410 protein-coding genes, 9 tRNA genes, 3 rRNA genes, 1 other RNA gene, 5 pseudogenes and 1 riboswitch (2 of these 429 cut by a window edge) are annotated in these 461,373 nt (G+C 60.3%); of the genes and pseudogenes, 205 read left to right on the forward strand and 223 right to left on the reverse strand.

Annotated elements, in window-relative coordinates:
* On the reverse strand, positions 1 to 721 hold the 5' portion of the coding sequence (locus E4T63_RS21875; RefSeq protein ID WP_135296449.1) for a 5-guanidino-2-oxopentanoate decarboxylase. It extends 917 nt beyond the left edge of the window; only the first 721 of its 1,638 coding nucleotides appear in the window; it begins with the start codon at positions 719 to 721; the stop codon falls past the left edge of the window.
* A 229-nt stretch (positions 722 to 950) separates the two neighbouring features.
* On the opposite strand from E4T63_RS21875, the gene E4T63_RS21880 reads away from it, so the two are divergent.
* Positions 951 to 1,832 (forward strand): LysR substrate-binding domain-containing protein, encoded by an 882-nt coding sequence (locus E4T63_RS21880; RefSeq protein WP_027612487.1) that lies wholly within the window; start codon positions 951 to 953, stop codon positions 1,830 to 1,832.
* 124 nt (positions 1,833 to 1,956) lie between these two features.
* On the opposite strand, the gene E4T63_RS21885 is transcribed toward E4T63_RS21880, so the two are convergent.
* Complete coding sequence (locus E4T63_RS21885) at positions 1,957 to 2,571, reverse strand: NAD(P)-dependent oxidoreductase (protein ID WP_098965321.1); 615 nt, start codon at positions 2,569 to 2,571, stop codon at positions 1,957 to 1,959.
* Between the two features lie 220 nt (positions 2,572 to 2,791).
* The gene (locus E4T63_RS21890) at positions 2,792 to 3,670 is read right to left on the reverse strand and encodes an MBL fold metallo-hydrolase (protein WP_135296450.1); all 879 of its coding nucleotides are present in this window, start codon (positions 3,668 to 3,670) and stop codon (positions 2,792 to 2,794) included.
* Positions 3,671 to 3,784: 114 nt separating this feature from the next.
* Here E4T63_RS21890 and E4T63_RS21895 point away from each other — a divergent pair, with 114 nt between their 5' ends.
* Positions 3,785 to 4,690, forward strand: coding sequence for a LysR family transcriptional regulator (locus tag E4T63_RS21895; protein WP_209318218.1), 906 nt, complete (start codon positions 3,785 to 3,787; stop codon positions 4,688 to 4,690).
* A 200-nt stretch (positions 4,691 to 4,890) separates the two neighbouring features.
* The gene (locus E4T63_RS28575) at positions 4,891 to 5,067 is read left to right on the forward strand and encodes a hypothetical protein (RefSeq protein WP_007964044.1); all 177 of its coding nucleotides are present in this window, start codon (positions 4,891 to 4,893) and stop codon (positions 5,065 to 5,067) included.
* A gap of 136 nt (positions 5,068 to 5,203) precedes the next feature.
* On the opposite strand, the gene E4T63_RS21905 is transcribed toward E4T63_RS28575, so the two are convergent.
* Positions 5,204 to 6,088: a helix-turn-helix domain-containing protein gene (locus E4T63_RS21905; RefSeq protein WP_007964041.1), complete on the reverse strand. Its 885-nt coding sequence runs from the start codon at positions 6,086 to 6,088 to the stop codon at positions 5,204 to 5,206.
* Positions 6,089 to 6,265: 177 nt separating this feature from the next.
* Here E4T63_RS21905 and pobA point away from each other — a divergent pair, with 177 nt between their 5' ends.
* Positions 6,266 to 7,459 (forward strand): 4-hydroxybenzoate 3-monooxygenase, encoded by a 1,194-nt coding sequence (pobA, locus tag E4T63_RS21910; RefSeq protein ID WP_135296451.1) that lies wholly within the window; start codon positions 6,266 to 6,268, stop codon positions 7,457 to 7,459.
* Positions 7,460 to 7,538: 79 nt separating this feature from the next.
* Positions 7,539 to 9,056: an MDR family MFS transporter gene (locus E4T63_RS21915; RefSeq protein ID WP_134787213.1), complete on the forward strand. Its 1,518-nt coding sequence runs from the start codon at positions 7,539 to 7,541 to the stop codon at positions 9,054 to 9,056.
* Between the two features lie 121 nt (positions 9,057 to 9,177).
* Here the strand turns inward: E4T63_RS21915 and E4T63_RS21920 are convergent, their stop codons facing one another.
* The 4 genes from E4T63_RS21920 to E4T63_RS21935 form a co-directional block, all read right to left on the reverse strand.
* Entirely contained in the window at positions 9,178 to 10,026 is an 849-nt protein-coding gene (locus tag E4T63_RS21920) for a cache domain-containing protein (protein ID WP_096795121.1), read from the reverse strand.
* Between the two features lie 230 nt (positions 10,027 to 10,256).
* Entirely contained in the window at positions 10,257 to 11,111 is an 855-nt protein-coding gene (locus tag E4T63_RS21925) for an ATPase (RefSeq protein WP_135296452.1), read from the reverse strand.
* Between the two features lie 116 nt (positions 11,112 to 11,227).
* Positions 11,228 to 12,220: an NAD-dependent epimerase/dehydratase family protein gene (locus E4T63_RS21930; protein WP_027612479.1), complete on the reverse strand. Its 993-nt coding sequence runs from the start codon at positions 12,218 to 12,220 to the stop codon at positions 11,228 to 11,230.
* A 53-nt stretch (positions 12,221 to 12,273) separates the two neighbouring features.
* Complete coding sequence (locus E4T63_RS21935) at positions 12,274 to 13,167, reverse strand: LysR family transcriptional regulator ArgP (protein WP_095136979.1); 894 nt, start codon at positions 13,165 to 13,167, stop codon at positions 12,274 to 12,276.
* A 96-nt stretch (positions 13,168 to 13,263) separates the two neighbouring features.
* On the opposite strand from E4T63_RS21935, the gene E4T63_RS21940 reads away from it, so the two are divergent.
* The 10 genes from E4T63_RS21940 to E4T63_RS21985 all read left to right on the forward strand — a co-directional run bounded on the left by E4T63_RS21940 (position 13,264) and on the right by E4T63_RS21985 (position 27,282).
* The gene (locus E4T63_RS21940; protein ID WP_027612477.1) at positions 13,264 to 13,665 is read left to right on the forward strand and encodes an ACT domain-containing protein; all 402 of its coding nucleotides are present in this window, start codon (positions 13,264 to 13,266) and stop codon (positions 13,663 to 13,665) included.
* A 5-nt stretch (positions 13,666 to 13,670) separates the two neighbouring features.
* A complete protein-coding gene (locus E4T63_RS21945) occupies positions 13,671 to 14,273 on the forward strand; it encodes a LysE/ArgO family amino acid transporter (RefSeq protein WP_134787215.1) in 603 nt (200 codons plus the stop codon).
* Positions 14,274 to 14,449: 176 nt separating this feature from the next.
* Positions 14,450 to 15,046: a superoxide dismutase gene (locus tag E4T63_RS21950; RefSeq protein WP_003227660.1), complete on the forward strand. Its 597-nt coding sequence runs from the start codon at positions 14,450 to 14,452 to the stop codon at positions 15,044 to 15,046.
* Positions 15,047 to 15,366: 320 nt separating this feature from the next.
* Positions 15,367 to 17,418: a putative bifunctional diguanylate cyclase/phosphodiesterase gene (locus E4T63_RS21955; protein WP_096795124.1), complete on the forward strand. Its 2,052-nt coding sequence runs from the start codon at positions 15,367 to 15,369 to the stop codon at positions 17,416 to 17,418.
* A 139-nt stretch (positions 17,419 to 17,557) separates the two neighbouring features.
* Entirely contained in the window at positions 17,558 to 18,901 is a 1,344-nt protein-coding gene (locus E4T63_RS21960; protein WP_098965338.1) for an imelysin family protein, read from the forward strand.
* Positions 18,902 to 19,177: 276 nt separating this feature from the next.
* Positions 19,178 to 20,605 carry a di-heme oxidoredictase family protein gene (locus tag E4T63_RS21965; protein WP_135296453.1) on the forward strand — a complete coding sequence of 476 codons (1,428 nt, stop codon included), beginning with the start codon at positions 19,178 to 19,180 and terminating at the stop codon, positions 20,603 to 20,605.
* A 26-nt stretch (positions 20,606 to 20,631) separates the two neighbouring features.
* Entirely contained in the window at positions 20,632 to 21,696 is a 1,065-nt protein-coding gene (locus tag E4T63_RS21970; RefSeq protein ID WP_096795126.1) for an imelysin family protein, read from the forward strand.
* Positions 21,697 to 21,710: 14 nt separating this feature from the next.
* Positions 21,711 to 22,811 carry a DUF1513 domain-containing protein gene (locus E4T63_RS21975; RefSeq protein ID WP_135296454.1) on the forward strand — a complete coding sequence of 367 codons (1,101 nt, stop codon included), beginning with the start codon at positions 21,711 to 21,713 and terminating at the stop codon, positions 22,809 to 22,811.
* A 282-nt stretch (positions 22,812 to 23,093) separates the two neighbouring features.
* The gene (locus tag E4T63_RS21980; RefSeq protein ID WP_135296455.1) at positions 23,094 to 24,242 is read left to right on the forward strand and encodes an efflux RND transporter periplasmic adaptor subunit; all 1,149 of its coding nucleotides are present in this window, start codon (positions 23,094 to 23,096) and stop codon (positions 24,240 to 24,242) included.
* A gap of 13 nt (positions 24,243 to 24,255) precedes the next feature.
* Positions 24,256 to 27,282 (forward strand): multidrug efflux RND transporter permease subunit, encoded by a 3,027-nt coding sequence (locus E4T63_RS21985; protein WP_135296456.1) that lies wholly within the window; start codon positions 24,256 to 24,258, stop codon positions 27,280 to 27,282.
* Positions 27,283 to 27,921: 639 nt separating this feature from the next.
* Here the strand turns inward: E4T63_RS21985 and E4T63_RS21990 are convergent.
* The 5 genes from E4T63_RS21990 to colR form a co-directional block, all read right to left on the reverse strand.
* Positions 27,922 to 28,149, reverse strand: coding sequence for a hypothetical protein (locus E4T63_RS21990; RefSeq protein WP_025111684.1), 228 nt, complete (start codon positions 28,147 to 28,149; stop codon positions 27,922 to 27,924).
* A 2-nt stretch (positions 28,150 to 28,151) separates the two neighbouring features.
* The gene (locus E4T63_RS21995) at positions 28,152 to 28,865 is read right to left on the reverse strand and encodes a lipopolysaccharide kinase InaA family protein (RefSeq protein ID WP_096795130.1); all 714 of its coding nucleotides are present in this window, start codon (positions 28,863 to 28,865) and stop codon (positions 28,152 to 28,154) included.
* 4 nt (positions 28,866 to 28,869) lie between these two features.
* A complete protein-coding gene (locus E4T63_RS22000) occupies positions 28,870 to 29,538 on the reverse strand; it encodes a class I SAM-dependent methyltransferase (RefSeq protein ID WP_098965345.1) in 669 nt (222 codons plus the stop codon).
* Between the two features lie 141 nt (positions 29,539 to 29,679).
* Positions 29,680 to 30,963 (reverse strand): sensor histidine kinase, encoded by a 1,284-nt coding sequence (locus E4T63_RS22005; protein ID WP_135296457.1) that lies wholly within the window; start codon positions 30,961 to 30,963, stop codon positions 29,680 to 29,682.
* A complete protein-coding gene (colR, locus tag E4T63_RS22010; RefSeq protein ID WP_007964011.1) occupies positions 30,953 to 31,636 on the reverse strand; it encodes a two-component system response regulator ColR in 684 nt (227 codons plus the stop codon). The genes E4T63_RS22005 and colR overlap by 11 nt, the downstream gene beginning before the upstream one ends.
* A gap of 203 nt (positions 31,637 to 31,839) precedes the next feature.
* Here colR and E4T63_RS22015 point away from each other — a divergent pair, with 203 nt between their 5' ends.
* Positions 31,840 to 33,789: an LTA synthase family protein gene (locus tag E4T63_RS22015; protein WP_134787220.1), complete on the forward strand. Its 1,950-nt coding sequence runs from the start codon at positions 31,840 to 31,842 to the stop codon at positions 33,787 to 33,789.
* Positions 33,790 to 34,006: 217 nt separating this feature from the next.
* Here E4T63_RS22015 and groL read toward each other — a convergent pair whose 3' ends face one another.
* The 4 genes from groL to E4T63_RS22035 form a co-directional block, all read right to left on the reverse strand.
* Positions 34,007 to 35,653, reverse strand: coding sequence for a chaperonin GroEL (gene groL / locus E4T63_RS22020; RefSeq protein ID WP_007964008.1), 1,647 nt, complete (start codon positions 35,651 to 35,653; stop codon positions 34,007 to 34,009).
* Positions 35,654 to 35,703: 50 nt separating this feature from the next.
* Positions 35,704 to 35,997, reverse strand: a complete 294-nt coding sequence (locus E4T63_RS22025) for a co-chaperone GroES (RefSeq protein ID WP_003227685.1) — start codon at positions 35,995 to 35,997, stop codon at positions 35,704 to 35,706.
* A 258-nt stretch (positions 35,998 to 36,255) separates the two neighbouring features.
* On the reverse strand, positions 36,256 to 36,732 hold the full coding sequence (locus tag E4T63_RS22030; RefSeq protein WP_034153496.1) for an FxsA family protein: 477 nt from the start codon (positions 36,730 to 36,732) through the stop codon (positions 36,256 to 36,258).
* Between the two features lie 65 nt (positions 36,733 to 36,797).
* Complete coding sequence (locus E4T63_RS22035; protein WP_135296458.1) at positions 36,798 to 37,529, reverse strand: HugZ family protein; 732 nt, start codon at positions 37,527 to 37,529, stop codon at positions 36,798 to 36,800.
* A 164-nt stretch (positions 37,530 to 37,693) separates the two neighbouring features.
* Between E4T63_RS22035 and E4T63_RS22040 the strand changes: the two genes are divergently transcribed.
* A complete protein-coding gene (locus E4T63_RS22040; protein WP_098965353.1) occupies positions 37,694 to 38,452 on the forward strand; it encodes an SDR family oxidoreductase in 759 nt (252 codons plus the stop codon).
* Between the two features lie 143 nt (positions 38,453 to 38,595).
* On the opposite strand, the gene apbC is transcribed toward E4T63_RS22040, so the two are convergent.
* Complete coding sequence (apbC, locus tag E4T63_RS22045) at positions 38,596 to 39,690, reverse strand: iron-sulfur cluster carrier protein ApbC (RefSeq protein WP_098965355.1); 1,095 nt, start codon at positions 39,688 to 39,690, stop codon at positions 38,596 to 38,598.
* Positions 39,691 to 40,011: 321 nt separating this feature from the next.
* Here apbC and metG point away from each other — a divergent pair, with 321 nt between their 5' ends.
* The 8 genes from metG (at position 40,012) to E4T63_RS22085 (ending at position 47,048) form a co-directional block, all read left to right on the forward strand.
* Positions 40,012 to 42,063 (forward strand): methionine--tRNA ligase, encoded by a 2,052-nt coding sequence (gene metG, locus E4T63_RS22050; RefSeq protein WP_135296459.1) that lies wholly within the window; start codon positions 40,012 to 40,014, stop codon positions 42,061 to 42,063.
* 132 nt (positions 42,064 to 42,195) lie between these two features.
* Positions 42,196 to 42,765 (forward strand): Rnf-Nqr domain containing protein, encoded by a 570-nt coding sequence (locus tag E4T63_RS22055; protein ID WP_134787224.1) that lies wholly within the window; start codon positions 42,196 to 42,198, stop codon positions 42,763 to 42,765.
* Positions 42,762 to 43,976: an electron transport complex subunit RsxB gene (rsxB, locus tag E4T63_RS22060; RefSeq protein WP_135296460.1), complete on the forward strand. Its 1,215-nt coding sequence runs from the start codon at positions 42,762 to 42,764 to the stop codon at positions 43,974 to 43,976. Before E4T63_RS22055 ends, rsxB begins: the two co-directional genes overlap by 4 nt.
* The gene (locus E4T63_RS22065) at positions 43,963 to 44,946 is read left to right on the forward strand and encodes an RnfABCDGE type electron transport complex subunit D (protein ID WP_135296461.1); all 984 of its coding nucleotides are present in this window, start codon (positions 43,963 to 43,965) and stop codon (positions 44,944 to 44,946) included. The genes rsxB and E4T63_RS22065 overlap by 14 nt, the downstream gene beginning before the upstream one ends.
* A complete protein-coding gene (locus tag E4T63_RS22070) occupies positions 44,943 to 45,548 on the forward strand; it encodes an RnfABCDGE type electron transport complex subunit G (RefSeq protein WP_098965363.1) in 606 nt (201 codons plus the stop codon). Before E4T63_RS22065 ends, E4T63_RS22070 begins: the two co-directional genes overlap by 4 nt.
* Positions 45,545 to 46,126, forward strand: a complete 582-nt coding sequence (locus tag E4T63_RS22075) for an Rnf-Nqr domain containing protein (protein WP_135296462.1) — start codon at positions 45,545 to 45,547, stop codon at positions 46,124 to 46,126. Before E4T63_RS22070 ends, E4T63_RS22075 begins: the two co-directional genes overlap by 4 nt.
* On the forward strand, positions 46,123 to 46,761 hold the full coding sequence (gene nth, locus E4T63_RS22080; protein ID WP_003227707.1) for an endonuclease III: 639 nt from the start codon (positions 46,123 to 46,125) through the stop codon (positions 46,759 to 46,761). Before E4T63_RS22075 ends, nth begins: the two co-directional genes overlap by 4 nt.
* A gap of 107 nt (positions 46,762 to 46,868) precedes the next feature.
* Positions 46,869 to 47,048, forward strand: a complete 180-nt coding sequence (locus tag E4T63_RS22085; protein WP_027612063.1) for a PA3496 family putative envelope integrity protein — start codon at positions 46,869 to 46,871, stop codon at positions 47,046 to 47,048.
* 87 nt (positions 47,049 to 47,135) lie between these two features.
* On the opposite strand, the gene E4T63_RS22090 is transcribed toward E4T63_RS22085, so the two are convergent.
* Positions 47,136 to 47,762 (reverse strand): response regulator transcription factor, encoded by a 627-nt coding sequence (locus E4T63_RS22090; protein ID WP_003227711.1) that lies wholly within the window; start codon positions 47,760 to 47,762, stop codon positions 47,136 to 47,138.
* Positions 47,763 to 48,267: 505 nt separating this feature from the next.
* Here E4T63_RS22090 and E4T63_RS22095 point away from each other — a divergent pair.
* Positions 48,268 to 48,972: a hypothetical protein gene (locus E4T63_RS22095; RefSeq protein WP_098965366.1), complete on the forward strand. Its 705-nt coding sequence runs from the start codon at positions 48,268 to 48,270 to the stop codon at positions 48,970 to 48,972.
* A gap of 150 nt (positions 48,973 to 49,122) precedes the next feature.
* On the opposite strand, the gene E4T63_RS22100 is transcribed toward E4T63_RS22095, so the two are convergent.
* Positions 49,123 to 50,340 carry an argininosuccinate synthase gene (locus E4T63_RS22100; RefSeq protein ID WP_027612065.1) on the reverse strand — a complete coding sequence of 406 codons (1,218 nt, stop codon included), beginning with the start codon at positions 50,338 to 50,340 and terminating at the stop codon, positions 49,123 to 49,125.
* Between the two features lie 129 nt (positions 50,341 to 50,469).
* Complete coding sequence (locus tag E4T63_RS22105) at positions 50,470 to 51,378, reverse strand: flagellar protein MotY (protein ID WP_098965368.1); 909 nt, start codon at positions 51,376 to 51,378, stop codon at positions 50,470 to 50,472.
* A 160-nt stretch (positions 51,379 to 51,538) separates the two neighbouring features.
* On the opposite strand from E4T63_RS22105, the gene pyrC reads away from it, so the two are divergent.
* The gene (pyrC, locus tag E4T63_RS22110) at positions 51,539 to 52,585 is read left to right on the forward strand and encodes a dihydroorotase (protein ID WP_047296199.1); all 1,047 of its coding nucleotides are present in this window, start codon (positions 51,539 to 51,541) and stop codon (positions 52,583 to 52,585) included.
* Positions 52,582 to 53,259 carry a ribonuclease T gene (gene rnt, locus E4T63_RS22115; protein ID WP_135296463.1) on the forward strand — a complete coding sequence of 226 codons (678 nt, stop codon included), beginning with the start codon at positions 52,582 to 52,584 and terminating at the stop codon, positions 53,257 to 53,259. The genes pyrC and rnt overlap by 4 nt, the downstream gene beginning before the upstream one ends.
* Before the next feature lie 74 nt (positions 53,260 to 53,333).
* On the opposite strand, the gene E4T63_RS22120 is transcribed toward rnt, so the two are convergent.
* Positions 53,334 to 53,936, reverse strand: a complete 603-nt coding sequence (locus tag E4T63_RS22120) for a peroxiredoxin (protein ID WP_007963972.1) — start codon at positions 53,934 to 53,936, stop codon at positions 53,334 to 53,336.
* 313 nt (positions 53,937 to 54,249) lie between these two features.
* Between E4T63_RS22120 and E4T63_RS22125 the strand changes: the two genes are divergently transcribed.
* Positions 54,250 to 54,468, forward strand: a complete 219-nt coding sequence (locus E4T63_RS22125; protein ID WP_003227725.1) for a bacterioferritin-associated ferredoxin — start codon at positions 54,250 to 54,252, stop codon at positions 54,466 to 54,468.
* A 200-nt stretch (positions 54,469 to 54,668) separates the two neighbouring features.
* Positions 54,669 to 55,142, forward strand: a complete 474-nt coding sequence (bfr, locus tag E4T63_RS22130) for a bacterioferritin (protein ID WP_003227727.1) — start codon at positions 54,669 to 54,671, stop codon at positions 55,140 to 55,142.
* Positions 55,143 to 55,274: 132 nt separating this feature from the next.
* On the opposite strand, the gene grxD is transcribed toward bfr, so the two are convergent.
* The 3 genes from grxD to E4T63_RS22145 all read right to left on the reverse strand — a co-directional run bounded on the left by grxD (position 55,275) and on the right by E4T63_RS22145 (position 58,244).
* Positions 55,275 to 55,616, reverse strand: coding sequence for a Grx4 family monothiol glutaredoxin (gene grxD / locus E4T63_RS22135; RefSeq protein ID WP_003227729.1), 342 nt, complete (start codon positions 55,614 to 55,616; stop codon positions 55,275 to 55,277).
* A gap of 97 nt (positions 55,617 to 55,713) precedes the next feature.
* A complete protein-coding gene (locus E4T63_RS22140; protein ID WP_135296464.1) occupies positions 55,714 to 57,819 on the reverse strand; it encodes a molybdopterin oxidoreductase family protein in 2,106 nt (701 codons plus the stop codon).
* A 134-nt stretch (positions 57,820 to 57,953) separates the two neighbouring features.
* Entirely contained in the window at positions 57,954 to 58,244 is a 291-nt protein-coding gene (locus E4T63_RS22145; RefSeq protein WP_135296465.1) for a hypothetical protein, read from the reverse strand.
* A gap of 403 nt (positions 58,245 to 58,647) precedes the next feature.
* Between E4T63_RS22145 and argF the strand changes: the two genes are divergently transcribed.
* Positions 58,648 to 59,568, forward strand: a complete 921-nt coding sequence (gene argF / locus E4T63_RS22150; protein WP_047296204.1) for an ornithine carbamoyltransferase — start codon at positions 58,648 to 58,650, stop codon at positions 59,566 to 59,568.
* Positions 59,565 to 60,674: an ABC transporter ATP-binding protein gene (locus E4T63_RS22155; protein WP_096795147.1), complete on the forward strand. Its 1,110-nt coding sequence runs from the start codon at positions 59,565 to 59,567 to the stop codon at positions 60,672 to 60,674. The genes argF and E4T63_RS22155 overlap by 4 nt, the downstream gene beginning before the upstream one ends.
* A 121-nt stretch (positions 60,675 to 60,795) precedes the next feature.
* Here E4T63_RS22155 and E4T63_RS22160 read toward each other — a convergent pair whose 3' ends face one another.
* Positions 60,796 to 61,578: a PhzF family phenazine biosynthesis protein gene (locus tag E4T63_RS22160; RefSeq protein ID WP_135296466.1), complete on the reverse strand. Its 783-nt coding sequence runs from the start codon at positions 61,576 to 61,578 to the stop codon at positions 60,796 to 60,798.
* 95 nt (positions 61,579 to 61,673) lie between these two features.
* Positions 61,674 to 62,144 carry a Cys-tRNA(Pro) deacylase gene (gene ybaK / locus E4T63_RS22165; protein ID WP_003227741.1) on the reverse strand — a complete coding sequence of 157 codons (471 nt, stop codon included), beginning with the start codon at positions 62,142 to 62,144 and terminating at the stop codon, positions 61,674 to 61,676.
* Positions 62,145 to 62,506: 362 nt separating this feature from the next.
* On the opposite strand from ybaK, the gene E4T63_RS22170 reads away from it, so the two are divergent.
* From E4T63_RS22170 to E4T63_RS22235, 14 genes are all read left to right on the forward strand, one after another.
* Positions 62,507 to 63,358 (forward strand): MIP/aquaporin family protein, encoded by an 852-nt coding sequence (locus tag E4T63_RS22170; protein ID WP_027612073.1) that lies wholly within the window; start codon positions 62,507 to 62,509, stop codon positions 63,356 to 63,358.
* A gap of 78 nt (positions 63,359 to 63,436) precedes the next feature.
* Positions 63,437 to 64,939, forward strand: coding sequence for a glycerol kinase GlpK (gene glpK / locus E4T63_RS22175; protein WP_095136946.1), 1,503 nt, complete (start codon positions 63,437 to 63,439; stop codon positions 64,937 to 64,939).
* Positions 64,940 to 65,177: 238 nt separating this feature from the next.
* A complete protein-coding gene (locus E4T63_RS22180) occupies positions 65,178 to 65,933 on the forward strand; it encodes a DeoR/GlpR family transcriptional regulator (RefSeq protein WP_007916700.1) in 756 nt (251 codons plus the stop codon).
* Between the two features lie 322 nt (positions 65,934 to 66,255).
* Positions 66,256 to 67,791, forward strand: coding sequence for a glycerol-3-phosphate dehydrogenase (gene glpD, locus E4T63_RS22185; protein WP_135296467.1), 1,536 nt, complete (start codon positions 66,256 to 66,258; stop codon positions 67,789 to 67,791).
* A gap of 494 nt (positions 67,792 to 68,285) precedes the next feature.
* Complete coding sequence (locus tag E4T63_RS22190; RefSeq protein WP_027612076.1) at positions 68,286 to 69,212, forward strand: glutamate/aspartate ABC transporter substrate-binding protein; 927 nt, start codon at positions 68,286 to 68,288, stop codon at positions 69,210 to 69,212.
* Between the two features lie 190 nt (positions 69,213 to 69,402).
* Complete coding sequence (locus tag E4T63_RS22195; RefSeq protein ID WP_027612077.1) at positions 69,403 to 70,149, forward strand: amino acid ABC transporter permease; 747 nt, start codon at positions 69,403 to 69,405, stop codon at positions 70,147 to 70,149.
* The gene (locus tag E4T63_RS22200) at positions 70,149 to 70,820 is read left to right on the forward strand and encodes an amino acid ABC transporter permease (protein ID WP_007963949.1); all 672 of its coding nucleotides are present in this window, start codon (positions 70,149 to 70,151) and stop codon (positions 70,818 to 70,820) included. The genes E4T63_RS22195 and E4T63_RS22200 overlap by 1 nt, the downstream gene beginning before the upstream one ends.
* Positions 70,817 to 71,551 carry an amino acid ABC transporter ATP-binding protein gene (locus tag E4T63_RS22205; protein ID WP_007963947.1) on the forward strand — a complete coding sequence of 245 codons (735 nt, stop codon included), beginning with the start codon at positions 70,817 to 70,819 and terminating at the stop codon, positions 71,549 to 71,551. Before E4T63_RS22200 ends, E4T63_RS22205 begins: the two co-directional genes overlap by 4 nt.
* 216 nt (positions 71,552 to 71,767) lie before the next feature.
* Positions 71,768 to 73,669 (forward strand): sensor histidine kinase, encoded by a 1,902-nt coding sequence (locus tag E4T63_RS22210; protein ID WP_135296468.1) that lies wholly within the window; start codon positions 71,768 to 71,770, stop codon positions 73,667 to 73,669.
* Between the two features lie 44 nt (positions 73,670 to 73,713).
* Positions 73,714 to 74,994 carry a sigma-54-dependent transcriptional regulator gene (locus tag E4T63_RS22215; protein ID WP_245223471.1) on the forward strand — a complete coding sequence of 427 codons (1,281 nt, stop codon included), beginning with the start codon at positions 73,714 to 73,716 and terminating at the stop codon, positions 74,992 to 74,994.
* Between the two features lie 8 nt (positions 74,995 to 75,002).
* Positions 75,003 to 75,332, forward strand: coding sequence for a GlpM family protein (locus E4T63_RS22220; protein WP_209318240.1), 330 nt, complete (start codon positions 75,003 to 75,005; stop codon positions 75,330 to 75,332).
* 110 nt (positions 75,333 to 75,442) lie between these two features.
* Entirely contained in the window at positions 75,443 to 76,363 is a 921-nt protein-coding gene (locus E4T63_RS22225) for an arginase (protein WP_135296471.1), read from the forward strand.
* Positions 76,360 to 76,734: a transporter gene (locus E4T63_RS22230; RefSeq protein WP_098965385.1), complete on the forward strand. Its 375-nt coding sequence runs from the start codon at positions 76,360 to 76,362 to the stop codon at positions 76,732 to 76,734. The genes E4T63_RS22225 and E4T63_RS22230 overlap by 4 nt, the downstream gene beginning before the upstream one ends.
* Positions 76,735 to 76,765: 31 nt before the next feature.
* Positions 76,766 to 77,149 carry an EamA family transporter gene (locus E4T63_RS22235; RefSeq protein WP_135296472.1) on the forward strand — a complete coding sequence of 128 codons (384 nt, stop codon included), beginning with the start codon at positions 76,766 to 76,768 and terminating at the stop codon, positions 77,147 to 77,149.
* A gap of 103 nt (positions 77,150 to 77,252) precedes the next feature.
* Here the strand turns inward: E4T63_RS22235 and E4T63_RS22240 are convergent, their stop codons facing one another.
* Positions 77,253 to 78,125: a fatty acid desaturase family protein gene (locus tag E4T63_RS22240; protein ID WP_135296473.1), complete on the reverse strand. Its 873-nt coding sequence runs from the start codon at positions 78,123 to 78,125 to the stop codon at positions 77,253 to 77,255.
* Between the two features lie 72 nt (positions 78,126 to 78,197).
* Positions 78,198 to 78,959, reverse strand: a complete 762-nt coding sequence (locus E4T63_RS22245; RefSeq protein ID WP_134787239.1) for a MipA/OmpV family protein — start codon at positions 78,957 to 78,959, stop codon at positions 78,198 to 78,200.
* Between the two features lie 230 nt (positions 78,960 to 79,189).
* On the opposite strand from E4T63_RS22245, the gene E4T63_RS22250 reads away from it, so the two are divergent.
* The 6 genes from E4T63_RS22250 to E4T63_RS22275 are packed head-to-tail and all read left to right on the forward strand — an operon-like array spanning position 79,190 to position 86,477.
* A complete protein-coding gene (locus tag E4T63_RS22250; protein WP_098965392.1) occupies positions 79,190 to 79,900 on the forward strand; it encodes an HAD-IB family phosphatase in 711 nt (236 codons plus the stop codon).
* Positions 79,893 to 81,287 carry an aspartate aminotransferase family protein gene (locus E4T63_RS22255; RefSeq protein WP_098965393.1) on the forward strand — a complete coding sequence of 465 codons (1,395 nt, stop codon included), beginning with the start codon at positions 79,893 to 79,895 and terminating at the stop codon, positions 81,285 to 81,287. Before E4T63_RS22250 ends, E4T63_RS22255 begins: the two co-directional genes overlap by 8 nt.
* On the forward strand, positions 81,284 to 82,162 hold the full coding sequence (locus E4T63_RS22260) for an alpha/beta hydrolase (RefSeq protein ID WP_134787240.1): 879 nt from the start codon (positions 81,284 to 81,286) through the stop codon (positions 82,160 to 82,162). The genes E4T63_RS22255 and E4T63_RS22260 overlap by 4 nt, the downstream gene beginning before the upstream one ends.
* A 37-nt stretch (positions 82,163 to 82,199) precedes the next feature.
* Positions 82,200 to 83,327, forward strand: coding sequence for a GNAT family N-acetyltransferase (locus E4T63_RS22265; protein ID WP_134787241.1), 1,128 nt, complete (start codon positions 82,200 to 82,202; stop codon positions 83,325 to 83,327).
* Complete coding sequence (locus E4T63_RS22270; protein ID WP_135296474.1) at positions 83,324 to 85,096, forward strand: sensor histidine kinase; 1,773 nt, start codon at positions 83,324 to 83,326, stop codon at positions 85,094 to 85,096. The genes E4T63_RS22265 and E4T63_RS22270 overlap by 4 nt, the downstream gene beginning before the upstream one ends.
* On the forward strand, positions 85,086 to 86,477 hold the full coding sequence (locus E4T63_RS22275) for a sigma-54-dependent transcriptional regulator (protein WP_135296475.1): 1,392 nt from the start codon (positions 85,086 to 85,088) through the stop codon (positions 86,475 to 86,477). The genes E4T63_RS22270 and E4T63_RS22275 overlap by 11 nt, the downstream gene beginning before the upstream one ends.
* A gap of 10 nt (positions 86,478 to 86,487) precedes the next feature.
* Here E4T63_RS22275 and E4T63_RS22280 read toward each other — a convergent pair whose 3' ends face one another.
* Both E4T63_RS22280 and E4T63_RS22285 read right to left on the reverse strand, forming a co-directional pair.
* Positions 86,488 to 87,153: a DsbA family oxidoreductase gene (locus tag E4T63_RS22280; protein ID WP_135296476.1), complete on the reverse strand. Its 666-nt coding sequence runs from the start codon at positions 87,151 to 87,153 to the stop codon at positions 86,488 to 86,490.
* 178 nt (positions 87,154 to 87,331) lie between these two features.
* Positions 87,332 to 88,366: an alpha/beta fold hydrolase gene (locus tag E4T63_RS22285; RefSeq protein ID WP_135296477.1), complete on the reverse strand. Its 1,035-nt coding sequence runs from the start codon at positions 88,364 to 88,366 to the stop codon at positions 87,332 to 87,334.
* A gap of 258 nt (positions 88,367 to 88,624) precedes the next feature.
* On the opposite strand from E4T63_RS22285, the gene E4T63_RS22290 reads away from it, so the two are divergent.
* Positions 88,625 to 93,790, forward strand: coding sequence for a dermonecrotic toxin domain-containing protein (locus E4T63_RS22290; RefSeq protein WP_135296478.1), 5,166 nt, complete (start codon positions 88,625 to 88,627; stop codon positions 93,788 to 93,790).
* A 118-nt stretch (positions 93,791 to 93,908) separates the two neighbouring features.
* Positions 93,909 to 94,826, forward strand: coding sequence for a transcriptional regulator MetR (gene metR, locus E4T63_RS22295; RefSeq protein ID WP_007968856.1), 918 nt, complete (start codon positions 93,909 to 93,911; stop codon positions 94,824 to 94,826).
* Positions 94,827 to 95,043: 217 nt separating this feature from the next.
* Here metR and E4T63_RS22300 read toward each other — a convergent pair whose 3' ends face one another.
* From E4T63_RS22300 to E4T63_RS22315, 4 genes are all read right to left on the reverse strand, one after another.
* On the reverse strand, positions 95,044 to 95,541 hold the full coding sequence (locus E4T63_RS22300) for a GNAT family N-acetyltransferase (protein ID WP_096795595.1): 498 nt from the start codon (positions 95,539 to 95,541) through the stop codon (positions 95,044 to 95,046).
* A gap of 2 nt (positions 95,542 to 95,543) precedes the next feature.
* Positions 95,544 to 96,182, reverse strand: coding sequence for a LysE family translocator (locus E4T63_RS22305; protein ID WP_098965408.1), 639 nt, complete (start codon positions 96,180 to 96,182; stop codon positions 95,544 to 95,546).
* A 23-nt stretch (positions 96,183 to 96,205) separates the two neighbouring features.
* Positions 96,206 to 96,640, reverse strand: coding sequence for an NUDIX hydrolase (locus E4T63_RS22310; protein WP_135296479.1), 435 nt, complete (start codon positions 96,638 to 96,640; stop codon positions 96,206 to 96,208).
* A gap of 67 nt (positions 96,641 to 96,707) precedes the next feature.
* Positions 96,708 to 98,069, reverse strand: coding sequence for an HD domain-containing phosphohydrolase (locus tag E4T63_RS22315; protein ID WP_096795592.1), 1,362 nt, complete (start codon positions 98,067 to 98,069; stop codon positions 96,708 to 96,710).
* 241 nt (positions 98,070 to 98,310) lie between these two features.
* Here E4T63_RS22315 and E4T63_RS22320 point away from each other — a divergent pair, with 241 nt between their 5' ends.
* From E4T63_RS22320 to E4T63_RS22340, 5 genes are read left to right on the forward strand one after another with little or no spacing between them, the layout of a single operon-like run.
* The gene (locus E4T63_RS22320) at positions 98,311 to 100,575 is read left to right on the forward strand and encodes a GGDEF/EAL domain-containing response regulator (RefSeq protein WP_135296480.1); all 2,265 of its coding nucleotides are present in this window, start codon (positions 98,311 to 98,313) and stop codon (positions 100,573 to 100,575) included.
* A complete protein-coding gene (locus E4T63_RS22325) occupies positions 100,572 to 102,446 on the forward strand; it encodes a putative bifunctional diguanylate cyclase/phosphodiesterase (protein ID WP_135296481.1) in 1,875 nt (624 codons plus the stop codon). The genes E4T63_RS22320 and E4T63_RS22325 overlap by 4 nt, the downstream gene beginning before the upstream one ends.
* A gap of 39 nt (positions 102,447 to 102,485) precedes the next feature.
* Positions 102,486 to 103,436 (forward strand): cytochrome-c peroxidase, encoded by a 951-nt coding sequence (locus tag E4T63_RS22330; RefSeq protein WP_135296482.1) that lies wholly within the window; start codon positions 102,486 to 102,488, stop codon positions 103,434 to 103,436.
* Positions 103,433 to 105,247 (forward strand): DAHL domain-containing protein, encoded by a 1,815-nt coding sequence (locus tag E4T63_RS22335; RefSeq protein ID WP_135296483.1) that lies wholly within the window; start codon positions 103,433 to 103,435, stop codon positions 105,245 to 105,247. The genes E4T63_RS22330 and E4T63_RS22335 overlap by 4 nt, the downstream gene beginning before the upstream one ends.
* Positions 105,244 to 106,647, forward strand: coding sequence for an ATP-binding protein (locus E4T63_RS22340; protein WP_098965420.1), 1,404 nt, complete (start codon positions 105,244 to 105,246; stop codon positions 106,645 to 106,647). Before E4T63_RS22335 ends, E4T63_RS22340 begins: the two co-directional genes overlap by 4 nt.
* A gap of 6 nt (positions 106,648 to 106,653) precedes the next feature.
* Here the strand turns inward: E4T63_RS22340 and E4T63_RS22345 are convergent, their stop codons facing one another.
* Together E4T63_RS22345 and E4T63_RS22350 are read right to left on the reverse strand one after the other, a co-directional pair.
* Positions 106,654 to 107,979, reverse strand: coding sequence for an APC family permease (locus tag E4T63_RS22345; protein WP_098965422.1), 1,326 nt, complete (start codon positions 107,977 to 107,979; stop codon positions 106,654 to 106,656).
* A gap of 207 nt (positions 107,980 to 108,186) precedes the next feature.
* Positions 108,187 to 109,008: a carbon-nitrogen hydrolase family protein gene (locus tag E4T63_RS22350; protein ID WP_135296484.1), complete on the reverse strand. Its 822-nt coding sequence runs from the start codon at positions 109,006 to 109,008 to the stop codon at positions 108,187 to 108,189.
* Positions 109,009 to 109,133: 125 nt separating this feature from the next.
* Here E4T63_RS22350 and E4T63_RS22355 point away from each other — a divergent pair, with 125 nt between their 5' ends.
* Complete coding sequence (locus E4T63_RS22355) at positions 109,134 to 109,934, forward strand: helix-turn-helix transcriptional regulator (RefSeq protein ID WP_135296485.1); 801 nt, start codon at positions 109,134 to 109,136, stop codon at positions 109,932 to 109,934.
* A 241-nt stretch (positions 109,935 to 110,175) separates the two neighbouring features.
* Positions 110,176 to 111,795, forward strand: a complete 1,620-nt coding sequence (locus E4T63_RS22360) for an FMN-binding glutamate synthase family protein (protein ID WP_027612095.1) — start codon at positions 110,176 to 110,178, stop codon at positions 111,793 to 111,795.
* Between the two features lie 6 nt (positions 111,796 to 111,801).
* Here E4T63_RS22360 and E4T63_RS22365 read toward each other — a convergent pair whose 3' ends face one another.
* Positions 111,802 to 113,289 carry a glucosyltransferase domain-containing protein gene (locus E4T63_RS22365; RefSeq protein WP_134787254.1) on the reverse strand — a complete coding sequence of 496 codons (1,488 nt, stop codon included), beginning with the start codon at positions 113,287 to 113,289 and terminating at the stop codon, positions 111,802 to 111,804.
* Positions 113,290 to 113,455: 166 nt separating this feature from the next.
* Positions 113,456 to 114,874, reverse strand: coding sequence for an amino acid permease (locus E4T63_RS22370; protein ID WP_027612097.1), 1,419 nt, complete (start codon positions 114,872 to 114,874; stop codon positions 113,456 to 113,458).
* Positions 114,875 to 115,499: 625 nt separating this feature from the next.
* On the opposite strand from E4T63_RS22370, the gene E4T63_RS22375 reads away from it, so the two are divergent.
* From E4T63_RS22375 to E4T63_RS22385, 3 genes are all read left to right on the forward strand, one after another.
* Positions 115,500 to 115,958: an REP-associated tyrosine transposase gene (locus E4T63_RS22375; protein WP_098965430.1), complete on the forward strand. Its 459-nt coding sequence runs from the start codon at positions 115,500 to 115,502 to the stop codon at positions 115,956 to 115,958.
* Between the two features lie 322 nt (positions 115,959 to 116,280).
* Positions 116,281 to 119,394 carry a transglycosylase domain-containing protein gene (locus E4T63_RS22380; protein ID WP_096795547.1) on the forward strand — a complete coding sequence of 1,038 codons (3,114 nt, stop codon included), beginning with the start codon at positions 116,281 to 116,283 and terminating at the stop codon, positions 119,392 to 119,394.
* Between the two features lie 165 nt (positions 119,395 to 119,559).
* A complete protein-coding gene (locus E4T63_RS22385) occupies positions 119,560 to 124,242 on the forward strand; it encodes an NEL-type E3 ubiquitin ligase domain-containing protein (RefSeq protein ID WP_135296486.1) in 4,683 nt (1,560 codons plus the stop codon).
* A gap of 48 nt (positions 124,243 to 124,290) precedes the next feature.
* Here the strand turns inward: E4T63_RS22385 and E4T63_RS22390 are convergent, their stop codons facing one another.
* From E4T63_RS22390 to E4T63_RS22410, 5 genes are all read right to left on the reverse strand, one after another.
* Complete coding sequence (locus tag E4T63_RS22390) at positions 124,291 to 124,782, reverse strand: CS1 type fimbrial major subunit (RefSeq protein ID WP_135296487.1); 492 nt, start codon at positions 124,780 to 124,782, stop codon at positions 124,291 to 124,293.
* Between the two features lies 1 nt (position 124,783).
* The gene (locus E4T63_RS22395) at positions 124,784 to 125,542 is read right to left on the reverse strand and encodes a molecular chaperone (RefSeq protein WP_135296488.1); all 759 of its coding nucleotides are present in this window, start codon (positions 125,540 to 125,542) and stop codon (positions 124,784 to 124,786) included.
* Positions 125,543 to 125,601: 59 nt separating this feature from the next.
* Entirely contained in the window at positions 125,602 to 126,858 is a 1,257-nt protein-coding gene (locus E4T63_RS22400) for a hypothetical protein (protein WP_135296489.1), read from the reverse strand.
* Positions 126,859 to 126,886: 28 nt separating this feature from the next.
* Positions 126,887 to 129,409: a CS1-pili formation C-terminal domain-containing protein gene (locus E4T63_RS22405; RefSeq protein ID WP_135296490.1), complete on the reverse strand. Its 2,523-nt coding sequence runs from the start codon at positions 129,407 to 129,409 to the stop codon at positions 126,887 to 126,889.
* A 105-nt stretch (positions 129,410 to 129,514) separates the two neighbouring features.
* A complete protein-coding gene (locus E4T63_RS22410; RefSeq protein ID WP_177416203.1) occupies positions 129,515 to 129,991 on the reverse strand; it encodes a CS1 type fimbrial major subunit in 477 nt (158 codons plus the stop codon).
* Positions 129,992 to 130,506: 515 nt separating this feature from the next.
* On the opposite strand from E4T63_RS22410, the gene E4T63_RS22415 reads away from it, so the two are divergent.
* Positions 130,507 to 131,088, forward strand: coding sequence for a PadR family transcriptional regulator (locus E4T63_RS22415; protein ID WP_027612106.1), 582 nt, complete (start codon positions 130,507 to 130,509; stop codon positions 131,086 to 131,088).
* The gene (locus E4T63_RS22420) at positions 131,085 to 131,870 is read left to right on the forward strand and encodes a siderophore-interacting protein (RefSeq protein ID WP_098965444.1); all 786 of its coding nucleotides are present in this window, start codon (positions 131,085 to 131,087) and stop codon (positions 131,868 to 131,870) included. The genes E4T63_RS22415 and E4T63_RS22420 overlap by 4 nt, the downstream gene beginning before the upstream one ends.
* 106 nt (positions 131,871 to 131,976) lie before the next feature.
* Here E4T63_RS22420 and E4T63_RS22430 read toward each other — a convergent pair whose 3' ends face one another.
* Both E4T63_RS22430 and E4T63_RS22435 read right to left on the reverse strand, forming a co-directional pair.
* The gene (locus E4T63_RS22430) at positions 131,977 to 132,615 is read right to left on the reverse strand and encodes a Pr6Pr family membrane protein (protein ID WP_135296491.1); all 639 of its coding nucleotides are present in this window, start codon (positions 132,613 to 132,615) and stop codon (positions 131,977 to 131,979) included.
* 1 nt (position 132,616) lies between these two features.
* Entirely contained in the window at positions 132,617 to 132,847 is a 231-nt protein-coding gene (locus tag E4T63_RS22435; protein WP_003227831.1) for a VF530 family DNA-binding protein, read from the reverse strand.
* A gap of 299 nt (positions 132,848 to 133,146) precedes the next feature.
* Between E4T63_RS22435 and E4T63_RS22440 the strand changes: the two genes are divergently transcribed.
* The 10 genes and pseudogenes from E4T63_RS22440 (at position 133,147) to cmoB (ending at position 145,078) form a co-directional block, all read left to right on the forward strand.
* A complete protein-coding gene (locus E4T63_RS22440; protein WP_098965447.1) occupies positions 133,147 to 134,508 on the forward strand; it encodes a carbohydrate porin in 1,362 nt (453 codons plus the stop codon).
* A gap of 226 nt (positions 134,509 to 134,734) precedes the next feature.
* Positions 134,735 to 137,146, forward strand: a complete 2,412-nt coding sequence (locus E4T63_RS22445) for a glucose/quinate/shikimate family membrane-bound PQQ-dependent dehydrogenase (protein ID WP_135296492.1) — start codon at positions 134,735 to 134,737, stop codon at positions 137,144 to 137,146.
* 507 nt (positions 137,147 to 137,653) lie between these two features.
* Entirely contained in the window at positions 137,654 to 138,019 is a 366-nt protein-coding gene (locus E4T63_RS22455) for a DUF6124 family protein (RefSeq protein ID WP_135296493.1), read from the forward strand.
* A gap of 754 nt (positions 138,020 to 138,773) precedes the next feature.
* Positions 138,774 to 141,191 carry an endopeptidase La gene (gene lon / locus E4T63_RS22465; RefSeq protein ID WP_027612113.1) on the forward strand — a complete coding sequence of 806 codons (2,418 nt, stop codon included), beginning with the start codon at positions 138,774 to 138,776 and terminating at the stop codon, positions 141,189 to 141,191.
* Between the two features lie 179 nt (positions 141,192 to 141,370).
* Positions 141,371 to 141,799: a hypothetical protein gene (locus E4T63_RS22470; RefSeq protein WP_135296494.1), complete on the forward strand. Its 429-nt coding sequence runs from the start codon at positions 141,371 to 141,373 to the stop codon at positions 141,797 to 141,799.
* A gap of 43 nt (positions 141,800 to 141,842) precedes the next feature.
* Positions 141,843 to 141,923: pseudogene (locus E4T63_RS29075) on the forward strand (hypothetical protein); the annotation flags it as partial.
* Between the two features lie 218 nt (positions 141,924 to 142,141).
* Positions 142,142 to 142,534: a protease inhibitor I42 family protein gene (locus E4T63_RS22475; RefSeq protein WP_098965453.1), complete on the forward strand. Its 393-nt coding sequence runs from the start codon at positions 142,142 to 142,144 to the stop codon at positions 142,532 to 142,534.
* A gap of 2 nt (positions 142,535 to 142,536) precedes the next feature.
* Positions 142,537 to 143,172 (forward strand): lysoplasmalogenase, encoded by a 636-nt coding sequence (locus tag E4T63_RS22480; protein WP_209318219.1) that lies wholly within the window; start codon positions 142,537 to 142,539, stop codon positions 143,170 to 143,172.
* Positions 143,173 to 143,417: 245 nt separating this feature from the next.
* Positions 143,418 to 144,125, forward strand: coding sequence for a carboxy-S-adenosyl-L-methionine synthase CmoA (gene cmoA, locus E4T63_RS22485; RefSeq protein ID WP_245223473.1), 708 nt, complete (start codon positions 143,418 to 143,420; stop codon positions 144,123 to 144,125).
* Positions 144,122 to 145,078: a tRNA 5-methoxyuridine(34)/uridine 5-oxyacetic acid(34) synthase CmoB gene (gene cmoB / locus E4T63_RS22490; RefSeq protein WP_135296497.1), complete on the forward strand. Its 957-nt coding sequence runs from the start codon at positions 144,122 to 144,124 to the stop codon at positions 145,076 to 145,078. Before cmoA ends, cmoB begins: the two co-directional genes overlap by 4 nt.
* 126 nt (positions 145,079 to 145,204) lie before the next feature.
* Here cmoB and tadA read toward each other — a convergent pair whose 3' ends face one another.
* Both tadA and E4T63_RS22500 read right to left on the reverse strand, forming a co-directional pair.
* Positions 145,205 to 145,702 (reverse strand): tRNA adenosine(34) deaminase TadA, encoded by a 498-nt coding sequence (gene tadA, locus E4T63_RS22495; protein ID WP_135296498.1) that lies wholly within the window; start codon positions 145,700 to 145,702, stop codon positions 145,205 to 145,207.
* Positions 145,702 to 147,078, reverse strand: coding sequence for a multicopper oxidase family protein (locus E4T63_RS22500; RefSeq protein WP_095136913.1), 1,377 nt, complete (start codon positions 147,076 to 147,078; stop codon positions 145,702 to 145,704). Before E4T63_RS22500 ends, tadA begins: the two co-directional genes overlap by 1 nt.
* Positions 147,079 to 147,304: 226 nt before the next feature.
* On the opposite strand from E4T63_RS22500, the gene E4T63_RS22505 reads away from it, so the two are divergent.
* Complete coding sequence (locus tag E4T63_RS22505; RefSeq protein ID WP_135296499.1) at positions 147,305 to 150,247, forward strand: membrane-targeted effector domain-containing toxin; 2,943 nt, start codon at positions 147,305 to 147,307, stop codon at positions 150,245 to 150,247.
* Positions 150,248 to 150,329: 82 nt separating this feature from the next.
* On the opposite strand, the gene guaA is transcribed toward E4T63_RS22505, so the two are convergent.
* The 4 genes from guaA to E4T63_RS22530 all read right to left on the reverse strand — a co-directional run bounded on the left by guaA (position 150,330) and on the right by E4T63_RS22530 (position 155,059).
* Complete coding sequence (gene guaA / locus E4T63_RS22510; protein ID WP_027612122.1) at positions 150,330 to 151,907, reverse strand: glutamine-hydrolyzing GMP synthase; 1,578 nt, start codon at positions 151,905 to 151,907, stop codon at positions 150,330 to 150,332.
* 99 nt (positions 151,908 to 152,006) lie between these two features.
* A complete protein-coding gene (gene guaB / locus E4T63_RS22515) occupies positions 152,007 to 153,476 on the reverse strand; it encodes an IMP dehydrogenase (RefSeq protein ID WP_027612123.1) in 1,470 nt (489 codons plus the stop codon).
* Positions 153,477 to 153,592: 116 nt separating this feature from the next.
* Positions 153,593 to 154,141, reverse strand: coding sequence for a hypothetical protein (locus tag E4T63_RS22520; protein WP_027612124.1), 549 nt, complete (start codon positions 154,139 to 154,141; stop codon positions 153,593 to 153,595).
* Between the two features lie 144 nt (positions 154,142 to 154,285).
* Positions 154,286 to 155,059: a sulfite exporter TauE/SafE family protein gene (locus E4T63_RS22530; RefSeq protein ID WP_135296500.1), complete on the reverse strand. Its 774-nt coding sequence runs from the start codon at positions 155,057 to 155,059 to the stop codon at positions 154,286 to 154,288.
* Positions 155,060 to 155,159: 100 nt separating this feature from the next.
* On the opposite strand from E4T63_RS22530, the gene E4T63_RS22535 reads away from it, so the two are divergent.
* From E4T63_RS22535 to leuA, 4 genes are all read left to right on the forward strand, one after another.
* Positions 155,160 to 156,047 carry a LysR family transcriptional regulator gene (locus E4T63_RS22535; RefSeq protein ID WP_135296501.1) on the forward strand — a complete coding sequence of 296 codons (888 nt, stop codon included), beginning with the start codon at positions 155,160 to 155,162 and terminating at the stop codon, positions 156,045 to 156,047.
* Positions 156,048 to 156,177: 130 nt separating this feature from the next.
* Positions 156,178 to 157,557, forward strand: coding sequence for an exodeoxyribonuclease VII large subunit (xseA, locus tag E4T63_RS22540; RefSeq protein WP_135296502.1), 1,380 nt, complete (start codon positions 156,178 to 156,180; stop codon positions 157,555 to 157,557).
* A gap of 3 nt (positions 157,558 to 157,560) precedes the next feature.
* A complete protein-coding gene (locus tag E4T63_RS22545; protein WP_135296503.1) occupies positions 157,561 to 158,385 on the forward strand; it encodes a peptidoglycan DD-metalloendopeptidase family protein in 825 nt (274 codons plus the stop codon).
* 464 nt (positions 158,386 to 158,849) lie between these two features.
* The gene (leuA, locus tag E4T63_RS22560; protein WP_027612129.1) at positions 158,850 to 160,529 is read left to right on the forward strand and encodes a 2-isopropylmalate synthase; all 1,680 of its coding nucleotides are present in this window, start codon (positions 158,850 to 158,852) and stop codon (positions 160,527 to 160,529) included.
* Between the two features lie 168 nt (positions 160,530 to 160,697).
* Here the strand turns inward: leuA and E4T63_RS22565 are convergent, their stop codons facing one another.
* Positions 160,698 to 161,489, reverse strand: coding sequence for an amidohydrolase (locus E4T63_RS22565; protein WP_098965474.1), 792 nt, complete (start codon positions 161,487 to 161,489; stop codon positions 160,698 to 160,700).
* On the reverse strand, positions 161,477 to 162,625 hold the full coding sequence (locus E4T63_RS22570) for a pyridoxal phosphate-dependent aminotransferase (RefSeq protein WP_027612131.1): 1,149 nt from the start codon (positions 162,623 to 162,625) through the stop codon (positions 161,477 to 161,479). The genes E4T63_RS22565 and E4T63_RS22570 overlap by 13 nt, the downstream gene beginning before the upstream one ends.
* Positions 162,626 to 162,895: 270 nt before the next feature.
* Between E4T63_RS22570 and E4T63_RS22575 the strand changes: the two genes are divergently transcribed.
* Entirely contained in the window at positions 162,896 to 164,185 is a 1,290-nt protein-coding gene (locus tag E4T63_RS22575) for a hypothetical protein (RefSeq protein ID WP_098965476.1), read from the forward strand.
* A 41-nt stretch (positions 164,186 to 164,226) separates the two neighbouring features.
* Here E4T63_RS22575 and der read toward each other — a convergent pair whose 3' ends face one another.
* The 19 genes from der to trmJ form a co-directional block, all read right to left on the reverse strand.
* Positions 164,227 to 165,699, reverse strand: coding sequence for a ribosome biogenesis GTPase Der (gene der / locus E4T63_RS22580; RefSeq protein WP_027612132.1), 1,473 nt, complete (start codon positions 165,697 to 165,699; stop codon positions 164,227 to 164,229).
* A gap of 212 nt (positions 165,700 to 165,911) precedes the next feature.
* On the reverse strand, positions 165,912 to 167,063 hold the full coding sequence (bamB, locus tag E4T63_RS22585) for an outer membrane protein assembly factor BamB (protein ID WP_027612133.1): 1,152 nt from the start codon (positions 167,061 to 167,063) through the stop codon (positions 165,912 to 165,914).
* Positions 167,056 to 167,697 (reverse strand): tetratricopeptide repeat protein, encoded by a 642-nt coding sequence (locus E4T63_RS22590; protein ID WP_007964436.1) that lies wholly within the window; start codon positions 167,695 to 167,697, stop codon positions 167,056 to 167,058. The genes bamB and E4T63_RS22590 overlap by 8 nt, the downstream gene beginning before the upstream one ends.
* Before the next feature lie 41 nt (positions 167,698 to 167,738).
* Positions 167,739 to 169,028, reverse strand: a complete 1,290-nt coding sequence (hisS, locus tag E4T63_RS22595) for a histidine--tRNA ligase (protein WP_027612134.1) — start codon at positions 169,026 to 169,028, stop codon at positions 167,739 to 167,741.
* 36 nt (positions 169,029 to 169,064) lie between these two features.
* The gene (gene ispG / locus E4T63_RS22600; RefSeq protein ID WP_007964434.1) at positions 169,065 to 170,174 is read right to left on the reverse strand and encodes a flavodoxin-dependent (E)-4-hydroxy-3-methylbut-2-enyl-diphosphate synthase; all 1,110 of its coding nucleotides are present in this window, start codon (positions 170,172 to 170,174) and stop codon (positions 169,065 to 169,067) included.
* Between the two features lie 3 nt (positions 170,175 to 170,177).
* Positions 170,178 to 171,215: a RodZ domain-containing protein gene (locus E4T63_RS22605; RefSeq protein WP_098965479.1), complete on the reverse strand. Its 1,038-nt coding sequence runs from the start codon at positions 171,213 to 171,215 to the stop codon at positions 170,178 to 170,180.
* Positions 171,215 to 171,973 carry a type IV pilus biogenesis/stability protein PilW gene (pilW, locus tag E4T63_RS22610; protein ID WP_007964430.1) on the reverse strand — a complete coding sequence of 253 codons (759 nt, stop codon included), beginning with the start codon at positions 171,971 to 171,973 and terminating at the stop codon, positions 171,215 to 171,217. Before pilW ends, E4T63_RS22605 begins: the two co-directional genes overlap by 1 nt.
* A gap of 12 nt (positions 171,974 to 171,985) precedes the next feature.
* Complete coding sequence (rlmN, locus tag E4T63_RS22615) at positions 171,986 to 173,134, reverse strand: 23S rRNA (adenine(2503)-C(2))-methyltransferase RlmN (RefSeq protein WP_003227893.1); 1,149 nt, start codon at positions 173,132 to 173,134, stop codon at positions 171,986 to 171,988.
* A 28-nt stretch (positions 173,135 to 173,162) separates the two neighbouring features.
* The gene (gene ndk / locus E4T63_RS22620) at positions 173,163 to 173,588 is read right to left on the reverse strand and encodes a nucleoside-diphosphate kinase (protein ID WP_007964426.1); all 426 of its coding nucleotides are present in this window, start codon (positions 173,586 to 173,588) and stop codon (positions 173,163 to 173,165) included.
* Between the two features lie 88 nt (positions 173,589 to 173,676).
* Positions 173,677 to 173,877 (reverse strand): Fe-S cluster assembly protein IscX, encoded by a 201-nt coding sequence (iscX, locus tag E4T63_RS22625; RefSeq protein ID WP_027619659.1) that lies wholly within the window; start codon positions 173,875 to 173,877, stop codon positions 173,677 to 173,679.
* Between the two features lie 14 nt (positions 173,878 to 173,891).
* Positions 173,892 to 174,233 carry an ISC system 2Fe-2S type ferredoxin gene (fdx, locus tag E4T63_RS22630; protein WP_007964424.1) on the reverse strand — a complete coding sequence of 114 codons (342 nt, stop codon included), beginning with the start codon at positions 174,231 to 174,233 and terminating at the stop codon, positions 173,892 to 173,894.
* A complete protein-coding gene (gene hscA, locus E4T63_RS22635; protein ID WP_103367341.1) occupies positions 174,233 to 176,098 on the reverse strand; it encodes a Fe-S protein assembly chaperone HscA in 1,866 nt (621 codons plus the stop codon). Before hscA ends, fdx begins: the two co-directional genes overlap by 1 nt.
* Before the next feature lie 51 nt (positions 176,099 to 176,149).
* A complete protein-coding gene (hscB, locus tag E4T63_RS22640; RefSeq protein ID WP_003227901.1) occupies positions 176,150 to 176,671 on the reverse strand; it encodes a co-chaperone HscB in 522 nt (173 codons plus the stop codon).
* Between the two features lie 8 nt (positions 176,672 to 176,679).
* Positions 176,680 to 177,003, reverse strand: a complete 324-nt coding sequence (gene iscA, locus E4T63_RS22645) for an iron-sulfur cluster assembly protein IscA (RefSeq protein WP_003227904.1) — start codon at positions 177,001 to 177,003, stop codon at positions 176,680 to 176,682.
* Between the two features lie 28 nt (positions 177,004 to 177,031).
* Positions 177,032 to 177,418, reverse strand: coding sequence for a Fe-S cluster assembly scaffold IscU (gene iscU / locus E4T63_RS22650; RefSeq protein ID WP_003227907.1), 387 nt, complete (start codon positions 177,416 to 177,418; stop codon positions 177,032 to 177,034).
* Between the two features lie 83 nt (positions 177,419 to 177,501).
* Positions 177,502 to 178,716 carry an IscS subfamily cysteine desulfurase gene (locus tag E4T63_RS22655; protein WP_007964423.1) on the reverse strand — a complete coding sequence of 405 codons (1,215 nt, stop codon included), beginning with the start codon at positions 178,714 to 178,716 and terminating at the stop codon, positions 177,502 to 177,504.
* A 50-nt stretch (positions 178,717 to 178,766) separates the two neighbouring features.
* On the reverse strand, positions 178,767 to 179,258 hold the full coding sequence (iscR, locus tag E4T63_RS22660; RefSeq protein ID WP_007956690.1) for a Fe-S cluster assembly transcriptional regulator IscR: 492 nt from the start codon (positions 179,256 to 179,258) through the stop codon (positions 178,767 to 178,769).
* 240 nt (positions 179,259 to 179,498) lie between these two features.
* Entirely contained in the window at positions 179,499 to 180,275 is a 777-nt protein-coding gene (gene cysE, locus E4T63_RS22665) for a serine O-acetyltransferase (protein ID WP_025109222.1), read from the reverse strand.
* Positions 180,276 to 180,278: 3 nt separating this feature from the next.
* Positions 180,279 to 181,049 (reverse strand): tRNA (cytosine(32)/uridine(32)-2'-O)-methyltransferase TrmJ, encoded by a 771-nt coding sequence (gene trmJ, locus E4T63_RS22670; RefSeq protein WP_027612138.1) that lies wholly within the window; start codon positions 181,047 to 181,049, stop codon positions 180,279 to 180,281.
* 145 nt (positions 181,050 to 181,194) lie between these two features.
* On the opposite strand from trmJ, the gene suhB reads away from it, so the two are divergent.
* On the forward strand, positions 181,195 to 182,013 hold the full coding sequence (gene suhB / locus E4T63_RS22675) for a type III secretion system regulator SuhB (protein WP_003227916.1): 819 nt from the start codon (positions 181,195 to 181,197) through the stop codon (positions 182,011 to 182,013).
* Positions 182,014 to 182,257: 244 nt separating this feature from the next.
* Here suhB and E4T63_RS22680 read toward each other — a convergent pair whose 3' ends face one another.
* The 6 genes from E4T63_RS22680 to queA all read right to left on the reverse strand — a co-directional run bounded on the left by E4T63_RS22680 (position 182,258) and on the right by queA (position 188,361).
* On the reverse strand, positions 182,258 to 182,806 hold the full coding sequence (locus tag E4T63_RS22680; protein ID WP_027612139.1) for a glycine zipper 2TM domain-containing protein: 549 nt from the start codon (positions 182,804 to 182,806) through the stop codon (positions 182,258 to 182,260).
* A 121-nt stretch (positions 182,807 to 182,927) separates the two neighbouring features.
* Positions 182,928 to 183,842, reverse strand: coding sequence for a protein translocase subunit SecF (secF, locus tag E4T63_RS22685; RefSeq protein WP_003227920.1), 915 nt, complete (start codon positions 183,840 to 183,842; stop codon positions 182,928 to 182,930).
* A 9-nt stretch (positions 183,843 to 183,851) separates the two neighbouring features.
* Positions 183,852 to 185,720, reverse strand: a complete 1,869-nt coding sequence (gene secD / locus E4T63_RS22690) for a protein translocase subunit SecD (protein WP_003227922.1) — start codon at positions 185,718 to 185,720, stop codon at positions 183,852 to 183,854.
* Between the two features lie 64 nt (positions 185,721 to 185,784).
* The gene (gene yajC / locus E4T63_RS22695) at positions 185,785 to 186,123 is read right to left on the reverse strand and encodes a preprotein translocase subunit YajC (RefSeq protein ID WP_003227923.1); all 339 of its coding nucleotides are present in this window, start codon (positions 186,121 to 186,123) and stop codon (positions 185,785 to 185,787) included.
* Positions 186,124 to 186,166: 43 nt separating this feature from the next.
* Complete coding sequence (gene tgt / locus E4T63_RS22700; protein WP_167797106.1) at positions 186,167 to 187,282, reverse strand: tRNA guanosine(34) transglycosylase Tgt; 1,116 nt, start codon at positions 187,280 to 187,282, stop codon at positions 186,167 to 186,169.
* 14 nt (positions 187,283 to 187,296) lie between these two features.
* Positions 187,297 to 188,361, reverse strand: coding sequence for a tRNA preQ1(34) S-adenosylmethionine ribosyltransferase-isomerase QueA (gene queA, locus E4T63_RS22705; protein ID WP_135296505.1), 1,065 nt, complete (start codon positions 188,359 to 188,361; stop codon positions 187,297 to 187,299).
* Positions 188,362 to 188,469: 108 nt separating this feature from the next.
* Between queA and E4T63_RS22710 the strand changes: the two genes are divergently transcribed.
* A tRNA-Leu gene (locus E4T63_RS22710) sits at positions 188,470 to 188,554 on the forward strand.
* A 166-nt stretch (positions 188,555 to 188,720) separates the two neighbouring features.
* Here the strand turns inward: E4T63_RS22710 and E4T63_RS22715 are convergent.
* The gene (locus E4T63_RS22715) at positions 188,721 to 189,077 is read right to left on the reverse strand and encodes a DUF7079 family protein (protein WP_027612144.1); all 357 of its coding nucleotides are present in this window, start codon (positions 189,075 to 189,077) and stop codon (positions 188,721 to 188,723) included.
* A gap of 67 nt (positions 189,078 to 189,144) precedes the next feature.
* Positions 189,145 to 189,405: a DUF6429 family protein gene (locus E4T63_RS22720; protein WP_027612145.1), complete on the reverse strand. Its 261-nt coding sequence runs from the start codon at positions 189,403 to 189,405 to the stop codon at positions 189,145 to 189,147.
* A gap of 265 nt (positions 189,406 to 189,670) precedes the next feature.
* On the opposite strand from E4T63_RS22720, the gene E4T63_RS22725 reads away from it, so the two are divergent.
* Entirely contained in the window at positions 189,671 to 190,000 is a 330-nt protein-coding gene (locus E4T63_RS22725) for a hypothetical protein (protein ID WP_135296506.1), read from the forward strand.
* 24 nt (positions 190,001 to 190,024) lie between these two features.
* Here the strand turns inward: E4T63_RS22725 and E4T63_RS22730 are convergent, their stop codons facing one another.
* Positions 190,025 to 190,774: a hypothetical protein gene (locus E4T63_RS22730; RefSeq protein ID WP_135296507.1), complete on the reverse strand. Its 750-nt coding sequence runs from the start codon at positions 190,772 to 190,774 to the stop codon at positions 190,025 to 190,027.
* Positions 190,775 to 190,893: 119 nt separating this feature from the next.
* Here E4T63_RS22730 and E4T63_RS22735 point away from each other — a divergent pair, with 119 nt between their 5' ends.
* The 3 genes from E4T63_RS22735 (at position 190,894) to E4T63_RS22745 (ending at position 194,103) form a co-directional block, all read left to right on the forward strand.
* Positions 190,894 to 191,268 (forward strand): hypothetical protein, encoded by a 375-nt coding sequence (locus E4T63_RS22735; RefSeq protein WP_049827877.1) that lies wholly within the window; start codon positions 190,894 to 190,896, stop codon positions 191,266 to 191,268.
* 110 nt (positions 191,269 to 191,378) lie between these two features.
* Positions 191,379 to 192,110, forward strand: coding sequence for a hypothetical protein (locus E4T63_RS22740; RefSeq protein WP_135296508.1), 732 nt, complete (start codon positions 191,379 to 191,381; stop codon positions 192,108 to 192,110).
* Positions 192,111 to 192,183: 73 nt separating this feature from the next.
* A complete protein-coding gene (locus tag E4T63_RS22745; protein WP_135296509.1) occupies positions 192,184 to 194,103 on the forward strand; it encodes an alkaline phosphatase D family protein in 1,920 nt (639 codons plus the stop codon).
* 123 nt (positions 194,104 to 194,226) lie between these two features.
* On the opposite strand, the gene E4T63_RS22750 is transcribed toward E4T63_RS22745, so the two are convergent.
* Entirely contained in the window at positions 194,227 to 195,399 is a 1,173-nt protein-coding gene (locus E4T63_RS22750; RefSeq protein ID WP_135296510.1) for an aspartate aminotransferase family protein, read from the reverse strand.
* Between the two features lie 102 nt (positions 195,400 to 195,501).
* Here E4T63_RS22750 and E4T63_RS22755 point away from each other — a divergent pair, with 102 nt between their 5' ends.
* The 3 genes from E4T63_RS22755 (at position 195,502) to E4T63_RS22765 (ending at position 197,442) form a co-directional block, all read left to right on the forward strand.
* A complete protein-coding gene (locus E4T63_RS22755) occupies positions 195,502 to 196,407 on the forward strand; it encodes a LysR family transcriptional regulator (RefSeq protein WP_134787282.1) in 906 nt (301 codons plus the stop codon).
* A gap of 53 nt (positions 196,408 to 196,460) precedes the next feature.
* Positions 196,461 to 196,865, forward strand: coding sequence for a GNAT family N-acetyltransferase (locus E4T63_RS22760; protein ID WP_135296511.1), 405 nt, complete (start codon positions 196,461 to 196,463; stop codon positions 196,863 to 196,865).
* Between the two features lie 61 nt (positions 196,866 to 196,926).
* Positions 196,927 to 197,442, forward strand: coding sequence for a hypothetical protein (locus E4T63_RS22765; RefSeq protein WP_135296512.1), 516 nt, complete (start codon positions 196,927 to 196,929; stop codon positions 197,440 to 197,442).
* 1 nt (position 197,443) lies between these two features.
* Here E4T63_RS22765 and msrA read toward each other — a convergent pair whose 3' ends face one another.
* From msrA to msrB, 3 genes are read right to left on the reverse strand one after another with little or no spacing between them, the layout of a single operon-like run.
* Positions 197,444 to 198,148, reverse strand: a complete 705-nt coding sequence (gene msrA, locus E4T63_RS22770; protein ID WP_135296513.1) for a peptide-methionine (S)-S-oxide reductase MsrA — start codon at positions 198,146 to 198,148, stop codon at positions 197,444 to 197,446.
* A gap of 15 nt (positions 198,149 to 198,163) precedes the next feature.
* The gene (locus tag E4T63_RS22775) at positions 198,164 to 199,939 is read right to left on the reverse strand and encodes a cytochrome c biogenesis protein DipZ (protein WP_135296514.1); all 1,776 of its coding nucleotides are present in this window, start codon (positions 199,937 to 199,939) and stop codon (positions 198,164 to 198,166) included.
* Positions 199,940 to 199,982: 43 nt separating this feature from the next.
* Complete coding sequence (msrB, locus tag E4T63_RS22780) at positions 199,983 to 200,501, reverse strand: peptide-methionine (R)-S-oxide reductase MsrB (RefSeq protein ID WP_135296515.1); 519 nt, start codon at positions 200,499 to 200,501, stop codon at positions 199,983 to 199,985.
* Between the two features lie 151 nt (positions 200,502 to 200,652).
* Here msrB and E4T63_RS22785 point away from each other — a divergent pair, with 151 nt between their 5' ends.
* The 3 genes from E4T63_RS22785 to E4T63_RS22795 all read left to right on the forward strand — a co-directional run bounded on the left by E4T63_RS22785 (position 200,653) and on the right by E4T63_RS22795 (position 203,701).
* Positions 200,653 to 201,363, forward strand: a complete 711-nt coding sequence (locus E4T63_RS22785) for a response regulator transcription factor (protein WP_135296516.1) — start codon at positions 200,653 to 200,655, stop codon at positions 201,361 to 201,363.
* The gene (locus tag E4T63_RS22790) at positions 201,360 to 202,880 is read left to right on the forward strand and encodes a sensor histidine kinase (protein WP_135296517.1); all 1,521 of its coding nucleotides are present in this window, start codon (positions 201,360 to 201,362) and stop codon (positions 202,878 to 202,880) included. Before E4T63_RS22785 ends, E4T63_RS22790 begins: the two co-directional genes overlap by 4 nt.
* A 119-nt stretch (positions 202,881 to 202,999) precedes the next feature.
* Positions 203,000 to 203,701, forward strand: a complete 702-nt coding sequence (locus E4T63_RS22795) for a hypothetical protein (RefSeq protein ID WP_135296518.1) — start codon at positions 203,000 to 203,002, stop codon at positions 203,699 to 203,701.
* A gap of 67 nt (positions 203,702 to 203,768) precedes the next feature.
* Here E4T63_RS22795 and E4T63_RS22800 read toward each other — a convergent pair whose 3' ends face one another.
* The 9 genes from E4T63_RS22800 to hmpA all read right to left on the reverse strand — a co-directional run bounded on the left by E4T63_RS22800 (position 203,769) and on the right by hmpA (position 212,744).
* Positions 203,769 to 204,260, reverse strand: coding sequence for a RidA family protein (locus E4T63_RS22800; RefSeq protein WP_135296519.1), 492 nt, complete (start codon positions 204,258 to 204,260; stop codon positions 203,769 to 203,771).
* A gap of 311 nt (positions 204,261 to 204,571) precedes the next feature.
* Positions 204,572 to 205,459, reverse strand: coding sequence for a heme o synthase (gene cyoE, locus E4T63_RS22810; RefSeq protein ID WP_003227980.1), 888 nt, complete (start codon positions 205,457 to 205,459; stop codon positions 204,572 to 204,574).
* 10 nt (positions 205,460 to 205,469) lie between these two features.
* Entirely contained in the window at positions 205,470 to 205,805 is a 336-nt protein-coding gene (cyoD, locus tag E4T63_RS22815; RefSeq protein ID WP_003227981.1) for a cytochrome o ubiquinol oxidase subunit IV, read from the reverse strand.
* Positions 205,805 to 206,428, reverse strand: a complete 624-nt coding sequence (cyoC, locus tag E4T63_RS22820; RefSeq protein ID WP_003227982.1) for a cytochrome o ubiquinol oxidase subunit III — start codon at positions 206,426 to 206,428, stop codon at positions 205,805 to 205,807. Before cyoC ends, cyoD begins: the two co-directional genes overlap by 1 nt.
* Positions 206,429 to 206,431: 3 nt before the next feature.
* Positions 206,432 to 208,459, reverse strand: a complete 2,028-nt coding sequence (gene cyoB, locus E4T63_RS22825; protein ID WP_007968380.1) for a cytochrome o ubiquinol oxidase subunit I — start codon at positions 208,457 to 208,459, stop codon at positions 206,432 to 206,434.
* 3 nt (positions 208,460 to 208,462) lie between these two features.
* Complete coding sequence (gene cyoA, locus E4T63_RS22830) at positions 208,463 to 209,404, reverse strand: ubiquinol oxidase subunit II (protein WP_027612162.1); 942 nt, start codon at positions 209,402 to 209,404, stop codon at positions 208,463 to 208,465.
* 825 nt (positions 209,405 to 210,229) lie between these two features.
* Positions 210,230 to 210,739, reverse strand: coding sequence for a disulfide bond formation protein B (locus tag E4T63_RS22840; protein WP_025109264.1), 510 nt, complete (start codon positions 210,737 to 210,739; stop codon positions 210,230 to 210,232).
* A gap of 25 nt (positions 210,740 to 210,764) precedes the next feature.
* A complete protein-coding gene (locus E4T63_RS22845) occupies positions 210,765 to 211,325 on the reverse strand; it encodes an ester cyclase (protein WP_135296520.1) in 561 nt (186 codons plus the stop codon).
* A gap of 237 nt (positions 211,326 to 211,562) precedes the next feature.
* Positions 211,563 to 212,744, reverse strand: a complete 1,182-nt coding sequence (hmpA, locus tag E4T63_RS22850; RefSeq protein WP_098965518.1) for an NO-inducible flavohemoprotein — start codon at positions 212,742 to 212,744, stop codon at positions 211,563 to 211,565.
* Between the two features lie 162 nt (positions 212,745 to 212,906).
* Here hmpA and norR point away from each other — a divergent pair, with 162 nt between their 5' ends.
* From norR to E4T63_RS22880, 5 genes are all read left to right on the forward strand, one after another.
* The gene (gene norR / locus E4T63_RS22855) at positions 212,907 to 214,466 is read left to right on the forward strand and encodes a nitric oxide reductase transcriptional regulator NorR (protein ID WP_135296521.1); all 1,560 of its coding nucleotides are present in this window, start codon (positions 212,907 to 212,909) and stop codon (positions 214,464 to 214,466) included.
* Between the two features lie 307 nt (positions 214,467 to 214,773).
* Positions 214,774 to 215,676, forward strand: coding sequence for a chemotaxis protein CheV (locus E4T63_RS22860; RefSeq protein WP_027612166.1), 903 nt, complete (start codon positions 214,774 to 214,776; stop codon positions 215,674 to 215,676).
* A gap of 27 nt (positions 215,677 to 215,703) precedes the next feature.
* Positions 215,704 to 216,162, forward strand: coding sequence for a GNAT family N-acetyltransferase (locus tag E4T63_RS22865; RefSeq protein ID WP_135296522.1), 459 nt, complete (start codon positions 215,704 to 215,706; stop codon positions 216,160 to 216,162).
* A gap of 145 nt (positions 216,163 to 216,307) precedes the next feature.
* The gene (locus tag E4T63_RS22875; protein ID WP_007968394.1) at positions 216,308 to 216,631 is read left to right on the forward strand and encodes a hypothetical protein; all 324 of its coding nucleotides are present in this window, start codon (positions 216,308 to 216,310) and stop codon (positions 216,629 to 216,631) included.
* A gap of 86 nt (positions 216,632 to 216,717) precedes the next feature.
* Positions 216,718 to 217,467, forward strand: a complete 750-nt coding sequence (locus E4T63_RS22880; RefSeq protein ID WP_135296523.1) for a YkgJ family cysteine cluster protein — start codon at positions 216,718 to 216,720, stop codon at positions 217,465 to 217,467.
* Positions 217,468 to 217,607: 140 nt separating this feature from the next.
* Here the strand turns inward: E4T63_RS22880 and E4T63_RS22885 are convergent, their stop codons facing one another.
* From E4T63_RS22885 to E4T63_RS22895, 4 genes and pseudogenes are all read right to left on the reverse strand, one after another.
* A complete protein-coding gene (locus E4T63_RS22885) occupies positions 217,608 to 218,711 on the reverse strand; it encodes a methyl-accepting chemotaxis protein (RefSeq protein WP_432431710.1) in 1,104 nt (367 codons plus the stop codon).
* A gap of 204 nt (positions 218,712 to 218,915) precedes the next feature.
* A pseudogene (locus E4T63_RS29080) lies at positions 218,916 to 219,197 on the reverse strand (PAS domain-containing protein); the annotation flags it as partial.
* Between the two features lie 149 nt (positions 219,198 to 219,346).
* Positions 219,347 to 219,586, reverse strand: a complete 240-nt coding sequence (locus E4T63_RS22890; RefSeq protein ID WP_003228000.1) for a hypothetical protein — start codon at positions 219,584 to 219,586, stop codon at positions 219,347 to 219,349.
* A gap of 112 nt (positions 219,587 to 219,698) precedes the next feature.
* Positions 219,699 to 220,004: a type 1 fimbrial protein gene (locus E4T63_RS22895; RefSeq protein ID WP_135296525.1), complete on the reverse strand. Its 306-nt coding sequence runs from the start codon at positions 220,002 to 220,004 to the stop codon at positions 219,699 to 219,701.
* 827 nt (positions 220,005 to 220,831) lie between these two features.
* Between E4T63_RS22895 and E4T63_RS22900 the strand changes: the two genes are divergently transcribed.
* The 7 genes from E4T63_RS22900 to E4T63_RS22930 all read left to right on the forward strand — a co-directional run bounded on the left by E4T63_RS22900 (position 220,832) and on the right by E4T63_RS22930 (position 230,877).
* Positions 220,832 to 221,992, forward strand: coding sequence for an efflux RND transporter periplasmic adaptor subunit (locus tag E4T63_RS22900; RefSeq protein ID WP_135296526.1), 1,161 nt, complete (start codon positions 220,832 to 220,834; stop codon positions 221,990 to 221,992).
* A complete protein-coding gene (locus E4T63_RS22905; RefSeq protein WP_135296527.1) occupies positions 221,989 to 225,090 on the forward strand; it encodes a multidrug efflux RND transporter permease subunit in 3,102 nt (1,033 codons plus the stop codon). Before E4T63_RS22900 ends, E4T63_RS22905 begins: the two co-directional genes overlap by 4 nt.
* Before the next feature lie 9 nt (positions 225,091 to 225,099).
* Positions 225,100 to 225,777, forward strand: a complete 678-nt coding sequence (locus tag E4T63_RS22910) for a heavy metal response regulator transcription factor (protein ID WP_065261356.1) — start codon at positions 225,100 to 225,102, stop codon at positions 225,775 to 225,777.
* Positions 225,767 to 227,131 (forward strand): heavy metal sensor histidine kinase, encoded by a 1,365-nt coding sequence (locus E4T63_RS22915; RefSeq protein WP_135296528.1) that lies wholly within the window; start codon positions 225,767 to 225,769, stop codon positions 227,129 to 227,131. The genes E4T63_RS22910 and E4T63_RS22915 overlap by 11 nt, the downstream gene beginning before the upstream one ends.
* Before the next feature lie 304 nt (positions 227,132 to 227,435).
* Entirely contained in the window at positions 227,436 to 227,657 is a 222-nt protein-coding gene (locus E4T63_RS22920; RefSeq protein ID WP_096795481.1) for a hypothetical protein, read from the forward strand.
* A 197-nt stretch (positions 227,658 to 227,854) separates the two neighbouring features.
* A complete protein-coding gene (locus E4T63_RS22925) occupies positions 227,855 to 229,171 on the forward strand; it encodes an OprD family porin (protein ID WP_135296529.1) in 1,317 nt (438 codons plus the stop codon).
* A 197-nt stretch (positions 229,172 to 229,368) separates the two neighbouring features.
* Positions 229,369 to 230,877, forward strand: a complete 1,509-nt coding sequence (locus tag E4T63_RS22930; protein ID WP_135296530.1) for a sensor domain-containing diguanylate cyclase — start codon at positions 229,369 to 229,371, stop codon at positions 230,875 to 230,877.
* Positions 230,878 to 231,053: 176 nt separating this feature from the next.
* On the opposite strand, the gene lpxC is transcribed toward E4T63_RS22930, so the two are convergent.
* The 18 genes from lpxC to rsmI all read right to left on the reverse strand — a co-directional run bounded on the left by lpxC (position 231,054) and on the right by rsmI (position 250,606).
* A complete protein-coding gene (lpxC, locus tag E4T63_RS22935) occupies positions 231,054 to 231,965 on the reverse strand; it encodes a UDP-3-O-acyl-N-acetylglucosamine deacetylase (protein ID WP_007961638.1) in 912 nt (303 codons plus the stop codon).
* 112 nt (positions 231,966 to 232,077) lie between these two features.
* Entirely contained in the window at positions 232,078 to 233,274 is a 1,197-nt protein-coding gene (gene ftsZ / locus E4T63_RS22940) for a cell division protein FtsZ (protein ID WP_007961637.1), read from the reverse strand.
* 68 nt (positions 233,275 to 233,342) lie between these two features.
* The gene (gene ftsA, locus E4T63_RS22945; RefSeq protein ID WP_003228014.1) at positions 233,343 to 234,602 is read right to left on the reverse strand and encodes a cell division protein FtsA; all 1,260 of its coding nucleotides are present in this window, start codon (positions 234,600 to 234,602) and stop codon (positions 233,343 to 233,345) included.
* 15 nt (positions 234,603 to 234,617) lie between these two features.
* Complete coding sequence (locus tag E4T63_RS22950) at positions 234,618 to 235,484, reverse strand: cell division protein FtsQ/DivIB (protein WP_007961636.1); 867 nt, start codon at positions 235,482 to 235,484, stop codon at positions 234,618 to 234,620.
* Positions 235,485 to 235,488: 4 nt separating this feature from the next.
* Entirely contained in the window at positions 235,489 to 236,463 is a 975-nt protein-coding gene (locus tag E4T63_RS22955; protein WP_027612179.1) for a D-alanine--D-alanine ligase, read from the reverse strand.
* The gene (gene murC / locus E4T63_RS22960; RefSeq protein WP_025109285.1) at positions 236,460 to 237,920 is read right to left on the reverse strand and encodes a UDP-N-acetylmuramate--L-alanine ligase; all 1,461 of its coding nucleotides are present in this window, start codon (positions 237,918 to 237,920) and stop codon (positions 236,460 to 236,462) included. The genes E4T63_RS22955 and murC overlap by 4 nt, the downstream gene beginning before the upstream one ends.
* Positions 237,913 to 238,983: an undecaprenyldiphospho-muramoylpentapeptide beta-N-acetylglucosaminyltransferase gene (gene murG, locus E4T63_RS22965; protein WP_027612180.1), complete on the reverse strand. Its 1,071-nt coding sequence runs from the start codon at positions 238,981 to 238,983 to the stop codon at positions 237,913 to 237,915. The genes murC and murG overlap by 8 nt, the downstream gene beginning before the upstream one ends.
* A complete protein-coding gene (gene ftsW / locus E4T63_RS22970) occupies positions 238,973 to 240,190 on the reverse strand; it encodes a putative lipid II flippase FtsW (RefSeq protein ID WP_003228018.1) in 1,218 nt (405 codons plus the stop codon). The genes murG and ftsW overlap by 11 nt, the downstream gene beginning before the upstream one ends.
* On the reverse strand, positions 240,187 to 241,533 hold the full coding sequence (gene murD / locus E4T63_RS22975; RefSeq protein WP_135296531.1) for a UDP-N-acetylmuramoyl-L-alanine--D-glutamate ligase: 1,347 nt from the start codon (positions 241,531 to 241,533) through the stop codon (positions 240,187 to 240,189). The genes ftsW and murD overlap by 4 nt, the downstream gene beginning before the upstream one ends.
* A 5-nt stretch (positions 241,534 to 241,538) precedes the next feature.
* A complete protein-coding gene (gene mraY / locus E4T63_RS22980) occupies positions 241,539 to 242,621 on the reverse strand; it encodes a phospho-N-acetylmuramoyl-pentapeptide-transferase (protein ID WP_025109289.1) in 1,083 nt (360 codons plus the stop codon).
* Positions 242,621 to 243,988 (reverse strand): UDP-N-acetylmuramoyl-tripeptide--D-alanyl-D-alanine ligase, encoded by a 1,368-nt coding sequence (locus E4T63_RS22985; protein WP_135296532.1) that lies wholly within the window; start codon positions 243,986 to 243,988, stop codon positions 242,621 to 242,623. The genes mraY and E4T63_RS22985 overlap by 1 nt, the downstream gene beginning before the upstream one ends.
* The gene (locus E4T63_RS22990; protein ID WP_027612183.1) at positions 243,981 to 245,444 is read right to left on the reverse strand and encodes a UDP-N-acetylmuramoyl-L-alanyl-D-glutamate--2,6-diaminopimelate ligase; all 1,464 of its coding nucleotides are present in this window, start codon (positions 245,442 to 245,444) and stop codon (positions 243,981 to 243,983) included. The genes E4T63_RS22985 and E4T63_RS22990 overlap by 8 nt, the downstream gene beginning before the upstream one ends.
* The gene (locus tag E4T63_RS22995) at positions 245,444 to 247,183 is read right to left on the reverse strand and encodes a peptidoglycan D,D-transpeptidase FtsI family protein (protein WP_171061849.1); all 1,740 of its coding nucleotides are present in this window, start codon (positions 247,181 to 247,183) and stop codon (positions 245,444 to 245,446) included. Before E4T63_RS22995 ends, E4T63_RS22990 begins: the two co-directional genes overlap by 1 nt.
* Positions 247,183 to 247,476, reverse strand: a complete 294-nt coding sequence (ftsL, locus tag E4T63_RS23000) for a cell division protein FtsL (protein WP_007961627.1) — start codon at positions 247,474 to 247,476, stop codon at positions 247,183 to 247,185. The genes E4T63_RS22995 and ftsL overlap by 1 nt, the downstream gene beginning before the upstream one ends.
* Entirely contained in the window at positions 247,473 to 248,420 is a 948-nt protein-coding gene (rsmH, locus tag E4T63_RS23005; protein ID WP_027612185.1) for a 16S rRNA (cytosine(1402)-N(4))-methyltransferase RsmH, read from the reverse strand. The genes ftsL and rsmH overlap by 4 nt, the downstream gene beginning before the upstream one ends.
* Complete coding sequence (gene mraZ, locus E4T63_RS23010) at positions 248,417 to 248,872, reverse strand: division/cell wall cluster transcriptional repressor MraZ (protein ID WP_003228026.1); 456 nt, start codon at positions 248,870 to 248,872, stop codon at positions 248,417 to 248,419. The genes rsmH and mraZ overlap by 4 nt, the downstream gene beginning before the upstream one ends.
* A 401-nt stretch (positions 248,873 to 249,273) precedes the next feature.
* Positions 249,274 to 249,627: RNase P RNA component class A (gene rnpB / locus E4T63_RS23015), an RNA gene on the reverse strand.
* A 73-nt stretch (positions 249,628 to 249,700) separates the two neighbouring features.
* The gene (rsmI, locus tag E4T63_RS23020) at positions 249,701 to 250,606 is read right to left on the reverse strand and encodes a 16S rRNA (cytidine(1402)-2'-O)-methyltransferase (RefSeq protein ID WP_135296533.1); all 906 of its coding nucleotides are present in this window, start codon (positions 250,604 to 250,606) and stop codon (positions 249,701 to 249,703) included.
* A 177-nt stretch (positions 250,607 to 250,783) separates the two neighbouring features.
* Here rsmI and E4T63_RS23025 point away from each other — a divergent pair, with 177 nt between their 5' ends.
* From E4T63_RS23025 to E4T63_RS23040, 4 genes are all read left to right on the forward strand, one after another.
* Complete coding sequence (locus tag E4T63_RS23025) at positions 250,784 to 252,595, forward strand: penicillin-binding protein activator (protein ID WP_135296534.1); 1,812 nt, start codon at positions 250,784 to 250,786, stop codon at positions 252,593 to 252,595.
* The gene (locus tag E4T63_RS23030; protein WP_027612188.1) at positions 252,595 to 252,957 is read left to right on the forward strand and encodes a YraN family protein; all 363 of its coding nucleotides are present in this window, start codon (positions 252,595 to 252,597) and stop codon (positions 252,955 to 252,957) included. The genes E4T63_RS23025 and E4T63_RS23030 overlap by 1 nt, the downstream gene beginning before the upstream one ends.
* Before the next feature lie 104 nt (positions 252,958 to 253,061).
* Complete coding sequence (locus E4T63_RS23035) at positions 253,062 to 253,655, forward strand: phosphoheptose isomerase (RefSeq protein WP_007961622.1); 594 nt, start codon at positions 253,062 to 253,064, stop codon at positions 253,653 to 253,655.
* Positions 253,652 to 254,230 carry a BON domain-containing protein gene (locus E4T63_RS23040; RefSeq protein ID WP_007961621.1) on the forward strand — a complete coding sequence of 193 codons (579 nt, stop codon included), beginning with the start codon at positions 253,652 to 253,654 and terminating at the stop codon, positions 254,228 to 254,230. The genes E4T63_RS23035 and E4T63_RS23040 overlap by 4 nt, the downstream gene beginning before the upstream one ends.
* A 51-nt stretch (positions 254,231 to 254,281) precedes the next feature.
* Here E4T63_RS23040 and E4T63_RS23045 read toward each other — a convergent pair whose 3' ends face one another.
* The 7 genes from E4T63_RS23045 to rplM all read right to left on the reverse strand — a co-directional run bounded on the left by E4T63_RS23045 (position 254,282) and on the right by rplM (position 259,168).
* Positions 254,282 to 254,695: a ClpXP protease specificity-enhancing factor gene (locus E4T63_RS23045; protein WP_135296535.1), complete on the reverse strand. Its 414-nt coding sequence runs from the start codon at positions 254,693 to 254,695 to the stop codon at positions 254,282 to 254,284.
* A gap of 16 nt (positions 254,696 to 254,711) precedes the next feature.
* The gene (locus E4T63_RS23050; RefSeq protein WP_007961620.1) at positions 254,712 to 255,329 is read right to left on the reverse strand and encodes a glutathione S-transferase N-terminal domain-containing protein; all 618 of its coding nucleotides are present in this window, start codon (positions 255,327 to 255,329) and stop codon (positions 254,712 to 254,714) included.
* Positions 255,330 to 255,475: 146 nt separating this feature from the next.
* On the reverse strand, positions 255,476 to 256,258 hold the full coding sequence (locus tag E4T63_RS23055) for a cytochrome c1 (protein WP_007917027.1): 783 nt from the start codon (positions 256,256 to 256,258) through the stop codon (positions 255,476 to 255,478).
* The gene (locus tag E4T63_RS23060; RefSeq protein WP_135296536.1) at positions 256,258 to 257,469 is read right to left on the reverse strand and encodes a cytochrome b; all 1,212 of its coding nucleotides are present in this window, start codon (positions 257,467 to 257,469) and stop codon (positions 256,258 to 256,260) included. The genes E4T63_RS23055 and E4T63_RS23060 overlap by 1 nt, the downstream gene beginning before the upstream one ends.
* A complete protein-coding gene (petA, locus tag E4T63_RS23065) occupies positions 257,469 to 258,062 on the reverse strand; it encodes a ubiquinol-cytochrome c reductase iron-sulfur subunit (protein ID WP_003228055.1) in 594 nt (197 codons plus the stop codon). The genes E4T63_RS23060 and petA overlap by 1 nt, the downstream gene beginning before the upstream one ends.
* Before the next feature lie 270 nt (positions 258,063 to 258,332).
* Positions 258,333 to 258,725, reverse strand: coding sequence for a 30S ribosomal protein S9 (gene rpsI / locus E4T63_RS23070; protein WP_007961615.1), 393 nt, complete (start codon positions 258,723 to 258,725; stop codon positions 258,333 to 258,335).
* A gap of 14 nt (positions 258,726 to 258,739) precedes the next feature.
* Complete coding sequence (rplM, locus tag E4T63_RS23075; RefSeq protein WP_003228062.1) at positions 258,740 to 259,168, reverse strand: 50S ribosomal protein L13; 429 nt, start codon at positions 259,166 to 259,168, stop codon at positions 258,740 to 258,742.
* Positions 259,169 to 259,412: 244 nt separating this feature from the next.
* Here rplM and E4T63_RS23080 point away from each other — a divergent pair, with 244 nt between their 5' ends.
* Entirely contained in the window at positions 259,413 to 260,453 is a 1,041-nt protein-coding gene (locus E4T63_RS23080) for an NADP(H)-dependent aldo-keto reductase (protein ID WP_135296537.1), read from the forward strand.
* A 103-nt stretch (positions 260,454 to 260,556) separates the two neighbouring features.
* Here E4T63_RS23080 and E4T63_RS23085 read toward each other — a convergent pair whose 3' ends face one another.
* Positions 260,557 to 261,693, reverse strand: coding sequence for an acyl-CoA dehydrogenase family protein (locus tag E4T63_RS23085; protein WP_003228064.1), 1,137 nt, complete (start codon positions 261,691 to 261,693; stop codon positions 260,557 to 260,559).
* A 250-nt stretch (positions 261,694 to 261,943) separates the two neighbouring features.
* Here E4T63_RS23085 and E4T63_RS23090 point away from each other — a divergent pair, with 250 nt between their 5' ends.
* A complete protein-coding gene (locus E4T63_RS23090; RefSeq protein ID WP_171061848.1) occupies positions 261,944 to 262,840 on the forward strand; it encodes a GlxA family transcriptional regulator in 897 nt (298 codons plus the stop codon).
* A gap of 177 nt (positions 262,841 to 263,017) precedes the next feature.
* Here the strand turns inward: E4T63_RS23090 and zapE are convergent, their stop codons facing one another.
* The 3 genes from zapE to E4T63_RS23105 all read right to left on the reverse strand — a co-directional run bounded on the left by zapE (position 263,018) and on the right by E4T63_RS23105 (position 266,212).
* Positions 263,018 to 264,112 (reverse strand): cell division protein ZapE, encoded by a 1,095-nt coding sequence (gene zapE, locus E4T63_RS23095; RefSeq protein ID WP_041074841.1) that lies wholly within the window; start codon positions 264,110 to 264,112, stop codon positions 263,018 to 263,020.
* A 90-nt stretch (positions 264,113 to 264,202) separates the two neighbouring features.
* Positions 264,203 to 265,558, reverse strand: a complete 1,356-nt coding sequence (locus E4T63_RS23100) for a tryptophan--tRNA ligase (protein WP_135296538.1) — start codon at positions 265,556 to 265,558, stop codon at positions 264,203 to 264,205.
* Positions 265,559 to 265,582: 24 nt separating this feature from the next.
* A complete protein-coding gene (locus E4T63_RS23105) occupies positions 265,583 to 266,212 on the reverse strand; it encodes an alpha/beta hydrolase (RefSeq protein ID WP_097086289.1) in 630 nt (209 codons plus the stop codon).
* A gap of 144 nt (positions 266,213 to 266,356) precedes the next feature.
* Here E4T63_RS23105 and E4T63_RS23110 point away from each other — a divergent pair, with 144 nt between their 5' ends.
* Positions 266,357 to 266,791: a YhcB family protein gene (locus E4T63_RS23110; protein ID WP_027612195.1), complete on the forward strand. Its 435-nt coding sequence runs from the start codon at positions 266,357 to 266,359 to the stop codon at positions 266,789 to 266,791.
* 253 nt (positions 266,792 to 267,044) lie between these two features.
* On the opposite strand, the gene E4T63_RS23115 is transcribed toward E4T63_RS23110, so the two are convergent.
* The 7 genes from E4T63_RS23115 to E4T63_RS23145 form a co-directional block, all read right to left on the reverse strand.
* Complete coding sequence (locus E4T63_RS23115) at positions 267,045 to 267,779, reverse strand: OmpA family protein (RefSeq protein ID WP_007961595.1); 735 nt, start codon at positions 267,777 to 267,779, stop codon at positions 267,045 to 267,047.
* Positions 267,780 to 267,896: 117 nt separating this feature from the next.
* Positions 267,897 to 268,541 (reverse strand): MBL fold metallo-hydrolase, encoded by a 645-nt coding sequence (locus E4T63_RS23120; protein WP_027612196.1) that lies wholly within the window; start codon positions 268,539 to 268,541, stop codon positions 267,897 to 267,899.
* 63 nt (positions 268,542 to 268,604) lie between these two features.
* Positions 268,605 to 271,337, reverse strand: coding sequence for a LuxR C-terminal-related transcriptional regulator (locus tag E4T63_RS23125; protein ID WP_134787307.1), 2,733 nt, complete (start codon positions 271,335 to 271,337; stop codon positions 268,605 to 268,607).
* Positions 271,338 to 271,538: 201 nt separating this feature from the next.
* A complete protein-coding gene (locus E4T63_RS23130) occupies positions 271,539 to 272,903 on the reverse strand; it encodes a DUF1329 domain-containing protein (RefSeq protein ID WP_027612198.1) in 1,365 nt (454 codons plus the stop codon).
* 28 nt (positions 272,904 to 272,931) lie between these two features.
* A complete protein-coding gene (locus tag E4T63_RS23135) occupies positions 272,932 to 274,821 on the reverse strand; it encodes a DUF1302 domain-containing protein (protein WP_098965554.1) in 1,890 nt (629 codons plus the stop codon).
* 337 nt (positions 274,822 to 275,158) lie between these two features.
* Positions 275,159 to 276,841: a fatty acid--CoA ligase gene (locus E4T63_RS23140; RefSeq protein WP_135296539.1), complete on the reverse strand. Its 1,683-nt coding sequence runs from the start codon at positions 276,839 to 276,841 to the stop codon at positions 275,159 to 275,161.
* Between the two features lie 147 nt (positions 276,842 to 276,988).
* Positions 276,989 to 278,173, reverse strand: coding sequence for an MFS transporter (locus tag E4T63_RS23145; protein ID WP_135296540.1), 1,185 nt, complete (start codon positions 278,171 to 278,173; stop codon positions 276,989 to 276,991).
* Between the two features lie 100 nt (positions 278,174 to 278,273).
* On the opposite strand from E4T63_RS23145, the gene E4T63_RS23150 reads away from it, so the two are divergent.
* Positions 278,274 to 279,038 (forward strand): AraC family transcriptional regulator, encoded by a 765-nt coding sequence (locus E4T63_RS23150; protein WP_135296541.1) that lies wholly within the window; start codon positions 278,274 to 278,276, stop codon positions 279,036 to 279,038.
* 127 nt (positions 279,039 to 279,165) lie between these two features.
* On the opposite strand, the gene E4T63_RS23155 is transcribed toward E4T63_RS23150, so the two are convergent.
* Positions 279,166 to 279,795, reverse strand: coding sequence for a LysE family translocator (locus E4T63_RS23155; RefSeq protein ID WP_027612203.1), 630 nt, complete (start codon positions 279,793 to 279,795; stop codon positions 279,166 to 279,168).
* A 243-nt stretch (positions 279,796 to 280,038) separates the two neighbouring features.
* On the opposite strand from E4T63_RS23155, the gene E4T63_RS23160 reads away from it, so the two are divergent.
* The 3 genes from E4T63_RS23160 to E4T63_RS23170 all read left to right on the forward strand — a co-directional run bounded on the left by E4T63_RS23160 (position 280,039) and on the right by E4T63_RS23170 (position 282,873).
* Positions 280,039 to 281,004 (forward strand): 2-hydroxyacid dehydrogenase, encoded by a 966-nt coding sequence (locus tag E4T63_RS23160; protein ID WP_135296542.1) that lies wholly within the window; start codon positions 280,039 to 280,041, stop codon positions 281,002 to 281,004.
* A gap of 33 nt (positions 281,005 to 281,037) precedes the next feature.
* A complete protein-coding gene (locus tag E4T63_RS23165) occupies positions 281,038 to 282,036 on the forward strand; it encodes a class I SAM-dependent methyltransferase (RefSeq protein ID WP_027612205.1) in 999 nt (332 codons plus the stop codon).
* Positions 282,037 to 282,075: 39 nt separating this feature from the next.
* A riboswitch (yybP-ykoY riboswitch) is annotated at positions 282,076 to 282,200 on the forward strand.
* 88 nt (positions 282,201 to 282,288) lie between these two features.
* Entirely contained in the window at positions 282,289 to 282,873 is a 585-nt protein-coding gene (locus E4T63_RS23170) for a TMEM165/GDT1 family protein (protein ID WP_135296543.1), read from the forward strand.
* A 200-nt stretch (positions 282,874 to 283,073) separates the two neighbouring features.
* Here E4T63_RS23170 and E4T63_RS23175 read toward each other — a convergent pair whose 3' ends face one another.
* Positions 283,074 to 283,892 carry a M48 family metallopeptidase gene (locus tag E4T63_RS23175; RefSeq protein ID WP_027612207.1) on the reverse strand — a complete coding sequence of 273 codons (819 nt, stop codon included), beginning with the start codon at positions 283,890 to 283,892 and terminating at the stop codon, positions 283,074 to 283,076.
* Between the two features lie 1,442 nt (positions 283,893 to 285,334).
* Between E4T63_RS23175 and E4T63_RS29085 the strand changes: the two are divergent.
* Together E4T63_RS29085 and E4T63_RS29090 are read left to right on the forward strand one after the other, a co-directional pair.
* Positions 285,335 to 285,394: pseudogene (locus E4T63_RS29085) on the forward strand (hypothetical protein); the annotation flags it as partial.
* A gap of 198 nt (positions 285,395 to 285,592) precedes the next feature.
* Complete coding sequence (locus E4T63_RS29090) at positions 285,593 to 286,297, forward strand: methyl-accepting chemotaxis protein (protein WP_372241230.1); 705 nt, start codon at positions 285,593 to 285,595, stop codon at positions 286,295 to 286,297.
* Between the two features lie 328 nt (positions 286,298 to 286,625).
* Here the strand turns inward: E4T63_RS29090 and E4T63_RS23185 are convergent, their stop codons facing one another.
* The 3 genes from E4T63_RS23185 to E4T63_RS23195 are packed head-to-tail and all read right to left on the reverse strand — an operon-like array spanning position 286,626 to position 287,738.
* Positions 286,626 to 287,249 carry an SOS response-associated peptidase gene (locus E4T63_RS23185; RefSeq protein ID WP_135296545.1) on the reverse strand — a complete coding sequence of 208 codons (624 nt, stop codon included), beginning with the start codon at positions 287,247 to 287,249 and terminating at the stop codon, positions 286,626 to 286,628.
* Positions 287,250 to 287,285: 36 nt separating this feature from the next.
* Positions 287,286 to 287,546: a putative signal transducing protein gene (locus E4T63_RS23190; RefSeq protein WP_003228093.1), complete on the reverse strand. Its 261-nt coding sequence runs from the start codon at positions 287,544 to 287,546 to the stop codon at positions 287,286 to 287,288.
* A gap of 9 nt (positions 287,547 to 287,555) precedes the next feature.
* Positions 287,556 to 287,738: a CPXCG motif-containing cysteine-rich protein gene (locus E4T63_RS23195; protein WP_134787315.1), complete on the reverse strand. Its 183-nt coding sequence runs from the start codon at positions 287,736 to 287,738 to the stop codon at positions 287,556 to 287,558.
* A gap of 142 nt (positions 287,739 to 287,880) precedes the next feature.
* Between E4T63_RS23195 and E4T63_RS23200 the strand changes: the two genes are divergently transcribed.
* Positions 287,881 to 289,044 carry a 1-acyl-sn-glycerol-3-phosphate acyltransferase gene (locus E4T63_RS23200; RefSeq protein ID WP_171061843.1) on the forward strand — a complete coding sequence of 388 codons (1,164 nt, stop codon included), beginning with the start codon at positions 287,881 to 287,883 and terminating at the stop codon, positions 289,042 to 289,044.
* Positions 289,045 to 289,187: 143 nt separating this feature from the next.
* Here E4T63_RS23200 and E4T63_RS23205 read toward each other — a convergent pair whose 3' ends face one another.
* Positions 289,188 to 289,466: a hypothetical protein gene (locus E4T63_RS23205; RefSeq protein ID WP_007967709.1), complete on the reverse strand. Its 279-nt coding sequence runs from the start codon at positions 289,464 to 289,466 to the stop codon at positions 289,188 to 289,190.
* 194 nt (positions 289,467 to 289,660) lie between these two features.
* On the opposite strand from E4T63_RS23205, the gene E4T63_RS23210 reads away from it, so the two are divergent.
* A complete protein-coding gene (locus E4T63_RS23210) occupies positions 289,661 to 289,867 on the forward strand; it encodes a hypothetical protein (protein WP_027612213.1) in 207 nt (68 codons plus the stop codon).
* Positions 289,868 to 290,111: 244 nt separating this feature from the next.
* On the opposite strand, the gene E4T63_RS23215 is transcribed toward E4T63_RS23210, so the two are convergent.
* Positions 290,112 to 290,696: a YajG family lipoprotein gene (locus E4T63_RS23215; RefSeq protein WP_135296546.1), complete on the reverse strand. Its 585-nt coding sequence runs from the start codon at positions 290,694 to 290,696 to the stop codon at positions 290,112 to 290,114.
* 205 nt (positions 290,697 to 290,901) lie between these two features.
* Between E4T63_RS23215 and E4T63_RS23220 the strand changes: the two genes are divergently transcribed.
* Both E4T63_RS23220 and mqo read left to right on the forward strand, forming a co-directional pair.
* Positions 290,902 to 291,135 (forward strand): hypothetical protein, encoded by a 234-nt coding sequence (locus E4T63_RS23220; RefSeq protein ID WP_003228102.1) that lies wholly within the window; start codon positions 290,902 to 290,904, stop codon positions 291,133 to 291,135.
* 709 nt (positions 291,136 to 291,844) lie between these two features.
* Positions 291,845 to 293,353, forward strand: a complete 1,509-nt coding sequence (mqo, locus tag E4T63_RS23225; RefSeq protein ID WP_135296547.1) for a malate dehydrogenase (quinone) — start codon at positions 291,845 to 291,847, stop codon at positions 293,351 to 293,353.
* A 235-nt stretch (positions 293,354 to 293,588) separates the two neighbouring features.
* On the opposite strand, the gene E4T63_RS23230 is transcribed toward mqo, so the two are convergent.
* The 3 genes from E4T63_RS23230 to E4T63_RS23245 form a co-directional block, all read right to left on the reverse strand.
* Positions 293,589 to 293,876 carry a PA4642 family protein gene (locus E4T63_RS23230; protein WP_098965562.1) on the reverse strand — a complete coding sequence of 96 codons (288 nt, stop codon included), beginning with the start codon at positions 293,874 to 293,876 and terminating at the stop codon, positions 293,589 to 293,591.
* Positions 293,877 to 293,939: 63 nt separating this feature from the next.
* Positions 293,940 to 294,425, reverse strand: coding sequence for a hypothetical protein (locus E4T63_RS23235; RefSeq protein WP_027612216.1), 486 nt, complete (start codon positions 294,423 to 294,425; stop codon positions 293,940 to 293,942).
* Between the two features lie 178 nt (positions 294,426 to 294,603).
* The gene (locus E4T63_RS23245; protein ID WP_016987197.1) at positions 294,604 to 295,161 is read right to left on the reverse strand and encodes a hypoxanthine-guanine phosphoribosyltransferase; all 558 of its coding nucleotides are present in this window, start codon (positions 295,159 to 295,161) and stop codon (positions 294,604 to 294,606) included.
* A gap of 161 nt (positions 295,162 to 295,322) precedes the next feature.
* Between E4T63_RS23245 and upp the strand changes: the two genes are divergently transcribed.
* Complete coding sequence (gene upp / locus E4T63_RS23250) at positions 295,323 to 295,961, forward strand: uracil phosphoribosyltransferase (RefSeq protein ID WP_003228118.1); 639 nt, start codon at positions 295,323 to 295,325, stop codon at positions 295,959 to 295,961.
* 2 nt (positions 295,962 to 295,963) lie between these two features.
* Positions 295,964 to 297,238 carry a uracil-xanthine permease family protein gene (locus E4T63_RS23255; RefSeq protein WP_003228120.1) on the forward strand — a complete coding sequence of 425 codons (1,275 nt, stop codon included), beginning with the start codon at positions 295,964 to 295,966 and terminating at the stop codon, positions 297,236 to 297,238.
* 118 nt (positions 297,239 to 297,356) lie between these two features.
* On the opposite strand, the gene hemH is transcribed toward E4T63_RS23255, so the two are convergent.
* Both hemH and E4T63_RS23265 read right to left on the reverse strand, forming a co-directional pair.
* Positions 297,357 to 298,382, reverse strand: a complete 1,026-nt coding sequence (hemH, locus tag E4T63_RS23260) for a ferrochelatase (protein WP_098965564.1) — start codon at positions 298,380 to 298,382, stop codon at positions 297,357 to 297,359.
* A gap of 13 nt (positions 298,383 to 298,395) precedes the next feature.
* The gene (locus tag E4T63_RS23265) at positions 298,396 to 299,298 is read right to left on the reverse strand and encodes a TIGR01777 family oxidoreductase (protein WP_115988916.1); all 903 of its coding nucleotides are present in this window, start codon (positions 299,296 to 299,298) and stop codon (positions 298,396 to 298,398) included.
* Positions 299,299 to 299,495: 197 nt separating this feature from the next.
* On the opposite strand from E4T63_RS23265, the gene E4T63_RS23270 reads away from it, so the two are divergent.
* The 12 genes from E4T63_RS23270 (at position 299,496) to E4T63_RS23325 (ending at position 309,588) form a co-directional block, all read left to right on the forward strand.
* A complete protein-coding gene (locus E4T63_RS23270; RefSeq protein ID WP_135296548.1) occupies positions 299,496 to 300,482 on the forward strand; it encodes an NAD(P)/FAD-dependent oxidoreductase in 987 nt (328 codons plus the stop codon).
* A complete protein-coding gene (locus E4T63_RS23275) occupies positions 300,479 to 300,694 on the forward strand; it encodes a TIGR02450 family Trp-rich protein (protein ID WP_027612220.1) in 216 nt (71 codons plus the stop codon). Before E4T63_RS23270 ends, E4T63_RS23275 begins: the two co-directional genes overlap by 4 nt.
* 188 nt (positions 300,695 to 300,882) lie before the next feature.
* Positions 300,883 to 301,845, forward strand: a complete 963-nt coding sequence (locus E4T63_RS23280; protein ID WP_027612221.1) for a YbgA family protein — start codon at positions 300,883 to 300,885, stop codon at positions 301,843 to 301,845.
* Positions 301,845 to 302,786: a MerR family transcriptional regulator gene (locus E4T63_RS23285; RefSeq protein WP_096797277.1), complete on the forward strand. Its 942-nt coding sequence runs from the start codon at positions 301,845 to 301,847 to the stop codon at positions 302,784 to 302,786. The genes E4T63_RS23280 and E4T63_RS23285 overlap by 1 nt, the downstream gene beginning before the upstream one ends.
* 11 nt (positions 302,787 to 302,797) lie before the next feature.
* Positions 302,798 to 304,243 (forward strand): deoxyribodipyrimidine photo-lyase, encoded by a 1,446-nt coding sequence (phrB, locus tag E4T63_RS23290; protein WP_135296549.1) that lies wholly within the window; start codon positions 302,798 to 302,800, stop codon positions 304,241 to 304,243.
* The gene (locus tag E4T63_RS23295; protein ID WP_027612224.1) at positions 304,236 to 304,658 is read left to right on the forward strand and encodes a nuclear transport factor 2 family protein; all 423 of its coding nucleotides are present in this window, start codon (positions 304,236 to 304,238) and stop codon (positions 304,656 to 304,658) included. The genes phrB and E4T63_RS23295 overlap by 8 nt, the downstream gene beginning before the upstream one ends.
* On the forward strand, positions 304,655 to 305,437 hold the full coding sequence (locus E4T63_RS23300) for an SDR family NAD(P)-dependent oxidoreductase (protein WP_095136816.1): 783 nt from the start codon (positions 304,655 to 304,657) through the stop codon (positions 305,435 to 305,437). The genes E4T63_RS23295 and E4T63_RS23300 overlap by 4 nt, the downstream gene beginning before the upstream one ends.
* On the forward strand, positions 305,434 to 306,681 hold the full coding sequence (locus E4T63_RS23305) for an NAD(P)/FAD-dependent oxidoreductase (RefSeq protein WP_135296550.1): 1,248 nt from the start codon (positions 305,434 to 305,436) through the stop codon (positions 306,679 to 306,681). The genes E4T63_RS23300 and E4T63_RS23305 overlap by 4 nt, the downstream gene beginning before the upstream one ends.
* Complete coding sequence (locus E4T63_RS23310) at positions 306,678 to 307,493, forward strand: DUF1365 domain-containing protein (RefSeq protein ID WP_135296551.1); 816 nt, start codon at positions 306,678 to 306,680, stop codon at positions 307,491 to 307,493. The genes E4T63_RS23305 and E4T63_RS23310 overlap by 4 nt, the downstream gene beginning before the upstream one ends.
* On the forward strand, positions 307,480 to 308,745 hold the full coding sequence (locus E4T63_RS23315) for an SAM-dependent methyltransferase (RefSeq protein WP_134787320.1): 1,266 nt from the start codon (positions 307,480 to 307,482) through the stop codon (positions 308,743 to 308,745). The genes E4T63_RS23310 and E4T63_RS23315 overlap by 14 nt, the downstream gene beginning before the upstream one ends.
* Positions 308,738 to 309,229, forward strand: coding sequence for a DUF2878 domain-containing protein (locus tag E4T63_RS23320; protein ID WP_098965576.1), 492 nt, complete (start codon positions 308,738 to 308,740; stop codon positions 309,227 to 309,229). The genes E4T63_RS23315 and E4T63_RS23320 overlap by 8 nt, the downstream gene beginning before the upstream one ends.
* Positions 309,230 to 309,282: 53 nt before the next feature.
* Complete coding sequence (locus E4T63_RS23325; RefSeq protein WP_007967664.1) at positions 309,283 to 309,588, forward strand: YkgJ family cysteine cluster protein; 306 nt, start codon at positions 309,283 to 309,285, stop codon at positions 309,586 to 309,588.
* Between the two features lie 133 nt (positions 309,589 to 309,721).
* On the opposite strand, the gene E4T63_RS23335 is transcribed toward E4T63_RS23325, so the two are convergent.
* The 6 genes from E4T63_RS23335 to hemA all read right to left on the reverse strand — a co-directional run bounded on the left by E4T63_RS23335 (position 309,722) and on the right by hemA (position 315,082).
* Positions 309,722 to 310,240: an acyloxyacyl hydrolase gene (locus tag E4T63_RS23335; protein ID WP_027612230.1), complete on the reverse strand. Its 519-nt coding sequence runs from the start codon at positions 310,238 to 310,240 to the stop codon at positions 309,722 to 309,724.
* A gap of 112 nt (positions 310,241 to 310,352) precedes the next feature.
* Positions 310,353 to 311,144 carry a glutamate racemase gene (gene murI / locus E4T63_RS23340; protein WP_135296552.1) on the reverse strand — a complete coding sequence of 264 codons (792 nt, stop codon included), beginning with the start codon at positions 311,142 to 311,144 and terminating at the stop codon, positions 310,353 to 310,355.
* Positions 311,137 to 311,892 carry a molybdopterin-synthase adenylyltransferase MoeB gene (locus E4T63_RS23345; RefSeq protein WP_098965579.1) on the reverse strand — a complete coding sequence of 252 codons (756 nt, stop codon included), beginning with the start codon at positions 311,890 to 311,892 and terminating at the stop codon, positions 311,137 to 311,139. Before E4T63_RS23345 ends, murI begins: the two co-directional genes overlap by 8 nt.
* The gene (gene prmC, locus E4T63_RS23350; RefSeq protein ID WP_098965581.1) at positions 311,886 to 312,716 is read right to left on the reverse strand and encodes a peptide chain release factor N(5)-glutamine methyltransferase; all 831 of its coding nucleotides are present in this window, start codon (positions 312,714 to 312,716) and stop codon (positions 311,886 to 311,888) included. The genes E4T63_RS23345 and prmC overlap by 7 nt, the downstream gene beginning before the upstream one ends.
* The gene (gene prfA / locus E4T63_RS23355) at positions 312,717 to 313,799 is read right to left on the reverse strand and encodes a peptide chain release factor 1 (RefSeq protein WP_027612234.1); all 1,083 of its coding nucleotides are present in this window, start codon (positions 313,797 to 313,799) and stop codon (positions 312,717 to 312,719) included.
* The gene (gene hemA, locus E4T63_RS23360; protein ID WP_027612235.1) at positions 313,796 to 315,082 is read right to left on the reverse strand and encodes a glutamyl-tRNA reductase; all 1,287 of its coding nucleotides are present in this window, start codon (positions 315,080 to 315,082) and stop codon (positions 313,796 to 313,798) included. Before hemA ends, prfA begins: the two co-directional genes overlap by 4 nt.
* 182 nt (positions 315,083 to 315,264) lie before the next feature.
* On the opposite strand from hemA, the gene E4T63_RS23365 reads away from it, so the two are divergent.
* From E4T63_RS23365 to ychF, 8 genes are all read left to right on the forward strand, one after another.
* Positions 315,265 to 316,989: a tetratricopeptide repeat protein gene (locus E4T63_RS23365; RefSeq protein ID WP_098965585.1), complete on the forward strand. Its 1,725-nt coding sequence runs from the start codon at positions 315,265 to 315,267 to the stop codon at positions 316,987 to 316,989.
* Between the two features lie 3 nt (positions 316,990 to 316,992).
* Positions 316,993 to 317,610, forward strand: coding sequence for a lipoprotein insertase outer membrane protein LolB (lolB, locus tag E4T63_RS23370; RefSeq protein ID WP_095136807.1), 618 nt, complete (start codon positions 316,993 to 316,995; stop codon positions 317,608 to 317,610).
* Between the two features lie 3 nt (positions 317,611 to 317,613).
* Complete coding sequence (ispE, locus tag E4T63_RS23375) at positions 317,614 to 318,465, forward strand: 4-(cytidine 5'-diphospho)-2-C-methyl-D-erythritol kinase (protein WP_027612238.1); 852 nt, start codon at positions 317,614 to 317,616, stop codon at positions 318,463 to 318,465.
* Between the two features lie 37 nt (positions 318,466 to 318,502).
* Positions 318,503 to 318,577: transfer RNA gene (locus E4T63_RS23380), tRNA-Gln, on the forward strand.
* A 45-nt stretch (positions 318,578 to 318,622) separates the two neighbouring features.
* Positions 318,623 to 319,564, forward strand: coding sequence for a ribose-phosphate pyrophosphokinase (locus tag E4T63_RS23385; protein WP_003171603.1), 942 nt, complete (start codon positions 318,623 to 318,625; stop codon positions 319,562 to 319,564).
* Between the two features lie 141 nt (positions 319,565 to 319,705).
* Positions 319,706 to 320,308: a 50S ribosomal protein L25/general stress protein Ctc gene (locus E4T63_RS23390; protein ID WP_095136806.1), complete on the forward strand. Its 603-nt coding sequence runs from the start codon at positions 319,706 to 319,708 to the stop codon at positions 320,306 to 320,308.
* 169 nt (positions 320,309 to 320,477) lie between these two features.
* Positions 320,478 to 321,062: an aminoacyl-tRNA hydrolase gene (pth, locus tag E4T63_RS23395; protein WP_003228164.1), complete on the forward strand. Its 585-nt coding sequence runs from the start codon at positions 320,478 to 320,480 to the stop codon at positions 321,060 to 321,062.
* A gap of 22 nt (positions 321,063 to 321,084) precedes the next feature.
* On the forward strand, positions 321,085 to 322,185 hold the full coding sequence (gene ychF, locus E4T63_RS23400; protein WP_047599160.1) for a redox-regulated ATPase YchF: 1,101 nt from the start codon (positions 321,085 to 321,087) through the stop codon (positions 322,183 to 322,185).
* Between the two features lie 186 nt (positions 322,186 to 322,371).
* On the opposite strand, the gene E4T63_RS23405 is transcribed toward ychF, so the two are convergent.
* Complete coding sequence (locus tag E4T63_RS23405) at positions 322,372 to 323,589, reverse strand: MFS transporter (protein ID WP_135296553.1); 1,218 nt, start codon at positions 323,587 to 323,589, stop codon at positions 322,372 to 322,374.
* Between the two features lie 428 nt (positions 323,590 to 324,017).
* On the opposite strand from E4T63_RS23405, the gene E4T63_RS23415 reads away from it, so the two are divergent.
* The gene (locus tag E4T63_RS23415) at positions 324,018 to 326,075 is read left to right on the forward strand and encodes a methyl-accepting chemotaxis protein (protein WP_135296554.1); all 2,058 of its coding nucleotides are present in this window, start codon (positions 324,018 to 324,020) and stop codon (positions 326,073 to 326,075) included.
* Between the two features lie 115 nt (positions 326,076 to 326,190).
* Positions 326,191 to 326,267, forward strand: a tRNA-Met gene (locus E4T63_RS23420).
* Between the two features lie 110 nt (positions 326,268 to 326,377).
* Here the strand turns inward: E4T63_RS23420 and E4T63_RS23425 are convergent.
* Positions 326,378 to 327,487 carry a DUF2817 domain-containing protein gene (locus E4T63_RS23425; RefSeq protein WP_135296555.1) on the reverse strand — a complete coding sequence of 370 codons (1,110 nt, stop codon included), beginning with the start codon at positions 327,485 to 327,487 and terminating at the stop codon, positions 326,378 to 326,380.
* Positions 327,488 to 327,751: 264 nt separating this feature from the next.
* On the opposite strand from E4T63_RS23425, the gene ggt reads away from it, so the two are divergent.
* Complete coding sequence (gene ggt, locus E4T63_RS23430) at positions 327,752 to 329,584, forward strand: gamma-glutamyltransferase (RefSeq protein WP_135296556.1); 1,833 nt, start codon at positions 327,752 to 327,754, stop codon at positions 329,582 to 329,584.
* A 91-nt stretch (positions 329,585 to 329,675) separates the two neighbouring features.
* Here the strand turns inward: ggt and E4T63_RS23435 are convergent, their stop codons facing one another.
* The 3 genes and pseudogenes from E4T63_RS23435 to E4T63_RS29100 all read right to left on the reverse strand — a co-directional run.
* On the reverse strand, positions 329,676 to 330,275 hold the full coding sequence (locus E4T63_RS23435; protein ID WP_135296557.1) for a flavin reductase family protein: 600 nt from the start codon (positions 330,273 to 330,275) through the stop codon (positions 329,676 to 329,678).
* A gap of 151 nt (positions 330,276 to 330,426) precedes the next feature.
* Positions 330,427 to 331,035, reverse strand: a complete 609-nt coding sequence (locus E4T63_RS29095) for a methyl-accepting chemotaxis protein (RefSeq protein ID WP_372241231.1) — start codon at positions 331,033 to 331,035, stop codon at positions 330,427 to 330,429.
* Positions 331,015 to 331,791, reverse strand: a pseudogene (locus tag E4T63_RS29100) (PAS domain-containing protein); the annotation flags it as partial. The pseudogene E4T63_RS29100 and the gene E4T63_RS29095, both read right to left, overlap by 21 nt.
* Positions 331,792 to 331,982: 191 nt before the next feature.
* Here E4T63_RS29100 and E4T63_RS23450 point away from each other — a divergent pair.
* Positions 331,983 to 333,353 (forward strand): gluconate:H+ symporter, encoded by a 1,371-nt coding sequence (locus E4T63_RS23450; protein WP_135296559.1) that lies wholly within the window; start codon positions 331,983 to 331,985, stop codon positions 333,351 to 333,353.
* Between the two features lie 6 nt (positions 333,354 to 333,359).
* On the opposite strand, the gene E4T63_RS23455 is transcribed toward E4T63_RS23450, so the two are convergent.
* Positions 333,360 to 334,673 carry an MFS transporter gene (locus E4T63_RS23455; protein WP_135296560.1) on the reverse strand — a complete coding sequence of 438 codons (1,314 nt, stop codon included), beginning with the start codon at positions 334,671 to 334,673 and terminating at the stop codon, positions 333,360 to 333,362.
* A 311-nt stretch (positions 334,674 to 334,984) separates the two neighbouring features.
* On the opposite strand from E4T63_RS23455, the gene E4T63_RS23460 reads away from it, so the two are divergent.
* The 6 genes from E4T63_RS23460 to E4T63_RS23485 all read left to right on the forward strand — a co-directional run bounded on the left by E4T63_RS23460 (position 334,985) and on the right by E4T63_RS23485 (position 343,907).
* Positions 334,985 to 336,403: a short-chain fatty acid transporter gene (locus E4T63_RS23460; RefSeq protein ID WP_003228189.1), complete on the forward strand. Its 1,419-nt coding sequence runs from the start codon at positions 334,985 to 334,987 to the stop codon at positions 336,401 to 336,403.
* A gap of 199 nt (positions 336,404 to 336,602) precedes the next feature.
* Positions 336,603 to 338,300, forward strand: coding sequence for a molecular chaperone HscC (locus E4T63_RS23465; protein ID WP_135296561.1), 1,698 nt, complete (start codon positions 336,603 to 336,605; stop codon positions 338,298 to 338,300).
* A gap of 12 nt (positions 338,301 to 338,312) precedes the next feature.
* Entirely contained in the window at positions 338,313 to 340,046 is a 1,734-nt protein-coding gene (locus E4T63_RS23470; RefSeq protein WP_135296562.1) for a J domain-containing protein, read from the forward strand.
* Between the two features lie 173 nt (positions 340,047 to 340,219).
* The gene (gene acpA, locus E4T63_RS23475; RefSeq protein ID WP_135296563.1) at positions 340,220 to 341,914 is read left to right on the forward strand and encodes an acid phosphatase; all 1,695 of its coding nucleotides are present in this window, start codon (positions 340,220 to 340,222) and stop codon (positions 341,912 to 341,914) included.
* Between the two features lie 118 nt (positions 341,915 to 342,032).
* A complete protein-coding gene (locus E4T63_RS23480) occupies positions 342,033 to 343,214 on the forward strand; it encodes a hypothetical protein (protein ID WP_135296564.1) in 1,182 nt (393 codons plus the stop codon).
* A gap of 177 nt (positions 343,215 to 343,391) precedes the next feature.
* On the forward strand, positions 343,392 to 343,907 hold the full coding sequence (locus E4T63_RS23485) for an SET domain-containing protein-lysine N-methyltransferase (RefSeq protein ID WP_135296565.1): 516 nt from the start codon (positions 343,392 to 343,394) through the stop codon (positions 343,905 to 343,907).
* A 6-nt stretch (positions 343,908 to 343,913) separates the two neighbouring features.
* On the opposite strand, the gene can is transcribed toward E4T63_RS23485, so the two are convergent.
* On the reverse strand, positions 343,914 to 344,558 hold the full coding sequence (gene can / locus E4T63_RS23490) for a carbonate dehydratase (protein ID WP_003228196.1): 645 nt from the start codon (positions 344,556 to 344,558) through the stop codon (positions 343,914 to 343,916).
* Between the two features lie 140 nt (positions 344,559 to 344,698).
* Between can and E4T63_RS23495 the strand changes: the two genes are divergently transcribed.
* Entirely contained in the window at positions 344,699 to 345,103 is a 405-nt protein-coding gene (locus tag E4T63_RS23495; protein WP_027612254.1) for a hypothetical protein, read from the forward strand.
* A gap of 112 nt (positions 345,104 to 345,215) precedes the next feature.
* Here the strand turns inward: E4T63_RS23495 and rimI are convergent, their stop codons facing one another.
* Both rimI and E4T63_RS23505 read right to left on the reverse strand, forming a co-directional pair.
* On the reverse strand, positions 345,216 to 345,668 hold the full coding sequence (rimI, locus tag E4T63_RS23500; protein ID WP_135296566.1) for a ribosomal protein S18-alanine N-acetyltransferase: 453 nt from the start codon (positions 345,666 to 345,668) through the stop codon (positions 345,216 to 345,218).
* The gene (locus E4T63_RS23505) at positions 345,661 to 346,407 is read right to left on the reverse strand and encodes an energy transducer TonB (protein WP_135296950.1); all 747 of its coding nucleotides are present in this window, start codon (positions 346,405 to 346,407) and stop codon (positions 345,661 to 345,663) included. Before E4T63_RS23505 ends, rimI begins: the two co-directional genes overlap by 8 nt.
* A gap of 232 nt (positions 346,408 to 346,639) precedes the next feature.
* Between E4T63_RS23505 and mksB the strand changes: the two genes are divergently transcribed.
* The 3 genes from mksB to mksF are packed head-to-tail and all read left to right on the forward strand — an operon-like array spanning position 346,640 to position 351,448.
* The gene (gene mksB / locus E4T63_RS23510; protein ID WP_167734176.1) at positions 346,640 to 347,920 is read left to right on the forward strand and encodes an Mks condensin complex protein MksB; all 1,281 of its coding nucleotides are present in this window, start codon (positions 346,640 to 346,642) and stop codon (positions 347,918 to 347,920) included.
* Positions 347,910 to 348,611 carry an Mks condensin complex protein MksE gene (gene mksE / locus E4T63_RS23515; protein ID WP_016773189.1) on the forward strand — a complete coding sequence of 234 codons (702 nt, stop codon included), beginning with the start codon at positions 347,910 to 347,912 and terminating at the stop codon, positions 348,609 to 348,611. Before mksB ends, mksE begins: the two co-directional genes overlap by 11 nt.
* On the forward strand, positions 348,608 to 351,448 hold the full coding sequence (gene mksF, locus E4T63_RS23520) for an Mks condensin complex protein MksF (protein ID WP_003228206.1): 2,841 nt from the start codon (positions 348,608 to 348,610) through the stop codon (positions 351,446 to 351,448). The genes mksE and mksF overlap by 4 nt, the downstream gene beginning before the upstream one ends.
* A 214-nt stretch (positions 351,449 to 351,662) precedes the next feature.
* Here mksF and E4T63_RS23525 read toward each other — a convergent pair whose 3' ends face one another.
* From E4T63_RS23525 to E4T63_RS23595, 14 genes are all read right to left on the reverse strand, one after another.
* A complete protein-coding gene (locus E4T63_RS23525; protein WP_135296567.1) occupies positions 351,663 to 353,966 on the reverse strand; it encodes a PqiB family protein in 2,304 nt (767 codons plus the stop codon).
* The gene (locus E4T63_RS23530) at positions 353,959 to 354,582 is read right to left on the reverse strand and encodes a paraquat-inducible protein A (RefSeq protein WP_027612260.1); all 624 of its coding nucleotides are present in this window, start codon (positions 354,580 to 354,582) and stop codon (positions 353,959 to 353,961) included. The genes E4T63_RS23525 and E4T63_RS23530 overlap by 8 nt, the downstream gene beginning before the upstream one ends.
* A complete protein-coding gene (locus E4T63_RS23535) occupies positions 354,569 to 355,228 on the reverse strand; it encodes a paraquat-inducible protein A (protein ID WP_095136780.1) in 660 nt (219 codons plus the stop codon). The genes E4T63_RS23530 and E4T63_RS23535 overlap by 14 nt, the downstream gene beginning before the upstream one ends.
* 151 nt (positions 355,229 to 355,379) lie before the next feature.
* Positions 355,380 to 355,495: ribosomal RNA gene (rrf, locus tag E4T63_RS23540) — 5S ribosomal RNA — on the reverse strand.
* A 154-nt stretch (positions 355,496 to 355,649) separates the two neighbouring features.
* Positions 355,650 to 358,541 (reverse strand): 23S ribosomal RNA (locus E4T63_RS23545).
* Positions 358,542 to 358,788: 247 nt separating this feature from the next.
* Positions 358,789 to 358,864, reverse strand: a tRNA-Ala gene (locus E4T63_RS23550).
* A 29-nt stretch (positions 358,865 to 358,893) separates the two neighbouring features.
* Positions 358,894 to 358,970, reverse strand: a tRNA-Ile gene (locus E4T63_RS23555).
* Between the two features lie 81 nt (positions 358,971 to 359,051).
* Positions 359,052 to 360,588, reverse strand: a 16S ribosomal RNA gene (locus E4T63_RS23560).
* Together the 16S, 23S and 5S rRNA genes with 2 tRNA genes alongside form the textbook arrangement of a ribosomal RNA operon.
* A gap of 552 nt (positions 360,589 to 361,140) precedes the next feature.
* Positions 361,141 to 361,752 (reverse strand): protein-methionine-sulfoxide reductase heme-binding subunit MsrQ, encoded by a 612-nt coding sequence (gene msrQ / locus E4T63_RS23570; RefSeq protein ID WP_134787334.1) that lies wholly within the window; start codon positions 361,750 to 361,752, stop codon positions 361,141 to 361,143.
* The gene (gene msrP, locus E4T63_RS23575) at positions 361,752 to 362,765 is read right to left on the reverse strand and encodes a protein-methionine-sulfoxide reductase catalytic subunit MsrP (protein WP_135296568.1); all 1,014 of its coding nucleotides are present in this window, start codon (positions 362,763 to 362,765) and stop codon (positions 361,752 to 361,754) included. Before msrP ends, msrQ begins: the two co-directional genes overlap by 1 nt.
* A gap of 63 nt (positions 362,766 to 362,828) precedes the next feature.
* Positions 362,829 to 363,686 carry a CDP-diacylglycerol--serine O-phosphatidyltransferase gene (gene pssA, locus E4T63_RS23580; RefSeq protein WP_027614080.1) on the reverse strand — a complete coding sequence of 286 codons (858 nt, stop codon included), beginning with the start codon at positions 363,684 to 363,686 and terminating at the stop codon, positions 362,829 to 362,831.
* A 146-nt stretch (positions 363,687 to 363,832) separates the two neighbouring features.
* Entirely contained in the window at positions 363,833 to 364,849 is a 1,017-nt protein-coding gene (ilvC, locus tag E4T63_RS23585; RefSeq protein ID WP_007959661.1) for a ketol-acid reductoisomerase, read from the reverse strand.
* 48 nt (positions 364,850 to 364,897) lie between these two features.
* Positions 364,898 to 365,389 carry an acetolactate synthase small subunit gene (ilvN, locus tag E4T63_RS23590; protein WP_003205610.1) on the reverse strand — a complete coding sequence of 164 codons (492 nt, stop codon included), beginning with the start codon at positions 365,387 to 365,389 and terminating at the stop codon, positions 364,898 to 364,900.
* A 2-nt stretch (positions 365,390 to 365,391) separates the two neighbouring features.
* Positions 365,392 to 367,116, reverse strand: coding sequence for an acetolactate synthase 3 large subunit (locus E4T63_RS23595; RefSeq protein ID WP_027614081.1), 1,725 nt, complete (start codon positions 367,114 to 367,116; stop codon positions 365,392 to 365,394).
* 399 nt (positions 367,117 to 367,515) lie between these two features.
* On the opposite strand from E4T63_RS23595, the gene E4T63_RS23600 reads away from it, so the two are divergent.
* Positions 367,516 to 367,932 carry a DUF4124 domain-containing protein gene (locus tag E4T63_RS23600; protein WP_027614082.1) on the forward strand — a complete coding sequence of 139 codons (417 nt, stop codon included), beginning with the start codon at positions 367,516 to 367,518 and terminating at the stop codon, positions 367,930 to 367,932.
* A 109-nt stretch (positions 367,933 to 368,041) separates the two neighbouring features.
* Here E4T63_RS23600 and E4T63_RS23605 read toward each other — a convergent pair whose 3' ends face one another.
* The 3 genes from E4T63_RS23605 to mrcB are packed head-to-tail and all read right to left on the reverse strand — an operon-like array spanning position 368,042 to position 371,473.
* Positions 368,042 to 368,377 carry a YqcC family protein gene (locus E4T63_RS23605; protein ID WP_097089181.1) on the reverse strand — a complete coding sequence of 112 codons (336 nt, stop codon included), beginning with the start codon at positions 368,375 to 368,377 and terminating at the stop codon, positions 368,042 to 368,044.
* Positions 368,377 to 369,132: a hypothetical protein gene (locus E4T63_RS23610; RefSeq protein ID WP_098965620.1), complete on the reverse strand. Its 756-nt coding sequence runs from the start codon at positions 369,130 to 369,132 to the stop codon at positions 368,377 to 368,379. Before E4T63_RS23610 ends, E4T63_RS23605 begins: the two co-directional genes overlap by 1 nt.
* A gap of 16 nt (positions 369,133 to 369,148) precedes the next feature.
* Positions 369,149 to 371,473, reverse strand: a complete 2,325-nt coding sequence (gene mrcB, locus E4T63_RS23615) for a penicillin-binding protein 1B (protein WP_097089183.1) — start codon at positions 371,471 to 371,473, stop codon at positions 369,149 to 369,151.
* A 116-nt stretch (positions 371,474 to 371,589) separates the two neighbouring features.
* On the opposite strand from mrcB, the gene E4T63_RS23620 reads away from it, so the two are divergent.
* The 4 genes from E4T63_RS23620 to E4T63_RS23635 all read left to right on the forward strand — a co-directional run bounded on the left by E4T63_RS23620 (position 371,590) and on the right by E4T63_RS23635 (position 374,959).
* Entirely contained in the window at positions 371,590 to 373,146 is a 1,557-nt protein-coding gene (locus E4T63_RS23620) for an AAA family ATPase (RefSeq protein WP_135296569.1), read from the forward strand.
* A 91-nt stretch (positions 373,147 to 373,237) separates the two neighbouring features.
* Positions 373,238 to 373,582: a pentapeptide repeat-containing protein gene (locus E4T63_RS23625; protein WP_098965625.1), complete on the forward strand. Its 345-nt coding sequence runs from the start codon at positions 373,238 to 373,240 to the stop codon at positions 373,580 to 373,582.
* A gap of 287 nt (positions 373,583 to 373,869) precedes the next feature.
* The gene (locus E4T63_RS23630) at positions 373,870 to 374,142 is read left to right on the forward strand and encodes a TfoX/Sxy family protein (RefSeq protein ID WP_003228231.1); all 273 of its coding nucleotides are present in this window, start codon (positions 373,870 to 373,872) and stop codon (positions 374,140 to 374,142) included.
* A gap of 16 nt (positions 374,143 to 374,158) precedes the next feature.
* Positions 374,159 to 374,959: a Crp/Fnr family transcriptional regulator gene (locus E4T63_RS23635; protein ID WP_135296570.1), complete on the forward strand. Its 801-nt coding sequence runs from the start codon at positions 374,159 to 374,161 to the stop codon at positions 374,957 to 374,959.
* Positions 374,960 to 375,185: 226 nt separating this feature from the next.
* On the opposite strand, the gene E4T63_RS23640 is transcribed toward E4T63_RS23635, so the two are convergent.
* Genes E4T63_RS23640 through E4T63_RS23655 form a run of 4 tightly spaced genes read right to left on the reverse strand, consistent with a single transcriptional unit; the run spans position 375,186 to position 378,731 of the window.
* On the reverse strand, positions 375,186 to 376,037 hold the full coding sequence (locus tag E4T63_RS23640) for a ChaN family lipoprotein (protein WP_135296571.1): 852 nt from the start codon (positions 376,035 to 376,037) through the stop codon (positions 375,186 to 375,188).
* Positions 376,038 to 376,057: 20 nt separating this feature from the next.
* Positions 376,058 to 376,825 (reverse strand): heme ABC transporter ATP-binding protein, encoded by a 768-nt coding sequence (locus E4T63_RS23645; RefSeq protein ID WP_135296572.1) that lies wholly within the window; start codon positions 376,823 to 376,825, stop codon positions 376,058 to 376,060.
* Positions 376,825 to 377,808, reverse strand: a complete 984-nt coding sequence (locus tag E4T63_RS23650) for a FecCD family ABC transporter permease (RefSeq protein ID WP_209318241.1) — start codon at positions 377,806 to 377,808, stop codon at positions 376,825 to 376,827. Before E4T63_RS23650 ends, E4T63_RS23645 begins: the two co-directional genes overlap by 1 nt.
* A 50-nt stretch (positions 377,809 to 377,858) precedes the next feature.
* Positions 377,859 to 378,731, reverse strand: a complete 873-nt coding sequence (locus E4T63_RS23655) for a heme/hemin ABC transporter substrate-binding protein (protein ID WP_135296574.1) — start codon at positions 378,729 to 378,731, stop codon at positions 377,859 to 377,861.
* Between the two features lie 162 nt (positions 378,732 to 378,893).
* Between E4T63_RS23655 and E4T63_RS23660 the strand changes: the two genes are divergently transcribed.
* Positions 378,894 to 379,211 carry a Rieske (2Fe-2S) protein gene (locus E4T63_RS23660; RefSeq protein WP_027614091.1) on the forward strand — a complete coding sequence of 106 codons (318 nt, stop codon included), beginning with the start codon at positions 378,894 to 378,896 and terminating at the stop codon, positions 379,209 to 379,211.
* Here the strand turns inward: E4T63_RS23660 and sfsA are convergent.
* A complete protein-coding gene (gene sfsA / locus E4T63_RS23665; RefSeq protein WP_135296575.1) occupies positions 379,208 to 379,921 on the reverse strand; it encodes a DNA/RNA nuclease SfsA in 714 nt (237 codons plus the stop codon). The two genes, E4T63_RS23660 and sfsA, sit on opposite strands and share 4 nt — an antisense overlap.
* Complete coding sequence (locus tag E4T63_RS23670; RefSeq protein WP_135296576.1) at positions 379,921 to 381,093, reverse strand: pyridoxal phosphate-dependent aminotransferase; 1,173 nt, start codon at positions 381,091 to 381,093, stop codon at positions 379,921 to 379,923. The genes sfsA and E4T63_RS23670 overlap by 1 nt, the downstream gene beginning before the upstream one ends.
* 334 nt (positions 381,094 to 381,427) lie before the next feature.
* Between E4T63_RS23670 and dksA the strand changes: the two genes are divergently transcribed.
* The 16 genes from dksA to E4T63_RS23755 all read left to right on the forward strand — a co-directional run bounded on the left by dksA (position 381,428) and on the right by E4T63_RS23755 (position 402,653).
* On the forward strand, positions 381,428 to 381,871 hold the full coding sequence (gene dksA, locus E4T63_RS23675) for an RNA polymerase-binding protein DksA (RefSeq protein ID WP_007909922.1): 444 nt from the start codon (positions 381,428 to 381,430) through the stop codon (positions 381,869 to 381,871).
* A gap of 339 nt (positions 381,872 to 382,210) precedes the next feature.
* Entirely contained in the window at positions 382,211 to 383,107 is an 897-nt protein-coding gene (gluQRS, locus tag E4T63_RS23680; RefSeq protein WP_098965640.1) for a tRNA glutamyl-Q(34) synthetase GluQRS, read from the forward strand.
* A gap of 77 nt (positions 383,108 to 383,184) precedes the next feature.
* A complete protein-coding gene (locus E4T63_RS23685; RefSeq protein ID WP_003176118.1) occupies positions 383,185 to 383,361 on the forward strand; it encodes a hypothetical protein in 177 nt (58 codons plus the stop codon).
* Positions 383,345 to 386,299, forward strand: coding sequence for a sensor histidine kinase (locus E4T63_RS23690; RefSeq protein WP_027614096.1), 2,955 nt, complete (start codon positions 383,345 to 383,347; stop codon positions 386,297 to 386,299). The genes E4T63_RS23685 and E4T63_RS23690 overlap by 17 nt, the downstream gene beginning before the upstream one ends.
* Before the next feature lie 22 nt (positions 386,300 to 386,321).
* Positions 386,322 to 387,758: a sigma-54-dependent transcriptional regulator gene (locus E4T63_RS23695; protein ID WP_135296577.1), complete on the forward strand. Its 1,437-nt coding sequence runs from the start codon at positions 386,322 to 386,324 to the stop codon at positions 387,756 to 387,758.
* A 723-nt stretch (positions 387,759 to 388,481) separates the two neighbouring features.
* Positions 388,482 to 389,882, forward strand: coding sequence for a polynucleotide adenylyltransferase PcnB (locus tag E4T63_RS23700; RefSeq protein WP_007963895.1), 1,401 nt, complete (start codon positions 388,482 to 388,484; stop codon positions 389,880 to 389,882).
* Positions 389,883 to 389,885: 3 nt separating this feature from the next.
* Positions 389,886 to 390,371 carry a 2-amino-4-hydroxy-6-hydroxymethyldihydropteridine diphosphokinase gene (folK, locus tag E4T63_RS23705; protein ID WP_135296578.1) on the forward strand — a complete coding sequence of 162 codons (486 nt, stop codon included), beginning with the start codon at positions 389,886 to 389,888 and terminating at the stop codon, positions 390,369 to 390,371.
* Positions 390,372 to 390,768: 397 nt separating this feature from the next.
* Complete coding sequence (panB, locus tag E4T63_RS23710; protein ID WP_135296579.1) at positions 390,769 to 391,569, forward strand: 3-methyl-2-oxobutanoate hydroxymethyltransferase; 801 nt, start codon at positions 390,769 to 390,771, stop codon at positions 391,567 to 391,569.
* Positions 391,566 to 392,426: a pantoate--beta-alanine ligase gene (gene panC / locus E4T63_RS23715; RefSeq protein ID WP_135296580.1), complete on the forward strand. Its 861-nt coding sequence runs from the start codon at positions 391,566 to 391,568 to the stop codon at positions 392,424 to 392,426. The genes panB and panC overlap by 4 nt, the downstream gene beginning before the upstream one ends.
* A gap of 198 nt (positions 392,427 to 392,624) precedes the next feature.
* Positions 392,625 to 393,005 (forward strand): aspartate 1-decarboxylase, encoded by a 381-nt coding sequence (gene panD, locus E4T63_RS23720; protein WP_003228271.1) that lies wholly within the window; start codon positions 392,625 to 392,627, stop codon positions 393,003 to 393,005.
* 230 nt (positions 393,006 to 393,235) lie between these two features.
* The gene (pgi, locus tag E4T63_RS23725; protein WP_027614102.1) at positions 393,236 to 394,900 is read left to right on the forward strand and encodes a glucose-6-phosphate isomerase; all 1,665 of its coding nucleotides are present in this window, start codon (positions 393,236 to 393,238) and stop codon (positions 394,898 to 394,900) included.
* Between the two features lie 262 nt (positions 394,901 to 395,162).
* Positions 395,163 to 397,100: an acetate--CoA ligase gene (gene acs / locus E4T63_RS23730; protein WP_135296581.1), complete on the forward strand. Its 1,938-nt coding sequence runs from the start codon at positions 395,163 to 395,165 to the stop codon at positions 397,098 to 397,100.
* 50 nt (positions 397,101 to 397,150) lie between these two features.
* Positions 397,151 to 398,023 (forward strand): oxygenase MpaB family protein, encoded by an 873-nt coding sequence (locus E4T63_RS23735; RefSeq protein ID WP_135296582.1) that lies wholly within the window; start codon positions 397,151 to 397,153, stop codon positions 398,021 to 398,023.
* Positions 398,024 to 398,173: 150 nt separating this feature from the next.
* Positions 398,174 to 399,190, forward strand: coding sequence for a class I SAM-dependent rRNA methyltransferase (locus E4T63_RS23740; RefSeq protein ID WP_134787352.1), 1,017 nt, complete (start codon positions 398,174 to 398,176; stop codon positions 399,188 to 399,190).
* A 218-nt stretch (positions 399,191 to 399,408) separates the two neighbouring features.
* A complete protein-coding gene (locus tag E4T63_RS23750) occupies positions 399,409 to 402,357 on the forward strand; it encodes a DUF748 domain-containing protein (protein WP_135296583.1) in 2,949 nt (982 codons plus the stop codon).
* Positions 402,357 to 402,653, forward strand: coding sequence for a DUF2845 domain-containing protein (locus E4T63_RS23755; RefSeq protein WP_115988878.1), 297 nt, complete (start codon positions 402,357 to 402,359; stop codon positions 402,651 to 402,653). Before E4T63_RS23750 ends, E4T63_RS23755 begins: the two co-directional genes overlap by 1 nt.
* 266 nt (positions 402,654 to 402,919) lie before the next feature.
* On the opposite strand, the gene E4T63_RS23760 is transcribed toward E4T63_RS23755, so the two are convergent.
* Complete coding sequence (locus tag E4T63_RS23760; RefSeq protein WP_025108814.1) at positions 402,920 to 403,276, reverse strand: BON domain-containing protein; 357 nt, start codon at positions 403,274 to 403,276, stop codon at positions 402,920 to 402,922.
* A gap of 299 nt (positions 403,277 to 403,575) precedes the next feature.
* Positions 403,576 to 404,016: a pilin gene (locus tag E4T63_RS23765; RefSeq protein ID WP_098965660.1), complete on the reverse strand. Its 441-nt coding sequence runs from the start codon at positions 404,014 to 404,016 to the stop codon at positions 403,576 to 403,578.
* A 228-nt stretch (positions 404,017 to 404,244) separates the two neighbouring features.
* On the opposite strand from E4T63_RS23765, the gene pilB reads away from it, so the two are divergent.
* From pilB to yacG, 5 genes are read left to right on the forward strand one after another with little or no spacing between them, the layout of a single operon-like run.
* Entirely contained in the window at positions 404,245 to 405,945 is a 1,701-nt protein-coding gene (gene pilB, locus E4T63_RS23770; RefSeq protein WP_097089222.1) for a type IV-A pilus assembly ATPase PilB, read from the forward strand.
* 2 nt (positions 405,946 to 405,947) lie between these two features.
* The gene (locus tag E4T63_RS23775) at positions 405,948 to 407,165 is read left to right on the forward strand and encodes a type II secretion system F family protein (RefSeq protein ID WP_098965663.1); all 1,218 of its coding nucleotides are present in this window, start codon (positions 405,948 to 405,950) and stop codon (positions 407,163 to 407,165) included.
* A gap of 1 nt (position 407,166) precedes the next feature.
* Positions 407,167 to 408,039, forward strand: coding sequence for a prepilin peptidase (locus tag E4T63_RS23780; protein ID WP_096795219.1), 873 nt, complete (start codon positions 407,167 to 407,169; stop codon positions 408,037 to 408,039).
* Positions 408,036 to 408,659 carry a dephospho-CoA kinase gene (coaE, locus tag E4T63_RS23785; RefSeq protein ID WP_135296584.1) on the forward strand — a complete coding sequence of 208 codons (624 nt, stop codon included), beginning with the start codon at positions 408,036 to 408,038 and terminating at the stop codon, positions 408,657 to 408,659. Before E4T63_RS23780 ends, coaE begins: the two co-directional genes overlap by 4 nt.
* The gene (gene yacG / locus E4T63_RS23790) at positions 408,656 to 408,853 is read left to right on the forward strand and encodes a DNA gyrase inhibitor YacG (RefSeq protein ID WP_003228296.1); all 198 of its coding nucleotides are present in this window, start codon (positions 408,656 to 408,658) and stop codon (positions 408,851 to 408,853) included. Before coaE ends, yacG begins: the two co-directional genes overlap by 4 nt.
* A gap of 6 nt (positions 408,854 to 408,859) precedes the next feature.
* Here yacG and E4T63_RS23795 read toward each other — a convergent pair whose 3' ends face one another.
* The gene (locus E4T63_RS23795; protein ID WP_003228298.1) at positions 408,860 to 409,075 is read right to left on the reverse strand and encodes a hypothetical protein; all 216 of its coding nucleotides are present in this window, start codon (positions 409,073 to 409,075) and stop codon (positions 408,860 to 408,862) included.
* A gap of 65 nt (positions 409,076 to 409,140) precedes the next feature.
* Positions 409,141 to 409,830: an energy-coupling factor ABC transporter permease gene (locus tag E4T63_RS23800; protein WP_135296585.1), complete on the reverse strand. Its 690-nt coding sequence runs from the start codon at positions 409,828 to 409,830 to the stop codon at positions 409,141 to 409,143.
* A gap of 117 nt (positions 409,831 to 409,947) precedes the next feature.
* Between E4T63_RS23800 and E4T63_RS23805 the strand changes: the two genes are divergently transcribed.
* The 4 genes from E4T63_RS23805 (at position 409,948) to E4T63_RS23820 (ending at position 412,685) form a co-directional block, all read left to right on the forward strand.
* Positions 409,948 to 410,574: a DUF1780 domain-containing protein gene (locus E4T63_RS23805; RefSeq protein ID WP_003228301.1), complete on the forward strand. Its 627-nt coding sequence runs from the start codon at positions 409,948 to 409,950 to the stop codon at positions 410,572 to 410,574.
* A complete protein-coding gene (locus E4T63_RS23810; protein ID WP_098965671.1) occupies positions 410,571 to 411,098 on the forward strand; it encodes an MOSC domain-containing protein in 528 nt (175 codons plus the stop codon). The genes E4T63_RS23805 and E4T63_RS23810 overlap by 4 nt, the downstream gene beginning before the upstream one ends.
* Positions 411,099 to 411,149: 51 nt before the next feature.
* Positions 411,150 to 411,323, forward strand: a complete 174-nt coding sequence (locus tag E4T63_RS23815; RefSeq protein WP_003228304.1) for a DUF3094 family protein — start codon at positions 411,150 to 411,152, stop codon at positions 411,321 to 411,323.
* Positions 411,324 to 411,386: 63 nt separating this feature from the next.
* Positions 411,387 to 412,685, forward strand: coding sequence for an NAD(P)/FAD-dependent oxidoreductase (locus E4T63_RS23820; RefSeq protein WP_003228306.1), 1,299 nt, complete (start codon positions 411,387 to 411,389; stop codon positions 412,683 to 412,685).
* A gap of 141 nt (positions 412,686 to 412,826) precedes the next feature.
* On the opposite strand, the gene E4T63_RS29105 is transcribed toward E4T63_RS23820, so the two are convergent.
* From E4T63_RS29105 to rluD, 9 genes and pseudogenes are all read right to left on the reverse strand, one after another.
* On the reverse strand, positions 412,827 to 413,690 hold the full coding sequence (locus E4T63_RS29105; RefSeq protein ID WP_432431711.1) for a methyl-accepting chemotaxis protein: 864 nt from the start codon (positions 413,688 to 413,690) through the stop codon (positions 412,827 to 412,829).
* 39 nt (positions 413,691 to 413,729) lie between these two features.
* Positions 413,730 to 414,452, reverse strand: a pseudogene (locus E4T63_RS29110) (MCP four helix bundle domain-containing protein); the annotation flags it as partial.
* A gap of 162 nt (positions 414,453 to 414,614) precedes the next feature.
* A tRNA-Pro gene (locus tag E4T63_RS23835) sits at positions 414,615 to 414,691 on the reverse strand.
* A 97-nt stretch (positions 414,692 to 414,788) separates the two neighbouring features.
* Positions 414,789 to 414,864 (reverse strand) — tRNA-Lys (locus tag E4T63_RS23840).
* 5 nt (positions 414,865 to 414,869) lie between these two features.
* Positions 414,870 to 414,946, reverse strand: a tRNA-Pro gene (locus E4T63_RS23845).
* Positions 414,947 to 414,955: 9 nt separating this feature from the next.
* Positions 414,956 to 415,031 (reverse strand) — tRNA-Asn (locus tag E4T63_RS23850).
* 296 nt (positions 415,032 to 415,327) lie between these two features.
* Entirely contained in the window at positions 415,328 to 417,892 is a 2,565-nt protein-coding gene (gene clpB, locus E4T63_RS23855) for an ATP-dependent chaperone ClpB (protein ID WP_027612807.1), read from the reverse strand.
* A 131-nt stretch (positions 417,893 to 418,023) separates the two neighbouring features.
* Positions 418,024 to 418,746, reverse strand: a complete 723-nt coding sequence (pgeF, locus tag E4T63_RS23860; protein WP_134787357.1) for a peptidoglycan editing factor PgeF — start codon at positions 418,744 to 418,746, stop codon at positions 418,024 to 418,026.
* On the reverse strand, positions 418,743 to 419,705 hold the full coding sequence (gene rluD, locus E4T63_RS23865; protein ID WP_007963852.1) for a 23S rRNA pseudouridine(1911/1915/1917) synthase RluD: 963 nt from the start codon (positions 419,703 to 419,705) through the stop codon (positions 418,743 to 418,745). Before rluD ends, pgeF begins: the two co-directional genes overlap by 4 nt.
* Before the next feature lie 151 nt (positions 419,706 to 419,856).
* On the opposite strand from rluD, the gene E4T63_RS23870 reads away from it, so the two are divergent.
* From E4T63_RS23870 to E4T63_RS23885, 4 genes are all read left to right on the forward strand, one after another.
* Positions 419,857 to 420,879 (forward strand): outer membrane protein assembly factor BamD, encoded by a 1,023-nt coding sequence (locus tag E4T63_RS23870; RefSeq protein WP_027612809.1) that lies wholly within the window; start codon positions 419,857 to 419,859, stop codon positions 420,877 to 420,879.
* A 126-nt stretch (positions 420,880 to 421,005) separates the two neighbouring features.
* A complete protein-coding gene (locus E4T63_RS23875) occupies positions 421,006 to 421,239 on the forward strand; it encodes a PP0621 family protein (protein WP_045122641.1) in 234 nt (77 codons plus the stop codon).
* A complete protein-coding gene (locus E4T63_RS23880) occupies positions 421,229 to 422,818 on the forward strand; it encodes a sensor histidine kinase (protein ID WP_135296951.1) in 1,590 nt (529 codons plus the stop codon). The genes E4T63_RS23875 and E4T63_RS23880 overlap by 11 nt, the downstream gene beginning before the upstream one ends.
* Positions 422,815 to 424,161 carry a sigma-54-dependent transcriptional regulator gene (locus tag E4T63_RS23885; protein WP_134787358.1) on the forward strand — a complete coding sequence of 449 codons (1,347 nt, stop codon included), beginning with the start codon at positions 422,815 to 422,817 and terminating at the stop codon, positions 424,159 to 424,161. The genes E4T63_RS23880 and E4T63_RS23885 overlap by 4 nt, the downstream gene beginning before the upstream one ends.
* Before the next feature lie 131 nt (positions 424,162 to 424,292).
* Here the strand turns inward: E4T63_RS23885 and thiO are convergent, their stop codons facing one another.
* Genes thiO through E4T63_RS23920 form a run of 7 tightly spaced genes read right to left on the reverse strand, consistent with a single transcriptional unit; the run spans position 424,293 to position 431,060 of the window.
* Positions 424,293 to 425,393, reverse strand: coding sequence for a glycine oxidase ThiO (gene thiO / locus E4T63_RS23890; RefSeq protein WP_135296587.1), 1,101 nt, complete (start codon positions 425,391 to 425,393; stop codon positions 424,293 to 424,295).
* Between the two features lie 59 nt (positions 425,394 to 425,452).
* Complete coding sequence (locus tag E4T63_RS23895; RefSeq protein ID WP_135296588.1) at positions 425,453 to 425,854, reverse strand: type IV pilin protein; 402 nt, start codon at positions 425,852 to 425,854, stop codon at positions 425,453 to 425,455.
* A 15-nt stretch (positions 425,855 to 425,869) separates the two neighbouring features.
* Positions 425,870 to 428,953: a pilus assembly protein gene (locus tag E4T63_RS23900; RefSeq protein WP_135296589.1), complete on the reverse strand. Its 3,084-nt coding sequence runs from the start codon at positions 428,951 to 428,953 to the stop codon at positions 425,870 to 425,872.
* Positions 428,940 to 429,419: a pilus assembly PilX family protein gene (locus E4T63_RS23905; RefSeq protein ID WP_134787361.1), complete on the reverse strand. Its 480-nt coding sequence runs from the start codon at positions 429,417 to 429,419 to the stop codon at positions 428,940 to 428,942. The genes E4T63_RS23900 and E4T63_RS23905 overlap by 14 nt, the downstream gene beginning before the upstream one ends.
* Positions 429,420 to 429,430: 11 nt before the next feature.
* Positions 429,431 to 430,144 (reverse strand): PilW family protein, encoded by a 714-nt coding sequence (locus tag E4T63_RS23910; RefSeq protein ID WP_135296590.1) that lies wholly within the window; start codon positions 430,142 to 430,144, stop codon positions 429,431 to 429,433.
* Positions 430,141 to 430,590 (reverse strand): type IV pilus modification protein PilV, encoded by a 450-nt coding sequence (pilV, locus tag E4T63_RS23915; protein WP_134787363.1) that lies wholly within the window; start codon positions 430,588 to 430,590, stop codon positions 430,141 to 430,143. Before pilV ends, E4T63_RS23910 begins: the two co-directional genes overlap by 4 nt.
* The gene (locus E4T63_RS23920; RefSeq protein ID WP_135296591.1) at positions 430,587 to 431,060 is read right to left on the reverse strand and encodes a GspH/FimT family pseudopilin; all 474 of its coding nucleotides are present in this window, start codon (positions 431,058 to 431,060) and stop codon (positions 430,587 to 430,589) included. The genes pilV and E4T63_RS23920 overlap by 4 nt, the downstream gene beginning before the upstream one ends.
* 131 nt (positions 431,061 to 431,191) lie before the next feature.
* Here E4T63_RS23920 and E4T63_RS23925 point away from each other — a divergent pair, with 131 nt between their 5' ends.
* Complete coding sequence (locus E4T63_RS23925) at positions 431,192 to 431,761, forward strand: GspH/FimT family pseudopilin (RefSeq protein WP_135296592.1); 570 nt, start codon at positions 431,192 to 431,194, stop codon at positions 431,759 to 431,761.
* Here the strand turns inward: E4T63_RS23925 and ispH are convergent.
* From ispH to murJ, 6 genes are all read right to left on the reverse strand, one after another.
* A complete protein-coding gene (gene ispH / locus E4T63_RS23930; protein WP_003228337.1) occupies positions 431,718 to 432,662 on the reverse strand; it encodes a 4-hydroxy-3-methylbut-2-enyl diphosphate reductase in 945 nt (314 codons plus the stop codon). The genes E4T63_RS23925 and ispH overlap by 44 nt on opposite strands.
* Before the next feature lie 188 nt (positions 432,663 to 432,850).
* Entirely contained in the window at positions 432,851 to 433,288 is a 438-nt protein-coding gene (gene fkpB / locus E4T63_RS23940) for an FKBP-type peptidyl-prolyl cis-trans isomerase (RefSeq protein ID WP_177325639.1), read from the reverse strand.
* 7 nt (positions 433,289 to 433,295) lie between these two features.
* A complete protein-coding gene (gene lspA / locus E4T63_RS23945) occupies positions 433,296 to 433,808 on the reverse strand; it encodes a signal peptidase II (protein ID WP_007963824.1) in 513 nt (170 codons plus the stop codon).
* Positions 433,801 to 436,632 carry an isoleucine--tRNA ligase gene (gene ileS / locus E4T63_RS23950; protein ID WP_135296593.1) on the reverse strand — a complete coding sequence of 944 codons (2,832 nt, stop codon included), beginning with the start codon at positions 436,630 to 436,632 and terminating at the stop codon, positions 433,801 to 433,803. Before ileS ends, lspA begins: the two co-directional genes overlap by 8 nt.
* A gap of 13 nt (positions 436,633 to 436,645) precedes the next feature.
* Positions 436,646 to 437,584, reverse strand: coding sequence for a bifunctional riboflavin kinase/FAD synthetase (ribF, locus tag E4T63_RS23955; protein ID WP_003228347.1), 939 nt, complete (start codon positions 437,582 to 437,584; stop codon positions 436,646 to 436,648).
* A 129-nt stretch (positions 437,585 to 437,713) separates the two neighbouring features.
* Positions 437,714 to 439,252, reverse strand: a complete 1,539-nt coding sequence (murJ, locus tag E4T63_RS23960) for a murein biosynthesis integral membrane protein MurJ (protein WP_135296594.1) — start codon at positions 439,250 to 439,252, stop codon at positions 437,714 to 437,716.
* Between the two features lie 252 nt (positions 439,253 to 439,504).
* Here murJ and rpsT point away from each other — a divergent pair, with 252 nt between their 5' ends.
* Complete coding sequence (rpsT, locus tag E4T63_RS23965; RefSeq protein WP_003228351.1) at positions 439,505 to 439,777, forward strand: 30S ribosomal protein S20; 273 nt, start codon at positions 439,505 to 439,507, stop codon at positions 439,775 to 439,777.
* Positions 439,778 to 439,960: 183 nt separating this feature from the next.
* Here rpsT and E4T63_RS23970 read toward each other — a convergent pair whose 3' ends face one another.
* The 5 genes from E4T63_RS23970 to rplU form a co-directional block, all read right to left on the reverse strand.
* A complete protein-coding gene (locus E4T63_RS23970; RefSeq protein ID WP_003228353.1) occupies positions 439,961 to 440,428 on the reverse strand; it encodes a CreA family protein in 468 nt (155 codons plus the stop codon).
* An 11-nt stretch (positions 440,429 to 440,439) separates the two neighbouring features.
* The gene (gene proB / locus E4T63_RS23975) at positions 440,440 to 441,558 is read right to left on the reverse strand and encodes a glutamate 5-kinase (protein ID WP_027612826.1); all 1,119 of its coding nucleotides are present in this window, start codon (positions 441,556 to 441,558) and stop codon (positions 440,440 to 440,442) included.
* Between the two features lie 137 nt (positions 441,559 to 441,695).
* On the reverse strand, positions 441,696 to 442,919 hold the full coding sequence (gene cgtA, locus E4T63_RS23980) for an Obg family GTPase CgtA (protein WP_003228358.1): 1,224 nt from the start codon (positions 442,917 to 442,919) through the stop codon (positions 441,696 to 441,698).
* Positions 442,920 to 443,113: 194 nt separating this feature from the next.
* The gene (rpmA, locus tag E4T63_RS23985; RefSeq protein WP_003228360.1) at positions 443,114 to 443,371 is read right to left on the reverse strand and encodes a 50S ribosomal protein L27; all 258 of its coding nucleotides are present in this window, start codon (positions 443,369 to 443,371) and stop codon (positions 443,114 to 443,116) included.
* A gap of 35 nt (positions 443,372 to 443,406) precedes the next feature.
* Positions 443,407 to 443,718, reverse strand: coding sequence for a 50S ribosomal protein L21 (gene rplU / locus E4T63_RS23990; RefSeq protein ID WP_003228361.1), 312 nt, complete (start codon positions 443,716 to 443,718; stop codon positions 443,407 to 443,409).
* A 241-nt stretch (positions 443,719 to 443,959) separates the two neighbouring features.
* On the opposite strand from rplU, the gene E4T63_RS23995 reads away from it, so the two are divergent.
* The 3 genes from E4T63_RS23995 (at position 443,960) to E4T63_RS24010 (ending at position 445,915) form a co-directional block, all read left to right on the forward strand.
* Positions 443,960 to 444,928, forward strand: coding sequence for a polyprenyl synthetase family protein (locus E4T63_RS23995; protein ID WP_135296595.1), 969 nt, complete (start codon positions 443,960 to 443,962; stop codon positions 444,926 to 444,928).
* Between the two features lie 180 nt (positions 444,929 to 445,108).
* Positions 445,109 to 445,450 (forward strand): zinc ribbon domain-containing protein YjdM, encoded by a 342-nt coding sequence (locus E4T63_RS24005; protein WP_003228364.1) that lies wholly within the window; start codon positions 445,109 to 445,111, stop codon positions 445,448 to 445,450.
* Between the two features lie 207 nt (positions 445,451 to 445,657).
* The gene (locus tag E4T63_RS24010) at positions 445,658 to 445,915 is read left to right on the forward strand and encodes a PA4570 family protein (RefSeq protein ID WP_003228365.1); all 258 of its coding nucleotides are present in this window, start codon (positions 445,658 to 445,660) and stop codon (positions 445,913 to 445,915) included.
* A gap of 137 nt (positions 445,916 to 446,052) precedes the next feature.
* Here the strand turns inward: E4T63_RS24010 and E4T63_RS24015 are convergent, their stop codons facing one another.
* The 3 genes from E4T63_RS24015 to E4T63_RS24025 form a co-directional block, all read right to left on the reverse strand.
* Entirely contained in the window at positions 446,053 to 446,670 is a 618-nt protein-coding gene (locus E4T63_RS24015; RefSeq protein WP_003228367.1) for an FKBP-type peptidyl-prolyl cis-trans isomerase, read from the reverse strand.
* Between the two features lie 121 nt (positions 446,671 to 446,791).
* Positions 446,792 to 447,097: a DUF6482 family protein gene (locus E4T63_RS24020; RefSeq protein WP_096795239.1), complete on the reverse strand. Its 306-nt coding sequence runs from the start codon at positions 447,095 to 447,097 to the stop codon at positions 446,792 to 446,794.
* A gap of 135 nt (positions 447,098 to 447,232) precedes the next feature.
* Entirely contained in the window at positions 447,233 to 447,721 is a 489-nt protein-coding gene (locus E4T63_RS24025; RefSeq protein ID WP_007963798.1) for a TIGR00645 family protein, read from the reverse strand.
* Between the two features lie 174 nt (positions 447,722 to 447,895).
* Between E4T63_RS24025 and E4T63_RS24030 the strand changes: the two genes are divergently transcribed.
* On the forward strand, positions 447,896 to 449,728 hold the full coding sequence (locus E4T63_RS24030; RefSeq protein WP_135296596.1) for a hypothetical protein: 1,833 nt from the start codon (positions 447,896 to 447,898) through the stop codon (positions 449,726 to 449,728).
* Positions 449,729 to 449,734: 6 nt separating this feature from the next.
* On the opposite strand, the gene E4T63_RS24035 is transcribed toward E4T63_RS24030, so the two are convergent.
* On the reverse strand, positions 449,735 to 450,064 hold the full coding sequence (locus tag E4T63_RS24035; protein ID WP_007963794.1) for a hypothetical protein: 330 nt from the start codon (positions 450,062 to 450,064) through the stop codon (positions 449,735 to 449,737).
* A 326-nt stretch (positions 450,065 to 450,390) separates the two neighbouring features.
* Entirely contained in the window at positions 450,391 to 452,829 is a 2,439-nt protein-coding gene (locus E4T63_RS24040; protein WP_027612829.1) for a Lon protease family protein, read from the reverse strand.
* Between the two features lie 277 nt (positions 452,830 to 453,106).
* Between E4T63_RS24040 and E4T63_RS24045 the strand changes: the two genes are divergently transcribed.
* From E4T63_RS24045 to E4T63_RS24065, 4 genes are all read left to right on the forward strand, one after another.
* Entirely contained in the window at positions 453,107 to 453,595 is a 489-nt protein-coding gene (locus E4T63_RS24045) for a DUF3015 domain-containing protein (protein ID WP_007909797.1), read from the forward strand.
* Between the two features lie 264 nt (positions 453,596 to 453,859).
* Positions 453,860 to 455,713: an Lnb N-terminal periplasmic domain-containing protein gene (locus tag E4T63_RS24055; protein ID WP_135296597.1), complete on the forward strand. Its 1,854-nt coding sequence runs from the start codon at positions 453,860 to 453,862 to the stop codon at positions 455,711 to 455,713.
* Between the two features lie 218 nt (positions 455,714 to 455,931).
* The gene (locus tag E4T63_RS24060) at positions 455,932 to 456,288 is read left to right on the forward strand and encodes a hypothetical protein (protein ID WP_007963787.1); all 357 of its coding nucleotides are present in this window, start codon (positions 455,932 to 455,934) and stop codon (positions 456,286 to 456,288) included.
* A 71-nt stretch (positions 456,289 to 456,359) separates the two neighbouring features.
* Positions 456,360 to 456,854 carry a GreA/GreB family elongation factor gene (locus E4T63_RS24065; RefSeq protein WP_135296598.1) on the forward strand — a complete coding sequence of 165 codons (495 nt, stop codon included), beginning with the start codon at positions 456,360 to 456,362 and terminating at the stop codon, positions 456,852 to 456,854.
* Here E4T63_RS24065 and gdhA read toward each other — a convergent pair.
* A complete protein-coding gene (gene gdhA / locus E4T63_RS24070) occupies positions 456,851 to 458,188 on the reverse strand; it encodes an NADP-specific glutamate dehydrogenase (protein WP_135296599.1) in 1,338 nt (445 codons plus the stop codon). The two genes, E4T63_RS24065 and gdhA, sit on opposite strands and share 4 nt — an antisense overlap.
* 346 nt (positions 458,189 to 458,534) lie before the next feature.
* On the reverse strand, positions 458,535 to 460,199 hold the full coding sequence (gene ettA, locus E4T63_RS24075; RefSeq protein WP_003228391.1) for an energy-dependent translational throttle protein EttA: 1,665 nt from the start codon (positions 460,197 to 460,199) through the stop codon (positions 458,535 to 458,537).
* A 295-nt stretch (positions 460,200 to 460,494) separates the two neighbouring features.
* Here ettA and E4T63_RS24080 point away from each other — a divergent pair, with 295 nt between their 5' ends.
* Positions 460,495 to 461,373 carry the 5' portion of a sensor domain-containing protein gene (locus E4T63_RS24080; RefSeq protein WP_135296600.1) on the forward strand. 2,970 nt of this gene lie beyond the right edge of the window, so 879 of the gene's 3,849 nt are visible here — the first part of the coding sequence; its start codon is at positions 460,495 to 460,497; its stop codon lies beyond the right edge, outside the window.

Raw genomic sequence — 461,373 nt, forward strand, 5'->3', positions numbered from 1 at the left:
GCAACATGCCTTTGGCGTTGATGGTCAGCGCCACCGGGGCGTCGAGCAACTCGGCCAGTTCGGTGAGTTCGGCGGCGGCATCGATGGCGCCGCCACCGGCGAGGATCAACGGACGCCGAGCGCCGGCCAGCAACTCGCTCATGCGCCGTACGGCTGCTGGTGCAGCCCCGGCGCGGTCGATGTGCACCGGAACGCTGGCGAGCAGCTCATCAGCCTCTTCTACCAAAACATCCAGCGGAATCTCGATGTGCACCGGACGCGGACGCCCGGCCTGAAACAGTGCGAAAGCACGGGCCAGCACGCCGGGCAATTCCGCCGCCGACATCAGGGTGTGGGAGAACGCCGCGACGCCGCCGACCAGCGCGCTCTGGTTCGGCAACTCGTGGAGCTTGCCGCGACCGCCACCCAACTGGCTGCGGGTCTGCACGCTGGAGATCACCAGCATCGGGATCGAGTCGGCGTAGGCCTGGCCCATCGCGGTGGTGATGTTGGTCATGCCCGGGCCGGTGATGATAAAGCACACACCCGGTTTGCCGCTGGTGCGCGCATAGCCGTCAGCCATGAATCCGGCGCCCTGCTCGTGCCGTGGAGTGACGTGGTTGATGCTCGAACGGGCCAGCCCGCGATACAGTTCCACGGTGTGCACCCCGGGAATACCGAACACCTGCTCGACCCCGTAATCCTCGAGTAACTTGACCAGTACTTCGCCACACGTCGCCATGTCGATTGCCCTTCTTGTTCGTTTGAGACACAAGGCCTTTGTGTAGGAGTGAGCCTGCTCGCGATGGCGTCTTCACATTCAACATTACGGTGACTGACACACCGCTATCGCGAGCAGGCTCACTCCTACAAAGGGCCCTTCGATGAGCTCATTGAACGGGCGGCAGGTAGCGGCAACAATCGATTAAAAGTCATACTAGCCATGTCCTCACGTCATACCTTGGATCCACATGAAACGACTGCCTCCCCTGCCCGCCCTGCACACGTTTCTGATTACTGCGCAGTGCTGCAACTTCACCCGGGCGGCCGAGCAGTTGCACATCACTCAGGGCGCGGTGAGCCGGCAGATTGCCGGGCTGGAAGCTCATCTGGGGTATGAGTTGTTCATCCGTCTGGCCCGAGGCCTGGAGCTGACCGCCGAAGGACGCGAATGGCTGCCACGGGTGGAAAAGATCTTCGGCCTGATCAGCGAGGCCACCGAGCAGATCGGTCGCAAGCGGCAAACCCTGCAACTCAAGGCGCCCAGCTGCGTGATGCGCTGGCTGGTGCCGCGCCTGCTGCAATGGCAAAAGGAACGCCCGGACGTGCCGGTCAAACTGACCACCACGCTGGCCCATGGCGTCGACTTCCAGCGCGAGCAATTCGATGCGGCGGTGATCTACGGCACGCCGCCGGACAACTCCTCGACCGCGCTGCATCTGTTCGATGAGCAACTGACACCGGTCTGCTCGCCAGCATTATTGAAAGGCCCACCGGCGCTGAGCGAACCGGCCGATCTGCAACAGCATCTGCTGCTGCATCCGACCCGCGACACCCAGGACTGGACGGTGTGGCTGACCGCCGCCGAATTGCAGTTGAGCAACGTCAACATGGGGCAACATTTCGAGACGCTGGATCAGGCGATGTCGATGGCGTCGCATGGGACGGGTGTGGCGATTGGCGACTGGTCGCTGATCGGCGATGACCTGCGCGCCGGACGGCTGGTGATGCCGTTTGATCTGAAGGTGAAGACGGGGCTGGGCTACTACGTGGTGATGCCACAAGGCGGCGAGGCGTCGCCGCAATTGGAGGAATTGATGATCTGGCTGGTGGAACAGGCGCATACCCGCTGAAGTACACAGATCCCTCCTGTGGGAGCGGGCTTGCTCGCGAATGCAGTGTGTCAATCACTTCAAATGTCGCTGACACACCGCCTTCGCGAGCAAGCCCGCTCCCACATTTGGTCTGCGTCGTTGCTTAATACCCGACCGTAAACCGCTGACGCGAATGCTTCGGCGTTTCCACTTCGTCAATCAGCGCAATCGCGTAATCGGCGAAGGTGATCCAGCTGCGACCTTCAGCACTGAACAGCAAATGGTCCTTGCCAACGCGGAAGGTACCGGTGCGCTCACCTTCGACGAACTCTGCCGATGGCGAGAGGAAAGTCCAGTCCAGATCCTTCTCCTGACGCAAGGCATCAAGAAACGCCGCGCCAGCGCTGGCCTCGGTTTTGTACTCAGCGGGGAAACCGGCGCTGTCGATCACTCGGGTGTCGTCCGGCAGCAACAGCGAACCGGCACCGCCAACCACCAGCAGACGCTTCACACCCGCCTGCTTCACCGGGCCGACCAGAGCACTGGCCGGTACCGTGGCGAAGTGCGCGGCGCTGATCACCACGTCGTGACCGGCGACTGCGGCTTGCAGCGCCGCCGAATCCAGCACATCGACATTCTTGCTGACCACACCGGCACGCGAGCCGATCTTCGAGGTGTCGCGGGCGATGGCAGTGACGCTATGCCCGCGACGCAGGGCTTCTTCCAGCAGTTGGCTACCGGCACGGCCGGTGGCACCAATGATTGCGATCTTGCTCATGACATTCTCCAGTTGGCTTGAGAGTTTCAACGACGGCATAAATCTAATCTTGAAGCGGTATTCCCTGTGGCGAGGGAGCTTGCTCCCGCTGGAGGGCGAAACACTCCCCGCCTGTTTCAGATACAACGTATTGGCAGGTTTTGCGCCTGCTGCGCAGGCGGGCGGGAGCAAGCTCCCTCGCCACAAAAGTCCTCTCGACCTCTGTTTCAGATCAATCGGGTTACCACTTCATCTCGCCCTTGGCGACTTTGGCGCTCAGTTCCAGCGAACTTTCTTCGCCGAGTTTCGGGTAGCGCTTCTGCATGGCCTTGATCAGTGCGGCGGAATCCTTGGCCTTGGCGGTTTCTTCATCGAAAGCCTTAATGTAGTCGGCGGTGAATTTCACGCTGGCCAAAGAGCGGCTGCTCTCGCCCAGGTAGTGACCCGGCACCACGGTTTTCGGCTTCAGGGTTTCGATCGAGTGCAGGGTTTGCAGCCAGTCGGCGTGGGATTGCGCGGTCTGGGTATCGGCCATCCACACATGAATGTTCTCGGCGACCACGACGCCACCGACCACAGCCTTGAGCGACGGAATCCACACGAAGCTGCGATCCGGTTGTTTGCCTTCAAGACCGACCACCTGCAACTTCTGCCCTTCGAGCATCAGGCTGTCGCCCTTGAGCACGCCCGGCACGATGGTTTTGGCCGGTACGTCGGCGCCCATTTTCGGGCCCCAGAAGGCGAGTTTGCCGGCGACGGTTTTGTTGATGTGGTCCACGGTCGGCTGCGAGGCCAGCACTTCGGCGTCGGGGAAGGCCTGGGTCAGGGTGTCGAGGCCGAAGTAGTAATCCGGGTCACCGTGGCTGATGTAAATGGTGGTCAGGTGCTTGCCGCTGGCGCGGATCTTCTCCACCACCTGCTCGGCCTGGGCCTTGCCGAATTGTGCATCGACCAGAATCGCGTCTTTCTCGCCGCTGACCAGCACCGAAGTCACCGGGAAGATCGCATTGGTGCCCGGGTTGTAGACATCCAGGGTCAGATTGGCGGCAGCGGCGTGGGCCGCGAAACCGAGGGTGGCGGTGGCCAGTAAAACGCGCTTGAGGGTAGTGAAGCCGATCATCTGTTGCTCCGTGGTCCGAATGCCGTGTTTGGCGATGGGACAGAGCTTAGTTGCCTGACTCGGTACAAAAAATGCGATGCTTGGACATAGTTTGTTTCTGAAAGCGGGCAAATCATGGATCGTCTTCAAGCAATGCGGGTGTTTGTCACAGTGGTCGATCTGGGCAGCCAGTCGGCGGCAGCCGATCATCTGGACCTGTCACGGCCAGTGGTGTCGCGCTATCTGGCGGAGCTGGAAGACTGGGTCGGCGCGCGCCTGATGCACCGCACCACGCGCAAGTTGAGCCTGACTGCCGCCGGCAGCGAAATCCTGCCGCGCTGTCGGCAGATGCTCGAACTCTCGACCGACATGCAGGCCGCCGTCAGCGAACCCGACGAGGCACCGCGCGGACTGCTGCGCATCAGTGTCAGTACGTCGTTCGGTCAGGCGCAACTGGCCGATGCCATGGCGGCGTACGTCAAACGTTACCCCGGGGTCAGCATCGACCTGCAGATGCTCGACCGCACGGTGAATCTGGTGGATGAACGCATCGATCTGGCGATCCGCACCAGCAATGACCTCGATCCGAACCTGATCGCCCGGCGCCTGACCGTGTGCCGCTCGGTGGTCTGCGCCGCACCGGCTTATTTGCGCGACAACCCGCCACCGCAACGGGTCGAGGACCTGAGCCGACACAACTGCCTCACCCACTCCTACTTCGGCAAGAGCCTGTGGCATTTCGAGGAGGACGGCGAGCCCGTGTCGGTGCCGGTGCAGGGCAACATCAGCGCCAACGAGGCCAGCACTCTATTGCGCGCAACCCTGGCCGGTGCGGGCGTGGCGATGCTGCCGACCTATCAGGCCGGGGTGCATGTGCATGCCGGGGAACTGGTGCGCCTGCTGCCGGGTGCCGAGCCACGGCAGATGAACATCTACGCGGTGTATGCGTCACGCAAGCATATGCCGGCGGCGTTGCGCAGCATGCTGGATTTTCTCGTCGAACGATTCCCGGAAAATCCCGAATGGGATATGGGCCTGTAAATCCGATGCCCCTGTGGGAGCGGGCTTGCTCGCGAAGGCGGTGTATCAGTCTGGATTCTCATCGACTGACACCACGCCTTCGCGAGCAAGCCCGCTCCCACAGGGGGATGTCACATAGGCCGAATCCGTGGCTGGCAACTCTATGCCGCTGACCTATGCTGAAAGTAATACCGCAGGGTATGCGTTCAGAGGTCTACGCCATGAACATCAGAACAAGAAGGTACTTCGCGATTTTCATCACCTGCGCTGCCACGCTGGCGCTGTACGGCACCGCGGCCTGGCGGGTCGAGCAACTGCGACAACTGCCGCGCGAATACGCCAGCTGCAATTTCGAGCGCTGTATTCCGCACAATGCGACGCTTAATGCGCTGCGCTGAATGATCTGAGCTGGCATGCAATCCTGTGGGAGGGGGCTTGCTCCCGAATGCGGTGTGCCATTCAGCATTGATGCACACTGATACACCGCTTTCGGGAGCAAGCCCCCTCCCACAGGATATCGCCAGGTTTACAGGATCACTGCTCGGCCTTCAGCCGGTCACGAAACGCCTTTGGCGAAATGCCCACCCTGCGCCGGAACAAGCGCGTGAAGTTGGTCGGATCGGAAAATCCCAACAACTCCGACATCTCGTAAATGGTCATGCTGGTGTAGGTCAGCAAACGTTTGGCTTCCAGCAACTGGCGTTCGTGCATGATCTGCAGCGCCGGCTGCCCTGCCAGTTCGCGGCAGGTGCCATTGAGGTGTGACACCGAAATCCCCAGGCGATGGGCGAGGTCTTCGACCTTCACATGCTGGCGGTAAGTCTCCTCCACCAATTGAATGAACCCGTTGAGGTATTCGCGCTGGCGTTGCGGCCGCTGGCTGGCGTTATGGCGCACGAGCGCCTGACGGCTGACCCAGACCATGATCACGCTGACCAGCGAATGCATGAGCATTTCCCGCGCGGGTTGATGGCCGTTGTACTCGGCCTGCAACGCTGAAAACAGACTGTTCAGGTACTCCGCGTCCTTGCCCGCCGGGTAGTGCTCGGCCTGGGCCAGTGCGTGCACCGAACTGCCCAGTTGCGCCTGCAGGTGATTGATCAGCGGATTGGCGAGGGTGACGACGAATCCTTCGACGTCTTCGGAAAAGCGAAAGCCATGCACCGACAACGGTGGCAGGACTTGAATCGCGGGTTGGTTGAGCTGCGTGCGTTGACCTTCGATTTCAAGCTCTGCCTGACCTTTGAAGACGAAGAGCAACTGGCACAAATCGGCGTGGCGGTGGGGTTTGATTTCCCATTGATGTTCGCGGCTGCGTTTGGAAATGGTTTCACAGTGCAGCAAGTCAGGGGTCGGCCAGTCCAGGCTTTCACCGTAGAGCTTGAACACCGGAATCGAAGGCAGGTCAGGCTTGTTCATCACTTCAATCCAGGCCTCGAGGTTGCGGGCGATAATCGCACCGATTGGCAAAATGTACAGGTATCGGCTCAGTTTTCACCTTCAATTGACAGACCCGCAAGGGAAAAATGCAAGCACTCGATCCATAAAAATCATTCACCGGCGCCTGTCGCGTGAAGCTTGCGAGTCATAAAAACAATGAAAACGCTGAAAACCCAAGTCGCCATCATTGGCGCCGGTCCGTCCGGATTGCTCCTCGGTCAGTTGCTGCACAACGCCGGCATCGACACCCTGATTGTCGAACGCCAGACACCCGATTACGTACTCGGGCGGATTCGCGCCGGTGTGCTTGAACAAGGCATGGTAGAGCTGTTGCGCCAGGCCGGCGTAGGCGCGCGCATGGATGCCGAAGGGCTGGTGCACGCCGGCTTCGATCTGGCACTGGATGGGCGTCTGGCACACATCGATCTGCAGGCTTTGACCGGCGGCAAAACCGTCATGGTTTACGGTCAGACCGAAATCACGCGCGACCTGATGGCCGCTCGTCGGGAGGCTGGCGCACTGTCGTTTTATGAAGTGAGCCATGTCGTTCCTCACGGCATGAAAAGCGACGAGGCCTTTGTCACCTTCGAAAAGGATGGCGAAACCTGGCGCGTCGATTGCGATTACATCGCCGGTTGTGATGGTTTTCACGGCGTGGCCCGGCAGTCGATTCCCGAGGCCTGCCTGAAGATCTTCGAGCGGGTCTATCCGTTCGGCTGGCTGGGGATTCTCGCTGACACCCCGCCAGTGCACGAAGAGCTGGTCTACGCCCGGCACGAACGCGGCTTCGCCCTGTGCAGCATGCGTTCGGCCACCCGTACCCGTTATTACCTGCAAGTGCCGGCCGAGGAGAACGTTGCCGACTGGTCCGACGAGCGCTTTTGGGCTGAGCTGAAAACCCGTCTGCCCGCCGCGCTTGCCGAGAAACTGGTGACTGGCCCGTCGATTGAAAAAAGCATCGCGCCGCTGCGCAGTTTTGTCGTCGAGCCGATGCAGTACGGACGGATGTTTCTCCTCGGCGATGCCGCGCACATTGTACCGCCCACCGGCGCCAAGGGCCTGAACCTGGCCGCCAGCGATGTCAGTACGCTGTTCAACATTCTGCTGAAGGTTTATCGCGAAGGGCGCACCGATCTGCTGGAGAAATACTCGGAGATCTGCCTGCGCCGGGTATGGAAAGCCGAACGTTTCTCCTGGTGGATGACCTCGATGCTGCACCGCTTCGACGAGCACGACGATTTCAGCCAGCGCATCAGCGCCTCGGAACTGGACTACTTCGTCAGTTCAGAAGCCGGTCGAAAAACCATTGCAGAAAATTACGTCGGACTTCCGTACGAGGCTATCGAATAGCCTGCTACCGACTTACACTGGCGAGCATCCACCCGTGCGCAATGGCCGTGCGGGTCCATCACTGCCCGCAGGCTCGCCCGTGACCAATCTCAATCACCCTGAAACGCCCAAACCGGCCATTCGCAGCGTGCTGGTCGCGTTAATGATGGCGATTTTTCTCGGCGCGCTGGACCAGACCATCGTCGCCGTCTCGATGCCCGCCATCTCCGCACAGTTCAAGGACGTCAGCCTGCTGGCCTGGGTGATTTCCGGGTACATGGTGGCAATGACCGTGGCGGTGCCGATCTACGGCAAACTCGGCGATTTGTACGGGCGACGCAAACTGATGCTGTTCGGCATGGGCCTGTTCACCCTCGCCTCGCTGTTCTGCGGCATGGCGCAAAGCATGGAACAACTGGTGCTGGCGCGGATTCTCCAGGGCATCGGTGCCGGCGGAATGATTTCGGTCAGTCAGGCAATCATCGGCGACATCGTTCCGCCGCGCGAACGTGGGCGTTATCAGGGCTACTTCAGCAGCATGTACGCGGTGGCCAGCGTCGCCGGGCCAGTGCTCGGCGGCTACATGACCGAATACCTGTCGTGGCGCTGGGTGTTCCTGATCAATCTGCCACTGGGACTGGGCGCCTGGTGGGTTGCCAATCGCAATCTGCGCGGGCTGCCGATTCCGCAGCGCAAACCGATCATCGACTACCTCGGCACGCTGTTGATGATCATCGGTTTGACCGCCCTGCTGCTGGCCATCACTCAGGTCGGTCAGGGCCATTCGTGGCGCAGCAGCGAAGTGCTTGGCTTGTTCGCCTGTGCGGTAGCGGTGCTGGCTGTGTTCGTCTGGCATGAACGCCGGGCGCGTGAGCCGCTGCTGCCGATGCACTTGTTCACCAACCGCAACGCGTTGCTGTGCTGGTGCACGATTTTCTTCACCAGTTTTCAGGCGATCTCGCTGATCGTGCTGATGCCGCTGCGCTTTCAGAGCGTCACCGGCGCCGGGGCCGATGCGGCGGCGTTGCACTTGCTGCCGCTGGCGATGGGGCTGCCGATTGGCGCTTACTTCGCCGGACGCCGTACTTCGGTGACCGGTCGCTACAAACCACAGATTCTGACCGGCGCGCTGCTGATGCCGATCTCGATTCTCGGCATGGCGTTCAGCCCACCCGATGCGACGCTGGTCAGCAGCCTGTTCATGCTGCTCAGCGGGATTGCCGGCGGCATGCAGTTCCCGACTTCACTGGTGGGTACGCAGAACTCGGTGGAGCAACGCGACATCGGCGTCGCCACCAGCACCACCAACCTGTTCCGCTCGCTGGGCGGCGCGGTGGGTGTGGCGTTGATGTCGGCGCTGTTGCTGGCGTTGTTGCAGGATTCGAGTTTTGCCCACCTGGCGAGCAACTCGCTGATCAGCGAGGGGCATTCGGGCAACGTGTTGCTCGACGGTCTGAACGCCGCGCCGGGCGATGCCCAGAACGCCTTGCGCGCCGAGCTTTCGGTGACGTTCCGGCATTTGCTGTGGGTGAGTACGGCGGTGTCATTGCTGGGGCTGGCGGCCGCGATTGCGATGCCGAACAACCTGCTGCGCGGGCGCGAGCACGGCGCCAAATAACAGCAACACCTTGATCCCCTGTAGGAGTGAGCCTGCTCGCGATGAGGGTGTGTCAGTCGACATTATTGTTGAATGACACACCTTCATCGCGAGCAGGCTCACTCCTACAAAGGCAGTTCACTCAGGGGCTGTAGTAACCCACCGCCACCAGAAAATGTCCGACCTTCTTCAGGTAGGCATGCTTGTCCTCGACCTTGCCGGTCACCGGGTTTTTCCAGCGGTATTCGTATTCGCCGTCATCCTGCTTGGCGATCAGCGCCAGAATCGGCTCGCCCACCGGTTTGCCTTCCGGGTCCTTGATCTTGCTGAAATCGGTGTTGATCAACCGCAGGTTGGTGCCGTGGGCAACGTAGCGTTGGGTGTCCAGATCGACCACGAACACATACAGGTCATCCTGCAGATAACCGCCCTTGAGCGAGTTGATGGCCGTCAGGGTGCCCTTCTCGTTTTTCCCCAGATCGGTAGCAGCCTTGTCGAGAAGTGCCTTGGCCTGCTCGGCTGAAGCACGCGGCAGGTAATAACCGACGGCCAGAATCCGCTGACCGATGCGCTGGTAATACACATGTTTGCGCTCGACCTTGCCGTCGGCCCAGTTCTGCCAGCGGTATTCGGCCTGTTGAATGCCGTTGCCTTCCGGCACCAGCAAGGCGTCCTTGAAGGCTTTCTGCAAATCCGGCGCAAGCACTTCGCTGACGTCACGGCCGATCAAGGCTGAGGACGGCCCGCCGCTGGCGAGCATCACGCCTTTGGTGTCGACCACGAACACGTAGCGATCCTTGTCGACGAACTCGCCCTGACGGCTGAACGCGGCGAAGGCCTTGTCGCCATTGTCGTGGTAATAGGCCAGCGCCTTTTCCAGCAGCGCAATGGCGGCCTTGCTGTCGTCCTTCTGCGCGGTGGCGGCGTTGACCTGCCCTGCCCCCACAAAAAGCATCACCCCGAGCCACGCCACTTTATGCAAAAACCCCATAACGCATCCCTCGTTCTTGTTGGTGTTTCAAGAGCGTAGACGGCTTGGGGTCGGACGGAGCGCCGAATCCTGTAGCGAGGGGATTTATCCCCGATGGGCTGCGCAGCAGCCCTGATGGAGAGAACACATATTTTCTGACACACCGAGCTGATGGTTTGGGAGCTGCTGCGCAGCCCCATCGGGGATGAATCCCCTCACCACAAAGATCCCTGGCTACAGTTCATCAGGCCCTATGGCCGGGCATTGATCTGCTGCTGCAGGTTCTGGATCTGCGCCTGCAGGGTGTTGAGGTTGCGGGTCATCTGCCCGCGGAATGCGTCGAACTCGGCGGTATTGCCGCCACCCTGCGCAGCGGCCGGACGGTTGTCCTGCTCACTCTTGAGAACGACGATTTCCTGCTCCAGACGCTCGATCGCCGCGCTCGGATTGCCTTGCTTTTTCAGCGCGGTGATATCAGCGCCGAGGCTTTTCAGTTGAGCGTCATAACTCTTGAGCTGCGCATCGACCTTGCCAGTGTCGGCCGGTGTGCTTTTCAGCGCCGCCAGTTCGGCACTCAAGGCTTTGACCTGAGCCTGCAACTGGGTATTGGCGTTCTGTTGTTCGGTGGTCTGCGCGGTCATCTGCGCCAGACGCTTGTCCAGATCGCTGGCCTGACCGACCACGCCTTGCTGCTGTTTGCTCTGATCCAGCAACTGGGTTTCCAGCTGTTTGATCTGCAGCTTCAAGGCTTCGCTGTCGCTGTTGACGTTGCTCTGGCTGGCGACGACTTTGCCGGAAATGTCCTGCAGGCGCCCTGCCGCTTCCTCGCTGATGCGTGCAAAGCTTTCCTGGGTCGCGACCAATTGCTGCTCCATCAGCGAAATCTGCTGGAAGCTCCACCAGGCCAGACCGATGAAGGCGAAGAACAGCGCGCCGACCAGTGCCCACAGCGGCCCGGTACTCGCGGCCTTGACCTTGACCATCGGCGGCGTGCGCGAGTGCACCGAGGTGCGGGCGGAGGGCGGAATGTCATCGTCGTCAAAGGTGTCGGCCCGCAGGCTCGGTACATCGTCGAAATCGTCGTTGGCATCGTTACGCATGGACATTGAGGCAACCTTTGTGGAACGCGGTGATGGCTAAATGCTGCGAAGTATAACCGCCGCAGCCGCAGGGATTGACCCTCAAGCGGCAGTGCGGTTCATTGCCGGCCGGGCGACTTGTATCAACGGATGTCCTGAGCTTTCCACCAGCCACAGAACTCGTCGAGGGCCGACCACAGGCTGACTTTCGGATCGTAGTCCAGATAATGCCGGGCGCGGCTGATGTCGAGGGTGAAATTTTTCTTCATGACCTGCATGCCCAGCCGCGACAGGGTCGGCTCCGGGCGTCCCGGCCAGAGTTTGCACACGCCTTCGTTGAGCGCAGCAACGCTGTAGGCCAGACCGTACGAGCGGTATTTGCTGACCTGCGGCACTTCCATCTTGCGCATCACATAATTGACCACATCCCACAGCGGCACCGGCGCGCCATTGCTGATGTTGTAGGCCTTGCCCAACGCGGAACCGGCCGCCAGCAGGCTGCTGAGCAGCGCTTCGTTGAGGTTCTGCACGCTGGTGAAATCGACCTTGTTCAGACCGTCGCCAATGATCGCCAGACGCCCCTTACGCTGCATGTTCAGCAGGCGCGGGAAAATGCTCATGTCGCCGGCGCCAGTGACGAAACGCGGGCGCAGGGCGATGGTTTCCAGACCGAATTCCTGTGCGCCAAAGACCTTTTGCTCGGCCAGGTATTTGGTCGCCGCGTAGTGATGTTTGAAGCGCTTGGGCACTTGCTCTTCAGTCAGGCCGAGATGATCGCGGCCATCGAAGTAGATCGACGGCGACGACAGATGCACCAGCCGCCGCACGCGCTGCTTGAGGCAGGCTTCGACGACGTTTTCGGTGACCTGCACGTTGCCCTGATGAAAGTCCTGATAGCGCCCCCACAAGCCGACGGCACCGGCACAGTGCACCACGGCTTCGACGTCGGCGCAGAGTTCGCGCACCAGATCCGCATCGGTGAGATCGCCCGGGACGAACTCGGCGCCACGGCGCACCAGATGCTCGACGCTCTCGGCCCGGCGACCGTTGACCCGCACGTCCAGGCCCTGCTCCAAAGCGAAACGCGCAAAGCGTCCGCCAATGAAGCCGCTTGCGCCGGTGACCAGAATTTTCATGTAACGCTCCGATGTCTTTCGTTTACCTGATACGTCTTTCTTGACGCTGACCGTCAGCCCAAGGGCACCAGCCAGCGCGGTGAAGAACGTAGCAATTGCTCGGTCAGCAAGGCCAGCAGCTGACCGCCATTGCGCCAATGATGCCAGTACAACGGCACATCGATCGGTTTATCTGGCAACAGTTCGCGCAATACGCCGCGTTGCAGCTGATCACGCACTTGCAGTTCCGGCACCAGGCCCCAACCGAACCCGGCTTCGGTCAGACGCACAAAACCTTCGGAGGACGGGCACAAGTGGTGCTCGAAACCACCGTCGACACCAAGCGATGCGAGGTAGCGATGCTGGAGAAAATCGTCCGGGCCGAACACCAGCGCCGGGGTGCGCGGCAGCTGCTCGGCGCGCACCCCGTCGGGGAAATGCCGCTCGATAAACGCCGGACTGGCCAGCGCCCGATAGCGCATCGCCCCGAGCAACACGCTACGCGCACCGGCCACCGGGCGCTCGCTGGCGCAGACACACGCCGCCACTTCCCCGGCACGCATGCGCTTGAGGCCGACGGTCTGATCTTCCACCACCAGATCCAGCAATAAATGCTGCTCGGCGCAGAAATCGCCCACGGCCTCGGCCCACCAGGTGGCGAGGCTGTCGGCGTTGATAGCGATGCGCAGACGCTCCGGCAGGCCTTCTTCGTCGAGCGCTGGCACCAGGGTCTGCAAGTCACGTTCGAGCAGGCGCACCTGCTGCACATGGTTGAGCAGCCGCCGGCCAATCTCGGTCGGCGATGGCGGCGTGCCGCGTACCAGCACCGGTTGGCCGACCCGCGCTTCCAGCAGTTTGATCCGCTGGGAAATCGCCGATTGCGACAAGCCCAGCACCTGCGCGGCGCGCTCGAATCCAGCCTGCTCGACCACGGCGGCCAGCGCGGAAAGTAATTTGTAGTCGAACATCAGTTTTCCTAATGAGCGATCAGCACTATTGGTTTTTCTTATACCGCTTTCGACCGGAGAATAGCCAGCAAGCACTCTTTATCAAGGAACACAGCAATGGCTGGCGAAACCTCACTCACAACTCTGCTGCGCAGCATGAGCCCGCAGCTCAACGCCGGCGAATATGTGTTTTGCACCCTGCGTGACGGCCAGTTGCCGAGCGGTGTGGAGATTGTCGGCAGCTTCCGCGAGCAGGAAGGCCTGACCGTGATTCTGGAGCGCTCCCAGGCCGAACGTGCCGGGTTCGCTTTTGATTATGTGGCGGCGTGGATCACCCTCAATGTGCATTCGGCGCTCGAAGCCGTTGGCCTCACCGCCGCGTTCGCCAGCGCGCTGGGCAAGGCCGGAATCAGTTGCAACGTGATCGCCGGTTATTACCACGACCATTTGTTTGTCGGTCAGGCCGACGCCGAGCGCGCCATGCACGTGCTGCGCGATCTCGCAGCCAACGCGGAGTAACTCTTATGTGGCAAAGCTATGTGAACGGCCTGCTGGTGGCCTTGGGGCTGATCATGGCGATCGGTACGCAGAACGCTTTTGTCCTGGCGCAGAGCCTGCGCCGTGAACATCACCTGCCGGTGGCGGCGTTGTGTGTGGCGTGCGATGCGCTGCTGGTGGCGGCCGGGGTGTTTGGTCTGGCGACCGTGTTGGCGCAGAACCCGACATTGCTCGCGGTGGCACGCTGGGGCGGCGCAATTTTTCTGATCTGGTACGGCAGCCAGGCGCTGCGCCGGGCGTTCTCGAAACAGAGTCTGGATCAGGGTGAAAACCACACCGTACGCTCGTTGCGCGCGGTGATGCTCAGCGCGCTGGCAGTGACACTGCTCAACCCGCACGTTTATCTGGACACGGTGTTGCTGATCGGCTCGCTCGGTGCGCAACAGTCAGTGCCGGGCGCTTATGTAGTGGGCGCTGCCAGTGCCTCGCTGCTATGGTTTTTCACCCTCGCCCTCGGTGCCGCATGGCTCGCGCCGTGGCTGGCTCGGCCGAGTACCTGGCGGATTCTCGATCTTCTGGTGGCAGTGATGATGTTCACGGTGGCAGGGCAATTGATATTGGCGCAGTGATTTATTCCAAACGGCTCTGGAACCTCTATCCCACACAGTTGTTGCGTGGTTAAGCCTTGACCCCGGTGCTATGATCCGAACCCTGCGCCGCAAAGAGTAAAAACTCGTCGGTGCATTTCTGGCCGCCCGTGATCGGCCTTGCGCTCACCGCAACAGACCTGATTAGGAGAATCATCATGGCTTTCGAATTGCCGCCGCTGCCTTACGCACACGATGCCCTGCAGCCGCACATTTCCAAGGAAACCCTGGAATTTCACCACGACAAGCACCACAACACCTATGTCGTGAACCTGAACAACCTGGTGCCAGGCACCGAGTTCGAAGGCAAGACCCTGGAAGAGATCGTCAAGACTTCCTCGGGCGGCATCTTCAACAACGCCGCTCAGGTCTGGAACCACACTTTCTACTGGAACTGCCTGGCGCCAAACGCCGGCGGTCAACCAACCGGCGCACTGGCTGAAGCCATCAACGCGGCTTTCGGTTCGTTCGACAAGTTCAAGGAAGAGTTCAGCAAAACCTCGATCGGCACCTTCGGTTCCGGCTGGGGCTGGCTGGTGAAAAAGGCTGACGGTTCCCTGGCCCTGGCCAGCACCATCGGCGCCGGCAACCCGCTGACCAGCGGCGACACCCCGCTACTGACCTGCGACGTCTGGGAACACGCTTACTACATCGACTACCGCAACCTGCGTCCGAAGTACGTTGAGGCGTTCTGGAACCTGGTCAACTGGAAGTTCGTCGCTGAGCAGTTCGAAGGCAAAACCTTCACCGCTTAAGCTGCGCGCCAGACAAAAAACCCGGCTACGGCCGGGTTTTTTTATGCCTGCTTTTTTTCACGATGAACGATGGCTCCGGCCGCTTGCCGGTGCAGCACAGCGGGCTACCATCAAATCAGCGAAAATTTGTTCCAGACTGCTCAAGTTGAGGGCCGAAACTACCGACACAGTACAAATAGAGCTGAGACTCCAGACAGCAGCATTTCGGCCAAGGCCACGGGCAAATGTTCCGGGGCTTGATTGTCCCTTTGACTGCCAACACGGGATTGCCAATACTCATGGCAACTTGACGCTACCCGCACGGAACAAGGAATAACCCTTTGAAGCTGGAACTCAAGAACAGCTTGTCGGTGAAGTTGCTCCGGGTCGTGCTCCTTTCGGCATTGATCGTCGGCGTGGTCTTGAGCTGCGCCCAGATTGTTTTCGATGCCTATAAAACCCGCCAGGCGGTGGCCGGCGACGCTCAGCGCATCCTCGACATGTTCCGTGATCCCTCGACTCAGGCGGTCTACAGCCTGGACCGGGAAATGGGCATGCAGGTGATCGAAGGCCTGTTCCAGGACGACGCCGTGCGCCAGGCTTCCATCGGCCATCCCAACGAGGCGATGCTCGCGCAGAAGTCCCGTGAATTGCAGCACTCCAACAGCCGTTGGCTGACTGATCTGATACTCGGTCAGGAACGCACCTTCACCACTCAATTGGTCGGTCGCGGTCCCTACAGCGAGTATTACGGCGACCTGAGCATCACCCTCGACACCGCCACCTATGGCGAGAGTTTCATCGTCAGTTCGGTGATTATTTTCATTTCCGGCGTGTTGCGCGCCCTGGCCATGGGCCTGGTGTTGTATCTGGTTTATCACTGGCTGCTGACCAAGCCGCTGTCGCGGATCATCGAGCACCTGACCGAAATCAATCCCGATCGCCCCAGCGAGCACAAGATTCCACAGCTCAAGGGTCACGAAAAAAATGAACTCGGCATCTGGATCAACACCGCCAACCAGTTGCTCGAATCGATAGAACGCAACACCCATCTGCGCCACGAAGCGGAAAACAGCCTGCTGCGCATGGCCCAGTACGACTTCCTCACCGGCCTGCCGAACCGCCAGCAATTGCAGCAGCAACTGGACAAGATTCTGGTCGACGCCGGCAAGCTGCAACGCCGGGTCGCGGTGTTGTGTGTGGGGCTGGATGATTTCAAAGGAATCAACGAGCAGTTCAGCTACCAGACCGGCGACCAGTTGCTGCTGGCGCTGGCCGACCGCCTGCGCGCCCACAGCGGTCGCCTCGGCGCCCTCGCCCGTCTGGGTGGCGACCAGTTCGCGCTGGTGCAGGCCGATATCGAACAACCTTATGAAGCGGCAGAGCTGGCGCAGAGCATCCTCGATGATCTGGAAGCGGCGTTCGCCCTCGACCATCAGGAAATCCGCCTGCGCGCGACCATCGGCATCACCCTGTTCCCCGAGGACGGCGACAGCACCGAGAAGCTGTTGCAGAAGGCCGAGCAGACCATGACGCTGGCCAAGACCCGCTCGCGCAACCGCTATCAGTTCTACATCGCCAGTGTCGACAGCGAGATGCGCCGGCGTCGCGAACTGGAAAAAGACCTGCGCGACGCACTGATTCGCGACCAGTTCTACCTCGTCTATCAGCCGCAGATCAGCTACCGCGATCACCGCGTGGTCGGGGTAGAAGCGCTGATTCGCTGGCAGCATCCGGAACACGGTCTGGTGCCGCCGGACCTGTTCATTCCGCTGGCCGAACAGAACGGCACGATCATCGCCATCGGCGAGTGGGTGCTGGATCAGGCCTGCAAGCAATTGCGCGAATGGCACGATCAGGGCTTTGTCGATCTGCGCATGGCGGTCAACCTGTCCACCGTGCAACTGCACCACGCCGAGTTGCCGCGAGTGGTCAACAACCTGCTGCAGATCTACCGCCTGCCGCCGCGCAGCCTCGAACTGGAAGTCACCGAAACCGGCCTGATGGAAGACATCAGCACCGCCGCCCAGCATCTGCTGAGCCTGCGCCGCTCCGGCGCGCTGATCGCCATCGACGACTTCGGCACCGGCTACTCATCACTGAGTTACCTGAAAAGCCTGCCGCTGGACAAGATCAAGATCGACAAGAGCTTCGTTCAGGATCTGCTGGATGACGACGATGATGCGACCATCGTTCGCGCGATCATTCAACTGGGCAAGAGCCTGGGCATGCAGGTGATCGCCGAAGGCGTGGAAACTGCCGAGCAGGAGTCCTACATCATCTCCGAAGGCTGTCACGAAGGTCAGGGTTACCACTACAGCAAACCGCTGCCTGCCCGGGAACTGACGGCCTACCTCAAACAGGCGCAGCGTAGCAACGCGGCGATCCTTTGATGCCGCGCATAACAACCGGCTAAATAAGAAATATTTCCAGCCACAGCCCTTTACACATAATGCGAAAGATTTGCATTATGTCGCAGCTTTGCGCACCCCCGCGCCCTGTCCATTCCATTACCGAAGCAGGATGTTCGCCATGATTCGTATGCCTCTGGCTACCGCCAGTCTGCTGGCCATCGCTATTTCTCTCGCCGGTTGCGGCGAAGGCAAAGACAAGGCTGCCGCCCCGGCCGCGCCGACGCCGGCCGCCAGCACCGCCGCCGCTCCAGCACCTGCCGCTGCCGGTAAAGTCGATGAAGCCGCCGCCAAGGCTGTGGTCGCGCATTACGCCGACATGGTCTTCGCCGTCTACAGCGATGCCGAATCCACTGCGAAAACCCTGCAAACCGCGGTCGACGCGTTCCTCGCCAAGCCGAACGCCGATACCCTGAAAGCCGCCAAGGCTGCCTGGGTCGCTGCGCGCGTGCCTTACCTGCAGAGCGAAGTGTTCCGCTTCGGCAACACCATCATCGACGACTGGGAAGGTCAGGTGAACGCCTGGCCGCTGGACGAAGGCCTGATCGACTATGTCGACAAATCCTACGAGCATGCGCTGGGCAACCCGGGCGCCACCGCCAACATCATCGCCAACACTGAAGTGCAGGTCGGCGAAGACAAGGTCGATGTGAAAGACATCACCCCGGAAAAACTCGCCAGCCTCAACGAGCTGGGCGGTTCCGAAGCCAACGTCGCCACCGGCTACCACGCGATCGAATTCCTGCTCTGGGGCCAGGATCTGAACGGCACCGGCCCGGGCGCCGGCAACCGTCCGGCGTCGGACTACCTGGAAGGCGCTGGCGCCACCGGCGGTCACAATGATCGTCGCCGTGCCTACCTCAAAGCCGTGACCCAACTGCTGGTCAGCGACCTGGAAGAAATGGTCGGCAACTGGAAGCCGAACGTGGCTGACAACTACCGCGCCACTCTGGAAGCCGAGCCGGCTGAAAGCGGCCTGCGCAAAATGCTCTTCGGCATGGGCAGCCTGTCCCTGGGCGAACTGGCGGGCGAGCGCATGAAGGTGTCCCTGGAAGCCAACTCCCCGGAAGACGAACAGGATTGCTTCAGCGACAACACCCACAACTCGCACTTCTACGATGCCAAAGGCATTCGTAACGTGTACCTGGGCGAATACACCCGCACCGATGGCACCAAAATGACCGGTGCCAGCCTGTCGTCGCTGGTGGCCAAGGCCGACGCGGCTGCCGACACCGCGCTGAAAGCCGATCTGGCCGCTACCGAAGCGAAAATCCAGGTCATGGTCGATCACGCCAACAAGGGTGAGCACTACGACCAGTTGATCGCTGCGGGCAACACCGCCGGCAACCAGATCGTGCGTGACGCCATCGCTGCGCTGGTCAAGCAGACCGGTTCGATCGAAGCCGCTGCCGGCAAACTGGGCATCAGCGACCTGAACCCGGACAACGCTGATCACGAGTTCTGATCAACGCTGGCTGCACAAGAAGGCGACCTGCGGGTCGCCTTTTTCATGCCTGCCGTACACAAAACCCTGTGGGAGCGGGCTTGCTCGCGAAAGCGCTGGGGCAGACACAGATGAATTGACTGACACACCGCTTTCGCGAGCAAGCCCGCTCCCACAGGGGGACTGCGTTTCTCCAAATCACTGCGCCATATCAAGCAAACGATAATTCCTCTTATTCAAACTCACTCGCCCTGTTAGACTTTGCGCCTTTGTTTTCGCCCGTCCGCAGGATGTCTGATGCCCTCGCTGCCGCTTCGCTTGTCCGCACTGTTTCTGGCCCTGGGCCTGAGTGCCTGCGATGACGCCCCGCGTTTTACCAAGGCTGAGCCGGGTGAAGCGCGTTCGGGCGGAGCGGCGACTGTGCGCAAGACCGATCAGAATGCGTTCTCCCTGCCTTCGGCCAATCTGCCGCCGTCGCGCCGGGTCGACTTCAGTGTCGGCAACAGCTTCTTCCGCAGTCCGTGGGTGATCGCCCCGTCGACCACCACCGCGCGCGATGGCCTCGGCCCGCTGTTCAACACCAACGCCTGCCAGAACTGCCACATCAAGGATGGTCGTGGACACCCGCCAACGCCGGATGCGGCGAACGCGGTGTCGATGCTGGTGCGTCTGTCGATTCCCGATTCGCCGGCCTATGCCAAAGTCATCGAGCAAGTCGGCGTGGTGCCCGAGCCGGTCTACGGCGGCCAGTTCCAGGACATGGCCGTGCCCGGGGTCACCCCGGAAGGCAAGGTGCGCGTCGAGTACACCCCGGTGCCGATTCGTTTCAAGGACGGCACCGAAGTGGAGCTGCGCAAACCGGTTCTGCAATTCACTCAGTTGGGCTACGGCCCGATGCACCCGGACACGCGTTTCTCGGCCCGCGTCGCACCGCCGATGATCGGCCTCGGCCTGCTCGAAGCCATTCCCGAAGAAGCGATCCTCGCCAACGCCGCCGCACAGGCCAAAGAGAACAACGGCATTAAGGGTCGCGTAAATCGGGTCTGGGACGATGAGTTACAGAAAACCGTGGCCGGCCGTTTTGGCTGGAAAGCCGGGCAACCGAATCTCAATCAGCAGAATGTCCACGCGTTTTCCGGAGACATGGGCCTCACCACCAGCCTGAGACCCTTCGATGACTGCACCGACGCGCAAACCGCGTGCAAGCAGGCGCCGAACGGCAATGGCCCGGACGGCGAGCCGGAAGTCAGCGACAACATCCTGCGTCTGGTGCTGTTCTACACACGCAACCTCGCAGTGCCGGCACGTCGTGGCGTCAACGACCAACAAGTGCTGGCTGGCAAGAATCTGTTCTTCCAGGCCGGTTGCCAGTCCTGCCACACGCCGAAATACACCACCGCCGCCAACGCCGCCGAACCTGAACTGGCCAATCAAGTGATTCGCCCGTACAGCGATCTGCTGCTGCATGACATGGGCGACGGTCTGGCCGACAACCGCACTGAATTCCAGGCCTCCGGCCGCGACTGGCGCACCCCGCCGTTGTGGGGCATTGGCCTGACGCAGGCAGTCAGTGGTCACACCCAGTTTCTGCATGACGGCCGCGCCCGCAACCTGCTCGAAGCCGTGCTCTGGCATGGCGGCGAAGCGCAGCAGGCGCAGCAACAGGTTTTGTCTTTCAACGCCGAGCAGCGTGCTGCGCTGCTGGCGTTCTTGAACTCACTTTAAACACTTAAAAGAATCGGGAGCCCGACATGTTCCGTCCCAAGTTGTTGTTCACCAGCCTTGCCGCACTCGCCCTCGGCGCCTGCTCGCCGCAGGACCCGCAAGCAGTCACGTCGGCGGCCATCGCCAAATCGGTGATCCTGCCGACCTACACCCGTTGGGTCGAAGCCGACAAGCAACTGGCCGTCAGCGCCCTCGCCTACTGCCAGGGCAAGGAAACCCTGGAAACCGCTCGCGCCGACTTCCTGCACGCGCAGAAAGCCTGGGCCGAGCTGCAACCGCTGCTGATCGGCCCATTGGCCGAGGGCAACCGTTCGTGGCAGGTGCAGTTCTGGCCGGACAAGAAAAACCTCGTCGGCCGTCAGGTCGAGCAACTGGTCGTCGCCCAGCCGCAAATCGACGCCGCCGCCCTGGCCAAATCCAGCGTCGTGGTGCAGGGCCTGTCGGCTTACGAATACATCCTGTTCGATGAAAAACCGGACGTCGCCAACGCCGAGCAGAAAGCCAAGTACTGCCCACTGTTGATCGCCATCGGCGAGCGCCAGAAGCAACTGGCCGAAGAGATTCTGCAGAGCTGGAACAACACCGACGGCATGCTCGCGCAAATGAGCAAGTTCCCCAACCAGCGCTACGCCGACTCCCACGAAGCGATCGCCGATCTGCTGCGTGTGCAGGTCACCGCCCTCGACACCCTGAAGAAAAAACTCGGCACACCAATGGGCCGTCAGAGCAAAGGCGTGCCGCAACCGTTCCAGGCTGATGCGTGGCGCAGCCAGTCGTCGCTGACCGCGCTGGAAGCCAGCCTCGCTGCAGCCAAAACCGTCTGGGAAGGCGTCGACAACAAAGGCCTGCGCGGTCTGCTGCCGGCCGAGCAGAAACCGTTGGCGGACAAGATCGACGCCGCTTACGCCGCGTCGCTGAAACTGTTCGACAGCAGCCAGCGCTCGCTGACCGAAATGCTCCAGGACGACGCCGGTCGTCAACAACTCAACGATCTCTACGACAGCCTCAACGTCGTCCATCGCCTGCACGAAGGCGAACTGGCCAAGGCGCTGGGCATCCAACTGGGCTTCAACGCCAACGACGGTGACTGATGAGGGCAAGTGCCATGCTGCGACGCCAGGCTCTGACTTTAGGTAGTTTGCTGCTGGGAGCAGTGACACTGGGCGGCTGGACGCTGTTCAAGCGCAAGGATCAGAGCCCGTTGTTGCTCTCGGCGCGCGACGACACCGACGGCAAGCATTACGCCGTCGGTTATCGGCTGGACGGTACGCAGGTGTTCGCCACCGAGGTCGGCCAGCGCTGCCACGACATCATCAACCACCCGACGCTGCCGATCGCGCTGTTCGTCGCCCGCCGCCCGGGCACCGAGAGCTACCTGATCGATCTGCGCGACGGGACGTTGCTGCAAACCGTGACGTCGCAGCCGAACCGGCATTTCTACGGTCACGCCGTGGTGCACAAGGACGGCGAATACCTGTACGCCACCGAGAACGACACCACGGATCCGGGGCGTGGCCTGCTCGGGGTGTACAAGTTCGAAGGCGAGCGGCTGGTGCACAGCGGCGAGATTTCCACCCATGGCCTCGGCCCGCATCAGGTGTCGTGGATGCCCGATGGCGAAACCCTGGTGGTGGCCAACGGCGGGATCCGCACCGAGGCCGAAAGCCGCGTCGACATGAACCTCAACGCCATGGAACCGAGCCTGGTGCTGATGCAGCGCGATGGCACCCTGCTGAGCAAGGAAACCCTTGCGCAGCAGATGAACAGCGTGCGTCACCTGGGCATTGCCAGCGACGGCACCATCGTCGCCGGCCAGCAGTTCATGGGCGCCTCGCATGAGCGCTCCGAGCTGTTGGCGATCAAGCGTCCGGGCCAGCCCTTCGTGGCATTCCCGGTGCCAGAGCATCAGTTGCAGTCGATGGGTCATTACACCGCCAGCGTCGCAGTGCACAGCGATCTGCGGCTGGTGGCGCTGACCGCGCCGCGTGGCAATCGCTTCTTCATCTGGGACCTGGACAGCGGCGAAGTGCGTCTCGACGCGCCGCTGCCCGATTGCGCCGGTGTTGGTGCGGTGAAGGATGGCTTCGTCGTGACCTCGGGTCAGGGCCGTTGCCGCTACTACGATTGCCGCCAGGATGAGCTGCTGGCCAAACCGCTGGAATTGCCGGCGGGGCTCTGGGACAACCATCTGCACTTGATCGCATAACCCACCTGTTCTGAGTACGACTCATAACCTGTGGCGAGGGGATTTATCCCCGATCGGCTGCGCAGCAGTCGCAAAACCATCGCACACGGTTCAATTGACAGACCGCGGTTTCAGGTTTTGGGGCGGCTTCGCCACCCATCGGGGATGAATCCCCTCACCACAGGTTCAGTGTTTAGACTTCCTCACTCCGTCCTCACTGTAATAACTGCCAGTTGGAATCCCCACCTGACTCGGAGTAATGTGCCCGCCTGTCTCACCTGATTTATCCAAGGAACTGGAAATATGCTGCGTCGCCGCATGCTGATCATGTTGGGTGTTGTCTTGCTGGTCGTCCTGGTATTGGGCGGGTACAAAGCCTTTTCGATCTACACCATGATCCAGGGCTTCTCCAAACCAAAACCGCCGATCAGCGTCGCCGTGGCCCGCGCCAGCGAACAGCCGTGGCAGATGCGTTTGCCCACCGTCGGCTCGCTGAAGGCCTTGCAAGGCGTCGAGCTGAGTCTGGAAGTCGCCGGCACCGTCACCGAACTCAAGTTCGAATCCGGACAGAAGGTCAAGGCCGGGCAACCGCTGCTGCAGCTCGACAGCGCGGTCGAGACCGCCCTGCTGGAAACCGCCAAGGCTGACCTGGGACTGGCGCAACTGGATTTCGGTCGCGGCAGCCAACTGGTCGACAGCCGCGCGATCTCCAAAGGCGAGTACGACCGTCTCTCCGCCGTGTTGCAAAAGAACAAGGCCACGGTCAATCAGCTCAACGCTTCGCTGGCGAAAAAACGCATCCTCGCGCCATTCAGCGGCACCATCGGCATCCGTCAGGTGGATGTCGGCGACTACCTCGCCAGCGGCACCAAAATCGCCACCCTGCAGGATCTGAGCAGCCTCTACGCCGACTTCTATGTGCCCGAGCAATCGGTGCCAAAACTGGCCATCGGGCAACCGGTGCAGATTGGTGTCGCGGCCTATCCCGGGCAGAACTTCCCCGGCGCCATCAGCGCGATCAACCCGATTGTCGAGAGCACCACACGCAATATTCTGGTGCGCGCGACCCTGGCCAACCCCGACGGCAAATTGCTGCCGGGGATGTTCGCCAGCCTCAACGTGTTGCTGCCCGATCCGCAGAAACACATCGTGGTGCCGGAAAGCGCGATCACCTACACCCTCTACGGCAACTCGCTGTACGTGGTCGGGCAGAAAAAGGCCGAGGACGGCAGCGTCGAAAAAGACGACAAGGGCCAACCGGTACTGATCGCCGAACGTCGCTTCATCGAGACCGGTGAGCGCCGCGATGGCCTGGTGATGATCAACAAGGGCGTGCAGAGCGGCGAACAAGTGGTGACCGCCGGCCAGATCAAACTGGACAACGGCGCACACATTGCCATCAGCGACGACAAGCCCCTCGGCGAGCAGAACAGTCCGCCTCGCGCCGACTGATCAAGGAATCCCCATGGCTTTTACCGATCCGTTCATCCGCCGCCCGGTGCTCGCCACCGTGGTCAGCCTGCTGATTGTGCTGCTGGGTTTCCAGGCCTGGAGCAAACTGCCGCTGCGCCAGTACCCGCAAATGGAAAACGCCCTGATCACGGTGACCACCGCCTACCCCGGGGCCAACGCCGAGACCATTCAGGGCTACATCACCCAGCCGATGCAGCAAAGCCTGGCCAGCGCCGAGGGCATCGACTACATGACCTCGGTCAGCCGCCAGAACTTCTCGGTGATCTCGATCTACGCACGCATCGGGTCCAACACCGACCGTCTGTTCACCGAACTGCTGGCCAAGGCCAATGAGGTGAAGAACAAACTGCCGCAGGACGCCGAAGACCCGGTGCTGAGCAAGGAATCGGCCGACGCCTCGGCGCTGATGTACATCAGTTTCTTCAGCAAGGACTTGAGCAACCCGCAGATCACCGACTACCTGTCGCGGGTGATCCAGCCGAAACTGGCGACCCTGCCGGGCATGGCCGAGGCGGAGATTCTCGGTAATCAGGTATTCGCCATGCGCCTGTGGCTCGACCCGGTGAAGCTCGCCGGTTTCGGCCTCAGCGCCAGCGACGTGACCAACGCCGTGCGCCAGTACAACTTCCTCTCCGCCGCTGGCGAGGTGAAGGGCGAGTACGTGGTCACCAGCATCAACGCCAACACCGAACTGAAGTCCGCCGAAGCCTTCGCGGCGATCCCGCTCAAGGTCAGTGGCGACAGCCGCGTACTGCTCAGTGATGTCGCGCGGGTCGAGATGGGCGCGGAAAACTACGACTCGATCAGCTCGTTCGGCGGCACGCCGTCGGTGTACATCGGCATCAAGGCCACGCCGGGCGCCAACCCGCTGGACGTGATCCGGGAAGTGCGCAAGCTGATGCCGGAGCTGGAAGCGCAATTGCCGCCCAACCTCAAGAGCGAGATTGCCTACGACGCCACCCAGTTCATCCAGGCCTCGATCGACGAAGTGGTGAAAACCCTGTTCGAAGCGGTGCTGATCGTGATTGTGGTGGTGTTCCTGTTCCTCGGCGCGTTGCGCTCGGTGGTGATCCCGGTGGTGACCATCCCGCTGTCGATGATCGGCGTGATGTTCTTCATGCAGATGATGGGCTACTCGATCAACCTCCTGACCCTGCTGGCGATGGTGCTGGCCATCGGTCTGGTGGTGGATGACGCAATTGTGGTGGTGGAGAACATCCACCGGCATATCGAGGAAGGCAAGACGCCGCTGGAGGCCGCGCTGGAAGGTGCGCGGGAAATCGCCATGCCGGTGGTGTCGATGACCATCACCCTGGCGGCGGTGTATGCGCCGATCGGCTTCCTCACCGGGCTGACCGGGGCCTTGTTCAAGGAGTTCGCCCTGACCCTGGCCGGCGCCGTGGTGATCTCCGGGATCGTTGCCCTGACCCTGTCGCCGATGATGTGCGCCCTGCTGTTGCGCCACGAAGAAAACCCCAGTGGCCTGGCGCACCGCCTCGACCGCATTTTCGACGGTCTCAAGCGCCGCTACCAGAGCATGCTCCACGGCACATTGAACACACGGCCGGTGGTGCTGGTGTTCGCGGTGATCGTGTTGTGCCTGATCCCGGTGTTTCTCAAGTTCACCAAGTCGGAACTGGCGCCGGACGAGGATCAGGGCATCATCTTCATGATGGCCACGGCCCCCCAGCCGACCAACCTCGATTACCTGAGCACTTACACCGACGAATTCATCAAGATCTTCAAGGAGTTTCCGGAGTACTACTCCTCGTTTCAGATCAACGGCTACAACGGTGTGCAAGCGGGCATCGGCGGCTTCCTGCTCAAGCCATGGAACGAGCGCAGCCGCACGCAGATGCAGATCCTGCCCGAGGTCCAAGGCAAACTGGCGAGTATCCCCGGCCTGCAGATTTTCGGCTTCAACCTGCCCTCCCTGCCTGGCACCGGTGAAGGTTTGCCGTTCGAATTCGTGGTCAATACCGCCAACGACTACGAATTGCTGCTGCAAGTGGCCGACCGGATCAAGAAACGTGCGATGGAGTCGGGCAAGTTCGCCTTCGTCGACCTCGATCTGGCGTTCGACAAGCCGGAAGTGGTCGTCGATATCGACCGTGCCAAAGCCGCGCAGATGGGCGTGTCGATGCAGGATCTGGGCGGCACCCTGGCGACGCTGCTGGGTGAGGCGGAAATCAACCGTTTCACCATCGAAGGCCGCAGTTACAAAGTGATTGCCCAGGTCGAACGACCGTACCGCGAAAACCCTGGCTGGCTGAACAACTACTACGTGAAGAACACCCAGGGCGAGCTGCTGCCGCTGTCGACGCTGATCAAGGTCAGCGACCGGGCGCGACCGCGCCAGCTCAACCAGTTCCAGCAACTCAACGCGGCGAAGATTTCCGGATTCCCGTTGGTCAGCATGGGCGAGGCCATCGATACCGTGCTGCAGATCGCCCGGGAAGAAGCGCCTGCCGGGTTTGCCTTCGACTATGGCGGCGCCTCGCGCCAGTACGTGCAGGAAGGCAGCGCTCTGTGGGTAACCTTCGCCCTGGCGCTGGCGATCATTTTCCTGGTGCTGGCGGCGCAGTTCGAGAGCTTCCGTGATCCGCTGGTGATTCTGGTGACGGTGCCGCTGTCGATCTGTGGTGCGTTGATTCCGCTGTTCCTTGGCTGGTCGAGCATGAACATCTACACCCAGGTCGGACTGGTGACCCTGATCGGGCTGATCAGCAAGCACGGGATCCTGATCGTCGAGTTCGCCAACCAACTGCGCAAGGACAAGGGCCTGACCGCGCGCGAAGCGGTCGAGGAAGCGGCGGCAATCCGCTTGCGCCCGGTGTTGATGACCACGGCGGCGATGGTGTTCGGCATGGTGCCGTTGATTCTGGCGACCGGTGCGGGCGCCGTGAGCCGGTTCGATATCGGCACCGTGATTGCAACGGGGATGTCGATCGGCACCCTGTTTACGCTGTTTGTGCTGCCGTGCATCTACACCCTATTGGCGAAACCCGATCCGAAATAACAGCGATTTACCCTTGTGGGAGCGGGCTTGCTCGCGAAAGCGTCAGGTCAGTCAACAGCAATGCTGAATGTGCCGGCCCCTTCGTGAGCAAGCCCACTCCCACCCTTGATCGCGGCCAGCCCCCCCAATCCTTCATCCACCACAGTCCCCTGTGGCAGCGGGCTTGCTCGCGAAAGCGTCAGGTCAGTCAACAGCCATGCTGAATGTGCCGGCCTCTTCGTGAGCAAGCCCACTCCCACCCTTGATCGCGGCAAGCCCCCCAATCCTTCATCCACCACAGTCCCCTGTGGGAGCGGGCTTGCTCGCGAAAGCGTCGGGTCAGTCAACAGCAATGCTGAATGTGCCGGCCCCTTCGTGAGCAAGCCCACTCCCACCCTTGATCGCGGCAAGCCCCCCCAATCCTTCATCCACCACAGTCCCCTGTGGGAGCGGGCTTGCTCGCGAAAGCGCCAGGTCAGTCAACAGCAATGCTGAATGTGCCGGCCCCTTCGTGAGCAAGCCCACTCCCACCCTTGATCGCGGCCAGCCACAAACCTGCCATCCATCGCCGATCCCACAGGGGAATGGTGTGATCCCTGGAACACGCGCAATAAAAAAGGCCTCGCATCTGCGAGGCCTTTCATTTTGGCTTCAATCGGTTCAACTCTGTGGCCTCATCCCTTGAGAAAGTCCGAACATGAACAACAACAGATCATGGTCAGGTTTAGTGGCCACGGAGGCTTTCGCCACCCGTGGTACTGCGCAGTGAGCATCGCCTGTGGTAGCACCGATCACCTGCATGCGGGGCTGCTCCCAGGCCGCCACCGCCAATGAAGCAACTGCCAAGGCTCCAACCAAAAACAAACCTCGTGCAATTTCGAGTTTCATCGCTATAAACCTTTGATAGCGCTGCCAAACGCCGTCTCATAAAAGTAGACGAGTTTTTTCCAGTCCGTGTCGCTGAACGACGAATGGCGACGCAATTGCTTCATGTCATGGGAGGCCGCGCGATAAGCGGTCAGACGCTGACGGCATTTCTCCAGATCGATCAATGCCACTTCGACCTGAGCCGAATCACCTTCGCCGGTCACCCGTACAAAAACGTGTTTGATGTAGATACAGCTGTGCTGCCAACGGCCCTTGTGCATGCGCGCGAGGTTTTCGGCCAGGTCTTTGAGGACGCGCTCGTAAACCGCTTCGCCATATTGGGCACGGCCACCGGCGGCTTCCCACTTCTCGAGTTCGTCGAAACCGTCCAGCGACTTGGTCACCAGCAGCGCACGCCACTTGTGTTGCGGATCGGGCTGCGCACCGCAGAAGACGATTTGCGGGACGCGTACGCCGAGGCGGCTGACACCGGTCAGGGCATCCAGCTCTCGCAAGACTGTCGGCCGGCCGAAGGGATGCAGCCAACTGCGATAGATATGTCCGGTCTGGCGCTTGGCATACAGTAACTGGCCGTCACGGCCCACGACTCGTTGCACACCACTTTCCCCGCCACGGCGCACGTTGGGTTCTTCCACCCATTCACCGCGCTGGTTCCAGTAGTAGTCGAAGCGATCTTGGGGAGCGACTTCCGTTTCTGCTGCTATTTGCACCGCCATCCTGTTACCTCTTGCGTAATACGTAAACCCGCCACATGGCATAGAGCGGAATGAAGTCCAGTTGTTCCTGAATGCGAAAACCTGCCTCTTCGAACTCTTTTTCTACTGTCACAGCCGGTAACACAAACCGGTTTTGGTAACCTTCCTGCCCGCGCCGCTGTTCAGCGCGTTTGCGTTTCCAGGCCTTGAAATTACCGTCCACCCACAACGAAATGATTACGCTGTCACGGGTGACACGCTCGAATTCGCGCAAAATCGTCCGCCGATGTTCGGCTTCACCGATGTGATGCAGCAAACGCATGCAGAAAATGCTGTCGACGGCGTTATCCGGCAAGGCAATGTCGAACGCTGACGTGTGCAAAGGTTGTACCCGTTTCACCACATCAGCCGGCTGCGCCTGCATCGCGGTCTTGATCATAGACTCGGAATTGTCCGCGCCAATGATCACCCGATTGGGTTTTTCCGCCAGCAACGGCCAGAAACGCCCTGCACCACACGGCAGATCCAGAACCAGCCCCGGCTCGCCCGCCAGCGTCAACGCCTTGCGGGCCAGTTGCTCGTCCCGCCAATGTGACAACCGACGACCGAGACCGTCCTGATGCTTGCGCAAATATTTTTGTGCATGCTGGTCATCATACTTTTCGGAAAAATCGAGCTTGATCGGTCTGCTCATTTTCAGGACTCCTGAATAACTGATGCCCCTACCATAGGTAGTGGCATGTCAGCGTCAGGTCGTCCCTTTGTGAAAATTACGTCAGGTAAACCGGCAAACTATTACAGGGTTTTACAGGGAGAAAGCAATAGCGCGGGGCCATCAGCGACCGTCAGCACGGCCCAGCGTCACCTCAAAGCGGCAGCCATTGGGCTGCATGGTGCTCAACGTCACCTCCCAGCCCTGGTTTTCACAGATCCGCTGCACCAGCGACAAACCCAGACCCAGGCCTTCGCCGCGCTTCTCATTGCCGCGCACGAAGGGCTGGAACATGGCCTCACGTTTTTCCTCGGGAATGCCGACGCCCGAGTCTTCGACGACGAAGCCGTTGTCGTTGAGCGTCAGGCGGATGAAGCCCTGCTCGGTGTAGTGGCAGGCGTTGCGCAACAAATTGCCCATGACCGCGCTGAGCAGAGTCGCGTTGAAGCGAGTGTCCGGCGGATTGCCCGGCTCGAACATCAGCCGCAGCCCTTTCGATTCGATCGGTTCACGCCAGATACTCAACAAGCCATTGGCCACCTGACTGATGTTCTGCTGCGGCGCTGAACCGGCGTCTTCACGCTGGGCGCGGGCGAGCATCAGGAAGGTCTGCACCAGTTCACGCATTTCTTCGCTGGCGCGGGCGATGCGCTCGACCTGGGCACGACCGCGTTGATCCAGCCCCGGATTTTCCAGCAGCAGTTCGCAGGAACTGGCCAGCACCATTAACGGCGTGCGCAGTTCGTGGCTGACGTCACTGGTGAACAGCCGCTCGCGGGTCAGCGCCTGACGCAGACGACCAAGCGTTGCATCGAACGCCACCGCCAGTTCGCCGACTTCGTCAGCCGCATAGTCCGGCGCCAGTGGCGGCGCCAGACCGAGCAACTGATCGCGATGCCGTACTTGCCGTGCCAGGCGCACCACCGGCGCCATGACCTTGCGCGCCAGCACCCAGCCGAGGAATACGGCCAGCGCCAGACTGAGCACAAAGCCCACCAGCACCACGGCAAACAGCACGCGTTCACGCTCTTCGAAATCGCTTTGATCCTGCAGCAGCACGTAGCGGCGACCGTCGACGATCTCGACCATCGCGTGATACGACAGCTGCTCGCGGAACACTTCGTGGAACCCCGCATCGAGGTGACGCAGATCCTTGGGCAGCTCGAAATCACCCGGTCCGCCGCTGAAATAGAACAACTGGTCCGGTTCCGGGCGATGGCTCCAGTCCGAGACGTTGTCCATCAGCAGCAGACGTTGCAGGTCGCCGCCCAGCCCCGCCGAAATCAGTTTCTCCTCCACCAGGTGCACGGTCGCCACGATGCCCATGGCGAAGGCCCCGGCCACCAGCGCACTCATCAGCGCAAAGGCGATGATGATCCGCTGGGAAAGGCTTTGCTTAAACTCCATCACGCCCCTCGGCCAGGCGGTAACCCACGCCGTGCACGGTTTGCAGCAACGGCTTGGCGAATGGCTTGTCGATCACCTGACGCAATTGGTGGACGTGGCTGCGCAGGCTGTCGCTGTCCGGGCAGTCATCGCCCCACAGCGCTTCTTCGAGAATTTCCCGACGCAGGACGTGCGGACTCTTCTGCATCAAGACTGCCAGCAGCTTCAGCCCGACCGGGTTGAGCTTGAGCAGCTTGCCCTCGCGGGTCACTTCCAGCGTGTCGAGGTCGTAGGTCAGGTCACCGACCTGCAGCGCGCGACGGCCGCCGCCCTGGGTGCGACGCATCACGGCTTCGATGCGTGCCGCCAGTTCCGACAGGGCAAACGGTTTGACCAGGTAATCATCAGCCCCGGACTTGAAGCCCTGCAGGCGGTCGTCCAGTTGATCGCGGGCGGTGAGCATGATCACCGGCGTATCGCGTCGGGCGTCTTCACGCAGGCGCTTGCACAGGGTGTAGCCGTCGATCCCCGGCAGCATGATATCGAGCACGATCAGGTCGTAATGCTCGGTGGCAGCCAGATGCAGGCCCGACAAGCCGTCCTGGGCGCAATCGACGGTATAGCCTTTGAGCCCCAGGTAATCGGCCAGGTTGGCCAGGATATCGCGGTTGTCTTCGACCAATAGAATTCGCATTGGCATCTCCTCCGTACACAGTTACGGCCGTCATGGCCCGCGCAGCTTAAGGCCAACGCCGTTTCAGGGCTAGGGCCGGCAGGCACGCCGATCCATTTGCCTAACCAAATTAAATATTTAACAAAGTTTTCACTATGGATTCACAACCTGATTACAGTGGCGCCGTGACACTCGCGCGCCATTGATATAAGGAAAACGAGACAATGGACCCTTTCAAGACTGCGCCCATGCGCTTTCTGCTGCTCATCACCGGCGCCTGGCTGGTCATCTTTCTTCTGACTCGAGCGGTACTGCTGCTGACTCACCTGGATGAGGCCGGCGGCTTCGCCCTGTCGGTGTTCGGCATCGGCGCGCTCTACGACCTGGGTTTCCTGGCCTATGCGGCATTGCCGATGGGCTTGTACCTGCTGCTCTGCCCGCCGGGCCTGTGGCGTCGTCGTGGGCATCGCGGGTTCCTGCGCGCCCTGCTGACCATCAGCCTGTTCGCCATGCTGTTCGTGGCGGTGGCCGAATGGCTGTTCTGGGACGAGTTCGGCGTGCGTTTCAACTTCATCGCCGTCGATTACCTGGTGTATTCCGACGAAGTGCTGAACAACGTCCTCGAGTCGTACCCGATCGGCAAACTGCTGAGCCTCCTCGCGGTACTGGCCGTGGTTATCAGCTTTGCCTTGGGCAAGCCGTTCAATGCTGCCATGAATGCCCCGCTGCCAGCGCTGCGCGGGCGTCTGCTCAGTGCCTTGGGCCTGTTGATCGTCGCGGGTCTGAGCCTGCAACTGCTCAGCCAGGACGCCCCACGTGCCCAGGGCGGCAACGCCTACCAGAACGAACTGGCCAGCAACGGCCCGTATCAGTTCTTCGCCGCGTTCCGTAACAATGAACTCGACTACACCCAGTTCTACAAGAGCCTGCCGGCAGAAAAAGTCGCCAGCCAGATCCGCGCCGAGCTGAGCGAAAGCGACGCGCGCTTCATCGGCAAGGATCCCCAGGACATTCGCCGGGTGATCGACAACCCGGGCACCCCGCGCAAGCCGAACATTGTGCTGGTGACCATCGAAAGCCTGAGCGCCAAGTACCTGGGCAGCAATGGCGACGGTCGCAACCTGACGCCAAACCTCGACGCCTTGCGCAAGCAGAGCCTGTACTTCAACAACTTCTACGCCACCGGCACCCGCACCGACCGCGGTCTGGAAGCGATCACCCTGGCCATCCCGCCGACGCCAGGCCGCTCGATCGTCAAGCGCATCGGCCGTGAAAGCGGTTTCGCCAGCCTTGGCCAGCAGTTGAGCGCGGTGGGTTACGACAGCGTGTTCGTCTACGGCGGACGCGGCTACTTCGACAACATGAACGCGTTCTTCAGCGGCAACGGCTATCGTGTGGTCGATCAGAGCAGCGTCGATGAAGCCGAGATCCACTTCAAGAACGCCTGGGGCATGGCCGACGAAGATCTGTACCGCCAGACCCTGAAACTGGCGGATGCCGACTACGCCAAACAGCAGCCGTTTCTGCTGCAACTGATGACCACCTCCAACCATCGCCCTTACACCTACCCGGACAACCGGATCGACATCAAATCCGGCAACGGCCGTGATGGTGCGGTGAAGTACACCGACTATGCGATTGGTCAGTTCCTGGAGCAGGCGCGGCAAAAGCCGTGGTTCGACAATACGATCTTCATCTTCGTCGCCGACCACACCGCGGGCAGCGCCGGCAAGGAAGACTTGCCGATCAGCAACTATCAGATTCCGCTGTTCATCTACGCGCCGAAAATGATCGAAGCCCGCGAAAGCGCGCAACTGGCCAGTCAGATCGACCTGGCGCCGACACTGCTGGGCTTGCTCAACCTGGATTACACCTCGACGTTCTTCGGTCGCAACCTGTTGCAGGACAACCCGCTGCCACCGCGCGTGGTGGTCGGCAACTACCAGCATCTGGGCCTGTTCGACGGCAAGGATCTGGCGATCCTCAGCCCACGCCAGGGCTTGCGCCGGCATGATGATGCATTGACCGAGAGCCGTGAATCGCGAGTTACCAGCGACGATCCGCTGGTCAGCCGGGCGATTGCGTATTACCAGGCGGCCAGTTATGGCTTCAAACAGCAGTTGTTGAGCTGGAAGCCGGCGAAGGACAGCACTGTCCAGGTCAGCGAGCAGTAACCGACGGTGGTTCAGGTCAGGTCAGTCAAGCTTTGTGTCGACTGCTCTGACGCCATCGCTGGCAAGCCAGCTCCCACAAGGATTGCGCTAAACCTGTGGGAGCTGGCTTGCCAGCGATGGCCCCACCTCGGTATAGCGCCAACAACAAATCGAAGGCAATAAAAAACCCCGCCTGCTCATCGCAGGCGGGGTTTTTCGTTACAGGGGTAAGGCTGGCTTACATCATGCCGCCCATGCCACCCATGCCGCCCATGTCTGGCATACCGCCGCCAGCCGAGCCTTCTTTCTTCGGTGCATCAGCAACAGCCGCTTCGGTGGTCAGGATCAGACCGCCGATCGAGGCTGCAGCTTGCAGAGCGGAACGGGTTACCTTGGTTGGGTCCAGGATGCCCATTTCGATCATGTCGCCGTATTCGCCCGAAGCAGCGTTGTAACCGAAGTTACCTTTGCCGTTCTTCACTTCGTTGACGACTACGCTTGGCTCGTCACCGGAGTTGGCAGCGATCTGACGCAGCGGTGCTTCAACAGCACGACGCAGTACAGCGATACCGACGTTCTGGTCAGCGTTGTCGCCGGTCAGTTCGGTCAGGGCTTCCAGAGCACGGATCAGCGCAACGCCACCGCCAGGTACCACGCCTTCTTCAACGGCTGCACGGGTTGCGTGCAGGGCGTCTTCAACGCGGGCCTTCTTCTCTTTCATTTCAACTTCGGAACCAGCGCCAACCTTGATCACTGCAACGCCGCCGGACAGCTTGGCCAGACGCTCTTGCAGTTTTTCACGGTCGTAGTCCGAGGAAGTCTCGGCAACCTGGGCGCGGATCTGAGCGATACGGGCTTCGATGTCGCCTTGTACGCCAGCACCGTCAACGATGATGGTGTTTTCCTTGGACAGGGTCACGCGCTTGGCGTTACCCAGGTGCTCCAGGGTGGTGCTTTCCAGGCTCAGGCCGATCTCTTCGGAGATCACGGTACCGCCGGTCAGAACGGCGATGTCCTGCAGCATGGCCTTGCGACGGTCGCCGAAGCCTGGAGCCTTGACGGCTGCAACCTTGACGATGCCACGCATGTTGTTCACGACCAGAGTCGCCAGGGCTTCGCCTTCAACGTCTTCGGCAACGATCAGCAGTGGACGGCCGGCTTTGGCAACGGCTTCCAGCACTGGCAGCATTTCGCGGATGTTCGAGATCTTTTTGTCGACCAACAGGATCAGCGGGCCGTCGAGCTCGGCCACCATGGTGTCCGGCTTGTTGACGAAGTACGGGGACAGGTAGCCACGGTCGAACTGCATGCCTTCTACAACCGACAGTTCGTTTTCCAGGCCCGAGCCTTCTTCAACGGTGATCACGCCTTCTTTACCGACTTTTTCCATGGCTTCGGCAATGATGTCGCCGATGGAGTTGTCGGAGTTGGCGGAGATGGTGCCTACCTGAGCGATAGCCTTGGTGTCAGCGCATGGCTTGGACAGGGCTTTCAGCTCTTTGACGATCGCGATGGTCGCTTTGTCGATACCGCGCTTCAGGTCCATCGGGTTCATGCCGGCAGCGACGGCTTTCAGGCCTTCGTTGACGATCGATTGAGCCAGAACGGTCGCGGTGGTAGTACCGTCACCAGCGTCATCGTTGGCACGGGAGGCAACGTCTTTGACCAGCTGCGCGCCCATGTTTTCGAAGCGATCTTCGAGTTCGATTTCCTTGGCGACGGAAACGCCGTCCTTGGTGATGGTCGGAGCGCCGAAGCTCTTCTCGAGGATCACGTTACGGCCTTTCGGGCCCAGGGTCGCTTTTACCGCGTCAGCCAGAACGTTGACGCCTTTGAGCATCTTGGAGCGGGCGGCATCGCCGAACTTAACTTCTTTAGCAGCCATGATCGATATTCCTTAAATACTTTGTAGTAACGGGAAAATGAGCGGGGAAATCAGCCTTCCAGTACAGCGAGAATCTCGTTCTCAGCCATTACCAGCAGGTCTTCGCCGTCGACTTTCACAGTGTTGCTGCCGGAGTAAGGACCGAACACAACCTTGTCGCCGACTTTAACGGCCAGCGCACGCACTTCACCGTTTTCCAGAGTCTTGCCTGGGCCTGCAGCGACGATCACACCGTGGTTGGCTTTTTCAGCAGCCGAACCTGGCAGGACGATACCGCCAGCGGTTTTCTTTTCTTCTTCGCTGCGACGGATGACGACGCGGTCATGCAGAGGACGAAGCTTCATTGTCGATCTCTCCTAATTGTGGTTTTCATCGGCCGGTGTAGTCCCGGCGGGTTTAACAAATCCGGCCTGCGCCGGTTGCGGTTCGTCGAGCGAACCGCGGAAGTCTGTCCGGCTTGAATGCCGGAAACCTTTCGGTGACCGATACATAAGGGCGCATAAGCTTATTACAAGGGCGGGGGCAGAAAATTTTTCATCAATTGCCCCTTGAATGCCGCGCATAAACAAACGGCACCCGAAGGTGCCGTGCCGAAGCAGGGGTTACTTGCTGTCGCGATGTTCGAACTCGCCTTCGATCACATCACCCTCGCGGCCCAGAGGCTGGCGCGGTGCAGGACCGCCACGGGGTTGCAGGTCGTCGGCGAAGGCCCGCTGACGCATCGCCTGTTCTTCGGCGCGCTGACGCATTTTATTGGCCAGCAGACGACGGGTGAACGGCAGCAGCATCACCAGACCGACCACGTCGCTGATGAAGCCCGGCAGGATCAACAGGCCACCGGCCAAGGCGAGCATCAAGCCTTCAAGCATGGTCTGTGCGGGCAACTCACCGCGATTCAGGCTTTCACGGGCACGCAGTGCCGTGGCCAGACCGGCGACGCGCAGTACGAACACACCGAACATCGAGCCGAGAATGATCAGCAGCAGGGCCGGGAAAAACCCGATCGCCCCTGCCACTTTGACGAATACGAACAGCTCCAGCACCGGAAACAGCAGAAAGAGCAACAAAAAAGGGCGCATCAAAGATTCCTCAACGCAAGAAATGCCTTGCAGTAAGCCTTAGATGACGTCGCCCTTTCGTGAATTCAAGCGTCGGCCACCGCATTTTTTGGCCAGACCTCGGCGTGAGCCAGAGAAACCAAGGCTTCGCGCACTTGTATCGGCGTATGACAAAGCGCTGGAAACGGCAGCCAATACAGTGCCTGACCGATGCGCAAGTGCATGCCTTCGCTGTCGATTCCGGCCAGTTGCGCCGGTACGGTTTTCGGCAACCCGCTGAGCTCCACGTAGTGGGCGATGGCTTTGGCGTGATCGCAGTTCATGTGCTCGACCATGCTGATTTCCGCCTTGCCGGCAAACGGGTTGGCCAGGGTCAGCTGATCGATCCAGTGAATCGCGCCGAAACCGCCGATGTAGCGATGACGCACCGGGTTGAGCACCCAGAAATCAAAATCGTGGGCCTTGTGATAGTTCTGCGAGTCGGGGAAATACCGGTAGTAACGTTCGGCGGCGGCTTCGATGGCAGCCGGGTCTTCGAGCTTCTGCGCTTCGGCCAGACAGGTCAGGCGACCAACGGCCTGCACGTCGTCGGCCTCGCGCTCGCCCACCAGCAGCGAACATTTCGGGTCCTTCTGCAGGTTGTGGGTGTGCTGGGCGATGCGGCTGATCAGGATCAGCGGGCGACCCTGCTCATCCAGGCAATACGGCACCACCGAGCCAAACGGGAAACCGGGCATCGATTTGGAGTGGGTGGACAATACGCCACGGTATTCCTTGAGAAGCAATTCTCGGGCATTCTTGGCCGCTTCAACGCTCAATTTATGACTCCTTAAATAGAATCCGTCGAAAAAACGGACAGGCGCCTGGGGATAGGTCCCGGTCACGCCATCGGGCAATGCTCATGTGCAGTCTGGCCATAACCGGTACGGATCGAGCGTCGCCAATAACAAAAACCACTCAGACCGGCTATCGGGGCATGCGAATGCAACTCAACGACAAAATAATCATTATCACCGGCGGTTGCCAGGGTTTGGGCCGTTCCATGGCCGAGTATTTCGCCGGCAAAGGCGCGAAGCTGGCCTTGGTGGATCTCAATCAGGAAAAACTCGACGACGCGGTCGCAGCCTGCAAGGCCAAAGGCGTCGAGGCGCGCAGCTATCTGTGCAACGTGGCCAATGAAGAACAGGTTGAGCACATGGTCGCGCAGGTTGCCGAAGATTTCGGCGCGATCCATGGCCTGATCAACAACGCCGGGATCCTGCGGGATGGTCTGCTGCTCAAGGTCAAGGACGGCGAAATGACCAAGATGAGTCTGGCCCAGTGGCAGGCGGTAATCGACGTCAACCTGACCGGCGTGTTCCTGTGCACCCGTGAAGTGGCGGCGAAAATGGTCGAGCTGAAGAACAGCGGCGCGATCATCAATATTTCTTCGATCTCCCGAGCCGGTAACGTCGGCCAGACCAACTACTCTGCCGCCAAGGCTGGCGTGGCCGCAGCCACTGTGACCTGGGCCAAGGAACTGGCGCGTTATGGCATTCGCGTGGCAGGCATTGCGCCGGGCTTCATCGAAACCGAGATGACCCTGGGCATGAAGCCGGAAGCGTTGGAGAAGATGACCTCGGGAATCCCGCTCAAGCGCATGGGCAAACCGGAAGAGATCGCCCATTCGGCGGCGTACATCTTCGAGAACGACTACTACACCGGGCGGATTCTGGAGATGGATGGCGGCTTGCGGATCTGACTGGCAATACAAAAACCAGTGTGGGAGCGGGCTTGCTCGCGAAGGCGGTGGGTCAGACAACATTTTCGTCGACTGACACACCGCCTTCGTCGGAACGCCGCCCGGAGCAAGCCCGCTCCCACAGTTGATTGTGTTTCTGCTTATCAATCGTCGCTGATGCTGATGTTAGGCATCGCCGGCGTCGCCGCTTCCTGCAACACAATGCGCGCGCCGACGTGGCGGGCCAGTTCCTGATAGACCATGGCAATCTGGCTGTCCGGTTCGGCGATCACCGTTGGCTTGCCGCCATCGGCCTGCTCGCGGATCAGCATCGACAGCGGCAGCGAGGCCAGCAGTTCGACGCCATATTGGGTCGCCAGCTTTTCGCCACCGCCCTCACCGAACAGGTGCTCGGCATGTCCGCAGTTCGAGCAGATGTGCACCGCCATGTTTTCCACCACGCCCAGCACCGGAATGTTGACCTTGCGGAACATTTCCACGCCTTTGCGCGCGTCCAGCAACGCCAGATCCTGCGGAGTAGTGACGATCACCGCACCGGCCACCGGGACTTTCTGCGCCAGGGTCAACTGGATGTCGCCGGTACCTGGGGGCATGTCGATCACCAGATAATCCAGGTCACCCCACGCGGTTTGCGTGACCAGTTGCAGCAGTGCGCCGGAGACCATCGGCCCGCGCCAGACCATCGGCGTGTTGTCGTCGGTCAGGAACGCCATCGACATGACTTCGACACCGTGGGCCTTGAGCGGCACGAACCACTTCTGATCCTTGACCTCGGGGCGGGTGCGCTCGGGGATGCCGAACATGATGCCCTGGCTCGGGCCATAGATGTCGGCGTCGAGAATCCCCACCTTGGCGCCTTCACGGGCCAGCGCCAGCGCGAGGTTGGCCGCCGTGGTCGACTTGCCCACACCACCCTTGCCCGAAGCCACGGCGACCACGTTCTTGACGTTGGCCAGGCCCGGGATCTGCGCCTGGGCCTTGTGCGCGGCGATCACGCTGTTGACCTCGACCTTGGCGATCGTCACCCCATCAAGATTTTCGATGGCCAGCTGCAGCAACTGTGCCCAGCCGCTCTTGAACAGACCGGCGGCGTAGCCGATTTCCATCTGAACCTTCACGCGGTCGCCATCGATCTCGATGTGCTTCACGCAACCGGCGCTGACCGGGTCCTGGTTCAGGTAGGGGTCGGTGTATTGGCTGAGGACGGCTTCCACCGCTGCGCGAGTGACGGCACTCATGGGCAACTCCGATAACAAGACTGGGAAAAGATGGCGGGTATCGTACGCTGGACGCAGATTTGTGGCGAACTGATTACTTGAGCAAGTCAGCACCTGTGGCGAGGGGATTTATCCCCGATCGGCTGCGCAGCAGTCGCAGAACCATCACCCGCGGTGTACCTGATAGGCCCTGATATCGGGTTTGGGGGCGGCTTCGCCACCCATCGGGGATGAATCCCCTCGCTACAAATGCTCTCAAAGTACCCAGCGGCACAGGGTGAAAAATATGCGCCAGCGCTTTATAGTGGCCGACCTCCGTTTCATCAAGTAGCGAAGCCCCACATGTCCGAACCACGCAAGATCCTCGTCACCAGCGCCCTGCCCTACGCCAACGGTTCGATTCACCTTGGCCATATGCTGGAATACATCCAGACCGATATGTGGGTGCGCTTCCAGAAGCATCGCGGCAATCAATGCATCTATGTCTGTGCCGACGACGCCCACGGTTCGGCGATCATGCTGCGCGCGGAAAAGGAAGGCATCACCCCGGAACAACTGATCGCCAACGTGCAGGCTGAACACAGCGCCGACTTTGCCGAGTTCCTGGTCGACTTCGACAACTTCCACTCCACTCACGCCGAAGAAAACCGTGAGCTGTCGAGCCAGATCTATCTGAAGCTGCGTGACTCCGGGCACATTGCCCAGCGCTCGATCACCCAGTATTTCGATCCGGAAAAGAAAATGTTCCTGGCCGACCGCTTCATCAAGGGCACCTGCCCGAAATGCGGCACCGAAGACCAGTACGGCGACAACTGCGAAAAATGCGGTGCGACCTACGCGCCAACCGATCTGAAGGATCCGAAGTCGGCGATCTCCGGCGCCACTCCGGTGCTCAAGGATTCCCAGCATTTCTTCTTCAAACTGCCAGACTTCCAGCAGATGCTGCAGACCTGGACCCGCAGCGGCACCTTGCAGGACGCCGTGGCCAACAAGATCGCCGAGTGGCTGGACGCCGGCCTGCAGCAGTGGGACATCTCCCGCGATGCGCCGTACTTCGGTTTCGAGATCCCCGACGAGCCGGGCAAGTATTTCTACGTGTGGCTGGACGCGCCGATCGGCTACATGGCCAGCTTCAAGAACCTCTGCAACCGCACGCCGGAGCTGGACTTCGACGCGTTCTGGGGCAAGGACTCCACCGCCGAGCTGTACCACTTCATCGGCAAGGACATCGTCAACTTCCACGCCCTGTTCTGGCCCGCCATGCTCGAAGGCGCCGGTTTCCGCAAGCCGACCGGGATCAACGTGCACGGCTACCTGACCGTCAACGGCCAGAAGATGTCCAAGTCCCGTGGCACTTTCATCAAGGCCCGTACCTACCTGGATCACCTGTCGCCGGAATACCTGCGCTACTACTACGCGGCCAAACTGGGCCGTGGCGTCGATGACCTCGATCTGAACCTCGAAGACTTCGTGCAGAAGGTCAACTCCGACCTGGTCGGCAAAGTGGTCAACATCGCCAGCCGTTGCGCCGGTTTCATCCACAAGGGCAACGGCGGCCTGCTGGTCGACAACAACGCTGCGCCAGAGCTGACCGAAGCGTTCCTCGCTGCGGCGCCAAGCATTGCCGACGCCTATGAAGCGCGCGACTTTGCCCGCGCCATGCGTGAAACCATGGCCCTGGCCGACCGCGCCAACGCCTGGATCGCCGACAAGGCCCCATGGTCGTTGAACAAGCAGGAGGGCAAGCAGGATGAAGTCCAGGCGATCTGCGCCACCGGCATCAACCTGTTCCGCCAGCTGGTGATCTTCCTCAAACCGGTGCTGCCACTGCTGGCCGCCGACGCCGAGGCATTCCTCAACGTCGCCCCGCTGACCTGGAACGACCACACCACGCTGCTGGCCAACCATCAGCTCAATGAATTCAAGCCGTTGATGACTCGCATCGACCCGGTAAAAGTGCAAGCCATGACCGACGCCTCGAAAGAAGACCTGACCGCCAGCCAGACCGACACTGGCGCTGCCGCGCCTGCGGGCAACGGCGAACTGGCCAAGGATCCGCTGTCGCCGGAAATCGACTTCGACACCTTTGCTGCCGTCGACCTGCGCGTGGCTTTGATCGTCAAGGCTGAACACGTGGAAGGTGCGGACAAGCTGCTGCGCCTGACGCTGGACATCGGTGACGAGCAGCGCAACGTGTTCTCCGGGATCAAGAGCGCTTACCCGGACCCGTCGAAACTCGACGGTCGCCTGACCATGATGATCGCCAACCTCAAGCCACGGAAAATGAAGTTCGGCATCTCCGAAGGCATGGTGATGGCCGCCGGCCCTGGCGGTGAAGAAATCTACCTGCTGAGCCCGGACAGCGGCGCCAAGCCGGGTCAACGCATCAAGTAAGACCCAGCGCTGAAACGATCCCACAGGCATGTTCTGCAGGCCTGTGGGATTTTTCATATCTGGCCCACCCATCGCGGGTGCCGGATAATGCCTAACCTTAAGTGACACTCGCCCGTTGCTGCCGGCAGAACCATGACCGAACTTGCACTTACGCTGATCAGTGCCGCCCTGCTCAACAACTTCGTGTTGCACTGGCCGCTGGGTGTCGATCCGCTGCTGGCCGGCAGTCGGCGCCAGGTGCATGCGCTGGGGTTGGCGACGGCGTGCCTGATGCTGAGCGTCGGCTTCATCGGGTACGTGCTCTGGCACTGGCTACTGGTGCCGCTGCAATTGCAGGCACTGCAGCTGTTTGTATTCTTGCCGCTCAGCGTGCTGCTGATCGCGCCGCTGCTGAAGCTGTTGGCTCGTGCGCTGCCAGACTGGCCGTTCGACGGACTGTGGCCGCTATTGCTGGGTAATGCCGGCGTACTGGGGCTGTCCTTGATCAACGCGCAAAATGATCGCGGCCTGCTGCAAGCAACAGCGCTGAGCATCGGCGCCGGGCTGGGTTTCTGGCTGGTGCTGAGCCTGTTCAGCGACTTGCGTGAACGCACGGCGGACAACGACATTCCCCTGCCCTTTCGCGGCTTGCCGATCGACCTGATCGGCGCCGGACTGATCGCAGTGATTTTTCTCGGATTCAGTGGACTGATCAAAACATGAGTCTGATTCAACTCATCGATGCCCTCCTGCCGCAGACCCAATGCGGCAAATGCGGCCACCCCGGGTGCAAGCCGTATGCGCAAGGCATCGTCGATGGCGAACCGATCAACAAGTGCCCGCCCGGCGGTGACGAAACCGTCGCCGCCCTGGCTGAACTGTTGAACGTGCCGGTGCTGGAACTGGACGTCAGCCGTGGCTCGGCACCGCCACAAGTGGCGTACATCCGCGAGGCCGAGTGCATCGGCTGCACCAAGTGCATCCAGGCCTGCCCGATCGACGCCATCGTCGGCGCGGCGAAACTGATGCACACCGTACTGATCGACGAATGCACCGGTTGCGACCTGTGCGTGGCGCCGTGCCCGGTGGACTGCATCGAAATGCATCCACTGCCGCTCGGCACCTTGCCGGTGGTCGGTGGCCTGGCGTTGAGCCTTGAAGAGCAGCGCGCACGCGCGGCCAAACGCGATCATGCGCGCCAGCGTTTTGAACGCCGCAACGCCCGCCTGCAACGCGAGGAACAGCAGAAAGAGGCTGAGCGCGAAGCCCGGGCGCAGCGTGCAGCGCAACCGGCGGTGGTTACTCTCGATCCGGTACAGGCCGCTCTGGAACGGGTGCGCGCGCAGAAAGCCGCAACCGCCGACGCGGCATTGAAAAAAGCCAAGATCGATGTCGCCATGAGCCGCGCGCAATTGCACAAATCGCTGAAAGCCTTCGGCCATCCGCCGACCTTCGAACAGCAATCGCAACTGATCGTGTTGCAACAACAGTTTGAAGCCGCCGAACAGGCGTTGGCGAAACTCGAAAGCAGCGCCGCCACCGCTCCAGCCGCTGCGGCCCCGGTTCCGGCGAAAGACGCCGACCTGAAACGGGCGAAAATCCAGTTGGCGATGCGGCGCGCCGAATTGAAAAAGGCCCAGACCGCCGAAGCGCCAGCCGAGCAAATTGCCACGCTGGAACAGGCACTGCGTGATGCCGAGCAAGCCCTACACGCCGCCGAGACGGCGAGCGAGCAGCCTGCGCCTGACCTGGTGCGGGTGGAAAAGCGCCCGATCGACAATCAGCTCCGCCAGTTGAAAACCGAACTGGCCTACGCCCGCGCCGACCTGAACAAACTCGAACGCCGCGCCGACACGCCGGGCGAAGTCCTCGACAAGGCCCGCGCTCGCCTGCAGGCCGCCGAGCGTCAGGTGCAAGATCATGTCGCCCCGTGAGGCACCGGATGATCGCCTGCAACAGGCGATGAAGCGGGTGCTGCTGGCCACGCTGCCGGGGCTGTTGGCGTTGTTCTGGTTCTACGGCTGGGGCGTGTTGATCAACCTGATCCTGGCGGCGAGCACCGCGCTGCTGATCGAGGCTGGTGTCGCCCGCCTGCGCCGACAGCCACTGCAACCAACGCTCAGCGATGGCAGCGCACTGGTCAGCGCGACACTGCTGGCCGCCGCCCTGCCACCCTATTGCCCATGGTGGCTGACAGTTACGGCGGTGGCTTCGGGCCTGCTGTTCGGCAAACATTTATACGGTGGCATCGGCAAGAATCCGTTCAATCCGGCCATGCTCGGTTTCGCCCTGGCGATGCTGCTGTTCCCGGAGCCAATGACCCACTGGCCGGCGCATGGCATGAGTCTGCAGGCCGCTTTTGCACAGGTCCTGAATCTGGGTCAGGCCCCGGATGCCTGGGTTCAAGCCACCGCGCTGGACAGCCTGCGCATCAACAAAAGTCTGACCATGGATGAATTGTTCGCGGCCAATCCGGCATTCGGCCGTTTCGGTGGACGCGGCGTGGAGTGGATCAATCTGGCGTTTCTCGCCGGTGGACTGTTTTTATTGCAGCGCCGGGTGATTGCCTGGCAAGCGCCAGTTGGCATGCTGGCCAGCCTGTTTTTCGTCAGCCTGCTCTGCTGGAACGGTTCGGGTTCGGATTCCCACGGCTCGCCGCTGTTTCATCTGCTGAGCGGCGCGACCATGCTCGGTGCCTTTTTCATCATTACCGAACCGGTATCCGGCGCCAAAAGTTCGCTGGCCCGGCTGCTGTTCGGCGTAGGTGTCGGCTTGCTGACCTACCTGATCCGCACCTGGGGCGGCTACCCGGACGGTGTCGCGTTTGCCGTGTTGCTGATGAATCTGTGTGTACCGGCTCTGGAACGTTTTGCCGCTGCCCGCCAGACGCAGGTGCAATCATGAGCCGCGCAGCTGCTTTCGTGGCGCTTGTGCTGCTGGCCGGTGCCGGTCTCGGCCTGACCTATGTCGTGCAGCGCGCCAGTGCGCCGCAGATTGCCAGCGAGCAACGCCTGCTCGACAGCCGCAAATTGCTGGATCTACTCGCGACCGATGCCTACGACAATCAGCCGCTGGAGCAGCCGCTGGCGCTGACTGATACAACGTTGAGCCACAGCACGCTGCTGGCTGGTTACCGCGCAAGCAAATCCGGTCAGCCAGTGGCAGTGTTGTTGCGTACCCAGACCGAGGGCTATGCCGGCGCTATCGAACTGCTGATCGCCATCGATGCCAACGGCAGACTGCTGGGGGTAAAAACCCTGCGGCACAACGAAACCCCGGCGCTCGGCGGACTTATCGGCGACTGGCCGAACCACTGGCTGGCGACTTTTACCGGTAAATCACGCAACGCACCTGACGACGCAGGCTGGGCGCTGAAAAAAGATCAGGGACAGTTCGATCAACTGGCCGGGGCAACCGTCACTTCCCGGGCCACCGTCAATGCCATTCATGACGCCCTGCGTTACTTTGATGAGCACCGCGCAACCTTGCTGGGGAGCGGATCATGATCCGGCCAACGAATCTGACAAACACGTTGATGCTGATGCTGCTGCTTGGCACCAGCGCGACATTGGCTGGCGCGCTGGGCATGCTGTTGATGTCGAGCGTTGTGGTGGCGGTTTACGGCGCATGCATCGGCCCGCTGCGCTCACGGTTGTCTGGCAACAACCTGATGCTGGCCAGTCTGCTGCTGGCCGCCACCCTGACCAGTTGCGCCAATATCCTCGCGCAGCGCTGGGCGTTGCAGTGGCAACAGTCCATCGGAATCTATGCCGGGCTGATCGCCTTGCAATGCGTAGTGCTGGAATACAATGGATTCTTTCGTCAGGCATTTGGCCTGCGCCTGACGTTTTTTGGCCTGTCGAGCGGGCTGCTACTGGCGCTGGCGGTACTGCGTGAACTGTTCGGTCAGGGCCACATCGGCCGTGGCCTGTCGGAACACTGGCAAGGCCTGGTTCTGTTCAGCGACGGGCTGCACTTGCTCACCCTGGTTCCCGGCGCCTTCATCGTGCTCGGACTACTGCTCGCCGCCCGCCAGGCCTGGACCCGCTCGACCGCTCTCTCCAAGGAAACACATCACCCATGAATGCCGCCAAACGTCTGGAAATTTTCCGCAGACTTCATGAAGACAATCCCGAGCCGAAGACCGAGCTGGCCTATTCCTCACCGTTCGAGTTGTTGATCGCGGTCATTCTTTCGGCGCAGTCAACCGACGTCGGCGTCAACAAGGCTACGGCCAAACTGTTCCCGGTGGCCAATACCCCGGCGGCGATCCACGCGCTGGGCGTCGAAGGGCTGTCCGAATACATCAAGACCATCGGCCTCTATAACAGCAAAGCGAAAAACGTGATCGAGACCTGTCGCATGCTGGTCGAGTTGCACAATGGCGAAGTCCCGCAGACGCGTGAAGAACTGGAAGCGCTGCCCGGCGTCGGTCGCAAGACGGCCAACGTGGTCCTCAATACCGCTTTTCGCCAGTTGACCATGGCGGTCGACACGCACATTTTTCGCGTGAGCAACCGCACCGGCATTGCCCCGGGTAAAAATGTGGTTGAAGTGGAAAAGAAGCTGATGAAGTTTGTGCCAAAAGACTACCTGCTGGACTCCCACCACTGGCTGATTCTGCACGGTCGCTATGTGTGCCTGGCGCGCAAGCCACGCTGTGGCAGCTGCCGCATCGAAGATTTGTGTGAGTACAAACACAAAACCTCGGACGATTGATTGGCTATTGGAATAATTGATTCTTCGATTGAAAAAATCTTTTTTACCCGCAGCAGGAATATCGATATAAGGGGCGCCAAAGGCAGTCTTAGCCTGGAGTTCACCTTATGACTGACAGCAAAGAACAACTGGACGTAGATGAAGATTTTACCGTTGTGGATACCGACGACGCCGAACCGGTGGTCGAGGTCGCCAAGACCAATCTGAGTAAACGTCGCACCATCGATAACCTGCTTGAGGAGCGCCGACTGCAAAAGCAGTTGGCCGATTACGATTTTGATCTCTGACACTTGAAAGCCTCCCGAACCGGAGGCTTTTTACTTTCTGCTGAATCCGACACTGAGCGGCCCATGCCCCATCGGTATTTCTGATCATCAGACCAGTCCGTTGCGTTGTGCCAATTCAATCAGGTCCACCAGCGAGCGGGCATTGAGCTTCAATAACAGACGGGTCTTGTAAGTGCTGACCGTCTTGTTGCTGAGAAACATGCCGTCGGCGATTTCCTTGTTGGTCTTGCCACGCGCCAATTGCTGCAACACCATCATTTCCCGCCCGGAGAGGCGATCCACCATATCGGCCTCACTGGCATTACCAAGACTGGTACGCACGGTGTGCAGGGCCTGGTTTGGAAAATAGCTGTAGCCGGACAGTACCGCTTTGATCGCACTGAGCAACTCAGTCAAATCCTGTTGCTTACATACATAACCCGCAGCACCTGACTGCATGCAGCGCATTGAAAAATGACCCGGTGCCTGGGAGGTCAACACCAGTACTTTCAACGGCATGGGTGTCGAGTTCAGACGCGCAATAACTTCAAGACCGTCGAGTTTCGGTATTCCAATATCCAGAATAACGATATCCGGCATCTGTTCACGCGCAAGTTGCAAAGCATCCACACCATTATCCGTTTCTGCAATGACTTCGTAGCCATGACGCTCCATCAGCATACGCACAGCAAGACGAATGACGGGATGATCATCCACGATCAGCACTTTATTCATGGGCAAGTCCAGTTTCGCTGTTCGAATTTTTAGAGCACGCACAATAGCCCAGTCACTTCTGACATGGCACAAGAGAGTTTCATTGCAATCCCAGCAAAAGACATTCCCTACAGCAAATAAAGATTATTCCTACAAAAAAACCCATACAGGCGATTTTCAAATGGGATGACGTATCTTCTGGCCTTCACATCGACGCAAAAAACATGTCGTCCTTAGAGCCACGCGAACTCTACTTTCGAGGCAGACGGCTCAGCGAGCGGCTGAAAAAACGCGATAATCCATTGACTGCACATCGCTACACAGCGCCAGCCCCGGCAGCTTATAAGTTGAAAAAAACAACGTAAAACCAATCAAAAACACTTTGATAAATCAACATCTGAAACAAGATACTTCTATCCAAGCGTTATCATTTAATATAAAAATTATCTCGACCAGCAAGTTGCAACACCCCATACAAAACAACTCAACATACGTATTGGAAATACATAATTAATGAGCACATTCCATGATAAAAATCAGAAGAAAAATAACCAACCCCATGACTGTAATTGCGATATTTGCATTTATTTCCGAATCATCGGCTGCCATTTCCTTACCCTTTCTTGATAACGCCGAAAGAGAAGTCTACATCTGGTTCCTGATCAGCTTTCCGTTTTACTTGCTATTGCTATTCTTTTTAACGCTGAACTTCAACTACCGTTCGCTCTATGCGCCCTCGGACTTCGATAAGGACGACAGTTTTCTAAAAAGTTTCGAGGAGTTGAAACAGCCCGAGCTCCACTCCTGTTCGCCTCCAGCAAGAGCGTCTGTGGTAGGTGAAGTATCAGCTGCCAACGGATTGGAGTGGACGTTGTCTGTACATAGCGTTGACCTCAGGCAACTCCCTCCTTGCAGCGCTGACAAATCCTGCCCGGAGCGACCGTGGATTGAGCACAACATTCAGCTGCCTAAATCCATCGGCACATTGTGCGCCATAGACGTACGTCGGTTGAGTAGCGCACAGGCGTTCAATGCGCTGGCAGAACACTTTCCGCATCTTGGCAAACACTCAGCCAAAGCAGTGGTATTTTTGACCGACTCTGCCTGCGACGTTTTGCTCAAGCAAATTATCCCGAGCCTTATCAAACAGTCGAAAAAAAGCGGAGGCGCCAAACTTCTCGTTGCTTACAACGTGAGCACACAAAGCACCACGGTTTTGAGAGGAGCATGAGCGCAGAGTAGATGCCTGAAGTGGACATTCAAGAAAATGCTGGAGTTGGCGGCAATGACCAAAGCTCTGGATTAACGTCAGACAAACACAGAAAAGAAAATGGCGGCATTGTCATTGAGACAAGCCGCCATTTTTACAGCCCTGCAAGGCTTAGAACAGCTTGCGGCCTTTGTTGGCAGCAATGCGCATGCGCAGCGCGTTGAGCTTGATGAAGCCCGCCGCGTCGGCCTGGTTGTAGGCGCCGCCGTCTTCTTCGAAGGTCGCGATATTGGCGTCGAACAGCGAATCGTCGGACTTGCGGCCAGTAACGATCACGTTGCCCTTGTACAGTTTCAGGCGAACCACACCGTTCACGTTGACCTGCGAAGCATCGATCATCTGTTGCAGCATCAGACGCTCCGGGCTCCACCAGTAACCGGTGTAGATCAGGCTGGCGTATTTCGGCATCAGCTCGTCTTTGAGGTGAGCGACTTCGCGATCCAGAGTGATCGATTCAATGGCGCGGTGCGCGCGCAGCATGATCGTGCCGCCCGGGGTTTCGTAGCAGCCACGGGACTTCATGCCCACGTAACGGTTTTCAACGATGTCGAGACGACCGATACCGTGAGCGCCACCGATCTTGTTCAGCGTTGCCAGTACGGTGGCCGGAGTCATTTCGACGCCGTCCAGCGCGACGATGTCGCCGTTGCGGTAGGTCAGTTCCAGGTATTGCGGGGTGTCGGGAGCCTTCTCCGGGGAGACGGTCCAGCGCCACATGTCTTCTTCGTGCTCGGTCCAGGTGTCTTCCAGCACGCCGCCTTCATAGGAGATGTGCAGCAGGTTGGCGTCCATCGAGTAAGGGGACTTCTTCTTGCCATGACGCTCGATCGGGATCGCGTGCTTCTCGGCGTAGTCCATCAGCTTCTCGCGCGACAGCAGGTCCCACTCGCGCCAAGGGGCAATCACTTTCACGCCAGGCTTGAGTGCGTAGGCACCCAGTTCGAAACGCACCTGGTCGTTGCCCTTGCCGGTGGCACCATGGGAAATGGCGTCGGCGCCGGTTTCGTTGGCGATTTCGATCAGGCGTTTGGCGATCAGCGGACGTGCGATGGAAGTACCCAGCAGGTACTCGCCTTCGTAAACGGTGTTGGCGCGGAACATCGGGAACACGAAATCACGCACGAATTCTTCGCGCAGGTCGTCGATGTAGATTTCTTTGACGCCCATGGCCTGAGCCTTGGCGCGAGCCGGCTCGACCTCTTCGCCCTGACCCAGGTCAGCGGTGAAGGTCACCACTTCACAGTTATAAGTATCCTGCAGCCACTTGAGGATCACCGAAGTGTCCAGGCCGCCGGAATACGCCAGAACGACCTTGTTTACGTCCGCCATGCCATCACTCCACGGGGTTCTACGGAAAGCCGAGGAGTCTACCGCTCAAATCCGATAATTTACAGAGGCGCGACAGCTTAAGACGACAAAGCGACAGAATCTGTCGACAGCGCGACGATGACCGGCGGGTCAGGAAGTCGCCGCAGCGTTGGCAGGTGTGCTGGCTTGCGGTGCTGGCGCGGTAGTCGGCGCCACTCGTGCAAGCTTCACGCTGACCCGGCGATTCTTCGCCCGGTTGGCCGCATTGTTGTTCGGCACCAGCGGGTATTGCTCGCCGTGGAAACGCACGGTGATCTGCGATTCGGCGATGCCGTTGGCCTTGAAAAAGTCGACCACCGCCAGCGCGCGACGACGCGACAGCTCACGGTTGGTCAGACGGTTGCCGCTGTTGTCGGAATAGCCATCCAGTTCGATGTGATTGACCGTCGGATCGGCCTTCATGAACTCGAGCATCACCTGCAGCCTGGCTTTGGCGGCGGCATCCAGATCGGTGCCTTCGCCGGGGAAGCCGATCTGCGATTGCTTCACCTGATCGAAATTCTGCGGCAGCAACTTCGCCACACACGTCTGGTAATCATTGAACGCTTTGCTGAACTTCACCGGCAGCAGACGCACTTCCGAAACCCGGCCATCGCCGGACGCACGGCGCACCACCGGGCTGCGACCGTCGAGTAAACCACTGATCAGCCCGCCGGCCTGGGATTGCGAACTGTTGAACAGCACGTTGCCGGTGCCGATCCTGACGCTGCCCAGGTTGATGTCGTTGCGCCCCGGCTGCCATGGCGCCGCCGCCGCAAGCAACGTCGCCGAACCGCCGCCGAGCATGGCGTTGTAGGCATTGAGGCGGAATATCGCTTGTTCGCCGGCCTTACGCACGAACTGGCCCGAGCCGAAATCGGTGATCGGCTGGGTCAGGCGGCACTCGAACTTGTCGCCCTCGACCGTCCACTCAATGTTCTCCAGACGCGTCTGGTAGGTCAGCGCCATCGCGGGGAGGCTGGCAAACACACTGAGCAAGGCTAAATATCGCTGGCGCACGGGAGGCTCCATTGGCTTCTGTAACACAAAGACCGATTCACACTATGTTTACGGCATACCTACGGGATATCGGAAGGTTCCTGCAAAACTTGATAGCGGGTGCCTGCAAGAGTCTTTTCCGGTAGCATTCCCCTCAGTTTGACCCGCCTGGAATCCCCTCATGTCCGACCGCCTGACCCTGCTGCGTCCCGACGACTGGCACATTCATCTTCGCGATGGTGCCGTGTTGACCAATACCGTTGCCGATGTTGCGCGCACCTTTGGCCGCGCCATCATCATGCCCAACCTGGTACCACCGGTGCGCAACGCCGCTGAAGCCGACGGCTATCGCCAGCGGATTCTCGCTGCCCGACCGGCCGGCAGTCGCTTCGAACCGCTGATGGTGCTGTACCTCACCGACCGCACCCAGCCCGAAGAAATTCGTGAGGCCAAGGCCAGCGGTTTCGTGCACGCCGCCAAACTGTACCCGGCCGGCGCCACCACCAACTCCGATTCCGGGGTGACCAGCATCGACAAGATCTTCCCGGCGCTGGAAGCCATGGCTGAAGTCGGCATGCCGCTGCTGATCCACGGCGAGGTCACCCGTGGCGATGTCGACGTCTTCGACCGCGAAAAGATCTTCATCGATGAGCACATGCGCCGTGTGGTCGAGCGTTTCCCGACGCTCAAAGTGGTGTTCGAACACATCACCACCGGCGACGCGGTGCAGTTCGTCAACGAGGCTTCGGCCAACGTCGGCGCCACCATCACCGCGCATCACCTGCTGTACAACCGCAACCACATGCTGGTGGGCGGGATCCGGCCGCACTTCTATTGCCTGCCGATCCTCAAGCGCAATACCCATCAGGAAGCCCTGCTCGACGCCGCCACCAGCGGCAGCGCGAAGTTCTTCCTCGGCACCGACTCGGCGCCGCACGCCCAGCATGCCAAGGAAGCCGCCTGCGGCTGCGCCGGCTGCTACACCGCGTACGCCGCCATCGAGCTGTATGCCGAAGCCTTCGAACAGCGCAACGCGCTGGACAAGCTCGAGGCGTTTGCCAGCCTCAACGGCCCGCGCTTCTACGGTCTGCCGGCCAACACCGATCGCATCACCCTGGTTCGCGAAGAATGGACCGCCCCGACCAGCCTGCCATTCGGCGAGCTGAACGTTATCCCGCTGCGCGCCGGTGAAAAACTGCGCTGGCGCCTGCTGGAGGAACACGCGTGAGTGAAGACCATTTCGACGACGAACTGGACGGTCAAGGTGGCGGCGGCGGTTCCCGTCATCCAATGGCAGCGCGTTTTCGCGGTTACCTGCCGGTTGTCGTCGACGTAGAGACAGGTGGCTTCAATTCGGCCACCGACGCTCTGCTGGAGATTGCCGCGACCACCATCACCATGGATGAAAAGGGTTTCGTTTACCCGGACCACACCTACTTCTTCCGCGTTGAGCCGTTCGAAGGCGCCAACATCGAAGCGGCGGCGCTGGAGTTCACCGGGATCAAGCTCGATCACCCGCTGCGCATGGCCGTCAGCGAAGAAACCGCGCTGACCGACATCTTCCGCGGCGTGCGCAAGGCGCTGAAGGCCAACGGCTGCAAGCGCGCGATTTTGGTCGGCCACAACAGCAGCTTCGACCTCGGCTTCCTGAATGCTGCGGTTGCGCGTCTGGACATGAAGCGCAATCCGTTCCACCCGTTCTCCAGCTTCGACACCGCGACGCTGGCCGGTCTGGCTTACGGTCAAACCGTCCTGGCCAAAGCCTGTCAGGCAGCGGACATCGACTTCGACGGCCGTGAAGCGCATTCGGCGCGTTACGACACCGAGAAGACTGCCGAGCTGTTCTGCGGCATCGTCAACCGCTGGAAACAGATGGGCGGCTGGGAAGACTTCGACGACTGATCCTCGTCGGGTATTTCCCGCGCATAAAAAAACCGGCCACATGGGCCGGTTTTTTTGTACCGCGACGTTGCGCCTTACAGGGCAGCAGCGTTCTCGGTCAGGTAAGCCGCAACGCCTTCTGGCGAAGCGTTCATGCCTTTGTCGCCTTTTTTCCAGTTGGCAGGGCAGACTTCGCCGTGCTCTTCGTGGAATTGCAGCGCGTCGACCAGACGGATCAGCTCTTCCATGTTACGGCCCAGCGGCAGGTCGTTGATGATCTGCGAGCGAACAACACCCTTGTCGTCGATCAGGAACGCGCCACGGAAAGCCACGCCGCCTTCGGACTCAACGTCGTAGGCCTTGGCGATTTCGTGCTTCATGTCGGCAGCCATGGTGTATTTCACCTGGCCGATGCCGCCGTTGTTGACCGGAGTGTTGCGCCAGGCGTTGTGGGTGAAGTGCGAGTCGATCGACACGGCAACCACTTCCACGTTGCGCGCCTTGAAGTCGGCCATGCGGTTGTCCAGAGCGATCAGCTCGGACGGGCAGACGAAGGTGAAGTCCAGTGGGTAGAAGAACACCAGGCCGTATTTGCCTTTGATGGCCGAGGACAGGGTGAAGCTGTCAACGATCTCGCCATTGCCGAGTACGGCCGGGACGGTGAAGTCTGGGGCTTGTTTGCCTACGAGTACGCTCATGGATATCTCCTGGTGAATAACTTGAAGTTCAGGGCCCGGGCCAGCCTGCCACCTTGAGGCGACAGCCCTGTGACACGAACCCTCTTCGCAAGGGCCGACCATCATACACTGCGTTTTTCGCCTGTCCTTAACGGTTTTTTGCCCAAGGCGGATAACGGACCAGCATTTTCGGGGCCAGGCAATTCGCCATTAATCACCGTTCGTCAGTGACCGGCCTTTCGATCGAAAACCATTCAGAAAGCACTTTGACAATCATTCTCGTTAACATTAAGATCCATCGCAATTGAGTCACAACCAGCGACGGTTCTCACTTATGTATGTTTGTCTCTGCACTGGCGTCACCGACGGACAAATCCGCGAAGCGATCTATGAAGGTTGCTGCAGCTACAAAGAAGTCCGCCAAGCCACCGGCGTCGCCAGCCAATGCGGCAAATGTGCGTGCCTTGCCAAGGAAGTGGTTCGCGAAACCCTGACCAAGCTGCAAACCGCTCAGGCTGCGATCCCCTACCCTGTAGAATTTACGGCGGCATAATTACCCCCCATTTCAAAAAACCGGGCATATGTCCGGTTTTTTATGCCCGCAAATCAAGCGCTTAGGCGTTAGACGCGGAACACAAACATTCTTATTCAGATTTAATTTCATTTATTATTCAATAACTTAGGTTTGACACTTATAAGTACCAAGCTCAAACTCCGCCTTATATACAGCTAATACAGGGCAGGACTCCCATCATGAAAGGCGACATTACAGTCATCCAGCATCTCAACAAGATCCTTGCCAATGAACTGGTCGCGATCAATCAGTACTTCCTGCATGCACGCATGTATGAAGATTGGGGCCTGAACAAGCTGGGCAAGCACGAGTACCACGAATCCATCGACGAGATGAAACACGCGGACAAGCTGATCAAGCGCATTCTGTTCCTCGAAGGCCTGCCGAACGTGCAGGATCTGGGCAAGCTGCACATCGGCGAGCACACCCAGGAGATGCTGGAATGTGACCTGCGTATCGAGAAGACCGGCCACGCCGATCTGAAAGCCGCCATCGCCCATTGCGAATCGGTTGGCGACTTTGGCAGCCGTGAACTGCTCGAAGACATTCTCGAATCCGAAGAAGAGCATATCGACTGGCTGGAAACCCAACTGGGCCTGATCGATAAAGTCGGTCTTGAGAACTATCTGCAATCGCAGATGGGCGAAGAGTAAATAAGCGCCCGCTGAATTCGCGACACTAAAAAGCCCCGCCCTCTTTCGAGATGCGGGGCTTTTTATTGGCAAATCCCGGATCAGATGCAGATCCCTGTGGGAGCGAGCTTGCTCGCTCCCACAAAAACCGGATCAGGCTTCGGACTTGGCCGCAGCAGCCTTGGCCGATGCTTCCTTGACCAGAGTCTGCAGCTCACCGTTGGCGAACATTTCAGCCATGATGTCGCTACCGCCGACCAGCTCACCGCCGACCCACAGTTGCGGGAAAGTCGGCCAGTTGGCGTACTTTGGCAGGTTGGCGCGGATTTCCGGGTTCTGCAGGATGTCGACGTAGGCGAACTTCTCGCCACAGCCCATTACAGCCTGCGCAGCTTTCGCGGAGAAGCCACACTGCGGGGCATTCGGCGAGCCTTTCATGTAAAGCAGAATGGTGTTGTTGGCAATCTGCTCTTTAATCGTTTCGATGATATCCATGGAGCACCTCGGCTGAACTTTCCGACTCATGGGTCGGCACGGTGACGCATTGTAACGGAATCCCGAGCGCCATGCTCGGTCTCCCCGACGGTCTCGTTCAGGCCGCTGCCACCGTCACCGGCACGCCATTGAGCGCGGCGTTACCCGACAACTCGTCGAGCTGGCATTCATCGGTCAGGTCGTTGGCACTCGATCCCGGCTGCCCACTGGCGATTGCCATTTGCACGCCCGGCCGAGCATGTCCCCAACCGTGCGGCAGGCTGACCACGCCCTTCATCATGTCCAGACTGCCGAGCACCTCGACCTCGATCTGCCCTACCCGCGAGCTGACGCGAACTAACTGACCATCGTTGAGCCCACGGCTGGCGAGGTCATCCGGGTGCATCAGCAATTGATGCCGTGGCTTGCCCTTCACCAGACGATGATAGTTATGCATCCACGAATTGTTGCTGCGCACATGGCGCCGGCCGATCATCAGCAGCTCATCGGCCGCCGGCGCCTGCAAGGCCGCAAAGCGTGCGAGATCGGCGAGAATTTCCGGCGGCGCAGCCTGCACCCGTTGATTTGGCGTCTTGAGGCGAGCTGCAAGATTCGGTTTCAACGCCCCTAGATCAATCCCGTGCGGATGATCGAACAATGTCGCCAATGACAGCTTTTGCTCGGACGCATCGCCATACAGGCCCATGCGCAGCCCCATGTCGATCATCTTCGCCGGCGGCATCGTCGGTTTCAGCTCCTTGCCGGTCTTCTCGGCAAACGCCTTGGCCAGGCCGACAAAGATCTCCCAGTCGTGCAATGCGCCCTCAGGCTTGGCGAGAATCGCCCGGTTGAAGCGAGTGACGTTGCGCACCGCGAACAGATTGAAAGTAGTGTCGTAGTGATCGTTCTCCAGCGCCGAGGTCGACGGCAGAATCAGATCGGCGTAACGCGTGGTTTCGTTAATGTACAGGTCGATGCTGAGCATGAACTCCAGACCATCGAGCGCCTGCTCCAGTTGCCGGCCGTTCGGAGTCGACAGTACCGGATTGCCGGCCACGGTGATCAGTGCGCGAATCTGCCCTTCGCCTTCGGTGAGCATCTCTTCGGCCAGCGCCGACACCGGCAACTCGCCGCCGTACTCGGGTCGCCCGGAGACCCGGCTTTGCCATTTGTTGAAATGCCCGCCCGAGGTCGATGCCACCAGATCCACCGCTGGCTCTGTGCACAACGCTCCGCCCACCCGGTCGAGGTTGCCGGTGACCAGATTGATCAACTGCACCAGCCAATGACACAGGGTGCCGAACGCCTGCGTTGAAACGCCCATGCGCCCGTAGCACACCGCGCTCGGTGCCGCCGCGAAATCCCGTGCCAGTTGGCGGATCTGCTCGGCCGGCACCGCACACAGCGGGCTCATGGCTTCGGCAGTGAAGGTTGCGACGGCTGCGCGCACTTCATCAAGGCCATCAACCGGCAAGTGGCTGTCACGGGTCAGACCTTCGCTGAACAAGGTGTTGAGCACCCCGAACAAAAGCGCCGCGTCGCCACCAGGCCGCACGAACAGGTGCTGATCGGCGATAGCTGCCGTTTCGCTGCGCCGGGGATCGACCACCACCACTTTGCCGCCGCGCGCCTGAATCGCCTTCAGGCGTTTCTCGACATCCGGCACGGTCATGATGCTGCCGTTGGATGCCAGCGGGTTGCCGCCGAGGATCAGCATGAAATCGGTGTGATCGATGTCCGGGATCGGCAGCAGCAAGCCATGGCCGTACATCAGGTAACTGCTCAGGTGATGCGGCAACTGATCGACCGAAGTCGCCGAGAAGCGATTGCGCGTCTTCAGCAGGCCGAGAAAGTAGTTGCTGTGGGTCATCAGCCCATAGTTGTGCACGCTCGGGTTGCCCTGGTAGACCGCCACCGCATTCTGCCCGTGACGCTCTTGAATCGCCGCCAGACGCTCGGCCACCAGCGCAAAGGCCTCGTCCCACTCGATCGGCAGCCATTCGCTGTCGACCCGGCGCATCGGCTGGCGCAGGCGGTCGGGATCGTTCTGGATGTCTTGCAGGGCTACGGCCTTGGGGCAGATGTGCCCGCGACTGAACGTGTCGAGCGCGTCACCCTTGATCGAGGTGATCGCGACGTTGCCATCGGTTTCGGTGGTCTCAATGGTCAGGCCGCAGATGGCTTCGCACAGGTGGCAGGCACGGTGATGGAGAGTCTTGGTCATGGCCAGTCTCTGTCTTGTTCTGGGCAGGCAATCAGGCCCGCGGGAACAAAACTATGGCCCCGGCGCAGATCCTGCGCCAGCGACGTTCGTCTTGTGAATCGACGGTTATCAGGCGAGCCGATACACCGCCATGCTCAGTTCGACGGCAGCTGCGGCGGCGCGGCCAACTGAATTTCCTGAATGGTTTCGATCTGCTCGTGGGCAACGTGCACGCCGGTGAGTTCGCCGATCAACCGCCAGTGCTCGTCGAGCCCGGCACTAATGGTCGCCATGCGGTCGATCATCTGGCGACTGGCAGCCTTGACCACTTCGTCCTCGCTGCGCAGCAGCTCGAAAGACATCGAAGTGACCGACGCGGTGAGATGGGTCAGTGAGCGAGCTGTGTGGCCCAGCAGTTCCATTAACAGTTTTTCTTTCGATTCCATGCGGAAGCTTCCTGCGTCGCTCGAAACTTATTTATAACCCAGCACTTTGCTTTAGCAAATGTTTCAGTCTGAGCATCCGACCAAGTGATGGCATGGCGCCACGCTCGTAAACCGACCTGGTCGACGTGATCCCCGCCACGCCGCATTGCCAAGCCCCGCGAGGCCGGTGTACAAAGAGGCTAGCTGTTGTCCTGAACCCGGCTTCACATGCGTACTGCAACATCCCGTGCGCCCTCCGAATCCCGCAAAAACCGTAGCCTATTGGCGTAACGCGACATTTAGTGTCAATATCGCGCCTTCCCCAATTTCGTCGCCCCGTGCGGCTTACGCCGCAGGTCTCGCCCGTTGTTCCGTTAAACAAGGCTTTGAGCATCTGCGGTCTGTAGCAAAAAGGTAGTCAATGATGAGCGCAAGGCACTTTCTCTCCCTGATGGATTGCACGCCCGAAGAGCTGGTCAGCGTGATCCGTCGAGGCGTTGAGCTCAAGGACCTGCGTAACCGCGGCGTACTGTTCGAGCCGCTGAAAAACCGCGTCCTGGGGATGATCTTCGAGAAGTCCTCGACCCGTACCCGGATTTCCTTCGAGGCCGGCATGATCCAGCTCGGTGGCCAGGCGATCTTCCTCTCGCCACGCGACACCCAGCTGGGCCGTGGCGAGCCGATCGGCGACTGCGCCATCGTCATGTCGAGCATGCTCGACGCGGTGATGATCCGTACCTTTGCCCACAGCACCCTGACCGAATTCGCCGCCAACTCGCGCGTGCCGGTGATCAACGGCCTGTCCGATGACCTGCACCCGTGCCAGTTGCTGGCCGACATGCAGACCTTCCTTGAGCACCGTGGCTCGATCCAGGGCAAGACCGTGGCCTGGATCGGCGACGGCAACAACATGTGCAACAGCTATATAGAAGCGGCGATCCAGTTCGACTTCCAGTTGCGCGTTGCCTGCCCGCAGGGCTACGAGCCTAATCCGGAATTTGTCGCCCGCGCCGGCGATCGCGTGACCATCGTCCGTGATCCGCAGGATGCCGTGCGCGGTGCGCATCTGGTGAGCACCGATGTCTGGACTTCGATGGGTCAGGAAGAGGAAACTGCCAAGCGCCTGAAGTTGTTCGCTCCGTTTCAGGTGACCCGCGCCCTGCTCGATCTGGCGGCCGAAGATGTGCTGTTCATGCACTGCCTGCCGGCGCACCGCGGTGAAGAAATCAGCCTCGACCTGCTTGATGACCCGCGCTCCGTCGCTTGGGATCAGGCAGAAAACCGTCTCCACGCACAGAAGGCCCTGCTCGAGTTCCTCGTCGAACCGGCATATCACCACGCATGAGCCATGAATTACTGCTGAACCTGCGCAACCTCGCTTGCGGCTATCAAGATCAACGCGTGGTGCAGAACCTCAATCTGCACCTCAACGCCGGTGACATCGGCTGCCTGCTCGGCTCGTCCGGCTGCGGCAAGACCACCACCCTGCGCGCGATTGCCGGTTTCGAACCGGTGCACGAAGGTGAAATCACCCTGGGAGGTGAAACCATTTCCAGCGCCGGTTTCACCCTGGCGCCGGAGAAACGCCGAATCGGCATGGTGTTCCAGGATTACGCGCTGTTCCCGCACCTGAGCGTCGCGGACAATATTGCCTTCGGCATCCGCAAGCACCCGAACAAGGAGCGCGTCACCGAGGAGCTGCTGGAACTGGTCAACCTGAAGAACCTCGGCAAACGCTTCCCGCACGAGCTCTCCGGCGGCCAGCAGCAGCGCGTTGCCCTCGCCCGCGCCCTGGCGCCGGAGCCGCAACTGCTGCTGCTCGACGAGCCGTTCTCCAACCTCGATGGCGAGCTGCGCCGCAAGCTCAGCCACGAAGTGCGCGACATCCTCAAGGCCCGTGGCACCAGCGCGATTCTGGTGACTCACGATCAGGAAGAAGCCTTCGCCGTCAGCGATCACGTTGGTGTATTCAAGGAAGGTCGCCTGGAGCAATGGGATACGCCCTACAACCTTTACCATGAGCCGGCGACGCCGTTTGTCGCCAGCTTCATCGGTCAGGGTTATTTCATCCGCGGCCAGCTCGGCAGCCCGGAGTCGGTGCAGACCGAACTCGGCGAACTGCGCGGCAACCGCGCCTACACCTGGCCGGTGGGCGGTGCGGTGGATGTATTGCTGCGTCCGGATGACATCGTTTATGCGCCGGACAGCGGGTTGAAAGCGCGGATCGTCGGCAAGACTTTCCTGGGTGCCTCGACCCTGTATCGCCTGCAACTGCCGACCGGTGCGCAGCTGGAATCGATCTTCCCGAGCCATGCCGACCATCAGGTGGGGGCGGAGGTGGGGATTCGCGTCGCCGCCGAACACCTTGTCCTGTTCCAGGCCAGCGGCAGTACCGCGGCACAAATCCCGGCGGTGGAAAACGGCGTCCGCCGCTACAGCGCTGCACTCTGATCCGCCCCGGATCAAAACTGTGGGAGCGGGCTTGCTCGCGAATGCGCTGTGTCAGTCAACGAAGAGGTCGTCTGACACCCCGCATTCGCGAGCAAGCCCGCTCCCACAGTTGGTTTTGGGTTCAACCCAGGATCAGCGTGCCGCTTGCCACCAGCGTCGCATTCCCGCCGATCTTCACCCGCTCCCCCTCCAGCCGACAGAACAACTCCCCGCCCCGCGCCGAACGCTGGCACGCGGTCAAACTGGATTTGCCCAAACGTTTCGACCAATACGGAATCAGGCTGCAATGCGTCGAGCCGGTCACCGGATCTTCGTTGATGCCGATTGCCGGGGCGAAGTAGCGCGAGACGAAATCGTGATGATTGCCGCGCGCCGTCACGATGGCGCCGAGCCACGGCAGTTTCGCCAGCGCTACCATGTCCGGCGTGCAGTCGAGCACTGCCTGCTCCGACTCCAGCACCACAAACAATTCATTGGAACCGAGCACATCCACCGCCTCGACGCCCAGCGCACGCTCGACATCCAGCGTCACGCCAATTTCTGACGGCACAATCGACGGGAAGTCCAGCCACAGGCGATCGCCCTCGCGGCTGACGCTAAGCGGCCCGGACTTGCAGATGAAGTCCAGCCGCTCGGTAGTTTCCTTGTAGACCTCGAACAACACATAGGCGCTGGCCAGTGTGGCATGCCCGCACAGCGGCACCTCGGTGGTCGGGGTGAACCAGCGGATGTGCCACGCTGCACCTTCGCGCACCACGAACGCCGTTTCTGCCAGATTGTGTTCGGCGGCGATCTTCTGCATCAAATCGTCCGCGAGCCATGCATCGAGCCGATACACCATCGCCGGGTTGCCACTGAACGGCCGATCACTGAACGCATCAACCTGATGAAATTCGAGCTGCATAACCTTCTCCCTGAGTGAGTCGGCAGAGCATGCAGCCACGCTGCGCTCAGCGCCAGTGACAGAACCGGGCAATTTTCTTCATACAGAACGCAAGTTCATGCACGACCGATGTCGGCAAATTTGGCTTGGGTGTGTTCAGCCAGAACCGCCGGCGCCAATTCGACTTCCAGGCCACGTCGGCCAGCACTGACATAAATAGTCGCAAAGCCTTGGGCCGAGTTATCGATGAAGGTGCGCAGACGCTTCTTCTGCCCCAGCGGACTGATGCCGCCCAACAGGTAACCGGTGGAACGCTGTGCCGCAGCCGGGTCAGCCATTTCGACTTTCTTGACGCCCGCCGCGTGTGCCAGACCTTTGAGATCAAGACTTCCGACGACCGGCACCACCGCCACCAGCAATTCACCTTTTTCGCTGGCAGCGAGCAGCGTCTTGAACACCTGCGCCGGCTCCAGCGCCAGTTTCTCGGCGGCCTCCAGCCCATAGGACGCGGCCTTGGGGTCATGTTCGTAACTGTGCACGCGATGTTCGGCACGAACTTTTTTCAACAAGTCCAACGCAGGGGTCATGGCAGCTCCAGGCTCGGCATCAACAGAAAAATCCTGCGCCGGATTCTAGGCCATCATCTCGCAAAAGGCTCTAGCGCGAGCCCCGTTTTCCGGGCGTTGCAGGCGAATCGCCGGACTATCGCCGCCATCTTCCGCAGGATCATTCAGCAGGCTGATAGTTTAATTGTGACCGATGGTTCACTTTCGACCTTTGACAGGTTTGTTTCTTGTCTATATTTTTTCGAATCTGAATAATGTAAGAATTATCATCACCGCAGCACCCAGCAGTAAACCGGGAACAGGATGGGGATCCTGCCTCGGCGAAAATCGCGCCTTGCCCTGACGGCAAACGCGCCAGACAACAACAAAAATCGAGGTTTTCAATGACAACTGCTTTACAGCAACCATCGCTTTCCGGCCAATGCCTGGCCGAGTTTCTGGGGACTGCACTTCTGATCTTTTTCGGCACTGGCTGTGTCGCCGCGCTCAAAGTCGCGGGCGCCAGCTTCGGTCTGTGGGAAATCAGCATTATCTGGGGCGTCGGCGTGAGCATGGCGATCTACTTGACCGCCGGGGTTTCCGGCGCGCATCTGAACCCCGCCGTGAGCATTGCCCTGAGCATTTTCGCCGACTTCGAAAAGCGCAAACTGCCGTTCTATATCCTGTCGCAGATCGCCGGCGCGTTTTGCGGTGCGCTGTTGGTGTACACGCTGTACAGCAATCTATTCTTCGATTACGAACAAACTCACCACATGGTGCGTGGCACCGCCGCCAGCCTTGAGTTGGCCTCGGTGTTCTCGACCTTCCCCAATCCGGTACTGTCCACCGCTCAGGCATTCCTGGTCGAGATGATCATCACCGCGATCCTGATGGGCGTGATCATGGCCCTGACCGATGATAACAACGGTCTGCCGAAAGGCCCGATGGCTCCGCTGCTGATCGGCTTGCTGATCGCCGTGATCGGCAGCTCGATGGGCCCGCTGACCGGTTTTGCGATGAACCCGGCGCGTGACTTCGGTCCGAAACTGATGACTTTCTTCGCCGGCTGGGGTGAAATTTCCTTCACTGGCGGCCGCGATATTCCGTACTTCCTGATTCCGATTTTTGCACCGATTGTCGGTGCCTGCCTCGGCGCTGCCGGGTATCGCGGGCTCATCGCCCGTCACCTGACCGGTGCCACACCTGCTACAAAGGATGCAGAACCGGCCATTGACGGCAAACCAAGAACTTCTTGAAACAGTCGGCGCGGGCTCCTGCCCTTTTAGAGCCCGCGCCCCGGCCCACTCTCCCTTATTTCGTCCAAGGCAATCGACATGACCGACATTCAGAATAAGAACTACATCATTGCCCTCGATCAGGGTACGACCAGCTCCCGCGCGATCATTTTCGACCGCGATGCGAACGTGGTCTGCACCGCCCAGCGCGAATTCGCCCAGCACTACCCGCAAGCCGGTTGGGTCGAGCACGATCCAATGGAAATCTTTGCGACCCAGAGCGCGGTGATGGTTGAAGCACTGGCCCAGGCCGGCCTGCATCACGATCAGGTCGCCGCCATCGGTATCACCAACCAGCGTGAAACTACGGTGGTCTGGGACAAGACCACCGGTCGTCCGGTGTACAACGCCATCGTCTGGCAGTGCCGCCGCAGCACCGAGATCTGCCAGCAGCTCAAGCGCGATGGCCACGAAGAGTACATCCGCGACAACACCGGTCTGGTTACCGACCCGTACTTCTCCGGCACCAAGCTGAAGTGGATCCTCGACAACGTCGAAGGCAGCCGCGAGCGTGCGCGCAATGGCGAACTGCTGTTCGGCACCGTCGATAGCTGGCTGATCTGGAAATTCACCGGCGGCAAGGTACACGTCACCGACTACACCAACGCCTCGCGCACCATGCTCTTCAACATCCATTCGCTGGAGTGGGATTCGAAGATGCTGGAAATCCTCGACATCCCGCGCGAAATGCTCCCGGAAGTCAAAGCCTCTTCGGAAATCTACGGTCGCACCAAGAGCGGCATCGCCATCGGCGGTATCGCCGGTGACCAGCAAGCGGCACTGTTCGGCCAGATGTGCGTCGAGCCGGGCCAGGCGAAAAACACCTACGGCACCGGCTGCTTCCTGCTGATGAACACCGGCGACAAAGCGGTGAAATCGCAACACGGCATGCTCACCACCATCGCTTGCGGCCCGCGTGGCGAAGTGGCTTACGCCCTGGAAGGCGCGGTGTTCAACGGCGGTTCGACCGTGCAGTGGCTGCGCGATGAACTGAAGATCGTCAACGACGCTCACGACACCGAATACTTCGCCAATAAAGTGAAGGACAGCAACGGTGTGTACCTGGTACCGGCCTTCACCGGTCTGGGCGCTCCGTACTGGGACCCGTATGCCCGCGGTGCACTGTTCGGTCTGACGCGCGGCGTGCGCGTGGATCACATCATCCGCGCCGCGCTGGAATCGATCGCCTACCAGACCCGCGACGTACTCGACGCCATGCAACAGGACTCCGGCGAACGCCTCAAGGCCCTGCGCGTGGACGGCGGCGCGGTCGCGAACAACTTCCTCATGCAGTTCCAGGCCGACATCCTCGGCACCCAGGTCGAGCGTCCGCAAATGCGCGAAACCACCGCGCTGGGCGCAGCGTATCTGGCCGGTCTGGCGTGTGGTTTCTGGGGCAGCCTCGACGAACTGCGCGGCAAGGCCGTGATCGAGCGTGAGTTCGAACCGAGCCTGGAAGAAGTCGAGAAAGAAAAGCTGTACAAAGGCTGGAAAAAAGCCGTCAGCCGCACCCGTGACTGGGCGCGTGAAGACGCTGAATAAGCCAGTCTGAAGACTGACTTAAGCTGTCCAAACAGCGTGAAAGCGTAGCGAGCGAAGGCAAGACAAGGCAAAAACAGGCGAGGACGCGGAGTTTACGGGTTTGTAAATGAGCAGTCCGAGCCTGTTTTTAACGCAGGATTGCCGAGCGCAGTAGCTTTCACGTTGTTTGGAAACTGGTCGGGAGGAGATTCCTGCGTCATCATGGGCAAATTTTGCACGGCAGCCCAAAGGAAGCTCCATGAATCTGCCTCCCCGTCAGCAGCAAATCCTCGAGCTGGTCCGCGAACGCGGCTATGTGAGCATCGAGGAAATGGCCACGCTGTTCGTTGTTACCCCGCAAACCATCCGCCGCGATATCAATCAGCTCGCGGAAGCCAATCTGTTGCGTCGCTACCATGGCGGCGCGGCCTATGATTCCAGCGTCGAAAACACCGCCTATGCGATGCGCGCCGACCAGATGCGCGACGAAAAACAACGCATTGGCGAAGCCATCGCCGCGCAGATCCCCGATCACGCCTCGCTGTTCATCAACATCGGCACCACCACCGAATCGATTGCCCGCGCCCTGCTCAATCACAACCATCTGAAGATCATCACCAACAACCTGCACGTCGCCTCGATGCTCAGTGCCAAGGATGATTTCGATGTGCTGCTGACCGGCGGCAACGTGCGCCGTGACGGTGGCGTGGTCGGTCAGGCGAGCGTGGACTTCATCAACCAGTTCAAGGTCGATTTCGCACTGGTGGGTATCAGCGGCATCGACGAAGACGGTAGCCTGCTCGACTTCGATTATCAGGAAGTGCGCGTGTCGCAGGCGATCATCGCCAATGCGCGGCAGGTGATTCTGGCGGCGGACTCCAGCAAGTTCGGGCGTAACGCGATGATCCGCCTCGGTCCGATCAGCCTGATCGACTGCCTGGTGACCGATCAGCAGCCAGTGCCGGCACTCGCGCAACTGCTGAGCCAGCACAAGATTCGTCTGGAAGTCGTTTAAATCCGTTCAACATCCCCTGTGGCGAGGGGATTTATCCCCGATGGGCTGCGAAGCAGTCCTAAAACCACCCAATGCGGTGTGCCTGAGACTCCACGGTAGTTGATTGAGGGGCCGCTACGCGGCCCATCGGGGATAAATCCCCTCGCCACAAAGATCATCTCCACCTCAATAATGTTCGAAAATTTTCTTTTAGCCGCCCTTCGATGAGTTTTTTCAATCGAACGCGACTGGCTGCGCGCGTCTTTATGGGCTACCATTTTCGCAAATGAACATTTATGTTCGATTTCCAAGACAGAAAATCAAAAGAGCCCGAGGCCAGCCGATGTCCACATCTACCTTGCGTACGCCCCCTATCTCCGAGATCTACGACGTTGCCGTAATTGGCGGCGGGATCAATGGCGTAGGGATCGCAGCGGATGCCGCCGGTCGCGGTCTCTCGGTGTTCCTTTGCGAAAAGGACGACCTGGCCAGCCACACCTCATCGGCCAGCAGCAAGCTGATCCACGGTGGCCTGCGCTACCTCGAACATTATGAATTCCGTCTGGTGCGTGAAGCGCTGGCCGAGCGCGAAGTGCTGCTGGCCAAGGCGCCGCACATCGTCAAGCCGATGCGTTTTGTGCTGCCGCACCGCCCGCACCTGCGTCCGGCGTGGATGATCCGCGCCGGCCTGTTCCTTTATGACAACCTCGGCAAGCGCGAAAAACTGCCAGGTTCGAAAAGCCTGAAGTTCGGTGCCGACAGCGCGCTGAAAAGCGAAATCACCAAGGGCTTCGAATACTCCGATTGCTGGGTCGATGACGCCCGCCTCGTCGTTCTGAACGCCATGGCCGCCCGGGAAAAAGGTGCCCACGTACACACCCAGACCCGTTGCGTCAGCGCCCGCCGCGCCAAGGGCCTGTGGCACCTGAATCTGGAACGCGCCGACGGCAGCCTGTTTTCGATCACTGCCAAAGCCTTGGTGAACGCCGCCGGCCCGTGGGTCGCCAAGTTCATTCGTGACGACCTGAAAATGGAATCGCCGTACGGCATCCGCCTGATTCAGGGCAGCCACATCATCGTGCCGAAGCTGTACGAAGGCGATCACGCGCATATCCTGCAAAACGAAGATCAGCGCATCGTCTTCACCATTCCATACCTGAACCACTTCACCCTGATCGGCACCACCGACCGTGAATACACCGGCGATCCGGCGAAAGTGGCAATCACCGACGGCGAAACCGATTACCTGCTGAAAGTGGTCAACGCGCACTTCAAGAAGCAGATCAGCCGCGACGACATCCAGCACAGCTACTCGGGCGTGCGTCCACTGTGCAACGACGAATCCGACAACCCGTCCGCCGTGACCCGCGATTACACCCTGGCATTGTCTGGCGGTGGCGAAGAAGCACCGCTGCTGTCGGTGTTCGGCGGCAAACTGACCACCTACCGCAAACTCGCCGAGTCAGCGATGGCCCAGTTGATGCCGTACTTCACCCAGATGCGCCCGAGCTGGACCGCCACCGCGACCCTGCCCGGCGGCGAAGACATGACTACGCCGCAAGCCTTGAGCGCGCAGATCCGCGACAAGTTCGATTTCGTCCCGACCGAGATCGCCCGCCGCTGGGCCACCACCTATGGCAGCCGCACCTGGCGCATGCTCGAAGGCGTGGAAACCCTCGCCGACATGGGCGAACACATGGGTGGCGGGCTCTACACTCGCGAGGTCGATTACCTGTGCAGCGAAGAATGGGCCACCAGCGCCCACGACATCCTGTGGCGCCGCAGCAAGCTGGGCCTGTTCACCACCCCGGCCGAGCAAGAGAAGCTGGCGGCCTACCTGGGCAAGGTCGAGCAGAACCGCAAGATTGAAGCGGCGTGATATGAACATCACTTAAAACGGAAGCCCCTGAATTGAGAGATTCAGGGGCTTTTTGCTGCGTGACTTACTTTGCCTGCCACTAACCCTGTGGCGAGGGGATTTATCCCCGATGGACTGCGAAGCGGTCCTCGCCTTTGCGCTGAAAGAAGGCCGCTTCGCGACCTATCGGGGATAAATCCCCTCGCCACAAGGGAATGTGGGCTCGAACGATCATCAATATGAGGGCAGCGATTAAAAGATCGTTCGGATTTCCGAACGCGACCTCCCGGTCGATTCGGATAACCGGATCAGTTTCATCGAAAAACACCGACACAAAACTTTAATCACCTTATAAATCAAGCCATTAGCCACTATCGACTGCTCTGGCACGACTCATGCTCTACACTCTCTCGACGAATGCCTGCCGTGCCAACACTTCAGGAGCCGTCAGGCATTCGAAGCACAAAAGGGCCGACGAACTGGCCCCATAAAAAAAACAATTCGAGGAAAATTTGATGCGCATCGTTCCCCATATCCTGGGCGCAGCCATTGCGGCCGCTCTGATCAGCACGCCAGTTTTCGCCGCCGAACTCACCGGCACCCTGAAGAAAATCAACGATTCCGGCACCATCACCCTCGCTCACCGCGACAGTTCCATTCCGTTTTCCTACATCGCGGATGCTTCCGGCAAGCCAGTGGGCTACTCCCACGACATTCAAGTGGCCATCGTTGAAGCCCTGAAAAAAGACCTGAACAAGCCAGACCTGCAGGTCAAATACAACCTGGTGACCTCGCAAACCCGTATCCCGCTGATCCAGAACGGCACCGCGGATATCGAGTGCGGTTCCACCACCAACAACGCCGAACGCGCCCAGCAAGTCGACTTCACCGTCAACATCTTCGAAATCGGCACCCGCCTGCTGGTCAAGAAAGACAAGGATGGCAACCCGTCCTACAAAGACTTTGCCGACCTCAAAGGCAAAAACGTCGTAACCACCGCCGGTACCACGTCCGAGCGCATCATCAAAGCGATGAACGCCGACAAGCAGATGGGCATGAACATCATCTCCGCCAAGGACCACGGCGAATCCTTCAACATGCTGGAAAGCGGCCGCGCCGTTGCCTTCATGATGGACGACGCCCTGCTGGCCGGCGAAGAAGCCAAGGCGAAGAAGCCGGACGACTGGGTCATCACCGGTACTCCGCAATCGTTCGAAGCCTACGCGTGCATGGTTCGCAAAGACGACCCGGCCTTCAAGAAGGCTGTGGATGACGCCATCGTCGGCCTGTACAAATCCGGCAAGATCAACGAGATCTACAAGAAGTGGTTCGAAACCGCGATTCCGCCAAAGGGCCTGAACCTCAACTTCCCGATGAGCGACAAGGTCAAGGAACTGATCGCCAACCCGAGCGACAAGCCGGCGCCTGACGTAAAAATCTGATTCCTGACTAACCTTATCCCCTGAGGGAGCCACCCTCCCTCAGGCGTCTGTTACCTGCTGGTTTTACAGTGGAACACTCGACCTGGCGGTTTTCGAGCCGATCGCGTGTGCCCGGCGTTCAACGTCGGACGGGAAAGGATCTTCCCCAAGCGGGTGCTTGTACATCGATCGATTTCGAGGGGAGACCCTAATGAATTACAACTGGGACTGGGGCGTGTTCTTCAAGTCCACCGGCGTGGGCAGCGAGACTTATCTCGACTGGTACATCGCCGGCCTGGGCTGGACCATTGCCATCGCCATCGTGGCATGGATCATCGCCTTGCTGCTGGGCTCCATTCTGGGGGTCATGCGCACGGTGCCGAACCGCCTCGTATCGGGCATCGCGACCTGCTACGTCGAACTGTTTCGCAACGTGCCGCTGCTGGTGCAGCTGTTCATCTGGTACTTCCTGGTGCCCGATCTGCTGCCGCAAAACCTGCAGGACTGGTACAAGCAGGATCTGAACCCGACCACCTCGGCCTACCTGAGCGTGGTCGTGTGCCTGGGTCTGTTCACCGCCGCCCGGGTCTGCGAGCAAGTGCGCACCGGCATCCAGGCGTTGCCACGCGGCCAGGAATCCGCCGCCCGCGCCATGGGTTTCAAGCTGCCGCAAATCTATTGGAACGTGCTGCTGCCCCAGGCCTACCGCATCATCATTCCGCCGCTGACCTCGGAATTCCTCAACGTGTTCAAGAACTCCTCCGTGGCGTCCTTGATCGGCCTGATGGAACTGCTGGCGCAAACCAAACAGACCGCCGAGTTCTCGGCCAACCTGTTTGAAGCCTTCACCCTGGCCACGCTGATCTACTTCACCCTGAACATGAGCCTGATGTTGCTGATGCGCATGGTCGAGAAGAAAGTCGCAGTGCCCGGCCTGATCTCCGTGGGGGGTAAATAATGGACTTCGATTTCAGCGGCATCATCCCCGCGATCCCGGGCCTGTGGAACGGCATGGTCATGACCTTGCAACTGATGGTCATGGGCGTGATCGGCGGCATCGTGCTGGGGACGATCCTCGCGCTGATGCGCCTGTCGTCGAGCAAACTGCTGTCGCGCGTTGCCGGCGCCTACGTGAACTACTTCCGCTCGATCCCGCTGCTGCTGGTGATCACCTGGTTCTACCTGGCGGTGCCGTTCGTGCTGCGCTGGATCACCGGCGAAGACACCCCGATCGGCGCGTTCACCTCCTGCGTCGTGGCTTTCATGATGTTCGAAGCCGCGTACTTCTGTGAGATCGTCCGGGCTGGCGTGCAGTCGATCCCCAAAGGCCAGATGGCCGCCGCGCAAGCGATGGGCATGACCTATGGCCAGACCATGCGGCTGATCATCCTGCCCCAGGCGTTCCGCAAGATGACCCCGTTGCTGCTGCAACAGTCGATCATCCTGTTCCAGGACACCTCGCTGGTCTACACCGTGGGCCTGGTGGACTTCCTCAACTCCGCCCGCTCCAGCGGCGACATCATCGGTCGTTCCAACGAGTTCCTGATCTTTGCCGGTGTCGTCTACTTCATCATCAGCTTTTCCGCCTCGCTGCTGGTCAAGCGTCTGCAAAAAAGGTTTGCCGTATGATCTCCATCAAGAACATCAACAAGTGGTATGGCGACTTCCAGGTGCTGACTGATTGCAGCACCGAGGTCAAAAAAGGCGAAGTGATCGTGGTCTGCGGCCCGTCGGGTTCGGGCAAGTCGACCCTGATCAAGTGCGTCAACGCGCTGGAGCCGTTCCAGAAAGGCGACATCGTCGTCGACGGCACCTCGATTGCCGACTCCAAGACCAACCTGCCGAAACTGCGCTCGCGCGTCGGTATGGTGTTCCAGCATTTCGAGCTGTTCCCGCACCTGACCATCACCGAAAACCTGACCATCGCGCAGATCAAGGTGCTGGGCCGTAGCAAGGAAGAGGCGACCAAGAAAGGTCTGCAACTGCTGGAACGCGTCGGCTTGTCGGCGCATGCGCACAAGCACCCGGGGCAACTGTCCGGCGGTCAGCAGCAGCGTGTGGCGATTGCCCGTGCACTGGCCATGGACCCGATCGTCATGCTGTTCGACGAACCGACCTCAGCGCTCGACCCGGAAATGGTCAACGAAGTGCTCGACGTGATGGTGCAACTGGCCCACGAAGGCATGACCATGATGTGCGTGACCCACGAAATGGGCTTCGCGCGCAAAGTGGCTGACCGGGTGATCTTCATGGACGCCGGCAAGATCATCGAAGACTGCCCTAAAGAGGAGTTCTTCGGCGACATCAGCGCCCGCTCCGAACGCGCGCAGCACTTCCTCGAGAAAATCCTGCAGCACTAAAAGCAACACACCGAACTCTGTGGCGAGGGCGCTTTGTGGCGAGGGGATTTATCCCCGATGGGCCGCGAAGCGACCCCAGCATTTCAAAATCAAACCGCATCTGCCGGTTTGACGACTGCTTCGCAGCCGATCGGGGATAAATCCCCTCGCCACAGGTTCCGCGCTCGAACAAACCAGGATGCTGTTAGCCACGCTGGTTGACCCAAGGCAACTGTGATGAAATGCGACCCCAATCTCTATCGCGCAGCGCCGCCATCACTTGCCGTGAAGCCCCGTCTGATTCGCCATCTGTTCCTGCCGCCGCTGATCATCATCCTGATGATCGGACTGGGTTACATCGGCTTCTGGACCAGTGAACATTTCGGCATCCGCAGCCTCAGCGAAAACGGCCAGCGTCAGCTCGAACTGCACGCGCGTACCGTCGAAAGCGAGATCAGCAAATACACCTACCTGCCCAGCCTGCTGGAACTGGAAACCAGTGTCCCGCAACTGCTGGCCGACCCGACTCCGGAACACCGGCAAACGGTCAATGCTTACCTTGAAGGCCTGAACCGGCGCAGCCGCAGTCGGGCCATCTACGTCATGGACACCACCGGCCGCGTAATGGCCACCAGCAACTGGCGCGACGTCGACAGTTATCTGGGGGAAGACCTGTCCTTTCGCGCCTATTTCCAGAACGCCGTGCGCGGCGAGCCCGGACGTTTCTACGGCATCGGCAGCACCAGCGGCGAGCCCGGTTACTACCTCGCCCATGGTCTGGAAGAACACGGCAAGATCATCGGCGTCGCCGTGGTCAAGGTGCGCCTCGAAGCGCTGGAAGAGCGCTGGCAACGCGCCCGCTTGGAAGCCTTCGTCAGCGACGAGAACGGCATCATCATTCTTTCCAGCGATCCGGCGCGGCGCCTGAAATCGGTGGTACCGCTGAGCGATGAAACCAAAGAGAAGCTCGCGCGCAGCCTGCAGTACTACTGGTTCCCGCTCAACGAACTGCAACCGCTGGCCCGCGAAACCCTGGCCGACGGTGTGGAGAAACTGACCTTCCCGGCCAACAGCGAACTGAGCGCCGATGACGACAGCATCAGCTATCTGGCGCAGACCCGGCCGCTGAGCGACACACCATGGAATTTCACCCTGCTCACACCGTTGCAGGACTTGCGCCGTGAAGCGATCAACCAAGGCATTCTGGTGGCCGTGGCCTTCGCCCTGGTGGCGTTCCTGCTGATCGCCTGGAACGAGCGGCGCAAGGTCATCGCCACGCGCCTCGCCGCCCGCGAAGCCTTGCAGGAAGCCAACAATCAACTGGAGCGTCGGATTACCGAACGCACCGGCGACCTGCGCGCCAGCAACGAACGGCTGAAGAGCCAGATCCGCGAACGGCGCCAGGCCGAAGAGACACTGCGTCGCGCTCAGGACGAACTGGTGCAGGCCGGCAAACTCGCGGCCATCGGCCAGATGTCGACCAGCATCGCCCACGAACTGAACCAGCCGCTGGCGGCGATGCGCACCCTGTCCGGCAACACCATTCGCTTTCTGGAACGCGGCCAGCTCGATGTCGCCAGCACCAACCTCAAGACCATCAACGACCTGATCGACCGCATGGGCCGGATTACCGCCAGCCTGCGCTCGTTCGCCCGGCGCGGCGACAACGAAGGCCAGGCCAACCTCGGCAAAGCGGTGGACGCGGCCCTGCAACTGCTCGGCGCGCGGGTCGAGAGCATAACGCTGCAACTGCATCGTCAGTTCAGCGACGTACAGGTGCAGATCGACCAGACCCGCCTCGAACAGATTCTGGTCAACCTGATCGGCAACGCCCTCGACGCCATGCAGACGCAACCTTCACCGCAGCTGTGGCTGGAAGGCGAAGAGTTCAACGGCAAATATCGCCTGCGGGTGCGCGACAACGGCCACGGGGTCGACGCCGAAGCACGCAAGCATCTGTTCGAGCCGTTCTTCACCACCAAACCCGGCGAACAGGGTCTGGGCCTCGGCCTGACCCTCTCCGCCAGCCTCGCTGCCGCCACCGGCGGACACCTGGGTGTCGAACACCCGGTCAGCGGTGGCACCACCTTCGTCCTCAGTTTACCGTTGGTAAGCCCTACTCCTGCCGAGCCAATATGAACCACGACCTTAGTGTGCTGATCGTCGAAGACGACCCCCATGTGCTGCTCGGCTGCCAGCAGGCGCTGACCCTGGAAGACATTCCCTGCATCGGCGTCGGCAGTGCCGAAGAAGCGCTGGAGCGGGTCGGCGACAACTTTGCCGGGATCGTCATCAGCGACATTCGCCTGCCCGGCATCGATGGCCTGGAACTGCTGACCCGCCTCAAGGCGCGCGACCGCAGTCTGCCGGTGGTGCTGATCACCGGTCATGGCGATATCTCCATGGCGGTCGGCGCGATGCAGAAAGGCGCCTACGATTTCATGGAGAAACCGTTCTCGCCAGAGCGTCTGGTGGATGTCGCTCGTCGCGCACTGGAGCAACGCAGCCTGGCCCGGGAAGTGTCTTCGCTACGTCGGCAACTGGCTGAACGCGATTCCCTCGAAGGCCGGATCATCGGGCGCTCGCCAGCCATGCAGAACCTGCGCGAGCTGATCGCCAACGTCGCCGACACTTCGGCCAACGTATTGATCGAAGGCGAGACCGGCACCGGCAAAGAACTGGTCGCCCGTTGCCTGCACGACTTCAGTCGTCGGCATGCCAAGCAGTTCGTCGCGCTGAACTGCGGCGGCCTGCCGGAAAACCTCTTCGAAAGCGAGATCTTCGGCCACGAGGCCAACGCCTTCACCGGCGCCGGCAAACGGCGCATCGGCAAGATCGAACACGCCGACGGCGGCACGCTGTTCCTCGATGAAGTGGAAAGCATGCCCCTGCCGATGCAGATCAAACTGCTGCGGGTGTTGCAGGAACGCACCCTCGAACGCCTCGGCTCGAACCAGAGCGTGGCGGTGGATTGCCGGGTGATTGCGGCGACCAAATCCGACCTCGACGACGCGAGCAAGGCCGGCGAGTTTCGCAGCGACTTGTACTACCGCCTCAACGTGGTGACGCTGGAACTGCCACCGCTGCGCGAACGTCGCGAAGACATTCTGCAACTGTTCGAACACTTCACCCAGCAGTCGGCGCTGCGTTTCGACCGGGTATTGCCGGAGCTGGACAACCAGACCCTGTCGAACCTGATGAGCCACGACTGGCCGGGCAACGTGCGTGAGCTGCGTAACGTCGCCGAGCGCTTTGCCCTCGGCCTGCCGGCATTCAAGAAGTCCGGCGCCAGCAGCGGCGGTCAGGGGCTAGCGTTCGCCGAAGCGGTGGAAGCCTTCGAGCGCAACCTGCTCAATGACGCCTTGCAACGCAGTGGCGGCAACCTGACCCAGGCCAGTCAAGAACTGGGCATGGCCAAGACCACGCTGTTCGACAAAGTGAAAAAGTACGGGTTGAGCCACTGATGGATCTGATACTCAAAGCGGCACTCGGCGCGGCGGTGGTGCTGATCCTCGCCGCGCTGTCGAAGACCAAAAACTATTACATCGCCGGACTGGTGCCGCTGTTTCCGACCTTCGCCCTGATCGCCCACTACATCGTCGGCAAGGGCCGCTCGATCGACGATCTGAAGGCGACGATTGTGTTCGGCATGTGGTCGATCGTTCCGTACTTCATCTATCTGGCGACGCTGTACGTGATGGTCGACCGCATGCGGCTGGAGGCGTCACTCGCGGTGGCGGTTGTGGCGTGGTTGATCGCCGCGACCGTGCTGGTCACGGTGTGGGTGCGTCTGCACGCCTGAGACAACGGCTGGCCCGTCCCTTGCATTTACCCCCGAAAGCCCTGCCCGGCTGGCGCTCATGCTCGATGAGGCCGGTGTCTGGCAGGGTCTGCCAAGGGTAAATAGCGACCTTGAATATTTTAGATCTCGACCACAGCCTGACCGCCCAGGCGCCGATTGCGCGGCTGCTCGACAGTGGCCGCGCCAGACGCCTGGACCTGCTCGACCTCGGCCCGAAACTCCGGCTCTGGTCCAGCGAACGCACCTGGCGACGCTTCGCCGAACGCTTGCAGCAGCGGCCGCGGCACACCGGCCCGGCACCGGAAATCTTCTTCGTCGGCTCCGGTGACTATCACCACCTGACCCCGGCGTTTCTCACCGACCTGCCCGAGCCGGTCAGCCTGATCCATTTCGACAATCACCCTGACTGGGTGCGGTTTGCGCCGCGTCGGCATTGCGGTTCCTGGGTCAATCAGGCCCTGAAACTGCCGGACATCCGCCGCATCGTCACCCTCGGCCCGTGCAGCGATGATCTGCAAAATCCACAACTGAAGGGCGGCAACCTCGCAGCGCTCAAACGCGGGGTTCTGCAGCTGTTTCCGTGGCAGCACGCGCCCTCCCGAGTCTGGGGGCGAGTCGGTGATGGCGCCGGCCATGAACAGCAGGAAAACATGCTGCACTGGCGCAATTTGTCCGAGGTCGACTGGACCCTGTTCCTCGACAAAATGATCGCCAGCCTGCCGACCGATGCGGTGTGGATCACTATCGACAAGGACGTGCTCGCCAGCGAAGACGCCGCGACCAACTGGGATCAGGGCGGCATGCGCCTGAGCCATATGCTTCAGGCCCTGCGCGCGCTGGCGGCGAGCAAGCGAATCATCGGCATCGACATCTGCGGCGAATACGCCCGTCCGGCCTTCAGCAACGTATTCAAACGCTGGGAGGCGAAGACTGATCAGCCGCCGGCCGAGCGCTGGAGCGACACCGATATCCTGCGCAACTCCACCACCAATCAAGCCTTGATCGACCTGTTCGAGGAACTGTTTCCATGACTTTCACCGTGATTGTGCTGGTGGCCCTGTCCATCGTTCTGGATGTGATCGGCCAGCTGTGTTTCAAACTGGGCCTGGATCGATTACCGGAGCTGGAGGGTGGTTTTCGGCTTCAGGTGTTCTGGGGCCAAGTGTTCAACGCACCGCTATTGTGGTGCGGGATAGGCGCTTACGCGATCGAGTTTTTCGTCTGGCTCGGCGCCCTGTCGCGGGCACCGCTGAGTCTGTTGTTTCCGGCAGCCGCGCTGGCCTATTGCGGCGTGGTGCTGGCGGGCAAACTGGTGCTTGGCGAAACCGTCAGTCGGCGGCGCTGGCTGGGCACGCTGGTGATTACGGCGGGCGTGATGCTTGTGTGTGCCGGCCATGTCTGAAGCTCGCCTGGAACTGCAAAGGAACGACGCAATGCATTGGCTACACGGGCGCGTGGGCACCATCGTGCTCTGGGCGCTGTTGATTACTCTGGAAAGTGGCGGACAGATCGCGAGCAAAGTCGGTGGTGATCAACTGGGGCAGATGGACCTCAGCCTGCAATGGCTGCAAGGCATCGTCATGACGCCCGGGGTGTGGGTGGCGGTTGCCTGCTACATCGGCGCGTTTTTCGTCTGGATGCTGATTCTGCGACGCAGCAGTCTGTCGCTGGCGTTTCCCCTGAGTTCGCTGGTGTTTGTCGGGGTGCTGCTGGGGTCGTGGCTGGGACTGGGCGAGCAGATCAGTCTGCTGCACTGGGTCGGCGTGGCGGTGATCATGGGCGGGATAGCCTTGCTCGCCGAGGGCGAAGAGCACTGAAATGCTCCGTGTAGGAGCTGCCGCAGGCTCGGGCCGCGATCGGACGATCTTTGCTTTTCAAGATCAAAAGATCGCAGCCTGCGGCAGCTCCTACACAAATCGGTCAGGCGTCAGGCTTTTGGTGGTTCAGCAGGAAGCCCAAACCGTGCGCCAGCGGAATATCCTTCACCCCCGCTTCCTGCTGTTGCCGGGCGATCTGCCGGTGATAGGCCTTGACCTGAGTCCAGTGCATTTTCGGCCGGTAGTGGTGCTCGGCGTGATAGCCGTTGTTCATCCACAACAGGTTGTACAGCGGGCTGTAGGCACTCACGCCCCAGGCAATCGGCAAGTCCGGGTTGCCGCCAAAATGCTCGTAGTAACCGTTGAGCGATGACAGCGCCTGGCCCAGATACCAGAACGGCAACAACACCAGCACCGCCTGCCAGTCATACACCGCCAGCAGCAGATAAAACGCCACCGTCACATAGATCTCGACCTGAACCCAACGCGCATCCTTCGGGCGTTTGCGGCGCATTTCGTTGTAGATCGGCTTGGGGTCGTCGCGGAAAAAACTCAGGAAGGTGTAGGCCCAGGGATTCTCCGGCTGACCGTTCTTGCCGCGCAGATAGATCGACAGCGGATCAATGGTCTTGCCGTCCGGCCCCGGCAGATCCGAGTTGCCGCGGTGATGGCGGTTGTGGATATCGCGATAGAGGGTTTGCGAAAAACCGATGGTCACCGACAACAACAGATCGAATGCCCGGTTCAGCCACGCCGGGGTGAAGTAGGCGTTGTGAATCTGGTTGTGGGAAATGCTGTTGATGCTCCACGACAGGCTGATTGCGTAGCCCAGCGCCAGCGGCACGAAAGCCCACCACGACAGGTCGTGGAAGGCCGCAACCAGCCACAGGACGAAAGCGAAATGGGCCAGGCCCAGAGCGATGGGGATCAGGTCCCACAATGAATGAGCCAGCAGACGGTAAGCAGGGCGAGCCATGAAGAACATCCTGAAGGAATGGATTCGACATGGCTGTCTGCAAACCGCAGACCAATTTGCCCGCGCGCGTAATCAGTCGAATTTGTAGGCGATGGCCGCCTGCACTTCGCCCTGATTGGTATCACCCACCGCTTTGACGATGCTGCTGTCCGCCGCCGAGCGAGTCAGGTGAATCCAGCTCGCGCTGGTGACCAGCGACCAGTGTGGCGCCAGAGGGAACTCGAAGCTCTGGGTCAGCGCCACGTTCTGCAAACCGCCGCCGGCGTTGTACGCGCGGATGCCCGAGGCCTGCGCCTCGCGATCACTGACACCGAAGAAGGTCTGGGTGCCCTGCGCATCGGCAAAATGCGCGGTCAGGTTGCTGCTGCCGATCACCCCGCCGCCCAGTGGATAGCCAATTTCACCGCCCACTTTGCCAAACACGCCGCCCTGCCCGCTGCCACCGCCGACGGCCTGGCCAACGAAGGCGAATACGCGCCAGAAATCGGCCGGAGCGTATTGCACGAAGCCGCCAGCCTCGGCCATGTCGGGCACATCACGCAGGCCGCGCAACTCGCCGTTGGCGGTGCGCCCGGAGAGGTAATTGACGTACGGCCCGGCGCTGAAACCGTTGCTTTTCAAGGCGCTCCAGGTCAGGCCATCGTCGGTACCGAGGCTGACATCGCCCCAGTCCAGATCCAGATACGGGATCGGTCGGGTTTCGTAGCGGCTGCCGCTCGGATCATGCGGTTGGTACCCCACCCCGATTCCTGCTTCACCTGTAATGCCATCCGCCAGGGCGGGCCCGGAAAAGCAGGCCAGTGCGGCCAATAACGCCAGTGTCTTCCTCTGCATGAGGTCATTCCTTTTCTGAACTTGCGCGCATCAATCCCCGGATACCGCCCTTGGCGCAAGCACTCATGTTGTTTGTAGCAAGCTACAAAAATTGTAGCTCCACTTTTCGAAAACCGCGCATCGCCCCCGCCAGCACGGGGCTTTGGTCAATTGGCACAGTCCCTGCTCCCACCCTTGCCAGGCGCAGACCGCGCACCCTGACAACTGCCTCGACCCAACAGGTACTGCAGATGATTGACTGGCATATCGTGTGTGATTTCGACGGGACGATCACCCGTACCGACGTAATCGACAGCATCCTTGAACGCTTCGCCGACCCGAGCTGGGAAGCCATCGAAAATGAATGGCTGGAGGGCAAGATCGGTTCCCGTGAATGCCTCAGCCGTCAACTGGCGCTGATCAAGGCCACGCCGGCACAACTGCTGGAATTCTTCGACAGCATCGACATCGACCCGGACTTCCCCGATTTCGTCGACCACGTGATCGGCCTCGGCGCTTCGCTGGAAGTGGTCAGCGACGGCATCGAACAAGGCATCGCGCGGATTCTGGCGCGCAACTACGTGACGCTGCTGCCGATCCTCGCCAACCGCCTGCGCCAGATCGATCACGACAAATGGCGCATCGATTTTCCTTACGCCAGTGACGCCTGCCGCGCGGCCTCCGGCAACTGCAAATGCAAATCCACCCCCGGCAGCAAACGCGTGCTGGTGATCGGTGACGGGCAGTCCGACATGTGCGTGGCGTCCACCGCCGATTTCGTCTTCGCCAAGGATCGCCTGGCCGAGCACTGCGAGCGCAACGGCATCGCCTACGCGCGCTTCGACAGCTTCGCCGAACTGCCACAACTGCTGGCCCGCCTGCCGCTGGCCCCGGCCGCCAACGCCGTCACGTTCAGCACCGAATCCACTTCTGAAGCACAGGAAACCCTGCACCATGTCTGATATCCGCATCGCGACAGCCGAAGACCAGGTCCTTCTGGAAAAAGAAGCCAGATACTGCTCCTACGGCGACACCGTTCACTACATCGAACCGCCGCGCATCTTCAGCCGCTGCGAAGGCTCCTACGTCTGGGACACCGAAGATCAGGCCTACCTCGACCTGCAAATGTGGTACTCGGCGGTCAACTTCGGTTACGCCAACCCGCGTCTGAACAATGCGCTGAAACAACAGATCGACACCCTGCCGCAAATCGCCAGCCAGTACCTGCACAAGGGCAAGATCGAGCTGTCGGAGATGATCGCGGTCGACGCCAAGAAAAAATTCGGTCTCGACGGCCGAGTGCACTTCAACGTCGGCGGTTCGCAGTCGATCGAGGACTCGCTGAAAGTCGTGCGCAACGCCAGCAACGGCAAGAGCCTGATGTTCGCCTTCGAGGGCGGCTACCACGGGCGCACCCTTGGTGCTTCGTCGATCACCTCCAGCTACCGCTATCGCCGCCGCTACGGTCACTTCGGTGAGCGCGCGCAATTCATCCCGTTCCCGTATCACTTCCGCGGCCCCAAAGGCATGACCAAGGAAGAATACGGCAGCCACTGCGTGCAGCAATTCGCGCGACTGTTCGAGACCGAATACAACGGTGTCTGGGACCCGAAAGTCGGGCAGAGCGAATACGCCGCGTTCTACGTTGAGCCGATCCAGGGCACCGGCGGTTACGTGATCCCGCCGATGAACTTCTACAGTGAACTCAAGCACGTGCTGGATCAGCACGGCATCCTGATGGTGGTCGACGAAATCCAGATGGGTTTCTACCGCACCGGCAAGCTGTGGTCGATCGAGCACTTCGACGTCAAACCCGACGTGATCGTCTTCGGCAAGGCGCTGACCAACGGCCTCAACCCGCTGGGCGGCATCTGGGCCCGTGAAGAACTGATCAACCCGAAAGTCTTCCCGCCAGGCTCGACCCACTCGACCTTCGCCTCCAACCCGCTGGGCACGGCAGTGGGTCTGGAAATGTTCAAGATGACCAGCGAAGTCGATTACGGCGCAATGGTCATGGCCAAGGGCAAATACTTCCTTGAAGGCCTGCAGGATCTGCAAAAACGCTACCCGATCATCGGCGATGTCGACGGCCTCGGTCTGGCGCTGCGCTGCGAGATCTGCACCGCAGACGGTTTCACCCCGGACAAGGCCACCCTCGACTTCATGGTTGAAGAAGGCATGAAGGGCGACATCGAAATCGACGGTCGTCGTCTCGGCCTGATCCTCGACGTGGGCGGCTACTACAAGAACGTCATCACCCTGGCACCGTCGCTGGAAATCAGCTATCCGGAAATCGATCTGGGCCTGGCCCTGCTCGACCGACTCCTGCATCGGGCGATGAAACGATGATCGACGCTGAGATCGACATGGGCGAAGGCAACGCCGGTTTCGTTCTCGGTGACGGGGAGGTCGCGGTGCTGTTGATCCACGGCCTCACCGGCACCCCGACGGAGCTGCGTCGGGTGGCCGTGGGCCTGGCGAAAGCCGGACACACGGTCTATGTGCCGACCCTGGCCGGGCACTGCGGCGGCAATGCCGACCTGCAAGCCACCGGCTGGCGCGACTGGTACGAAAGCGCACGCAACACCTTCGTCGGCGTACGCCGCAAACACCGCAAAGTGTATGTCGGCGGCCTGTCCATGGGCGCCGTGCTGTCGATGTACCTGGCCGCCGAACACCCGGGACAGATCGAAGGTTTGCTGCTGTATTCGACCACCCTGCGCTACGACGGCTGGAGCATCAACAAACTCGCGTTCCTCACCCCGTTGCTGATGAAAATCCCGTTCGGCGTGCACCTGTGCAGTTTCGAAGAAAAGCCGCCCTACGGGATCAAGAACGAGCGCCTGCGCGCCATCGTCGAACGCCAGATGAAAGAAGGTCAGAGCAGCCAGGCCGGGTTGCTGACCATGGAAGGCGTCACCGTGCGCGAACTGCACCGGCTTAACGCCGTGGTGAAAAAACGCATGCCGTCGATCACCACGCCGGCGCTGGTGCTGCACTCCATCGAGGACGACATCACCAGCCGCTGGAATGCCGATTACGTCGAACGCACACTCGGCGGGCCGGTGACCAAGGTGCTGCTCGACGACTGCTATCACATGATCACCGTGGATTTGCAGTACCGCCGGGTCGTGGAGTTGAGCGCCGATTTCATCGAGCGCGGCGTCACGCAACCGGTCGCCATAGCCGATACGCCATCACTGGAAACCCGGCAACTGGCTTGAGCAGTTGCAGTCCGACTCGCCGACACAAGGAACCGACGTGATCACCGCTCAAGCCTTTTCAACGATCGAAGCGATCGACCGCTGCGCCTGGAATGACTGCTTCGTCGATGAGCTGGAGGACTGGGATTACTACCGCGCCGTGGAACGGGCCGGCATCGACGGCTTTCACTGGCGCTATCTGACGCTGCACGAGGATGGCCGCCTGATTGCGGCCACCGTGGCGTTCACCACCGCCTATTCGCTGGACACCACCCTGCAAGGTGCGGGCAAACGGGTCAGCCAATGGCTGCGCCGGCGTCTGCCCGGACTGTTCGATATCCGCCTGTACGCCCTCGGCTCGCCGGTGGCGGAGCAATGCCATGTCGGCAGCGCTTCGCACATTGCCTCGACACAGCGCCCGGCACTGCTCAGGCAATTGCTCGAGCTGGCCCGGCAAGATGCCGAGCAGGCCGGGATCGGCCTGCTCGCGGTCAAGGACGCCTCGCATCGCGATCGACAATGGCTCGACGTCTGCCGCCAGGCCGGCCTGCAAAGCATGCCCGGTCTGCCCGGCGCCGAATTGCCGATCAACTTCGCCTCGGTGGACGCGTATCTGGGCAGCCTCGGCAAATCCACGCGCAAGGACCTGCGTCGCACCCTGCGCAATCAGGGCCCGCGCACGGAATGGCGGCGCTCGGTGCACGACCTGCTGCCGCGCATGATGGAACTCTACGAAGCCACTCTGGCCCGCAGTGATCTGGCCTTCGAATGCCTGCCTGCGGCGTATTTTCGCGAAGTGCTCAATCACCTCGATGACCGCGCAGCCTGTGTGCTCTATTGGGTCGAGGATGAACTGGTGGCGTTCAACCTGCTGTTGCTCGACGGGCAACGGATGGTCGACAAGTTTTTCGCCCATGATCTGGCCCGCACCCGCCAGTACAACCTTTACACCCGTAGCTGGCTGGAAAATGTCGACTACTGTATTGAACACAAACTGGCGATCTATGTGTGCGGGCAGGCCGGCTATGCCAGTAAGCTGCGTCTGGGTTGCTCGTTTGTCGGTAACACCGTGTTCTTCCGCCATCGCAATCCACTGCTCGACCAACTGTTGCGTCTGGTGAAAATATTCGTCCGCCCGGATCGCAGCGATCCGGCCCTGGCCGCTGCAATAAGCGAAATCCAATGATCAATGACCGACGCGCCACGCCCCGACCTTTCGCCCTCTCCGGCTGGAGCCTGCAACGCAAACTGGTGCTGGCCTTCTGGCTGGTCAGCGTGATTCCGACCATGATCGCTGCGGAACTGGCGGCCACTACGCTGTCGCAGATCTTCGACAGCAACGTGCGCATCTGGCTGCAGGAATCCTCGAAGATCGTCGAGGATGAAATCAGTGAAATCCTCCGCGAAAACGCCCGGGCCGCGAAGCTGTTCATGCGCCACGCCCGCCCGCCCACCGACCGCCAGTCCGCCAGGCACGACAAGCTGACCGCCGATATCGCCGACTCCATGGGCATCGATGTGGTGACGCTGATCCGCAACAGCGATAACAGAGTGATGTTCAGTACCGCCGCCGACGATATCGTCAGCCAGATCAGCACTGCGCCAAAGGCTGTGCTGCAGACCCTGCAAGTCGGCGGCGTACCCACCGGCACGGTGATTTCGACCTTCGAGACCGATCAGGGGGGCGTGGACTACAAGATGATCGTCGGCACTTATCTGGACAACAGCTTCCTGACCAGCGTCGCCGATGTGCACTCGCTGGACCTGCGCCTGTACCTGGCCAAGGGCGAGGACTTTTCCGAGATTTTCTCGACCCAGCGCTTCCAGGATCACCCCTCGCAAGTGCCGAAGAAAATCGAGCAGATCCTGCGCGAGACCAAAGGCCCCTACGAACAATTCACCAATAACTACAGCGGTATCTACCGGCCGATCTTCAATGAAAACGGCCAACTGCAAGGCGTCATCTTCAGCGGTCTGCTGCGCCACACCAGCCTGGTCGGCCTGGTCAATCAGAGCAACCTGTTCATTCTGATTTTCCTGCTCAGCTCGGCAGCGTCGCTGGCGGTTGGCTGGCTGGTCTCGCAACGCCTGACCAAACCATTGCGCGGTCTGGCCCGTGGCGTACAGGCGGTGATCGCCGGCGATTATCATCAGCGCCTGAGCGTGAATGGCGGCGACGAACTGGCAGAACTGAGCAGCACGTTCAACCACATGAGCGAACGTCTGGAAGAGTTGCAGCATCTGGAGTCGCAACTGCGCCGCCGTGATCGCCTGCACGCGCTGGGCGAAGTCGCCATGGGTCTGGCCCATGAAATCCGCAATCCGCTGGGCATCATCAAAACCGCCACGCAACTGCTGCATCGCCGTGCCGATCTGCCGGAAACCGACAAGCGTCACCTGGAATACGTGGTCAAGGAAGTCAGCCGTATCAACGACCTGATCACCGAGTTTCTCGACTTCGCCAAACCCAGCGCGCCGATCCGCGCTACGCAATCAGCACGCACCCTGGTCGACGAACTGGCCGGATTCTGCGAGCCGGAACTGGCCAGCCACAACATCGATCTGCACATCGCCGATCACGCGCCGGGGGCGACGATCTACGCCGATGCCAAGCAACTCAAACAGGTGGGCCTGAACCTGATCGTCAACGCCATCGACGCAATGCCCGACGGCGGTCGCCTGACCCTGAGCATCGCCAACGCTGGAAAATTCACCATCATCGGCGTCGCGGACACTGGTCAGGGGATCGAAGCCGACATGCTCGAACGCATCTTCACCCCGTTCGTCACCACCAAGGCTTCGGGCACCGGTTTGGGTCTGGCCAAGGTGTTTTCGGTCATGGAAAGTCATAACGGGCGCGTAGAATGCGTCAGCGAAAAAGATGCCGGCGCCACCTTCAGCCTGTACATTCCGGCCAATGGCGAAGACTTCGACGAGAGCGACGATGACGCATAACATTCTGGTAGTGGACGACGAACCGAAACTCTGCGACCTGCTGGCCTCGGCCCTCGGGCAGAACGGCATCAGCGTGTTCACCGCCGGCAATGGCCTGCACGCACTCAAAGTGCTGGAAAGTGAAGACATCGATCTGCTGATCAGCGACTGGCGCATGCCCGGCATGGACGGCCCGCAGTTGCTGGCTGAGGTGAAGACCCGCTATCCGCAGTTGCCGGTGATCGTCATGACCGCCTACAGCACGGTGAAAAACGCCGTGGAATCGATGCGCAACGGCGCGTTCGACTACATCGCCAAGCCGTTCGACATCGACGAGCTGGACATCACCGTCAGCAAGGCCCTGCAGTTTCGCGACATCCTCAAAGACAACCAGCGCATGCGCGCCGAGCTCGACGAGCATCAGCAGATCGACAGCCTGATCGGCGACAGCCCGAGTTTTCGCAGCGTGCTGCAAGCGGTGGACTCGGTACGCGAAAGCGCCGCCACCGTGCTGCTCAGCGGCGAAAGCGGCACCGGCAAGGAAATGGTCGGCCGGGCCATCCACAAGCATGGCAACCGCGCCGACAAACCGTTCGTGGCGGTGAACTGCGCGGCCATCCCTGAAGGGCTGCTGGAAAGCGAAATGTTCGGTCACCGCAAAGGCGCGTTCACCGGCGCCGTGGCCGATCGCATCGGACGCTTTCAGCAGGCCGACAAGGGCACGTTGTTTCTCGATGAAATCGGCGAAATGCCGCTGGCATTGCAGGCCAAGATCCTCCGTGCCCTGCAGGAGCGGGTGATCGAGCCGGTGGGCGATACCAAGGAGCGCAAGGTCGATGTGCGGGTGATCGCCGCCACCAACAAAGACCTGCTGCAAGCGGTGGCGAATAAGGAGTTTCGCGAGGATCTCTACTACCGCCTCAATGTCTTTCCCATTCCTCTGCCGGCATTGCGCGAACGGGTCGAGGACATCGCGCCGCTGGCCCGCCACTTCGCCCACACGCTGGGGGCCGCTGCCGGCAAACGCATCAGCGGCTTCAGCGCGCAGGCCTTGCAGGCCATGACCCGCTATTCATGGCCGGGCAACATCCGCGAACTGCAGAACTGCGTGGAGCGCGCGACCATCGTCGCCTCCGCCAACATCATCGAGGAGCACGATCTGCCGGCTTACCTGTTCGCCGCACAGGCCTCGGACAGCAGCGGCCCGCTGAGCGAAATCAACGGTGTCCCGGCGGATCTGGACGCAGCACTCGCCGAAGTCGAGAAGGCCTACATTCTGGCGGCCCTGCAACAGAGCAATGGCGTGCAGGCCGCCGCCGCGCAGTTGATCGGGATCTCCGAGCGCAGCTTCTGGTATCGCCTGAAGAAGCTCGGGATTCACGTCGACAAGATCGTGCGCTGACCCCGCAAGGTCAGTTGACGGTGCCGCCGCGGGCTTCACTGATGATCTGCCGGATCGCCCCGACAAAGGTGTCCACCGGTTGCCCGCCCGTGACCGCGTACTGACCGTTGAACACCACGGTCGGTACCGAACTTACGCCGCGTTGCAGCCACAGCTGCTCTTCTGCACGCACGTCATCGGCAAACTCGTCGGAGGCCAGAATAGCTTGCGCACGCTGCCGATCCAGGCCCACGCTTTCAGCAATCTGCGCCAGTTGCGCGTGATCGGACGGATTACCGCCATCGGTGAAATAGGCTTTGAACAGCGCCTGCTTCAACGGCAACTGCCCCCCCTCAAGCCCGGCCCAATGCAACAGACGATGAGCATCAAAGGTGTTGTAGATGCGGCTGTTGCCATCGGTGCGAAAGGCAAATCCGACCTCGGCGCCACGGGCACGAATCGCCTCGCGGTTCTTCTGTGACTGCTCCGGAGTCGAGCCGTATTTTTCGCTGATGTGTTCGGTGATGTTCTGCCCGTCCGGGCCCATCTTCGGGTTCAGTTCGAACGGCTGGAAATGAATCTCGGCCTGCACTTCATCGCGCAGAATCTCCAGCGCCTGCAGCAGGCCATTCAGGCCGACGACACACCACGGGCAGGAAACGTCGCTGACAAAATCGATTTTCAAAGCGGAACTCATCACACACCTCGCGGGCGGAAATCGTGCGGGAAAGTTTGCACGATACACCTGCCTGCTCTTGCGATGACAGTGATGGCCCCTTCGCGAGCAAGCCCGCTCCCACATTCGGAATACGGTTCCCCTTGTGGGAGCGGGCTTGCTCGCGAAGAGGCCCGAGTCAACACCGCCAAAACCTCAGCTACAGCAGGTTGCCGCTCGCCACCGGCTCGATCTGCGCCCAGTGCGAGGTGTCTTCACGGTGCGCCTGCAAATACGGCAACACCGCCGCCAGCAAGGGCGCCTTGAACGCCTCCTGAAAACGATGAGCCAGCCCAGGAATCAGCTTCAACTGACTACCGCGAATGTGCGCCGCCAGATGCACCCCGTGCATCACCGGCAACAGCGGATCGGCCGTGCCGTGCACCACCAGCGTCGGCACCCGCAGTTGATTGAGCAAGGCCACCCGGCTCGGCTCGGCAAGGATCGCCATGATCTGGCGCTTCACACCTTCAGGGTTGAACGCCCGGTCGTAAGCAATCGCCGCCTGATGCAACAACGCTTGCCGGTCATCGGTCACCGCGGGGCTGCCAAGCGCCGCCAGCAGATCGGCCTGCTGTTCCAGCGCCACCTCGCGATTCGGCGCGCCGCGCCGCGCCAGCAGTTGCACCAGCGCCGCACTCGGTGCCGGCAAACCTTCAGCGCCGGAACTGGTCATGATCAGCGTCAGACTCTCTACCCGCTGCGGTGCCATCGCCGCCAGATGCTGGGCGATCATCCCGCCCATGCTCGCGCCCAATACGTGAAACTGGTCGATGTGCAGCGCGTCCATCAAGCCCAGCGCATCGTCGGCCATGTCCGTCAGCGAATAGGGCGCCGACACCGGCAAGCCGAGTTTGTAGCGCAGCACTTCAAAGGTCAGGTTGGCGTCGGCCGGGGCCTGACGCCAGGTCGACAGGCCGACATCGCGGTTGTCGTACCGGATCACCCGAAAGCCTTGCTGACACAGCGCAACCACCACTTCGTCCGGCCAGTGGATCAACTGACCACCCAGGCCCATGACCAGCAACAGCGCCGGATCCGAGGCACGGCCGATGCTCTGGTAGGCAATGCTCACTTGTTGCAGATCGACATGCGCGGTCGGCACATTCACATCGCAACGCGCCGCCGCGAACGCTGACGTACCGAATAAAAACGCGACCAAAACGGCCGCGAGCGAAAAAAATCCCTTGCTCATGAAAAACACCGAAACGCAGAACCCCAGTAGAGCGCGAGTCTGATGAAGTTTGTTCAAGCGCGCTGCCACAGTTGCGTGACAGTTTAATGAAGATTGCCGAGCGGTCATTTGTGCAGGCCGTTGAGCAGGCGGACACACTCTGCAAAACAGACCAGCGCAAAGCGATACCCCAGTACCACACCCACCTCCGACGTCTGACCTCTAATGGCTTGAAATCCGGCTCAGCCCGGTCTTTCAAGCCATTGGAATCCTTTCATCATGTTCGACCTCCCCACCCCCGCCACGGTCGATTTCGGCCTGCCCCATTCGTTGCCGAAAAATCTCGATCAGAACCTCCACCAGCAGTCCAGCGCGTGTTTGCGCGATTGTCATCGGCAGTGGCGGGCATTGATGGCGCAAGCCGCGCGCGACGATTGGGATCAGCGCGCAACCGGCACGCCGTTTTCGCGTCGGGATCAGGCGCTGCTTATCTATCGCCAGCACTTCGAGGCGAGCTGCCTGAATGCCCATGCACAAGAAACGCTGCAGGCCGCGCCCCTGCAGAGGCTGCTGACAAGCGTTGACCAGCAGACCACACACAGCGACGTTGCCATCCGCCAGCCACGACTCGCACGCCGCGATGACAGCCAGGTCACGTTGCCCGGTGCGCTGCTGATTCGTCTCGACCCGACGCGACATTTACTGTATCTGCCCTCGCACGACCCGGCACTGCAGCTGTTCCGGCAACACGCCGATCTGCAGGACTGGCTGATCAGTCATTGCCGACAGAGCGGGCAATACTCACGGCTGGAGGCGGTGACACTGGTCGAGCCGGTGCTCGGTCAGGATCCGCTGCGCCTCAACCTGCAAATGCTGTTCACGGGTTCAGCGTCGACGAGTGACTTCCACGAGCTGATCGGCGCACCGTCCGAACTTGCGATCGACGCGTTGCCTGCCTCCGATGACGTCGCGCTGTTCGGTCTGCTGAGTCCGGACATTCCCTTCAACCAGCGCAGTCGGGCGCTTGATGTTGAGCAGCGGGCCCTCGAGCGCTTGCTCGGCGAAGCCGCTGCAGCAGAGCTGAACAACCCGCAACGCCAACAACTGGCGCAGCATTTCGACGCACTGAGTGAAGCCCGGCAAGCCAGCCACGCTGCCGCTTCAGCACTGCTTGAGAGTCGCGATCCGCTGAAAATGCTCGAGCTGCGTCATGCCACGAATGTCCATCACCACGCCCTGCTTCAGGCCCGTATCGCAGGGCTGCGCGCCGAGGTCGAACTGCAAAGGGCGCTGGATCATCTGACCGTCGAGGAGCATCGGCGAATCATCGCGATGCTGGACGCACCGGGGCGCCATCTGCCGACAGCGGACGGGGTTATCGCCCGCCTATCGATGGCGGCGGCAGATCAGAACATGACCGCCGTCGAGGAGCTGCATGGCGTACTGATCATAGCGACGACCGCCGCACTGGAGCCTGACTCGAGCGACAGCCTGCTGCTTTACTGGCCGGGCGAGTTCGGCGGGCTGCAACGTTTTACTTCACGTACAGCGCTGGCACAGGATCTGTTCAAACATTCGCCGAACGACGGCGGACTGACCTTGCACCTGACGCCGCTCACGGGGGACCCTCTGGCCTGGTCCCTTGATCGACAGCTCTATCAATGCGAACAGCAGGCCGCGCAGATCCTGCGTGACAACCCGCTGCCCGGCCGGGCCGACGAGCGCCGGGCCGAGATGGAAAAGCTGCGCGAACAATATCTGCCACGCCTGACCGTAGCGGTCGCGCAAGCCCGTGAACGGGCATTTACCGAACGTCAGGCGCAAGACCGCAGCGCGGCGCTGGCCGGCAACCTGCCTGCATGGTTTGAAAAGCTGGACGACGCGCCACGTGCACGGATCAAAACGCTGATCAGCCAGTACCTCGACGCCATGCAACGCGCTCATGCGTTGCTCGAACGGGAATTACCGCCGCGTCAGGCCTTCGCCGAACAACGCATCGACGCCCGCTTGCGCGCAGACTTTGCGCTCAAACAAAGCGCGAGCGTGAGCCTCGACCTGCCCGATTCGACCTTCTGGCAAAAAACCGTGATGGAAGGCGCCGCGCCTGGCACACCGCAACGCATTGTCCTGACCGCGAGCGACAAGCGCGGCGACCTCACCCTTGAACAACTGGCACAGGAAAACATCGATCAGGAGGTGCAGTGGCGCCTGTCCTTCATGCGGGCCAGGATCCGCGCCGAGAACCCCACTGATCGACGGCGCCTCGAAGCCGGGATCACCCCGGCCTATTTGCGCAATCTGGTAACAGAGCTGGATCTGCCCGGACGTTACGAAGAACTGATTCGCCAGGCATTTTTCGGCGTGCCGGGAGAACCGGCGTTTCAGCAGGCCTGGCGCCGTGAATGCCTGAGCGAACCGTGGCGGCTGATGCTCAGGTTGCAAGGTGAGTTCGCGCTGCTGCAACGGCACATCGACAATGCCGGCCATGCCGTGCTGAAAGTCGCCATCGAGGCGAATACACCTCAGGCGTATGCCGTGAATGGACAACGCATCGCGCTGCTGCCGGTGCACCTGACCGTCGGTGGAGAGGACACCGCGCATCAAGGACCGAGCACGCTCGCGGGTGTCACGTTCATTGTCGAGCAAACCAGTGGCCTGACCCTGCTCTACTTGCCCGACAGCCCCGACGCGATCTTCCTCCGTCAATTCGAAACGCTGGAGCAGGCGCGGGTGGATCTGTTCAAGCGTTGTGTGGACAGCAAAATGGTCAGCTACTTGGCGGGACGCGCGGTAAGCGGCGAGTTTGCCAGCCATGTCAGCCGGATCAACCAGGCACAGCTGCGCAATTTCGATGCGCTGATCGGCGTCGGGATGGCCTGGCCGGCGACCACATCACTGGCCATTCATTTACTGAACGTGCACATGGGCCGGTTGCTGGAGGCCCATCGCAGCAGTTCACGTTCCAACGATGCGTTGTATCTCGAACGCTGTGCACTGAAGTCCGGGGCGTTGTTCAACTATCTGAAAATGGCTATCGGCATGTTGCCGTTCGTGGGCGCGGCCGTGGCCCTGTATGACGCCTGGAACAGTGCCAATCTGGCGGTCGCGGCGTTCTTGCGCGGCGAGCTCGGACATGGTCTGGCGGAGGTGGAAGCGGTGCTGCTGTCGCTGATCGACGCGGCAATGGATGTGCTTCCCGGAACCGTTTCGGCACCCGCAGCCGCTCGTCTGGCCAGCCGCCAGCGGCAACGCGCGGCATTGGGCAGATCCGCCGCGATACCAACATCCTGGCAATATGCCAGGCAGTCGATCGAGCGCTTCACGGGATACGAGTACGAATTCGACATCTCCCTCGCCGGCCTGCACCCGGCCACCCACGGTGTCTATCGCAACGTCTACCGCCACGCCGATGGTGACTTCATCATTCGTCAGGGCCGCATCTATCGGGTTCAGCTCAGCGACGCGCCACGTGGCTGGAGGCTTTACGGCTCACGGCTGCGCAGCTACAAACAACCGATCGCCCTCGACGAAAATGGCCAGTGGAACACCCATTACGCGGTGTACGGCACCGTTATGGACGGTGGCGGTGCAGGCGGTGGCGCCGTGCTCGGACATCTGGCCGACGGTATGGACCCGCTCTGGCCCGCGCCAATTCGCCAGTGGTTACCGCGCTGGTGGACCGATCGGCAACTGCGCAGGCAATTGACCCTGACCAACACCGCCGACGCCTATACCCGGCGCCTTGATACCCAGACACGCGCTTCCAACCAGTTGCTGGAGAACTACCAGAAACTCGACGTTGCCCAGCGCAAGCCACTACACACAGCAGTCGACGCAGCATGCCTGAATGACATCGACCTCGCGATCGCCCAATACGACAACCTTGCCGAACTGTTGCCCTTGAGCCATGGCCGCAAGCGTCTGCAGATCGAAGACATCCGCAGCCGCTGTGCCTGGATCGTGGTCGACCGCGCCGTGCAGCGCGTCACCGTCGCCCGCGACCGCTTGCTGGAACACCTGAACCGGATCGACGCACTGGTCGCCGAATCCGATGCCACCCCTTTCGGCAATACAGCGGCCCATATAAAACTCATGGCCCGGCGCAAGCAGGTACGCAAGGACTTCCTCAAGGAGTTCGATCAACTGCACGCAATCACCGAGCAGGCCAACCTGTGGAACAACCGCATCAGCAATCGCGCGCAGAAAACCCAGATGGCGAAAGACATGACCGCGCTCAACCGCAACCTGGGCGACAACACGCACCACTACCTGAGAACCGCACATCTGCTGGAAATCATTACTCGCTACGATGCGGTCAGCGACCTGTCCTGGGTGTATTTTCATACCCAGCTCAAAGACGCCCGGGTCAAGGTCGGGCGCGCACTGCTGACCCAGCATCACTTGCCAGAAGTCAGCGCCAGCCTGGTCGAGCGCAAACAGGTGATCGAGGATTGCCTGCAGATCTATGCCGGTTTCCGTCGTCAGCTCAACGCCTGGACGCTGGGTTATGCGCAGCATCTGGATCTGGAACAGGTCGGGCCATTCCTCGATGGGCTGACCAAGGTCGAAGCACACGCGCGGCACTCGATCAAACAGCGCCCGCCGATCAAACCGCGAGAGCCGGGCGGCAGGCAACTGTTCGAAACCGAGGACAACCAGTTGCTGATCGGTACCGAAAGCATTGACCCCGGCACCCGGGAAAAACGCTTCACCGTCGAAGGCATCGACGGTTTCCGCGAAACCTGGCTGCCGCGCTCCAGCGGCAAATATCATCTGCAAGCCCGCCCCGCACCTGCCACAACACCGCTGCCAACCGATGTTCAACCATTGCTCGCGGAAGCGCGAAAACGTCTGGAGGCGGTTGCGGCCTACAGCGCCAAGGTGCAGGGCTACACCCGTCAGGACATGTTGCCGGTGGATCTGGAACACATGTTCAGCAGCGAAGCGACCGAGCTGAGCATCCGCGCCCAGGCCATCGAACGGTTATCGCCGACCGAACCACTGGTGGTGCAATTGCGCGCCAAGGCCGGTGAGCTGCGACGTACCGGTCGTACCCTGCGCATTGATCAGTCACTGCGCAGCAAGACACCCACCGAAGGCTATCTGGACTATTTGCTGCAACAGCAAGTGGTGGATATCCGCCGCGAAGGTTCATTGCGGGCACTGGGCAAGCGCGCTGACGGACGCAAGGATTTCCTTCAGGAATACCAAGTGCGCGACCTCACCAGCACCCCACCGCGCACGCTGTGGTTCGCCCACTTTCACTACACCTCGGACAAGGCGCCGTTCGCCGACTTCGTCAAAGCCCACCTGAAATTGCCGGAACAACGCAATCTCGGCATGCAATGGCAGCAGGCCCAGGCCGCCGGCGGTGCGCAAGTCGAGGCAATCTGGCGTGGCGATATCGGCAAACCGCTGGGCATTCGGCATTTCGCAGATCTCTAAGGCAAAAAACAGCGGGGCACTGGCTGTGCCCCGCTGCTTGAGCGGTCGACAGCGTCGTCAACATGAGACAAACTCACTGTTTTCGTCCTGATCACAAATTTTCCTCATGGGGCCAGCAGTGCTTGAAATCCGTCATCTGAAAACCCTGCACGCCCTGCGCGAGGCCGACAGCCTGGTCGATGCCGCCGACCGTCTGCACCTGACCCAATCGGCGCTGTCGCACCAGTTCAAGGAACTGGAGGAACGCCTGGGCATGCCGTTGTTCGTGCGCAAGACCAAACCGGTGCGTTTCACCAGCGCCGGCCTGCGCCTGCTGCAACTGGCTGACGCGACCCTGCCGCTGCTGCGCGCTGCCGAACGCGACATCAGTCGTCTGGCCGGGGGTACCGCCGGGCGTTTGCACATGGCGATCGAATGCCACAGCTGTTTCCAGTGGCTGATGCCGACCATCGACCAGTTCCGCGACGCCTGGCCGGAAGTCGAACTCGACCTCGCCTCGGGCTTCGCCTTCGCCCCGTTGCCGGCACTGGCCCGCGGCGATCTGGATCTGGTGGTGACCTCCGATCCGCTGGACATCGCCGGCATCACTTACGTGCCGCTGTTCACTTACGAAGCGATGCTCGCGGTGGCCAACCAGCACCCGCTGGCGAGCAAACCGTACATCGTCCCCGAAGACCTGCTGACGGAAACGCTGATCACCTACCCGGTGGAACGCGATCGGCTGGACATCTTCACCCGCTTCCTCGAACCGGCCGACATCGAACCGGCGCAAGTGCGCACCTCGGAGCTGTCGGTGATGATGATGCAACTGGTCGCCAGCGGCCGTGGCGTCTGCGGCATGCCGCACTGGGCGCTGCACGAATACAGCTCGCGTGGTTACGTGAAGGCCAAGCGCCTGGGCGAGAAGGGTCTGTTTGCCACGCTTTACGCGGCGATCCGTGCGGACATGCTCGATGCGCCGTACATGCGCGATTTCCTGCTGACCGCCAAGGACACATCATTCTCGACGCTGGATGGGGTCAGCGCGGTTCGCTGACACCAAGGTGCCTCATGACTGACGGTAAACCGAGAACATTTGCGAGACAAAAAGATTCATTGTGGTGAGGGGATTTATCCCCGATGGGCTGCGCAGCAGCCCTGAGACCTGTGCACTCGGTGTTTCAGATAGCCCGCGTTTGTAGGATTTGGGGCTGCTTCGCCGCCCATCGGGGATAAATCCCCTCGCCACAAAAACCTCTCACTTAGGGGGACGATCAGAGTTGTCGCCACATGTGAATCTTGTCGAAGTAGTCTTCGCCGACCCGCACCGCCAGCGGCTCAAGGCCGAACTGGATGAAGCCGCAGCGTTGGTACAGGGAGAACGCGGCGTCGTTGCCGGCGGTGACGGTCAGTTGGATGAGCTTCAGTGCAGGATGGGTGTGTGCTTCGGCGATGGCGGCCTGCACCAATGCATGGCCCAGGCCGTGCTGGCGAAAATCGGCTGAGACGTACATGCCGAACAGGGTCGACTTATGGCGGGCCTTTTCTCGCGGCTCGAATGCCAGGCCGACGATGCCGGCCAGTGTGCCTTCCTCGAACGCACCGAGCACCACGTCGAGCTTGCTGGTCAGCCGCGCTTCCCACCAGCTCAGCGGCATCACCGCGCGCTCGCGCACGCTGGAGGTGAAGGCCTGCGGATGGCGGTCGTAGGCTTCGAGCATCAGCTCGCGATAAGCCAGGGCATGACTGGCGTCGAGGCGTTCGATCCACATGCTCAGGCGGTCCTGCGTTGTTCAAGCATCAGGCGCACCGCCAGAGCGGCGAGTACAAAACCCATGAAATAACGCTGCAGCGCCAGCCATGTCGGATTGCGCACGAACCACGACGCGATGCCCGCCGCGAACAGCGCGATCAGCAGATTGACGCTGAAACTGACACTGATCTGGGTCAGACCAAGAATGATGCTCTGGGTAAACACCGAACCGTGTTCAGGGCTGATGAATTGCGGAAACACCGAGAGGTAGAACACGGCGATTTTCGGGTTCAGGGCGCTGGTGAGAAAGCCCATGGTGATCAGTTTGCGCGACGAATCCGCCGGCAGTTGCTGGGCTTCGAACGGCGAGCGCGCACCGGGTCTGACCGCTTGCCAGGCCAGCCACAGCAGATACAGCGCACCGGCCCACTTCAGCACTTCATAAGCCAGCGGCACCGCCAGAAATACCGCGGTCAAACCGGCGGCCGCGGCAAACATATGTACGAAAAATCCCGCGACCACACCGAGCAACGAGGTGACTCCGGCCTTGCGTCCCTGACAGATCGAACGCGAGATCAGGTAGATCATGTTCGGCCCCGGCGTCAGTACCATCAACAGCGCGGCGGCGGCGAAGATCAGCAGGTCTTGAAGCGGGATCATGGCAATGTCCTTTGCGTGAATGATCAGGCGAGCGCCGTCAGTGAGCTGCGATAAAACGGCAGGATCAGGTCGCGTGTCAATGGCGCCAGAACCACAGCAGGATCAGTGGCGGGATCAATCCAGATCACTTCCTCGATTTCGGCCGCGGGCTTCACATCGGCGTCGATGGTCAACTGAAAAATCTCCGCTTGCACGACGAATCCCGGCTCGTTGGCGGCCGGCGCCGAGAACTGGCCAAGGAAGCAGGCCTGCGCCGGCTCGATCTGCAGGCCCAGCTCTTCTTCCAGCTCGCGGGCCAGTGCGTGCACCGGCAACTCATGGGCTTCGATCTTGCCGCCCGGTTGCATGAACGCCGTGGTGCCGCGCTTGCGCACCAGCAGAGTCTGGCCTTCGGCGTTGAGCAACAGCGCCGCGGCGATACGGATGAGGTTTGGAGCGACAACGGATGCAGAGGTCATGGGTCAGCCACCGGCCTGGAAAAACCGCAAGGATCCCATGCCCGGCCTGATTCAGTCACCTCACAGGTCACTCCCCCTGAGCCTTGAGCGCGGTTTCATCCTCCTCGGGCAGCTTGACGAATATCTTGTATTTGCCGCCCTCCATGGCTTCGAAGGCAATCAGCTTTTCCACCAGCAGCGCGCTGAGCACCTTGCCGGCGTTGAGCAGCAGCATGCCGTTATCGGCATTCAGATTACGCGCCAGAATCATCCCTGCCGCCAGGTCCCGGGTGGTCAGCACCTTGACCGACGGGTCGGCGAGGGTGACGTCGCCCAGAAATGCCGCGCACACCTGAATGAAATCTTCGACCAGCTCGGGATCATACAAACGCCCGGCGTACTGCCGCAGATAGAGCAACGCTTCGTCGCTGTTCAAATGCCGTTCGAGGATCAGGCCGCGTTGCAACTCGACGAAATCCACTGCCAGTTTCAGCAACCGCGACCCCAACGGAATCGCCTCGCCCTTGAGCCGGTCAGGAAAACCGCTGCCGTCCCAGCGCTCCTGGTGATGCAGGATCAGGCGCGCCGCGTCCTTCATCGGGTCCAGCGTCATCAACAGCGATTCGCTCTGCTTCGGATAGCTGCGATAACGCTCGCGATCGGTGTGACGCAGCAGATCCGAAGGCGTGGTCATCATACCGTCGGTCCAGCTCAGTTTGCCGATGTTATACAGCGCGGCGGCCATGGTCAGATCGCGGCTGGTGGCCTCGTCCAGACCGTGCTGTTTGCAGTAGCTGCGCACCAGTTCGATGATCTGCCGATTGGTCTGCTTGGCAGGTGGCAGACGCAGATTGGCCAGCAGCGAGAACACTTCGGTGCCGGTGACATAGCTGTGTTTGAGTTCTTCGTAGGCCAGGTCAAGCATGTCGGCGGTCTGCTGCAGTTCGGCGGTACGCGCCGCCACGTGCTTTTCCAGGGTGCTGTTGAGCAGCTTGAGCTGGTCGTTCTGCACCTGGGTCAAGCGCTCCAGACGTAGGCGCTCCTGCTCGGAATGCTGATGTTCGAGGGCTTGACGCAGGATCAGCAGCAACTCCTCGTCATTCCACGGTTTGCTGATGTAGCGGTGAATCTGCCCGTCGTTGATCGCTTTGATGATTGCCGACGGGTCGGCATAACCGGTGAGCATGATGCGCACGGTTGCCGGATAGCGCTGGCGGACATGCGCCAGTAACGAGGCGCCATCCATGTTCGGCATGCGCGCATCGCTCATCACCAGGTCCACGGGCTGCTGCTCCAGCATCTCCAGCGCTTGGGCACCGCTGGTCGCCAACAGGACGTCATAGGGTTGTCCCCGCAGCAGACGACGCAGGCTGTTGAGGATCGATTCCTCGTCATCGACCAGCAACACCTTGGGTCGATGTACCGGCAAAGGGGCGGATTGCTCTTCCATGGCTTGGCCTCAAGAAACAGGGTTATCGACACATCGACCGACCGCCTCACTGGCCCGCGCCTGAGTCCAAGGCTAGATGATTTTTGACTGCATTCACGCAAATCTTCGCTCACAGGCCACGGCGTCGCGCCGGGACGACTATGCTGAACACGGCGCAATACTCCATCGGTCGAACCGACAAGTTGCGAGGGAAAAGGATGCCCCGGATGACACCCGCCAGCGGCCTCATGGGCGGCGCGGCATGAACCAGCCAACAGCGCAGATCAATCGCCGAGTGCTCATCGTCGACGACAGCCCGTCGATTCATGGCGATTTCGCCAAGATTCTCTGCCCGCTCGTCCCCGCTGACGACGGCCTGGGCGAAACCGAGAATCTGTTGTTTGGCACCCCATCCGCCACACCGTCCCAGCATTTCGAGCTGGACTCGGCCTTTCAGGGCCGCGAAGCGCTGGAAAAACTCGAAGCCGCGCTGGCTGAAAACCGCCCCTACGCCATGGCGTTCATCGACATGCGCATGCCGCCAGGCTGGGATGGCCTGGAGACCATCGAACGGCTGTGGCAAGTCGACCCCAAGCTGCAAGTCGCGCTGTGCACGGCGTATTCCGACTATTCCTGGGAAGACATCGACCAGCGTCTGGCACTCAATGACCGCTTGCTGATTCTGAAAAAGCCGTTCGACGCGATCGAGATCCGGCAGATGGCCAGCGCGCTCACGGTCAAATGGCAGATGACCGAAGACGCCGAGCTGAAAATGAACCAGCTGGAACAGGCGGTTCAGGAGCGCACCCGCGAGCTGTCCGACGCCAACATGATTGTGCAAAACAGCCCGACCATCCTGTACCGGCTGCGCGGCGATCCGTCGTTTGCCCTGATGTACATCTCCCACAACATCACCCGCTACGGCCATGTCGCCGCCGACCTGCTGCGCTCGCCCAACTGGGCGCAGGAACTGATTCACCCGGACGATCAGGCCAGCGTCGATGCCGCCATGGCGCGGGTGCTGGATCGGCATGCGTCGGGCGCGTCGATCGAATTTCGCCTGAGAACCGGCCAGGGCACCTGGCGCTGGGTGGAAAACCGCTACATCCCGGTGCGCGATGATGACGGCCGTCTGCTGGAAGTCGAAGGCATCATCCTCGACATCACCGAGCGCCGCGTGGCCGAGGAAAAACTGGCGTTGCTGGCGCGCTCCGACGGCCTCACAGGCCTGGCCAATCGCGCCACGCTGATCGAACGCCTGCATCAGGCCTTCGCCGCCGCTCGTCGGGGGGCCGCGCCGTTTGCGGTGTTTTATCTGGATCTTGACCACTTCAAACGGATCAACGACACCTTGGGCCACCCGGTGGGCGATCTGCTGCTGCAGGAAGTCGCCCGCCGCATCAAATCAGGCGTGCGCGAAAGCGACGTGGTGGCGCGCCTGGGCGGCGATGAATTCGCGATCCTGCAACTGGACGTCGGCGATCCGACCCAATCAGCCGCCATGGCGGCCAATATCCGCGACACGCTGCTGGCGCCCTACAACCTGGCCGGCAATGCGCTGCACATTTCGGTGAGCATCGGCATCAGCAGTTACAGCGAGCTCAGTCTCGACGCCGACAGCCTGCTGGGCCAGGCCGACATGGCGCTGTACCGCGCCAAGGAAATGGGGCGCAACCAGTATCACTTCCACTCCGAGGACATCTCGCGGGAAGTGGCCGAACGCATGACCCTGGTCGACGAATTGACCAGCGCCCTTCAGGGCAATCAACTGTTGCTGCATTACGCACCGGAGATTGACCTGCACAGCGGCAGGATTCTGGGCATGGAGGCGCAAATCCTCTGGCAACATCCGCGCCTCGGCCTGCTGCCGGCCTCCGCTTTCGTACCGATAGCGGAGAAAACCGGCGCGATCATTCCGCTCGGACGCTGGGTACTGAATCACGCCTGCCACCAGATGCACCTGTGGCGAAATGACGGGGTCGCCCCGCCGGTGATGGCGATCAAGATTTCCCTGGCACAGCTCAAGAGCGGCCCCGAACTGATCTATGACGTGCTGCGCACCACCGCACGCTGGGAACTCGCCCCCTGGGACCTGCGATTCGATGTCACCGAAGCCACGCTGGCCCAGACCAAATGGACCCACAACGATGCATTGCCACGCCTGCGTGAGCTGGGCGTGGCGATTGCCATCGATGATTTCGGCACCGAATATTCCTCGTTCGATTACCTGAAAACCTACCGGGTCAATCACCTCAAACTGGCCCAGAGCTTTATCGCCAGTGCGTCCCAGGATGTGGCCGGAGCCAACGCCCTGCGAGCGATCGTCAATTTCGCCCGGGATCTGGACATCGGCATCATCGCCGAAGGCCAGACACCCCTGAATCGACCCGATGTACCCCGTGCCGAAGCACCGCTGCCCAGCGCACAGGGGTTGTATTTCAGCGAAGCGGTCAGCGCCGAACAGGCGGGCCGGCTGCTCCGGGACGTGCCCCGCGCGGCGCCCTCCCCCAAGGAGGATGAGGCATGAAAACGGCCTTCCCCCAGACCAACCGGCGCATCCTGATCATCGATGACACGCCAGCGATTCATGAAGACTTTCGCAAGATTCTAGCCCCGCAGGCGCAGGACGACGTCGACTTGCATCAGTTGGAACAGACGCTGTTCGGTACCCGCCAATCGCCGCACCTGACCTTCCAGCTCGACTCCGCCTATCAGGGCCAGGAAGCCCTGGCCCTGGTCAAACAGGCGCTGAGCCATGGCAACCCGTATGCCCTCGCCTTCATCGACATGCGCATGCCACCGGGCTGGGATGGCCTGGAAACCATCGAGCAGCTATGGCGTGTCGATCCAAATCTGCAGGTTGCCCTGTGCACCGCGTACAGCGACTACAGCTGGGAAGCGATGGCCGAACGGCTGGAATTCGGCGACCAGTTGCTGATCCTGAAAAAGCCGTTCGACAGTCTGGAAATCCGCCAGATGGCCAACGCCCTGACCTGGAAATGGCAACTGGCGCAGGACGCGGCGCTGAAGATGCTCAGCCTTGAGCAGACCATCGAGGCGCGGGTTCACGAATTGCTCAAGGTCTCGCATCTGTTGCAATACGACAGCCTCACGGAGCTGCCCAACAGCACCCTGCTGGGTGATCGCCTGAGCCAGGCCATGGCTGTCTGCCGGCGCCATGACAAGCAACTGGTGGTGATGTTTCTCGGTCTGGATCGCTTCAAGCGCATCAACAACGCGTTGGGCCATCCAGCGGGCGATGAAATGCTCAAACGCACCGCCCGCCAACTGCTGTCATGCGTGCGTGATTCCGACTCTGTGTTTCGCTATGGCTCGGACGAGTTCGTGGTGATCCTCGGCGACATCAACCATCCCCAGCAAACCCACGGCGTCGCGGAAAAACTGCTGGCCGCCATTCGCCTGCCGCAGACGATAGCCGGGCATGACGTCAGCGTCACCGCCAGCGTCGGCATCAGCGTCTACCCCGATGACGGCCTCGAAGCCACCGAGCTGATCAAGAAAGCCGAGACGGCGATGCGCAACGTCAAGGAACACGGCCCTGACAGCGTTGGCTTCTTCATCGAAGCCATGAACCAGCACGCCCGCGAGCAGCACAGCATCGAGTCGGGCATTCGCCGCGCTCTGCACGAGCACGAGTTTGTCCTGCACTATCAGCCGAAAATCGACCTGCGCAGCGGCACCGTGGTCGGCGCCGAAGCGCTGATACGCTGGCAGAAACCGGGACACGGCTGGATCTACCCGGCGGAGTTCATTCCGGTGGCCGAAGACACGGGGCTGATCGTTCCCCTGAGCAAATGGGTACTGGGCGAAGCCTGTCGCCAGACCCGTGCCTGGCAAACAGCCGGTCTGCCGCCGATCCGCATGTCGGTGAACATGTCACCCATCGATTTTCGCCAGCGTGACTTCGTTGCGGGCGTCGAACGCGTGCTTGAGCAGACAGGCCTGGCCCCTGACTGGCTGGAGATCGAGATCACCGAAGGTGTGCTGATGCAGAACGTCGAAACAACGATGGTAGCGCTCAATCGTTTGAAGGCGCTGGGCACCCGCCTGGCCATCGATGACTTCGGCACCGGCTATTCCAGCCTGAGTTACCTGCGCCGGTTTCCGATTGATGTGCTGAAGATCGACCAGTCGTTCATTCGCGGTCTGTGCAACGACAGCAACGATGCGGCACTGGTCAGCGCCATCATCAGCTTGGGCAGGAGTCTGGGGCTCAACGTCATCGCCGAAGGCATCGAAACCGCCGAGCAACTGGCGTTCCTCAAGGCCCACGACTGCGAAGAAGGTCAGGGCTACTTTTTCAGCAAGGCACTGCCGGCTGACGACTTTGCGCACTGGCTGGCCAGCGCAGCCCCGCCACCGTGGACGGCGCGATGAACGCCTCGATACCGCCTTGAGTCAAGGAGACGATTGCCGATGAACCTGTTCCGTCCCGCCATGACACTGCTGTGCGGACTCTGCGCCGGGGCCAGTGCCGACCCGCTGGACGAGCCGCTCAAACCGTTGCCCGCCGTGCCACAGCAGGACGCCCGGCGCGTGGAACTGGGACGTCGGTTATTCCACGAGCCACGCTTGTCGATCAACAACACGCTGTCCTGTGCCAGTTGCCACCAACTGGACAAGAACGGTGCCGACAGCCGGGCGCTCTCGCTGGGGTTCGACGGCAAACCGGTGGCGGTCAACACACCGACCGTGTTCAACGCCAGCCTCAATTTCCGCCAGTTCTGGGACGGCCGCGTCGAGACGCTGGAAGAACAGAGCAATGTCGTCATCACCAGCCCCCATGAAATGGGCAGCGACTGGAGCACGGTCGTCGAGCGGATCGCCAACGACGCCGATTACCGCCGCGATTTCGCCGCCACCTACCCGGACGGCGTGACCAAGACCAACATCCAGCAGGCGCTGGCCAGTTTCGAACGTACCTTGCTGACCCCCAACTCACGCTTCGATCAGTACCTGCTGGGCAATACCGACATCCTCACGCTGGACGAAAAATACGGTTATCAGCGCTTCAAGGAGTACGGCTGTATCTCCTGTCACCAAGGGGTGAACATCGGCGGCAACATGTTCCAGAAGTTTGGCGTGTTCGGTGATTACATTGCCGATCGCGGCAACCCGACCGTGGCCGATCAGGGCCGCTTCAACGTCACTCGAGACGAAGCGGATCGTGAATTTTTCAAAGTGCCGAGCCTGCGCAACGTCGCGCTGACCGCACCGTATTTTCACGACGGGTCAGCGCCTACCCTCGAACGAGCCGTGGATGTGATGTTCCAGTATCAGTTGGGACGCACGCCGACCGAAGACGACAAACGGCTGATTGTTCTGTTTCTCAAGACCCTGACCGGCCAAAGGGAAGGCAAGCCATGATCAACATTTCCCGTCGCCGTAGTCTGTTGTTGCTCACACTGGTCGTCCTCGCGTTGGCCTCGATCCTGCTGTTTCTGTACTTCAAGTCCAGCTCCGACCAGACCATGACATACACTGAGTCGCGGGATCTGATCCGGCAGATCAAACAGCAGAATTCGCTGTGGGAAAACGAGATCCTCAAGGCGCGGGTGGCGCTCACCCACAACTATGATCCGCTGGTGTCGCCGATGAACGAGATGAACCGGCTCTGGGAGCGCTTCGACGCCATAGAATCGGGGCATGGTCGAAACGATTCGACGCAGTGGAACGAGGCCTATGAGAGTTTCCTGCAAGCGATGCAGGAAAAAACCCGGCTGGTCGAACAGTTCAAATCGCACAACGCCTTGCTGCGCAACTCTCTGGCGTTTTTGCCCACCGCCGAAGACGACATTCAGCAACAACTGGCCAACCTGTCGGACTTCGATAAATCCCAGTTGGAGAACATCACCACCGATACCTACGACCTGCTGCTCAGTGCGCTGGAGTTTGCCCAGGTCACCTCCGATGACCGGGCCGCCGACATCGAGGTGGGTCTGAACAAACTGACCGTCAACGCACAGCGCCTGCCGCAGGCGTTTCAAACCCCGGTCAAAATCCTCAGCAACCACATCAGCCTGATCGCTCGCGAGCAGCCACTGGTCAATCAGTTGCTCGAAAGCATCGAAAACATTCCCGTCGCCGAACGCCTCGACAACATCACCACCATGCTCGATCGCGATCAACAGCGTGTCGATCAGGTCGACCGCCAATACCATTTCTACCTGCTGCTGTTCTCGGTGCTGCTGATGTTGTCGCTGGTGTGGCTGGCCATCCGCCTGATCGGCAGTTTCGCCGAGATCAATCGGGTCAATACGGCCCTGCAAACCGCCAACGATGCACTGGAGCAACGCGTCGAGGAGCGCACCCGGGAACTCAAGAACGCCCAGAGCGAGCTGCTCGACGCTGCACGTCAGGCCGGCATGGCGGAAATCGCCACCAACGTGCTGCACAACGTCGGCAACGTGCTCAACAGCGTGAACATTTCCAGCGATCTGATCGCGCGCAAGCTGCGCAGCAGCAAGACCCAGGGCCTGGGCAAGGCGATGCAACTGATCAACGAGCACCCGCACGACCTCGGCGCCTTTCTCAGCGAAGACGCCAAGGGCAAATTGCTCCCCGGTTATCTCAACCAGCTGGTCGGCGCGATTGCCCAGGAACAGCAGGAAATGGTCGACGAACTGAACCAGATGAACAAAAGCGTCGATCACATCAAGGACATCGTCGCCACCCAGCAATCCTATGCCGGCGCCAACAGCATGACCGAGCCGCTGTTTATCAACGAGCTGCTCGAAGATGCGCTGCGCATGAACGCCGGGGCCCTGACCCGGCATCACGTCACGGTGGTCAAGGAGTACGCCGAGGTGCCGCAGGTGATGGGCGACAAACACCGTTTGCTGTTGATCCTGATCAACCTCATCAGCAACGCCAAATACGCGATGTCTGACCTCAGCAACCGCCCCCGCACCATGACCCTGGCGGTAAGGATCGTCGATGAAAACTTCCTCGAAATCAGCGTCAGGGACGACGGCGAAGGCATCGCGCCGGAAAACATGACGCGGATCTTTGCCCACGGTTTCACCACCCGCAAGGAAGGTCATGGCTTCGGTCTGCACAGCTGCGCGCTGGCGGCCATCGAGATGAACGGGCACCTCACCGCGCACAGCGACGGACCGGGCAAAGGCGCGCTGTTCACCTTGCAGATCCCCCTGATCAGCGTCACGGAGAACGCATGAGCGAGTTGTCGAACCGCCGCATTCTGCTGATCGACGATATGCCGTCGATTCATGAAGACTTCCGCAAGATCCTCGCGCCACCGGCAGCTCAGTCAGTGGAACTGGACGAGATGGAAGCTGCACTGTTTGGCGCTCAGATTCGCGCCGAACGTCCGCCGTTCGAGCTGGACTCGGCCTACGGCGGCGAGGAAGGTCTGGGCAAACTGATGCAGGCCTTGCAGGAACAACGCCCTTACGCGCTGGCCTTCGTCGACATGCGCATGCCCGACGGCTGGGACGGCGCGAAGACCATCGAACACCTGTGGCAGCAGGATCCGCAGTTGCAGGTGGTGGTGTGTACCGCCTACTCGGATTATTCCTGGGATGAACTGCTCGAACGTCTGCAGGCGCATGACCGGTTACTGATCCTGAAAAAACCGTTCGACAACATCGAAGTGCAGCAGATGGCCAACACCCTGCTGACCAAATGGCAGATGACCGAACGCGCCTCGTTGCAGATGCATCACCTGGAACATCTGGTGGATCAGCGTACCGCGCAGTTCAAGCAGGCCAGCGAAGAACTGCAGCGCGAAATAGATGAACGCAAGCAACTGGAAAGTCAGTTGGTGCAGTCGGAAAAGCTTGCGTCACTGGGGCAAATGGCGGCCGGAGTGGCCCATGAAATCAATAACCCGATCGGCTTCATCTCCTCCAACCTCGGCACCCTCGACGGCTACTTCAACCAATTGTTGAGCGTACTCGATGCCTGGCAGACGCTGGGCCCCACGCCGGACAGCGAATCCGTGGCCCGGCTTGAGCAACTGCGCAAAGACGCCGATCTTGATTTTCTGCTCGAAGACATCCCGGTGCTGATCCGCGAATCCAAGGAAGGCATTGGCCGGGTCGGACAGATCGTCAAGGATCTGAAGGATTTCTCCCGGGTCGATACCCATCAGCAATGGCAGTGGGCCAATCTGCAACAAGGCATCGACTCGACGCTGAACATCGTCGCCAGCGAACTCAAGTACAAGGCCGATGTGATCAAGGAATATCAGCCGCTGCCGGACATCGAGTGCCTGCCCTCGCAAATCAATCAGGTGATCATGAATCTGGTGGTCAACGCGGCGCAGGCCATGGGCCCCGAGCGCGGCACCATCACTCTGCGTACCGGGCAGCAGCAGGACACGGCCTGGGTGGAAGTCGCGGATACCGGCGCGGGGATCGCGCCGGACATCCTGCAGAAAATCTTCGATCCGTTTTTCACCACCAAACCGGTCGGTCAGGGCACCGGGCTGGGCCTGTCCCTGTCCTACGGCATCGTGAAAAAACACGGTGGAGACATTTCAGTCCGCAGCGAACCGGGCGTGGGCACAACCTTTCGCATCGAGTTACCGATGCGCCAGAGCCGACCCGCAGCCTGAGGTGTCTCAGGTCGCTTCCTGAAAATCCATCTCCGGCGGCTGACGACGAAAGCCGCCGGTGAGCACCGCCAGATACACCACGCCAATCGCCAGCCAGCTCAGGCCCAGATACACCGCCAGGTGATCCAGGCTGACCATCAGCCACAAGTCCGCCACCAGCCCGATGAACGGGAAGACCAGAAACAGCACCAGCTCACGCGGGCCCTTTTTCTCGCCGCCGATCCAGTAGTGAAAGATCACCGACAGGTTGACCAGACTGAACGCCAGGAACGCGCCGAAGTTGATGAACGAAGTGGACGTGGTCACGTCGAGTTTCAGCGCCAGCAACGCCACCACTGCACACAGCAGGATGCTGTTGACCGGTGTGCCAAAGCGCGCATGCAAGGTGCCGAAAAATGACTTGGGCAACACGCCGTCGCGGCCCATCGCAAACAGCAGACGCGAACCGCTGGCCTGGGCCGACAACCCCGAGGCGAACTGGCCGACGATCAAGCCAATGAGGAAGATCGAGACGAACAGATCGCCGCCGATGTTGCGCGCAATTTCATAGGCCGCCGAGTCGACGCTGTCGAATTCAAACGACGGATGTGCGATCTGCACAAAGTACGACACCCCGACGAAGATCAGCCCGCCAATCAGCGTAATCAACATGATCGCCCGTGGAATGGTGCGGCGTGGGTCGCGGGTCTCTTCGGTCAGCGTACTGACCGCGTCGAAACCGAGGAACGAATAACAGGCGATGGCCGCGCCACTCATGATCAGCGGCATCTGCATGTCGCCATTGAAGAACGGTTTGATCGACCACAACGGCGTGCGCGCATCGCCGCCGACGTAGTGCACGCACAACGCGACGAAAGCGATCAGCACCAGAAATTGCACCAGCATCAGCAAGGCGTTGATGCCGTTGGCCAGTTTCAGACCGATGATGTTGATCGCGCTGGTGATGCCGATGAACGCCAGTACCCAGATCCACTGCGGGATCGACGGGAAGGCCGAAGCGAGGTACGCCGCGCCGATCAGCCAGATCGCCATCGGCAAAAACAGATAATCGAGCAGCACCGCCCAACCGGCGATGAAGCCGAGCTTGGGGCTGATCGCCTTGCGCACGTAGCTGTAGGCGGAACCGGCGACGGGGAACGCGGCGGCCATGCGCCCGTAGCTCATGGCGGTGAAGAACATCGCCACCAGTGCCGCCAGATACGCGGCCGGGACCATGCCGGCGGTGGATTGCGCGAGGATGCCGAAAGTGCCGAGGACAATGATCGGCGTCATGTAGGCGATGCCGAACAGCACCACCGACCCTAATGACAGGGTGCGTTGCAAACGAGCCATGGGCGACTTACTCCGAATGTTATTGGATTTATGGCAGAGCCGAGTTCGGCGAATATTTCGGGTGTGGCTTTGTTGTTTTTTGGATCAAGCAGGTGTGTTGTCTGGACTGGTCTCTTCGCGAGCAAGCTCGCTCCCACAGTGACCGCGCTCCCCTGTGGGAGCGAGCTTGCTCGCGAAGGCGTCAGCCCGACCGACACAGAACCCGGATCAGCGCGCAGGAATCAGCAACTCACGCAATCCAGAAGCGTGCTCCACCACCTCCCCCGGCAGTTTCAAACGCTGATCATCCAGGTAACGGTAATCCTTGCGCGCAACCTCCAACCGGTCGAAATCCAGCTCGACGCTGAACTGCCCCTCTTCCCGCCCCGCTTCGAACAGCAATTCCCCCAGCGGATCCACCAGCGCACTGCCACCGGCAAACATCAAACCGTCATCCCCGGCCTCGACGCGGTTGACCATCAGCGCAAACGCCTGGTTTTCCTGGGCGCGGGCCATGATTGCGGTGCGGTGAGTCGGGGCGTACGGGTCCATGTTGCCGTTGGTCACGATCAGCAATTCGGCACCCAGTTGCGCCAGTGCGCGGGCGGATTCGGGGAACTCGATGTCGTAGCAGATCAGCAGGCCGACGCGCACGCCGTTCCACTCGCAAGTGGCATAGCGGTCGCCGGGTTCGAACACGCCGCGATCCGAAGCCCAGAGGTGGGTCTTGCGATATTTGAGCGCGATGCCTTCGGGGGTGATCAGCAGGGTGGTGTTGTAGAAGCGACCGTTGTCGTTTTCGGCCATGCCGATCACCACAGCGATGTTGCGCTCGCGGGCGGCGGCCAGCACCGCGCGGACGGTCGGGCCATCCAGCGGCTCGGCGATCTGCGCCACAGTGTCGGCGCTCGGAAAGCCCATCAGGTGGGTTTCCGGGAACACGATCAATTGCGTGTCGGCCGCGCATGCGGCAATCGCCGCGAGGGCACGTTCGAGGTTGTACGCCGTGTCTTTGTCACGGCCCGCCAGTTGGGCGAGTTCGACTTTCATGAGAATTCCTTGTGATGGGCAGCGGGCGCCGAAAGATTGCCCGGTGGCTGTCTGTGGGCCAGTATGCGCAGCAAGCAACCGGCCAGGGAATCACGCGGCCGGGGTAACCCGATAGGGGTAGATCCATGACCGTTTCGTTTGATGACATCACCTGGCACCGCGCCGTCGGGCAACTGATCGACGCGCTGGACAAGCCGAATTTCTGGGCGCAACTGGTGCGCCTGCTCGACCAGTACGTGGCGTTCGATAGTTGGGTGGTGCTGCTGTTCAGTGCCGATCAGCACCCGCAGGTCTTCGCCGAATGCCCCGGCGAGGACGGCAGTCCCGACCCGCTGTTTCAGGATTATCTGCGCGGGTTGTACCTGCTCGACCCGTTCTACATCGCCTGCCGCGAACAGTCGCGCACCGGGTTGTACCGCCTGTCCGAGGTGGCGCCGGAGCATTTCGAGCTGACCGAGTATTACCAGCGATACTTTCGTCTGAATGTGGTCGCCGACGAAATCCAGTTCAATTGCCAACTCGAAGGCGAGCGCACGTTGTGCCTGTCGCTGGGCAGTGAAAAACGTTTCACTGGCGAACAGATCGCTTTGCTGTCTTTGATCCAGCCGTGGGTGCTGGGCCTGTTGCGTCAGCGCCTGCCGTACGAGATCAACCAGACCGTGGCCCTCGCTGCCGCGCCAGCTGCGGCCGACTGGCGAGTGCAACTGGAAGCCTCGGAGCAACAACTCAAGGGTGCGCAACTGACCGCCCGGGAGCTGGATGTCGGGCGTTTGATGCTCAGCGGTTGCTCGAGTAAAGAAATCGCCCGTAAGCTGGAAATCTCCGTAGAAACCGTGAAAGTCCATAAGAAACACATGTACAGCAAGCTGGGGATCAAATCCCAGTCGGAGCTGTTTTCGATTTTTCTCCAGGCGCAGAACGCCTGATAACGCGTGGAAATGCTTTCCTGTGTCGACAGATTCTCTGTGGTGAGGGGATTCATCCCCGATGGGCTGCGCAGCAGTCCCAAGTCTATGCATGCGGTCTTTCAGTTAAACCGCAGTGAATGGTTTTGGGGCGGCTTCGCCACCCATCGGGGATAAATCCCCTCACCACAATAAATCTCATCAACAGGCCCGCCTGCTGCCACAGGTTTGCAAACCATTGAGTCCGAACCAAGGAAACCGTATGAGCCTGTCACTCCTGAGCCGCTACGCCTTCTTTGCCGTCTGCGTGATTTTCACCCTCGCCAGCCTGCCCTTTCTCGAACACGACTGGCTGTGGCCGATCACCGCCGTCACCGGCGTGCTGAGCCTGCTCGGTCTGTTCGACCTGCTGCAGAGCCCGCACGCGGTGCGCCGCAACTACCCGATCCTGGGCAACATCCGCTATCTGGTCGAAGGCATCCGCCCGGAGATCCGCCAGTACCTGCTGGAATCCGACAGCGACGCCCTGCCCTTCTCCCGCGCCCAGCGTTCGCTGGTCTATTCACGGGCGAAAAATGAAAGCGCCGACAAACCCTTCGGCACGCTGATCGACGTGTATCAATCGGGCTTCGAATTCATCGGCCACTCGATGCGCCCGGCGCCGTTGAGCGACCCGAGCGGTTTCCGCGTCACCGTCGGCGGCCCGCAGTGCACCCAGCCGTATTCGGCCTCGGTGTTCAACATCTCGGCGATGAGCTTCGGCTCGCTCAGCGCCAACGCGATCCGCGCGCTGAATCAGGGCGCCAAGCTCGGCAACTTCGCCCACGACACCGGCGAAGGCAGCATCAGCCCGTATCACCGGGAACACGGCGGCGACCTGACCTGGGAACTGGGCAGCGGCTACTTCGGCTGCCGCACCAGCGACGGCCGTTTCGACCCGGAGCGCTTCGCCACTCAGGCACAGAATCCGCAGGTGCGGATGATCGAAATCAAGATGAGCCAGGGCGCCAAACCCGGCCACGGCGGGATCCTGCCCAAGCACAAGGTCACCCAGGAAATCGCCGACACCCGCGGCATCATGATGGGCGAAGACTGCATCTCGCCGTCACGCCACAGCGCGTTTTCCACGCCGATCGAAATGATGCATTTCATCCAGCAACTGCGCGAACTGTCCGGCGGCAAACCGGTGGGCTTCAAGTTCTGCCTCGGGCATCCGTGGGAGTTCATGGGCATCGCCAAGGCCATGCTGGAAACCGGGATTCTGCCGGATTTCATCGTGGTCGACGGCAAGGAAGGCGGCACCGGCGCCGCACCGGTCGAATTCACCGACCACATCGGCGTGCCGATGCGCGAAGGCCTGCTGTTCGTGCACAACACCCTGGTCGGCCTGAACCTGCGCGACAAGATCAAACTCGGCGCCAGCGGCAAGATCGTCAGTGCCTTCGACATCGCCAGCGTGCTGGCCATCGGCGCCGACTGGGCCAACTCGGCGCGCGGCTTCATGTTCGCCATCGGCTGCATCCAGTCGCAAAGCTGCCACACCAACAAATGCCCGACCGGCGTCGCCACCCAGGACGCTCTGCGCCAACGCGCCCTCGTCGTCCCGGACAAGGCTCAGCGCGTCTACAACTTCCACCGCAACACGCTCAAGGCGCTGGCAGAAATGCTCGCCGCCGCAGGCCTTGAGCATCCGTCGCAACTGTCGGCCAAGCACCTGGTGCGCCGCATGTCGGCGACCGAGATCAAACTGTTTTCGCAGTTGCATGTGTTTCTGAAACCGGGGGAATTGCTCACGGGTGAGGTGAATGGCGAGTTCTATTCGCGGATGTGGCAGATGGCGCGAGCAGACAGCTTTGAGCCGCAGGAAGTGGCGGCAGCCTGAGCGTCGTCACCAACTGAGCAGGCGGTGAGGCGGCGGCTCTTTCATGACGATGAAACCGTAATCGCCAATCAGGTAAATCCGGTAATACAGGCTGTCCACCAGCGCTGGAAACCCCTGATAGCCGACGCGGGTGGCATTGCGCCGTTCGCGTTCGGCGACCACGTTGGTAATGCCTGCTGACGGCAGATTTTCCGCGAGCATGAAGTAGTCGACGTTGAGCAAATACTTCAGAACCGGTAGCCGTTTGAATGAACCGGTCGCACTGGCCAGCCAGCGCTCGGAGTAGCTCACCGAGAGATAGATCCGCTTGGCTTCACGCAACTCGCGATGGGCGGCGATGTCGTGGCTCAGGCTGTACAGCGCGCTGTTGGCGAAGGTTTTCTGCAGGCTCAGCACCCGGCCATACGCGAAGGACAGCGAGAGAGTCGCCAGCAGCGCAATGATCAGCAGCAAGGGCAAGCGACGGTGCGCGGATGCCAACGCAACGTGAGACAGATAGAACAACCCCAGCAACAACACGCCGAACCCCATCAGGGTGCGCGCGCCCTCATTGAAGTCACGGAACAGCAGCGTGATCCCCGGCACCAGCAAGACCAGCACTGGCAGCGTCAGCAAGCACAGCAACAGGGTTGACCAACGGTTCTGGCGGTACTGAATCAGGCGCACACAGCCGGCGATCGCACACAACACCAGCGCAGCGAAAACCCACGGGTAGCCACCGTGAAACAACAGCGCAACTTTATCCAGGATCCGAGCGAAATTGATGCCGATCTGCAACAGCGGATCGGCGTCCAGGTTCAACAGATCCGTTTTTCGCAACGTTTCCATGAATGGGTACGCCGTGGCGCTGTAGATCAGGATGCCCAGGCCCGCTTGTGCGAGTTTCCAGCCCAGCATCCGCAGAATCTCCGGCCACTGAGTTCGCCGCTGAACAGCCCTGATCAACTCGACACAACACAGCCCGAGAAACACATTGAAGCTGATCTGATAAAGACCGATTGCCAGCGCCAGCAACGCCGCCGGCACCAGCCAGCGCTGCACCCGCGATGAACCTTCGAACGTGATGGCGTAGATCGCCGCGACCATGCTCAGGGCCATGATCGGGCCGTCGTATTGATAGGACAGATTCTGCAACAGGAACGGGTTGTACCAGAGCGGCAACGGCACCAGACAGCAGGCCAGCGTCGGTTCTGCAAAGTAGTGAAAGGTCAGGCGCGTCAGGGCCAGGCTCATCGCTACGACGGCGAGCAACAGCGGCAACGGAAAGATGTTCGGCGCGGCGCCGGTGAACGTCAGCGCTTGATAAAACCAGTCGGCAAACAATCGCCCCTGCCCGGCCCAGGCATTGCCGGCGGCCAGCGTGCGCCAGTTGTCGTCGATGTAGGGGAAGTCGGCGAGGATCAGGGGCAGGACGTACAACGCGGTAGCCAGCAGGAAGAACAGCGCGACCTGACGCTGACTGAGTTCTCGTTGGAGAAATGCGCTCGTTCTCATGTGCGCGCCTCGGTTCACTGCCGCGCGGGATTGCTGAGTGATACAGGTTTGAGCCTTGCTTCTGGGTTTGTATCGCGCTTTCAGACCGGCGGTTACAGCTTCTGAAGCGCCCATGAAAAAAGCCCCGACCAATGGGCCGGGGCTTGTGTATCACCGTACTGTCGACTTACGAAACCGAACGCACCGCACCCTGCGTTTCACCGGTCGGCTGCAGCTTGAACACGTAGAACAACACAGTCAGCAGCACCAGGAACACCGGCCCCACATACAGCGCCACGCGGGTGTCCGGGAAGTACGCCATCAGGCCGACCACCAGCACCAGAAACGCCAGCGCGAAGTACGAGCTGACCGGGTACAACCACATCTTGTATTTCAGGCCGGCACGTTCGCTGGCGCTCAGGCCTTTGCGGAATTTCAGTTGCGCCAGCAGGATCATCACCCAGGTCCAGATCGCGCCGAAGGTGGCGATCGAGGTGACCCAGACGAAGACTTTCTCCGGCACCAGGTAGTTGAGCAGCACGCCGATCAGCAGCGCGAAAATCGACAGCAGCAATGCCCGACGCGGCACGCCGTTGGAGGTCTTGGCGAAACCGGCCGGGGCCTGGCCGTTCTGCGCCAGGCTGTAGAGCATGCGCCCGGTGCTGAAGATGCCGCCGTTGCACGACGACAGCGCCGCAGTGATCACCACGAAGTTGATGATGCCGGCGGCGGTCTTGATGCCCAGACGCTCGAAGGTCATCACGAACGGGCTACCCTGAGTGCCGATTTCGTTCCACGGGTAGATCGACAGGATCACGAACAGCGCGCCGACGTAGAACAGCAGAATGCGCCAGAACACCGAGCCGATCGCATCGGGAATGGTCTTCTGCGGGTTCTTCGCTTCACCGGCGGTGAGGCCGATCATCTCGACACCGAGGTAGGCGAACATGACCATTTGCAGGGACATCAGCACACCGGTCACGCCGTTGGGCATGAAGCCGCCGTGGGCCCACAGGTTGGAAATCCCCAGCGCCACGCCGTCGTTGCCGAAACCGAAAGCAATGATGCCGACGCCGCCGATGACCATGGCGATGATGGTGACGATCTTGATCAGGGCGAACCAGAACTCGAATTCACCGAAGGCTTTTACCGCGATGAGGTTGATCGAGCCCATGCTGATCAGCGCCGCGAGGGCCCAGATCCAGCGCGGTACATCGGGGAACCAGATGCCCATGTACACGGCAACGGCGGTGATTTCCGCGACGCAGGTCACTAGCCACAGGAACCAGTAGTTCCAGCCGGTGAGAAAGCCCGCCAGCGGGCCGAGGTAGTCCTGGGCATAGCGGCTGAACGAGCCGGCCACCGGGTTGTGTACGGCCATTTCGCCGAGGGCGCGCATGATCACCAGGATCGCCAGACCGCCGAGAATGTAGGAAAGCATGATCGCCGGGCCGGCCATTTCAATGGCCTTGGCCGAGCCGAGAAACAGGCCGACGCCGATACAGGCACCGAGTGCCATCAGGCGAATATGCCGTTCGCCGAGTTCGCGTTTAAGCGGGCCGCCGTGAGCGGTCTCGCCATGGGGCAGGTGATTGCCGACTGGCATAGGGATACAACCTCGTCTTGTTATTGGATATGACCACCGTGTGTCGAAGCCTCGACCGATAGGCCTCAGCTTCCCGACACCGCGCCTGCTTCGTGGGCAGACACGTCATGCAGGACCCTGCCTGCAAGATCAGCGGGGCGTGCAGTATAGAAAGCTTGTCACAGGGCTTTTCACTCTATAAGTGACAACATTCAGCTAGAAGTCTCGGCAAAAAGCCGCTTTGCGGAGAGATATTACCTGATATGCGTAGGAATATTCACCACAAAAAATCCCGGCGAGTATTGCACGATGATGGTGCACCGTCATGGCCCTGCTTTGGTGGTATTGAAGATTAAAGAGCTCTAAACCGGTACTCCTCAGTTCATATGGCCTATTGCGTTGAAAGCTTTCTGTGGTGAGGGGATTTATCCCCGATGGACTGCGCAGCAGGCCCAAGCTCTTAAAATGTGATCACCCTTGGTCAGGGCCGCTTCGCGCCCCATCGGGGATAAATCCCCTCGCCACACGTGACGTCAATATTCCCCGCCCCGCCTGAAAAACGAAAATTCCTACGGCATTTACAGACCCGGCTCAAGTAATCCGCCACTAGCCTTCAGGCCTTGATGACTGAACGCAGGGAGCGAACATGCCAGTCAAACCAAATACTTACCGTCTTCGTTTAGGCCGACATTCCGAAACAGACCGAGCCTATTTCGTTACTTCAGTTGTATATGACCGCCAACCCGTATTTTCCGACTGGCGCACAGGCCGATTATTGGTTACAGAGTTCCGCCACGCCCATGAACAAGGCTTAGTGGAGTCCATCGCCTGGGTGGTCATGCCTGATCACTTTCATTGGTTGATGCAGTTGAAAAGCGACAACCTTGGCACAGTCATTGGCGCGGTAAAGGCGCGCTGCACCCAAGCCGTTAACAGGAAAACCGGTCGGCGCGGTCGATTGTGGCAAACCGGTTTCCACGACCGCGCTATCCGTGATGGTGAGGACTTGAAACCATTCGCCCGGTACATCATCGCCAATCCGCTACGGGCGGGATTGGTAGAGCGGATTGGCGACTACCCGCTTTGGGACGCCTGCTGGCTCTAGGTCCATTACCTAAACTCAATCATGTCAATTCATCTGTGGTCAGGAGATTTGAATGTGGTGAGGGGACTTATCTGTGGCGAGGGGATTTATCCCCGATGGACTGCGCAGCAGGCCCAGCTATTAAAATGCGTAGCCCCTTGTTCAGGGGCCGCTTCGCGCCCCATCGGGGATAAATCCCCTCACCACAGTTAACCTCCACTCAAAATAGCCAGCGACTCCAGTTTTGTTCAGATGGCTTCCCCGCACTTTTTTTTCCCCATCACCAACCACCGTCTAAGCTTCAGTCAAGTCCGATCAATCTGCGTGAATGGATCAATCGACTATGGGCGCTTTGTGGCAAACCGATTCGAGTAAAGCCGTGGTTCCGACTGAACGTGTGGATGAAGCGCCTGTCCCCCCAAAAAAACGCCGCAGCCGACATGGCTGGAAGGCGTTCTGGTTATTGCTGCTGATTATCGCCATCGTGGTGGGTCTGGCCGCGAGTAAGGAGATGCGTACCTCGCGTTTCCAGTCCCGGGAGCTGAGCCAGTACGCCGCCTCGCTCAAATATCAGTTGGAGCCCGGTCCCAGCGAAGCGATCCGCTATCCGGGCAACGGGCCGTTCGATCTGCGTCTGGGCTACAGCTCTCTCGATGAATTCCTGCCACGCCTGCTCAAGCGCAATTACGTGATCACCGAGCAGACACGATTTTCACCCGCGCTGCTGAGCTACACCGACAAGGGCCTGTTCGTGCCCTATTCGGAAAAGATCCAGGCCGGGCTGTCGATCACCGATTGCCGCGCTGCGCCGTTGTATCAGTACAAGTACCCGCAGCAGCTGTATTCGAGTTTTGCGGCGATTCCGCCGGTGGTGGTCAGCAGTTTGCTGTTCATCGAAAACCGCTTTCTGCTCGACCCCAAACAACCGCTGGCCAACCCGGCGGTGGACTGGCCGCGTTTCGGCATGGCCGCGTGGTCGCAGGTAGCGAAGTTGCTGCACCTGCCGGGGCAATCGGCGGGCGGCAGCACCCTGGCGACACAGCTGGAAAAGTACCGGCATTCGCCCGATGGCCTGACGGTGTCTGGCGCCGAGAAGATCCGCCAGATGATTTCCGCCAGCGTGCGCGCCTATCAGCCCGGCCCGGAAACCCTCGGCGCGCGGCAGAACATTATCCGCGACTACCTCAACAGCGTGCCGCTTTCCGCTGTGCCGGGGCACGGTGAAGTACACGGCATGGCCGAAGGTTTGCGGGTTTGGTACGGCAGCGATTTCAACCAGGCCAATGCACAGCTGAACAGCCCGGCCACCGATGCGAAAACCATGGCCGACAAAGGCCTGGCCCTGCGCGAAATGCTCTCGCTGATGATCGCCCAGCGCCGCCCTTCGCATTACCTGACCAAAGGCCGCGAAGAACTCGCCGACCTCACCGACAGCCACTTGCGCCTGCTCAAACAGGGCGGCGTGATCGACAGCGCGCTGGCCGATGCCGCACTGGCGAGCAAGGTCACTTACCGCGACTGGCAGACCCAGCCGACCCTTCAGCCGATCGAAACCAACAAGGGCATCAGCGTCGCCCGCAGTCGTCTGGCGAGTATGCTCAACCGTCCGCTGTACGACCTTGATCGCCTCGACCTCTCAGCCACCAGCACCTTGCAGGGCGAGTTGCAGACCCAGGCCACCGATTACCTGAAAAAACTCGCCGACCCCACGTTTGCCGGGCAGATCGGCCTGATTGGCGAACGCCTGCTCACCCCCACCAGCACCACCCAGGTGCGCTACAGCTTCACCCTGTTCGAACTGACCCCGGACGGCTCGCGGGTGCGCGTGCAGACCGACAGCACCGACCAGCCGTTCGACATCAACGAAGGCAGCAAGCTGGAGCTCGGCTCGACGGCGAAGATGCGCGTGCTCACCACTTACCTGCAGATCATCTCCGAACTGCACGACAAGTACGGCGCCATGAGCGTGCCGGAACTGAAGAAGGTCGAAGTACCGGATCAGGACCGCCTCAGCCAGTGGGTGATCGATTACCTGATCCAGAACAAGGACCACGACCTGTCGAAAATGCTCGGCGCTGCGCTCGACCGCAAATATTCGGCCAGCCCCGGCGAGGCGTTTTTCACCGGTGGCGGCCTGCATGTGTTCCACAACTTTCGCAAGGAAGACAACGGCCGCCTGCCGACTCTGCGCGATGCGCTGCGCGAGTCGATCAACCTGCCATTCATTCGCCTGATGCGCGACGTGGTGCGCTACGTCACCTACTCCGGCCCCAACAGCAGCGCCGAACTGCTCAAAGACGACCGCGATCCGCGACGTCAGGAATACCTGGCCAATTTCGCTGACCGCGAAGGCACCTCGTTCCTGCTCAAGTTCTGGAAGAAGTACAAGAACAAGGACACCCAGGCGCGCCTCGACACCTTCCTCGACAGCATGCGCCCGACCCCGATCCGCATGGCCGCGGTGCATCGTTATCTGCTGCCCAATGCCAGTCAGGAAGACTTCAACAGCTTCGTGCGCGCCCACCTCAAAGGCGCCAAGCTCACCGAGAAACTCACCGACGATCGCCTGATCCGGTTGTACGACGCCTACGGCCCGGGCACCTACGATCTGCCGGATCAGGGCTTCATCGCCAAGGTCCATCCGCTGGACCTGTGGTTGATGGGCTATCTGCTGCACAACCCGGACGCCACCTTCAGCCAGGTGGTCAAGGCCAGCCAGTTCGAGCGCCAGGAAGTCTATAGCTGGCTGTTCAAGAGCAAGCACAAGGGCGCCCGTGACAGCCGCATCCGCACCATGCTCGAGATCGAAGCGTTCCTGGAAATCCACCAGCGCTGGCAGAAAGTCGGCTATCCGTTCGACCATCTGGTGCCGTCGCTGGCCACCGCCATCGGCAGCTCCGGCGATCGTCCTGCCGCGCTGGCCGAACTGATCGGCACCATCCTCAACGACGGCGTGCGCATGCCGACCCTGCGCATCGACAGCCTGCACTTTGCTGCAGACACCCCGTATGAAACGCGTCTGACCAACGACCCGCATGTGGGCAAACGGGTGATGCCATCGGAGGTCGCCACAGCGATGCGCGAGGCTCTTTCACAAGTGGTGGACTCGGGTACGGCGAAACGGGTGTCCGGCAGTTTCAAAACCGCCGACGGCACCCCGCTGGTGATGGGCGGCAAGACCGGCACCGGCGACAACCGCATCGAAGCCATCGGCTCCGGCGGGCGCATCCTCAGTTCGAAGTCGATCAACCGTACCGCGACCTTCGTGTTCTACATCGGCAACAACCACTTCGGCACGCTCACCGCGTTCGTCCCCGGACGCTCGGCGGAGAACTTCAAGTTCACCTCGGCACTGCCGGTGCAAGTGCTCAAGGGCATGGCGCCGATCCTTTCGCCATACCTGCAACCGGGCACGCACACGATGTGCCAGGCGCCGGAGGTCACCGCCGCCCGGTAAGCCACGAAAGCAGCGTGGCGTGGTGGTAACTGTGTATTTTTCCCTCCGTGTTTTTCGAAGGCTCCGTACGCAACCCCGGCGCTTTCAACCGGGTATTTGCGCTTTTTTCACCCACTGTCCTTGCCTAGGCTGATCGTTCCATTTTTGATCAAGGACGATCCAGCAATGCCCACCCTTTCCCCGCAGGGGCAACCGCCACGCACGGCGCACCTCGTCTCACCGGATGTCAGTGTTCATTATCAGACGATCGAAAAAGCCATCCCGGCCTGGCTGCGCGCAAGCTCAGCAAAGCGGGTCAATGAATTGCAGCTGCACCGACTGAAACTGCCGGCCTGGTATCAAGAGGTATCGGACGCCGAACATCGGCGTCTGCAACAGCAGATGCAAAATGCCTGGAAAGCACAAAACGACGTGGACAAGGCCTTGAGCAGTCTGCAAGACGTCTACGCCTTCGCCAAACCGTTATTACAGCAGGCGTTGCGACAGAGCTTCGGCGTCGAGGACGACGTCGAGAACACCTGGTTGCGCCTGTACGCCCCCGTCAACAGCGCGTGGTGGGCCCATGACTTTGCCGGTGCAACCACCAGCCGGACCGTCTCGCTGCTCGACGCTGCATTGCATAATTTTTCCCGTGATGAAGCGTTCAGCCCGGCCTCGGAGTTCATTACCCGCCCCGATGCCAACGGCCACTTCACGGTCAGGCCGCTCAAGCACAAAGTGAGTATCGAGCAGTTCAAGTCACTGTGCCGCGAGCTGAATATCGGCGCCCGATACGAGCAGCATCTCAACGATTTTCTGCGCTCGGGCAACCGTGTGGCCCGCCAGGTTTTGCAGTACCGGGTCATCTTCAGTCAAAAAAGTACATTGAGCGTCTGTGCCCAGTTGGCTCTGGCAAAAAAGGACATTGACCGCGACGCCTACGAGGTCATTCAGGGCATGCTCGATGACCGGCGCAACCTGCGCTGGCGCGGGCGTGCCATCAACTACTACAACCTCGCCATGATGGATACGGCGCTGACCGGTATCACCCTCATCGCCCCTGACGTGGACACCGCCAACGCCCCGGTCCCGGTGATTGCCTATGTGCCCCACGACCCGGAACACTCGCTCAAACAATACCCCTCGGCGCTGGACTTCATGGCGGAACTGACGCGGCAACTGCGCGACCGCGACGCTGCCGGCAGCTATCAGCGGTTTTTCAGCCAGTTCGTCAACCATCAGCAGCGCGGGCATTTTTTTGCAGGGTTGAACGCCCGCCTGAGCACCGTGAAATGGCACGCCGTACCGCCGGGAACCCACCTGCCCAGTTGGCGCGAAACGCCTGTGGATCACCCCGACCTGCGCTTTCGTCTGACGAAAGTCCAGGACGACCGCGATACCCGCTACACCGGCAGTCTCTGGGCTTACTTCCACCAGCAGAAGCTCAACAAGATTTTCAATGACGCCCGGGAGATCGCCATTTCCACCGAGTATGCCGACCGCATGGCCCGCTGGGCCTGGTGGGACAATCTGGGGAAAATCCTCTCGGATATTTTCAACGTGGCGCTGCTGGTGGTGACCCCGCTGGTGCCGGGGCTCGGCGAATTGATGCTGGCCTACACCACGTATCAACTGCTCGACGGCGTCTTTGAAGGCATCGTCGACATGGCCGAAGGGCATTTGGCCGAAGCGGGTGAGCAAGCCATTGGCGTGCTGCAAAGCATCGTCCAGCTCGGCGCCTTCGCCGCTGGCGCCAGCCTGGGACGTGTCGCACGGGTCAAGCTGTCGTCGTTTGTCGAAGGCCTGAAACCGGTGCAGTTGGCCGATGGCCAGACCCGCCTGTGGAATCCGGATCTGGCGCCCTATCGCCTGCCGGAACAGACCCTGCCGAGCCCGGCCCGCCCCGATGCGCACGGCGTTCATACGCTGGGGGACAAACACCTGTTGCGCCTGGATCAACACCTGTTCGAGGTGACCAAGGATCCGGTTTCCGGGAAACACCGCCTGCGCCATCCGCGACGTCCCCGGGCCTACGCACCGACGCTTGCGCACAACGCCGACGGGGCCTGGGTCTGTGAAACGGAAAACCCGCGTCTGTGGGACGGACCAAAACTGATGCGACGCATCGGCCATCGCACCGATGGTTTCAGCGACGCGCAACTGGAGCACATGCGCCTGCTGACCGGCACCGACGACGACATGCTGCGCCGCATGCATGTGGACAACACCCCGCCGCCGCCATTGCTCAGCGATACGCTGGATCGACTTGGCCCGGCGCGGCCGGTGCAGCCCGACGCGCCACTGTCGCCGGCGGCCAGCCAGGTGCTGGTGGATTGTCCACAGTTGACGCCGGTTCTCGCCGAACGGGTGGTGTCTCATGCCCGGCCGCTGGAACAGCAGCAAGCCACGGCGCAACGTCGTTTGCCCTTGCGTTTGCGCACGACCGCCCGCGAGGTGCAGTTTGAATTGCAGTCCGTGCGCGCCGCCCAGGGTTTGCAGCAGGAAGCCCTGAGCAATATCGACAGCGAACGGCTGATCCTCGGCGCGCTGCGGCATTACAGCGATACTTTCGGGGCGCTGCGGATTGAAATCCGTGAAGGCACGTTCGATGGCGAGTTGCGCTGCGAAGCCGGTGCTGCGGTCGCCGAGCGCGTCCGGGTGCTGGTGCGGGTCGCTGCCGATCGCTATCAAGTGCGCGATGGCGCGGACCTGCCGATCCACCCTGCCAGTGGCCTGTACGAGGCAATCCTGCAGGCGATCAATCACGATGGCCGCAGTGCCCTGGGGTATCGAACCGACGACATCGAACCGTTCAAACAGTGGATCATCGCCAGAACCCAGGCCCCCAGCGAGCGGCGCACGCTACTCGCCAGTCCGCCGATCCGCCCGATCGCTGAATACAACACCCTGTTTCTGGTACGCGGGCCGGGCCTGAGCCGCAATGCCGCCACGCTGGAGCAACGCATCCAGGATCTGCATCCGCATTTCAGCCCGAGCGAGGTCGAAGCGTTTGCCAATGCCCTGACCGAACGCGGCGAGCCGCTCAAGGCCATCGAGGCACATGAAGATGAACTCGATGAACTGCGGGTCATCGTCCATCGCTGGCGCTATCAGCAACCGGAGAGCTGGGGGCCGGGTAGTCAGGGGTTCCGTGACGGTGGCGGGCTGCATATCTACGAAAGTCTGCTGAACTGCTTCGAACGCAAGAACGCGCACCTGGGCAACCGCACCGATCCGTCGGCCTATGCGCTGGACCTGTCGCTGGAACTGCTCTCCACGGATCTGGAAACCTGGTGGGCGAAACGTCCGCCGCTGAAGAAGTTTCTCGACAAGGTCACGCTGCTCAATCTCGACAACGCGCGGTTTTCCCCCGACGCCAACGGCCTGCTCAAAGACTTTCCGAACGTGGTCGAGCTGAGTGCCAAATACTGCGAGCTGACGCGCTTGCCGGACCGCATCGGGAGCACGATGCCCCGCCTCGAACGTCTGCGTCTGAACAATAACCACATTGTGCTGGACCGTGCCGCCGTCGAGCGGCTGGGCAGCCTGACCTACCTCGAAGTGCTGAGAATGGACGACAACCCGCTGGGGCTGTCGCCTGATCTGTCACGCATGCCGCGCCTCAAAGTGGTGGCGCTGAAGAACACCGGCCTGACCACCTGGCCGGACGGCATTCTGGCCAAGCCTCGGCCACGCGGTCTGCTGCTCGATCTGCGCGGCAACCCGCTGACGGTAATCCCCGACGTGCCGAGCGGTTCCGATGGGCAATGGCTGGTGGCGCGCACACGTCTGGACGTCGCGGCCCTGTCTGATCTCAACCAGTTGCGTTACCAGGACAGTCGCCGTTCGATGGCACTGCCACCGGAGCCGATCATGCCGGTCGCCATCCCGGGCACCTCGATCATCTCCAACTATGGCGCCGACTACTGGTCCGACGTGCCGGGCTGGGGCATTGATCGCGAAACACCGTGGACAGAGCTGGTGGAAGATCCCATGGCCGCACCGTTCATGGCGACGTTGCTCAGCGTGCGTGAGTTTGCCGATTTCCGCGCTGGCGGAACGGCGCGCGAGCAGTTGATGCAACGCGTCTGGCGCATGCTCGACGCCGTGCACGTCGACAGTCGCTTGCGCGAAAAACTGTTCACCATGGTGGTGGCGCCGGTGGACTGCGCCGATGCCGGTACGCAGCTGTTCAACCACATGGGGGTGAACGTGCTGGCCTACGAGGCGCATGCCTATTCGGTCGAGCCGAAGGAACTGGAACTGAAACTGGTGACGCTGGCCAAAGGCGCGGCGCGCCTGGAACAGGTCAACGAAATCGCCCGGGCCGATGTCGCCAGCCGTGGCGGCAATCCCGACGACGTGGAAGTTTATCTGGCCTACCAGACCGGCCTGGCCAAACGTCTCGGCTTGCCCTGGCAGTCCGAGGGCATGCTGTACCGGGCGGTGTCCGGCGTCACTGACGCGATGATCGATCAGGCCTGCGACACGGTACTGGCGCTGGGTGAAGGTGATGGCCTGGTCAACCAGATGCTTGAGCTCGACTTCTGGAAAGAGTATTTGAGCGAGCGCTATCCCGTGCGCCTGGAAAGCAACAAGCGTCTGTTCCAGCACCGCTACGAAGCCCTTGAATCGCTGCGCGAGATCCAGCGCCAGTGGGTGCAATCGACCGTGGCCGAGGAACGCGCAGCCTTGCGCGAACAGCTCAAGACGTTGATGAACGATCTGCCGGCGCCGGCAACCGTGGTGTTCAATGAAGAACCGATCAGCGACGCGCTGTTCGAGCGGCTGCTGGTCGATCTGGCGGATGACGAAAAAGAGCTCGCGCGTCGCCTGACCCGTGAAGCCCTGACCCGCGCCGGGCTTTGATAACGGCGTGCCGGCCTGCCCGTTGCACATCGGGCAGGCCGGGCAACCTCAGGGCGCCGCCGCATTGAAGATCAGGTGCACGTTGCCATAGTAATTCCCCGGCTTGTAGCCGCCGGCGGGCGTGATCGGCTGGATCTCCAGCGCATAACGCCCGCCGGCCCTGGCCTGCTCTGCAGAAACCACCTGACGCGGCGTCTCGTGAGTCAGCACGGTATCGGCGAAGCTGACGCGCAGATAAATGTTCTGCTCCTCGCGACCATTGGACAGAAACGCGGCGTTCTCCAGGCGGGCCTCGATGGCACTGGTGTCGTGCCTGAGGTCGAAGTGTTTGCGCATTCCGCCGAGGCTCTTGGTGCTGATATTCCACGGCAGAATCTGTTCACGATGAATCCAGTCCGTTTCGGCCGGTATCACATAAAAACCCAGCGTCGGAATATCCACCGACACCTCGAACCGGTGCTCTTCGCGTGCCGCAAACGATTCTGCACTGAACAGGGTCAGAACGCCCGCGCACAGGATCATCAACGATGGCTTGATCATTTCAGGCCCCCCCTGATGATTGGCCGGCTACGCGCAGGGACTTCTTGCTGTCGCCTTCCACCAGATTGAAGCGGTATTCACGTCCGGCCTGCTTGTCGAACTCGAAACTGTTGCCTGCGCGGATATGGTGTTTGGTGGTTGGCTCGCAGGCGGTTTCGTCTTTCAGCGCACAATTGCGGAACTCGTCGATCAGCACCACGGTGTTGCCGTTATTGCGCACTCGATAGCTTGTCGGGGTGTCTTCGATCACGCTGTCGAAACGGCTGTCTTTCGGGCGCACAAAGAACACCGTACCGAAACCGGTCATGACGTTGACCCCGGCCGACAAGGTGGTTTTGTATTGCTCACGCTCCTCGGCGGACACGGCGAATTCGTCTTCCTTTTCCGGGACAACGGGGATGAACCGCACGCGGAAATAGCGCTCCCGGTCACGCTCACCCATCATCAACAGACGCGTACCCTGCATGCCGTTGGCCGGCACGATCAGCCGCGCGGGGCTGGCCATCAGGCCGTCTCGACTGCTCATGTCGGCCTGGCTCCTGACCTCGATTTCCCGTGAGGTGCCGTCGGCGTCATAGAGGATTTCGAGAATGTTGACCTTGACGAATGCAGTGCTGTCGCCGCTGTTGAATACCCGTTTCAGGTACGTGCTCTTGTCACCGTCGAGATAGTCGTAGACCGTCCCGACATTGATCTGCGGGCCGGCCTGCAGGGCAAAGGGCAGCCCGCTCAAAACCATTGCTAACACCAGACGCTTCATCACCTTGATTCCTTGGTCGTTGAACACAATGCCGACTCGACTCATCGCTGAATGGCCCATCAGATATCCGAATCCCAGATCACAATGACAGTGCCGGAATAGCTGTCGCTCACACCGGGCTGCAGCATCTCTGCCATCGAATGCGGCCGAACTTCGAAATGCAGGGTTCCCGGTGCTCGATCCACATAAAAACCGGGCTTGAAATACAGGGCATTCCCGGCGCTGGGCTTCAATGGCATGCGCCGCACCGGCTGGCCGGCAAGATCGGTTATGCCATTGGGCATGCTGACGCTGACGTACAGCTCGACTCGACGGTAATTATTACTGTCCTGCAATCCGCACTCGGCACCTACTCCGGGACCGCAATTGATCAGCATCTTGAAACGCGATGACGCCGAGATGTTGAAAGTCTGGTCGCGAAACAGGCTGACCGGCCGCCGTCCGGCCTGCAGCCAGCTCTGCCAGCCACCGTTGGGAACCAGGCGGACTTTCTCGCCACCGGGAGGAATTTCGACCTTGAGGGTGTGCTGTACATTCAGATTGAAATTCAAGGTCAGAGACGAACTCGACGGCAACATCACATCGCCAAAATCGAAATCCGCATTCGGCCCGACGCTGTAGGTCAGCGAACCGCTGTAGTCCCCCGACGACATGCCCAGCGGGTCGGGGGTGACCAGTTCATAGGCAAAATCGAGGTGTTCCAGACGCAACCACGGCACATCGAACTTCGCCTGTTTGGTACAGGCAGCAGCCGCTGGCGTTTTCCAGAAAAACGAGTATGAATCGGGGGAGTACCAACCCACACCGCTGTACTGACAGGGCGCCGGAGCATAGACCCAACTCAAGCCCCACAACAGGTTGTGGGCGCTGCGATCGTCTTCGGCGCCCTCCACCAGTTTCATCACATTCTCGGTCACATAGCGCGAACCGATACCGACGATCCGCACCTTGACGATTTTTGGCTCGCGGGTGGTCTCGTGATAGACCGTCAGCTCACGCCACTGCACGGGTACCTGAAACGTTGCCCCTTGCCGCGGCGAAGGATGATTCGCCGCAATCGGCGCACGAGCGTTGAACTGAATCGGCACCTGCAAGCTGAATATTTCGTGCTGCTCGCACTGCGCCGGATCGTAGGTGCAGTAACCACTGGAAGGCGTGGTGTTGTGGAACTTGTTGCGGTGCGGATAAGACGAGTCCGGCTTGAACTCGGCGGTGATCGACACCTGTTCGGCGTGAGCCGCAGATACCGTGCCGGCGACCAGCACAACAGCGGCCAGCCCGCGACGCAGGTATGTAGCCAAGGGTGAGACGTTCATGTCTGCAAATCTCCTGAAGCAGGCCGGATCAACCCGCGGTGTGAGCCTTTTGGGTGACGTCGGCCAACGTGTCCGGCGAGCAGCGCAAATCGCCGATCATCAGCACGTTGTTTTCGCTACGGTGTTGGTCGGGGTCGAGCCGGAACTGGCACAGCAGTTGATCGGCGTAGCGCACTTCGAGGGTCGGTGAGCCGGCGTGCATCTCCATCGAGAAAAACCCGTCGACTTCGCTGACCCCGCGACTGGCGTGATTGATCACGTGATGGCCTTTGAGCGGCTGGCCCTGGGGGTCGAGCAGGCGTCCGAGTACGGTGACGGTTTTCATCACCCGCACCTTGCGGTACTCCACGCCGCCCTTGTTCAGGTGATAGCGGGCGCGAGACGGTTCGATGTTGGCGGCCGGAACATGATTGCCTTCGAAATCGAAGCCCACCGAACTGTTGCGGTACGCCGTGAGCGGGATGAAATTGCGCCCCGGCCGCAGCGCTGAACTGCCGCCGCTGAGGTCGTCGGCGCGCAGGGTGATGTCGGCGATATCCGACTCGACATCGACGATCATTCCGGCGCCACGGCCCTGATGCTGGCTGGTCATGACCAGTTGCTGACCGCCGACGATCACGCTGCTGTCGAGGTTCACGCCACCGGTGAAGTTGCCGTTATAGGACGAGCGCTGCACGAAGCCGTCGCCATTGACCCAGTCGGTACGGAAGTTGGCCAGGCTCGAAAGACCGACGCCGTAGGTGTCGGTCAGCGCCGTGACCGAAACGCTTTGCAGAAGGTGATTCTGCAGATCCTTGCGATAGCCGATCGAGCCATTGTTGTCGCGCCCGCCATCGCGGGCGGTGCGGCTGCCGATGCTGCCGGAAATCTGCTGCCCCGGCCCGCCCAGCGCCATGTTGATGCTCAGGTCGATCCCGCGATTACGCGCTTCGCCACTGCTGTAGCTGCCCGGCCGGTCGAACAGCGACAGCCGCCAGTTAGCATCGCTGCCAAACAGCTCGGTGCGCTGCGTCCAGCCCAGGTCCATGCCCACGCCTTCGACGTTGCCTGTGCTGTGCGAGACCCGCGCACTCAGCGAATCCTTGCGGCTGATACGGTGGTTGAGCGCCAGCGACGAGTTACTGGTTTCGCCGGTGAACACATTGCGCTGCCGCACCCGGGTGCCGTCGGGCAGCGTGTCGTAACTGTTACGGGTATCGAGCCAGCTGCGGTTGTGGCTGACCACTAGACTGCCGGCGCCATAGTTGTACAGGCCCTGCACATCGGCGCCGGTGCCGTGGTCTTCGGTCTGATAGAGATTGGCGAAGAGGCTGATGCTGTCGGCCAGGCTCCAGTCGATCGAGGTGCCGTACTGCAAGGTGTCGCGTACCTGACGCGCCGACAGGCCAAGGATCACGCGCGGGTGCAGCAGGTAGTTGAGCGCAGCGCCGGCGGCGAGATCGCCGCTTTGCTGTTCCTCCCAATTGCTCAGCAGTTTGCTTTCCTGCCCGGCGAACACGTTATAGCGCCAGCGCTGGTCGAGGTTTTGCCAGTTCACCGGTTTGTAGACCAGCTCCTGAGTAGTCGCGGTGGTCTGGCCATCCTCGATCAGGCGCACTTCGACTTCATAGATGCCACCGGGCAAGGGCCGGGTATCCAGCGTCTGCAACCCGGCCGGCACGGCTTGCGTATTGATCAGCAGGCCATCGCGATAGATCTCCACCGACGCCTGGCGATTGGCCGTGACGAAAATCGGGTAGACGCTGGGTCGCGGGCTGTCGACCGCCAGGCTGTCGGAGCTGCCATACATCACACCCACCGCCGTATCGGGGCTGGTGCCGAACGAACGGGGCTGGCGGGTCAGGCCTTCGGAATTAGGGGTGAAATAGCCCAGGCGGAAAAAACTGCCCTGCAGTTCGCGCTGGGTGTAAAGCTCGTGTACCGCATGATAGGTCTTGGTGTCCGGCCCGCCGAGGCGCGCCAGTTGCATATTGAAGGCCTGGCTCCAGTTGCCGAGACTGGCACTGGCTTCCAGACCGAAACGTCCGCCCAGATCCTGGTTCTGGCCGCCATTGAGGTTCAGCTGATTACGCAGCATCAGACCGCTGCTGCCCCCCTCGGGCTGCTCATGGAAGCGTTGCGTCTGCAGATCGCGCTCGGCGTTTTCGGTGGCGATCGAGAGCAGTGAATTTTCCAGGTTGTAATGCACCGCCATCAGTTGCTCGGGGCATTGCCCGCTGCAGTTGCCCAGGGCTACGCCGGATTTGAGGAGACTGGCCCAGGTTTCGCGCTCGGCGGCACTGATACGGCTGTCACTGGTGTCGGTGAAGTCGAGCAAGGTAATGCGATCATCACGCGACAATACAATCATTGCCTCGCCCAGCGGTTGTTGATCAAGTTCGACACGAACCGCCAAAGGCACATCAAAGAAATGCTCTTCAAAGTCCGCCGGAAGACCTTTCGCCTGAGCCAGCAAACTTCGCGGGGTATTATCGACTGGAGGCGGCGCCGCCAGTACGCTGCTGCTCAAAAGCAATGCAAGCGCAGCCGCGATGGGCGTCATCGGATACATGGATTAATACTCTGATTACCGGAAGTAAAAGCCCGGCCGGGCAACTTCAAAGTTGCCGGCCGGTTACGTTACTGGACAAGTAACGTCAGGTATTGCCGTTATGACTCAAACCGAAGGTTCGACGACCAGCATGACCACACCGGTGTAATCGCCAGCGGCCGGTTTGGCACCGGTAGCGCTGATCTTGAAGGGCGCGCGATAACGCGTATTGGACTCGGTATCACCGACCACTTCCTGCGAAGTGGTGGTCAGCGTCTTGCCGTTGAGTTCGACTTTCAGGTCGATGGTGTTGTTACCGCCAATCAGCTTCGGCACACCTTCCAGACGTGCATGAACCTTGCCGGCCGTGTGCAGCACGTCGAAGTGCCCGTTGACTTCGCGCATCGAATTGGTGGCCGGGTTGTAGCTCATGTCCTGATCCTTGTTGACCAGATCGGCATCCACCGGCACCGCATAGAAGTCGTCAGCCGGCACGTGCGCCACGAGACTGATGGAGTGCTTGGCTTCAGTGGCGGCAAACGCCATCGAGGCGCTCATGGCCAGGACAGTCAGAGGGGCGGCAAAGGCGAGTTTCTTGAGCATCATTGAATACCTGTCTTATATAAATTAGTTGAGTCGTCGAGCAGTCAAGGCGAACTGAACAGTCACGAGCAGTCAGTGCTCACCGTTAACTTTCAACGCCGAAGAATGTTCAACCAATTTATCTTCAAAGTAAGCAGGCAACGTCCTGCGACCTTGTAGCCTGGACGCTATTAGATGAGAAAGAAAAAACCGCGAAATTCAGGAAAGTTCCTGTTCAACTGTAAGAAGCAGGCTACAGCGCGCCAGCCGAATGACTGCATGCGCCACAACTTGGTAGCAACTTCCGTAAGACATGTACCACACTTTCCCGGAAACAAAGGGCGAAACGGAATATTAGAGAATCAGCACTAATCTGCGCCTTTGCCGGGGGATTTAATACTGCGTTTTCTTGATCATTTTCCGGTTTTTTCGACCGCAGATTCGATCGGTCAGGTGAGCGCCGTTGGTCAGGAACCCTTGTCAACGCCTAAAGATATATCTTAAGTTGTATCTAAACACGACGAGAGAGCAGGAAAATGAGAGACCATCATTCCCCCCATCATCACCGCGAACACGGCGACGGCCGTGACGGCTTCGAAAAACGCCCCGGCCGCGAACGCGGTGGACGCGGCCCACGGGTCTTCGCCCCCGGTGATCTGAAATTGTTGCTGCTGGCGCTGATCGCCGAGCAGCCGTGCCACGGCTATGACCTGATCCGCCAGATCGAAGGCATGTTCGACGGCGCCTACAGCCCAAGCCCCGGCGTGATCTACCCGACCCTGACCTTCCTTGAAGAAAGCGACTTGATCAGCGGCGACGCCGAGGCCGGCAAAAAACGCTACAGCGTGACCGACGCCGGTCGTTTGTCCCTAAGCGAACAAGCGGTAGCGCTGGACGGCGTGCGCATGCGCATCGACGTCAGCAAACGCTCGTTGCGCGGCCATGATCGGCCGCCGGAAATCCACGAGGCGGTGCACAACCTGCGCCACGCCTTGCAACTGCACCACGGACGCTGGAGCGCGGAAGAAATCCAGCGGGTTGCCGCGCTGCTCAACGACACCGCCAAAGCCATCGTCGACGGCCCTGCCGTTCAATCTGCCCCGGAGAAAGCCGAATGACTGCAGTCGATACGCAAACCATTCACCGCGTGATGCACGAAATCAAACGCCGCAAACTCGAAGTCCTGCGCGTGGTCGACCTGACCCCGCGCATGCGCCGCATCACCCTCGGCGGGCCGGAACTGGCCGGGTTCATCAGCCTGGGCACCGACGATCACGTCAAGCTGCTGTTTCCGCAGAATGCCGAACAGGCTGCGGCGCTGGAAACCATGGTGCTCGGCGCCGGCAAGGACAACGGCCCGCTGCCCGAGATGCGCGACTACACCCCGCGCCGCTACGACCTGGAAAAACTCGAGCTGGACATCGACTTCGTCCTGCACGGCGACGGCCCTGCCTCGACCTGGGCTGAACAGGCCAGACCCGGGCAATTCCTGCACATCGGCGGGCCACGCGGTTCGATGATCGTGCCGGACATCTTCGACAGCTATCTGCTGATCGGCGACGAAACCGCCCTCCCCGCCATCGCCCGCCGCCTTGAAGGCCTGGCGGCCAATCGCAAGGCGCTGGTGGTGATCGAAGTGGAGAACGGTGCCGAGCAACAAGTGCTGGAGAGTGCGGCGCAGGTCAATGTGATCTGGGTCCTGCGCGACGGGGGCAAGGACAACCTGCTGACCACGGTCAAAGAGCTGCAGGTGCCCAAGGGCAATCTGTATGCGTGGGTAGCGACCGAGACCAAGGTTTCGCGACAGATTCGCCGGGTGCTGCTGGATGAGCATGGACTCAATGAGCAGTTCGTCAAAGCCGTCGGCTACTGGCGGGCTGAGGGTTCGGCAGAAGAGTGATTTACCCTTGTGGGAGCGGGCTTGCTCGCGAAGGCGGTCGATCATTCAACCATGATGTTGACTGACCTGACGCCTTCGCGAGCAAGCCCGCTCCCACATTGACCTTTTAACTTCGTCCTGACTGCCAGCGGTCGATCCCGATCACCAGCAAGCCAATCAGCACAAACCCCACCAATATCCCTCCGGCATTGATGAACACCTGTGCATAACCCAGCAGCGCCACATCGATGAACGGATACGCATACGCGCCAAGCAGATGCCCGCGCAGCAACGCGTAAATGAAATACACCAACGGGTAAATCAGCCACAGCGGCAGGTGCCAAAGGCGCAACGTGCCTTTGGGTACGCAAAACCACCAGTAACCGAGAAACAGCAGCGGCATCAGGTCGTGCAGCAGTTCGTCAGCGATAAACTGCCAGCCCTGCGGGTGCCACAAATGCCGCAGCAGAATGCTGTAAGCCAGACCGACCACCGCAATGCTGACCGCAATCCCGCTGCTCACCCATGGCTGGAGAAACCAGCGCTGTGCGGCGGATTCACGCCCGGTGACAGCGCAGGTCAGCACGGTCGCCACCAGGGTGTTGGTGAGTACCGTGAAGTAACTGAAGAAACTCACCAGCCCGCCCAGCAGGCTGGCGTCGACACTCAGCCGCGCAAGGAAAATCAGGTACAGCTGGATACTCAGCCCGGCCCAACCGAGCGTGGCGATGAGCGTGATCAGGCGTCGCCGCGTAACGGCGTCCATCTCAGAGCGGACGCTTGGTGCGCATCAGTTTCACGTACAAGCGCTCGACCTTCTCCCGCGCCCACGGGGTTTTGCGCAGGAAGGTCAGGCTCGACTTGATGCTCGGGTCGCTCTTGAAGCAGCGGATATCGATGCGCTCGGCCAACCCTGACCACTCGTAATGCGCCACCAGCGCATTGAGGATCTGTTCAAGGGTTACGCCATGCAGCGGATCGGGAGTGTGGTCGTTCATGCCAGGCCTTTGGACGGAGGGAAAATGCACAAGCCGCGCACCTTAGCCGAGGGGCCGGTCAGGTGGAAGGCCTTGCATCAAATGTAGGCCAACCCGAGAAGATCGCAGCCTGCAGCCATCGCCACAATGCGCCCGTTTGCCGCACTGTTACCGAATCAGAAATGCTGCATGTCTGCAAAAGCCCTTTGTCTTTTTGTTACAGATCATTATCCTGCCGCCCTTCAGCTGAATCGCTTCACTGCCTGCGTCAAATTGAAGCGCTCGGTTTACCCCCGTAAAACACCAAAAAAGACTGACCCATGCCTGATTTTTCCTTCTCCCGAGACAGCGCTATCTCAGCCCTGCGCCTGCTCGGCGGCTGCACCGCGCTCGGCTTCGCCACCTACGCCCAGGCGGCCCCCGCTTTCGACAGCGACTCACCGTGGATGCTCGGTGACTGGAACGGCACGCGTACCGAACTCGCGGAAAAAGGCTACGACTTCAAACTCGACTACACCGGCGAAATGGGCAGCAACCTGCACGGCGGCTACGACCACGATCGCACCGCGCGTTACAGCGACCAGTTCGGTCTGGGCACGCACCTGGACCTGCAAAAAATCCTTGGCTGGGACGACGCCGAGTTTCAGCTGACCATCACCAAGCGCAGCGGCAACAACATCAGCAACGACCGGATCAACGATCCACGCGTTGGCGGCTTCACCTCGGCCCAGGAAGTCTGGGGCCGTGGCCAGACCACGCGCCTGACGCAGATGTGGTACCAGCAGAAATTCTTCGACCAGAAGCTCGACATCAAGGTCGGCCGCTTCGGCGAAGGCGAAGACTTCAACAGCTTCCCGTGCGACTTCCAGAACCTGGCGTTCTGCGGCTCGCAGGTCGGCAACTGGGTCGGCGGCATCTGGTACAACTGGCCGGTCAGCCAATGGGCGCTGCGGGTCAAATATCACCTGACCCCAGAGTTGTACGCGCAGGTCGGCGCCTACGAGCAGAACCCGTCAAACCTCGATCGCGGCAACGGCTTCAAACTCAGCGGCAGCGGTACCCAAGGCGCCGTGTTGCCGGTGGAACTGGTGTGGACGCCGAAGCTCAACGGCCTGCCGGGCGAATACCGGGCCGGTTACTACTACAGCAGCGCCAAGGCCTCTGACGTCTATAAAGACCAGAACGGCCAGCCCGCCGCACTGAGCGGCGAAGCCTACCGCAGCGCGTCGAGCAAACACGGCGTGTGGTTCGGTGCGCAGCAGCAAGTCACCAGCCTCGCCAGCGACCACTCGCGCGGCTTGAGCGTGTTTGCCAACGCGACGATGCACGACAAGAAAACCAACGCGATCGACAACTACGTGCAGGCCGGCGTGGTCTACAAAGGCCCGTTCGATGCCCGCGCCAAGGACGACATCGGTTTCGCCCTGGCCCGCGTCCACGTCAACCCGGCCTTCCGCAAGAACGCCGAAGCGAGCAATCAGGCGCACGCCGTCTACGACTATGACGACCCGTCCTTCCTGCCGCCGCAGGACACCGAATACAGCGCCGAACTGTATTACGGCGTGCACGTTGCCAACTGGCTGACCGTGCGCCCGAACCTGCAATACATCCGCCATCCGGGCGGCGTGAACGAGGTCGATGACGCACTGATCGCGGGGATCAAGATCCAGTCGTCGTTCTAAAGATTTACGCGAATCCCCAAGGTGGGAGCGGGCTTGCTCGCGAAGGCGGCGTGTCAGTCGATGCATCAGCCTTCTGACACACCGCTTTCGCGAGCAAGCCCGCTCCCACAGGGGATTTATGAAATTCGTTAGCTAGACAAGTTTTTATCTGAACCATACCTGCGCCCAATCGTCATCTAGAGTGACTAAAGCGCGGGACTAAATAAACGTCACGGAGAATCACACTATGAGCACCGAAAGTGCTTCGAGTCGGGGCCGTCTGTTACCGAGCCTGCTCGGCATTCTGCTTCTACTGATGGGCCTGGCCATGCTGGCCGGGGGAGTCAAGCTGAGCATGCTCGGCGGCTCGCTGTACTACCTGCTGGCCGGTATCGGCATTGCGCTGAGCGGCATTCTGTTGCTGCTGCGTCGTCGTGCAGCGCTAGGCCTGTATGCGATCGTGCTGTTCGCCAGCACGGTCTGGGCCTTGTGGGAAGTCGGTCTGGACTGGTGGCAACTGGTGCCGCGTCTGGCCCTGTGGTTCGTTCTCGGCATCGTGATGTTGCTGCCGTGGTTCCGTCGTCCGCTGCTGCTCAATGGCCCGGCGCCGATGGGCACAGGTGGCCTGACCGTGGCCGTGGTGCTGGCCGGCGTCACTGCCCTGGCCAGCCTGTTCACCCACCCGGGCGAAACCTTCGGCGAACTGGGCCGCGACACCGCGGACATGACCAGTACCGCACCGCAAATGCCTGAAGGCGACTGGCAGGCCTATGGCCGCACCGAATTCGGTGACCGCTACTCGCCGCTGAAGCAGATCACCCCGGCCAACGTCGGCAAGCTGCAAGAAGCCTGGCGCATCCAGACCGGCGACCTGCCAACCGCCGATGACCCGGTCGAGCTGACCAACGAAAACACCCCGCTCAAAGCCAACGGCATGCTCTATGCCTGCACCGCGCACAGCAAAGTGCTGGCGCTGGATCCGGACACCGGCAAGGAAATCTGGCGCTTCGACCCGCAGATCAAAAGCCCGGTGGGCTTCAAGGGCTTCGCCCACATGACCTGCCGTGGCGTGTCGTACTACGACGAAGCCGCTTACGCGAAAGCTGATAACGCCGCCTCGGCCGTTATCTCCGAAGCCGGCAAAGCCGTTGCCCAGGCCTGCCCGCGTCGCCTGTACCTGCCAACCGCCGATGCCCGTCTGATCGCTCTGAACGCCGACACCGGCAAGATCTGCGAAGGCTTCGGCAAAAACGGCGTGGTCGACCTGACCCAAGGCATCGGCCCATTCACCGCCGGTGGCTACTACTCCACCTCGCCAGCGGCGATTACCCGTGATCTGGTGATCATGGGCGGTCACGTCACCGACAACGAATCGACCAACGAGCCATCGGGCGTGATCCGCGCTTTCGACGTGCGCGACGGTCACCTCGTATGGAACTGGGATAGCGACAAGCCGGATGCCACCGAGCCATTGGCCCCGGGCGAAACCTACAGCCGCAACTCGGCCAACATGTGGTCGCTGGCCAGCGTCGACGAAAAACTCGGCATGGTCTTCCTGCCACTGGGCAACCAGACTCCAGACCAGTGGGGCGCTGACCGCACTCCAGGCGCCGAGAAATTCAGCGCCGGCATCGTCGCCCTCGACCTGGCCACCGGTAAAGTGCGCTGGAACTACCAGTTCACCCACCACGACCTGTGGGACATGGACGTTGGCAGCCAGCCAACCCTGCTCGACATGAAAACCGCCGAGGGCGTGAAACCGGCGCTGATCGCCCCGACCAAGCAGGGCAGCCTGTACGTCCTCGACCGTCGTGACGGCACGCCGATCATCCCGATCAAGGAAATCCCGGTTCCGCAAGGCGCCGTGAAAGGCGACCACACCGCACCGACCCAGGCCCGTTCGGACCTCAACCTGCTGGCCCCGGAACTGACCGAAAAAGCCATGTGGGGCGCCAGCCCGTTCGACCAGATGCTGTGCCGCATCCAGTTCAAGGAACTGCGCTACGAAGGCCAATACACGCCTCCGTCGGAACAGGGCAGCCTGATCTATCCGGGTAACGTCGGCGTGTTCAACTGGGGCGGCGTCTCGGTCGACCCGGTTCGCCAGATGCTGTTCACCAGCCCGAACTACATGGCCTTCGTTTCGAAAATGGTGCCACGCGAGAAAGTCGCCGCCGGCAGCAAACGCGAGAGCGAAACCGCTGGCGTGCAGCCAAACACCGGCGCGCCATACGCGGTGATCATGCACCCGTTCATGTCGCCACTGGGCGTACCGTGCCAGGCCCCGGCCTGGGGCTACGTCGCCGGTATCGACCTGACCACCGGCAAAGTCGTGTGGAAACGCAAGAACGGCACCAGCCGCGACAGCTCGCCAATCCCGATCGGCTTCACCCTGGGCGTACCAAGCATGGGCGGTTCGATGGTCACTGCAGGCGGCGTCGGCTTCCTCAGCGGCACCCTCGACCAGTACCTGCGCGCCTACGACGTGAACACCGGTAAAGAACTGTGGAAATCGCGTCTGCCGGCTGGCGGCCAAGCGACCCCGATGACCTACACCGGCAAGGACGGCAAGCAATACGTGCTGCTCGTTGTTGGCGGTCACGGCTCGCTGGGCACCAAGATGGGTGACTATGTGATTGCGTACAAACTGCCGGAATAAGTTTTAGCGGCGGTAAAGGAAAGGCGATGCTCCGTGAGGGGCATCGCCTTTTTTGTGCCCACACTTTCTGAGTCCACCGGACAAACCTGTGGGAGCGGGCTTGCTCGCGAAAGCGGTGTATCAACCAATGAGTTTGCCGGCTGACACATTGCCTTCGCGAGCAAGCCCGCTCCCACACTGGACGGTGCCCGTCCTACAGAAGCGCGTTATACGCGGGAGTTTTCCGACAAGTCGCGTCGGTTGTGCCTCGGAAGTTGGCTGGATAGGCTCTGGTGGTCGCTGGAAATTCAGCGAACGGGCGTCGCGGCCTGATAACTGATGCATAATCGCCAACCTGACAGCACCTCGGATGCCTGTTGGTTGTGTCATGGCGGCTGTGCGCGGGATACCTTCTTTGGGGGTATGCCGATTCCTCAGTTATCGGTCCGCGAACCCGCGTACAGCTGCCACCTCAGATTGCGTCGCGGCAATTGAAGGTAGCTCCACTTCACCAACTGAGAACTCATCATGATCAAACCCACACCCAATCCCCCAGAAACCTCGCCCTACGAATCCCTCGATTCCAGAAAACTCCACGACGCCGCCGAGCGTGCGCTGGATCACTACCTGAAGCCCTCCGCCGCCGCGGTGAGATTCCACAAACCCAGCAGCATTTTCCAGGTCGCCCCGGACATGGACAACGAAAGCCTGCTGGTTCACGCCTGCGAATCACTGGCCCAAGCCAGCCTCATGACCAGCGACATCGCCGCGTACATCGACATCCCGCAGCGCCGGACGATACTGGCCATTCAGCAAATCATCATGCTCGCCGAACTGGCGGTGAATCGGGTGCTGGATAATGTGGAAATCACCCAATCTGCGGCACACAGCTGAGCCATAGTGGGAGCGGGCTTGCTCGCGAAAGCGTCAGCACATCCAACACTTGCGGTGACCGACACACCGCTTTCGCGAGCAAGCTCGCTCCCACAGTGGAATTGGGTGAGTCAGGTGGAGATGGGTCGGCTCGTAGGCCGCCATCGCGAGCAGGCTCACTCCCACAGGTAAATTGAGTGCATTCAGCCAGAACATGGTCGGCTGTCAGGCCGCCATCGCTGGCAAGCCAGCTCCCACATTTTTGATTCGTGTATGCCCCATGCGGCGCAGCCGCCCCACTCAAAACAATGAGCGCAAGCTCGAGTACCGCTTTTGATCTTGATCCACGGGCGACGTCGGAAGGCTGAGTGGAGGGATTGATCCGGGGGTGGGAGCGCAGCGACCGTTTGGCGCAGCCAAACACAGCGAGAGGAGGTGCAGCGAAGCAAACCGGAGGCGCTGCCCCACGGATCAGTCCCGGAGCGAAGGAACCCCGAGCCCCAGCGAGCGGGCCGAACGCAGGAGCAAGCCTTTTCGGTTACCTTTTCGGCGTCTGGAAAAGGTGACTCGCCGTAAGGGCGAAACCGCCAGCCGCCACACCCAAAAAAACGGATATACCCCCAAAACCCCAAGAACCTGGTCGGCCCAAAGGCCGCCAAGTCCAAAGCGTGACGCCTGTCAAAACCCTGAACGCACAAGCAGAAACACCGCCCCCCATTGAAACCACCCAAAGCCTGCCCCATCTAAGACCCATACCCCATTGCGCAGGTGCCCCATGAGCGACCAGCAAGAATTCCCGGACAACCCCGACGACTACACCGAAGCAGAACACATCGAACACACCTCATCCGGCAAAGGCCTGGCCCTGCCCGGCCAGAACCTGCCGGACAAGGTCTACGTCATCCCGATCCACAACCGCCCGTTCTTCCCGGCCCAAGTGCTGCCGGTCATCGTCAACGAAGAACCCTGGGCCGAAACCCTCGATCTGGTGAGCAAATCCGACCACCACTCCCTGGCCCTGTTCTTCATGGACACGCCCCAGGAAGACCCGCGCCACTTCAACACCGGCGCCCTTCCCGAATACGGCACCCTGGTCAAAGTCCATCACGCCAGCCGCGAAAACGGCAAACTGCAGTTCGTCGCCCAGGGCCTGAGCCGCGTACGCATCAAGACCTGGCTCAAACACCACCGCCCGCCGTACCTGGTCGAAGTCGAATACCCGCACCAGCCGACCGAGCCGACCGACGAGGTCAAGGCCTACGGCATGGCGCTGATCAACGCGATCAAGGAACTGCTGCCGCTGAACCCGTTGTACAGCGAAGAGCTGAAGAACTACCTCAACCGCTTCAGCCCCAACGATCCGTCGCCGCTGACCGACTTCGCCGCCGCCCTCACGTCGGCGACAGGTAATGAGCTGCAAGAAGTGCTCGACTGCGTGCCGATGCTCAAGCGCATGGAAAAAGTCCTGCCGATGCTGCGCAAGGAAGTCGAAGTCGCGCGCCTGCAGAAAGAGATCTCCGCCGAGGTCAATCGCAAGATCGGCGAGCATCAGCGTGAGTTCTTCCTCAAGGAACAACTCAAGGTGATCCAGCAGGAACTCGGCCTGACCAAGGACGACCGCAGCGCCGATCTCGAACAGTTCGAACAACGCCTGGAAGGCAAAGTCCTGCCGGCACAGGTGCAGAAACGCCTCGAAGAGGAAATGAACAAACTGTCGATCCTCGAGACCGGCTCGCCGGAGTACGCGGTCACCCGCAACTACCTCGACTGGGCGACCTCGGTGCCGTGGGGCGTGTACGGCGAGGACAAACTCGACCTCAAGTACGCGCGCAAGGTACTCGACAAACACCACGCTGGCCTCGACGACATCAAGGATCGCATCCTCGAATTCCTCGCGGTCGGTGCCTACAAAGGCGAGATCAGCGGCTCGATCGTGCTGCTGGTCGGCCCGCCGGGCGTGGGTAAAACCAGCGTCGGCAAATCCATCGCCGAATCCCTTGGCCGACCGTTCTACCGCTTCAGCCTCGGCGGCATGCGTGACGAAGCCGAGATCAAGGGCCACCGCCGCACCTACATCGGCGCGCAGCCGGGCAAACTGGTGCAGGCGCTGAAAGACGTCGAAGTGATGAACCCGGTGATCATGCTCGACGAGATCGACAAAATGGGCCAGAGCTACCAGGGCGACCCGGCCTCGGCGCTGCTGGAAACCCTCGACCCGGAGCAGAACGTCGAATTCCTCGACCATTACCTCGACCTGCGCATGGACCTGTCGAAAGTGCTGTTCGTGTGCACCGCCAACACCCTGGATTCGATTCCCGGGCCGTTGCTGGACCGGATGGAAGTGATTCGCCTGTCGGGCTACATCACCGAAGAAAAAGTCGCCATCGCCAAGCGTCACCTGTGGCCGAAACTGCTGGAAAAGGCTGGCGTGTCCAAGGGCAGCCTGAGCATCAGCGACAGCGCACTCAAGGCCTTGATCGACGGTTACGCCCGCGAAGCCGGGGTGCGCCAACTGGAAAAACAGATGGGCAAACTGGTGCGCAAAGCGGTGATGAAGCTGATCGACGACCCGAAAGCAGTGATCAAGCTCGGGCCGAAAGACCTCGAAGCCTCGCTGGGCCATCCGGTGTTCCGCAATGAACAAGTGCTGTCCGGCACCGGCGTCATTACCGGTCTGGCCTGGACCAGCATGGGCGGCGCGACCCTGCCGATCGAAGCCACGCGAATTCACACGCTCAACCGTGGTTTCAAACTCACCGGGCAACTGGGTGACGTGATGAAAGAGTCGGCGGAGATCGCCTACAGCTACGTCAGCTCACACCTGAAACAGTTTGGCGGCGATGCGAAATTCTTCGACGAGGCCTTCGTCCACCTGCACGTGCCGGAAGGCGCCACACCGAAAGACGGCCCGAGCGCCGGCGTGACCATGGCCAGCGCCCTGCTCTCGCTCGCCCGCAATCAGCCGCCGAAAAAAGGCGTGGCGATGACCGGCGAACTGACCCTGACCGGGCATGTACTGCCGATTGGCGGGGTGCGTGAGAAGGTGATCGCGGCGCGGCGGCAGAAGATCTTCGAACTGATCCTGCCGGAGCCGAACCGGGGCAACTTTGAGGAGTTGCCGGATTATCTGAAGGAAGGCATTACCGTGCACTTCGCCAAGCGCTTTGCGGATGTAGCGAAAGTTTTGTTCTGATTTAGACATTGGTCGTTATCAATCAAACAACGATAACGACCAATACTTCTTCGCATAGCCGAGCACTTCATAATTGCCAAGCGATATAAAAAACTGACATTTCTGACAGTTCCGAAGTTTTCTATCTTGAATAAGCTCTACCTTGTTTCTCCCCCCAGGTTAGACACAGGAGCTTCAAGATGAATAACTCAAAAGATGCAAGGACGTTTGCTCGCGGTATTTTGACAGCCTACATTCCAGAGGACGTCAACTTCTCGACCGATAAACTAATCATAAGTACTCATAAAGAAACCCTAGCCCTGGAAGGAATCTACCGCCGTCCTGACCAACCGAACTTTTCAAGAAACGTCAGGGTTTTCCTGACAAAAAAAGACCAGAAGTATCCGGACAATGGCAGGCATGACTTTCCTGCAGAAAATATCAGAGTCGAATATGACGGAAATTTTAACGCCGATTTTTTTAGGACCATTCCGGGAGAAGGCGTTATTTTTCTCAACCTTGACCCTGTCACCCATCGCTACTCCTGTGCGATGGATATAAGTTTCACAAAAGAGGGCAGTGACGAAAGTTTTCCTGTTATTTGCTCATTTACCATGATCCATCAATAGTCTGCTGCTGATCAAAGTCAGCATTTTTGCATCGGCCGACGCTAAGTTGCCGGATTATCTGAAGGAGGGCATTACCGTGCACTTCGCCAAGCGCTTTGCGGATGTGGCGAAAGTGTTGTTCTGACAGTTATCCAGAGCCTGACACGCCGCCTTCGCGAGCAAGCCCGCTCCCACAGGGTTCTGTAGTGAACACAGCATTTGTGGTCACCACACAACTACTGTGGGAGCGGGCTTGCTCGCGAAGGCGTCTGTGGCAACACCACAGAACCGCCTCACCGTCACACTTTGTCTCATCTTCAGTTATGCTCGCCGTTCGTCGTCAACGCCGGAGCCACTGAGCCTATGTCCGCCACTCGCCTGTTTGTCCCTCTCGCCCTCTCTTTGCTGGCCGCCTGCGCCACGCAGCCAAAACAGAACGTGACCGTGGAAAACCAGAGCGAATGCCCCGTGCAGTTGACCAACGGACAAAACCTGATCGTGATGCTGCCGAGCAACCCGACCACGGGCTATCGCTGGGCAATTCAGGATTCCGCCGGCGGCGTGCTACATGCACTCAGCCCTGAGGTTTACAGCAGTCCGAAAGATTCCGGCATGGTCGGCGCGGGCGGTTTTTCCACCTGGCGCTTCCAGGCCTTTGCCACCGGCAACGGCCGCTTGCGCCTGACCTCGCAGCAGCCCTGGGAACCGGAAGTTGAACCGGCAGAAACCTTCGACTGCGCCATTTCGGTGAACTGATCGTGGGCTGGCTGATTCTGGCGCTGATGGGCGCGGTGACGTTTCTCTACGGTGTGAGCACGCATGCGGCGCTGCTCTGCCTGCTGGTCAAACCGTTACCGGTGCTGGCGCTGCTCGGCTGGCTGCACGATGCGCCACCCAGCGACTATCGACGCTGGATCAGTCTGGGGCTGATTTTCTCTGTGCTCGGTGACGTGTTGCTGGCGTGGCCGGGGGATTTGTTTGTGTTTGGTCTGGGTGCGTTTCTGGTTGCGCACCTGGCGTACCTCAAGGCTTACCTCAGCGATTGCAAGCGTTTGGCGCTCTTGCCGCTGGTGCTCGCGCTCGGCGTCGGCGCGGTGCTGCTGGGGATTTTGATTTCCAGTGGCCTCGGGCCGTTGCTAGTGCCAGTGGTCGTCTATGGCACCGCGATCAGCGCCATGCTCTGGCGCGCCCTCGCCCGCCTCGGCACCGATGTGCCCAAGCGTTCGGCGCTGCTGGCGGCGGCGGGTGCGCTGGCGTTCGTGTTCTCCGACAGTGTGATCGGCATTGATCGCTTTGTGGCGCCGTTTCATGCTGCGCCGTACGTGATCATCCTCAGTTACTGGCTGGGCCAGTGGGGGATTGCCGCTTCGGCGTTTTCCGTGAAACACCGCTAATTTTGTAGTGAGGGGATTCATCCCCGATGGGCTGCGCAGCGGCCCTGAAACCGGTCAATCAGGTATGTCAGACAGACCGCGGGCACAGATCTTGGGGCTGCTTCGCAGCCCATCGGGGATAAATCCCCTCGCCACGTCGGACAACCCAAGCATCCCGACGCCACTTTGGCTAAAATGCCGGCCTTTTCATCAACACCGCCGGAACCGCCGTGAGCAAAGAACCCGATCGCATTTTCGCCCAGCCGATGGCCCAGGTGCCTGACTTCGCCTTCAACGAGGACGTGGTGCGGGTGTTCCCGGACATGATCAAGCGCTCGGTGCCGGGTTACCCGACCATCGTCGAAAACCTCGGCGTACTCGCGGCGCAATTCGCTCAACCGAACAGCGTGCTTTACGACCTCGGCGCTTCGCTCGGCGCCGTGACTCAAGCCTTGCGCCGTCACGTGCGCACCGACGGTTGCCGGGTGATCGCGGTGGATAACTCGGCGGCGATGATCGAACGCTGCCGCGAGTACCTCAACGGTCAGGATTCGATGTTCCAGGAGCTGCTCCCGGTCGAGGTAATCGAAGGCGATATCCTCGCCCTCGAGTTCAAACCGGCCTCGGTGGTGGCACTGAACTTCACCCTGCAATTCATCGCCCCGGAGCAGCGCACCGCGTTGCTCTCGCGTATTCGCCAGTCGCTGCTGCCCGGCGGCGCGCTGATTCTCTCGGAGAAGCTGCGCTTCAACGATGCCGAAGAACACGCGCTGCTCACCGATCTGCACGTCGCGTTCAAACGCGCCAACGGCTACAGCGAACTGGAAATCGCCCAGAAGCGCAGCGCCATCGAAAACGTCATGAAGCCCGACAGCCTCGAAGAACACCGCGAACGCCTGCTGGCCGCCGGGTTCTCGAAAGTCGTGCCGTGGTTCCAGTGTCTTAACTTTGCCTCGTTGATTGCCTTGCCATGATTGATCTGTCCCCCCTCGCCCGCCGTCTGGCCGGCACCCCGCTGGCCGACTGGGCCAACACCCTGCAAGGGCAACTCGACAAGAAAATGGAGAAAGGTCACGGCGATCTGGAGCGCTGGCAGAGTGCGCTGGACGCGTTGCCGAAACTTGAGCCGACTGAAGTCGATCTGCTCAACGGCCTGAAACTGGACACCGACTGCGACGACGAAACCCGCGCGCAGATGCGCACCGCGCTGATGGGCCTGTCGCCGTGGCGCAAGGGGCCGTTCGACCTGTTCGGCGTGCACGTCGACACCGAATGGCGCTCGGACTGGAAGTGGTCGCGGGTCGCCCCGCATCTGGATCTGAAGGGCAAACGCATCCTCGATGTCGGTTGCGGCAACGGCTACTACATGTGGCGCATGCTCGGCGCCGGTGCCGACAGCGTGATCGGCGTCGATCCGAACTGGCTGTTCTTCTGCCAGTTCCAGGCCGTGCAGCGTTATCTGTCCGAGCCGAATGCCTGGCACCTGCCGTTCCCGTTCGAAGACCTGCCGCCGAACCTTGAAGGCTTCGACACAGTGTTTTCGATGGGTGTGTTCTACCACCGACGTTCGCCGATCGAGCATTTGCTGGCGCTGAAGGATTGCCTGGTCAAGGGCGGCGAGCTGGTGCTGGAAACGCTGGTGGTTGAAGGCGACAAGCATCAAGTGCTGGTGCCGGAAGATCGCTACGCGCAGATGCGCAACGTGTGGTTCCTGCCGTCGGTACCGGCGCTGGAATTGTGGCTGCGTCGGGCAGGTTTCACCGATATTCGTTGTGTCGACGTCAGCACCACCACCGTTGAAGAACAACGCGGTACCGAGTGGATGAAGTATCAATCGTTGAGCGACTTCCTTGATCCCGAGGATCACAGCAAGACCATCGAAGGGCTGCCGGCGCCGATGCGCGCGGTGATTGTGGCCCGTAAGTAACCCTCTCAAACACCGCATAACCTTGTAGGAGTGAGCCTGCTCGCGATAGCGGTCTGACAGTCAAAGCAATGTTGAATGTCAGACCGCTATCGCGAGCAGGCTCACTCCTACAGTTGGGGGTTGTGTTTATTCAGATGGTTTTGCGCGACGGGCTCTGAAGAATTCGGTCAGCACTGCTCCACATTCTTCGGCCAGCACCCCACCCTCATACAACACCCGGTGATTCAAAAAGCCCTGGGTAAAGAACTGTCCCTGACTCTGCACAACCCCGGCCTTCGGCTCCAGCGCGCCATACACCACCCGGGCAATGCGTGAATGCACGATCAGCCCGGCGCACATGCTGCACGGTTCCAGCGTCACGTACAGCGTGCTGCCGGGCAGGCGATAGTTGCTGACAGCTTGCGCAGCAGCGCGGATCGCGACCATTTCCGCGTGGGCACTCGGGTCGCTGGTGGTGATCGGGCAGTTGTAGCCACGCCCGATGATTTCACCGTCCTGCACCAGCACCGCGCCCACCGGCACTTCGCCGAGGGCTGCGCCTTGGGCAGCAAGCTCCAGCGCTTCACGCATGAAATCGCGGTCACGGCTGCGGTCGATGATCGCGGCGGGGCGAATCTGGCGCATCACTTCACCTCGATGGCGGCCATCAGGCCGGTTTCCATGTGGTCGATCACGTGGCAATGGAACATCCATACCCCCGGGTTATCCGCCACCAGCGCCACTTGCGCACGCTCGTTCTTGCCCAGCAGATAGGTGTCGGTGAAGTACGGCGTGATCTTGTGCCGGTTCGACGCAATCACCTTGAAGCTCATGCCGTGCAGGTGAATCGGGTGCTGATACTGAGTCATGTTCTTCAGTTCGAAGATGTAGCTCTGGCCCAGTTTCAGGCTGGCAATCGGCCGATCGGCGCAGGTCTTGTCCGTGATGTCCCAGGCCTTGCCGTTGATCTGCCACAGGCTCGGTGGCTTGCCGTTGTCGACATTCACCGACACCGAACCGACCCATTCGAAATTGAAGTTGAGTTTCTCGGCATTCGCCAGATCCGGCTCGGCCACCGGGTTGGCGGGCAAGGCTTTCGGCCACTCGGTTGGCGCATCGTTATTGGCCACCGAGCGCAAGGTTCCCAGTCGCACCGGGCCGTTGCGCAGCGACAACTCTTCACCGGCCGGCGGCGCCTTGATCGCCAGGCAAATGCGCATGCCGGGGCCGAGCCAGTATTCCTTGCCCAGCGGCCGCGGCTCGATCGGGTTGCCGTCCAGCGCATAGATCTGCGCTTCGACGCCGGGGATGTTGATGCGATAGGTCAGGGTGTTGTCGAGGTTGAGCAAACGCACCCGGGTGATCTGCCCCGCCGGCAACTCGATCACCGGCGTTGGCACACCGTTGATGGTCGACAAGCGCCCCGCCGTACCGCCACGCGCCGCTTCACGGGGAATGCTGAACTCGACGAAATTGCCTTGCTCGTCGATGTGCCAGTTCTTCAGACTCAGGGTCTTTTCGTACTTGAAACCGGTCGGCTCGCGCTCTTCGACAATCAACGGCCCGACCAGCCCGCGCCCCAGCTCTTCGCTGCTGCTGACGTGCGGGTGATACCAGTAGCTGCCCGCGTCCGGCACGCGGAATTTGTAATCGAAGTATTCACCGGGCAGCACCGGCAATTGCGAGACGTACGGCACACCGTCCATCTCCAGCGGCAAACGGATGCCGTGCCAGTGAATGGTGGTCGCCACCGGCAGGTGGTTGATGAAACGCACCCGCAGCCACTCGCCCTGACGCACACGCAGTTCGGTGCCCGGCGCCGACGGGCCGAACGCCCAGGCCTCGGTCTTGTGCCCCGGCACCAGCTCAACGTCCAGTGGCGCCGCGATCAGCTCGTAGTCGTGGCCCGCGTCAGCATCGGCCATCTTGCCCAGCCAGTAACGTGACGCGCCTCCCGCTCCGACACCAACGACAACAAGACCGGCCAGGCCACCGAGGATTTGGCGACGGGTAAAGGACATGAACTCAACTACCTCACGTATCTGCGTCGGGCACCGGGCCCGCAAAAGGCAAATACGATACACCTGCAATTGCGAAACAGTAAGGGCAGCGCGGCGGATGGACGCAGTTGCGCCTCGCGCGTACACGATTTCAACTGCTCAAGTGACATAACTATGTAGTGCACATGCATCGAACAGCCGGGCCATCCTGTGCCACCCGTTTCTCAAGGAAAGAGAGCCCAAACACATGCCCAACCCGATGCCCAACGCCGCCGACAAGGCCGCGCTCAAGGCGATTGCCGCCACCGTCATCCAGACCTGCCCGAGCCTGCAGGACGCTGCTCGACAGGTCGCCAGCGACTTGTTGATCAAATACCAGGTCCACGGCCTCGACCCGGATCAGGTGTATTTCCACCGCTTCGACGCCTCGCAAAGCAGTTCGAATGCCTTCACCGGCTGGGAGCACGTGCACGCCACGCCCACGTCAAGCATGACCCTGACCCAGTTGGTGATTCACCGCTTTCGCGTCGCCGATCAGGACAACGCCGACCTGCTCGATGTCTATGGCGGTTTCTATACTGCCGGTCCCGACGCCCGTACCTTCGATGAACGCAATGAAGTGCGCCTGCATAGCAACGATGTGCTCAAGGACTTCTGGAGCATCGACTTCAGCGCGCTGTACGACGCTCAACTGAACGCATTCTGGAACACCAGCGGCAGCGACTTTCGTACCCTGGCCAAGTGCAACTTCCTGATCAAAGCGCTACAGGCGCGGGACAAACGTCAGCTGAGTGGCGAGGATTTCCAGTTCGTCACGCAAGCGGCGATCGGCCCGCTGACGTGGCCAGTCAGCCTGCCAATGCTGCAGACCAGCCACCCTTGCCCGGACAGTGTGCGCACGCTGGACATTGCCGGTTACGCCGCTACCAACGTCCTGCGTTTCGTCATGCCCCAGGGTCGGCAGATCCTCTACCTGCCCGGCAACAGCGATGCATTCCATGTACTGGAAAGCGCCACCGACCTGCACTTCTGGATCCTGCAGCGGATGAACACACCTGCGGCGCGCGAGACATTCCTTGCGCATTTCTCGCTGGCCGACCGGCAGCAGATCAACGCTAATCTTGGTGACCTGATGAATCGCCTGGTGGCTACGTGGGGCCGCTACGATCACTCGATGATCAATCAGGACAACCGCGCGGTCAGTGGCGACGCCTTCACCTGGCTGAGTGACTCGACCCGCACGGCGATGTTTGCCGAAGCCAGCCTGTCCCTGACCTCCAACGGTGACCTGCGCAAGAAGCTGTGGATCGGCTACCTCAGCGCCGGGGTCAAGGTTTTCGGGCCAATGGCGGTGGTCGGCTGGCCAGTCGCATTGCCGGTGATCGGCGCCAGCATTGCCAACATGGGGCTGAACATCGATCAGGCGGTCAATGGCAAAACCGCCGCCGAGCGCAAGGCCGGGATTGTCGGTGCGGTGCTCAGCGGCATCGACATGCTGTTCAACCTGCTGGCACTCAAGGGCCCGGGATCATTGGCCGAGGTCGGACCCGAGGTGGATGCCGCCGAAGCGGCGGAGATGAGCGACCTGACCGATAAAGTCGGGACGCCGATGGGTGGGCCTCAGCCGTCGATTGCCACACCCCTGATTGAAGACACCCCGCGACCGGTCATTCCGCCGAGCTGGCAAGCCAATGAGTTGCTCGACGGCATTACGCCGGTGAGCGAGCCCGGAAAATTCCAGGGCATTTATCTGCTCGATTCGAACCCCTCAACCGCCATCCTGATGGACGACACCGCCTATTACGTACGCTACGAAGCCGACATCAACGGCAGCGGACACTGGGCGGTCATCGATCCTGAGCACCCCCACGGCTTTACTCGCTCGATCCCGGTACGCCTGAACCCTGAGGGTGAATGGGAAGCCATGCCTCGCGCAGGACTCGCCGGCGGTGGCAAACCTTCGGCACTGGCCGGATCAAGCAGCCGCAGCCCGCTGACCGCCCTGCCCGCCTCGCAATACGACGTACCCGCACCGCTCAAGGCGCATCTGGAGGAAGGCGCGGCCGGGCTGAATGACGAGGCCTTGCGCGATTTCTACGACAGCCTGAACGAGTTCGATGCCTACCGCGACTTCAAGGTCATCCGCAAACGCCTGTATCACGATGCACTGGATTTTTTCAGCACGCTGCGCCTGCCCGATCGTCCTCCGGTGCCCGCCCTGGCGGCAGACGCGACCGCCGAAGAAATTATCGAGAAAATCCTCGAACATGCCCGGGGCCTGGTGCTCGGCGAGAGCCACACGGCCATCGGCAGCAAGCAATGGCTGATCGAGAACATGCCATTGCTCGCCAGCAAACAGGTGAAGAGCCTGTACATGGAGCACCTGCTGACCGACTTCCATCAAGCCGCGCTGGATGAATTCTTCCGCACCGGCAACATGCCGCAAAAACTCGAGGCCTATCTCAAGGCACTCGACGTCGGCAACATGACCGATCCGCTGGAGCGCTACACGTTCCTGGAACTGGTCAAGGAAGCCAGAAAGCAGGGGATCCATGTACAAGCCATCGATTGCATGGCGAGTTACCGACTCAACGGCATGGACTTGCCATTGGGCAACAACACCGCGCGGCAGAAAATGATGAATTACTTCGCGCGTCTGATGATCCGTGCCGATCAGTCCGCACGCGGCGCGCACAAATGGGTGGCGCTGATGGGCAACTCTCACTCCAACACTTTTGATGGGGTTGCCGGCGTCAGCGAACTGGAAGAGGCAATCGGCATTCGCGTCGAGGATGTCGCCGAAGGGACTTCACGGGGCATTGAAGTCGATCCCGGGAGAATCCTGCCCTTGGGCGGTACGGCGCACGATCGTTCCGCGCTGGTCAGAGGCGACTTGCGCCTGCAAATCGAAACACCCTGGACCGCGCACACGATGACCGAATTCGAAACCCTGCTGCCTCGCTACGGCATGTACTCCCTGAAGCAGCAACCCAACCTGACGTTCATCGTTCATCGCAGCCGCACCCGAGAACTGGTACGGACCGTCATCGACACCGACGGCAAACATTTCTACATCGAACGCCCCGGCTGGCCTTCGGTGAGCGGTAAACGCTACCCGAGCATGAAAGCGCTGCTGCAAGCTCTGGATGACATGGGCATGCAACTGGGTGGCTGGTCAAAACCGCTGTAACGCAAAAACAGAAAAGCCGTGTGAAACGGATTTCACACGGCTTTTCGGTTGCGGCGATCAAGCCTTTACGGCTTGCGCGGGATCACTCCCACTCAATGGTCGCCGGCGGCTTGCTCGACACGTCGTAAGTGACGCGCGAAATACCTTCGATTTCATTGATGATGCGGCCGGAGACGGTTTCCAGCAGTTCGTAAGGCAGGTGTGCCCAACGTGCGGTCATGAAGTCGATGGTTTCCACGGCACGCAGGGCCACGACCCAGGCGTAACGACGGCCGTCGCCGACCACGCCAACCGATTTCACTGGCTGGAACACCACGAAGGCCTGGCTGACTTTGTGATACCAGTCGGCTTTGCGCAGTTCTTCGATGAAGATATGGTCGGCGCGACGCAGCAGGTCGGCGTATTCCTTCTTCACTTCACCGAGGATGCGCACGCCCAGACCCGGGCCCGGGAACGGGTGACGGTAGACCATGTCGTACGGCAGGCCCAGTTCCAGACCCAGACGACGGACTTCGTCCTTGAACAGTTCGCGCAGTGGCTCGACCAGTTTCAGGTTCATTTCTTCCGGCAGGCCGCCCACGTTGTGGTGCGACTTGATCACGTGGGCCTTGCCGCTTTTCGCGCCAGCCGACTCGATCACGTCCGGGTAGATGGTGCCTTGCGCCAGGTACTTGATGTTGTCCAGCTTGCAGGATTCGGCATCGAACACGTCGATGAAGGTACGGCCGATGATCTTGCGCTTCTTCTCTGGATCAGCTTCGCCGGCCAGGTTGTTCAGGAACTGGTCTTCCGCGTTGGCGCGGATCACCTTGACGCCCATGTTCTCGGCGAACATGGCCATCACTTGCTCGCCTTCGTGCAGACGCAGCAGGCCGTTGTCGACGAAGACGCAGGTCAGTTGGTCGCCGATGGCTTTGTGCAGCAGCGCCGCAACCACCGAGGAGTCAACGCCGCCGGACAGACCCAGCAGCACGTTGTCGGTGCCGACCTGTGCGCGGATGTTGGCGATGGCGTCTTCAGCGATCTTCGACGGAGTCCACAGGGCTTCACAGCCGCAGATGTCGAGCACGAAGCGCGAGAGGATGCGGCCGCCCTGCTTGGTGTGGGTCACTTCCGGGTGGAACTGCACGCCGTAGTAAGCGCGTTCGTCATTGAACATGCCGGCGATCGGGCAGCTCGGGGTGCTGGCCAGGATGTGGAAGTCTTCCGGCATCTTGGTGACCTTGTCACCGTGGCTCATCCACACGTCGAGACCGAACAGGCCGTCAGCGTCGATGTGGTCCTCGATGCCGTCGAGCAGGCGGCTCTTGCCGACTACGTCAACGCGGGCGTAACCGAACTCACGCAGCTCGGAACCTTCAACCTTGCCGCCCAGTTGCTCGGCCATGGTCTGCATGCCGTAGCAGATACCGAAGACCGGCACGCCCAGATCGAAGACTGCCTGTGGGCAGCGCGGGCTGTTGGCTTCGTGCACGGACTCGGGGCCGCCGGCGAGGATGACGCCTTTAGGTGCGAATTCGCGGATCGCCTCTTCGTCCATGTCGAACGGGTGCAGCTCGCAATACACACCGATCTCGCGCACGCGGCGGGCAATCAGTTGGGTGTATTGCGAACCGAAGTCGAGGATCAGGATGCGGTGAGCGTGAATGTCGAGGGCCATGATTCAGTCTCGTCTAAGTAATTCAGAAACAGTCGTGATTCAGAAACAACTCGGGGCTGAATAAAACAGCCCCGGTTGCTTAACGATTTGCTTGAAGCATCAACCTACGCGGTAGTTTGGCGCTTCTTTGGTGATCTGCACGTCGTGAACGTGGGATTCGGCCATACCGGCACCGGTGATCCGCACGAACTCAGGCTTGGTGCGCATTTCTTCGATGTTGGCGCTGCCGGTGTAACCCATCGAGGAACGCAGACCGCCCATCAACTGGTGGATGATCGCCGTCAGGGTGCCTTTGTACGGCACACGGCCTTCGATCCCTTCCGGAACAAGCTTCTCGGCGCCTGCCGAGGAGTCCTGGAAGTAACGGTCGGAAGAACCTTGCGCTTGGGACATGGCGCCCAGCGAACCCATGCCGCGATAAGCCTTGTAAGAACGGCCTTGGAACAGTTCGATCTCGCCCGGGGCTTCTTCAGTACCGGCGAACATCGAACCCATCATCACGCAGGACGCCCCAGCGACGATGGCCTTGGACAGGTCACCGGAGAAACGGATGCCGCCGTCGGCGATCAACGGCACGCCAGTGCCTTCAAGGGCAGCGGCGACGTTGGCGATGGCACTGATTTGCGGCACGCCGACACCGGCGACGATGCGGGTGGTGCAGATCGAGCCAGGGCCGATACCGACCTTGACCGCATCGGCACCCGCTTCGGCCAGGGCCTTGGCGGCTGCGCCGGTGGCGATGTTGCCGCCGATCACCTGCACTTCAGGGAAATTCTCTTTGACCCAGCGAACGCGGTCGATCACGCCCTTGGAGTGACCGTGTGCGGTGTCGACCACCACCACGTCCACACCGGCGTTGACCAGAGCGGCAACGCGGTCACCGGTGTCTTTACCGGTACCGACGGCAGCGCCAACGCGCAGACGACCTTGATCGTCCTTGCTGGCCAGCGGGTAGGCTTTGGCTTTTTCGATGTCTTTGACGGTCATCATGCCTTTGAGGGCAAACTTGTCGTCGACGATCAGGACTTTTTCCAGGCGGTGCTTGTGCAGCAACTCGCGGACTTCGTTCTTGTCGGCGCCTTCACGCACGGTGACCAGACGCTCTTTAGGCGTCATCACTTCACGTACGGTGGCTTCCAGACGGGTTTCGAAGCGGACGTCACGGGAGGTGACGATGCCGACCAGGTCGCCATCGTGCAGCACCGGAACGCCGGAAATGTTGTGCATGCGGGTCAGTTCGAACAGGTCACGCACCGTGGCATCAGCCTCGATGGTGATCGGATCTTTCACGACGCCGGCTTCGAACTTCTTGACCTTACGCACTTCGGCAGCTTGCTGCTCGATGGTCATGTTCTTGTGGATGATACCGATACCACCTTCCTGAGCCATGGCGATTGCCAGACGGGCTTCAGTAACGGTGTCCATGGCGGCAGAAACCAGAGGAATATTCAGCTCGATGCCACGGGTAAGGCGGGTCTTGAGACTGACTTCGTTAGGAAGCACCTCGGAATAACCGGGCACTAGGAGAATGTCGTCGAATGTCAGAGCTTCTTGGCTGATACGCAGCATCGCGGGGGCTCCCGAGCGGGAAAATGGAAGCGCGCCATTATAGTCAGACACCCCCTGCTGTTCAATGTAAAACTCAGCTTAATATCAATGTTGCTGATATACGGAGACCCCCGCTGCTACAGCTCCACCTTGACCCAAGAGACAGGTTGATCGAGCCAATCGGCGAACTCATCGATAAAGCTCTGCTTGAACCCGGCTTCCAGCCAGTTGTTGAAGATGAAGCCGAGGTTGGAAAACGCACATTCCTGCAAGAACAGAAAGCCGTTGATGTCGTCTTCATGCCCGCATTCCGGGCAGGTGAAGTTGTCGGTGCGGCCTGGAAACCAGTCTTCCAGGCTTTCGAACAGCGCTTCGCCAACTTCACGGCGGCACTCGGCGCACCCGGCTTCTTCGAGAAAACCCTTGGCCGGGGTGTAGATGCAGCGCTTGACGATGATCTCCAACCCATTGATCGGCTCACCGAAGGGCAGCGCCTCGGGGTGCAGCACCACCGCACGCGCGCCGTCGGCAATCGCATGGGCCATGCGATTGCCGGTGCGGCCGCAAGTGGTCAGCTGTTCTTCGATGATGTTCTTGCGCACCAGCCAGCGCACGATCGCCCGCGCCCGGGGTTCGTGGACCGGCAGGGTGGAGATTTTCGGGACGATGATGCTTTGCGAATTCATGGAAAGTCCTGCGGTATGGCTTCTGACGCCTTCGCGAGCAAGCCCGCTCCCACAGGGATATGCATTCCAATGTGGGAGCGGGCTTGCCCGCGAAGGGGCCCTAAAGGCCGGCAGCTTAATCCCTGACGAAATCCGGTCAAGTGCTCACGCCATACTAATAATGTAGCGCCCGATCAACGCAATCCCGCTCGCCAGCACCAGCCAGGTCACCAATCGGACAAACGCCTCGCGCGACAAGCGCATCGTCAACCGCCGCCCGATCCACAGGCCCAGCGCCATGGCCGGCAACAGACACAGCGCCAGCATCAACAAGGGTAGCTCGGCATACACCCCGGCGATGGCGAACAGGCTCAAACGTACCACCGTGCTGCAACTGATCAGCGCACTTTGCGTGGCCCGCGCCGCGTCCTTGGGCAGGCGGCTGTTGAGATAGATCGCATATAGAAAGCCGCCACTGCCAAACAGCGCGCCAAACAGCCCGCCTACCGTGCCCATCGGTAGCGCCCATGCGGCAGACAACTGCGTCGGCCGGGTTTTCACCCACAGGCTGTAAACCGCATAAGTGCTGATGAATAACCCCATCAACAGCAGCAACAGGTCGGATTTGAGGTTGAGCAGGAAAATCACCCCCAACGTGCACCCCACCGCCATGCATGGCAGCAGCCGCAACAACTCGGGCTTGGCCACATCCCGGCGCGAGGGCAGCAGATTGCCGAACGCCGCGACGAAATCCAGCAACACCAGCAGCGGCACGATTTTCGACAACGGCATGAACAGAATCAGAATCGGCCCCGCGACCAGTGCGGTACCGAACCCGGCAATCCCGAACACGATATAGGCCAGTGCGATGCCCAGCCCGATCACCGCCCAGCCGCCCGCGCCCCACGTCCACTCGCTCAACAACCCCGCCACGCTCATCGGTCCGCTTCCTTTATAAGCCTGTGATGACTTTAGCCAGCGCCAAGCCTTGCGACTAATATGATCAAAGTCACTCACTCATCTCGAAAAGGCATACTTGGTGCTTTCGACCCGTCAACTGCGCTACTTCGTGGAAATCGCCGAATGTGGCAGCTTCAGTGCAGCGGCTGAACGCCTGTTCATCGCGCAGTCGGCGCTGAGCCGGCAGATCAAGGACATGGAAGCGCGCCTGCAAACCCCGCTGTTCGAACGCACCGCACGCCAGCCCCGGCTCACGGCGGCGGGTGAGGCGTTTCTGCCCCGGGCCAGAAACCTGCTCAATGAGCTGAGCAAAGCCAGCGCGATGGCGACCGAAGTCGGTAACGGACAACTGGGCACGCTGCGTCTGAGTCATTCCAGCACCGTGTCGATCAGCGGGCATTTATTACGTCGGATCAGCACTTATCTGAATCAGCAGCAGGGCGTGTCGCTGGACATCGGCAAGCTGTCCTCCGAGGCGCAGCTTGAGGAACTCGCGGAAGGACGCCTGGACATTGGCCTGTTGCGCCTGCCGGTGCTGCGTCAGCGTGAAGGTATTCAGGTTGTGCCATTGTTCACCGAACGCTTGCTTCTGGCGGTGCCGAACGATCATCGCCTGGCCGATTCAGCCGCTGTCGAATTGGCGCAACTGAAGGACGAGCCGTTTATCTCGATCCCGCATCCGCAGCGTGGCGGGCTCAGCTATTTGTGTGCCGACCTGTGTATGCGTCAGGGCTTTTTTCCCAAAGCGGCGCGGGTGATGTCGCGCAAAACTACGCAGTTGCAGTTGATCCAGGCTGGATTCGGCATCGCCCTGCTGCCCGAATCAATGCAGAACATTGCCCCCGATGGCGTACGATTCTTACCGCTGAGTGATCCCGATTGCCAAAGCACCGTGGCCCTCGCCTATCGCCAGAACCCCACGCCACTGGTTCAACACTTCATCCAGACCTTCACAAATCCCCTGTAGGAGCTGACGAGTGAAACGAGGCTGCGATCTTTTGATCTTGCCCTCCAAAAAAAGATCAAAAGATCGCAGCCTTCGGCAGCTCCTACAGGGATCGTGCAATGACGGCGACAATGCCTTTAAACTGCGCCCCATGATTAAAGATCCCTTTGCAAGACTTGGCCTGGACCGTGAAGTCCTGACCGTCAGCCAGCTCAACGGCCGCGCGCGGGTGTTGCTCGAAGACGTGTTCAGCAACATCTGGGTCGAAGGCGAAATCTCCAACCTCGCCCGCCCCGCGTCCGGTCACGTGTATTTCACCCTCAAGGACAGCGGTGCGCAGGTGCGTTGCGCGCTGTTCCGCAATAATGCGGCGCGGGTGCGTCAGGCGCTGAAGGACGGTCTGGCCGTGAAGGTACGCGGCAAGGTCTCGCTGTTCGAAGGACGTGGCGACTATCAGCTGATTCTCGATACCGTGGAGCCGGCCGGTGACGGCGCGCTGCGCCTGGCCTTCGATGCACTGAAGGAAAAGCTCAGCGCCGAAGGCCTGTTCAGTGCCGAACGCAAAGTGCCGTTGCCGGCGCATCCGCAACGCATCGGCATCATCAGTTCGCCGAGCGGCGCGGTGATTCGCGACATCATCAGCGTGTTCCGCCGGCGGGCGCCGCAGGTGCAACTGACGCTGATCCCGACTGCCGTGCAGGGTCGCGAGGCCACGGCGCAAATCGTCCGCGCGCTAAAACTGGCCGACGCCCGTGGTTTTGACGCGCTGATCCTCGCCCGTGGCGGTGGTTCGCTGGAAGACCTCTGGTGCTTCAACGAAGAAGCCGTGGCCCGCGCTGTCGATGCCTGCGTGACGCCGATTGTCAGCGCCGTCGGGCATGAAACCGACGTGTCGATCAGTGACTTCGTGGCTGACGTGCGCGCCCCAACGCCCTCCGCCGCCGCCGAACTGCTGGCCCCGGATTCGAGCCACCTGATCCGTCAGGTCGAAAGTCTGCACCGGAGTCTGGTGATGCGCATGCGCGACCGGCTGATGCGCGATCGTCTGCGCCTGGAAGGCATGGCCCGCCGTCTGCGCCACCCCGGCGAACGCCTGCGTCAGCAAGCGCAACGCCTGGATGACCTGGACATGCGCATGCGCCGGGCGTTCGAACGCCAACTGAATACCCGCCGCGAGCGCCTGATCCGTCTGGAAACCCGCCTCGCCGGGCAACACCCGGGACGCCAACTGGCGATGCTGCGCCAGCGCCTCGACAGCCTCGCCGAACGCCTGCCGCGAGCCATGCGCGAAGGCCTGAAAAGCCGTCGCCTGCAATTGCACAGCCAGATGCAGACGCTGCATGTGGTCAGTCCGCTGGCAACCCTCGGCCGTGGCTACAGCATCCTGCTGGATGAACGCGGGCACGCCATTCGCAACGCCGCGCAGACCCACACCGGCCAACGCCTGAAGGCCAGACTGGGCGAAGGCGAACTGCAAGTGCGCGTCGAGGACAACCACCTGACGCCTGTCACCCTTTCTTTACTGGACTGATCCATGCCGCGTTTTTTTGCTCCGTTATTGTTGCTGTGCCTGACCTCCTTCAACGCCCACGCCGACAGTTACATCACCCGTTTGCTGAACAAACCGGTGCCGGGCGGGGTGGCGGTGGTTGATCTGGGCAGCGCCACTCAGGCGCCTAAAGCCACCTATCAGGGCAAACCGGTGCTGGTGGTGAAAGAACAGAACAACTGGCTGGCGATTGTCGGTGTGCCGCTGACGGTCAAACCCGGCAGCCAGCAGATCAGCAGCGGTGGGCGCAATCTGCCGTTCACGGTTGGCAACAAGAAATACCCGGAACAGCACATCACCCTGAAGAACACTCAACAGGTCAATCCGAACCCGGCCAACCTCAAGCGCATCGAGGGTGAACTGGCCGAGCAGATCAAGGCCTACCGCAGCTTCAGTCCGAATACCCCGAGCAACCTGCTGCTGGACAAACCGGTCAACGGGCCGCTGTCGAGCAAATTCGGTGTGCGCCGCTTTTTCAATGGCGAAGAGCGCAACCCCCATGCCGGTCTCGACTTTGCGGTGCCGGCCGGCACGCCGATCAAGACTCCGGCGGCGGGCAAGGTGATTCTGACCGGCAACTATTTCTTCAATGGCAACACGGTGTTTGTCGATCACGGCCAGGGCTTTATCAGCATGTTCTGCCACATGTCGAAAATCGACGTGAAGGTCGGCGATCAACTGGCCCGTGGCGCGGTGGTGGGCAAGGTCGGCTCGACCGGCCGGGCGACCGGGCCGCACATGCACTGGAACATCAGCCTGAACGATGCGCGGGTGGATCCGGCGATTTTCATTGGTGCGTTCCAACCGTAATTCCTGATTGAGGCTACCGGCCCCTTCGGGAGCAAGCCCCCTCCCACACTGGATTTGTGTTGTGAACACGATCAACTGTGGGAGCGGGCTTGCTCGCGAACGCGGCCCATCCCACACCGCAAATACTGCTCACACCCCACCAGTTTCAATTGCGCCCCAATCCAACCCCACGCAAACATCAATAAGATCATCCGCCTGAAGCACAATAAAATCGCGCCGATCGCAGCTTTTCGAGTATTCCTCTCAATTTTTTTCGACTGCTTGCCATCCTCTCCCCTCGCGGTTAGGGTTGAAGGCATGAAAACCTCTCACACCCTTATTCAGCTTCGCCAGCACCGTAGTTTGTGCCTCGTCAGCGCACGACTGCCGGGCTGAATCGCTGCGCCTCGTCCCAAGCGTTTTCCCGAACATTCGTTCCACCGGCAGGCCGCCTCTTTTCGGCCCAGACAATAAGGAATTTCCCGATGAGCATGCTCAAAGACCCGTCTTCGAAATACCGCGCGTTCCCCGTCATCAATCTGCCGGATCGCACCTGGCCGTCGAAAACCATCGACGCCGCGCCGATCTGGTGCAGCTCCGACCTGCGTGACGGCAACCAGTCGCTCATCGAGCCGATGGACGCGGTGAAGAAGCTGCGCTTCTGGAAAACCCTCGTTCAGGTGGGTGTGAAGGAAATCGAAGCCTCGTTCCCGGCCGCTTCGCAAACCGACTTCGACTTCGTGCGTACCCTGATCGAAGAAGGCCACATCCCGGACGACACCACCATTCAGGTGCTGACCCAGGGCCGTGAAGACTTGATCGAGCGCACCTTCGAATCCCTGCGCGGGGCGAAGAAAGCCATCGTCCACCTGTACAACGCCACCTCGCCTTCCTTCCGTCGCATCGTCTTCAACCAGGACAAGGACGGCATCAAGGCCATCGCGGTCAACGCCGCCAAGCTGTTCGTCAAGTACGCGGCGATGCAGCCGGACACCGAGTGGACCTTCGAATACTCGCCGGAAACCTTCAGCGCCACCGAGCTGGAGTTTGCCAAGGAAGTCTGTGACGCGGTGATCGAGGTCTGGAACCCGACGCCTGAGCACAAGATGATCCTCAACTTGCCGGCCACCGTCGAATGCGCAACGCCGAACGTCTACGCCGACCAGATCGAATGGTTCGGCCGCAACATCAACCGTCGTGACAGCGTGATCATCAGCCTGCACACCCACAACGACCGTGGCACCGGCGTCGCCGCTACCGAGCTGGGCCTGATGGCAGGTGCGGATCGCGTCGAAGGCTGCCTGTTCGGCAACGGCGAGCGTACCGGTAACGTCGACCTCGTTACTGTCGCACTGAACATGTACACCCAGGGCGTTGACCCTGAGCTGGACTTCTCCGACATCGACGGCGTGCGCAAAGTCGTCGAAGAGTGCAACCAGATCCAGGTGCACCCGCGCCACCCGTACGTCGGCGACCTGGTCCACACCGCATTCTCCGGCTCGCACCAGGACGCGATCCGCAAGGGCTTCGCCCAGCAGAAACCGGACACCCTGTGGGAAGTGCCGTATCTGCCGATCGACCCGGCCGACATCGGTCGCAGCTACGAGGCGGTGATTCGTGTGAACAGCCAGTCGGGCAAGGGCGGTATCGCCTACTTGCTGGAGCAGGAATACGGCATCAGCCTGCCGCGTCGCATGCAGATCGAGTTCAGCCAGGTGGTGCAGCGTGAAACCGATCGCCTCGGCCTGGAAATGACCGCCAAGCAGATTCACTCGCTGTTGATCAGCGAATACCTGCAAGCCAACACCCCGTACGCGCTGGTCAGCCATCGTCTGCAGGAAGAAAACGGCAACAGTGCCGTCGAAGTGGAAGTGGCGAGCAAGGGTCAGGGCGAAACCAACCTGCACTGGCGCGGCAAGGGCAACGGTGCGCTGGAAGCACTGGTGGCCGGTCTGCCGATTCCGGTGGAGATCATGGACTACAACGAACACGCGATCGGCGCGGGCACCAACGCCAAGGCCGCCGCGTACATCGAGCTGCGCGTGAATGGCGAGCGTGCAGTGCACGGCGTGGGTATCGATGAAAACATCACCACCGCCAGCTTCAAGGCGCTGTTCAGTGCGCTGAACCGCTCGTTGAGCCAGCCGGAAGCGAAAGCGGCTTAAGCCTTCGCTGAAATGCCAAAAGGCCCCGGAGTGTGAACTCCCGGGCCTTTTTTTATGCCTGCTGGTTTTGTGTTGTCTGATCGGGCCTCTTCGCGAGCAAGCCCGCTCCCACAGGGTATTGCGTTCTACCTGTGGGAGCGGGCTTGCTCGCGAAAGCGGTCGCGAATATCAAGTGAGTTCGAAGGTATCCGCATCCAGATTGGCCGGAAAGCGCTCGCGATACGCAGCCAATGGCGCGGCCTCCAGCACAACCTTGAACACGCCGTCCGCCTCCCCCGCCGCCAGCAACGTCTCGCCCTGGAAATCCAGCACCTGACTGTCGCCGGTATAGGCAAAGCCCTTGCCGTCGGTGCCGATCCGGTTCACTGCCGCCACGTAGCACAGGTTTTCAATCGCCCGCGCCGGCAACAAGCGGTTCCAGTGCAGACGCCGGGCACCCGGCCAGTTGGCGGTGTACAGCAGCAGATCGGTATCCTGCGCGTCGCGACTCCACACCGGGAAGCGCAGGTCGTAGCAAATCAGCGGCCGGATCCGCCAACCCTTGAGTTCGAACTGCACCTGACGCTCGCCGGGGGTGTAGTGGTTGTGCTCGCCGGCCATGCGGAACAGGTGGCGCTTGTCGTAATGCCAGACTTCGCCGTCCGGGCGTGCCCACAGCAGGCGATTGCGATGGCTGCCGTCCGCCGCCTGAATGATCACGCTGCCGGTGATCACCGCATTCAGTTTCGCGGCCTGCGCCTTCATCCACTTGCTGGTCGGGCCATGCTCGGCTTCGGCGAGGGTTTCCGACTCCATGGAGAAACCGGTGGTGAACATCTCCGGCAGGATGATCAGGTCGGCGCCTCGGGCCTGCTCCAGCAGCACCTCGAAGTGCTCAAGGTTGGCTTGACGGTCATGCCAGGCCAGGCTGGTCTGGATCAGCGCCAGATTGAGATCGGGCAATGCACTCAGATCACGCATAGTTTTGCCGCTGCTTCGCGCAGCGTCTCCTCGCGTTTGGCGAAGCACAGGCGCACCAGGCGCTGGCCTTCGGGTGGATTCTGGTAGAACACCGACACCGGAATGCTCGCCACGCCGTGTTCACGGGTCATCCAGATCGCCATGTCGACGTCGTTCAAGTCAGGACGAATCTGCGAGTAATCGACCAACTGGAAATACGTGCCGGTGACGCGGGTGAAGGTGAAGCGCGACGGCGCCAGCAAATCGCAGAACAGGTCGCGCTTGGCCTGATAGAAACCCGGAAGCTCTTCGACGTGTTCCGGGTGCTCGGCCATGTAATCGGCCAGGGCGTATTGCAGCGGGGTGACACCGCAGAAACTGACGTACTGGTGCACCTTGCGCAGCTCGGCGGTCAGCGCCGGCGGTGCAACCACGTAACCGGTTTTCCAGCCCGTCACGTGGTAGGTCTTGCCGAACGAGCTGACCACAAATGCGCGCTGGTACAGCTCTTCGTGAGCCAACACGCTGACATGCGGCACACCGTCGAACACCAGGTGTTCGTACACCTCGTCGCTGATCAGATAGATGTCGCGACCACGGATCAACTCCGCCAGTTGATCCAGTTCGGCACGGCTGATCAGTGCACCGCTCGGGTTGTGCGGCGTGTTGATGACGATCATTTTCGTGCGCGGGCTGAGGGCCGCGGCGAGCTTGTCGAAATCGATGGAGAAATCGTGCGGGTTCAGTTGCACATGCACGCAGCGGCCGCCCGCCAACTGCGTCGCCGGTTCATAGCTGTCGTAGCACGGGTCGAACACGATGACTTCGTCACCGCTGTGGATAACTGCCTGAATCGCACAGAAGATCGCCTGGGTCGCGCCCGGCGTTACGGTCACTTCGCTGTCGGCATCGACTTTCACGCCATAGCTGCGCGCGATTTTCGCCGCGATTTGCTCGCGCAGCGCCGGCAGGCCGGTCATCGGTGAATACTGGTTATGGCCGCTGGCGATATGCCGACCGACCGCGTCACGCAGGGACTGCGGGCCGTCGAAGTCAGGAAAACCCTGGGACAGGTTGATCGCTCCGGTCTGCGCCGCGAGCTGAGACATCTGCGTGAAAATAGTGATGCCGACATTCGGCAGCTTACTGGTGATCATCGAGGGGTTCCCTGCTCTACACCCGGCTCTGACGACGGCGCGGGAGAGCCCGAGAATAGCCCATTCGAATACGATAAAAAAAGTCGTTCCCTACGATGCGCGGCAATACGAAATCACAAAAAGGCACCTTGAACCTACTCGCGCCGGAGGAAAACGGATGAGTGGTCGCGCAATACGCCCTCCCCTGTAACTTCTGACAGTAGCGGTAAGTTGCAGCAAGCTTTTAACTGGGTCCACGGCACAACCTCGTTATCTCAAGGAATCGCAGTGATGACAAAACGAATGATCATTAAGGCAGGTAATCTGGATACCACGTTTGGCAAAGGCGGCAAGAAAAAACTCAAATTCAATTTCGGGAGTGCCTATCACGCCAATAGTCTTACACTCGCCAGCGAGGGCAGGATCTTTATTGCCGGCGACGTGGAACAGCCATCGGGCGATGACTTGCAGCAAAATTTCGCCATAACGTGCCTCAACCAGAAAGGTGAGCCTTACTTGCCTTTCAATAACGGTTATATGGCCGACCGCTTCAACCCCGATGACGCTCGACTGGCCTCTGCCTGTCAACGAATCTTCATAACCGGGTCGAAGGTAGTTCTAGCAGGTGTCTTTACTAATGACCGGCCAACGGATGTCCCCGCTTTTGCCAGACTGAACATGAACGGCCGTTACGACGAGCCATTCGGCAGGGGAGGAAGATATGTCTACAAGTTACCCTGTGACCCGAGCAGTTCAGTGGGCGCCTCACCCACCAGCATAGACAGGCAATCAACCGGTCATTTTGTCTTCGCCTTTGAGCATGTCTGGCATGACCTCGTCACACCGCATGCACTTAACTCGACCGCAGTACTGGCCAGAATCTCCCAAGACGCAAAGCTGGACAATAACTTTGCCCGGGGCAACGGACATCTCACGATCAAACCAGCACCTGGACACAACTTTCGCAAGAAGGGCCTGATCATCCAGAACGATGACCGTATTCTGGTATTTGGAGAACTTTCGGGAGAGAGCAGTGATGCGGTCATCTACCGATTCACGGCTGACGGCGAGATTGATCCGTCATTCGGAAGAGAGGGCGAACTGCGAAAGCCCGACTGGAACATCACCAGCATCGTCGCACTTCCCGGCGATCGTTTGTTGTGCGCTGGGTCACGGGGCGATCAAGCGCTGCTCGCTCGCCTGGAGGCTGACGGCAGTGACGACACCTTTAGAAGCGAGGTGAAGATTCACGATCGTTGCGCGTGGCTGAAGGCTTTGCAACAACCCGACAACACGACGCTGGTTGTGGGTTACGCCGAGAAAAACCTGAACGTTGTCCCGTTATTGGCGCGTTTTCTGGACAATGCTGAATTGGACCCGAACTTTGGCGAAGGCCAGGGCTGGGTAAGTGACGGCATGGGAAACATGCTTGAGCGTGCCATCGATCTCGCGGTGGACGACATTGGCCGAATTCTGGTGCTGGGAAAATCGCAAGGCCTGTCTCCGTATGCGGACTTCTTCCTGCTGCGCTACCAGGGTAGTAACGCCAAAGAGCGCTCAATGACAACCATCAGCCCATAAAAAAGGCGCCGCAAGCGGCGCCTTTCGGGTGAAGACCTGAATCACTTCTTGTCGCGGCGCTTCTTGCTGGCTTTCTTGTTGTGCGACATCAAGCGACGCTTCTTGTTGACCTGGCGGTCGGTCAGCGTGTTCTTGTTGCCTTCGTACGGGTTCTCGCCACCTTTGAACTCGATGCGGATCGGCGTACCGACCAGCTTCAGCACACGGCGGTAAGTGTTCTCCAGATAGCGCACATACGACTTCGGCACTTTCTCGATCTGGTTACCGTGGATCACGATGATCGGCGGGTTCGCACCACCCAGGTGAGCGTAACGCAGCTTGATCCGGCGGCTGTTGACCATCGGCGGCTGGTGCTCGCTGACCGCGTCTTCGAGAATCTGCGTCAGGCGGCTGGTCGGCCAGCGGGTCACTGCGGACTTGAACGAGTTCTGCACCGAGGCGTAGAGGTTGCCCACGCCAGTGCCGTGCAATGCCGAAATAAAGTGAATATCGGCGAAGTCGACGAAGAACAGCCGACGTTGCAGCTCGACCTTCACAAAGTCGCGCTCGCTCGGGGTCATGCCGTCCCATTTGTTGATTGCGATCACCAGCGCACGGCCGGCTTCGAGGGCAAAGCCCAGCAGGTTGAGGTCGTGATCGACCACACCTTCGCGGGCGTCCATCACGAAGATCACCACGTTGGCGTCTTTGATCGCCTGCAGGGTTTTGACCACGGAGAATTTTTCGACTTCTTCGTGGATCTTGCCGCGCTTGCGCACACCGGCGGTGTCGATCAGCGTGTACTTCTCGTCGTTACGCTCGAACGGAATGTAGATACTGTCGCGGGTGGTGCCGGGCTGGTCGTAGACGATGACGCGGTCTTCACCGAGCATGCGGTTGACCAAGGTCGACTTGCCGACGTTCGGACGGCCGATGATGGCGATCTTGATCCCGTCTTTTTCGCTCGGGCCAGGAATGCGCTTGGCTTCCTCACCCTCGGCGACGATCTCTTCTTCTTCGCCTTCCGCCGGTTCGTCATCATCACGCGGGAAATCGCTCAGTGCCGCTTCCAGCAGTTGAGTGATACCACGGCCGTGAGCACCGGCGATCGGGATCGCGTGGCCCATGCCCAGCGGGGCGAATTCAGCGCGGGCCATTTCCGGGTCGATGTTGTCGACCTTGTTGGCAACCACGTGGGAACGCTTGTTACGCTTGCGCAAGTGTTCGGCGATCATCTGGTCGGCGGCGGTGAAACCGGCCTTGGCATCTACCAGGAACAGCACAACATCCGCTTCTTCAATGGCCAGCAGCGACTGCTCGGCCATTTTTTCGTCCATACCGTGTTCGTCACCGGAGATACCACCGGTGTCGATCAGAATGTAGGAACGCCCTTGCCACTTGGCCTCACCGTACTGGCGATCACGGGTCAGACCGGACAAGTCGCCGACGATGGCGTCGCGAGTCCTGGTCAGGCGGTTGAACAAGGTGGATTTGCCGACGTTCGGTCGGCCCACCAGGGCGATTACGGGAACCATGCGGCTCTCCACTTCGTTATTTCAGAAAATACAAAAGCCGCTGCGAGGCAGCGGCTGGTGCTCGGGGCAACACTGTGGGAGCGGGCTTGCTCGCGAAAGACCGTAGCAGCACCGCGTTTAATCAGGCTGTACGCGTCTTCGTTGACGCCCTTCGCGAGCAAGCCCGCTCCCACAAATGAAGCTGCCTGGGGCGTTAACCCCAAGCATAGTTGTTACTTGATGGTCAGGGCTTCCAGTTTGCCGCTGTTGCCATACACATAGATCGTGTTGCCCACCACCAGCGGACGGGCACGCAGGCCGTCACTGTCGATACGCTCACGACCCACAAAACGACCGTCCACCTGGCTCAACAGGTGCAGGTAACCTTCCAGGTCACCGACGGCTACGTAGCTGGAGAACACTTCCGGAGCCGACAGTTGGCGGCGAGCCAGCGAGTCGTTGCTCCACAGTGCAGTGGTCGAACGCTCGTCAACGCCTTCAACGGTGCCCGAAGACAGGCTCACGTAGACGTTGCCGAAACCCTGGGCGACACCGGCATAGCTCGACGCATCGCGCTGCCAGAGTTGACGGCCGCTTTGCAGATCGAGTGCCGCGACGCGGCCCTGATAGCTGGCAACGTACAGCGTTTCGCCGGACAGCAGCAGACCGCCGTCGATGTCGACCACGCGCTCCAGTTCCGAACGACCGGTTGGAATCGCAACGCGCTGCTCCCAGACCGGCACACCGTTGGAAATGTCCAGGGCGACCACTTTACCGGTCGACAGGCCAGCCACCGCGAGGCGGTTGGTCACGACGGGGGCGCTGGTGCCGCGCAGGGTCAGTACCGCAGGGGTGCTGTCGTAGGTCCAGCGACGGTCGCCGGTAGCAGCGTCCAGACCGATCAGACGATCGTCCTGAGTCTGTACCACGACAACGTCACCGTTGTTGGCCGGTGGCGCGAGGACTTCGCTGGATACCCGGGCGCGCCACTTCTCTTCGCCGTTGATGGCGTCGAGGGCAACGATTTCACCCTTCAGGGTACCGATCGTGACCAGGCCGTAACCTACGCCAACGGCGCCGGAGACAGGCAGTTCAAGATCCTTTTTCCACTTCACGTCGCCATTGCTGCGATCCATGGCCATCAACACGCCGGTCACGTCGGCGGCGTAGATGGTGTCACCATCGATCGCCGGCACCAGCATGTTGTAGGTTTCGCCCTGACCGTCACCGATCGAACGGCTCCACTGCTTTTGCAGCACCACTTCTTCTTTGAAGTCGGTCAGCTCGGCCGGTGGCAGTTCTTTTTTGCTGTTGCTGCTGCAACCCGCGGCCAGAATGGCCAGAGCCAGCAATGCTGCATGCTTCCAACGGATCACGTCACGCATCCCCTTTGGCCAGGTCGTCAAGCTTGATTTGAAGGCCACCGACTGCCGCTTCATCCGACAGTGCCGCCTTGGCTTTTTGATACGCGGTGTTCGCCTCGTCGGTACGACCCAGCTGAACCAGCAGATCACCCTTGAGTTCTTCGCGAGTGGCCAGGAACGCCTTGTCGGCATCGCCGTCGAGCAGCTTCAGGGCTTCATCGGCCTTGTTCTGCGCACCCAGTACCTGCGCCAGACGCTGACGGGCGATTTCGCCCAGCGCCGGGTTGGCCGGTTTGGCAACGATGGCTTTGAGTTCAGTCGCAGCGTCGTCCAGCTTGCCGCTGTCGACCGCTACTTTGGCCACGAACAGGCTGCCGTACTGCGCGTACGCGGTGCCGCCGAATTCGCTGTTGAGCTTGCCGGCCAGATCCGCAACGCGGGCAGCGTCAGGCTTGCCGTCCGGGGTCAGCGTGGTTTCCAGCAGTTGCTGATAGAGCACCGAGGCGCCTTGCGACTGGTTGCTCTGATACTTGTGAAAAGCCTGCCAGCCGAACACGATGACCAGCGCCAACAGGCCGCCAGTGACCAGAGGTTTGCCGTTGCGTGTCCACCAGTCCTTCAAATCCGCCAACTGTTCGTCTTCGGTACTCGACACCCCAATACTCCTTAATCGCTAAATCGGCTGTTTAGACAGCTTCAACCCTGCACGACGCAGGTGGCCAGGTGAGCGGCAAGCGCATCCCAGGCAATGCTTTGTTGTTCGCCCTGGCCACGCAGGGGTTTGAAACCTACCACTTGCTGGGCCATTTCGTCGTCACCCAGGATCAGTGCGTACAGCGCACCGCTCTTGTCGGCTTTCTTGAACTGGCTTTTGAAGCTGCCGGCGCCGGCATTGACTTGCAGACGCAGGTTTGGAAGCTGGTCACGCACACGCTCGGCCAGGGCCAGACCGGCCAGTTCGGCCTCCTCGCCAAAGGCGCAGAGGTAAACGTCGACCTGACGGGAGATTTCTTCCGGGATCTGCTCCAGGGTTTCGAGCATCAACACCAGACGCTCGATGCCCATGGCGAAACCCACGCCTGTAGTCGGCTTGCCGCCCATCTGCTCGACCAGACCGTCGTAACGACCGCCCGCGCAGACCGTGCCCTGAGCGCCGAGCTTGTCGGTGACCCATTCGAATACGGTTTTGCTGTAGTAATCGAGGCCGCGCACCAGTTTCGGGTTGAGCACATACGGGATGCCAACCGCGTCCAGACGCGCCTTCAGACCTTCGAAGTGCGCACGGGATTCGTCGTCCAGGTAGTCGGCCATCTTCGGCGCATCGACCAGTACCGCCTGAGTGTCGGCATTTTTGGTGTCGAGCACGCGCAGCGGGTTGGTTTTCAGGCGACGCTGGCTGTCTTCGTCGAGCTTGTCGTGGTGCGCCGAGAGGTACTCGACCAGCGCTTCACGATAGCGACCACGGGATTCGCTGGTGCCCAGGCTGTTGAGTTCGAGCTTGACCGCATCACGGATGCCCAGCTCGCCCCACAGGCGCCAGGTCATGATGATCAGCTCGGCATCGATGTCCGGACCGTCGAGGTTGAACACCTCCAGACCGATCTGGTGGAACTGGCGATAACGGCCTTTCTGCGGACGCTCGTGGCGGAACATCGGGCCGATGTACCAGAGTTTCTGCACCTGACCACCGCCGGTGATGCCGTGTTCGAGCACCGCACGCACGCACGCCGCTGTGCCTTCCGGACGCAGGGTCAGGGAATCGCCGTTGCGATCTTCGAAGGTGTACATCTCTTTTTCGACGATGTCGGTCACTTCACCAATCGAGCGTTTGAACAGCTCGGTGAATTCGACGATCGGCATGCGGATCTGCTTGTAACCGTAGTTATCCAGCAGACGCGCGACAGTGCCCTCGAAATAACGCCACAGCGGGGTCTGTTCGGGCAGGATGTCATTCATGCCACGGATGGCTTGCAGAGACTTGCTCACTTTAAATCCTTAAATTCATTCGGCTTTCAGTCAGGCTCAGCCGCGCGCGATGACCGCTGCGTCAGCTTCGACCTTCTCGGCCGCTTTCTCGCGGATCAGCTTTTCCAGCTCGTCCACCAGATTGTCATTCGTCAGTTTCTGCGACGGCTTGCCGTCGATGTAAATCAGGTTTGGCGTGCCGCCGGTCAAGCCGATATGGGCTTCCTTGGCTTCGCCGGGGCCGTTGACCACGCAACCGATCACCGCGACATCCAGCGGCACCAGCAGGTCTTCAAGGCGCCCTTCCAGCTCGTTCATGGTCTTGACCACATCGAAGTTCTGCCGCGAGCAGCTCGGGCAGGCGATGAAGTTGATGCCACGGGAACGCAGATGCAAAGACTTGAGAATGTCGTAACCGACCTTCACTTCCTCGACCGGATCGGCCGCCAGCGAGATGCGGATAGTATCGCCAATCCCCTCGGCGAGCAGCATACCTAGGCCCACGGCGGATTTCACTGTGCCCGAACGCAAACCACCGGCTTCGGTGATGCCCAGGTGCAGCGGCTGGACGATTTCTTTCGCCAGCAGACGGTAGGCTTCAACGGCCATGAACACGTCGGAGGCTTTCACGCTGACCTTGAAGTCCTGGAAATTCAGGCGCTCGAGGTGCTCGACGTGACGCAGCGCGGACTCGACCAGTGCAGCCGGGGTCGGTTCGCCGTATTTCTTCTGCAGGTCTTTTTCCAGCGAGCCGGCGTTGACGCCGATACGAATCGGAATCCCGCGGTCACGGGCGGCATCGACCACGGCACGCACCCGGTCTTCACGACCGATGTTGCCCGGGTTGATGCGCAGGCAGTCCACACCCAGTTCGGCGACGCGCAGAGCGATCTTGTAGTCGAAGTGGATGTCGGCAACCAGCGGCACCTTGACCAGTTGCTTGATCCTGCCGAACGCCTCGGCGGCGTCCATGTCCGGTACCGAAACGCGGACGATGTCGACGCCGGCCGCTTCCAGACGATTGATCTGGGCGACGGTGGCAGCCACATCATTGGTGTCGCTGTTGGTCATGCTCTGCACAGCGATGGGCGCATCGCCGCCAACAGGTACGTTACCGACCCAGATCTTGCGCGAAACGCGACGTTTGATTGGAGATTCGCCGTGCATGACTTATTGACCCAACTTCAGGCGAGCAGTCTCGCCACTGGTGAACGGAGCGATATCGACCGGTTGGCCGTTGTAGCTGACCTGTGCGGCGCGAGCCACACCCAGACGCACCGCCAGTGGCGGCTTGCCGGAAACCGAAACGCTGTCGCCTTTATGTTTCAGACCGCTGAACAGCACTTTGCCGCGACCATCGGTTACCTGTGCCCAGCAATCGGCGGTGAACTGCAGTTGCACCTGGCCGTCGCCAGCCGCTGGGACAGCTGCTTCTGCGGTCGGCGCAGAGGTAGCCGCTACCACTGGTGCGGTGACCGTCGGCGCTGGTGTGGCCGGGGCATTCGGTGCTGAAGTCGCCGGAGCAGTCACAACCGGAGCCGGTGTATGAACCGGTGCGGCTGGCGTGGTTGCAGCCGGGGCGGCTGGTGCGGTTGCTGGAGCAACCGGCTCGGCACCGGTCGATTCAGCGGTGGTTTCCGATTGCGGCAGGGCCAGCGCGGTTGCGCCTTCGGCCTGACCTTCGGCAACGGCCTGGTCTTCCGGCTCGTCGATCGGGTGAATCTGTGTGGTGCCGTCGGCGCCTTCGACTTCAACGTGCTCCGGGGCCAGGCTGGTCACGTCCTTGCTGCGCTGCGAGGTCTGATCCTGCCACCAGACGAAACCGCCGCCGATGACCGCGACCAGCAACAGCAGGCTGACAATACGCAAAATAGTGTGTGAAACCCGCACCGGCTCTTCGATACGACCCAGCGCATGCACGTTGCTGCCCTGTGAGTCGGTGCCGGTGGACTGGTCGAATTGCTGAACCAGAACAGTCTGATCCATCCCGAGCAATTTGGCATAAGCGCGAATGTAACCGCGAGCGAAGGTATGCCCCGGCAGCTTGTCGAAAGCGCCAGCTTCAAGATTGCTCAGGGAAGTCACGGTGAGGTTGAGCTTGAGGGCCACTTCGGCCAGCGACCAGCCATTGCTTTCGCGGGCCTGGCGCAAAGTCTCACCGGGATTAACGCGAGTCGCTGCTACAACTTCGGGATGCGCCGCTTTCATCATTGCTCCGACAGGTATTGCTGATATTCCGGCGTACCGGGATAGAGTCGTTTTAATTGCAGGCCATAACTGGCGGCCTTGTCGCGATCTTCAAACACTTTTGCCAGCCGAACGCCGAGCAATAGACTACGTGCATTTTGCTCGGTTAGCAGGCTGAAACGGTCGTAATAGTCACGCGCGGGCACATAATGCCTGTCTTCGAAGGACAACTCAGCCATTTCCAGCAAAGCGCGCGGTTGTTGACGGTTCAGCCGCAGGGCTTTTTCCAGTTGCTGCTGTGCCAGATCCCGCTGACCGAGTTTCGAGGCGGTCATGCCGAGATTCTCGAAGACTCGCGAACGCTCAGGATACAGGGTATCGGCGGCTGCTTGCTCAAAACGCTCGTAGGCTTCCTTGTAACGCTGTTCTTCGTAGAGAAAACTGCCGTAGTTATTGAGGATTCGTGCATCGGTGGGACGCGAGGACAGGGCTTTGCGGAAATGTTCGTCGGCCAGCTTCGGCTCCATTTCGGCCTGGAACACCAGGCCGAGGGCAGCGTTGGCATCAGGATCGGAGCCGTCCAGCTCCAGCGCCTTCTTCAGCGGCACCTTGGCGCGCTCGGTCATCCCTTGCTGCAAGTATCCCAATCCCAGCTGCACGTAGGCGGCACGCGCTTCGTCGCGGCCCTTGCTGGTCTTCATCGGGTTGTAGTCACCCGACAGGACACAACCAGCACACAGGCTGGCCATCAGCAACAGCAGCGCAAAGCGCAGGGACATAGAGATCCTCTCTTAGTTAGTGTTCGCGGCGTTCTGTGCCAGATCGCTGTCGGCGCTCAACTCACGCACGGCGATGTAACGTTCACTGCGACGGGTGCGATCCAGCACCTGCCCTACCAATTGACCACACGCAGCGTCGATGTCTTCACCACGGGTGGTGCGGACAGTGACGTTAAAGCCGGCCTGATGCAACTGATCCTGGAACCGACGAATGGCGTTGTTGCTCGGCCGCTCGTAACCGGAATGCGGGAACGGGTTGAACGGAATCAGGTTGATCTTGCATGGAATGTCTTTGAGCAGCTCGATCATTTCCACGGCGTGCTCAAGCTTGTCGTTGACGTCCTTGAGCAAGGTGTACTCGATGGTCAGCACGCGTTTCTCGCCCAGGGCGGACATGTAGCGCTGGCACGACTCGAGCAGCATCTTAAGCGGATATTTCTTGTTGATCGGCACCAATTGGTTACGCAATGCGTCATTCGGTGCGTGCAGGGACAACGCCAGGGAGACGTCGATGTGCTTGGCCAGCTCATCGATCATCGGCACCACGCCCGAAGTGGACAGGGTCACGCGGCGCTTGGAGATCCCGTAGCCCAGGTCATCCATCATCAGATGCATGGCGGCCACGACGTTGTCGAAGTTCAGCAGCGGTTCGCCCATGCCCATCATCACCACGTTGGTGATGGCGCGGTCGATGGTGGCGGGAACACTGCCGAAGGATTTGTTGGCAATCCACACCTGACCGATGACTTCGGCGGCGGTGAGGTTGCTGTTGAAGCCTTGCTTGCCGGTGGAGCAGAAACTGCAGTCCAGGGCACAGCCTGCCTGGGACGAAACGCACAGCGTGCCGCGTTTGCCCTGAGGAATGTAGACGGTCTCGACACAGCTGCCGGACGCCACGCGCACCACCCACTTGCGGGTGCCGTCGCTGGAAATGTCCTCGCTGACCACTTCGGGACCACGGACCTCAGCAATAGCCTTGAGCTTGTCGCGCAAGGCCTTGCTGACGTTCGTCATGGCGTCGAAATCATCGACGCCAAAGTGGTGAATCCATTTCATTACCTGACCGGCACGGAAACGCTTCTCCCCGATTGAGTCGAAGAATTTTTCCATTTCCGGCTGGGTCAGACCCAGCAGGTTTGTTTTAACAGTCGATGTAGTCATGGATTCACCTTCACTCTTTAAGCAATGCTTAGCGAGTGGTTACTTCAGTAGCTGCGAAGAAGTACGAGATTTCGCGAGCAGCAGCGGCTTCGGAGTCCGAACCGTGAACGGCGTTGGCGTCGATCGACTCAGCGAAGTCAGCACGGATGGTGCCGGCAGCAGCTTCTTTAGGGTTGGTAGCGCCCATCAGCTCACGGTTCAGAGCGATAGCGTTTTCGCCTTCCAGAACCTGAACAACAACAGGACCGGAGATCATGAAAGCAACCAGGTCGCCGAAGAAACCGCGCTCTTTGTGCTCAGCGTAGAAGCCTTCAGCTTCGGCTTTGGACAGCTGCTTCAGTTTCGAAGCTACAACGCGCAGGCCTGCTTTTTCGAAACGAGTGGTGATCTCGCCGATGACGTTTTTTGCAACAGCGTCAGGCTTGATGATGGAGAAAGTACGTTGAACAGCCATGGTGTAACTCCAGAAACGGTAATTTGCGAAAAATTAAACCCGCGAATTATACGCGGGTTCTTGGGTATTGCCTAACCTGCGAGGACGATCAGTCGACTTCTTCGATCCAGAGTGCCTGAACCGCTTCCAACACCTTCTCGCCGACACGGCCAGAGGTGTTGTCGAAGTCAGGCAATTCCATGATCCATCGCTGCAGGTCGACGAAATTGACAGAAAGCGGATCTACATCCGGCTTGGCTTCGGCCAATTCTTCTGCAATGCGTTGAACATCATTCCAACCGTAGCTCATGACAGTCTTACCAGTCAGTGCGGCGCTTCGGCCGCATGGTTAAGCGAATATTTCGGAATCTCGACGGTGATGTCTTCTTCGCCGACGATAGCCTGACAGGCCAGGCGCGATTGCGCTTCCAGACCCCAGGCGCGATCGAGGAAGTCTTCTTCCAGCTCGTCCGCCTCTTCCAGCGAGTCGAAACCCTCGCGGATGATGCAGTGGCAAGTGGTGCAGGCGCAGACGCCGCCGCAGGCGCTTTCCATCTCGATGTGGTGTTCGTGAGCCAGCTCGAGAATCGAAGTGCCGGGCTCGGCCTCGACGACCATGCCTTCAGGGCAGAACTTCTCGTGGGGCAGAAAAATGACCTGCGGCATCAGATATCCTCGATTTCATTCAGATTGCGCCCCGACAGAGCGGCTTTCACCGTCAGATCCATGCGGCGGGCAGCAAAAGCATCGGTCACTTGCGACAGACGCTTGGTCTGCTGCTCGATGGCGTAACCATCGGTGCCTTTCATCAGTTCGGCCAGTTCTTGCATCTGCAGCTCGATTACCATGCGCTCCTCGGAGTCGAGCAAACGCTCGCCATCGGCTTCCAGAGCACCCTGCACCGCTTCGATCAGGCGTTGGGCATCGACTTGCTGCTCGCGCAGGACGCGGGCGACCTTGTCGTCATTGGCGTGCTGGAACGAGTCCTTGAGCATCTTGGCGATTTCACCGTCGGTCAGACCGTAGGACGGTTTGACCTGAATGCTCGCCTCGACGCCCGAACCCAGTTCGCGGGCAGACACGCTGAGCAGGCCGTCGGCATCGACCTGGAAGGTCACGCGAATCTTCGCCGCACCGGCCACCATCGCTGGAATGCCGCGCAGTTCGAAGCGCGCCAGGGAGCGGCAGTCGCTGATCAGCTCGCGCTCACCCTGCAGCACATGGATCGCCATGGCCGACTGGCCGTCTTTATAAGTAGTGAAGTCCTGCGCACGGGCGACCGGGATGGTGGTGTTGCGCGGAATCACCTTCTCCATCAGCCCGCCCATGGTTTCCAGCCCAAGGGACAGTGGAATCACGTCGAGCAGCAGCAGTTCGCCGCCATCACGCTTGTTGCCAGCCAGCGTATCCGCCTGGATCGCGGCCCCGATGGCCACCACTTGATCCGGGTCGATTTCGGTCAGTGGCTGACGACCAAAGGCTTCGGCAACCGCCTCGCGAACACGCGGCACACGAGTCGAACCACCGACCATGACCACGGCATGCACGTCTTCCAACTCAATACCGGAATCACGCACAGCGCGGCGGCAGGCTTTCAGGCTGCGAGCAACCATCGGCTCGATCAGCGCATCGAAGGCTTCGCGGGTCAGCTGCGCTTTCCAGTCACCGTAGGCGACTTCAACGCTGGCCGCATCGGTCAGGGCTTCTTTGGCCGCACAGGCGGTTTGCAGCAGATTGCGTTGTGCGCCCGGGTCGAGATCGGCAGACAGGCCGGCGCTCTCGATAATCCAGCCGGCAATCGCGTGATCGAAGTCATCGCCGCCCAGCGCGCTGTCGCCGCCAGTGGCGAGCACTTCGAAAACACCGCCGGTCAGACGCAGAATCGAAATATCGAAGGTTCCGCCGCCCAGGTCATAGATTGCGACCAGACCTTCGGCGTGTTGATCCAGGCCATACGCCACGGCGGCAGCGGTCGGCTCGTTGAGCAGACGCAGCACATTCAGACCGGCGAGTTTCGCCGCATCCTTGGTGGCTTGGCGCTGCGCATCGTCGAAATACGCCGGAACGGTGATCACCGCACCGACCAGTTCGCCACCCAGGGTCGCTTCAGCACGCTGACGCAGCACCTTGAGGATATCGGCGGAGACTTCGACCGGGCTTTTCGGGCCTTGTACGGTGTCGATGAACGGCATGTGCGATTCGCCGCCGACAAAGCGGTATGGCAGTTGCTCGCCTAATTGCTTGACGTCGGACAGACCACGCCCCATCAGGCGCTTGACCGACAGCACAGTGTTCAAGGGATCGGAGGACGCGGCCAGTTTGGCCGATTCGCCAACCTCGACGCGGTCGGCGTGATAACGCACGGCGGACGGCAGGATGACCTGCCCGTCAGCGTCGGCCAGTGGCTCGGAAAGACCACTGCGCAACGCAGCGACCAGCGAATTGGTAGTGCCCAAGTCGATTCCCACAGCCAGACGACGCTGGTGCGGTTGAGGACTTTGGCCGGGTTCGGCGATCTGCAGTAGGGCCATCGTGATCAGGACTTATCTGTATATCAGGCGTGCGACCGGAGCGGCACTGGGTTAATCGTCGAGGCGCTCTTCTAACTGGCGCACTTCGTAGGTGAGCTTGTCGAGGAACTGCATGCGCCGCATCAGGCGTTCGGCCTGTTCGCGTTGCGCCGCATCATCCCAACAGGCTGCGAAGCTTTCGTTCAACTGTTCCTGAGCCACCTTCAGGCGACGCTTGAATACCGCGACACCGTCGAGATCGGCGCTGTCCTGGAGGTCTTCGAGCTCTTCGCGCCATTGCATCTGCTGCAAGAGAAACTCGGGGTCATGGACCGTGACTTCCATCGGCACTTCATGCCCGCTGATGGTCAGCAGGTAGCGTGCACGCTGGGCAGGACTCTTGAGCGTCTGATACGCGTCGTTAAGCCGCGCAGACTGCTCGAGCGCTGAGCGCTGCTCGCGCTCGGAAGCGTCGGCAAAGCGGTCAGGATGAACACCGCGCGCCAACTCACGGTAGCGCGTGGCCAACTGCTCGAGATCCAGGCGAAAGCTCGGTTGCAGCTCGAATAAAGCGAAATGACAAGGAATACCCACGACAAGCCTCAGATGTTGAAGCTTTCGCCGCAGCCACATTCACCGCGTACGTTGGGGTTGTTGAACTTGAAGCCTTCGTTCAACCCTTCCTTGACGAAATCGAGCTCGGTGCCGTCCAGGTAAGCCAGGCTTTTCGGGTCGATGATCACTTTCTCGCCGTGACTTTCGAACACCTGATCCTCGGCAACCACCTCGTCGACAAACTCCAGCACGTAGGCAAGGCCGGAACAGCCCGTGGTGCGAACACCCAGACGAATCCCTTCACCTTTGCCGCGCCCGTCGAGGGAGCGTCGCACGTGTCGAGCAGCCGCTTCTGTCATGCTGATAGCCATCGTTGACTCCTTACTCGTCGCGCAATGCTTAGATCAAGCCTTTCTTCTGCTTGTAGTCGCGAACAGCCGCTTTGATAGCGTCTTCAGCGAGTACCGAGCAGTGGATTTTCACTGGCGGCAGAGCCAGTTCTTCGGCCAACTGAGTGTTCTTGATGGTCTCGGCTTCGTCCAGCGTCTTGCCCTTCATCCACTCGGTGGCCAGGGAGCTGGAAGCGATTGCCGAACCGCAGCCATAGGTCTTGAACTTGGCGTCTTCGATAACGCCCTGATCGTTGACCTTGATCTGCAGACGCATCACGTCGCCGCACGCCGGAGCGCCGACCATGCCGGTGCCGACATCCGGGTCTTCCGCGTTCATCTTGCCGACGTTGCGCGGGTTTTCGTAGTGGTCGATGACCTTTTCGCTGTAAGCCATGGTGCTTAATCCTCACTCATCAGAGAGTCGCTCTTTAAGCCCTGCAACCTGGGGTCGCAGGGCCGGTTCGCGGCGACTTGAAATCAGTGTGCCGCCCACTCGATTTTCGAAATGTCGACACCGTCTTTGTACATGTCCCACAGCGGCGACAGAGCGCGCAGCTTGGTAACGGCCTCGCAGACTTTCTGCGCGGCGTAGTCGATTTCTTCTTCGGTGGTGAAACGGCCGAAGGTGAAACGGATCGAGCTGTGTGCCAGTTCGTCGTTGCGGCCGAGGGCGCGCAGAACGTACGAAGGCTCCAGGGACGCCGAGGTGCAGGCCGAACCGGACGATACCGCCAGATCCTTGAGCGCCATGATCAGCGACTCGCCTTCAACGTAGTTGAAGCTCAGGTTCAGGTTGTGCGGAACGCGGGCGGTCAGGCTGCCGTTGACGTACAGCTCTTCCAGATGCTCGACCTGCTTGTAGAAGCGGTCGCTCAGGGCTTTGATGCGCACGTTTTCGGCAGCCATGTCTTCCTTGGCTACACGGAACGCTTCGCCCATGCCGACGATCTGGTGGGTCGCCAAGGTGCCGGAACGCATGCCACGTTCGTGACCGCCACCGTGCATGGTCGCTTCGATGCGCACACGCGGCTTGCGGCTGACGTACAGCGCGCCGATGCCTTTAGGGCCGTAGGTTTTGTGGGCGGAGAACGACATCATGTCGACTTTCAGCTTCTGCAGGTCAATGTCGACCTTGCCAGTGGACTGAGCCGCGTCAACATGCAGCAGAACGCCCTTGGAGCGGGTCAGTTCGCCGATGGCAGCGATGTCGTTGATGGTGCCGATTTCGTTGTTCACGTGCATCACCGACACCAGAATGGTGTCTTCGCGCAGTGCCGCTTCGATCATCGCAGGGGTGATCAGACCGTCTTCAGTCGGCTCGAGGTAGGTCACTTCGAAACCTTCACGCTCCAGTTGGCGCATGGTGTCGAGAACGGCCTTGTGTTCGATCTTGCTGGTGATCAGGTGCTTGCCTTTGGAGCCATAGAAATGCGCCGCACCCTTGATCGCCAGGTTGTCGGATTCGGTGGCACCGGATGTCCAGACGATTTCACGCGGGTCAGCGTTGACCAGATCGGCCACCTGACGACGGGCGTTTTCGACGGACTCTTCAGCTTTCCAGCCGAACACGTGGGAACGGGACGCCGGGTTACCGAAGTTTCCGTCGACCAGCAGGCATTCACTCATCTTTTGCGCAACGCGCGGATCGACCGGGGTGGTCGCAGAGTAATCAAGGTAAATCGGCAATTTCATGGACTATCTCCTAAATCAGGCTGGCTGGCGTGCCGCTAGCTCTTTGGCTGTCATTCGACGGCGGACGCTTCAATCTTGTCCAGGCGCGGCGCCTTGCCATTGCAACGACGCTGATCCTGACGCTGGGCCACTTCCTGCACCTCACGGCGAGTTACGAGGTCGGCCAAGCTGATACCGCTGAGAAATTCGTGAATCTGCAGGCTCAGGTCGCACCACAGGTGATGAGTCAGGCAGGTGTCGCCGGAATGGCAGTCGCCCTGGCCCTGGCACTTTGTAGCATCGACCGATTCGTTGACCGCATCGATCACCTGAGCCACCTGGATGCCCTGCATGTCGCGCGACAGCTGGTAACCACCGCCTGGACCGCGAACACTGGAAACCAGGTTACTGCGGCGCAGCTTGGCGAAAAGCTGTTCGAGATAGGACAGGGAGATGCCTTGGCGCTCGGAGATATCGGCCAGGGACACCGGCCCGTGCTGCGCGTGCAACGCCAGGTCAAGCATGGCGGTCACGGCGTATCGGCCTTTTGTAGTCAGTCGCATGGACAATTACCACGGAGTTCGGAATGGGCGGGAGTATGCAATTCCCGAGCATTTAAGTCAACTATAAGACCTAGTGCTTTAGTCGGGTTTACCCGCAAAAGAGCGCGCGCATCATAGCAAAGGCTGGCGGCGTACAGCCAGCGGTACCGCGTTATCGATCTTCGCGAGCAAGCCCGCTCCCACAGGGGGGATGCACTCCAATGTGGGAGCGGGCTTGCTCGCGAAACACAGCGCCCCGGTTTAGCTGGCCTGGCTCTGATCCTTGCCCTTCACGCAAGCGAAATCTTCTTCGCGCAGCTCAGGCAGATCTTTCGCACAGTAATTACTGCCCAGATCCTTCAGCGCGCCGCACATCCCCTCCAGCCGCCCGTCCACCGCTTGCAGGTGATCGAGCAACTGACCGATGGCACGGGCCACCGGATCGGGCATGTCTTCGCTGACACCATAAGCATCGAAGCCGATCTTCTCGGCCATCGCCTTGCGCTTGGCATCCTGCTCTTCATCGGACTTGACGATGATCCGCCCCGGAATCCCCACCACTGTAGCGCCCGGCGGCACTTCCTTGGTCACTACGGCATTGGAGCCGACTTTCGCGCCAGCCCCCACCGTGAATGGACCGAGCACTTTGGCACCAGCACCCACGACAACCCCATCACCCAGCGTCGGGTGGCGCTTACCCTTGTTCCAACTGGTGCCGCCGAGGGTCACGCCCTGATAAATGGTCACGTCATCGCCGATCTCGGCGGTTTCACCAATGACGATGCCCATGCCGTGATCGATGAAGAAACGCCGTCCGACCTTGGCACCCGGATGAATCTCGATCCCGGTCAGCCAGCGACCGAAGTTCGACACCAGCCGCGCCAGCCATTTCAGCTCGTTGCGCCACAGCATCCCGGCCAACCGATGAATCCAGATCGCGTGCATACCGGGGTAGCAGGTCAGGACTTCAAAAGCGTTACGCGCCGCCGGGTCTCGATGGAATACGCTCTGGATATCTTCACGCAAACGCTCAAACATCATTCAGTCCTTCCGCTTAAGAAGCTCACCACGGGCCGCTTTTTGGGTTTCCGTGAGGATGCCACGCAAAATATTCATTTCCGCCCGGCTGACCGAGCTGCGTCCGTACAATCGGCGCAGGCGCGCCATCAAGTGCCTTGGCTTTTCCGGGTCGAGGAATTCGATGGCAACCAGCGTCTGCTCCAGATGCTCGTAAAAGCGCTCCAGCTCATCCATGGTCGCGAGTTCGGCGCTTTTCACCGAAGCCACTTCTTCTTTCTCGATCTTGGTCGGCTGCCCTTGAGCGGCCAGCCAGGCCATGCGCACTTCGTAGCTCAACACCTGCACCGCCGCCCCGAGGTTCAACGAGCTGAACTCAGGATCGGAGGGGATGTGCACGTGAAAGTGACATCGCTGCAGCTCCTCGTTGGTCAGGCCGGAGTCTTCACGACCGAACACCAACGCGATTTGTGCGCCCTGCCCCGCTTCCTCGACCACTTTGCTCCCGCATTCGCGGGGATCGAGCAGCGGCCAGGGAATGCGCCGGTCACGGGCGCTGGTGCCGAGCACCAGATTGCAGCCGACCAAAGCGTCTTCCAGAGTGGCGACGACTTGGGCGTTTTCAAGAATGTCACCGGCACCGGAAGCACGCGCATCGGCTTCGTGGTGCGGAAACAACCGCGGTTCGACCAGCACCAGCCGCGACAGACCCATGTTTTTCATGGCGCGCGCGGCCCCGCCGATGTTGCCGGGGTGGCTGGTATTGACCAGGACGACACGAATGTTCTGCAGCAAGGGAGGCGCTCTCGGACACAGGAAAGGGGTGCAAATCTTACAGAACAGCCTACCGTTAAGCTATGAAAGCGAACAGCGACCTTCACCTGAAGAAAAGTTCTGATAGAATGCGCGGCTTTCTTTAACAACCTTAGGTGACACATCCATGCAGCCCATGCTGAATATCGCGCTGCGCGCCGCCCGCAGCGCCAGTGAACTGATCTTCCGCTCCATCGAGCGCCTGGATACCATCAAGGTCGACGAAAAAGACGCCAAGGATTATGTATCCGAGGTCGATCGCGCCGCCGAACAGAAAATCATCGATGCTCTGCGCAAGGCTTACCCGAATCACTCGATCCAGGGTGAAGAGACCGGCATGCATGTCGGTAACGGCATCGAAGGCGAAGAGTACCTGTGGATCATCGATCCACTGGACGGCACCACCAACTTCCTGCGTGGCATTCCTCACTTTGCTGTCAGCATTGCCTGCAAATACCGTGGTCGCCTGGAACACGCAGTGGTTCTGGACCCGGTTCGCCAGGAAGAATTCACCGCCAGCCGTGGTCGCGGCGCTCAACTGAACGGTCGTCGTCTGCGCGTCAGCGGTCGCACCAGCCTCGACGGCGCTCTGCTGGGCACTGGCTTCCCGTTCCGTGACGACCAGATGGACAACCTCGACAACTACCTGGGCATGTTCCGCGCCCTGGTTGGCCAGACTGCCGGCATCCGCCGCGCCGGCTCCGCCAGCCTGGACCTGGCCTACGTGGCTGCCGGTCGTTTCGACGCGTTCTGGGAATCGGGTCTGTCCGAGTGGGACATGGCTGCCGGCGCCCTGCTGATTCAAGAAGCTGGCGGCTTGGTGAGCGACTTCACCGGCGGTCACGATTTCCTTGAAAAAGGCCACATCGTTGCCGGTAACACCAAATGCTTCAAGGCAGTACTGACGGCGATCCAGCCGCACCTGCCGGCTTCGCTGAAGCGCTAAGCTTCCCGCGAAACGCAAAAAGCACCCTTCGGGGTGCTTTTTTTATGCCTGCGATTTCAGCCTCCACTCGAATCCACTGTGGGAGCGGGCTTGCTCGCGAAGGCGGCGCGTCAGCCAACATTAATTCTGGATGGTAGACCGCATTCGCGAGCAAGCCCGCTCCCACAGGGTCTTTGTGGTGAGGCTTGAATGGCAGGCACAAAAAAGCACCCCGCAGGGTGCTCTTTTTTAAACGATCAGACGGTTATTGAGCCGGCTGATTCTGCGACAGAATCAACTTACCTTCCTTGTCCACCGGAATCTGGTTGCCCGGATCACGGTCCATCCGCACTTTGCCTTCCTTGCCATCCAGCGAATAACGCACGTCGTAACCGACAACCTTGTCGCTGATGTCATTCACGGTGTTACAGCGAGTCTGGGTGGTGGTGTAGGTATCGCGGTTCTGCATGCCTTCCTGCACCTTGTTACCGGCATAACCGCCACCGACCGCGCCAGCGACCGTGGCAATCTTCTTGCCGGTACCGCCGCCGATCTGGTTACCCAGCAAACCACCCGCTACCGCACCAATCGCGGTACCGAGGATCTGGTGTTGATCCTTGACCGGCGCCTGGCGGGTTACAGCAACATCCTTGCACACTTCACGTGGAGTCTTGATCTGTGTTTTGACCGGCTCAACGGCCAGCACTTGCGCATACTCAGGGCCGCTTTTAACCAGGCTGTAGGTGGCAACAGCACCCCCGGCAGTCACACCGACAGCACCCAATACCGCACCAACCAGCAACGACTTGTTCACATGAACCTCCTGACCATCACATACGGGACGCGCCCGCGCTTCTCCCAGCCTTGGAGCATAAAAAAAGGCGCGAGTTCAACTCGCGCCTTTTTCGGGCTGACAACCGGTGAAGCGATGGCCGTTATGGACGGTCGTCGACTTCCTTCTCGGTGTTGGCCGGAGGAATCAGATCCTCGGTGCTCAGGTTCAGCCAGATCAGCACCACGTTCGCGATGTAGATCGACGAGTAGGTACCCGCCAGAACACCGATGAACAGCGCGATGGAGAAGCCGAACAGGTTGTCGCCACCGAAGAACAGCAGCGCAGCGATCGCCAGCAAGGTGGAGATCGACGTTGCCATAGTCCGCAGCAGGGTCTGAGTGGTCGAGATGTTGATGTTCTCGATCAGCGAAGCCTTGCGCAGCACACGGAAGTTCTCACGAACCCGGTCGAACACGACGATGGTGTCGTTCAGCGAGTAACCGATGATCGCCAGTACCGCAGCCAGCACCGTCAGGTCGAAGGTGATCTGGAAGAACGACAGGATACCGACAGTCACGATCACGTCGTGAATCAGCGAAACGATGGCGCCGACCGCGAATTTCCACTGAAAGCGGAAAGCCAGGTAGATCAGGATGCCGCCGAGCGCCAGCAGCATGCCGAGGCCGCCCTGGTCGCGCAGTTCTTCACCGACCTGCGGGCCGACGAACTCGACACGCTTGACCGTCGCCGGGTTGTCGCCGCCGACTTTCTGCAAAGCCTCGGCTACCTGATGACCCAACTGCGGGTCTTCGCCTGGCATACGTACGAGCAAGTCGGTGGTTGCACCAAAGCTCTGCACGATGGCTTCGTGATAACCGGAAGTCACCAGCTCTTCACGCACTTTGGTGACGTCGGCCGGACGCTCGTAGGTCAGCTCGATGAGCGTACCGCCGGTGAAGTCCAGGCCCCAGTTCATGCCCTTGTGGACGACGCTGAAAATAGCCAGCAACGTGAGAAACACTGTGACGCCGAACGCGAAGTTGCGAACGCCCATGAAGTTGATTGTACGTAACATGGCAGCCCCTTAAATCCACAACTTCTTGAAGTCACGTCCGCCGAAGATCAGGTTGACCATTGCGCGGGTCACCATGATGGCCGTGAACATCGAGGTAAAGATCCCGAGGGACATGGTCACTGCGAAGCCCTTCACCGGGCCGGTGCCCATGGCGAAGAGGATGCCGCCGACCAGCAGAGTGGTCAGGTTGGCGTCGAGAATCGCGGTGAATGCCCGGCCGAAGCCTTCGTTGATTGCACGCTGCACGGTCATGCCGGCGGCGATCTCTTCACGGATCCGCGAGAAGATCAGCACGTTGGCGTCGACCGCCATACCCATGGTCAGGACGATACCGGCGATACCCGGCAGGGTCAGCGTTGCACCCAGCAGCGACATCAGCGCCAGCAGCAGCACCATGTTCACCGCCAGCGCGACCGTGGCGATCAAACCGAAGAAGCGGTAGATGGCGATGATGAACAGCGAGACGAACAGCATGCCCCACAACGATGCATCGATACCTTTGGTGATGTTGTCAGCACCCAGGCTCGGACCGATTGTGCGCTCTTCAGCGAAGTACATCGGCGCGGCCAGACCACCGGCACGCAGCAGCAGCGCCAGCTCGGACGATTCACCCTGGCCGTTCAGGCCGGTGATGCGGAACTGCGCACCCAGCGGCGACTGAATGGTCGCCAGGCTGATGATCTTCTTCTCTTCCTTGAAGGTCTGAACCGGCACGTCTTTCTCGACGCCGTCGACAACCTGCTTGACGTAGGTGGTCACCGGACGCTGTTCGATGAAGATCACCGCCATGCTGCGGCCCACGTTCGAACGGGTCGCGCGGCTCATCAGCTCGCCACCGTGGCCATCCAGACGGATGTTCACTTCAGGTGTGCCGTGCTCGCCGAAACCAGCCTTGGCGTCAGTTACCTGGTCACCGGTGATGATCAGGCCACGCTCGATCTGCGCAGGAGGACGCTTACCTTCACGGAACTCGAAAGTTTCGGAAGTGGCTTTCGAAGCACCCGGCTCTGCAGCCAGACGGAACTCGAGGTTGGCCGTCTTGCCGAGAATACGTTTGGCTTCGGCAGTGTCCTGCACGCCCGGCAGCTCAACCACGATGCGGTTGGCGCCCTGACGCTGAACGATCGGTTCGGCAACACCCAGCTCGTTGACGCGGTTACGTACCGTGGTCAAGTTCTGCTTGATGGAGTATTCACGGATTTCCGCCAGCTTGGCCGGGGTCATCGCCAGACGCAGCACCGGTTGACCGTTGAGGTCGGCCGGAACAATGTCGAAATCGTTGAAGTTCTTGCGGATCAGCGCACGGGCCTGTTCGCGGGAGTCAGCATCGCTGAAGCCCAACTGAATGGCGCCGCCCAGTTGTGGCAGGCTGCGATAGCGCAGCTTCTCTTTGCGCAGCAAGCTCTTGACGTCGCCTTCGTAGACTTTCAGGCGGGCGTCGAGGGCTTTGTCCATGTCCACTTCCAGCAGGAAGTGCACACCACCGGACAAGTCCAGACCCAGCTTCATCGGGTGCGCGCCGAGGTTGCGCAGCCATTGCGGGGTGGTCTGTGCCAGGTTCAGTGCGACGACGTAGTCATCACCCAATGCCTTGCGCACAACGTCCTTGGCCGGCAGCTGGTCTTCAGCCTTGGTCAGACGGATCAGACCGCCCTTGCCGTTGGCGGCCAGCGAAGCTGCCTTGACGTTGATCCCGGACTCACGCAGCGCGGTGCTGACGCGATCCAGATCGGCCTGATTGACCTGCAGTGCCGTGCTGGCGCCGCTGATCTGAATGGCCGGGTCATCAGGGTATAGATTGGGAGCGGAATAAATCAGACCGACCGCCAGCACCGCCAGGATCAGAATGTATTTCCACAGAGGATATTTGTTCAGCATCACGCCGCCCGTTATGAACGCGGGGCGCCTTGCGCGCCCCGTCGATTGAGTAGAAGTTGGAACCTTAGATCGCTTTCAGCGTGCCTTTTGGCAGCGTGGCGGCGATGGCGCCCTTCTGGAACTTCATTTCCACGGTGTCGGAAACTTCCAGAACCACGAAGTCATCGGCCACTTTGGTGATCTTGCCGGCGATGCCGCCGGTGGTGACCACTTCGTCACCCTTCGCAAGGCTGCTCAGCAGGTTCTTCTGCTCTTTGGCGCGCTTGGCCTGTGGACGCCAGATCATCAGGTAGAAGATGACCAGGAAGCCGACCAGGAAAATCCACTCGAAGCCGCCGCCCATTGGGCCAGCAGCAGCCGGTGCAGCTGCGTCAGCCATGGCGTTAGAGATAAAAAAGCTCATTTAGCACTCCAGTTGCAAATGTTGAATCTTGGGGTCAGAAAACTCAGTCCAAAGGCGGAACGGGGAGCCCGCGTTTGGCGTAGAAGGCATCGACAAAGGCGGCCAATGTACCCTGTTGAATAGCCTCGCGCAAACCAGCCATCAGCACCTGATAATGGCGCAAGTTATGGATGGTATTGAGCATGCTGCCGAGCATTTCGCCGCACTTGTCCAGGTGATGCAGATAAGCGCGGGAGAAGTTCTGGCAGGTATAGCAATCGCAGGTCGGATCCAGCGGCGAATCATCATGGCGATGGAACGCGTTACGGATCTTCAGCACGCCTGTATCAATGAACAGATGCCCATTGCGGGCATTACGGGTTGGCATCACGCAATCGAACATGTCCACACCGCGGCGCACACCCTCAACCAGATCTTCCGGTTTGCCAACGCCCATAAGGTAACGAGGTTTGTCAGCCGGCATCATGCCCGGCAGATAATCCAGCACCTTGATCATCTCGTGCTTCGGCTCGCCCACCGACAGACCGCCAATGGCCAGGCCATCGAAGCCGATCTTGTCGAGGCCTTCCAGCGAGCGCATGCGCAGATCCTGGTGCATGCCGCCCTGAACGATACCGAACAGCGCCGCGGTGTTTTCGCCATGCGCGTTTTTCGAGCGCTGGGCCCAACGCAGCGACAGCTCCATCGATACGCGAGCGACATCTTCGTCAGCCGGGTACGGCGTGCACTCGTCGAAGATCATCACGATGTCGGAACCCAGATCGCGCTGCACCTGCATCGATTCTTCCGGGCCCATGAACACTTTCGAGCCGTCGACCGGGGAGGCGAAGGTCACGCCCTCCTCCTTGATCTTGCGCATCGCGCCCAAGCTGAACACCTGGAAACCGCCGGAGTCGGTGAGGATCGGGCCTTTCCACTGCATGAAATCGTGCAGGTCGCCGTGCTCCTTGATCACCTCGGTGCCCGGGCGCAGCCACAGGTGGAAGGTATTGCCCAGAATGATTTCCGCGCCAGTGGCGACGATGTCACGCGGCAACATGCCCTTGACCGTGCCATAGGTGCCCACCGGCATGAACGCCGGGGTCTCGACGGTGCCACGCGGGAAGGTCAGCCGACCACGACGAGCCTTGCCATCGGTGGCAAGCAGTTCAAAGGACATGCGACATTCGCGACTCATTCTGTTTCCTCTGGGCCTGTGTGTTCAGGGGCAGTCGGGGCGGGATTACGGGTGATGAACATCGCATCACCGTAGCTGAAAAAGCGGTAGCCGTTGTCGACGGCGGCTTTATAGGCGGCCATGGTTTCGGGATAACCGGCGAACGCCGAAACCAGCATCAACAGCGTGGATTCCGGCAAATGGAAGTTGGTGACCAGGGCGTCGACCACATGGAACGGCCGGCCCGGGTAGATAAAGATGTCGGTGTCGCCACTGAACGGCTTGAGCACGCCATCGCGCGCGGCACTTTCCAGCGAACGCACACTGGTTGTGCCCACGGCAATCACCCGTCCACCACGCGCGCGGCACGCGGCAACGGCGTCGACCACGTCCTGGCCGACTTCCAGCCACTCGCTGTGCATGTGGTGATCTTCGATCTTGTCGACGCGCACCGGCTGGAACGTCCCCGCACCGACGTGCAGCGTGACGAACGCGGTCTCGACGCCCTTGGCGGCAATCGCCTCCATCAGCGGCTGATCGAAATGCAGCCCCGCCGTCGGCGCCGCTACCGCACCCAGGCGCTGGGCGTACACGGTCTGATAGCGCTCGCGATCCGAACCTTCGTCCGGGCGGTCTATATAAGGAGGCAACGGCATGTGCCCGACGCGATCGAGCAGCGGCAGCACTTCTTCAGCAAAGCCCAGCTCGAACAGCGCATCGTGACGCGCGAGCATCTCGGCTTCGCCACCGCCGTCGATGAGGATCTTCGAACCCGGCTTCGGCGACTTGCTGGAGCGCACATGGGCCAGCACGCGGTGCGTATCGAGCACGCGTTCGATGAGGATTTCCAGCTTGCCGCCCGAGGCTTTCTGCCCAAACAGCCGCGCCGGAATCACCCGGGTATTGTTGAATACCATCAAATCGCCCGGGCGCAAATGCTCAAGCAAATCAGTGAATTGACGGTGTGCAAGGGCGCCGCTCGGCCCATCAAGGGTCAGCAGGCGACTACCGCGACGCTCGGCCAGAGGGTGGCGGGCGATCAGCGAATCAGGGAGCTCGAAGGTAAAGTCAGCAACGCGCATGATGGGGTTCGTCTAGCAGGGCCGGAAAGTCTAGCGGAATTATCAAAAATTGACCATGAAACGTGATTGACCAACGGTAATCACCTCTCTATACTTCGCCGCCATTGAGCCCTGATGGCGGAATTGGTAGACGCGGCGGATTCAAAATCCGTTTTCGAAAGGAGTGGGAGTTCGAGTCTCCCTCGGGGCACCAAAATTAAGAAAGGTCTTGCTTAGCAAGGCCTTTTTTTTCGTCTGTCGGAAAGTGCCCCCTCTCCACTCAATGGCCACCTGCTCACCCGCGATGAGACCGGTTGCGCGATAAACTTGGCGAAGTATTGATCGCTAAAAGCGAAGAACTTCAGACGCTTGCCACAAGCTCAAAGCCTGCTGGCGATTTCTTGCCACATATGGTCGTAGTTGTATTTCAACCAACGAATCAGCAACTTGTCGAACAACCTGCGAAACCAATTACGCTGCCGCGCCACAAGCCTTTCCTCTATCTCGCCCCTGAGCCAATCAGGGTCAAAACCTGTCCAGACAGTCGGCAAGACCGCTGCAATGTTCATAAAGCACACCGGCGCTACTTCTGAATAAAAAATCTCGTAGAGCACCGCTGGATCGACGCCTTTTAGCTGGCATGCGATGTAATCGTAATCAGTGGGAAAATGGTTGAACGGTTCGGACAGTGCAGCTCTAACGTTTGTCAGTTGTGGTTCATTCAGAAAATGCTCCAACGGGAAAACCCCTCCATTTGCGTTCCACTGGCGCGGCGCAGTTCAAACGACGAGCCGAGACAGGAACTCAGATATCTGGATCAGGCGCACGCGGGGCTTGAACAACTCCCCCAAACAAACGCTCAGCTATCTGACGACCTCGTTCCTGGCCCTCCTCCGTCAACCAGATCGATTTGTTCCTGTTTACCGGATTACTGATGAGACCCTGTTCATGCAATCGGTTCATGACTTCAAAATCGAAGCCTTTCCATGCATTGCCGTCGTCGGAACTGAAAGCGGCCAACAGGGCAAGCACAGCCTCTTCAATCAACTTTTCGTCGTATTCCATGATCGTCGCTCCGCTCATATGCCTGAACTATCGTTGAGTTTGTCTGGCAGCTCATACTCGCTGGCCATCCTGAGAAACTCGTTCTGTTGCTTAGGTCATTGAATGTCTCGGCGCTGTCCGTGCAACCTGTTTTGCCTAGGGACTGCACCTGATGCGTCCACTCAGTATAATCACGCACGCCCGCAGCCGGTCTTCCGCCCCGTTGCGACTATCGCTGGTCGTACCGAATTTCAAGACTCAAGCTCAAGAACCTCCAAGGCCAACCATGGAAACGTCACTGGAAACCGTCGCCCTGTTCTCCCTCAAACTCGCTTACGAGGAGGAAGGCCTGAGCCCGATTCTGCGGGATGACATGGTTATGGGTGACTATCAGAAAGACGTTTTCGAACTGCTGGTGCGCCGGGGTGATGTCGAAACCATTCAGTTCAAGATGAACGAGTGCCTGGGCTTGGCGATGGATGCGTTGGGCGGCGTCGAGAAACCGCTGGGGCGGGAGCTGCAAAAGCTGTCAGCCGATTTCAGTCAGGCGCAGTCGCTGGAGCAGCTTGATCAGCCGCTCCTCGCGCTCAAGGGTTATCTGAAAGACATTCTCTGATCAGTTGCTTCACTCGCTGACCTTTCAGCGTCGAGCCTTCAAAACCCGAATATCCGTGGGAAATCCATCCGCCCCCACAATCTTCTTCCAGCCCACATACTGAAACTCGCCCCGCTCATCGATGTAATCGCCCTTCTCCACCGACCGGCCGCCGACGATCGCCACGCGTTTTTCCTCGCCACAGCCGCCATCCGACGGGCGCACGGTATAGATCACATACGGCTTCACATACTGCGTGGCGCGGAAGTGTTGGCCGCAGATTTCGTCGACGGTGATCAGCATGGTTTTCAGGCGGGCTTCGCCGTCCATGTCTTCGTGGAGTTTGAGGAAGGAGATGTCGCCGACGTCGCTGTAGCCGAGAGAACGGGCGCGTTTGTATTCGGGGGAGTTCTGGTGGGCGATGCGGCCTTGTTCGGCGGCTTGGTTCATTCTGGCGGCGAACTCGGCCTTGCCTTGGGCAATCGTTGCCTCGGCCTGGGCGGCGACGTTTTCGCATTGAGCGAATTCGCGGGAGCCGAGGTATTGGGGCGTCAGGTTCAAGCGGCGCTCATTGATGATCCGCAGGCTGCCTTCCAGATCACCCGCCACCTCAAAGGCGCCAGGTACGCGACCGCTCTGGACGTCGGCCATTTTTTCCTGCATTCGCTGGCAGTTGGCGAGGTAATACTGCCAACTGCTCTCCGGAGGCTCTTTCCAGGCGGCGATTGCCGGAGTAATGGCGCTGGCGAGCGTGATTGCACAGAGCGTGCGCAGAACAGAAGCGACTTTTGACATGCGTAGTCCATTACAGGAATCAAGAAAGTGGCGCGACGCTACTATTTTGCTATCGTGCCGTCCACTGTCGGCAAGGTGCCGAGCGTTTGTACCGCGACTGGTTGCGAAGGATGGATACGATGGATGTTGTGTTTTTCTTTATCGCCTGGATAGGCATGTGGGTCTGGGTCGTCAGGCAGCGTGGTGCGTGGAATCTGCTACTCGCCAATGTGTTGGGTGCGGCCAGCGGCATGATTGTCGGCCTGGTGGTTTCGCAGCTTTGTGTCGGTCTGTTCGGCTCTAGCCGGCCACCGGTCCCGGGGGTCATGGGATCGCTTCTGGAAATGCTGGCGACTGCCGCGGCGCTGACCGGCGTATGGATGCTGGTGGCCCGTCGCTCGCAGGTCGAACACCCTGTCGCGCGTCAGCTACTGGCCGGCCTTTGCGGCGTTGTGGCCGGCATAACGGCGATCATGTTTTTTGTTCAGATCAATCCGCCCAATCTCGGCATGTGAATGTCTTCGTGGCGTCAGACCTCTATTTTGATATCTTGCCGTCCATCTTCAGCACTCACCGCCAGTGGGTGCTGTTTTGCAGGCTATTGAAGGGTTAAGGAAAGGATCGAATGGAGTTTCTGAGTTTTCTGGCATTTATCGCCGCCTGGGGTTTGATGTGGCGCTGGGTGGTGAAAAACCGCGGCAGCTGGAATCTGTTTTACGGCAACATCGTTGGCGCGGCGGGCGGTTTTATCGTCGGCATGGTGGTGCTGTCGATCTTCCTGTCGTTGTTCCCGTCGGCGCATAAAGCCGAAAAGGCGCCAGTCGAAGACGTGATCGCACAGAACGATGTCACCACCAGTCTGTTGCCCGAAGCCGAGTCGGATTCAACGTCCGCGGTGCTGGAAAACGCGCCGGGCCTTGCCGCGATCGAGCCGGATAATCAACCTTCTCCGCCGGATTCCGCACTGCTGCCGAATTACGCCAGCCGGGCACCGAAATCGATATCGGAAAAAACCGTCCTGGATCAGAGCGACGCGCAGGGCCGTAAAGCGCTCTCCGCGCTGCGCGACAAGCTTGGGCAAAATGCCGACAGCGATAAATCGATGCTCGCGTATGTCATGTGCGGCACGCTGGTCACCAGCACACTGCGCTTCCCAGCGTCGGAGCGCTTCGCCGACAGTTCTGCCATTGTCACCAAGCGCTTCAAGGATCAGGTCTACACCCTCAGCAACAAGGTCACCGCGCGCAACATGAACGGCGATGACGTCACTTATCGCTTCGACTGCTCGGTGCAGGAGCAACCCGCGTCCGCCGAATGGCGACTGCTGGCGCTGAAGCTGCAGAAGGCTGACTCTTAAGCCTCGTTTAAGGGTTCAAGGCGCCGGCTGCGCTATCATCGCCAGCCTGTGCGTCTTGAGCTTTGCCCCCTGAATGTCCCCGATACCTGCTGACCTGAATCCGCTGCCTCCCGTCTTGGCCGGCCCACTGCTGCGCCGGCTGGAAACCACGCGCGTGGTGCTGTGGCTGGTCGGTACGCGTCAACTGTCACTGACCTTGCGCCTGCAAGGCGTAGGAGACATTCCTCTCGATGCCGGGAAATGCACAGTCATCCCTGTAGGCCGTCATGCGTTCGTTCATTTGATTGACGTTGTGCTCGACAGCGCCCTGCCCTGTCAGACCGTTGTGGGTTACGACTTGCTGATCGACGGCCAGCAGCGAATTGCCGACTGGGCACCACATCTGGTGTATGGCGATGCTACTTGCCCGAACTTCGTCGTGCGCTCACGGATCGATCAATTGCTCCACGGCTCCTGCCGCAAGCCGCATCATCCGGCGGCAGACGGTCTGCTCTGTGTCGATCAGTTGCTGGCGATAGAAACCGATCCACAACAACGCCCCGCCCTGTTGATGATGAGCGGCGACCAGATCTACGCCGACGATGTTGCCGGCCCGATGCTGCGGGCGATTCATGCGTTGATCGAGCGCCTCGGTCTGTTCGACGAACACCTCGAAGGCGCGGTGGTCAGCGACAGCGCCAGACTCTACGAACACCCGGCCAGCTACTACCACCGTGCGGATTTGTTACCCGCGCTGGAGAGCAACGAGACCTTGCGCGAGCGATTTTTCGGCGGTGCGCGTAAGCCGATCTTCACCAGCAGCAGTGCTGACAATCATCTGGTGACGTTCGCCGAAGTGATGGCGATGTATTTGCTGGTGTGGTCGCCGGTTGCCTGGGCGTTGATCAATCCTGCTGCTCCATCGCTGACACCTGAACGCTTGAAGCGCTACACCCTGGAGCAGACCCGAATCGATGGTTTCAAGGCCGGGCTGGCCAACGTTGCCCGGGCGCTGGCGCACCTGCCGAGCCTGATGATTTTCGATGACCACGACATCACCGATGACTGGAACCTTTCCGCGCAATGGGAGGAAACCGCCTACGGTCATCCGTTCTCCAAACGCATCATCGGCAACGCCTTGATCGCGTACATGTTGTGTCAGGGCTGGGGCAATAATCCGGACGCGTTCAAGGATGTGCTGGAGAACACTCGCCGCCTGAGCGCCAGTGGTGACGATCAATATCTCGACAGCCCGGTGCAGGACGCGCTGATCGATGACTTGCTGCGCTTTCAGCATTGGCATTTCGTGCTGCCGAGCAGCCCGGCGCTGGTGGTGCTCGACACCCGCACCCGGCGCTGGCGCAGCGAGATGGCACTCAAGCAACCCTCCGGTTTACTGGACTGGGAAGCGCTGAGCGAACTGCAGCAGGAGCTGCTTGATCATCCGTCAGCGATCATCGTTTCACCGGCGCCGATCTTCGGCGTGAAGCTGATTGAAACCGTTCAGAAGGTTTTCAGCTGGTGCGGTTATCCACTGCTGGTCGACGCCGAAAACTGGATGGCTCATCGCGGTGCGGCGCAGGTGATCCTGAACATTTTCCGACACACCCGCACACCCGGAAACTACGTGGTGCTGTCCGGCGATGTGCATTATTCCTTCGTCTACGAAGTGCTTATCCGACACCGCAAGGCCGGGCCACGGATCTGGCAGATCACCAGCAGCGGGATCAAGAACGAGTTCCCGAAAACCCTGCTGGAATGGTTCGACCGCCTCAACCGCTGGCTCTATTCGCCGCGCTCGCCGTTGAACTGGTTCACCAAACGCCGACGCATGCGCATCGTGCCGTACACCCCGGAACATGCCGAAGCGGGTGAACGGCTGTGGAATTCAGCCGGGATCGGCCAGGTGTTTTTCAATGCGCTGGGGCAGCCGAGCGAGATCATTCAGCACAATTCGAACGGGGCGCTGAAGACGCGGATGCTGGCGCCGGAGTTGGGGGATTATCCGGACTGACGTGCACCTATTCCAATGTAGGAGTGAGCCTGCTCGCGATTGCGGTAGGCCATTCAAAATGTATATCGCCTGATACACCGCTATCGCGAGCAGGCTCACTCCTACAGGGGGTTCGTTTGCGCGTCAGTGCGCGATCACGGCACGCCCCACCCCTCTGACAATCATCCCCACCTCCCGCTCATCAATCGTCAGCGGCGGCAGCAGCCGTATCGTCTTGCCACGCGTCACGTTGATCAGCAATCCATGATCCCGCGCCGCAATCAGCGTCAGATCGCGAATCGGCTGTTTCAACTCGATGCCGATCATCAAGCCCTGCCCGCGAATCGACAACACATTGGGGTTGTCTGCCAGTTCGGCGCGCAGGCGGGTCAACAGGCGCTCACCCTGCACTCTGACGTTCTCCAGCAGCCCCTGTTCTTCGATGATGTCCAGCACCGTGCAGCCGACCCGGCAGGCCAGCGGGTTGCCGCCGAAGGTGCTGCCATGGCTGCCGGGCGTGAACAGGTCCGCCGCTCTGCCCCGCGCCAGACAGGCGCCGATCGGCACACCGTTGCCGAGGCCTTTGGCCAGGGTCATGACGTCCGGCACGATACCTTCATGCTGGAACGCAAACCACTGGCCAGTGCGGCCGATACCGGTCTGGATTTCGTCGAGCATCAACAGCCAAGCGCGCCGATTGCACACTTCCCGCAGAGCTTTGAGGTAACCGGGCGGCGCCAGTTGCACGCCGCTTTCGCCCTGGATCGGCTCGACCAGAATCGCCACGATGCGCGCGCCATGCTTGTGCTGCAGCTGATCCAGCGCCGCCAGATCACCGAAAGGCACTTTGACGAAATCCCCCGGCAGATCATTGAAGCCCAGGCGCACCGCCGGGCCATCACTCGCCGACAACGTACCGAGCGTGCGGCCATGAAATGCGTTGGCCATGACCACCACCAGCGGCTGTTCGATACCTTTGCTCCAGCCGTACAAGCGCGCAAGTTTCAGTGCAGTCTCGTTAGCCTCAGCACCCGAGTTATTGAAGAACGCGCGATCCATGCCCGACAGCTCAGTCAGCCGTTTGGCCAGTTGCTGCTGCCAGTCGATGCTGTACAGGTTGGAGGTGTGCAACAGCAGCCCCGCCTGTTCGCTAATAGCAGCGACGATCCGTGGGTGCGAGTGCCCTACGTTGGTCACCGCAACCCCGGCGACGGCATCCAGGTATTCACGACCGGCCTGATCCCACAGGCGAGTGCCCAGACCTCTGGTGAAACTCAGAGCCAGCGATTGGTAGGTGTTCATCAGGGCGGCGGTCATGACTTCAAACTCCAGTGAAGGTCGGTGTGTTTGCAGTATGGTTAGCCACCAGAACTGGATAAACTCGGTAAAACTTCAATCATTTAAAAGCAGAGCTTGATAATGGACCTGTTGCAGGCAATGAGCGTCTACGTGAAGGTTGTAGAAGCCGGGAGCATGACGGCGGCCGCGTTGCAGTGCGAAATGTCCACGACCATGGTCGGAAATCACCTGCGCGCACTGGAGCAACGGCTCGGCGTGCAATTGTTGCAGCGCACCACCCGCCGGCAGCGGCTTACCGAGTTCGGCAACGTGTACTACCAGCGCTGTCTGGACGTTCTGGGTCTGGTGGCCGACTCCGAACGCTTGGCCGAACAGGCCCTAGACGAGCCACGCGGCCTGTTGCGCATCACCGCGCCGCTGACCTTTGGTGTCGAACGCCTGGCCCCAGCGCTCAGTGAATTTTCCCTGCAATACCCGCAGGTGAAAATGGATGTGGTGCTGACCAACCGCCGCCCGGATCTGCTGGAAAGCGGCCTCGACGTAGCGTTTCGGCTGGGACATTTCGAGCAGTCGAACCTGATCGCCCGGCCGCTGATCGACTACACCCTGACCGTGTGCGCTTCGCCGGCTTACGTCGCCCGACGCGGCATGCCGATCACCCCGGAAGACCTGCAACAACACGACTGCCTGTCGTTCGCCTACCCTGCCGGCGACGACTGGCAATCAGTGGAAAAACGCTGGCGCCTCAGCGGCCCGGACGGCGAGATTCTGGTCGACGTCAGCGGCCCGATGCTGATGAACACCTCCGCCGGCCTTCATCAGGCAGCACGCACCGGCATGGGCATCGTCATGCTGCCGGATGCGCTGGTGGAACAGGATCTGCGCGACGGCAAACTGGTGACGGTGATACCCGATTACCAGCCACCGAGCCGCCCTTTGCATTTGCTCTATGCCCCGGATCGTTATCGTTTGCCCAAGCTGCGGCGCTTCGTCGAATTCGCAATGCAAACCTGGGGCAGATCCTGACTCAATTGCTATCGACTACGCTCCGGTGATTGCCGACAAGGATGCTGTTATCGATGAGAAACGACCTTACCGTACGCGATCTGTTGCCCGACGAAGTGGAGCCAGTTCGGCTGTTTCTCGGCCTACATGGCTGGGGACACCGAACAGGCTCCAGCGACTACTTCACTCAACTGATCGAAAACTCGCAACGCACTGCCGTCGCACTGAGCGGCGAAAAAATCATCGGTTTTGCCCGAGGCATCACCGATGGTTTGTCCAACGGTTATCTGTCGATGGTCGTAGTTGATGGCCAGCATCGGCGCGCCGGCGTCGGGCGCGCACTGGTCGAGCATGTCATGGGGGACAACCCCGAGATCACTTGGGTACTACGCGCCGGGCGCGAAGGTGCGGAGGCGTTTTTTGCCAGTTTGGGGTTTGAAACATCGGTAATTGCCATGGAGCGACCGCGCTTGAAATAACCGCCGCCGAACATGGCAACCGCTATGATTCATCTTCTCTTTCAAGCACGGACGCCAATTGATGCTGATCACTCTGCAAAACACCCCTCTGTGGGTTTATGCGGTTTTCCTGGTACTCGTTTATTTCGGGATCAAGGCTCGCACGCCCAGCCCCAAAAGCCGTTTAGCAATGCTGGTCACACCACCAGTGTTAATAGCCTGGTCTCTCTTCTCAATAAATCTGACGCTTAACCCAGTCCTGTCCCTCAGCTGCTGGATTGGCGCCCTCTTGCTGGGCGGCGTTACGGCATGGCTAATGTTTTCGGCGCAATACGTGACGCTTGATGATTCGCAAACGGGACTGATCTTGCCCGGCACTTGGAAAGTGTTGATGTTGTACCTGTTGTTTTTTGCCGTGAATTACTACTTCGGTTATCAGGATGACGTGCATCCGGAGCAAGCCTCTGCTCTGGATACGCTGCTGTTCAAAGCTGCAGCGTCAGGTTTCGTCTGTGGGTTGATCGGCACTCGTTCGCTGAAGTACTACCGTTTGCTGCGCACGCTTCAGTCCCAACGCCGGCAAATAACCTCGCAGTAATTCAGGAACCACTTTTCACTAACACTGGTTTCTCCTGATAACGCTGCGCAAACAACTGCTTCAACTGCGCGACCTTGGGCATGTCGTTGATCACGATGTACGGATAGCTTGGGTGTTCGGTGAGGAAATCCTGGTGATAGTCCTCCGCCGGGTAGAAGCCGTTGTAGGTTTCCAGTTTGGTGACGATCGGTTTGCTGTAGGCATGCGCGGCGTCAAGTTGGGCGATGTAGGCCTGGGCCACCCGTTGTTGATCGGCATTGACCGGGAACAGCGCCGAGCGATATTGCGTGCCGCTGTCCGGCCCCTGGCGGTTGAGTTCGGTCGGGTTGTGGGCCACCGAGAAGTAGATCTGCAGCAGGCTGCCGTAACTGACTTGCGTCGGATCGAAGGTAACTTGCACGGACTCGGCGTGACCGGTATCGCCTTCGCTGACCCGCTCGTATTGTGCCGTGTTCGCTGCGCCGCCGGCATAACCGGAGACGGCTTTCTGCACGCCTTTGACGTGCTGGAAAACCCCTTGCACGCCCCAGAAACAACCACCGGCGAACACCGCGGTTTCACTGTGCGCCTGAGTGGTTTCGTCGAGGGCTGGCGGCGGGATGGCCACCGCATCCTCGGCGCCGAAAGAGAACGCCGAGCACTGACCGATCACACCTGCCATGGCGACGCCGAGCAATGCACGACGCCAGTTGTTTTGAGCTTTCATGTTGCGCACTCCCGATCAGCCGAAGGTGAAGGCGTAAGCCGATACGCCCGGGTCAAGAAATTCGATGGTGAAGGTCCGATCCTTCACCTCGTCCGTTTGCCGCACCAATTGGTACAAGCGCTGTTCGGTCACGCGACCGCTGCCATCCGCGGCGACATCGACTCCGTGGGCATCACCCGGCGCCTGACCGTCAATTGACACTTTGAAACGCACCGGTTTGCCATCCGCACCCGGGCCCAGCACCAGATGCAGATCGCGGGCGTGGAAGCGGTAGACGATGCGACTGGCCGGCGCGCTGGCGGTGGCCTGCTCGGCACCGACGGCCCACTGGCCGCCAAGGCTCCAGTCATTCAAAGCCAGGTTGGCGGGTGGGTTATAGGTCGCGACCTTGTCAGGCACCAGCCCGGTTTCCGGTACGAAATGTTCCGCACGCTGGTAGCCGACGTAGGTTTCCGGTGACAGCACCTGATTCATGTCCGGCGCCTGTTGCACGCCTTGGGCATCGGCGTTGATCAAGCCGTCGGCGACGGTTTTCGCCCCGGCCTCACGCAGCAACTGCTGTATGACCCGTTCCGATTCGGCGTAATCCCCTTCGCCAAAATGGTGGTAACGAATCCGTCCTTGAGCATCGGCAAAATAATGCGCCGGCCAGTATTCGTTGTTGAAAGCACGCCAGATTTTGTAGTCGTTATCGATGGCGACCGGATAGTTGATACCCAGCTCCTTCATGGCTTTAGTGACATTGCCGACATCGCGCTCGAAAGCGAACTCCGGGGCGTGCACGCCAATCACTACCAGGCCTTGATCGCGGTACTTTTCCGCCCAGGCTTTGACGTATGGCAAGGTGCGCAGGCAGTTGATGCAGGAGTAGGTCCAGAAATCCACCAGCACCACTTTGCCCTTCAATGCCTGGGCATCGAGCGGTGGCGAATTGAGCCATTGCACGGCGCCATTGAGCGGCGGCAACTGGCCTTCGACCGGTAGTGTTCCCGGTGCCTTGTCGGCAACTTTCATCGCCCCGCCGGCAGCAGGAATCTGCGCCATCATGGTTCCGTTGCCCGTCGGCGATTTGCTGGTCAGCTTGCCCACCAGTGCCTGTTCAATCCCGCCCGTGGACGCCGTCGACAACCGCGCCAGCAACCCGGTGTCGAGGCCCAGCGCAATCGCTGCGACACCCGCGAGCATCGCCGCCCCCAACCCGCGCCGGATCCACTCCCCCGTACCGATCGAGCGCTTCATCAACGCAAAGACCTTACTGCCCAGCAGCAGCGCCGCCGCCAGTGAAGTCGCGGCGCCCGCCGCGTAGGCGAGCAACAACAGCGTGGTGGCGATGCTTGCCCCTTGCAGCGCGGCGCCGGTCAGAATCAAACCGAGGATGGGCCCGGCGCACGGTGCCCAGAGCAGACCCGTGGCGACGCCAATCAGAAACGAGGCGCCGGGACGCGGACGATTGTCCTGGCCCGCGGCTTCGGACAGCCGACTGCCGGCCGACACCAGCGGCCGCGTCAGGCGCTCGGCGAGACGCGGCAGCAGCAGCGTCAGCCCGAACAGTGCAACGAACAGCAACGCGAGCCAGCGACCGAACTGATTGACTTGCACCACCCAACCGCCGCCCACCGCCGCCAGCGTGGCGACTAAGGCGAAGGTCAGCGCCATCCCGGCCAATAGCGGCAAGCCACTCTTGATAAACGGCTGCCCGGTGCGAGCGAAGACAAAAGGCAGAACAGGCAGGATGCACGGACTGACGATCGTCAGCACACCGCCCAGATAAGCGAGAACCAAGAGCCACATGGTGTCGTCCTGTAGAAAGTGAACATCGAAAAATGGCCATGGCTCATGCCGCCACGGGTTTGAACGTCATCGCCAGGCCATTCATGCAATAGCGCAGGCCGGTGGGTTTCGGGCCGTCGTCGAACACATGTCCCAAGTGCCCGCCGCAGCGTCGGCAGTGCACTTCATTGCGTGACATACCGAACGATCGGTCCTGACGCGTGGCCACCGCATGTTCCAACGGTGTCCAGAAACTCGGCCAGCCCGTGCGGCTGTCGAACTTGGTCGCCGATGAAAACAGCGCCAGATCACAACCCGCGCAGGCGAATGTGCCGTTGCGATGCTCGTCGTTGAGCGGGCTGGTATAGGCCCGTTCGGTGCCTTCTTCGCGCAGGATGGCGTACTGCTCATCCGAGAGCAGCGAGTGCCATTCACTGTCGCTGTGGCTCACCTCGAAAACCTCATCGGCACGGGCTTGCTCGATCAGTCCGGTGCTCGAGGAAAATTTTGGCAATACACCCGCCACCAGGGCTGCAACCCCCAGCCCGCCGCTCGCTACGAGAATCTGTCGCCGTGAAAACATGGCCGTCTCCAAAAATTCCAGGTGCCTGTCATGGAACACAGCCTAGGCTTGGGTTGATCGCCAAATCCTCATGGGAAGTTAACGAATTCGTGATAACTCGCCCCGAGGAAAACCCGCACAATGCGCTCACTGCGCCGAAGGATTGAGCTTGATGGAATTAACCAGACGCATCCTCGTGGTCGAGGATGACCAACACATCGCTGACCTTATTTGCCTGCACCTGCGCGACGAGCACTACGACGTCGTGCACAGTGCCGACGGCGATGAAGGCATGCGCCTGTTGCAGCAAGGGCAATGGGATGCACTGATCCTCGACCTGATGCTGCCGGGGGTCGACGGCCTGGAAATCTGCCGCCGCGCCCGGGCGATGGCGCGCTACACGCCGATCATCATCACCAGCGCGCGTTCCAGCGAATTGCACCGCATTCTGGGTCTGGAACTGGGGGCTGACGATTACCTCGCCAAACCGTTTTCAATGCTGGAACTGGTGGCCCGGGTCAAAGCCTTGCTGCGCCGGGTCGACGCCATGGCGCGCAACCTGAAAATGGACGCTGGCAGCCTCAATCTCGATGGCCTGAGCATCGACCCGATCACCCGCGACGTCGCCCTCAATGGCGCGCGGCTGGACCTCACCCCGCGAGAGTTCGACTTGCTGTATTTCTTCGCCCGACAGCCGGGCAAGGTGTTCTCACGCATGGACCTGCTCAACGCGGTATGGGGTTACAGCCACGAAGGCTACGAGCACACGGTCAACACCCACATCAATCGCTTGCGGGCGAAAATCGAAAGCGATCCGGCGCAACCGACCCGCATCCTCACCGTGTGGGGCCGAGGCTATAAATTCGGTACGGAACAACCATGAAACTGACCCTGTCGCAGCGCCTGTCGCTGGTGTTCGCCGTTTTGCTGCTGGTGTGCTGCGGCACCTCGGCATGGCTGCAGGTGCGCTCCAGCAAGATGCATGAACTGGAAGTGGTGCAAGGCCTGTCGCGGGACCTGGCACAGCACATCGCCCATGACACGGTGCTGATGGACAGCAATGGCCTGATGCCCGGCGCCGTGCGCGAACTGTTCAGCAAGCTGATGCTGGTCAACCCGAGTGTCGAGGTGTACCTGCTCGACAGTGAGGGGCGGATTGTCGGCAACGCGGCGCCCGAAGGCCATCTACGCCGGGAGACCGTCGATCTGGCGCCGATCCGCCGCCTGCTCAATGACCAGCCGCTGCCGATCCTCGGCGATGACCCGCGCAGCGTCGACGGGCGCAAGGTCTTCAGTGCCGCGCCGTTACGGGTCAACGGCAAGCCCGCCGGTTATCTGTACGTGGTGTTGCTCAGTGAAGAACACGATCGTTTCGCCGAACGTGGCGCGACCAGTGCCGCGCTCAACACTGCATTGCTGTCGATCGGACTGGTCGCATTGCTATGCCTGATCGCCGGTCTCACGGCGTTCAACCTGATCACCCGGCCACTGCGCCGATTGACCGAAACCGTCAGCCGCTTCGACATTGATGGCGCGCCGCAACCTCTGCCTGCACCGTCAGCGACTGTGGATAAAAGCGCTGACCCGGATGAAATCGCCGTACTCGATGGCGCCTTCCGGCAGATGCAAAACCGACTGGGTGATCAGTGGCGCTCGTTGACCCGCCAGGATCAGGAGCGCCGCGAACTGGTGGCGAACATTTCTCACGACCTGCGCACACCGCTGGCCTCGTTGCACGGCTATCTGGAAACCCTGTCACTCAAGGACGCCACGCTCTCTGCCGAGGAGCGGCGCCGCTATCTGGGTATCGCTCTCGATCAAAGCCGCAAGGTCGGCGGGTTGGCGCAATCGCTGCTGGAGCTGGTGCGTCTGGAGCACGGTTTCGTGCAACCGGTACTGGAACGCTTCTCGCTGATCGATCTGCTGCAGGACATCTTCCAGAAATTCGAACTGGCCGCCGAAGCACGCCACGTCGAACTCAAGGCCAGCTTCGGTCCGAACCTGCCGACGGTGTGCGCCGACCTCGGGTTGATCGAACGGGTGCTGACCAACCTGGTGGATAACGCTTTGCGCCACACGCCTGCGGGCGGTGAAATCGAGCTCGACTTGAAACCCCAGGGCGCCTTGGTCGAAGTCACGGTCAGCGACTCCGGCCCCGGCATCGCTCCGGATCTGCGCGAAGGTCTGTTCCTGCGTCCGTTCAATATTGGCGGCGCGCGGCGTGACGGTGGACTGGGCCTGCGGATCGTCCACCGCATCCTGCAACTGCACGGGCGTGAGATTCAGTTGATCGATGTCGCCGGGCGCGGCGCGACTTTCCGCTTCACGCTGCCGACCGATCAGCAAACCGCTGAACAGTGGATGGTGCGCTCGATGAACCTGAACACGCCGGACAAATAATCCGCACCACCGGACTGTTGTTCCGTGACAACGCCGCCCCGCTCCCCTAAATTAACCGGCCTGAAAAAGACCTCGCGCTTTCTCGTTTCCACTCAAGTTAAAAAAGTAGTGAAATTTCAATGTCCGATTTCAACACCGCTGAATCCGTAGTCACCGAATCGTCCAAAGCGGAATACGAAAACTCCATCAATCTTTCACAACACCTTCCACAAGCCAAAATCATCAGCGAGATGGTGCTGGATGCTTTCCAGTCGACCCGCGAAAGTGACCAGATCCGCGAGCTGCGCGCCGCGATCCGTCAGGCGCACGACAGCTTCGATGACGACAAGGCCTACGAGCTGATGGGCGAACTCAAGCGCCTCAAGGACGCCGAGGCCGCCGACATCGCCGCCCTCGAAGACCTGAGCAGCAAGTTTTCAATCGGCCGCATCCTGTCCTGCTTCAAGGACGATCCGGCGTTCCAGGAAATCGTTTACGGCCTCGCGCTCAAAGTGCTGAATCAGACCCACCAGGCGATCAGCAACCCGAGCGGCGGCAAGAGCAAGGCTGCCAAGAAGAAAGAACTGGAAATCTTCACCATCAGCAAGGACGGCAGCAGCGTAACGCTGCCGCTGCGCACGCCGCGTTCGCGTCTGAACGTTGACCGTGAAGCGCTGGAGTTCCTCGGTTTCACCTTCATCGGTGAAGGCGAAGAAGCCGAGTTGGAGGGCGAGACCTTCATCGACAACGCCGGCACCGAACACGCGATCAACCGCAAGAACATCATCACCGCCCTGCAACAGCAAACCGCGTTCGATGGTTACAGCATCGCCGCGCAGTAATCCCGGCGCCGACAAAAAAGCCCCGCTCTGAGATTCAGGCGGGGCTTTTTGTTGGGCGGCGCGGCGATCAGACTTCCGACTGCACCGCCGCGATCATGTCGACTTCAATCGCGGCGTTCTTCGGCAACTGATAGACACCGACCGTAGTGCGAGTGTGCCGGCCGGCATCGCCGAGCACATGGCTGAACACGTCCGATGCGCCGTTTGCCACCTCGCTCAGGTCAACGAAGTCCGGGGTCGACTTCACATACACCGTGACCCGCAACAACGCTCGAATCTTGTCCAGCGAACCCACCGCATCGACAATCAGCGCCAGGCAGCGCATGGCACTGATGCTCGCGGCAGCCTGGGCATCCTTGAGCGTCAACTCCAACCCGACGCGACCGGGATACAGAATCCTGCCATTGACCCGCGGCACCATGCCGCTGATGTACAACTCATCGCGATGGCGGATCAGCGGCGCGTAATTGCCGCCGGCGGTGTTCTCGCCATAGATGTCGTAGTTCAGCTCGTGTGCCAGGGCAATGAAACGTTCGTCGCAGGTCATCCTCTCAGTCATTTCGCCCAGCCTTTTGATCAGTGCATGAAGAATCGCGGAGTGGAACAGTTGAGCGCCGAGGAAGTGGCATGGCGCTATCATTGAAGACTGGATCCAAATCTAGGTGTTTTGCCAGTACTGCGCAACCTTCGAAATCGGCGGCGCACGCCATCGCGAGCAGGCTCGCTCCCACATTTGATTGGCGTCGTTCACAAATCCCCTGTGGGAGCGAGCCTGCTCGCGATGGTGTCACCTCGATTCAGCATAATTTACCCAACAAAAAACCCCGCACATCTCTCAATGTGCGGGGTTTTTCGTGAAGCCATCCAGCCTTACGGCGCGTACGTCAGCAGCAGCTCGGCCGGCACCTTGAAGTCCAGGGACATCATGACGCTCAGGGCGGTGATAGTGAAGATCGAGAACACGAACAGCTTGCGTGCCCAGACCGTGTCATCCACTGCCTTGTAGCCGGTCCAGGCCATGTACAACCAGTACATGCCCATGGCCGCGGCGACCGCGAGGTAGCTCATGCCGGCGTAACCGCTGAAGGTCAGCATCAAGGTCGCCACGAGGAACGCCAGGATGTAGAGCAGGATGTGCTTCTTGGCCACTTCGATTCCGCGCTTGACGGGCAGCACCGGAATCGATGCGGCCAGGTAGTCGTTGAAGCGGAAGATCGCGATGGCGTAGGAATGCGGCATCTGCCACAGGCTGAACATCACCAGCAGGGTCAGTGCGGCCATGTCGAAGCTGTTGGTTACGGCAACGTAACCGATCACTGGCGGCATGGCGCCCGACAGACTGCCCACCAGCGTGCCGTGAACCGACTTGCGCTTGAGGTACAGGCTGTAGAAGCCGACGTAGATGATGAAGCCGATTACCGCGAACAGGGCGGCCAACGGGTTGGCCACCTTGTACAACAAGGCAACGCCGAGAACACCCAGGATGGTCGCGTAGACCAGGGCCAGTTTCAGGGAGATCAAGCCCTGCACCAGCACCCGGTTCTTGGTGCGTTCCATCTTCAGGTCGATGTCGCGGTCGATGCAGTTGTTGAACACGCAACCGGAGGCCACAACCAGGGATGTGCCGATCATGGCGGCCAGGAACACCGCCAGATCTACATGCCCTTTCGAGGCCAGGAAGAACCCGCCTGCCACAGAAAGCACGTTACCGAAAATGATCCCCGGTTTGGTGATTTGGATAAAGTGCTTGAGCGACATCGGGTCTACCTCACTTCGCCATCATGTACGTGTGGATGCTGAACATGATCCACAGCGACAGGCCAACCAGCAGCAGGATCACGATGGCCGTAAAGACAAACGCGATCACGTTGTTACGTTGTGCAATCGAACGGTCCAGGTGCAGGAAGTAGTACAGGTGAACAATCACCTGGATTACTGCGAACAACAGAACGATTGCCAGCGTGGTCGACTTCGGCAAGGTCGGAAACATCACCAGGCCGAACGGGATGGCAGTCAGGATCACCGACAGGATGAAGCCGATGGCGTACGACTTTACGCTGCCGTGGCCAGCATCATGGCTGTCATGGGAGTGTGCATTAGCCATTACAGAGTCCCCATCAGGTAAACAACGGTGAATACGCAGATCCACACCACGTCCAGGAAGTGCCAGAACAGGCTCAGGCAGCTCAGACGGGTCTTGTTGGTCGCCGTCAGGCCGTGCTTGTTGACCTGGTACATCATGATGCCCATCCAGATCAGACCCGCAGATACGTGCAGACCGTGGGTACCGACCAGGGTGAAGAACGCCGACAGGAAGCCCGAACGGCTAGGACCGAAGCCCTCGGAGATCAGCAGGTGGAACTCGTTGATCTCCATGGCGATGAAGCCTGCGCCGAGCAGGAAGGTCATGAACAACCAGCCCAGAACCTGCTGCTTCTTGCCTTTGTACAACGCCAGCATGGCGAAGCCGTAGGTGATCGAACTGAACAACAGCAGAGCGGTTTCGCCCAGCACGTATGGCAGTTCGAAAATGTCGTGGCCCGACGGGCCACCGGCGACGTTGTTTACCAGTACTGCGTACACCGCGAAGATCGACGCAAACAGAATGCAGTCGGTCATCAGGTAGAGCCAGAAACCGTATACGGTCATCTCGCCCGAGTCGTGGTGATGGTCATCGTGCCCATGGTCACCATGGGCGTGTCCAACATTGGTCACTAAGTTCGACATGGTTTAAGCCTGTTCCAACGAGGTTACACGGGTGGCATTGGCCGGGATTTTCCCTGCCGCGACCAGACGCTTGTGCTGCTCGGCTTCGATGCGCTCGATCGTTTCAACCGGAACCATGTAGCCCTGGTCGTCACGTGCGGCGTGGATCACGAAGTAGATGACAGTGCCGGCCAGGCTGGCGATCGCCAACCACCAGATGTGCCAGATCATCGCGAAACCGAAGACGGTCAGCAGTGCGCCCATCACCACGCCAGTGGCGGTGTTGTTTGGCATGTGGATCGGCTCGTACTTGGCCGGAGCCTGGTACGCAGTACCGTTTTCCTTGGCTTCGGTGAACGGGTCGATGCAGTCAGCCTTAGGCAGCACAGCGAAGTTGTAGAACGGAGGTGGCGACGAGGTCGACCATTCCAGAGTGTGGGCATTCCACGGGTCACCGTGTTCGCACATGTTCTCTGGCTTGTTGCGGTCACGCACACTGACGTACAGCTGGATCAGTTGGCAGGCGATACCGACAGCGATCATCACCGCACCGAACATGGCAACGTACAGGTACGGTACCCACTCAGGGTTGGTGGTGGCGTTCAGACGACGGGTCATGCCCATGAAGCCCAGTGCATAGAGCGGCATGAACGCGACGAAGAAGCCCGAGATCCAGAACCAGAACGCTGCTTTACCCCAGCCTTCGTGCAGCTTGAAGCCGAACGCTTTCGGGAAGTAGAAGCCGAAACCTGCGATGTAGCCGAATACCGCGCCGCCGATGATCACGTTGTGGAAGTGCGCGATCACGAACAGGCTGTTGTGCAGAACGAAGTCAGCACCCGGGATGGCCAGCAGTACGCCGGTCATGCCGCCGATGGCGAAGGTCACCATGAAGCCCAGAGTCCACAGAACCTGGCTGGTGAAGCGCAGACGGCCCTGGTAGATGGTGAACAGCCAGTTGAACAGTTTCACACCCGTCGGGATGGAAATCAGCATCGTCGCCAGACCGAAGAAGGCGTTGACGCTGGCACCCGAACCCATGGTGAAGAAGTGGTGCAGCCAAACCATGAAGCCCAGTACCGAGATCGCGCCCGAAGCGTAGATCATCGAGTGGTGGCCGAACAGTTTCTTGCCGGTGAACGCCGAGATCACTTCCGAGAAGATGCCGAATGCCGGCAGGATCAGGATGTAAACCTCAGGGTGGCCCCAGGCCCAGAACAGGTTGACGTACATCATTGGATTGCCACCAAGTTCATTGGTGAAAATGTGGAAATCCATGTAACGGTCGAGGGTCAGCAGTGCCAGGGTAGCGGTCAGGATCGGGAACGAAGCCACGATCAGGACGTTGGCCCAGGTGCAGGTCCAGGTGAAGATCGGCATGTCCATCAGTTTCATGCCAGGGGTACGCATTTTCAGCACGGTGGCGAGGAAGTTGACCCCCGTCAGCGTCGTGCCTAACCCGGATAGCTGTAGCGCCCAGATGTAGTAGTCCATACCCACGCCAGGGCTGTACTGCAGACCCGACAGCGGCGGATAGGCAACCCAACCAGTCTTGGCGAATTCGCCGACGCCCAGGGACAGGTTGATCAGCACCACGCCGGACACCAGCAGCCAGAAGCTCAGGGAGTTCAGGAACGGGAAGGCAACGTCACGCGCGCCGATCTGCAGCGGCACTGCAAGGTTCATCAGGCCGGTGAAGAATGGCATCGCCATGAAGATGATCATGATCACACCGTGAGCGGTGAAGATCTGGTCATAGTGTTCAGGCGGCAGGTAGCCAGGCGAACCCTCGGTGGCCATGGCCAGCTGGGTACGCATCATGATGGCGTCGGCAAAGCCACGCAGCAGCATGACCATGGCAACGATGATGTACATCACACCGATTTTCTTGTGGTCGACCGACGTCAGCCACTCGGTCCACAAGTAGGTCCACTTCTTGAAGTAGGTGATTGCAGCGAACAACGCCAGACCACCGAGCGCGATCATCGAGATGGTGACCATCACGATCGGCTCGTGGAAAGGGATCGCTTCCCAACTTAATTTACCAAACATCGTTTACTCCTCTGCCCCGGCAGCTGAATGCGAATTCGAGTCCATGTCCGTTGCCGCCACTTCTTTCTCTTTCTTCTCGTGCTTCAGCGGCTTGCCCGGTTTCATGCCTTCGTACTTGTCGACGATGGTCTGGAACAGGTTCGGCGTGACCGAGGAGTAGAGCTCGACTGGATTGTTCTGGCTTGGCTTGGCAAGGGCTGCGTATTCAGCTTGTTCAAGCTGTTTAGGTGCCTTTTTGACTTCACTTACCCAGGCGTCGAAATCTTCCTGAGAAGTTGCGATCGCTTTGAATTTCATACCGGTGAAACCAGCGCCGCTGTAGTTGGCGGAGATACCGTCCATTTCAGCGTTGCGGTCAGCGATCAGGTGCAGCTTGGTGGTCATGCCCGCCATCGCGTAGATCTGGCCGCCCAGGCCCGGGATGAAGAACGAGTTCATCACGGCGTCGGAGGTGATCCGGAAGTTGACCGGGGTATGCGCCGGGAACACGATCTTGTTGACCGTGGCAATGCCTTGTTCCGGGTAGATGAACAGCCACTTCCAGTCCAGCGCAACGACTTCGATGGTCACCGGCTTGACGTCGGATTCAATCGGACGGTACGGGTCCAGTTTGTGGGTCGAAATGTAGGTGATGTAACCCAGGGCGATGATGATCAGAACCGGGATGGTCCAGACCGCCACTTCGATTTTGGTCGAGTGCGACCATTTCGGGGTGTAGACGGCATCCTTGTTGGACGCGCGGTACTTCCAGGCGAACAGGAAGGTCATGACGATAACCGGCACAACGACCAACAGCATCAGCAGCGTGGCGGTGATGATCAGGTTGCGCTGTTCCAGGCCGACCTGGCCCGTTGGATTGAGCAGGGTCATGTTGCAGCCTCCCAGCAACAACGTGCCGAGCAGCGGCACTAGGCCTAGTAATCTGGGGTACCTGTTTTTACTCATCTCACGACCTCTAAAGCAGCTTGCGCAATGCAGTTGGGTTTTGATCGCCAACACTTCACCCTGCCAAGGGTTGGCATTTTCTTTGGATTGAATAAGGGCCGCCCGTCGCGCGTCAGACGCTCGACAAAACCATGGACAGCGGTCAGTTCTTATTCGAATTCGTGGTCAAAGGCCTTGTTACAGACCAATTCCATTTGGTGCGGAAAGTTGGAAGGCACCGACACCTGGGTGTCGCAAAAGCCTTTCGGCCCGCTCGACACCCGACTTCCTGTCCAGTTCCTTAATAAAGGCTGAACAGTGCCGGGAATTCAGTGCGGGCGATTGTAGATAGGTAGCGCCCTATACACCATGTCTTATCCCGAAATAATTTTTATCGCTCAGAGCAACAATCCATCACCGTTCTTGCAAAAGTTCCGCATGTTATCGAAATCGATTCTCAACAAAAACACCAAAAAATGTAGGCCTATACACCTCAGTTCAGACAGCTCCGAAGGGATTTTCCCAGCGGCGAATCGGCGCAAAGCCCGATATTCAAAGGCCTCTGGCCATCTGCCAGAGCCTGTTAAAACTGCCTGATCTGGCACCTGCGTGCAAAACCAGAAAAATGCCGAAACAGACCAATCCTTTTTTGTAACATTACGCCAATCCGGGTCGCCGAAAGGCCCTGCGACATGGCGCGTGTGACAACATGTCGCACACCTGCCGCACTCTCCATTGCCGTTCGTCACGGTGATTTCACAAACACTCTGAAATGCAAAACGCCCCGATCGGCTGATACGCAAATCGGGGCGTTTTCTGTATCGGCCAATCTGCCGAAGAGTTGATTCAGCGCAGTGCTTTTCGGTTACGCGAGGTCAGCAGCGGCACCAGAATCACCACCAGCACGAACGCCACCAGTGCCCATTGCGCCAGCGACAGACCGAGGATCGGCGGGTACGGCGTCGAGCAGAAACCATCGACCTGGAAGCCCAGCGGGAAGATCTTCGCCAGCGGCAGGTCGTCGACAATTGGCTGCAACACATCGATGCCGCAGCTCACCGCCGGATAGAACTGGGTGTACACGTGATGCCCGGCAACACCGGCGCCGGCGATCGCGCAGATCACCACCAGCACTTCGAACACCGTGATGCTGCGGCGGGTGCGCATGGCCGCGCCGATAAACGCGAACAGCGCAATCAGCAGCAATGCATAACGCTGCAGGATGCACAGCGGGCATGGTGCCTCACCCAGCACGATCTGCATGTACAGCGCGCCGCCGATCAGTGCCAGACAGATGATGCCCAGCAGCACCAGAAAGCGCCGCTCACGTCCCAGTCGAATCGTTTCCTCGCTCATCGCGTTTCCCTTGTATGTCCATGGTTCAGCTGGCTGGCGGCTGCGCTTGCAGTTGCGCCATCAGACTGATGTTGTCTTCGATATGCCAATTGGCCGCGATGCGACCGTTGTCGATCTGATAGATATCGGTTGCCCGGAAGTCTACACGCTGGCCCTGCCCTTTGAGAGTCTTGAACGTCCCACTGAAGTGTCCGCGAAAGTGCAGATGCACCACCACGCGGTCACCGGCAATGATCATTTGCTCGATCTCGCAGCTCAGGTCCGGCACCGCCGTACGAAAGAACTTCGATGCCAGCAACGGCCCGGTCGGCCCCTGCAACCGACCTTCGGGCGGGGTCTTGTCGACAAACTGCGGCGACAAGGCTGCCGTGGCCAGGGCCTCTTCCCCACTGTTCCAGAAACTGCCGTAACGCCGCGCCGCCAACTCCATTGCATCGCGCTGAGCCTTGGGCAGGCTCTGATCGACGACCAGGGTCTGTGGTGCGATCAACGCCGATTCGGCCGCAGCAAATGGACTGGCCAGCAAAGCGGCCGACAGGCCAAGCATTGCCAGGCTCAGACGAGAGGAGAAGATGATGTGCGACATGGGGGCGATCCTGATCAGTTAAACGAACGAGCGCCTATCATCAGCATCGGGGAATAAACGATAAACCGGTTAAGAAACGATTAACCTTTAAACACTTTTTAAGAATCAAAGTTGTGTAACGGCCATCGCGAGCAGGCTCACTCCTACAAGAGGTCTGCTTCGTACACCATTTTCATGTACGCCACCGCCCCTGTAGGAGTGAGCCTGCTCGCGATGAAGGCGACTCAGTCCTAAGGATTATTCCAAAGCCGCCGCCGGCCCGAAGAACTCATACCGGCTCTGCTGCTCCGGCACACCCAGCGCCTTCAAATGCCGCTTGATCGCGCCCATGAAGCCCTTCGGCCCGAGGAAATAAGCGTCTACATCGCGTTGCGCCGGCAGCCACTCACCCAGCTGTTCCTGACTGAGGATCCCGACCTTGTCCGCCGCCGGGCTCACGCCGTCGTCTTCGGCGTAGCAATAGAAGCGCTTGAGCTGCGGATGACGCGCCGCCAGCCCATCGATCCAGTCGCGGAACGCATGCACGCTGCCGTTGCGCGCGCAGTGGATAAAGTGCACCGGGCGCTCGGTTTGCAGCGCTGCTTCGAGCATCGCCAAAGTTGGCGTGATGCCGACCCCGCCACTGATCAGCACCAACGGCTTGTCGCTGGCAGTCAGGGTGAACTCGCCCGATGGCGGGAACAGCTGGATGCTCGCGCCGACGTGCAATTGGTCATGCAAGTGGTTGGACGCACGACCACCCGGTTCGCGTTTGACGCTGATGCGGTACTGACCTTTATCGGCCAGCGCCGACAGTGAGTAGTTGCGACGGACTTCTTCGCCGTCGAGGATCAGCTTCATGCCGATGTACTGACCCGGCTCTGCGGCCAGGATCGGGCCTTTGTCCGCCGGCTCGAAGTAGAACGAAATGATTTCCGCGCTCTCCTCGACCTTGTCCACCACGATGAACTCCCGCGCGCCGCGCCAGCCGCCGACCGCTTGTTCTTTCTGGTCGTAGATCGCGGCTTCAGCGCCGATCAGAATCTCGGCCAATTGCCCGTACGCCGCGCCCCACGCGCTCATCACTTGCGGAGTGGCGATCTCGTCGCCGAGCACTTCGGAGATGGCACGCAGCAGGCAGGTGCCGACAATCGGGTAGTGCTCCGGGAGGATTTGCAGGGCGACGTGCTTGTTGATGATCTTCGCCACCAGATCGCCCAACTGGTCGAGCTGATCAATGTGCCGGGCGTACATCAACACACCATTGGCCAACGCGCGCGGCTGATCGCCACTGGCCTGATGCGCCTGGTTGAACAGTGGGCGTACCTCAGGGTATTCGGAGAGCATCATGCGGTAGAAGTGGGTGATCAGCGCTTCTCCCCCGCTTTCCAACAGAGGCACAGTGGATTTGACGATGGCACGATCCTGGACGCTAAGCATAAGAATGACTCCTGAGCTTTTTGAGAATTACCTTAGGCTTATCAGTTTTCGTGCCAGATAAATTATCGTTATAAATCAATGGTTTATTTTTTACGTAGTCATTTAGACTCAAAGCGTTTTATAGTCATCGCGACTACATCGAGTCTCTTTGACTACAAGACCATGACCGCCAAATCCCTGCTCACCGCTCTACTGCCACTGGTCTCCGACCTGTCCCGCGAACTGCCCGAGGGCGAGCGCTATCGGCGCCTGCTCGAAGCCATGCGCGCCCTGCTGCCGTGCGATGCCGCCGCGTTGCTGCGCCTGGACGGCGAATGGCTGGTGCCGCTGGCGGTGGATGGTTTGAGTACCGACACCCTCGGCCGGCGCTTCAAGGTCAGCGAACATCCCCGTTTCGAGATCCTGCTGGACGGCGCCGGGCCAACGCGGTTCGCCGCCGACAGCGACTTGCCCGATCCTTACGACGGCTTGGTCGATGGTCTGGGCGATCACCTTGAGGTACATGACTGTCTCGGCTGTCCGCTGTTCGTCGATGAAAAACTCTGGGGCCTGATCACCCTTGATGCGCTCGATCCGGAGCGTTTCGAGCCGATCGAACTCGACGCCTTGCAAGCGTTCGCCAGTCTCGCCTCGGCCACGGTCAACGCCGCCGAACGCATTGAGCGCCTGGCGCTGCGTGCCGAAGACGAACACCAACGCGCCGAGGTCTACCGCCAGGCGAGCGGCCAGCAGCAACGCGAAATGATCGGCCAGAGCAAGGCGCACAAACGGCTGGTGGAGGAAATCAATCTGGTCGGCGGCAGCGACCTGACCGTGCTGATCACCGGCGAAACCGGGGTCGGCAAGGAGTTGGTGGCGCAAGCGATCCACGCCGCCTCGCCGCGCGCCGACAAACCGATCATCAGCCTCAACTGTGCCGCCCTGCCCGACACCCTGGTCGAGAGCGAACTGTTCGGCCACGTGCGCGGCGCCTTTACCGGCGCCACCAGCGACCGCCGCGGCAAGTTCGAACTGGCCAATGGCGGCACGCTGTTTCTCGATGAAGTCGGCGAACTGTCGCTGACCGTACAGGCCAAGTTGCTGCGCGTGCTGCAAAGCGGCCAGTTGCAGCGGCTCGGCTCGGACAAGGAACATCAGGTCGATGTGCGCCTGATCGCCGCGACCAACCGCGATCTGGCCGAAGAAGTGCGCAGCGGCCGCTACCGCGCCGACTTCTATCACCGCTTGAGCGTGTACCCGCTGCGCGTCCCGGCGCTGCGCGATCGCGGCCGCGATGTGTTGCTGCTCAGCGGCTTCTTTCTGGAACAGAACCGCTCGCGCATGGGCCTCAACAGCCTGCGTTTGAGTAGCGATGCCCAGGACGCGTTGCTCGCCTACACTTGGCCGGGCAACGTGCGCGAACTGGAACACTTGATCGGGCGTAGCGCGCTGAAGGCACTGGGCAATTGCAAGGTGCGGCCGAAGATCCTCAGTTTGAGCGCGGCGGATCTGGATCTGCCGCGTGAGCTTGTGGATAACTCGCCCGCGCCTACTGCCAATATTTTAGCCGTGGCACCGTTGATCAATGGCGACTTGCGCAGCGCCACTGAGGAGTATCAGCGCCGCTTGATCAGTGCGGCGCTGGAACGCAATCAGGATAACTGGGCGAGTGCGGCGCGGGAGCTGGGGCTGGATAGGGCGAATCTTGGGCGGATGGCCAAGCGGTTGGGGATGAAGAGCTAAAAGCACACCCTCACCCTAGCCCTCTCCCGGAGGGAGAGGGGACTGATTGGGGGATATTCAAGAATTCCGCCGACGTGAGAGATCTGTACTGAATCCATAATCGACTCGGTCATTCAGGTCGATGTACAGCGCCAGACACCTCGTTCGGCCCCCTCTCCCTTCGGGAGAGGGCTGGGGTGAGGGGCTTTGGATCTGCCGCCAGCCGATAACCGACCTAAAGCCCACCCCGTTAACGCCGATAACCCGGCATCAATAGTTTCTGGCGATTTGCACCCTCGCCCATCACCTTTTTCCACAGAAGGTTTTTATGTCTTCCAACAAAGCCCGCGCAGATTCACTTTCGCTTCTGCTGTTTACCTTGCGCAGCGGCAAGCTGATGGCGATCAACCTGCTGAAAGTCAGTGAAATCATCCCCTGCCCGCCGCTGACCAAAATGCCCGAGTCGCATCCGCACATCAAAGGCATCGCCACCCTGCGCGGCGCGTCGCTGTCGGTGATCGACCTCAGCCGCGCCATCGGCGAGCGACCGCTGGAAGACCCGAACGGCGGCTGCCTGATCGTCACCGACGTCAGCCGCTCCAAGCAGGGCCTGCACGTTCAGGCGGTGAGCAAAATCGTCCATTGCCTGACCACCGACATCAAGCCGCCGCCGTTCGGCTCCGGCGGCTCGCGCGCCTACATCACCGGCGTGACCTCGGTGGACGGCACACTGGTACAAGTGCTCGACATCGAGAAAGTCATCCACAGCATCGCCCCGGCGCAGATCGAAATGGCCCCGACCGACCTGAGCATGGAAGACGCCGAAGTGTTAGGCAACGCGCGGATTCTGGTGGTCGATGACAGCCAGGTAGCGTTGCAGCAATCGGTGCACACCCTGCGCAACCTAGGCCTGCAATGTCACACCGCGCGCAGTGCCAAGGAAGCCATCGACTGCCTGCTGGATCTGCAAGGCACCGCGCAACAGATCAACCTGATCGTCTCCGACATCGAAATGTCCGAGATGGACGGCTACGCCTTCACCCGCACCCTGCGCGAGACGCCGGACTTCGCCCACCTCTACGTGCTGCTGCACACCTCGCTCGACAGCGCGATGAACAGCGAGAAGGCGCGTCTGGCCGGGGCCAACGCGGTGCTGACCAAGTTCTCCTCGCCGGAACTGACCCAGCGCCTGATCGAAGCGGCCAAACACGTCGCCGCCAACGGTCACTGAGTCTTGGGCCAGACATACTGCTTTTTGATGCGGCGCGACCTTCGCCAAGGCGTGCCGCCGATCCACTGGCCGGAAGGCATTGAGCTGAGCACCTATCGTCCGGAACTGGCGGCGGCGGTGCATCAGCTGATGCAACTCGGCTACCGCGAAGGCGGTGGTCGCGTGCCGGCACTGGAGGAGTGGCAGCAGCGGTTTGAAAGCGATGCCGAATACGATCCTGAATTGTGCTTCATCGCCCGCGATAACGAAGGCGTGATCGGCGTGGCGCAATGCTGGACCAGTTCGTACATCAAGAATCTGGTGGTGCATCCGCGCGCTCAGGGCCGAGGTTTGGGTCGGGCGTTGCTGTTGAATGCATTCAAGGTGTTTCAGCAAAGGCGCGAAGGATTTGTCGATCTGAAGGTGCTGGAAGACAATCTGCGGGCGCAGCGTTTGTATGAGAGTGCCGGGATGATTGTGGTTCGCCGGGAACTTGTGCCGGACTGATCGACCGTCTTCGCGAGCAAGCCCGCTCCCACAGGGGGAACGCATTCCAAATTGTGGGAGCGGGCTTGCTCGCGAAGAGGCCGGCCCAGGCAACTTCTCCCCCTCAGGCATACTCAAACCTTGGCCAAACCAAGGATGCCCAACCATGAAAACCCTCTCCCTGAGCCTGCTCTGCCTCACCGCCCTAGCCTCACAGGCCCACGCCTCCAGCCCCGACGCCTGGGCCGCTTACGACAAAACCGTGCTCGCCAGCTGCACCAAGGCCAGCGGCCTGAAAGACGCCAAACCCGTCGGCACACCCGCGCAATTCGATGACCGCGTCGGCTACACCGCCGTGCTGTTGCAAGGCCAATACCCGCAAAAACACATGAAAGGCCAGCAAGGCACTGAGCTGTGCCTGTACAGCAAAAAGTCGAAAACCGCGTTCGTCACCGAATGGGATTCGATCCGCCCGACCGCCAAGCCCTGAGGGCTGGCGCACAACTTGCTTCGATCAGCCTCAGCCTGGCGACTTTACGTCGCCGTATCACACTCTGATTGAAGATTGATCGTGCAATGAATACGACATTTTCCTGCGTCGGTTGCGGCAAATGCTGCACCGACCACCATGTGCCCCTGACCCTCGCCGAAGCCCGCATGTGGGCGGCGGATGGCGGTCAGGTGATCGTGCTGGTGGAGGCCTTTCTCGGCAACGGCCTGGGCCTGCCGGCGCAGCAGCGTGAACACGCCGAACGGCGTTCGCTGGTGGTACGCAGCGGCACGACCGAGGCCCACGTGGCCATCACCTTCGCCGCCTACAACGTCGGTCGCTGCCGGAATCTTGACGAAGAAAACCTGTGCCGCATTTACGAACGCCGACCGTTGGTGTGCAGGATTTATCCGGCAGAAATCAATCCGCACATCCCGCTCAACCCGGCGGCCAAGGATTGCCCGCCAGAATCGTGGCAACAGGGGCCGCTGCTGATTGTCGGCGGGGAGCTGGTCGATCAGGAACTGCTGGCGTTGATCCAGCGTTCGCGCCAGGCTGATCGCGATGACATCCGGATCAAGGATGCAATCTGCGCGGCGCTGGGGATTCGCACTACGGCGCTCAAGGGCGACGGGTTTACCGCGTATTTGCCGCAGATGGACGCTTTTGCGGCTGTGATCGATCAGGTTTCAGCACAGCCGCTGAGTGGAACGTCCAGTGAATGGCTGTTTCATTTGTCCGGGGATGATGTGGCTGGGCAGTTGCTGGCGGCCGGTGCGCAGGTAGTGACGGAGCCGGCGCAGACGTATGCGTTTATTTCGCTGCGGGCGGCTTGATCCGGATTTTGTACTGCCTGCAATGGCCCCTTCGGGAGCAAGCCCCCTCCCACAGGGTTTTGAGTTGTACACAGAATAAATGATCAACTCACAAACCTGTGGGAGCTGGCTTGCCAGCGATGAGGCCAGTGGGAACAGCATCAATCCCGAACCTGCCGCCGTCCCCAGAACTCCCGCGCCAGCAACCGCAAATCCCCCGCCAGCCCCGCCACGTCCTCAGAGTTACGCTGACTCTGCCGCCCCTCATCCACCGTCAATTCCGACGACGTGCGAATGCTGACGATGTTGCGATTAATGTCCTCGCTCACCGCACTCTGCTGCTCCACCGCCGCGGCAATCTGCAGGCTCATCTCGGTGATCTGCTCGACCCGCTCACTGATCCCGTCCAGTGCCCGCGCCGCGCGCTGTGCCTGTTCGACGCTGTTATCCACATGCTCGCTGCTCTGCTGCATCACCAGCACTGCATCGCGCGCGCCATTTTGCAGGCTGCTGATCATCCGCTGGATCTCGTTGGTCGACTGCTGCGTGCGTTGCGCCAACCCGCGCACCTCATCGGCCACCACTGCAAAACCGCGCCCGGCATCACCAGCGCGCGCCGCTTCGATCGCCGCGTTGAGCGCCAGCAGATTGGTCTGCTCGGCAATGCTGCGGATCACCTCCATCACCCCGGAAATCTCGCTGCTGTGGCCTTCGAGCTGATGAATCACCTCGGTCGCCCGCCGCAACTCCTCGGCCAGACGCAACACCGCACTGCGACTCTCGCCGACCAGCAAATGCCCTTCGCGGGTTTCCGTGCCGGCCATGTCCGCCGCTACCGACGCCTGCTGCGCATGGCTGGCAACTTGCGCGACGCTGGCGGCCATCTGATGAATCGCCGCCGCCACCTGATCGGTTTCCGCTTGCTGCGCCAACGAACTGCTGTGGCTGCTTTGCAAATGATCAACCAGTTGCGCCGCATGCCCGGCCAACTGCTGCGATGCATCACCGATGCGCCCGACCACAGCGCCGACCTGCGCTTCGAGCATCTGCAGGGCGAATTCAATCTGGCCGATTTCATCGCGGCGCCCGGTGTAAATGCTCTGACTCAACGGATTGTCCGCGACCTGCCGCGCCCGTTCGCTCAGCCGCTCCAGCGGCCGCAAGATCCAGCGCACGCCCAACGCGCAGAGACTGCTGCCGACAACAAATGCCAGCCCATCGATCCATGCCGACTCCGGACGCAACCAGGCCTCGATCCCCAACACCAGCCCCAGCAACGCACTGGCCAACACCGTGATCCTGCCACGCAGACCTAAAGTGGGCAGCGGCGGCCGTCCCTTCAACTCTCCACGCAACTGCGCGTACACCCGCTCCGCCGCCGCCACCTGCCGTGCATCCGGCCGGGTGCGCACCGACTGATACTCCACCGCCACGCCGCTCTGCGTGACCGGCGTGACATACGCGCTGACCCAATAATGGTCGCCATTCTTGCAACGATTCTTCACCAACCCCATCCACGAGCGCCCGCCCTTTAGCGTCTGCCACATGTGCGCAAACGCCTGCGCCGGCATGTCCGGATGGCGCAACAGGTTGTGTGGCGTGCCGAGCAATTCGTCGCGACTGTAGCCGCTGATCCTGATGAAATCGTCGTTGGCGTAAGTGATCGCGCTGGTCAGATCAGTGGTCGAAAGAATGTTCGCGTCCGGCGCCACATCGACGTTACGGCCGGTTACCGGGAGATTGATCTTCATGGAAAGCGCGCTCGTTTTATGGGAAGAGTCGGCAGGGCTGCTGACTCTAAGCGCACCAATTGGTCAAATATTGATCTGGCTCAGGATCTGAGCACTTAGCCATCACTGCGACCGAAAATCGCAGTCGATGGCTGAAGGCGGGATGAAACTCAGCGCTTGCCCATTGAGCGACGGGTGCCCGGCGGCGCCATGCCCGGGGTCTTGGTGTGGCCGTTCTTGGCGCCGTTCTTGTACCACGGCTGATTCGAACCCTTGGCGGCCGCCAGTTCACCCGGTTTGAACGGGAATTTGAAAGCCGCAATCTCGGGTTTGCTCTCGCTGGCGTCAGCCAGTTCAGCCGGGACATCGCTCACAGCGTCGTCAACCGGCGGTTGGGTCGGGGAAGTCATAAAAGCTCCGCAAAGCAAAAAAGTCGGGCCCGAACAGTGAGCCGCGAAGGCGCGCAGTATACCTGCGCGCCCAGACTCGGCACCTGAAGATTTGCACCGCTCGCCGAACGGTTTACAGGTAAGTGATGGTGACGATGCCTTTATCGCTCGACGTCTTCAGCGCTTGATAGTTCATGGAAAACGGCAGCGACTGATGGCTGCAAGCGTTGCGATAGGTATCCACATCAACTTGCAGACCCGGTTTGATTTCAACCTGACGGGACACATCGGAGGCCAACGACCCGGCACGCTCCACCGCACAACCGGAATCGACAATCTGCCCGGTGAAACGGATCTCGCCGGAAGTCGATTGCGGCGCGGCACAGACTGCCAATGGAAGCAAAACAAGCACACTCGCCAAAGCGGTTTTCAGATTCATTGCACGACACTCCCGAAGAGGCCCGCTCAATTTGACGGCCGGGCTGTACAACGTTTATCCGCGGGTGGGGGCGGATCTTTAGGAGCGTAGATGTTGCGAGGCACAAACGTTCCGATTTAGAGATATTGGGTGGTGGAATTGGGGGGATGGTCACGGTTTTGAATGGCGCTGGCTGGACTGTCGTCATCGCCAGCAGGCTGGCTCCCACAATGGGATTGGGTGCATTCAGCTGGAAAATGGTCGGCTGTCAGGCCGCCTTCGCGAGCAAGCCCGCTCCCACAATTGGAATGGGTGTGGTCAGGTGGAGAGTGGTCGGCTCGCAGGTCGCCATCGCCAGCAGGCTGGCTCCCAACAAAGCGCTAAAGCCGAGCGCACGCTCTTCACCACTCAAATGGCCGAGTGTCAGCTCGCCGAAAGCTCTTGATCTTGCCGTGCCGGCCCCGTCGGAAGGCTGAGTGGAGGGATTGATCCGGGGGTGGGAGCGCAGCGACCGTTTGGCGAAGCCAAACACAGCGAGAGGAGGTGCAGCGAAGCAAACCGTAGGCGCTGCGCCCGGATCGATCCCGGAGCGAAGGGACCCCGAGCCCCAGCGAGCGGGCCGAACGCAGGAGCAAGCGTTTTTGGTTACTTTTTACTGGGCCGGCTTCCGGGCGTTTGTAAAAAGTGACCCGCCGTAAGGGCGGAACCGTAATCAGCCACACCCGCAGAAACGGATATACACCCCGGCGAAACTGACAGCGCTGACAGCTAGCCGTCACCCTACTGACCTGCAGACAGGTTTATAAAGACAACAACCCTGCCCAAACTCCGTCCGGCGCCCACCCCGCATGCGAATCCAAAAGAACAAAGCCCTGCTCGCCACCCTGTTGATCGTCCTCGCAGGCGCAGGTCTGTGGTACACCCTGAAACCCGCCCCGACCAAACTGGCCACCCCAACCGCCATCCCGGTCCGCGTCGTCACGGTCAGCGAAAAAGACGTCCCCCGCTACACCAGCGGCATCGGCTCCGTACTCTCATTACACAGCGTCGTAGTGCGCCCACAAGTCGACGGCATCCTCACCAAAATCCTCGTCAAGGAAGGCCAACTCGTCAAAGCAGGCGACCTGCTCGCCACCATCGACGACCGCTCGATCCGCGCCAGCCTCGACCAGGCCCGCGCGCAACTGGGCGAAAGCCAGGCGCAACTGCAAGTCGCCCTGGTCAACCTCAAGCGCTACAAACTGCTCACCGTCGACGACGGCGTCTCCAAACAGACCTACGACCAGCAACAAGCACTGGTCAACCAATTGAAAGCCACCGCCCAAGGCAACCAGGCCTCGATCGACGCGGCGCAAGTACAACTTTCCTACACGCAGATCCGCTCCCCGGTCACCGGCCGCGTCGGTATTCGTACAGTCGATGAAGGCAACTTCCTGCGCATGACCGACACCGCCGGCCTGTTCACCGTGACCCAGATCGACCCGATCGCCGTGGAATTCTCGCTGCCGCAGCAAATGCTGCCGACCCTGCAGGGCCTGATCAACGATCCGCAGCACGCACAGGTCAAGGCCTACATCGGCGCCGACACCGACGGTGAAACCGGCAACCTGCTCGGCGAAGGTCACCTGACCCTGATCGACAACCAGATCAACGCCAACACCGGCACCATCCGCGCCAAGGCCGAATTCGACAATGCCAGCCAGAAGCTCTGGCCGGGCCTGCTGGTGACGGTAAAAATTCAGACGGCACTGGATAAGAATGCGCTGGTGGTGCCGCCCACTGTCGTACAGCGCGGTCTCGATCAACACTTCGTTTACCGGGTGAGTGGCGACAAAGTCGAAGCCGTACAAGTGCAGATGGTCTATCAGGGCAGCGGCCAGGACATCATCAAAGGCGTGAAGGCCGGTGACGTACTGGTGACCGACGGCCAGTCGCGGCTCAAACCCGGCTCGACCGTGCAGGTCATGAGCGAGCCGCCACAGGTGGTGCAAGCGGAGCCGAAACCATGAAGGCGCACAAAGGCGTCTCCACCTGGTGCATCAATCACCCGGTCGCGACGATTCTGCTGACCATCGCATTGGTGCTGGTCGGCGTGATTGCCTTCCCGCGCCTGCCGATCGCCCCACTGCCGGAAGCGGAATTTCCGACAATTCAGGTCTCGGCGCAGTTGCCCGGCGCCAGCCCCGACACCATGGCCTCGTCCGTGGCCACGCCGCTGGAGGTGCAATTCAGCGCCATCCCCGGCATGACCCAGATGACCTCCAGCAGTGCGCTCGGCTCCAGCCTGCTGACCCTGCAATTCACTCTCGACAAGAGCATCGACACCGCCGCTCAGGAAGTCCAGGCCGCGATCAACACCGCCGCCGGCAAGCTGCCCAAGGACATGCCGACCCTGCCGACCTGGAAGAAGGTCAACCCGGCCGACAGCCCGGTGCTGATCTTAAGCGTCAGCTCGACGCAAATGCCCGGCACCGAACTCAGCGACCTGGTGGAAACCCTGCTCTCGCGCCAGATCAGTCAGATCGACGGTGTAGGCCAGATCAACATCACCGGTCAGCAACGTCCGGCGATTCGCGTGCAAGCCTCGGCCGACAAACTGGCGGCCATCGGCCTGACCCTGGCCGACATTCGTCTGGCGATCCAGCAGACCAGTCTCAACCTTGCCAAAGGCGCGTTGTACGGCGAATCGAGCATCTCGACGCTGTCGACCAACGACCAGTTGTTCAAACCCGAGGACTACAGCCAACTCATCGTTTCCTACAAGGACGGCGCCCCGGTTCACCTGCGGGATGTCGCCAAAGTCGTCAACGGTTCGGAAGATGCCTACGTGCAAGCCTGGGCCGGTGATCAACCCGGGGTGAACCTGGTGATCTCGCGCCAGCCCGGCGCGAACATCGTCGAAACCGTCGACCGCATTCAAGCCGCCCTGCCCGGCCTCGAAGCCATGCTCCCGGCCTCGGTGCAGGTGAAAACCCTGATCGACCGCACCCAGACCATCCGCGCCTCGCTGCATGAAGTCGAGATCACCCTGTTGATCGCGATCCTGCTGGTGGTGGCGGTGATGGCGCTGTTCCTGCGGCAGTTGTCGGCGACCATGATCGTCTCGGCGGTGCTCGGTGTATCGCTGACCGCCAGTTTCGCCCTGATGTACCTGTTGGGCTTCAGCCTGAACAACTTGACGCTGGTGGCGATCGTCGTCGCGGTCGGGTTTGTCGTGGACGATGCGATTGTGGTGGTGGAGAACATCCACCGGCATCTGGAGGCCGGCGACAGCATGCGCGAAGCGGCGGTCAAAGGTGCCGGCGAGATCGGCTTCACCGTGGTGTCGATCAGTTTCTCGCTGGTGGCAGCGTTTATTCCGCTGCTATTCATGGGCGGTGTGGTCGGGCGGTTGTTCAAGGAATTCGCCCTGACGGCGACCTCGACCATTCTGATTTCGGTGGTGGTGTCGCTGACCCTCGCGCCGACGCTGGCAGCGCTGTTCATGCGCAAACCGGTGCACCACGCCCACGACAAACCGGGCTTCAGCGAACGCTTGCTGGCCTGGTACGAAAAAGGTCTGCGTCGCGCCCTCGCCCACCAGAAGTTGATGATTGGCGTATTCGGCCTGTCGCTGGGACTGGCGATTGCCGGTTACATCTTTATCCCCAAGGGATTCTTCCCGGTTCAGGACACCGGATTCGTCCTCGGCACTACCGAAGCCGCTGCGGATATTTCCTACGGCGACATGGTGAAAAAACACTTGGCCATGGCCGAAATCGTCGCCGCCGATCCGGCCGTTCAGGCGTTCTCGCACTCGGTCGGTGTGTCCGGCAGCAACCAGACCATCGCCAACGGCCGCTTCTGGATTGCCCTGAAAAAACGCGGCGACCGCGACGTCTCGGCCAGCCAGTTCATCGACCGCATTCGTCCGCAACTGATGAAAGTCCCGGGCATCGTCCTGTACCTGCGCGCCGGTCAGGACATCAACCTCAGCTCCGGCCCGAGTCGCGCGCAGTACCAATACGTGCTCAAGAGCAACGACGGCGCGACCCTCGCCACCTGGACCCAGCGCCTGACCGAAAAGCTGCGCAGCAACCCGGCGTTCCGCGATATTTCCAACGACCTGCAATTGGGCGGCAGCATCACTCACATCAGCATCGACCGCAGCGCCGCCGCGCGTTTCGGCCTGACCGCCAGCGATGTCGACGAAGCGCTGTACGACGCCTTCGGTCAACGTCAGATCAACGAGTTCCAGACCCAGGTCAACCAGTACAACGTGATTCTGGAGCTGGACACCAAGCAACGCGGCAAGGCCGAAAGCCTCAACTATTTCTACCTGCGCTCGCCGCTGAGCGGGGAAATGGTGCCGCTGTCGGCGCTGGCGAAATTCGACGCACCGACCATCGGCCCGCTGTCGATTGCCCATGACGGCATGTTCCCCGCCGCCAACCTGTCGTTCAACCTGGCCCCCGGCGTGGCCTTGGGCGACGCGGTGATCCTGCTCAACCAGGCCAAGGCCGAGATCGGCATGCCGACCGCAATCAGCGGCAACTTCCAGGGCGCAGCGCAGGCATTCCAGAGTTCGCTCGCCAGTCAGCCGTGGTTGATTCTCGCGGCGCTGGTGGCGGTGTACATCATTCTCGGCGTGCTTTATGAGAGCTTCGTGCATCCGCTGACGATCATCTCGACCCTGCCGGCGGCGGGTCTCGGTGCAGTGATCATGCTGTGGATCTGCGGTCAGGACTTTTCGATCATGGCGTTGATCGGGCTGGTGTTGCTGATCGGTATCGTCAAAAAGAACGGCATTCTGATGATCGACTTCGCCCTGGAAGCCCAGCGCAATCGCGGACTGGCGCCGCAGGAGGCGATTTTCGAAGCGTGCCTGACGCGGTTCCGGCCGATCATCATGACCACCCTCGCCGCCCTGCTCGGCGCCCTGCCGCTGATGCTCGGTTACGGCACCGGCGCCGAACTGCGCCAGCCGCTGGGGATCGCGGTGGTGGGCGGCTTGCTGGTCAGCCAGATGCTGACGCTGTTTACCACGCCGGTCATATACTTGTGGCTTGAGCGGCTGTTCCACAGGCCCAAACCAATGCCCACGACGGCACTGGCGACCACAGACTGAGGCAGGGTCATGCGCGTTCTGATTATCGAAGACGAGGAAAAAACCGCGGACTATCTGCACCGCGGTCTGACGGAACAGGGTTACATCGTGGATCTGGCCCGCGACGGCGTCGAGGGCCTGCACCTGGCGCTGGAAAGCGACTACGCGGTGATCGTCCTCGACGTGATGTTGCCGGGCCTCGACGGCTTCGGCGTGCTGCGCGCCTTACGTGCGCGCAAGCAGACCCCGGTGATCATGCTCACCGCCCGCGAGCGCGTCGAAGACCGGATCAGGGGCCTGCGTGACGGCGCCGACGATTACCTCGGCAAACCGTTTTCCTTCCTCGAACTGGTGGCTCGCCTGCAGGCGCTGACCCGGCGCAGCGGCGGCCATGAACCGGTGCAAGTGAGCATCGCCGACCTGTGGATCGATCTGATCAGCCGCAAGGCTACCCGCGCCGGAACCCGGCTGGATCTGACGGCAAAAGAGTTCTCATTGCTCAGTGTCCTCGCCCGGCGTCAGGGTGAAATTCTGTCGAAAACCGCGATTGCGGAGATGGTCTGGGACATTAATTTCGACAGCGATGCCAACGTCGTCGAAGTCGCGATCAAGCGTCTGCGAGCCAAGCTCGACGGGCCATTCGACGAGAAACTGCTGCACACCATTCGTGGCATGGGTTATGTGCTGGAGAGCCGTGGTGTCCAGTAATTCCATCGCGCTGCGCCTGAGCGGGATGTTTACGCTGGTGGCGCTGCTGGTGTTCCTGTTGATCGGCGGCGCGCTTTATCAGCAGGTCGACAAGGGCCTTGGTCTGCTGCCGGAAGCCGAGCTGGACGCGCGGTATAGCGTGCTCGAATCGGCCCTCAATCGTTATGGCACCCCCGAGCATTGGGTGAAGATCAACGCCAAGCTCAAGCTGCTCGGCGAGGAAGACAAGCGCATTCGTTTCTGGGTGGTCAGCGGTGATCCCGGTTACGAGTACGGCGCGCCGGACGCGCGGATCCGCGCCTTCGCCAACGGCCCGACGGGCATGCATGACCTGCAGTTGCCCGACCATCCCTATCCGCTGAAAGTGCTGCTGACCGAACTGCCGGCCAAGGATCAACGCCCGCCCCTGCGCTTCATGATCGGCATCAACACCGAAACCTTCCACGAGACTCAGCACAACCTGCTGATCGCCTTGGTCAGCCTGGCGATTATCGGTGTGCTGCTGGCCTCGGCGTTGGGTTATTGGGTGGCGCGGATCGGTCTCAAGCCGTTGATCAAACTGTCCCACGAAGCCCAGCGTCTGGCACCGCCACTGCGGGCCGGACGCCTGCGCATGTCGCCCTTGCCGCCGGAGCTGGAGCAGTTTGTCGACTCGTTCAACTCAACCCTGGAGCGGGTCGAACAGGCCTATTCACGCCTGGAATCGTTCAACGCCGACGTCGCCCATGAACTGCGCTCGCCACTGACCAACCTGATAGGCCAGACCCAGGTCGCGCTGACCCGCGGGCGCTCCGCCGAGCATTACTTCGAAGTGCTGCAATCGAACCTCGAAGAGCTGGAACGCCTGCGTTCGATCATCAACGACATGCTGTTTCTGGCCAGCGCCGACCAGGGCAGCAAGGCCACCAAACTGACCGAGACTTCTTTGGCCGATGAAGTCGCGACCACGCTCGAGTACCTGGATTTCATCCTCGAAGACGCGCAAGTGCAGGTGCACGTCAGTGGCGATGCGCAGGTGCGGATCGAGATCGCGCATCTGCGCCGGGCACTGATCAATCTGCTGAGCAACGCCGTGCAGCACACCGAGCCGGGCCAGGTGATCGAGGTGCACATCGAAGTTGAAGAGCATCAGGTCAGCATCGGCGTGGCCAACCCCGGATCGCCGATTGCCAGCGAGCACTTGCCGCGCTTGTTCGAGCGCTTCTATCGGGTCGATGCCTCGCGCAGCAACAGCGGCAACAACCATGGGCTGGGGCTGGCGATCGTCAAGGCGATTGCACTGATGCACGGTGGCGATGTGTTTGTGCGCAGTGATCGGGGGATGAATACCTTCGGCATTTATTTGCCTGTTTAGAAGCCCCTCACCCTAACCCTCTCCCGGAGGGAGAGGGGACTGACCGAGCTGTTCTCTGGAGTTGCATCGACCTGAAATATCCAGTCGAACTCAAGTTTTGAAAAGCCCCCGATCTGCTCCCTTTCCCCCTCGCCCCCTTGGGGGAGAGGGCTGGGGTGAGGGGGTTGCTCTTGGCTGCACCGAGACCTTCGACTTTTACCTCCTGCGCAACAGTCATTTATGAAAATCACGCTGTTTCTCGGCGCCCGGCAACCTTATCTTTGCCCGCACCAAACAGCACTTGCCAAGCAAGAAGGTTTTCAAGATGTCCAACAGTATGGGTATTGCCAGCGCTTTCGTTTTGTCCTCATTGATCCTGTCGCCGATGGCGATGGCTGAAGAATCGCAAGCGTTCGTAGCGCAGAATGCCGCTCGCGCTCACGCCTTCGAACAGTATCAGGCAGAAGTGATGGCCAAGTCGCAGGACGCTTCGCAAGCCCCTCAAGCCGCCACTTCCCAAGCTCAAGCGGCCGAGAAAGACAGCTGAGTCGCGCACCGCGAAACATTTCCCTCGACGCGGTTGTTTGGCTCTTCCCGTTCAACCGTCGTCCTTCCAGGCCGCTGCCTTTCAGCGGCCTTTTTTCGTTGTGGTCTGAAAGCCGTTTGGTTCGTCTGTAAAAAACAAGAAACATCCCGCACCTCAAGACATTGAAGTGTCAGTTGACCCAAGGAGCTCCGTCGCAAGTGCGTTACCCAGTCAGTTTCACCTCGCTGTTCATTGCAATTGCCGCAACGATTGCCCCCGCCGCTCACGCCGACGAAGCCGCCAAACAAGGCTTCATCGAAGGCTCGAGCCTCAACCTCAACGCCCGCAACTACTACATGAATCGCAACCGTCTGCAGCAGACGGACGACAACATCGAGTGGGGCCAGGGTTTTCTCGGGATCTTCCAGTCGGGTTACACCGAAGGCACGGTCGGCTTCGGCATCGATGCCCACGCCATGCTCGGGCTGAAGCTCGACGGCGGTGGCGGTACCGATGGTTCGAGCATCCTGCCGATCAGCGATGGCAACGGCAAAGCGCCGGGCTCGTTCTCGACTGCGGGCGGCACGTTGAAGATGCGCGCGTTCGATACCGAGCTGAAGGCCGGTGACCTGTTCCTCACCAACCCGGTGATTGCCGGCGGTGATTCGCGCATGTTGCCGCAGACCTTTCGTGGCGTGAGCCTGACCAACCACAGCTTCGACGGCTGGATGTTCGAAGGTGGCCAGGCCAGTTTTACCAAGCCGTACAATCAGAGCGGTCGCCAGCGCATCGGCACGTCCTACGGCAAACTCGCCGAGGGCGACGAAAGCCGTCACCTGAACTGGGCCGGCGTGTCCTGGAGCGGCGTCGAAGGGCTTACCAGCAATCTGTACGCCGCCGAGCTGAAGGACATCTGGAACCAGTACTACTACGACCTGGATTACACCTGGCAGTTGACCGATCTGGTCAGCCTCAACCCGGGCCTGCACTTCTATCACACGCAGGACACCGGCGACGCGCTGCTGGGTAACATCGACAACAACACTTACAGCCTGCATTTCACCGTCGGCATCGGCAACCACAGCGTCACCGCTGCGTACCAGCGCGTGAACGGCAACACGCCGTTCGACTACATCAGCCAGGGCGACAGCGTTTACCTCGACAACTCGCAACAGTATTCGGACTTCAACGGCCCGAACGAGCGCTCGTGGAAGCTCAAGTACGCCTATGACTTCGCCGGTCTCGGTGTGCCGGGCCTGACTTCGGCAGTTTCCTATTCGCGCGGCACCGTGGACCTGACCAAGGTCGATCCGGGCAGCAAAGGCTATGCCTCGTGGTACAGCGCTGACGGTCGCAACGCCAAGCACTGGGAACGCGACCTTGATCTGAAATACGTGGTGCAGAGCGGTCAGGCGAAAGACCTCGCGGTACGCCTGCAATGGGCGACCAACCGGGGTGGCAACGGTTACGGCGCGATTGATACCGATACCGATGAATACCGGGTGATTGTCGACTACCCGATCAACGTCTTCTAAGATCCCCCCTGCACCACGGTCTTGAATTTAGAGATGTACCCTGTGGGAGCGGGCTTGCTCGCGAATGCGCTGCATCAGTCGACATCAATGTTGAATGACACGGCGCATTCGCGAGCAAGCCCGCTCCCACAATGGAATACCGTCACTGACTTGATGCAACTACGCTAATAAGATCCTCCCAACCGACAGCCCCCATCATGATCGCGAGCCGTACCCCACCTCTGGCGGGCAAGACCGGACGCCCCGAATTGCTGCTGATCTGCGGCAGTTCGCTGACCGTGATCGCGATTCTGTGCATCGTCACTTTTCTGCTGATTCGTGAGCACGCCAACGCTCAGGAAGCGGCCACCCGCAGTGCCACCACCATCGCCCAGTTGATCGACGCCGACGTCCTGCGCACGGTCGAGCTGTACGACCTGACCTTGCAAGGCCTGATCGCCGCCGCCCAGCGTGATGATCTGCGCGACGTCACCCCGCAGATCCGCCATCTGGCGCTGTTCGACCGCTCCACTACCGCGCGCTTCAAGGGCGACATCCTGCTGCTCGACAAGCATGGCGATGTGGTCGCCGACTCATCACGCATCGAACCCAAACCGGGCAACTTCGCCGACCGCGATTATTTCCTCGCCCATGCCTTCAACCGTGACATGGGCATGTTCATCAGCCGCCCGTTCAAGACCCGCTGCGATTGCGACGAAGCCAATCAGTGGCGCATCAGCTTCAGTCGGCGGATTTCTTCGGACACTGGAGAATTCGCCGGTGTGGCGGTGGCGTCGATGAAACTCGACTACTTCGATCAACTGTTCAACAGCCTCGATATCGGCAAAGACAGCACGCTGAACATCATCAACAGCGACGGCGTGCTGCTGGCGCAGAAGCCTTATCTGCAAAGCGACTCCATCGGCAAGAGTTTCGGTAACCGGCCCAACGTGGTGCGGATTCTCGGCGACAAGGATGGCAGCGGCAGTTTCACCAGCACCTCGAGCATGGATCATCAGCAACGGCTCTACACCTATTCGCGAGTCGGCAATCTGCCGTTGACGGTGATGGTCGCGCTGTCCAGTGATGAGGTGTTCGGCACTTGGCGCCGCACGGCGCTGTTGATCAGCGGCGCCACCGGCGTGCTGTGTGCCGGGCTGCTGTGGCTGACCTGGCTACTTGCCCGCGAACTGCGTTTGCGCCAGCGCGCCGAACGTGAACTGGCGCAACTGGCCGCCACCGATGCGCTGACCGGCGTGGCCAACCGGCGGATGCTCGATCAGTCGCTGCGCCACGAATGGTTCCGCGCCCAGCGTTCGGGCAAGCCGCTGTCGGTGATGATGATCGACGCCGATCACTTCAAGGCCTTCAACGACCGTCATGGGCATCAGACCGGTGATCAGGCGCTGCGCGAACTGGCCAGGGTAATCACGGCGAACGTGCGACGACCAGGGGATCTGGTCGCCCGTTACGGTGGCGAAGAGTTCTCGGTGATTCTCGCCGAAACCGACAGCAGCGGCGCAGGGCAGATTGCCGAACATATCCGCCAGGCGGTCGAGCAGATGCCGAGGGTCCAGGGCGCGGACGTGGCGATGACCGTCAGTATCGGTATCAGCACCTGGACGGCAACGGTCGAGATGTCGCTGGAACAACTGCTGTTTGCGGCAGACAAGGCGCTGTATCAGGCCAAAGAAGGTGGGCGCAATCGGGTGGTGGTGGCTGGCTGATTTTTGCGGCGATTGAACTGGCCTCTTCGCGAGCAAGCTCGCTCCCACAAGGGAATGCATTTCAAATGTGGGAGCGAGCCTGCTCGCGAATAGGCCGGCCCAGGCAACACAAAAACCGCAGGCATAAAAAAAGGCCATCCGGGGATGGCCTTCAAAAAACTAGAGAGGTTTTTTACTTACACTGCCGCAACCGGGCGCATGTAAGAGATCGGTGCAGTGCTGGCGTCTTCGAACGTCACGACTTCCCACGCATCTGTCTGCTCAATCAACTTGCGCAGCAGCTGGTTGTTCAGTGCATGACCGGACTTGAAGCCTTTGAACTCACCAATCAGGCTGTTACCCAGCAGGTACAGGTCGCCAATCGCATCGAGGATCTTGTGCTTCACGAATTCGTCTTCGTAGCGAAGGCCGTCTTCGTTCAGTACACCATCGGAATCCACCACGATCGCGTTTTCAACGCTGCCGCCGAGTGCGAGGTTGTGCTTGCGCAGGTACTCGATGTCACTCATGAAACCGAAAGTACGGGCGCGGCTGACTTCTTTTACGAACGAAGTGCTGGAAAAATCCACGCTTGCACTTTGGGTGCGGTCCCGGAAAACCGGGTGATCGAAATCGATCTCGAAGCTCACCTTGAACCCTTCGAAAGGGACGAAAGTGGCGCGCTTGTCGCCGTCTTCCACTGTCACTTCACGCAGGATGCGGATGAATTTCTTGGCGGCGTCCTGCTCTTCCAGGCCAGCCGATTGAATCAGGAATACGAACGGTCCAGCGCTGCCATCCATGATCGGGACTTCGGACGCGGAGAGCTCGACGTAGGCGTTATCGATGCCCAGGCCAGCCATGGCCGAGAGCAAGTGCTCTACCGTGTCCACTTTGACGTCGCCGTTGATCAGCGTCGTCGACATAGTGGTTTCACCGACGTTTTCCGCGCGGGCAGGAATCTGCACCACAGGGTCGAGGTCAGCGCGACAAAACACAATGCCAGTGTCGACAGGCGCAGGCTTGAGGGTCAGGTAGACCTTCTCCCCGGAATGCAGGCCTACACCTGTGGCACGGATAATATTTTTCAGTGTGCGTTGTTTAATCATGGCTTGGGCCGCTTCAGCGCAAATTGCGAACTGGTATCAACAAAGGCTGGCGATAATAGCAGACCGAGCCTTTGCTGAACACCAATCACCGTCATAGCCCTGATACATTCCATCAATCGGCCTGACGACGCAGGAATGCCGGGATGTCCAGGTAATCCAGATCGTCCTGCGGGTTCATCTTCGCGGCAGTCGCAGCACCGGCCTGAGCCTGGTTGCGCATGACGGTCGGACGGTCCAGGTCACGGTAGTTCACCGCCGGAGCTTCCTGACGCGCAGGAGCAGGTTGTTGAACCTGAGCGGCAGCCATGGAGGTGTGAACGGTGTTGTCGATGACCTTCACAGGCTTCTCGATTTTCGCGCCCAGACCGGTGGCAACCACGGTGACGTGCAGTTCGTCGCGCATGTCCGGATCGATAACGGTACCGACCTTGACCATTGCGTGCTCGGAAGCGAAGGCTTCGATGATGCTACCCACGTCGGAGTACTCACCCAGGGACAGGTCAGGACCGGCGGTGATGTTCACCAGGATGCCGCGTGCACCTTGCAGGTTCACGTCTTCCAGCAGCGGGTTGCGGATGGCCGCTTCGGTCGCTTCACGCGCACGGTTCGGACCGCTGGCGCAGCCAGTGCCCATCATCGCCATGCCCATTTCGCTCATCACGGTACGCACGTCGGCGAAGTCGACGTTGATCATGCCCGGACGCTTGATGATGTCGGAGATACCGCGAACGGCACCGGCCAGTACGTCGTCAGCCTTGGCGAAAGCCGACAAGAGGCTTGCGTCTTTACCGAGGATGGTCAGCAGCTTCTCGTTGGGGATAGTGATCAACGAGTCGACGCTTTCGGAGAGCATGCGGATGCCTTCGTCGGCGATCTGCATACGCTTGCGGCCTTCGAACGGGAACGGACGGGTCACGACCGCAACGGTCAGGATGCCCATTTCCTTGGCCACTTCGGCGATGATCGGTGCAGCACCGGTACCGGTACCGCCGCCCATGCCAGTGGTGATGAACACCATGTTGGTGCCCTGCAGGACTTCGGCAATGCGCTCACGGTCTTCGAGAGCGGCCTGACGACCTACTTCAGGGTTGGCGCCAGCGCCGAGACCTTTGGTCACGCCGGTGCCCAGTTGCAGGATGGTGCGCGCGCCGATGTTTTTCAGCGCTTGAGCATCAGTGTTGGCGCAGATGAATTCGACGCCTTCGATGTTGCTCTTGACCATGTGGTTGACAGCGTTGCCGCCGCCACCGCCAACACCGATAACTTTGATTACCGGGCTTGCGGGGATGTTGTCTACGAGTTCGAACATTTTCCCTCTCCTTACATTCTCTAGTTTTTTCGCCTACTGCATTTTTGTAGCGGTGTTGCGGTAAAGCGTTAGAAGTTGCCTTGAACCCACTTCTTCAATCGGTCCAGCAACGGTGCCTGTGGCTCATCGTTGCTGTAGCTGTCGCGGCTGCCGATGCCCGAGAACGAGATCCCGTCGGACTGCTTCTGCAGGCCGTACATCAACAAGCCCACGCCAGTGGAATAAATCGGGTTGCGCACCACGTCATCCAGGCCCTTCACGCCATGCGGCACGCCCAGGCGCACCGGCATGTGGAAGATTTCTTCAGCCAGTTCGGTGGCACCTTCCATCTTCGACGTACCGCCGGTCAGGACGATGCCCGCCGGGATCAGGTCTTCGTAGCCGCTGCGACGCAGTTCGGCCTGGATCAGGGTGAACAGTTCGTCGTAACGCGGCTCGACCACTTCGGCCAGGGCCTGACGCGACAGTTCGCGCGGTGGACGGTCGCCAACGCTCGGCACCTTGATGGTTTCGCCGGCACCGGCCAGTTTGGCCAGGGCGCAGGCGTAGCGGATCTTGATCTCTTCGGCGTACTGGGTCGGGGTGCGCAACGCCATGGCGATGTCGTTGGTCACCTGATCACCGGCAATCGGGATCACCGCGGTGTGGCGGATCGCGCCTTCGGTGAAGATCGCGATGTCGGTGGTGCCGCCGCCGATGTCGACCAGGCACACGCCCAGCTCTTTTTCGTCGTCGGTCAGTACCGAGTAGGCCGAGGCCAGTTGCTCGAGAATGATGTCGTCGATTTCCAGACCGCAGCGACGCACGCATTTTTCAATGTTCTGGGCAGCATTGACGGCGCAGGTGACCACGTGAACCTTGGCTTCCAGACGGACGCCGGACATGCCCAGAGGCTCGCGGACGCCTTCCTGGTTATCGATCACGTAATCCTGCGGCAGGGTGTGCAGCACGCGCTGGTCAGCCGGGATCGCCACGGCCTGGGCGGCGTCGAGTACGCGCTCCAGGTCAGCCGAGCTCACTTCGCGGTCACGAATCGCCACGATGCCGTGGGAGTTCAGGCTGCGGATGTGATTGCCGGCCACGCCGACGAACGCCGAGTGAATGCGGCAGCCCGCCATCAGTTGGGCTTCTTCGATCGCGCGCTGGATCGATTGCACGGTGGACTCGATGTTCACCACCACGCCCTTCTTCAGGCCGCGGGACGGGTGAGTACCGATACCGACGATTTCCAGCGTGCCGTCGTCCGCGACCTCGCCTACCAGCGCCACCACCTTGGAGGTGCCGATATCCAGACCGACGATCATTTTGCCGCTTTGCACGTTTGCCATGGGTCCTGCCTCTTCTTAATTCTTTGCGACAGCGGGTTGGGCTGTCGTCGGCGCTACTGGTTCCCGCCAGCCAACAGCGAGGCCGTTGGCGTAGCGCAGATCGATGCGCGCAATGTTCGTAATCTGGTCTTTAAGCGTCTTGTCATAGATGGCAATGAAGCGGCGCATCTTTTCCACCAGGTTGCCGCGTCCCAGCAGCAACTCGATGCCGGGGCCGGAGCTGCCGGCACCGGTGGTCAGGAACCAGCTGCCACGTTCACGCAGTTCCAGGCGCGCGATCGAGAAGCCCAGCGGCCGGAGCATCTGGCTCAGCACCTGATACTGCTGCATCACTTGCTGCTGGGCCCGTTGTGGGCCGAACAGCTGTGGCAGGTGTTCGTAGTTCGCCAACTCCTTTGGCGTGAAGGCCTGACCCTGGTTGTTGAGCAGCGACTCGTCGCCCCAACGGGCCACCGGCAGTTGCTCTTCGAGGCGGATCACCACCTGATCCGGCCACACCCGGCGTACTTCGGCGTGGGCGATCCATGGCATCTGCTCAAGCTCGGTCCGCATGCTGGCCAGATCAATGGTGAAGAAGCTCGACGCCACGTACGGGGCGATTCGCTGCTGCACCGCTTGCTGACTGATGTAGCTCAGGTCGCCCTGCACGGCGATCTTGGTGATCGGCCTGTCAGCGTAAGGCAGCAAACGCTGCGCGCCTTCGTAGGTACCGAACCCGAGCGCCACCAGCAGCACCGGCCAGAACAGGCTTTTCAGAAAGCCGAAATTGGCTTTCGGCAGGCGCGCGGACATCGGCTCTTTGGCCACCATTCGGCTGGCACCCCGCGGCACCGGCTTGCGGCCGGGTGCGGGTGGCTGATGTCTGAGATGAGCGCCTTGCATGGTCTTAACCTCGCGCCTCTGTGTTACCGGAGCCTTCAACACTGGCGGCCAGAATGGCCAGAACCAGTTGCTGGAAGTCCAGACCGGCAGCACGGGCCGCCATCGGCACCAGACTGTGATCGGTCATGCCCGGTGCGGTGTTCACTTCCAGGAACCAGAACTGTCCGTCGGCGTCCTGCATCACGTCCGCCCTGCCCCAACCGGCAATACCCAGCGCCTCACAGGCCTTGGCCGTGAGATCCATGAGTTCCTGCTCCTTGGCGGCATCCAGCCCGCACGGAATGCGGTACTGGGTATCGTTGGCGATGTACTTGGCGTCGTAGTCGTAGAACGTGTGCGGTGTACCCAGGGCGATAGGAGGCAACACCTGGTCACGCAGGGTGGCGATGGTGAACTCCGGACCTTGAATCCATTGTTCAACCAAGACTTGCGAATCGTAGGTACTGGCCGCTTTCCATGCGTCGATCAACTCGGACGCAGAACTCACTTTGGCCATCCCGATACTTGAACCTTCATGCGCCGGTTTGACGATCAAAGGGAAGCCCAGTTCCGTCGCCGCGGAAATACAATCGGCTTCGCTGCACAGCACAGCGTGACGCGGCGTCGGAATCCCGAGGCTGTGCCAGACCTGCTTGGTGCGCAGTTTGTCCATCGCCAGTGCCGAAGCGAGGATGCCGCTGCCGGTGTACGGAATACCGGCGCATTCGAGCAGGCCCTGCATCGAGCCGTCTTCACCGCCACGACCGTGGAGAATGATGAACGCGCGGTCGATCTTTTCATTCAGCAGACGCTGCAGAAAATCCTCGCCGACGTCGATCCCGAACGCGTCCACGCCCGCGCTTTGCAGCGCGTCGAGCACGGCGTTACCGGATTTCAGCGAAACCTCACGCTCAGCACTCATGCCACCGAACAGCACGGCGACACGGCCGAAATCTTTCGGCGCGATGGTGGAGAACAGGTTGGCGTAGGCAGCAGTCATTTCAACTTCCCCTCGACCGACGCCGCCACGGCGCCGGCGAACAATTCACTTTTCAACAGCTTCGGCGCGAGACCGCCGATATCCCCGGCACCCTGGCACAGCAGGATGTCGCCGGCACGCAGCAGCGGCTTGACCAGCGGCGCGAGGTCGACACCGCGCTCGATGTAGATCGGGTCGAGCTGACCACGCTGACGGATGCTGTTGCACAGCTTGCGGCTGTCCGCGCCCGGGATCGGCTCTTCGCCGGCCGGATAGACTTCCATCAGCAGCAGCACGTTGGCATCGGCCAGTACATTGACAAAATCGTCGTACAGGTCACGGGTGCGGCTGTAACGGTGCGGCTGGTAGACCATCACCAGACGGCGCTCCGGCCAGCCACCGCGCACGGCTTTGATCACGGCCGCGACTTCGGTCGGGTGGTGACCGTAGTCGTCGACCAGCATCACGTTGCCGCCGTCCACCGGCAGTTCGCCATAGACCTGGAAGCGTCGGCCAACGCCCTGGAACCCGGAAAGGCCCTGGACGATGGCTTCGTCGCTGACCCCTTCGTCGCTGGCGATGCAGATGGTCGCCAGCGAGTTGAGCACGTTGTGGTTGCCTGGCATGTTCACGGACACGTCCAGCGGCTCGCGATCCGGGCGCAGCACGGTGAAGAAGGTCTGCATGCCCTGCTGACGCACATTGATGGCACGCACGTCGGCGTCTTCGCTGAAGCCGTAGGTCACGGTCGGACGCTTGACCAGCGGCAGGATTTCACGCACCACCGGATCGTCCAGGCACATCACCGCCAAACCGTAGAACGGCAGGTTGTGCAGGAACTCGACGAAGGTTTTCTTCAGTTTGTTGAAGTCACCGTCGTAGGTCGCCATGTGGTCGGCGTCGATGTTGGTGACCACGGCCACCAGCGGTTGCAAGTGCAGGAAGCTCGCATCGCTTTCATCGGCTTCGGCGATCAGGTAGCGGCTGGTGCCGAGCTGGGCATTGGTGCCCGCGGCATTCAGACGGCCACCGATAACGAAAGTCGGGTCCAGGCCTCCGGCGGCGAACACCGAAGCGATCAGGCTGGTGGTGGTGGTTTTGCCGTGGGTGCCGGCGACGGCGATGCCGTGGCGATAGCGCATCAGCTCGGCGAGCATCTCGGCACGCGGTACCACCGGGATGCGGCGCTCAAGAGCGGTCGCCACTTCCGGGTTGGAGGTGTTGACGGCGCTGGAGACCACCAGTACGTCGGCGGTGGCAGCGTTCTCGGCACGGTGGCCGATATAGATGTGCGCGCCGAACGATTCCAGACGCTCGGTCACCGGCGAAGCCTTCAGGTCGGAACCGGACACTTCATAGCCCAGGTTCAGCAACACTTCAGCGATGCCGCACATGCCCACGCCGCCGATACCGACGAAGTGGATGCGACGGATGCGGCGCATTTCCGGTTGTGGCATGGCTTTCTGATTCTCAACCATGGGCCACCTCCAGGCAGGTATCGACCACGCTACGGGTGGCATCGGGTTTGGCCAGACGGCGGGCCGCTTGGGCCATTTCTTCGAGTCGTTGCGGTTGCATCAAGACCTCTGTCAGGCGCGCGGCAAGGTCCGCGGCACCAGTCGTTCTTTGCGGCATCACGAAGGCAGCGCCTTCACGGGCCAAATAATCGGCGTTGCGGGTCTGGTGATCGTCGATCGCGTGGGGCAAAGGCACCAGCATCGAGGGCAGACCAACGGCAGCCAGCTCACTGATGGTCAGCGCGCCAGCGCGGCACACCACCAGGTCAGCCCAGCCATAGGCCTGGGCCATGTCTTTGATAAAGGGCTGCACCTGCGCATCCACGCCGGCGGCGCGGTAGCGCTCTGCAGTCACTTCATCGTGGTTTTTGCCGGCCTGATGAAACACTTCCGGACGCAAATCGGCAGGGACTTGCGCCAGGGCTTCAGGCAGCAACTTGTTCAACGGTTCTGCGCCCAGGCTTCCGCCGAGGATCAGCAAACGCGCTTTGCGCCCGGCCAGAGCCGGTCGCGATGTTTCGAGGAACAGCTCGCTGCGCACCGGGTTTCCGGTGGTACGGCGGGTGTCCGACAGAGTAAAGGTGTCGGGGAAGGCTTCACACACCCGGGCGGCGAACGGCACCAGCAACCGATTGGCGGTGCCGGCCACGGCGTTCTGCTCGTGAACGATCACCGGCACACCGGCCAGTTTCGCGGCAATCCCGCCAGGCCCGGTCACATAACCACCGAAGCCGACCACGCAGACTGGACGCAACTTGCGAATCACCGCCCGCGCCTGCCACACCGACTTGAGCAACATGAACGGTGCCTTGAGCAGCGACAGCTTGCCCTTGCCACGCAACCCGGTGGCATTGATGCGGTGCAGTTCCAGACCTGCAGCCGGCACCAGTTCGTTTTCGATTCCGCGTGGCGTGCCGAGCCAGTGCACGGTGTAGCCGCGCGCCTGGAATTCACGGGCACAGGACAGCGCCGGGAACACGTGGCCGCCGGTGCCGCCGGCCATGATCAATACGTTAGCGCCCATGGTTCGGCTCCTCGGCGAAGTCGCTCTCATGGAACTCCATCTCTTCACTGCCCAGGTGGGTCCGACTCTCCCACTCGATCCTCAGCAACAAGCCGAGGCAGGCGCAGCAGATCACCAGGGAGCTGCCGCCGTAACTGAGGAACGGCAGGGTCAGACCCTTGGTCGGCAGCAGGCCGACGTTCACGCCGATGTTGATCAGGAACTGGCCAATCCACAGGAACGACAGACCGTAAGCCACATAAGCGGCGAAGAACTGCTTGGCCTTCTCCGCCCACAGACCGATGTACATACCGCGAATACACACGAAGACGAACAGCGCGACGGTGCACAGCGAACCGACGGCGCCCAGCTCTTCGGCCAGCACCGAGAACACGAAGTCGGTGTGCGCTTCAGGCAGGTAGAACTGTTTTTGTACGCTGTTGCCCAGGCCGACGCCCAGCCACTCACCGCGACCGAAGGCAATCAACGCCTGCGACAACTGATAACCCGCGCCGAACTGGTCGGCCCACGGGTCGGCGAAGTTGGTCAAACGCGCCATCCGGTAAGGCTGCATCTGAATCAGCAAGACCACGGCCCCGACTGCCAGCACCACCATCAGCGAGAAGCGGAACAGCCCGACCCCGCCAAGGAACAGCATCGCCGCAGCAGCCCCCATCATTACCACGGTGGCACCGAAGTCCGGCTCCATCAGCAACAGACCCGCCATCGGCAGCAGCACGATGAACGGCTTGAAGAAGCCCATCCAGCTCTCGCGCACTTCTTTCTGCCGACGCACCAGATAACCGGCGAGGTAGATCACCACAAACACCTTGGCGATCTCGGACGGCTGAACGTTGAAGAAGCTGAAACCGATCCAGCGCATCGACCCGTTCACTTCACGGCCGATCCCCGGGACGATAACCATTACCAGCAGACCGAATGCGCCGATCAGCATCATCCAGCCCAGACGCTGCCAGGTGGCAATCGGAATCATCATGGTGATGATGCACGCGCCGAGGCCTAGCGCCACGTAGATCAGGTGGCGAATCATGTAATACAGCGCGCTGCCCGACTGCGCCGCCGCCACTTCGGTGGAGGCCGAGGCAATCATGATCAGACCCAGGCCCAGCAGCGCCAGGCAACCGGCGAGCATCGGGAAGTCGAGGTCGATGCCACGCCCGGTGATGATCGGCGACGGGTATGGCTTGATGATATTGCGCAGGCTCATGCCAGATCCTCCACGGCGCGGACGAACTGGTGACCACGGTCTTCGTAATTCTTGAACATGTCGAAACTGGCGCAGGCCGGCGACAGCAGCACTACGTCACCCGGCTGGGCGACTGCGCGGCACTGCGCAACGGCGTCGACCAGCGAGGTCGCGCGAATCAGTGGCACGGCGTCACCGATGGCCTCGCCGATCTTGTCGGAGTCGCGGCCCATCAGGATCACGGCGCGGCAGTTGGCCGCCACTGGATCACGCAGATCCTTGAACTCGGCACCCTTGCCGTCGCCACCGGCGATCAGCACGACCTTGCCGTCGATATCCGCACCCAGGCCTTCGATGGCAGCCAGAGCGGCGCCGACGTTGGTGGCTTTGGAATCGTTGTAGTAACCGACGCCGTCGAGATCACGCAGCCACTGGCAGCGGTGTTCGAGGCCGGTGAAGTTACGCAGGGCATCAAGCATGGCGTCGAACGGCAAGCCGACCGCGTGGCCGAGCGCCAGCGCCGCGAGGGCGTTCGCCTGGTTATGCGCGCCGCGCACTTTCAGTTCGCGCACCGGCATCAGGTTCTGGAATTCGAAGGCCAGGTATTTCTCGCCGTCTTCTTCGCGCAGGCCGAAGGCCTTGAAATCCGGTTTGTTCAGGCCGAAGGTCCAGCAAGGCTGGCCTTCGCCGATCAGCGGACGACTGAGTGCATCCTGACGGTTGACCACGAACTGCTTCGCACCACGGAAGATCCGGTGCTTGGCCAGGTGATACGCCGGCAGGCCGCTGTAGCGGTCCATGTGGTCTTCACTGATGTTGAGCACGGTGGCCACTTCAGCGTTGAGCTGGTCGGTGGTTTCCAGCTGGAAGCTCGACAGCTCCATCACGTACAGCTCGACGTCATCGCTGAGCAATTCCAGTGCTGGCGTACCGAGGTTGCCGCCGACCGCGACGCGTTTGCCGGCCGCAGCCGCCATCTCGCCGACCAGGGTGGTGACGGTGCTTTTCGCGTTGGAACCGGTGATGGCCACGATCGGCGCCCGCGCGTTACGCGCGAACAGCTCGATGTCGCCGGCCATTTTCACGCCACGGGCGGCAGCGGCTTGCAGGGCCGGGGTCGCCAGCGCCAGGCCGGGGCTCACGTAGAGCTCGTCGGCACGGCACAGGAATTCGACGTCCAGCTCGCCACAACGCACTTCCACGTGCGGATAGTCACGCTTGAGCGTGGCCAGTTCCGGTGGATTGTCCCGCGTATCGGCGACGGCAAACGACACGCCCCGGTTCGCCAGGAAGCGAACCAGGGACATGCCGCTCTTGCCGAGGCCGACAACGATGCGGAAGTGGTCAGAAGCGATCAGAGACACTCGTTCTACCTCAGCTTCAGGGTGGCAAGGCCGATCAGCACGAGAATCACGGTGATGATCCAGAAACGGACGATCACGCGTGGCTCGGGCCAGCCCTTGAGTTCAAAGTGGTGGTGAATCGGTGCCATGCGGAACACACGGCGCCCGGTCAGCTTGAAAGAGGCAACCTGGATAACCACCGACAGGGTTTCCATCACGAACACGCCGCCCATGATGAACAGGACGATTTCCTGACGGACGATCACTGCGATGGTGCCCAGTGCCGCGCCCAGTGCCAGAGCACCGACGTCGCCCATGAACACTTGCGCCGGGTAAGTGTTGAACCAGAGGAAGCCCAGACCGGCACCGATCAGCGCGCCGCAGAACACGATCAGTTCGCCCGCGCCCGGCACGTAAGGAATCAGCAGGTATTCGGCGAATTTCACGTTACCCGACAGGTAGCAGAAGATCCCCAGACCGCCGCCGACCATCACGGTTGGCATGATCGCCAGACCGTCGAGGCCGTCGGTCAGGTTGACCGCGTTGCTCGAACCGACGATCACGAAGTAGGTCAGCACGATGAAACCGGCGCCCAGCGGAATGCTGTAGTCCTTGAGCATCGGCAGGATCAGCGTGGTTTCCACCGGCGTGGTGGCGGTCATATAAAGGAAGATCGCCGCGCCCAGACCGAACACCGACTGCCAGAAATATTTCCAGCGGCTTGGCAAGCCACGGGAGTTCTTCTCGATCACTTTGCGGTAGTCGTCGACCCAGCCGATGGCGCCGAACAGCAGAGTCACCAGCAGAACGACCCACACGTAGCGGTTGCTCAGGTCAGCCCACAACAGGGTGCTGACACCGATGGAAGACAGAATCAACGCGCCGCCCATGGTCGGCGTACCCGACTTGGACAGGTGCGATTGCGGGCCGTCATTGCGAACGGACTGGCCGATCTGACGGTTCTGCAGGGTGCGGATCATCCACGGGCCATAGCACAGCGACAAAACCAGCGCGGTCAGCACACCGAGTATCCCGCGCAGGGTCAGGTACTGGAAGACCGCGAAGCCTTTGTAGAACTGTTGCAGATACTCCGCTAGCAGCAGCAGCATTAATGTTTCTCCAGACTGGACCCGCACAGAGCCGCAACGATGTTTTCCATCGCTGCACTGCGCGAACCCTTGATCAAAATGGTGGTGTTTGTGTCCTGCTCGGCGTCGAGGGCCTGGATCAGTTCGGCTTGCGTGCCGAAGTGATGCGCCTCTTTACCGAATGCGTTCACGGCGTGGACCATGTTCGGCCCGACCGCGTAAAGCGCGGAAACCTTGCCCCGGGCATATTCGCCCACGTCGCGGTGCCCCTGCTCCGCCCAGTCGCCCAACTCGCCGATATCTCCGAGCACCAGGACGGTGCGGCCGGAAAAGCCGGCGAGTATATCAACGGCCGCGCACATGGAGGTGGGGTTTGCGTTGTAAGTGTCATCGATCACGCGCATGCCGTTCTTCGCCAGTTGCGCGACGGTGCGACCCTTGACCGGTTGTACCGCGCCAAGCCCGGTGGCAATGCCGAACAGCGACACGCCCAGGGCGTGAGCGGCAGCGGCGGCAGCCATGGCGTTGGCGACGTTATGGGTGCCGAGCAGGTTCAGCTGAACGTGCTCCACACCTTCAGGTGTATGCAGGTTGAAGGCCGGGCAGCCCCGGGCATCAGTGCTCAGGTCGCTGGCGTAGAAATCTGCCTGAGGATTGTTCAGGGAGAAGGTCAGCACCTTGCGTGCGCCGGCGCGGAGCTTCCAGATGCCAAAGGCCTTGTCATCGAGGTTGAGCACGGCGACGCCATCCGCTGCCAGCCCGTCGATGATCTCGCCTTTGGCTTCGACGATTTTTTCCGGCCCGCCGAACTCGCCAACGTGAGCGGTACCGGCGTTGTTGAGAATCGCCACGTGTGGCTTGGTCAGCCCGACGGTGTAAGCGATTTCGCCCAGACGCGAAGCGCCCAGTTCGATCACGGCGGCGGTGTGTTCCGGGGCCAGTTCGAGCAGGGTCAGCGGTGCGCCCAGATCGTTGTTCAGATTGCCGCGCGTCGCCAGCACCGGACCGCGGGTACGCAGGATGCTCGCGAGCATTTCCTTGACCGTGGTCTTGCCGCTGGAGCCAGTGATGGCCGCGACTGGCTGGGTGAATGCGGCACGGTTCAACGCACCCAACTGGCCGAGGGCCTGGCGGGTGTCCTTGACCAGCAGTTGCGGCAAGGTGCTGTCGACGACTTCGCGCTCGACCAGTGCCGCCACCGCGCCTTTGCCGGCGACGTCATTCAGATAGTCGTGACCATCGAAGCGCGGGCCAGTCAGGGCAATAAACAGTTGGCCAGCGGTGATCGCACGGCTGTCGATGCTGACGCCATCGAAACTGGCATCGCTGCTGATCAGACGGGCGTCGAGCACGTTGGTCAGTTCGCTCAATGTCAGGGCCTTAAGCATGGGCCACCTCCCACGCGGTGAGGGCGTGATCGGCCTCGACCAGATCGGAGAAAGCGTGCCGCTCGCCGTTGATTTCCTGATAGTCCTCGTGACCTTTACCGGCCAGCACGATCACGTCATCCGCCGAAGCGCCAGCGATCAGTTGCGCAATCGCCTGACCACGGCCGGCGACGAAGGTGACGTTATCCACAGCGCTGAAACCGGCGCGGATGTCGTCGAAAATCTGCGCCGGGTCTTCCGTGCGCGGGTTGTCATCGGTGACCAGTACGCGATCAGCCAGACGCTCGACCACTTCGGCCATCAGCGGACGCTTGCCGCGATCACGATCACCGCCACAGCCGAACAGGCACAGCAACTGGCCTTTGACGTGTGGGCGCAATGCAGTCAGAACTTTTTCCAGGGCATCCGGGGTGTGGGCGTAATCGACCACCACCAGCGGCTGAGTGCCGCCACCCAGACGCTGCATGCGTCCGGCCGGGCCTTCGAGTTTCGGCAGCACTTTGAGAATTTCGTCGAGGGCGTAATCCAGACCGAGCAAGGCGCCGACCGCCGCCAGTACGTTGCTCAGGTTGAAACGACCGAGCAGCGTGCTGCGCAGATGATGTTCGCCCTGCGGCGTGACCAGCGTGGCGCGCACGCCGTGGTCATCGAACTGCGCTTCACGGCAGAACAGGTAGGCGCTGCTGTCGAGCAGGCTGTAAGTGATCAGGCGCGAATCGCGTTTTTCGGCGGCCAGTTGCCGGCCGAAATCGTCGTCGAGATTGACCACGCGGCACTTCAGGTCATTCCAGGCGAACAGCTTGGCCTTGGCCTCGGCGTACGCCTCCATGGTGCCGTGATAATCCAGGTGATCGCGGGACAAGTTGGTCATCACCGCGACGTCGAACGCCAATGCGGTAACGCGGCCCTGGTCCAGACCGTGTGACGAGACTTCCATGGCCACGGCTTTGGCCCCGGCCTTTTTCAGGTCGCCCAAGGTTGCTTGCACGGCAATCGGATTCGGCGTGGTGTGCAGACCGCTTTCCAGCGCGCCATAGAAGCCGGAGCCCAGCGTGCCGACGATGCCGCAGTGCTGACCGAGCAGGTCGAGTGCCTGCGCGACCAGTTGGGTCACGCTGGTCTTGCCGTTAGTGCCGGTGACACCGATCAGGTTCAGGTGATGGCTTGGCTCACCATAAAAGCGCCCGGCGATGTCGGACAGCTGCGCCGCCAGGCCTTTGACCGGAATCAACGGAACTTCGGTGATCGGCAGCACGGTGGCGCCTTCCACTTCATAGGCAACCGCCGCCGCGCCGCGCTGCAAGGCATCGGCGATGTGCGCACGGCCATCGAACTTGCCGCCCGGCACGGCGAGGAACAGGTCACCCGCGCGTACGTTGCGGCTGTCCAGCGCCAACTCACGGATCAGCAGATCGTGGCCGGCGTGGGGGAATATCTTGTTCAGACTCAGAGACATCAGCCGCGCCCTCCATTGGCTTTCAGCGGAACGACCGGGGTAGCGTTGGCCTGTTGGGTGGTCGGCAGGTTGTCCGGGGTCACGTTCATCAGACGCAGGGTGCCGGACATCACGCGGCTGAACACCGGTGCCGACACCAGACCACCGAAGTAACCGGCCTTGGACGGTTCATCGATCACCACCACGATGGCGTAACGCGGATCGCTCATCGGGCCGAAACCGGCGAACAACGAACGGTACGAGTTTTCGGCGTAGCCCTTGGTGCCCACCGACGTTTTACGTGCAGTACCCGACTTGCCGGCCACGTGATACGCCGGCACCTGCGCACGGAACACGCCGCGCGGTGCTTCAATCACTTGCTGCAGCATGCCTTGCATGGTTTTCGCGACCGCTTCCGGCAGTACCTGGGTGGTCTGCGGCGGCTTGTCGGTTTTGATCAGGGTCAGCGGTGCGAGACGACCGTTGTTGGCCAGCGCCGAGAACGCGTGCACCAACTGGATCGCGGTCACGGAAATACCGTAGCCGTAGGACAGCGTCGCGGTTTCAGCCTTGCGCCATTCGCGGTAGTTCGGCAGGTTGCCGACGCGCTCGCCCGGGAAGCCGAGGCCGGTGTCCTGGCCGAGGCCGACTTTCTGCGCGAGGCGGAAAATGGTTTCGCCACCAATATCGAACGCGACCTTACTCATGCCGACGTTACTGGAGTTGATCAGAATGCCGGTCAGGTCGAGTACCGGACCTTCGGTCTTCGACACGTCCTTGATGGTGTACTTGCCGATCTGCAGGGAGCCTGGGTACACCTCGACGGTGTCGCTCGGTTTCCAGCGGCCGGTTTCGATCGCGGCACTCATCGAGATCGCTTTCATGGTCGAACCCGGTTCGAACACGTCGATCATCGCGCGGTTACGCATCATCGCCGGCTGCAGGTTGCGACGGTTGTTCGGGTTGTAGGTGGGCTGGTTGACCATGGCGAGAATCTCGCCGGTCTTCACGTCCATGATCACCAGGCTACCGGCCTTGGCGCCGTTCTCGATGATCGCGTTGCGCAGCTCGCGGTTGGCCAGGTATTGCAGACGCAGGTCAATCGACAACGCCAAGGGCTTGCCGGCCTTGGCGTTCTTGGTGACCTGGACATCCTTGATCAGCCGACCGCGCCGATCCTTGATGACCTGCCGCTTGCCCGGGACACCGGCCAGCCACTCGTCGTAGGCCAGCTCGACGCCTTCACGCCCGTGATCGTCAATGTCGGTAAAGCCGACCATGTGCGCGGTAACTTCACCGGCCGGATAGAAGCGGCGGAATTCTTCGATGCCGTAAACGCCCGGCACTTTCAGATCGAGCACAGCCTGGCCCTGCTCGGGGGTCAGCCCGCGCACCAGATAAATGAATTCTTTGTTGGCCTGGGCTTCGAGACGCTCGGCCAGGGCTTTCGGATCCTGCCCCAGCGCAGCGGCCAGCGCCGGCCACTTCTCTTTGGCGGTCTGCATTTCCTTGGCGTTGGCCCACAGGGTCGTCACCGGGGTGCTCACGGCCAACGGCTCGCCGTTACGGTCGGTGATCAGACCACGGTGAGCAGGAATCGGAATGTGACGCAGGCTGCGCGCATCGCCCTGACCTTTGAGGAAGTCACGGTCAACCACTTGCAGGTCGATGATGCGCCAGCAGATCGCCGCGACCATCACGCCGAGCAGTGCCACCATCAGGCGGAAGCGCCACGGGAAGAGTGCCCCTTCGAGTTTCATCATGGCGCCACCATCTTCACGTCAGCCGCGCCAGGGATGTGCATTTTCAGTTGTTCGGTGGCCAGCACTTCGATGCGGCTGTGCGCAGTCCAGGTGCTTTGCTCGAGAATCAGGCGCCCCCACTCGGCCTGCGCCTTGTCGCGCACGCTGAGTTCGTTATAAAGATTGTTGAGCAACTGCCGGTTCCAGTGCGCGCTGTAAGACACGCCGATGGCCGACACGAGCACGCCGATAAACAGCAGCAGCATGATAAAGCTGCCGCCCGGCAGGGGCTTGGCGAAAAGCTTGCTCACCGCAACTTCTCCGCGACACGCATGACAGCGCTACGGGAACGTGGGTTGGCTTTGAGTTCGGCGTCGGAGGCCGTCTGCGCTTTGCCGTGGATTTTGATTTTCGGTTCGAACGCCACGTGGCGCACGGGCAGGTTGCGCGGCAGGTTGTCGGCTTCGCCTTTCACCAGCTTGCGCATGAACAGTTTGACGATGCGGTCTTCCAGCGAGTGGAAGCTGATGACCACCAGACGGCCACCGATCTCCAGAGCATCCAGTGCGGCTTCGAGGCCGGCTTCCAGATCGCCCAGTTCGTTGTTGACGTGAATGCGCAAACCCTGGAATGCACGGGTCGCCGGGTTCTTGCCCTTCTCCCACGCTGGGTTGGCGACTTTCAAGACTTCGGCCAGATCAGCGGTGCGCTCGAACGGCTTGATGTCGCGGCGCTCGGCCACGGCACGGGCCATGCGCCCGGAGAAACGTTCTTCGCCGTATTCCTTGAACACCCGGGCGATTTCTTCCACCGGCGCGGTGTTGACGAACTCGGCGGCGCTGATGCCACGGGACGGATCCATGCGCATGTCCAGCGGGCCGTCGTTAAGGAAACTGAAGCCGCGTTCGGCGTCGTCGAGCTGCGGCGAAGACACGCCGAGATCGAGCAGGATACCGCTGACCTTGCCGCTCAGACCTCGCTCGGCAACCACCGAACCCAGCTCGGCAAAGCTGCGCTGCACAACGACAAAGCGGCCGTCTTCGGCCGCTAGCGTTTGCCCGGTGGCAATCGCTTGTGGATCTTTGTCGAACCCGATGAGCCGACCGTCCGTCCCGAGCTGGCTGAGGATCAGCCGACTGTGCCCGCCGCGCCCGAACGTACCGTCCAGATAGCAGCCATCAGGACGTACGGCGAGAGCCTCGACGGCTTCGTCAAGCAGTACGGTGATGTGGTTAAAGCCGCTATCAATAGTCACAGGATCAAATCACGCAGTTCGTCAGGCATGGCGCCCGGTTGTTGAATAGCAGCAAGGTCAGCGGCAGACACCGCGTTCCATGCATCCTCGTCCCACAATTGGAACTTGTTCAGTTGGCCCACCAGCATCGCTTTCTTATCAAGCTTGGCGTATTCGCGCAGACGCGGTGGAACCAGAAAACGACCACTGCCGTCGAGTTCGAGGTCGACGGCATTACCAATCAATAAACGCTGCAGGCGACGGTTCTCTTCGCGAAGCGAAGGGAGTGCGCGCAACTTGGTTTCAATGATTTCCCACTCGTCGAGCGGGTAGACACACAGGCACGGATCAACGGCATCAATGGTCACGATCAATTGGCCGGAACTACGCGAAACGAGCTCGTCACGGTACCGGCTCGGCATGGCGAGACGGCCCTTTGCATCGAGACTGATAGCGTTAGCTCCGCGAAACACGTCAGCGTTTCTCCAATTTTTATCGTTTTGAGCTCAAAAAACCCACTTCATGCCACTTTCCGCCACTTGCGCACACTATAGGAATGCGCCCACCACACCGTCAAGGCGCGGATCAAAGGAAAACCCTTACAGAACGGAGATTTAGGAGCTTAAAAGGAGGGGTAACGACAAATTGGCGGACACTTTTGACCAATAACTTGATGCAGCACTGAAAGCTGCGCTCGGAAGTTAAAGTAATTTGTTAAGAGTAAGATTTTTTCGGTATTACAAAAGCGCTTCTGCTGTTGATTGAAGCAAGGTGGGAAATGGCTATTACTGCATTTGCCGCTGCCGGACTTTAGCGCAGGCCTGCCGATAATAACCAGCCCTGATGCCATTGATTCAAGCAGGGAAAGAAAAAGGTGGAGAGTCGATCTGTAAGCCGGGTTCTGTCTTGAACAGTCATTCGTCTACGATGGCCATCACTGGACATCTTTAGCAACCTACCCGGTCCCAGCGCGGGCCACGCCTTGGGACCCTATTTGGTCTTGCTCCAAGTGGGGTTTACCTAGCCACGAACTGTTGCCAGACGTGCGGTGCGCTCTTACCGCACCTTTTCACCCTTACCGGCGCCGAAGCGCTTAGGCGGTTATTTTCTGTGGCACTTTCCGTAGGCTCACGCCTCCCAGGCATTACCTGGCACTTCGCCCTATGGAGCCCGGACTTTCCTCCCCCCCCTAATTTTCATAGAGGGCAGCGACTGTCCGATCGACTCTCCGCCGCGCAGGTTAACGGCAGAGCGCCCGAAGAACAAGCGCTAATAGCCGTGAAACCCGTCTGCGCGACGGGTTACTCGCCCTTCTGCTGCTCCAGTGCGACCTGATACAGCACGTTTTTGCGCTCGCCGGTGATTTGCGCGGCCAGGGCGGCAGCGCGCTTGAGCGGCATCTCTTCGAGCAACAGATTGAGCACGCGCATCGCTTCGCTGCTGACGGCGTCTTCGGACTCCGGTGCAGACCAGCCTGCGACCAGCACCACACACTCGCCGCGCTGCTGGTTGCTGTCGGACTCGACAAACGCACGCAGCTCACCCAGCGGCAACCCCTTAAGCGTCTCGAAAGTCTTGGTGATTTCCCGGGCCAGCAATGCCTGACGCTCTCCACCGAACACGGCTTCCATGTCCTGCAGGCATTCGAGAATACGGTGCGGGGCCTCGTAGAAAATCAGCGTGCGCGGCTCTTCTTTGACTGCTTCCAGGCGCGCCTTGCGCCCTACCGACTTGGCCGGCAGGAAGCCTTCGAAGATGAATCGGTCGGAGGGCAGGCCCGCCGCCGACAGCGCCGCGATCAAAGCACAGGCGCCCGGCACCGGCACCACATTGATCCCCGCCGCCCGTGCCTGGCGCACCAGGTGATAACCCGGATCTGAGATCAGCGGCGTCCCCGCATCGGAAATCAGCGCGACGTTATCGCCCGCCAGCAAACGGGTAATAAAGCGGCTACCTTCATCACGTTCGTTGTGTTCGTGGCAGGCGGCCAACGGCGTGGCAATGCCGAAGTGCTGCATCAACCGCGCCGAGTGCCGTGTGTCTTCGGCGGCGATCAACGCCACTTCGCGAAGGATTTTCAGAGCCCGGGCGCTGATGTCGTCCAGGTTGCCGATGGGCGTCGCCACCACATAAAGCGAGCCAGCAGCGGAATTCAAAGGACCTGGAGCAGTCAAAGCGCACACCTCGTGTTCGGTAAAAGCCGGCATTGTAGCGCGTCACGAGGCTTGCGAACCGTATGAGCCAAGCGCGGTTTTGCACGCAGTTGTGCGCCGCTGCAACATTTACTCCAGCTAAATTGATTGATTCACGCCAGTAACATCGCGCCCCGGCCAGTGCTTGGGTACAATTCCACGCTAATTTGATCGAGTATCAGGAACACTTACATGATCGCTTGCCTGCGGCTGTTCACTGCCCTCTGCCTCGCTGCCTTGCTGGCGGCCTGCGCCAGCTCCCCTTCCTCCAGCCTTGGCGAACTTCCACGGACTCCGGATGCCAGCATCGAGCAACTGCTCGAACAGGCTACCCAGGCCAAGACGCCGGAAAAAGCCGCCCTGTTGCGCTTGAGTGCGGCAGACCTGGCTTATCGCCAGGGCAACGCCGGCCAGTCCGCGCAGATCCTGCAACAAGTGCCGATGGAGCAGTTGAAGCCAGGCCAGCAGATCTTCGCCAGCACCCTGTCCGCTGAGCTGGCGATGACTCGCAATCAGCCGAAAGCCGCGCTGACGGCCCTGAGCCATCCGAGCCTGCAGCATCTGAGCGAAATGCCGGAAGACCAGCAAGTGCGCACCGGCACCGTGCGCGCCCGCGCACTGGAAGCCGATGGCCAGACCCTGGCGGCCGCTCGCGAGCGCATCTTCATCGCACCGATGCTAAAAGGCGAAGTCGCAAGCAAGAACCACGAAGCGATCTGGATCCTGATCGCCTCGCTGCCAACCGATCAACTGCAACCCAATACCTCCGACGATCTCGGTGGCTGGATGGGCCTGGCCCTGGCAGTGAAAACTGCCGGCACCCTGGAACAGCAGCAAGCCGCAATCGATACCTGGCGCGCACAAAACCCGAAACACCCGGCGGCAATCAACCTGCCGCTGCCCCTGACCAAACTCAAGGAACTGGCCAGCCAGCCCCTGAGCAAGATCGCCCTGCTGCTGCCGCAAGACGGCCCACTGGCCTCGGTCGGCAAGGCCCTGCGTGAAGGTTTCATGGCGGCGCACTATCAAGCGCAACAGGCCGGCCAGAAGCCGCCCGCCATCGAGTTCTACGACAGCTCCAAGCTGACCTCGATGGACGAGTTCTACCGCAAGGCTCAGGCTGACGGCGTGCAACTGGTGGTCGGCCCGCTGGAAAAACCGCTGGTCAAACAACTGAGCACCCGTCCGCAACTGCCGATCACCACCCTCGCATTGAACTACAGCGAAGGTGATCAAGGTCCGGCGCAACTGTTCCAGTTCGGCCTGGCGGCTGAAGACGAAGCCCGCGAAGTTTCGCGTCGTGCCCGCGCCGACGGCCTGCACCGCGCGGCGATCATGGTGCCGAAAGGCGAATGGGGCGACCGCGTACTGCGTGCGTTCAGCCAGGACTGGCAGGCCAATGGCGGCAGCATCGTCGCCACCGAACGTGTCGATCAGCCGGTGCAACTGGCCCAGCAGATCGCCGACATGTTCCAGCTGCGCCAGAGCGAAGCCCGCGCCAAGAGCCTGCAGAACGCCGCTGGCACCAACGTAGCCGCGCAGCCGTCGCGTCGTCAGGACATCGAGTTCATCTTCCTCGCAGCCACCCCGCAACAGGCGCAGCAGATCAAGCCGACCCTGAACTTCCAGTACGCCGGTGACGTTCCGGTGTACGCAACGTCCCACGTCTACAGCGCCAGCGGCGATGTGAACCAGTACAACGACATGAACGGTGTGCGCTTCTGCGAAACCCCGTGGTTGCTGGAAGCCAATGACCCGCTGCGCCAGCAAGTCACCGCGCAATGGCCACAAGCGGCCGGCAGCCTCGGCCGCCTGTACGCCATGGGCGTCGATGCCTACCGTCTGGCACCGCGCCTGGGTCAGTTGAAGGCGCTGCCGGACAGCCGCATCGAAGGTCAGTCGGGCAGCCTGGGCATGACCCAGACCCAACGCGTCGTACGTCAGTTGCCATGGGCGCAGTTCGTCAACGGTCAGGTTCAGCGCCTGCCGGACACCCCGCGCTGATGCCCGACGGCTCGCACCTGCAGAGCGGCAAGGATGCCGAGCGCCAGGCGCTCGAGCATCTGCAACACCACGGTCTGCGCCTGCTGGCGCAGAACTGGTCATGCAAACGGGGCGAGCTTGATCTGGTCATGCTTGATGGCGATACAGTAGTATTCGTCGAAGTCCGCTACAGAAAAAACACTCAATGGGGTGGCGCGCTCGCTAGCATCGATGAGCGCAAACGGCAGAAACTGATTTTCGCCGCACAGTATTTTCTTCAGCGTGAGTCACGCTGGGCCGACTCCCCTTGCCGCTTCGACGTGGTGGCCATCGACAGGCACCCGGATCAATTGAACTGGTTGCAGAATGCGTTCGATGGTTGATTCTCTGCACACCACCCCGGACACTTTCACCGACAATTTTTGCTCTTTGCTTTGCGGGCTGCACATTCACGTGCCGAACAGCCGCGCTACTTAAGGTCACACAGATGGACATGCAATCCCGAATTCGCCAGCTTTTCCAGGCCAGTATCGACACCAAGCAACAGGCGATGGACGTACTTGCACCGCACATCGAGCAAGCCAGCCAGATCATGGTCAACGCCCTGCTCAACGAAGGCAAAATGCTTTCGTGCGGCAACGGCGGCTCTGCCGGCGACGCCCAGCACTTCTCCTCGGAGCTGCTCAACCGCTTCGAGCGCGAACGTCCAAGTCTGCCGGCCATCGCCCTGACCACCGACAGCTCGACGATCACCTCGATCGCCAACGACTACAGCTACAACGAAGTGTTCTCCAAGCAGATCCGCGCACTGGGTCAACCAGGCGACGTATTGCTGGCGATTTCGACCAGCGGTAACTCGGCCAACATTATTCAGGCGATCCAGGCCGCACATGATCGCGAAATGATTGTCGTAGCATTGACTGGCCGCGATGGCGGCGGCATGGCTTCGCTGCTGCTGCCTGAAGATGTCGAGATTCGCGTACCGGCCCATGTCACTGCACGTATTCAGGAAGTCCATCTGCTGGCGATCCATTGCCTCTGCGATCTGATCGACAGCCAACTGTTCGGGAGTGAAGAATGACCCCTAATCGCCTTGGCCTTCTGGCCTTGACCCTGTGCCTCGGCATCAGCGGCTGCACCTCGGTGGTGAATGCCAGCCGTGAAGCGCCGATTGAAGACGACCGCGGCACCCGAACCTTCGGCAGCAAAATCGACGACTCGCTGATCGAGACCAAAGTCGGCGTCAACGTGGCCAAGGCCGACCCCGGCCTGGACAAGGACTCGCATATCGTCGTCACCAGCTTCAACGGCGTGGTGCTGCTCGCCGGCCAGACGCCGCGCGAAGACCTCAAGGCCAAGGCTGAACAGGCCGCCGCCAACGTCCAGCGCGTGAAGAAGGTGCACAACGAGCTGCAAGTGATTGCGCCGTCGAGCTTCCTCGCCCGCCAGAACGACGCCTGGCTGACCACCAAGATCAAGACCCAGATGCTGACCGATGCCAGCATTCCCGGCTCGCGCATCAAGGTCGTGACCGAGAACGGCATCGTCTACCTGCTGGGCCTGCTGACCAAGCAGGAAGCCCAACAAGCGACCAACCTGGTGCAGAGCGTTTCCGGTGTGCAGAAAATCGTGAAGCTGTTCGAATACATCGACTGATACGCGACGAGCAGACACAAAAAAGGCGATCCATCCGGATCGCCTTTTTTATTACTTCACCACTTTCAGGCTTGGCCGGCCGCTTGGTCGCGGCGGCTCGCTGCCCGGTGGCGGCAAGTCGTCATCGGGTTCGACATCGTCTTCGTCATCCATCGGCGACTCGAGATCGAACACCATGCCCTGCCCGTTCTCCCGGGCGTAGATGCCCAGAATCGCGCTGATCGGCACATACAGACTGTGCGGAACGCCACCAAAGCGACCCTCAAAGGTCACCACGTCGTTGTCCATGTGCAAGTGACGCACGGCGCTGGGCGAAATGTTCAGGACAATTTGCCCGTCACTGGCGAAGCCCTGCGGCACCTGCACTGCCGGGTATTCGGAATTGACCAGCATGTGCGGGGTGCAATCGTTATCCACAATCCACTCGTAGAGCGCGCGGACCAGATAAGGTCGACTGGAGTTCATAGCGGCTCCTTAAGCCTTAGCGCATATCGCGTTCGACGCCAGACAGACTCGCCTGGAAAGCCTCACGCGCAAACTGGCGCTCCATATAATCAAGCAGCGGCTTGGCCGGCCGCGGCAGTTCAATACCCAGAATCGGCAAACGCCAGAGTATTGGCAATAGGCAGCAATCCACCAGACTTTGTTCCTCACTGAGGAAAAACGGCTTGTCGGCAAACAGCGGCGACACGCCCGTCAGGCTTTCACGCAATTCCTTACGCGCCACGACACGCGCGGCCTCCTTGGACTTGGGATCAAGAATCAGATCCACCAGACCACACCAGTCGCGCTGAATACGGTGAATCAGCAGACGACTGTTGGCACGCGCCACCGGATAAACCGGCATCAGTGGCGGATGCGGGTAACGCTCATCCAGATATTCCATCACCACGGTCGACTCCCACAACGCCAGGTCGCGATCGACCAGTGTCGGGAGACTGCCGTAAGGGTTCACCTCAATCAGTTTAGGCGGCTGGCGACCAGCTTCCACGTAAATGATTTCGGCGCTGACACCCTTCTCTGCAAGCACGATGCGCACTCGGTGGGAATAGTGGTCGGCGGGGTCGGAGTAACAGGCCAACCGATTGGTCACGCCCATGGCGATCCTCCTCGCTTGTTGAAATTATCGGAACCGGAAAAACGCGCGCGCCCAGAGGGCGCCTCCCGCAATGTCTGGCGAACCAGACCTTGCGTTATCGGAGGAACCCTTGGGCGCGCGCGATTAACAGCAATGCTTGAAGCGTATCAGTGCACGTCTTTCCAGTATTCACGCTTGAGCAGGTAGGCGAACACAAAGAAGAACGCCAGGTACAGCAAGACGTAAGTACCGATGCGCTGATGTTGCAGCTTAACCGGGTTAGCCGAGTAAGCCAGGAAGGTTACCAGATTCTTGACCTTCTCATCGAACTGCTCTTCGTTCAGAGCACCGGATTTCGGCACGATGGTCAACTGATCGCACGCTTCATGGGTCAGCGGCGTACCGGTCAGCGGATCGTATTGCTTCTTGCCGTCCTCGACGATCTGCACTTGCTTGCAGCCAACCACCTGGCGACCTTGCAGGCCGACCAGCACGTTAGGCATGCCGACGTTCGGGAAGACCTTGTTGTTCACGCCCCATGGGCGTGCCGGATCTTCGTAGAACGAGCGCAGGTAACCGTAGAGCCAGTCAGTACCACGCACGCGAGCCACCAAAGTCAGATCCGGCGGAGCAGCACCGAACCAGGTCTTGGCGTCCGCCGGCTGCATGCCGATGTTCATGTGATCGCCGATCTTGGCGCCAGTGAACACCAGCTTCTCGAGCATCATTTCGTGGGGAATGCCGAGGTCATCGGCCACCCGCTCGTAACGCTGAAACTTGGCACTGTGGCAGCCCATGCAATAGTTGGCGAAGGTCCGCGCACCATCTTGCAGGGCAGCCTTGTCGGACACGTCGATATCGACTTTTTCCAGCTCCGGACCACCGTGTTCAGCGGCGAAAGACAGCACAGGCAGAGCAGCAAAAATCAGAGCAAAAAATAACTTTTTCATCAGCCAGTCACCCTTTCCGGAACCGGTTTGGTCTTCTCGAGCCTGGTGTAGAACGGCATCAGAATGAAGTAGGCGAAGTACAGGAAGGTGCAGATCTGCGACACCAGCGTGCGCTCCGGCGTCGGGGCCAGTACGCCCAGAATGCCGAGGATCACGAAGGAAATGCAGAACACCACCAGCCAGATTTTGCTCATCCAGCCCTTGTAACGCATCGATTTGACCGGGCTGCGATCCAGCCACGGCAGCACGAACAGCATGGCAATCGAGGCGCCCATGGCGATAACACCCATGAGTTTTTCCGGGATCGCACGCAAGATCGCGTAGAACGGTGTGAAGTACCAGACCGGTGCAATGTGCTCAGGCGTCTTGAACGGGTTGGCTTGCTCGAAGTTTGGTTTTTCGAGGAAGTAGCCGCCCATTTCCGGGAAGAAGAACACGATAAAGCAGAAGATGAACAGGAACACCACTACGCCGACGATGTCTTTCACGGTGTAGTACGGGTGGAAAGCAATGCCATCCAGCGGGACACCGTTTTCGTCTTTGTACTTCTTGATGTCGACGCCATCAGGGTTGTTCGAGCCGACTTCGTGCAGCGCCAGAATGTGCAGCACCACCAGACCAAGAATCACGATCGGCAGCGCCACCACGTGCAGGGCGAAGAAGCGGTTCAGGGTGATTCCGGAGATCAGGTAGTCACCCCGAATCCACTGGGTCAGGTCGTTACCGATCACCGGAATCGCACCGAATAGCGAGATGATCACCTGGGCACCCCAGTAGGACATCTGACCCCAAGGCAGCAGATAACCCATGAAGGCCTCGGCCATCAGCGCCAGGTAGATCAGCATGCCGAATACCCAGACCAGTTCACGTGGTTTCTGGTACGAACCGTAGAGCAGGCCACGGAACATGTGCAGATAGACCACGATGAAGAACGCCGACGCGCCGGTGGAGTGCAGCAGACGCAGGATCGAGCCGTACTCGACATCGCGCATGATGTATTCGACGGAAGCGAACGCCTCTTCTGCCGACGGCGTGTAGCTCATCGTCAGCCAGACACCGGTGACGATCTGATTGACCAGCACCAGCAGCGCCAGCGAGCCGAAGAAATAGAAGAAGTTGAAGTTTTTTGGCGCGTAATACTTGCTGAGATGGTCTTCCCACATTTTGGTCGCAGGGAAGCGCGCATCCACCCAATCCATGAACTTGCTCATCACGCTTTCTCCGTATCGACGCCAATGACAATCAGGTCATCGGTCTCATAGGAATGCGGGGGAACTGGCAGGTTCAAAGGCGCGGGTTGCGACTTGTAGACGCGGCCAGCCAGATCGTAGTGGGAGCCGTGGCAAGGGCAGAAATAGCCACCGACCCAGTCTTTACCCAGATCTGCAGGCGCCACTTCGGGACGGAAGGTTGGTGAGCAACCCAGGTGAGTGCAGATCCCGATCAGCAGGAGAATTTCCGGCTTGATCGAACGCACTTCAGGGTCGACATAGGTGGGTTGCGTGGAGTTTTTGGAAGTCGGATCGGAGAGCTGGCCCTCGATCTTCTTGAGATTCCCCAGGATTTCCGCAGTACGGCGGACAATGAACACCGGCTGGCCGCGCCACTCGGCAATCATCTGCTGTCCTGGCTCGATCTTGCTGACATTCACTTTCACCGGTGCACCGGCGGCTTTCGCCTTGGCACTGGGAAACCATGACCCCACGAACGGGACCGCAGCCCCCACCGCTCCTGCAGCACCCACCACGGATGTGGCTGCTACCAAGAAGCGACGCCGGCCTGCATTCACGCCGTCATTGCTCATTCAGTCCTCTCCCATCAGCTTTGTGGCCTGTTAAATCAGGCATCTACTAAATAAATCAATGTTACTTATAAAAATTTTGCCGAGATGGTAATGAAAAGCCCCAATTCTGACAAGGGAATTACCCGGAGCTCATACCCTCAAGCCTTGCAGTATAGGGGGTCTACGAATGTGGCAAGTTGTCACAGCGCAATTCTTTTGATAAATCGCAGGCATAAAAAAACGCCCGGTTCCGTGAGGAATCGGGCGTTCTTTTTTGAACGTGGAAACGAATTAACGCTTCGAGTACTGCGGACGCTTACGCGCTTTACGCAGACCAACTTTCTTACGTTCAACTTCACGGGCGTCGCGAGTAACGAAGCCAGCTTTGCGCAGAGCGCTACGCAGGGTTTCGTCGTAGTCCATCAGAGCGCGAGTGATGCCGTGGCGGATTGCGCCAGCCTGACCACTTACACCACCACCGATGACAGTGACGTAGATGTCGAACTTCTCGACAGTCTCGGTCAGTTCCAGCGGCTGACGAACTACCATGCGGGCAGTTTCGCGGCCGAAGAACGAGTCCAGGGAGCGGTTGTTGATGGAGATGTTACCAGTACCCGGACGCAGGAAAACGCGTGCGGTTGCGGTCTTGCGACGGCCAGTGCCGTAATTTTGAGTCGCCGACATAATGAACTATTCCGTTAAATCTTCAGTTCTTGGGGCTGCTGAGCAGTATGAGGGTGTGCAGCGCCCGCATAGACTTTCAGCTTACGGTACATGTCACGACCCAGCGGGTTCTTAGGCAGCATGCCTTTAACCGCGGTCTCGATCACGCGCTCAGGGGCTTTGGCGATCAGCTTTTCAAAGTTGATCGACTTGATGCCGCCCGGGAAACCGGAGTGGGAGTAGTACATTTTGTCAGTGGTTTTAGCGCCGGTTACACGGATCTGCTCGGCGTTGATTACGACGATGTAGTCGCCGGTGTCAACGTGAGGAGTGTACTCAGGCTTGTGCTTGCCACGCAGACGGCTCGCGATTTCGGTGGCCAGACGACCCAGGGTCTGACCAGCAGCGTCGACGACAAACCAGTCGCGCTTTACTGTTTCCGGTTTAGCAGTAAAAGTTTTCATTCTTTATAGCCTCAGGGGCCGCCTGTAAATAAGACGGCGGATCTTACTGAATAGTGCGTACTTTGACAAGTCAAAGGCAGCCGGATACAGACGCTTTCGGGGGCTCGGGTCGGCGCGTCCGTTCAACGGCAAGATTCTTCGGCGGCGGCGCATCACTTCCACTGCAGAAAGAGGTCGGCAATTATGCAGATTGCGAAAAAATTTTCAACCTGCTTTTATGATTGTTTTGCCCAAGGAGCACCCGATGGACTATCGCCAGCTAGGCCGTACCGACCTGAACGTGAGTGCAATCTGCCTCGGCACCATGACCTGGGGCGAGCAAAACACTGAAGCTGAAGCCTTCGCCCAGATCGAACGGGCCAAGGAAGCCGGGATCAATTTCATCGACACCGCCGAGATGTACCCGGTGCCGCCGAAAGCCGACACCTACGCCACCACCGAGCGCTACATCGGCAATTATTTCAAAAGCCGTGGTGATCGGGCCGACTGGATCCTCGCCAGCAAGATCGCCGGCCCCGGCAACACCATCGACTACATCCGCGACAAAAACCTGCGCCATAACCGCCAGCACATCGCCGCCGCGGTGGATGCCAGCCTCGAGCGCCTGCAGACCGATTACATCGACCTTTATCAATTGCACTGGCCGGAGCGCAGCACCAACTTTTTCGGACAGCTGGGCTACAAGCACAAGATCGAAGCCAACCTGACGCCGCTCGAAGACACCCTCGAAGCGCTCGACGAACAAGTGAAGGCCGGCAAGATCCGCCACATCGGGCTGTCCAACGAGACGCCGTGGGGCACCATGCGCTTCCTTGCCCTGGCCGAAGCCCGTGGCTGGCCGCGTGCGGTGTCGATCCAGAACCCGTACAACCTGCTCAACCGCAGCTTCGAAATCGGCCTGGCGGAAATCGCCATCCGCGAACAGTGCGGCCTGCTCGCCTATTCGCCGCTGGCGTTCGGCTTCCTGTCCGGCAAGTACGAAGGTGGCGCTCGCCCGCCGAAAGGTCGCCTGAGCCTCTACAGCCGCTTCAGCCGCTATTTCAACGCGCAATCGGAAGCTGCCTGCAGCCGCTATGTGGCATTGGCCCGTGAACACGGTCTGGATCCGGCGCAAATGGCGCTGGCGTTCGTCACCCAGCAACCGTTCGTCACCAGCAACATCATTGGTGCGACGACGCTTGCGCAACTGGACAGCAACATTGCCAGTTTTGATCTGAAACTTTCCGATGAAGTGCTGGCAGGGATCGAGGCGATTCACAAGGATCATCCGAACCCGGCGCCTTGATCGACCGCTAAAAGCTTCGCGAGCAAGCCCGCTCCCACAGAGGCTCACCGCACCTGTGGGAGCGAGCTTGCTCGCGAAGAGGCCAGTCAACTCACTGCAAAGATCAAAGCGAGCGCGCAATGATCTCCTTCATGATTTCATTGGTGCCGGCATAGATGCGCTGCACGCGCGCATCCGCCCACGCCCGGGCCACCGGGTATTCCCACATGAAGCCGTAGCCGCCATGCAACTGCACGCACTCGTCGAGCACCTTGCATTGCAGGTCGGTGCCCCAGTATTTGGCCATCGCCGCTGTCGGAACGTCGAGCTTGCCCTGCAGATGCAGCTCCAGGCACTTGTCGACAAATACTCGGCCGATCTGAATCTCGGTAGCCATTTCCGCCAGTTTGAAGCGGGTGTTCTGGAAGTCGGCAATCGCCTTGCCGAACGCCTTGCGATCACGGGTGTAATCCAGCGTCCATTTCAGCGCAGCTTCGGCTGAGGCCAGACCACCGATCGCTACCGTCAGTCGCTCCTGTGGCAATTCCTGCATCAAATAAGCGAACCCTGCCCCGGCCTGACCCAACAGGTTTTCCTTGGGAACACGCACGTCCTGGAAGAACAATTCCGACGTGTCCTGAGCCTTCATTCCGACCTTCTCCAGGCGTTTGCCCTTCTCGAAGCCCGGCGTATTCGCCTCTACCACAAACAGGCTAGTGCCCTTGGCACCGGCCTTCGGATCAGTCTTGGCGACGACGATCACCAAATCAGCGAGGAAGCCGTTGGTGATGAAAGTCTTGGAGCCGTTGATCACGTACTCGTCGCCATCCAGCACCGCCGTGGTCTTGACCCCTTGCAGGTCGGAGCCGGCGCCCGGTTCGGTCATGGCAATCGCACTGACCATCTCGCCAGAGACCAGTTTCGGCAGGTATTTGTGCTTAAGCGCTTCGCTGCCGTAATGCAGGATGTACGGTGCGACGATGTCCGAATGCAGCGAAAAGCCGATACCGGTCAGACCCAAGCGACCGACCTCTTCGATCACCACCGCGCTGTACAGAAAGTCCGCGCCCAGGCCGCCGTATTCTTCCGGCAGGTGTGAGCAGAGCATCCCCGCCTCCCCGGCCTTGTTCCACAGCTTGCGGTCGATGTGGCCTTGTTTCTCCCATTGCGCATGGAACGGGACAGCCTCTTTTTCGAGGAAGGTTCGTACGCTGTCGCGGAACAATTCGTGCTCGGAGCTGAACAAGGTTCTGGGGATCATGCGGCACCTTTCATTCTTGTTGGAGGGATATGACCTTCAGAGACTAAGCCTCACCTCCGACACAGGACACTGGACACATCCGACAAAAAATAAGACGATCCAGCCGTCTGGTGACCACTTTCCCTTATAAAAACAAAACAAAAGTTGAATTATGTCCAAGCAAGTCTCCACGCCCTTGCGGCGCGTCAGCATCCTGGCAATCGACCGGGTTTTCGCATCCACACTCATGCAGGCCAAGGATTTCTTCCATCTGGCCAGCCTGCGTTACGGCAAACAACTGGGCCACGGCCTGACACCGGCGTTTGAAACCCGCCTGGTCAGCCCCGACGGCAAACCGGTGAACAGTTTCAGTGACGTGATGATGCCGGTGGACGGCGGCCTGGAAAACGCCGACGTCATCATCCTCCCGGCGTTCTGGGACGACTTTGAAACCCTGTGCGGCCGTTATCCACAAATCCTGCCGTGGCTGCGCGAGCAGCATGCCCGCGGCGCCGTGCTCTGCGGCGAAGCCACCGGGGTATTCTGGCTGGCCGAGGCCGGACTGCTCAATGGCAAGGAAGCGACCACCTACTGGCGTTTCTTCAATGCCTTCGCCGAGCGCTTCCCCAAGGTGTACCTCAATCAGGACAAGCACCTGACCGACGCTGACAACCTGTATTGCGCCGGCGGCACCACTTCGGCCTGCGATCTCTATATCTACCTGATCGAACGCTTCTGCGGCGCCAACGTGGCGCAAGCCGTGGCCCGCGACATTCTGTATGAAGTGCAGCGCAGTTATTCGCCGGGTCGCATCGGTTTCGGCGGGCAGAAGCTGCACCAGGACGTGATCATCCTGCAGATCCAGCACTGGCTTGAAGAGCATTTCGCCGACAAGTTCCGCTTCGAAGACGTGGCCCGCGAGCACGGCATGAGCATCCGCAACTTCATGCGCCGCTTCCAGACCGCGACTGGTGACAAGCCGCTGCACTACCTGCAACGGCTGCGTATCGAGACCGCCAAAGGTCTGCTGTCCGGCAGCCGCAAGAGCATCAAGACCATCAGTTATGAGGTCGGTTACGACGATGCGAGCTTCTTTGCGCGGCTGTTCCGCCAGCACACCGAGCTGTCGCCGAACCAGTATCGGCAGCAGTTTCAGCAGGCAGCATAACTCCCTGCCCACGCACAAAACCACTGTGGGAGCGGGCTTGCTCGCGAAAGCGTACTTTCAGTTGGCATCTATTTAGCTGACACACCGCATTCGCGAGCAAGCCCGCTCCCACAGGGGTACTGCGTCGCATAAAAAAAGGCCTGCAATTGCAGGCCCTTTTTTGTATGCCGAATCTGTTTAAGGCTTGTGCGCCCGGGACAGGAATTCGTGCGATTGCATCTCCAGCAGACGGCTGAGCGTACGCTGGAATTCGAACGTCAGGCGTCCGCCGGTGTACAGGTCTTTCAACTCGACTTCGGCAGAAATGATCAGCTTGACGTTACGGTCGTAGAACTCGTCGACCATGTTGATGAAACGCCGGGCGATGTCGTCGGTGGTGACGCTCATCTGCTCGACGCCGCTGAGCAGCACCGCGTGGAAGATCTTGCCCAGCTCGATGTAGTCGTTCTGGCTGCGCGGACCGTCGCACAGTTCGCGGAAGTCGAACCAGGCCACGTCGTCGCAAGTGCGCAGGGCACGGATTTCGCGGTTCTCGATGATCAGCACATCGTTTTCCACCGCTGCCGTGCATTCCGGTGTCAGGGCCTTGAAGCTCTTGCGCAGGCTTTCATGGGCGGCTTCGTCCAGCGGATAGTGGAACAGCTCCGCTTGTTCGAGGTGGCGCAGACGGTAGTCGACACCGCTGTCGACGTTGACGATTTCGGTGTTCTGCTTGATCAGCGCAATAGCCGGCAGGAAGCGCGCGCGCTGCAGACCGTCCTTGTACAGGCCGTCCGGAACGATGTTCGAGGTCGCGACCAGGGTCACGCCGTTCTTGAACAGCTCTTCCATCAGCGTGCCGAGGATCATCGCGTCGGTGATGTCCGAAACGAAGAATTCATCGAAGCAGATCACTCGCGACTCGGTGGCGAAGCGCTTGGCGATGATGGTCAGCGGGTTTTTCTCGCCGCCGAGGGTTTTCATCTCTTCGTGCACACGCTTCATGAAGCGGTGGAAGTGGGTGCGGGTCTTTTCCTTGAACGGCAGCGCTTCAAAGAAGGTGTCGACCAGGTAAGTCTTGCCGCGACCCACGCCGCCCCAGAAGTACAGACCCTTGACCGGCGTCTGATCCTTTTTGCCAAACAGCTTGCCCAGCAAACCCGGCTTGTTCTGCTCGGCCGCGATCAGATCGTCGTACAGGCGCTGCAGATGACGCACGGCAGTTTCCTGCGCGGCGTCATGGAAGAAGTCCGGGCGTTTCAGATCAGCTTGATATCGTTCTAGGGGCGTCATAATTCGTTAGCAAGGCAACAAAAACGGGCCGTCACTGTAGCGACGGCCCGTAGGAATGGCAATCAGCCCTTGGTCGGGCCGCGCCGCGGATTAGTCCTGAACCGGGGTCAGTGCAACGCGCAGAGCCTCGATGGCCGCGTCTCGCGCAGCAGCATCGGCGAACGCCGGGCTGTCACCAACGCACTCGCCTTCCAGCCACACGCTGAAGCTCAGGTCTTGATTGCGGATGTCCAGCGCCTGACCGGATTGCAGTTGCTTGGTCACTTGGCCGGCGGTTTTGCCGTCGGCAAAGTTGCGCGACAGCAATAGTTGCTCGCCATCAGCCGCCAGCAGACGGAAGCGGAAGCTGCCGTCGTCTTCACGGAAGCTCACGAAACGTGCAGCTTTCACGGCTTTCTTTTTGGTGGTCGCCGCGACTTGCACCTGATTGACGAACGAACGCAGGCCGACCGCTTCACGCAGTTCGTTGAGGAACGGCGTCGCCACCGCACGAGCCTTTTTCGCGCCGTGTTGCAGGATGTCTTCCAGATCCGCCGGGCGCTCGATCAACTGGTGATAGCGCTCGCGGGACTCGCCCAGTTCATTGTCGAGCAACTGGAACAGACGATTCTTCGCCTCGCCCCAACCCAGACCGCCGAGCAGTTCGCTGCGGAATTCGTCCGCCTGCGCCGGTGTGGCGAACGCCTGAAACAGAGTGAACAGGTGCGAGTTATCCGGATCTTTGGCTTCGCCCGGCGCTTTGGAGTCGGTGACGATCCGCGAGATCGCGTCCTTCATCTCTTTGGCGCTGGAGAACAGCGGGATGGTGTTGTCGTAGCTCTTCGACATCTTGCGCCCATCGAGGCCGGGCAAGGTCGCCACGCTCTCCTCGATCAGCGCTTCAGGCATGGTGAAGAACTCTTTGCCTTGGCCGAACAGGTGGTTGAAGCGCTGGCCGATGTCGCGGGCCATTTCCACGTGCTGGATCTGGTCACGACCGACCGGGACCTTGTGCGCGTTGAACATCAGGATGTCCGCCGCCATCAGCACCGGGTAGCTGTAGAGACCCATGGTGATCCCGGCATCCGGGTCTTCACCGCTCTCGACGTTCTTGTCCACCGAGGCCTTGTAGGCGTGCGCCCGGTTGAGCAAGCCTTTGGCGGCGACGCAGGTCAGCAGCCAGGTCAGCTCGGGGATTTCCGGGATGTCGGACTGGCGATAGAAGGTCACACGGTCGACATCCAGGCCACCGGCCAGCCAGGTCGCGGCGATTTCCAGACGCGAGCGCTGGATGCGCAGCGGGTCATCGCATTTGATCAAGGCGTGGTAGTCGGCCAGGAAGTAGAACGAATCGGCATTGCTGTCGCGGCTGGCGAGAATCGCCGGGCGGATGGCGCCGGCGTAGTTGCCCAGGTGCGGCGTGCCGGTGGTGGTGATGCCGGTGAGGATACGGGTACGGTTCGTCATGGGTAATCGCTTGTCAGACTGCAATCAATTCGAGAGACGCGGCAGGATCAGATCCTTGAGATCGGTCAGCTTGCCATGAAAAAAGTGTCCGCATTCTGCCACTTTCAGCAGCTCATGGGGGCGCTGGAGTTTTTCCGACCAGTCGTAGACCAACTGCGGATCGATCACTTCGTCGGTTTCCGGCTGGATCACGGTCAGCTCGCCGTGCTGTGGCAGTTGATCCTGATCGCCCAGGCGCATCACCGCCGGCGCGACCATAAACAACTGCTTGAGCTGCACGCCTTGGGCTTCGAGACGACCGCCGAGACTTGCTGCAACAAATCCGCCGAAGGAGAAACCGAACAGGGTCAGCGGCAGCTCCGGATGCTTTTCCAGTAGCCATGCTGCGGCAGCCTGAGCGTCGTCGACTTCACCGCTGCCCATGTCGTGGGAGCCTTCGCTGGCACCGACGCCGCGATAGTTGAAGCGCAAGGTGATCAAACCTGCGTCGCGCGCAGTGCGCTGCAGGGTCGAGACGACCTTGTTGAGCATGGTGCCGCCCTGCACCGGGTTTGGATGGCAGATCAGCGCAATGCCGACTGGCTGCTCGTTATCGAGGTACAGCGCTTCGATTTGGCCGACTGGGCCGGCAATCACTACAGGGGTTTCACGCATCAGCAAGGAAGGAACTCCGTGACCTCGAATCGGGTCGACTCGTCTAGCAAATTGTCTGTGCCAATCTATTGCGAGTGAATCGCGGTATACAGCGCAGGTTCGAGCCGTTAACGTAAAGCAAAGCCGTTTATAGAGGAAGGACTCGTGGAACACTCGCTCTTAGTTTGGTTGTTACCGACTCTTGCCCTGGTTGTGGGTGTCGCCATTGGATTCCTGATCGCTCGCGTCGCACCGAATGCCGCGCCGAGCCGCACGCAGCGTCAACTGGATGATATCCAGGAGCGTTTCGACAGCTATCAAAACGAGGTGGTCACTCACTTCAACAGCACCGCGACGCTGGTCAAGAAGCTGACCCAGAGCTATCAGGAAGTGCAGGATCATCTCGCCGAGGGTGCCAACCGCCTGGCCCTGGACGAGCAGACCCGTCAACGCCTGATCGCCGCTTTGCACGCCGATGCCGCGCAGGCACCGCGCGAACGCCTGACGCCGCCGCGCGATCAGGAGCCGCCACGCGACTACGCGCCGAAAGCCCCGAACTCGCCGGGCATGCTCGATGAGCATTACGGCTTGAAGAAGTAATCAGCCTTCGCTGCAAGCAAAAAGCCCCCGGACAATTCGGTTGTCCGGGGGCTTTTTTGTATCTGATGATTTGAGGGTGTTGGTCCGGCCCCTTCGCGAGCAAGCCCGCTCCCACAGGGTCATGTGGTGAACGCAGATTCTGTGAACAACCCCCATCCCTGTGGGAGCGGGCTTGCTCGCGAAAGGGCCAGCACGGGCAACCCAAAAAAATGCCCGGTCACAAGACCGGGCATTTCTTCACTCAAGCATTCACTTACGGATACTGCTGAACCGTCCCCGGCTGTTGCTGCTGACCACCATACTGCTGACCCGGAATCGCTTTCAGGTTGACCTCGACGCGGCGGTTCTGCGCGCGGCCATTGACGTCACCGTTGCTGGCAATCGGGTTATCCGGGCCGGCGCCACGGGCCGAGAGGTTGGCACCGCTGACACCTTGAGAAGTCAGGTAGGTGGCCACGCTCTGCGCACGACGCTGAGACAGGTCCATGTTGTGCTGGCGGCTGCCGGTGCTGTCGGTGTAGCCGACGATTTCGATCTGGTTCTGGTTGAACTCTTTCAACGAGTTCGCCAGGTTGTTCAGCGGCTGATAGAAGCTTGGCGCGATGTTCGCCGAATCGGTGGCGAAGGTGATGTTGCCTGGCATGATCAGCTTGATCTGATCGCCCTGGCGCTGCACTTCAACCCCGGTGTTGGCCATGCTGGCGCGCAGCTTTTTCTCTTGCTGGTCGGCGTAGTAACCGTAACCGGCCGCCGAGGCACCAACGACCGCCGCGCCGATCAAGGCACCCTTGCCACGGTTGTTGTGGTCGATGGCGGCACCTGCCAAGGCGCCGGCCAGCGCACCGAGACCGCCGTACTTGGCGGTTTTGCTCATGCCTTGCGAGCCACCGTCGGCCTGCCCCTGATTGTCATACGGGTTGGGCGAGGCGCAGCCGGCCAACATGGCCACAGCGGTAGCAACAATAATCAAACGAGGCGTGGTGAACATGAAAAGCTCCTGGTTTTTTTCGCATTCTGTGTGGCAGCGGCCCTAGGCAATAGACCTGTGCGGGCGTTGGATCATGACAATGCCGAAAAATTCCGCCGCACACTCATGACAAAATGTTTAGGCGCGCACGAACGGGTTTTCGCGCATTTCATCCCCGAGACGCGTGTCCGGGCCATGTCCGGCAACCACGATTGCGTCTTCGTCGAGGGTGTACAGCCGCTGCTTGATCGATCGCACGATGGTCGCCTGATCGCCGCCCCACAAATCCGTGCGCCCTACCCCGCGACGAAACAGCGTGTCGCCGGCAATCAACAGCTTAGCCTCGGAAAACCAAAAGCTCATGGAACCGGGCGTATGTCCCGGCGTATGCAGCGCCACGCCGCAGCCGCAGGCCAGTTCTTCATCGTCGCTCAACCAGCGATCCGGCGACGGCACCGGCGTGTAGGGCACACCGAACATCTGGCATTGCATTTCAAGGTTGTCCCACAGGAACTGGTCTTCCTTGTGCAGATGCAGGGTTGCGCCAGTCTTTTCCTTCATCTGCCCGGAGGCGAGGAAATGATCGAGATGCGCGTGGGTGTGGATGATGCTGACCACTTTCAGGCCATGGGCATCCAGGCGCGCCATGATCAGGTCAGGGTTGCCGCCCGGATCGACGACGATGGCTTTTTTAGTGATCGGGTCGCCGATGATCGTGCAGTTGCATTGCAGCGGGCCGACAGGGAAGGTTTCGCGGATGAGCGCAGGCGCTGGAACAGTCATGGGGCAATCCTGATCAATATTCGACGGCGGCGAAAACCGCTGATGTCGAAGATTTTAGCGGGACTAGATCATTAACCCCAGCGCCTTGGCGCGGGCCACCGCCTGAGTACGCCGCTCAACCCCCAACTTGCTGTTGATATGGCTGGCATGGGTTTTCACCGTATGCAGCGAAATGAACAGTTGCTCGCTGATTTCCTGATTGGAACAGCCCTGGGCAATCAAACGCAGCACCGCCAGCTCGCGACTGCTGAGTTGTTCGGCAGATCCACATTCAATGACAGGACGGGCAACCACCAGCGGAAAATGCGTCAGCAACTGCTGTCCTGCCAGTGCTGGCGAGTTTTGCAGCTGGCTGCGCAGCCAGTCCGGATGCGCGTTGATCAAGGCGTCAAATGGCTGTATCACGCCGCCCGTCGCCGCTTCCAGCGCCTGGTTCAATGCTTTGCGTGCCTCGGATTCGCGACCACTGCTCAGCAGCAAATTCACTTTCTGCGCCAGCGCCATCACACACAGCAACTGGCGCCCGGTTTGCTGACCGTTTTCCAGCAACACATTCAACCGCCCTTCGGCGAGCATCGGCTGGCCCTTGATCACGTCGAGCAACGCTTGTTGCAATTCCACATGCAGCGGCAGCTGTGGATGAAATTCCGGTGGTGCGGCTGCACGTTCGCCGGTGTAGGTCTGGCCCAGTCGTGCCAGCCAGGCTTCGGCCAGATCAGTGCGGCCTTGCGCCAGCCACAGTTCGCATTTGACCAGGGTGATCATCGCCAGATAGTAGATCGGCGGCACATCCCATATATGCATCAGACGCTCGGCTTCAGCGAGTTCGGCGAAGGCCTTGGCGAATTCGCCGAGGCTGCCGTCGAGACGGGCGATCACGCAGTGACCGATCAATACGCTGATATCGCGACAGGCCCGCGCTTCGGCCAGACCGCTCAGCAATCGGGCCCGGGCCTGCTGCGGTTGCAAGCGCATCGACAGCAGAAAACCTTCATACAGCGTCAATCGCGCACGCACCGCGTACAGACGTTGCGCCGACAACCCGCGCAGACGATCAAGACCCTGATGCACCTCATCCAGTGCCCGCAGAATTTCCCCGCGCGATTGCAGGACCCGCGCCCGGTCGTAATGCGCCAAGGCTTCGAACAACGGATTGCCGACCCGCTGCGCCAGCTCGAGGGATTCTCGATTCAAGCCCCGCGCACGCCACAGGTCACCGTCGGCGATCGCCAGATTGGACAAGGTCGACAGGCACATCAGGCGTTGCCCGTAACGTTTCACCGGCAGGCTTTCCAGCGCTTCGCTGCAATAGCGCTGGGTCAGCTCACGATGCCCGCGCCCGCGGGCGATGATGCCGCTGAGCGCCAGCCATTGCGCGAGCATCGACTTCTGCGCCGAAGCCGAAGGCGCCGGCAGGAAACGACTTAAATGACTGGCCAGCTCTTCAGCGGCATCCAGCTGACAGGCCAGCCCGAGCGCCCAGCTATAGAGCACGATCAAGCGTGGGGTGCTGATCAGCAGACTGTCGGGCAAGTCCATTTTCCAGCGCAGCAGCATGCCCACGTTCTGCTCGGCGAGCAGTTGTTCCTCGGACAGGTTCTGCACCAGATTCGCTGCGACATCCAGATGGCCGGCGCGCAAGGCCTGCTCCACCGCTTCGTCGAGCAGCCCTTGAGCATTGAACCAGCGACAGGCGCGCAGGTGCAGGGTCGCCGCCGGCACCAGCGTCTGGGTCACGGGACGGCTGCGCAGCAGATCGGAAAATAAATGGTGATAGCGATACCAGTGACCGTGTTCGTCCAGCGGCACCAGAAATACCTGATGCGCCAACAGAAACCGCAGGATTTCGGCGCTGTCGTGGGCTTCGCGCACCGCGTCGCACAGCTCGCTGCAAAAGCGCTCTTGAGGGGCGGTGTCGTAGAGAAACGCCTGCACCTCGGCCGGCAGGCAATCGATCACTTCTTCCAGCAGGTAATCGCGGATCAGCCCTTCCCCGCCGTTCAGCGCGGGTGGCAACGGAGCCCCGCTGCCAGCCTCGGAGACCGCAAGCAACCAGAAACGCAGTCCGGCCACCCAGCCTTCGCTGCGCTGGATCAGGTTTTCCAGCGCTTCGCCGCGCAATGAACTGCTGTGTCGATCAAGCAGCGTCAGGGCCTCATCGTGGGTCAGGCGCAAGTCCTGCTCATGCAGTTCGAGCAACTGGCGCGACAGGCGCAGACGCGCCAGATGCCAGTCCGGGCGCTGCCGACTGGTGACCATGACCAGCAAGCCATCGGGAAGATGATTGAGGAAAAACTGCAGGCAACGGTCGAGTACCGGGCCTTGGGCGAGATGGTAGTCGTCGAGCACCAGCAACAGCGGCGCCGTCGGTTGCAGTTGCAGGGCCAGTTCATCGAGCAAACCATCGAGCCATTCTTCGAAGGCGAACGGCTGATGGCGCTGGCGCATCTTCAACAGGCCGAGTGCACGACTGCCCAGATCCGGAAAGTAGTCCTGCAGTCCCTCCAGCAATCGCTCGAGAAACCGCCCCGGATCGTTATCCCGTGGGCTCAATCCCAGCCAGAGACTTTGCCAGTGCCCCGGCAGGCTCTGACAGAACTCCACCGCCAGCGAACTCTTGCCGAACCCGGCCGGAGCGCACACCAGTAACAGACGTCCACCGAGCCCGGTTTGCAGGCGCTCGCAGAGACGTGGCCGCAAGACGTATCCGTCCGGCAGCGGAGGACGGAAAAAACGTCCGTCCAGTGCCGCGACGGCAACGCTTGCGGGACCCGGAAGTGGGGACAGATCAGTCATGGCCGGCTCTTGTTCGAATGGCTGTTGGCGGCGTAGCAGATGTCCGCAGCCTAGCCTTAAACGTAGCGGTTATGAAGGTTGCTGCTACAAATGGCTACAAAAAGACTGTCGAGAGCCGGCAGCTCCTACAAAATCAACGCCAAAAAAAACGCCCCGAACCAGTCGGGGCGTTTTTTCGAGGATGCGGCCTCGGGTCAAAGCTTAGCGGATACCGTCCTGGCCCAGGTTGCCCGGCTGGAATTCACTCTTGGTGGCAGAGAAACCGAAGTCATACGCTGATTTTTCTTCGTTCTTCATGCCCAGCGCCAGGTAGCGACCCGATTGCAGGTCGTACAGGGCTTCCAGCGCGTACCACGGCACTTGCTTGTCGTAGTAGTCCTCGGCATGCGCTTCGGCGACACGCCACAGCTGACCGCGACCGTCGTAGTGGTCGATGACCGCTGCCTGCCAGGTGTCTTCGTCGATGTAGAAGTCACGTTTGGCATAGATATGGCGCTGACCCGGTTTCAGGGTGGCGACCACGTGCCAGACACGACGCAACTCGTAACGGGTCAGGTCCTGGTTGATATGGCCGGCCTTGATGATGTCTGCGTACTTGAGAGTCGGCGAGTCGATCTTGTAGCTGTTGGAGGCAATGTACATCTCTTTCTTGCCTTCGAGCTTCCAGTCGTAGCGATCCGGCGCACCGTTGTACATGTCGAGGTTGTCGGAGGTACGCAGACCGTCCGCCGCAGTGCCCGGGCCGTCATAGGACACTTGCGGTGCCTGACGCACACGACGCTGACCAGTGGCGTAGACCCACGCCTTGCGCGGCTCCTTCACCTGGTCGAGGGTTTCGTGCACCAGCAGTACGGTACCGGCCAGACGTGCCGGCGCGGTCACTTTCTGCTTGAAGTAGAACAGGATGTTGCCCGGGTTGGCCGGATCGTAGTCCTTCATCTTGTCGCGGAACACGAACTGGTCCTGGAAGTACACCAGGCTGAACGAGCCGTTGGTTTGCGGAGTCGCCTGGGTCACCAGACGGGTCACGCTGCCACCGCGATAGCGGGTGATGTGGTTCCAGATCACTTCCAGACCGCTTTTGGGAATCGGGAACGGCACGGCGGTATCGAAGTTTTCCAGACCGTTACCGCCTGCGACCAGATTGGTGGTGGTGGCGTTTTTCTTGATCGCGGCGAACACATCATCCGGCACGGTCGAGCCGCGATGGGACGGATAAACCGGAATCTTGAAGGTGTCCGGGTAGCGCTTGAACATCGCGTACTGGCCCGGAGCAAGCTTGTCCTTGTACTGCTCGACGTTCTGCGCGGTGATGGTGAACAGCGGTTTTTCACTGCCGAACGGATCGGACAGGAAGCCCTTGCTGTCGACCGTGCCGGCATTTTTCGCCAACGGTTTCCAGGCAGGGATCGAACCGTCGGCGTTGCCGGCCATTTCGGCGCCCATCGGGGTCAGGCTCTTGCCCAGCTTGTCGGCTTCGGCGGCGGGAACGGCCGCCATGACGCTGGTCGCCAGCAGCGACAAACCCAGAACACTCGCGTGGAACAGACTCTTTGTTATTTTCATATGTGTGTTCGTCCTGAAAAAACTGTGCTTAGAAGTTCACGCCGACGCTCAAGGCCACGAAGTCACGATCGTCCACGGTCGTGTAGTCGCCGCCAAAGAAGTTGGTGTAGGCCAGGCTCGCCGTGTAGGTGTTCTGGTATTCGGCATCGAGACCGAGGCTGATGGCCTTGCGACCTTCCTCGAAGTTGCCGCCAGGGCCTGGCGAGTAACCTTTCACGTCGTGCGACCAGGCCACGTTCGGCTTGAGGTTCACACCGGCAAACACGTCGCTGTAATCCCAGATGGCACGAGCGCGATAGCCCCACGAAGTGGCCGTGGTGAAACCATCGTTGTTGCAGTTGCTGGAAACGTTGTCGCGCGAAGCCCCCGGCCCGGCACCGTTGATGGTGGAGGTGTTGAGGATCTGCGAGCAGGTGTTGAGACCTCCCGTGGCAGGCAGTTCGCCCGGGCCGAACACCGGATCGCGACCGTAACGGGCTTCGGATTTGCTTTCCAGACCACCGACGTGGGTCACGCCGACTTCACCCACCAGGGTCAGCCGGTTGGCGCCCATCACCTGATCGAAGAAGTGCGTCAGGGTGGTTTGCAGTTGGGTGATTTCTTTACGGTTGTAACCGTGCAGATCCTGGCCCGGCACGCCGTTGAGGACCGACGCGTTGGTCAACGCGCCTCCCAGCGGACGTACGCCGGCGAACAGGATGTCGGTGGAGTTCAACTGCACCGGAGCATTCGGCCGGTAGCTGACTTCACCGCTCCACGCCGTACCGGTAGGCAGGGTAGTGGAGAAGCTCAGACCGTACAGGCGAATGTCTTCAGGGTATTCGATGAAGTATTCCGAGTTGCCTGCCACGACCAGCGGGCCCAGTGCCTGGAACGGCCCTGGCAATGCCTTGACGCCGTTATAGATCGACTGGGGCGCGCCGGTGGCGCTGAAGATCGGCGCACGGCTGTGGTAGTTCATGAAGTAGGCGCCGAACTCGGTGGCCAGCGGGTCGAACATGTACTTGGCGGAAACGCCCCACTGCCCGCTGTCACGCGCGTTGCGGTTGGGCGAACGGCGCACCAGCACGCCCTCTTCGTTGACGTCGACACCAGCGTTGGCCAACGGCCCGAGCGCAATACCCGGAATGGTCGAACGCTTGTTCAGTACCCGCAGGTTATCGTCGCAACCGGTGGTCACGATGTCCGGCTGCGAGAAGAACGTGCCGCAGTTGTCGGTCACGGTCTTCTGCCAGTCGATCTGGTAGAAACCTTCGGCCGAGAGGTTTTCGGTGAGGCTCTGGGATACGTAGAACATGTTGACCGGGATCAGACCTTCCTTGATCTCGGCACCCGGACGGCGGAACGCGGACACGTCGATCGGGTTGATCGAGTTGATGCCGCCACCGATGAAGGTACTTTCGCCCCAGTTCACCACCTGCTTGCCCAGACGCACCGAACCCGGCTCATCGGCAATCGAGTAGTTGTGGTAAACGAAGGCGTCTAGGATCTGCCCGCCGGAAGAGCGCGCCGCGACGTCGCGGTTGTGGTTGCTGACGTCCTTGTATTCCAGGTCCTGATTCTGCAGCGCGAAGTCGTACCAGTATTTGCCCCGGACGAAGACCCCGGTGTCGCCGTATTTCAGTTCCAGATCATGGATGCCCTTGAAGATCTTCGAGAAGGCTTGCCCGCTCTTGAAGTTCAGGTGGCCGTTGTCGGAGGTCTGGGACAGGCCCTTGCCGCCGTTGTTGACACCAATAAGGTCCTTGTTCGGCTGCTGGGTCGAGATACTCATGCCCAGGGAGAGCGAGGAGTCGAACTGACCTTCGATTTCACCGACGTTGAAACTGACGCCGAATGCGGGCCCGGCGAGCGTAGAGGCAAGACTGACGGCCAGAGGCAGTTTAGCCCGGCGCCAGAACTGGTTTACTGATGTCATCGACGCTACTCCATGTGCATTATTGTTATGGCAGTGAGTACTTTTAAAAACGCCTGGAAGACCGGGAGCCAGTAGCCACCCGACGTCACTCCAAAGTTGCATCGCCCCTGTTCGTGCGTGTGCCCCGTTCTTAAAAATCCTTGAGCGGACTATAGCCAGCAGGGGGTACTGCTTGATCCCTCTAAAGTGTGATTTGCAGCTGCCGGCCACTCTGGAACAGTCCTTTCGCCAGTCCGACACATGTCGGCACGGCAAGGATGGCTGAATTTTTCGATTTAACAAGCCAAGCGCTTGCTTGGTGGGTCTGGCGCGCCGGTTTCGGCGCGCCAGCAGACACTCAAAGTGTCGAAAGGAAGGTGCTGTTGTTGGCCTGCCATTCGGTGATGTCGAGGCGGATGCGCTTCTTGTCGAGCTTGCCGACACTGGTCTTGGGAATTTCCGTAACAAGGGCAATCTGACTTGGAATCGCCCACTTGCTCAGGTGCCCCAATTCCACGAACGGCTTGAGGTGTTCCTTGAGCTCGCGCGCACCGATCTCGTGCCCTTCGCGGATCACCAGCAGTGCAAACGGCCGCTCGCCCCACTGCGGATCGGCGATGCCCACCACTGCTACTTCGCGTACCGCCACATGACGGCTGATCAGGTCTTCGAGGTCCAGCGAGGAAATCCATTCGCCGCCAGTCTTGATCACATCCTTGATGCGGTCGCGGATGTCGATCACGCCCATGCTGTCAAGCGTTGCCACATCGCCAGTGTGCAGCCAGCCGCCGGCCCAGAGCTCGGCGCCCTTCTGCGGTTCGTTGAAATAGCCTTCGGTGAGCCACGGCGCGCGCAGCACCAGTTCGCCCTGGGTTTCGCCGTCGGCGGGGAGGAAGTTGCCCTCGGCGTCGACGATCGCCGCTTCCACCAACGGCCCCGGCACACCGGCCTTGATCCGGTAAGTGGTGCGTTCGTCTTCGGTGCCGGCCATCAACTCGTCGTTCAAATGCGCACAGGAAACCAGTGGCCCGGTCTCCGACATGCCGTACGCCGCCGTCAGCTGAATGCCCCGGGCCTTGGCGGTTTCATACAGCGTACGGTTCAGCGCACTGCCACCGATGACGATCTTCCAGCCGCCGAAATCGGTGCCCTGCGCGCCTTTGGCGTTGAGCAGCATTTGCAGGATGGTCGGCACGCAGTGGGAGAACGTGACCTTCTCCTTGCGCCACAACTCGACGAGGAATTCCGGGTCGTAACGCCCCGGATAAACCTGCTTGAGCCCGAGCATCGTCGCCACGTACGGCAAACCCCAGGCATGCACATGGAACATTGGGGTGATCGGCATGTACACGTCGTTGGTGCCGAGCAGGCGCACGCTGTCGATCGCGCCCATGATCGTCGACACGCCCATGGTGTGCAGCACCAGTTGCCGATGGGTGAAGTACACGCCTTTCGGGTTGCCGGTGGTGCCGGTGGTGTAGAAGGTGGTGGCCACCGAATTTTCGTCGAAATCCTGGAAGTCGTACTGCGCACTCGCGGCGGCCAGCAGTTGTTCGTACTCGCCGACCAGGTTCGGCAGCTCGGCGGTCTTTTCCGGCAGATCGGTCAGCAGCAGGGTTTTCTCGACGGTGGTCAGGTGCGGCGCGATGGCCTGGTACAACCCGACGAACTCGCTGTTGACCAGCACGAAGCGGTCCTCGGCGTGGTTCATGGTGTAGAGGATCTGTTCCGGCGACAGACGCACGTTGATGGTGTGGATCACCGCGCCGATCATTGGAATGGCAAACATGCATTCGAGGTAGCGATGGCTGTCCCAGTCCATCACCGCCACGGTGTCACCCGCCTTCACCCCCGCCGCCGTGAGCACGTTGGCCAGCCGCGCTACGCGCTCGATCAGGGTCGGATAGCTGTAGCGCAACTGGTCTCGGTAGATGATCTCGCGGGTTTTCTCGTAACGGGCGCCGGACATCAGCAGCCGTTTGATCAGCAATGGATACTGGTAGGCCCCATCGGCCGGGGGAATGACGCGAGTCTGCAACATATGAATCCCTTTTCTGGCTGCACGGTGTTGGCGTAGAGAGCGTTACTCTAGAGCCGTTATACCCCAGTCAAATCAGCCGAAGGAATGATTTGCACAGCCGTACAAATGCTAGCTTTGCGCCAGCATTTGTCGGTATTTCAGCGCCGATCAGGCCGTTTGCCCTACAGCCGCTTCTGAAGGCGTCCGTGGGAAAACCAGCGCAGCAAGGAAGGTCAATGCGCCGAAACCCGCCAGAATCAAGTAAAGCCCGACAAAACCATGGCGCGGCTCGATGTAGGCAATCAGCGGAATCGCTGTCGCACTGGCGCCGAACGACAGGCAGTAACGCAGGGCGAAGACCCGCGATTGCCACTGCGGCGCGACGAAATTGGCGACCATCGAGTCGTTCACCGTCACCTGACCGAACACCACGAACATGAACGCCGCACCGAGCACGATCACTGCCCAGCCATCGACATACGCCATGGCGTACAACAGCGGCGCCTGAAACAGCGTCAACACAATAAACGGCCATTTCAGGCTGACTCGGTGCAGCACCTGGCCAATGCTCAACTGCGCGACTGCACCAAAGGCATACGCGAGGCTGACCACCACGCCGAGGGTTTGCGGCGAGGCGAACAGGTCATGCAGACGTTCCTGAAACAGCTTCGGATAGGTCATGGTGGTGGCGTTGAACACCACGCCACCGGTGGCCGTCGCCAGCGCCAGCACGCCGAATACCATGAGCATCGAAATCCGCTGCCCGGCAGCGCCCTTCAGTGCGGTGTGTGGACGCTGCGGGATCGGCTCTTCACGCACCTGCAAGGCAAAGCCGATTCCCAGCATGATCGCCACCACCCCCGGTAACACAAAGGCCGACCGCCAGCCGAACTGCGCCACCAGCAACCCGGTGATCAGCGCCGAGAACGCTACGCCGAGGTTGCCCCACATGCCATTGATGCCGATCTCCCGCCCGCGATTCTGCGCGTAGGCCACCAGCATCGCGGTGCCCACCGGGTGGTAGATCGCGGCGAAAATGCCGATCAGGGTCAACCCGATCACCAGCATCGTCGGGCTGGTGCTCAGCCCGGTGAAGATCGCCGAGGCGCCGATGCCGAAGAAAAACACCAGCATCATCTGCCGCCGACTCCAGTGATCGCCCAGCCAGCCGGCCGGTAACGAACAGGCGCCAAAGGCAATGAACCCACCCAGCGAAAGGCCGATCAGCGAGGCGTAGTCGAGGCCGAAGGCCTGGGTCATGCCGAGCACGGCGGCGGGGAAAATCAGCATGAACATGTGATCGATCACATGGGCGGCGTTGACGTAGCGAATGACGTTTCGAGATTGATTCATGGCGGCACGCTTGTGTTTGTTATGGGCGGATTGTTGTCAGCGGCTTTATGCTAAGTTGGCGAAAAAGCGCATACCTGCCAACCAGGTCATCGAATCCGACATGTTGATCAGCCACTTCGAACACGGTCCGGTGAGCGCCTATCCCCGGGATTATCTGGACGGCGCGCACCAGCCGCTGCATCTGCACCGCGAGGCGCAGTTGCTGTACGCCGTCCGAGGGATCATGCGGGTGGTCACCGACCTCGGTGCCTGGGTGATTCCGCCAAGCCGCGCAGTGTGGATTCCGCCGCAAGTCGCGCACGAGATTTTCATGTCCGGCGATGTGCAGATGCGCTCGCTGTTCATTGCCCCCGAGCTGTCACCGGCCAGCCTGCAACAGTGCTGCGTGCTGGCGGTGACGCCGCTGCTGCGCGAGTTGATCCTGCGCGCCGTACAGGGCCCGCCGCACGCGGACAATCCGCTGATCCAGCAGTTGATGCTGGAAGAGCTCGCCAGCCTGGAAAACCTGCCGCTGCACATTCCGATGCCCACCGACCGACGCCTGCAGAACATCTGTCTGGCGTTGCTGCACACACCGGATCACCCCAACACCCTGGAAGACTGGGCGCAGCAGGTCGGCGCCAGCTCACGCACTCTGGCGCGGCTGTTCCAGCGACAACTGAAGATGAGTTTCAACGCCTGGCGCCAGCAACTGCGCCTGATGGAAGCGCTGCCGCGCCTGCTCGCCGGGGACAGCGTGCAGAGCGTGGCGCGGGATCTGGGGTACGGCAGCGCGCGGGCGTTCAGCGCGATGTTTCGCCGGTTGCTCGGGGACAATCCCCGGGAGTACCTGAATAATCTGAGCAAACTCAGCCAACTCGTGTAGGAATTCCCCATCACCCTGTGGGAGCGAGCTTGCTCGCGAAAGCAATCTTCCAGTCACCTGTGATATCGACTGATCCGACGCCTTCGCGAGCAAGCTCGCTCCCACAGTTTTGATCGGGTTTCAGCTCTTAGTGCATCTCGGTAAACGCGATTTTCACGCCGAGAGCGATCAGCACCGCGCCCATGGTGCGGTCGAACCAATGGCCCATGCGGGCAAAACCGGCACGTACACGTTGCTGACTGAACAGCATCGCCACCAGGCAGAACCAGAAAGCGGTCGCAACGGCCAGGTAAACCCCGTAACCCGCCTGCACCGCCAGTGGCGTGTGCGGGTTGATCACCACGGTAAACAGCGACAGGAAGAACAGCGTGGCTTTCGGATTCAGACCATTGGTCACGAAGCCCGAGGTGAACGCGCCGCGCGCGGTGCGCACGCCGGCTTCCTTGTGCAGATCATCGGTAACGGTTTTCGCCGGCTGCGCGCGCAAGGCCTTGAAGCCGATGTACAGCAGGTACGCGGCGGCGGCCCATTTCAAGGCGTTGAACAGCACGATCGACTGCGAAACGATCAGGCCGATGCCGAGCAGCGAATAACCCACATGCAGGAAAATCGCCGTGCCCACACCCAGCGCGGTCCAGGTGCCGGCGCGACGACCATGGGTCACGCTCTCGCGCACCACCACGGCAAAGTCCGGGCCGGGGCTGGCCACGGCCAACAGATGGATCAGTGCAACGGTCAAGAACTCGGTCCAGTACATGGGGGCTCCTCTGGGGGTGATCATCAGCTTGAACACATCGCCTGAATGCTTTTCCCCTGTGGGAGCGGGCTTGCTCGCGAATGGCGTTGTGTCAGGCAACCTTTATGGGTCTGACACGCCCTCTTCGCGAGCAAGCCCGCTCCCACAGGTTTTGTGAGCACCTCGGGCACTGCGTAACGTTTTGTTTCATCTGGTAGGCTCGGCAGATTACGCCTTCCGTTCCAAGCACAAAAGGTACAGTTGATGACGAACCCGCGCCGCGCCGTATTCCTCGATCACCCGTCACTGGATCTCGGCGATCTCGACCTCAGCCCGTTGCGCGCCTGCTTCAGCGACCTGCAACTGTTCGCCCAGACTGCGCCTGATCAAGTCGCCGAACGCCTGCACGGGGCCAGCGTGGCGATCACCAACAAGATCCGCATCGACGCCGCCGCGATGGCCGCCAACCCGGATCTGCAACTGATCCTGATCACCGCCACCGGCACCAACAACGTCGATCTGGACGCGGCTCGCGCCCACGGCATCACCGTGTGCAACTGTCAGGGTTACGGCACGCCGTCGGTGGCGCAACACACGATCATGCTGCTGCTCAACCTCGCCACCCGTCTCGCGGATTATCAAAAAGCGGTCGGCGAAGGTCGCTGGCAGCAGGCCAGACAGTTCTGCCTGCTCGACTATCCGATCGTCGAACTGGAGGGCAAAACCCTCGGCCTGCTTGGTCATGGCGAACTCGGCGGTGCGGTCGCGCGACTGGCCGAAGCATTTGGCATGCGTGTATTGCTCGGACAGATTCCGGGCCGCCCGGCGCGGCCGGACCGTCTGCCGCTGAACGAATTGCTGCCGCAGATCGACGCCCTGACCCTGCACTGTCCGCTCAACGAACACACCCGGCACTTCATCGGCGCCCGCGAGCTGGCGGCGATGAAACCCGGCGCCTTTGTGGTCAACACCGCTCGCGGTGGTTTGATCGACGAGCAAGCCTTCGCCGACGCGTTGCGCAACGGTCACCTTGGCGGCGCCGCCACCGACGTGCTCAGCGTCGAACCGCCGGTCAACGGCAATCCGCTGCTGGCCGCCGACATTCCACGGCTGATCGTCACTCCGCACAACGCCTGGGGCAGTCGCGAAGCGCGGCAACGCATCGTCGGCCAATTGACCGAAAACGCCCAGGCATTCTTCAGCGGTAAAGCGCTGCGGGTCGTCAGTTGATAAACTGCGGCACTTTTTTTCCAAGGAGCAGTTATGGATCCGCGCAGTGAAGTACTGCTTCGTCAGGCCGAGTTATTCCAGGGTTCGCTGTTGTTGGCCGGTTTGCCTGCCGACGATTTGCTCGGGCGCCTGCCCAATGCGTTCGGCTGGTGCTGGCATGCCGGCGATCAAGCGGCACTCGATGCGCGCTTCGAAGGTCGCAGCCATTTCGGTGTGAATGTGCCGGAACGCGAATTCGACAGCGCCGTGGTGTTTTTGCCCAAGTCCAAGGATCTGACCGATTACATCCTCAATGCCGTGGCCGCACGTCTGCCCGGGCGCGAGGTGTTTCTGGTCGGGGAAAAACGCAGCGGTATCGAGGGTGCGTCCAAGCAACTCAACCCGTTCGGCAAGCCGCGCAAACTCGACAGCGCCCGTCACTGCCAACTGTGGCAGGTCACCGTGGCCAACGCGCCTGAAGCAAAATCGCTGGAAAGCCTGGCGCAGACTTATGAGCTGCCGCTGGCCGAAGGCCCGCTTAAAGTCATCAGCCTGCCGGGCGTGTTCAGCCATGGTCGACTGGACCGCGGCAGCGCCCTGCTGCTTGAGCATCTGGACAAACTGCCGAGCGGTCATCTGCTGGATTTCGGTTGTGGCGCCGGGGTTTTGGGCGCGGCGGTCAAACGGCGTTATCCGCACAATCAGGTGACTTTGCTCGACGTCGATGCCTTCGCCGCCGCCAGCAGTCGCCTGACGTTGGCGGCCAACGGTCTGGACGCCGAAGTGCTGACCGGCGACGGTATCGACGCTGCACCGATGGGTTTGAACGCGATTCTGAGCAACCCGCCGTTCCATGTCGGCGTGCACACCGATTATTTCGCTACCGAAAACTTGCTGCGAAAAGCGGCCAAACATCTGAAAAACGGCGGCGAACTGCGCTTGGTTGCGAACAGCTTCCTGAAGTATCAGCCGCTGATCGAAGAGCATCTGGGCGTGTGTGCAATCAAGGCCGAAGGCAATGGTTTCCGGATTTACCGGGCCAAGCGCGGCTGAAAATTTGTTCTTGCTCTATCGGTTTTGCGAAGGCAGAATCCGCTCCGTCCTAGGGGAGTAGTCTCCCACGAGCGCCAAGCTCGTCCGGCATACGTCAACATACTTGATCCTCAGATCATGGCGTATGCGACCCAAGCGTCCGCACCAGACGGATCGCAGGGTTTGACAAGACCTATGACACGCACACCTTACCCGGGGCGGGAAGGCTGTACGTGTCATAGCCGTGTCGACCCGCCCCTTAGGAAAATCCTGATGCTGGACTCGTTACTCGTTCCCACCGCAATCGTTGCCTTGGCCGAAATCGGCGACAAGACGCAACTGCTCGCGCTGATTCTCGCCGCTCGCTTTCGCAAACCCTGGCCGATCATTGCCGGTATTGTCGCTGCGACCCTGGCCAACCACGCAGCAGCCGGTGCGGTAGGCGCCTGGTTCGGCAGCTTCTTCTCAGACTCGGTCCTGCACTGGATTCTCGCCGCAAGCTTTACCGCCACTGCGCTGTGGACGTTGGTCCCGGACAAGATGGACGACGATGAAGCCAGCACCGCACGCAAGTTCGGCCCCTTCCTGACCACGCTGATCGCGTTCTTCCTTGCGGAAATCGGTGACAAGACGCAGATCGCCACCGTGATGCTGGCGGCGCAATATCCGGAGCTGTGGCTGGTGATCATCGGCACCACGGCGGGCATGCTGATTGCCAACGTGCCGGTGGTATTGGCGGGTAATTTTGCTGCGGAGAAACTGCCACTGACCTTGATCCGTCGCCTGGCGGCTTCGGCGTTCCTGATTCTGGCGATCGTGGCGGTGTACAAGGCGATGCAGAGCAGTGGCTGGATTTAACCCCTGAGCCGTGATCTGACAATTAACTGTGGCGAGGGGATTTATCCCCGATGGGGCGCGAAGCGCCCCCAAACCTGCCTCCTCAGAGTGTCAGACATAACGCATTTGCAGGTTTTGGGGCTGCTTCGCAGCCCATCGGGGATAAATCCCCTCGCCACAACAGCCCTCCCAACCTGAAGAATCGTTGTGTCCTTCGACTCTTAGGACTTCGGCGCTTTCTCGTACAGCGGCATGACTTTTGGAATCGCCGCCTGCAGCGAGGCGATCCGGCTGGACGAGGCCGGGTGGGTGCTCATGAACTCCGGCGGTGCGCCTTCCGAAGCCTTGCTCATCTTGTTCCACAAGGTGATCGCCGCATTCGGGTTGTACCCGGCGCGGGCGGCCAGTTCCAGGCCGATCAGGTCGGCTTCGTTTTCGTTGGCGCGGCTGTTGGGCAAGGTCATGCCGTAATTGGCCACGGTGTCGGCCAGCGCCAGGCTGTCCTGACCCAGACCGAGCAACGCACCTGCACCCTGTTTGGCCATTTCAATGCCATAGGCTTTGGACATCGCCTCACGACCGTGCTCGCGCAGGGCGTGGGCGATTTCATGGCCCATGACCGCCGCGATTTCATCGTCAGTCAGTTTCAGGCTATCGATCAGCCCGGTGTAGAAAATGATCTTGCCGCCAGGCCCGCAGTTGGCGTTGAGCTCGTCGCTCTTGATCAGATTGACTTCCCACTGCCACTGCGCCGCATCCGGGCGGAAGTTCGGTGCCTGGGCGATCAGCCGGTTGGCAATCGCCTGAACCCGCTTGGCCTCCGGGCTGGTCTTGTCCAGCACGCCTTTGCTCGACGCCTCGCCGACGGTCTTCTGATAGGACTGGGCATACATCTGGTCGACCTCTTGCGAGGACAGCATGCTGAACATGTACTGCTTGCGCTCCACACCGACGGCTCCGCCGCTGGTGGTGTTGACCGACTGACAACCGGCCAGCAACAGCGCTGCGCTCAGTGCACTTACAACCAATGTCTTGTTCATTCAAAAGCTCCCTGAAAACCTGCCGCGTATCGTAGGGGGTGAATTGTATCGGCGCCAGATACAACAGACGTGTTGCAGCGTCTTTCGGAAGTTTCCCACCGCTGTTGTCGTAAAAAATTCACAGCACCCGGCAAGTCTGCTGCCGCTGCGTCGCGCACCGATCCATTTGCGACATCCTCCGCCCTTTGTTCCGCTCAACGCTCATGGCGCCATGCCTGCTGCCGATACAACAGCGCAGACGTCCTCTTGCGTGCGGAGCTCCCATGAAGTTCAAGTCGATCCAGTTTTCCGTGGCCGCCCTGGCCGGCGCCATCGTCCTCAGCGTGGTTGCCGCGCTGGTGCTGTACGCGCTGTTCTCCGGTGCCCGCACTCAAGACATGGTGCAGCAGCGCACTCAGGCGCAGTTCGAACAAGTCATCGAACAACGCCTGACCTCACTGGCGCAGACCCAGGTCAGCCAGATCCAGCGCGAACTCGAAGCACCGCTGCTGATTGCCGGCGGACTGGTGCGGGTCAACGCGCTGCTCGGCACACCGGGCGCCGACGGTCAGCCGCGACTGACCATCAGCCGCGAGCAACTGATCAGCCTGATCAAGGAGAACGTCGAGCAGAACCCGAAGATTCTCGGCACCTACATCGGCTGGGAAAAAAACGCCCTGGATCACAATGACGCGGCCTACGTCGGCAGCGCCGTGACCGGTATCGATCCCGCCAACGGACGCTTCCTGCCGTGGTGGTTCCGCAATACCGACGGCAGTCTGGGCGTGGACAAACTGGCCGATGTCGACGATCAGAAAACCCTGTCCACCGGGGTGCGCGCCAGTGAGTACTACCTCTGCTCCAAGGAAACGAAAAAGCCCTGCGTGATCGATCCGGCGCCGTACAAGGTCGGTGACAAGGTCGTGATGCTCGCCTCCTTTATTGAACCGATCATGCTCAACGGCGCATTCCAGGGCATCGTCGGCGCCGACCTGTCGGTGAACTTCATCCAGGAAATGCTCCTCGGCGCCAACCAGAAGTTGTACAGCGGCGCCGGGCAAATGGCCCTGATCGGCGGCAACGGCCGGATCGTGGCCTACACCAAAGATCCGAGCAAATTCGGTGAAAAGGTCAGCGACATTCTCGACGCCGAGCAGATCGCCAACATGGCCAATCTCAAACGCGGCGAAGTCACCTACTCGGTCAACAAGGACAAGGGCCGCATCGAGCTGTACCTGCCGTTCGGCATCGGCCAGACCGACGCGCGCTGGACCCTGATGCTGCAACTGCCGCTGAACGCAGTGATGGCGGATCTGCAAAAACTCCAGGCCGACCTTGATGCACAACGCAAGTCCGACACCTTCGGCATGGCCATGGTCGGCCTGATCATCGCCGCCATCGGTTTGTTGGTGATCTGGCTGGTGGGGCACGGCATCGCCCGGCCACTGAAGCAGATGGTCGCCATGCTCGATGACATCGCCAAAGGTGAAGGCGACCTGACCCGTCGCTTGAGCAGTGATCGCAGCGATGAACTCGGCTCGATTGCCAAAGGTTTCAACACCTTCCTCGCCAAGTTGCAGGCCATGATCACGCAGGTGGTGACGTCAGTGCAGAGCGTCAGCGATTCCTCGGAACACACTGCCGACATCGCGATTCGCACCAACATCGGCATTCAGAAACAGATGGCCGAGATCGATCAGGTCGCCACGGCGGTGCAGGAGATGACCGCCACCGCGCAAGACGTGGCACGCAACGCCACTCAGGCCGCGCAAGCCGCCAGCCATGCGGATCAGGCCGCTGGCCAGGGCATGCAGATTGTCCGTGATACCTCGAACTCGATTGGTGTACTGGCGGTGGAGATCGGCAAGGCCGTTGAGGTGGTGCAGACGCTGGCCAAGGACAGCGAAAACATCAACGCGATCCTCATCGCGATTCGCGGGATCGCCGAGCAGACCAACCTGCTGGCGCTGAACGCAGCAATCGAAGCGGCGCGGGCCGGCGAACAAGGGCGCGGCTTTGCGGTGGTGGCGGACGAGGTGCGCAATCTGGCGCAGAAGACCCAGAAGGCCACCGAAGAAATCCAGAGCATGATTCAGCAACTGCAACAGGGCACCCGCGATGTGGTGCGGGTCATGGAAGACAGCCAGAACCGCACCGACGAAAGCGTGCAGCACGCGGCGAAAGCGGCCGAGGCGCTGGAGACGATTACTCAGGCGGTGTCGGTGATCAATGACATGAACACGCAGATTGCCAGTGCGGCGGAAGAACAGAGCGCAGTGGCCGATGACATCAACCGTAACGTGATCAATATCGGTCAGGTGGCGAATGAAGTGGCGGGCGGTGCGGATGAGTCGAGTTCGGCCAGTGCCGGCCTGACTAAATTGGCGGAGCAGCAGCGGCGGTTGATCAATCAGTTCAAGGTCTGAAAAGCGAAAAGCCCCTCACCCTAACCCTCTCCCAGAGGGAGAGGGGACTGACCGAGTTGTCTCCCGTCATACATCGACCTGAAATAACCAGTCGATTATGGATTCAAAACTGAGCGTTCAAGTCGGTATATTTCGTCAATATCCCCCAATCAGACCCCTCTCCCTCAGGGAGAGGGGTCTGACCGAGTTGTCTCCCGTCATACATCGACCTGAAATAACCAGTCGATTATGGATTCAAAGCTGAGCGTTCAAGTCGGTATATTTCGTCAATATCCCCCAATCAGTCCCCTCTCCCTCAGGGAGAGGGTTAGGGTGAGGGGCTTTTGACTTAACCCGGGGTCAGGCATTCCGGCCCATTGAGCTTCGGATCATTCACCAGATTCGCCAGCACCCGCTCGCGCAATGCTGCGGGCTCACTGGCGAGCAAGCCCTGCAGCACATGCAACGGCGTCGCGGGATCGAGCCAGGCCGCCTGCCCCGCCTCATCGAGAATCAACGGTCGGCGCTGACTGGCCGCCGGCTGCGTGATGGCGGCGGTGCTCAGCCACACCTGCTCCTGCACCGGATACGCCTCCCAGATCGCCGCGAAAAACAGCGACGAGCCCTCCCCCGGCGTCAGCCAGTACGGGCGCTTGCGCAGGTTGCCGCGCCATTCGTAGAAACCGTTGGCCGGCAGCAGGCAGCGGCGCAGGCGCAGCGCCTCGCGGAACATCGGTTGCTCGGCCACCGTTTCCGCCCGGGCATGCGCCGGTGTTTTCGACAGATCGGTCAGCCACGGCGGTGTCAGGCCCCAACGGGCGCGGGCCAGCGTGCGCTGGCCGTCAGCCTCGGCGCGCAGCATCAACACCGAATCATTGGGGGAAATGTTCCACTGCGCCTGCTGATCGGCGGGAAATCCGGGCAGGGCCGCGAAATCGCGGTTCCAGCGAAACAGGGCATAACGTCCACACATGGGGCAACACGACTCAGAAAAAAAACGAACGCCAGCCTAACAGACCAGCGTCCCGGGGAAGCTCTCCGGTTCATCGCCGGGCAGCGGCAGCGCGGCATTGTACGCGGTGATCAGTTCGCGGGCGTATTCGGCCTGATCGTTTTCGACCGACAGTCCCAGCAGGCCGAAAATCGGCAATTCCCCCGTGCCGCCGAGCAGATCGCGGCCCACCAGGTGCGCTTCGATGCCTTCACTGGCGAGCATGCCCTTGAGCATCTCGCCCTCCATCAGGTTTTCCGGCTCGTAGATTCGCTGCATGGGCGCCCCTCACTCGTTTTCGCTGAAGACTTCCAGAAACCAATCCTCGCCATGCACCTGCAAGACAAACTTGATCGGTTGACAACACACCTGGCAGTCCTCGATGTAGGTCTGATCACCGCCGGACAGGTCCACCGTCGTCTCGACCTCTTCACCACAATACGGACATTCATACAGTGCGCTTTCCAGCATCGCGGTCTCCCAGGTGACTTGTGCGTATAATCGCCGGTCTATTTGCAGGGCTATTTTTGTCTGGCTACCTTTTCAGACCGTGCCCCGTTGGTTTTCGATCAAAACCTTTACTTACCCTAGCCGTTTCCAACAAGAGAGCATGATGGGCGAATTCGATGCCATCCGACCTTACGACGACAGCGAAGTACCTGCGGTACTGGCAAGACTGCTCGGCGACAAGGCGTTTCTAGATATCCTCACCCACTTCCGCTTCCCGCGTTTTGCCGGTGCCTTCGGCTGGATGCTCAAACCACTTATAGCCCATCGGCTGCGTCGTGAGTTTGCCGACGTGACCTCCGTGGCCACTTTGCAGGACAAAGTCGAGTTCTACGTCGACCACACCATCGAGCGCGCCACTGATGGCGTGACCTACACCGGTGTCGAGCAATTCAAGTCCGGCAGCGCCTACCTGTTTATCGCCAACCACCGCGACATCGTGATGGACCCGGCCTTCGTCAACTACGCGGTGTACCACGCCGGCCTACCGACGCCGCGCATCGCGATCGGCGACAACCTGCTGCAGAAACCCTTCGTCAGCGACCTGATGCGCCTGAACAAGAGTTTTATCGTGCATCGCTCGATCACCGGGCGCCGCGAGAAGATGGCGGCGTATCAATTGCTGTCGGCGTATATCAACCACTCGATCCGCAACGATTGCGCCTCGATCTGGATCGCGCAGGCTGAAGGCCGGGCGAAGGATGGCGACGACCGTACCGAGTCGGCGATCCTCAAGATGTTCCACATGAGCCGCAAGGACGAGCCGTTCGGCGAAGTGATTCAGTCGCTGAACCTGACCCCGGTGTCGATCAGCTACGAATACGACCCGTGCGACCAGGCCAAGGCCCGCGAGTTGTACATCCGCGCCACCACCGGCACCTACGCCAAGGCGCCGGGCGAGGATGACGTGAGCATTGCCAAGGGCATCACCGGCTACAAGGGCCGGGTGCACGTGAACTTCGCTGCGCCGATCACCGAGCTGTTCGAAGACACCAAGCAATTGGCGGTCGAGATGGACAAGCAGATTCTCGGCGGATACCGCCTGTTCCCGGTGCATTACCTGGCGTACGCGCAGTGGGCCGATGCCGATCCGCAACTGAACGTGCCGAAGGCTGCCGAAGTGTTTCCGGCCGATGAGCTGGCCAAGGCGCAGGAAGAATGGCAGCGCCGCCTGGACGCCTGCCCTGAGGAGCACCGTCCTTATCTGGTGCTGCAATATGCGACGCCGGTGCGCAATCAGTACCGAGTGAAGGCTGGGTTACCGTTGTAAACAGGCATAGCGGAGCCCCTGTGGCGAGGGGATTTATCCCCGATGGGTCGCGAAGCGGCCCCAGGATTCTGCCTGAATAATCATGGGCCTGCTGCGCAGGCCGTCGGGGATAAATCCCCTCGCCACAAGGTTTTGCATTCGCTTCAGAAGCGCGTGCTGATCCAGGAAACGATCAGGGCCAGGCCGAGGCAGGCAAAACCGAAGCGGTAGAAAAAGCGGTTCATGCGCAACGTCGCCCAATCCAGAATCGGTTCGGCGTTGGGTTGGGCCTGGCGTTGCGCGGCGATGCTGGCCATGGCGCGTTGTTCACGACGGCGGGTCGCGTGCAGCAGCCAACTGCCGGGGAAGGCCAGTGCCAACGCCAGCAGGTTGATCAATTTGGCGGGATGGGCGGTAAACAGCGTCATCAAGTGCAGCGACATCACAGACCTCGGAACTGAATCGGTGTGGCAGGCGCCCGATCGACGACCGCGGCGCGGATTCTACCGAAACACGCCTCCACTACCCTACCCTTTGCGACAAATAACCTGACAATCGACCGATGGCTGTCCTGTGTCACGGCATCGTCATTTACATCGGCCACCATGCGCGCCTCGAAACACACATGGAACGCGACATGCTGCACGCCGAAAACCAGGATCGCCTGTACCTCATCACCCCGACCGACGAACAACAAAGCCTCGTCGGCAGCCTCGCCTTCAATGTTCAGGATCGCCACTGGCTGGTGTATTGCGCCCTCGGCGGGCATCAGCATGCGGATTTGCCGGAGACGGATTTGCTGACGGGTGTCAGCGTGCTTGATTTTTATTCCCAAGCAGCCTGAAAAGTAAAAGCTCCCTCACCCTAACCCTCTCCCCGGAGGGAGAGGGGACTGACCGAGTTGTTTATTCGAGGTGCATCGACCTGAAAACTCGAGGTGAACGCCGGTTCTGAAAAGCCCCCGATCGGCTCCCTTCCCCCTCGCCCCCCTGGGGGAGAGGGCTGGGGTGAGGGGGTACGATTCCATGCCCCACAAAAAAGCCCGGAGCCATCACTGGCGCCGGGCTTTTTCACATCAACCGCACAGCTTACTCGGCGAGGATCTGACCCACGGTCGGGTCCTTGAACAGACGGGTCAAGGCATCGCTCAACACGTCGCTGACCAGCTTGGTGTTGGTTTCCTGGTTCGGCGCCATGCCGAAACGCTGGTCCAGCGAAGCGCCGTAGCGGCCGCTGTAACGACGGTTGCCGCTCTGCACGTCGGAGCGGAAGGTCGCGCCGATGGTGGCTTCGGTCACGTACATGCCTTCTTTCGGCGACTGGTACTTCAGCTCGGTCAGGGTCACGGTCAGTTGCGGCGCGTTCATCCCGTTGCTGGTCGGGGTGAAGCCGAGTAGACGTACGGCGGCTTCAGCCTGCGCCTGCAACTTGGGCAGGATCTGCTCGCGCTGCACGGTGATCGCGCTGGTTTCCGGGTACAGGCCGCCGCGGGTGCCGAGGGTTGGCGACGAACGACCGTCAACCACACGCACCACCACTTGCTGGCCATGGCCGACCGGGGCCAACTGCGTGGTCAGCTTCGGTTCCGGGCTCAGTTGTTGCGGGCTGTGGGCGCAGCCAACCAGGGTCAAACTGGTCACAGTGATCAAACCGAACAACAGGCGTTGCAACATGCTCTTTTCTCCAGAATCAGGCACAAACAGGCCGGCAGTATAGCGGTGGGCCACTGCGGGTCACCAGCACCCGACAGTGAATACTCAAATGTCTGACCCAGCCGTGGGAATGCGGTTCCTGTCACAGATTATTCACCGCCCATACACGTTGGCGTCACGGCCGCCCGGCAAGCTTCAAACCAGTCCTCCAACAAGGTACTAGGCCATGCGTTATCTGATCTCGTTGTTCGCCCCACGCCCACTGCACCGCAGCTTTGCCCTGCTCGACCGCAACGGTCATTGTCAGGCATTCAAGCAGTGCAGCCTGCAACCGATGGGCGACGGCTGGGTGGAAATCGAAGAAATCCGTCTCAACTGGTTGCACCAGCCACTGCCCGCCAGCGCCCGCGTCATACCGTCGCAGCCCCGCGCACGCGTGCAAGCGATGTTGAGCATCTGACCGGATGCCTAATAAAAGTCATTAAACACGAGCAACTGCCCGCATTTCTTCGATACAATCTCCCCCCGATTATAAGGACGTCTCCTGATCGGGCCCCGCAACACCGTCTATGCGCATGCATCGACACCCAAATCGCCCACAGAGAGCCGCCCACACAGATCGAGTGAAGTTGGCGCGCTTGCCTGTTCTTCCGGCAAAAACCCCGCTTTTCGCGAATCTGCAGAGCTGTCATGACGCTCGGCCACCGCGTTGTTTTGCCCTTGCGGGCAGGGTGCCAGGCCTGGACAGCCCTTTTTTGAGGTTCACGTCTTCAAAAGAGCGTGAAAAAAACGGGTTTTCACAACTTCACAAGAGTGTGGCGAGCAAATGAAAAGTTTTGCGTCTGAACATGCACCATTAGCGTCTGAAACAGCCCAACGACACAGGACCGGGTATACCTCGAACATCGGAGCCTGAAGCCTGTCCGCTACGGATTTGGTTGCACAAAAACGGATGTCTCGACCATAAGTCGAATTGCCAGCCGCGTGCTGAAATGAGTTCATGGAGCTCTTGAAGCCAGGCCGCATGCATCCGTCGAAGTTGCGAAAAATTGCGAAGATTCGGACATGACGAACCTGACCATGGGTATCCGGGGCGCAACTGACCTGCCCCGTCACTCCCTGGCAGCCATGCCGACAATTTGGTGCTGCAGATTTTGGAGACGCGTTAAATGGCGCATAACGAAGCAGTCGACGTAGTTCTGGTTGGGGCCGGCATCATGAGTGCCACCCTGGCAGTACTGCTCAAAGAGCTCGACCCGGCGATCAAGCTGGAAGTCGTCGAGTTGATGGATTCCGGTGCTGCGGAGAGTTCCAACCCGTGGAACAACGCCGGTACCGGCCACGCCGGCCTGTGCGAGCTGAACTACACGCCGCAGGCAGCCGACGGCAGCGTCGACATCAAGAAAGCCGTGCACATCAACACCCAGTTCGAAGTGTCCAAGCAGTTCTGGTCGTACCTGACCAGGAAAGGCACCTTCGGCTCGTGCAAATCCTTCATCAGCCCGGTGCCGCACCTGAGCTTCGTTCAGGGTGACAAAGGCGTGTCGTTCCTCAAGGAACGCTTCAACGTGCTGCACAAGCACCACGCCTTCTCCGACATGGAATACACCGAAGACAAGGCCAAGATGGCCGAGTGGATGCCGCTGATGATGCCGGGCCGCTCGCCGGATGAAGTCCTGGCCGCCACCCGCGTGATGAATGGCACCGACGTCAACTTCGGCGCCCTGACCAATCAGTTGCTCAAGCACCTGACCAGCGCACCGGACACCCAGGTCAAATACTGCAAGCGCGTCACCGGCCTCAAGCGTAACGGCGCCGGCTGGACCGTCAGCATCAAGGACGTCAACAGCGGCGCCAGCCGTGAAGTCGACGCCAAGTTCGTCTTCCTCGGCGCTGGCGGCGCGGCTCTGCCATTGCTGCAGGCTTCGGGCATCGAAGAAAGCAAAGGCTTCGGCGGCTTCCCGATCAGCGGGCAATGGCTGCGTTGCGACAACCCGGAAGTGGTCAAGCACCACCAGGCCAAGGTCTACAGCCAGGCGGCAGTCGGTTCACCACCGATGTCGGTGCCGCACCTGGACACCCGTGTGGTCGATGGCAAGAAATCCCTGCTGTTCGGGCCATACGCCGGTTTCACCACCAAGTTCCTCAAGCACGGTTCCTTCATGGACCTGCCGCTGTCGGTTCGCGCCGGCAACATCGGCCCGATGCTGGCAGTGGCGAAGAACAACATGGATCTGACCAAATATCTGGTCAGCGAAGTGATGCAATCGATGGAGCAGCGTCTGGAATCCCTGCGCCGCTTCTACCCGGAGGCGAAAGCCGAGGACTGGCGCCTGGAAGTGGCCGGCCAACGGGTACAGATCATCAAGAAAGACCCGAAAAAGGGCGGCATCCTGCAATTCGGTACCGAACTGGTTGCGGCGAAAGACGGCTCCCTCGCCGCCCTGCTCGGCGCTTCGCCAGGTGCTTCGGTAACCGTTTCGATCATGCTCGAGCTGATCGAGAAATGCTTCCCGGCCAAGGCCAAGGGTGAGTGGGCGGCCAAACTGGCGGAGATCTTCCCGGCCCGCGAGAAGGTTCTGGAAACCGATGCTGCGCTGTATCGCAAGATCAACACGCAGAACAACATCGCGTTGGAACTGGTTGAAGAAAGCAGCGAGACCCCAAGCTTCGCTTGATCTTGCGACATAAAAAACGCCCCGTACTCAGTGAGTGCGGGGCGTTTTTTTTGCTGGGATAAAAACCAATACTGCTGGCTCACCAACACTTGTGGTGAGGGGATTTATCCCCGATCGGCTGCGCAGCAGTCGCAAAACCATTGATGCGATTTACCTGACACCCTTGCACTCAGGCTTCGGGGCCGCTACGCAGCCCATCGGGGATAAATCCCCTCGCCACAGATATCGGGTGATCTCAACCGCGAGCCTTGTCGATCAGCTCGATGTACTCGGCCGCGTTACGCTGATCCTTGATCAGGTCAACGAAGGTCTGGCCCTGCGCGTCCTTGCCATCCACGTCGTAACCGGCCGCGACGAAGAACGTCAGGAAGCGCTCGAAATCGTCGATGCGCAGGCCACGGTAGGCCTTGATCAGTTTGTGCAGCGACGGCGAAGTGGCGTCGACCGGTTCAAAATCGAGGAACAGCTTGATCTGCTCATCGCCGATCTCGTCACCAATCACCTGTTTCTTATCTTTACGCATTGCCGACTCCAGCTCGCAGACATTACACGGGGCGGGCAGTTTACCCCTGCCCAGCCACCAGGCTCAACGCGCACGAACGGCCCCGGTGTGCAGATCGGCCCAGATGTGGCCGTTGGCGTAACTGAGGAACTGTACATACACCGTGTCGTTGCGCAGCAGATCGATCACCACCCGGTACTGGGCCAGCGGGTAAAACAGGGTCAGGGTTTTGCTCTTGTCGTCATAAGCCGGTTTTTTCAGGCTTTTGCTTTCGCCATCGAAATTGACCAGCACCTGGGCGATGGTTGCGCCCTTGTTCAGCGACTTGCCCTTGAGGCGGATCATCAGCGGCGACGTGACCGGAATCGGCTGCTGATTGGACTGGCGTTGTGCGCCGACCACCACCGAATAATCGGTGACCTGCAGCAATTGTTGCTGCTCGGGTTCGGCATCGCGCAGGGTCAGGTCGTCCGGCGGCAGGAATTGACTGTGCATCGGTGCCGGGGCGGCGGCCAGAGGCAGGCTGAGGGTCAGCAACAGGGCGGCAAGACTGCGGATCAGAAGGCTCATGACAGGCTCCGGGGGCGGGGCGGAGCACTCTAGCATGGGTGTAGCAGATGGATCAGCACACACAAAACAACTGTAGGAGTGAGCCTGCTCGCGATAGCGTCGTATCAGTCAACATCAACATTGCTGACAGATCGCTATCGCGAGCAGGCTCACTCCTACAGGGGATAGTGCAGGGTTCTTACATGCCTTTAACGGCAAAGATCCCGTTGGCGTTGCGCCAGTAACCTTTGTAGTCCATGCCGTAACCGAAGATGTAGCGGTCAATGCACGGCAGGCCGACGAAGTCTGCCTTCAGATCAGGACGCGCCTTGCGGTCGTGATCCTTGTCGATCAGCACGGCGGTGTGCACTTTGCGCGCGCCGGCGTGTTTGCAGAAGTCGATGATCGCGCCCAGGGTGTGACCTTCGTCGAGGATGTCGTCGATGATCAGCACGTCGCGGTCGATGAACGAGACTTCCGGCTTGGCTTTCCAGAACAGGTCGCCGCCGCTGGTTTCGTTGCGATAACGGGTCGCGTGCAGGTAGGACGCTTCCAGCGGGAATTGCAGGTGAGTCAGCAGTTTTCCGGAGAAGATCAGGCCGCCGTTCATCACGCAGAACACCACCGGGTTGCTGTCGGCCAGTTGTTCGTTGATTTGTGCACCGACGCGGGCGATGGCGGCCTCGACTTCAGATTCGGTGTACAGGCAGTCAGCCTCTCGCATGATTTGACGGATATGCTCGAGATCAGCGGACATGGCGCTCTCCAGGGGGATGTTTTCGGAAAAGCGGGCAAAGGTACGCATCCCGTGAGGTCGAATCAAGCCTTAATGGACTAACGTACTCAATGTCCTATAGGACATCACCCTCGGATAGATTAATCTAGGCCGGTTTTTTTGCCCGCCGCCGGAGTTTTTCCATGCCCATCCTCGAGATCCGCCACCCGCTGATCCGCCATAAACTCGGCCTGATGCGCCGCGCCGATATCAGCACCAAGAATTTCCGTGAGCTTGCTCAGGAAGTCGGCGCCCTGTTGACCTATGAAGCTACAAAAGATCTGCCGCTCGAATCCTACGATATCGCAGGTTGGTGCGGCACTGTGTCGGTAGAGAAAATCGCCGGCAAGAAGATCACCGTCGTGCCGATCCTGCGCGCCGGCATCGGCATGCTCGAAGGCGTGCTGAGCCTGATCCCGGGTGCCAAGGTTTCCGCTGTGGGCGTTGCCCGCAATGAAGAAACCCTGCAAGCGCACACTTATCTGGAAAAACTGGTTCCGGAAATCGACGAACGGCTGGCGATGATCATCGACCCGATGCTCGCCACCGGCAGCTCCATGGTCGCGACCATCGATCTGCTGAAAAAAGCCGGTTGCAAGGACATCCGCGCAATGGTGCTGGTGGCCGCGCCGGAAGGCATTGCCGCTGTGGAACAGGCTCACCCAGACGTGACCATCTACACCGCTTCCATCGATGAGCGTCTGAACGAACACGGTTACATCATCCCAGGGCTTGGCGATGCCGGTGACAAGATCTTCGGTACCAAGCAGAAGGACGCGTGAGCATGCAGCAAGAGTTCAACGATCCGCTCTGGCGCACGGTGCTGTCCGGCGCCCAGATGCTGTTCGTGGCTTTCGGCGCCCTGGTGCTGATGCCGCTGATCACCGGGCTTGACCCGAACGTGGCACTGTTCACCGCGGGTCTGGGGACGATTCTGTTCCAGATCGTCACCGGGCGTCAGGTGCCGGTATTCCTTGCATCGAGCTTTGCCTTCATCACCCCGATCATTCTCGCCAAGGGCCAGTTCGGCCTCGCCGCGACCATGGGCGGCGTGATGGCAGCCGGTTTCGTCTACACCTTCCTCGGCCTCGCCGTGAAAATCAAAGGCACCGGTTTCATTGACCGTCTGCTGCCGCCAGTGGTGATTGGCCCGGTGATCATCTCGATTGGCCTGGCCATGGCGCCGATTGCCGCGAACATGGCGATGGGCAAGGCGGGTGACGGTTCCGAGCTGATCCACTACCAGACCGCGATGATGATCTCGATGCCGGCCCTGCTGACCACGTTGATCGTGGCGGTGTTCGGTAAAGGCATCTTCCGTCTAGTGCCGATCATTTCCGGCGTGCTGGTCGGTTTTGCCATGTCGTTCTATTTCGGCGTGGTCGATACCGCGAAGATTGCGGCGGCGCCATGGTTCGCCCTGCCGCACTTCACCGCTCCGGAGTTCAACTGGCAGGCGATCCTGTTCATCGTTCCGGTGGCGCTGGCTCCGGCCATCGAGCACATCGGCGGAGTGATCGCGGTGGGTAGCGTGACTGGTCGTGACTATCTGAAGAAACCGGGCCTGCATCGCACCCTGCTCGGCGACGGCATCGCCACCACGGCGGCCGGTCTGTTTGGCGGCCCGCCGAACACCACCTACGCCGAAGTGACCGGCGCGGTGATGTTGACCAAGAACTACAACCCGAAAATCATGACCTGGGCGGCGATCTTCGCCATCACCCTGGCGTTCATCGGCAAGTTCGGCGCGCTGCTGCAAAGCATTCCGGTGCCGGTGATGGGCGGGATTCTGTGCCTGCTGTTCGGCTCGATCGCGGCGGTGGGGATGAACACCCTGATCCGTCACAAGATCGACCTCGGTGAGGCGCGCAATCTGGTGATCGTGTCGGTGACCCTGGTGTTCGGTATCGGCGGTGTGCTGGTCGGCACCGGCACTGGCCCGGACGACTTCGGCCTCAAAGGCATCGCGCTGTGCGCGGTGGTGGCGATTGCGCTGAACCTGATTCTGCCGGGCAATGATGGCTGGAAGAACAAGAAGGCCGATGAGCCGCTGATTTAAGGGTCTAGATCCTTGTTGTCTGACAGATAGCTTTCGCGAGCAAGCCCGCTCCCACATTTGATCTTCAGCGCACCGTAGATCAAATGTGGGAGCGGGCTTGCTCGCGAAGCTTTTGGCTTTAAAGCGCCAGCGGCGCTCGTTCACACAGGGTTGCCAACGCCTTCGCCCATTGCGGGTCGTCATTCAGGCACGGCACCAGCACCAACTCCTCGCCCCCCGCTTCGCGGAACTGTTCCTTGCCGCGATCACCGATCTCTTCCAGCGTCTCGATGCAATCGGCGACAAACGCCGGGCACATCACCAGAATCTTCTTCACCCCGCTTTGCGCCAGCTCGTCCAGCCGCGCTTCAGTGTAGGGTTCGATCCACTTCGCCCGCCCCAGACGCGACTGAAACGACACCGACCATTTGCCATCGGCAATGCCCGCGCGCTTGGCGAACTCTGCGGCGGTGCGCATGCACTGGGCGCGGTAACAGGTGGCCAGCACGGCCGGCGAAGCGTTCTTGCAGCAATCCGCGTTTTTCAAGCAGTGATTGCCAGTCGGATCGAGCTTGGTCAGGTGCCGCTCCGGCAAGCCATGGAAGCTCAACAGCAAGTGATCGTAGTCCTGCTGCAAATGCGGGGTAGCGCTGGCGACCAGCGCGTCGATGTACTCAGGCTGATCGTAAAACGGTTGCAGCACCGAGAGTTTTACATCGAGCTTCTTCTCGCGAATCACCCGCTTGGCTTCTTCGATCACCGTGGTCGTGGTGCTGTCAGCGAACTGTGGATAAAGCGGTGCCAGCGTGATGCGCTTGTGCCCCGCCGCCACCAGTTGCAGCAACCTGGTTTCAATCGACGGCTCGCCGTAACGCATGGCCAGTTCCACCGGGCCGTGGGTCCACTGGGTGGTCATCTGCTGCTGCAGACGACGGCTGAGCACCACCAGCGGCGAGCCCTCCTCCCACCAGATCGAAGCGTAGGCATGGGCCGATTGCTCGGGGCGCTTGATCAGGATCAGCGACACCAACAGCCGCCGCACCGGCCACGGCAGGTCGATCACATACGGGTCCATCAGAAATTGATTGAGGTAGCTGCGTACATCGGCCACCGAGGTGGAGGCCGGGGAACCCAGGTTGACCAGAAGCAAGGCGTGATCGGTCATGCATCGTCCTATTTCAAAGGCGGCCGGAGAGATCATCCAAAGCCGCGCGCAAATCCGTGAACTGGAAAGTGAAACCCGCTTCCAGCAAGCGTGCCGGCACGGCCCGTTGGCCACCCAGCAACAGCAATGACATTTCGCCAAGCCCGACCTTCAGCGCCAGGGCCGGCATCGGCATGAACGCCGGGCGGTGCAGTACGCTGCCCAGCGTCTTGGCAAACTCGCGATTGCGCACCGGTTTCGGTGCGCACGCATTATAAGGACCGCTCGCCTGATCGCGGTGCAGAAGAAAATCAATCAGGGCGATTTGATCATCGATGTGAATCCACGGCATCCACTGCCGACCATTGCCCAGCGGCCCACCCAACCCGAGTTTGAACGGCAGCAACAGCCGCGACAAAAAGCCGCCCTCGGCCGACAGCACCAGCCCGGTTCGCACCAGCACCACGCGGATGCCCTGACCTTCGGCACGCTGGGCGGTTTCCTCCCAGGCAATGCACAACTGACTGGCAAAATCGTCGATCACTGGCGGCGAATCTTCGGTCAGCTCGCGTTCGCCGCCGTCGCCGTACCAGCCAACAGCCGAACCGGAGATCAACAACGCCGGTTTCTGCTGCCGTGTTTCCAGCCAGGCCAGCAGGGTTTCGGTGAGCGTGATGCGGCTGCTCCACAACAACGCCTTGCGCCGATGGGTCCATGGCCGATCCGCGATCGGTGCACCGGCCAGGTTGACCACCGCGTCCAGCGGCTCGTTGCCGAAGTCTTCGAGACGCGCAATTGCACGCACCTGCGCGCCACAGATTTTCGCGACCTTTTCCGGGCGTCGACTCCACACCGTCAATTGATGGCCCTGCCCCGACCAGTGTCGGCAGAGCTGACGGCCTATCAAACCAGTACCGCCGGTCAGCAATATGCGCATGACTTCTTCCTCGCGTGGCGTTTTACCCGGATCACTAGTCTATTTTTATAAGCAGGGATCTTTTCTATCGGGCAGGCTCTATTGTTTAACCATAGGCCAAGCTGTCAGAACGAGAACGCTAGAAGTTATACCAAAAAACAAAATTGTACAGGTTTCATTGACGGCGTAGTCTGTACAGAAAGGTAAACGAGGCCCCTATGACTGTACCTATCGCAATCATCGGCACCGGCATCGCCGGACTCTCCGCCGCGCAGGCGCTGACAGAGGCCGGACACACCGTCCAGCTCTTCGACAAAAGCCGCGGCAGTGGCGGACGCATGTCGAGCAAACGCAGCGACGCCGGTTCGCTGGACATGGGCGCGCAATACTTCACCGCCCGCGACCGGCGTTTCGTCACCGAAGTGCAACGCTGGCAAAGCCTGGGCTGGGTCGCCGAGTGGACACCGCAGCTCTACACCTTTCAGGGCGGGCAACTGAATCTGTCGCCGGACGAACAGACGCGCTGGGTCGGCACGCCACGCATGAGCGCGATCACCCGGGGTTTGCTCGACGGTCTGGAAGTGCACTTCGCCTGCCGCATCACCGAAGTCTTTCGCGGTGAAGAACACTGGCACCTGCAGGACGCCGAAGGCTTCACCCACGGTCCCTTCAGTCACGTGGTGATTGCGACGCCAGCGCCGCAAGCCACGGCGTTGCTGGCTGCGGCACCGAAACTGGCCGGTGCGGCCACCGGGGTAAAAATGGACCCGACCTGGGCCGTCGCCCTCGCCTTCGATACGTCACTGGATACGCCGATCGAAGGTTGCTTCGTGCAGGACAGCCCCATCGACTGGCTGGCACGCAACCGCAGTAAACCGGGGCGCGATACCATGTGCGACACCTGGGTGCTGCACGCCAGCAGCGCCTGGAGTCGGCAACACATCGACCTGTCCAAGGAAGCGGTCATCGAGCAACTGCACGGTGCATTCGCCGAACTGCTGCACAGCGCGATGCCCGCTCCGACTTTCAGCCTCGCCCACCGCTGGCTCTACGCACGCCCTGCGACCGGCCACGAATGGGGCACGCTGGCCGACGCCGATCTGGGCTTGTACGCCTGCGGCGACTGGTGCCTGTCGGGGCGTGTCGAAGGGGCCTGGCTCAGTGGCCAGGAAGCTGCACGCCGCTTGCACGAACACCTGCAATGAATCGCATCAATCCGCAAAAATTGCTGCTGTCGAAGTGGACAGCAGCCCACCCGCAAAACCGCGAAAAACATTTTCTGGTCACCGAACTGTTCCGGGATGAGGAAGGCACGGTGCTGGAGATTGAGTTGCAGGCGGTGCTGACCAAGCGCGCCGAACGCCTCGATTGGCAGACGTTGAAGAACAACGATCACTGGTTACTGGGCTGGCAATAAAGATCCTGTAGGAGTGAGCCTGCTCGCGATGGCGTCGCATCATTCAACATCAATGCTGCCTCCCACAGTCGATCGTGGTAAACCTGGAAAAACTTATACAAATGAGTTGACTTGTACACGCATGAATCTATGCTGAGGAAAAGTTGTACAGAGATAAATATCTGTACAGGAATAGATTCGAGGTGTGCATGTCCGATCTTTCTGCTTCCCGGCCCAAAATCGCCATCAGCGCCTGCCTGATGGGCGCCGAAGTGCGCTACAACGGCGGGCACAAGGAATCGCGGTTGTGCAGCCGCACCCTTGCCGAGTATTTCGAATTCGTGCCGGTATGTCCGGAAGTCGCGATTGGCCTGGGCATCCCGCGCGAACCGATCCGCCTGGTTGGCGATCCCGATGCTCCTGAAGCTATCGGTACGGTCAATCCGCAAATCAATGTCACCGAACCACTGGCAGCCTACGGGCAGAAAATGGCCGGCGAGCTCAATGACATCTGCGGCTATATCTTCATGCAGCAGTCGCCTTCGTGCGGTCTGGAGCGGGTCAAGGTCTATCACGCCAACGGCGCGCCGGTGAACGGCGGCGGCCGTGGCATCTACGCTCAGGCGTTCTGTGCGCAGCACCCTGACCTGCCGGTGGAAGAAGCCGGACGCCTGAACGATCCGGTGTTGCGGGAAAACTTCATCACCCGCGTGCTCGCCTACAGCGCCTGGCAGCAGGTGCTCGAACAAGGCTTGAGCCGCCGCGCACTGACCGAATTCCACTCACGCTACAAATACCTGCTGATGGCACACAACCCTGAGCAATACAAAGCCTTGGGCAAACTGCTGGGCAACATGGCCAAGACCGATCCGGTCGAACTCGGCCCGCGCTATTTCAGCGAGTTGATGAGCGCGTTGAAGAAATGCGCTACCCGCCGCACCCACAGCAACGTGCTGCAACACATCAGCGGCTACCTGAAACAGGCGATCAGCCCGGAAGACAAACAGGAAATGCAGCATGTCATCGGCCAGTACCGCCACGGCATCGTGCCGCTGGTGGTGCCATTGACTCTGCTCAAACACCACTTTCGCCAACACCCGGATCCGTACATTGCGCGGCAGGTTTACTTGCAGCCGCATCCGGAAAACCTCAGCCTGCGAAACGCCATTTGATGAACGATAAACTCGACACCAGCGCCCAGGAAGACCTCGGCGCCGACTTCAAGAAAGCCCTCGACGAGGGCTGGCTGCCGATCCGCGAAGTGGCGCGGCAGACCGGGGTCAACGCCATCACCCTGCGCGCCTGGGAGCGCCGTTACGGGTTGATCGTGCCGCAGCGCACGCCCAAGGGCCATCGCCTGTATTCCAGCGAACATGTGCAACGAATCCTGACCATCCTGACCTGGCTTAATCGAGGCGTGGCTGTCAGTCAGGTCAAACCGTTGCTCGATGCTCCGCAAGCCTTTACCGAGACGGTGGAAAACGACTGGCAACGGCAGCGCCAGTCCTTGCTCGGCGCCGTCATCCAGCTCAATGAGCGCAACCTCGACGACAGCATCAACCAGGCCATGGCCCTGTACCCGCCACGCACCCTGTGCGAGCAATTGCTCCTGCCGCTGCTGGCCGAACTCGAGCAGCGCTGGCAAGGCCAGTTCGGCGCACAGATGGAACGGGTGTTCTTTTATTCCTGGTTACGCAGCAAATTCGGCGCGCGCATCTACCATAACAATCGGCAATTACACGCTGCGCCGTTGCTGCTGATCAATCACTCGGACCTGGCACTGGAACCTCACCTGTGGCTATGCGCGTGGCTGATCAGCAGTGCCGACTGCCCGGTGCAAGTGTTCGACTGGCCGCTACCGGCCGGAGAACTGGCGCTCGCGGTCGATCATCTGCAAGCGCGGGGAGTGCTGCTGTATTCCAGCAAGGCGATGAATCTGGCGCAGCTGCCAAAACTGCTGAATGGCATCGGCACTGCAAAAATGCTCGTCGGACCAACGGTATGCATCCACCAGACCGAGTTGTCCGTAAGAACCCCTGAGATCGCTGATCTGATCCTGGCCGAAGACCCGCTTTCGGCACATCAGGAACTGGTTCAGCGTGGGCTGATTTAATGGAAACCGCCATGCAATTGATCTGGCTGCGCAGCGACTTGCGCCAACATGACAACACCGCCCTCGCGGCCGCCGCAGCGCGCGGTCCGACGGTTGCCGTGTATCTGTTGAGCCCGCAGCAATGGCTGGAACATGACGACGCCGCGTGCAAGGTCGACTTCTGGCTGCGCAACCTGCGTGAGCTGAGCAGTCGCCTCGGCGAGCTGAACATCCCGTTGCTGCTGCGCACCGCCAATCATTGGGATCAGGCCCCGGCGGTGCTGCTCGAACTTTGTGTGCAATTGAATATTCAAGCTGTGCACGTCAACGAAGAATATGGCATCCACGAAAGCCAGCGCGACGCCGCGGTGGCGGTGGCCCTGAAGACCAAAGGCATCGCTTTCCACAGCTACCTTGACCAACTGCTGTTCAAGCCCGGCACGGTACTGACCAAAACCGAAACCTACTTTCAGGTGTTCAGCCAGTTCCGCAAGGTCTGCTATGAACGCCTGCACCGCTCGATGCCGGCGCTGGTCAAGACGCCCGGCAAACAGGCAAAGCTGAACATCGACAGCGATCCGGTGCCGGCATCCGTCGCCGGTTTTGCAACGCCGAGCGAGTCTTTGCGCACACTGTGGCCGGCCGGCGAACAGGAAGCCCGGCGCCGTCTCGACACCTTCGCCGACGCGCAGATCGACTACTACCAGAGCGAACGCGACTTCCCGGCCAAACCCGGCACCAGTCAACTTTCCGCGTACCTCGCCGCCGGGGTGATTTCGCCGCGCCAATGCCTGCATGCGGCCTTGCAAAGCAATCAGGGCGAATTCGACAGCGGCAAGGTCGGCGCGGTGACCTGGATCAACGAGCTGCTGTGGCGCGAGTTCTACAAACACATTCTGGTGGGCTACCCACGGGTTTCGCGCCACCGCGCATTTCGCCCGGAAACCGAAGCCCTGGCCTGGCGTGATGCGCCGGACGATCTGGCGGCCTGGCAAGAGGCGCGCACCGGTTTGCCGATCATCGATGCGGCCATGCGCCAACTGCTGGAAACCGGCTGGATGCACAACCGCTTGCGGATGATTGTGGCGATGTTCCTGACCAAGAATCTGCTGATCGACTGGCGTGAAGGCGAGCGCTTTTTCATGCGCCACCTGATCGACGGCGATCTGGCGGCGAACAACGGCGGCTGGCAATGGAGTTCTTCGACCGGCACCGATTCGGCGCCGTACTTCCGCATCTTCAATCCGCTGAACCAATCGGAAAAATTCGACAGCGAAGGCCTGTTCATCAAGCACTGGCTGCCTGAGCTGGCCGGCCTGAACAAGAAGGAAGTACACAACCCGGCCAGCGCCGGCGAACTGTTCGGCGTGGCGGATTATCCGGCGCCGATCGTCAATCTCGGGGCTTCGCGCGAACGCGCGCTGGCGGCGTTCAAGAACCTGCCGTCGCGCTCGTCTATGGAAGAAGTTCATGAGTGAATTCCTGCGCCGCTTCGCCCGCCAGTTTGCCGAGTTGAACAAAGACAACTTGCAACGTCTGGGCGAGCTGTACAGCGATGACATTCACTTCACCGACCCGCTGCATGAAGTGCAGGGGCTGGTGCAACTGCGACATTACTTCAGCGAGTTGTACGCCAACGTCAGCGAGCTGCGCTTCGATTTCCACGGCTTCGACCAGATCGCTGACGGCGAAGGCTACTTGCGCTGGGTCATGAGTTACCGCCACCCGCGTCTGGCCGGTGGTCAATTGATTCGCGTCGCCGGGTGTTCGCACCTGCTGTGGCGGGACAAGGTTTATCGCCACCGGGATTATTTCGATGCCGGGGCCATGCTGTATGAACATTTACCCGTATTGGGCCGGGTGATCGCCTGGTTGAAAAGGAGAATGGGATGAGTCGTACACCTCCACGGCGTTATTGGCTGACCGGTGCCAGCAGTGGCATCGGCGCAGCACTGGCTGAAGACATTCTGAAAAGCGGCGCGCATCTGGCTGTCAGTTCGCGTCAGGTGGCACCGCTCAAAGTGCTGTCGCAACGCTACCCGGGGCAAGTGCTGGTGGTGGCCGGCGACCTGACCAACAGTCAGACCGTGCGCGAAATCGGCCAGCAGATCGAACAGGCCTGGGGCTCGCTGGACAGCGTGATTCTCAATGCCGGCACCTGCGAGTACGTCGATGCGCGACAGTTCGATGCCTCGATCATCGAACACGTGGTGCGCACCAACCTGCTCGCCAGCAGCTACTGCATCGAAGCAGCCCTGCCGTTGCTGCGCAAAGGCACCGCGCCGCATCTGATCGGCATGGCCAGTTCCGTGACCTACCTGCCGCTGCCCCGAGCCGAAGCCTACGGCGCGTCGAAAGCAGGGCTGCGCTATCTGTTCGAATCGCTGCGGATCGACCTGGCCGTCGAGGGCATCGATGTCACCATCATCAGCCCGGGTTTTGTCGAAACCCCGCTGACCGCCAAGAACGACTTCCCGATGCCGTTGAGCTGGCCTGTGGATAAAGCGGCGCGGCACATCTTCGCCAAGCTCAAGGATCGTCCGCTGGAGATCGCCTTTCCGGCACTGTTCATGGCGGCGCTGTGGCCACTGTCGAAGCTGCCGGCGCGCCTGCAACTGGCGATCGGCAAGCGCATGGTGCGCAGCAACCCACCGCTGCGGGACCCGATATGAAGATTGCCATTGTCGGCAGCGGAATCGCCGGCCTGACCTGCGCCCACCTGCTCAATCGCCGACACGACATCATGGTGTTCGAGGCCAGCGACTGGGTCGGCGGTCACACGCATACCGTGCAGGTGACCGTCGATGGCCGCGAATACGCCGTGGACACTGGGTTCATCGTGTTCAACGACTGGACCTATCCGAACTTCATTCGATTGCTTGGCCAGATCGGCGTGTCGTTCAAACCGACGGAAATGAGCTTCTCGGTTACCGACCCGGACTCCGGCCTGGAATACAACGGCAACAACCTCAACAGCCTCTTCGCCCAGCGCAGCAACCTGCTGTCCCCGGGGTTTTGGGGCATGTTGCGCGACATTCTGCGCTTCAATAAAGAAGCTCAGCGCGACCTCGCCGAACAGCGCATTGCCGCCGATACCACGCTCGACGATTACCTCAAGGCTGGCGGTTATGGCGAACGTTTCATCCTGCATTACATCGTGCCGATGGGCTCGGCGATCTGGTCGATGCCGATGGCCGAGATGCTCAATTTCCCGCTGCAATTCTTTGTGCGCTTCTTCAAGAATCATGGCCTGCTGTCAGTCAGTGATCGCCCGCAATGGCAGGTGATCGAGGGCGGCTCCAGTGCCTATGTCGCGCCACTGACCGCAGCGTTCCAGGACAAGATCCGCCTCAGTTGCCCGGTGACGCGCATCGATCGCGATGAACATGGCGTGGTTATCCACAGCCCGGCCGGCATCGAGCGTTTCGACAAAGTCGTGCTCGCCTGCCACAGCGACCAGGCCCTGCAATTGCTCGGCACGCCAAGCCAGGCGGAACGGTCGATCCTCGGCGCCCTGCCCTATGCCGATAACGAAGTTGTGCTGCATACCGATACCCGTCTGCTGCCGACCCGAAAACTAGCGTGGGCCAGCTGGAACTATCGCTTGAGCGGCGCCGGCCATACCCACGCGGCCGTCACTTACGACATGAACATCCTGCAGGGCATTCAGAGTGACACCACGTTCTGCGTCAGCCTCAATCAGAGCGCCGGGATCAGCCCGTTCAAGGTGCTCGCCAAATACACCTACGCCCACCCGCAATTCAGCCTCGCGGCGGTAGCGGCGCAAAACCGCTGGGCCGAACTCGACGGTCAGCAGCACACCCATTATTGCGGCGCCTACTGGGCCAACGGCTTTCATGAGGACGGCGTGGTCAGCGCGTTGCGCGTGGCCGCCGCGTTCGGGGAAAGCTTATGAACAGCGCCCTGTACAGCGGCTGGATTGGCCATCGGCGCTTTTCGCCCAGACGCCACGAATTCCGTTACCGGATCGGTCTGTTGTACCTCGATCTGGCGGAACAGGACGCCGTGTTCGAACTGTCGCCGTTTGCCAGTCGCAGCCGCTTTGCAGCGTTTTCGTTTCGCGAAACCGACTACCTGAAAACCTTCACCGGCAGCGGCATGCGCCTGATCGATGCGGTGCGCCAGCAAGTCGGCGTCGCCATCGGCCATCAACCGCAGGGTTCGATCTGCCTGCTGACCCAACCGCGCAGTTGGGGTCTGGCGTTCAATCCGGTGAGTTTCTTTTATTGCCACGAGGCCGACGGGCAACTGGCGGCGATTCTCTGCGAAGTCACCAACACGCCGTGGTGCGAGCGTTATCACTACGTGCTGCCGGCCCGCACACCGACCGACCTGCAAGACTTTCACCAGCACTTCGCCGTGGCCAAGGCCTTTCATGTCTCGCCGTTTTTGCCGCGTGACCTCGAGTACCGCATGAGCTTCAGCCCGGCTGCGCAAAATCTCGGCGTGCACATGGCCGACTGGCAGGGTGAGCACAAGCTGTTCGACGCCACGCTCAATCTGCAGCGCGAACCCCTCGACCGCCACAGCCTGCACCGCTACTTGCGACGTTTTCCGTGGATGACCGCGAAAACCTGTCTGGCGATTTACTGGCAAGCCGTGCGCCTGTTGCTCAAGCGTGCTCCGATTTTTGCTCATCAGGCTGCCGACGGCAGCTTTCAGATCGCCACTGTGCCTCCCAAGGAGCACCACCATGAAATCCTCTAGCCTGTCGGTCAGTCGCTTCAGCACCAACGGTTTGACCGGTTCGCTGCTGCGTCGCGGCGTTTTGCGGCAACTCAGTCAGCTCAAACACGGGCAATTGCTGGTGGTCGAGGATGGCGAACGCCTGATGTTCGGCACACCGGGCAGCCACCTGCTCGGCGAAATCCATGTGCAGGATGCAGCGGTGTGGGGCATGGTCGCCGGCAACGGATCGATTGGTGCCGGCGAAGCGTTTATCCACGGTTACTGGAGTTCACCGGACCTGACGGCGGTCGTGCGCGTGTTCGTCAGCAACCTCGACGTGCTCGACGCCATGGAGCGCGGTCTGGCCCGCCTCAGCCGGCCGCTGGTGCAAGGCCTGCACTGGCTCAACCGCAACACGCGCAAGGGGTCGCAGAAAAACATCGCGGCGCACTATGACCTCGGCAACGACCTGTTCGAACAGTTTCTCGACCCGACCATGATGTATTCGGCGGCGCAGTTCCTCAGCCCCGACGACAGCCTGGAACAGGCTCAGTTGAACAAGCTGGAACGGATCTGCCAGAAGCTCGCGCTCAAACCCGAAGATCACCTGCTGGAGATCGGCACCGGTTGGGGCAGCATGGCGCTGTACGCCGCGCAGCAATACGGCTGCCGTGTCACCACCACGACGCTGTCGAAAGAGCAGTACGCGTTTACCGCCAGGCGCATTGAAGCACTGGGGTTGCAGGATCGGGTAACGCTGCTGCTCACCGACTACCGCGACCTCACCGGCGAATACGACAAACTGGTGTCGATCGAGATGATCGAAGCGGTCGGTCACCGCTTCCTGCCCACCTATTTCAAGCAATGCGCGCACCTGCTCAAGAGCAACGGCCTGATGCTGTTGCAGGCGATCACCATCCGCGAGCAGCGCTACGAGCAGGCCAAGCGCGGCGTCGACTTCATCCAGCGCTACATCTTCCCCGGCGGCGCCCTGCCCTGCGTGCAGAAGATGCTCGAAGTGGTCAGCCGCGAGACCGATATGAACCTGCTGCACATGGAAGATTTCGGCCTGCACTACGCCCGCACCCTGCGCCTGTGGCACGAAAACTTTCGCCGCGCCCATGGCCGTTTGAGCGAGTTGGGTTACGACGATTACTTCCTGCGACTGTGGGAGTTTTACCTGTGCTACTGCGAGGGCGGGTTTCTGGAGCGCACCATCGGCACCGCGCAACTGCTGCTGGCCAAACCGGCCGCGATGCCGGCGCCGTTGCTCGGACGCTTCGATGCTTGAGCGGCTGACCAATGCCGTGCTGTTCCAGGTCGGCTGGCTGGCCTGTGTCATCGGCGGCGACAGTCTGTGGCTGCTGCTGGCGCTGGCGGTGCTGGTGGTCCATTTTGGTTGGATCAGCAGTTGGGCGGAGGAAGGTCGCCTGATCCTCAGCGTGGTGCTTGTCGGTACAGCCGTAGACAGTCTGTTGCGCGCTGCCGGCGTGTTCGAATTTCAGGATCTGTCGCCACTGATTCCGCTGTGGCTGATGCTGCTCTGGGCCTTGCTCGCGACCACGTTGCGTCACTGTCTGCAATGGAGCGCCCGCCCGTGGTGGCTGGCCAGTGTGCTCGGTGCGGTGGGTGGTGCGGTGTCCTATTACGGCGGTGGACGTTTGGCCGGGGTGCAGTTTCCCTACGGTGAACTGCCGACCCTGATCGGCATCGGCCTGCTGTGGGCGCTGCTGTTTCCGTTATTGCATGCGATGGCTCGGCGGTTGGCCCACTGAGCGTCTGTCAGGCCTTTCACACAGCAACCGGCGGCTGCCTTACACTGCGCAGCATGAAAACCATTCCCCACCAGCAAATCACCGAGCCAGCGGTCACCTGTTCGACCTGCGCAGCGTGCTGTTGCCAGCTCGAAGTGATGCTGATCACCGACACCGGCGTGCCTGAGCGCTTTATCGATACTGATGAGTGGGGTGGTGAAGTGATGCTGCGTCTGGACGACGGCTGGTGCGCGGCGCTGGATCGCGACAGCATGATGTGCACGATCTATGAGAAACGCCCGCTGATCTGTCGCGAATTCGAGATGGGTGCACCGGAGTGCATTGAAGAACGCAAAGGCATTGCCACTGCTTACCGTTGATTTCAACAGCAGCTCAAAACCAATGTGGGAGCGGGCTTGCTCGCGAATGCGGTGTGTCAGTCAATTGTGTTGTCGACTGACACACCGCATTCGCGAGCAAGCCCGCTCCCACAAAGATTTGTGCAAGCTGCAGTTACAGCGGCATCGTGTAATGCAGCGCGTAGCTTTCTACACCGTCGTTGCTGCTGGCCAGGCCGGCGTTGGAATAGTGCGTCGCCCGAATCCCCACTTCATGCCCGCCATTGAAGCGCAGACCAAAACCGATACGGTCTTCGAACTGGAAAGAGCCGCCGATGTTGTTGCTTTCATACTTGGTGTTGGAGAACGCTGCGACACCAATACCCGCCTCAACGTACGGCTTGACCGACTGACCGGCAAACTCGTAAACGAATACCGGGGAGAACGACAGGCTGTTGTTGCTGGAAGTCTTGTCACCCTCCCAGTAAGTGTAAGCGCCGCTCCAGTAACCGGTCAGGCGACCGACGTCACTTTGCAGCCAGCTCTTGTCCCAATCGAAATTCATGCCCAGGCGATAAGTCATGGTCGAATCGCTGGTCGCACCCACTGCAAACTCAACGCCTGCGGCTTGTGCGGTAATACTTTGCCCCATCAGTGCGGCCGCAATCGCGGCCAAGCAGAATAGTCGCTTCACTTTGAAACTTCCTTTTCCGGAACGATCGTTTGGTTTTCTAGATAACTCATCGCTATAGAAGCTAGCGCCTGATTAGAAGTTCAGCTGTTTTTCTAGTTATTTCACATTTTTTTTACAAGCTGAATTTTTCGACGTCGCCGGCAACCTGACCCAACAGGGGCAGGGTCTTGCGGAAGAACGCGGGGTCGGCACTGGTCCAGAATCTGACCGATCGGTTCGGCCCTTCGGCGAGCAGATCACGTTCGGCCAGCAACCGTTGCAGTTGCCGCGCTACGGCTGCGCCAGTGTCAATCAGGCTGATGCTGTCGGGAATCATCGTCTTGAGCAGCGGCTTGAGAAACGGATAGTGAGTGCAGCCAAGAATGATCGTGTCGCAACCGTTGGCCAGCAGCGGCTCGACGTAATGCTGAAGCAGGCTGCGCAACTCGACGCTGTGCAGATCACCGCTTTCAATCAGTTCCACCAGACCGGGGCACGGCTGGGTGATGACGCGAACGTCAGCGGCGAAGCGGTCGAGCAACGCGGCGAACTTGGCACTCTGCAACGTGCCGGTGGTGGCGAGTACGCCCACCACACCGCTGCGGGTGGCGGCAGCTGCGGGTTTGACCGCCGGCTCCATGCCAACGATCGGCCATTCGGGGAAATCACGGCGCAGATCGGCAACAGCGGCCACCGTCGCCGTGTTGCAGGCGATCACCAGGGCCTTGGCGCCCTGCTCACGGAAAAAACCGGCCATCACATTGCAGCGCTGGCGGATGAACTCCGGGGTTTTCTCGCCGTAGGGAATATGCCCGCAATCGGCGAAATACAGCAGTGATTCATGGGGCAGCAAACGCTGGATTTCAGCCAGTACCGACAAGCCGCCGACACCGGAATCGAACACCGCGATCGGCGCCTCACGCATGCTGCGAACCACAGACGCTGCACCCCGGATCACGCTTGACCCGCAATTCACGGAAGCGCGAACCCAAGGCATCGATCAACAGCAAACGACCCACCAACGGTTCGCCAAAACCGACCAGCACTTTCAACGCTTCAAGCGCCTGCAGGCTGCCGACCAGCCCCACCAGCGGCCCGACCACACCGGCCTCGCTGCAGGTCAGTTCGGCTTCGCTGCCATGCCCGTACAGACAGTGGTAGCACGGACTTTCCGGGCGACGCGGGTCGAACACCGACAACTGCCCTTCCAGACGAATCGCCGCGCCGCTGACCAGCGGTTTGCGCGCTGCCACACACGCGGCGTTGACCGCCTCGCGGGTGGAGAAGTTATCGGAGCAGTCGAGCACCAGATCCACCGCCGACACGGCGGCGGCCAGGGAATCCTCGTCCAGCGCCTGACGATGAGGCACCAGTTTAATCTCGGGATTGATCGCGCTCAGGCGCTTGAGCGCCGAGTCGACCTTGCTCATGCCGACGCTGTCGGTGTCATGAATGATCTGGCGCTGCAGGTTGGTCAGGTCGACCGTGTCGAAATCCGCCAGATGCAATTCACCGACACCGGCCGCCGCGAGATACAGCGCGACCGGGGCGCCGAGACCGCCGAGGCCGACGATCAGCACGCGGCTGTTTTTCAGCTTCAGTTGCCCGTCGATGTCGATGTGTTGCAGCAGAATCTGCCGGCTGTAGCGCAGCAATTCCTGATCATTCAGCACGGCAGACGCCCCAGGCTGATCCGTTGATGGCCGCCCAGATCGGTGCGGCTGTGGACTTGTTCAAAACCGCGAGTGAGCAACAGATCACGCACGGCTTCGGCTTGATCATAGCCGTGTTCGAGCATCAGCCAGCCGCCGGCTTCCAGATGATCCGGAGCCTGCGCGACAATCAGGCGCAGATCGTCGAGCCCGTCGACACCGGCCACCAGCGCACTGGCCGGTTCGAAGCGCACGTCGCCCTCGACCAGATGCGGATCGGCAGCCGCAATGTACGGCGGATTGCTGATGATCAGGTTGAAACGTTGGCCTTCGAGGGCGCTGAACCAGTGGCTGCTCAGCACCGTAGCGTTGTTCAGGTTCAGGCGCTGACGATTGCGTTCGGCGAGGGCCACGGCTTCCAGCACGCGATCCACCGCCGTGACGTTCCACGCCGGACGCTCGCTGGCCAGGGCCAACGCAATCGCGCCGCTGCCGGTGCCCAGATCGAGGACTTTCGCCGGCGTTGCCGCCAGCAGTTCCAGTGCGGCTTCGACCAGCAACTCGGTGTCCGGACGCGGGATCAACGTGTGCGGCGCGACTTCCAGATCGAGTTTCCAGAAACCCTGCTGACCAAGGATGTAGGCCACCGGCTCGCCACTTCGACGCCGTTGCAGGTACTCGGTAAAAATCAGCACTGCTTCGCTGGGTACGATGCGCTCGGGCCAGGTGTGCAGGAAGCTTCGCGATTTGCCCAGTGCCGCTGCCAGGAGCAATTCGGCATCCAGGCGCGCGGTGGGCGAGTCCGGCAATTCGGCAGCGCGCAACAGACTGGCGATGATGGTCATTTATTCACCTATCGCTGCAAGTTGGTCGGCCTGGTATTCGGCCAGCAAAGGCTCGATCACCGCTTCAACGCCACCGGCGAGGATTTCATCAAGGGAGTACAGGGTCAGGTTGACGCGATGGTCAGTGACCCGGCCCTGGGCAAAGTTGTACGTGCGAATGCGCTCGGAACGATCACCGGAACCCACCAGCAACTTACGCTCGCTGGCAATCGCATTCGCCGCCGCTGCGGTTTGCTGATCGTTGAGTTTGGCCGACAGCCAGGCCATCGCCCGGGCACGGTTCTTGTGCTGGGAACGTTCTTCCTGACACTCGACGACGGTGCCGGTCGGTATGTGCGTGATGCGGATCGCCGAGTCGGTGGTGTTGACGTGCTGACCACCGGCCCCGGAGGAGCGGTAAGTGTCGACACGCAGATCCGCCGGGTTGATCTCGATGGCTTCCCGTTCGTCCGGCTCGGGCAACACCGCCACGGTGCAGGCCGAGGTGTGGATACGGCCCTGGGATTCGGTAGCGGGTACACGCTGTACGCGGTGCGCGCCGGATTCGAACTTCAGCTTGCCGTAAACGTTGTCGCCTTCAATGCGGGCGATGACTTCTTTATAGCCACCGTGCTCGCCTTCGTTTTCCGAAAGGATCTCCACGCGCCAGCCACGTCGTTCGGCGTAACGCGAGTACATGCGAAACAGATCGCCGGAGAAGATCGCCGCCTCGTCGCCACCGGTACCGGCGCGAATTTCGAGAAAGACGTTACGCCCGTCATTGGGATCCTTGGGCAGCAACATGCGCTGCAGATCATCTTCCAGCCTGATCAGCAATTCCTTGGCTTCGCGGACTTCTTCCACAGCCATTTCACGCATGTCCGGGTCGCTGTCCTTGAGCAGCGCCTGGGCGCCTTCAAGATCACTTTGTACGCCGAGCAGCTTTTTATAGCCTTGTACCACCGGCTCGAGTTCGGCGTATTCCTTGGAATAAGCGCGGAATTTGGCCTGATCGGCAATGACTTCGCCGTCGCCGAGCAGCGCGGTCAGTTCCTCGAAACGGTCCTGGAGGGTGTCCAGCTTGTTGAGCAGTGACGCTTTCATTGCGGTTTTTTATCCGAAAAACTATCCGGTGAGCCCTCGAGGGCAAAGAGTTCCTGGGCCATGGCCAGCGCATCAAGGCGGCCTTCGGCAGAAAGCTTTTTCAATTGCACGCTGGGCGCATGCAACAGTTTATTGGTCAGGCCGCGGGCCAGTTGCCCGAGCACATCTTCGGCGTTGCCGCCGTTGGCCAGCAGACGCAGGGCTTTTTGCAGCTCCTCGTCGCGCAGGCGTTCGCTTTGTTGCCGATAAGCCTTGAGCACATCGACCGCCGCCAGCTCACGCAGACGCACCATGAAATCGTCGGCGCCGACCGAGACCATCTCTTCCGCCGCCTGGGCTGCACCCTGACGACTCTTGAGGTTCTCGGCGACCACTTCGTGCAGATCATCGACGCTGTACAGGTAAACGTCGTCGAGTTCGCCGACTTCCGGCTCGATGTCGCGGGGTACGGCGATGTCGACCATGAAGATCGGTTTGTGCTTGCGCTGCTTCAGCGCGCTTTCCACCGCGCCCTTGCCGAGGATGGGCAACTGGCTGGCGGTCGAACTGATCACGATATCGCTGCGCACCAGTTCCGCCGGAATGTCCGAGAGCAGCACCGCGTGCGCGCCGAACTGCTCGGCCAGCAGGCTGGCACGTTCCAGCGTGCGGTTGGCGACCACGATGCGCTTGACCCCCAGCTCATGCAAATGGCGGGCGACCAGAGTGATGGTCTCGCCAGCGCCGATCAGCAAGGCCTGGCTGCGTTGCAGATCGCTGAAAATCTGTTTGGCCAGGCTGACGGCGGCAAACGCCACGGACACCGGGTTTTCGCCGATGGCGGTGTCGGTACGCACTTGCTTGGCGGCATTGAATGTCGCTTGAAACAGCCGCCCCAGCAGCGGGCCGATGGTCCCGGCCTCACGCGCCACAGCGTAGGCCGATTTCATCTGGCCGAGAATCTGCGGTTCGCCCAGCACCAGCGAGTCGAGCCCGGAGGCGACGCGCATCATGTGACGAACTGCCGCATCATCTTCATGCACATAAGCACTCGCGCGCAGCTCATCGAGGCTTAAATGGTGATAATCGGCCAGCCAGCGCAGAACCAGATCAGCCGAAACCTGATCCTGTTCTATATAAAGCTCACTGCGATTGCAGGTGGAGAGGATCGCAGCTTCGCGGCTGTCGGTGAGTCGGCAGAGCTGCTGCAAGGCCTCCACCAGCTGCTCAGGGGTAAAGGCCACGCGCTCGCGGACGTCTACTGAAGCAGTCTTGTGGTTAATACCGAGTGCAAGGAAGGCCATTCAAGGTCGCTGATGGTGACGTGAAGCCGGCAATTGTCCTACTTCGTCAGATTCAGAACAACTACCGCTGACTATTGTCCCAATTGTCGGCCACTATAAAGGCCACATTCGAGACTCGGTTATGTTTGGCCGAAGGCTTGTGTCATGATGATCCGACCGCAGGTTAGTCGTCCTCTTCCTATATGAATAGATCTTCCGCGTTGCTCCTTGCTTTTGTCTTCCTCAGCGGCTGCCAGGCCATGGCACCCGTTTCGCCGGACGGTACCCCGCCGGTCGAAGACACCGCGTCCCCGCCTGAAAAACCCAAGGTTTACAGCTCGTTCAGCGAGGAAACCGTTTTCAGCCTGCTGAGCGCCGAACTCGCCGGCCAGCGCAATCGGTTCGACATTGCCCTGGACAACTACGTGACCCAGGCGATCAATACTCAGGACCCGGGGGTTTCCGAGCGCGCGTTCCGCATCGCCGAATATCTCGGTGCCGACCAGCCTGCGCTGGACACCGCACTGATCTGGGCAAAAAACGCCCCGGACGACCTTGAAGCGCAACGCGCCGCCGCCGTGCAACTGGCTCGCGCCGGGCGTTACGACGACTCCATGGTCTATATGGAGAAAGTCCTGCAGGGCAAGGGCGACACACATTTCGACTTCCTCGCGCTATCGGCCGCCGATACCGATCAGGAAACCCGCAACGGCCTGATGAAAAGTTTCGACCGTCTGCTGCAGCGCCACCCGAAGAACAGCCAGCTGATTTTCGGCAAGGCCCTGCTGCTGCAACAGGACGGCGACAATAAAGCCGCTCTGACCCTGCTCGAAGACAACCCGCCGGAAGAAGGCGAGATTGCGCCGATCCTGCTGCGCGCGCGTCTGCTGCAAACCATGAATCGTGGCGACGAAGCCCTGCCGCTGTTGCGGAAAAGCATCAAGAAATACCCGGACGACAAACGCCTGCGCCTGACTTATGCGCGCACGCTGGTTGAACAGGACCGGATGGATGACGCCAAGGTCGAGTTCTCCACCCTCGTTCAGCAATACCCGGAAGACGACGAACTGCGTTATTCGCTGGCACTGGTGTGCCTGGAAGCCAAGGCCTGGGACGAGGCCAAGGGTTACCTGGAAGACCTGATCGCCCGGGAAAGCCACGTTGACTCGGCGCACCTGAACCTCGGTCGCATCGCCGAAGAACGCAACGACCCGCAGGGCGCGCTGATCGAATACGCGCAGGTCGGCCCGGGCAATGACTATCTGCCGGCGCAACTGCGTCAGGCCGATATTCTGATGAACAACGGCAAGACCGCCGAAGCCCAGAGCAAACTCGCCGCCGAACGCGATGCCCAGCCGGATTACGCGATCCAGCTGTATCTGATCGAATCCGAAACCCTGTCGGCCAACAAACAGGACGACAAGGCCTGGAAAACGCTGGATAAAGCCTTGCAGCAATACCCGGACGATCTGAATCTGCTCTACACCCGGGCCATGCTCGCGGAAAAACGCAATGATCTGGCACAGATGGAAAAAGACCTGCGCCTGATCATCAAGCGCGACCCGGACAACGCCATGGCGCTCAATGCGCTGGGCTATACCCTGTCCGATCGCACCACCCGCTACGCTGAAGCCAAGGCCCTGATCGAACAGGCGCACCAGATCAATCCGGAAGACCCGGCGGTACTCGACAGCCTCGGCTGGGTGAATTTCCGCATGGGCAATCTGGACGACGCCGAAAAATATCTGCGTCAGGCGCTCGAGCGTTTCCCGGACCACGAAGTCGCCGCGCACCTGGGCGAAGTTCTGTGGGTCAAGGGCAATCAGCGCGAGGCCAAGCAAGTCTGGGGCAAGTACCTCAAAGATCAGCCCGACAGCACCATCCTGCGCAGCACCATCAAGCGCCTGACCGGATCCGAGACTCTTTAACTCATGTTTTTGCGCCACGTTATTGTTTTCAGCTTCATCGCCCTGCTCGCCGGTTGCGCGGGCTTCGGCGCTCGCGAATCGGTCGAGGGCCACGGCAGTCCGGCTCAGTGGGCCGCGAACAAACAACAGCTGACCGGCCTCGACGGCTGGCAGATCGACGGCAAGATCGGCATTCGCGCACCGAAAGATTCCGGTAGCGGCACGCTGTTCTGGCTGCAACGCCAGGACTACTACGACATTCGCCTGTCCGGCCCGCTGGGTCGTGGCGCGGCACGTCTGACCGGGCGCCCGGGCAAGGTTTCGCTGGAAGTCGCCAATCAGGGCCGCTATGACTCCGAGTCACCGGAAGCGCTGCTCGAAGAGCAACTCGGCTGGAAGCTACCGGTGTCGAATCTGGCCTGGTGGGTCCGTGGCCTGCCGGCCCCCAGCAGCAAAAGCCGTCTGACCCTCGATAACGACAGTCGCCTGGCCAATCTGGAACAGGACGGCTGGAAGGTCGAGTACCTCAGCTACGCCGAGCAAAACGGTTACTGGCTGCCCGAGCGGATCAAGCTGCACGGCACCGATCTGGACGTGACGCTGGTAATCAAGACCTGGCAACCGCGCAAATTGGGGCAATAACGCATGACCGCTCCACGTCTGACGCTGCCATCGCCGGCCAAGCTCAACCTGATGCTGCACATTCTCGGTCGCCGGGCAGACGGCTATCACGAACTGCAGACGCTGTTTCAGTTCGTCGATTACGGCGACGAAATCACCTTCGCCGTGCGCGATGACGGCGTGATTCATCTGCACACCGAATTCGCTGGCGTGCCCCACGACAGCAACCTGATCGTGCGCGCGGCGAAAATGCTTCAGCAACAGTCAGGCTGCACACTCGGCATCGACATCTGGATCGACAAGGTGCTGCCCATGGGCGGCGGGATCGGTGGCGGCAGCTCGAATGCGGCGACCACCCTGCTCGGCCTCAATCACTTGTGGCAACTGGGCTGGGATGAAGATCGCCTCGCGGCACTGGGCCTTTCGCTCGGTGCAGACGTGCCGGTTTTCGTCCGTGGCCATGCAGCTTTTGCCGAAGGCGTGGGCGAGAAACTGACCCCGGTCGACCCCGAAGAACCGTGGTATCTGGTGCTTGTGCCGCAAGTCTCTGTAAGTACGGCAGAAATTTTTTCCGATCCTTTGTTGACACGTAACACGCCGCCCATTAAAGTGCGCCCCGTTCCCGAGGGAAACAGTCGAAATGACTGCTTGCCGGTGGTTGCAAGGCGTTATCCAGAAGTACGTAACGCATTGGATTTGTTAGGTAAATTTACCGAAGCAAAACTCACCGGAACTGGAAGTTGTGTGTTTGGGGGCTTCCCAAGCAAAGCTGAAGCTGATAAAGTCTCGGCCCTTCTGACAGAGACCCTTACAGGGTTTGTAGCGAAAGGAAGCAACGTTTCGATGTTGCATCGCAAGCTGCAAAGTCTGCTCTAAAAGGAATCAAGTGCAAGGCACTTGAAGCAACAGATACAGGGGCGTCGCCAAGCGGTAAGGCAGCAGGTTTTGATCCTGCCATGCGTTGGTTCGAATCCAGCCGCCCCTGCCATTTTCTATACTCATCCAGGTTACCCTCAGCCTCTAGGTACTGCGCGTGTCCAAGATGATGGTCTTTACGGGGAACGCTAACCCCGATCTGGCTCGGCGTGTTGTACGTCAGCTGCATATCCCTCTCGGTGACATCTCTGTCGGTAAATTCTCCGACGGCGAAATTACTGCCGAGATCAATGAAAACGTTCGCGGTAAAGACGTTTTCATTATTCAGCCGACTTGCGCTCCGACCAACGATAACCTGATGGAACTGGTAGTGATGGCTGATGCCTTCCGCCGCTCCTCGGCTACTCGTATTACTGCTGTTATTCCTTATTTTGGTTATGCCCGTCAGGATCGCCGTCCGCGTTCCGCACGTGTGGCTATCAGCGCGAAAGTCGTTGCTGACATGCTTACCGTAGTCGGCATCGACCGTGTTCTCACGGTTGATCTGCATGCTGACCAGATTCAGGGCTTCTTCGATATTCCGGTAGATAACATCTACGGCTCCCCGGTTCTGGTGGATGACATTGAAGATCAGCGCTTCGAAAACCTGATGATCGTGTCCCCGGACATTGGTGGCGTCGTGCGTGCACGGGCTGTTGCCAAATCCCTGGGCGTGGATCTCGGGATCATCGACAAACGCCGTGAGAAAGCCAATCACTCTGAAGTGATGCATATCATCGGTGATGTCGAAGGGCGTACCTGCATTCTGGTCGATGACATGGTCGATACCGCCGGCACTCTGTGCCACGCGGCCAAGGCCCTGAAAGAACATGGCGCAGCCAAGGTCTTTGCCTACTGCACACACCCTGTGCTGTCGGGTCGGGCCATCGAGAATATCGAAAATTCCGTGCTGGACGAGCTGGTGGTGACTAACACCATCCCGCTGTCCGCTGCAGCACAAGCCTGTGCACGTATCCGTCAACTGGATATCGCACCGGTTGTTGCCGAAGCGGTTCGCCGCATCAGCAATGAAGAATCGATCAGCGCGATGTTCCGTTAAGGGCCCTGCCCTTCTCGAAATGTCTCGTTGACGAAAAGCGCCCCGCCCCGGCATTCCTGTCGGGGCGGGGCTTTTTTGCCCATACCGTGTTTGGCGCTGGTCGCAAACGCCACTCGGTCATGGCTATTTTGGAGATACAAAATGAACGATTTTACTCTGAATGCTGAAGTGCGTTCCGACCTGGGGAAAGGTGCGAGCCGCCGCCTGCGTCGTCTCGCCGCTCTGGTTCCAGCTGTTGTTTACGGTGGCGACAAAGCCCCTGAATCCATCAGCATGCTGGCCAAAGAAGTTGCCAAACTGCTCGAAAACGAAGCGGCTTACAGCCACATCATTGAGCTGAACGTTGGTGGCAAGAAACAAAACGTCGTCATCAAAGCCCTGCAACGTCACCCGGCCAAAGGCCACGTGATGCACGCTGACTTCGTACGCGTTGTAGCTGGCCAGAAACTGACCGCTATCGTTCCTGTGCACTTCATCAACGAAGCTGCTCCAGTGAAGAAAGGCGGCGAAATCTCGCACGTTGTTGCCGAGATCGAAGTTTCCTGCCTGCCAAAAGACCTGCCTGAGTTCATCGAAGTCGACCTGGCTGACGCTGAAATCGGCACCATCGTTCACCTGTCGGACCTCAAAGCTCCTAAAGGTGTCGAGTTCGTTGCTCTGGCACACGGCGATGACAAGGCAGTAGCCAACGTCCACGCTCCACGTGTTGCTCCAGAAGCTACCGAAGAAGGCGCAGCAGAGTAATTTCACTCTGTTCGTCGGAGTGAGTGAAACATCGCGGACTGGAACGTAGCGAGAAAGCGGGCGAGAACGCGGAGTTTACATTCATGGTAAATGAGCAATTTTCGTCCACTTTCGCCGCCTTCACTGCTTGCGGCGATGTTATCCACCACTCCAAGGAAGGGCCCCTATCGTGACTGCCATCAAACTGATCGTTGGCCTGGGAAATCCAGGCGCTGAATACGAACAGACCCGGCATAACGCAGGGGCCCTTTTTGTTGAGCGCATCGCTGCCGCGCAAGGTGTGAACCTTGTGGCCGATCGCAAATATTTCGGCCTGACCGGGCGCTACTCGCATCAGGGTCAGGATGTTCGTCTGCTGATTCCCACCACCTACATGAACCGCAGCGGCCAGGCCGTGGCGGCACTCGCCGGTTTCTTCCGCATCAAGCCTGAAGAAATCCTGGTGGCGCACGACGAACTCGACCTGCCTCCGGGCGTCGCCAAGCTCAAACAGGGCGGCGGCCATGGCGGTCACAACGGGTTGCGCGACATCATTGCGCAACTGGGCAATCAGAATACTTTCTACCGCCTGCGGCTTGGCATCGGCCACCCGGGCGTCGCCAGTATGGTTTCAAATTTCGTCCTGGGTCGTGCGCCACGCGCCGAACAGGAAAAACTCGATGCCAGCATCGACTTTGCCCTCGGCGTGCTGCCGGATATCCTCGCCGGTGAATGGAACCGCGCGATGAAAAACCTGCACAGCCAGAAGGCCTGACTCTAATCCGAGGGGAAACACCATGGGATTCAATTGCGGCATCGTCGGCCTGCCTAACGTCGGCAAGTCCACCCTGTTCAACGCCCTGACCAAATCCGGTATCGCGGCCGAGAACTTCCCCTTCTGCACCATCGAGCCGAACAGCGGCATCGTGCCGATGCCGGATCCACGTCTGGAAGCCCTGGCGGCCATTGTCAATCCGAAGCGCATCCTGCCGACCACCATGGAATTCGTCGACATCGCAGGCCTGGTGGCCGGTGCCTCGAAAGGTGAAGGTCTGGGCAACAAGTTCCTGGCCAACATCCGCGAAACCGACGCCATCGCTCACGTGGTGCGCTGCTTCGAAGACGACAACGTGATCCACGTTTCCAACAGCGTCGACCCGAAGCGCGACATCGAAATCATCGACCTGGAACTGATCTTCGCCGACCTCGACAGCTGCGAGAAGCAACTGCAGAAAGTCGCGCGCAACGCCAAGGGCGGTGACAAGGACGCAGTCGTTCAGAAAGCTCTGCTTGAGCAACTGATCGCGCACTTCACCGAGGCCAAGCCTGCGCGCAGCCTGATGAAGAACATGAGCGCTGACGAAAAGTCGGTGATCAAGGGCTTCCACCTGCTGACCACCAAACCGGTCATGTACATCGCCAACGTCGCTGAAGACGGTTTCGAGAACAACCCGCACCTGGACGTGGTCAAGGCCATCGCCGAAGAAGAAGGCGCCATGGTCGTTCCGGTGTGCAACAAGATCGAAGCGGAAATCGCCGAGCTCGATGACGGCGAAGAGAAAGACATGTTCCTCGAGGCCCTGGGCCTGGAAGAGCCTGGCCTGAACCGCGTGATCCGCGCCGGCTACGAAATGCTGCACCTGCAGACCTACTTCACCGCCGGTGTCGAAGAAGTCCGCGCCTGGACCGTCCGCGTCGGTGCCACTGCACCACAAGCTGCTGGCGTGATCCACACCGACTTCGAGAAAGGCTTCATCCGCGCCGAAGTGATCGCCTACAACGACTTCATCCAGTACAAGGGCGAAGCCGGTACCAAGGAAGCCGGTAAATGGCGCCTGGAAGGCAAGGACTACATCGTCAAAGACGGCGACGTAATGCACTTCCGTTTCAACGTGTAAGCGACACGCCCAAGAAAAAGCCGCGTTTGATACGCGGCTTTTTTGTGCCTGACAGATTTGTATGCAACACCAGCAATACCCTGTGGGAGCGGGCTTGCTCGCGAAAGCGGTGTGTCAGCCACATTAATATCGACTGATACACCGCCTTCGCGAGCAAGCCCGCTCCCACAGTTTGAACTGTGCAGGTCAGGTTTTTTTGGTGCGCGGCAGGAAGATCGCCAGCACGCCAAACAACGGCAAAAAAGAGCACAGGAAATACACGTACTCGATCCCGTGCACATCCGCCAGATGCCCCAGCAGCGCCGCACCAATCCCGCCGAAACCAAACATCAAGCCGAAGAACACCCCGGCGATCATCCCGACATTGCCCGGCACCAGTTCCTGCGCGTAAACCACAATCGCCGAGAACGCCGAGGCGAGAATGAAGCCGATCACCACGCTGAGGACAGTGGTCCAGAACAGATCGACGTGCGGCATCAGCAAGGTGAACGGCGCCACGCCGAGAATCGAAAACCAGATCACCGCCTTACGCCCGATCTTGTCGCCGATCGGCCCGCCAAAGAACGTCCCCGCCGCCACCGCGCCGAGAAACAGGAACAGGTGCAGCTGTGAACTGGCCACCGACAGGTCGAACTTCTCGATCAGGTAAAAGGTGAAATAGCTGGTGAGGCTGGCCATGTAGAAATACTTGGAAAACACCAACAGCCCCAACACCACCAGCGCACTGATCACCCTGCCCTTCGACAACCCGTGAGTCACCGCCTGCCCGGCCTTGAGCTTGAACAGGTTCAGGTGATGGGCGTACCAGCGGCTGATGCGATACAGCACGAACAGCGCAAACACCGCGAACAGACCGAACCACGCCACGTTGCCCTGACCGAACGGAATAATGATCGCCGCTGCCAGTAATGGGCCGAACGCGGAACCGGCGTTACCGCCGACCTGAAAGGTCGATTGCGCCAGACCAAAGCGTCCGCCCGAGGCCAGCCGGGCAATCCGTGACGCCTCGGGGTGAAAGGTCGAGGAACCGATACCGATCAGCGCCGCTGCCAGCAGAATCAATGGAAAACTGCCGACCACCGACATCATCACGATGCCAATCAGCGTGCAAATCGAACCCGCCGGCAACAGCCACGGTTTCGGATGGCGATCAGTGTGATAACCGACCCACGGCTGCAACAGCGACGCGGTCAACTGGAAGGTCAGCGTGATCAGGCCGACCTGGGTGAAGCTCAAGCCATAGTTGGCTTTGAGCATCGGATAAATCGACGGCAGCACCGACTGAATCAGGTCGTTGATCAAATGCGCTAGCGCCACCGCGCCGATGATACGCATCACCAACGGGCTGCTTTGCGGAGGAGCGGACGCCGAGGCAGCGGCGGTCTGAACGTTGCTGATAGCCATGAAAGTTTCCGTACAGCAGATGGGTGCACGCAGGCAGGTGCGTCAATGTGCCATTTTTCGGTGCGCCAGCGCCATCCCCTTAGCCAGCTAACTAATCAACCGAATAACAGACCAATCTCTGTAGGAGCTGCCGAAGGCTGCGATCTTTTGATCTTGATCTTAAAAACAAAGATCAAAAGATCGCAGCCTTCGGCAGCTCCTACATGGGATAGGTGATAGCGCAACGCCATGGTCTGAATCTTGCCTTGCTTCTCCCCTCGAACGCGGCGGCCTTACAAAGGCCTCCGAGAATGGGAAGTTTCGCTACAGAGCCGGCCTACAGAGCGGGCGAGAGTGAACTTTCGGGGCCTTTTAGCAGGGCACGACATCGAGGTCGCACGACCGTGATGCACGCCAATGGTGCGTGGTGTCCAGAGGAGTCATGAGGCATGCAGGCTTTCTTGTCACCGGGGATCAAATTGCTGGGGCGGTTTGGATTCGCGCGTAAATTCCAGCTGTTGTTTCTGCTGTTCATTCTGCCGTTGGCCGGCAGCCTGTTGATGATCGGCCAGGACTATCGCGACAAGCTCAATCTGATTTCCGGCGAACGCGCCGGCGTACGCCAGTTGCTCAGCCTTGATGCGCTGGACAACCTGCTCGCCGCCCAGCGTGACCGCGCCGCCCGTTGGCGCGCCACCGAAACCAATCGCCAGCCAACCCCGGCCACCCTCGCTGCCATGGCAGCGTTTGACGCGGTGCAACCAGCCGTCCAGCAAGCCACCAGCGATTTGGGCAACGCGCTGAAAAATGAAGGTGCCGAAGGCGAAACCCTCGCCCGCTATCAAGCCCTGCAAACCGCGCTCGGTGGTCTGGATTCGAAAAGCCTGAGCAGCGTCGGTTGGTGGCCGGACGGTTACGATCGTTTCACCAACGCCCTCAGCGCCCTGCAAGCCTTGCGCGAGCAGATCGTCATGGACAACCGCCTGACGTTGGCGCCATGGCTGGAAACCTATCTGCTGACGCAGATCTCCACGCAACACGCACCGGATCTGATCGAGCGTGTGGGTCGCCTCGCCGCCGTCGGCCAGGCTTCGGTGGTCTCAGGACAATTCACCCTTCAAAGTCGCTTGCAGCTACGCGACCTGCGCGGCCGCATCGGCGACGCCCGCGAGCAGCTTGTCAAAACGGCAGGCCTGCTCGAAGCGCGCCTGCCGAGCGATCTGCAAACCTGGGCCGGTCAATACCACGACAGCCTCAAGCGTCTGGACGCTGGGCTGAAGGTGCTGGATGACGGCGTGTTCGGCGGCAGCATTACCCTCAAGCCTGAAGACTTCGAACGCAGCCTCGATGCTCTGCTGGGTGATCTCGCGTCGTTGCGCCAGCAATCACTGCTGTCACTGGATCAGCGCCTGGACGCTTACCACGCCTCGGCGATTCGCCAGTTCATCGTGGTCGCCGCCGTGTTCGGTTGCCTGTTGCTGGCGGCGCTGTACCTGTTCGTCTGCCTGCAGGCTTCGATACGCCGCAGCGCCAGCGGCATTACCCTGCTGGCCGAGGCCCTGCGTGACGGCAATCTCAGCCTGCAAGTGCCGGTGGTGGGCCGCGATGAGCTGGCGGCGATCAGCACCGCGCTCAACGTCGCGGTGGTGCAACTGCGCGCCAGCATGCTCGGGGTCGATCACGAAACCTCACAACTGAGCCACGCGGTGCGCAGCCTCAACGATCATTCCAGCGGCGCGCTGAGCGAAGTCGAAGCACAACAGTTGCAGATCAGCCAGATCGCCGCCGCTGCCACGCAACTGGCCGCCACTTCGCAAGGTGTGGCGCAGAGTTGCGAACAGGCGTCCGGCAGCGCCCAGCACACCCGGCGCATCGCCGCCGACAGCAGCCGCGACAGCCAGCGCACCACGGCGAGCATTCAGCAGCTCAATCAACGCCTCAACGAAACCGCAGCGGCACTCGGTCGAGTCAGCGAACAGGGCCAGCAGATTCAACTGGTGGTCGACACCATTCGTGGCGTCGCCGAGCAGACCAATCTGTTGGCGCTCAATGCTGCGATCGAGGCGGCACGCGCCGGCGAACAAGGGCGCGGGTTTGCCGTGGTCGCCGATGAAGTGCGCAGCCTGTCGCAGCGCACGCAATCGTCGACCGCGCAGATCGCCGGCACCGTCGACAGCTTGCGCGCCACGGTCAACGAAGCGGTGAGTCTGATGGAAGCCGCATGCGGCCAGGCACAATCAGATGCCGCAGCCGTGACCGGCCTCGGTGAACGTCTTGGTGAAATCGCCAGCGCGGTGCAAAGTGTCACTGACACTTTGGCGCAGATCGCCACCGCCGTTGAGGAACAGGCGAGCACCGCCGATGAAGTCAGCGGCAATATCCAGCAGGTCGATCAGGCGGCGATGCGTTTGCTTGAAGGTGCGCGGGCGGTGAACCTCGCAGCGGACACGCTGAGCCAAGGCAGCCATGCGTTGAGCGCCAATACCGCGAGATTCCAGCTGCGTTGACGCCCTGCCCGACCCCGATTTCCGGGGTCGGAGGATAAGCGGTTGAAAATAAGAAGAAATATTTTAAATTTACGCTTGACGCTTTTCCATTTCAGGGGAATAATGCGCGCCACTTGGCTACATAGCTCAGTTGGTTAGAGCATAGCATTCATAATGCTGGGGTCCGGGGTTCAAGTCCCTGTGTAGCCACCAAGTACTAAAAACGGCTTACCGAAAGGTAGGCCGTTTTTTTATGCCTCGAGAAAACCGTCATCTGTGGTGAGGAGATTGATCTCCTCGCCACAATGCCAGGCCCGACCTATTCAGGTCTGCTCTGCCGACAAGGCTATCAGCCCCTTCGCCCAGATCTGCCGAGTGCGCAACCCGACCATCGCCCGCCAATCCGGATCGGCCGGATAGAACTGCTCCAGCAGTTTCAACTTGATCGCCCGCCCCGTCGCATCCAGCGGATCGCCATGCAGATGCAACCAGTGATCATCGCGCAAATAACGATGCACCTCCGGCCCCGGATACGTTCCGCATTCGATCACGAACGGCATCAGTTGCACGCCCGGCAACGCATTGAGCAATGCCTGTGAGGTGTAGCCGGTAGCCGTCGCTGCGACTCCGGTTTCGCTCAACGTTTCGGCGCCGGTGTGCAAGGTGTACAACCATGGGCCGTAGATCGACTGTGCTTGCGCCAACGCCGGGTAAGGCGCCTGGGTGATGGTCAGCAACATCGGATGACCGTATTCGCCGGCGCCGGTGTGCAGGTCGAAACACATCACGGTTTGCGCGCCTGCCAGATGCGCGTCGATGATCTGATGCAACGTGCGATTCGACCAGCTCGGCGCGCGGCCGCCATAGAACAGTCCATCGGGATGGCTATGCTGACCGCCCTCGACAATCGACATCACCGCCGGCCAGCCGTGTTCGGCAATCTGCGCTTCGAGCAAGGCATCGGTGCGCTTACGCTCGGGGCCGTGCAAATCGGTACAGGCGTAGATCTCGTGCAGCGCGGCGTAGGCGCGGTTGTCCGGTAGCGGGGCGGTGAAATCCAGGTGATTGCGGTTGAGGTCGATATTGTCTTCGTTGACCCGCCGCCGCCACGCCGTACCCCAGGGGTTGATCAGGTGAATCATCACTACCGCGACATCCTTGGGCAGCGAGCCCGGCACGAAAGTCTTCAGCCAGTCGATCTGGCAATCCGAACCGTAATAGCCCTCAACTCCGTGAGTGCCGCTGAGCGCCACCAGCCGGCGCTTTGCCTGCGGATTACCGAGCACCGCGACATCGGTGCTCAGCGGTTCGCCGAAAGGGCCACAGCGCGGATGGGCATAGGAGGTGAGCGTGGCTCCGGCAGCTTGGGCGGCGGCAAGAAACCGTTCACGTTGATCGCGGTAGCTGGATTCGGTGGGGAACTCGCTGTGCATGCGTCGCCTCTTGTTGGTTTTGTATTTGTGGGAGCGAGCTTGCTCGCGAAAGCATTGTGCATTCAACATTTTGGTTGCCTGACACGCCGCATTCGCGAGCAAGCTCGCTCCCACAGGGGCTTTGTTTCAGTTCGATGAGTTTGACGTTGACCCTAGCGAATATCCGCCCGGAAAAGAAAGACAAAAATGCCCACCGGTTTGCGTCGCGACCGATCGGTCGATAAAGTCCGTCAGACCTTTCACCCCACGGACGGAGAGCCCCACGTGTTTCCAGCCCTGCCCCTGAGCCGCTTTCGCCTGCCTGCCCTGACGCTGATCATCAGCGCCCTGACCCTCACCGCGTGCAACGCCCCGCCCTCCTCGACCTTGCCGCTGGCGCCGGAAGCCGCTTCCGGTTACCGCACCGATCTTCAGACTCGCCACGCCAGTAAACACATGGCCGCTGCCGCCAATCCGCTGGCCGCCGAGGCCGGGCGCGAGATGCTGCGCAAAGGTGGTTCGGCGATTGATGCGGCGATTGCCATGCAAGCAGTGCTGACCCTGGTAGAACCGCAATCCTCCGGGATCGGTGGCGGTGCGATGATCGTGTTGTGGGACGGCAAACAGGTGCGCACCTACGACGGACGCGAAACCGCCCCGGCGGGTGCCACCGAGAAGCTGTTCCTGCAGGCCGACGGCAAACCGATGCCGTTCCCGCAGGCGCAGATCGGCGGGCGCTCGGTGGGTACTCCGGGCGTGCTGCGTGCGCTGGAAATGGCGCACAAACAACACGGTCGCCTGCCGTGGGCCACGCTGTTCGAGCCGGCGATCAAACTCGCCGAGCAGGGCTTTGCGATTTCACCGCGTCTGCATTCGCTGCTGGAATCCGACCCGGTGATCCGTAAATCGCCGGACATGGCCGCCTACTTCCTCAACCGCGACGGCAGCGTCAAAGCCATCGGCACCCGTCTGCAGAATCCGGCATTGGCCGCCGTGCTCAAGCGCATCGCCAACGAAGGCCCGGACGCGCTGTACAAAGGTCCGATTGCCGAGGAGATCGTCGCCAAGGTGCAGGGCCACGCCAATCCCGGCAGCCTGTCGCTGAATGATCTTCAGCGCTATCAGGCCAAGGAACGCGCACCGCTGTGCACCGACTACAAGCGCTGGCAGGTCTGCGGCATGCCGCCGCCGTCGTCGGGCGGGATCGCCGTGGCGCAGATTCTCGGCACCTTGCAGGCGCTGGAAAGCCGCGACCCGCGTCTGTCGCTGACACCGCTCAAACCGCTGAAAACCGACAAACCCGCCGGCATCGAACCGGCACCACAAGCCGTGCACCTGATCGCCGAAGCCGAACGCCTGGCCTACGCCGACCGTGCGCAATACGTCGCCGACACCGATTTCGTTCCGGTGCCGATCAAAGGCCTGGTCGACCCTGGTTATCTGGCCAGCCGCGCCAGCCTGATCGGCGAACGCAGCATGGGCAGCGCCCAACCGGGCACCCCGCCGGGCGTGCAAGTGGCCTACGCCCCGGATCGCTCGCCGCTGCGCATCTCCACCTCGCAAGTCGTTGCCGTGGATGATCTGGGCGGCGCGGTGTCGATGACCACCACCATCGAAGCGGCATTCGGCTCGCACCTGATGGTGCAGGGCTTTTTGCTGAACAACCAGATGACCGACTTCTCGTTCATCCCCGAAGAGCACGGGCAGAAAGTCGCCAACCGCGTCGAACCCGGCAAACGCCCACGCTCGTCGATGGCGCCGACGCTGATCTTCGACCGCAACAGCGGCGAATTCCTCGCCAGCGTCGGCTCGCCGGGCGGTTCGCAGATCATCGAATACGTGGCCAAGACCACCCTCGGCCTGCTCGACTGGAACCTCGACCCGCAAAGCGCCATCAGCCTGCCCAACTTCGGCAGCCGCAACGGCCCGACCGAACTGGAACAAGGCCAGTTCAGCCCGGCGCTGATTCAAGCGCTGAAGGACAAGGGACATGTTGTGAATGAAATCGACATGACCAGCGGCACCCAGGCGATCGTGCGGGTCAAGGATGCGCAGGGTAAAGCGTCGTTGGAGGGTGGCGCGGATCCGCGGCGTGAAGGGGAAGCGTTGGGGGATTGAGATTACGCAGGAAAAAACAAAAGGCTTACCGCGAGGTAAGCCTTTTTTGTGCCTTGTAAATTGTGCTCCTCTGCCGCAAGAGGCTAGCTAATCAAACCGGCAGGATTTTACCGTCCACCGCATCGCCAATCGTCAGGAAATGCCCGCCGGCCACGTGGTGCAGCGTGCGCAAGCCATCATGCCCGTCGAAATGCCAGCGCCCGTCGCTGAACACCCGTTCATCCGCCTGGGCGGCGATGACTTCGGCGAGGAACAGGTCGTACTGCTCGTGATTGTGCGGCTCCGGCAGCAAGCGGCATTCGAGCCAGGCCACGCAGCCTTCGAGCAGAGGCGCCTCGACGGTTTCACCAGCGAAGGTTTGCAGGCCATAAGCCTGAAACTTGTCCTGCCCCTGATTCTGCTGGATTTCCAGACCCGAGGTATTGCCGACGGTTTGCACGATGTCAGCCTGATTGACGCACGGCACGTTGAGCACAAAAGTGCCGGAGGCTTCGAGCAACTGGCGGGTCCAGGTGGACTTGTCGAGGACGACGGCGACTTTCGGCGGTTCGAAATCCAGCGGCATCGCCCACGCGGCGGCCATGATGTTGCGCTGGCCGTCATGGGCAGCGCTGACCAGCACGGTCGGCCCGTGATTGAGCAGACGATAGGCTTTGTTCAAGGGCACCGGGCGGCGGTGGGAGGCACTCATGGGGATCTGCTCCGGGGAAAAGAGCCGATTGTAGCGCCACCTGCACCTGTAGGAGTGAGCCTGCTCGCGATAACTGTCTGACATTCAACATCCATGTTGATTGATCTATTGCGATCGCGAGCAGGCTCACTCCTACAGGGTTTAGTACAGGTCAGTTAGACAGTTGATTGGCAAACTGGCCGACCGCATCCACCACTTTCTGCGCGCCGTCCTGGATCTCGACGATCACCGTGCCCGCTTCCGCCGCCAGTGCCAGGCCCTGTTCAGCCTGAAGCTTGCCATCGGTCATCAGCGCCACGGCGTTGCGCGCCATCTCCTGATTCTGTCGCACCACAGTGACGATCTCTTCGGTCGCCTGACTGGTGCGCGAGGCCAGTTGCCGCACTTCGTCGGCAACCACCGCAAAGCCCCGGCCCTGTTCGCCGGCACGAGCCGCTTCGATGGCGGCGTTGAGCGCCAGCAGGTTGGTCTGTTCGGCAATGCCGCTGATGGTTTTGACGATGGTACCGATCACCTGCGACTGCTCGTTCAGTGCCTCGATGCCCTCACCAGCCGCCTGCATGTGGCGCGACAGATCACGCATCACATTCACTGCCTCGGTGACCACCGTAGTGCCACGTTGAGCGGTGCTGTCGGTTTGCTGCGAAGTGCTGTAGGCAATGCTGGCCGCGTCGGCTACCGCTTGTTCGCGATTGACCTGATCGGTGATCACCGTGGCGAATTTCACCACTTTGTACAGTTTGTTGTTGGCATCGACCACCGGGTTGTAGGACGCCTCCAGCCACACCGTACGACCATGGCTGTCGACCCGCTTGAAGCGGTTGGCGACAAACTCGCCGTTGTTCAGGCGACGCCAGAAATTCTGGTACTCGGCGCTGTTGTACTCCTCGGGCGTACAGAACATCCGGTGATGTTTGCCTTTGATCTGCGCCAGGCTGTAACCCATGCCATGCAGAAAGCGCTCGTTGGCATTGAGCACGTTGCCATTGAGGTCGAACTCGATCACAGCCGTCGAACGCACCAGCGCGCCGATCAGGTTTTCGTGTTCGCGGGAGGCTTCAATGGTGCGGGTCAGGTCGCTGGAGAAGATCGAGAAATGCTTGATCCGCCCGTCCGAAGAGCGCACCGGCTGCACGATGGAGCGCAGCCACGCCTCTTCGCCATTACCACGCAACAGGCGCACGGCTCCGGCGAAATGCTCGCCACGGGTGAGTGCGGCCTTGAAACGGTGATGAAAGTCGTCGGCCTTCACGTGCGCCGGAACGATATCTTCAATGGCGCGCCCCACCAGATCCTGGCTCTTGTAGAGCATCTCGCCAAGGAAGTTCTGATTGACCGACTGAATCCGGCCATCAGGTTCCAGAGTCAGCACCAGCATCTCGCTTTCCAGGCTTTCCTTCACCTGCAGCAGGCTGGAGAGTTCTTCACGAAGCGTAGCCAGCTCTTGCTTGAGGCGTTTGTTGAACATGGGGAAATACCGATAGGCAGGGTAGAAAGCGGGATGCAGCTTAACCATCGGCCTTGGAAAACTTTTCTGAAGAGCGTTTGAGACCGGCCAGTCAAAAATAATCCCGCCGGGCTTTTACTCCTATCGATCACTCCACTGAGCCGTTACAAAAGCCGCCGCTCTGGCCCGGCCACTTCAGGTATTCTCAGGTCAAATTGCAACAACATGTTGCAGGTAACCGCCCGATAAGGAGTGCCGTTTTGGATTTATCGACCGCTGCCTGGATGATGCATGACACCCGCCTGATTCTTTGCTGCCTGCTGGCGATTGCGACGATTATCGTGTTGATCAGCGCCACCAAACTTCCACCTTTTCTCTCGATCCTGATCGGCACTTTTATTGCCGGTGTCGGCGCCGGTCTGCCGCCAGAGGATGTAGCGAAGGCGTTCAGCAAAGGCGCCGGGGCGATTCTCGGAGAAGCGGGGATCATCATTGCCCTGGGTTCGATGCTTGGCGCACTGATGGCCGAGTCCGGCGCTGCCGACCGTATCGCCTCGACGCTGCTCGGGCTGGGCAAAGGCAAGTCCCTGCCGTGGGTCATGGCGTTGGTGGCGATGGTGATCGGCCTGCCGCTGTTCTTCGAAGTGGGGCTGGTGATGATGGTGCCGATCATCTTCGTCATGGCCCGCCGCTCGGGTCAGCCATTGTTGAAAATCGCCATTCCGGCGCTGGCCGGGATGACCACCCTGCATGCCCTGATGCCGCCGCATCCCGGGCCGCTGATCGCGGTCAGTGCGTTGCATGCCGACCTTGGGCTGACCATGTTGCTGGGTTTCAGCATCGCGATTCCGGCCGTGATCCTGGCGGGGCCGATCTACGGCAACTGGCTGTCGAAACGCATGCACGTCGATGAGCCGGCAGAGCTCGGCGCACTGTTCAGCGCCCCGCCGAAAGCGCCGCGCCAGCCGAGTTTCGGCATGTCGCTGCTGATCATTCTGTTGCCAGTGCTGCTGATGCTCGGCAGCACCCTGGCGAAAGTCGCGATGAGTCCGGAAAGCAGCGTCGCCCTGACCCTGAAGTTCCTCGGCGAACCGTTGGTGGCGCTGGGCATTGCGGTGATGGCGGCAGTGATCTGCCTCGGTTGGGCCAACGGCATGCCACGCGATCAAGTCGGCGGCACGCTGCGCAAAAGCCTGGCGCCGATTGCCGTGTTGCTGCTGACCATCGGTGCCGGCGGCGGCTTGAAGCAGACCTTGCTGGACGCCGGCGTCAGCCAGACCATCAGCAAAGTCGCCGAGGGTGCGCACATGCCCTACCTGCTGCTGGCCTGGCTGATTGCCGTGGCGTTGCGTCAGGCTACGGGTTCGGCGACGGTCGCCACGACCACGACGGCGGGGATTCTGGCGCCGATGATGGCGGGGCTCGCAGCGACGCAAAGCTCACTGGTGGCGCTGGCGATTGGCGCCGGCTCCGTGTTCTTCTGCCACGTGAATGACGCCGGCTTCTGGATGGTTCGCGAGTACTTTGGCTTGCAACTCAAACAGACGATCTGGGTCTGGTCGATTCTGCAAACCATTGTCTCGGTGGTGGGACTGGTGGGGACGTTATTGTGGTGGCACTGGTTGACCTGACACTCGTCAGGAACAGGGCGCCACGGCTTGGCGCCCGACACTGCTCATGCGCGAACCGAAATACGCCGCGCTGACAATGCCGACTGCGCCCATCACCGCACAGAACATTACGCAGATCCACGGACTCCAAGGCATCAGACCGATCAGCAACAGCGGTGTGATGCTCGCCCACGCGGCGTAGGCAATGTTGTAGGTGAAGGAGATGCCCGACACGCGAATCCGCGCCGGAAACAGTCCGACCATCACCGATGGCACCGCGCCGACCACACCGCAGCCCAAGCCGGCGACGGCATACGCCAGCCCGACCCAATTGCCGCCCATGATCAGACAGCTATAAAGCACACCAATGCCCAACGGCAGCAGCAGGCTATAAAGCATGACCGTGCGCCAGGCACCGATGCGATCGACCAGCAATCCGGCAATCACACAACCGATGTTGAGAAAGACGATGCCCAACGCGCTCAGGGCGAAGGTGTGGCTGGCGGTCATGCCGAAGGTTTTCTGCATCATGGTCGGGGTGATGACCACGAACACCACCACCGCCGACGTCAGCACACAGGTCAGCAGCATCGCCGGCAACATCGCCAGACGATGTTCGCGCAGCACCGTGCGCAACGGCAGTTCGACCCGCGCTTCACGCTGGGCTTCCATGGCCATGAACACCGGGGTTTCGCTCAACCAGCGGCGCAGGTAGACACCGATCACGCCGAACACACCACCGAGCAGGAACGGATAACGCCAGGCGTAATCAAGGATTTCCGCCGGGGAGAACACTTGTGCAAGGAAAGTCGCGGTCAGCGCGCCAATCAAGTAACCGAAGGTCAGCCCGGCCTGCAAAAAGCCCAGCGCGTAACCGCGATGCCCGGCAGGCGCGTGCTCGGCGACGAACACCCAGGCGCTCGGGACTTCGCCGCCGACCGCCGCGCCTTGCAGGATGCGCAGCGCCAGCAACAGCAGCGGCGCGAAATAGCCGATCTGGGCATAAGTCGGCATGATCCCGATCAGCAGGCACGGCAGCGCCATCATCAGGATGCTCAGGCTGAAAACCTTTTTCCGGCCCAGGCGATCGGCGAAATGCGCCATCAGAATTCCGCCCAGCGGGCGCGCCAGATAACCGGTGACGAAGATCCCGAAGCTTTGCAGCAGACGCAGCCACTCGGGCATTTCCGGCGGGAAGAACAATTGGCTGAGGGTCAGGGCAAAGAACACGAAAATGATGAAATCGTAGATCTCCAGCGCCCCGCCGAGGGCCGCAAGACCGAGGGTCTTGTAGTCGGAGCGGCTGAACGGCGCCGGTCGGGCTGTGGATTGGGCAGTCATGGCAAAGAACTCTGGCAGGCAAAAAACCAAGGCGCCCATGGTCTACGCAAATCTGCCTGGGGACAACCCGTTAGACCATAGTCCCGGTTTCGCAAAACCAGCTCACAAAACAGCCAGGCTTGATTTACTGTTTAGACCAGTCTCCAGCCGCACCTGGTGAAAACCTGTGGGAGCGGGCTTGTTCGCGAATGCGCTGTGTCAGCCAAATCAGCGTCGACTGACACACCGCATTCGCGAGCAAGCCCGCTCCCACCCAAAGCACTCAGCGTGCTGCAGACCCACAATAACCATAAAAATCCGAGGTACTCCCTGTGGCCGTTGATATCGAAGATAGCCGCTCTGCGCGCTTTGCCTTGCGCTGTTCAAGCTTTGCCGAACGCTGGTTCCCCGACTCCTGGGTATTCGCCGCACTGGCGGTGATCATTGTCGCGCTGGCCACTTTGGCCATGGGCGCCAAACCCACCGATGCCGCGATGGCGTTCGGTGACGGGTTCTGGAGCCTGATCCCGTTCACCATGCAAATGGCCTTCGTGGTGATTGGCGGGTATGTGGTCGCCAGCTCGCCACCCGCTGTCAAACTGATCGACAAACTGGCGCGCATCCCGAAAAACGGCCGCTCTGCCGTGGCCTGGGTCGCGCTGATCTCGATGGTCGCCTCGCTGCTGAACTGGGGCCTGTCGCTGGTGTTCGGCGGTTTGCTGGTGCGCGCCCTCGCCCGTCGCACCGATCTGAAAATGGATTACCGCGCGGCCGGTGCGGCGGCGTATCTGGGCTTGGGCGCGGTCTGGGCGCTGGGCCTGTCCTCATCGGCGGCGCAGTTGCAGGCCAACCCGGCCAGCCTGCCGCCGGCGATCCTGTCGATCACCGGGGTGATTCCGTTCACCCAAACCATCTTCCTCTGGCAGTCCGGCGCCATGCTGCTGGCGCTGATCGTGATTTCGATCATCGTCGCCTACGCCACCGCGCCCGGCCCGAACTCTGCGCGCGATGCCAAGGATTGTGGCATCGACCCGGCGTTCAACCTGCCACCGCTGCAACCGCGTACCCGGCCCGGCGAATGGCTGGAGCACAGTCCGCTGCTGATCATTCTGCTGGTGTTGCTGGCGGCCGGTTGGCTGTTCCACGAGTTCTCGAGCAAACCGGCGATCACCGCGATTTCCGGGCTCAACACCTATAACTTCCTGTTCATCATGCTCGGCGCCCTGCTGCACTGGCGCCCACGCAGCTTCCTCGATGCAGTGGCCCGGGCGGTGCCGACCACCACTGGCGTGCTGATCCAGTTCCCGTTGTACGGCTCGATCGCCGCGCTGCTGACCACGGTCAAAGGCGCCGATGCGCAGACGCTGGCGCATCACATCTCGACCTTCTTCGTCAGCATCGCCTCCCACGACACTTACGCGTTGCTGATGGGCGTGTACTCGGCGATTCTCGGCTTCTTCATCCCGTCCGGCGGCGGCAAGTGGATCATCGAAGCGCCGTACGTGATGCAAGTCGCCAACGATCTGCAATACCACCTCGGCTGGGCGGTACAGATCTACAACGCCGCCGAAGCGCTGCCGAACCTGATCAACCCGTTCTATATGTTGCCGCTGCTGGGCGTGCTTGGCCTGAAGGCGCGAGACCTGATCGGCTTCTCGTTCGTGCAATTGCTGGTGCACACGCCGCTGGTGCTGTTCTTGCTGTGGGTGCTGGGCACGACATTGGCGTATACGCCGCCGGTCATTCCTTGAGTCAGTGCGGGGCGCGGTCAATCGGCCGACGCCCCGCCTTTCCCTTCCTGACAGCGCCGTGTTGAGGCCGACATGGCTTTCTGTCGCAAATAATGGCTCAGCGCCATCATCGTCCTTTACCGCATTACCGCCTCGGTAATATCCTTGCGCGCCGAAAATATGTTTCATTTTTTTGCCAAGCGCCAAGGGAGTTGTTGCAATGATCGTAGGGATTGACCTGGGAACCACCAACAGCCTCGTCGCCGTCTGGCGTGGCGAATCCTCCGAATTGGTGCCCAATGCCCTCGGTCAGTTCCTGACACCGAGCGTGGTGGGGCTGGATGATCAGGGCCGGATTCTGGTCGGCCAGGCTGCGCGCGAACGTCTGCACACCCATCCGCGCCTGACGGCGTCGCTGTTCAAGCGTCACATGGGCAGCGCCACGGAAGTCTATCTGGCGGACAAGGCGTTTCGTCCGGAAGAGCTGTCCGCGCTGGTGCTGAAAAGTCTGAAAGAAGACGTCGAACGGGCTTATGGCGAAACCGTCACTGAAGCGGTGATCAGCGTCCCGGCCTACTTCAGCGACGCCCAGCGCAAAGCCACGCGGATCGCCGGCGAGCTGGCCGGGCTGAAAGTCGAGAAGCTGATCAACGAACCGACTGCCGCCGCCCTCGCTTATGGGCTGCACCAACGCGACAAGGAAACCTCGTTCCTGGTGTTCGACCTCGGGGGCGGCACGTTCGACGTGTCGATTCTGGAGTTGTTCGAAGGGGTGATGGAGGTCCGCGCTAGCGCCGGCGACAACTTCCTCGGTGGTGAAGACTTCGACAGCGTGCTGCTGGAACACTTTATCGACCAGCACCGCTCGGTCGCCGACTTCCCTGACCGCAACAGCGTCATCCAGCCCCTGCGCCGCGAGGCTGAGCGTGTGCGCAAGGCCCTGGGTCAGGACAGCAGCGCCGAGTTCCGGCTGCAACTGGGTGACCGCCACTGGACCCACACCATCACCCAGCAAGAATTGGCGACGCTTTACATGCCACTGCTCGAGCGCCTGCGCGCGCCGATCGAACGGGCTCTGCGTGACGCACGCATCCGGGTCAGCGACCTCGATGAGATTCTGCTGGTCGGCGGTACTACCCGGATGCCGCTGGTGCGCAAACTTGCCGCCGGGTTGTTCGGCCGCTTTCCGTCGATCACCCTCGATCCGGATCAGGTGGTGGCGCAAGGCGCAGCCATTCAGGCAGCACTCAAGGCCCGCTCGGCCGCACTTGAAGAAGTGGTGCTGACCGACGTCTGCTCCTACACCCTAGGCATCGAAACTTCGACCCAGATTGGCCGCAATTATGAGGCCGGTCACTACCTGCCCATCATCGAGCGCAACAGCATCGTCCCGGTCAGCCGGGTCAAGACCGTGTACACCTTGCAGGACAATCAGGAGCACGTGGTCGTGCGGATCTTCCAGGGCGAAAGCCGTCTGGTCAAAGACAACGTCGCGCTTGGCGAACTGGCGATCAAGGTGCCGAAACGCAAGGCCGGCGAAGTGTCCCTCGATGTGCGTTTCACCTATGACAACAACGGCCTGCTGGAGGCCCAGGTGAATATTCCGCTGACCGGGCAACAACATTCGCTGGTCATCGAAAACAACCCCGGCGTGCTCACGCCTGAAGAGATTCAGCAACGCTTGCAGAACCTCGCTCAGCTCAAGATTCACCCGCGCGAGCAACAGGTCAACACGCTGCTCAGTGCCCGTCTCGAACGGCTCTACCAGGAAAGCCTGGGCGACCTGCGCGATCAGATTGGCCATTGGGCCAAGCAATTCCAGATCGCGCTCGACTCGCAGGACGAGCGCCAGATTCGTGAAGTGCGCACCGAGCTGAGCAGGCACCTGAGCGAACTTGATCGCACGCCGTGGCAATAAGGGAGCGCTGACATGGATTGCTGGTCCTTCCTGCATTTGCCCGATGACGCTGACGTCCGCGATATCAAGCGCAGCTATGCACGCCTGCTGAAAACCTCCAGGCCCGATGAAGATCCCGAAGGCTTCCAGCGCTTGCGCGAAGCCTACGAACGCGCGCTGGCGATTGCCCAATGGCGCCTGGAAAACGCCGAACAGGAAGACGAGCAGGACGCCGACGTCGCTGTCGCCACGGCGTCCAGCGCCTTTGCTGCACTGGCGCTCGATAATGCCCTGGCCAACAGCTCCAGCCAGGCGCAAAACCAGGCGTGGGATTTCGCCTCTCTGGAGGTTTCGCCCGTCAGTCCGGCAGCCCCGGAGCCGTTTGTGCCGCCATCGAAGGACGACGCCCTGCGTGTCGAGCCGCTGGCGGCGGACGCGGGCGCCGACGCGCAGAGTCTTGAAGCGCAGGCCGCATGGCGATTGCTTGAAGATCTGTCGCCAGACAACCTCGGCGAGCGCTGGGAGCAGGCGCAACAACAAGGCTGCGCCAAGGCATTCGAAAGGCTGTTGCTGCAATTATGTTTTGAGCATCCACAACTGCGCGGCCCGGTACTGCACTGGGCCGTCGAGCAGTTGGGATGGTTGGGCCCCTGGCAAGAAGTGCTGATGAATGATCGCCAGCGCGACATGCTCGCCGAGAGCCTGATGTCCGACTATCGAAACGCCTTGCAGGCGCTGCTCGAAAGCCAGAGCGAGCGCGAATTCCTCAACTTGCTCAAACACTACAGCGGCCAGCCGTGGCTGCAGGTATTCGATCGCCGCGAGCAATGGCAACAAAATCTGCTGCATCTGCTCAACGAACATGAGTGGAGCGTGCCGCTGTTCGACCGTATCGGCCAATTGTTCGGCTGGGATCACACCAAAGGTCTGCACCCGCAACCGGACTGGCTCTGGGAGAGGTTGATCGAACGCTGCGATCAGGAAAGTTTCTACGACAACCTGCGGGCCAAGGCTGAAAGCGATCGTACGTGGGCGGCGGATGTGCAGGCAGCGCATCTGTTGATCAACCCGCTCAAACCGATGCAGCAGAAGAAGATCATCGACGGCTTTGGTCAGAATGAATGGCAGGCCTGCCACGATCTGTCGGAAAAGCTCAAATGGCGCTTCCCGGAGCTGCTCGCGCGATTGCCCTACGCCGACGTTTTTTACTGGCGGCGGTTTTTGCCACGGCCCATCGCCGACGAGACCTGGGTGCGGGTCTGGACGGCCATTGCCTTGGCGCTGTTCCTGTTCTATCTGGCTTCGCCACAAAAAGATGCGGCAACCCTGGCCTTCATTCCGCTGGGGTTAGCGTGTGTGCCGGTGTGGTTTTTTCGTTTTGCGCTGAGTTGGTGGGTGGTGCTGACGTCTCACGTGATCGTTGCGGATCTTTGGCTCACCGAAGGGCTGATTCCGCGCCGATGGAACCCTGACACCCGCTGGCTGGTAATACGCCACGGGCTACCGCAGGTGGTCATGGTGCTGCTGTTTTCGCTGCTGCTCGGGCCACTGGGCGCGCTCACTTACGTGGGCGTGATCCTGATCGGACTGGTGCACAAACGACGAATCGGCTCGCTCGACCCGCAGCTGAGCAATAACCACCCCTGGCTGACCGCGCTGCACTGGGCGCACTTCAGTCCGCTGCAACTGCTGTTTCTGGTGGTGATGACCGCGATAACGGCGGCCAGCAGGCTCGGCTATTCCTTGCACTCGCTGATGCCCGGCTAGAACAGCAGCGAGCTTGCGTTGCGCCTGTTGTAATCGAGTGAATCGTTGTGGGAGCCGACCTGGTCGCTCCCACATTTGTTTTGCTGCACCTGAAAGTGTCACCCAACTGTCACATTGCCTTGCTAGCGTCCGCCCGAAACAAACTGAAACAATTAAGCAGAACGGGCTGACAGATGAAAGACGAGACAGACGGCACTGACGCACCTGAATCCGACAACCCCACCGACACCAGTCGCCGCCGCTTTCTCGGCGGTGTCGCCGTCCTCGGCGTGGGCGCGACCCTGGCCGGCTGCGGCAACGCCAGCGATCAACCGGGTAAACCAGTCGAGCGCCCGCTGACCCCGACCGAGCTGGACAAGGCCCTGCGCGATCAGGTGAAAACCGTGGTGGTGATCTATGCCGAGAACCGTAGCTTCAACAACCTGTTCGGTGATTTCCCCGGTGTCGAAAAGCCGCTGTCGGCGCTCAAGCCTGCCGATTACCAGCAACGTGACCGCGACGGCAGCCTGCTGCAGACGCTGCCGCCCGTCTGGGGTGGCGTGCTGCAGATCGGCCCGCAAACGCTTGATGGCGTGACCTACCCCAGCGCCACGCAGTTTCAGGAAAACCTGCCCAACGCGCCTTTCGCCCTCAAGGGCCCGAATGCCGAAGACTTGCCGTTCGGTCTGGTGACCCGCGATTTGTGGCACGTGTTCTATCAGAACCAGATGCAGATCAATGGCGGCAAGAACGATGGCTTCGTCGCCTGGGCCGACTCCGGTGGTTTGACCATGGGGCACTACGCCCAGAGCCGCTACTCGTTGCGTTTGTGGGACGTGGCCCGGGAATTCGTGCTGTGCGACAACTTCTTCCAGGGTGCATTCGGCGGCTCGTTCCTCAATCACCAGTACCTGATCAGCGCCACCGCGCCGTTCTATCCGGACGCGGCCAATTCGGTGGCCAAATCCCAGATCGCCGCCCTGCAAAGCGATGATCCGACTGACCCGCGCCTCAAGCCGCTGGAGGCATCGCCGGCCAGCGCCATGACCGGCCCGCCGCAGTTCGGCCCGAGTGCGCTGACCCCGGACGGCTACGGTGTGAACACCCTCGCCCCGCCGTACTGGCCGACGTGGATTCGCGATCCGGAGCGTCCAGCGTACTCCAAGCCGGATCTGCCCAATGTGATGGTGCCGCAGACCCACGAGCACATCGGCGACAAACTGTCGAAGAAGAATGTCGACTGGGCCTGGTACGCCGGCGCCTGGCAGGCGACGCTGGAGCAGTACAAGGACTCGGGCGGGATTCCGAAGATCCCCAACTTCCAGTACCACCACCAGCCGTTCAACTACTTCAAGCGGCAAGGCCCGGAGAACCCGCAAGAGCGCAACAAACGTCTGCGCGACGCGGGTCTGGGCGATGAGTCGAGCACCAACAAGTTCTTCGCCGATGCCGAGGCCGGCAAGCTGCCGGCGGTAACTTTCTACAAACCGCAGGGCAACCTGAACATGCACGCCGGTTATGCCGACGTGGCTTCAGGCGACCGGCACATCGTGCGCGCCCTGAAGGTGCTGCGCGAAAGTCCGCAGTGGAAAAACATGGTGGTGGTCGTGACGGTCGATGAAAACGGCGGCTGGTGGGATCATGTGGCGCCACCCAAGGGCGATCGCTGGGGCCCGGGGTCGCGGGTGCCGGCGCTGGTGGTGTCGCCATTCGCCCGCAAAGGCACGGTGGATCACACGGTTTACGACACGGCGTCGATCCTGCGCCTGATCACCCGAGTGTTCCAACTGGAAACCCTCGACGGCCTCAAGCAGCGCGATGAGGCAATGATCGCCCGTGGCCAGAAACCGATGGGCGATCTGACCAACGCCCTGCATTTTCAGGCCTGAAAACCCCGTCCTGCCGGCTGACGCAAAAATCCGTGAATGACCGCTTCTCTGTGCAACACGGCTGATCCAATATGAAGCGCCTCGAACCCGGGGAACCCACGCTGAAAAGGATCTGAGCATGTTCAAACTCGCAGGATTTACCCCCGCAGTTCTTACCCTCGCCGCGCTCACCCTGAGCGCGGCTGCCCACGCCGATGTCGACCTGAAGCTGGGCAGCACCGAGCGCGTCACCCGCCTCTTCGCCTACCCCAACAATTGCAGCGTGATCTGTTATCGCAACTGGTCCCTGGAGCAGACCGTCGCCCATTACCTGAGCCAGAGCGTGCAGCGCGATGGTTACAGCGATGCCAAGGTGTTGGTGAAGAACGATAACGGGCAGATTTACGCCGAGATCAGCGGCGTGCCCAAAGGTTACGACAAGCCGCTGTCGGCGCTGCTCGATGCCGGTGATCTGGCCTATAACGGCGCCAGCAAGCTCAATGCCGATGGCAAATGGGCGTACAGCTGGTATCTGTTCCTGCCGCTGGGCATGGCCCTGGAAAACCGCAAGAGCGTCGAACTGCTGCACTTCCCGCCGGACTATTCGCTGACTCAGGCGCAGGACTACCTGCGTTCGAACACCACCGACCGCTGGGCCACGCTGCTGACCGTCAACGGCATCCCGGCCGAGCAGACGCCGGCCTATCAAACCATCATCGACATCGCGCCAATCGCCGCGCCGTCCAACGCCGGTAGTGATCTGGAGGGCGTCTACGACTACTTCAAGGATTACCAGACCACGCTGGTCAAGCAGTTCAGCCAGACCAGCGCCGGCACCACCCTGCCGATGGTCGCGTTCGGTGCGCCGGTGCGTAACTGGATCAAGCAGCAATACGGCCCGACCGTGGCCGTATTGGGTCTGGCGACCATCAGCCCGAGCGCGGGGGTGAACGTGCCGGTGCTGGGATCGAACCATCCGAGCTACATCTGGTACGCCGCCGACCCGGCCAGCTATGACGGCGATGAGGCCAAGGCCGATGCCGCCGGTTTGAAGGTCATGGGTCAGGACTTGAGCGCCGCTTGCTGGCAAGCCGGGATGGGCAGTAAACCGGGCACCGATGCGAAAGCCCTGCTCAACAGCTGCACGCAGACCTGGCAAGTGACGCAAAAGGGCAAGACCTGCGAACTGTTCTACACCTCGATCCGCAACCTGACCCCGGCACAGGCCGCCGCCAAGTGCTCGACCACGCCAATCAAGGCCCAGTTGCAACAGCTTCAGGGCGAATTGCCGGCCACCGCCGTTCCTGCACCACACCTCTGATCCGCTGAAAAAGCTTCCCGTGTCAGTCAATGCTGACGCGGGGAGCAGCCAATCACGCCTGTCAGATCTGACAGTAGACAGTTTGAGGGATACACCGGAATATTGGATCCAAACATGTTGCAGCGCTGACAGGACGTCAGACCAGGGAAGTCGCAGCATTTGCCGACAGGGACCGTTATGAATAATCAGGCCCATCAACACAACATCCCACGCGACGCACCCGGCATCTACCCGTTTGCCGGATTGCCGGTGCGTCTGGGTTTCCCATCCACCGAGGATTTCGAAATCGTGCAGGACCACCACGGTCACGCGGCAGTGGTGGCGCGCCGGGCGTTCTTGCGCATCACCCGGATGTGTCGGGTATCCGGACAACTGTTGCCCTATCGCTGCCGACAGACGCGTCAGTTACTGGCCGGCATCCATCTCTACGATCCGCGCTTTTGCGGGTTGCTCGAACACGCCTGCGATCCGAATGTGTTTCTGGACATGAGTGAGCTGTGGCTGTGGGCACTTCGCGACATTCAGCCGGGTGAACGCCTGACCATCGACTTCGCCGCCACCGAAGACCGTTTGCTGCAACAGTTCGCCTGCACTTGCGGCTCGCCGCGCTGTCGGGGGTGGATCACCGGCTACGATGAACCACCCACGATCGAGGGCCAGCACTTTCTGCAGCACTGGCGGCATCCACACTGATCGGGATTACAACGCCCCGACCGGACGCAGACGGTATTGCGGCGGCAGTTGCTCGAAACCGCTGATGGTGGTGTTCAGGCTTTTCCAGCGACCGTCCTTGATGCCGTAGATGCAGCCGTGAATCGACAGGCTCTGGCCGCGATGCCAGGCGTTCTGGATGATGCTGGTGTGCGCAACGTTGGCCACTTGCTGGACGACGTTGAGTTCGCACAGCCGATCGACCTGCTCTTCCTCGGTCGGCAGCTTGGCCAGTTCTTCACGTTTTTCGTAGTACAGGTCGCGGATCGAGCGCAGCCAGCCATCGATCAGACCGAACTGGCGATCCTGCATCGAGGCGCGCACACCGCCGCAGCCATAGTGGCCGGTAACCAGGATGTGTTTGACCTTGAGCACATCAACCGCGTACTGGATCACCGACAGGCAATTGAGGTCGGTGTGCAGCACCACGTTGGCGACGTTGCGGTGTACGAACAGATCGCCCGGCAGCATGCCGACGATCTCGTTGGCCGGCACCCGCGCGTCGGAGCAGCCGATCCACAGATATTCCGGGGTCTGCTGTCGCGCCAGCTTGGCGAAGAAATCCGGGTCTTCCTTGGTGATCGCGTCAGCCCAACGCTCGTTGTTATCAATCAGGTCTTGTAAGTCGTGCATGGTTAAGGCCTCAAGAAAGATGCGCTGGTATGACAGACGACCGCCCGTCGGGGTCACGCAAGAACCGCAGGTGTTTTTCTTTGGAATTCTCGGGTGCCCGGTGAGTCCACTCAGTAAGGCCCACAGTATGAGGATTTGCCATGACTGATTCACGACGTCCGTTCGATGCGGTGCAACCGGAACCCATCGATGACAACGAAGACCGCATGGGCTCGGTGCATGAGCTGGATTTCGATGAAGACGAACCCAGCGCGAAAATCGGTGACGAGATTCCGGAACGTGAACGCGAGCAACTGATGCCCGCTGAACGGGTGCGCGAGGCCGGGCTTACCGGTGCATCGACGGCTGATCATGAACCGACCGACGATGACTTGAGCCCGGAAACACTGATTCACGAGGATGGCGCACGCGATGCCGAAGAGGCTGGCGAGGGCAATCAGGCCGATTGGGATCTGAGCATTGTCGACGAGGACGACATCGGCGGCGGCAATGGTCTGGATGAGGCGGAGCTGGCGCGGCGTGATCCGCTGGATGGCAATCGCTGATCTGTATTGCCTGTAAGGACGCCTTCGCGAGCAAGCCCGCTCCCACAGAGAATTGAGACTCGGCTCAAAACCAATGTGGGAGCGGGCTTGCTCGCGAAGCTTTTAAACAAGATCAGTCGACCAGGGTGCAGGCCATCACTACGGCGTCTTCGCGCCCGCCCACCGCCGGATAATAATCGCGACGCCGGCCAATCTCATTGAAACCATACCGCTCGTACAACCTGAACGCTGCAGTATTGCTGTCGCGCACTTCCAGGAAACACTCCCGCGCAGAAGCCGCATAAGCCCGCGACATCAGATGCTCAAGCAGCGCCAGCCCCAGCCCACGCCCCTGACTCTCCGGTTTGACCGTGATGTTCAGCAGGTGCGCCTCGTCGAGAATGATCTGCACAACTCCGTGGCCGACCTGCTGCTGGCCTTCGAACATCAGCCAGATCTGGTATTTGCCCAGCCCGTCGAGAAAAATCCCGCGCGTCCAGGGATGGCTGTACGCCGCGTATTCGATCTTCAATACCGCGTCCAGGTCCGCCTCGGTCATTGGGCGGAACGATACAGCTTCACTCATTCGATGGTTTCCAGCGCGCCATCAGCCGACGCATGGCTTGCCACACAGCGGCTTTGCGCTGTGGCTCTTCCATTAACAATTCCAGACCGGGGATGGCCCATGCCAGGCCCAGGCCTTCGATCTGCAATTCACTATTGAACGCTTCGGCGTCCGCTTCACCGGCAAAGCGTATTGACGGAAGGCCGATCAGCCACAGGCAGGCGCAGGGTGCCGCTTCCATCTGTACCGAGAGGAAACCCTGAACAAAGTCGCGCGCCGCTTCCGGGCCCTGATCCATGGTGCCGCGGTTCAGCCACGGCCAGCGCACCGGCTCGCCGACGATTTGTGGCGCATCCGGCAGACCGGCGGCGCGCAACATGTCTTTAAGCAGTAGATAGGCCGGATCGCGGCTCTGGAACGCTTCGCCTGTGGGTAACTCGACCAGCAGCAGGCAAGCCCCGGCGCGCAGCAACTGCAGGGCAAAACGCGGTGGCGGCACGGGCGCGGGTCTGGCGACAACTGGCGCCTCCTCGACCTCTTCCACCGGTTTGGCGCCATTGCGGGTACTGGCGAGCGACGGGCGTGGCACTTCGATCTTCGGCCGTTCGACCGGACGGGCGGCAGGCTGCACCGGAGCTTCGGCCTGCACAACCGGCATCACCACGACCTCTGGCTCAGGCTCGGGCATGTCCAGCAGCTCGGGCCGCGACGGGGCGGCGAAAGGCAATTCGGTGCGCGGCAGCCAGTTGACCACCTGCATGGCGTTCAAATAGGCGCGGCGGCGGGACTCGATAAGCAAAGGGTCGGCCACTTGTGGATAACTGAAGTGGGCTGATTCTACAGCCCTTCGTTCAAGATCGCTTGCTGTTGATCGATAGCCTTTACCGGGCTCGCTCCCTGAGAAAATGCGACAGCCCGTCCCGAGAGTGAATCGCATCCCTCGTGATGCAGTACAATCGCGGCTTTTAATCGCCAACCAGCCGGCCATTCCGATGATCGAACCCAAGCGCGTCTTGCGCGCCCTCGCTGAACACTGGGCACTTCTGGAGCCACTGTGCGAGCACTTCGACCAAGGCACCCTGAGCCTCAACGAACTGCGCACGCAATTGGCTGCCCAACAACTGGACAGCACGCCGCAGGACATCACCAGCCTGCTCGACGTGTGGATTCGCCTCGACATTCTGGTGCCCGTGGCGAAAAGCCCGAACCGTTTCGAGCTCAACGCGCAGATCCACGACTTCCTCGCCTACCTGCGCCGTGAGCACCGTCTGGGCCTGTGCCTGGAGATCGAAGCCTATCTGCGCCACCTCGAACGTCTGGCCGGCTACATTCAGGACGCGTTCGATGTGCGCGACGGCAACGACCTCGCCCGTCAGTTGCGTTTGCTCGACATGCGCGTGCGCGACGTGCTGAAGAAACTCGACAACGACGAGCAGGCACTGGTCGCCGTGGCCGAACGGGCCAAGACCAGCGACCGGCAGATTCCGCTGCGTCAGCGATACGCCGAAGTGTTGGCGACGTGGGACGAATACGTCGAGCCGATGATCGACCTGGTGAACGCCGACGGCGCCTTCGAACAAGGCGTGCGCAAGGTCGAAACCGTGCTGCTGAAGATGCTCAGCGAACAGCAGCGCCTCGGCCATCTGGTCGATGACGACATGCTGCTGCGCACCCACGCGCGCATCCTCGAAATGCAGACCAGCGCCCAGTTGACCCTGCGCCACGCCCGCGAACTGCTGCTGCCGCTGCGTGAAGAGGCGCGCCGGCACAACGCCGTGACCCGTGGTGCAGCGCTGGCGCTGGCGGCGATTCGCCGCAAAGGCATCGACGCCGTGCCGCAAGCGGCGATGCCGCTGTTCACCCGGCCGCAAAGCACCTTCCTCGGCAGCGCCAGTCAGGTCGAGGCCTACGTCTACGCCCTGGCGCGTTTCGAGCCGAAACCGGCGCGTTTCCCCAAGGCGCACAAGACCCAGAAGTCCGGCGATGCGCCGCGTGCACCGCGCACCGTGCGCGAGATGGTCGAGCGTTGCGAAGAGTCCCTGCCGATGCCGGATCTGATGACCTGGTTGCTGGAGCAGGAACCGGACGGCGCCACCGACGAATTGCTCTACTGGTTCTCGCGTCTGTCGCGGGAAAAACGCTTCACCCGCGAGCGTCTGGAACGCCGCGAATACCACACTCACGAGCACCAGGTCAGCCTGCGCTCCTTCGCCCTGCTCTCGGCCCGCGACTCCGCCGCCGAGGATTCTGCGAGCATCCCCAATGCATCTTGATCTATCCGAACTGTCCCAACTGGCGCCGATCTTCCGCGAGCTGTTCAAGGGCTATCACGTCAGCCGCCGCGACCCGGAGTTGTACGCGCAACTGTCGAACTTCCAGGATCAATACCGCACGCTGTTCAAGGCGCTGGGGTTCGAGCTGGTCTGCGACACCCGTGGTTTCTACTACTTCGTGCCGGACATGGCCGCTGCGGCGGTGAACAAGACTGCTCAGCGTCTGGCGCTGTTCACCTTCATTCTCGTCGAGCACCTGGCCGATCAGGGCCGCGATCCGATCGCCGTGCTCGACGGCGGCAGCCTCGGCCGCGAAGAATTGCCGTCGTTGCTGGACAAATACCGCGACCTGTTCATCCAGGCCGAAGTGCAGACCGTCGAAGAACTGGAAGAAAAAATCATGCGTCGCATGACCCAGCTCGGTTTCGCCGGCGAAGAAAACGGCGTGTACCGTTTCCTGCCGCCGATGCACCGTTTCCTCGATGTGTGCCTGTCGGTGCAGCAGGACCGCGATCTGGCGGCCAGCGTACACAGCGTGCTGCCGCTGCCGGCACCGGTGCTGATCGACGAAGAGGCCGAAGCCAAATTCCTCGAGACCGACGATCCGCTTGATCTCAGCGAATTTGAGGAAGAGAGCGAAGAAGACGCACTGGCCCGGGCCATTGCCGAAGAACAGGAGTCCGACGCATGAGCCAGGAACGCTACGGCATCCGCCGCTTTGCCCTTTTGAACACCGCCGGTTACAGCCTCGGCCTGTTCCCGCTGGAAGAACCGTTGTCGGTCTACGGCGCGAACAACCTCGGGAAATCGGCGTCGATCAACGCCTTGCAGTTCCCGATTCTGGCGCGCATGTCGGACATGAGTTTCGGCAAGTACAGCCTGGAACAATCGCGGCGCTTCTACTTTGCTTCCGACACCAGTTACATCCTCGTCGAAGTCAATCTACCGCACGGCCCACACGTGATCGGCGTGGTCGGTCGTGGCCCGGGCGGTGGTTTCGGTCACCAGTTCTTCGCCTACGCCGGCAAGCTCGATCTGGCGCATTACCAGAAGAACGACACTTGCCTGCGTCAAAAAGAACTGTTCAGCAACCTTGAGAAAGAAGGCCTGAAAGCCTACGAACTCAAGCCGGACGAACTGCGTCGTTTGCTGGTGGGCGGTCACACGTCGATCCCGCTGGACCTGACCCTGATTCCGCTGCGCTCCACCAGCGAGCAGAGCCTGAAGACCTTCCGCGCGCTGTTCATCAACCTGCTGCACATGCGCGAAATCACTGCGGCCAAGCTCAAGCAGTTGTTCCTCGATGCCTTCGAGCACAGCCTGCGTTCCGGCAGCGTCGACTACATCGCCGCGTGCGAAGAAGCCTTCCGCGATGTGCGCCGGATGGAGCAGGACTACAACTCGCTGGTCGCTGCCGGCCCATTGGTCGAAGCTCTGGCCAACGGCGTGAAACAGCGCGATGTGCTGCGTGGCAAACTGCATCGCCTGTCGCCGTTGCTCGACTCGTTGCTCGGCACCTGGTCGGATTACGCCACGGCACGCAAGGAAGAGCTGACCATTCAGGCCGAGCACTACCGTCGCGAGCAGGATGATCTGCAAAACGATCAGCGCGGTGGCACGCAGGAGCTGATGCGTCTGGAGCGGGAGATCTCCGGCATTCAGCGCTGGCTCGGTGAGTTGTCGGTGCTGAAGAACCGCTTCGCGCTGGTCGATGACGTCAAAGTGCTGGAGCAACAACTGCTCGCGGCCAAGGACGCGCACGACGAACTGGCTGGTGCGCTGGCACAGTCCCGGCAGTTCAGCGCCGAGGATCTGGAAGAACGTCTGCGCGATCTGGAAAAACGCCTGAAGTCGGTGAAGCAGCAACTCGATCACGCCGACAACAACAGCTACGCCCGCCTGCGCGAAGAGTTCTCGCAGCAGGACGTCGAGCGCCTGATGCGTCTGTTCAACAGCGCGCTGTTCAGCCTGCCGCTGGGCGAACATGGCATCACCCTCGACGAGGATGGCGAGTGGGTCAAATCGGTCGAGCTGATCCTCGATGGCTTCAAGGGCGAGCGTTTCGAAGTGCCGGGGCTGTCGATCGACATCTCGCACATCGAGCCGCCGGCTCTGCAAGCGCTGGCCGACCGCGCCGCGCTGCGTGACCAAAAAGAGCGTCTGGAAAAAGAACTCAAGCAGCTCAAGACTCAGCAAGCCGTGGCCGCCGACCGCGCCGCGAGCAAGACCCAGACCGAAGCGCTGTACCAGCAAGTGCTGGATGCGCAGAAAGCCCTGGAAGATTTCCGTCGCACCCAGACCCTGAGCGCCGAAGAAGGCGACAAGCTTGAGCAGTTGGCGCAGATGGAAGCGGCGCAGGACGAACTCAAGCGCTCCAGCGATGCGTTCACCGAGCGCGTCCAGCAACTGTCGGCCAAGTTGCAACTGGTCGGTCGGCAGATCGCGGATATGGAAGCCAAGCAGCGCACCCTCGATGACGCCCTGCGCCGCCGTCAGCTGCTGCCGGCGGACCTGCCGTTCGGTACGCCGTTCATGGATCCGGTCGACGATTCGATGGACAACCTGCTGCCGCTGCTGAACGACTATCAGGACAGCTGGCAAGGCTTGCTGCGCGCTGACGGGCAGATCGAAGCGCTGTACGCGCAGGTGCGCCTCAAAGGCGTGGCCAAGTTCGACAGCGAAGACGACATGGAGCGCCGTCTGTCGCTGCTGATCAACGCTTACGCGCACCGTACCGACGAAGCCCTGACGCTGGGCAAGGCCCGGCGTGCGGCGGTCACCGACATCGCCCGGACCCTGCGCAACATCCGCAGCGACTACGACAGCCTCGAGCATCAACTGGCGCTGTTCAACCGCGAGATCAACAAGCGTCAGGTGTCCAACCTGCAGAGCTTCCGCATCGTGCTCGCGCCGAACAAGGAAGCGCTCAAGCACATCGATCAGATCATCCACAGCGCCGGTCAGTACGAAGAAGGCGAAACCCTGTCGGTGTTCGATCTGAGCCAAAGCGCGGAACAGGACAACAAGAACGAAGAGGCCAAGGAGTACCTGGCGCGGCTGGTGGCGGCGAACCACAACCAGCTCGGTCTCAAGGACTTGTTCGAACTGGCGTTCGAGATCACCAAGGTCAACGGTCAGCCGGTGATTCACACCGACATCGACGGCGCGGCGTCCAACGGCACCACCATGACCATCAAGGCGCTGACCAACATGTACTTGTTGCTGCACTTGATGGACCGTGATCTGGCCGGTCGCGTGCGCCTGCCGTACTACCTCGACGAGGCGGCGGACATCGACGAGAAGAACCAGGCAGCGCTGCTGGAAACCAGCCTGCAATTGGGCTTCGTGCCGATTCTAGCGAGTGTGAAGCCGCAAGTCTGCGCCAGTGTCGCCATCGACCTGGAGGGCGGCAGCGGCCCGGCGGGGATCTACATCGACGAGGCGGACTGGAAGTACATCCGCCGGCATGATGTGGTGAAGGCCACCGTCAATGTGCAAGCCGATGAGCCGGAGCTGGATGAGGTTTGATCGACTTTAGCTGAAAACCAAAAAGGGCCGCGATCTGTTGGGATCGCGGCCCTTTTTTATGGCTTTGGGTTTGTGCTGATTAGGAGGACCTCATCGCTGGCAAGCCAGCTCCCACAGGTTTTTGCGTTGAATACACATTCTGTATACGACACGAACCCTGTGGGAGCGGGCTTGCCCGCGAAGGCGTCCTTCCAGACGCCACATCAATGGCGGGTTATTTACCGAGCGAAATCTTCGGCGCCCAGGTCAGCCACTCATCTTCGAACTTGTCGAACAACGGGAACGTCTGCTCAGCCCGTGCCGGGGTGCCCATGCGCTCACCGTCCGGCGTAGCGAAGGCGATACCACCCTGAATCGCCGTCTCCAGCGACTCCGTGCGCACCGTCAGACCATTGAACAAGCCGATGTCGAAACCAACGCCGCTGGTGTTCCAGAATCGGCTGCCACTGCGCACCAACGGCGCGTATTTCGGCTCGATCAAAATGTGCACCAACACCCGGTCAGCCGTCTGGCCCAGTTCGTAACCGGTGACCTTGCCCACGGTGATTTCGCGGTAGGTCACGGGTACGCCCGGTTTCAGCGAGCCACGGCGCGCGGCGCTCAACACCAGACTCAAGCCAGCCTCCTGCTTGCTCACTTCCGGCGGACTGGCCAGCGCAACGAAGTTCTTCTGCGGGCCGAGATTTTTCGCCGCCGGCTGCACTTCCACATACTGCCCGGTGACCAGGGTTTCCAGGTTCTGGTTCTTGATCAACCCCAACTCCGGCTTGACCACCCAGAACTGACTGCCGACCCGCGCAATGCGCTCCGGCACTTCGGTGATCCGCGCGGTAATCATCACGGCTTGCAGATCGTCGGTCAGATCGACGTCTTCAATCTTGCCGACATCCAGGCCTTTGAAACGAATCGGTGTGCCCGGACGCAAACCATCGGCGCGGTCGACCTTGATCGTCACCAGCGTGCCTTTCTGGTTGGCCTCGTCATGGTTGGCGAACAGACGGAAGCGCGGAATACGCTTTTGCAGCGGCGCTTTGGCTTGCGGTGTTTCGAAAGCGATACCGCCGGCCATCAACGTCTGCAAGGACTCGCTCTTCACTTGAATACCACCCGTAAGACCACCGGTGAGGGTGATGCCGCTGACATTCCAGAAGCGTGTCGACGCGTTGACCAGGCTTTCGTATTCCTTCTCGATATGCACGCCAATGACGATTTGCTTTTTGGTCTTGGAGAACTGATAGCTCTGTACCGAACCGACCTTGACCTGTTTGTACAGAATCGGACTGCCGACTTCGATCGAACCGAGAACATCGGTGAACAGCACCAGATGCAGACCCGGCGAACGCAGATCCAGCGGCGGCGCTTTTGGCCGCGCCTCGAATTCGCGTTTCGGCGCGGCACCTTTGTCGCCCGGACGCACGGCAATGTAGTTACCTTTCACCAACGCTTCGAGTCCGGTGATACCGGCCAGGGAAATCGACGGTTTGACCACCCAGAACTGCGTGCCTTCGACCAGATAGTCTTCGGCCAGAGGATCCAGCGTCAGCTCGGCCGTGGCGCTGTTCAGATCCGGATCGATTTTCAACGCTTTCATGTTGCCGACCTGAATGCCCTTGTACATCACCGGCGTACGGCCGGCCTGCAAGCCTTCGAAGTCACTGAGTTTGACCTTGACCCGAATACCGGCAGCGGCGGCGTCGAAGTCCTCATAGAGACGGAACGGCAGGCTTGGATCGGTGGGCGGACTGTCCTTGCGATTCTCTGGTGTGGCGAAGGCGATGCCGCCGGCGACGATGCTCGCCAGAGACTCGCTGCGTACTTTCACCCCGGACAGGTTGGCGTCGATGCTGATGCCGCTGGCATTCCAGAAACGCGTGTGTTTGCGCACCAGTTTGGCGTAGGTCGGCTCGATGAACACTTTGAGCTCAACGGTGCTCTGGTCTTCAGACAGCACGTAGCTTTTGATCTGACCGACTTTGATCTGCTTGTAGAACACCGGACTGCCGCGGTTCAGCGAACCGAGGCGATCGGCCTTGATCGTCAGGTGCAGGCCGGGCTTGGAGTCCGATAGCGGCGGCTCCTCGGCCAGCGCCTTGAACTTGCGGGTCGGCTCGCCTTCACCGGGACTGATGGCCACGTAGTTACCTGAAACCAGGGTTTCCAGACCGGTGATGCCGGCCAGGGTCACGCTCGGTTTCACCAGCCAGAAACGCGTGCTGGTCTTGAGGTACTGCTCGACGTCCTTGTTCATCTCGACGGTGGCAATCACCCCTTTGGAGTTGCCCTCGTCATCAAGCTTGAGCGTCTTCACCTTACCCACCGGCATGCCCTTGTAGACCACTTCGGTCTTGTTGGCCTGGATGCCTTCACCGCTTTCGAAACGCACCTGAATCTCGATGCCGGTTTCGTTATAGGCACGCCAGCCGAGCCAGCCACCGATGATCAGGGCAATCAGAGGCAGTACCCAAATGGCAGACCAGTTCGAGGCCGGTCGGGTTTTCGCTACAGGCAAATCAGTCATGGTCGTCGTCCGACTCCGTGTTATCCCAAATCAGTCGGGGATCGAAAGTTACTGCGGCAAGCATCGTCAGAATCACCACACTGGCGAAGGCGATGGCGCCAAGGTTGGCTTCGACACTGGCAAGCCGGCCGAAGTTGACGACCGCCACCAGAATGGCGATCACAAAGATGTCGAGCATCGACCAACGACCGATGAACTCGATGAAGCGGTACATCCAAATCCGCTGCCGCGCGGACAACGGCTGACGTCGCTGCACCGAAAACAGCAGCAGTGCGATGCCCACCAGTTTGAAGGTCGGCACCAGAATACTGGCGATGAACACCACGGCGGCAATCGGGATCATGCCGTGCTGCACCAACTGGATCACGCCGGACATGATGGTGCTCGGGTCGCCCTGCCCCAGCGAACTGACCGTCATGATCGGCAACACATTGGCCGGGATATAGATGATCGCAGCCGTGATCAGCAGGGCCCAGGTTCGGGCCAGACTGTTCGGACGACGAGCGTGAACCAGCGCACCGCAGCGGGTGCAGGTCTGCTCGTCGGTGTCCGCATCCCGTTTGTTCAATTCATGGCATTCGGTACAGATCAGAATGCCCGCATCAATCGCCCGCATGGGCATCCTCTCCTGATAACGCCTGCCAGATCTGATGCGGTGACATCACCACTTCCAGCCAGACCTGAACCAACAACAAACCGATGAAACACGCCAGACCGAGGCCGACGGTGATGGCCGCCATGTCCGCCAGTTTGACGATCGCCACGAGGACGCCCATGAGGTAAACCTCGAGCATTCCCCAGTCTTTGAGGTGGTGATAAATGCGGTAGAGCAATAAGCCGTAACTGCGTCCGACGTTGAATCGAATCGTCAGCAAAACGAATAACTGGCACAGCAACTTCAGCAACGGAATAGCCATACTGCACAGGAATACAACGATCGAAACGCCCTGCATGTCCGTATTGAACAAGCCGAGCACGCCGCTCCAGACCGTATCCTGCGAAGATTGTCCGAGGATATTGAGTTGCATGATGGGTAAAAAGTTTGCCGGGATGTACAGCAATAATGCTGCGATCACCAAGGCAAGGCTGCGCTGCACCACATTATGGCGATGGGCGTACAACTCGTAACCGCAGCGCGGGCAGAGTGCTTTCTCGCCATGGGCAAGCTTGGGCTTGCGCATCAGCAGGTCGCACTCATGACAGGCCACCAAGTCTTCCAGCGGTAAATCTGACAGCCCTTGGGCGTCAACCGGATTTGACATAAAGGCTCTGGCTCCGAAGAAGATGGGGGGTTATTCTAGTGTTCTGATTCGAAAATAACTGTGCAAAATTGTTCGCTGCCTAAGTAAAAATACTTTCCTGCGGGCAAAACAAAACCCCAACTGCTTTCGCAATTGGGGTTTCGGAATTTAATCTTGACGATGACCTACTCTCACATGGGGAAACCCCACACTACCATCGGCGATGCATCGTTTCACTTCTGAGTTCGGGATGGGATCAGGTGGTTCCAACGCTCTATGGTCGTCAAGAAATTCGGGTACTGACTCGTGACCGGTTGGCCTCGCTTCAGCAAATCGGGTATGTGATACAGGTGTTTTGTGAGCATCGCGAACTTTCGGTTCATTGCGTCTTCACACACCGCAATCTGGTCTCTTTCGAGCATGCAGATTGCTTGGGTGTTATATGGTCAAGCCTCACGGGCAATTAGTATTGGTTAGCTCAACGCCTCACAGCGCTTACACACCCAACCTATCAACGTCGTAGTCTTCGACGGCCCTTCAGGGAACTCAAGGTTCCAGTGAGATCTCATCTTGAGGCAAGTTTCCCGCTTAGATGCTTTCAGCGGTTATCTTTCCCGAACATAGCTACCCGGCAATGCCACTGGCGTGACAACCGGAACACCAGAGGTTCGTCCACTCCGGTCCTCTCGTACTAGGAGCAGCCCCTCTCAAATCTCAAACGTCCACGGCAGATAGGGACCGAACTGTCTCACGACGTTCTAAACCCAGCTCGCGTACCACTTTAAATGGCGAACAGCCATACCCTTGGGACCGGCTTCAGCCCCAGGATGTGATGAGCCGACATCGAGGTGCCAAACACCGCCGTCGATATGAACTCTTGGGCGGTATCAGCCTGTTATCCCCGGAGTACCTTTTATCCGTTGAGCGATGGCCCTTCCATACAGAACCACCGGATCACTAAGACCTACTTTCGTACCTGCTCGACGTGTCTGTCTCGCAGTCAAGCGCGCTTTTGCCTTTATACTCTACGACCGATTTCCGACCGGTCTGAGCGCACCTTCGTACTCCTCCGTTACTCTTTAGGAGGAGACCGCCCCAGTCAAACTACCCACCATACACTGTCCTCGATCCGGATAACGGACCTGAGTTAGAACCTCAAAGTTGCCAGGGTGGTATTTCAAGGATGGCTCCACGCGAACTGGCGTCCACGCTTCAAAGCCTCCCACCTATCCTACACAAGCAAATTCAAAGTCCAGTGCAAAGCTATAGTAAAGGTTCACGGGGTCTTTCCGTCTAGCCGCGGATACACTGCATCTTCACAGCGATTTCAATTTCACTGAGTCTCGGGTGGAGACAGCGCCGCCATCGTTACGCCATTCGTGCAGGTCGGAACTTACCCGACAAGGAATTTCGCTACCTTAGGACCGTTATAGTTACGGCCGCCGTTTACCGGGGCTTCGATCAAGAGCTTCGCGTTAGCTAACCCCATCAATTAACCTTCCGGCACCGGGCAGGCGTCACACCCTATACGTCCACTTTCGTGTTTGCAGAGTGCTGTGTTTTTAATAAACAGTCGCAGCGGCCTGGTATCTTCGACCGGCATGAGCTTACGGAGCAAGTCCTTCACCCTCACCGGCGCACCTTCTCCCGAAGTTACGGTGCCATTTTGCCTAGTTCCTTCACCCGAGTTCTCTCAAGCGCCTTGGTATTCTCTACCCAACCACCTGTGTCGGTTTGGGGTACGGTTCCTGGTTATCTGAAGCTTAGAAGCTTTTCTTGGAAGCATGGCATCAACCACTTCGTCACCTAAAAGGTAACTCGTCATCAGCTCTCGGCCTTAAGATCCCGGATTTACCTAAGATCTCAGCCTACCACCTTAAACTTGGACAACCAACGCCAAGCTGGCCTAGCCTTCTCCGTCCCTCCATCGCAATAACCAGAAGTACAGGAATATTAACCTGTTTTCCATCGACTACGCTTTTCAGCCTCGCCTTAGGGACCGACTAACCCTGCGTCGATTAACGTTGCGCAGGAAACCTTGGTCTTTCGGCGTGGGTGTTTTTCACACCCATTGTCGTTACTCATGTCAGCATTCGCACTTCTGATACCTCCAGCAAGCTTCTCAACTCACCTTCACAGGCTTACAGAACGCTCCTCTACCGCATCACTTGCGTGATACCCGTAGCTTCGGTGTATGGTTTGAGCCCCGTTACATCTTCCGCGCAGGCCGACTCGACTAGTGAGCTATTACGCTTTCTTTAAAGGGTGGCTGCTTCTAAGCCAACCTCCTAGCTGTCTAAGCCTTCCCACATCGTTTCCCACTTAACCATAACTTTGGGACCTTAGCTGACGGTCTGGGTTGTTTCCCTTTTCACGACGGACGTTAGCACCCGCCGTGTGTCTCCCATGCTCGGCACTTGTAGGTATTCGGAGTTTGCATCGGTTTGGTAAGTCGGGATGACCCCCTAGCCGAAACAGTGCTCTACCCCCTACAGTGATACATGAGGCGCTACCTAAATAGCTTTCGAGGAGAACCAGCTATCTCCGAGCTTGATTAGCCTTTCACTCCGATCCACAGGTCATCCGCTAACTTTTCAACGGTAGTCGGTTCGGTCCTCCAGTCAGTGTTACCTAACCTTCAACCTGCCCATGGATAGATCGCCCGGTTTCGGGTCTATTCCCAGCGACTAGACGCCCTATTAAGACTCGCTTTCGCTACGCCTCCCCTATTCGGTTAAGCTCGCCACTGAAAATAAGTCGCTGACCCATTATACAAAAGGTACGCAGTCACCCAACAAAGTGGGCTCCCACTGCTTGTACGCATACGGTTTCAGGATCTATTTCACTCCCCTCTCCGGGGTTCTTTTCGCCTTTCCCTCACGGTACTAGTTCACTATCGGTCAGTCAGTAGTATTTAGCCTTGGAGGATGGTCCCCCCATATTCAGACAAAGTTTCTCGTGCTCCGTCCTACTCGATTTCATGACTAAGAGACTTTCGCGTACAGGGCTATCACCCACTATGGCCGCACTTTCCAGAGCGTTCCGCTAATCTCAAAGCCACTTAAGGGCTAGTCCCCGTTCGCTCGCCACTACTAAGGGAATCTCGGTTGATTTCTTTTCCTCAGGGTACTTAGATGTTTCAGTTCCCCTGGTTCGCCTCTTGCACCTATGTATTCAGTACAAGATAACCATCTTATGATGGCTGGGTTCCCCCATTCAGACATCTCCGGATCAAAGTCTGTTTGCCGACTCCCCGAAGCTTTTCGCAGGCTACCACGTCTTTCATCGCCTCTGACTGCCAAGGCATCCACCGTATGCGCTTCTTCACTTGACCATATAACCCCAAGCAATCTGGTTATACTGTGAAGACGACATTCGCCGAAAATTCGCAAAACTCTTAAGAGTCACTCACAAATTTTACCTTAGCCTGATCCGTTACCAGTGAAAGTAACGTTCAGTCTATCTTTCTATCACATACCCAAATTTTTAAAGAACGATCTAATCAAAAGACTAGAAATCAGCATTCACCATCACAGCGATGGAATGCTCATTTCTAAGCTTTCAAACTTCAGAAGCAGTGGTGGTGGAGCCAAGCGGGATCGAACCGCTGACCTCCTGCGTGCAAGGCAGGCGCTCTCCCAGCTGAGCTATGGCCCCGTATTTCTACAGGTTTCCCACACAAAAATTGGTGGGTCTGGGCAGATTCGAACTGCCGACCTCACCCTTATCAGGGGTGCGCTCTAACCAACTGAGCTACAGACCCAATTTCGGGCTGCTTCTATCGTCTTCTTCAATGAATCAAGCAATTCGTGTGGGAACTTATGGAGCAGCTGATGTCGTCGATTAAGGAGGTGATCCAGCCGCAGGTTCCCCTACGGCTACCTTGTTACGACTTCACCCCAGTCATGAATCACACCGTGGTAACCGTCCTCCCGAAGGTTAGACTAGCTACTTCTGGTGCAACCCACTCCCATGGTGTGACGGGCGGTGTGTACAAGGCCCGGGAACGTATTCACCGCGACATTCTGATTCGCGATTACTAGCGATTCCGACTTCACGCAGTCGAGTTGCAGACTGCGATCCGGACTACGATCGGTTTTGTGGGATTAGCTCCACCTCGCGGCTTGGCAACCCTCTGTACCGACCATTGTAGCACGTGTGTAGCCCAGGCCGTAAGGGCCATGATGACTTGACGTCATCCCCACCTTCCTCCGGTTTGTCACCGGCAGTCTCCTTAGAGTGCCCACCATAACGTGCTGGTAACTAAGGACAAGGGTTGCGCTCGTTACGGGACTTAACCCAACATCTCACGACACGAGCTGACGACAGCCATGCAGCACCTGTCTCAATGTTCCCGAAGGCACCAATCCATCTCTGGAAAGTTCATTGGATGTCAAGGCCTGGTAAGGTTCTTCGCGTTGCTTCGAATTAAACCACATGCTCCACCGCTTGTGCGGGCCCCCGTCAATTCATTTGAGTTTTAACCTTGCGGCCGTACTCCCCAGGCGGTCAACTTAATGCGTTAGCTGCGCCACTAAGAGCTCAAGGCTCCCAACGGCTAGTTGACATCGTTTACGGCGTGGACTACCAGGGTATCTAATCCTGTTTGCTCCCCACGCTTTCGCACCTCAGTGTCAGTATCAGTCCAGGTGGTCGCCTTCGCCACTGGTGTTCCTTCCTATATCTACGCATTTCACCGCTACACAGGAAATTCCACCACCCTCTACCATACTCTAGCTTGCCAGTTTTGGATGCAGTTCCCAGGTTGAGCCCGGGGATTTCACATCCAACTTAACAAACCACCTACGCGCGCTTTACGCCCAGTAATTCCGATTAACGCTTGCACCCTCTGTATTACCGCGGCTGCTGGCACAGAGTTAGCCGGTGCTTATTCTGTCGGTAACGTCAAAATTGCAGAGTATTAATCTACAACCCTTCCTCCCAACTTAAAGTGCTTTACAATCCGAAGACCTTCTTCACACACGCGGCATGGCTGGATCAGGCTTTCGCCCATTGTCCAATATTCCCCACTGCTGCCTCCCGTAGGAGTCTGGACCGTGTCTCAGTTCCAGTGTGACTGATCATCCTCTCAGACCAGTTACGGATCGTCGCCTTGGTGAGCCATTACCTCACCAACTAGCTAATCCGACCTAGGCTCATCTGATAGCGCAAGGCCCGAAGGTCCCCTGCTTTCTCCCGTAGGACGTATGCGGTATTAGCGTTCCTTTCGAAACGTTGTCCCCCACTACCAGGCAGATTCCTAGGCATTACTCACCCGTCCGCCGCTGAATCCAGGAGCAAGCTCCTTTCATCCGCTCGACTTGCATGTGTTAGGCCTGCCGCCAGCGTTCAATCTGAGCCATGATCAAACTCTTCAGTTCAAACATCTTTGGGTTTTTAAGAAACCCTAAACTTGGCTCAGCAATCGTTGGTTACATCTTTGATTTCTCGCGGAGTAACTTGTGATGCTGATAATCTTGTTGACTATCAGTCTGACTCCACAAGCACCCACACGAATTGCTTGATTCAGTTGTTAAAGAGCGGTTGGTTAAGATCTTTCGTCTCAACCGAGGCGCGCATTCTACAGCAGCCTCATTTGCTGTCAAGTGATTATTTTCAGAAGTTTTCGAAGATTTCTTCAACAACTTCAACCACTTGCGCTTCCGATCTCTCGTTAGCGGGAGGCGAATTCTACAGCGTTACACGCTGCTGTCAACACCTCTTTTCCTCCGCTTTCGACCGAGAAGATCGAACCGTCAAAAGAGCCAAACATCACCGCTCTTTCAACTCCTTCCAGGCTTCGATGAACTGAAGCAAGCGCTGCCGAAAACTGCGTAACTCATTGAATCTCAAGGAGTTTTCCGTTTCGACTGCGCCGGAAGTGGGGCGAATTATAGACCTCCTGAATCTGCCGTCAACCGTTAATTTCAGTTTTATTGCAAAACCTGCTTTTTAGCCAATAAACGCGGGATTCGACGGGCAACGGCAGGCACACGCAGCAGTAAAAGCACTGCACCTATAAAGGCATAGATCGCCCACTCCTTGAGATCAGCACGCACGATCCACAACATATGAAGCAATCCCAGCCCCAGAATCACGTATACCAACCGATGCAGTTTCTTCCAGCGCACACCTAAACGACGCTGGCTGTAGCGATTAGAGGTTACTGCCAACGCCAACAACCCGAGAAAACCCAGTGTGCCGACAATAATGTATGGCCGCTTACGCAACTCCACGCCCAACTGCGACCAGTCGAAGCCGAGGATAAACGCCATATAGCTGAACAAATGCAGACCCACATAGGCAAAACACCAAAGTCCCAACTGACGGCGCACAGCAATCCAGCCCGCCCACCCCGTCAATTTCTGCAACGGCGTCATGCTCAAAGTGATCAGCAGCAATACCAGCGTCCCCAGCCCCAATCGATCAACCAGGACTTTGCCAGGATCCGGCCCGAGCAAATCGGCGAACGCCTGATAAAACCAAAGCAATGGCCAAATCGCCGCAGCGATAAAAACGCCTACACGCCAGAACGGATATCGCATCAGTAGTTCTTCCGCAGATCGAGCCCTGTATATAAAGAAGCGACTTCATCCGCGTAGCCGTTGAACATCTGTGTATCACGCACATTCGGCTTGAACAGACTGTTCGGCAGACGCCGTTCCCGCGCCTGAGTCCAGCGCGGATGATCGACCGTCGGATTCACGTTGGCATAAAACCCGTATTCATCAGCCGCGATGCTCTGCCAGGTAGTTTTCGGTTGCTCGCTGACCAGACTGATACGCACGATGGACTTCACACTCTTGAAGCCGTACTTCCACGGCACCACCAGACGCAGCGGCGCACCGTTCTGATTCGGCAACTCGCGGCCATACATGCCTACCGCCAGAATCGCCAAGGGATTCATCGCCTCATCCAGGCGCAAGCCTTCTACATAAGGCCAGTCGATCAGGGCAAAACCCGAGCGCTGCCCTGGCATGCTCTTGGGATCCTGCAGGGTTTCGAAGCGAATGTATTTGGCTTTAGAGGTCGGTTCGACCTGCTTGAGTAGTGCAGAAATCGGAAAGCCAATCCACGGGATGACCATCGACCACGCTTCAACACAGCGAAGGCGATAGATACGCTCCTCCAACTGGTACGGCTTCATGAGGTCTTCCAGCGCGTAACGCCCTGGCTTACCCACCTCCCCGTCGACGACAACGCTCCACGGCTCGGTTTTCAGCGAACCGGCATTGGCGGCCGGATCACCCTTGTCGGTGCCGAACTCATAGAAGTTGTTGTAATGGGTCGCGTCTTTATAAGGCGTGATCGCCTCGTCCTTGGCGTTGACGGCGCCCCACTTGGTAGAAGGAAGCTTCTCGGCAAACCAGGCAGGCGTCTTGCCCGGCTCGACATCGGCATAACGCGCCGCATCCCCGGCACTGGCCCAACGCGGCAGGCTGCTCACGGCGATACCGGCCGCGGTAGCTCCGAGCAATTGGCGACGAGAAAGATAAATGGATTCAGGCGTGACATCCGACTCATGGCAGTCGGACGCTTTGGGGATTTTGATCAGCATGGCAACTCCGCAGCTTTGGAGGACAGATGCACCCATAGACTGCGGAGTATGCGGGAAATTACATCACTCGGCGTTTTTGTGACGACGAAGACGCAACAGATATTGCACAGGGCCGGAAGCGGCGTAACCGAGGAACACCAGCAGTAGAATTCGCGGTGGATCGCTGAACACCACGGCGAACACCAGCACCACGGCGAGGATCGCCACGAACGGCACGCGCCCCTTCAAGTCCAGCTCCTTGAAGCTGTTGTACTTGATGTTGCTGACCATCAACATGCCGGCAGCCGCCACCATCAAGGCGACCAGGAACGACATCTTCGAACCCTGAATGCCGTAATCGCTGAACGCCCAGACGATGCCTGCGACCACGCCGGCAGCTGCCGGGCTGGCCAGGCCGATGAAGTATCGCTTGTCAGCCGTACCGACCTGGGTATTGAAACGCGCCAGACGCAATGCCGCGCCGGCTACATAGATGAAGGCGACCATCCAGCCGACCTTGCCCATGTCGCCCAATGCCCAGCCAAAGGCCAGCAGCGCCGGCGCTACACCGAACGCGACCATGTCCGACAACGAGTCATACTCGGCGCCGAAGGCACTTTGCGTATTGGTCATGCGCGCTACACGGCCATCAAGACCATCGAGCACCATGGCCACAAAAATCGCGATCGCGGCGAAGGCGAAATACTTGCTCGCATTCGCAGAGTCACCGGCGCTCAAGGCAGCCTGGGCACTCATCGAGTTGATGATGGAATAAAACCCTGCGAACAGGTTCGCAGTGGTGAACAGATTCGGCAGCAGATAGATACCACGATGCCGGACTTTACGACCTTCTGCGTCGTGCCCTTCCTCGACATGTTCATCGATGGGCAGCAGGCTTTCGGCGTCAGAAGCCTGGTTCGGCTCTTCGGGACGTTCGCTCATGGACATTACCTTGCAACGGTTTGGAAAGTTTCGACAGGTGCCTGTGACGACGGTTCGGCCACAAACGATGCAGCTTTATACCAGAACCATCGGTTTCAAACGAAAAAACGCGGCCGAGGCCGCGTTTTTCGTACAAGGATGACGACTTAGTTTTTGGCTTTGTCGACGATCTTGTTGGCACCGATCCACGGCATCATGGAGCGCAGTTGCTCGCCGATGATTTCGATACCGTGAGCGGCGTTGTTACGACGCTTGGCGGTCATCGAAGGGTAGCCGGTCGCGCCTTCGCTGATGAACATTTTGGCGTATTCGCCGTCCTGAATACGTTTCAGGGCGTTGCGCATGGCCTGACGGGATTCGGCGTTGATCACTTCCGGGCCGGTCACGTACTCGCCGTATTCAGCGTTGTTGGAGATCGAGTAGTTCATGTTGGCGATACCGCCTTCGTACATGAGGTCAACGATCAGCTTCAGTTCGTGCAGGCACTCGAAGTAGGCCATTTCCGGCGCGTAGCCAGCTTCAACCAGAGTTTCGAAACCGGCTTTCACCAGCTCAACGGTACCGCCGCACAGTACGGCTTGTTCGCCGAACAGGTCGGTTTCGGTCTCGTCCTTGAAGGTGGTTTCGATGATGCCGGTACGACCGCCACCCACGCCAGCTGCGTAGGACAGTGCAACGTTTTTGGCGTTGCCCGAAGCGTCCTGGTAGATCGCGATCAGGTCAGGGATACCGCCGCCCTTCACGAACTCGGAACGCACGGTGTGACCCGGCGCTTTCGGCGCGATCATGATCACGTCGAGGTCGGCACGCGGAACAACCTGGTTGTAGTGGATCGCGAAACCGTGGGAGAAGGCCAGGGTGGCGCCTTTCTTGATGTTCGGCTCGATTTCGTTCTTGTACAGCTGGGACTGGAATTCGTCCGGGGTCAGGATCATGACCAGGTCGGCGCCGGCAACAGCGGCGGCCACGTCGGTCACTTTCAGGCCGTGAGCTTCGGCTTTGGCAACGGTAGCCGAACCTTTACGCAGACCGACGGTTACGTCGACACCGGAATCTTTCAGGTTGCACGCTTGGGCGTGGCCCTGGGAACCGTAACCGATGATGGCAACTTTCTTGCCCTGGATGATCGACAGGTCGCAGTCTTTATCGTAGAAAACTTTCATGAATTTCCCCTATATATCCAGGCCGTTCAGGCCATTCGCTAATTTGGTTTAGATGCTGAGTACTTTGTCGCCGCGGGCAATGCCGGTCACGCCGCTACGGACGGTTTCCAGAATCGATGCGGTGCCGATGGACTGAATGAAGCTGTCGAGCTTGTCGCTGGTACCGGTCAGTTGAACGGTATACACGCTGGCGCTGACGTCGACGATCTGTCCACGGTAAATATCGGTGGTGCGTTTGATCTCGGCGCGCTGGGCGCCAGTGGCCTTGACCTTGACCAGCATCAGCTCGCGCTCGATGTGAGCGCTTTCCGACAGGTCCACCAGCTTGACCACTTCGATCAGCTTGTTCAGGTTTTTGGTGATCTGCTCGATGATTTCATCGTGGCCAACAGTGGTCAGCGTCAGACGCGACAGAGTCGGGTCTTCGGTTGGCGCCACCGTCAGGCTTTCAATGTTGTAGTTGCGCTGCGAGAACAGGCCGACTACGCGAGACAAAGCGCCGGGTTCGTTTTCCAGAAGCAGGGAAATAATGTGCCGCATGATTAAGTACGCTCCGTCTTGCTCAGCCACATATCGCGCATGGAGCCGTCTTTGATCTGCATCGGATAGACGTGCTCGCTGGTATCGACCGAAATATCGATCACCACCAGACGATCTTTCATGGCGAACGCCTCTTCCATCTTCGACTTCAAGTCTTTCGAATCGGTGATGCGCACGCCGACGTGACCGTAGGCCTCAGCCAGTTTGACGAAGTCAGGCAGCGACTCCATATAAGAGTGCGAGTGGCGGCTGCCATAGCTCATGTCCTGCCACTGACGAACCATCCCCAGAACACCGTTGTTCAGGATGACGATTTTCACCGGCAAGCCATATTGCAGGCAGGTCGACAGCTCCTGGATGTTCATCTGGATGCTGCCTTCACCGGTGACGCAGGCAACGTCGTCATCCGGGAAGCTCAACTTGATGCCCATGGCCGCCGGGAAACCGAAGCCCATGGTGCCCAGACCACCGGAGTTGATCCAGCGGTTCGGCTTGTTGAACGTGTAGTACTGCGCCGCGAACATCTGGTGCTGGCCCACGTCGGAAGTGATGAAGGCATCGCCTTTGGTCACTTCGCACAGGGTCTCGATCACGGTCTGTGGCTTGATCAGGCTGCCGTCGCCCTTTTCATATGGGAACAGGCCGCGATCACCGCGCCACTCATCGACTTGCTTCCACCAACTGGCAACGGACTCCTTGTTCGGGGTCTCGCCGATTTCCTTGAGGATCGCGACCATTTCGGTCAGGACGCTCTCCACCGGGCCAACGATTGGCACGTCGGCCTTGATGGTCTTGGAGATCGAAGCCGGGTCGATGTCGATGTGGATGATCTTGGCGTTCGGGCAGAACTTCGCCGCGCCGTTGATCACACGGTCATCGAAACGCGCGCCGACAGCCAGGATCACGTCGGCATGGTGCATCGCCAGGTTGGCGGTGTAGCTGCCGTGCATGCCGAGCATGCCGATGAACTGCCGGTCGGTGCCAGGGAAACCGCCCAGGCCCATCAAGGTGTTGGTCACTGGCAGGTTGAGCATTTTCGCCAGTTCGGTCAGCGGTGCGGAACCGTTGCCGAGGATCACGCCGCCACCGGAATAGAGCACTGGGCGTTTGGCTGCCAGGAGCATTTCTGCCGCCTTGCGGATTTGCCCGGAGTGACCGCGGACGGCCGGGCTGTAGGAACGCAGCTTGGCTTTTTTCGGGAAGATGTATTCGAACTTCTCGGCCGGGTTGGTCATGTCTTTCGGGATATCGACCACGACCGGGCCCGGACGACCGGACTGCGCCAGGTAGAAGGCCTTCTTCATGACTTCCGGGATTTCCGAGGCGTGCTTGATCATGAAGCTGTGCTTCACGATCGGCCGGGAGATACCGATCATGTCGGTTTCCTGGAACGCGTCGGTGCCGACCATGGTGCTTGGCACCTGACCGGAAATGATCACCATTGGAATCGAATCCATATAGGCGGTGGCGATACCGGTGATGGCGTTTGTGGCGCCAGGACCTGATGTCACCAATACCACGCCGGCTTTACCGGTGGCACGGGCGTAACCGTCAGCCATATGGGTGGCCGCTTGTTCGTGACGAACCAGGATGTGGGTCACTTCCGGTTCTTTGAACAGGGCATCGTAAACATGAAGAAGAGCACCACCCGGGTACCCGTAGATATATTTGACGCCTTCGTCACGCAAGAAGCGGACGAGCATCTCACCGCCAGATAAAAGCTCCACGTTGTTCACCTCTAAAACGCCAGAATACCGTCCACACAAAAGGGGCGGGTCTTAATAGGTTTACTTCTCGGCAGAGCATGAGCGACGGTGGTCGCCGACTACGTCAGCACTGACTGAGCAAGTATTGGGATCGTCCCAAGTGTTGCGGGCCTTTCCCACCCAGCGCGAGGTAACGCGTTGCGGGTGTAACAGGTCGACGCGGATATGCGCCTCATGATCTACCGAGTGGGTCTGCTTCTGGCAGTCCCTCTACAGCGGACTTTGGATTCTTCTGTTTCGCCCTCTCCAAGTCAAGCCGTCAATGTGCTTAATTGTGGGTAAGCACATGAGAACGCAAGAAAAAACCTGAAAACAGCTACTCTGTTAGCGTCAATTGCGCAATTTTGCCAAGGAATCAGCATGCGAACGCTTCTGTTAACTCTGCTGATCGGCCTCAGCCCCTGGTGCTCGGCCGCTCAAATCTACAAATGGGTAGATGCCCAGGGCGTCACGCACTTCGATGCGCAGCCACCGCAAGGGCTGCCGGCGACGACTGTGCAGACGCCCTCCTCGCCCCCAACGAAACCTGCCGCCATGCCTGGCAGTGGTGCGCTGGGCGATCAGAAAGCCATCGACGACAAGGTGAAGAAACAGGTGGCGGAGCAGCAGGCGCAGCTCAAGGCATTTTGCGAACAGGCACGGACGAACCTGGCGCAATTGCAGAACAATCCGCGGTTGAGGGAGGAAGTGGAAGGACAATTACGGCGGCTGGATGATGCGCAGCGGCAGGAGCGCATTGTCGAAGCGCAGAAGCAGATTGCGCAGAACTGCGAATAGTCACCTGTAGGAGCTGCCGCAGGCTCGGGCCGCGATCGGACGATCTTTTGATCTTTGAAAGCAAGATCAAAAGATCGCAGCCTTCGGCAGCTCCTACAGGGGATCGGCTCTAGCGGGAAGCGGTGATCAGCAGGTCAAACTCTTTGAGCAGCACCTGCAGCTGTCGATCCTTGCCCTGCAGATTGCGCTGGGCGAAGACCATTTCAGCCATTTCCTGAATGCCCGAGGCGTTGGGCAACGGCAGATCCTGCTCAAGGATCATCTTCATCCGCGGCAGGAAGATCCATTGCAGCCATTGCTCGAAATCCAGCGTGTCGACCGAAAACGGTTCGACACTGCTCAGGGCTTCGGCCGATGGCTGAACGTCATCCCACCAACCCTGCGCGCGCAGTTCACGCTCGATCAGCAGCAACTGATCGGCGATTTTCGGGAAACGGGAATCCATCACAGCGAAACCTTGGCCTTCTGACGAGCCAGCGCTGCGCCGGCGGAATCGCCTTGTTTCTCACGGGACTGCGCGATGATTTCCCACAGGTTGGCCTGCAAGTCCGGACGACCGTTGGCCATGGTCAGTGCACGACGGGCGAACTGCTCGGCCTGTGGCGCATCACCTTGAGCCATGCGTACTTGCGCCAGACGATAGAGCACTTGCGGTTCACGCGGGGCAACGCGTTGAGCGCGCTCCAGACTGGAAGACGCACCGTTGAGGTCGCCACCGGCCTGCTGCTGTTGCGCAGTGGTCAGCAAGGCGAGCACCGGGCCATCGAGCTGTTCGTCCGCCGACAGACCACCGCCACTGCTGGCCGAAGGAATCCCGCTTGGCGTCGAAGGCATGCTGTAGCTGCCGGAGTTGATCGGTGCCGATTCGACCGGCGACGGGTTGTACGGCCCTGCGGTGATTCCGCCGGAAGCCGGGCCCGGAACGATCGGCGAGGAGCTGATCGGTGCCGATGTTGTGGCGCCGCCACCCGGCACCATCACCACCACGCCGGTATCGCCTTGCGGGATGGCCTGGGATTGCGCCTGGCCCTGGACTGGGCGTTTGACCGTCGTCTTGCGGAAACCGCCGTTGGCCGACAGCCGTTCGCTGTTGGATACGGCTGTGCCGGAGTCCACCACCGGGATCGAACCACGCTGCACGGTAGAGCAGCCGCTGAGCAAAGCCACGGCAGTCACCGCTGGAATCAACCACTTGTTCACTTGAAACCCTCTTTGCTTAATTCATCCAGCCCTTGACCCAATCCATCACCGACTCCGGCGAGGCAGGCGTTTCGCTTGCACACGCGGCGCCGGGTGGCGGTTCGCTGCCGCGAATATACGGCATCTGCACCGCCCCCGGACAGTTGGCATCGGAGCCTTGCCCGGTACGCGAATCGACCCACGCCTGCACAATGTTGTCCGGCTGCGGCATGTCTAGCGGCAGCGGATCGGCTTTGCGCATGAAACTGGTCCAGACCTGCAATGCACCGGTCGCCCCGGTGAACGGGGTCTTGCCGTTGTCGTCGCGACCCAGCCAGACCACCGCCAGCAGATCCTGACTGAAACCGGCGAACCAGCTGTCACGCGAATCGTTACTGGTACCGGTCTTGCCGGCCAGCGTCAGGGTCTTTGGCAGCACGTTATAAACCGAGCTGCCGGTACCTTCACGCATCACACGCTGCATGGCGTTCTGGATCAGGTAGATGGACGCCGGATCGAAACGCTGCTCGATCTGGAACGGATAACGCTTGAGTGGTTCGCCATCGGCGGTCAGCACACTGCGAATCCCGCGCATCGGCGTATTGAAACCACCGTTGGCGAGGGTCTGATACATGGTCGCCACTTCGATCGGGGTCATGCCGCCAGCCCCGAGCAGCATCGACGGGAACGCCGGGAATTCCCGGGTCACGCCCAGACGCGCAAGGGTCTTGAGCACATTCGGCACACCGACTTCCAGACCCAGGCGCGAGGTCGACAGGTTGTACGAATGCGCCAGCCCTTGATAGAGGAAGACTGTGCCGTGGGAGCGACGGTCGTAGTTCTGTGGCTTCCACACCTGGCCGTCCGCGCCTTTGATCGACAGCGGATCATCCGACAGCCAACTGGTCAGCGTGTAACGGCTCGGTTTTTCCAGTGCGGTCAGATACACCGCTGGCTTGACCAGGGAACCGATCGGCCGCACGGCGTCCAGCGCCCGGTTGAAACCGGCGTAACTGGCCTGACGACTGCCGATCATCGCCTGCACTTCGCCGGTTTCCGGGTTGGTCACGACCATCGCCGCTTCCACGTCATCGGAGCCCTTGCGTCCAGCCAGGCGTTTAAAGGTGTCATTCACCGACGCTTCGGCCTTCATCTGCAGAATCGGGTCGAAACTGGTGAAGATCCGCAAGCCTTCTTCGGTCAAGTCCTCGTCGCGATAGTCTTCGCGCAACTGGCGTTTGACCAGATCGATAAAGCCCGGGAACGAGCTGTCGGCAAGCTTGCCGCGCGTGGTCACACCCAGTGGCATTTTCTTCGCCGCTTCGACCTGTTCGGCAGTCGCCACGCCTTGCTGCTCAAGCACGTCGAGCACCAGGTTACGCCGCTCCAGCGCACGCTCGGGGTTGCGGCGCGGGTTGTAGTAGGATGGACCTTTGACCATGCCGACCAGCAACGCTACCTGATGCAGTTTCAACTCGGACAGTGGCTGACCGAAGAAGAACTGACTGGCCAGACCAAAGCCATGCACCGCACGCTGACCGTCCTGCCCGACGAAGACTTCGTTGAGGTAGGCCTCAAGAATTTCCTTCTTGTCGTAGTGCAGCTCCAGCAGCATCGCCATCATCGCTTCGGTGAGCTTGCGGCTCAGGCTGCGCTCGTTGGTGAGGTAGAAGTTCTTCACCAGTTGCTGGGTCAGCGTACTGCCACCCTGGGTCATCTTGCCGCCAGAGGTGTTGACCCAGATCGCCCGGGCAATCGACTTCGGCGACACGCCCCAGTGACTGTAATAGTCGCGATCTTCCACTGCTACCAGGGTTTCCAGCAGGTACGGTGGCACCTGATCGAGCTTGATCAGGATGCGGTCTTCGAGGTTTTTCGGGTAGATGCCGCCGATCATCAGCGGCTCGAGCCGCACCACGGACAATTTTCCGCCATTGAGCCCCGAGAGCTCGGCCACATAGTCGCCAGAGAAACGCACGCGTACTGGCTGGGCTTTTTCCAGGCCTTCATAGAACTGGAAGCCGCGGGTATTCAGATCAACGGTATTGCCGTTGACGGCGGCAGCGCCGGGGCCATTGCTCACGGCTTCGCGGCGATAGCCCAGGGCATCGAGTTCGGTGAGGAAATCGTCCTTGCTCAGCTTTTGTCCGACGAACAGCTCAAGCGGACGCGCGTATACCTTGGCCGGGATGGTCCAGCGCTTGCCGGAGAACTTCTCCTGCACCACGGCATCGAGGTAAACGGCGAAGCCGGCCAGCACCACAAGGCCGACCAGACTGAGTTTAATGGCCCAGCTCAACCATGGGCTGAGGCCCTTGGAGACTGGTTTTTTCTTGGTACGGGGGGATCGAGTTCGAGTCATGGCGGCGGATTATACGCACTTTATTCATCCTCAACAGGAGCGCTCCGAGGTTTGCGTCAGGCTGGCGAGCGGCCATAATGGCGACCTCGAATTTCCCAGTCTCTGAAGGATCGCCCGTGAGCCAGTCCCTGATCGCTGCCCTGCAAAACCCGGCCCTCTACCCGCACCCCGTCGAAGGGTTCCAGGTCATCGAAACCCATATCTCGTGGGTGATCCTCACCGGCCCGTTTGCTTATAAAGTGAAGAAGCCGGTGAATTTCGGCTTCCTCGACTTCACTGGCCTGGAGTCGCGCGCACATTTCTGCGCTGAAGAACTGCGTCTGAACCAACGTCTGACCGATGATTTGTATCTGGACGTGTTGCCGGTGACCGGCAGCGTCGAGGCGCCACAACTGGGTGGCGACGGCCCGGTGATCGAATATGTGCTGAAGATGCGTCAATTCCCGCAGACCGGCCTGCTCAGCACCCTGCAAGCCAACGGTGAGTTGACCACCCAGCACATTGATGAAATGGCCGAGCAGATCGCCAAATTCCACCTCAGTGCGCCAAAAGTCCCGGCCGAACACGAGGCCGGTACCCCGGACAGCGTGATGGCCCCGGTGCGCCAGAACTTCGAACAGATCCTGCCGTTTCTCAGCGACAAAAACGACCTGCTGCAACTTGAAGCCCTGCAAGCCTGGGCTGAGAGCAGCTTCGAACGCCTCAAACCACTGTTCGCCCAGCGCAAGGCCGAGGGTTTCACTCGCGAATGCCACGGTGACATCCACCTGGGCAACGCCACTGTCATCAATGGCAAAGTGGTGATCTTCGACTGCATCGAGTTCAACGAACCGTTCCGCTTCACTGACGTCTGGGCCGACACCGGTTTCTTGGCGATGGACCTGGAAGACCGTGGCCTGAAATCCCTCGCCCGCCGCTTCATCAGCCAGTACCTGGAGCTGACCGGCGACTATCAAGGCCTGGAAGTGCTGAACTTCTATAAAGCCTACCGCGCACTGGTTCGCGCCAAAGTCGCGCTGTTCAGCATGCCGGCGGATGCCACCCCGGTGCAGCGCGCAACCACCCTGCGCCAGTACCGCAACTACGCCAACCTGGCGGAAAGCTACAGCACCATTCCATCGCGCTTCATGGCCATCACCCACGGCGTATCGGCTGTCGGCAAGAGCCACGTGGCGATGCGTCTGGTCGAAGCGCTGGGCGCGATTCGCCTGCGTTCCGACGTCGAGCGCAAGCGCCTGTTCGGTGAGCAGACCGTAGCCAACGACGTGCAGGCCGGGATTTACAGTGCCGACGCCAGCGCCGCCACTTATGCCCGCCTGCATGAGATTGCCGGAGTGATCCTGCACGCCGGTTTCCCGGTAGTGATCGATGCGACCTACCTCAAGCGCGAGCAACGCGACAACGCCGCTCAAGTCGCCGAAGCCACCGGCACGCCGTTCCTGATTCTCGACTGCAACGCACCGCAAGCCGTGATCGAGAGCTGGCTGGCGATTCGTCAGGCTGACAAGAAGGATCCTTCCGACGCCACGCTGGCCGTGATCGAGGCCCAGCAGGCCAGCCGCGAAGCGCTGACGCCAGAAGAGATTCTGCGCAGCAAACGCGTACAGACCAATGAAAGCGGGACCCTCGACACCGTAGTTGCACAGATCCGCCAGCGCCTGCCAGGCCTGTAAGAAACTATTTCGGCCGTGAAGCCCTCGCTTGCTTCACGGCCGTCAAATAGTGGCACTATACTGGCGTCATAAAACCAACAGGTGATGTGACATGAGCCAGCCGAAACTTCTCGACACCCCGCTTTATGCCTTGCTGCACAAAGACGACATCACAGGCTTCAACAAGGAACGCCCGAACGACGGCCCGATCGACATGGTTGGTGGCGACTTTCGTGGTCTCGACTTGCGTGAACTGAACGCCGATGGCGTGGATTTCCGGGACGCCTACTTCCGTTCTGCCGATTTGCGTGGCATCGATTTCCGTAATGCATCACTCGAAGGCGCGAGCCTGGCCCATGCGCAGATTTCCGGCGCGTACTTCCCGCCGGAACTGAGTGCGGACGAGATCCTGATGTCGATGAATTTCGGCACCCGCCTGCGCTATCGCACACGCTGAGCACCATCGGCAGCCCCTGACACAACACCCTCCCCTTGTAGGAGTGAGCCTGCTCGCGATAGCCGACTGACATTCAAAATGGATGTCGGCTGTTACGCCGCTATCGCGAGCAGGCTCACTCCTACAGTTGTATGCGTCACACTCCTTACTATTGCATTCGCCAGATCTCATCGCCTTTCTTAGAAGCGTTTGCGTCGAATCCGACCAAACAACCACGCTTTTCCTACTGATGGCTACACTCCTGAGAAGATCGCCCACGCACCATTCGGCCGTCGCAAGGAGGCTTGATGAATGATGAACTGCAACACCTGAAGAATCTTGGCAAGACGTCGGCGCAGTGGCTGCATGCCGTGGGTATCCACAGCGCCTCGGACTTGCGTCGCCTGGGGGCGGTGGACGCCTATCGGGCCGTGCGTACCCGCGGGTTTCGCGCATCAAAGGTGTTGTTGTACGCGATCGAAGGGGCACTGATGGATGTGCACTGGAACGACATCCCGGCCGAACGCAAAGACGCCTTGAACAAGCAGCTCGAAGCCATCTCCTCGCGCCACAAGAACTGAACAGGCACTGACTGCCATGTATCTGCTCGGAGAACAATCGGCACCGGTCGATGCACTGATCAATCGTTTGCAGAGCTTGCCCGCGCGCTGGCTGGAAGGCCTTGCGCCGTGCGGGCCAGCCTTTGAGCCAGAAATCTCTGACGACCTGATGGAGCAGCTCCCACACGATCAGCTGTTTCTGCTGACAGAAGGCGTGATCCACGGCTATATCGGCGGTCGTGCGCTGTTTTACTCGCAGGAAGGCGATCTGATCGGTCTACAGCAAGGTGACGCCTGGGCCGATTGCCGACTGCGCAGCGACGGGCCATTGCGCTTGCTGCCCTATCGGCGAACCGATTTGTTCCAGCATTTGTACGCCGAGCCGGGCCGGGCCGAGCAATGGCTTGAGTATCTGCTGGGGCAGATGGCGCTGCTGGCACACGCGGTGGCCGAACTGAAGCCACGGGAGTTTCGCAGCACCAATGGCTTCAAACGGGTCGAGAGTGGTGAGGTGTTGATCCGGCAGGGCGATGCCGCTGATCACGTCTTCGTGATCATCGAGGGGCATGCCGAAGCGTTTGTTGATGGACACAAGGTCGGCGACGTACCCAAGGACGAGATTTTCGGCGCCATGGCGGTGTTCACCGGTGAACCGCGCAATGCCACTGTCATCGCTCGCGAGCCAAGCACGGTGATGCTGATTCCAGGCGAACAGTTTCTGAGCATGACCCGTAACAATCCGAAGATTGCCCACAGCCTGATTGAGAGCATGGCCAGGCGCATCGGCCAGCTTAATCAGCAGATCACGCAACTGAGTGCGATCAAGGCTGCGCGTTAAGCCCCCTGTTTCCGGGACATTCCGGCCATTTGCACGACTAAATCACGCGAATGGAAAAACAGTGGTTGACTCGCTAATGAGAATCGCTATGATTATCACAACTGGTCGCGAGATCAGTCGATATTCTGAAAAGCCCTTGGTTCGGACTCTCAGATTATCTCCTCATCAGGCTAATCACGGTTATTTGACCCGGTTTTTACCGGGTCTTTTTTTGCCTGTGAAAAAGTCATTGCCCGAACTGTTTGCGCATCTGTGCGCAGTAATCCTGCGCGGGCGTGGCCGGGGTGTACCAGACGTAATCGGTCATCGCCGCAGTCACCTCGGCGCCCTGCTCGGCCAGCATCAGCACCGTTGGCGCTTGGGCTGCGCCCAGATCCAGAACATGCAGCGGCACGCCAGCATCCTTGCGCGCATGCCAGGCACCCGCCAGCAGCAAGGCTGGCATCGGCGCTGCCAGCAAACGTTCGGCCATGCGTCGATCGCGCTGTTGCTGAACCGCGAGCATCGCCGGCATCTGTGATTTGGGCAGCAAGCCGCAATGTGAATCGCTGATCTGCTCAAACAGCCTGGCTTTCACCGAGGCCGCATTGCTGCGGACACCGCTCAGGGCGGGCGACTGGCGATAGACAGCGCGGATTTCACTGTCGTCCAGATTGGCCGCCAACAGCGGATAGGGTTGCGTGAGGGCAAACCGAACGATCGGTCCATAGAGAGTCCAGTCCCAGCCATCCTGCCAGGCCAACGCGGCGGGAAGATCAGTAGGGAGCGCTGCTGCATGGCGAACCTGGTCAACGTTCGGCTGTTGCTTCGGCGTGAGCATTTCCAGCAGCAGACTGCCCTGAGGACGCTGCTCCCCAAGTGCCTGCAACAGCCACAACTGCGCGGCGTGGTGATCGGCGTTGTCATGCTGCTCGCCGATGATGAGCAGTTGCGGCCCCGACAGACGCGTCAGCAGTTCCTGTGCCGTCAGCATCTGGCCGCTGTGCAGATCACGAATTTCGCCACTGATTGGCGGGGGCGGGGCAACATGCTGACACCCTGCAAGCAGCAACACCGCTAACAACCACATCCCGCGCATACCATCACCTCGATGAGAAATCAGCGGGCGATGATCAGCGGATGCCCGCGCTCCGGGTGCGGTTGCACCAAAACCTCAAGGCCGAACACGGCCTTGAGCGTATCCGGTCGCAAGACTTGCTGCGGCGTATCCAGCGCCACCGGGCGCCCGCCTTCGAGCAGCAACACCCGATCACAATAGCGCGCCGCGAGATTCAGATCATGCAGGATGACCAGCACCGCCGCGCCACGATCGGCAAACTCGCGCACCGCCTGCAACGTGGTGTGTTGATGCAAGGGATCGAGCATCGAGGTCGGCTCATCCAGCAACAGGGTTTGTCCGGCCTGCCCTGGCCATAGCTGCGCCAGCACCCGCGCCAGATGGACACGCTGGCGCTCGCCACCCGACAACGCCAGATAACTGCGCCCGCTCAGATGCCCGGCATCCGCAGCGGCCAGCGCTGCCGCAACGATCTCGTCGTCGCGCGCCCGACCGCTCTGATAAGGCAGACGGCCCATGCCGACCACTTCTTCCACGCGAAAGGCAAAATCCAGCGTCGACACCTGCGGCAACACCGCCAGGCGCTGAGCGCGTTGCGTACCTGTCCAGTGACTCAGCACCTTGTCGTCGAGCAACACCTCACCGTCACTGGCCGTCAGCTCACCGCACAAGGTACCGAGCAAGGTGCTTTTGCCGGCACCGTTCGGTCCGAGCACACCCAACACCTCACCGGGTTCAAGCTGCAGGGTGACGTCGCTGAGGACGGTCTTGCGTCCGCGACGGATGTGCAGATTGTGCGCACGCAGCATCAGGCACGACCTCGCAGCAACAGGTAGAGGAAGAACGGCGCGCCGATAAACGCCGTGACGATACCGATCGGCAACTCCGCCGGCGCCAGCGCCAGCCGCGCCACCAGATCCGCCAGCAACAACAGGCTCGCACCCGCCAGTACCGACGCTGGCAGCAACACCCGGTGATCGGGCCCGGCCAATAAACGCACCAGATGGGGCACCACCAGCCCGACGAAACCGATCATCCCGGCTGCCGCTACCGCCGCGCCAACACCCAACGCCGTGCAGAACACCAATTCACGTTTGAGCCGTTCGACATCAATCCCCAGGTGCCCGGCTTCGGACTCCCCGAGCAGCAACGCATTCAGCGCCTTGGCACGCCGCGGCAACCACAGCGCGACGCCAGTGCTGATAATCAGCAACGGCCACAAACGCGCGTAACTGGCGCCATTGAGGCTGCCCAGATTCCAGAAAGTCAGCGTACGCAAAGTCGCGTCATCCGCCAGATAGGTGAACAGCCCCACCGCCGAGCTTGCCAATGCCGTCAGGGCGATCCCGGCCAGCAGCATGGTCGCGACGTTAGTCTGGCCGTTGCGCCGACCGAGCCGATAGACCAGCGCCGTCACCCCCAGTCCACCGAGAAACGCGCACGCCGACAACAGGTACGGCCCGAACCACTCCGGCAAACCGCCAAAAAATGACCCGCCGACAATCGCCACCGCCGCACCCAGCGCTGCCCCACTGGAAACCCCGACCAACCCGGGATCGGCCAGCGGATTGCGAAACAAGCCCTGCATCGCCACACCCGACAGTGCCAGCACACCGCCGACGGCCAGACCGAGCAAGGTGCGCGGCAGACGGATCTGCCCGAGGATCAGCTCAGCCTGCTCCAGCCCATCCGGCGCCAGCGGCACGCCGAGCATGCGCAGAGCCGCGCGTAACGTATCGAACAGCGGCAGACTCACCGGCCCCAACGCCAACGACAGCCAGATGGCCAGCAAACACAGAAGCGCCAGGCCGATAAACAGGCTTCGTGGTTTGACCAATACGGTCATTGGCCGCTCGCGGTCGGGTAGAAGCCGTCAGACAAATCCTTCAGTGCCGCCGGTAAACGCGGCCCGAGCCCGCCGACCAGCAGCGTCGGATCCAGCTCCAGCACCCGCCCGGCCTTGGCCGCACGACTTGAATTGAGAATGGGGTTTTCCTTGAACAGCGCGGCTTTCGCCGCCTCGCCGCTCAACGCGCGATCAGCAAACACCAGCACCTCAGGATCGAGCCCGGCCAGCGACTCCACGGAGAACGGTTTGTAACCGGTATGCGTCGCCAGGTTATGTCCGCCGGCCCGTTGCAGCAGCCAGTCGGCGGCAGTGTCCTTGCCGGCAATCAATGGCTTGCCGCCGGCATGCCCGATCAGCACCAGCACACCGGGCGCTTTATGTTTGGTCTGCAACTCGGCGACTCGGGCTTTCTGCGCGGTTAGCTGCTGTTGATAACTTTCCAGCAACTGCGCCGCCTGGGCTTGCGCGCCGAGCAACTGCCCGAGATGCGTGATGTTTTTTTCCAGGTTCGGCAGATCCGGCTGCGCCGAGAACAGTTCGACATGTACCTTGGCATTTTTCACTTGAGCGATAACCGGTGGCGGGCCCATTTCTTCGGTGCCAATGAGGATGTCCGGGCGCAGACTGAGAATGCCTTCTGCCGAGAGACTGCGTTGATAGCCGATGCTGGGCAGCTTCTTCAGCGATTGCGGATGCTGGCTGGTGGTGTCGACGCCGACCAGTTTAGATTCGCCGCCCAACACGCTCACCCACTCCGATAGCGCGCCACCGGCACTGACCCAACGTTGTGGCAAATCGGCAGCTGTCGCCTGAAGGCTGGCGAGCAGTCCGACACACAGCACGGCAACGCGGGTAATCAGGCGCATACGCAGCTTTCCTTGAAAAGTTTTCCCGGGCAGCGAACCTGCGGGCCAAGTATCCTTGACGGCGGTTGCGCGCAGTGGGCGAAGGCGGCCATTTGATAATTGTTTGCATTTAAACGTCAAGCTCGGACATTTCCTGAAACGAGCAGACATTTGAGGATAGCCATGAAGTTTTTGTGCGCCGGCGCCGATCTCGCTGAGGCCGGCAGCCGCGGTTTCGACATCGACGGCAACAAACTGTTTGCCGTGCGCCGCAATGGTCAGGCCTATGTTTATCTCAACCGTTGCCCGCATCGCGGCGTCGGTCTGGAATGGCACCCCGACCAGTTTCTCGACCCGAGCAACAGCCTGATCCAGTGCGCCACCCACGGCGCACTGTTTCTGATCGAGGACGGCGAATGCGTCGCCGGGCCCTGCGCCGGGCAATCCCTGACCGCCATCCCCTGCCGCGAAGACGCACAGGGGCTGTGGATAGATGTTTAACCGCTGAGCAAAACGTCCAGCCGCCGGTCGATCACCATCTCTTCGTGGTTCAAGCGCACACCGTAGGCCAACACCTCGACCCCGCACGCCACCGCTTCACGCAGGGCATCCGCGTACGCCGAATCGATTTCTTCGGCCGGTCGCACCGCTTCAATCCCGCTGAGATTGACGCAATACAACTGCACCGCACGAATACCGTCACGGGCCAGATGCGCCAGCTCACGCAGATGCTTGGCGCCGCGCTGGGTAACTGCGTCGGGAAAGGCCGCGACATTCGTCCCGTCGAACCCCAAAGTGACACTCTTCACTTCCACATAAGCCGGCCCGCTCGGGTATTCAAGGCGGAAATCGATACGGCTTTTTTCCTGACCGTATGCCACTTCGCGTTTAAGCGCCGTGAAGCCGTTCAACTCGCTGATGACACCGGCCTGCAGCGCCTCTTCAACGAGGGCGTTGGCGCGGCCGGTGTTCACGCAGAACAGTCGACCCTGCGGTGTTTCCCCGATTTCCCAAGTGCCGGGCAGTTTGCGCTTCGGGTCGTTTGAGCGACTGAACCACACTTGCCCGCCTTCGACCTGGCAGTTGAGCATCGAGCCGGTGTTCGGGCAGTGCAGGGTCAACAACTCGCCATTGACCGTTTCAACGTCCGCCAGAAAACGTTTGTAGCGACGAATCAGCCGCGCCTCTTCCAGAGCCGGATAAAAGCGCATCAGCCTTGCCAGCTCTTCAAACCGCGAGCGATACGTTCCACCGCTTCCTGTAAGCGAGGGAGGTTTTGCGTGTAAGCAAAACGCACATGGTGACTGGCCTGATAACGCCCGAAGTCCAGCCCTGGAGTAAAGGCAACATGCTCGGTTTCTAGGAAATGTCGACAGAACGCGAAGGCATCACCGCCGAACTGACTGATATCTGCATACAAGTAGAACGCACCTTCAGGCTCGACGGCGATATTGAAACCCAATTCGCGCAACGCCGGCAGCAGGAAGTCGCGGCGGCGGCCAAATTCGGCGCGGCGCTCTTCGAGAATGCTGATGGTGTCCGGCTCGAAGCAGGCCAAAGCGGCGTACTGCGCCATGCTCGGGGCGCTGATGTAGAGGTTTTGTGCGAGTTTTTCCAGCTCACTGACGGCCGCATCCGGCGCCACCAGCCAGCCGAGCCGCCAACCGGTCATGCCGAAATATTTGGAGAAACTATTGAGGACAAAGGCACTGTCATCCACTTCCAGCACGCTGGCGGCATCGGTGCCATAAGTCAGGCCGTGGTAGATTTCGTCCACCACCAGATGCCCGTGCCGCGCCTTGATCGCGGTGGATAACCCGGCCAGTTCATCGCGGGTCAGGATGGTACCGGTGGGGTTGGCTGGCGATGCCACCAACGCACCAACGCTGTCGTGATCCCAATGCCGCGCCACCAGATCCGGGGTCAGTTGGTAACGCACCTCCGGCCCGACCGGCACCAGTTGCGCCGCGCCTTCGACCAGTCGCAGAAAGTGCCGGTTGCACGGGTAGCCCGGATCCGCCAGCAGCCAGTGTTTGCCCGGATCGACCAGCAAGGCACTGGCCAGCAATAGCGCACCGGAGCCACCCGGCGTGATCAGGATCCGCCGCGGATCAATGTTCAGGCCGTAACGCGATTGATAGAACCCGGAAATCGCCTCGCGCAGCTCGGGAATTCCGCGCGCGGCGGTGTAGCGGGTCTTGCCCGCCGTCAGCGCAGCCTGCCCGGCACGGATGATCGGCTCGGCCGTGGTGAAGTCCGGCTCGCCGATTTCCAGGTGGATCACGTCGTGACCTTCGGCCTGCAGTTCGTTGGCCCGCGCCAGCAGCGCCATCACATGGAACGGTTCGATCGCACGACTGCGCGCACTGTAAGGCTGAGCCATTGGTTTTCCTTCGACGGGGAAAAAGAGACGATTCTACCCATCTGCCGGAACGAGCGAGAACCCATCGCGGTCACAGCCTCAAGAACGCTGGACTGTAACGATATGAGCGTACGCTCCAGGATTGACTAAAATCAGTGATTGAACAGGCTTTCAACAGCGCCAGACACGGCTTGCCAAACATCTGCAAGCGCCACCCGCCGGGGCCTCGACATCCGGGAGTAGCGCGGGCCGAATTGATCTGGTAAGTTCGCCCGCTTGCAGCCGCAGGGCCGGCAGGTGTCGGTGATGGAGCAATCCTGCGCAATGGATTACAAGAGTAGAGGCGGTCCATTTCATGCCCACCCAAGCAAAGCAACAGCAGCAAACGGCGATCAGTGGCTTCGAACCCTATGTTCAGGCCAAAGACGAAGAGTACATGGGCAAGCCCATGCGCGCGCACTTCACCAAGATCCTGACCAAGTGGAAACTGGACTTGATGCAGGAAGTCGACCGCACTGTTGATCACATGAAGGACGAAGCAGCCAACTTCCCCGACCCGGCCGACCGTGCCAGTCAGGAAGAAGAGTTCGCCCTCGAACTGCGCGCCCGTGATCGCGAGCGCAAGCTGATCAAGAAGATCGACAAGACACTGCAGTTGATCGAAGACGGTGAATACGGTTGGTGCGATTCCTGCGGCATCGAGATCGGCGTCAAGCGCCTCGAAGCCCGTCCTACCGCCGACATGTGCGTCGACTGCAAGAACCTCGCTGAAATCAAGGAAAAGCAGGTCGGCAAGTAATCTCGACCTGAACGAAAAACGGAGCGTGCGAACGCTCCGTTTTTGTTTCTGCCTTTTGCCTTTGCCCTTTTGCCTTGCTTTTGTGGGAGGGGGCTTGCTCCCGAATGCGGCCGGCCATTCAACATCCAGGTTGTCTGAACTGACGCTTTCGCGAGCAAGCCCGCTCCCACAGGGGTAATGTTTCTACCTTTTGCCCTGTTTGCGCTTTTGGTGGGAGGGGGCTTGCTCCCGAATTCGGTGTGTCATTCAACATCAAAGATGTCTGAGCCGACGCTTTCGCGAGCAAGCCCGCTCCCACAGGGGTAATCTGCGCGAATCCTGAAAAGTTATATTGTCCAAATGACTGCCAAAACCGCCCCCGCCTACATCGGCCGCTTCGCCCCCACCCCCAGTGGCCACCTGCACTTCGGCTCGCTGGTTGCCGCCCTCGCCTCTTACCTCGACGCGCGCGCGGTCGGCGGGCGCTGGCTGGTGCGCATGGAAGATCTCGATCCGCCCCGGGAAGAGCCCGGCGCGCAGGCGGCGATTCTCAAGGCGCTGGAAAGCTACGGTTTCGAATGGGACGGCGAAATGGTGCGCCAGAGTGACCGGCACGACGCCTACGCCGAAGTCCTCAACAGTCTGTTCAATCACGGCCTGGCCTACGCCTGCACCTGTTCGCGCAAGCAGCTGGAGCCGTATCACGGCATTTACCCGGGCTTGTGCCGCAATGCCGGCCATGAGCAGCAAGACGCGGCGATCCGCCTGCGCGTGCCGGAACTGGAATACCACTTCATCGACCGCGTGCAGGGCGAGTTCCGCCAGCATCTGGGGCGCGACGTCGGCGATTTCGTGATTCGCCGCCGCGACGGCCTCTACGCCTATCAACTGGCCGTGGTGCTGGATGACGCCTGGCAAGGCATCACCGACATCGTACGCGGTGCCGACCTGCTCGATTCCACGCCGCGCCAGCTCTACCTGCAAGAACTGTTGGGCCTGCGTCAGCCGCGCTATCTGCACTTGCCATTGATCACGCAGCCGGACGGCAACAAACTCGGCAAATCCTACCGTTCGCCGCCGCTTGAGGCGGATCAGGCCACTCCTTTGCTGCTGCGGGCCCTGCGAGCGCTGGGACAAAACCCCGGTGCCGAACTGGCCCATGCCACACCCGAGGAATTGCTCAAATGGGGCGCAGCCCACTGGGATGCGACAAAGATCCCGCGCACACTGACCCTGCCCGAAGCGCAACTGCAATGACGACACTTGCAGTGGCGCGCCCATCCGTTACCATCGCCGCACGTTTTCGGGCACGCGCATAAAAAAGAGAGGCCGGGATGTACATCTATCGCTTGGTCCTGCTTCTGGTCGTGGGAATCTATCTGTTTTCGCCAGCCATCATGGATTGGTGGATCGACGCCACGGGCGCCTGGTATCGGCCGTATCTGCTCTGGTTGATCCTGATTGTCGTGACCTTCATCCTGCAGAGCCAAAAAGATGCCGATGAGCTTTAGCCTGACCCAGATGATCCTGGTCAGCGCCGCGTACCTGACGGTGCTGTTCGGCGTCGCCTGGATCAGCGAACGGGGCATGATCCCGCGAGCGATCATTCGCCACCCGCTGACCTACACCCTGTCGCTGGGGGTCTACGCCAGTGCGTGGGCGTTTTACGGCACCGTGGGCCTGGCCTATCAGTACGGCTACGGCTTTCTCTCCAGTTACCTCGGGGTGTCCGGCGCGTTTCTGCTGGCGCCGGTGCTGCTGTATCCGATCCTGAAAATCACCCGCACCTATCAACTGTCGTCGCTGGCGGATCTGTTCGCCTTCCGCTTCCGCAGTACCTGGGCCGGCGCACTGACCACGATCTTCATGCTGATCGGCGTACTGCCGCTGCTGGCGTTGCAGATTCAGGCGGTGGCCGACTCCATCGGCATCCTCACCGGCGAGCCGATCCAGAGCCGCGTCGCGCTGGCGTTCTGTGCGCTGATCATTCTGTTCACGATCTTCTTCGGCTCCCGGCATATCGCCACCCGCGAGAAACACGAAGGGCTGGTGTTCGCGATTGCCTTCGAATCGGTGATCAAACTGATAGCCCTCGGCGGCGTCGGCCTCTATGCGCTGTACGGCGTGTTCGACGGCCCGCAACAGCTTGAACTGTGGCTGCTGCAAAACCAGACCGCCCTCGCCGCGTTGCACACGCCGCTGCAGGAAGGGCCGTGGCGCACGCTGTTGCTGGTGTTTTTCGCCTCGGCGATCGTGATGCCGCACATGTACCACATGACCTTCACCGAAAACCTCAACCCGCGCTCGCTGGTCAGTGCCAGTTGGGGCCTGCCGCTGTTCCTGTTGCTGATGAGTCTGGCGGTGCCGTTGATTCTCTGGGCCGGCCTGAAGCTCGGCGCCACCACCGATCCGGAATACTTCACCCTCGGCATCGGCATTGCCGCCAACAGCAAACCGCTGGCCTTGCTGGCGTACGTCGGCGGATTGTCAGCGGCCAGTGGCTTGATCATTGTCACCACCCTGGCACTGTCGGGCATGGCGCTGAACCATCTGGTGCTGCCGCTCTATCAGCCGCCGGCCGAAGGCAATATCTATCGCTGGCTGAAGTGGACCCGCCGGGCGCTGATCGTTGCGATCATCATGGCCGGTTTCTGCTTTTACCTGATGCTCGGCGCCGGACAGGACCTGGCCAACCTCGGCATCGTCGCCTTCGTTGCAACCTTGCAATTCCTGCCCGGCGTGCTCTCGGTGCTGTACTGGCCGACCGCCAACCGTCGCGGCTTTATCGCCGGCTTGCTGGCGGGGATACTGGTGTGGGTGGTGACCATGCTGTTGCCGCTGGTCGGCAACCTGCAGGGTTTCTACATTCCACTGCTGAACATGATCTACGTGCTGGACGACACCAGCTGGCACATGGCGGCGATCGCCTCGCTGGCGGCCAACGTGCTGATGTTCACCCTGATCTCGCTGTTCACCAACGCCAGCCCCGAAGAAGCCAGCGCCGCCGAAGCCTGCGCGGTGGATAACGTGCGTCGCCCGCAACGCCGCGAACTGCATGCCGCTTCGCCCCAGGAGTTCGCCACGCAACTGGCCAAACCGCTAGGCGCCAAGGCGGCGCAGAAAGAAGTCGAGCAGGCCCTGCGCGACCTCTATCTGCCGTTCGACGAACGCCGTCCTTATGCCTTGCGCCGCTTGCGCGACCGCATCGAAGCCAACCTCTCCGGCCTGATGGGCCCGAGCGTGGCGCAGGACATGGTCGAAACCTTCCTGCCGTACAAGGCTGGCGGCGAGAACTACGTAACCGAAGACATCCACTTCATCGAAAGCCGCCTCGAGGACTACCACTCGCGCCTCACCGGGCTGGCCGCCGAGCTTGACGCCTTGCGCCGCTACCACCGCCAGACCCTGCAGGAACTGCCAATGGGCGTCTGCTCGCTGGCCAAGGATCAAGAGATCCTGATGTGGAACAAGGCCATGGAAGAACTCACCGGCATCGCTGCGCAACGGGTGGTGGGTTCGCGCCTGAGCACCATCGCCAATCCGTGGAAGCAATTGCTGCAAGGCTTCATCAACCTGCCCGATGAACATTTGCACAAACAGCACCTGGCCCTCGACGGCCAGACCCGCTGGCTCAATCTGCACAAAGCAGCGATCGATGAACCGTTGGCCCCGGGCAACAGCGGCCTGGTGCTGCTAGTGGAAGACCTGACCGAAACCCAAATGCTTGAAGACAAACTGGTGCACTCCGAGCGTCTGGCGAGCATCGGCCGACTGGCGGCGGGTGTGGCCCATGAAATCGGCAACCCGATCACCGGCATCGCCTGTCTGGCGCAGAACCTGCGCGAAGAGCGTGAAGAAGATGGCGAACTGACGGAAATCAGCGGGCAGATTCTCGAACAGACCAAGCGCGTGTCGCGCATTGTGCAGTCGCTAATGAGCTTCGCCCACGCCGGCAGCCACCAGCACAGCGACGAACCCGTCTGTCTGGCCGAAGTCGCGCAGGATGCAATTGGCCTGCTGGCGCTGAACCGGCGCAACTTCGAAGTGCAGTTCTACAACCTGTGCGACCCCGATCACTGGGTCGAAGGCGATCCGCAGCGCCTCGCCCAGGTGCTGATCAATCTGCTCTCCAATGCCCGCGACGCCTCGCCGCCGCACAGTGCCGTACGGGTCAAGAGTGAAGCCGGCGAACACACGGTCGATCTGATCGTCGAAGACGAAGGCAGTGGTATTCCGCAGAACATCATGGACCGATTGTTCGAACCTTTCTTCACCACCAAGGATCCGGGTGAAGGTACCGGTCTGGGCCTTGCACTGGTCTATTCCATCGTTGAAGAGCATTATGGACAAATCACCATCGACAGCCCGGCTGATGTACAAAGCCAGCGCGGCACCCGTATCCGGGTGACCTTACCGCGTCATGTCGAAGCGACGTCCGCTGTGAACTGAGACCGTCGAGAGTATCGAATCAATGCCGCACATTTTGATCGTCGAAGACGAAACCATTATCCGCTCCGCCTTGCGCCGCCTGCTGGAACGTAACCAGTATCAGGTCAGCGAAGCCGGTTCTGTGCAGGAAGCACAAGAACGCTTCAGTATTCCCACATTCGATCTGATCGTCAGCGACCTGCGCCTGCCTGGCGCCCCCGGCACGGAGCTGATCAAGCTTGGCCAGGGCAAACCGGTGCTGATCATGACCAGCTACGCCAGCCTGCGCTCGGCGGTCGACTCGATGAAGATGGGCGCGGTGGACTACATCGCCAAGCCTTTCGATCACGATGAAATGCTTCAGGCGGTCGCGCGAATCCTGCGTGATCACCAGTCGGCGCCTGCCGCCGGCGAAGTGCCTGCCGGCAAAGCAGCCAATGGCAGCGGCAAGTCGTCTGTCGACAACAGCAACGGCGAGATCGGCATCATTGGCTCGTGCCCGCCGATGCAGGATCTGTACAGCAAGATCCGCAAGGTCGCACCGACCGATTCCAATGTCCTGATCCAGGGCGAGTCCGGCACCGGTAAAGAGCTGGTGGCCCGCGCCCTGCACAACCTGTCCAAGCGTGCCAAGGCACCGATGATTTCGGTGAACTGCGCAGCCATCCCGGAAAGCCTGATCGAGTCCGAACTGTTCGGCCACGAAAAAGGCGCGTTCACTGGCGCCAGCGCCGGTCGCGCCGGTCTGGTGGAAGCGGCGGACGGCGGCACGCTGTTCCTCGACGAGATCGGCGAACTGCCGCTGGAAGCCCAGGCCCGCCTGCTGCGCGTGCTGCAGGAAGGCGAGATTCGCCGTGTGGGTTCGGTGCAGTCGCAAAAAGTCGATGTGCGCTTGATCGCCGCGACCCACCGCGACCTCAAGAGCCTGGCGAAAATCGGCCAGTTCCGTGAAGACCTGTATTACCGCCTGCACGTGATTGCCCTGAAATTGCCGGCCCTGCGTGAACGTGGCGCCGACGTCAACGAAATCGCCACCGCGTTCCTCGCTCGCCAGAGTGCGCGCATCAACCGTACCGACCTGAAATTTGCCGCCGACGCCGAACAGGCCATCCGGCACTATTCCTGGCCGGGTAACGTGCGCGAGCTGGAAAACGCAGTCGAGCGCGCAGTGATCCTGAGCGAAAGCCCGGAAATCTCTGCCGATTTGCTGGGCATCGACATCGAGTTGAGCGATCTGGAAGACGACGAGTTCATCGGCTTGCCTGCGCAAACCGCAGGTAACACCAGCAACAGCAGCCATGAGCCGACCGAAGACCTGTCGCTGGAAGATTACTTCCAGCACTTCGTTCTTGAGCATCAGGACCACATGACCGAGACCGAACTGGCGCGCAAACTGGGCGTCAGCCGCAAGTGCCTGTGGGAACGCCGTCAGCGCCTGGGCATTCCACGGCGCAAGACCGGGGTCGCCAGCGAGAGCTGAACGTTACCTGTCGAGTGTGCGGGTAACGCTTGAGGATGTGAAAAAACTGTTACCTCAGTCCTTTCACGTAACAGAAGCCGGGGTTATCGGTAACGAAACCCCGGCTTTTTTTCGCCCCGAGAAAACCGTTATATCGACCTAACCCCTTGTTTTATTGGACTTCGCAAAAGTTGGCACGGCACCTGCTATATGTTTGGTACAAGAACAATAACAAGCAATGCACAAGACAATAAAAATAAGACGAATCGACTCACGCACAATAAAAACAAGACGGCGAGAGGCGCAGCTAACTGATTCTTTTGGAGAGGCGTTGTATTTGGGGCTAGCCCCACGACCAGGCCGAGAACAACAAAAACTGTCCTAAGACAGAGCCTGTACTGGTTGGATCGCAAGATCACTGCAACACAGCGACCAAAGCAATCCGTTTGCTCTTGGCTCCCGATTGGGAGGGTCATGAAGGAAAAGCTTCATGGCGAGGGCACTCAACAAAAACAAGAAGCCCGAATCAATAATAAAAAGAGCACGCAACTACTTCTGGGGGAGCTTCGGCTCCCCTTGTAGTTTCTTCCCCCCCGCAAAAACCCGCCCCCAAAGCCTTTAGCCTGCGACTTACAGCGCAAATCCGCTGCGTCCTACACCATCCCCCGACTAAATGCTAGAATCTGCGCCCATCATGCGGTCATTCTTTGGTATGGCCGAACATTCCTTCAAACAGTGCATCCCATGCTGAAGAAGCTGTTCCAGTCATTCCGAACTCCCGTGCGTCGTACGCAACACATCCGCAGCACCCCTGAAGTGCTCAACAGCGGCCAACATTCGCTGCAGAAGGGGCAATTCAGCCGCTATGCGGTCAATATCGTCGAACGCTTGCAGGGCGCCGGCTACCAGGCCTATCTGGTCGGTGGTTGCGTGCGTGACATGCTGTTGGGCATCACGCCCAAGGACTTCGACGTCGCCACCAGCGCCACCCCCGAGCAAGTCCGTGCCGAATTCCGCAATGCGCGGATCATCGGTCGCCGCTTCAAACTGGTGCATATCCATTTCGGTCGCGAAATCATTGAAGTCGCGACCTTCCGCGCCAATCACCCGGTCAATGAAGACGACGAGGACAGCAACCAGTCTTCGCGCAACGAGAGCGGGCGGATTCTGCGCGACAACGTCTACGGCACCCTGGAAGAAGACGCGCAACGCCGCGACTTCACCATCAACGCCCTGTATTACGATCCGGTCAGCGAGCGCATTCTCGATTACGCCAACGGTGTACACGACATCCGCAATCACCTGATCCGCCTGATCGGCGATCCGAAGCAGCGTTACCAGGAAGACCCGGTGCGCATGCTGCGTGCCGTGCGTTTCGCCGCCAAGCTGAATTTCGGCATCGAAAAACACACCGTGCAGCCGATCCGCGAACTGGCGCCGATGCTGCGCGAGATCCCGTCGGCCCGCCTGTTCGAGGAAGTGCTCAAGCTGTTCCTCTCCGGCCATGGCGCGATCACGTTCGAGATGCTGGTCGATCTGCAACTGTTCGCCCCGCTGTTCCCGGCCAGTGCCGACGCACTGGAGCACAACCCGGAATACACCCACACGCTGATCAGCGAAGCGCTGACCAACACCGACCTGCGCATCAAGCAGAACAAACCGGTGACCCCGGCGTTCCTGTTTGCCGCCCTGCTCTGGCCTGCCCTGCCGGCCCGCGTGTTGCGTCTGCAAGAGCGTGGCATGCCGCCGATTCCGGCGATGCAGGAAGGTGCGCACGAGCTGATCGCCGAGCAGTGCCAGCGCATCGCCATTCCAAAGCGCTTCACCATGCCGATCCGCGAAATCTGGGACATGCAGGAACGCTTGCCACGCCGCAGCGGCAAACGCGCCGACCTGCTGCTGGACAATCCACGCTTCCGCGCCGGTTACGACTTCCTGCTGCTGCGTGAAAGCGCTGGCGAGCAGACCGATGGCCTGGGCGAATGGTGGACGGATTATCAGGACGCCAACGACAGCGAGCGTCGCGAGATGATTCGCGAACTCAGCGGCAAGGGTGATGACGCCAGCGGCGCGCCGCGCAAACGTCGCCGCAGCAGCGGTTCCAAGCGCAAGCGCGCCGGAGCTCCGAGCGCCTCGGGCGAATAAGGCATGGAACGCATCTATATCGGCCTGGGCAGCAACCTCGCTGACCCGGCCGAACAATTGCGCAGCGCGCTCAACGCGCTGGGGCAATTGCCGCAGACTTCCCTTGCTGGTGTTTCGGCGTTCTATCAGAGCGATTCACTGCTGCCAGGGCAACCGCGTTACACCAACGCGGTCGCCGCCCTCGACAGTGATCTCGCGCCGCTCGATCTGCTCGATGCGCTGCAAGCGATCGAAAACGATCAGGGTCGCGAGCGTCTGGAACGTTGGGGGCCGCGTACGCTGGATCTGGATATCCTGCTGTTCGGCGATCGGCTTATCGACGAGGCACGCCTGAAAGTCCCGCATTATCAGATTCAGGAACGGGCGTTCGTTCTGTATCCGCTGGCCGAACTGGCTCCCGAGGATCTGCGCCTGGCCGATGGCCGCGCGCTGTCCGATCTGCTCGCCGCCTGCCCGTTCGTAGGCTTGGAACGCCTCCCGACAGATTGATTACAATCCCCTGTGGGAGCGGGCTTGCTCGCGAAAGCGTCGTGTCAGTCACTCAATCAGTCAACTGACACAGCGCTTTCGCGAGCAAGCCCGCTCCCACATCGAGTATTCCAATTCTGATTTTTTGTCGGACAAAAAAACCGCCAATCAGCCCCGCCGCGCCGCTGAATCGCATCAGTAACGCCGGTAACACTCCCCTCGTAACAATGCGGTAACACACGCAATTGACTTCCGCTTGGCTCCTCACGACTATAGGCGTCCCGCTGCCGCCAACCCGGCACATACGGGCGCAATCCAGGCCTTATAAGCACGACAAAAGAGCGTGCGCCTGAGTAGACGAAGAATCACGCGCGTTACTCGCAGTAGTTTCCAGAGCGCCTGAACGAGGATTTTTTACATGCCAGCCATCACCCTGACCACGCTCCAGAGCCTCAAGCAGAAAGGTGAAAAGATCACCATGCTGACCTGCTATGACGCGACCTTCGCCCACGCCTGCAACGAGGCCGGTGTCGAAGTGCTGCTGGTGGGCGACTCCCTCGGCATGGTTCTGCAAGGGCACGACAGCACCTTGCCGGTGACCATCGCAGAAATGGCCTACCACACCGCGTGCGTCAAACGCGGCAACACCGACGCCCTGATCCTGGCCGACCTGCCGTTCATGGCCAACGCCACTATCGAACAAACCCTGACCAACAGCGCCACGCTGATGCAGGCCGGCGCGCACATGATCAAGGTCGAAGGTGCGCTGTGGCTGGCGGAGTCGATCCGCCTGCTGGCCGAGCGCGGTGTGCCGGTCTGCGCGCACATGGGCCTGACCCCACAAGCGGTGAACATTCTTGGCGGCTATAAAGTGCAGGGCCGCAACGAGAACCAGGCGCGGCAGATGCGTGCCGACGCGATCTCGCTGGAACAGGCTGGCGCAGCCATGCTGCTGCTCGAATGCGTGCCGAGCGAACTGGCCGCCGAAATCAGCCAGGCCGTGAAGATTCCGGTCATCGGCATCGGCGCCGGTAGCGATACCGACGGCCAGGTACTGGTGCTGCACGACATGCTCGGCCTGTCGATCACCGGTCGCGTGCCGAAATTCGTGAAGAACTTCATGAACGGCCAAGACAGCATCCAGTCAGCATTGAAGGCTTATGTTAATGAAGTCAAAGGCGTCACGTTCCCTGGGATCGAACACGGATTCTCTGCATGAACACCGTTAAAACCGTACGCGAACTGCGCGCCGCCGTGGCCCGCGCCCGCAGTGAAGGCAAGCGCATCGGCTTCGTGCCGACCATGGGCAACCTGCACAGCGGCCATGTCGCGCTGATCACCAAAGCCACCCAGCGCGTGGACTTCGTGGTCGCGAGCATTTTCGTCAACCCGCTGCAGTTCGGCGCCGGCGAAGACCTCGACAAGTACCCGCGCACCCTGGCGGCGGATCAGGAAAAGCTGCTGCAAGCCGGCTGCCACTTGCTGTTCGCCCCGACCGTCGAAGAGATGTACCCCGACGGCATGGCCGGGCAGACCCGGGTCAGCGTGCCGCAACTGTCCGAAGGCCTGTGCGGCGCTAGCCGTCCGGGGCACTTCGAGGGCGTGGCGACGGTGGTCAGCAAGCTGTTCAACATGGTTCAGCCGGATCTGGCGATCTTCGGCCAGAAGGACTTCCAGCAGCTGGCGGTGATCCGCGCGCTGGTGCATGACCTGAACATGCCAATCCAGATCATCGGCGAACCCACCGTGCGTGCGGCCGACGGCCTGGCGCTGTCGTCGCGTAATGGCTTCCTCAGCGAAGATCAACGTGCCGTGGCCCCGGTGGTCTATCGCACCCTGAGCGCGATTGCCGAGTCGATCAAACAAGGCGAGCGTGATTTTCCGGCGCTGATCGCAGCCCAGGTGCAACAGCTGGAAGCCGCCGGCCTGCGTCCGGATTACCTGGAAATCCGTCATGCCCTGACCTTGCGTCCGGCGACGGCAGAAGACCGCGATCTGGTGATTCTGGTGGCGGCGTTCCTCGGCACCACGCGGTTGATCGACAACCTGCACCTGAACCTCGATAGCCCAGTCTAAAAACACCGCAATACCCCTGTGGGAGCGGGCTTGCTCGCGAATGCGGTGCATCATTCAGCAGATAGGTTGACTGACACACCGCATTCGCGAGCAAGCCCGCTCCCACATTGGTTTCTGGTGTCCACACAGACCATATTGCCGCCCCCAAAGCCTTCGGGCACACTGCCCGCCGTTTGCTTCCAACCCGGGAAATCCCTCATGCACGCCATCATGCTCAAGGCCAAGCTGCACCGCGCCGAAGTCACTCATGCGGTACTCGATTACGAAGGTTCCTGCGCCATTGATGGCGAGTGGCTGGACTTGTCCGGCATCCGTGAGTACGAGCAGATCCAGATCTATAACGTCGACAATGGCGAGCGTTTCACCACCTACGCGATTCGTGGCGAAGAGGGTTCGCGGATGATTTCGGTGAATGGCGCAGCCGCGCATAAAGCCAAGGTCGGCGACCGCGTGATCATTTGCGCCTACGCCCATTACAGCGAAGCGGAACTGCTGAATTTCAAGCCGCGCATGCTGTACATGGCCCCGGGCAACGAGCTCAGCCACACCAGCAACGCCATTCCGGTTCAGGTGGCCTGAGCCGCTTCGACGCGCCACTCCCCTTCCGTTGGTCGGCCAGTTCCCGGTATTGATGTTAAAAAAGTACAGGGAACAGGTCAGAAGAAGTCAAGACAGATCGCAGCGCGAGGTTTACTGTATTCGCCCTGCGTTGAAAAATCGTGTCGACGCATTTGACCCTCGCCCAAACATGGCGTATCGGTCTGTTCTGTGTTCAAAAGGCCGTTCAAGTAAAAAGGAAAACCGCAGCGATGGCGTACTACCGCACTCCTCATGACGTTACCGCTCTGCCTGCCTGGCAAGCGTTGAAAGATCACCGCCAAGCCATGCAGGATTTCAGCATGCGCGAAGCCTTCAACGCCGATCCGCAGCGCTTCAATCAATTCACGCTCAGCAGCTGCGGACTGTTTCTCGATTATTCGAAGAACCTGATCAACGCCGAGACCCGCAACCTGCTGGTGGGTCTGGCCAATGAAGTCGATCTGAAAGGCGCGATCAAAGCGCTGTTCGACGGCGAAATCGTCAACGCCTCCGAAGGCCGCCCGGCGCTGCACACAGCCCTGCGCCGTCCGGTCGGCGACAAGCTGTCGGTCAACGGCGTCAACGTGATGCCGGAAGTGCACAAGGTGCTGAACCAGATCACGGATCTGGTCGGCCGCATCCACGACGGTCTGTGGCGTGGTTACACCGAGAAGCCGATCACTGACGTGGTCAACATCGGCATCGGTGGCTCGTTCCTCGGCCCGGAGCTGGTCTCCGAAGCGCTGTTGTCCTACGCGCAGAAAGGCGTGCGTTGCCACTACCTGGCGAACATCGACGGCAGTGAGTTCCACGAACTGACGCAAAAGTTGCGCGCCGAAACCACACTGTTCATCGTTTCGTCGAAATCCTTCAACACCCTCGAAACCCTGAAGAACGCTCAGGCCGCACGCGCCTGGTATCTGGCTCAGGGCGGTTCCGAAGCCGAGCTGTATCGTCACTTCATCGCGGTATCGAGCAACAACGCTGCTGCAGTCGCGTTCGGTATCCGTGAAGAAAACATCTTCCCGATGTGGGACTGGGTCGGCGGTCGTTACTCGCTGTGGTCGGCCATCGGTCTGCCGATTGCCCTGGCCATCGGCATGTCCAACTTCAAGGAACTGCTGTCCGGTGCCTACACCATGGACCAGCATTTCCAGAGCGCCCCGTTCGAGCAGAACATGCCGGTGCTGCTGGCCCTGCTCGGCGTGTGGTACGGCAACTTCTGGGGCGCGCAAAGCCACGCGATCCTGCCGTACGACCACTACCTGCGTAACATCACCAAGCACTTGCAACAGCTGGACATGGAATCCAACGGCAAGAGCGTGCGTCAGGACGGCACCTCGGTGTCGACCGATACCGGCCCGGTGATCTGGGGTGGCGTCGGCTGCAACGGTCAACACGCGTATCACCAGTTGCTGCACCAGGGCACCCAACTGATCCCGGCCGATTTCATCGTGCCGATCGTCAGCTTCAACCCGGTCTCCGATCACCATCAGTGGCTGTACGCCAACTGCCTGTCGCAGAGCCAGGCGCTGATGCTCGGCAAGACCCTGCCGGAAGCCGAAGCCGAACTGCGCGAAAAAGGCATGAGCGAAGAACAGGTGCACAAACTCGCGCCGCACAAGGTGATCCCGGGCAACCGTCCGAGCAACACCATTGTGGTCGAGCGCATCAGCCCGCGTCGTCTGGGTGCGCTGGTCGCCATGTATGAACACAAAGTGTTCGTGCAGAGCGTGGTCTGGGGCATCAACGCCTTCGACCAGTGGGGCGTGGAACTGGGCAAGGAATTGGGCAAAGGTGTTTACAACCGTCTGGTCGGCAGCGATGAAACCGTCGCTGACGATGCTTCTACCCAAGGCCTGATCAACTACTTCCGCGGTCGTCACCGCGGGTGATTTGATAGTGCGGCCCACAGGTTTTGGTTCCCCGGATCCTGTGGGCAAAAAATCCCTTGTAGGAGTGAGCCTGCTCGCGATCGCGGGGTGTCAATCAGCATTGATGTTGAATGACACACCGCGATCGCGAGCAGGCTCACTCCTACAGTTGTTTTAGGGTGTATTCAAAATCAGGCTCAAACATCAGATTCCTGATGCGGCTTGAACCCTTGGCCCTCTCGGCGCATCTTTATTCTTCGCACAACAAGAATAAGGAACCGTCATGTTCGATATCAGCACGTTCCCCAAAGCCGATGCCGTCCGCCGGGCTGCGCAGTTGAGTCAGGACGACTATAAGCGTCTGTACCGCGAATCCATTGAACACCCCAGCGCCTTCTGGGCCGAACAGGCCACCCGCTTCCTCGACTGGAGCACACCGTGGCAGACCGTTCAGCGTTACGACCTGAAAACCGGTGAAGCGTCCTGGTTTGCCGGCGGTCAACTGAACGTCAGTTACAACTGCATCGACCGTCACCTCGCCCAGCGCGGCGAGCAGACTGCGATCCTCTGGGAAGGTGACGACCCGGCCGAATCAGCGCAGATCACCTACAAAAAACTTCACCATCACGTCTGCCGTCTGGCCAATGTGCTGAAAAGCCGTGGGGTGAAAAAAGGTGATCGGGTGTGCATCTACATGCCGATGATCCCCGAGGCGGCCTACGCCATGCTCGCCTGCGCGCGGATCGGCGCGATTCACTCGGTGGTGTTCGGCGGCTTCTCCCCGGACTCATTGCGTGACCGCATTCTCGACGCCGACTGCCGCACGGTGATCACCGCCGATGAAGGCGTACGCGGCGGCAAGTTCGTGCCACTCAAGCACAACGTCGACAAGGCCCTGCAAAGTTGCCCGGACGTCAGCACCGTCGTCGTAGTCGAACGCAGCCAAGGCCAGGTCGATTGGGTCGAGGGCCGTGATCTCTGGTATCACCAGGCCGTACGTGACGTCAGCGACGATTGCCCGCCAGAACCGATGGACGCCGAAGATCCGCTGTTCATCCTTTACACCTCCGGCAGCACCGGCAAACCCAAGGGCGTGCTGCACACCACCGGCGGCTACCTGCTGCAAGCGGCGATGACCTTCAAATACGTGCTCGATTACCGCGATGGCGAAGTGTTCTGGTGCACCGCCGACGTCGGCTGGGTGACCGGCCACAGCTACATCGTCTACGGCCCGCTGGCCAACGGCGCGACCACCCTGATCTTCGAAGGCGTGCCAAGTTATCCGAGCACCTCGCGCTTTTGGCAGGTGATCGACAAACACAAAGTGAACATCTTCTACACCGCACCGACCGCCCTGCGTGCGCTGATGCGCGAAGGTGCCGAACCGTTGAAGAAAACGTCGCGCGCCAGCCTCAGATTACTCGGCAGCGTCGGTGAGCCGATCAACCCGGAAGCGTGGGAATGGTACTTCAACGTGGTCGGCGAGCAGCGCTGCCCGATTGTCGATACCTGGTGGCAGACCGAAACCGGCGGGATCATGCTCAGCCCGTTGGTCAGTGCACAACGCATAAAACCGGGTTGCGCCACGCAGCCGATGTTCGGCGTGCAACCGGTGCTGCTCGATGAGCACGGCAAGGAGATCAAAGGCGCCGGCAGCGGCGTGCTGGCGATCAAATCCAGCTGGCCGGCGCAGATCCGCAGCGTCTACGGCGACCCGCAACGGATGGTCGACACCTACTTCAAGCCCTACCCCGGCTACTACTTCACCGGTGACGGCGCACGCCGCGACGAGGACGGCGACTACTGGATCACCGGACGCATCGATGACGTGATCAACGTCTCCGGCCACCGCATCGGCACCGCCGAAGTGGAAAGCGCGCTGGTGCTGCACGACAGCATCGCCGAGGCGGCCGTGGTCGGTTACCCGCACGACGTCAAAGGCCAGGGCATCTACGCCTTCGTCACCCCCATGAACGGCGTCGAACCGAGCGATGAGCTGAAGAAAGAATTGCTCGCCCACGTCAGCAAGGAAATCGGCAGCTTCGCCAAACCGGACCTGATCCAGTGGGCGCCGGCCTTGCCGAAAACCCGCTCAGGCAAGATCATGCGGCGGATCCTGCGCAAGATCGCCTGCAACGAACTCGACAGCCTCGGCGACACGTCGACCCTGGCCGATCCGAGCGTGGTCCAGGGCCTGATCGACAAGCGCCTGAATCAGTAACATCTCCGGCGCGGCCAACCGCCCGCGCCCTCCACCACCAATGAGTTGTCATGGAATTCATCCGCAGCCGTATCGAAAACCAACTCATGAGCCTGACCGGTCTGTCCCTCGGTCAGCTCGATCTGGAAAATCCCAAGGGCGATCCCGGGCTGTTCGGCCCGGACTCGATCAGTTGGCAAGTGCACGGCGATTTCAGCAGCATGCTGATCGGCGGCATCAGCGCGTTGTTGCTGCAAGCCCTGCATCCGCTGGCGCTGGCCGGGGTCTGGGATCATTCGAATTTTCGTCAGGACATGCTCGGACGTTTGCGCCGCACCAGTCAGTTTGTCTCCGGCACCACCTTCGGCTCACGCCGCGACGCCGAATGGCTGATCGACAAGGTGCGCACCATTCACCTGCAAGTGGTCGGCACTGCGCCGGATGGCCGGCCGTATGCGGCCAGCGATCCGGACCTGTTGACCTGGGTGCATGTGGCCGAGGTCAGCCATTTTCTTGCGGCACATTTGCGTTACCGCAATCCGCAATTGTCGGCGGCGGATCAGGATCGTTACTACGCGGAAATCGCCGTGGTCGCCGAGCGCCTGGGTGCGCGGGATGTGCCGAAATCGCGGCAAGCCGTGGCCGACTATCTGCAACGCATGCGTCCGCAATTGCTCTGTGATGAGCGCAGCCGCGAAGTTCTGCGCCTGCTGCTCGACGCGCCAGCCCCGAGCGTGCTGGCCCGGCCGTTTGGTGACCTGATGATGAAGGCCGGCATCGATCTGTTGCCGGACTGGGCCAGCGCCATGTTCGGCATACGGCAGAACCCGCTGCAACGCCAGTTGATCCGAGCCAGCGTGAAGCGCAGTGCGCCGATGCTGCGCTGGGCGATGCGCAACGGTTCGGTGCAGCGCGCCAAACGCCGAATGGGAATTCTGACCTGAAAAGCATCGCGAGCAGGCTCACTCCTACAGGGACCTTCCTGCGCAACACTGATCCCTTGTAGGAGTGAGCCTGCTCGCGATGGAAGCACCTCGGTTGCCCGCCAAACTGCTAAACTCCCGCGCCTCAATTCTCATCAGCAAGGCGCACGCATGTCTTCCTTGAATCAGGCGCTGCGCGCCGCCCTCGACAAACGCCAGGACCTGCTCGCTGAGCTGCACAGCCAGGGCACCGATTGCTACCGGCTGTTCCACGGCAGCCAGGAAGGCGCCGGTGGCCTGACCGTCGACCGCTACGGTCCGCAATTGCTGGTGCAAAGTTTTCACCAGACGCTGGAGCGTGACGACCTGCTGCAACTGCACGCCATGGTCAATCAGACCCTGGGCTTTGACACCCTGCTGGTCTACAACGACCGCTCCCGGGGCAACTCGCGCATCGATCGCGAAGACAGCGTCTACAAAGCCGACGCCGCCGCACTGGCGGATCTGGTCGGCCACGAATGGGGCCTGAACTATCGCGTGCGCGGGCGACATGCCGGGCAGGATCCGCTGCTGTTTCTCGACCTGCGCAACACTCGCGGCTGGGTCAAGGATCACGCCAAGGGCAAAAGTGTGCTCAACCTCTTTGCCTACACCTGTGGCGTCGGCCTGAGTGCCGCTGCCGGTGGCGCGCGCGAGGTGTGTAACCTCGACTTCGCCGAAGGCAATCTGGCAGTCGGCCGAGAAAACGGCCTGCTCAACCCGCAATTGCCCGAGATGCAATTCATCCAGTCCGATTACTTCCCGGCGATCCGTCAGCTCGCCGGCCTGCCGATCAGCCAGCGGCGCGGGCAGAAACTGCCGAGCTATCAGCGCCTCGAACAGCGCCAATACGATCTGGTGCTGCTCGACCCGCCCGCTTGGGCCAAGAGCGCCTTCGGCACCGTCGACCTGCTGCGCGACTATCAGAGCCTGCTCAAGCCGGCGCTGCTGACCACCGCTGACAACGGCGTGCTGATCTGCTGCAACAACCTGGCAAAAGTCAGCATGGACGACTGGCGCGAACAGGTCCTGCGTTGTGCCGAGAAAGCCGGGCGACCGGTGCGCGAATGGAGCGTGATGACTCCGGGCGCGGACTTCCCGTCGCTGGACCAACAGCCACCGCTGAAAACCCTGATCCTGCAGTTGTAACCCCCCCTGCGGGACTGGCAATCATCCAATGTGGGAGCGAGCTTGCTCGCGAAAGCGGCGCGTCAGTCAGCATATTTCTCGACTGATCCACCGCTTTCGCGAGCAAGCTCGCTCCCACAGTGTCTTGGTCCTACAGAACAATCTGAACAATCCTGCCCCCCACGATGTACTTCGGAACCAGAATCGCGTGCCATACTCCAAGGCACTCCGATTCAGAGATGACGCCGCACATGCCCAAAGGATTGATTCGCGCGATTGGCGCCTTGTTGACTGCTCTGGCCCTCTACAGCCTGCTGGGGTTTCTGATTTTGCCGGGCATCGCCCTGCGTATCGCCAACCAGCAACTGGCGAACTACGCCACGGTGCCGGCGCATATCCAGCGCATCGAACTCAATCCGTTCAGCCTGGAAGTCACCCTGTGGGGCTTGGTCGTCGGTGAGCCGGGCAAGGAGCAGGTCGGCTTCGAGCGGCTGTACGCCAACCTGCAACTCGACAGCCTGTGGACCAAGGCGCTGCACCTGGCCGATATCGAGCTGGACAAGCCCAAGACCGAAATCCTCTTCGCCAAGGACGGCCAGCTCAATCTGCTGGGCCTGTTCAAAATTCCCGCCAGCGAACCGACCCCGGCCGATCCGAATGCCAAGCCGTTCCCGCTGCGCATCGATCGCATCCAGCTGGCCGGTGGCAACGTACATTTCCAGGACGCCCGGCCGAGTGAGCCGATCGAGTTCATCTACGACAAACTCGACTTCGAGCTGAAAAACCTCAGCACCCTCCCCGACGATAACGCCGACATGACCCTGGTCGCCGCCGGCCCGGCCGGTGGGCAGATCGACTGGAAAGGCAACTTCAGCCTGATCCCGTTCACCTCCGAAGGCACCTTGAAAGTCACCGACGGCAAGATGAAATCATTCTGGCCTTACGTGCGTGACGCGCTGCCGCTGGTACTCGAAGACGGCGTGCTGAATCTCAGCACCGAGTACAAACTGAATCTGTCGAAAGAAACCGAACTGCTGTTGAACAACGTCGCGGTGAGCATTGCGCCATTCGCGATCAAGGCGCCGGACGGACGCCCATTGGCGAAACTTGAACGCCTCGACGTCAGCGAAACTTCGCTGGACCTGGCCAAACAGCAAGTAGTGGTCGGCAAGATCCGCAGCAACAAACTGGAAACCTGGGCTGCGCTCGAAGCCGACGGCCAGCTCGACTGGCAGAAACTGTTCGCCAGCCAGCCATCGAAACCTGCCGCCAAGGCCGCCGCCGAACCCAAGACCACTCCGGCCGCCGCCGACTCGCCGAAAGCGCCGGTCGCGCCGAGCAAGCCCTGGCAAGTGCTGCTCAAAGACGTCCAGCTACGCAACTACACCGTGCATCTCGCCGACCGCTCGGCCAACCCACCCGTGGCGCTGGATGTGACGCCGCTGAACATTGATCTGCAGGATTTCGACAGCCTCAACGGTTCGCCCTTCAAGGTCAGGCTCGACAGCGGCTTGGGCAAACAAGGCAAGATCAAAGCCGATGGCGTGGTCAACCTCGCGCCGGTCACCGCCCAGCTCAATGTGAAAACCCAGGACATCGACCTGCGCGTTGCACAGTCCTACATCAATCCGTTCATTCGCCTGGAACTGCGCAGCGGCATGCTTGGCAGCGACCTCAAGGTCAACCTCAAGAGCACCGCCCCGCTGGCACTCGGCGTGACCGGGCGTGCGCAGATCGATCAATTGCACACCCTCGACACCCTGAAAACCCGCGACTTCCTCAAGTGGCAGCAAGTGGTGGTTGAAGGCATCAACTATCAACACGGTGACAGCCTGTCGATCGACAAGGTCAACCTGTTCCAGCCGTACGCGCGGTTCATGATCAACGATGACCGCACCACCAACATCGACGACCTGCTGATCCCGCAGCCCGCCGACAATGGTGCGAAAACCGCAGCGGCGAAACCGGCCAGTAAAGACAAACCACTGGGCATTCACATCGGCGCGATTGCAATCAACGATGGCTCGGCCAACTTCGCCGATTTCAGCCTGACGCCGAACTTCGCCACAGCAGTTCAACAGCTCAACGGCCAGATCGGCACCATCGACAGCCGTCAGGCGAAACCGGCCAGCGTCGACATCAAGGGCAAGGTCGACCGCTATGCCCCGGTGACCATCAAAGGCGCGGTCAATCCATTCGACCCGATGGCCAGCCTCGACATCGCCACCAGTTTCAAACGCGTCGAGCTGACTACCCTGACCCCGTATTCCGGCAAGTTCGCCGGTTACCGCATCCGCAAGGGCCGGCTCAACCTCGACCTGCATTACCTGATCACCAAGGGCCAGTTGAAGGCTGAAAACAAAGTGGTGGTCGAGCAACTGCAACTCGGTGAAAAAGTCGACAGCCCGGATGCCGTGAGCCTGCCGCTGAAACTGGCGATTGCCCTGCTCAAGGACGTAGACGGCAAGATCTCCATCGAACTGCCAGTGACCGGCGACCTCAACAACCCGCAGTTCAGCGTGATGCCGATTGTCTGGCAGACCCTGCGCAACCTGATCGTCAAGGCCGCCGCCGCACCGTTCAAGATGATTGGCGGGCTGATCAACGGTGGCGGCTCCGAAGACCTCGGTACCGTGTCATTTGCTGCGGGCTCAAGCGATTTGAGCAAGGATGCCGAAGCAGCGCTGGATAAACTGTCCCAAGCCCTCAAGGAACGTCCAGCCCTGCGTCTGGAAATCGAAGGCACTGCCGCACAGAGCAGCGACGGCCCGTTGATTGCCGAGCAGCGTCTGGAGCGCGAATACCAGTACAACTACTACAAGATGCTCCAGCGCCGTGGCGACAAGGTGCCGGCTCAGGCGTCCCTGCTGCAAGTGCCGGAGAGCGAGAAAGGCCCGCTGCTCGAAGGCATCTACCGCACCCGTCTGAAAACTCAGCCACCGGCCGAATGGAAAGATCTGGGCAAAGAAGAACGCACGGCGAAAATGCGTGATGGTGTGATCAAGTTCTGGAGTTCCAGCGATGTGCTGCTGCGGCAGTTGGGTCAGGAACGCGCCAGCAGCATCAAGGATTATCTGGTCGACAAAGGCCAACTGGCGGATGACCGGGTGTACTTCATCGATGCCAACCTTGGCGAGGCCGAAAGCGATGGTCGGGTCGTGACGCAAATGCATCTGGACGCCGAATGATGAAGCGCAAATGGCTGGCAGCGTTGACGCTGCTGCTCGCTGGCAGCCCTGCACTGGCCTCCGACACGCTGCGCTGTGGCAGTCAGTTGGTCAGCCTCGGTGACCGCGCCAGCGAAGTACTGCAGAAGTGTGGCGAACCGGTGAGCCGCGATGTCCTCGGCTACAAGCGCAGCGCCAACCGCCGCGAAGAATTTCAGGTCGAGGAATGGACCTACGGTCCGAGCAACGGCATGTACCAGTACCTGCGCTTTGAAGGCAATCGTCTGCGGCAGATCAACAGCAAGCGCGGTAATTAATTCACCCCCCCCTGTAGGAGTGAGCCTGCTCGCGATAGCGGTGTGTCAGTCAGCAGATTTCTCAATCTGACACACCGCTATCGCGAGCAGGCTCACTCCTACAATTGTTTTGTGGTGCCCCTGAAATAGAACAGGCCCCGACACAAGTGCCGGGGCCCGTAATGGTCACGTCCGTGTGACCGTTCGCATGAACTCTAAAGTTGCGGCAGACGTATTGCTCGGCCCGTCTGTCGCGCCTTCTCCCGGTCCAGGCGAGAAGTCATGCCTTACTCGGCTTTCAGGCCGTCAGCGGAGACCGCTTTGACGCCTTTGATTTTCTTGGCGATAGCCACGGCGGTGGTTTTCTGAGCCTCGGTCACTGCAACAGTGGAGGACAGGGATACAACGCCTTTGTTGGTTTCAACTTTGATATCGGTACCTGGGATGCCTTTTTCGGTTACCAGGTCGCTTTTGACTTTGGTAGTGATCCAGGTATCGGAAGTAGCTTCTTTAGCCTTGGTCATTTCACCAGCAGCCAGAGTCATTGGAGCCTGAGTAGCCTGGGTGGATTGTGCGAAAGCACCGGAAGCCATGGTCAGGGTCAGCGCGGTAGCAGCAGCGGCAGTGATAGCGAACTTCTTCATACGAGTAACTCCTGTTTTTCTGGAAAGTCTGCTGGTTGTCTTGTCAGCAGGGTTACTGGGTATATTGCGAAGGCTGTGCCAACTTTTCGAAAGACAATAAATCCTTTTAAATCAATGAGTTATGAATTAAGCAAATTTTCGGAATCATGCAATTTGCATGACAAGTGCATTATCGACATGCAAGTTGCGGCTTTTCGGAAAGTTCCTAACACGCTGAAATTCTTGAAGCTTTTTTCCAGCGTCAAAAGACAAAAAAATGCCCCGCAAAGCGGGGCATCCGGTGACGCTTGTCGAGTCAATCAGGCACCGCTGCCTGGGCAACCCTTAGGCGCGTAGTCGGCGTTCACCGTCGAAGCGCAGCTCCAGACACCCGCCGCCGAGCCGGTCCCCGAAGAACGAGTCAGCGTGATGGTTTTGCCCAGCACTGGAGCCGGGGCGTTGGCCAAGGTGCAGACGATGGTCCCCGCGCCAGTCGACGCCGTGCCGGACGCGGTCACGGTGCCGCAATTGGTGGTAGTAAACGACGCGCTACCTGCCACCAGCGTCAGCGTCGGGTCCGTACCTTGATTAATGGTGTCCTCGAAAGGCACTTTTAGCGCGCTGATTTCCGCCAGCCCGGCAGTGACTTTCGAGCGTGCCTGATACTTGGTGTATTGCGGCAGGGCAATCGTCGCCAGAATCCCGATGATCGCTACCACGATCAGCAGCTCGATCAGAGTGAAACCTTTTTGGTTGTTCATAGACAGGCTCTCCATGCATGAGTCGGAATCTCATGATCTGCAAAGGGCTCAGCATAGGCCGTGCCAACCGCTTGCAGACCCCGCACGCTCGGCATAAAGGTGCCGTGTCGCGCTTTCCTACAACCCGTAACCGCACTATCTGACACTTTTTGTCACCTGTACCGGGCGTGTTTGGCGCTGTCACTTGACTAGGCTATAAGTCATGAACTGTCAGCATCCGGAATCCCCATGAATGACATCGCTCTGAGCGGTCTGGCCAAGCAATTGGTGCAGGCCGAACTGCTTACGGAAAAAAGCGCCCAGCAGGCCTGGCAACAGGCGCAGCGCAATCGGCTGTCGCTGGTCAGCTACCTGGTGCAGAACAAACTGGTGAAGAGCTCACAGGTGGCCGAGATCGCTTCCGAGCATTTCGGTATGGCCTTCATGGACCTCAATTGCCTGGACAAGGAAACCCAGCCCAAAGGCCTGGTCAGTGAAAAACTGGTGCGCCAGCATCACGCCCTGCCCTTGTGGCGCCGTGGCAACAAGCTGTTCGTGGGCATTTCCGACCCGAGCAATCATCAGGCGATCAATGACATTCAGTTCAGCACCGGGCTGAGTACCGAAGCCATTCTGGTGGAGGACGACAAGCTCACCGAGGCCATCGAGAAATTCTTCGACACCCACGCCAGCGGCCTCGAAGAAATGGCCGACGTCGATCTCGACGGCGTGGATGTCGAGTCCGTCGACGACAGCCGCCAGGACGCCATCGGCGGACTCGACGCCGATGACGCGCCGGTCGTGCGTTTCGTGCACAAGATGCTGCTCGACGCGATCAAGAGTGGCTCCTCTGACCTGCACTTCGAACCTTACGAAAAGACCTTCCGGGTGCGGGTGCGCACCGATGGCATCCTGCGCGAGGTGGCCAAACCGCCGATCCAGTTGGCCGGGCGAATCGCCGCACGCCTGAAAGTCATGGCCAGCCTGGATATCTCGGAACGGCGCAAACCCCAGGACGGGCGGATCAAGATGCGCCTGTCGAAGACCAAGTCCATCGACTTCCGGGTCAACACTTTGCCGACCCTATGGGGCGAAAAAGTGGTGATCCGGATTCTCGACCCGTCCAGCGCGCAGATCGGCATCGATGCATTGGGTTACGAACCGGCGCAGAAAGAACTGTACATGGCAGCGCTCAAGCAGCCCCAAGGGATGATTCTGGTAACCGGACCTACCGGGTCGGGGAAAACCGTATCGCTGTACACCGGCCTCAATATTCTCAACACCGTCGACATCAACATTTCCACCGCCGAAGACCCGGTGGAAATCAACATGGAAGGCATCAACCAGGTCAACGTCAATCCGAAACAGGGGCTGGATTTTGCTCAGGCCCTGCGTTCGTTTCTGCGGCAGGATCCGGACGTGATCATGGTCGGGGAAATCCGCGACCTGGAAACCGCCGAAATCGCGATCAAGGCCGCGCAGACCGGCCACCTGGTGCTGTCCACGCTGCACACCAACAGCGCTGCCGAAACCCTGACCCGTCTGCACAACATGGGCATTCCCGGGTTCAACATCGCCACCTCGGTCAGCCTGATCATCGCACAGCGCCTGGCGCGCAAGCTGTGCAGCCACTGCAAGAAACCGATCGAGATCCCCCGCGAAACACTGATCAAGGAAGGTTTCCCGCCGGAACAGATCGGCAGTTTCACGATCTATGAGCCGGTCGGTTGCGACCTCTGCAACGGCGGCTACAAGGGACGCGTGGGGATTTACGAAGTGGTGAAAAACACCCCTGACCTGCAACGGCTGATCATGGCCGAAGGCAATTCGCTGGAAATCGACAGCCAGATGCGTCGCGACGGCTTCGACGACCTGCGCACCTCGGGCCTGCACAAGGCCATGCAAGGCATCACCAGCCTGGAAGAAATCAACCGGGTCACCAAGGACTGAACATGGCGGTCAAGGCAGCGAAAATCAGCATCTACGCCTGGGAAGGCACGGATCGCAAAGGCAGCAAAGTCACGGGCGAGTTGAGCGGGCAGAACCCCGCGCTGATCAAGGCCCAACTGCGCAAGCAAGGAATCAATCCGGGCAAGGTACGGAAGAAATCCACCTCCCTGCTCAGCCTCGGCAAACGCATCAAGGCCCAGGACATCGCCCTGTTCACCCGGCAGATGGCAACCATGATGAAAGCCGGCGTACCGCTGCTGCAGTCGTTCGACATCATTGGCGAAGGCTTCGACAACCCGGCGATGCGCAAACTGGTAGACGAGGTGAAGCAGGAAGTGGCCGCCGGCAACAGCTTCGCCGCCGCACTGCGCAAGAAACCGCAGTATTTCGATGAGCTGTATTGCAACCTGGTGGATGCCGGCGAGCAATCCGGCGCCCTCGATACGTTGCTTGAGCGGGTCGCGACCTATAAGGAAAAAAGCGAAGCGCTCAAGGCCAAGATCAAGAAAGCCCTGACCTACCCAAGCGCCGTGGTGCTGGTGGCAATGGTCGTTACCGGGATTCTGCTGGTAAAAGTGGTGCCGCAGTTTCAGTCGGTATTTTCCGGCTTCGGCGCCGAATTGCCGGCCTTCACCCTGATGGTAATCAGTATCTCGGAGTTCCTGCAGCAATGGTGGTGGGCGGTACTTGGTGCGCTGATCGCGGCGGTGTTCGGCATCCGCCATGCGCTGAAGAAGTCCCAGGCCTTGCGCGACCGCAAGGACACCTGGCTGCTGAAGCTGCCGCTGGTGGGCACGCTGATGTACAAATCGGCAGTGGCGCGATTCGCCCGCACCCTGTCGACTACCTTTGCCGCTGGCGTACCGCTGGTGGAGGCACTGGATTCGGTGGCGGGTGCCACCGGTAACGTGGTGTTCAAACGCGCGGTGCTGCGCATCCGTCAGGACGTCGCCACCGGCATGCAGCTGAATTTCTCGATGCGCAGCACCGGCGTCTTCCCCAACATGGCGGTGCAGATGACCGCCATCGGTGAGGAATCGGGCGCGCTGGATGACATGCTCGACAAGGTCGCCGGTTTTTATGAAGAGGAAGTGGATAACATGGTCGACAACCTCACCAGCCTGATGGAGCCGTTCGTCATGGTGGTGCTCGGGGTCATCGTCGGCGGGCTGGTCGTGGCCATGTACCTGCCGATCTTCCAGCTTGGCTCAGCGATCTGACATGCCTATCGACGAACTCTTCAGTCTGTATCCGCTGGCCTTTGTGTGCACCGCCCTGCTGTTGGGTCTGGTGGTCGGCAGTTTCCTCAACGTACTGGTCTGGCGCCTGCCGAAAATGCTCGAGCGCGATTGGCGCCAGCAGGCGCAGGATGTCCTCGGTCTGCCAAGCGAAACACCACTGCCGACCTACAACCTGATGCTGCCGCACTCCCAGTGCCCACACTGCGGCCACCGGATTCGGGCTTGGGAAAACATTCCGCTGCTCAGTTACTTGGTGCTGCGCGGACGCTGTTCGGCGTGTGCCGCGCCCATCAGCAAACGTTATCCCCTGACCGAACTGGCCTGCGGCCTGCTTTCGGCATTCGTCGCCTGGCATCTGGGTTTCGGCTGGCCGGCGGGCCTGTTGATCGTCCTTACCTGGGGGCTGCTGGCGATGAGCCTGATCGACACCGAACATCAACTGCTGCCCGATGTGCTGGTGTTGCCGTTGTTGTGGCTGGGGCTGATCGTCAACAGTTTCGGGCTGTTCGTCTCGCTGCACGCGGCGTTGTGGGGTGCGGTAGCCGGTTACATGGCGCTGTGGTCAGTGTTCTGGCTGTTCAAGCTGCTGACCGGCAAGGACGGCATCGGCCACGGCGATTTCAAGCTGCTGGCGCTGCTCGGGGCCTGGGGCGGCTGGCAGATTCTGCCGCTGACGATCCTGCTGTCATCGCTGGTGGGGGCGATTGTCGGGGTGGTTCTACTGCGTCTGCGTGAGCAGAAAACCTCGACGCCGATGCCCTTCGGCCCGTATCTGGCAATTGCCGGCTGGATTGCCTTGCTCTGGGGTGGTCAAATAACCGACTTCTATTGGCAGTTTGTCGGTTTGAAATGAATACCCCTGTGGAAAAACCCTGGATTCTCGGCCTGACCGGCGGCATCGGCAGCGGCAAAAGCGCCGCGGCCCAGCACTTCATCGATCTCGGGATCCATGTGGTCGACGCCGACCATGCGGCGCGCTGGGTGGTCGAGCCGGGGCGCCCGGCACTGGCGAAGATTGCTGAACACTTCGGTTCCGGTGTCCTGCAAGCCGATGGCACGCTGGACCGTGCGGCCCTGCGCAAGTTGATCTTTGAAGTGCCTGAAGAACGCCGCTGGCTCGAAGCCCTGCTGCATCCGTTGATCGCCGAGGAAATCGCGCACCATCTGGGGCTGGCAACATCGCCTTACGCGATTCTGGTTTCACCGTTGCTGATCGAATCCGGGCAGTACGCGATGACTCAAAGAATTCTGGTGATCGATGCCCCGCAACAACTGCAGATCGAACGCACCTTGCAGCGTGACCAGACCAGCGAACAGCAGGTCCAGGCGATCCTCAAGGCCCAGTCCAGCCGTGAAGACCGCGTGAGCCGTGCCGATGATGTGGTGGTCAACGACCGCGACCTCGCCTGGTTGCACAGCGAAGTCGAGCGCCTGCATCACTTTTACCTGACTTTATCCGGAGGCCAGTCATGAGCCCTACAACCGTCGAATGCCCAACCTGCGGCGCCCCCGTGGAATTCACCCCAGAGAACAAATTCCGCCCGTTCTGCTCCGATCGCTGCAAGCTGATCGACCTCGGCGCCTGGGCGTCCGAAGAGCACAAGATTCCGGTCGCCCCGGATGCCGAAGACGAAATGTTCTCCGGCGATTTCGACCCGCGTCACTGATCGCGATCAGGGCCGCATGAAGCCGTAGTCCTGATCGTCGTCGAGGTTTTCCGCGAGAAAGCGCAACTCGTCGGCCAGGTCTTCGGCGTTGCGCACCGTCTTGCTCTGCTGCACCACCGCGCTGAGCAAGGCGCGCAGACTCAGGCCCGGATCGAAGCCCACCTCCAGCGCCATGTCCAGACTCTGCCGGGTCTCCTGCCTCGCCCACTCGTAAACACTCATGCCGCTGCTCCTGAAGGAATTTGGCCGAGCATGAAATGCCGCGTGGATGACGGATTTGATGTGGATCAAGACTTGGGATCGTCGTCCTTCCAGGGCGCCGAAAGGTAGCGGGTGCGGTTGAAGGTTTCCAGCCACTCGGGGCTGAACACCACCAGCGCGCTGATCACCATGCCGTTGATGAACGCTTCGGGAAAGATCAGCAGCCACAGGTAGCCGATGAAATCTTCCAGCCATTCCGGCATGGCAAACAGACCGTCGTACCACAGCAGGCCCAGACTCAGCGTCAGACACAGCAATGCGGACAACGCTGCGGCAAAGAACCCGGAACAGAAGATATACACAAACGGATTACGCGGCTGGGCGCGCTCGACGAGGATCGCCACGCACTCGGTGATCAACACCGGCAACAGGATCAGCAACGTACCGTTGACCCCGACCGCCGCCAGATCCTGGCGCCCGAGCAACACCAGCCCGAGCTGCGCCACCAGCCCGCCGATGATCGCCAGCGGCCAGTCGAGCAGCAACGTCACGGCGGTCATGCCGATGAAGTGATAAGAAACCCCGGTGTCGAAATCCCTGCGCACCATCCACAGCAGAAACAAGGCGAACACAGTGCCGAACAGCAGATGCTGGCGGCGACTGTCAGTGAACAACTCGACCCACGGCGCACGACAGATCGCCCACAACAACACCGGCAGGTAAATCAACCAGCCGAGTGTCAGGCTCGTCGACGACAGCAGTTCTGCACCGATCATGAATCCCTTACCTTCTCCATGGGTTTGATTCCTTCATCGGAGTCTACACCGCCCTCTTCCGGGCATCAGCCGATGCAAAGCTTTCTGCTTGTCGCATTTGAACGCTAAGCTTGGCCTATGGATGACTCAGATTACTTACGCCTGCTGACCATTGCGGCCGAGCAAGCCAACGCGTTCCTGTCCAATGCCCGCAAATGGGAGCGTGAGCGTTGGGTCTGCCAGCGCCTGCTGCAAGGCTTGAACATTCCCTACCGTGCCGATGAGTTCGCCCCCGCCGGCGAGCCGCCGGACGTGCTGTTTCGCGATGCCAATTTCGAAGTGTTCTTCGTTCTCGATGAAGGCCGCCGACTCAACGACGAATGGCGCGATGAACTGCAACGCCGCCGCAGTGCGTTCTCCCTCAGCCAACTGGTGCGTCGTGAAGCCAAGCCACGGCGGATCCCGGCCAATGAATTCTTACTGCGACTGGCGCCGACCTTGCGCAAAAAAGCGCACAACTACAAGGAACGCGGCATGGATCTGGGCGAACTGGACATCATCGCCTTCGCCAGCCTCAAGCGCGAGGTGCTGGACCTCAACAGCCATTTTCCACCGCCGACCGAGTATCTGCGTCAGGGTTGGCGCTCGCTGTCGCTGGTCGGCCCGACCTTCGCCCGGGTGCTGTTCGCCCATCCCGATGCACCGGACTTTCTGCGCAGCAACCTCGGTCGCAGTATCGTCTTCGATGTCGGGATCAGCCTGTGACGCCGCTACAGCAGTTGATCGCCGACGTGCCGCAGACCGGCCGCGTACGCTGGATCGGCGTGCGCCCCGAGTCTCGCGGCCCGATGATCGAGCTAGACGCCGTCGAGGCACGGCTCGAAGCGGGGTTGACCGGCGATCACGCCCGCCCGGGTGTACGCAACGCACGGCAAGTAACGTTGATTCAGTTCGAACACCTGGCGGTCATCAGCGCGTTGATGGGCCGGCCTGACGATCAACCCGTGAGGCCTGAAGACCTGCGGCGCAATCTGGTCATCAGCGGTATCAATCTGTTTAGTCTCAAGGGTCGGCGCTTTCGCATCGGTCAGGCAATATTCGAGACCACCGGCTGGTGCCAGCCCTGCGCGCGCCTGCAAAACAACCTCGGTCCCGGCACCTTTCAAGCGGTGCGCGGGCATGGCGGAATAACCGCGCGGGTGTTACAAAGCGGGATCATTCGCCTCGACGACGGTGTGTCTGTCGAACCGGTTCCGGACAGCGGCTATGCTGCGTTCAACCCCGGTTGAAAACCGCTGTAGCTTCTGCACATTCAGCAACGTCTACCTGACGAGGCCTTTATGACCAGCCGCCTGAACCCCGAAGACCAAAAGCATGTCGAAGAGTACCTGCAACTGTCCCAACACCGTGTCGAGCGCCGGCCTTTTCGGCCGTGGATGCTCCTGGTGCTGGTGCTGGCAGTGACCATTGGTCTGGGCCTGCTGAGCCGACTTATCAGTTACCTGACGCTATGAGCAGCATTGCGCTCGCGAAGGTGATTGCACCGATTTCCTTTAAAAACCTTGCGAGTGATCCCTATGTCCCATCGTATTGTCATTGTCGGCGGCGGCGCCGGCGGTCTGGAGTTGGCTACCCGTCTGGGTAAGACTCTGGGCAAGCGCGGCACGGCCAGTGTGATGCTGGTCGACGCGAACCTGACGCACATCTGGAAGCCCCTGCTGCACGAAGTGGCCGCCGGATCGCTGAACTCTTCCGAGGATGAACTCAACTATGTTGCCCAGGCGAAATGGAACCACTTCGAGTTCCAGCTGGGGCGCATGAGCGGGCTTGATCGCGCGCAGAAGAAAATCCAGCTGGCCGCCACCTACGACGAAAACGGCGTGGAACTGGTTCCTGCGCGTGAAGTGGCCTACGACTCGCTGGTGATCAGCGTCGGCAGCACCACCAACGATTTCGGCACCCAGGGCGCAGCGCAGCACTGCCTGTTCCTCGACACCCGCAAACAGGCCGAACGCTTCCACCAGCAGTTGCTCAACCACTACCTGCGCGCGCATGCCGGGCAGACCGATGTGATCGAGCAGATCAGTGTGGCGATCGTCGGGGCCGGCGCCACGGGTGTCGAGCTGGCGGCAGAACTGCACAATGCCGCACACGAACTGGCGGCCTACGGTCTGGACCGAATCAAACCGGAAAACATGCACATCACCCTGATCGAAGCCGGCCCACGGGTGTTGCCAGCCCTGCCGGAGCGCATCAGCGGCCCGGTGCACAAGACTCTGGAGAAACTCGGGGTCAATGTGATGACCAACGCTTCGGTCAGCGAAGTGACCGCCGACAGCCTGATCACCGCCGATGGCAACGTGATCAAGGCCAGCCTGAAAGTCTGGGCTGCCGGGATTCGCGCGCCGGGTTTCCTCAAGGACATCGACGGCCTGGAGACCAACCGCATCAACCAGTTGCAAGTGCTGCCGACGTTGCAGACCACCCGCGACGAAAACATTTTCGCCTTCGGTGACTGCGCCGCCTGCCCGCAACCGGGTTCGGATCGCAACGTGCCGCCGCGTGCGCAAGCCGCGCACCAACAGGCTTCGTTGCTGGCCAAGTCGCTGAAGCTGCGTATCGAAGGCAAAACCCTGCCGGAGTACAAGTACACCGACTACGGCTCGCTGATTTCGCTGTCGCGTTTTTCGGCTGTGGGTAACTTGATGGGTAACCTGACCGGCAGTGTGATGCTGGAGGGCTGGCTGGCGCGGATGTTCTACGTGTCGCTGTACCGCATGCACCAGATGGCACTGTACGGACCGTTCCGCACGGCGATGCTGATGCTGGGCAGCAAGATCGGTCGCGGCACCGAGCCACGCTTGAAGCTGCATTGATCTAAAACTGTGGGAGCGGGCTTGCTCGCGAAGAGGTCGTGTCATTCAACATTCATGTCGACCGATACACCGCTTTCGCGAGCAAGCCCGCTCCCACACTGTTTTGCGCAGCTCAAAAATCCAGCAATCGATCTCTGCACATCAGAGCTGGAAGCGCCGTACCATGCCTTGCAGCGCGTTGGCCAGTTGCGACAGTTGGTGACTCGACGCGCTGGTCTGATCGGCTCCCGCTGCCGAACGGATCGACAGGTCGCGAATGTTCACCAGGTTACGATCCACTTCCCGCGCAACTTGCGCCTGCTCTTCGGCGGCACTGGCGATCACCAGATTGCGCTCATGAATCTCATGCACTGACGCGGTGATGGTTTCCAGCGCCTCCCCGGCGCGCTCGGCCAACGCCAGCGTGGTCGTGGCCCGTGCAGCGCTGGCCTGCATAGAGTCCAGCGCCAGGCTTGAACCGGTGCGCATGCCCTGCACCATCTGCTCAATCTCCTGCGTCGATTGCTGAGTGCGATAGGCCAGCGCCCGCACTTCATCGGCGACCACCGCAAAACCTCGTCCGCTCTCCCCTGCGCGGGCCGCCTCGATGGCGGCGTTGAGCGCAAGCAGGTTGGTCTGCTCGGCAATCGCACGGATGACATCCAGCACTTTGCCGATGTCCTGTGACTGGTTGGCCAGCGATTGCACCAACTCGCCGGTGTGCTGCACGTCGCTGACCAGCGCATTGATGGCCGACGCGGTGTCACTGACCCGCGCCTGTCCCAGTTGCGCCGACTCACTGGATTGGCGGGTGGCATCGGACGTCGACACCGCGTTGCGCGCGACTTCTTCAACCGCCGTGGTCATTTCATTGACCGCCGTGGCGGCCTGTTCGATTTCGTTGTTCTGCTGCTGCAGGCCTTGTGTGCTGTCGAGCGTCACCGCGTTGAGCTCATCGGCAGCGGTGGCCAATTGCGTGGCCGAACCGCTGATGCCTTGCAGCGTTTCCCGCAGGTTCTGCTGCATGGTTGCCAAGGCCTTGAGTAAGCGGCTGACTTCATCGTTACCGTGGGTTTCGATCGGTCGGGTCAGGTCGCCTTGGGCCACACTTTCGGCAGCGCTGACGGCCGTGCTCAACGGACGAATGATGCTGCGGGTGAGCAACATGGCCAGCGCCACGGTGGCCAGCGCCGCCAGCGCGATGAACAGACTGACGATGGTGCGTGAGGTCTGGTAGTGGTCAGCAGACTTCTGGCTTTCCGCGGCAACCTGTTTGGCGAACAGATCCGCCAGATCATTGAGCTGCTTGCCGGAGCCGTCGACCACGGTTTTCATATCAACCAGCAACAATTTGGTCAGTTCATCACGCTTGCCTTGATCGGCCAGGGTGAAGGATTGCGCGATGCCGGTGCGATACGCGGCGAAGGTTGTTTTGAACTGGTCATAGAGCTGCTGGCCTTCCGCCGTGGTGACCAATTTGTCGTAGGCGGCGATCTTCTCGCTCAGCTCCTTGTCGCGGGTATCCATCTGGCTGCGGTAAGTCGCGACGTTCTTCGGATCCTGATCAAGCGCCATGCGCAGGGAAATCGTGCGGATCCGCAACATCAGCTCGCGAATCTCGTCACCGCCGCGAATGCTCGGCAACCACTGGCTCTCTACCGCGACCTCACTGTCACGGATGCTCGACATCTGCCCCAAGGCGAATACCCCAAGCAGCGCCACCAGGACCGCGATCAGGGCGAAACCCAGTGCGGCACGTGGAGCAATATTCAACTGACGAAGCAACATGACGGACGCCCTTATTCTTGTATTGGCCAGATAGAAGGGGCGAACAGCGGCAGTCCCCTCTCGTTAGCGGGCTATCGGCAAGTTGTACGATGACTTGAAGGGAATTGTCTTTCGCGAGGACAAAAAAAATCCCCGTATCTTTCGATACGAGGATTTTTAGTATGGTCGGGGTAAGGGGATTCGAACTCCTGACATCCTGCTCCCAAAGCAGGCGCGCTACCGGACTGCGCTATACCCCGGTAAAAAAAAGGCGACCTATCAAAGATCGCCTTCTTCGATCAGCGCTTTTGGCCTCTGATCTTAAGATTCGATCCCAGTGTTACCTGGTTTCAAAAATGGTGGGTCGTGTGGGATTCGAACCTACGACCAATTGGTTAAAAGCCAACTGCTCTACCAACTGAGCTAACGACCCAAAAATGGTCGGGGTAAGGGGATTCGAACTCCTGACATCCTGCTCCCAAAGCAGGCGCGCTACCGGACTGCGCTATACCCCGGTTTGAAATTGGCTCCGTGACCAGGACTCGAACCTGGGACCCAATGATTAACAGTCATTTGCTCTACCGACTGAGCTATCACGGAACTACATATTTCAATTTACAACGGTGAAACTTACAGCTCTTAGACTTCCGTTCGCATCGCTGCGTTCGTGTGTCTGAGGCGCGCTATTCTACAACCTAGAACACCTCTGTCAACCCCCTAAATCGCTTTCAAGTTAATGATTTGCAACTTATTTCAGATTTCAGCTCAGTGAGCTGAGATGCTGCGGGTGACTGACTGCGGGGCGCACTTTACAAGCCTTTTCCTTAGACTTCAACAGCCTAACGAAAAAAAGGCCTCGCAAAGCGAGGCCTTCCTTATTTCATTGGCGTTGCCGCTCAGTCGAAAACGATTTCGTCGTTCACGACCTTGCCGGTTGCTGTATCGCCCGGCAGGAAATGCCCCGACAGGATCAACTGCGCCAACGGGTTTTCGATCCAGCGCTGGATCGCACGTTTGAGTGGACGTGCGCCATAAACCGGGTCGTAACCCACGGCAATCAGCTTGTCCATCGCTTCCGGACTCAGTTCCAGCTTCAGCTCGCGCTCGGCCAGACGACTGCGCAGACGGCCCAGCTGGATCTCGGTAATGCCCGCGATCTGATCCCGCGCCAGTGGCTCGAAGATCACTACTTCGTCGACCCGGTTGATGAACTCGGGACGGAAGTGCGACGTCAGCGCGTCCATCACCGCTGCACGCTGGGCCTCACGATCACCGACCAGTTCCTGGATCTGCGACGAACCGAGGTTCGAGGTCATGACGATCACGGTATTGCGGAAATCCACCGTGCGTCCGTGGCTGTCGGTCAGCCGTCCATCCTCAAGCACTTGCAGCAGGATGTTGAATACATCCGGATGCGCCTTCTCGACCTCGTCCAGCAGGATCACCGAGTAAGGCTTGCGACGTACCGCTTCGGTCAGGTAACCGCCCTCCTCGTAACCCACGTAGCCTGGTGGCGCCCCGATCAGCCGCGCCACGGAATGTTTCTCCATGAACTCGGACATGTCGATCCGCACCATTGCCTCTTCGGTATCAAAGAGGAATTCGGCCAGCGCCTTGCACAGCTCGGTTTTACCGACACCGGTCGGGCCGAGGAACATGAACGAGCCGCTCGGACGATTCGGATCCGCCAGTCCGGCGCGCGAGCGCCGTACCGCGTTGGCGACCGCAACCACCGCCTCGTCCTGACCAATTACACGCTGATGCAACAGGCTTTCCATCTTCATCAGCTTGTCGCGCTCGCCTTCGAGCATTTTCGACACCGGAATACCGGTCCACTTCGAAACGACTTCGGCGATTTCCTCTTCGGTCACCTTGCTGCGCAGCAACTGGTTTTCGCTCTTGCCGTGCTGGTCGACCATTTGCAGGCTGCGCTCCAGATCCGGGATCACCCCGTACTGCAATTCGGCCATGCGGTTGAGATCGCCTTTACGGCGCGCCGCTTCCAGCTCCTGACGCGACTGCTCGATCTTTTGCTGAATCTGCGCCGAACCCTGTACCTCGGCTTTTTCCGAGTTCCAGATTTCTTCCAGATCCGAGTACTCACGCTCGAGACGGACGATTTCTTCCTGGAGTTTTTCCAGGCGTTTCATCGCCGCTTCATCGCTTTCTTTCTTCAGTGCCTGAGATTCAACCTTGAGCTGAATCAGGCGACGCTCCAGACGATCCAGCACTTCCGGCTTGGAGTCGATCTCCATGCGGATACGGCTGGCGGCCTCGTCGATCAGGTCGATGGCCTTGTCCGGCAACTGCCGATCCGTGATGTAACGATGGCTGAGCTTGGCCGCGGCGATAATCGCGCCGTCGGTGATCGCCACTTTATGGTGAACCTCATAACGCTCCTTGAGGCCACGCAGGATGGCGATGGTGTCTTCTTCACTCGGCTCGTCCACCAGGACTTTCTGGAAACGCCGCTCAAGCGCCGCATCCTTCTCTATATATTGGCGGTACTCGTTAAGCGTGGTTGCGCCGACGCAGTGCAGCTCACCGCGCGCCAGTGCCGGTTTGAGCATGTTGCCAGCATCCATCGAGCCTTCGCCCTTACCGGCGCCGACCATGGTGTGCAATTCGTCGATGAACAGAATGATCTGCCCTTCCTGCTTCGACAGCTCATTGAGCAGGGCTTTCAGGCGCTCTTCGAACTCACCGCGATACTTGGCACCGGCAATCAGCGCGCCCATGTCCAGCGACAGCAGACGTTTGCCCTTGAGGCCGTCCGGCACTTCGCCGTTGATGATGCGCTGGGCCAGACCTTCGGCAATCGCGGTTTTACCCACGCCAGGTTCACCGATCAGCACCGGGTTGTTCTTGGTGCGACGCTGCAGAACCTGAATGGTGCGGCGAATTTCGTCGTCACGGCCGATCACCGGATCGAGCTTGCCTTCTTCGGCACGCTTGGTCAGGTCGACAGTGTATTTGTCCAGCGCCTGACGCGACTCTTCGTGGTTGGCGTCATTTACCGCCTCACCACCGCGCAGGTTGTTGATCGCGTTTTCCAGGGCTTTCTTGCTCACGCCCTGGCCGAGCAGCAGTTTGCCGAGCTTGCTGTTCTCGTCCATCGCGGCGAGCAGCACCAGCTCGCTGGAAATGAACTGGTCGCCCTTCTGCTGGGCCAGGCGATCAGCCTGATTGAGCAGGCGCGCCAGATCCTGCGACATGTTGACGTCGCCGGTCGGGTTCTGGATTTTCGGTAATTGGTCGAGCTCTTTGGTCAGCTCTTTGCGCAAGCTGTTGACGTCGAAGCCGACTTGCATCAACAGGGGTTTGATCGAACCACCCTGCTGTTCAAGCATGGCCTGCATCAAGTGCGCCGGCTCGATGGCCGGATGATCGTGGCCAACGGCCAGGGATTGGGCGTCGGACAACGCCAACTGTAATTTGCTGGTTAAACGGTCTATACGCATGGGGTCACCTTCCTTTTGAGCAGGCCGGACCTAAAAACCATCCTGAATAAAGAAACCTGCCAGATACCACTGTAGATGCGGTCGATTCTGGGAGATTCAAGCGTCAGCGAGTTGATTCAGGTCAGGCAAGTCTAGCGGGTGAGCCAGACAAGGGAGGCGAAACGGCCAGTGCGCGACGCACGGCGGTAAGAAAAGAAGCGCGGGTCGGTCACGGTGCAGAAACCGCCGCCATAAACCGCAGTGACACCGCGTTCAGCCAGGCGCAGGCGCGCCAGCAGGTAGATGTCGGCCATGAACTTGCCAGCATTGTGGCTGGGCACGAAGGCTGCTGCCGCTTCCGGCAATTGATTGACAAAGACTTCGCGTACTTCCGGGCCGACTTCAAAGGCTTTCGGGCCAATGGCCGGGCCGAGCCAGACCAGTACGTCCGCCGCAGCGGTGTCGAGATGATCGAGAGTGGCTTCCAGTACGCCCGCCGCCAAACCGCGCCAACCGGCGTGAGCCGCCGCGACGCGAGTACCGGCACGGTTGCAGAACAATGCCGGCAGACAATCTGCGGTCATCGCCGTGCAGGCAATCCCGGGAGTCGCCGTCCAACTGGCATCGGCGGTGGCAACCACGCCCGGATCAGCATGGGCCACGGCAATCCCGTGTACTTGCTGCAACCAGGCAGGCTGTATAGAGAAGTGTTCGGTCAGACGCCGACGATTCTCGGCGACTGCATCCGGGCGATCATCGACATGATCACCCAGATTGAGGCTGTCGAACGGTGCCTCGCTGACACCCCCCTCGCGGGTGGTGACACAGGCCCTGACGCTGGCCGGCGCAGGCCAGTCCGGCGTCAGCCAGTTCATCCGACGAATGCCTCGCGATCCTGCTTGAGCAGGGTCAGCAGCCAGACGAAATCTTCCGGCAGCGGCGATTCCCAGCTCATGCGCTCACCGGTGGTCGGATGATCCAGCTCGAGGAAACGTGCGTGCAGGGCCTGACGCGGGAAGTGCTTGAGCGACTCGACCATGGTCGGGTTCGCGGCAGGCGGAATGCGGAAACGACCGCCGTACGCCGGGTCGCCGACCAACGGGAAGTTGATGTGCGACATGTGCACGCGAATCTGGTGGGTGCGGCCGGTTTCCAGTTTGACCCGCACATGCGTGTGGGACCGGAAACGCTCCAGCACGCGGTAGTGACTGACGGCCGGCTTGCCGCCTTCCATCACTGCCATGCGCTGGCGCTGCTGACCATGACGGCCGATCGGGGCGTTGATCTTGCCCCCGGCGGTCACGACACCGATCACGATGCACTCGTAGATCCGGCTGACGCTGCGGCTTTGCAGTTGGGCAACGAGCTTGGTCTGCGCCTGAATGGTCTTGGCCACCACCATCAGACCGGTGGTGTCCTTGTCCAGACGATGCACGATACCGGCGCGCGGGACATTGATGATGTCCGGCACATGGTGCAGCAAGGCATTGAGCAAGGTGCCATCGGCGTGGCCGGCAGCCGGGTGCACCACCAGGCCCGCAGGCTTGTTGATCACCAGGATGTCGTCGTCTTCATAGACGATGTCGAGCTCGATGTCCTGGGCGATCCACTCGCCCTGGGCTTCCTGCTCGGCAGTCAGCTCAAGGATGGCACCGCCGTGCACGATGTCGCGCGGGCGGATGACCGCCCCGTCCACAGTCAGGCGACCTTCTTTGATCCAGGCGGAAAGGCGCGAGCGTGAGTGCTCAGCGAAGAGTTGGGCGGCGACTTGATCGAGGCGTTGGCCGCCCAAATCGGACGGCACCTCTGCGCGAAGTTCAATTTTATCGGACATGCTCTGACTGGGCGTCGGCACAGCCTTTGGTTTCGGCTGCGCGCTTGTGGTTAAATACGGCGTCTTTTGCCCCGAGGCTTTTCAACGGGGCGCTCATCATAACAGGACGGCCCCGCCCAAGACAGCGGCCGTCATAGGGACGCAAGCCGCCATGCAAGTGAAACACCTGCTGCTGATCGCCATCCTCGCATTGACCGCTGCTTGCTCATCGAAGGAAGTCGTAGACGAAAACCTCAGCGAAGCCGAGCTGTATCAGCAGGCTCAGACTGACCTGGACAACAACAGCTACACCAGCGCCACAGCCAAGCTGAAGGCCTTGGAGTCGCGTTATCCGTTCGGTCGCTACGCCGATCAGGCACAGCTGGAGTTGATCTACGCCAACTACAAGAACGCCGAACCGGAAGCTGCAAAGTCCGCCGCCGAGCGTTTCATTCGTTTGCATCCGCAGCATCCGAACGTGGATTACGCGTACTACTTGAAAGGTCTGACCTCTTTCGACCAGGACGTCGGCCTGCTGGCGCGCTTCCTGCCGCTGGACATGACCAAGCGTGACCCGGGCGCTGCCCGCGACTCGTACAACGAGTTCGCACAGCTGACCAGCCGCTACCCGAACAGCCGCTACGCGCCGGACGCCAAGCAGCGCATGATCTACCTGCGCAACCTGCTGGCGGCCTACGAAATCCACGTAGCCGACTACTACCTGACTCGTCAGGCCTACGTCGCCGCCGCCAACCGTGGCCGTTATGTAGTGGAAAACTTCCAGGAAACCCCATCGGTCGGCGACGGCCTGGCGGTGATGACCGAGGCTTACCAGCGTCTGCACCTGGACGATCTGGCCGCCACCAGTCTGGAAACCCTGAAGCTCAACTACCCGAACCACCCAAGCCTGCAGGACGGTCAGTTCGTGCCATCGGTCGCCGAAGCCGACAACCGTTCGTTCCTGAGCAAGGCGACGCTGGGCCTGATCGAATCGCGTCCACCGCTGCCGCCGGGAGAAACCCGCGCCAATCAGGACGTGCAGAAGCAGTTCCAGGACGCGAAAGACGCAATCCCGAACGAGCTCAAGCCTAAAGACGAAAACGGTGACGTGATCGAGGAAGAACATCACGAGGCTGAGGGCAACAACGATGACCGTTCGTGGTTCAGCTACATGACCTTCGGCGTGTTCGACTGATCACACCGGCGGCACAAAAAAGGGAGATCTGCGGATCTCCCTTTTTCATTGCCGGGCGTTAATAGTCTGTGCGCCTGACGACTCCTTGGCTAAACTGCCGAATCATTAGCCGAAAAGCCGCCCATCATGCTTCGTTTACTGTTCTGGATTGTCCTGATTTTCGCTGCGGTATGGCTGTGGCGCAAATTCAAGGCGCCCTCCGCGTCTGCCCAATCGCCCCGCGAGCAAGACGCCGCGCCGATGGTGCGTTGCGCTCACTGCGGCGTGCACCTGCCGCGCGATCGCGCGCTGAACCTTCAGCAACAATGGTATTGCAGCCAGGCTCACCTTGAGCAAGGCCCAGGCACCAGTGATCGCTGAGGCCGCCAACGCCGACCGTAAACAGGCGCAGCGCCTGCTGCGCCTCTATCATCTCTACCGTTTAAGCGTCGGCATCACCCTGGTGCTGCTGATCTCCAGCAACATGGACAACCGCCTGCTGACGTCAGCCGACGACGATCTGCTGCGCAGCGGCAGTTGGTTGTATCTGGTGCTGAACATTCTGCTGGTGGTGTTCCTGGAGAACACCCGCCGCCCGGCGCAGTTGTTCACCCTGGCCTTGGTCGATGTGCTGTTGCTGTGCAGTCTGTTCTACGCGGCGGGCGGCGTGGCCAGCGCCATCGGCAACCTGCTGATTGTCTCGGTGGCGATCGCCAACACCCTGCTGCGCCGGCGCATCGGCCTGCTGATTGCCGCCATCGGCGCACTCGGCATAGTCGGCTCCAGCTTTCTGCTGGGCTTCAGTCACCCCCTGAGCGCCAATGACTATCTGCAAGCCGGGACCCTCGGCGCTTTGTGTTTTGCCGCATCGTTGCTGGTCCAGGGCCTGATCCGGCGTCTGGAAGTCAGCGAAAATCTCGCCGAACAGCGTGCCAGCGAAGTCACCAGTCTTGAAGCCCTCAACGCCCTGATTCTGCAACGCATGCGCACCGGCATCCTGGTACTCGACGAACAGCGCCGGGTACAGCTGGCCAATCACAGCGCGAAAAATCTGTTGGCCCAGTCGCATCTTGAAGGGCATTTGATCAGCGACTACTCGCCGGCATTAGTCGAGCGTCTGCAGCTGTGGCTGAGCAACCCGACCCTGCGCCCGCAGAGTCTGAAGATCCCCGGCAACGGCCTGGAACTGCAACCCAGCTTCATCGCCCTCGACCAGAGTCCCAACCAGCAAACCCTGGTGTTCCTCGAAGATCTGGCGCAAATCGCTCAGCAAGCCCAGCAGCTCAAACTCGCCGCACTGGGGCGTCTGACTGCCGGCATCTCCCATGAAATCCGCAATCCACTGGGCGCCATCAGTCATGCCGCGCAGCTATTGGCGGAGTCCGAGGAACTCGATAGCGCCGATCGGCGTCTGACGCAGATCATTCAAGACCACTCCCGCCGCATGAACCGAGTCATCGAAAACGTCCTGCAACTGTCGCGCCGCCAGCAAAGCGCTCCGCAACGGCTGGATCTCAAACCGTGGCTGGAACACTTTGTTGCCGAGAGCCGCGAGCAGGCGAGCGAGCGCCAGTCGATTCATTTGCGGATCAATTCCGGGGACTTCATCACGTTGATGGATCCCGACCAGCTCACGCAGATTCTCGACAATCTGTTACGCAACGGCTGGCGGCACAGCGTTCTGCTGCACCAGCAGGCCGAAGTCTGGCTGGCGCTGTTCGTCGACCCCGACAGCCAGCTGGCGGTGCTCGAAGTACAGGACAACGGCCCCGGTGTGCCGTCCGATCAGCAGGCGCATCTGTTCGAACCGTTCTTCACCACCAGCAGCCAAGGCACCGGCCTTGGGCTTTATCTGTCCCGTGAGCTGTGCGAAAGCAACCAGGCGCGCCTAGACTTCAAACCACGCCAAGGCGGCGGCTGCTTTCGCATCACCTTTGCTCACGGACGGAAACAAAGTTGAACACGAGCCCACGGCAAAAAATCCTCATCGTCGACGACGAACCGGATATCCGCGAACTCCTGGAAATCACCCTGGGACGGATGAAACTCGACACCTTCAGTGCTCGCAACCTCGGCGAAGCCCAGGCACTGTTGCAGCGCAATGCGTTCGACCTGTGCCTGACCGACATGCGCCTGCCCGACGGCACGGGGCTGGACCTGGTGCAGCACATCCAGCAACGTCATCCACAACTGCCGGTGGCGATGATCACCGCCTATGGCAGCCTGGAAACCGCGATCAATGCGCTGAAGGCCGGCGCCTTCGACTTCCTCACCAAGCCGGTTGATCTCACGCGCCTGCGCGAACTGGTCAGCACCGCACTGCGCATGCCAGCGGCGGGGGGCGTCGCATCGTCGATAGATCGGCGCCTGCTCGGCGACTCGCAGCCCATGCGCGACCTTCGCAAACAGATCGACAAACTGGCGCGCAGTCAGGCACCGGTCTACATCAGCGGCGAATCGGGCAGCGGCAAAGAGCTGGTCGCGCGGTTGATCCACGAACAAGGGCCGCGCGCGCAACAGCCGTTTGTACCCGTCAACTGCGGGGCGATCCCTTCAGAGCTGATGGAGAGCGAATTTTTTGGCCATCGCAAAGGCAGCTTTACCGGCGCGGTGGACGACAAACCGGGGCTGTTTCAGGCCGCGCACGGCGGCACCCTGTTTCTCGATGAAGTGGCGGATCTGCCGCTGTCGATGCAAGTCAAGCTGCTGCGGGCGATTCAGGAAAAAGCCGTGCGCAGCGTCGGCGGCCAGCAAGAAACCGTGGTCGATGTGCGCATTCTGTGCGCCACACACAAAGACCTGGAAGCGGAAGTCGCCGCCGGGCGCTTTCGCCAGGACCTGTATTACCGCTTGAATGTGATCGAACTGCGCGTGCCATCCCTGCGCGAACGGCGCGACGACATCGAAGTGCTGGCCACGCACATGCTCCAGCGTCTGGCCAGCAACAGTGGCCAGCCGGCAGCCCAATTGCACCCGCAAGCGCTTGAAGCACTGAAGCGTTATCGTTTTCCCGGAAATGTGCGAGAACTGGAGAATGTCCTCGAACGCGCGCACACTCTGTGCGAAAACCAGGTGATCGAGGCTGCGGATTTGCGCTTGAGCGAAGGCAATTGCGCAGTCGAGGACGGCATTGCCGACCTGACGCAGATCGACAACCTTGAAGATTATCTGGAGAACGTCGAGCGCAAACTGATCCTGCAGGCGCTGGAGGAAACGCGCTGGAATCGTACGGCGGCGGCGCAGCGGTTGAGTTTGTCGTTTCGCTCGATGCGCTACAGGCTGAAGAAACTCGGTCTGGATTGAGGCCCCTTCGCGAGCAAGCCCGCTCCCACAGTAGATCTCGGTTGTTCACACAATTTGTGTTCACCGCAGATCCAATGTGGGAGCGGGCTTGCTCGCGAAAGCGCTCTGCCAGCCACCATAGAAATATCTGACTAAATGCGACCTTCAGGCGCATACGGCGCCGGATCAATAATCGGCGCACGCCCCAGCATCACATCGGCAAACAACTGACACGACGCCGGCGCCAGCACCAGGCCATTGCGGTAATGCCCGCAGTTCAGCCACAAACCCTCAAACCCCGGCACCCGTCCGATATACGGAATCCCCTCCGGCGAGCCTGGGCGCAAACCGGCCCAGTGCCCCACCACTTCGGCCTCCGCCAGCGCCGGCAGCAGCTCGACCGCCGAAGCCTTGAGGCTCTGCAACGCGACATCGGTCGGCGTCTTGTCGTAGCCTTCGTGCTCCAGCGTACTGCCGATCAGAATGTGCCCGTCGCGACGCGGAATCGCATAACGCCCCTTGGCCAGCACCATGCTCGGCAGGAAATCCGCTGCGCACTTGTAGAGAATCATCTGGCCCTTGACCGGCTCCACCGGCAGCGTCAGGTCCAGCGTCTTGAGCAGATCACCGCTCCATGCCCCGGCCGTCAGCACCACCTGATCGCCACTGATCACGCCTTTGGACGTCTCGACGCCAACCACCCGCTCGCCTTCGCGAACAAACCCGCTGACTTCGCATTGCTCGTGAATCGTCACGTTCGGCAGCGCCAGCAAAGCGGCTTTCAATGATTTGACCAGACGCGGGTTTCGCACATTGGCCACATCAGCCATGTAGATCGCCCGGGAGAACCCGCCGCCCAACACCGGCACCGCGTCGTGCGCCGCCGAGATATCCACAGCCCGCAGCGGACGGTTTTCCTGCTCGGCCCAAGCCAGCGCCTCGGCTTCATCCTCCAGATCCAGCCAATACAGGCCGGTGGTGTGCACTTCAGGATCAACCCCGGTATCGGCAAACAGCCGCTCGCCCAGCTGTGGATAAAAATCCTGCGACCAATGCGCCAGCGCGGTGACTGCCGGGCTATAGCGCCACGGGTACAGCGGTGAAACGATACCGCCGCCGGCCCAGGACGATTCCTGGCCGACGTTCGAGCGATCCAGCAGCACCACGCTGCGCACTTCGGAGGCGAGGTTGTAGGCGGTCAGCAGGCCAATCACCCCGCCACCGACAATCACCACTTGCTGTTGCCTGGTCATGTTTGATCCAACCGTAAAAAAGACAGTGGGCGCAAAAAATGCGCCCTTAAGAAGGTACCTCAGCGGCCCCAGCAATCCTTGGTGGTCAGCCCGGTGGTTGCGTTGTTCATACTTCTGACGCCGGTGTTGGTCAGGGTGAAATCCCCGCACTTGTCGGTGGCCATGGTCGTGCCGGCCTTGCGGGTGGCCGTCAGCAGGAAGGTCTGATCAGCGATCGTCGGGGTGATGGTGTAGAAATCATTGCCCGTGCTCAGACCGGTGATGCCGGTGTAGACGTTGTTTTTGGTATAGAAGCGTTCGAGGCTCTGCGCCTGCTCCGAGAGCAGCGACACCACTTCGGCGCGCCGGCCCTTTTTCAGGTATTCGGTGTAGCTCGGTGCGGCGATGGTGATGATGATCCCGATGATCGCAATCACGATCATGATTTCGATCAGGGTGAAACCTCGGTTGAATCTGCGCATGCCTCAAACTCTCACTTACTGTATTTGTCGCCACATGATACGCCGGCTGCCGCCGCCGGATTTTTCCACCAGTGTGGTGACAGTGCCACTGGAATCGTTGACGATCTTGCGCGTCGCGCCATTGACGATGGCGTTCAGGGTCGGAATCCCGCCGGTAAACACCACGCCGCTGGAAATCGTGTCGTTGCTGTCGACCACGCCATCGGCGTTGGTGTCGAGCACCGCGTAGTTGAGCATCTTACCGCTGAACGCATCGAGTTCGACCAGTTTGCCGGTGCCGAAACTGGCACACGGGTCGGTGGTGTCGACACTGGCGGTGGTAAACACGATGCGTCCAAGCACCAGACTGGCCTGATTGATCACCCGCTCGCCGGTCAGCACGTTGTTGTACACCAACGGCAGGTACCAGCCCTTCTCCCCCGGATAGGTCGTGTCGTTCTGGCTGGTGGTGATGAACTGCCCGGTGCTGCCGGAGAACACCCCGGTCACTGCTTGCGCCTGCAGGCTGCTGACCGTCAGTTGCCCGGAACCACCGTCGGCATCCCACACCGAATAAAACGCCTGCAAATCCTTGTTGGTCTTGTCGGCGGTCTCGTTGAATTTGCCGGTGCCGACAAAGATCTGTTTGCCCCCCAGCGAATTGTCCGCCAGCAGCGGCTGCGCGGTGATCGGTTGAGTCGCCCCGCCCGCCGTAGTGAACAGTGGTTTGCCGGAAAACGCCACGCCCCAACTGTCGGTCGATGTCGCGCTCAGATCGAATTTCCACAATCGCCCTTTCAGATCACCGCCATAAGCGGCCTGCACCACGTTCGACGAATTGACCTTGAGCTTCACCGACGACAAACCATTGGTGGTTTCAGTGCTGTCGATCACGATCTTCTTGATCAACGAACCGTCACGCACATCCAGCACATACAAAGCCGCCACTCCGGAGTTGCTGCCATAACCATTGGCAATGAACGCCGCCCAACGACCATCGGCCAAGCGTGCCACTTCCGGCCGGGCATAGGCGTAACCCAGATCATTGAATGCGTTGGCGGTGTTAGCCGTGGCAGGTGCACTGACTTCCCACAGGGCATTGAGCACATTGCCCGCCGACGCGTCGAACAGTTGCAGCGCATAGAAAGTCTTGCCGCCAGCACCGGTGCCGCCGATGGCCAGGGTTTTCCAGGCGCTGTTGATTTGCGCGTCATACACACCGACCTGACCGTCCACCAGAAACTTGTGGCTGACGCCATTGATGTACGCCGGGTCGGCAATCAGCCGCAGCGACGGCAACACGCTGGACGGCATGTAGGCATAACGCCGGGTGCCGTTGGCCGAGTTGATCACGTTGACGAAACCGTCGTTGGCATTCACCACCAGACTTGAATTCATGTTCGCCGATTTGGTGGTCAGATACGTGGTGTAGGTGGTGTCACCCGAGAGGTCGGAGGCGGTTTTATCGCTGGGCGAGGCCAGCACCAGCGGTGAGTTGATGACGTCGCCAAGCAACACGCTGCGCACTTTCAGCCCGGTCTTGTTGGTGCCCTTGCTCCACTCCACCAGATCGCTGCCGCTGATACCGGTGGGCAGGCTCTGGCTGAGCGTCGTCTGTTGGGCCGCGGAAAAGTTGCCATAGGCCAGAGTCACGGCGGCATTGCTGCTGGTGTTCCACGATTGATAGGTCGGTGCGGTCGCGCCCGGCACGATGGTGGTATCGGTGGTCCACAACGCTGCCGAGGTGTTCACCGCGCCAGCCGAAGTGAAGCCAAAGGATTTGATCGTGCCGCGCCAGTCCTTGGGGTCGTAACTGGTCTGGAAATAACTGGTGCCACTGGCCAGCGTGGTGCCGCTGGTGACACCGCTGCCGCCGGAGCCGGCCTTGGAAGTGATGTCGCTCAAGGCCGAGGACAGCGCGGTGTTGAGGCCGGTGCTGTCGGTGGCCTGGTAATACTTGCCCTGCCCATAGGCAGCGGCGTCGGAAAGCATGTCGTTGTCGGCGGTAAAGCCGACGGTGTAGGTGTTCATGTTCTGCTTGGGAAAATCCGCCGAACTCCAGCTCTTGCCCGCCGCATCGACGCCGGTCGAACGCATGTCGATGTCGTAGGCGAACTTGGCGATGTCATCCAGATACAGCGTGTCGCCTTCATTGTCTCCATTGAGGTTGTTGCCGTCATTGTTGATGCCGTCCCAGTTCGGCAAGCGACTTCCGCCCAACGGGTCATTGGTGGGAAACGTGCGGTCATACGTCGGAAGGCCGTCGGTGATCACTACGCCATAGTTCTTCTGGCAGCGGTACTGGATCGGACTGGTGTAAGTGGTGGGTGTGCTGTTGTAGTACGGCGTCATGCCGCGCATGTACCGGGTGATTTCGTAATAGGTTTCCGCCAATGGCGTGTTGGCCACGGCCCCCAAACCACCGATCGCCGAAATCAACGCATTGTAGTTGGCGTCGGCCTGCGCCTGGGTCACGCTGCCGGAGACCGGCGACAGATCACTGATGGAACGAGCGATGTATCCTCCGTTCCCGGGGTTGTTGCTGGTCACCGGGTTGAAGGTCGACAGGCCCATGCGCAAGTTACGGTTGCTGGTGACCAGTGCGGTGGACACGTTGCGCGCGACGTTGATCCGATAGTCGTTGGGAATCGCCCCGGTGGTGAAGTCGCGCGTGCCGTTGTTGATCGCCAGCCCGACCACATAGGCGATGTAATCCCCCGTGTAGCGAGTATTGCCGCCGCCCACCGGATCAGGCAGTTTCAGGCACAACGGCGCGACGCTGTTGTTGTAGAAGGCGAAGGCGCCGCCGGAGCAACCGGAGGTCGGCAGGTTCGAGAGAAACACCGGATCGCCAGTGATCGCCGTCGAACTCAGGCACAGCCCGAGCAACGCATTACATTGCCGGGCCGGTGTACGCGTGACGTCGGGGTCGAATCCTGCCGCGTAAATGATGCTGTTCATGCTGCCGGAATCATCGATCAGCAACATCACGTTGGGCGGCACCGCCGCAGCACTCAACAGTGGCGAATCGGACGGCGTGAACGCATACGCCGGCGCCGCCAGATACAAGCTCAGCAGCATCCCCGCCAACAACGTCCGGCAGCGCTCAATACTTCGCATAGACACTCTCCACCACACTGCGCGAAGTACCAGCAATGCCGACAGCGGTCACTCGGTACAGGGTCGCCGACGTGTTGCTCGGCACGTTGACCGCCGTCAGGGTGGTGCCAATGTTCTGCACCCCATAAAAGCCATTACCGGCAGCGATCCATGTGACCCCGGAAGTCGAATTGAGCCCCGCCGCACTGACCACCGAAGACTCTGCCGGCGGTGCACACTGTGTAGTGCTGGCACACACCGCCAGCGAATAACTGTCGAGCTGCACCGCACTCTCGCCGATACGCAACGCCGCCTCGGCGGTCTGGAACGACTGATTGCGCAGGCTGACGCTGCCGGCCATTTTTTCCTGCAGGTTGGCGCTCTGCATCGAGGACAGCCCGATCAAGGTCAGCAGCAACAGAAACACCAGACTGACCAGCAACACCATGCCACGCTGGTTTTGCCGCTGGTCGAAAGTCATCCTCATCGGCCCGGCCCTCATTGCAAGCGGTTGCGCAAAGCGGCAACCACGTTGAAGGTTTGATTGGCCACCCGGTTGTTCGGGTCAGTGAGGGTCAGGCTCAGTCGCACACTGCGGATGCGCGCCGGATCGCTAGGGTTGGCACTGTAGGAGGACGCCGCGACGTCAGTGGCGGACGTCGCCAGACCGAACATCACAGTGAAGGCGCTGACGTTGTTCACCAACACCTGTTGGGTCGGCGTGCCGCTGCCGGTGCCCATGAGAATCTGGTTGTTGCTGAAGCTGTAGATCAAGCGGCGGATCGGAAAAGCGATCTGCCCGCTCGCTGCCGCCCGCAACCCGGTATAGGCCGTGGCGCTGTTGCGGCAATCGGAGACCACCGTCCAGGTCGGCGTGCCACCACTGCCGCCGACATCAGCGGTAACCAGAGTCAGCTTGAGGTTGCTGTTGTCCCAACTGATCGGGGTGATCTGCGCCGCGGTGAAATCCCCTGCCGAGCTCGCATCAGTAATCGTGCCCAGACAGCCGAACATGCCGACCATGCGCAGTTCCTGAATCATCTTGCTCAGGACAAAACGTGCGTCTTCCTGCATCGCAGCGGCGGTGTTCTGGCTGACGTAAGTGTTTTTGGCTGCAAGGAACGTCTGCACCACCCCCAGTACGATGATCAGCCCAAGCGCTAGCGCGATGAGCATTTCGATCAGGCCGAACCCCCGCTGATCATGCTTCATGGCGTGGCCACCGGATCGACCGTGGCGCGACTGGTCAGAACGAAGCTGCGGGTGGTACCGGTGGCATTCGCCGCCCGTGAGTCATTCCAGTTGATGGTGATGGTGTACACCCGTTGATTGAGGGTGATCGTGCCCGTGGCGGTCGGCCCGCCGAAATTGACGATGTTAGTGGTGAAATCGTAGAGATCCTGATCGCGGGCGACGCTGAGGTTGCCGGCGGTCGGCGGCGTGACCGTGTAATCGGCAGCGGAATTGGCGCGGATGCGGTCCATCATGTCGTAGGCGATGAAGCTGGCCTGACTGGTCATTCGCGAACTGTCAGTGTACTTCAGCGCATTTACTTGAACGGCAGCCGCGCCCAATATCCCGACGGTCAGAATCAGCAACGCGACCAGCACTTCGATCAGCGACATGCCCTCCTGTGCCTGTGTGCTCCCTGCCCTCATCCGCAACTTCCACCCAATTGAATTCGTCCGTTCAGACACACGTTCAGCGTCCTGCTTTGCGTTCCCAGTACGTAACTGATGACCACCGCTGTCGACGGCGCCGCCAAGCCACCCAGATTATTGAAATCCAGTGCGGTCACTCCTGAGGGTAGCGTCAGAGTCGCGCCGCTGCTCATCGCTGGAACAACCCGTAATACATTGGCCGGAGTGCCAGTACTGTCGTAGACCGACAATTCGCCGGTCCACACGCTGCCGCCGGCGCTCGGGCGCAAGCGTGTGGTCACGCCGCGATCAATCGCCTCCAGCCGCGCGTAGTTGATGGCGCGCTGCAGGTCGCCCATTTCGGTGTCGGCCTTGCTGCTCTGGATCGAGCGGGTGAAGCCCGGCACCGCCAGGGTGATGAGGATCACCATCACCGCTACCGCAGCCAACAACTCGGGCAGCGTGAAACCTTTTGTACGATGATCCATCGATGCCCTCCGTTGCCGTCGGCTATACCTGCTTCTACAAACTAGAACATTCAACCGGCCCGCGTCGGTTGATTTGCCCTGCCCGGCGAAAAGGATCGCGCCGGGCTTCATGCTCCACGGAGGGAGTTGTCATGCCGCAACAGGGTTTCAGCCTGATTGAATTGCTTATGGGACTGGCGATTGGCGCAATTGTTCTGTCGCTGGTCAGCCCGGCGTTCGCCACCTTCACCGAGTCGACCCATCGCGACCAAGCGGCGCAGTCGCTGCTCGACGGAATTCGCAACGCCCGCACCCTGGCCATCACCCGCAACCAGAGCGTGGTAATCCATGGCATCAACGGCGACTGGAGTCAGGGCTGGCGGATCATTCTGGATATCAGCGGCAAGGGGTCGCTGGACAGCAGCAACCCGCTGCTGGTGGAGCATACGAGTGACGGGCGGACACCGATTGTCGGTAATTGGGCGGTCAGTCGTTACGTGCGCTTCAGCAGTCTTGGACAACCGCTGATGCCCGGGCGGGCATTTCAGGCAGGGACATTACATATCTGTTCGGCACGCGAGCCGGTCAGCCAGCGCCAGGTGGTGCTGGCGGCAACCGGCCGGGTGCGCCTGACCAGCGCAAAGGCTGAGCAGGCGCTGTGCCTGAAGGCGAAGAGCGTCAGATCGAACGGACGCGCAGCTCTTTCGGCATCGAGAAGGTGATGTTCTCTTCGCGACCGGCCAGTTCATCGGCACCGGTCGCGCCCCAGGCTTGCAACTGCTGGATCACGCCGCGAACCAGCACTTCCGGTGCGGAGGCACCAGCGGTGATGCCTATGCGCTCGACACCCTCGAACCAGCTCTTCTGCAGGTCTTCGGCGCCGTCGATCAGGTAGGCCGGCGTGGCCATGCGTTCGGCCAGCTCACGCAGGCGGTTGGAGTTGGAGCTGTTCGGGCTGCCCACCACCAACACCACATCGCATTCGTCGGCCAGTTGCTTGACCGCGTCCTGACGGTTTTGCGTGGCGTAGCAGATGTCGTCCTTGCGCGGACCACCGATGGCCGGGAAACGTGTGCGCAGGGCATCGATCACCCGACTGGTGTCGTCCATCGACAGGGTGGTCTGGGTCACGAACGCCAGTTTTTCCGGGTTCCGTACTTGCAGTTCGGCTACGTCTTTCTCGTCTTCGACGAGGTAGATCGCGCCGCCGTTACTGCCGTCGTACTGGCCCATGGTGCCTTCGACTTCCGGGTGACCGGCGTGGCCGATCAGGATGCACTCACGGCCGTCGCGGCTGTATTTCGCGACTTCAATGTGCACCTTGGTCACCAGCGGGCAAGTGGCGTCGAATACCTTCAGGCCACGGCCGGCGGCTTCGCTGCGTACGGCTTGAGAAACGCCGTGAGCACTGAAGATTACGATGACGTCGTCCGGCACCTGATCCAGCTCCTCGACGAAGATCGCGCCACGGCTGCGCAGGTCTTCAACGACGAACTTGTTGTGCACCACTTCATGACGCACGTAGATCGGCGGCCCGAAGACTTCCAGGGCGCGGTTGACGATTTCGATCGCCCGGTCCACGCCGGCGCAGAAGCCACGGGGGTTGGCGAGTTTGATTTGCATGCTGTGCCTCGTGTCTTGCGCGCGAAATAAATTTACGTCCTGCTGATCGAGCACATTGCTCAAATCCAGCAAAAATCCAATGTGGGAGCGGGCTTGCTCGCGAAAGCAGTGTGTCAGACAACTTCTATGTTGAATGTCAGTCAGCATTCGCGAGCAAGCCCGCTCCCACCATTGTTCTGCGGTGTCACTCAGATCGCTTTGACGTTGATGATCTCGACGTCAAAGGTCAGCGTCTTGCCGGCCAGCGGGTGGTTGAAGTCGATGGTCACTTGCGCGTCATCGAACTCTTTCACCACACCCGGCAGCTCAGTATTGGCCGCATCATTGAAGATCACCAGCAAACCCGGCGACAACTCCATGTCGACGAACTGCGAACGCGGGATGATCTGTACGTTTTGCGGATTCGGCTGGCCGAAAGCGTTTTCCGGCTCGACGGTCAGCGTACGCTTGTCGCCGGCCTTGAAGCCGAACAATGCCGCTTCGAATCCCGGCAGCAGATTGCCGTCGCCGACCTTGAAGGTCGCCGGAGCCTTGTCGAACGTGCTGTCGACCGTGTCGCCGTTCTCCAGGCGCAATGCAAAGTGCAAAGTGACTTCCGTGTTCTGGCCGATGCGTTGCTCAGCCAATACCTGTTCAGTCATGAACGGCTTCTCCGGTTTTCTTACTTTTGAACATGTCCAGTGCCAGCATCACCGCACCGACGGTGATGGCGCTGTCGGCGAAGTTGAACGCCGGGAAGTACCAGCGGTTCTGCCAGTGCACCAGAATGAAGTCGATCACATGGCCCAGGGCAATGCGGTCATACAGATTGCCCAGCGCGCCGCCCAGCACCAGCGCCAAAGCGACAGCCAGCCAGGTATCGTTGCGCCCCAGACGCTTGAGCCAGACCACCAGCACCGCACTGACCACGATCGCGATCAGGGCGAACAGCCAGCGCTGCCAGCCGGAGCTGTCGGCCAGGAAGCTGAACGCCGCGCCGGTGTTGTAGGCCAGGGTCCAGCTGAAGTAATCGGGAATGATCACGATCTGCTGGAACATTTCGAGCTTGCCTTCGAAGTAGAACTTGCTGGCCTGGTCGATGACCAGAACCAGCAAACTCAACCAGAGCCAGCTCAACCGTCCGAAACGGCCAACGGCGTTAGGCATAGTGACGAACCTCGCCGGCGCCGCTGATGTTGTCGACGCAACGACCGCAGATTTCCGGATGCTCCGGGTTCACGCCAACGTCTTCGCGGCAGTGCCAGCAACGGGCGCATTTCGGGAAGGCCGATTTTACGATCTTCAGTTTCAGGCCGCTGACTTCGGTGGCTACCGCGTCCGCAGGTGCCTGAACGAAAGGTGCCACGCTGGCAGTCGAGGTGATCAGGACAAAGCGCAGCTCGTTGCTCAGCTTGGCCAGGTCGGCGCTCAGCGCCTCTTCGGCGAACAGCGTCACTTCGGCTTGCAGGTTGCCACCGACGGCTTTGGCCGCACGCTGGATTTCCATCTCTTTGTTGACCGCCACCTTCACTTCCATGATGCGATCCCAGTAGGCGCGACCCAGCTCGAAGCCTTCCGGCAGCTCGGTCAGACCTTCGTACCAGGTGTTGAGCATCACCGATTCGTTGCGCTCGCCCGGCAGGTACTGCCACAGCTCGTCGGCGGTGAACGCGAGGATCGGTGCGATCCAGCGCACCAGCGCTTCGGAGATGTGGAACAGCGCGGTCTGGCACGAGCGACGTGCCTTGCTGTCGGCGCCGGTGGTGTACTGGCGGTCCTTGATGATGTCGAGGTAGAAACCACCCAGCTCCTGCACGCAGAAGTTGTGGATCTTCGAGTAAACGTTCCAGAAACGGTATTCGCCGTAGTGCTCTTGCAGTTCGCGTTGCAGCAGCAAAGTACGGTCCACCGCCCAGCGATCCAGTGCGAGCATGTCTTCAGCCGGCAGCAGGTCGGTGGCCGGGTTGAAACCGGTCAGGTTGGAAAGCAGGAAACGCGCGGTGTTACGGATGCGACGATAGGCGTCCGCGCTGCGTTGCAGGATCTGCTCGGACACGGCCATTTCGCCGGAGTAGTCGGTCGACGCGACCCACAGACGCATGATGTCGGCGCCCAGAGTGTCGTTGACTTTCTGCGGCGCGATCACGTTGCCCAGCGACTTGGACATCTTGCGGCCGGACTCGTCGACGGTGAAGCCGTGGGTCAGCAGCTCGCGGTACGGCGCGTGGTTGTCGATGGCGCAACCGGTCAACAGCGACGAGTGGAACCAGCCGCGGTGCTGGTCGGAACCTTCCAGGTACAGGTCGGCGCGCGGGCCGGTTTCGTGACCCATCGGGTGCGAACCGCGCAGCACGTGCCAGTGGGTGGTGCCCGAGTCGAACCACACGTCGAGGGTATCGCTGATCTTGTCGTACAGCGGCGCTTCGTCGCCCAGCAGTTCAGCGGCGTCGAGCTTGAACCAGGCTTCGATGCCTTCGACTTCAACGCGCTTGGCGACTTCTTCCATCAGCTCGACGGTGCGTGGGTGCAGTTCGCCGCTTTCCTTGTTGAGGAAGAACGGGATCGGCACGCCCCAGTTACGCTGACGGGAGATGCACCAGTCCGGACGGTTGGCGATCATCGAGTGCAGGCGCGCCTGGCCCCAGGCCGGAACGAACTTGGTGTCTTCGATGGCTTTGAGCGAGCGCACGCGCAGGGTGTCGCCGCTGACCGGCTCTTTGTCCATGCCGATGAACCACTGCGCGGTGGCGCGGTAGATCAGCGGGGTCTTGTGGCGCCAGCAGTGCATGTAGCTGTGTTCGATGACGGTGGTGTGCAGCAGCGCACCGACTTCGGTGAGTTTTTCGACGATGGCCGGGTTGGCCTTCCAGATGAACTGGCCGCCAAAGAACTCCAGCGACGGCACGTACACGCCGTTGCTTTGTACCGGATTGAGGATGTCATCGTTGACCATGCCGTACTTCTTGCAGGTCACGAAGTCGTCCACACCGTAGGCCGGGGCGGAGTGAACCACACCGGTGCCGGCGCCCAGTTCGACGTAGTCGGCCAGATAGACTGGCGACAGGCGGTCGTAGAACGGGTGACGGAAGTTGATCAGTTCCAGCTCTTTACCGGTGCTGGTCGCGATGACCGAGCCTTCAACGCCGTAACGCGACAGGCAGGATTCAACCAGCTCTTCAGCCAGAACCAGCAGCTTGTCGCCGATATCGACCAAGGCGTAGTTGAATTCCGGGTGCACGTTCAGTGCCTGGTTGGCCGGGATGGTCCACGGGGTGGTGGTCCAGATCACGATCGAGGCAGGCTTGCTCAGCGATGGCAGACCGAACGCGGCGGCCAGTTTGGCTTCGTCGGCGATCGGGAAAGCCACGTCGATGGTCGAGGACTTCTTGTTCTCGTACTCGACTTCGGCTTCGGCCAGCGCCGAACCGCAGTCGAAGCACCAGTTCACCGGCTTCAGGCCCTTGAACACGAAACCGCCCTTGACGATTTCGGCGAGAGCGCGGATTTCACCGGCCTCGTTCTTGAAGTTCATGGTCTTGTACGGGTTGGCGAAGTCGCCCAGCACGCCGAGGCGGATGAACTCGGTCTTCTGTCCTTCGATCTGCTCGGTGGCGTAGGCACGGCACAGCTCACGGGTCTTGTCCGCGCCCAGGTTCTTGCCGTGGGTCACTTCAACCTTGTGCTCGATCGGCAGGCCGTGGCAGTCCCAGCCCGGAACATACGGCGCGTCGAAACCCGACAGGGTCTTCGAGCGGATGATCATGTCCTTGAGAATCTTGTTCAGTGCGTGACCGATGTGGATCGTGCCGTTGGCGTACGGAGGGCCGTCGTGCAGGACGAACTTCGGACGATCCTTGCCAATCTCGCGCAACTTTCCGTACAGGCCAATACTGTCCCAGCGCTGCAGGATCTGCGGTTCGCGCTGTGGCAGGCCGGCCTTCATTGGGAAGGCGGTGTCCGGAAGGTTTAGCGTGGCTTTATAGTCGGTCATTTAAGGCTCTTCATTAGCGATGGGCGCTAGGTGCGGCTAGTGCACGGGCGGCGGCGACATCCGCGTTGATCGCCGTTTTCAGTGCCTCCAGGGAGGCGAAACGCTGCTCTTCACGCAGCTTTTGGTGGAAAACCACCGTCAGACGCCGGTCATACAGATCGCCGGCAAAATCCAGTAGATGAACTTCAAGGTGGGCTTTGCCATCACCTTGGACCGTAGGCCGCACGCCAATATTGGCGACGCCGGGCCAGGTCTTGCCGTCGATGTCCACATCTACCAGGTAAACCCCGGTGAACGGTACGCGACGGCGCTTGAGTTGAATGTTGGCAGTGGGCGTACCCAGTTGCCGGGCCAGTTTCTGACCGTGCAGCACGCGACCGGCGATCCGGTACGGGCGGCCGAGCAGGCGTTCGGCCAAGGCAAAATCGGCGGCGGCCAACGCGTTGCGCACCTGAGTGCTGCTGACGCGAATGCCGTCCAGCTCGACGGTTTGCGCGGCTTCCACGGTAAAACCGTGAACCTGGCCGGCCTGCAGCAGAAAATCGAAATCGCCAAGGCGATCGCAGCCGAAGCGGAAATCGTCGCCGACTTCCAGATGCTGCACGCCGAGGCCGTCCACCAGGATGGTATCGACGAACTCACTGGCGCTGAGCTTGCTCAGGCGCTGATTGAAAGCCAGGCACAACACCCGGTCGACGCCTTCGGCGGCCAGCAGCTGCAGCTTGTCACGCAAGCGGGCCAGACGCGCCGGAGCGGTCTCCGGGGCAAAGAATTCCCGTGGCTGCGGCTCGAAAATCACCACGCAGCTGGGTACGCCCAACTCGAGCGCACGCTCACGCAGCCGGGCCAGGATAGCCTGGTGACCACGGTGAACACCGTCAAAGTTGCCAATAGTGGCGACGCAGCCCCGATGCTGGGGGCGCAAGTTGTGGAGGCCTCGAACCAGCTGCATAACGCGCTTCTTGCTCATAAAGTGGTCGATTATAACCACACCCGACGGTCGACGACAGGCAACACCGTAACGCAAAGTGATCGAGCCGACAAAACTGCCGGCCCGCGCCCGTTTATAAAGGCTGAAACCTCAGCTCAAAGCCTTGCGATTGAAGTCGCGCAGACGGAAACCGAGCAGCAGCAACATACCGAAATATGCCACCACACCGGCAACTACCAATGCCCCCAGACGCAGGAAGCGCTCCAGCATGTGCCCCTGATCCCAGGCCGGCATGAAATGCATGCCCAGTAGTAATACCGCCGACATGACCGCTACCGCCACTACCAGTTTGAAGCCGAACATGTACCAGCCCGGTTGCGGCTGATACATCTTTTGCTTGCGCAGTTGATAGAACAGCAGCCCGGCATTGAGGCAGGCACCGGCACTGATCGCCAGCGCCAGACCGGCGTGAGCCAGCGGCCCGATCAACACCAGGTTGAACAGTTGAGTGACGATCAGGGTGAAGATTGCGATTTTTACCGGGGTGCGGATGTTCTGTTGCGCGTAAAAGCCCGGCGCCAGCACTTTGATCACGATAATTCCGAGCAGACCGACAGAATAGGCAATCAGCGCACGCTGGGTCATGGACGCATCAAACGCGCTGAACTGGCCGTACTGGAACAGTGACACGGTCAGCGGCTCGGCAAGAATCCCCAGCGCCAGCGCACACGGCAACACCAACACGAAGCATAGGCGCAGGCCCCAATCGAGGATCCGCGAGTATTCGTGGCGATCCTTGCTCGCATAAGTCTTGGCCAGCGTCGGCAGCAAAATCGTGCCCAACGCTACGCCGAGCACGCCGGACGGCAATTCCATCAAACGGTCGGCGTAATACATCCACGACACCGAACCGGCCACCAGGAACGAGGCGAAAATGGTGTTGATGATCAGCGAAATCTGGCTGACCGAGACACCGATGATCGCCGGCAGCATTTGCTTCATCACTCGCCAGACGCCGGTATCGCGCAGATTCAGACGCGGCAGCACCAGCATGCCGATTTTTTTCAAGTGCGGCAGTTGATAGAGCAACTGCGCCAGACCACCGACCAGTACCGCCCAGCCGAGAGCCATGACTGGTGGATCGAAATACGGCGTGAGAAACAGCGAAAACACAATCATGCTGACGTTGAGCAGGGTCGGCACGAACGCTGGCACCGAAAAGCGGTTCCAGGTGTTGAGAATCGCCCCGGCCAGCGAGGACAGGGAGATCAGCAATATATAGGGGAATGTCACCCGCAACAGGTCGGAGGTGAGCTGGAATTTTTCCGGCGTATCGGCAAACCCCGGCGCCGTGGCCCAGATCACCCACGGTGCGGCGATCATCCCCAGCGCAGTGACCAGCGCCAGCACCAACGTCAGCAGGCCCGATACATAAGCAATGAAGGTGCGGGTCGCTTCTTCGCCCTTCTGACTTTTGTATTCAGCCAGAATCGGCACGAAGGCCTGCGAAAACGCACCCTCGGCGAAAATTCGCCGCAGCAGATTGGGCAGTTTGAAGGCAATGAAGAAGGCGTCCGTCGCCATGCCGGCGCCGAATGTGCGTGCGATGAGCGTGTCACGGACGAACCCCAGAATCCGGGAAAGCATCGTGATAGAGCTGACAGCGGCCAACGATTTGAGCAGATTCATTAAGGAAATGTGTGCCTGTCGATAAACAGCAGGCGAACAATGCGCCTACTTGTGCGATACTCCGCGCCGCAACAGCACAGAGCCAAAGCTCGCGAGTTTACAGGTCAAGCGCCGGAAATAAATATCCCGCCTCTTCATACCTACCACTTAGCGGAACGTTTCAAGCGCCCTTGACAAGACTTCTCTTCATCGGCATGATTCGCGGCCTATTTTGTTTGCTATTTCCTAAAAAGTCTTTCGAGGAGCTCGACGGTGGCCAACTCACCTTCCGCCAAAAAACGTGCAAAACAGGCTGAGAAGCGTCGCAGCCACAACGCCAGCCTGCGTTCCATGGTTCGTACCTACATCAAGAATGTAGTTAAGGCCATCGACGCAAAAGACGCTGAAAAAGCTCAAGCTGCATACGTTCTGGCTGTGCCAGTTATCGACCGTATGGCCGATAAAGGCATCATCCACAAGAACAAGGCTGCTCGTCATAAGAGCCGTCTGAATGGCCACGTCAAGGCACTGAAAGAAGCTGCTTAATCGACGTAGTCATTAAAAAACCGACCTTAGGGTCGGTTTTTTATTGCCTGCGATTTGGTGAATCCCGCACATAAAAAAGTGGGAGCGGGCTTGCTCGCGAATGCAATCTGTCAGCCGACATTTCTAGCGACTGACACGACCTATTCGCGAGCAAGCCCGCTCCCACATTGTGGATTTGCGGTGTTATTGCTGAACAGGAACCCACGGCACGATCGGAATCGCCGTCACCGCATTCTGCGGGCTACCTTCGATCACGCGATCGCTGTAGACAAGGTACACCAGCGTATTGCGCTTCTTGTCGAGGAAACGCACTACCTGCATGGTTTTGAATACCAGCGACGTGCGCTCCTTGAACACCTCATCACCATCCTTCAGTTCGCCCTTGAACTTGATCGGACCGACCTGACGACAGGCGATCGACGCCTCGGCGCGATCCTCGGCCAGACCCAGACCACCCTTCACCCCTCCCGTCTTGGCGCGAGACAGGTAGCAGGTCACACCGTCGACCTTCGGATCATCGAAAGCCTCGACCACAATCCGGTCGTTCGGGCCGACGAACTTGAACACCGTCGACACCTGACCGATTTCCTCGGCCGAGGCCAGCAATGGCAACGCCATCAGCAGACCCAACAATCCTTTTGCCATGCGCATCGCGTTTTTCCTTAGACCAGAATCAGGTTGTCACGGTGAACCAGTTCCGGCTCAGCCATGTAGCCCAGCACGCCGACAATTGCATCCGACGACTGACCAATGATTTTTTGCGCTTCAAGCGCACTGTAGTTGGCCAGACCGCGAGCAATCTCGCGACCGTCCGGCGCCACGCAGACCACCATCTCGCCACGGCGGAAGCTGCCTTGGACCAATTTGACGCCGACCGGCAACAGACTCTTGTTGCCCTGGGACAATGCCGACACCGCACCCTCGTCAAGCACCAGCGTGCCGCGCGTCTGCAGATGCCCGGCCAGCCACTGCTTGCGCGCCGCCAGCATGCCGCGCTCAGGCGACAGCAGCGTACCGATGCGCTCGCCAGCCTTCAGGCGATCAAGCACTCGCTCCAGGCGACCACCGACGATGATCGTATGCGCTCCAGACCGCGCCGCCAGCCGCGCCGCACGCAGCTTGGTCTGCATGCCGCCACGCCCCAGCGCACCGCCGGTACCGCCCGCCACTGCATCCAGGGTCGGATCATCGGCGCGCGCTTCGTAAATCAGCTGCGCATCGGGGTTGTTGCGCGGATCGGCGTCGAACATGCCGTCGCGATCGGTGAGGATCACCAGCAGATCGGCCTCGACCAGATTGGCCACCAGCGCCGCCAGCGTATCGTTGTCGCCGAAACGGATTTCGTCGGTGACCACGGTGTCGTTTTCGTTGATCACCGGGATGACTTTCAGCTCGACCAGGGCACGCAGGGTGCTGCGGGCGTTGAGGTAGCGCTTGCGGTCGGACAAGTCATCGTGAGTCAGGAGAATCTGCGCGGTGTGCCGGCCATGCTCGGCAAAGCTCGACTCCCAGGCCTGCACCAAGCCCATCTGGCCGATTGCAGCAGCGGCCTGGAGCTCGTGCATCGCACTGGGTCGTGCGGTCCAGCCCAGACGACTCATGCCGGCAGCCACCGCCCCGGAGGACACCAGCACCAACTCGACACCTGCCTCATGCAGGGCGACCATTTGCTCGACCCAGACACTCATTGCCGCACGATCCAGCCCTTTGCCATCAGCTGTCAGCAAAGCGCTGCCGATCTTCACGACCCAACGCTGCGCACCTGTCACTTTGCTCCGCATCATCTTCAACCTTAGCTTGAGGACAGCGCGACCCAGCGCTGCCCGTGACGTTAATCGTGGCTATTGGTGACCAACGATCGATTTCCAGATACTAAAACGCCGCTCGATTGAGCGGCGCTTAAGTTTACTGCAACGAATCAGTCGCGCACGTAAATGATTTCCGGACCGTCTTCATCATCCACATCTTCTTCGTCCCAGTCATCGTCGCCGATGTCGTGGACCGACTTCACGCCGCTGCGACGCAGGGCACGCTTGTCATCCAGCGCCTGCAACTGTGCACGGGCTTCGTCTTCGATGCGCTGATCGAGATCGGCCAGCTCTTCCTTGTACGCCGGGTCGTTAGCCAGGCGATCGGCACGATCTTCCAGATAACGCATGATGTCGCGGGTCAGGCGCTCGGTGCCTTCTTTGGCGATGGCCGAGATCACGTAGACAGGACCTTCCCACTGCAGGCGATCAACGATTTCCTTGACGCGCTCTTCATGCTCTTCTTCAAGGATCTGGTCGCACTTGTTCAGCACCAGCCAGCGATCACGCTCGGCCAGCGACGGACTGAATTTGACCAGTTCGTTGACGATCACTTCAGCCGCGTCCGGTGCGCTGGTGTCATCCAGCGGCGCCATGTCGACGAGGTGCAGCAACAGACGCGTACGCGCCAGGTGCTTGAGGAAGCGAATACCCAGGCCGGCACCGTCGGAAGCGCCCTCGATCAGACCCGGAATGTCGGCGATGACGAAGCTTTTCCAGCGGTCAACGCTGACCACACCCAGGTTCGGCACCAGCGTGGTGAACGGGTAGTCGGCGACTTTCGGCTTGGCGGCCGACACCGAACGGATAAAGGTACTTTTACCGGCATTCGGCAAGCCCAGCAGACCAACGTCAGCCAGCACTTTCATTTCCAGTTTCAGATCGCGCTGCTCACCCGGCTTGCCCGGAGTGGTCTGGCGCGGCGCACGGTTGGTACTGGATTTGAAACGGGTGTTACCCAGACCGTGCCAACCGCCCTGCACTACCATCAGTTTCTGGCCGGCCTTGGTCAGGTCGCCAATCACTTCCTGGGTGGCCGAGTCGATCACGGTGGTACCGACCGGCACGCGCAGGATCAGGTCTTCACCCTTCTTGCCGGTGCAATCGGTGCTGCCGCCGTTGGAGCCACGCTCGGCATCGAAGTGCCGGGTGTAACGGTAGTCGACCAGGGTGTTGAGGTTTTCGTCGGCCATCATGTAGATGGAACCACCGTCACCGCCATCACCGCCGTTCGGGCCGCCGTTTTCAATGAATTTTTCCCGACGGAAACTCATGCAGCCATTGCCGCCGTCGCCAGCTTTTACGCGGATCGATACTTCGTCTACAAACTTCATAACTCAACGCCTCTCGCCATACGGACGAGCCGAAAAACAATCAAGACATAAGACTCTTGCAAAAATGAGCGCAGCGACCCCAAAACACGACCTGCATCGCACGCCGACAGCCCATACAAACAGTTTTGCAAGAGACTCACCCCACAAACGAAAAAGCCCCGTCGCAAGACAGGGCTCTTCCAGCGATCTCGCGATTAAGCCGCGACAACGCTCACGTAACGACGACCGAAGGCGCCTTTTACTTCAAACTTGATCACGCCTTCGATTTTCGCGAAGAGGGTGTGATCCTTACCCATGCCAACGCCGTAGCCAGCGTGGAATTGGGTGCCGCGCTGACGCACGATGATGTTGCCGGCCTTGATGACCTGGCCGCCATACATCTTCACGCCAAGGCGTTTGGCTTCTGAGTCGCGACCGTTACGGGTACTACCACCAGCTTTTTTGTGTGCCATGAGTTCAATTCTCCTAGTGAGGAATTAGGCTGTAATTAAGCCTGAATACCGGTGATTTTGATCTCGGTGAACCACTGGCGGTGGCCCATACGCTTCATGTGGTGCTTACGGCGACGGAACTTGATGATGCGGACTTTATCGTGACGACCTTGGGAGATCACTTCAGCCTTGACGGTTGCGCCAGCAACAACAGGTGCGCCGATGTTCACGTCGTCGCCATTGGCGACCAGCAGAACGCGGTCAAAAGTCACGGATTCGCCAGTAGCGACTTCCAGTTTTTCGATCTTCAGGTATTCACCTTCAGCGACCTTGTATTGCTTACCGCCGGTAACGATTACTGCGTACATGGTATTTCTCCGATAATCCTGCTCACCCAGCTCTTTATAAGAAGAGGTATTGGCTGGCATGGCTGCATGGGGCTGGAACGGCCCAAGTGCAATTGCGTAAGGCAGGTGCTGCCCAGGAAGTTCAGGGTGCGCGATTGTACGCAAGCCGCGAGAGTCACGCAAGTGGCCGTCCATCGCGCCTTGACAGGCCCCGGTGTGGGTCCTAGCATGCCGCGCAACCCTTCTGGAGCAACTGTCGCTGATGCAACCCCAAGCTTTCTACCGCGCGGTGGCGGACGATTTTAACGCCGTCGACGGCATCATCAAGAAGCAGCTGACTTCCCGAGTGCCGCTGGTATCGAAAATCGGCGATTACATCACCTCGGCCGGCGGCAAACGCCTGCGTCCTTTATTGGTGCTGCTGTGCGGTAAGGCCCTGGGTCGCGAAGGCGACGACATGCGCCTGCTGGCCGCCACCATCGAATTCCTGCACACCGCGACCCTGCTGCATGACGACGTGGTCGACATGTCCGGCATGCGCCGTGGCCGCTCGACCGCCAACGCTATGTGGGGCAACGCCCCGAGCGTGCTGGTCGGCGACTTCCTGTACTCGCGCTCGTTCGAAATGATGGTCGAGCTGGGCTCGATGCCGGTGATGAAGATCCTGTCCCAGGCCACGCGCATCATCGCAGAAGGCGAAGTGTTGCAACTGTCCAAGGTACGCGACGCCAGCACCACCGAAGAAACCTACATGGAAGTCATCCGCGGCAAGACCGCGATGCTTTTCGAAGCCTCGACCCACAGCGCCGCCGCACTGGCCGGTGCCACCGCCGAGCAGAGCGAAGCCCTGCGCACCTTCGGTGATCACCTCGGCGTGGCGTTCCAACTGGTCGACGACCTGCTGGACTACAAGGGTGATGCCGAGATTCTGGGCAAGAACGTCGGTGACGATCTGGCCGAAGGCAAGCCGACCCTGCCGCTGATCTACACCATGCGAGAAGGTACGCCGGAGCAAGCTGCTCTGGTACGTCAGGCGATCCAGAAAGGCGGGATCGAAGACCTCGAAAGCATCCGCATCGCCGTGGAAGCCTCGGGTTCGCTGGAGTACACCGCGCAACTGGCCCGCGACTACGTGGCCCGTGCGATCAAGTGCCTCGACGCGCTGCCGGCCAGCGAATACCGCGATGCACTAGTGGAACTGAGCGAATTTGCGGTCGCCCGCACGCACTGATCTGCCTTCTGTGGGAGCGGGCTTGCTCGCGAAAGCAACCTGTCATTCAACATTAATGTTCAATGACACACCGCATTCGCGAGCAAGCCCGCTCCCACAGTTGTTTCTGCTCTATGCCCTCCTGCGCGTAAAACCCTATACAATGTGCGACTTTTAGCGATCCCCTATCAAGGAGCCTTAGTGAGCACGTTGCCACCCTGCCCGAAATGCAATTCCGAATACACCTACGAAGACGGTGCCCAACTGATCTGCCCGGAGTGCGCCCACGAGTGGTCGGCCAACGGCGAAGCCGAAGTGGCATCCGATGATGCCGTGAAGAAAGATTCGGTCGGCAACGTGTTGCAGGACGGCGACACCATCACCGTGATCAAGGACCTGAAAGTCAAGGGCACTTCGCTGGTGGTCAAGGTCGGCACCAAGGTCAAGAACATCCGCCTGTGCGACGGCGACCACGACATCGACTGCAAGATCGATGGCATCGGCCCGATGAAGCTCAAGTCCGAGTTCGTCAGAAAGGTCTGATCCTGCTGTCAGCCATCCCGTGCCCGCCGCGGGATGGTGAATCGCCCTCCGTGCTTTTCCCTCCCGCATTCTCGCGTAATAGCCAGACGCCAGCCGTTTTGACCTTACGCAATCTTTACCCGGAAAAAATCGCATTCCGCCAATAGGCACTTGCTATTTGACGAATAAGAATTATTCTCATTGAAACCTTTCAAGGAGATGAGACCCATGACTTATTTGATCGACGCCTGGCTGGATCGCCCACACCCATACCTCAGGATCCTGCATCGGGAAACCGGCGAAGTCTGTGCGGTACTGGAAGAAGAAGCGCTGCATGAGCTGCAGGATCAGGGTGATCTGGACGTCAGCAGCCTGAATTCCAGCGAACCGCTGGTGCTCAAGGAGCTGGTGCGCAATCTGTTCCTGTTCTGCTATGCCCGGGCCTTGCGCCCGACCAATGAGCTGCATCACAAGATCGAAATATGAGTAGCGCGGAAAAAACTGTGGGAGCCAGCCTGCTGGCGAAAGCGCTGTATCAGGCAACGAATGGTTTGCCTGAAAGGACGCCTTCGCGAGCAAGCCCGCCCCCACATTATTGACCTGTCACCGGGACAGGCCAGGCATTACAGAACGTCCAGCAGCTCGACGTCGAATACCAGAACGCTGTGCGGCGGGATGCTGCCAACGCCTTGAGCGCCGTAAGCCAGTTCGCTCGGCACGTACAGGCGCCATTTGCTGCCGGCATTCATCAGTTGCAGAGCTTCGGTCCAGCCGGCGATCACGCCGCCAACCGGGAATTCTGCTGGCTGGCCACGATCATAGGAGCTGTCGAACACAGTGCCGTCGATCAGCATGCCGTGGTAGTGAGTACGCACGGTGTCTTCACGGGATGGCTTGGCGCCTTCGCCCTGGGTCAGCACTTCGAATTGCAGACCGGAAGCCAGGGTGGTGATGCCTTCTTTCTTGGCGTTTTCAGCCAGGAACGCACGGCCTTCGCCTGCGGCGGCTTCAGCCTTGGCAGCGGCTTCGGCTTGCATGATCTCGCGGATCACTTTGAAGCTGGCGGACATGGCTTCCTGATCGACACGGCTTGGCTTGCCGGCGAATGCGTCGGTCAGACCGGCCAGGATGGCGTCCAGGCTGACACCCGGTGGCGGGTTATCGCGCAGCTGGTCACCCAGCTGACGGCCAATACCGTAGCTGACGCGGGTTTCGTCGGTGGACAGATTTACTTCGGACATGACACTGCTCCGCTGTGCGGACGGCCATCAGACTTGCCGTGCGTGCACAGCGCGTCCCGGCGCGCCCGGAACCAAAAGGGCGAGCAGACTAGCACAGATGCCCGGCGATGGGGCGCAACGCCTACAGGGCCGAGCGCCAGGCCAGCGGCACTTTCAGGCTTTCCTCGTCACTGACGCCCAGGCCGCACATTTCATCGTGCACCGAGGTGTGTACGAGGTTGAACGGCAGCACCGGAAAGTTATGCAAAAGATCCCGTGCATGCTCCACCGAACGCAGCTGCAGCATCTCGCCCTTGAGATCACTCAGCGGGTACGCCGCCCCGTGCATCCGCGCCTCGAGCAGATAAATCCCGCCCTCCATGGAGATCAGGTTCAGCTCATCGACCTTTCTGGCGATGGCAAACGCATTCAACTCTTGCAGGTTCATGAACGCACCTCGTGCGGTGGCGAGCCAGGACCCTTACAGGGATATGCCCGCGCGCGCCAAAGCACAAGCCACAAACGACACCGCCCGTCTGTTTCGCAACAGACGGGCGTTTTTTTTGCAGCGATCAAACAATGATCAGTGCTTGGTGAGCTTGTCCAGGTAACCCATCGCGAACGCCGAAATCACGAAGGTCATGTGGATGATCACGTACCACATCAGGTGCTCGGGATCGACGTTCTTGGCATCCATGAAGATCCGCAGCAGGTGGATCGAGGAAATCGCCACGATCGACGCCGCCACTTTCATCTTCAGCGACGAGGAGTCCATGGTGCCCAGCCAGCTGAGTTTCTCTTTGCCTTCGTCGATGTTCAGCTCGGACACGAAGTTCTCGTAGCCGGAAATCATCACCATCACCAGCAGGCCGCCCACCAGCGCCATGTCGATCAGCGACAGCAGCACCAGGATCAGATCCGATTCGGCCATGGAAAACACGTTGGGAATGACATGAAACACTTCCTGGAAGAATTTCAATGCCAGCGCCAGCAGCCCGAGGGACAGCCCGATATAGATCGGCGCCAGCAGCCAGCGCGTGGCGTACATTGCATTTTCGATAAAGCGTTCCATTGACTCTCACACAATAAGGATTGAAATCGGCGGCGAGTATACCAGCCGCCCGTGACCGCCAGAAACCGCCCGGCTCGCACCTCCCATCACCGCAACCTGCGTGTGTGTGTGAATTTTTTTCTGCTACTGTCCAAACCATTGACCGCCTAGCGAAAGTGGACAGGACGACTGGAAATGCATGTGCGATTACCGTTGACGACTGCCGGAATTTGCCTCGTTCTGCTGCTGGGTGGCTGCTCACCCGGCGATGAGAAAAAGCCCTCGGTCAGCCTCGACGCGAAGACGGCAACCTTCGAACACTCACTGGACGCCATTACCGACCCGAAACTCAAGGACGCCGTGACCGAACTCGGCGGTTCGCTGCTGCTGCTCGAACGCGCGCAGCTCAAGCTCGACAGCACACCGCTGAAAACCGTCTACGGCGAAGACACCCTCGGCATCCTCAAGCACTACCCTTCGCCGCAGGCGCTGGTCGATACCTTTATCAACGGACTGTTCGTGCTGCACAAGGACGCCAGCTCCGATTACCTTACCGACCTGCAACCGGTATTCCCGTTCAACCTGAACATTCCCGGCGGCTTTCTATTCCGGCACGGCGTGGAATGGCAGTCGGTGACCCTGAGCAACAAGCGCGTGATCGCCTATCAGCCGGAGTGGTCGGAAACCGATCCCGGCATTCAGTTGAGCCCGTCCAGCTCCAACGTCAACAACCCCGATGACCTGACCGTGACCTACCCGTTCATCGAAGGGCTGGACGTGGACAAGAAGAGCCAGCCACAACCGGTGAGCCTGCAAGGCAAAGTCGAAGTCATCGCGCCGCGCCGCCTGTTCAGCTTCAACCTGAGCCAGAAGGACGTCGGCCAGACCCGCACCGATGACAACCTCAGCGTCACCCTGTTGAAGCTTGAAAAGAACTACGCCGAAGTCGAATTCAGCAACAGCCTGCCACTGGCCCCTGAGGTCGAGGGTGCGCAGCTCAATCCAGTCATCGTTCAGGCCCGTGACACCAGCGGGCAATACCTGGTGCGCGCCGGCTCAATCAATGAGAGCCCGGCACAAGTCGCCTTCTACGAGAAACAACTGGCGTATCTGCAACAGCAGAAAACCTGGAGCGAGGCGTTGGAAAAACAGCTGGAGGACGAACAGCAGACCTTCGAGCAGCAGCATCCGCGCCGCTACAACAAGGTCTACTTCAACGGCCCCATCGACACCCTCGAAGTCAGCGTGCTGGATTTCTCATCGGCAACCGTGACCCGCAAAACACTGGATCTGCCAGTGCGCACTTTCAGCCAGCACACCACCGAAAAAGCCATCCAACCGCTGGACCCGGCGGTGGTCGTCTATGACGATCTGGCGCCGAACTGGCTCAAGGGCGCGAGCCTCACCGAGGAAGCGTTGAAGGCCGGTATCCGCATCCATCAGTCCGTGGAGGATCCGAGCGCTGCACGCATCGAGTTCTCTCACCGGCGAACCTTCAACGATGAATTGCTCGGTGATGATTTCAGCCCCGGCGAGAGTCCCGTGACGTTCTTCACCGAGAAACGCAGCGGCAAGCTCGATGAGCCGATCGAACTGCCGCCCGAGGCGTATCAGGTCGATCCGCTGCAGGCGACCATCACTTACGATTTGAACCTGTTTCCGGAAACCCCGGCGATTGCCGTGGGGTCGATGCCGCTGTTTCTCGCCAGCGTGGGAAAAAAAGCCTACGACGCCAAATCCCTGCCCAAAGGCCTGGAGATCAAGAACAACACGTTGGTGGTGGACCTGAAACTGTTTCCGGCCAACGCCTGGCGATTCTTCGTCAAGGACGACAGCGGCAACTACCTGAAACAGATTCTCTCGGTCAGTCATGACGCGAGTGCGGATGGCCCGGCGCTGTTCGGCGTGCATTACTTCTATGGCCGTCCAACGCACGTGGAGACCTATCAGCGGACCGAGCTCAATACCGTGCAATACGGCTTTGAGGTCAAACTCGACAAGGCGCAGCAGTCCGACACCGCGCCATGATTGCGCCTAGTGGTCGAACACGCCGACCGTACGCCCACGCCCGCCATTGATCTGGCGCAACTGTGCCTGCAGGTGCAGGCTCCAGATCTGCGGATCGTCGGCCAGCTCGTAGCCGTGCATCGTCAGGCTTTCCACAATAGTGTCGAGAATCGACTCGGCGGCGACCGGCCCGTGAAACGGGCCCTGGGCCTTGATGGCGGAGGGTTGTTCGCCAGCCATGCCGGCAGCGAAGAGCAAGGTCCACATGCCGTTATCGCCGGCCAACGGTTTGATGGCGCATTCGATGCGGGTCACAAGACCCAGGCACTGACGGGTGAGGCAGAGGTTGCGCGACATGGCGGCGACCCTCGGTAAAGCCTGTATTCAGCCTTCACGCGAAAGCTGTTTCGATCCAGTGATACTGTCGATGTCCTTGAGCAGAGAATAGAAGAAAAGTCCGCCGCGCAAGCTGGATAGAACCAGAAGGCGCCGAATGGTCATTGTGTGAATTCTGACGCCAGAGTAGTGGCACTTTTCCCGAAGATCAGCGCAAAAATCAATCTGGAAAAACAACTGTGGGAGGGGGCTTGCTCCCGAAGGCGGTGTCTCAATCAACTAATGTGTCGATTGGTACACCGCCTTCGGGAGCAAGCCCCCTCCCACAGTTTTTACCGCGTTTGCGGTCAGGCTGGTTTGGCTTCGGCTAGTGCCTCCTGCGCCAGTTCCTTTTCCGCCTCTTTGAGGTCGTCTTCACTGATCATCTCGGCAATCACCCGCAGACGCTCGACCACGCGCGCGTTGACGCTGCCCTCGGGGAACTGACCGTCAGCATCCGGCTCACCGGCCGGCTCGCCGACCAACAGGCTCAGCGCTTCGTCAGCCTGACGCACCGCGTACACGTGGAACTGCCCGGCGCGCACCGCCGCCAGCACCTTCTCGTCGAGCATCAGCGTGGCGACGTTGGCCTGCGGAATGATCGCGCCCTGCTCGCCGGTCAGCCCGCGCGCTTCGCAGAGGCGGAAGAAACCTTCGATCTTCTCGTTGACCCCGCCGACTGCCTGCACTTCGCCGAACTGGTTGATCGAACCGGTGATCGCAAAGCACTGCTTGAGCGGGGTTTTCGACAGCGCCGAAATCAGCGTGCAAGCCTCGCCCAGCGATGCGCTGTCGCCATCAACGTAACCGTAGGATTGCTCCAGCGCGATGCTCGCGGAAATCGCCAGCGGGAATTCCTGGGCGTAACGGCTGCCCAGATACCCGGTAAGGATCATCACGCCCTTGGAGTGGATCGGTTGCCCAAGGTTGACCTCGCGCTCGATGTCGACGATACCGCTGCCGCCCGGGTACACCGTGGCGGAAATCCGCGCCGGCACACCGAACGCCGAGTCACCGACTTCAAGCACGGTCAGCCCGTTGCACTTGCCGACCGCGGCGCCGTCGGTGTCGATCAGGATGATCCCGGCGAGCATGTCGTCGAGAATCCGCGCCGAGACCCGACCGGTGCGAGTGGCCTTGGCTTTCAGCGCCCGCTCGATGTGCCCGGCATCGGTCATTTCATCACCGGCCAGATGACGAATGAAATCCGCTTCACTGACCAGTTGGAACAGATCGCCGATCCGCGCCGACAAACGCCCCTGATGCTCGGCCAGCCGCGCGCTGTAGGTCGCCAGACGCGCCACCGCATCGGCGGTCAGCGGCGCCATGCCTTCCTCCGAAGTACGGGTTTTCAGCAACTGGGCGAACTGCTCCAGGCTTTCGTCGACCATCGGGATGTCTTCGTCGAAGTCGACCAGCACGCGGAACATCTCCTGGAAGTCCGGATCCAGGTCCTGCAGCGTGTAATACAACTGCCGCGCGCCGATGATGATGACTTTGACCTGCAACGGAATGTGTTGCGGGTTGAGGGTCACCGTGGCGAAACGGCCCATCTCGCCCAGCGGCGATTCCATTTTCAGCTTGCGCGATTGCAGGGCGCGTTTCAGCGCGTCCCACACGAACGGCTCGCTGAGCATTTTTTCCGCTTCAAGGATCAGGAAGCCGCCATTGGCCCGATGCAAAGCACCTGGACGCAACTGCCGGTAAGTGGTGTAAAGCGCGCCCTGATCGGTGGTGTACTCGATGCGCCCGAACAGGTTTTCGTAAGTCGGGTGCGGCTCGAACACTACCGGCGCCCCGCCGCTGGCCGGATGACCGACCACCAGGCTCGGCGCGTATTGCTCTTCCAGCAGCTTGCGCGCCACGGCGTCGGTCTTGCTGTCGTCGACCAGTTGCTCGACCACGGTTTTCAGCAAGTACACCTGCATCGCTTGCAGGTAACCGCAGACCGCAGCGTTCTCCGCGTACTTCTCGGACAACGGCGAGAGCAACGGCTGCAAGGCCAGGGTGATCGTTTCCTCGTTGAGCTGACGCAGTTGATTGTTCGACTCACGCTTCCACTGCGGCAGGCTGGCGAGTTCTTCGTTCAGACGCTCTTCGAGGCCGGAGATGTCTTCGTGAAACCGTTCGCGCTCGGCTTCCGGCAATTGGGCGAATTCCGCTTCATCCAGCGCCTTGCCTTCAAGCATCGGCGTGAAGGCGATATTGCTGCTGTCGCGGTACAGGGCGACGTCCTTCTCCAGCGCCAGCCGTTCGATGATATCGAGGGCCTTGTCGTAGCGCTGGTTGAAGGCGCGGTCGATGGCGCTTTTCTTCTGCTGGTAGGACGGGTGTTCGAACACGGCCGGAAAGGTTGCCAGCAGGTTATCGATCAGGCCGTTGATGTCACCGATGAACGAAGCCGCCGTGCCAGAAGGCAATTCCAGCGCGCGGGGCTCGCGCGGCTCATCGAAATTATTGACGTAGACCCAGTCCGCCGGGGTCTGCAGGCGCTTGCCTTCGGCCTTCAGGTAGCGTTTGACGAACGAGAAGCGGCCAGTGCCGGGCTCGCCCATGACAAAGACGTTGTAACCGGGGCGTGGCATCGCCACACCGAACTGCAAGGCTTCGACCGCACGTTCCTGGCCGAGCACACCGCGAAAGGGCTCCAGATCATTGGTGGTAGTGAAGCTGAACTGTTCAGCGGAAAACGGACGAGTCAGCGCTTCGGGCGCTATACGCAGGCTGGCAGCAACAGGATCAGGCATCGGGCTTCCTTAACAATCAGGCGGGGCGGATAGCGGCATTCTGGCGCTGCCCGTGCCCCACTGGCAAGGCGCGCCACACGACAAAGCATAGTCAACCGGGCCACCCCGCCCCGTCCCCCGTGAATCCGGGGTTATCGCCAAATCTTTTGTAAAAAATCACGGAACCCCCGGAACGTGCCTAAACTCCAAACTGCGCGGCTGGAACTAATACCGGCCCACTGGCACCTTCAGGTGTCAGAACCCTGTCCATTGGTATGCACACAAAGAGAACAAAGCTATGAAACGGATTCTTCTCGGTACTCTCTTCACCGCTGTTTCCATCAACGCCATGGCGCAAGCCCCGGGTGGCCCGGATTGCGGTTGGGGCAACATGCTGTTCGAAGGTCAGCGTGGCACCCCGGCACACTTCCTGGCATCCACCACTAACGGCACCTCCGGTAACGCTACGTTCGGTATGACTTCCGGCACCAACGGTTGCTCGACCAACGCGTCGCTGACCTACGGCGGTAAATCCTGGTTCGCCATGAATGGCATGATGAACGAGCTGTCCGAAGACATGGCCAAGGGCAACGGCGAAGCGCTGACGACCTACGCCGTGGTACTGGGCGTGGCGCCGGAAGACCGTGCGCACTTCGCTGCTGTCACTCACGAGCACTTCCAGCAGATCTTCAGCAAGGCTGACGTGACCGCAGAAGACGTGCATACCAACACCCTGGCCGTGCTGAAGTCGGACCCACGTCTGGCCAAGTACGCAACTCAGGCTTAAGCTCGACCCCACCCGCTTCTTTCGGGAAGCGGGTTTTGTTTTGAGTGCAATCACTCGAATGTGACGCTGAACCTGTGGTGAGGGGATTTATCCCCGATCGGCTGCGGAGCAGTCGTGAAACCATTCAATTCGGTGTATCTGATACACCGAGTTTTGCAGGTATGAGGGCCGCTTCGCAGCCCATCGGGGATAAATCCCCTCGCCACAGGGGAGTGATCGCAGCCCGATCCGGGTTTTATTTTCTTTCGACTTAAGTTGCCACTTATGCTCAAACGCCTTGCCTGGCTGGCGCTCTGTGTCTGCGCCCCGCTGTCCGCCGCGCCTCACGTCGACCCTCAACGTTTGCAGCAACTGGCCAACGACCGCTTCTGGATTTCCCTCGGTCATTACGAAACCGCCAAGCTTGGCGGCTGGCGCAGCTATGTCAGCGACAGGAAATTCTTTCTTGCGCCCGATGGCAACGAACACCCCGACCATGAGCTGGCCGCCACCGTGCAGGCGCTGTACGCCCCGGCCAGTCTCGGCGAGCAGCATGCGCAATGCGTCTACCCGGCGCGTACGCGCTGGCTGAAAGCCCAGCTCAACCTGACCGATCTGCCCGCCCCCGATTGCGCCGAATTCAAGAAGTGGTTCAAGGACGTCTCGCCGCATAGCGCGGTGATGATCTTCCCGGCGGCCTACCTCAACAGCCCGTCGTCGATGTTCGGCCACACCCTGCTGCGCATCGACCAGGCTGACGTGCAAAGCGACAAGACTTCGCTGCTGAGTTACGCGATCAATTTCGGCGCCTACATCGAAGGCTCGGACAACAGCATTCTCTACGCCTGGAAGGGCTTGATGGGTGGCTATCCCGGGCTGTTCGCACTGGTGCCGTACCAGGAAAAACTCTCCGAATACCGCAGCCTGGAAAACCGCGATCTGTGGGAATACCGGCTGAACCTGACGCAAGCAGAAACCGCGCGCATGGTCGAGCATGTGTGGGAGCTGAAGCAGATCCAGTTCGACTATTTCTTCTTCGACGAAAACTGCTCCTATCGCCTGCTCGAACTGCTGCAAGTGGCACGTCCGAGCCTGCGCCTGACCGAGCAATTCCCGCTGACCGCCATCCCTACCGATACGGTCAAAGCGGTGAAAGAAGCCGGGCTGGTGGAAAGCATCGAATATCGCCCGTCCCGCGAGCGTGAACTGCTCAGCCGCGCCGAGCCGTTGAACAAGGAAGAACAGCAATGGGTGCTGAAGGTCAGCGCCGATCAACGGGTGTTGCAGGAGCCGACCTTCAAGGCCCTGCCCCGGGATCGTCAGGCGCTGATCATCGATGCCGCCTATCGTCTGGAGCGTTACCGCGCCAACGGGCAGGAACGTGATGCGCAACGTGCACAGCGCAGCTTCGAACTGCTGCGGGCAATCAACAAGAACCCGGCGCCGGAGCTGCAGATCCCGCAACCGGGCCTGCCCGAAGACGGCCATGAATCGCGCACCTGGCAGGCCGGCATCGGCACCCGCGGTGATCGTGCGTTCGGTGAGTACGGTTTGCGCATGGCCTATCACGATCTCAACGACAACGCCGAAAGCTTCCCCCTTGGCGCGCAGATCGAAATCCTGCAGATGAAGCTGCGTCAATACGAAGGTAATCAATGGCAGTTCCAGCAACTGGATCTCGCAACCATCCGCTCGCTGACCCCGCGCAATGAGCTGCTGCAGCCACTGTCGTGGCAGGTCACCGGTGGCCTTGAGCGCGTACCCGGCAAACACGATGACGAAAACCTGGTCAGCCACGTCAACGGTGGTGGTGGCGGCACCTGGCAGTTGGGCGAAGACACGCTCGGCTTTGCCCTCGGCACCGTGCGCATCGAGCACAACAATGACTTCGCCGGATTCGTCACGCCGGCAACTGGCTTCAACACCGGCGTGTTGTGGAAAAACCCGTTGGGCAATCTCAGCGTCGAGGCCAAGGGCGACTACTTCACCAACGGCGAAGTACGCCGCAGCCTGAGCCTGAACCAGCAGTGGGAATTGTCGCGCAACCTCGGTTTGCGCCTGAGTGCGCAGCGTGAGTTCAGTCATGTGGCGACACCGGAAACCGAAGTGATGCTTGAGGTGAAGTGGTACCACTACTGATCTGAAGCCTAATCAATACCCCCTGTGGGAGCGGACTTGCTCGCGAAGGCGTCGTGTCAGGCGATTCAAATCTCGACTGACCCAGCGCTTTCGCGAGCAAGCCCGCTCCCACAGGGTTCTCCGGTATTCAACGAATTACTTACATGTCTTTCACCAACGCCCGACGAATCCGCTTCTAGACTTTCCCAATCAGCCGAAAATCGGCGTGGGAGACTTCGATGTGGCGGTGTGCGGGGTTGTTGGGTGTTTTGCTGTTGCTCGGGGGTTGCCAGACCACCCACGAAGACTTGATCGCCAAAGGTTATCCACCGGCCTTCGCCGACGGTTTTGACGATGGCTGCGTCAGTGGCCGGCAAGCCGCCGGCTCGATCAGTGGCGAGTTTCGCAAGAACGTGCCGCGCTATCTCAAGGACAAGCAATACGCCGAAGGCTGGACCGACGGCTTCCGCCAGTGCCAGGCAATGCTGGAAAACAAGGATCGCGAAGAGTATCGCAACGAGCACTGGGACGAACGCGAGCGCGCCTGGCAGCAGCAGAAAGATCAGGACGCCGGGCGGGCTTATCGCTCGCAATAGGTCGTTTCCAGACATCCAGTGAAACCAAATGCCGGCGACCATGGCCCAAACTCTTTGCAGAGGAGGACAGCATGAGTCGCGCTTTCGTCAACGAAGACAACGCCGCTGCGCAAGCCGATCAGCCCGTCGAACGGCAGGTCAGTGCGCAGCCCAACTACGTCACACCCCAAGGATTAGCGCAGTTGCAGGCCAAGGTCGCCGGACTGCAAGCCCTGCACGCCGAGCAATCGGCCAAGGGCGAACGGGCCGACAAGCAGCGCCAAGCCGATCTCGAAAGAGATTTGCGCTACTTCAACCAACGCCTCGCCAGCGCACAGGTCGCGGCCCCGGCGATCTCGACCGATAAAGTGCAGATCGGCAGTTGGGTGACCTACGCCGACGAACACGACACCGAAAGTCGGGTGCAATTGGTCGGCGAAGATCAGGCCGACGCCAGTCAGGGTTTGATCAACTGGGCCTCGCCGTTGGGCCGGGCATTGCTTGGTGCCCGGCTCAATGACGAAGTGCTGTGGCAGCGCCCCGCTGGCGATCAGGTGATTGAAGTGATTCGCATCGAACCGGCTTAAACCACACCCTGCGCGAGCATCGCATCCGCGACTTTGACGAAGCCGGCGATGTTCGCGCCTTTGACGTAGTTGATCCGCCCGTTCTCTTCGCCGTAATGCACGCAGGCATGGTGGATCGACTGCATGATCGCGTGCAGCTTGCTGTCCACCTCACCCGCCGTCCACAGCAGGCGCATGGCGTTCTGCGACATCTCCAGCCCACTGACCGCGACCCCGCCGGCGTTCGACGCCTTGCCCGGGGCGAACAGAATGCCGGCTTCGATGAAGATATCCACAGCCTCCAGCGTGGTCGGCATGTTCGCGCCTTCGGCGACGCACACGCAGCCATTGCGCAGCAGCGTACGAGCAGATTCGGCGTCGAGCTCGTTCTGCGTGGCGCAGGGCAGCGCGATGTCACACGGCAGCGACCAGGGCAACTGACCGGCACGGAATTCCAGACCGAACGCCGTGGCCAATTCGCTGATGCGTCCGCGTTTGACGTTTTTCAGTTCCAGCAGCGCCTGCCACTGTTCTTCGCTCAGGCCCGATTCGCAGTACAACGTGCCTTCGGAGTCGGACAGCGAAATCACCTTGCCGCCCAGGTCCATGACCTTGCGCGCCGCGTACTGGGCGACGTTGCCGGAACCGGAAATCGCCACACGTTTGCCTTCGACGGTCTGCCCGCGGCGCTTGAGCATCTCCTCGGCGAAGTACACGCAACCGAAACCGGTGGCTTCCGGGCGAATCAGGCTGCCGCCATAGGTCATGCCTTTACCGGTCAACACGCTGGTGAACTGGTTGCTCAGGCGTTTGTACTGGCCAAACAGGAAACCGATCTCCCGCGCCCCGACACCGATGTCACCAGCCGGCACGTCAACGTCCGCGCCGATGTGGCGGTACAGCTCGCTCATGAACGCCTGGCAGAAACGCATGACTTCGGCGTCGCTCTTGCCCTTCGGATCGAAATCCGAACCGCCCTTGCCGCCGCCCATGGGCAACGAGGTCAGGGAGTTCTTGAAAGTCTGTTCAAAGGCGAGAAACTTCAGCACGCCCAGGTTCACCGAAGGATGGAAGCGCAAGCCGCCCTTGTACGGGCCGATCGCGCTGTTCATCTGAATGCGGAAACCGCGATTGACCTGAACCTTGCCCTGATCGTCGACCCACGACACGCGGAACACCACCGCCCGCTCCGGCTCGCAGATGCGCTCCAGAATGCCCGAGTTCAGGTAACGCGGATTGGCTTCGAGAAACGGCCACAGACTGCGCAGGACTTCTTCGACGGCCTGGTGGAATTCGGGTTGATCCGGGTCGCGTTTTTTCAGGCGGGCGAGGAAGGATTCGACGGATTCGATCATGGGAAAAGTCTCGGCAAATTTATTGTCGTTGGAAGCGATTGAGCCGGACTGTAACAAACGATTTGCGCACAGGAACAGCGCAAAATGTCGCAGTTATGAAATTAAATGGTGCACAGGATATAAATAAGGCGGTTTTTTGAGCTGATTCTGCACCTGAATGGGGAGGTCAAATTGAAGTAATGCACCAACAGTTACATCGATATCGCGAGCAGGCTCACTCCTACAGGAGACCGCATTCCAATTGTAGGAGTGAGCCTGCTCGCGATGGCCACGACTCGGAATCACTGAAAAAAACTCAAAAAAAACGGAGCCCGAAGGCTCCGCTTTTTCATGCAACCAACCCGAATCAGGCCAGTTTCTTGTGGCGTACCCGGTGTGGCTGGGCCGCCGCTTCTCCAAGACGCTTTTTGCGGTCGGCTTCGTACTCGGTGTAGTTGCCTTCGAAGAACACCGCTTGCGAGTCGTCTTCGTACGCCAGGATGTGAGTCGCGACGCGGTCCAGGAACCAGCGATCGTGAGAGATCACAATGGCGGCGCCCGGGAAGTCCAGCAGGGCTTCTTCCAGGGAACGCAGGGTTTCAACGTCGAGGTCGTTGGACGGTTCGTCGAGCAGCAGGACGTTGCCGCCCTCCTTCAGGGTCAGCGCCAGGTGCAGACGACCGCGCTCACCACCGGACAGGTCCTTGACGAACTTCTGCTGGTCGCCGCCCTTGAAGTTGAAGCGACCGACGTAAGTGCGCGACGGAATCTCGTAGTTGCCGATGCGGATCTGGTCGGAACCGTCGGAGATCTGCTGGAACACGGTCTTGCTGCCGTCGAGGTCTTCGCGGCTCTGGTCAACGCAGGCCAGTTGCACGGTTTCGCCGACTTCGATGGTGCCGGAATCCGGAGTTTCCTTGCCCATCAGCATGCGGAACAGGGTCGACTTACCGGCACCGTTACCACCGATCACGCCAACGATGGCGCCCTTCGGCATGGAGAACGACAGGTTGTCGATCAGGACGCGATCGCCGTAGCCCTTGGTGACGTTCTTGAACTCGATGACCTTGTCGCCCAGACGCGGACCGGCCGGGATGTAGATCTCGTTGGTTTCCGAACGCTTCTGGAATTCCTGCGACTGCATTTCTTCGAAGCGTTGCAGACGAGCCTTGGATTTCGACTGACGGGCTTTCGCGCCTTTGCGCACCCACTCCAGTTCTTCCTTCATGGCTTTTTCGTGAGCCGACTGCTGCTTGGATTCGGCCGCCAGACGATCGGACTTGGCTTCGAGCCAACCCGAGTAGTTGCCCTCGTAAGGAATGCCCGCGCCGCGGTCGAGTTCCAGAATCCAGCCGGCAACGTTGTCGAGGAAGTAACGGTCGTGCGTGATCGCGACCACGGTGCCCGGGAAGTCGTGCAGGAAGTGCTCCAGCCACGCTACCGAATCAGCGTCCAAGTGGTTGGTCGGTTCGTCGAGCAGCAGCATGTCCGGGGCGGACAGCAGCAGACGGCACAGGGCCACACGACGTTTTTCACCACCGGACAGGTGTTCGACCTTGGCGTCCCAGGCCGGCAGACGCAGGGCGTCGGCGGCGACTTCCAGTTGACGCTCCAGGTTATGACCATCGCTGGCCTGCAGGATCGCTTCGAGCTTGGCCTGTTCGGCTGCCAGCTTGTCGAAGTCGGCGTCCGGATCGGCGTAAGCGGCGTAGACCTCGTCCAGACGCGCTTGCGCATCCTTGATCACGCTGACCGCTTCCTCGACCACTTCACGCACGGTCTTGGTCGGATCAAGTTGTGGCTCTTGCGGCAGATAACCGATGTTCAGGTCCGGCATCGGACGGGCTTCGCCCTCGAACTCGGTATCGACGCCAGCCATGATTTTCAGCAGCGTGGATTTACCCGAACCGTTGAGGCCGAGTACGCCGATCTTGGCGCCGGGGAAGAACGACAGCGAAATGTTTTTCAGGATTTCCCGCTTCGGCGGAACAACTTTGCCCAGCCGATGCATGGTGAAGACGTATTGAGCCATGGAGAACCTTGGGTCAGTGACAGATGAATGATTGGAGCGCAGGCGATGCCCGGCCAGACCGATGCGCGTCGTTCACTAGACCACTTGATGGCCATCAATGCGTGCGCGCGGAAAAAAGTCTGATTCTAGGAGCTGGAACGCTCCCGCGTAACCGGCAAAGCTACCTGAATGACCGGTGGCAGTCCAGCCGAGTGGGGCTGGCACTTCGCCACAACTCAAGGCATGCTAGCCGCCCTTCGGGCGTCCGGCTTATAGTGCACGTCGCGCCAGTCCAGCCAAACCGCAGGATTTCAGCTTGTCCAACGTTACCCCGCCAGCTTCTGTGAGCGCGTCCAATCCGGGGACCGGCTCGCCCCTGCGCGGAACATTGAAGGGGGCATTGGCGACGCTGGTACTTTTGCTGCTGGCCCTGCTGTTCTGGCAACTGCTCGATCAATTGCGCGAGACCCAGAAAAATCAGCGCCAGTACACCATCGACTACACCGCCGACCTCGCCTCGCAGGTCAGCCTGAACATGTCGCTGAATGCGCAAATCGCCCTCAACCTGCTACCGATCGTCGAACAACCGCAGTCGTCCGACGAACAGCAGGCGCTGCTGCGCAAGCTCCAGCAATCGCTGCCGGACCTGCGCAGCCTGGCCCTGCTCAGCCCGTCCGGGAAAATCCTCAACGACAGCGCCAGCGACAGCCACGACGCCGATTACCTCGCTGAACTGGTGCGCCGCAGCCGCGCCCAGGCGCATTACTTCAGTAACGCCGACGACGGCTCGGTGGTGCATCTGTTGTTGCATCAGGCCAGCGGCAGCACGCGCGGCTACTGGGTATTGCGCCTGACCCCGACCTTCTTCGACTCGCTGACCAAGCTGGGCGAAACCGGCATCCGCCCGTTGTGGCTGGTGGAAAACCGTCTCAACCATCAGATCATCAGCCGCGACGAAGCGCTGTCTTCTGCCCGGCCCGGGGTGCTGAGCCCGGACGACATGGCCAACACCGTGCTGACCGTGCCACTGAGCAGCAGCGACTGGCAGTTGCGCGGGCTGTTCGATCGTCAGCGGGTGCTCGAAGAACTGCTGCCAGCGTTCATCGGCAAATGCCTGCTGGGCCTGGCGTTCTCGATGTTGCCGGTGATCGCGCTGCTGAACATGCGTCGCCGCCAGCGCCAGTTGCATGAAGGC

This window comes from Pseudomonas fluorescens (genome assembly GCF_004683905.1).
GTDB lineage: Bacteria > Pseudomonadota > Gammaproteobacteria > Pseudomonadales > Pseudomonadaceae > Aquipseudomonas > Aquipseudomonas putida_A.

Bases quoted from the DNA above. Each gene is read 5' to 3' on its own strand.
- E4T63_RS22720 (WP_027612145.1), bottom strand. From the start codon at position 189,405: ATGGAATACGACGAAAAGTTGATTGAAGAGGCTGTGCTTGCCCTGTTG.
- E4T63_RS23530 (WP_027612260.1), bottom strand. From the start codon at position 354,582: ATGCGGGCGATTGATGCGGGCATTCTGATCTGTACCGAATGCCATGAA.
- E4T63_RS22180 (WP_007916700.1), top strand. From the start codon at position 65,178: ATGAATCTGCCTCCCCGTCAGCAGCAAATCCTCGAGCTGGTCCGCGAA.
- panC (WP_135296580.1), top strand. From the start codon at position 391,566: ATGAACACCGTTAAAACCGTACGCGAACTGCGCGCCGCCGTGGCCCGC.
- cgtA (WP_003228358.1), bottom strand. From the start codon at position 442,919: ATGAAGTTTGTAGACGAAGTATCGATCCGCGTAAAAGCTGGCGACGGC.
- E4T63_RS22890 (WP_003228000.1), bottom strand. From the start codon at position 219,586: ATGACTTCCCCGACCCAACCGCCGGTTGACGACGCTGTGAGCGATGTC.
- E4T63_RS23695 (WP_135296577.1), top strand. From the start codon at position 386,322: ATGCCGCACATTTTGATCGTCGAAGACGAAACCATTATCCGCTCCGCC.
- E4T63_RS23405 (WP_135296553.1), bottom strand. From the start codon at position 323,589: ATGGCTATCAGCAACGTTCAGACCGCCGCTGCCTCGGCGTCCGCTCCT.
- E4T63_RS23045 (WP_135296535.1), bottom strand. From the start codon at position 254,695: ATGAACTCCAGTCGACCTTATCTGGTCCGCGCGCTCTACGAGTGGATT.
- E4T63_RS23435 (WP_135296557.1), bottom strand. From the start codon at position 330,275: ATGAGTGCCTCCCACCGCCGCCCGGTGCCCTTGAACAAAGCCTATCGT.
- mksF (WP_003228206.1), top strand. From the start codon at position 348,608: ATGAGCCAGGAACGCTACGGCATCCGCCGCTTTGCCCTTTTGAACACC.
- dksA (WP_007909922.1), top strand. From the start codon at position 381,428: ATGCCCACCCAAGCAAAGCAACAGCAGCAAACGGCGATCAGTGGCTTC.
- mksE (WP_016773189.1), top strand. From the start codon at position 347,910: ATGCATCTTGATCTATCCGAACTGTCCCAACTGGCGCCGATCTTCCGC.
- E4T63_RS22895 (WP_135296525.1), bottom strand. From the start codon at position 220,004: ATGAATCTGAAAACCGCTTTGGCGAGTGTGCTTGTTTTGCTTCCATTG.
- E4T63_RS22245 (WP_134787239.1), bottom strand. From the start codon at position 78,959: ATGCAGAGGAAGACACTGGCGTTATTGGCCGCACTGGCCTGCTTTTCC.
- E4T63_RS22385 (WP_135296486.1), top strand. From the start codon at position 119,560: ATGCCCACCCTTTCCCCGCAGGGGCAACCGCCACGCACGGCGCACCTC.
- ilvN (WP_003205610.1), bottom strand. From the start codon at position 365,389: ATGCGGCACATTATTTCCCTGCTTCTGGAAAACGAACCCGGCGCTTTG.
- E4T63_RS23140 (WP_135296539.1), bottom strand. From the start codon at position 276,841: ATGTTGCAGACTCGCGTCATTCCCCCGGCCGATGGGGCCTACCAGTAT.
- E4T63_RS22795 (WP_135296518.1), top strand. From the start codon at position 203,000: ATGTCCGATTTCAACACCGCTGAATCCGTAGTCACCGAATCGTCCAAA.
- E4T63_RS22740 (WP_135296508.1), top strand. From the start codon at position 191,379: ATGGAGTTTCTGAGTTTTCTGGCATTTATCGCCGCCTGGGGTTTGATG.
- E4T63_RS22880 (WP_135296523.1), top strand. From the start codon at position 216,718: ATGAATACGACATTTTCCTGCGTCGGTTGCGGCAAATGCTGCACCGAC.
- E4T63_RS22920 (WP_096795481.1), top strand. From the start codon at position 227,436: ATGTCCAACAGTATGGGTATTGCCAGCGCTTTCGTTTTGTCCTCATTG.
- E4T63_RS23415 (WP_135296554.1), top strand. From the start codon at position 324,018: ATGCAGGCTTTCTTGTCACCGGGGATCAAATTGCTGGGGCGGTTTGGA.
- E4T63_RS23295 (WP_027612224.1), top strand. From the start codon at position 304,236: ATGAGTGAATTCCTGCGCCGCTTCGCCCGCCAGTTTGCCGAGTTGAAC.
- tgt (WP_167797106.1), bottom strand. From the start codon at position 187,282: ATGTCCTTTGAACTGCTTGCCACCGATGGCAAGGCTCGTCGTGGTCGG.
- E4T63_RS23800 (WP_135296585.1), bottom strand. From the start codon at position 409,830: ATGATCGGTGCAGAACTGCTGTCGTCGACGAGCCTGACACTCGGCTGG.
- lolB (WP_095136807.1), top strand. From the start codon at position 316,993: ATGTTTTTGCGCCACGTTATTGTTTTCAGCTTCATCGCCCTGCTCGCC.
- E4T63_RS21950 (WP_003227660.1), top strand. From the start codon at position 14,450: ATGGCTTTCGAATTGCCGCCGCTGCCTTACGCACACGATGCCCTGCAG.
- E4T63_RS23160 (WP_135296542.1), top strand. From the start codon at position 280,039: ATGACGAACCCGCGCCGCGCCGTATTCCTCGATCACCCGTCACTGGAT.
- E4T63_RS22260 (WP_134787240.1), top strand. From the start codon at position 81,284: ATGATCGACGCTGAGATCGACATGGGCGAAGGCAACGCCGGTTTCGTT.
- E4T63_RS22865 (WP_135296522.1), top strand. From the start codon at position 215,704: ATGCGGCGCGACCTTCGCCAAGGCGTGCCGCCGATCCACTGGCCGGAA.
- E4T63_RS23050 (WP_007961620.1), bottom strand. From the start codon at position 255,329: ATGGGCGTGACCAATCGGTTGGCCTGTTACTCCGACCCCGCCGACCAC.
- E4T63_RS22955 (WP_027612179.1), bottom strand. From the start codon at position 236,463: ATGACTGCTGCCTACGCCAACCTGTTCTCCACCATCGCGCCGAAAGAT.
- rplU (WP_003228361.1), bottom strand. From the start codon at position 443,718: ATGTACGCAGTAATCGTTACCGGCGGTAAGCAATACAAGGTCGCTGAA.
- E4T63_RS22160 (WP_135296466.1), bottom strand. From the start codon at position 61,578: ATGCAGCTCGAATTTCATCAGGTTGATGCGTTCAGTGATCGGCCGTTC.
- E4T63_RS22330 (WP_135296482.1), top strand. From the start codon at position 102,486: ATGAACCTGTTCCGTCCCGCCATGACACTGCTGTGCGGACTCTGCGCC.
- E4T63_RS21890 (WP_135296450.1), bottom strand. From the start codon at position 3,670: ATGATCGGCTTCACTACCCTCAAGCGCGTTTTACTGGCCACCGCCACC.
- rlmN (WP_003227893.1), bottom strand. From the start codon at position 173,134: ATGACTACATCGACTGTTAAAACAAACCTGCTGGGTCTGACCCAGCCG.
- E4T63_RS23470 (WP_135296562.1), top strand. From the start codon at position 338,313: ATGGATTGCTGGTCCTTCCTGCATTTGCCCGATGACGCTGACGTCCGC.
- E4T63_RS23760 (WP_025108814.1), bottom strand. From the start codon at position 403,276: ATGAAGAAGTTCGCTATCACTGCCGCTGCTGCTACCGCGCTGACCCTG.
- E4T63_RS23925 (WP_135296592.1), top strand. From the start codon at position 431,192: ATGCCGCAACAGGGTTTCAGCCTGATTGAATTGCTTATGGGACTGGCG.
- E4T63_RS23055 (WP_007917027.1), bottom strand. From the start codon at position 256,258: ATGAAAAAGTTATTTTTTGCTCTGATTTTTGCTGCTCTGCCTGTGCTG.
- E4T63_RS22910 (WP_065261356.1), top strand. From the start codon at position 225,100: ATGCGCGTTCTGATTATCGAAGACGAGGAAAAAACCGCGGACTATCTG.
- E4T63_RS23795 (WP_003228298.1), bottom strand. From the start codon at position 409,075: ATGAGTGTTTACGAGTGGGCGAGGCAGGAGACCCGGCAGAGTCTGGAC.
- panB (WP_135296579.1), top strand. From the start codon at position 390,769: ATGCCAGCCATCACCCTGACCACGCTCCAGAGCCTCAAGCAGAAAGGT.
- E4T63_RS21975 (WP_135296454.1), top strand. From the start codon at position 21,711: ATGCTGCGACGCCAGGCTCTGACTTTAGGTAGTTTGCTGCTGGGAGCA.
- groL (WP_007964008.1), bottom strand. From the start codon at position 35,653: ATGGCTGCTAAAGAAGTTAAGTTCGGCGATGCCGCCCGCTCCAAGATG.
- E4T63_RS23220 (WP_003228102.1), top strand. From the start codon at position 290,902: ATGCGTTATCTGATCTCGTTGTTCGCCCCACGCCCACTGCACCGCAGC.
- E4T63_RS23305 (WP_135296550.1), top strand. From the start codon at position 305,434: ATGAAGATTGCCATTGTCGGCAGCGGAATCGCCGGCCTGACCTGCGCC.
- E4T63_RS24065 (WP_135296598.1), top strand. From the start codon at position 456,360: ATGAGTCGCGCTTTCGTCAACGAAGACAACGCCGCTGCGCAAGCCGAT.
- E4T63_RS23185 (WP_135296545.1), bottom strand. From the start codon at position 287,249: ATGTGTGGACGTTATGCCCTGTTTCGCTGGAACCGCGATTTCGCGGCC.
- mrcB (WP_097089183.1), bottom strand. From the start codon at position 371,473: ATGACTCGAACTCGATCCCCCCGTACCAAGAAAAAACCAGTCTCCAAG.
- E4T63_RS23910 (WP_135296590.1), bottom strand. From the start codon at position 430,144: ATGAAGCATGATCAGCGGGGGTTCGGCCTGATCGAAATGCTCATCGCG.
- ftsA (WP_003228014.1), bottom strand. From the start codon at position 234,602: ATGGCAAACGTGCAAAGCGGCAAAATGATCGTCGGTCTGGATATCGGC.
- E4T63_RS22300 (WP_096795595.1), bottom strand. From the start codon at position 95,541: ATGTGGATCGAACGCCTCGACGCCAGTCATGCCCTGGCTTATCGCGAG.
- E4T63_RS22435 (WP_003227831.1), bottom strand. From the start codon at position 132,847: ATGAACGACCACACTCCCGATCCGCTGCATGGCGTAACCCTTGAACAG.
- E4T63_RS22350 (WP_135296484.1), bottom strand. From the start codon at position 109,008: ATGAAAGTCGAACTCGCCCAACTGGCGGGCCGTGACAAAGACACGGCG.
- E4T63_RS22025 (WP_003227685.1), bottom strand. From the start codon at position 35,997: ATGAAGCTTCGTCCTCTGCATGACCGCGTCGTCATCCGTCGCAGCGAA.
- E4T63_RS22370 (WP_027612097.1), bottom strand. From the start codon at position 114,874: ATGCCAGTCGGCAATCACCTGCCCCATGGCGAGACCGCTCACGGCGGC.
- E4T63_RS23230 (WP_098965562.1), bottom strand. From the start codon at position 293,876: ATGCGTAAAGATAAGAAACAGGTGATTGGTGACGAGATCGGCGATGAG.
- coaE (WP_135296584.1), top strand. From the start codon at position 408,036: ATGAATACCCCTGTGGAAAAACCCTGGATTCTCGGCCTGACCGGCGGC.
- E4T63_RS23085 (WP_003228064.1), bottom strand. From the start codon at position 261,693: ATGATCCCCAGAACCTTGTTCAGCTCCGAGCACGAATTGTTCCGCGAC.
- E4T63_RS23525 (WP_135296567.1), bottom strand. From the start codon at position 353,966: ATGACTGATTTGCCTGTAGCGAAAACCCGACCGGCCTCGAACTGGTCT.
- E4T63_RS22730 (WP_135296507.1), bottom strand. From the start codon at position 190,774: ATGTCAAAAGTCGCTTCTGTTCTGCGCACGCTCTGTGCAATCACGCTC.
- E4T63_RS22235 (WP_135296472.1), top strand. From the start codon at position 76,766: ATGCATTGGCTACACGGGCGCGTGGGCACCATCGTGCTCTGGGCGCTG.
- murG (WP_027612180.1), bottom strand. From the start codon at position 238,983: ATGGGCGCTAACGTATTGATCATGGCCGGCGGCACCGGCGGCCACGTG.
- E4T63_RS21905 (WP_007964041.1), bottom strand. From the start codon at position 6,088: ATGAACAAGCCTGACCTGCCTTCGATTCCGGTGTTCAAGCTCTACGGT.
- E4T63_RS21945 (WP_134787215.1), top strand. From the start codon at position 13,671: ATGTGGCAAAGCTATGTGAACGGCCTGCTGGTGGCCTTGGGGCTGATC.
- E4T63_RS23325 (WP_007967664.1), top strand. From the start codon at position 309,283: ATGAAAACCATTCCCCACCAGCAAATCACCGAGCCAGCGGTCACCTGT.
- E4T63_RS22210 (WP_135296468.1), top strand. From the start codon at position 71,768: ATGAAATGCGACCCCAATCTCTATCGCGCAGCGCCGCCATCACTTGCC.
- phrB (WP_135296549.1), top strand. From the start codon at position 302,798: ATGCAATTGATCTGGCTGCGCAGCGACTTGCGCCAACATGACAACACC.
- iscX (WP_027619659.1), bottom strand. From the start codon at position 173,877: ATGAGCTACGGTTGGAATGATGTTCAACGCATTGCAGAAGAATTGGCC.
- E4T63_RS22040 (WP_098965353.1), top strand. From the start codon at position 37,694: ATGCAACTCAACGACAAAATAATCATTATCACCGGCGGTTGCCAGGGT.
- E4T63_RS24030 (WP_135296596.1), top strand. From the start codon at position 447,896: ATGCATGTGCGATTACCGTTGACGACTGCCGGAATTTGCCTCGTTCTG.
- norR (WP_135296521.1), top strand. From the start codon at position 212,907: ATGACCGCCAAATCCCTGCTCACCGCTCTACTGCCACTGGTCTCCGAC.
- E4T63_RS22085 (WP_027612063.1), top strand. From the start codon at position 46,869: ATGACTGACAGCAAAGAACAACTGGACGTAGATGAAGATTTTACCGTT.
- E4T63_RS23735 (WP_135296582.1), top strand. From the start codon at position 397,151: ATGGAATTCATCCGCAGCCGTATCGAAAACCAACTCATGAGCCTGACC.
- E4T63_RS22405 (WP_135296490.1), bottom strand. From the start codon at position 129,409: ATGTATCCGATGACGCCCATCGCGGCTGCGCTTGCATTGCTTTTGAGC.
- E4T63_RS22410 (WP_177416203.1), bottom strand. From the start codon at position 129,991: ATGCTCAAGAAACTCGCCTTTGCCGCCCCTCTGACTGTCCTGGCCATG.
- secF (WP_003227920.1), bottom strand. From the start codon at position 183,842: ATGTTACGTACAATCAACTTCATGGGCGTTCGCAACTTCGCGTTCGGC.
- E4T63_RS29090 (WP_372241230.1), top strand. From the start codon at position 285,593: ATGACCGCCACCGCGCAAGACGTGGCACGCAACGCCACTCAGGCCGCG.
- E4T63_RS23175 (WP_027612207.1), bottom strand. From the start codon at position 283,892: ATGAACAAGACATTGGTTGTAAGTGCACTGAGCGCAGCGCTGTTGCTG.
- msrQ (WP_134787334.1), bottom strand. From the start codon at position 361,752: ATGCGATATCCGTTCTGGCGTGTAGGCGTTTTTATCGCTGCGGCGATT.
- glpK (WP_095136946.1), top strand. From the start codon at position 63,437: ATGACCGACATTCAGAATAAGAACTACATCATTGCCCTCGATCAGGGT.
- metG (WP_135296459.1), top strand. From the start codon at position 40,012: ATGTCCGAACCACGCAAGATCCTCGTCACCAGCGCCCTGCCCTACGCC.
- proB (WP_027612826.1), bottom strand. From the start codon at position 441,558: ATGCGGAGCAAAGTGACAGGTGCGCAGCGTTGGGTCGTGAAGATCGGC.
- E4T63_RS21970 (WP_096795126.1), top strand. From the start codon at position 20,632: ATGTTCCGTCCCAAGTTGTTGTTCACCAGCCTTGCCGCACTCGCCCTC.
- E4T63_RS22365 (WP_134787254.1), bottom strand. From the start codon at position 113,289: ATGAGAACGAGCGCATTTCTCCAACGAGAACTCAGTCAGCGTCAGGTC.
- E4T63_RS23265 (WP_115988916.1), bottom strand. From the start codon at position 299,298: ATGCGCATATTGCTGACCGGCGGTACTGGTTTGATAGGCCGTCAGCTC.
- E4T63_RS23750 (WP_135296583.1), top strand. From the start codon at position 399,409: ATGACGCCGCACATGCCCAAAGGATTGATTCGCGCGATTGGCGCCTTG.
- rsxB (WP_135296460.1), top strand. From the start codon at position 42,762: ATGAGTCTGATTCAACTCATCGATGCCCTCCTGCCGCAGACCCAATGC.
- E4T63_RS22305 (WP_098965408.1), bottom strand. From the start codon at position 96,182: ATGATCCCGCTTCAAGACCTGCTGATCTTCGCCGCCGCCGCGCTGTTG.
- pgeF (WP_134787357.1), bottom strand. From the start codon at position 418,746: ATGAACTGGCTGACGCCGGACTGGCCTGCGCCGGCCAGCGTCAGGGCC.
- hscA (WP_103367341.1), bottom strand. From the start codon at position 176,098: ATGGCCCTACTGCAGATCGCCGAACCCGGCCAAAGTCCTCAACCGCAC.
- gdhA (WP_135296599.1), bottom strand. From the start codon at position 458,188: ATGATCGAATCCGTCGAATCCTTCCTCGCCCGCCTGAAAAAACGCGAC.
- E4T63_RS22395 (WP_135296488.1), bottom strand. From the start codon at position 125,542: ATGAAGCGTCTGGTGTTAGCAATGGTTTTGAGCGGGCTGCCCTTTGCC.
- E4T63_RS22990 (WP_027612183.1), bottom strand. From the start codon at position 245,444: ATGTCTCTGAGTCTGAACAAGATATTCCCCCACGCCGGCCACGATCTG.
- E4T63_RS22930 (WP_135296530.1), top strand. From the start codon at position 229,369: ATGATCGCGAGCCGTACCCCACCTCTGGCGGGCAAGACCGGACGCCCC.
- nth (WP_003227707.1), top strand. From the start codon at position 46,123: ATGAATGCCGCCAAACGTCTGGAAATTTTCCGCAGACTTCATGAAGAC.
- E4T63_RS23275 (WP_027612220.1), top strand. From the start codon at position 300,479: ATGAATCGCATCAATCCGCAAAAATTGCTGCTGTCGAAGTGGACAGCA.
- E4T63_RS23905 (WP_134787361.1), bottom strand. From the start codon at position 429,419: ATGAGGATGACTTTCGACCAGCGGCAAAACCAGCGTGGCATGGTGTTG.
- E4T63_RS22860 (WP_027612166.1), top strand. From the start codon at position 214,774: ATGTCTTCCAACAAAGCCCGCGCAGATTCACTTTCGCTTCTGCTGTTT.
- ychF (WP_047599160.1), top strand. From the start codon at position 321,085: ATGGGATTCAATTGCGGCATCGTCGGCCTGCCTAACGTCGGCAAGTCC.
- argF (WP_047296204.1), top strand. From the start codon at position 58,648: ATGAGCGCAAGGCACTTTCTCTCCCTGATGGATTGCACGCCCGAAGAG.
- E4T63_RS23285 (WP_096797277.1), top strand. From the start codon at position 301,845: ATGAACGATAAACTCGACACCAGCGCCCAGGAAGACCTCGGCGCCGAC.
- pilV (WP_134787363.1), bottom strand. From the start codon at position 430,590: ATGAGGGCAGGGAGCACACAGGCACAGGAGGGCATGTCGCTGATCGAA.
- E4T63_RS23630 (WP_003228231.1), top strand. From the start codon at position 373,870: ATGAATGATGAACTGCAACACCTGAAGAATCTTGGCAAGACGTCGGCG.
- E4T63_RS22775 (WP_135296514.1), bottom strand. From the start codon at position 199,939: ATGTGGCTCTTGGTTCTCGCTTATCTGGGCGGTGTGCTGACGATCGTC.
- gluQRS (WP_098965640.1), top strand. From the start codon at position 382,211: ATGACTGCCAAAACCGCCCCCGCCTACATCGGCCGCTTCGCCCCCACC.
- fdx (WP_007964424.1), bottom strand. From the start codon at position 174,233: ATGCCGCAGGTCATTTTTCTGCCCCACGAGAAGTTCTGCCCTGAAGGC.
- E4T63_RS23740 (WP_134787352.1), top strand. From the start codon at position 398,174: ATGTCTTCCTTGAATCAGGCGCTGCGCGCCGCCCTCGACAAACGCCAG.
- E4T63_RS24015 (WP_003228367.1), bottom strand. From the start codon at position 446,670: ATGTCCGAAGTAAATCTGTCCACCGACGAAACCCGCGTCAGCTACGGT.
- cmoA (WP_245223473.1), top strand. From the start codon at position 143,418: ATGGCCCAGGTGCCTGACTTCGCCTTCAACGAGGACGTGGTGCGGGTG.
- E4T63_RS24060 (WP_007963787.1), top strand. From the start codon at position 455,932: ATGTGGCGGTGTGCGGGGTTGTTGGGTGTTTTGCTGTTGCTCGGGGGT.
- E4T63_RS23995 (WP_135296595.1), top strand. From the start codon at position 443,960: ATGCAACCCCAAGCTTTCTACCGCGCGGTGGCGGACGATTTTAACGCC.
- E4T63_RS22950 (WP_007961636.1), bottom strand. From the start codon at position 235,484: ATGCAAGGCGCTCATCTCAGACATCAGCCACCCGCACCCGGCCGCAAG.
- E4T63_RS22500 (WP_095136913.1), bottom strand. From the start codon at position 147,078: ATGTCCTTTACCCGTCGCCAAATCCTCGGTGGCCTGGCCGGTCTTGTT.
- E4T63_RS23815 (WP_003228304.1), top strand. From the start codon at position 411,150: ATGACCAGCCGCCTGAACCCCGAAGACCAAAAGCATGTCGAAGAGTAC.
- guaB (WP_027612123.1), bottom strand. From the start codon at position 153,476: ATGCTGCGTATCAGCCAAGAAGCTCTGACATTCGACGACATTCTCCTA.
- E4T63_RS22455 (WP_135296493.1), top strand. From the start codon at position 137,654: ATGATCAAACCCACACCCAATCCCCCAGAAACCTCGCCCTACGAATCC.
- E4T63_RS21995 (WP_096795130.1), bottom strand. From the start codon at position 28,865: ATGGCGGTGCAAATAGCAGCAGAAACGGAAGTCGCTCCCCAAGATCGC.
- E4T63_RS23060 (WP_135296536.1), bottom strand. From the start codon at position 257,469: ATGAGCAAGTTCATGGATTGGGTGGATGCGCGCTTCCCTGCGACCAAA.
- msrA (WP_135296513.1), bottom strand. From the start codon at position 198,148: ATGAAAGCTCAAAACAACTGGCGTCGTGCATTGCTCGGCGTCGCCATG.
- E4T63_RS21965 (WP_135296453.1), top strand. From the start codon at position 19,178: ATGCCCTCGCTGCCGCTTCGCTTGTCCGCACTGTTTCTGGCCCTGGGC.
- queA (WP_135296505.1), bottom strand. From the start codon at position 188,361: ATGCGCGTTGCTGACTTTACCTTCGAGCTCCCTGATTCGCTGATCGCC.
- guaA (WP_027612122.1), bottom strand. From the start codon at position 151,907: ATGGCCCTCGACATTCACGCTCACCGCATCCTGATCCTCGACTTCGGT.
- ispE (WP_027612238.1), top strand. From the start codon at position 317,614: ATGACCGCTCCACGTCTGACGCTGCCATCGCCGGCCAAGCTCAACCTG.
- E4T63_RS22520 (WP_027612124.1), bottom strand. From the start codon at position 154,141: ATGAATTCGCAAAGCATCATCGTCCCGAAAATCTCCACCCTGCCGGTC.
- E4T63_RS22430 (WP_135296491.1), bottom strand. From the start codon at position 132,615: ATGGACGCCGTTACGCGGCGACGCCTGATCACGCTCATCGCCACGCTC.
- clpB (WP_027612807.1), bottom strand. From the start codon at position 417,892: ATGCGTATAGACCGTTTAACCAGCAAATTACAGTTGGCGTTGTCCGAC.
- E4T63_RS22470 (WP_135296494.1), top strand. From the start codon at position 141,371: ATGAATAACTCAAAAGATGCAAGGACGTTTGCTCGCGGTATTTTGACA.
- E4T63_RS22205 (WP_007963947.1), top strand. From the start codon at position 70,817: ATGATCTCCATCAAGAACATCAACAAGTGGTATGGCGACTTCCAGGTG.
- ftsZ (WP_007961637.1), bottom strand. From the start codon at position 233,274: ATGTTCGAACTCGTAGACAACATCCCCGCAAGCCCGGTAATCAAAGTT.
- rpmA (WP_003228360.1), bottom strand. From the start codon at position 443,371: ATGGCACACAAAAAAGCTGGTGGTAGTACCCGTAACGGTCGCGACTCA.
- E4T63_RS22790 (WP_135296517.1), top strand. From the start codon at position 201,360: ATGAAACTGACCCTGTCGCAGCGCCTGTCGCTGGTGTTCGCCGTTTTG.
- cyoC (WP_003227982.1), bottom strand. From the start codon at position 206,428: ATGTCGAACTTAGTGACCAATGTTGGACACGCCCATGGTGACCATGGG.
- E4T63_RS22335 (WP_135296483.1), top strand. From the start codon at position 103,433: ATGATCAACATTTCCCGTCGCCGTAGTCTGTTGTTGCTCACACTGGTC.
- E4T63_RS23125 (WP_134787307.1), bottom strand. From the start codon at position 271,337: ATGACTGATCTGTCCCCACTTCCGGGTCCCGCAAGCGTTGCCGTCGCG.
- E4T63_RS23670 (WP_135296576.1), bottom strand. From the start codon at position 381,093: ATGGCTCAGCCTTACAGTGCGCGCAGTCGTGCGATCGAACCGTTCCAT.
- E4T63_RS22605 (WP_098965479.1), bottom strand. From the start codon at position 171,215: ATGAAAGCGGCGCATCCCGAAGTTGTAGCAGCGACTCGCGTTAATCCC.
- E4T63_RS22545 (WP_135296503.1), top strand. From the start codon at position 157,561: ATGCCGCGTTTTTTTGCTCCGTTATTGTTGCTGTGCCTGACCTCCTTC.
- E4T63_RS23690 (WP_027614096.1), top strand. From the start codon at position 383,345: ATGCCGATGAGCTTTAGCCTGACCCAGATGATCCTGGTCAGCGCCGCG.
- glpD (WP_135296467.1), top strand. From the start codon at position 66,256: ATGTCCACATCTACCTTGCGTACGCCCCCTATCTCCGAGATCTACGAC.
- E4T63_RS22800 (WP_135296519.1), bottom strand. From the start codon at position 204,260: ATGACTGAGAGGATGACCTGCGACGAACGTTTCATTGCCCTGGCACAC.
- E4T63_RS22755 (WP_134787282.1), top strand. From the start codon at position 195,502: ATGGACCTGTTGCAGGCAATGAGCGTCTACGTGAAGGTTGTAGAAGCC.
- E4T63_RS23130 (WP_027612198.1), bottom strand. From the start codon at position 272,903: ATGAAAATAACAAAGAGTCTGTTCCACGCGAGTGTTCTGGGTTTGTCG.
- xseA (WP_135296502.1), top strand. From the start codon at position 156,178: ATGATTAAAGATCCCTTTGCAAGACTTGGCCTGGACCGTGAAGTCCTG.
- zapE (WP_041074841.1), bottom strand. From the start codon at position 264,112: ATGACGCCCCTAGAACGATATCAAGCTGATCTGAAACGCCCGGACTTC.
- E4T63_RS22195 (WP_027612077.1), top strand. From the start codon at position 69,403: ATGAATTACAACTGGGACTGGGGCGTGTTCTTCAAGTCCACCGGCGTG.
- leuA (WP_027612129.1), top strand. From the start codon at position 158,850: ATGAGCATGCTCAAAGACCCGTCTTCGAAATACCGCGCGTTCCCCGTC.
- E4T63_RS22230 (WP_098965385.1), top strand. From the start codon at position 76,360: ATGACTTTCACCGTGATTGTGCTGGTGGCCCTGTCCATCGTTCTGGAT.
- hmpA (WP_098965518.1), bottom strand. From the start codon at position 212,744: ATGCTTAGCGTCCAGGATCGTGCCATCGTCAAATCCACTGTGCCTCTG.
- E4T63_RS23315 (WP_134787320.1), top strand. From the start codon at position 307,480: ATGAAATCCTCTAGCCTGTCGGTCAGTCGCTTCAGCACCAACGGTTTG.
- ispH (WP_003228337.1), bottom strand. From the start codon at position 432,662: ATGCAAATCAAACTCGCCAACCCCCGTGGCTTCTGCGCCGGCGTGGAC.
- E4T63_RS24040 (WP_027612829.1), bottom strand. From the start codon at position 452,829: ATGCCTGATCCTGTTGCTGCCAGCCTGCGTATAGCGCCCGAAGCGCTG.
- mksB (WP_167734176.1), top strand. From the start codon at position 346,640: ATGATCGAACCCAAGCGCGTCTTGCGCGCCCTCGCTGAACACTGGGCA.
- E4T63_RS22905 (WP_135296527.1), top strand. From the start codon at position 221,989: ATGAAGGCGCACAAAGGCGTCTCCACCTGGTGCATCAATCACCCGGTC.
- E4T63_RS22140 (WP_135296464.1), bottom strand. From the start codon at position 57,819: ATGACCAAGACTCTCCATCACCGTGCCTGCCACCTGTGCGAAGCCATC.
- murC (WP_025109285.1), bottom strand. From the start codon at position 237,920: ATGGTTGAGAATCAGAAAGCCATGCCACAACCGGAAATGCGCCGCATC.
- ilvC (WP_007959661.1), bottom strand. From the start codon at position 364,849: ATGAAAGTTTTCTACGATAAAGACTGCGACCTGTCGATCATCCAGGGC.
- E4T63_RS22315 (WP_096795592.1), bottom strand. From the start codon at position 98,069: ATGGAAGAGCAATCCGCCCCTTTGCCGGTACATCGACCCAAGGTGTTG.
- E4T63_RS23105 (WP_097086289.1), bottom strand. From the start codon at position 266,212: ATGCGTGAAACCCCTGTAGTGATTGCCGGCCCAGTCGGCCAAATCGAA.
- pilB (WP_097089222.1), top strand. From the start codon at position 404,245: ATGAATGACATCGCTCTGAGCGGTCTGGCCAAGCAATTGGTGCAGGCC.
- lspA (WP_007963824.1), bottom strand. From the start codon at position 433,808: ATGCCTAACGCCGTTGGCCGTTTCGGACGGTTGAGCTGGCTCTGGTTG.
- E4T63_RS23505 (WP_135296950.1), bottom strand. From the start codon at position 346,407: ATGCAGGTGGTCAACTGGCTGCCGCGCACCGAATTGCCTTTCGCCGCC.
- E4T63_RS23030 (WP_027612188.1), top strand. From the start codon at position 252,595: ATGCCCGACGGCTCGCACCTGCAGAGCGGCAAGGATGCCGAGCGCCAG.
- E4T63_RS23465 (WP_135296561.1), top strand. From the start codon at position 336,603: ATGATCGTAGGGATTGACCTGGGAACCACCAACAGCCTCGTCGCCGTC.
- apbC (WP_098965355.1), bottom strand. From the start codon at position 39,690: ATGAGTGCCGTCACTCGCGCAGCGGTGGAAGCCGTCCTCAGCCAATAC.
- ileS (WP_135296593.1), bottom strand. From the start codon at position 436,632: ATGACCGACTATAAAGCCACGCTAAACCTTCCGGACACCGCCTTCCCA.
- E4T63_RS21985 (WP_135296456.1), top strand. From the start codon at position 24,256: ATGGCTTTTACCGATCCGTTCATCCGCCGCCCGGTGCTCGCCACCGTG.
- E4T63_RS23655 (WP_135296574.1), bottom strand. From the start codon at position 378,731: ATGCGCCTGATTACCCGCGTTGCCGTGCTGTGTGTCGGACTGCTCGCC.
- msrB (WP_135296515.1), bottom strand. From the start codon at position 200,501: ATGTTTTCACGGCGACAGATTCTCGTAGCGAGCGGCGGGCTGGGGGTT.
- cysE (WP_025109222.1), bottom strand. From the start codon at position 180,275: ATGTTTGAGCGTTTGCGTGAAGATATCCAGAGCGTATTCCATCGAGAC.
- E4T63_RS23270 (WP_135296548.1), top strand. From the start codon at position 299,496: ATGACTGTACCTATCGCAATCATCGGCACCGGCATCGCCGGACTCTCC.
- E4T63_RS22285 (WP_135296477.1), bottom strand. From the start codon at position 88,366: ATGAGCAAGGGATTTTTTTCGCTCGCGGCCGTTTTGGTCGCGTTTTTA.
- pssA (WP_027614080.1), bottom strand. From the start codon at position 363,686: ATGAGCGAACGTCCCGAAGAGCCGAACCAGGCTTCTGACGCCGAAAGC.
- sfsA (WP_135296575.1), bottom strand. From the start codon at position 379,921: ATGCGCTTTTATCCGGCTCTGGAAGAGGCGCGGCTGATTCGTCGCTAC.
- E4T63_RS23920 (WP_135296591.1), bottom strand. From the start codon at position 431,060: ATGGATCATCGTACAAAAGGTTTCACGCTGCCCGAGTTGTTGGCTGCG.
- E4T63_RS21935 (WP_095136979.1), bottom strand. From the start codon at position 13,167: ATGTTCGACTACAAATTACTTTCCGCGCTGGCCGCCGTGGTCGAGCAG.
- E4T63_RS22390 (WP_135296487.1), bottom strand. From the start codon at position 124,782: ATGATCAAGCCATCGTTGATGATCCTGTGCGCGGGCGTTCTGACCCTG.
- E4T63_RS22575 (WP_098965476.1), top strand. From the start codon at position 162,896: ATGACAAAACGAATGATCATTAAGGCAGGTAATCTGGATACCACGTTT.
- E4T63_RS23255 (WP_003228120.1), top strand. From the start codon at position 295,964: ATGCAGCAAGAGTTCAACGATCCGCTCTGGCGCACGGTGCTGTCCGGC.
- prfA (WP_027612234.1), bottom strand. From the start codon at position 313,799: ATGAAAGCGTCACTGCTCAACAAGCTGGACACCCTCCAGGACCGTTTC.
- E4T63_RS23875 (WP_045122641.1), top strand. From the start codon at position 421,006: ATGCTTCGTTTACTGTTCTGGATTGTCCTGATTTTCGCTGCGGTATGG.
- E4T63_RS22655 (WP_007964423.1), bottom strand. From the start codon at position 178,716: ATGAAATTGCCGATTTACCTTGATTACTCTGCGACCACCCCGGTCGAT.
- E4T63_RS23485 (WP_135296565.1), top strand. From the start codon at position 343,392: ATGAATAATCAGGCCCATCAACACAACATCCCACGCGACGCACCCGGC.
- E4T63_RS22995 (WP_171061849.1), bottom strand. From the start codon at position 247,183: ATGAAACTCGAAGGGGCACTCTTCCCGTGGCGCTTCCGCCTGATGGTG.
- E4T63_RS22440 (WP_098965447.1), top strand. From the start codon at position 133,147: ATGCCTGATTTTTCCTTCTCCCGAGACAGCGCTATCTCAGCCCTGCGC.
- E4T63_RS23235 (WP_027612216.1), bottom strand. From the start codon at position 294,425: ATGAGCCTTCTGATCCGCAGTCTTGCCGCCCTGTTGCTGACCCTCAGC.
- E4T63_RS22355 (WP_135296485.1), top strand. From the start codon at position 109,134: ATGACCGTTTCGTTTGATGACATCACCTGGCACCGCGCCGTCGGGCAA.
- E4T63_RS23600 (WP_027614082.1), top strand. From the start codon at position 367,516: ATGCGAACGCTTCTGTTAACTCTGCTGATCGGCCTCAGCCCCTGGTGC.
- E4T63_RS22125 (WP_003227725.1), top strand. From the start codon at position 54,250: ATGTATGTTTGTCTCTGCACTGGCGTCACCGACGGACAAATCCGCGAA.
- E4T63_RS23645 (WP_135296572.1), bottom strand. From the start codon at position 376,825: ATGCTGCGTGCGCACAATCTGCACATCCGTCGCGGACGCAAGACCGTC.
- E4T63_RS23205 (WP_007967709.1), bottom strand. From the start codon at position 289,466: ATGTCGCTGCACTTGATGACGCTGTTTACCGCCCATCCCGCCAAATTG.
- E4T63_RS24025 (WP_007963798.1), bottom strand. From the start codon at position 447,721: ATGGAACGCTTTATCGAAAATGCAATGTACGCCACGCGCTGGCTGCTG.
- E4T63_RS23210 (WP_027612213.1), top strand. From the start codon at position 289,661: ATGCTGCACGCCGAAAACCAGGATCGCCTGTACCTCATCACCCCGACC.
- E4T63_RS23425 (WP_135296555.1), bottom strand. From the start codon at position 327,487: ATGCACAGCGAGTTCCCCACCGAATCCAGCTACCGCGATCAACGTGAA.
- E4T63_RS21880 (WP_027612487.1), top strand. From the start codon at position 951: ATGAAACGACTGCCTCCCCTGCCCGCCCTGCACACGTTTCTGATTACT.
- E4T63_RS23775 (WP_098965663.1), top strand. From the start codon at position 405,948: ATGGCGGTCAAGGCAGCGAAAATCAGCATCTACGCCTGGGAAGGCACG.
- pgi (WP_027614102.1), top strand. From the start codon at position 393,236: ATGGCGTACTACCGCACTCCTCATGACGTTACCGCTCTGCCTGCCTGG.
- E4T63_RS22065 (WP_135296461.1), top strand. From the start codon at position 43,963: ATGTCGCCCCGTGAGGCACCGGATGATCGCCTGCAACAGGCGATGAAG.
- E4T63_RS22255 (WP_098965393.1), top strand. From the start codon at position 79,893: ATGTCTGATATCCGCATCGCGACAGCCGAAGACCAGGTCCTTCTGGAA.
- E4T63_RS23120 (WP_027612196.1), bottom strand. From the start codon at position 268,541: ATGACTGTTCCAGCGCCTGCGCTCATCCGCGAAACCTTCCCTGTCGGC.
- lpxC (WP_007961638.1), bottom strand. From the start codon at position 231,965: ATGATTAAACAACGCACACTGAAAAATATTATCCGTGCCACAGGTGTA.
- cyoA (WP_027612162.1), bottom strand. From the start codon at position 209,404: ATGAGTAAAAACAGGTACCCCAGATTACTAGGCCTAGTGCCGCTGCTC.
- E4T63_RS23755 (WP_115988878.1), top strand. From the start codon at position 402,357: ATGAAGCGCAAATGGCTGGCAGCGTTGACGCTGCTGCTCGCTGGCAGC.
- E4T63_RS22985 (WP_135296532.1), bottom strand. From the start codon at position 243,988: ATGCTTAAGGCCCTGACATTGAGCGAACTGACCAACGTGCTCGACGCC.
- E4T63_RS23480 (WP_135296564.1), top strand. From the start codon at position 342,033: ATGTTCAAACTCGCAGGATTTACCCCCGCAGTTCTTACCCTCGCCGCG.
- E4T63_RS22400 (WP_135296489.1), bottom strand. From the start codon at position 126,858: ATGAACGTCTCACCCTTGGCTACATACCTGCGTCGCGGGCTGGCCGCT.
- E4T63_RS28575 (WP_007964044.1), top strand. From the start codon at position 4,891: ATGAACATCAGAACAAGAAGGTACTTCGCGATTTTCATCACCTGCGCT.
- E4T63_RS23035 (WP_007961622.1), top strand. From the start codon at position 253,062: ATGGACATGCAATCCCGAATTCGCCAGCTTTTCCAGGCCAGTATCGAC.
- E4T63_RS23280 (WP_027612221.1), top strand. From the start codon at position 300,883: ATGTCCGATCTTTCTGCTTCCCGGCCCAAAATCGCCATCAGCGCCTGC.
- E4T63_RS22475 (WP_098965453.1), top strand. From the start codon at position 142,142: ATGTCCGCCACTCGCCTGTTTGTCCCTCTCGCCCTCTCTTTGCTGGCC.
- E4T63_RS23765 (WP_098965660.1), bottom strand. From the start codon at position 404,016: ATGAACAACCAAAAAGGTTTCACTCTGATCGAGCTGCTGATCGTGGTA.
- E4T63_RS22120 (WP_007963972.1), bottom strand. From the start codon at position 53,936: ATGAGCGTACTCGTAGGCAAACAAGCCCCAGACTTCACCGTCCCGGCC.
- petA (WP_003228055.1), bottom strand. From the start codon at position 258,062: ATGAGCAATGACGGCGTGAATGCAGGCCGGCGTCGCTTCTTGGTAGCA.
- upp (WP_003228118.1), top strand. From the start codon at position 295,323: ATGCCCATCCTCGAGATCCGCCACCCGCTGATCCGCCATAAACTCGGC.
- E4T63_RS22100 (WP_027612065.1), bottom strand. From the start codon at position 50,340: ATGGCGGACGTAAACAAGGTCGTTCTGGCGTATTCCGGCGGCCTGGAC.
- E4T63_RS23300 (WP_095136816.1), top strand. From the start codon at position 304,655: ATGAGTCGTACACCTCCACGGCGTTATTGGCTGACCGGTGCCAGCAGT.
- E4T63_RS22320 (WP_135296480.1), top strand. From the start codon at position 98,311: ATGAACCAGCCAACAGCGCAGATCAATCGCCGAGTGCTCATCGTCGAC.
- E4T63_RS23155 (WP_027612203.1), bottom strand. From the start codon at position 279,795: ATGTACTGGACCGAGTTCTTGACCGTTGCACTGATCCATCTGTTGGCC.
- E4T63_RS24055 (WP_135296597.1), top strand. From the start codon at position 453,860: ATGCTCAAACGCCTTGCCTGGCTGGCGCTCTGTGTCTGCGCCCCGCTG.
- E4T63_RS23685 (WP_003176118.1), top strand. From the start codon at position 383,185: ATGTACATCTATCGCTTGGTCCTGCTTCTGGTCGTGGGAATCTATCTG.
- E4T63_RS22325 (WP_135296481.1), top strand. From the start codon at position 100,572: ATGAAAACGGCCTTCCCCCAGACCAACCGGCGCATCCTGATCATCGAT.
- E4T63_RS22015 (WP_134787220.1), top strand. From the start codon at position 31,840: ATGGACCCTTTCAAGACTGCGCCCATGCGCTTTCTGCTGCTCATCACC.
- E4T63_RS23660 (WP_027614091.1), top strand. From the start codon at position 378,894: ATGAAGTTTTTGTGCGCCGGCGCCGATCTCGCTGAGGCCGGCAGCCGC.
- tadA (WP_135296498.1), bottom strand. From the start codon at position 145,702: ATGCGCCAGATTCGCCCCGCCGCGATCATCGACCGCAGCCGTGACCGC.
- E4T63_RS23165 (WP_027612205.1), top strand. From the start codon at position 281,038: ATGGATCCGCGCAGTGAAGTACTGCTTCGTCAGGCCGAGTTATTCCAG.
- E4T63_RS23605 (WP_097089181.1), bottom strand. From the start codon at position 368,377: ATGGATTCCCGTTTCCCGAAAATCGCCGATCAGTTGCTGCTGATCGAG.
- E4T63_RS23135 (WP_098965554.1), bottom strand. From the start codon at position 274,821: ATGACATCAGTAAACCAGTTCTGGCGCCGGGCTAAACTGCCTCTGGCC.
- acs (WP_135296581.1), top strand. From the start codon at position 395,163: ATGTTCGATATCAGCACGTTCCCCAAAGCCGATGCCGTCCGCCGGGCT.
- cyoD (WP_003227981.1), bottom strand. From the start codon at position 205,805: ATGGCTAATGCACACTCCCATGACAGCCATGATGCTGGCCACGGCAGC.
- pyrC (WP_047296199.1), top strand. From the start codon at position 51,539: ATGTCCGACCGCCTGACCCTGCTGCGTCCCGACGACTGGCACATTCAT.
- E4T63_RS22845 (WP_135296520.1), bottom strand. From the start codon at position 211,325: ATGTCGCACATCATCTTCTCCTCTCGTCTGAGCCTGGCAATGCTTGGC.
- acpA (WP_135296563.1), top strand. From the start codon at position 340,220: ATGAAAGACGAGACAGACGGCACTGACGCACCTGAATCCGACAACCCC.
- E4T63_RS23200 (WP_171061843.1), top strand. From the start codon at position 287,881: ATGGGCGAATTCGATGCCATCCGACCTTACGACGACAGCGAAGTACCT.
- ndk (WP_007964426.1), bottom strand. From the start codon at position 173,588: ATGGCTGTTCAACGTACTTTCTCCATCATCAAGCCTGACGCTGTTGCA.
- E4T63_RS22505 (WP_135296499.1), top strand. From the start codon at position 147,305: ATGCCCAACCCGATGCCCAACGCCGCCGACAAGGCCGCGCTCAAGGCG.
- E4T63_RS22145 (WP_135296465.1), bottom strand. From the start codon at position 58,244: ATGGAATCGAAAGAAAAACTGTTAATGGAACTGCTGGGCCACACAGCT.
- E4T63_RS21885 (WP_098965321.1), bottom strand. From the start codon at position 2,571: ATGAGCAAGATCGCAATCATTGGTGCCACCGGCCGTGCCGGTAGCCAA.
- E4T63_RS23900 (WP_135296589.1), bottom strand. From the start codon at position 428,953: ATGCGAAGTATTGAGCGCTGCCGGACGTTGTTGGCGGGGATGCTGCTG.
- msrP (WP_135296568.1), bottom strand. From the start codon at position 362,765: ATGCTGATCAAAATCCCCAAAGCGTCCGACTGCCATGAGTCGGATGTC.
- E4T63_RS24045 (WP_007909797.1), top strand. From the start codon at position 453,107: ATGAAACGGATTCTTCTCGGTACTCTCTTCACCGCTGTTTCCATCAAC.
- E4T63_RS23535 (WP_095136780.1), bottom strand. From the start codon at position 355,228: ATGTCAAATCCGGTTGACGCCCAAGGGCTGTCAGATTTACCGCTGGAA.
- E4T63_RS23150 (WP_135296541.1), top strand. From the start codon at position 278,274: ATGTTGATCAGCCACTTCGAACACGGTCCGGTGAGCGCCTATCCCCGG.
- E4T63_RS22275 (WP_135296475.1), top strand. From the start codon at position 85,086: ATGACGCATAACATTCTGGTAGTGGACGACGAACCGAAACTCTGCGAC.
- E4T63_RS21960 (WP_098965338.1), top strand. From the start codon at position 17,558: ATGATTCGTATGCCTCTGGCTACCGCCAGTCTGCTGGCCATCGCTATT.
- E4T63_RS22280 (WP_135296476.1), bottom strand. From the start codon at position 87,153: ATGAGTTCCGCTTTGAAAATCGATTTTGTCAGCGACGTTTCCTGCCCG.
- lon (WP_027612113.1), top strand. From the start codon at position 138,774: ATGAGCGACCAGCAAGAATTCCCGGACAACCCCGACGACTACACCGAA.
- mqo (WP_135296547.1), top strand. From the start codon at position 291,845: ATGGCGCATAACGAAGCAGTCGACGTAGTTCTGGTTGGGGCCGGCATC.
- E4T63_RS22200 (WP_007963949.1), top strand. From the start codon at position 70,149: ATGGACTTCGATTTCAGCGGCATCATCCCCGCGATCCCGGGCCTGTGG.
- E4T63_RS22240 (WP_135296473.1), bottom strand. From the start codon at position 78,125: ATGGCTCGCCCTGCTTACCGTCTGCTGGCTCATTCATTGTGGGACCTG.
- E4T63_RS23640 (WP_135296571.1), bottom strand. From the start codon at position 376,037: ATGCGCGGGATGTGGTTGTTAGCGGTGTTGCTGCTTGCAGGGTGTCAG.
- E4T63_RS21980 (WP_135296455.1), top strand. From the start codon at position 23,094: ATGCTGCGTCGCCGCATGCTGATCATGTTGGGTGTTGTCTTGCTGGTC.
- E4T63_RS22340 (WP_098965420.1), top strand. From the start codon at position 105,244: ATGAGCGAGTTGTCGAACCGCCGCATTCTGCTGATCGACGATATGCCG.
- E4T63_RS23390 (WP_095136806.1), top strand. From the start codon at position 319,706: ATGAACGATTTTACTCTGAATGCTGAAGTGCGTTCCGACCTGGGGAAA.
- can (WP_003228196.1), bottom strand. From the start codon at position 344,558: ATGCACGACTTACAAGACCTGATTGATAACAACGAGCGTTGGGCTGAC.
- E4T63_RS23115 (WP_007961595.1), bottom strand. From the start codon at position 267,779: ATGTTCACCACGCCTCGTTTGATTATTGTTGCTACCGCTGTGGCCATG.
- E4T63_RS23635 (WP_135296570.1), top strand. From the start codon at position 374,159: ATGTATCTGCTCGGAGAACAATCGGCACCGGTCGATGCACTGATCAAT.
- E4T63_RS21930 (WP_027612479.1), bottom strand. From the start codon at position 12,220: ATGAAAATTCTGGTCACCGGCGCAAGCGGCTTCATTGGCGGACGCTTT.
- suhB (WP_003227916.1), top strand. From the start codon at position 181,195: ATGCAGCCCATGCTGAATATCGCGCTGCGCGCCGCCCGCAGCGCCAGT.
- E4T63_RS22360 (WP_027612095.1), top strand. From the start codon at position 110,176: ATGAGCCTGTCACTCCTGAGCCGCTACGCCTTCTTTGCCGTCTGCGTG.
- bamB (WP_027612133.1), bottom strand. From the start codon at position 167,063: ATGCGTGACGTGATCCGTTGGAAGCATGCAGCATTGCTGGCTCTGGCC.
- E4T63_RS21920 (WP_096795121.1), bottom strand. From the start codon at position 10,026: ATGGGGTTTTTGCATAAAGTGGCGTGGCTCGGGGTGATGCTTTTTGTG.
- murJ (WP_135296594.1), bottom strand. From the start codon at position 439,252: ATGAATCTGCTCAAATCGTTGGCCGCTGTCAGCTCTATCACGATGCTT.
- E4T63_RS22270 (WP_135296474.1), top strand. From the start codon at position 83,324: ATGATCAATGACCGACGCGCCACGCCCCGACCTTTCGCCCTCTCCGGC.
- E4T63_RS22375 (WP_098965430.1), top strand. From the start codon at position 115,500: ATGCCAGTCAAACCAAATACTTACCGTCTTCGTTTAGGCCGACATTCC.
- E4T63_RS22530 (WP_135296500.1), bottom strand. From the start codon at position 155,059: ATGAGCGTGGCGGGGTTGTTGAGCGAGTGGACGTGGGGCGCGGGCGGC.
- E4T63_RS23895 (WP_135296588.1), bottom strand. From the start codon at position 425,854: ATGCGCAGATTCAACCGAGGTTTCACCCTGATCGAAATCATGATCGTG.
- rplM (WP_003228062.1), bottom strand. From the start codon at position 259,168: ATGAAAACTTTTACTGCTAAACCGGAAACAGTAAAGCGCGACTGGTTT.
- E4T63_RS23195 (WP_134787315.1), bottom strand. From the start codon at position 287,738: ATGCTGGAAAGCGCACTGTATGAATGTCCGTATTGTGGTGAAGAGGTC.
- E4T63_RS23625 (WP_098965625.1), top strand. From the start codon at position 373,238: ATGAGCCAGCCGAAACTTCTCGACACCCCGCTTTATGCCTTGCTGCAC.
- E4T63_RS22005 (WP_135296457.1), bottom strand. From the start codon at position 30,963: ATGGAGTTTAAGCAAAGCCTTTCCCAGCGGATCATCATCGCCTTTGCG.
- E4T63_RS23970 (WP_003228353.1), bottom strand. From the start codon at position 440,428: ATGCGCATGGCAAAAGGATTGTTGGGTCTGCTGATGGCGTTGCCATTG.
- E4T63_RS29105 (WP_432431711.1), bottom strand. From the start codon at position 413,690: ATGCAGCAGAACCTGCGGGAAACGCTGCAAGGCATCAGCGGTTCGGCC.
- ettA (WP_003228391.1), bottom strand. From the start codon at position 460,199: ATGGCTCAATACGTCTTCACCATGCATCGGCTGGGCAAAGTTGTTCCG.
- der (WP_027612132.1), bottom strand. From the start codon at position 165,699: ATGGTTCCCGTAATCGCCCTGGTGGGCCGACCGAACGTCGGCAAATCC.
- ribF (WP_003228347.1), bottom strand. From the start codon at position 437,584: ATGCAGCTGGTTCGAGGCCTCCACAACTTGCGCCCCCAGCATCGGGGC.
- E4T63_RS22345 (WP_098965422.1), bottom strand. From the start codon at position 107,979: ATGGCTCGTTTGCAACGCACCCTGTCATTAGGGTCGGTGGTGCTGTTC.
- pobA (WP_135296451.1), top strand. From the start codon at position 6,266: ATGAAAACGCTGAAAACCCAAGTCGCCATCATTGGCGCCGGTCCGTCC.
- thiO (WP_135296587.1), bottom strand. From the start codon at position 425,393: ATGACCAGGCAACAGCAAGTGGTGATTGTCGGTGGCGGGGTGATTGGC.
- E4T63_RS22190 (WP_027612076.1), top strand. From the start codon at position 68,286: ATGCGCATCGTTCCCCATATCCTGGGCGCAGCCATTGCGGCCGCTCTG.
- E4T63_RS22725 (WP_135296506.1), top strand. From the start codon at position 189,671: ATGGAAACGTCACTGGAAACCGTCGCCCTGTTCTCCCTCAAACTCGCT.
- E4T63_RS23805 (WP_003228301.1), top strand. From the start codon at position 409,948: ATGGATGACTCAGATTACTTACGCCTGCTGACCATTGCGGCCGAGCAA.
- E4T63_RS23780 (WP_096795219.1), top strand. From the start codon at position 407,167: ATGCCTATCGACGAACTCTTCAGTCTGTATCCGCTGGCCTTTGTGTGC.
- E4T63_RS23870 (WP_027612809.1), top strand. From the start codon at position 419,857: ATGCAAGTGAAACACCTGCTGCTGATCGCCATCCTCGCATTGACCGCT.
- E4T63_RS23365 (WP_098965585.1), top strand. From the start codon at position 315,265: ATGAATAGATCTTCCGCGTTGCTCCTTGCTTTTGTCTTCCTCAGCGGC.
- E4T63_RS21990 (WP_025111684.1), bottom strand. From the start codon at position 28,149: ATGAAACTCGAAATTGCACGAGGTTTGTTTTTGGTTGGAGCCTTGGCA.
- E4T63_RS22310 (WP_135296479.1), bottom strand. From the start codon at position 96,640: ATGACCTCTGCATCCGTTGTCGCTCCAAACCTCATCCGTATCGCCGCG.
- E4T63_RS22055 (WP_134787224.1), top strand. From the start codon at position 42,196: ATGACCGAACTTGCACTTACGCTGATCAGTGCCGCCCTGCTCAACAAC.
- E4T63_RS23100 (WP_135296538.1), bottom strand. From the start codon at position 265,558: ATGACGAACCGTACCCGTATCCTCACCGGCATCACCACCACCGGCACG.
- prmC (WP_098965581.1), bottom strand. From the start codon at position 312,716: ATGACCATCATCGCCAGTCTGTTGCGCGCTGCCGAATTGCCGGACTCG.
- yajC (WP_003227923.1), bottom strand. From the start codon at position 186,123: ATGAGCTTTTTTATCTCTAACGCCATGGCTGACGCAGCTGCACCGGCT.
- E4T63_RS23320 (WP_098965576.1), top strand. From the start codon at position 308,738: ATGCTTGAGCGGCTGACCAATGCCGTGCTGTTCCAGGTCGGCTGGCTG.
- iscA (WP_003227904.1), bottom strand. From the start codon at position 177,003: ATGGCTATCAGCATGACAGAAGCGGCTGCTCGACACGTGCGACGCTCC.
- hemH (WP_098965564.1), bottom strand. From the start codon at position 298,382: ATGACCGATCACGCCTTGCTTCTGGTCAACCTGGGTTCCCCGGCCTCC.
- hemA (WP_027612235.1), bottom strand. From the start codon at position 315,082: ATGGCCTTCCTTGCACTCGGTATTAACCACAAGACTGCTTCAGTAGAC.
- E4T63_RS23025 (WP_135296534.1), top strand. From the start codon at position 250,784: ATGATCGCTTGCCTGCGGCTGTTCACTGCCCTCTGCCTCGCTGCCTTG.
- E4T63_RS22750 (WP_135296510.1), bottom strand. From the start codon at position 195,399: ATGACCGCCGCCCTGATGAACACCTACCAATCGCTGGCTCTGAGTTTC.
- E4T63_RS22565 (WP_098965474.1), bottom strand. From the start codon at position 161,489: ATGCGTGATCTGAGTGCATTGCCCGATCTCAATCTGGCGCTGATCCAG.
- pilW (WP_007964430.1), bottom strand. From the start codon at position 171,973: ATGTCCCTGCGCTTTGCGCTGCTGTTGCTGATGGCCAGCCTGTGTGCT.
- E4T63_RS23495 (WP_027612254.1), top strand. From the start codon at position 344,699: ATGACTGATTCACGACGTCCGTTCGATGCGGTGCAACCGGAACCCATC.
- E4T63_RS21925 (WP_135296452.1), bottom strand. From the start codon at position 11,111: ATGTCCATGCGTAACGATGCCAACGACGATTTCGACGATGTACCGAGC.
- E4T63_RS22785 (WP_135296516.1), top strand. From the start codon at position 200,653: ATGGAATTAACCAGACGCATCCTCGTGGTCGAGGATGACCAACACATC.
- E4T63_RS23170 (WP_135296543.1), top strand. From the start codon at position 282,289: ATGCTGGACTCGTTACTCGTTCCCACCGCAATCGTTGCCTTGGCCGAA.
- E4T63_RS23820 (WP_003228306.1), top strand. From the start codon at position 411,387: ATGTCCCATCGTATTGTCATTGTCGGCGGCGGCGCCGGCGGTCTGGAG.
- E4T63_RS23245 (WP_016987197.1), bottom strand. From the start codon at position 295,161: ATGTCCGCTGATCTCGAGCATATCCGTCAAATCATGCGAGAGGCTGAC.
- cmoB (WP_135296497.1), top strand. From the start codon at position 144,122: ATGATTGATCTGTCCCCCCTCGCCCGCCGTCTGGCCGGCACCCCGCTG.
- E4T63_RS22155 (WP_096795147.1), top strand. From the start codon at position 59,565: ATGAGCCATGAATTACTGCTGAACCTGCGCAACCTCGCTTGCGGCTAT.
- cyoE (WP_003227980.1), bottom strand. From the start codon at position 205,459: ATGTCGCTCAAGCACTTTATCCAAATCACCAAACCGGGGATCATTTTC.
- secD (WP_003227922.1), bottom strand. From the start codon at position 185,720: ATGCTGAACAAATATCCTCTGTGGAAATACATTCTGATCCTGGCGGTG.
- E4T63_RS22030 (WP_034153496.1), bottom strand. From the start codon at position 36,732: ATGCGCCCTTTTTTGTTGCTCTTTCTGCTGTTTCCGGTGCTGGAGCTG.
- E4T63_RS22075 (WP_135296462.1), top strand. From the start codon at position 45,545: ATGATCCGGCCAACGAATCTGACAAACACGTTGATGCTGATGCTGCTG.
- E4T63_RS22765 (WP_135296512.1), top strand. From the start codon at position 196,927: ATGCTGATCACTCTGCAAAACACCCCTCTGTGGGTTTATGCGGTTTTC.
- E4T63_RS22445 (WP_135296492.1), top strand. From the start codon at position 134,735: ATGAGCACCGAAAGTGCTTCGAGTCGGGGCCGTCTGTTACCGAGCCTG.
- E4T63_RS24020 (WP_096795239.1), bottom strand. From the start codon at position 447,097: ATGAACCTGCAAGAGTTGAATGCGTTTGCCATCGCCAGAAAGGTCGAT.
- E4T63_RS22090 (WP_003227711.1), bottom strand. From the start codon at position 47,762: ATGAATAAAGTGCTGATCGTGGATGATCATCCCGTCATTCGTCTTGCT.
- rimI (WP_135296566.1), bottom strand. From the start codon at position 345,668: ATGAGTGAAGCTGTATCGTTCCGCCCAATGACCGAGGCGGACCTGGAC.
- grxD (WP_003227729.1), bottom strand. From the start codon at position 55,616: ATGGATATCATCGAAACGATTAAAGAGCAGATTGCCAACAACACCATT.
- ybaK (WP_003227741.1), bottom strand. From the start codon at position 62,144: ATGACCCCTGCGTTGGACTTGTTGAAAAAAGTTCGTGCCGAACATCGC.
- E4T63_RS23040 (WP_007961621.1), top strand. From the start codon at position 253,652: ATGACCCCTAATCGCCTTGGCCTTCTGGCCTTGACCCTGTGCCTCGGC.
- E4T63_RS23310 (WP_135296551.1), top strand. From the start codon at position 306,678: ATGAACAGCGCCCTGTACAGCGGCTGGATTGGCCATCGGCGCTTTTCG.
- E4T63_RS22415 (WP_027612106.1), top strand. From the start codon at position 130,507: ATGAGAGACCATCATTCCCCCCATCATCACCGCGAACACGGCGACGGC.
- rpsI (WP_007961615.1), bottom strand. From the start codon at position 258,725: ATGTCGGCGACTCAAAATTACGGCACTGGCCGTCGCAAGACCGCAACC.
- ftsW (WP_003228018.1), bottom strand. From the start codon at position 240,190: ATGAGCCTGCGCAATATCATCAAGCCATACCCGTCGCCGATCATCACC.
- rsmI (WP_135296533.1), bottom strand. From the start codon at position 250,606: ATGCCGGCTTTTACCGAACACGAGGTGTGCGCTTTGACTGCTCCAGGT.
- E4T63_RS22840 (WP_025109264.1), bottom strand. From the start codon at position 210,739: ATGAGCGAGGAAACGATTCGACTGGGACGTGAGCGGCGCTTTCTGGTG.
- bfr (WP_003227727.1), top strand. From the start codon at position 54,669: ATGAAAGGCGACATTACAGTCATCCAGCATCTCAACAAGATCCTTGCC.
- mraY (WP_025109289.1), bottom strand. From the start codon at position 242,621: ATGCTGCTGCTGCTAGCGGAGTATCTGCAACAGTTCTACAAAGGCTTC.
- E4T63_RS21940 (WP_027612477.1), top strand. From the start codon at position 13,264: ATGGCTGGCGAAACCTCACTCACAACTCTGCTGCGCAGCATGAGCCCG.
- E4T63_RS23145 (WP_135296540.1), bottom strand. From the start codon at position 278,173: ATGAATCAATCTCGAAACGTCATTCGCTACGTCAACGCCGCCCATGTG.
- E4T63_RS23080 (WP_135296537.1), top strand. From the start codon at position 259,413: ATGGACTATCGCCAGCTAGGCCGTACCGACCTGAACGTGAGTGCAATC.
- E4T63_RS22900 (WP_135296526.1), top strand. From the start codon at position 220,832: ATGCGAATCCAAAAGAACAAAGCCCTGCTCGCCACCCTGTTGATCGTC.
- E4T63_RS21895 (WP_209318218.1), top strand. From the start codon at position 3,785: ATGGATCGTCTTCAAGCAATGCGGGTGTTTGTCACAGTGGTCGATCTG.
- E4T63_RS22070 (WP_098965363.1), top strand. From the start codon at position 44,943: ATGAGCCGCGCAGCTGCTTTCGTGGCGCTTGTGCTGCTGGCCGGTGCC.
- E4T63_RS23215 (WP_135296546.1), bottom strand. From the start codon at position 290,696: ATGTTGCAACGCCTGTTGTTCGGTTTGATCACTGTGACCAGTTTGACC.
- colR (WP_007964011.1), bottom strand. From the start codon at position 31,636: ATGCGAATTCTATTGGTCGAAGACAACCGCGATATCCTGGCCAACCTG.
- E4T63_RS22380 (WP_096795547.1), top strand. From the start codon at position 116,281: ATGGGCGCTTTGTGGCAAACCGATTCGAGTAAAGCCGTGGTTCCGACT.
- E4T63_RS22735 (WP_049827877.1), top strand. From the start codon at position 190,894: ATGGATGTTGTGTTTTTCTTTATCGCCTGGATAGGCATGTGGGTCTGG.
- iscR (WP_007956690.1), bottom strand. From the start codon at position 179,258: ATGCGACTGACTACAAAAGGCCGATACGCCGTGACCGCCATGCTTGAC.
- iscU (WP_003227907.1), bottom strand. From the start codon at position 177,418: ATGGCTTACAGCGAAAAGGTCATCGACCACTACGAAAACCCGCGCAAC.
- E4T63_RS22095 (WP_098965366.1), top strand. From the start codon at position 48,268: ATGATAAAAATCAGAAGAAAAATAACCAACCCCATGACTGTAATTGCG.
- E4T63_RS22250 (WP_098965392.1), top strand. From the start codon at position 79,190: ATGATTGACTGGCATATCGTGTGTGATTTCGACGGGACGATCACCCGT.
- yacG (WP_003228296.1), top strand. From the start codon at position 408,656: ATGAGCCCTACAACCGTCGAATGCCCAACCTGCGGCGCCCCCGTGGAA.
- panD (WP_003228271.1), top strand. From the start codon at position 392,625: ATGCACGCCATCATGCTCAAGGCCAAGCTGCACCGCGCCGAAGTCACT.
- rluD (WP_007963852.1), bottom strand. From the start codon at position 419,705: ATGTCCGATAAAATTGAACTTCGCGCAGAGGTGCCGTCCGATTTGGGC.
- E4T63_RS22170 (WP_027612073.1), top strand. From the start codon at position 62,507: ATGACAACTGCTTTACAGCAACCATCGCTTTCCGGCCAATGCCTGGCC.
- E4T63_RS24035 (WP_007963794.1), bottom strand. From the start codon at position 450,064: ATGTCGCGCAACCTCTGCCTCACCCGTCAGTGCCTGGGTCTTGTGACC.
- cyoB (WP_007968380.1), bottom strand. From the start codon at position 208,459: ATGTTTGGTAAATTAAGTTGGGAAGCGATCCCTTTCCACGAGCCGATC.
- folK (WP_135296578.1), top strand. From the start codon at position 389,886: ATGGAACGCATCTATATCGGCCTGGGCAGCAACCTCGCTGACCCGGCC.
- murI (WP_135296552.1), bottom strand. From the start codon at position 311,144: ATGCGTGAGGCGCCGATCGCGGTGTTCGATTCCGGTGTCGGCGGCTTG.
- E4T63_RS23700 (WP_007963895.1), top strand. From the start codon at position 388,482: ATGCTGAAGAAGCTGTTCCAGTCATTCCGAACTCCCGTGCGTCGTACG.
- E4T63_RS22290 (WP_135296478.1), top strand. From the start codon at position 88,625: ATGTTCGACCTCCCCACCCCCGCCACGGTCGATTTCGGCCTGCCCCAT.
- E4T63_RS22000 (WP_098965345.1), bottom strand. From the start codon at position 29,538: ATGAGCAGACCGATCAAGCTCGATTTTTCCGAAAAGTATGATGACCAG.
- E4T63_RS24010 (WP_003228365.1), top strand. From the start codon at position 445,658: ATGACTTATTTGATCGACGCCTGGCTGGATCGCCCACACCCATACCTC.
- E4T63_RS22760 (WP_135296511.1), top strand. From the start codon at position 196,461: ATGAGAAACGACCTTACCGTACGCGATCTGTTGCCCGACGAAGTGGAG.
- E4T63_RS23190 (WP_003228093.1), bottom strand. From the start codon at position 287,546: ATGCAGCGAATCTACGAGCCGGAAAACCTGATGGAGGGCGAGATGCTC.
- E4T63_RS22570 (WP_027612131.1), bottom strand. From the start codon at position 162,625: ATGATCACCAGTAAGCTGCCGAATGTCGGCATCACTATTTTCACGCAG.
- E4T63_RS22875 (WP_007968394.1), top strand. From the start codon at position 216,308: ATGAAAACCCTCTCCCTGAGCCTGCTCTGCCTCACCGCCCTAGCCTCA.
- E4T63_RS22745 (WP_135296509.1), top strand. From the start codon at position 192,184: ATGTCCCCGATACCTGCTGACCTGAATCCGCTGCCTCCCGTCTTGGCC.
- E4T63_RS22420 (WP_098965444.1), top strand. From the start codon at position 131,085: ATGACTGCAGTCGATACGCAAACCATTCACCGCGTGATGCACGAAATC.
- E4T63_RS23455 (WP_135296560.1), bottom strand. From the start codon at position 334,673: ATGACTGCCCAATCCACAGCCCGACCGGCGCCGTTCAGCCGCTCCGAC.
- ispG (WP_007964434.1), bottom strand. From the start codon at position 170,174: ATGCACGGCGAATCTCCAATCAAACGTCGCGTTTCGCGCAAGATCTGG.